427 protein-coding genes, 11 tRNA genes, 10 pseudogenes and 1 riboswitch (1 of these 449 only partly in view) are annotated in these 449,239 nt (G+C 70.0%); of the genes and pseudogenes, 234 read left to right on the plus strand and 214 right to left on the minus strand.

What is annotated here, in order from left to right:
- The 5 genes and pseudogenes from AC0L6Y_RS05490 to AC0L6Y_RS05510 all read left to right on the plus strand — a co-directional run.
- Positions 1-8, plus strand: the 3' end of a protein-coding gene (locus tag AC0L6Y_RS05490) for a DUF3159 domain-containing protein (protein ID WP_473557269.1). It extends 739 nt beyond the left edge of the window; only the last 8 of its 747 coding nucleotides appear in the window; its start codon lies beyond the left edge, outside the window; the stop codon is at positions 6-8.
- A gap of 153 nt (positions 9-161) precedes the next feature.
- Positions 162-2,978, plus strand: coding sequence for an aconitate hydratase AcnA (gene acnA / locus AC0L6Y_RS05495; protein ID WP_473557275.1), 2,817 nt, complete (start codon positions 162-164; stop codon positions 2,976-2,978).
- A 9-nt stretch (positions 2,979-2,987) separates the two neighbouring features.
- Positions 2,988-4,937, plus strand: a complete 1,950-nt coding sequence (gene dxs / locus AC0L6Y_RS05500) for a 1-deoxy-D-xylulose-5-phosphate synthase (protein WP_473557282.1) — start codon at positions 2,988-2,990, stop codon at positions 4,935-4,937.
- Between the two features lie 246 nt (positions 4,938-5,183).
- Positions 5,184-5,564: pseudogene (locus AC0L6Y_RS05505) on the plus strand (MFS transporter); the annotation flags it as partial.
- A 190-nt stretch (positions 5,565-5,754) separates the two neighbouring features.
- Positions 5,755-6,558 (plus strand): MFS transporter, encoded by an 804-nt coding sequence (locus AC0L6Y_RS05510; RefSeq protein ID WP_473557288.1) that lies wholly within the window; start codon positions 5,755-5,757, stop codon positions 6,556-6,558.
- A gap of 59 nt (positions 6,559-6,617) precedes the next feature.
- Here AC0L6Y_RS05510 and AC0L6Y_RS05515 read toward each other — a convergent pair whose 3' ends face one another.
- The 4 genes from AC0L6Y_RS05515 to AC0L6Y_RS05530 form a co-directional block, all read right to left on the minus strand.
- On the minus strand, positions 6,618-8,777 hold the full coding sequence (locus AC0L6Y_RS05515; RefSeq protein WP_473557293.1) for a 3-hydroxyacyl-CoA dehydrogenase NAD-binding domain-containing protein: 2,160 nt from the start codon (positions 8,775-8,777) through the stop codon (positions 6,618-6,620).
- A gap of 5 nt (positions 8,778-8,782) precedes the next feature.
- Positions 8,783-9,979 carry a thiolase family protein gene (locus tag AC0L6Y_RS05520; RefSeq protein WP_473557300.1) on the minus strand — a complete coding sequence of 399 codons (1,197 nt, stop codon included), beginning with the start codon at positions 9,977-9,979 and terminating at the stop codon, positions 8,783-8,785.
- Positions 9,980-10,089: 110 nt separating this feature from the next.
- Positions 10,090-11,325 (minus strand): ribonuclease D, encoded by a 1,236-nt coding sequence (locus AC0L6Y_RS05525; RefSeq protein WP_473557306.1) that lies wholly within the window; start codon positions 11,323-11,325, stop codon positions 10,090-10,092.
- Complete coding sequence (locus AC0L6Y_RS05530; protein WP_473557312.1) at positions 11,318-11,914, minus strand: DUF3000 domain-containing protein; 597 nt, start codon at positions 11,912-11,914, stop codon at positions 11,318-11,320. The genes AC0L6Y_RS05525 and AC0L6Y_RS05530 overlap by 8 nt, the downstream gene beginning before the upstream one ends.
- A gap of 93 nt (positions 11,915-12,007) precedes the next feature.
- On the opposite strand from AC0L6Y_RS05530, the gene AC0L6Y_RS05535 reads away from it, so the two are divergent.
- Positions 12,008-13,213 (plus strand): alpha/beta hydrolase family protein, encoded by a 1,206-nt coding sequence (locus AC0L6Y_RS05535; RefSeq protein ID WP_473557315.1) that lies wholly within the window; start codon positions 12,008-12,010, stop codon positions 13,211-13,213.
- Here AC0L6Y_RS05535 and AC0L6Y_RS05540 read toward each other — a convergent pair.
- Together AC0L6Y_RS05540 and AC0L6Y_RS05545 are read right to left on the minus strand one after the other, a co-directional pair.
- Positions 13,179-13,604 carry a SufE family protein gene (locus tag AC0L6Y_RS05540; RefSeq protein ID WP_473557321.1) on the minus strand — a complete coding sequence of 142 codons (426 nt, stop codon included), beginning with the start codon at positions 13,602-13,604 and terminating at the stop codon, positions 13,179-13,181. The two genes, AC0L6Y_RS05535 and AC0L6Y_RS05540, sit on opposite strands and share 35 nt — an antisense overlap.
- Complete coding sequence (locus AC0L6Y_RS05545) at positions 13,601-14,500, minus strand: sulfurtransferase (protein ID WP_473557323.1); 900 nt, start codon at positions 14,498-14,500, stop codon at positions 13,601-13,603. The genes AC0L6Y_RS05540 and AC0L6Y_RS05545 overlap by 4 nt, the downstream gene beginning before the upstream one ends.
- A 129-nt stretch (positions 14,501-14,629) precedes the next feature.
- Here AC0L6Y_RS05545 and zapE point away from each other — a divergent pair, with 129 nt between their 5' ends.
- Complete coding sequence (gene zapE, locus AC0L6Y_RS05550; protein ID WP_473558285.1) at positions 14,630-15,634, plus strand: cell division protein ZapE; 1,005 nt, start codon at positions 14,630-14,632, stop codon at positions 15,632-15,634.
- An 18-nt stretch (positions 15,635-15,652) separates the two neighbouring features.
- Here the strand turns inward: zapE and AC0L6Y_RS05555 are convergent, their stop codons facing one another.
- On the minus strand, positions 15,653-16,837 hold the full coding sequence (locus tag AC0L6Y_RS05555) for a Na+/H+ antiporter NhaA (protein WP_473557330.1): 1,185 nt from the start codon (positions 16,835-16,837) through the stop codon (positions 15,653-15,655).
- A 269-nt stretch (positions 16,838-17,106) separates the two neighbouring features.
- Between AC0L6Y_RS05555 and AC0L6Y_RS05560 the strand changes: the two genes are divergently transcribed.
- From AC0L6Y_RS05560 to AC0L6Y_RS05570, 3 genes are all read left to right on the plus strand, one after another.
- Complete coding sequence (locus AC0L6Y_RS05560) at positions 17,107-18,336, plus strand: ammonium transporter (protein ID WP_473557335.1); 1,230 nt, start codon at positions 17,107-17,109, stop codon at positions 18,334-18,336.
- Positions 18,337-18,479: 143 nt separating this feature from the next.
- Positions 18,480-19,508 (plus strand): hypothetical protein, encoded by a 1,029-nt coding sequence (locus tag AC0L6Y_RS05565; RefSeq protein WP_473557339.1) that lies wholly within the window; start codon positions 18,480-18,482, stop codon positions 19,506-19,508.
- Positions 19,505-20,233, plus strand: coding sequence for a YqjF family protein (locus AC0L6Y_RS05570; RefSeq protein ID WP_473557342.1), 729 nt, complete (start codon positions 19,505-19,507; stop codon positions 20,231-20,233). Before AC0L6Y_RS05565 ends, AC0L6Y_RS05570 begins: the two co-directional genes overlap by 4 nt.
- 33 nt (positions 20,234-20,266) lie before the next feature.
- On the opposite strand, the gene AC0L6Y_RS05575 is transcribed toward AC0L6Y_RS05570, so the two are convergent.
- Together AC0L6Y_RS05575 and AC0L6Y_RS05580 are read right to left on the minus strand one after the other, a co-directional pair.
- The gene (locus AC0L6Y_RS05575) at positions 20,267-20,941 is read right to left on the minus strand and encodes a leucine-rich repeat domain-containing protein (RefSeq protein ID WP_473557348.1); all 675 of its coding nucleotides are present in this window, start codon (positions 20,939-20,941) and stop codon (positions 20,267-20,269) included.
- Between the two features lie 112 nt (positions 20,942-21,053).
- Positions 21,054-21,126: transfer RNA gene (locus AC0L6Y_RS05580), tRNA-Val, on the minus strand.
- Positions 21,127-21,258: 132 nt separating this feature from the next.
- On the opposite strand from AC0L6Y_RS05580, the gene AC0L6Y_RS05585 reads away from it, so the two are divergent.
- From AC0L6Y_RS05585 to AC0L6Y_RS05640, 12 genes are all read left to right on the plus strand, one after another.
- A tRNA-Gly gene (locus AC0L6Y_RS05585) sits at positions 21,259-21,330 on the plus strand.
- 54 nt (positions 21,331-21,384) lie between these two features.
- Positions 21,385-21,455, plus strand: a tRNA-Cys gene (locus AC0L6Y_RS05590).
- A gap of 33 nt (positions 21,456-21,488) precedes the next feature.
- Positions 21,489-21,563 (plus strand) — tRNA-Val (locus AC0L6Y_RS05595).
- 247 nt (positions 21,564-21,810) lie between these two features.
- Positions 21,811-23,712: a glycosyltransferase gene (locus AC0L6Y_RS05600; protein WP_473557353.1), complete on the plus strand. Its 1,902-nt coding sequence runs from the start codon at positions 21,811-21,813 to the stop codon at positions 23,710-23,712.
- On the plus strand, positions 23,709-24,899 hold the full coding sequence (locus AC0L6Y_RS05605; protein WP_473557360.1) for a hypothetical protein: 1,191 nt from the start codon (positions 23,709-23,711) through the stop codon (positions 24,897-24,899). The genes AC0L6Y_RS05600 and AC0L6Y_RS05605 overlap by 4 nt, the downstream gene beginning before the upstream one ends.
- Positions 24,900-24,970: 71 nt before the next feature.
- Entirely contained in the window at positions 24,971-26,869 is a 1,899-nt protein-coding gene (locus tag AC0L6Y_RS05610) for a glycosyltransferase (RefSeq protein ID WP_473557366.1), read from the plus strand.
- On the plus strand, positions 26,866-28,047 hold the full coding sequence (locus AC0L6Y_RS05615; RefSeq protein WP_473557370.1) for a hypothetical protein: 1,182 nt from the start codon (positions 26,866-26,868) through the stop codon (positions 28,045-28,047). Before AC0L6Y_RS05610 ends, AC0L6Y_RS05615 begins: the two co-directional genes overlap by 4 nt.
- A gap of 60 nt (positions 28,048-28,107) precedes the next feature.
- The gene (gene thrS, locus AC0L6Y_RS05620; protein WP_473557375.1) at positions 28,108-30,066 is read left to right on the plus strand and encodes a threonine--tRNA ligase; all 1,959 of its coding nucleotides are present in this window, start codon (positions 28,108-28,110) and stop codon (positions 30,064-30,066) included.
- Positions 30,066-30,644 (plus strand): HIT family protein, encoded by a 579-nt coding sequence (locus AC0L6Y_RS05625; protein WP_473557380.1) that lies wholly within the window; start codon positions 30,066-30,068, stop codon positions 30,642-30,644. The genes thrS and AC0L6Y_RS05625 overlap by 1 nt, the downstream gene beginning before the upstream one ends.
- A 66-nt stretch (positions 30,645-30,710) precedes the next feature.
- The gene (pdxS, locus tag AC0L6Y_RS05630; protein ID WP_473557386.1) at positions 30,711-31,610 is read left to right on the plus strand and encodes a pyridoxal 5'-phosphate synthase lyase subunit PdxS; all 900 of its coding nucleotides are present in this window, start codon (positions 30,711-30,713) and stop codon (positions 31,608-31,610) included.
- Entirely contained in the window at positions 31,607-32,224 is a 618-nt protein-coding gene (gene pdxT, locus AC0L6Y_RS05635) for a pyridoxal 5'-phosphate synthase glutaminase subunit PdxT (RefSeq protein WP_473557389.1), read from the plus strand. Before pdxS ends, pdxT begins: the two co-directional genes overlap by 4 nt.
- 39 nt (positions 32,225-32,263) lie before the next feature.
- Positions 32,264-32,866 (plus strand): hypothetical protein, encoded by a 603-nt coding sequence (locus AC0L6Y_RS05640; protein ID WP_473557394.1) that lies wholly within the window; start codon positions 32,264-32,266, stop codon positions 32,864-32,866.
- A 4-nt stretch (positions 32,867-32,870) separates the two neighbouring features.
- Here AC0L6Y_RS05640 and AC0L6Y_RS05645 read toward each other — a convergent pair whose 3' ends face one another.
- Positions 32,871-33,326: a hypothetical protein gene (locus tag AC0L6Y_RS05645; RefSeq protein ID WP_473557400.1), complete on the minus strand. Its 456-nt coding sequence runs from the start codon at positions 33,324-33,326 to the stop codon at positions 32,871-32,873.
- Positions 33,327-33,401: 75 nt separating this feature from the next.
- On the opposite strand from AC0L6Y_RS05645, the gene AC0L6Y_RS05650 reads away from it, so the two are divergent.
- From AC0L6Y_RS05650 to AC0L6Y_RS05685, 8 genes are all read left to right on the plus strand, one after another.
- Positions 33,402-34,163 (plus strand): YebC/PmpR family DNA-binding transcriptional regulator, encoded by a 762-nt coding sequence (locus tag AC0L6Y_RS05650; RefSeq protein ID WP_473557405.1) that lies wholly within the window; start codon positions 33,402-33,404, stop codon positions 34,161-34,163.
- A gap of 66 nt (positions 34,164-34,229) precedes the next feature.
- A complete protein-coding gene (gene ruvC, locus AC0L6Y_RS05655) occupies positions 34,230-34,790 on the plus strand; it encodes a crossover junction endodeoxyribonuclease RuvC (protein WP_473557412.1) in 561 nt (186 codons plus the stop codon).
- Positions 34,787-35,383, plus strand: a complete 597-nt coding sequence (gene ruvA, locus AC0L6Y_RS05660) for a Holliday junction branch migration protein RuvA (RefSeq protein WP_473557419.1) — start codon at positions 34,787-34,789, stop codon at positions 35,381-35,383. The genes ruvC and ruvA overlap by 4 nt, the downstream gene beginning before the upstream one ends.
- Entirely contained in the window at positions 35,380-36,420 is a 1,041-nt protein-coding gene (gene ruvB / locus AC0L6Y_RS05665; protein WP_473557426.1) for a Holliday junction branch migration DNA helicase RuvB, read from the plus strand. Before ruvA ends, ruvB begins: the two co-directional genes overlap by 4 nt.
- A 75-nt stretch (positions 36,421-36,495) precedes the next feature.
- Positions 36,496-36,906, plus strand: a complete 411-nt coding sequence (locus AC0L6Y_RS05670) for a preprotein translocase subunit YajC (protein ID WP_473557432.1) — start codon at positions 36,496-36,498, stop codon at positions 36,904-36,906.
- Positions 36,907-37,005: 99 nt separating this feature from the next.
- On the plus strand, positions 37,006-38,733 hold the full coding sequence (gene secD, locus AC0L6Y_RS05675) for a protein translocase subunit SecD (protein ID WP_473557437.1): 1,728 nt from the start codon (positions 37,006-37,008) through the stop codon (positions 38,731-38,733).
- The gene (gene secF, locus AC0L6Y_RS05680) at positions 38,733-39,740 is read left to right on the plus strand and encodes a protein translocase subunit SecF (protein WP_473557442.1); all 1,008 of its coding nucleotides are present in this window, start codon (positions 38,733-38,735) and stop codon (positions 39,738-39,740) included. The genes secD and secF overlap by 1 nt, the downstream gene beginning before the upstream one ends.
- Before the next feature lie 69 nt (positions 39,741-39,809).
- On the plus strand, positions 39,810-42,062 hold the full coding sequence (locus AC0L6Y_RS05685) for a RelA/SpoT family protein (RefSeq protein WP_473557448.1): 2,253 nt from the start codon (positions 39,810-39,812) through the stop codon (positions 42,060-42,062).
- On the opposite strand, the gene AC0L6Y_RS05690 is transcribed toward AC0L6Y_RS05685, so the two are convergent.
- The 3 genes from AC0L6Y_RS05690 to AC0L6Y_RS05700 form a co-directional block, all read right to left on the minus strand.
- The gene (locus tag AC0L6Y_RS05690) at positions 42,049-42,645 is read right to left on the minus strand and encodes a type IV toxin-antitoxin system AbiEi family antitoxin (RefSeq protein ID WP_473557453.1); all 597 of its coding nucleotides are present in this window, start codon (positions 42,643-42,645) and stop codon (positions 42,049-42,051) included. The genes AC0L6Y_RS05685 and AC0L6Y_RS05690 overlap by 14 nt on opposite strands.
- Positions 42,646-42,725: 80 nt before the next feature.
- On the minus strand, positions 42,726-43,958 hold the full coding sequence (locus tag AC0L6Y_RS05695) for a DUF349 domain-containing protein (RefSeq protein WP_473557457.1): 1,233 nt from the start codon (positions 43,956-43,958) through the stop codon (positions 42,726-42,728).
- 78 nt (positions 43,959-44,036) lie between these two features.
- Positions 44,037-44,822, minus strand: coding sequence for a peptidylprolyl isomerase (locus AC0L6Y_RS05700; RefSeq protein WP_473557463.1), 786 nt, complete (start codon positions 44,820-44,822; stop codon positions 44,037-44,039).
- Between the two features lie 114 nt (positions 44,823-44,936).
- On the opposite strand from AC0L6Y_RS05700, the gene AC0L6Y_RS05705 reads away from it, so the two are divergent.
- From AC0L6Y_RS05705 to AC0L6Y_RS05970, 54 genes are all read left to right on the plus strand, one after another.
- Entirely contained in the window at positions 44,937-46,271 is a 1,335-nt protein-coding gene (locus AC0L6Y_RS05705) for a replication-associated recombination protein A (protein WP_473557469.1), read from the plus strand.
- Positions 46,272-46,444: 173 nt separating this feature from the next.
- Entirely contained in the window at positions 46,445-47,074 is a 630-nt protein-coding gene (rpsD, locus tag AC0L6Y_RS05710) for a 30S ribosomal protein S4 (protein ID WP_294178895.1), read from the plus strand.
- Positions 47,075-47,272: 198 nt separating this feature from the next.
- Entirely contained in the window at positions 47,273-47,500 is a 228-nt protein-coding gene (locus AC0L6Y_RS05715; protein WP_473557474.1) for a hypothetical protein, read from the plus strand.
- Between the two features lie 74 nt (positions 47,501-47,574).
- On the plus strand, positions 47,575-50,232 hold the full coding sequence (gene alaS, locus AC0L6Y_RS05720; protein ID WP_473557480.1) for an alanine--tRNA ligase: 2,658 nt from the start codon (positions 47,575-47,577) through the stop codon (positions 50,230-50,232).
- Between the two features lies 1 nt (position 50,233).
- On the plus strand, positions 50,234-50,695 hold the full coding sequence (ruvX, locus tag AC0L6Y_RS05725; protein WP_473557487.1) for a Holliday junction resolvase RuvX: 462 nt from the start codon (positions 50,234-50,236) through the stop codon (positions 50,693-50,695).
- 3 nt (positions 50,696-50,698) lie between these two features.
- A complete protein-coding gene (gene mltG, locus AC0L6Y_RS05730; protein ID WP_473557493.1) occupies positions 50,699-51,919 on the plus strand; it encodes an endolytic transglycosylase MltG in 1,221 nt (406 codons plus the stop codon).
- A gap of 20 nt (positions 51,920-51,939) precedes the next feature.
- A complete protein-coding gene (locus AC0L6Y_RS05735) occupies positions 51,940-52,074 on the plus strand; it encodes a hypothetical protein (RefSeq protein ID WP_473557498.1) in 135 nt (44 codons plus the stop codon).
- Complete coding sequence (locus tag AC0L6Y_RS05740; protein ID WP_473557502.1) at positions 52,067-52,912, plus strand: shikimate dehydrogenase; 846 nt, start codon at positions 52,067-52,069, stop codon at positions 52,910-52,912. The genes AC0L6Y_RS05735 and AC0L6Y_RS05740 overlap by 8 nt, the downstream gene beginning before the upstream one ends.
- A 13-nt stretch (positions 52,913-52,925) precedes the next feature.
- Complete coding sequence (gene aroC, locus AC0L6Y_RS05745) at positions 52,926-54,131, plus strand: chorismate synthase (RefSeq protein WP_473557507.1); 1,206 nt, start codon at positions 52,926-52,928, stop codon at positions 54,129-54,131.
- On the plus strand, positions 54,128-54,631 hold the full coding sequence (locus AC0L6Y_RS05750) for a shikimate kinase (RefSeq protein ID WP_473557511.1): 504 nt from the start codon (positions 54,128-54,130) through the stop codon (positions 54,629-54,631). The genes aroC and AC0L6Y_RS05750 overlap by 4 nt, the downstream gene beginning before the upstream one ends.
- Positions 54,613-55,701: a 3-dehydroquinate synthase gene (gene aroB / locus AC0L6Y_RS05755; protein WP_473557517.1), complete on the plus strand. Its 1,089-nt coding sequence runs from the start codon at positions 54,613-54,615 to the stop codon at positions 55,699-55,701. The genes AC0L6Y_RS05750 and aroB overlap by 19 nt, the downstream gene beginning before the upstream one ends.
- Before the next feature lie 73 nt (positions 55,702-55,774).
- The gene (locus tag AC0L6Y_RS05760; protein WP_473557524.1) at positions 55,775-57,097 is read left to right on the plus strand and encodes an FAD-binding oxidoreductase; all 1,323 of its coding nucleotides are present in this window, start codon (positions 55,775-55,777) and stop codon (positions 57,095-57,097) included.
- 30 nt (positions 57,098-57,127) lie between these two features.
- Complete coding sequence (locus AC0L6Y_RS05765; RefSeq protein WP_473557530.1) at positions 57,128-57,568, plus strand: type II 3-dehydroquinate dehydratase; 441 nt, start codon at positions 57,128-57,130, stop codon at positions 57,566-57,568.
- Positions 57,569-57,650: 82 nt separating this feature from the next.
- Entirely contained in the window at positions 57,651-58,214 is a 564-nt protein-coding gene (gene efp, locus AC0L6Y_RS05770; protein WP_473557536.1) for an elongation factor P, read from the plus strand.
- Positions 58,214-58,627, plus strand: a complete 414-nt coding sequence (gene nusB / locus AC0L6Y_RS05775; protein ID WP_473557543.1) for a transcription antitermination factor NusB — start codon at positions 58,214-58,216, stop codon at positions 58,625-58,627. The genes efp and nusB overlap by 1 nt, the downstream gene beginning before the upstream one ends.
- Before the next feature lie 4 nt (positions 58,628-58,631).
- Entirely contained in the window at positions 58,632-59,297 is a 666-nt protein-coding gene (locus tag AC0L6Y_RS05780) for an HAD family hydrolase (protein ID WP_473557550.1), read from the plus strand.
- Positions 59,298-59,429: 132 nt separating this feature from the next.
- On the plus strand, positions 59,430-60,389 hold the full coding sequence (locus tag AC0L6Y_RS05785; RefSeq protein WP_473557556.1) for a phosphate/phosphite/phosphonate ABC transporter substrate-binding protein: 960 nt from the start codon (positions 59,430-59,432) through the stop codon (positions 60,387-60,389).
- Between the two features lie 75 nt (positions 60,390-60,464).
- Positions 60,465-61,268, plus strand: a complete 804-nt coding sequence (gene phnC / locus AC0L6Y_RS05790; RefSeq protein WP_473557560.1) for a phosphonate ABC transporter ATP-binding protein — start codon at positions 60,465-60,467, stop codon at positions 61,266-61,268.
- Positions 61,265-62,080 (plus strand): phosphonate ABC transporter, permease protein PhnE, encoded by an 816-nt coding sequence (phnE, locus tag AC0L6Y_RS05795; protein ID WP_473557565.1) that lies wholly within the window; start codon positions 61,265-61,267, stop codon positions 62,078-62,080. Before phnC ends, phnE (AC0L6Y_RS05795) begins: the two co-directional genes overlap by 4 nt.
- Positions 62,077-62,946 (plus strand): phosphonate ABC transporter, permease protein PhnE, encoded by an 870-nt coding sequence (gene phnE / locus AC0L6Y_RS05800; RefSeq protein WP_473557571.1) that lies wholly within the window; start codon positions 62,077-62,079, stop codon positions 62,944-62,946. The genes phnE (AC0L6Y_RS05795) and phnE (AC0L6Y_RS05800) overlap by 4 nt, the downstream gene beginning before the upstream one ends.
- Before the next feature lie 87 nt (positions 62,947-63,033).
- On the plus strand, positions 63,034-63,888 hold the full coding sequence (locus AC0L6Y_RS05805) for an ABC transporter ATP-binding protein (protein ID WP_473557578.1): 855 nt from the start codon (positions 63,034-63,036) through the stop codon (positions 63,886-63,888).
- A gap of 46 nt (positions 63,889-63,934) precedes the next feature.
- Positions 63,935-64,954, plus strand: coding sequence for an aliphatic sulfonate ABC transporter substrate-binding protein (locus AC0L6Y_RS05810; protein ID WP_473557583.1), 1,020 nt, complete (start codon positions 63,935-63,937; stop codon positions 64,952-64,954).
- A 5-nt stretch (positions 64,955-64,959) separates the two neighbouring features.
- Entirely contained in the window at positions 64,960-65,865 is a 906-nt protein-coding gene (locus tag AC0L6Y_RS05815; protein ID WP_473557589.1) for an ABC transporter permease, read from the plus strand.
- A gap of 168 nt (positions 65,866-66,033) precedes the next feature.
- Complete coding sequence (gene pyrR, locus AC0L6Y_RS05820) at positions 66,034-66,585, plus strand: bifunctional pyr operon transcriptional regulator/uracil phosphoribosyltransferase PyrR (RefSeq protein WP_473557595.1); 552 nt, start codon at positions 66,034-66,036, stop codon at positions 66,583-66,585.
- 5 nt (positions 66,586-66,590) lie between these two features.
- The gene (locus AC0L6Y_RS05825) at positions 66,591-67,568 is read left to right on the plus strand and encodes an aspartate carbamoyltransferase catalytic subunit (RefSeq protein ID WP_473558291.1); all 978 of its coding nucleotides are present in this window, start codon (positions 66,591-66,593) and stop codon (positions 67,566-67,568) included.
- Positions 67,565-68,872, plus strand: a complete 1,308-nt coding sequence (locus AC0L6Y_RS05830) for a dihydroorotase (RefSeq protein ID WP_473557599.1) — start codon at positions 67,565-67,567, stop codon at positions 68,870-68,872. The genes AC0L6Y_RS05825 and AC0L6Y_RS05830 overlap by 4 nt, the downstream gene beginning before the upstream one ends.
- Positions 68,865-69,374 carry a PH-like domain-containing protein gene (locus AC0L6Y_RS05835; RefSeq protein ID WP_473557602.1) on the plus strand — a complete coding sequence of 170 codons (510 nt, stop codon included), beginning with the start codon at positions 68,865-68,867 and terminating at the stop codon, positions 69,372-69,374. The genes AC0L6Y_RS05830 and AC0L6Y_RS05835 overlap by 8 nt, the downstream gene beginning before the upstream one ends.
- The gene (gene carA, locus AC0L6Y_RS05840; protein ID WP_473557606.1) at positions 69,371-70,519 is read left to right on the plus strand and encodes a glutamine-hydrolyzing carbamoyl-phosphate synthase small subunit; all 1,149 of its coding nucleotides are present in this window, start codon (positions 69,371-69,373) and stop codon (positions 70,517-70,519) included. The genes AC0L6Y_RS05835 and carA overlap by 4 nt, the downstream gene beginning before the upstream one ends.
- Positions 70,519-73,821 carry a carbamoyl-phosphate synthase large subunit gene (gene carB, locus AC0L6Y_RS05845; RefSeq protein ID WP_473557611.1) on the plus strand — a complete coding sequence of 1,101 codons (3,303 nt, stop codon included), beginning with the start codon at positions 70,519-70,521 and terminating at the stop codon, positions 73,819-73,821. The genes carA and carB overlap by 1 nt, the downstream gene beginning before the upstream one ends.
- A complete protein-coding gene (pyrF, locus tag AC0L6Y_RS05850; RefSeq protein WP_473557614.1) occupies positions 73,818-74,702 on the plus strand; it encodes an orotidine-5'-phosphate decarboxylase in 885 nt (294 codons plus the stop codon). Before carB ends, pyrF begins: the two co-directional genes overlap by 4 nt.
- Positions 74,690-75,592: a guanylate kinase gene (gmk, locus tag AC0L6Y_RS05855; protein ID WP_473557619.1), complete on the plus strand. Its 903-nt coding sequence runs from the start codon at positions 74,690-74,692 to the stop codon at positions 75,590-75,592. The genes pyrF and gmk overlap by 13 nt, the downstream gene beginning before the upstream one ends.
- 33 nt (positions 75,593-75,625) lie before the next feature.
- On the plus strand, positions 75,626-75,883 hold the full coding sequence (gene rpoZ, locus AC0L6Y_RS05860) for a DNA-directed RNA polymerase subunit omega (RefSeq protein WP_473557625.1): 258 nt from the start codon (positions 75,626-75,628) through the stop codon (positions 75,881-75,883).
- A gap of 12 nt (positions 75,884-75,895) precedes the next feature.
- On the plus strand, positions 75,896-77,086 hold the full coding sequence (coaBC, locus tag AC0L6Y_RS05865) for a bifunctional phosphopantothenoylcysteine decarboxylase/phosphopantothenate--cysteine ligase CoaBC (protein ID WP_473557629.1): 1,191 nt from the start codon (positions 75,896-75,898) through the stop codon (positions 77,084-77,086).
- A gap of 118 nt (positions 77,087-77,204) precedes the next feature.
- Positions 77,205-78,341, plus strand: coding sequence for a methionine adenosyltransferase (metK, locus tag AC0L6Y_RS05870; protein WP_473558295.1), 1,137 nt, complete (start codon positions 77,205-77,207; stop codon positions 78,339-78,341).
- A 13-nt stretch (positions 78,342-78,354) separates the two neighbouring features.
- On the plus strand, positions 78,355-80,307 hold the full coding sequence (locus tag AC0L6Y_RS05875) for a primosomal protein N' family DNA-binding protein (RefSeq protein WP_473557635.1): 1,953 nt from the start codon (positions 78,355-78,357) through the stop codon (positions 80,305-80,307).
- Between the two features lie 28 nt (positions 80,308-80,335).
- The gene (gene fmt, locus AC0L6Y_RS05880) at positions 80,336-81,265 is read left to right on the plus strand and encodes a methionyl-tRNA formyltransferase (protein WP_473557639.1); all 930 of its coding nucleotides are present in this window, start codon (positions 80,336-80,338) and stop codon (positions 81,263-81,265) included.
- Positions 81,262-82,668 (plus strand): RsmB/NOP family class I SAM-dependent RNA methyltransferase, encoded by a 1,407-nt coding sequence (locus AC0L6Y_RS05885; RefSeq protein ID WP_473557645.1) that lies wholly within the window; start codon positions 81,262-81,264, stop codon positions 82,666-82,668. The genes fmt and AC0L6Y_RS05885 overlap by 4 nt, the downstream gene beginning before the upstream one ends.
- Positions 82,665-83,330, plus strand: coding sequence for a ribulose-phosphate 3-epimerase (rpe, locus tag AC0L6Y_RS05890; RefSeq protein WP_473557650.1), 666 nt, complete (start codon positions 82,665-82,667; stop codon positions 83,328-83,330). Before AC0L6Y_RS05885 ends, rpe begins: the two co-directional genes overlap by 4 nt.
- Before the next feature lie 12 nt (positions 83,331-83,342).
- Complete coding sequence (locus tag AC0L6Y_RS05895) at positions 83,343-83,711, plus strand: FKBP-type peptidyl-prolyl cis-trans isomerase (RefSeq protein WP_473557655.1); 369 nt, start codon at positions 83,343-83,345, stop codon at positions 83,709-83,711.
- A gap of 27 nt (positions 83,712-83,738) precedes the next feature.
- Positions 83,739-84,002, plus strand: coding sequence for a phosphoribosyl-ATP diphosphatase (locus AC0L6Y_RS05900; RefSeq protein WP_473557659.1), 264 nt, complete (start codon positions 83,739-83,741; stop codon positions 84,000-84,002).
- A gap of 42 nt (positions 84,003-84,044) precedes the next feature.
- The gene (gene hisG / locus AC0L6Y_RS05905; RefSeq protein ID WP_473557664.1) at positions 84,045-84,884 is read left to right on the plus strand and encodes an ATP phosphoribosyltransferase; all 840 of its coding nucleotides are present in this window, start codon (positions 84,045-84,047) and stop codon (positions 84,882-84,884) included.
- Between the two features lie 37 nt (positions 84,885-84,921).
- Positions 84,922-85,683 carry an imidazole glycerol phosphate synthase subunit HisF gene (gene hisF / locus AC0L6Y_RS05910; protein ID WP_473557670.1) on the plus strand — a complete coding sequence of 254 codons (762 nt, stop codon included), beginning with the start codon at positions 84,922-84,924 and terminating at the stop codon, positions 85,681-85,683.
- The gene (gene hisI, locus AC0L6Y_RS05915) at positions 85,680-86,051 is read left to right on the plus strand and encodes a phosphoribosyl-AMP cyclohydrolase (RefSeq protein ID WP_473557676.1); all 372 of its coding nucleotides are present in this window, start codon (positions 85,680-85,682) and stop codon (positions 86,049-86,051) included. The genes hisF and hisI overlap by 4 nt, the downstream gene beginning before the upstream one ends.
- The gene (locus tag AC0L6Y_RS05920; RefSeq protein ID WP_473557682.1) at positions 86,048-87,571 is read left to right on the plus strand and encodes an anthranilate synthase component I; all 1,524 of its coding nucleotides are present in this window, start codon (positions 86,048-86,050) and stop codon (positions 87,569-87,571) included. Before hisI ends, AC0L6Y_RS05920 begins: the two co-directional genes overlap by 4 nt.
- Complete coding sequence (locus AC0L6Y_RS05925; RefSeq protein WP_473558302.1) at positions 87,571-88,170, plus strand: Trp biosynthesis-associated membrane protein; 600 nt, start codon at positions 87,571-87,573, stop codon at positions 88,168-88,170. The genes AC0L6Y_RS05920 and AC0L6Y_RS05925 overlap by 1 nt, the downstream gene beginning before the upstream one ends.
- A gap of 28 nt (positions 88,171-88,198) precedes the next feature.
- The gene (locus AC0L6Y_RS05930; protein ID WP_473557689.1) at positions 88,199-88,429 is read left to right on the plus strand and encodes a DUF6704 family protein; all 231 of its coding nucleotides are present in this window, start codon (positions 88,199-88,201) and stop codon (positions 88,427-88,429) included.
- Position 88,430: 1 nt separating this feature from the next.
- Positions 88,431-89,225 (plus strand): indole-3-glycerol phosphate synthase TrpC, encoded by a 795-nt coding sequence (gene trpC, locus AC0L6Y_RS05935; protein ID WP_473557694.1) that lies wholly within the window; start codon positions 88,431-88,433, stop codon positions 89,223-89,225.
- The gene (trpB, locus tag AC0L6Y_RS05940; protein ID WP_473557700.1) at positions 89,222-90,433 is read left to right on the plus strand and encodes a tryptophan synthase subunit beta; all 1,212 of its coding nucleotides are present in this window, start codon (positions 89,222-89,224) and stop codon (positions 90,431-90,433) included. The genes trpC and trpB overlap by 4 nt, the downstream gene beginning before the upstream one ends.
- Positions 90,430-91,248: a tryptophan synthase subunit alpha gene (gene trpA, locus AC0L6Y_RS05945; RefSeq protein WP_473557706.1), complete on the plus strand. Its 819-nt coding sequence runs from the start codon at positions 90,430-90,432 to the stop codon at positions 91,246-91,248. Before trpB ends, trpA begins: the two co-directional genes overlap by 4 nt.
- A 57-nt stretch (positions 91,249-91,305) precedes the next feature.
- A complete protein-coding gene (gene lgt / locus AC0L6Y_RS05950) occupies positions 91,306-92,349 on the plus strand; it encodes a prolipoprotein diacylglyceryl transferase (protein WP_473558305.1) in 1,044 nt (347 codons plus the stop codon).
- A 106-nt stretch (positions 92,350-92,455) separates the two neighbouring features.
- Complete coding sequence (gene gltB / locus AC0L6Y_RS05955) at positions 92,456-97,033, plus strand: glutamate synthase large subunit (RefSeq protein ID WP_473557711.1); 4,578 nt, start codon at positions 92,456-92,458, stop codon at positions 97,031-97,033.
- Positions 97,026-98,483: a glutamate synthase subunit beta gene (locus AC0L6Y_RS05960; protein ID WP_473557718.1), complete on the plus strand. Its 1,458-nt coding sequence runs from the start codon at positions 97,026-97,028 to the stop codon at positions 98,481-98,483. The genes gltB and AC0L6Y_RS05960 overlap by 8 nt, the downstream gene beginning before the upstream one ends.
- A 70-nt stretch (positions 98,484-98,553) precedes the next feature.
- Positions 98,554-100,011 (plus strand): pyruvate kinase, encoded by a 1,458-nt coding sequence (gene pyk / locus AC0L6Y_RS05965; RefSeq protein WP_473557725.1) that lies wholly within the window; start codon positions 98,554-98,556, stop codon positions 100,009-100,011.
- Positions 100,012-100,093: 82 nt separating this feature from the next.
- A complete protein-coding gene (locus tag AC0L6Y_RS05970; RefSeq protein WP_473557731.1) occupies positions 100,094-100,744 on the plus strand; it encodes a DUF2510 domain-containing protein in 651 nt (216 codons plus the stop codon).
- A gap of 45 nt (positions 100,745-100,789) precedes the next feature.
- Here the strand turns inward: AC0L6Y_RS05970 and AC0L6Y_RS05975 are convergent, their stop codons facing one another.
- Entirely contained in the window at positions 100,790-101,842 is a 1,053-nt protein-coding gene (locus AC0L6Y_RS05975) for an isopenicillin N synthase family dioxygenase (protein WP_473557736.1), read from the minus strand.
- 231 nt (positions 101,843-102,073) lie between these two features.
- Between AC0L6Y_RS05975 and AC0L6Y_RS05980 the strand changes: the two genes are divergently transcribed.
- Positions 102,074-102,982 carry a hypothetical protein gene (locus AC0L6Y_RS05980; RefSeq protein WP_473557742.1) on the plus strand — a complete coding sequence of 303 codons (909 nt, stop codon included), beginning with the start codon at positions 102,074-102,076 and terminating at the stop codon, positions 102,980-102,982.
- Positions 102,983-103,027: 45 nt separating this feature from the next.
- Here AC0L6Y_RS05980 and AC0L6Y_RS05985 read toward each other — a convergent pair.
- Positions 103,028-103,110 (minus strand) — tRNA-Leu (locus AC0L6Y_RS05985).
- 58 nt (positions 103,111-103,168) lie between these two features.
- Here AC0L6Y_RS05985 and AC0L6Y_RS05990 point away from each other — a divergent pair.
- Complete coding sequence (locus AC0L6Y_RS05990) at positions 103,169-103,777, plus strand: ANTAR domain-containing response regulator (protein WP_473557748.1); 609 nt, start codon at positions 103,169-103,171, stop codon at positions 103,775-103,777.
- Positions 103,778-103,780: 3 nt separating this feature from the next.
- Here the strand turns inward: AC0L6Y_RS05990 and AC0L6Y_RS05995 are convergent, their stop codons facing one another.
- Entirely contained in the window at positions 103,781-104,206 is a 426-nt protein-coding gene (locus AC0L6Y_RS05995; RefSeq protein ID WP_473557755.1) for a hotdog fold thioesterase, read from the minus strand.
- A 47-nt stretch (positions 104,207-104,253) separates the two neighbouring features.
- Between AC0L6Y_RS05995 and polA the strand changes: the two genes are divergently transcribed.
- The 4 genes from polA to rpsA all read left to right on the plus strand — a co-directional run bounded on the left by polA (position 104,254) and on the right by rpsA (position 111,188).
- A complete protein-coding gene (gene polA / locus AC0L6Y_RS06000; protein ID WP_473557761.1) occupies positions 104,254-106,914 on the plus strand; it encodes a DNA polymerase I in 2,661 nt (886 codons plus the stop codon).
- A gap of 30 nt (positions 106,915-106,944) precedes the next feature.
- Positions 106,945-108,633 (plus strand): DUF885 domain-containing protein, encoded by a 1,689-nt coding sequence (locus AC0L6Y_RS06005; protein ID WP_473557767.1) that lies wholly within the window; start codon positions 106,945-106,947, stop codon positions 108,631-108,633.
- Entirely contained in the window at positions 108,630-109,601 is a 972-nt protein-coding gene (locus tag AC0L6Y_RS06010) for an epimerase (protein ID WP_473557775.1), read from the plus strand. Before AC0L6Y_RS06005 ends, AC0L6Y_RS06010 begins: the two co-directional genes overlap by 4 nt.
- Positions 109,602-109,706: 105 nt before the next feature.
- Positions 109,707-111,188 carry a 30S ribosomal protein S1 gene (gene rpsA, locus AC0L6Y_RS06015; RefSeq protein WP_473557781.1) on the plus strand — a complete coding sequence of 494 codons (1,482 nt, stop codon included), beginning with the start codon at positions 109,707-109,709 and terminating at the stop codon, positions 111,186-111,188.
- Between the two features lie 51 nt (positions 111,189-111,239).
- On the opposite strand, the gene AC0L6Y_RS06020 is transcribed toward rpsA, so the two are convergent.
- Positions 111,240-111,878 (minus strand): DUF4126 domain-containing protein, encoded by a 639-nt coding sequence (locus AC0L6Y_RS06020; RefSeq protein WP_473557785.1) that lies wholly within the window; start codon positions 111,876-111,878, stop codon positions 111,240-111,242.
- A gap of 54 nt (positions 111,879-111,932) precedes the next feature.
- Here AC0L6Y_RS06020 and coaE point away from each other — a divergent pair, with 54 nt between their 5' ends.
- Positions 111,933-112,604 carry a dephospho-CoA kinase gene (gene coaE, locus AC0L6Y_RS06025; protein WP_473557787.1) on the plus strand — a complete coding sequence of 224 codons (672 nt, stop codon included), beginning with the start codon at positions 111,933-111,935 and terminating at the stop codon, positions 112,602-112,604.
- On the opposite strand, the gene AC0L6Y_RS06030 is transcribed toward coaE, so the two are convergent.
- A complete protein-coding gene (locus tag AC0L6Y_RS06030) occupies positions 112,527-113,399 on the minus strand; it encodes an EamA family transporter (RefSeq protein WP_473557793.1) in 873 nt (290 codons plus the stop codon). The two genes, coaE and AC0L6Y_RS06030, sit on opposite strands and share 78 nt — an antisense overlap.
- Positions 113,400-113,466: 67 nt before the next feature.
- Here AC0L6Y_RS06030 and AC0L6Y_RS06035 point away from each other — a divergent pair, with 67 nt between their 5' ends.
- The 13 genes from AC0L6Y_RS06035 to AC0L6Y_RS06095 all read left to right on the plus strand — a co-directional run bounded on the left by AC0L6Y_RS06035 (position 113,467) and on the right by AC0L6Y_RS06095 (position 128,216).
- Positions 113,467-114,327, plus strand: coding sequence for a LysR family transcriptional regulator (locus tag AC0L6Y_RS06035; RefSeq protein ID WP_473557799.1), 861 nt, complete (start codon positions 113,467-113,469; stop codon positions 114,325-114,327).
- A 38-nt stretch (positions 114,328-114,365) separates the two neighbouring features.
- Positions 114,366-116,432 carry an excinuclease ABC subunit UvrB gene (gene uvrB / locus AC0L6Y_RS06040; protein ID WP_473557805.1) on the plus strand — a complete coding sequence of 689 codons (2,067 nt, stop codon included), beginning with the start codon at positions 114,366-114,368 and terminating at the stop codon, positions 116,430-116,432.
- The gene (locus AC0L6Y_RS06045; RefSeq protein WP_473557812.1) at positions 116,429-116,941 is read left to right on the plus strand and encodes a nitroreductase family deazaflavin-dependent oxidoreductase; all 513 of its coding nucleotides are present in this window, start codon (positions 116,429-116,431) and stop codon (positions 116,939-116,941) included. The genes uvrB and AC0L6Y_RS06045 overlap by 4 nt, the downstream gene beginning before the upstream one ends.
- A gap of 9 nt (positions 116,942-116,950) precedes the next feature.
- Positions 116,951-119,857, plus strand: coding sequence for an excinuclease ABC subunit UvrA (gene uvrA / locus AC0L6Y_RS06050; RefSeq protein WP_473557818.1), 2,907 nt, complete (start codon positions 116,951-116,953; stop codon positions 119,855-119,857).
- A complete protein-coding gene (gene uvrC, locus AC0L6Y_RS06055; RefSeq protein WP_473557825.1) occupies positions 119,854-121,767 on the plus strand; it encodes an excinuclease ABC subunit UvrC in 1,914 nt (637 codons plus the stop codon). The genes uvrA and uvrC overlap by 4 nt, the downstream gene beginning before the upstream one ends.
- A complete protein-coding gene (rapZ, locus tag AC0L6Y_RS06060; protein ID WP_473557831.1) occupies positions 121,764-122,639 on the plus strand; it encodes an RNase adapter RapZ in 876 nt (291 codons plus the stop codon). Before uvrC ends, rapZ begins: the two co-directional genes overlap by 4 nt.
- A gap of 17 nt (positions 122,640-122,656) precedes the next feature.
- The gene (gene whiA, locus AC0L6Y_RS06065; protein ID WP_473557837.1) at positions 122,657-123,634 is read left to right on the plus strand and encodes a DNA-binding protein WhiA; all 978 of its coding nucleotides are present in this window, start codon (positions 122,657-122,659) and stop codon (positions 123,632-123,634) included.
- Positions 123,635-123,742: 108 nt separating this feature from the next.
- Complete coding sequence (locus tag AC0L6Y_RS06070) at positions 123,743-124,369, plus strand: superoxide dismutase (protein WP_473557842.1); 627 nt, start codon at positions 123,743-123,745, stop codon at positions 124,367-124,369.
- 105 nt (positions 124,370-124,474) lie between these two features.
- On the plus strand, positions 124,475-125,482 hold the full coding sequence (gap, locus tag AC0L6Y_RS06075; RefSeq protein ID WP_473557848.1) for a type I glyceraldehyde-3-phosphate dehydrogenase: 1,008 nt from the start codon (positions 124,475-124,477) through the stop codon (positions 125,480-125,482).
- Positions 125,483-125,501: 19 nt separating this feature from the next.
- Positions 125,502-126,722: a phosphoglycerate kinase gene (locus AC0L6Y_RS06080; protein WP_473557853.1), complete on the plus strand. Its 1,221-nt coding sequence runs from the start codon at positions 125,502-125,504 to the stop codon at positions 126,720-126,722.
- Positions 126,722-127,507, plus strand: coding sequence for a triose-phosphate isomerase (gene tpiA, locus AC0L6Y_RS06085; RefSeq protein WP_473557859.1), 786 nt, complete (start codon positions 126,722-126,724; stop codon positions 127,505-127,507). Before AC0L6Y_RS06080 ends, tpiA begins: the two co-directional genes overlap by 1 nt.
- 51 nt (positions 127,508-127,558) lie before the next feature.
- Positions 127,559-127,810 carry a preprotein translocase subunit SecG gene (gene secG, locus AC0L6Y_RS06090; protein WP_294179003.1) on the plus strand — a complete coding sequence of 84 codons (252 nt, stop codon included), beginning with the start codon at positions 127,559-127,561 and terminating at the stop codon, positions 127,808-127,810.
- A 40-nt stretch (positions 127,811-127,850) separates the two neighbouring features.
- On the plus strand, positions 127,851-128,216 hold the full coding sequence (locus AC0L6Y_RS06095; protein WP_473557865.1) for an RNA polymerase-binding protein RbpA: 366 nt from the start codon (positions 127,851-127,853) through the stop codon (positions 128,214-128,216).
- Positions 128,217-128,270: 54 nt separating this feature from the next.
- Here the strand turns inward: AC0L6Y_RS06095 and pgl are convergent, their stop codons facing one another.
- The 6 genes and pseudogenes from pgl to tkt form a co-directional block, all read right to left on the minus strand.
- Positions 128,271-129,074, minus strand: coding sequence for a 6-phosphogluconolactonase (gene pgl / locus AC0L6Y_RS06100; RefSeq protein WP_473557871.1), 804 nt, complete (start codon positions 129,072-129,074; stop codon positions 128,271-128,273).
- A 10-nt stretch (positions 129,075-129,084) separates the two neighbouring features.
- A pseudogene (locus AC0L6Y_RS06105) lies at positions 129,085-130,051 on the minus strand (glucose-6-phosphate dehydrogenase assembly protein OpcA).
- Positions 130,048-131,586, minus strand: coding sequence for a glucose-6-phosphate dehydrogenase (gene zwf, locus AC0L6Y_RS06110; protein WP_473557874.1), 1,539 nt, complete (start codon positions 131,584-131,586; stop codon positions 130,048-130,050). Before zwf ends, AC0L6Y_RS06105 begins: the two are co-directional and overlap by 4 nt.
- Before the next feature lie 33 nt (positions 131,587-131,619).
- Positions 131,620-133,218, minus strand: coding sequence for a glucose-6-phosphate isomerase (locus tag AC0L6Y_RS06115; RefSeq protein WP_473557880.1), 1,599 nt, complete (start codon positions 133,216-133,218; stop codon positions 131,620-131,622).
- Entirely contained in the window at positions 133,215-134,330 is a 1,116-nt protein-coding gene (gene tal / locus AC0L6Y_RS06120; protein ID WP_473557885.1) for a transaldolase, read from the minus strand. The genes AC0L6Y_RS06115 and tal overlap by 4 nt, the downstream gene beginning before the upstream one ends.
- A 48-nt stretch (positions 134,331-134,378) precedes the next feature.
- Positions 134,379-136,478, minus strand: coding sequence for a transketolase (gene tkt / locus AC0L6Y_RS06125; protein WP_473557890.1), 2,100 nt, complete (start codon positions 136,476-136,478; stop codon positions 134,379-134,381).
- A 282-nt stretch (positions 136,479-136,760) separates the two neighbouring features.
- Here tkt and AC0L6Y_RS06130 point away from each other — a divergent pair, with 282 nt between their 5' ends.
- Positions 136,761-137,714 (plus strand): heme o synthase, encoded by a 954-nt coding sequence (locus AC0L6Y_RS06130; protein WP_473557896.1) that lies wholly within the window; start codon positions 136,761-136,763, stop codon positions 137,712-137,714.
- A gap of 39 nt (positions 137,715-137,753) precedes the next feature.
- Here the strand turns inward: AC0L6Y_RS06130 and AC0L6Y_RS06135 are convergent, their stop codons facing one another.
- Positions 137,754-138,683 (minus strand): COX15/CtaA family protein, encoded by a 930-nt coding sequence (locus AC0L6Y_RS06135; RefSeq protein ID WP_473557903.1) that lies wholly within the window; start codon positions 138,681-138,683, stop codon positions 137,754-137,756.
- A 253-nt stretch (positions 138,684-138,936) separates the two neighbouring features.
- Here AC0L6Y_RS06135 and sufB point away from each other — a divergent pair, with 253 nt between their 5' ends.
- The 5 genes from sufB to AC0L6Y_RS06160 are packed head-to-tail and all read left to right on the plus strand — an operon-like array spanning position 138,937 to position 143,018.
- Positions 138,937-140,355 (plus strand): Fe-S cluster assembly protein SufB, encoded by a 1,419-nt coding sequence (sufB, locus tag AC0L6Y_RS06140; protein WP_473557907.1) that lies wholly within the window; start codon positions 138,937-138,939, stop codon positions 140,353-140,355.
- On the plus strand, positions 140,356-141,546 hold the full coding sequence (sufD, locus tag AC0L6Y_RS06145; protein ID WP_473557914.1) for a Fe-S cluster assembly protein SufD: 1,191 nt from the start codon (positions 140,356-140,358) through the stop codon (positions 141,544-141,546).
- A complete protein-coding gene (locus AC0L6Y_RS06150; protein ID WP_473557919.1) occupies positions 141,543-141,869 on the plus strand; it encodes a non-heme iron oxygenase ferredoxin subunit in 327 nt (108 codons plus the stop codon). The genes sufD and AC0L6Y_RS06150 overlap by 4 nt, the downstream gene beginning before the upstream one ends.
- A gap of 16 nt (positions 141,870-141,885) precedes the next feature.
- Positions 141,886-142,641, plus strand: coding sequence for a Fe-S cluster assembly ATPase SufC (gene sufC / locus AC0L6Y_RS06155; RefSeq protein WP_473557924.1), 756 nt, complete (start codon positions 141,886-141,888; stop codon positions 142,639-142,641).
- A 47-nt stretch (positions 142,642-142,688) separates the two neighbouring features.
- Positions 142,689-143,018 carry a metal-sulfur cluster assembly factor gene (locus AC0L6Y_RS06160; RefSeq protein ID WP_294179029.1) on the plus strand — a complete coding sequence of 110 codons (330 nt, stop codon included), beginning with the start codon at positions 142,689-142,691 and terminating at the stop codon, positions 143,016-143,018.
- Positions 143,019-143,139: 121 nt separating this feature from the next.
- Here the strand turns inward: AC0L6Y_RS06160 and AC0L6Y_RS06165 are convergent, their stop codons facing one another.
- A complete protein-coding gene (locus AC0L6Y_RS06165; RefSeq protein ID WP_473557930.1) occupies positions 143,140-143,766 on the minus strand; it encodes a biotin transporter BioY in 627 nt (208 codons plus the stop codon).
- A gap of 115 nt (positions 143,767-143,881) precedes the next feature.
- Between AC0L6Y_RS06165 and AC0L6Y_RS06170 the strand changes: the two genes are divergently transcribed.
- Positions 143,882-145,480: an ABC-F family ATP-binding cassette domain-containing protein gene (locus AC0L6Y_RS06170; protein WP_473557937.1), complete on the plus strand. Its 1,599-nt coding sequence runs from the start codon at positions 143,882-143,884 to the stop codon at positions 145,478-145,480.
- Positions 145,481-145,491: 11 nt separating this feature from the next.
- Here AC0L6Y_RS06170 and AC0L6Y_RS06175 read toward each other — a convergent pair whose 3' ends face one another.
- The 3 genes from AC0L6Y_RS06175 to AC0L6Y_RS06185 are packed head-to-tail and all read right to left on the minus strand — an operon-like array spanning position 145,492 to position 146,836.
- A complete protein-coding gene (locus AC0L6Y_RS06175) occupies positions 145,492-146,325 on the minus strand; it encodes an SURF1 family cytochrome oxidase biogenesis protein (RefSeq protein WP_473557945.1) in 834 nt (277 codons plus the stop codon).
- A complete protein-coding gene (locus AC0L6Y_RS06180) occupies positions 146,322-146,555 on the minus strand; it encodes a hypothetical protein (protein ID WP_473557952.1) in 234 nt (77 codons plus the stop codon). The genes AC0L6Y_RS06175 and AC0L6Y_RS06180 overlap by 4 nt, the downstream gene beginning before the upstream one ends.
- Positions 146,552-146,836, minus strand: coding sequence for a DUF3099 domain-containing protein (locus AC0L6Y_RS06185; protein WP_473557958.1), 285 nt, complete (start codon positions 146,834-146,836; stop codon positions 146,552-146,554). The genes AC0L6Y_RS06180 and AC0L6Y_RS06185 overlap by 4 nt, the downstream gene beginning before the upstream one ends.
- Positions 146,837-146,894: 58 nt before the next feature.
- Here AC0L6Y_RS06185 and AC0L6Y_RS06190 point away from each other — a divergent pair, with 58 nt between their 5' ends.
- Positions 146,895-147,602 carry a beta-ketoacyl-ACP reductase gene (locus AC0L6Y_RS06190; RefSeq protein WP_473557964.1) on the plus strand — a complete coding sequence of 236 codons (708 nt, stop codon included), beginning with the start codon at positions 146,895-146,897 and terminating at the stop codon, positions 147,600-147,602.
- Here the strand turns inward: AC0L6Y_RS06190 and serB are convergent.
- Both serB and AC0L6Y_RS06200 read right to left on the minus strand, forming a co-directional pair.
- A complete protein-coding gene (serB, locus tag AC0L6Y_RS06195; RefSeq protein ID WP_473557971.1) occupies positions 147,599-148,240 on the minus strand; it encodes a phosphoserine phosphatase SerB in 642 nt (213 codons plus the stop codon). The genes AC0L6Y_RS06190 and serB overlap by 4 nt on opposite strands.
- A gap of 52 nt (positions 148,241-148,292) precedes the next feature.
- Complete coding sequence (locus AC0L6Y_RS06200) at positions 148,293-149,531, minus strand: glucose-1-phosphate adenylyltransferase (RefSeq protein WP_473557977.1); 1,239 nt, start codon at positions 149,529-149,531, stop codon at positions 148,293-148,295.
- Between the two features lie 45 nt (positions 149,532-149,576).
- Here AC0L6Y_RS06200 and glgA point away from each other — a divergent pair, with 45 nt between their 5' ends.
- From glgA to AC0L6Y_RS06215, 3 genes are all read left to right on the plus strand, one after another.
- Complete coding sequence (gene glgA / locus AC0L6Y_RS06205; RefSeq protein WP_473557985.1) at positions 149,577-150,761, plus strand: glycogen synthase; 1,185 nt, start codon at positions 149,577-149,579, stop codon at positions 150,759-150,761.
- A 12-nt stretch (positions 150,762-150,773) separates the two neighbouring features.
- On the plus strand, positions 150,774-151,559 hold the full coding sequence (locus AC0L6Y_RS06210) for an ABC transporter ATP-binding protein (RefSeq protein WP_473557992.1): 786 nt from the start codon (positions 150,774-150,776) through the stop codon (positions 151,557-151,559).
- A 77-nt stretch (positions 151,560-151,636) separates the two neighbouring features.
- Complete coding sequence (locus tag AC0L6Y_RS06215; RefSeq protein WP_473557997.1) at positions 151,637-151,891, plus strand: type B 50S ribosomal protein L31; 255 nt, start codon at positions 151,637-151,639, stop codon at positions 151,889-151,891.
- A 160-nt stretch (positions 151,892-152,051) separates the two neighbouring features.
- On the opposite strand, the gene AC0L6Y_RS06220 is transcribed toward AC0L6Y_RS06215, so the two are convergent.
- From AC0L6Y_RS06220 to treS, 3 genes are read right to left on the minus strand one after another with little or no spacing between them, the layout of a single operon-like run.
- The gene (locus tag AC0L6Y_RS06220; protein ID WP_473558002.1) at positions 152,052-152,465 is read right to left on the minus strand and encodes an NUDIX hydrolase; all 414 of its coding nucleotides are present in this window, start codon (positions 152,463-152,465) and stop codon (positions 152,052-152,054) included.
- Positions 152,450-153,136 (minus strand): exonuclease domain-containing protein, encoded by a 687-nt coding sequence (locus AC0L6Y_RS06225; RefSeq protein WP_473558009.1) that lies wholly within the window; start codon positions 153,134-153,136, stop codon positions 152,450-152,452. Before AC0L6Y_RS06225 ends, AC0L6Y_RS06220 begins: the two co-directional genes overlap by 16 nt.
- 35 nt (positions 153,137-153,171) lie before the next feature.
- The gene (treS, locus tag AC0L6Y_RS06230; RefSeq protein ID WP_473558015.1) at positions 153,172-154,902 is read right to left on the minus strand and encodes a maltose alpha-D-glucosyltransferase; all 1,731 of its coding nucleotides are present in this window, start codon (positions 154,900-154,902) and stop codon (positions 153,172-153,174) included.
- Positions 154,903-154,941: 39 nt separating this feature from the next.
- Between treS and AC0L6Y_RS06235 the strand changes: the two genes are divergently transcribed.
- Together AC0L6Y_RS06235 and AC0L6Y_RS06240 are read left to right on the plus strand one after the other, a co-directional pair.
- Positions 154,942-155,844, plus strand: coding sequence for an alpha/beta fold hydrolase (locus AC0L6Y_RS06235; RefSeq protein ID WP_473558020.1), 903 nt, complete (start codon positions 154,942-154,944; stop codon positions 155,842-155,844).
- A gap of 4 nt (positions 155,845-155,848) precedes the next feature.
- A complete protein-coding gene (locus tag AC0L6Y_RS06240; protein WP_473558025.1) occupies positions 155,849-156,940 on the plus strand; it encodes a glycosyltransferase family 4 protein in 1,092 nt (363 codons plus the stop codon).
- Here AC0L6Y_RS06240 and AC0L6Y_RS06245 read toward each other — a convergent pair.
- From AC0L6Y_RS06245 to AC0L6Y_RS06255, 3 genes are read right to left on the minus strand one after another with little or no spacing between them, the layout of a single operon-like run.
- Complete coding sequence (locus AC0L6Y_RS06245) at positions 156,909-157,370, minus strand: YbaK/EbsC family protein (protein WP_473558032.1); 462 nt, start codon at positions 157,368-157,370, stop codon at positions 156,909-156,911. The two genes, AC0L6Y_RS06240 and AC0L6Y_RS06245, sit on opposite strands and share 32 nt — an antisense overlap.
- Positions 157,367-158,002, minus strand: a complete 636-nt coding sequence (locus AC0L6Y_RS06250) for a histidine phosphatase family protein (protein ID WP_473558035.1) — start codon at positions 158,000-158,002, stop codon at positions 157,367-157,369. The genes AC0L6Y_RS06245 and AC0L6Y_RS06250 overlap by 4 nt, the downstream gene beginning before the upstream one ends.
- Positions 158,003-158,038: 36 nt before the next feature.
- On the minus strand, positions 158,039-158,890 hold the full coding sequence (locus AC0L6Y_RS06255) for a Sir2 family NAD-dependent protein deacetylase (RefSeq protein WP_473558310.1): 852 nt from the start codon (positions 158,888-158,890) through the stop codon (positions 158,039-158,041).
- A 111-nt stretch (positions 158,891-159,001) separates the two neighbouring features.
- On the opposite strand from AC0L6Y_RS06255, the gene AC0L6Y_RS06260 reads away from it, so the two are divergent.
- Together AC0L6Y_RS06260 and AC0L6Y_RS06265 are read left to right on the plus strand one after the other, a co-directional pair.
- The gene (locus AC0L6Y_RS06260) at positions 159,002-159,805 is read left to right on the plus strand and encodes a TrmH family RNA methyltransferase (RefSeq protein ID WP_473558041.1); all 804 of its coding nucleotides are present in this window, start codon (positions 159,002-159,004) and stop codon (positions 159,803-159,805) included.
- A 9-nt stretch (positions 159,806-159,814) separates the two neighbouring features.
- Positions 159,815-161,092 carry a D-alanyl-D-alanine carboxypeptidase family protein gene (locus tag AC0L6Y_RS06265; RefSeq protein WP_473558046.1) on the plus strand — a complete coding sequence of 426 codons (1,278 nt, stop codon included), beginning with the start codon at positions 159,815-159,817 and terminating at the stop codon, positions 161,090-161,092.
- 6 nt (positions 161,093-161,098) lie between these two features.
- Here the strand turns inward: AC0L6Y_RS06265 and AC0L6Y_RS06270 are convergent, their stop codons facing one another.
- Entirely contained in the window at positions 161,099-161,878 is a 780-nt protein-coding gene (locus tag AC0L6Y_RS06270; protein ID WP_473558051.1) for an SGNH/GDSL hydrolase family protein, read from the minus strand.
- A gap of 205 nt (positions 161,879-162,083) precedes the next feature.
- On the opposite strand from AC0L6Y_RS06270, the gene AC0L6Y_RS06275 reads away from it, so the two are divergent.
- The 3 genes from AC0L6Y_RS06275 (at position 162,084) to AC0L6Y_RS06285 (ending at position 165,694) form a co-directional block, all read left to right on the plus strand.
- Positions 162,084-162,350, plus strand: coding sequence for a GlsB/YeaQ/YmgE family stress response membrane protein (locus tag AC0L6Y_RS06275; protein WP_473558055.1), 267 nt, complete (start codon positions 162,084-162,086; stop codon positions 162,348-162,350).
- A 209-nt stretch (positions 162,351-162,559) separates the two neighbouring features.
- A complete protein-coding gene (dinB, locus tag AC0L6Y_RS06280) occupies positions 162,560-163,798 on the plus strand; it encodes a DNA polymerase IV (RefSeq protein WP_473558061.1) in 1,239 nt (412 codons plus the stop codon).
- Between the two features lie 120 nt (positions 163,799-163,918).
- On the plus strand, positions 163,919-165,694 hold the full coding sequence (locus AC0L6Y_RS06285; RefSeq protein WP_473558315.1) for a DEAD/DEAH box helicase: 1,776 nt from the start codon (positions 163,919-163,921) through the stop codon (positions 165,692-165,694).
- Here AC0L6Y_RS06285 and AC0L6Y_RS06290 read toward each other — a convergent pair.
- Together AC0L6Y_RS06290 and AC0L6Y_RS06295 are read right to left on the minus strand one after the other, a co-directional pair.
- Positions 165,678-166,505, minus strand: coding sequence for a Cof-type HAD-IIB family hydrolase (locus AC0L6Y_RS06290; RefSeq protein ID WP_473558067.1), 828 nt, complete (start codon positions 166,503-166,505; stop codon positions 165,678-165,680). The genes AC0L6Y_RS06285 and AC0L6Y_RS06290 overlap by 17 nt on opposite strands.
- A gap of 166 nt (positions 166,506-166,671) precedes the next feature.
- Positions 166,672-170,128: pseudogene (locus tag AC0L6Y_RS06295) on the minus strand (error-prone DNA polymerase).
- A 44-nt stretch (positions 170,129-170,172) separates the two neighbouring features.
- On the opposite strand from AC0L6Y_RS06295, the gene AC0L6Y_RS06300 reads away from it, so the two are divergent.
- Positions 170,173-170,775: a GNAT family N-acetyltransferase gene (locus AC0L6Y_RS06300; RefSeq protein ID WP_473558072.1), complete on the plus strand. Its 603-nt coding sequence runs from the start codon at positions 170,173-170,175 to the stop codon at positions 170,773-170,775.
- Positions 170,776-170,782: 7 nt separating this feature from the next.
- Here AC0L6Y_RS06300 and AC0L6Y_RS06305 read toward each other — a convergent pair whose 3' ends face one another.
- Complete coding sequence (locus tag AC0L6Y_RS06305) at positions 170,783-172,339, minus strand: DNA polymerase Y family protein (RefSeq protein ID WP_473558076.1); 1,557 nt, start codon at positions 172,337-172,339, stop codon at positions 170,783-170,785.
- Positions 172,340-172,410: 71 nt separating this feature from the next.
- Between AC0L6Y_RS06305 and AC0L6Y_RS06310 the strand changes: the two genes are divergently transcribed.
- A complete protein-coding gene (locus AC0L6Y_RS06310) occupies positions 172,411-172,815 on the plus strand; it encodes a DUF4260 domain-containing protein (RefSeq protein WP_473558082.1) in 405 nt (134 codons plus the stop codon).
- On the opposite strand, the gene AC0L6Y_RS06315 is transcribed toward AC0L6Y_RS06310, so the two are convergent.
- Genes AC0L6Y_RS06315 through AC0L6Y_RS06330 form a run of 4 tightly spaced genes read right to left on the minus strand, consistent with a single transcriptional unit; the run spans position 172,796 to position 175,164 of the window.
- The gene (locus AC0L6Y_RS06315; protein ID WP_473558088.1) at positions 172,796-173,548 is read right to left on the minus strand and encodes a hypothetical protein; all 753 of its coding nucleotides are present in this window, start codon (positions 173,546-173,548) and stop codon (positions 172,796-172,798) included. The genes AC0L6Y_RS06310 and AC0L6Y_RS06315 overlap by 20 nt on opposite strands.
- 56 nt (positions 173,549-173,604) lie before the next feature.
- A complete protein-coding gene (locus AC0L6Y_RS06320) occupies positions 173,605-174,174 on the minus strand; it encodes a YdeI/OmpD-associated family protein (protein ID WP_473558095.1) in 570 nt (189 codons plus the stop codon).
- Positions 174,171-174,473, minus strand: a complete 303-nt coding sequence (locus AC0L6Y_RS06325; RefSeq protein WP_473558101.1) for a DUF1905 domain-containing protein — start codon at positions 174,471-174,473, stop codon at positions 174,171-174,173. Before AC0L6Y_RS06325 ends, AC0L6Y_RS06320 begins: the two co-directional genes overlap by 4 nt.
- A 58-nt stretch (positions 174,474-174,531) precedes the next feature.
- A complete protein-coding gene (locus tag AC0L6Y_RS06330; RefSeq protein ID WP_473558107.1) occupies positions 174,532-175,164 on the minus strand; it encodes a DUF1294 domain-containing protein in 633 nt (210 codons plus the stop codon).
- A gap of 70 nt (positions 175,165-175,234) precedes the next feature.
- On the opposite strand from AC0L6Y_RS06330, the gene AC0L6Y_RS06335 reads away from it, so the two are divergent.
- The gene (locus AC0L6Y_RS06335) at positions 175,235-177,604 is read left to right on the plus strand and encodes a phosphoketolase family protein (protein WP_473558109.1); all 2,370 of its coding nucleotides are present in this window, start codon (positions 175,235-175,237) and stop codon (positions 177,602-177,604) included.
- A 93-nt stretch (positions 177,605-177,697) separates the two neighbouring features.
- Here AC0L6Y_RS06335 and AC0L6Y_RS06340 read toward each other — a convergent pair whose 3' ends face one another.
- The 5 genes from AC0L6Y_RS06340 to AC0L6Y_RS06360 form a co-directional block, all read right to left on the minus strand.
- Entirely contained in the window at positions 177,698-179,992 is a 2,295-nt protein-coding gene (locus AC0L6Y_RS06340) for a glycoside hydrolase family 3 C-terminal domain-containing protein (protein WP_473558112.1), read from the minus strand.
- Between the two features lie 135 nt (positions 179,993-180,127).
- Entirely contained in the window at positions 180,128-181,537 is a 1,410-nt protein-coding gene (locus tag AC0L6Y_RS06345; protein WP_473558116.1) for an MFS transporter, read from the minus strand.
- Positions 181,538-181,587: 50 nt separating this feature from the next.
- A complete protein-coding gene (locus tag AC0L6Y_RS06350; RefSeq protein WP_473558119.1) occupies positions 181,588-183,393 on the minus strand; it encodes a sulfatase in 1,806 nt (601 codons plus the stop codon).
- Positions 183,390-183,986 carry a PadR family transcriptional regulator gene (locus tag AC0L6Y_RS06355; RefSeq protein WP_473558121.1) on the minus strand — a complete coding sequence of 199 codons (597 nt, stop codon included), beginning with the start codon at positions 183,984-183,986 and terminating at the stop codon, positions 183,390-183,392. Before AC0L6Y_RS06355 ends, AC0L6Y_RS06350 begins: the two co-directional genes overlap by 4 nt.
- A gap of 194 nt (positions 183,987-184,180) precedes the next feature.
- Positions 184,181-184,263 (minus strand) — tRNA-Leu (locus AC0L6Y_RS06360).
- 99 nt (positions 184,264-184,362) lie between these two features.
- On the opposite strand from AC0L6Y_RS06360, the gene AC0L6Y_RS06365 reads away from it, so the two are divergent.
- Positions 184,363-185,664: a M20/M25/M40 family metallo-hydrolase gene (locus AC0L6Y_RS06365; protein WP_473558125.1), complete on the plus strand. Its 1,302-nt coding sequence runs from the start codon at positions 184,363-184,365 to the stop codon at positions 185,662-185,664.
- A gap of 32 nt (positions 185,665-185,696) precedes the next feature.
- Positions 185,697-186,551, plus strand: coding sequence for an undecaprenyl-diphosphate phosphatase (locus AC0L6Y_RS06370; protein WP_473558127.1), 855 nt, complete (start codon positions 185,697-185,699; stop codon positions 186,549-186,551).
- Positions 186,552-186,561: 10 nt separating this feature from the next.
- On the opposite strand, the gene AC0L6Y_RS06375 is transcribed toward AC0L6Y_RS06370, so the two are convergent.
- The gene (locus AC0L6Y_RS06375) at positions 186,562-187,425 is read right to left on the minus strand and encodes a proteasome assembly chaperone family protein (RefSeq protein ID WP_473558129.1); all 864 of its coding nucleotides are present in this window, start codon (positions 187,423-187,425) and stop codon (positions 186,562-186,564) included.
- A 70-nt stretch (positions 187,426-187,495) separates the two neighbouring features.
- Here AC0L6Y_RS06375 and AC0L6Y_RS06380 point away from each other — a divergent pair, with 70 nt between their 5' ends.
- The 10 genes and pseudogenes from AC0L6Y_RS06380 (at position 187,496) to lnt (ending at position 197,330) form a co-directional block, all read left to right on the plus strand.
- Positions 187,496-188,176 carry an HAD family hydrolase gene (locus AC0L6Y_RS06380; protein ID WP_473558133.1) on the plus strand — a complete coding sequence of 227 codons (681 nt, stop codon included), beginning with the start codon at positions 187,496-187,498 and terminating at the stop codon, positions 188,174-188,176.
- A complete protein-coding gene (locus AC0L6Y_RS06385) occupies positions 188,173-189,165 on the plus strand; it encodes a tRNA (adenine-N1)-methyltransferase (protein WP_473558141.1) in 993 nt (330 codons plus the stop codon). The genes AC0L6Y_RS06380 and AC0L6Y_RS06385 overlap by 4 nt, the downstream gene beginning before the upstream one ends.
- Before the next feature lie 63 nt (positions 189,166-189,228).
- The gene (locus tag AC0L6Y_RS06390) at positions 189,229-190,158 is read left to right on the plus strand and encodes an FKBP-type peptidyl-prolyl cis-trans isomerase (protein ID WP_473558145.1); all 930 of its coding nucleotides are present in this window, start codon (positions 189,229-189,231) and stop codon (positions 190,156-190,158) included.
- Positions 190,159-190,186: 28 nt separating this feature from the next.
- Positions 190,187-191,182 carry a helix-turn-helix transcriptional regulator gene (locus AC0L6Y_RS06395; RefSeq protein ID WP_473558149.1) on the plus strand — a complete coding sequence of 332 codons (996 nt, stop codon included), beginning with the start codon at positions 190,187-190,189 and terminating at the stop codon, positions 191,180-191,182.
- Positions 191,175-192,158 carry a helix-turn-helix transcriptional regulator gene (locus AC0L6Y_RS06400; RefSeq protein ID WP_473558152.1) on the plus strand — a complete coding sequence of 328 codons (984 nt, stop codon included), beginning with the start codon at positions 191,175-191,177 and terminating at the stop codon, positions 192,156-192,158. The genes AC0L6Y_RS06395 and AC0L6Y_RS06400 overlap by 8 nt, the downstream gene beginning before the upstream one ends.
- Positions 192,159-192,232: 74 nt before the next feature.
- Complete coding sequence (gene tatA, locus AC0L6Y_RS06405; RefSeq protein WP_473558157.1) at positions 192,233-192,442, plus strand: twin-arginine translocase TatA/TatE family subunit; 210 nt, start codon at positions 192,233-192,235, stop codon at positions 192,440-192,442.
- A gap of 45 nt (positions 192,443-192,487) precedes the next feature.
- Entirely contained in the window at positions 192,488-193,243 is a 756-nt protein-coding gene (tatC, locus tag AC0L6Y_RS06410) for a twin-arginine translocase subunit TatC (protein WP_473558318.1), read from the plus strand.
- A gap of 9 nt (positions 193,244-193,252) precedes the next feature.
- Entirely contained in the window at positions 193,253-195,721 is a 2,469-nt protein-coding gene (locus AC0L6Y_RS06415; RefSeq protein ID WP_473558164.1) for a DEAD/DEAH box helicase, read from the plus strand.
- Positions 195,722-195,988 (plus strand): annotated as a pseudogene (locus tag AC0L6Y_RS06420) (apolipoprotein N-acyltransferase); the annotation flags it as partial. It lies immediately after the preceding gene.
- A gap of 115 nt (positions 195,989-196,103) precedes the next feature.
- Positions 196,104-197,330 carry an apolipoprotein N-acyltransferase gene (lnt, locus tag AC0L6Y_RS06425; protein WP_473558167.1) on the plus strand — a complete coding sequence of 409 codons (1,227 nt, stop codon included), beginning with the start codon at positions 196,104-196,106 and terminating at the stop codon, positions 197,328-197,330.
- Positions 197,331-197,397: 67 nt separating this feature from the next.
- On the opposite strand, the gene AC0L6Y_RS06430 is transcribed toward lnt, so the two are convergent.
- The 4 genes from AC0L6Y_RS06430 to AC0L6Y_RS06445 form a co-directional block, all read right to left on the minus strand.
- Positions 197,398-197,772 (minus strand): RNA polymerase-binding protein RbpA, encoded by a 375-nt coding sequence (locus AC0L6Y_RS06430; RefSeq protein WP_294179106.1) that lies wholly within the window; start codon positions 197,770-197,772, stop codon positions 197,398-197,400.
- A gap of 176 nt (positions 197,773-197,948) precedes the next feature.
- Positions 197,949-198,722: a glycerophosphodiester phosphodiesterase family protein gene (locus AC0L6Y_RS06435; RefSeq protein ID WP_473558172.1), complete on the minus strand. Its 774-nt coding sequence runs from the start codon at positions 198,720-198,722 to the stop codon at positions 197,949-197,951.
- Entirely contained in the window at positions 198,723-199,634 is a 912-nt protein-coding gene (locus AC0L6Y_RS06440) for an SPFH domain-containing protein (protein WP_473558176.1), read from the minus strand.
- Positions 199,635-199,657: 23 nt separating this feature from the next.
- Positions 199,658-200,164: an NfeD family protein gene (locus AC0L6Y_RS06445; protein ID WP_473558179.1), complete on the minus strand. Its 507-nt coding sequence runs from the start codon at positions 200,162-200,164 to the stop codon at positions 199,658-199,660.
- A gap of 105 nt (positions 200,165-200,269) precedes the next feature.
- Between AC0L6Y_RS06445 and AC0L6Y_RS06450 the strand changes: the two genes are divergently transcribed.
- Together AC0L6Y_RS06450 and AC0L6Y_RS06455 are read left to right on the plus strand one after the other, a co-directional pair.
- Positions 200,270-201,049, plus strand: a complete 780-nt coding sequence (locus tag AC0L6Y_RS06450; protein WP_473558183.1) for an SDR family oxidoreductase — start codon at positions 200,270-200,272, stop codon at positions 201,047-201,049.
- A 1-nt stretch (position 201,050) separates the two neighbouring features.
- The gene (locus AC0L6Y_RS06455; protein ID WP_473549694.1) at positions 201,051-201,512 is read left to right on the plus strand and encodes an NUDIX domain-containing protein; all 462 of its coding nucleotides are present in this window, start codon (positions 201,051-201,053) and stop codon (positions 201,510-201,512) included.
- Positions 201,513-201,882: 370 nt separating this feature from the next.
- On the opposite strand, the gene AC0L6Y_RS06460 is transcribed toward AC0L6Y_RS06455, so the two are convergent.
- Complete coding sequence (locus AC0L6Y_RS06460; protein WP_473549697.1) at positions 201,883-202,830, minus strand: SDR family oxidoreductase; 948 nt, start codon at positions 202,828-202,830, stop codon at positions 201,883-201,885.
- A gap of 140 nt (positions 202,831-202,970) precedes the next feature.
- Here AC0L6Y_RS06460 and AC0L6Y_RS06465 point away from each other — a divergent pair, with 140 nt between their 5' ends.
- The 4 genes from AC0L6Y_RS06465 to AC0L6Y_RS06480 all read left to right on the plus strand — a co-directional run bounded on the left by AC0L6Y_RS06465 (position 202,971) and on the right by AC0L6Y_RS06480 (position 206,787).
- The gene (locus AC0L6Y_RS06465) at positions 202,971-203,894 is read left to right on the plus strand and encodes an AraC family transcriptional regulator (RefSeq protein ID WP_473549701.1); all 924 of its coding nucleotides are present in this window, start codon (positions 202,971-202,973) and stop codon (positions 203,892-203,894) included.
- Positions 203,895-203,951: 57 nt separating this feature from the next.
- Positions 203,952-205,403 carry an SDR family NAD(P)-dependent oxidoreductase gene (locus AC0L6Y_RS06470; RefSeq protein ID WP_473549704.1) on the plus strand — a complete coding sequence of 484 codons (1,452 nt, stop codon included), beginning with the start codon at positions 203,952-203,954 and terminating at the stop codon, positions 205,401-205,403.
- A 38-nt stretch (positions 205,404-205,441) separates the two neighbouring features.
- Positions 205,442-205,738 (plus strand): Dabb family protein, encoded by a 297-nt coding sequence (locus AC0L6Y_RS06475; RefSeq protein WP_473549708.1) that lies wholly within the window; start codon positions 205,442-205,444, stop codon positions 205,736-205,738.
- A 65-nt stretch (positions 205,739-205,803) separates the two neighbouring features.
- On the plus strand, positions 205,804-206,787 hold the full coding sequence (locus AC0L6Y_RS06480) for a hypothetical protein (RefSeq protein WP_473549711.1): 984 nt from the start codon (positions 205,804-205,806) through the stop codon (positions 206,785-206,787).
- Positions 206,788-206,794: 7 nt separating this feature from the next.
- On the opposite strand, the gene argG is transcribed toward AC0L6Y_RS06480, so the two are convergent.
- Complete coding sequence (argG, locus tag AC0L6Y_RS06485; RefSeq protein WP_473549714.1) at positions 206,795-208,237, minus strand: argininosuccinate synthase; 1,443 nt, start codon at positions 208,235-208,237, stop codon at positions 206,795-206,797.
- Between the two features lie 58 nt (positions 208,238-208,295).
- The gene (gene trpD, locus AC0L6Y_RS06490) at positions 208,296-209,354 is read right to left on the minus strand and encodes an anthranilate phosphoribosyltransferase (protein WP_473549716.1); all 1,059 of its coding nucleotides are present in this window, start codon (positions 209,352-209,354) and stop codon (positions 208,296-208,298) included.
- 138 nt (positions 209,355-209,492) lie between these two features.
- On the opposite strand from trpD, the gene ctaE reads away from it, so the two are divergent.
- The 4 genes from ctaE to qcrB are packed head-to-tail and all read left to right on the plus strand — an operon-like array spanning position 209,493 to position 213,671.
- Positions 209,493-210,095: an aa3-type cytochrome oxidase subunit III gene (ctaE, locus tag AC0L6Y_RS06495; protein ID WP_473558321.1), complete on the plus strand. Its 603-nt coding sequence runs from the start codon at positions 209,493-209,495 to the stop codon at positions 210,093-210,095.
- Positions 210,096-210,136: 41 nt separating this feature from the next.
- On the plus strand, positions 210,137-210,946 hold the full coding sequence (qcrC, locus tag AC0L6Y_RS06500) for a cytochrome bc1 complex diheme cytochrome c subunit (protein ID WP_473549719.1): 810 nt from the start codon (positions 210,137-210,139) through the stop codon (positions 210,944-210,946).
- A gap of 41 nt (positions 210,947-210,987) precedes the next feature.
- A complete protein-coding gene (qcrA, locus tag AC0L6Y_RS06505; protein WP_473549723.1) occupies positions 210,988-212,049 on the plus strand; it encodes a cytochrome bc1 complex Rieske iron-sulfur subunit in 1,062 nt (353 codons plus the stop codon).
- A 56-nt stretch (positions 212,050-212,105) separates the two neighbouring features.
- Complete coding sequence (qcrB, locus tag AC0L6Y_RS06510; protein WP_473558326.1) at positions 212,106-213,671, plus strand: cytochrome bc1 complex cytochrome b subunit; 1,566 nt, start codon at positions 212,106-212,108, stop codon at positions 213,669-213,671.
- A 394-nt stretch (positions 213,672-214,065) separates the two neighbouring features.
- On the opposite strand, the gene AC0L6Y_RS06515 is transcribed toward qcrB, so the two are convergent.
- The 6 genes from AC0L6Y_RS06515 to AC0L6Y_RS06540 all read right to left on the minus strand — a co-directional run bounded on the left by AC0L6Y_RS06515 (position 214,066) and on the right by AC0L6Y_RS06540 (position 219,517).
- On the minus strand, positions 214,066-214,485 hold the full coding sequence (locus tag AC0L6Y_RS06515) for a GNAT family N-acetyltransferase (protein WP_473549727.1): 420 nt from the start codon (positions 214,483-214,485) through the stop codon (positions 214,066-214,068).
- A gap of 6 nt (positions 214,486-214,491) precedes the next feature.
- Positions 214,492-214,953, minus strand: coding sequence for a cytochrome c oxidase subunit 4 (locus AC0L6Y_RS06520; protein WP_473549731.1), 462 nt, complete (start codon positions 214,951-214,953; stop codon positions 214,492-214,494).
- 3 nt (positions 214,954-214,956) lie between these two features.
- A complete protein-coding gene (gene ctaD, locus AC0L6Y_RS06525; protein ID WP_473549735.1) occupies positions 214,957-216,678 on the minus strand; it encodes an aa3-type cytochrome oxidase subunit I in 1,722 nt (573 codons plus the stop codon).
- Positions 216,678-217,493: an aa3-type cytochrome oxidase subunit II gene (ctaC, locus tag AC0L6Y_RS06530; protein WP_473549738.1), complete on the minus strand. Its 816-nt coding sequence runs from the start codon at positions 217,491-217,493 to the stop codon at positions 216,678-216,680. Before ctaC ends, ctaD begins: the two co-directional genes overlap by 1 nt.
- 202 nt (positions 217,494-217,695) lie before the next feature.
- Positions 217,696-218,085 (minus strand): HesB/IscA family protein, encoded by a 390-nt coding sequence (locus tag AC0L6Y_RS06535; RefSeq protein WP_473549742.1) that lies wholly within the window; start codon positions 218,083-218,085, stop codon positions 217,696-217,698.
- A 10-nt stretch (positions 218,086-218,095) separates the two neighbouring features.
- Positions 218,096-219,517, minus strand: coding sequence for a M20/M25/M40 family metallo-hydrolase (locus AC0L6Y_RS06540; RefSeq protein WP_473549745.1), 1,422 nt, complete (start codon positions 219,515-219,517; stop codon positions 218,096-218,098).
- Positions 219,518-219,559: 42 nt separating this feature from the next.
- Here AC0L6Y_RS06540 and AC0L6Y_RS06545 point away from each other — a divergent pair, with 42 nt between their 5' ends.
- Entirely contained in the window at positions 219,560-220,123 is a 564-nt protein-coding gene (locus AC0L6Y_RS06545; protein ID WP_473549748.1) for a DUF3043 domain-containing protein, read from the plus strand.
- Positions 220,124-220,144: 21 nt separating this feature from the next.
- Here the strand turns inward: AC0L6Y_RS06545 and AC0L6Y_RS06550 are convergent, their stop codons facing one another.
- The 25 genes from AC0L6Y_RS06550 to AC0L6Y_RS06670 form a co-directional block, all read right to left on the minus strand.
- A complete protein-coding gene (locus AC0L6Y_RS06550) occupies positions 220,145-221,173 on the minus strand; it encodes a quinone-dependent dihydroorotate dehydrogenase (protein ID WP_473549753.1) in 1,029 nt (342 codons plus the stop codon).
- 12 nt (positions 221,174-221,185) lie between these two features.
- On the minus strand, positions 221,186-221,704 hold the full coding sequence (gene nrdR, locus AC0L6Y_RS06555; protein ID WP_473549757.1) for a transcriptional regulator NrdR: 519 nt from the start codon (positions 221,702-221,704) through the stop codon (positions 221,186-221,188).
- Positions 221,705-221,735: 31 nt separating this feature from the next.
- The gene (locus AC0L6Y_RS06560) at positions 221,736-222,164 is read right to left on the minus strand and encodes a DUF1801 domain-containing protein (protein WP_473549759.1); all 429 of its coding nucleotides are present in this window, start codon (positions 222,162-222,164) and stop codon (positions 221,736-221,738) included.
- 13 nt (positions 222,165-222,177) lie between these two features.
- The gene (gene hisD / locus AC0L6Y_RS06565; RefSeq protein WP_473549762.1) at positions 222,178-223,485 is read right to left on the minus strand and encodes a histidinol dehydrogenase; all 1,308 of its coding nucleotides are present in this window, start codon (positions 223,483-223,485) and stop codon (positions 222,178-222,180) included.
- Positions 223,486-223,509: 24 nt separating this feature from the next.
- Complete coding sequence (dnaE, locus tag AC0L6Y_RS06570; protein ID WP_473558330.1) at positions 223,510-226,974, minus strand: DNA polymerase III subunit alpha; 3,465 nt, start codon at positions 226,972-226,974, stop codon at positions 223,510-223,512.
- Positions 226,975-227,085: 111 nt separating this feature from the next.
- Positions 227,086-228,009 (minus strand): RluA family pseudouridine synthase, encoded by a 924-nt coding sequence (locus tag AC0L6Y_RS06575; protein WP_473549765.1) that lies wholly within the window; start codon positions 228,007-228,009, stop codon positions 227,086-227,088.
- Complete coding sequence (lspA, locus tag AC0L6Y_RS06580; RefSeq protein WP_473549770.1) at positions 228,006-228,536, minus strand: signal peptidase II; 531 nt, start codon at positions 228,534-228,536, stop codon at positions 228,006-228,008. Before lspA ends, AC0L6Y_RS06575 begins: the two co-directional genes overlap by 4 nt.
- Before the next feature lie 61 nt (positions 228,537-228,597).
- Positions 228,598-229,476: a DivIVA domain-containing protein gene (locus tag AC0L6Y_RS06585; RefSeq protein WP_473549771.1), complete on the minus strand. Its 879-nt coding sequence runs from the start codon at positions 229,474-229,476 to the stop codon at positions 228,598-228,600.
- A 168-nt stretch (positions 229,477-229,644) separates the two neighbouring features.
- Positions 229,645-229,947 carry a YggT family protein gene (locus AC0L6Y_RS06590; protein ID WP_473549775.1) on the minus strand — a complete coding sequence of 101 codons (303 nt, stop codon included), beginning with the start codon at positions 229,945-229,947 and terminating at the stop codon, positions 229,645-229,647.
- 71 nt (positions 229,948-230,018) lie between these two features.
- The gene (locus AC0L6Y_RS06595) at positions 230,019-230,471 is read right to left on the minus strand and encodes a cell division protein SepF (protein ID WP_473549779.1); all 453 of its coding nucleotides are present in this window, start codon (positions 230,469-230,471) and stop codon (positions 230,019-230,021) included.
- 32 nt (positions 230,472-230,503) lie between these two features.
- Entirely contained in the window at positions 230,504-231,187 is a 684-nt protein-coding gene (locus AC0L6Y_RS06600) for a YggS family pyridoxal phosphate-dependent enzyme (protein WP_473549782.1), read from the minus strand.
- Positions 231,184-232,329, minus strand: coding sequence for a cell division protein FtsZ (ftsZ, locus tag AC0L6Y_RS06605; RefSeq protein WP_473549786.1), 1,146 nt, complete (start codon positions 232,327-232,329; stop codon positions 231,184-231,186). The genes AC0L6Y_RS06600 and ftsZ overlap by 4 nt, the downstream gene beginning before the upstream one ends.
- 158 nt (positions 232,330-232,487) lie before the next feature.
- A complete protein-coding gene (locus tag AC0L6Y_RS06610) occupies positions 232,488-233,525 on the minus strand; it encodes an FtsQ-type POTRA domain-containing protein (protein ID WP_473549790.1) in 1,038 nt (345 codons plus the stop codon).
- Positions 233,522-234,964, minus strand: a complete 1,443-nt coding sequence (murC, locus tag AC0L6Y_RS06615) for a UDP-N-acetylmuramate--L-alanine ligase (protein WP_473549794.1) — start codon at positions 234,962-234,964, stop codon at positions 233,522-233,524. Before murC ends, AC0L6Y_RS06610 begins: the two co-directional genes overlap by 4 nt.
- Entirely contained in the window at positions 234,961-236,055 is a 1,095-nt protein-coding gene (locus AC0L6Y_RS06620) for a UDP-N-acetylglucosamine--N-acetylmuramyl-(pentapeptide) pyrophosphoryl-undecaprenol N-acetylglucosamine transferase (RefSeq protein ID WP_473549797.1), read from the minus strand. The genes murC and AC0L6Y_RS06620 overlap by 4 nt, the downstream gene beginning before the upstream one ends.
- Positions 236,052-237,299: a putative lipid II flippase FtsW gene (gene ftsW, locus AC0L6Y_RS06625; protein ID WP_473549800.1), complete on the minus strand. Its 1,248-nt coding sequence runs from the start codon at positions 237,297-237,299 to the stop codon at positions 236,052-236,054. Before ftsW ends, AC0L6Y_RS06620 begins: the two co-directional genes overlap by 4 nt.
- A 106-nt stretch (positions 237,300-237,405) precedes the next feature.
- Positions 237,406-238,461, minus strand: coding sequence for a Mur ligase family protein (locus AC0L6Y_RS06630; RefSeq protein WP_473549803.1), 1,056 nt, complete (start codon positions 238,459-238,461; stop codon positions 237,406-237,408).
- Complete coding sequence (gene mraY, locus AC0L6Y_RS06635) at positions 238,446-239,564, minus strand: phospho-N-acetylmuramoyl-pentapeptide-transferase (RefSeq protein ID WP_473549806.1); 1,119 nt, start codon at positions 239,562-239,564, stop codon at positions 238,446-238,448. Before mraY ends, AC0L6Y_RS06630 begins: the two co-directional genes overlap by 16 nt.
- Complete coding sequence (locus tag AC0L6Y_RS06640) at positions 239,561-240,961, minus strand: UDP-N-acetylmuramoyl-tripeptide--D-alanyl-D-alanine ligase (protein ID WP_473549809.1); 1,401 nt, start codon at positions 240,959-240,961, stop codon at positions 239,561-239,563. The genes mraY and AC0L6Y_RS06640 overlap by 4 nt, the downstream gene beginning before the upstream one ends.
- Complete coding sequence (locus AC0L6Y_RS06645) at positions 240,958-242,514, minus strand: Mur ligase family protein (RefSeq protein WP_473549812.1); 1,557 nt, start codon at positions 242,512-242,514, stop codon at positions 240,958-240,960. Before AC0L6Y_RS06645 ends, AC0L6Y_RS06640 begins: the two co-directional genes overlap by 4 nt.
- The gene (locus AC0L6Y_RS06650; RefSeq protein WP_473549816.1) at positions 242,511-244,361 is read right to left on the minus strand and encodes a peptidoglycan D,D-transpeptidase FtsI family protein; all 1,851 of its coding nucleotides are present in this window, start codon (positions 244,359-244,361) and stop codon (positions 242,511-242,513) included. Before AC0L6Y_RS06650 ends, AC0L6Y_RS06645 begins: the two co-directional genes overlap by 4 nt.
- A 43-nt stretch (positions 244,362-244,404) precedes the next feature.
- Positions 244,405-245,052 (minus strand): cell division protein FtsL, encoded by a 648-nt coding sequence (gene ftsL / locus AC0L6Y_RS06655; RefSeq protein ID WP_473549819.1) that lies wholly within the window; start codon positions 245,050-245,052, stop codon positions 244,405-244,407.
- On the minus strand, positions 245,049-246,002 hold the full coding sequence (gene rsmH, locus AC0L6Y_RS06660) for a 16S rRNA (cytosine(1402)-N(4))-methyltransferase RsmH (protein WP_473549822.1): 954 nt from the start codon (positions 246,000-246,002) through the stop codon (positions 245,049-245,051). The genes ftsL and rsmH overlap by 4 nt, the downstream gene beginning before the upstream one ends.
- A gap of 99 nt (positions 246,003-246,101) precedes the next feature.
- Complete coding sequence (mraZ, locus tag AC0L6Y_RS06665) at positions 246,102-246,536, minus strand: division/cell wall cluster transcriptional repressor MraZ (protein WP_473549825.1); 435 nt, start codon at positions 246,534-246,536, stop codon at positions 246,102-246,104.
- A gap of 266 nt (positions 246,537-246,802) precedes the next feature.
- Entirely contained in the window at positions 246,803-247,174 is a 372-nt protein-coding gene (locus tag AC0L6Y_RS06670; protein WP_473549828.1) for a DUF3040 domain-containing protein, read from the minus strand.
- Positions 247,175-247,262: 88 nt separating this feature from the next.
- Between AC0L6Y_RS06670 and AC0L6Y_RS06675 the strand changes: the two genes are divergently transcribed.
- Positions 247,263-248,381 carry a polyprenyl synthetase family protein gene (locus AC0L6Y_RS06675; RefSeq protein WP_473549831.1) on the plus strand — a complete coding sequence of 373 codons (1,119 nt, stop codon included), beginning with the start codon at positions 247,263-247,265 and terminating at the stop codon, positions 248,379-248,381.
- A 68-nt stretch (positions 248,382-248,449) separates the two neighbouring features.
- Positions 248,450-249,430 carry a hypothetical protein gene (locus tag AC0L6Y_RS06680; protein WP_473549834.1) on the plus strand — a complete coding sequence of 327 codons (981 nt, stop codon included), beginning with the start codon at positions 248,450-248,452 and terminating at the stop codon, positions 249,428-249,430.
- Between the two features lie 2 nt (positions 249,431-249,432).
- On the opposite strand, the gene era is transcribed toward AC0L6Y_RS06680, so the two are convergent.
- The 8 genes and pseudogenes from era to hrcA all read right to left on the minus strand — a co-directional run bounded on the left by era (position 249,433) and on the right by hrcA (position 256,464).
- Positions 249,433-250,326 carry a GTPase Era gene (gene era, locus AC0L6Y_RS06685; RefSeq protein ID WP_473549838.1) on the minus strand — a complete coding sequence of 298 codons (894 nt, stop codon included), beginning with the start codon at positions 250,324-250,326 and terminating at the stop codon, positions 249,433-249,435.
- Positions 250,323-251,627, minus strand: coding sequence for a hemolysin family protein (locus AC0L6Y_RS06690; RefSeq protein ID WP_473549841.1), 1,305 nt, complete (start codon positions 251,625-251,627; stop codon positions 250,323-250,325). The genes era and AC0L6Y_RS06690 overlap by 4 nt, the downstream gene beginning before the upstream one ends.
- Positions 251,627-252,091, minus strand: coding sequence for an rRNA maturation RNase YbeY (gene ybeY / locus AC0L6Y_RS06695; protein ID WP_473549843.1), 465 nt, complete (start codon positions 252,089-252,091; stop codon positions 251,627-251,629). The genes AC0L6Y_RS06690 and ybeY overlap by 1 nt, the downstream gene beginning before the upstream one ends.
- Entirely contained in the window at positions 252,088-253,122 is a 1,035-nt protein-coding gene (locus tag AC0L6Y_RS06700; RefSeq protein ID WP_473558334.1) for a PhoH family protein, read from the minus strand. Before AC0L6Y_RS06700 ends, ybeY begins: the two co-directional genes overlap by 4 nt.
- A 70-nt stretch (positions 253,123-253,192) precedes the next feature.
- Positions 253,193-253,548 (minus strand): annotated as a pseudogene (locus tag AC0L6Y_RS06705) (histidine triad nucleotide-binding protein).
- A gap of 23 nt (positions 253,549-253,571) precedes the next feature.
- The gene (locus AC0L6Y_RS06710) at positions 253,572-254,312 is read right to left on the minus strand and encodes a 16S rRNA (uracil(1498)-N(3))-methyltransferase (RefSeq protein WP_473549847.1); all 741 of its coding nucleotides are present in this window, start codon (positions 254,310-254,312) and stop codon (positions 253,572-253,574) included.
- Positions 254,313-254,317: 5 nt separating this feature from the next.
- Positions 254,318-255,413: pseudogene (gene dnaJ, locus AC0L6Y_RS06715) on the minus strand (molecular chaperone DnaJ).
- 28 nt (positions 255,414-255,441) lie between these two features.
- The gene (gene hrcA / locus AC0L6Y_RS06720) at positions 255,442-256,464 is read right to left on the minus strand and encodes a heat-inducible transcriptional repressor HrcA (RefSeq protein ID WP_473549850.1); all 1,023 of its coding nucleotides are present in this window, start codon (positions 256,462-256,464) and stop codon (positions 255,442-255,444) included.
- Between the two features lie 227 nt (positions 256,465-256,691).
- Here hrcA and AC0L6Y_RS06725 point away from each other — a divergent pair, with 227 nt between their 5' ends.
- On the plus strand, positions 256,692-257,075 hold the full coding sequence (locus tag AC0L6Y_RS06725; protein WP_473549854.1) for a DUF4870 domain-containing protein: 384 nt from the start codon (positions 256,692-256,694) through the stop codon (positions 257,073-257,075).
- A gap of 62 nt (positions 257,076-257,137) precedes the next feature.
- Positions 257,138-257,515, plus strand: a complete 378-nt coding sequence (locus AC0L6Y_RS06730) for a DUF4870 domain-containing protein (RefSeq protein WP_473549857.1) — start codon at positions 257,138-257,140, stop codon at positions 257,513-257,515.
- A gap of 1 nt (position 257,516) precedes the next feature.
- Here AC0L6Y_RS06730 and AC0L6Y_RS06735 read toward each other — a convergent pair whose 3' ends face one another.
- From AC0L6Y_RS06735 to AC0L6Y_RS06745, 3 genes are read right to left on the minus strand one after another with little or no spacing between them, the layout of a single operon-like run.
- Positions 257,517-258,944 carry an NAD-dependent succinate-semialdehyde dehydrogenase gene (locus AC0L6Y_RS06735; RefSeq protein WP_473549860.1) on the minus strand — a complete coding sequence of 476 codons (1,428 nt, stop codon included), beginning with the start codon at positions 258,942-258,944 and terminating at the stop codon, positions 257,517-257,519.
- A 10-nt stretch (positions 258,945-258,954) separates the two neighbouring features.
- Entirely contained in the window at positions 258,955-260,184 is a 1,230-nt protein-coding gene (gene hemW, locus AC0L6Y_RS06740; RefSeq protein ID WP_473549863.1) for a radical SAM family heme chaperone HemW, read from the minus strand.
- A complete protein-coding gene (locus tag AC0L6Y_RS06745; RefSeq protein ID WP_473549867.1) occupies positions 260,181-260,864 on the minus strand; it encodes a DUF1990 family protein in 684 nt (227 codons plus the stop codon). Before AC0L6Y_RS06745 ends, hemW begins: the two co-directional genes overlap by 4 nt.
- Before the next feature lie 64 nt (positions 260,865-260,928).
- Between AC0L6Y_RS06745 and AC0L6Y_RS06750 the strand changes: the two genes are divergently transcribed.
- On the plus strand, positions 260,929-261,771 hold the full coding sequence (locus tag AC0L6Y_RS06750; RefSeq protein WP_473549870.1) for an NAD-dependent epimerase/dehydratase family protein: 843 nt from the start codon (positions 260,929-260,931) through the stop codon (positions 261,769-261,771).
- A 75-nt stretch (positions 261,772-261,846) separates the two neighbouring features.
- Positions 261,847-262,296, plus strand: a complete 450-nt coding sequence (locus tag AC0L6Y_RS06755; RefSeq protein ID WP_473549874.1) for a hypothetical protein — start codon at positions 261,847-261,849, stop codon at positions 262,294-262,296.
- Positions 262,297-262,306: 10 nt separating this feature from the next.
- Here AC0L6Y_RS06755 and AC0L6Y_RS06760 read toward each other — a convergent pair whose 3' ends face one another.
- From AC0L6Y_RS06760 to lepA, 3 genes are read right to left on the minus strand one after another with little or no spacing between them, the layout of a single operon-like run.
- Complete coding sequence (locus AC0L6Y_RS06760) at positions 262,307-263,035, minus strand: ZIP family metal transporter (RefSeq protein ID WP_473549877.1); 729 nt, start codon at positions 263,033-263,035, stop codon at positions 262,307-262,309.
- Between the two features lie 32 nt (positions 263,036-263,067).
- Entirely contained in the window at positions 263,068-263,451 is a 384-nt protein-coding gene (locus tag AC0L6Y_RS06765; RefSeq protein ID WP_473549881.1) for a hypothetical protein, read from the minus strand.
- Positions 263,448-265,301, minus strand: a complete 1,854-nt coding sequence (lepA, locus tag AC0L6Y_RS06770; protein ID WP_473549884.1) for a translation elongation factor 4 — start codon at positions 265,299-265,301, stop codon at positions 263,448-263,450. The genes AC0L6Y_RS06765 and lepA overlap by 4 nt, the downstream gene beginning before the upstream one ends.
- Before the next feature lie 248 nt (positions 265,302-265,549).
- Between lepA and rpsT the strand changes: the two genes are divergently transcribed.
- A complete protein-coding gene (gene rpsT, locus AC0L6Y_RS06775; protein ID WP_473549887.1) occupies positions 265,550-265,810 on the plus strand; it encodes a 30S ribosomal protein S20 in 261 nt (86 codons plus the stop codon).
- A gap of 110 nt (positions 265,811-265,920) precedes the next feature.
- Here rpsT and holA read toward each other — a convergent pair whose 3' ends face one another.
- The 5 genes from holA to AC0L6Y_RS06800 all read right to left on the minus strand — a co-directional run bounded on the left by holA (position 265,921) and on the right by AC0L6Y_RS06800 (position 273,986).
- Entirely contained in the window at positions 265,921-266,946 is a 1,026-nt protein-coding gene (holA, locus tag AC0L6Y_RS06780; RefSeq protein ID WP_473549890.1) for a DNA polymerase III subunit delta, read from the minus strand.
- A gap of 31 nt (positions 266,947-266,977) precedes the next feature.
- Positions 266,978-269,323 carry a ComEC/Rec2 family competence protein gene (locus tag AC0L6Y_RS06785; protein WP_473549894.1) on the minus strand — a complete coding sequence of 782 codons (2,346 nt, stop codon included), beginning with the start codon at positions 269,321-269,323 and terminating at the stop codon, positions 266,978-266,980.
- Positions 269,324-269,326: 3 nt separating this feature from the next.
- Positions 269,327-269,929: a ComEA family DNA-binding protein gene (locus AC0L6Y_RS06790; protein WP_473549898.1), complete on the minus strand. Its 603-nt coding sequence runs from the start codon at positions 269,927-269,929 to the stop codon at positions 269,327-269,329.
- 60 nt (positions 269,930-269,989) lie between these two features.
- On the minus strand, positions 269,990-272,536 hold the full coding sequence (leuS, locus tag AC0L6Y_RS06795; protein WP_473549900.1) for a leucine--tRNA ligase: 2,547 nt from the start codon (positions 272,534-272,536) through the stop codon (positions 269,990-269,992).
- Positions 272,537-272,675: 139 nt separating this feature from the next.
- Complete coding sequence (locus tag AC0L6Y_RS06800) at positions 272,676-273,986, minus strand: anthranilate synthase component I family protein (RefSeq protein ID WP_473549904.1); 1,311 nt, start codon at positions 273,984-273,986, stop codon at positions 272,676-272,678.
- Between the two features lie 78 nt (positions 273,987-274,064).
- On the opposite strand from AC0L6Y_RS06800, the gene AC0L6Y_RS06805 reads away from it, so the two are divergent.
- Positions 274,065-274,862, plus strand: a complete 798-nt coding sequence (locus tag AC0L6Y_RS06805) for an aminotransferase class IV (RefSeq protein WP_473549906.1) — start codon at positions 274,065-274,067, stop codon at positions 274,860-274,862.
- Between the two features lie 5 nt (positions 274,863-274,867).
- Positions 274,868-275,554, plus strand: coding sequence for a DedA family protein (locus AC0L6Y_RS06810; protein ID WP_473558339.1), 687 nt, complete (start codon positions 274,868-274,870; stop codon positions 275,552-275,554).
- A gap of 77 nt (positions 275,555-275,631) precedes the next feature.
- Here the strand turns inward: AC0L6Y_RS06810 and AC0L6Y_RS06815 are convergent, their stop codons facing one another.
- From AC0L6Y_RS06815 to AC0L6Y_RS06835, 5 genes are all read right to left on the minus strand, one after another.
- Positions 275,632-276,543 carry an ABC transporter substrate-binding protein gene (locus AC0L6Y_RS06815; RefSeq protein WP_473549909.1) on the minus strand — a complete coding sequence of 304 codons (912 nt, stop codon included), beginning with the start codon at positions 276,541-276,543 and terminating at the stop codon, positions 275,632-275,634.
- 12 nt (positions 276,544-276,555) lie between these two features.
- Positions 276,556-277,323 carry an ABC transporter permease gene (locus tag AC0L6Y_RS06820; RefSeq protein WP_473549912.1) on the minus strand — a complete coding sequence of 256 codons (768 nt, stop codon included), beginning with the start codon at positions 277,321-277,323 and terminating at the stop codon, positions 276,556-276,558.
- Positions 277,320-277,982: an ABC transporter permease gene (locus AC0L6Y_RS06825; protein ID WP_473549916.1), complete on the minus strand. Its 663-nt coding sequence runs from the start codon at positions 277,980-277,982 to the stop codon at positions 277,320-277,322. Before AC0L6Y_RS06825 ends, AC0L6Y_RS06820 begins: the two co-directional genes overlap by 4 nt.
- A gap of 1 nt (position 277,983) precedes the next feature.
- A complete protein-coding gene (locus tag AC0L6Y_RS06830) occupies positions 277,984-278,805 on the minus strand; it encodes an ABC transporter ATP-binding protein (protein ID WP_473549919.1) in 822 nt (273 codons plus the stop codon).
- A 141-nt stretch (positions 278,806-278,946) separates the two neighbouring features.
- The gene (locus AC0L6Y_RS06835; RefSeq protein WP_473549921.1) at positions 278,947-279,609 is read right to left on the minus strand and encodes a TetR/AcrR family transcriptional regulator; all 663 of its coding nucleotides are present in this window, start codon (positions 279,607-279,609) and stop codon (positions 278,947-278,949) included.
- 81 nt (positions 279,610-279,690) lie between these two features.
- Here AC0L6Y_RS06835 and AC0L6Y_RS06840 point away from each other — a divergent pair, with 81 nt between their 5' ends.
- The 3 genes from AC0L6Y_RS06840 (at position 279,691) to AC0L6Y_RS06850 (ending at position 282,060) form a co-directional block, all read left to right on the plus strand.
- Entirely contained in the window at positions 279,691-280,743 is a 1,053-nt protein-coding gene (locus AC0L6Y_RS06840) for an App1 family protein (RefSeq protein ID WP_473549925.1), read from the plus strand.
- Between the two features lie 30 nt (positions 280,744-280,773).
- The gene (locus AC0L6Y_RS06845) at positions 280,774-281,550 is read left to right on the plus strand and encodes a class I SAM-dependent methyltransferase (RefSeq protein ID WP_473549929.1); all 777 of its coding nucleotides are present in this window, start codon (positions 280,774-280,776) and stop codon (positions 281,548-281,550) included.
- A 186-nt stretch (positions 281,551-281,736) separates the two neighbouring features.
- Positions 281,737-282,060: a hypothetical protein gene (locus AC0L6Y_RS06850; protein ID WP_473549933.1), complete on the plus strand. Its 324-nt coding sequence runs from the start codon at positions 281,737-281,739 to the stop codon at positions 282,058-282,060.
- A gap of 4 nt (positions 282,061-282,064) precedes the next feature.
- Here the strand turns inward: AC0L6Y_RS06850 and AC0L6Y_RS06855 are convergent, their stop codons facing one another.
- Positions 282,065-283,255, minus strand: a complete 1,191-nt coding sequence (locus AC0L6Y_RS06855; RefSeq protein WP_473549938.1) for a glycoside hydrolase family 3 N-terminal domain-containing protein — start codon at positions 283,253-283,255, stop codon at positions 282,065-282,067.
- Positions 283,256-283,291: 36 nt separating this feature from the next.
- Here AC0L6Y_RS06855 and AC0L6Y_RS06860 point away from each other — a divergent pair, with 36 nt between their 5' ends.
- Positions 283,292-284,122 (plus strand): UbiA family prenyltransferase, encoded by an 831-nt coding sequence (locus AC0L6Y_RS06860; RefSeq protein ID WP_473549940.1) that lies wholly within the window; start codon positions 283,292-283,294, stop codon positions 284,120-284,122.
- Here AC0L6Y_RS06860 and AC0L6Y_RS06865 read toward each other — a convergent pair.
- The 3 genes from AC0L6Y_RS06865 to AC0L6Y_RS06875 all read right to left on the minus strand — a co-directional run bounded on the left by AC0L6Y_RS06865 (position 284,119) and on the right by AC0L6Y_RS06875 (position 286,879).
- Positions 284,119-285,501, minus strand: coding sequence for an MFS transporter (locus AC0L6Y_RS06865; protein ID WP_473558344.1), 1,383 nt, complete (start codon positions 285,499-285,501; stop codon positions 284,119-284,121). The genes AC0L6Y_RS06860 and AC0L6Y_RS06865 overlap by 4 nt on opposite strands.
- An 18-nt stretch (positions 285,502-285,519) precedes the next feature.
- Positions 285,520-286,581, minus strand: coding sequence for an LLM class flavin-dependent oxidoreductase (locus AC0L6Y_RS06870; protein WP_473549945.1), 1,062 nt, complete (start codon positions 286,579-286,581; stop codon positions 285,520-285,522).
- Positions 286,582-286,681: 100 nt separating this feature from the next.
- Entirely contained in the window at positions 286,682-286,879 is a 198-nt protein-coding gene (locus tag AC0L6Y_RS06875; RefSeq protein WP_473549948.1) for a hypothetical protein, read from the minus strand.
- An 85-nt stretch (positions 286,880-286,964) separates the two neighbouring features.
- Here AC0L6Y_RS06875 and AC0L6Y_RS06880 point away from each other — a divergent pair, with 85 nt between their 5' ends.
- Together AC0L6Y_RS06880 and AC0L6Y_RS06885 are read left to right on the plus strand one after the other, a co-directional pair.
- A complete protein-coding gene (locus tag AC0L6Y_RS06880; RefSeq protein WP_473549950.1) occupies positions 286,965-287,990 on the plus strand; it encodes an LLM class flavin-dependent oxidoreductase in 1,026 nt (341 codons plus the stop codon).
- Positions 287,991-288,322: 332 nt separating this feature from the next.
- Positions 288,323-289,321, plus strand: a complete 999-nt coding sequence (locus tag AC0L6Y_RS06885) for an HNH endonuclease (RefSeq protein WP_473549954.1) — start codon at positions 288,323-288,325, stop codon at positions 289,319-289,321.
- A 76-nt stretch (positions 289,322-289,397) separates the two neighbouring features.
- On the opposite strand, the gene AC0L6Y_RS06890 is transcribed toward AC0L6Y_RS06885, so the two are convergent.
- On the minus strand, positions 289,398-289,706 hold the full coding sequence (locus AC0L6Y_RS06890) for a hypothetical protein (protein ID WP_473549957.1): 309 nt from the start codon (positions 289,704-289,706) through the stop codon (positions 289,398-289,400).
- Positions 289,707-289,781: 75 nt separating this feature from the next.
- Complete coding sequence (locus AC0L6Y_RS06895; protein ID WP_473549960.1) at positions 289,782-291,263, minus strand: carbohydrate-binding domain-containing protein; 1,482 nt, start codon at positions 291,261-291,263, stop codon at positions 289,782-289,784.
- Between the two features lie 153 nt (positions 291,264-291,416).
- Between AC0L6Y_RS06895 and AC0L6Y_RS06900 the strand changes: the two genes are divergently transcribed.
- Together AC0L6Y_RS06900 and AC0L6Y_RS06905 are read left to right on the plus strand one after the other, a co-directional pair.
- Positions 291,417-292,376 (plus strand): phosphodiester glycosidase family protein, encoded by a 960-nt coding sequence (locus tag AC0L6Y_RS06900; RefSeq protein ID WP_473549963.1) that lies wholly within the window; start codon positions 291,417-291,419, stop codon positions 292,374-292,376.
- On the plus strand, positions 292,376-293,458 hold the full coding sequence (locus AC0L6Y_RS06905) for a glycosyltransferase (RefSeq protein ID WP_473549966.1): 1,083 nt from the start codon (positions 292,376-292,378) through the stop codon (positions 293,456-293,458). The genes AC0L6Y_RS06900 and AC0L6Y_RS06905 overlap by 1 nt, the downstream gene beginning before the upstream one ends.
- Before the next feature lie 70 nt (positions 293,459-293,528).
- Here the strand turns inward: AC0L6Y_RS06905 and AC0L6Y_RS06910 are convergent, their stop codons facing one another.
- From AC0L6Y_RS06910 to AC0L6Y_RS06920, 3 genes are read right to left on the minus strand one after another with little or no spacing between them, the layout of a single operon-like run.
- A complete protein-coding gene (locus AC0L6Y_RS06910; RefSeq protein WP_473549970.1) occupies positions 293,529-295,775 on the minus strand; it encodes an LLM class flavin-dependent oxidoreductase in 2,247 nt (748 codons plus the stop codon).
- A gap of 32 nt (positions 295,776-295,807) precedes the next feature.
- Entirely contained in the window at positions 295,808-296,236 is a 429-nt protein-coding gene (locus tag AC0L6Y_RS06915) for a nuclear transport factor 2 family protein (protein ID WP_473549972.1), read from the minus strand.
- 40 nt (positions 296,237-296,276) lie between these two features.
- Complete coding sequence (locus tag AC0L6Y_RS06920) at positions 296,277-297,083, minus strand: SDR family NAD(P)-dependent oxidoreductase (RefSeq protein WP_473549975.1); 807 nt, start codon at positions 297,081-297,083, stop codon at positions 296,277-296,279.
- Positions 297,084-297,215: 132 nt separating this feature from the next.
- On the opposite strand from AC0L6Y_RS06920, the gene AC0L6Y_RS06925 reads away from it, so the two are divergent.
- Positions 297,216-297,704, plus strand: coding sequence for a MarR family winged helix-turn-helix transcriptional regulator (locus AC0L6Y_RS06925; RefSeq protein WP_473549978.1), 489 nt, complete (start codon positions 297,216-297,218; stop codon positions 297,702-297,704).
- Between the two features lie 71 nt (positions 297,705-297,775).
- Here AC0L6Y_RS06925 and AC0L6Y_RS06930 read toward each other — a convergent pair.
- Positions 297,776-297,848, minus strand: a tRNA-Ala gene (locus tag AC0L6Y_RS06930).
- A 99-nt stretch (positions 297,849-297,947) separates the two neighbouring features.
- Here AC0L6Y_RS06930 and AC0L6Y_RS06935 point away from each other — a divergent pair.
- On the plus strand, positions 297,948-298,502 hold the full coding sequence (locus tag AC0L6Y_RS06935; protein WP_473549981.1) for an antibiotic biosynthesis monooxygenase: 555 nt from the start codon (positions 297,948-297,950) through the stop codon (positions 298,500-298,502).
- Here the strand turns inward: AC0L6Y_RS06935 and rsfS are convergent.
- The 10 genes from rsfS to AC0L6Y_RS06985 all read right to left on the minus strand — a co-directional run bounded on the left by rsfS (position 298,462) and on the right by AC0L6Y_RS06985 (position 306,330).
- On the minus strand, positions 298,462-298,848 hold the full coding sequence (gene rsfS, locus AC0L6Y_RS06940; protein ID WP_473549984.1) for a ribosome silencing factor: 387 nt from the start codon (positions 298,846-298,848) through the stop codon (positions 298,462-298,464). The genes AC0L6Y_RS06935 and rsfS overlap by 41 nt on opposite strands.
- A 37-nt stretch (positions 298,849-298,885) precedes the next feature.
- On the minus strand, positions 298,886-300,454 hold the full coding sequence (locus AC0L6Y_RS06945; RefSeq protein ID WP_473549987.1) for a DNA polymerase III subunit gamma/tau domain-containing protein: 1,569 nt from the start codon (positions 300,452-300,454) through the stop codon (positions 298,886-298,888).
- A complete protein-coding gene (gene nadD, locus AC0L6Y_RS06950; RefSeq protein WP_473558348.1) occupies positions 300,451-301,014 on the minus strand; it encodes a nicotinate-nucleotide adenylyltransferase in 564 nt (187 codons plus the stop codon). The genes AC0L6Y_RS06945 and nadD overlap by 4 nt, the downstream gene beginning before the upstream one ends.
- A 69-nt stretch (positions 301,015-301,083) precedes the next feature.
- Entirely contained in the window at positions 301,084-301,272 is a 189-nt protein-coding gene (locus tag AC0L6Y_RS06955; RefSeq protein ID WP_473549990.1) for a hypothetical protein, read from the minus strand.
- 47 nt (positions 301,273-301,319) lie between these two features.
- On the minus strand, positions 301,320-302,588 hold the full coding sequence (locus AC0L6Y_RS06960) for a glutamate-5-semialdehyde dehydrogenase (RefSeq protein ID WP_473549993.1): 1,269 nt from the start codon (positions 302,586-302,588) through the stop codon (positions 301,320-301,322).
- Positions 302,589-302,635: 47 nt separating this feature from the next.
- Positions 302,636-303,421: a glutamate 5-kinase gene (proB, locus tag AC0L6Y_RS06965; protein WP_473549997.1), complete on the minus strand. Its 786-nt coding sequence runs from the start codon at positions 303,419-303,421 to the stop codon at positions 302,636-302,638.
- Positions 303,418-304,959: a GTPase ObgE gene (gene obgE, locus AC0L6Y_RS06970; protein WP_473550000.1), complete on the minus strand. Its 1,542-nt coding sequence runs from the start codon at positions 304,957-304,959 to the stop codon at positions 303,418-303,420. The genes proB and obgE overlap by 4 nt, the downstream gene beginning before the upstream one ends.
- 86 nt (positions 304,960-305,045) lie before the next feature.
- Positions 305,046-305,300: a 50S ribosomal protein L27 gene (rpmA, locus tag AC0L6Y_RS06975; protein ID WP_294179962.1), complete on the minus strand. Its 255-nt coding sequence runs from the start codon at positions 305,298-305,300 to the stop codon at positions 305,046-305,048.
- Positions 305,301-305,311: 11 nt separating this feature from the next.
- Positions 305,312-305,620, minus strand: coding sequence for a 50S ribosomal protein L21 (rplU, locus tag AC0L6Y_RS06980; RefSeq protein WP_294179961.1), 309 nt, complete (start codon positions 305,618-305,620; stop codon positions 305,312-305,314).
- A 131-nt stretch (positions 305,621-305,751) separates the two neighbouring features.
- Positions 305,752-306,330 carry a hypothetical protein gene (locus AC0L6Y_RS06985; RefSeq protein WP_473550003.1) on the minus strand — a complete coding sequence of 193 codons (579 nt, stop codon included), beginning with the start codon at positions 306,328-306,330 and terminating at the stop codon, positions 305,752-305,754.
- 45 nt (positions 306,331-306,375) lie between these two features.
- Between AC0L6Y_RS06985 and AC0L6Y_RS06990 the strand changes: the two genes are divergently transcribed.
- Positions 306,376-306,660 (plus strand): DUF4031 domain-containing protein, encoded by a 285-nt coding sequence (locus tag AC0L6Y_RS06990; RefSeq protein ID WP_473550006.1) that lies wholly within the window; start codon positions 306,376-306,378, stop codon positions 306,658-306,660.
- Between the two features lie 19 nt (positions 306,661-306,679).
- Here the strand turns inward: AC0L6Y_RS06990 and AC0L6Y_RS06995 are convergent, their stop codons facing one another.
- From AC0L6Y_RS06995 to AC0L6Y_RS07005, 3 genes are read right to left on the minus strand one after another with little or no spacing between them, the layout of a single operon-like run.
- Entirely contained in the window at positions 306,680-308,047 is a 1,368-nt protein-coding gene (locus AC0L6Y_RS06995) for a hypothetical protein (protein WP_473550009.1), read from the minus strand.
- The gene (locus tag AC0L6Y_RS07000) at positions 308,044-308,868 is read right to left on the minus strand and encodes a TIGR03943 family putative permease subunit (protein ID WP_473550012.1); all 825 of its coding nucleotides are present in this window, start codon (positions 308,866-308,868) and stop codon (positions 308,044-308,046) included. Before AC0L6Y_RS07000 ends, AC0L6Y_RS06995 begins: the two co-directional genes overlap by 4 nt.
- Positions 308,858-309,892: a permease gene (locus AC0L6Y_RS07005; RefSeq protein WP_473550016.1), complete on the minus strand. Its 1,035-nt coding sequence runs from the start codon at positions 309,890-309,892 to the stop codon at positions 308,858-308,860. Before AC0L6Y_RS07005 ends, AC0L6Y_RS07000 begins: the two co-directional genes overlap by 11 nt.
- Before the next feature lie 122 nt (positions 309,893-310,014).
- Between AC0L6Y_RS07005 and AC0L6Y_RS07010 the strand changes: the two genes are divergently transcribed.
- A complete protein-coding gene (locus tag AC0L6Y_RS07010; RefSeq protein WP_473550020.1) occupies positions 310,015-310,539 on the plus strand; it encodes a redoxin domain-containing protein in 525 nt (174 codons plus the stop codon).
- 49 nt (positions 310,540-310,588) lie between these two features.
- Here AC0L6Y_RS07010 and AC0L6Y_RS07015 read toward each other — a convergent pair whose 3' ends face one another.
- Entirely contained in the window at positions 310,589-313,120 is a 2,532-nt protein-coding gene (locus AC0L6Y_RS07015; RefSeq protein ID WP_473550022.1) for an Rne/Rng family ribonuclease, read from the minus strand.
- 339 nt (positions 313,121-313,459) lie between these two features.
- On the opposite strand from AC0L6Y_RS07015, the gene AC0L6Y_RS07020 reads away from it, so the two are divergent.
- The 3 genes from AC0L6Y_RS07020 to AC0L6Y_RS07030 all read left to right on the plus strand — a co-directional run bounded on the left by AC0L6Y_RS07020 (position 313,460) and on the right by AC0L6Y_RS07030 (position 315,770).
- Positions 313,460-314,050: a vitamin K epoxide reductase family protein gene (locus AC0L6Y_RS07020; protein ID WP_473558353.1), complete on the plus strand. Its 591-nt coding sequence runs from the start codon at positions 313,460-313,462 to the stop codon at positions 314,048-314,050.
- Between the two features lie 83 nt (positions 314,051-314,133).
- The gene (locus tag AC0L6Y_RS07025; protein WP_473550026.1) at positions 314,134-315,003 is read left to right on the plus strand and encodes a DsbA family protein; all 870 of its coding nucleotides are present in this window, start codon (positions 314,134-314,136) and stop codon (positions 315,001-315,003) included.
- Positions 315,003-315,770 carry a DsbA family protein gene (locus AC0L6Y_RS07030; protein ID WP_473550028.1) on the plus strand — a complete coding sequence of 256 codons (768 nt, stop codon included), beginning with the start codon at positions 315,003-315,005 and terminating at the stop codon, positions 315,768-315,770. Before AC0L6Y_RS07025 ends, AC0L6Y_RS07030 begins: the two co-directional genes overlap by 1 nt.
- A 215-nt stretch (positions 315,771-315,985) precedes the next feature.
- On the opposite strand, the gene ndk is transcribed toward AC0L6Y_RS07030, so the two are convergent.
- The 6 genes and pseudogenes from ndk to AC0L6Y_RS07060 all read right to left on the minus strand — a co-directional run bounded on the left by ndk (position 315,986) and on the right by AC0L6Y_RS07060 (position 323,342).
- The gene (gene ndk, locus AC0L6Y_RS07035; RefSeq protein ID WP_473550031.1) at positions 315,986-316,411 is read right to left on the minus strand and encodes a nucleoside-diphosphate kinase; all 426 of its coding nucleotides are present in this window, start codon (positions 316,409-316,411) and stop codon (positions 315,986-315,988) included.
- A complete protein-coding gene (locus tag AC0L6Y_RS07040) occupies positions 316,408-316,728 on the minus strand; it encodes a DUF4233 domain-containing protein (RefSeq protein ID WP_473558360.1) in 321 nt (106 codons plus the stop codon). Before AC0L6Y_RS07040 ends, ndk begins: the two co-directional genes overlap by 4 nt.
- Positions 316,729-317,006: 278 nt before the next feature.
- A pseudogene (locus tag AC0L6Y_RS07045) lies at positions 317,007-318,324 on the minus strand (bifunctional folylpolyglutamate synthase/dihydrofolate synthase).
- Positions 318,325-318,395: 71 nt separating this feature from the next.
- Entirely contained in the window at positions 318,396-321,692 is a 3,297-nt protein-coding gene (gene ileS / locus AC0L6Y_RS07050) for an isoleucine--tRNA ligase (RefSeq protein ID WP_473550034.1), read from the minus strand.
- 298 nt (positions 321,693-321,990) lie between these two features.
- The gene (locus tag AC0L6Y_RS07055) at positions 321,991-322,992 is read right to left on the minus strand and encodes a DUF1648 domain-containing protein (protein ID WP_473550037.1); all 1,002 of its coding nucleotides are present in this window, start codon (positions 322,990-322,992) and stop codon (positions 321,991-321,993) included.
- A complete protein-coding gene (locus AC0L6Y_RS07060; protein WP_473550040.1) occupies positions 322,989-323,342 on the minus strand; it encodes a GntR family transcriptional regulator in 354 nt (117 codons plus the stop codon). Before AC0L6Y_RS07060 ends, AC0L6Y_RS07055 begins: the two co-directional genes overlap by 4 nt.
- A gap of 155 nt (positions 323,343-323,497) precedes the next feature.
- On the opposite strand from AC0L6Y_RS07060, the gene AC0L6Y_RS07065 reads away from it, so the two are divergent.
- Positions 323,498-324,793 (plus strand): MFS transporter, encoded by a 1,296-nt coding sequence (locus tag AC0L6Y_RS07065; protein ID WP_473550044.1) that lies wholly within the window; start codon positions 323,498-323,500, stop codon positions 324,791-324,793.
- Positions 324,794-324,887: 94 nt separating this feature from the next.
- A complete protein-coding gene (locus tag AC0L6Y_RS07070; RefSeq protein ID WP_473550047.1) occupies positions 324,888-325,409 on the plus strand; it encodes a hypothetical protein in 522 nt (173 codons plus the stop codon).
- A 2-nt stretch (positions 325,410-325,411) separates the two neighbouring features.
- On the opposite strand, the gene AC0L6Y_RS07075 is transcribed toward AC0L6Y_RS07070, so the two are convergent.
- Positions 325,412-326,137 carry a flavodoxin family protein gene (locus AC0L6Y_RS07075; protein WP_473550051.1) on the minus strand — a complete coding sequence of 242 codons (726 nt, stop codon included), beginning with the start codon at positions 326,135-326,137 and terminating at the stop codon, positions 325,412-325,414.
- Between the two features lie 116 nt (positions 326,138-326,253).
- On the opposite strand from AC0L6Y_RS07075, the gene valS reads away from it, so the two are divergent.
- The 3 genes from valS to AC0L6Y_RS07090 are packed head-to-tail and all read left to right on the plus strand — an operon-like array spanning position 326,254 to position 329,530.
- Complete coding sequence (gene valS / locus AC0L6Y_RS07080; RefSeq protein WP_473550053.1) at positions 326,254-328,854, plus strand: valine--tRNA ligase; 2,601 nt, start codon at positions 326,254-326,256, stop codon at positions 328,852-328,854.
- Between the two features lie 5 nt (positions 328,855-328,859).
- Positions 328,860-329,300 (plus strand): GNAT family N-acetyltransferase, encoded by a 441-nt coding sequence (locus AC0L6Y_RS07085; RefSeq protein ID WP_473550055.1) that lies wholly within the window; start codon positions 328,860-328,862, stop codon positions 329,298-329,300.
- The gene (locus AC0L6Y_RS07090; protein ID WP_473550058.1) at positions 329,300-329,530 is read left to right on the plus strand and encodes a hypothetical protein; all 231 of its coding nucleotides are present in this window, start codon (positions 329,300-329,302) and stop codon (positions 329,528-329,530) included. The genes AC0L6Y_RS07085 and AC0L6Y_RS07090 overlap by 1 nt, the downstream gene beginning before the upstream one ends.
- Here the strand turns inward: AC0L6Y_RS07090 and AC0L6Y_RS07095 are convergent.
- The 3 genes from AC0L6Y_RS07095 to AC0L6Y_RS07105 all read right to left on the minus strand — a co-directional run bounded on the left by AC0L6Y_RS07095 (position 329,485) and on the right by AC0L6Y_RS07105 (position 331,624).
- Complete coding sequence (locus AC0L6Y_RS07095; RefSeq protein ID WP_473550060.1) at positions 329,485-330,729, minus strand: benzoate/H(+) symporter BenE family transporter; 1,245 nt, start codon at positions 330,727-330,729, stop codon at positions 329,485-329,487. The two genes, AC0L6Y_RS07090 and AC0L6Y_RS07095, sit on opposite strands and share 46 nt — an antisense overlap.
- A gap of 30 nt (positions 330,730-330,759) precedes the next feature.
- Complete coding sequence (locus tag AC0L6Y_RS07100; protein ID WP_473550063.1) at positions 330,760-330,996, minus strand: hypothetical protein; 237 nt, start codon at positions 330,994-330,996, stop codon at positions 330,760-330,762.
- Positions 330,997-331,075: 79 nt separating this feature from the next.
- Positions 331,076-331,624: an ArsR/SmtB family transcription factor gene (locus AC0L6Y_RS07105; protein WP_473550065.1), complete on the minus strand. Its 549-nt coding sequence runs from the start codon at positions 331,622-331,624 to the stop codon at positions 331,076-331,078.
- A 79-nt stretch (positions 331,625-331,703) separates the two neighbouring features.
- On the opposite strand from AC0L6Y_RS07105, the gene AC0L6Y_RS07110 reads away from it, so the two are divergent.
- The gene (locus AC0L6Y_RS07110) at positions 331,704-333,728 is read left to right on the plus strand and encodes a M3 family metallopeptidase (protein ID WP_473550067.1); all 2,025 of its coding nucleotides are present in this window, start codon (positions 331,704-331,706) and stop codon (positions 333,726-333,728) included.
- Here AC0L6Y_RS07110 and AC0L6Y_RS07115 read toward each other — a convergent pair.
- The 10 genes from AC0L6Y_RS07115 to AC0L6Y_RS07160 form a co-directional block, all read right to left on the minus strand.
- On the minus strand, positions 333,725-335,929 hold the full coding sequence (locus tag AC0L6Y_RS07115; RefSeq protein WP_473550069.1) for a glycoside hydrolase family 31 protein: 2,205 nt from the start codon (positions 335,927-335,929) through the stop codon (positions 333,725-333,727). The genes AC0L6Y_RS07110 and AC0L6Y_RS07115 overlap by 4 nt on opposite strands.
- Positions 335,926-337,050, minus strand: a complete 1,125-nt coding sequence (locus AC0L6Y_RS07120; RefSeq protein WP_473550071.1) for a glycoside hydrolase family 15 protein — start codon at positions 337,048-337,050, stop codon at positions 335,926-335,928. Before AC0L6Y_RS07120 ends, AC0L6Y_RS07115 begins: the two co-directional genes overlap by 4 nt.
- 273 nt (positions 337,051-337,323) lie before the next feature.
- The gene (locus tag AC0L6Y_RS07125; protein WP_473550073.1) at positions 337,324-338,562 is read right to left on the minus strand and encodes an ABC transporter substrate-binding protein; all 1,239 of its coding nucleotides are present in this window, start codon (positions 338,560-338,562) and stop codon (positions 337,324-337,326) included.
- A 53-nt stretch (positions 338,563-338,615) separates the two neighbouring features.
- Positions 338,616-339,476, minus strand: a complete 861-nt coding sequence (locus AC0L6Y_RS07130; protein ID WP_473550075.1) for a carbohydrate ABC transporter permease — start codon at positions 339,474-339,476, stop codon at positions 338,616-338,618.
- Entirely contained in the window at positions 339,469-340,425 is a 957-nt protein-coding gene (locus AC0L6Y_RS07135) for a carbohydrate ABC transporter permease (RefSeq protein ID WP_473550077.1), read from the minus strand. The genes AC0L6Y_RS07130 and AC0L6Y_RS07135 overlap by 8 nt, the downstream gene beginning before the upstream one ends.
- Positions 340,422-341,654, minus strand: coding sequence for an ROK family protein (locus AC0L6Y_RS07140; RefSeq protein ID WP_473550080.1), 1,233 nt, complete (start codon positions 341,652-341,654; stop codon positions 340,422-340,424). The genes AC0L6Y_RS07135 and AC0L6Y_RS07140 overlap by 4 nt, the downstream gene beginning before the upstream one ends.
- Positions 341,655-341,801: 147 nt before the next feature.
- Positions 341,802-343,733 (minus strand): TIM-barrel domain-containing protein, encoded by a 1,932-nt coding sequence (locus AC0L6Y_RS07145; RefSeq protein WP_473550082.1) that lies wholly within the window; start codon positions 343,731-343,733, stop codon positions 341,802-341,804.
- A complete protein-coding gene (locus AC0L6Y_RS07150; RefSeq protein WP_473550085.1) occupies positions 343,648-344,679 on the minus strand; it encodes a TIM-barrel domain-containing protein in 1,032 nt (343 codons plus the stop codon). Before AC0L6Y_RS07150 ends, AC0L6Y_RS07145 begins: the two co-directional genes overlap by 86 nt.
- 47 nt (positions 344,680-344,726) lie before the next feature.
- A complete protein-coding gene (locus AC0L6Y_RS07155) occupies positions 344,727-348,023 on the minus strand; it encodes a TIM-barrel domain-containing protein (protein ID WP_473550087.1) in 3,297 nt (1,098 codons plus the stop codon).
- Positions 348,024-348,305: 282 nt separating this feature from the next.
- Positions 348,306-349,085, minus strand: a complete 780-nt coding sequence (locus AC0L6Y_RS07160; RefSeq protein WP_473550090.1) for a hypothetical protein — start codon at positions 349,083-349,085, stop codon at positions 348,306-348,308.
- Between the two features lie 287 nt (positions 349,086-349,372).
- Between AC0L6Y_RS07160 and AC0L6Y_RS07165 the strand changes: the two genes are divergently transcribed.
- From AC0L6Y_RS07165 to AC0L6Y_RS07200, 8 genes are read left to right on the plus strand one after another with little or no spacing between them, the layout of a single operon-like run.
- The gene (locus tag AC0L6Y_RS07165; protein ID WP_473550091.1) at positions 349,373-350,530 is read left to right on the plus strand and encodes an ABC transporter permease; all 1,158 of its coding nucleotides are present in this window, start codon (positions 349,373-349,375) and stop codon (positions 350,528-350,530) included.
- Entirely contained in the window at positions 350,527-351,501 is a 975-nt protein-coding gene (locus AC0L6Y_RS07170) for an ABC transporter permease (protein ID WP_473550094.1), read from the plus strand. The genes AC0L6Y_RS07165 and AC0L6Y_RS07170 overlap by 4 nt, the downstream gene beginning before the upstream one ends.
- A gap of 7 nt (positions 351,502-351,508) precedes the next feature.
- A complete protein-coding gene (locus AC0L6Y_RS07175; RefSeq protein WP_473550096.1) occupies positions 351,509-352,585 on the plus strand; it encodes a BMP family ABC transporter substrate-binding protein in 1,077 nt (358 codons plus the stop codon).
- 38 nt (positions 352,586-352,623) lie between these two features.
- A complete protein-coding gene (locus tag AC0L6Y_RS07180) occupies positions 352,624-354,168 on the plus strand; it encodes an ABC transporter ATP-binding protein (protein ID WP_473550099.1) in 1,545 nt (514 codons plus the stop codon).
- Complete coding sequence (locus AC0L6Y_RS07185; protein WP_473550103.1) at positions 354,165-355,505, plus strand: amidohydrolase family protein; 1,341 nt, start codon at positions 354,165-354,167, stop codon at positions 355,503-355,505. The genes AC0L6Y_RS07180 and AC0L6Y_RS07185 overlap by 4 nt, the downstream gene beginning before the upstream one ends.
- Positions 355,505-356,302: a DeoR/GlpR family DNA-binding transcription regulator gene (locus tag AC0L6Y_RS07190; protein ID WP_473550107.1), complete on the plus strand. Its 798-nt coding sequence runs from the start codon at positions 355,505-355,507 to the stop codon at positions 356,300-356,302. Before AC0L6Y_RS07185 ends, AC0L6Y_RS07190 begins: the two co-directional genes overlap by 1 nt.
- Positions 356,299-357,099, plus strand: coding sequence for a BtpA/SgcQ family protein (locus AC0L6Y_RS07195; protein WP_473550111.1), 801 nt, complete (start codon positions 356,299-356,301; stop codon positions 357,097-357,099). Before AC0L6Y_RS07190 ends, AC0L6Y_RS07195 begins: the two co-directional genes overlap by 4 nt.
- Positions 357,096-358,568: an FGGY family carbohydrate kinase gene (locus tag AC0L6Y_RS07200; RefSeq protein ID WP_473550114.1), complete on the plus strand. Its 1,473-nt coding sequence runs from the start codon at positions 357,096-357,098 to the stop codon at positions 358,566-358,568. The genes AC0L6Y_RS07195 and AC0L6Y_RS07200 overlap by 4 nt, the downstream gene beginning before the upstream one ends.
- A 21-nt stretch (positions 358,569-358,589) precedes the next feature.
- Here the strand turns inward: AC0L6Y_RS07200 and clpX are convergent, their stop codons facing one another.
- Positions 358,590-359,867: an ATP-dependent Clp protease ATP-binding subunit ClpX gene (gene clpX, locus AC0L6Y_RS07205; protein WP_473550116.1), complete on the minus strand. Its 1,278-nt coding sequence runs from the start codon at positions 359,865-359,867 to the stop codon at positions 358,590-358,592.
- Between the two features lie 130 nt (positions 359,868-359,997).
- Here clpX and AC0L6Y_RS07210 point away from each other — a divergent pair, with 130 nt between their 5' ends.
- The 3 genes from AC0L6Y_RS07210 to AC0L6Y_RS07220 all read left to right on the plus strand — a co-directional run bounded on the left by AC0L6Y_RS07210 (position 359,998) and on the right by AC0L6Y_RS07220 (position 362,017).
- Positions 359,998-360,618 carry a hypothetical protein gene (locus AC0L6Y_RS07210; RefSeq protein WP_473550120.1) on the plus strand — a complete coding sequence of 207 codons (621 nt, stop codon included), beginning with the start codon at positions 359,998-360,000 and terminating at the stop codon, positions 360,616-360,618.
- Between the two features lie 95 nt (positions 360,619-360,713).
- Positions 360,714-361,418, plus strand: a complete 705-nt coding sequence (locus AC0L6Y_RS07215) for a YcnI family copper-binding membrane protein (RefSeq protein WP_473550123.1) — start codon at positions 360,714-360,716, stop codon at positions 361,416-361,418.
- Complete coding sequence (locus AC0L6Y_RS07220) at positions 361,415-362,017, plus strand: copper resistance CopC family protein (protein WP_473550127.1); 603 nt, start codon at positions 361,415-361,417, stop codon at positions 362,015-362,017. The genes AC0L6Y_RS07215 and AC0L6Y_RS07220 overlap by 4 nt, the downstream gene beginning before the upstream one ends.
- A 75-nt stretch (positions 362,018-362,092) precedes the next feature.
- On the opposite strand, the gene AC0L6Y_RS07225 is transcribed toward AC0L6Y_RS07220, so the two are convergent.
- Together AC0L6Y_RS07225 and AC0L6Y_RS07230 are read right to left on the minus strand one after the other, a co-directional pair.
- On the minus strand, positions 362,093-362,761 hold the full coding sequence (locus AC0L6Y_RS07225) for an ATP-dependent Clp protease proteolytic subunit (RefSeq protein WP_473550130.1): 669 nt from the start codon (positions 362,759-362,761) through the stop codon (positions 362,093-362,095).
- Between the two features lie 33 nt (positions 362,762-362,794).
- On the minus strand, positions 362,795-363,385 hold the full coding sequence (locus tag AC0L6Y_RS07230; protein WP_473550132.1) for an ATP-dependent Clp protease proteolytic subunit: 591 nt from the start codon (positions 363,383-363,385) through the stop codon (positions 362,795-362,797).
- 188 nt (positions 363,386-363,573) lie between these two features.
- On the opposite strand from AC0L6Y_RS07230, the gene AC0L6Y_RS07235 reads away from it, so the two are divergent.
- Positions 363,574-364,059, plus strand: a complete 486-nt coding sequence (locus tag AC0L6Y_RS07235) for a tetratricopeptide repeat protein (protein WP_473550136.1) — start codon at positions 363,574-363,576, stop codon at positions 364,057-364,059.
- A gap of 31 nt (positions 364,060-364,090) precedes the next feature.
- Here AC0L6Y_RS07235 and AC0L6Y_RS07240 read toward each other — a convergent pair whose 3' ends face one another.
- From AC0L6Y_RS07240 to AC0L6Y_RS07250, 3 genes are all read right to left on the minus strand, one after another.
- Positions 364,091-364,609 (minus strand): DUF1697 domain-containing protein, encoded by a 519-nt coding sequence (locus AC0L6Y_RS07240; RefSeq protein WP_473550138.1) that lies wholly within the window; start codon positions 364,607-364,609, stop codon positions 364,091-364,093.
- Positions 364,610-364,643: 34 nt separating this feature from the next.
- Entirely contained in the window at positions 364,644-366,008 is a 1,365-nt protein-coding gene (tig, locus tag AC0L6Y_RS07245; RefSeq protein ID WP_473550141.1) for a trigger factor, read from the minus strand.
- Positions 366,009-366,046: 38 nt separating this feature from the next.
- Positions 366,047-366,121, minus strand: a tRNA-Pro gene (locus tag AC0L6Y_RS07250).
- A 207-nt stretch (positions 366,122-366,328) separates the two neighbouring features.
- Here AC0L6Y_RS07250 and AC0L6Y_RS07255 point away from each other — a divergent pair.
- The 4 genes from AC0L6Y_RS07255 to AC0L6Y_RS07270 all read left to right on the plus strand — a co-directional run bounded on the left by AC0L6Y_RS07255 (position 366,329) and on the right by AC0L6Y_RS07270 (position 369,612).
- Complete coding sequence (locus AC0L6Y_RS07255) at positions 366,329-368,374, plus strand: acyltransferase family protein (protein ID WP_473550149.1); 2,046 nt, start codon at positions 366,329-366,331, stop codon at positions 368,372-368,374.
- Between the two features lie 77 nt (positions 368,375-368,451).
- On the plus strand, positions 368,452-368,820 hold the full coding sequence (locus AC0L6Y_RS07260) for a nuclear transport factor 2 family protein (protein ID WP_473550152.1): 369 nt from the start codon (positions 368,452-368,454) through the stop codon (positions 368,818-368,820).
- Between the two features lie 55 nt (positions 368,821-368,875).
- Positions 368,876-368,946 (plus strand) — tRNA-Gly (locus AC0L6Y_RS07265).
- 75 nt (positions 368,947-369,021) lie between these two features.
- Positions 369,022-369,612: a hypothetical protein gene (locus tag AC0L6Y_RS07270; protein WP_473550155.1), complete on the plus strand. Its 591-nt coding sequence runs from the start codon at positions 369,022-369,024 to the stop codon at positions 369,610-369,612.
- A 215-nt stretch (positions 369,613-369,827) separates the two neighbouring features.
- Here AC0L6Y_RS07270 and AC0L6Y_RS07275 read toward each other — a convergent pair whose 3' ends face one another.
- The 3 genes from AC0L6Y_RS07275 to AC0L6Y_RS07285 form a co-directional block, all read right to left on the minus strand.
- Entirely contained in the window at positions 369,828-370,100 is a 273-nt protein-coding gene (locus AC0L6Y_RS07275; RefSeq protein WP_473550158.1) for a CBU_0592 family membrane protein, read from the minus strand.
- Positions 370,101-370,114: 14 nt separating this feature from the next.
- Positions 370,115-370,181: riboswitch (guanidine-III (ykkC-III) riboswitch) on the minus strand.
- Positions 370,182-370,260: 79 nt separating this feature from the next.
- Complete coding sequence (locus AC0L6Y_RS07280; protein ID WP_473550161.1) at positions 370,261-371,661, minus strand: diguanylate cyclase domain-containing protein; 1,401 nt, start codon at positions 371,659-371,661, stop codon at positions 370,261-370,263.
- Positions 371,658-372,449, minus strand: coding sequence for an alpha/beta fold hydrolase (locus AC0L6Y_RS07285; protein WP_473550164.1), 792 nt, complete (start codon positions 372,447-372,449; stop codon positions 371,658-371,660). The genes AC0L6Y_RS07280 and AC0L6Y_RS07285 overlap by 4 nt, the downstream gene beginning before the upstream one ends.
- A 133-nt stretch (positions 372,450-372,582) precedes the next feature.
- Between AC0L6Y_RS07285 and AC0L6Y_RS07290 the strand changes: the two genes are divergently transcribed.
- Entirely contained in the window at positions 372,583-373,467 is an 885-nt protein-coding gene (locus AC0L6Y_RS07290) for a serine/threonine-protein kinase (protein ID WP_473550167.1), read from the plus strand.
- Here AC0L6Y_RS07290 and AC0L6Y_RS07295 read toward each other — a convergent pair.
- On the minus strand, positions 373,464-374,420 hold the full coding sequence (locus AC0L6Y_RS07295) for an L-lactate dehydrogenase (protein ID WP_473550171.1): 957 nt from the start codon (positions 374,418-374,420) through the stop codon (positions 373,464-373,466). The genes AC0L6Y_RS07290 and AC0L6Y_RS07295 overlap by 4 nt on opposite strands.
- A gap of 247 nt (positions 374,421-374,667) precedes the next feature.
- Here AC0L6Y_RS07295 and AC0L6Y_RS07300 point away from each other — a divergent pair, with 247 nt between their 5' ends.
- From AC0L6Y_RS07300 to AC0L6Y_RS07315, 4 genes are all read left to right on the plus strand, one after another.
- Positions 374,668-374,838: a DUF2510 domain-containing protein gene (locus AC0L6Y_RS07300; RefSeq protein WP_473550174.1), complete on the plus strand. Its 171-nt coding sequence runs from the start codon at positions 374,668-374,670 to the stop codon at positions 374,836-374,838.
- A 146-nt stretch (positions 374,839-374,984) separates the two neighbouring features.
- Positions 374,985-375,185, plus strand: coding sequence for a DUF2510 domain-containing protein (locus AC0L6Y_RS07305; protein WP_473550177.1), 201 nt, complete (start codon positions 374,985-374,987; stop codon positions 375,183-375,185).
- An 81-nt stretch (positions 375,186-375,266) separates the two neighbouring features.
- Positions 375,267-378,875: an SCO7613 C-terminal domain-containing membrane protein gene (locus AC0L6Y_RS07310; protein WP_473550180.1), complete on the plus strand. Its 3,609-nt coding sequence runs from the start codon at positions 375,267-375,269 to the stop codon at positions 378,873-378,875.
- Between the two features lie 76 nt (positions 378,876-378,951).
- Positions 378,952-379,440 carry a Dps family protein gene (locus AC0L6Y_RS07315; protein WP_473550184.1) on the plus strand — a complete coding sequence of 163 codons (489 nt, stop codon included), beginning with the start codon at positions 378,952-378,954 and terminating at the stop codon, positions 379,438-379,440.
- Positions 379,441-379,509: 69 nt separating this feature from the next.
- On the opposite strand, the gene AC0L6Y_RS07320 is transcribed toward AC0L6Y_RS07315, so the two are convergent.
- From AC0L6Y_RS07320 to AC0L6Y_RS07340, 5 genes are read right to left on the minus strand one after another with little or no spacing between them, the layout of a single operon-like run.
- Entirely contained in the window at positions 379,510-380,985 is a 1,476-nt protein-coding gene (locus AC0L6Y_RS07320; protein WP_473550187.1) for an amidohydrolase, read from the minus strand.
- Positions 380,982-381,605 (minus strand): FMN-binding negative transcriptional regulator, encoded by a 624-nt coding sequence (locus AC0L6Y_RS07325; protein WP_473550189.1) that lies wholly within the window; start codon positions 381,603-381,605, stop codon positions 380,982-380,984. Before AC0L6Y_RS07325 ends, AC0L6Y_RS07320 begins: the two co-directional genes overlap by 4 nt.
- A 10-nt stretch (positions 381,606-381,615) precedes the next feature.
- Positions 381,616-382,587: an Fpg/Nei family DNA glycosylase gene (locus AC0L6Y_RS07330; protein ID WP_473550192.1), complete on the minus strand. Its 972-nt coding sequence runs from the start codon at positions 382,585-382,587 to the stop codon at positions 381,616-381,618.
- 6 nt (positions 382,588-382,593) lie between these two features.
- Positions 382,594-383,079: a ribose-5-phosphate isomerase gene (locus AC0L6Y_RS07335; protein WP_473550195.1), complete on the minus strand. Its 486-nt coding sequence runs from the start codon at positions 383,077-383,079 to the stop codon at positions 382,594-382,596.
- Between the two features lie 2 nt (positions 383,080-383,081).
- Positions 383,082-383,600 carry a hypothetical protein gene (locus AC0L6Y_RS07340; protein WP_473550198.1) on the minus strand — a complete coding sequence of 173 codons (519 nt, stop codon included), beginning with the start codon at positions 383,598-383,600 and terminating at the stop codon, positions 383,082-383,084.
- A 105-nt stretch (positions 383,601-383,705) separates the two neighbouring features.
- On the opposite strand from AC0L6Y_RS07340, the gene AC0L6Y_RS07345 reads away from it, so the two are divergent.
- Together AC0L6Y_RS07345 and pepN are read left to right on the plus strand one after the other, a co-directional pair.
- Entirely contained in the window at positions 383,706-384,404 is a 699-nt protein-coding gene (locus AC0L6Y_RS07345) for a hypothetical protein (RefSeq protein ID WP_473550201.1), read from the plus strand.
- 88 nt (positions 384,405-384,492) lie between these two features.
- The gene (pepN, locus tag AC0L6Y_RS07350; RefSeq protein WP_473550205.1) at positions 384,493-387,042 is read left to right on the plus strand and encodes an aminopeptidase N; all 2,550 of its coding nucleotides are present in this window, start codon (positions 384,493-384,495) and stop codon (positions 387,040-387,042) included.
- A gap of 18 nt (positions 387,043-387,060) precedes the next feature.
- Here the strand turns inward: pepN and AC0L6Y_RS07355 are convergent, their stop codons facing one another.
- The 3 genes from AC0L6Y_RS07355 to AC0L6Y_RS07365 are packed head-to-tail and all read right to left on the minus strand — an operon-like array spanning position 387,061 to position 389,317.
- Positions 387,061-387,333 carry a metal-sensitive transcriptional regulator gene (locus AC0L6Y_RS07355; RefSeq protein WP_473550208.1) on the minus strand — a complete coding sequence of 91 codons (273 nt, stop codon included), beginning with the start codon at positions 387,331-387,333 and terminating at the stop codon, positions 387,061-387,063.
- Entirely contained in the window at positions 387,330-387,638 is a 309-nt protein-coding gene (locus AC0L6Y_RS07360; RefSeq protein ID WP_473550211.1) for a rhodanese-like domain-containing protein, read from the minus strand. Before AC0L6Y_RS07360 ends, AC0L6Y_RS07355 begins: the two co-directional genes overlap by 4 nt.
- Before the next feature lie 20 nt (positions 387,639-387,658).
- A complete protein-coding gene (locus tag AC0L6Y_RS07365; RefSeq protein WP_473550214.1) occupies positions 387,659-389,317 on the minus strand; it encodes an FAD-dependent oxidoreductase in 1,659 nt (552 codons plus the stop codon).
- A 68-nt stretch (positions 389,318-389,385) separates the two neighbouring features.
- Here AC0L6Y_RS07365 and AC0L6Y_RS07370 point away from each other — a divergent pair, with 68 nt between their 5' ends.
- The 5 genes from AC0L6Y_RS07370 (at position 389,386) to AC0L6Y_RS07390 (ending at position 393,611) form a co-directional block, all read left to right on the plus strand.
- Positions 389,386-390,396 carry a mechanosensitive ion channel family protein gene (locus tag AC0L6Y_RS07370; RefSeq protein WP_473550218.1) on the plus strand — a complete coding sequence of 337 codons (1,011 nt, stop codon included), beginning with the start codon at positions 389,386-389,388 and terminating at the stop codon, positions 390,394-390,396.
- A complete protein-coding gene (locus AC0L6Y_RS07375; RefSeq protein ID WP_473550221.1) occupies positions 390,393-390,821 on the plus strand; it encodes a globin in 429 nt (142 codons plus the stop codon). Before AC0L6Y_RS07370 ends, AC0L6Y_RS07375 begins: the two co-directional genes overlap by 4 nt.
- 70 nt (positions 390,822-390,891) lie before the next feature.
- Positions 390,892-391,287, plus strand: coding sequence for a hypothetical protein (locus AC0L6Y_RS07380; RefSeq protein WP_473550224.1), 396 nt, complete (start codon positions 390,892-390,894; stop codon positions 391,285-391,287).
- A gap of 78 nt (positions 391,288-391,365) precedes the next feature.
- Complete coding sequence (locus AC0L6Y_RS07385) at positions 391,366-393,021, plus strand: FAD-binding dehydrogenase (protein WP_473550226.1); 1,656 nt, start codon at positions 391,366-391,368, stop codon at positions 393,019-393,021.
- A gap of 53 nt (positions 393,022-393,074) precedes the next feature.
- Positions 393,075-393,611, plus strand: a complete 537-nt coding sequence (locus AC0L6Y_RS07390; protein ID WP_473550230.1) for a hypothetical protein — start codon at positions 393,075-393,077, stop codon at positions 393,609-393,611.
- 24 nt (positions 393,612-393,635) lie between these two features.
- Here AC0L6Y_RS07390 and AC0L6Y_RS07395 read toward each other — a convergent pair whose 3' ends face one another.
- Positions 393,636-394,340, minus strand: coding sequence for a DUF8185 domain-containing protein (locus tag AC0L6Y_RS07395; RefSeq protein WP_473550233.1), 705 nt, complete (start codon positions 394,338-394,340; stop codon positions 393,636-393,638).
- 20 nt (positions 394,341-394,360) lie between these two features.
- On the opposite strand from AC0L6Y_RS07395, the gene AC0L6Y_RS07400 reads away from it, so the two are divergent.
- A complete protein-coding gene (locus tag AC0L6Y_RS07400; RefSeq protein ID WP_473550236.1) occupies positions 394,361-395,236 on the plus strand; it encodes an acyl-CoA thioesterase in 876 nt (291 codons plus the stop codon).
- A 41-nt stretch (positions 395,237-395,277) separates the two neighbouring features.
- Here the strand turns inward: AC0L6Y_RS07400 and AC0L6Y_RS07405 are convergent, their stop codons facing one another.
- Positions 395,278-395,763, minus strand: coding sequence for an acyl-CoA thioesterase (locus AC0L6Y_RS07405; protein WP_473550238.1), 486 nt, complete (start codon positions 395,761-395,763; stop codon positions 395,278-395,280).
- A gap of 318 nt (positions 395,764-396,081) precedes the next feature.
- Here AC0L6Y_RS07405 and AC0L6Y_RS07410 point away from each other — a divergent pair, with 318 nt between their 5' ends.
- The 3 genes and pseudogenes from AC0L6Y_RS07410 to AC0L6Y_RS07420 all read left to right on the plus strand — a co-directional run bounded on the left by AC0L6Y_RS07410 (position 396,082) and on the right by AC0L6Y_RS07420 (position 399,294).
- The gene (locus AC0L6Y_RS07410; protein ID WP_473550241.1) at positions 396,082-397,380 is read left to right on the plus strand and encodes a quaternary amine ABC transporter ATP-binding protein; all 1,299 of its coding nucleotides are present in this window, start codon (positions 396,082-396,084) and stop codon (positions 397,378-397,380) included.
- Entirely contained in the window at positions 397,380-398,285 is a 906-nt protein-coding gene (locus AC0L6Y_RS07415; RefSeq protein WP_473550244.1) for an ABC transporter permease, read from the plus strand. The genes AC0L6Y_RS07410 and AC0L6Y_RS07415 overlap by 1 nt, the downstream gene beginning before the upstream one ends.
- Before the next feature lie 90 nt (positions 398,286-398,375).
- Positions 398,376-399,294, plus strand: a pseudogene (locus AC0L6Y_RS07420) (glycine betaine ABC transporter substrate-binding protein).
- Positions 399,295-399,397: 103 nt separating this feature from the next.
- Here AC0L6Y_RS07420 and AC0L6Y_RS07425 read toward each other — a convergent pair.
- The 3 genes from AC0L6Y_RS07425 to AC0L6Y_RS07435 all read right to left on the minus strand — a co-directional run bounded on the left by AC0L6Y_RS07425 (position 399,398) and on the right by AC0L6Y_RS07435 (position 401,985).
- Positions 399,398-399,682: a DUF1905 domain-containing protein gene (locus AC0L6Y_RS07425; protein ID WP_473550248.1), complete on the minus strand. Its 285-nt coding sequence runs from the start codon at positions 399,680-399,682 to the stop codon at positions 399,398-399,400.
- Positions 399,683-399,780: 98 nt separating this feature from the next.
- Positions 399,781-401,463 carry an energy-dependent translational throttle protein EttA gene (gene ettA / locus AC0L6Y_RS07430; protein ID WP_473550250.1) on the minus strand — a complete coding sequence of 561 codons (1,683 nt, stop codon included), beginning with the start codon at positions 401,461-401,463 and terminating at the stop codon, positions 399,781-399,783.
- Between the two features lie 51 nt (positions 401,464-401,514).
- On the minus strand, positions 401,515-401,985 hold the full coding sequence (locus tag AC0L6Y_RS07435) for a DUF6993 domain-containing protein (RefSeq protein WP_473550252.1): 471 nt from the start codon (positions 401,983-401,985) through the stop codon (positions 401,515-401,517).
- A gap of 83 nt (positions 401,986-402,068) precedes the next feature.
- On the opposite strand from AC0L6Y_RS07435, the gene AC0L6Y_RS07440 reads away from it, so the two are divergent.
- Positions 402,069-402,431, plus strand: coding sequence for a DUF4190 domain-containing protein (locus tag AC0L6Y_RS07440; RefSeq protein ID WP_473550256.1), 363 nt, complete (start codon positions 402,069-402,071; stop codon positions 402,429-402,431).
- 21 nt (positions 402,432-402,452) lie between these two features.
- On the opposite strand, the gene AC0L6Y_RS07445 is transcribed toward AC0L6Y_RS07440, so the two are convergent.
- The 3 genes from AC0L6Y_RS07445 to msrA all read right to left on the minus strand — a co-directional run bounded on the left by AC0L6Y_RS07445 (position 402,453) and on the right by msrA (position 404,002).
- A complete protein-coding gene (locus tag AC0L6Y_RS07445) occupies positions 402,453-402,932 on the minus strand; it encodes a single-stranded DNA-binding protein (RefSeq protein ID WP_473550259.1) in 480 nt (159 codons plus the stop codon).
- Positions 402,933-403,130: 198 nt separating this feature from the next.
- Entirely contained in the window at positions 403,131-403,343 is a 213-nt protein-coding gene (locus AC0L6Y_RS07450) for a methyltransferase (RefSeq protein WP_473550263.1), read from the minus strand.
- A 131-nt stretch (positions 403,344-403,474) separates the two neighbouring features.
- A complete protein-coding gene (gene msrA / locus AC0L6Y_RS07455; RefSeq protein WP_473550266.1) occupies positions 403,475-404,002 on the minus strand; it encodes a peptide-methionine (S)-S-oxide reductase MsrA in 528 nt (175 codons plus the stop codon).
- 102 nt (positions 404,003-404,104) lie between these two features.
- Here msrA and AC0L6Y_RS07460 point away from each other — a divergent pair, with 102 nt between their 5' ends.
- The 4 genes from AC0L6Y_RS07460 (at position 404,105) to AC0L6Y_RS07475 (ending at position 407,099) form a co-directional block, all read left to right on the plus strand.
- A complete protein-coding gene (locus tag AC0L6Y_RS07460; protein WP_473550269.1) occupies positions 404,105-405,118 on the plus strand; it encodes an aldo/keto reductase in 1,014 nt (337 codons plus the stop codon).
- Positions 405,119-406,087 (plus strand): EamA family transporter, encoded by a 969-nt coding sequence (locus tag AC0L6Y_RS07465; protein WP_473550273.1) that lies wholly within the window; start codon positions 405,119-405,121, stop codon positions 406,085-406,087. It abuts the gene before it with no gap.
- A 9-nt stretch (positions 406,088-406,096) separates the two neighbouring features.
- Positions 406,097-406,366, plus strand: coding sequence for a hypothetical protein (locus AC0L6Y_RS07470; protein WP_473550278.1), 270 nt, complete (start codon positions 406,097-406,099; stop codon positions 406,364-406,366).
- Between the two features lie 103 nt (positions 406,367-406,469).
- Positions 406,470-407,099, plus strand: a complete 630-nt coding sequence (locus AC0L6Y_RS07475) for a hypothetical protein (RefSeq protein ID WP_473550280.1) — start codon at positions 406,470-406,472, stop codon at positions 407,097-407,099.
- A 199-nt stretch (positions 407,100-407,298) separates the two neighbouring features.
- On the opposite strand, the gene AC0L6Y_RS07480 is transcribed toward AC0L6Y_RS07475, so the two are convergent.
- Together AC0L6Y_RS07480 and AC0L6Y_RS07485 are read right to left on the minus strand one after the other, a co-directional pair.
- Positions 407,299-407,371 (minus strand) — tRNA-Arg (locus tag AC0L6Y_RS07480).
- Between the two features lie 83 nt (positions 407,372-407,454).
- Entirely contained in the window at positions 407,455-409,101 is a 1,647-nt protein-coding gene (locus tag AC0L6Y_RS07485; RefSeq protein ID WP_473550282.1) for a choice-of-anchor Q domain-containing protein, read from the minus strand.
- A gap of 116 nt (positions 409,102-409,217) precedes the next feature.
- Between AC0L6Y_RS07485 and AC0L6Y_RS07490 the strand changes: the two genes are divergently transcribed.
- Positions 409,218-410,666: a class I adenylate-forming enzyme family protein gene (locus AC0L6Y_RS07490; protein ID WP_473550286.1), complete on the plus strand. Its 1,449-nt coding sequence runs from the start codon at positions 409,218-409,220 to the stop codon at positions 410,664-410,666.
- Here AC0L6Y_RS07490 and AC0L6Y_RS07495 read toward each other — a convergent pair.
- Genes AC0L6Y_RS07495 through AC0L6Y_RS07505 form a run of 3 tightly spaced genes read right to left on the minus strand, consistent with a single transcriptional unit; the run spans position 410,653 to position 412,462 of the window.
- Positions 410,653-411,714 carry a serine hydrolase domain-containing protein gene (locus AC0L6Y_RS07495; protein WP_473550288.1) on the minus strand — a complete coding sequence of 354 codons (1,062 nt, stop codon included), beginning with the start codon at positions 411,712-411,714 and terminating at the stop codon, positions 410,653-410,655. The genes AC0L6Y_RS07490 and AC0L6Y_RS07495 overlap by 14 nt on opposite strands.
- Before the next feature lie 46 nt (positions 411,715-411,760).
- The gene (locus AC0L6Y_RS07500) at positions 411,761-412,021 is read right to left on the minus strand and encodes a thioredoxin family protein (RefSeq protein WP_473550291.1); all 261 of its coding nucleotides are present in this window, start codon (positions 412,019-412,021) and stop codon (positions 411,761-411,763) included.
- A gap of 36 nt (positions 412,022-412,057) precedes the next feature.
- Positions 412,058-412,462, minus strand: a complete 405-nt coding sequence (locus tag AC0L6Y_RS07505; RefSeq protein WP_473550293.1) for a BP74-related protein — start codon at positions 412,460-412,462, stop codon at positions 412,058-412,060.
- Positions 412,463-412,607: 145 nt separating this feature from the next.
- Here AC0L6Y_RS07505 and AC0L6Y_RS07510 point away from each other — a divergent pair, with 145 nt between their 5' ends.
- From AC0L6Y_RS07510 to AC0L6Y_RS07535, 6 genes are all read left to right on the plus strand, one after another.
- The gene (locus tag AC0L6Y_RS07510) at positions 412,608-413,387 is read left to right on the plus strand and encodes an SGNH/GDSL hydrolase family protein (RefSeq protein ID WP_473550295.1); all 780 of its coding nucleotides are present in this window, start codon (positions 412,608-412,610) and stop codon (positions 413,385-413,387) included.
- Positions 413,388-413,475: 88 nt separating this feature from the next.
- Entirely contained in the window at positions 413,476-414,057 is a 582-nt protein-coding gene (orn, locus tag AC0L6Y_RS07515) for an oligoribonuclease (RefSeq protein ID WP_473558363.1), read from the plus strand.
- A gap of 28 nt (positions 414,058-414,085) precedes the next feature.
- Positions 414,086-414,158, plus strand: a tRNA-His gene (locus AC0L6Y_RS07520).
- An 89-nt stretch (positions 414,159-414,247) separates the two neighbouring features.
- Positions 414,248-414,439, plus strand: coding sequence for an ATP-dependent Clp protease adapter ClpS (gene clpS / locus AC0L6Y_RS07525; protein ID WP_473558367.1), 192 nt, complete (start codon positions 414,248-414,250; stop codon positions 414,437-414,439).
- On the plus strand, positions 414,436-414,918 hold the full coding sequence (locus AC0L6Y_RS07530) for a DUF2017 family protein (protein ID WP_473550298.1): 483 nt from the start codon (positions 414,436-414,438) through the stop codon (positions 414,916-414,918). Before clpS ends, AC0L6Y_RS07530 begins: the two co-directional genes overlap by 4 nt.
- Positions 414,915-415,268, plus strand: coding sequence for a metallopeptidase family protein (locus tag AC0L6Y_RS07535; RefSeq protein WP_473550301.1), 354 nt, complete (start codon positions 414,915-414,917; stop codon positions 415,266-415,268). The genes AC0L6Y_RS07530 and AC0L6Y_RS07535 overlap by 4 nt, the downstream gene beginning before the upstream one ends.
- Here the strand turns inward: AC0L6Y_RS07535 and AC0L6Y_RS07540 are convergent.
- From AC0L6Y_RS07540 to AC0L6Y_RS07575, 8 genes are all read right to left on the minus strand, one after another.
- Positions 415,265-415,783: a nucleoside/nucleotide kinase family protein gene (locus AC0L6Y_RS07540; protein ID WP_473550304.1), complete on the minus strand. Its 519-nt coding sequence runs from the start codon at positions 415,781-415,783 to the stop codon at positions 415,265-415,267. The two genes, AC0L6Y_RS07535 and AC0L6Y_RS07540, sit on opposite strands and share 4 nt — an antisense overlap.
- A 65-nt stretch (positions 415,784-415,848) precedes the next feature.
- Positions 415,849-416,409 (minus strand): nucleoside/nucleotide kinase family protein, encoded by a 561-nt coding sequence (locus AC0L6Y_RS07545; RefSeq protein ID WP_473550307.1) that lies wholly within the window; start codon positions 416,407-416,409, stop codon positions 415,849-415,851.
- Complete coding sequence (locus AC0L6Y_RS07550; RefSeq protein ID WP_473550310.1) at positions 416,399-417,193, minus strand: energy-coupling factor transporter transmembrane component T family protein; 795 nt, start codon at positions 417,191-417,193, stop codon at positions 416,399-416,401. Before AC0L6Y_RS07550 ends, AC0L6Y_RS07545 begins: the two co-directional genes overlap by 11 nt.
- A complete protein-coding gene (locus AC0L6Y_RS07555) occupies positions 417,190-418,686 on the minus strand; it encodes an ABC transporter ATP-binding protein (protein ID WP_473550313.1) in 1,497 nt (498 codons plus the stop codon). Before AC0L6Y_RS07555 ends, AC0L6Y_RS07550 begins: the two co-directional genes overlap by 4 nt.
- Before the next feature lie 8 nt (positions 418,687-418,694).
- Positions 418,695-419,318: an ECF transporter S component gene (locus tag AC0L6Y_RS07560; RefSeq protein ID WP_473550316.1), complete on the minus strand. Its 624-nt coding sequence runs from the start codon at positions 419,316-419,318 to the stop codon at positions 418,695-418,697.
- A 190-nt stretch (positions 419,319-419,508) separates the two neighbouring features.
- Positions 419,509-420,327, minus strand: a complete 819-nt coding sequence (locus AC0L6Y_RS07565) for a glycosyltransferase family 2 protein (RefSeq protein WP_473550319.1) — start codon at positions 420,325-420,327, stop codon at positions 419,509-419,511.
- A 9-nt stretch (positions 420,328-420,336) separates the two neighbouring features.
- Entirely contained in the window at positions 420,337-420,849 is a 513-nt protein-coding gene (locus AC0L6Y_RS07570; RefSeq protein WP_473550322.1) for a GNAT family N-acetyltransferase, read from the minus strand.
- 20 nt (positions 420,850-420,869) lie between these two features.
- Positions 420,870-421,580 (minus strand): M23 family metallopeptidase, encoded by a 711-nt coding sequence (locus AC0L6Y_RS07575; protein ID WP_473550326.1) that lies wholly within the window; start codon positions 421,578-421,580, stop codon positions 420,870-420,872.
- A 363-nt stretch (positions 421,581-421,943) separates the two neighbouring features.
- On the opposite strand from AC0L6Y_RS07575, the gene AC0L6Y_RS07580 reads away from it, so the two are divergent.
- Entirely contained in the window at positions 421,944-422,165 is a 222-nt protein-coding gene (locus AC0L6Y_RS07580; protein WP_473550329.1) for a hypothetical protein, read from the plus strand.
- A 6-nt stretch (positions 422,166-422,171) separates the two neighbouring features.
- Here the strand turns inward: AC0L6Y_RS07580 and AC0L6Y_RS07585 are convergent, their stop codons facing one another.
- The 4 genes from AC0L6Y_RS07585 to AC0L6Y_RS07600 form a co-directional block, all read right to left on the minus strand.
- Positions 422,172-422,738 carry a hypothetical protein gene (locus AC0L6Y_RS07585; protein ID WP_473550331.1) on the minus strand — a complete coding sequence of 189 codons (567 nt, stop codon included), beginning with the start codon at positions 422,736-422,738 and terminating at the stop codon, positions 422,172-422,174.
- A gap of 80 nt (positions 422,739-422,818) precedes the next feature.
- Entirely contained in the window at positions 422,819-424,348 is a 1,530-nt protein-coding gene (locus tag AC0L6Y_RS07590; RefSeq protein ID WP_473550334.1) for a DUF7059 domain-containing protein, read from the minus strand.
- A 28-nt stretch (positions 424,349-424,376) separates the two neighbouring features.
- Complete coding sequence (locus AC0L6Y_RS07595; protein WP_473550337.1) at positions 424,377-425,813, minus strand: MFS transporter; 1,437 nt, start codon at positions 425,811-425,813, stop codon at positions 424,377-424,379.
- Positions 425,810-426,202: a VOC family protein gene (locus AC0L6Y_RS07600; protein WP_473550341.1), complete on the minus strand. Its 393-nt coding sequence runs from the start codon at positions 426,200-426,202 to the stop codon at positions 425,810-425,812. Before AC0L6Y_RS07600 ends, AC0L6Y_RS07595 begins: the two co-directional genes overlap by 4 nt.
- 145 nt (positions 426,203-426,347) lie before the next feature.
- On the opposite strand from AC0L6Y_RS07600, the gene AC0L6Y_RS07605 reads away from it, so the two are divergent.
- Entirely contained in the window at positions 426,348-426,842 is a 495-nt protein-coding gene (locus AC0L6Y_RS07605) for an FBP domain-containing protein (RefSeq protein ID WP_473550345.1), read from the plus strand.
- Positions 426,843-426,854: 12 nt separating this feature from the next.
- Here AC0L6Y_RS07605 and AC0L6Y_RS07610 read toward each other — a convergent pair whose 3' ends face one another.
- From AC0L6Y_RS07610 to AC0L6Y_RS07630, 5 genes and pseudogenes are all read right to left on the minus strand, one after another.
- On the minus strand, positions 426,855-427,058 hold the full coding sequence (locus AC0L6Y_RS07610; RefSeq protein ID WP_473550347.1) for a hypothetical protein: 204 nt from the start codon (positions 427,056-427,058) through the stop codon (positions 426,855-426,857).
- Between the two features lie 30 nt (positions 427,059-427,088).
- The gene (locus tag AC0L6Y_RS07615; RefSeq protein WP_473550350.1) at positions 427,089-428,285 is read right to left on the minus strand and encodes a cation:proton antiporter; all 1,197 of its coding nucleotides are present in this window, start codon (positions 428,283-428,285) and stop codon (positions 427,089-427,091) included.
- A gap of 9 nt (positions 428,286-428,294) precedes the next feature.
- Entirely contained in the window at positions 428,295-428,480 is a 186-nt protein-coding gene (locus AC0L6Y_RS07620) for a cation:proton antiporter regulatory subunit (protein WP_473550353.1), read from the minus strand.
- 155 nt (positions 428,481-428,635) lie between these two features.
- Positions 428,636-428,788: pseudogene (locus tag AC0L6Y_RS07625) on the minus strand (cation:proton antiporter regulatory subunit); the annotation flags it as partial.
- A gap of 37 nt (positions 428,789-428,825) precedes the next feature.
- Positions 428,826-429,215, minus strand: coding sequence for a DUF3500 domain-containing protein (locus tag AC0L6Y_RS07630; RefSeq protein WP_473550355.1), 390 nt, complete (start codon positions 429,213-429,215; stop codon positions 428,826-428,828).
- A gap of 494 nt (positions 429,216-429,709) precedes the next feature.
- On the opposite strand from AC0L6Y_RS07630, the gene AC0L6Y_RS07635 reads away from it, so the two are divergent.
- A complete protein-coding gene (locus AC0L6Y_RS07635; RefSeq protein WP_473550358.1) occupies positions 429,710-431,713 on the plus strand; it encodes a nuclease-related domain-containing DEAD/DEAH box helicase in 2,004 nt (667 codons plus the stop codon).
- Positions 431,714-431,740: 27 nt separating this feature from the next.
- A complete protein-coding gene (locus AC0L6Y_RS07640; protein ID WP_473550362.1) occupies positions 431,741-432,787 on the plus strand; it encodes an NYN domain-containing protein in 1,047 nt (348 codons plus the stop codon).
- Here AC0L6Y_RS07640 and AC0L6Y_RS07645 read toward each other — a convergent pair.
- On the minus strand, positions 432,784-434,256 hold the full coding sequence (locus tag AC0L6Y_RS07645) for a sensor histidine kinase (RefSeq protein WP_473550365.1): 1,473 nt from the start codon (positions 434,254-434,256) through the stop codon (positions 432,784-432,786). The two genes, AC0L6Y_RS07640 and AC0L6Y_RS07645, sit on opposite strands and share 4 nt — an antisense overlap.
- Positions 434,253-434,982, minus strand: a pseudogene (locus AC0L6Y_RS07650) (response regulator transcription factor). Before AC0L6Y_RS07650 ends, AC0L6Y_RS07645 begins: the two are co-directional and overlap by 4 nt.
- A 365-nt stretch (positions 434,983-435,347) precedes the next feature.
- On the opposite strand from AC0L6Y_RS07650, the gene AC0L6Y_RS07655 reads away from it, so the two are divergent.
- Both AC0L6Y_RS07655 and AC0L6Y_RS07660 read left to right on the plus strand, forming a co-directional pair.
- Entirely contained in the window at positions 435,348-435,818 is a 471-nt protein-coding gene (locus AC0L6Y_RS07655; protein ID WP_473558372.1) for an RNA polymerase sigma factor, read from the plus strand.
- On the plus strand, positions 435,815-436,360 hold the full coding sequence (locus AC0L6Y_RS07660; RefSeq protein WP_473550368.1) for a hypothetical protein: 546 nt from the start codon (positions 435,815-435,817) through the stop codon (positions 436,358-436,360). The genes AC0L6Y_RS07655 and AC0L6Y_RS07660 overlap by 4 nt, the downstream gene beginning before the upstream one ends.
- A 124-nt stretch (positions 436,361-436,484) precedes the next feature.
- Here AC0L6Y_RS07660 and AC0L6Y_RS07665 read toward each other — a convergent pair whose 3' ends face one another.
- From AC0L6Y_RS07665 to AC0L6Y_RS07680, 4 genes are read right to left on the minus strand one after another with little or no spacing between them, the layout of a single operon-like run.
- On the minus strand, positions 436,485-437,384 hold the full coding sequence (locus tag AC0L6Y_RS07665; RefSeq protein ID WP_473550372.1) for a formylglycine-generating enzyme family protein: 900 nt from the start codon (positions 437,382-437,384) through the stop codon (positions 436,485-436,487).
- Between the two features lie 34 nt (positions 437,385-437,418).
- On the minus strand, positions 437,419-439,179 hold the full coding sequence (locus AC0L6Y_RS07670; protein ID WP_473550377.1) for a YhgE/Pip family protein: 1,761 nt from the start codon (positions 439,177-439,179) through the stop codon (positions 437,419-437,421).
- Positions 439,176-442,136 (minus strand): MMPL family transporter, encoded by a 2,961-nt coding sequence (locus tag AC0L6Y_RS07675; protein WP_473550380.1) that lies wholly within the window; start codon positions 442,134-442,136, stop codon positions 439,176-439,178. Before AC0L6Y_RS07675 ends, AC0L6Y_RS07670 begins: the two co-directional genes overlap by 4 nt.
- A gap of 15 nt (positions 442,137-442,151) precedes the next feature.
- Entirely contained in the window at positions 442,152-442,706 is a 555-nt protein-coding gene (locus AC0L6Y_RS07680) for a TetR/AcrR family transcriptional regulator (protein WP_473550383.1), read from the minus strand.
- 127 nt (positions 442,707-442,833) lie between these two features.
- On the opposite strand from AC0L6Y_RS07680, the gene AC0L6Y_RS07685 reads away from it, so the two are divergent.
- Complete coding sequence (locus AC0L6Y_RS07685; RefSeq protein WP_473550386.1) at positions 442,834-443,475, plus strand: NADPH-dependent F420 reductase; 642 nt, start codon at positions 442,834-442,836, stop codon at positions 443,473-443,475.
- A 31-nt stretch (positions 443,476-443,506) separates the two neighbouring features.
- On the opposite strand, the gene AC0L6Y_RS07690 is transcribed toward AC0L6Y_RS07685, so the two are convergent.
- The 3 genes from AC0L6Y_RS07690 to AC0L6Y_RS07700 all read right to left on the minus strand — a co-directional run bounded on the left by AC0L6Y_RS07690 (position 443,507) and on the right by AC0L6Y_RS07700 (position 445,261).
- Positions 443,507-443,839 carry an AzlD domain-containing protein gene (locus tag AC0L6Y_RS07690; RefSeq protein ID WP_473550389.1) on the minus strand — a complete coding sequence of 111 codons (333 nt, stop codon included), beginning with the start codon at positions 443,837-443,839 and terminating at the stop codon, positions 443,507-443,509.
- Complete coding sequence (locus AC0L6Y_RS07695; RefSeq protein ID WP_473550392.1) at positions 443,832-444,596, minus strand: AzlC family ABC transporter permease; 765 nt, start codon at positions 444,594-444,596, stop codon at positions 443,832-443,834. The genes AC0L6Y_RS07690 and AC0L6Y_RS07695 overlap by 8 nt, the downstream gene beginning before the upstream one ends.
- Before the next feature lie 125 nt (positions 444,597-444,721).
- Positions 444,722-445,261 carry a hypothetical protein gene (locus tag AC0L6Y_RS07700; protein ID WP_473550395.1) on the minus strand — a complete coding sequence of 180 codons (540 nt, stop codon included), beginning with the start codon at positions 445,259-445,261 and terminating at the stop codon, positions 444,722-444,724.
- A 154-nt stretch (positions 445,262-445,415) separates the two neighbouring features.
- Between AC0L6Y_RS07700 and AC0L6Y_RS07705 the strand changes: the two genes are divergently transcribed.
- The 5 genes from AC0L6Y_RS07705 to AC0L6Y_RS07725 all read left to right on the plus strand — a co-directional run bounded on the left by AC0L6Y_RS07705 (position 445,416) and on the right by AC0L6Y_RS07725 (position 449,017).
- The gene (locus AC0L6Y_RS07705) at positions 445,416-446,534 is read left to right on the plus strand and encodes an AI-2E family transporter (protein ID WP_473550399.1); all 1,119 of its coding nucleotides are present in this window, start codon (positions 445,416-445,418) and stop codon (positions 446,532-446,534) included.
- The gene (locus AC0L6Y_RS07710) at positions 446,497-446,892 is read left to right on the plus strand and encodes a hypothetical protein (RefSeq protein WP_473550403.1); all 396 of its coding nucleotides are present in this window, start codon (positions 446,497-446,499) and stop codon (positions 446,890-446,892) included. The genes AC0L6Y_RS07705 and AC0L6Y_RS07710 overlap by 38 nt, the downstream gene beginning before the upstream one ends.
- Before the next feature lie 110 nt (positions 446,893-447,002).
- Positions 447,003-447,455, plus strand: a complete 453-nt coding sequence (locus tag AC0L6Y_RS07715; RefSeq protein WP_473550406.1) for a MarR family winged helix-turn-helix transcriptional regulator — start codon at positions 447,003-447,005, stop codon at positions 447,453-447,455.
- Positions 447,456-447,528: 73 nt separating this feature from the next.
- A complete protein-coding gene (locus AC0L6Y_RS07720) occupies positions 447,529-447,723 on the plus strand; it encodes a hypothetical protein (RefSeq protein ID WP_473550410.1) in 195 nt (64 codons plus the stop codon).
- Positions 447,724-447,775: 52 nt separating this feature from the next.
- Positions 447,776-449,017, plus strand: a complete 1,242-nt coding sequence (locus AC0L6Y_RS07725; RefSeq protein WP_473550412.1) for an exonuclease domain-containing protein — start codon at positions 447,776-447,778, stop codon at positions 449,015-449,017.
- The last annotated feature ends 222 nt before the right edge of the window (positions 449,018-449,239 follow it).

Genomic DNA, 449,239 nt, shown 5'->3' on the forward strand with positions numbered 1-449,239 from the left:
CGCGCTAATATATCTTGACGTCGAGATAAATCGGCGTGCGCGACCCGGGGCGAAGACCCTCCAACGGGGCTTAGGCTTGCCTTGCTGGACGGCGCCAGGCGTCGCGAACAGGATGAGTGTGCGGCGAGGAGATCGCTGCGGACGGTAGAGGGAGTCCCACAGTGTCGACGGTCAACAGTTTCAACGCCCGCACTACGTTGAGCGTCGGTGACACCGACTACGAGGTGTTCCGGATCGACACGGTCCCGGGACACGAGAAGCTCCCGTTCAGCCTCAAGGTGCTGCTCGAGAACCTGCTCCGCACCGAGGACGGCGCGAACGTCACCAAGTCGCAGATCGAGGCGCTCGGCGGCTGGCAGCCCACGGCCGAGCCGGACACCGAGATCCAGTTCACCCCGGCCCGCGTCGTCATGCAGGACTTCACCGGCGTTCCCTGCATCGTCGACCTCGCCACGATGCGCGAAGCGGTCGCCGAGCTCGGGGGAGACCCGAACAAGATCAACCCGCTCGCCCCGGCCGAGCTCGTCATCGACCACTCGGTCATCGCCGACCTCTTCGGCACCGAGAACGCCCTCGAGCGCAACGTCGAGATCGAGTACGAGCGCAACGGCGAGCGCTACCAGTTCCTGCGCTGGGGCCAGACCGCCTTCGACGACTTCAAGGTCGTCCCGCCGGGAACCGGCATCGTCCACCAGGTCAACATCGAGTACCTGGCCCGCGTCACCTTCACCCGCGAGGTCGGGGGCGTGCTGCGCGCCTACCCCGACACGCTCGTCGGCACCGACTCGCACACCACGATGGTCAACGGACTCGGCGTGCTCGGCTGGGGCGTCGGCGGCATCGAGGCCGAGGCGGCCATGCTCGGCCAGCCCGTGTCGATGCTCATCCCGAAGGTCGTCGGCTTCAAGCTCTCCGGCTCGATCCCGACCGGCGTGACCGCGACCGACGTCGTGCTCACGATCACCCAGATGCTGCGCAAGCACGGCGTCGTCGGCAAGTTCGTCGAGTTCTACGGCGAGGGCGTCGGCGCCGTTCCGCTGGCCAACCGCGCCACGATCGGCAACATGAGCCCCGAGTTCGGCTCGACCGCGGCGATGTTCCCGATCGACGACGTCACGCTCGACTACCTGCGTCTCACCGGACGCAGCGAAGAGCAGGTCAAGCTCGTCGAGGCCTACTCGAAGCTGCAGAAGCTGTGGCACGACCCCTCGGTCGAGCCCGAGTTCAGCGAGTACCTGGAGCTCGACCTCTCGACCGTCGTGCCGTCGATCGCCGGCCCGAAGCGTCCGCAGGACCGCGTCGAGCTCAGCCACGCGAAGACCCAGTTCGGCGAGGACCTGCTCTCCTACGCGGGCGACGCGCACTCGCGCGTCGACGCCGCCGTCGAGGGAACCTTCCCCGCCTCCGACCCGATCGGCTTCACCGCCCAGGACGAGGACTCGGCGCACGAGTTCTCGCACGTGCACGTGAGCCACGCGCCCGCCTCGGCCTCCAAGCCCACCGCGGTCACGCTGGCCGACGGTCGTGACTTCACGCTCGACCACGGCGCCGTCGCCATCGCGGCGATCACCTCCTGCACCAACACCTCCAACCCGAGCGTCATGCTCGCGGCCGGCCTGCTCGCCCGCAACGCGAACAAGAAGGGCCTGAAGGCCAAGCCGTGGGTCAAGACCACGCTCGCGCCCGGATCCAAGGTCGTCACCGACTACTACGCGAAGGCGGGCCTGACCGACGACCTGGAGGCGCTCGGCTTCTACACCGTCGGCTACGGCTGCACCACCTGCATCGGCAACTCGGGCCCGCTGCTCGACGAGATCTCCGGTGCGATCAACGACAACGACCTCGCCGTCACCGCGGTGCTCTCGGGCAACCGCAACTTCGAGGGCCGCATCAGCCCCGACGTCAAGATGAACTACCTGGCGAGCCCGCCGCTCGTGATCGCGTACGCGCTGGCCGGGTCGATGAACTTCGACTTCGAGACCGACGCGCTCGGCACCGACCAGGACGGCAACGATGTCTTCTTGAAGGACATATGGCCGGACGCCGCCGAGGTGCAGCAGACGATCGACTCCTCGATCGACACCGAGATGTTCACCCACGAGTACGCGAGCGTGTTCGAGGGCGATGAGCGCTGGCGTTCGCTGCCGACGCCCGACAGCGAGGTGTTCGAGTGGGACGCGCAGTCGACCTACGTGCGGAAGCCCCCGTACTTCGAGGGCATGACGCTCGAGACCACGCCGGTGGCCGACATCGCCAGCGCCCGCGTGCTCGCCAAGCTCGGTGACTCGGTCACGACCGACCACATCTCGCCGGCCGGCTCGATCAAGGCCGACAGCCCCGCGGGCCAGTACCTGCAGGCGAACGGCGTCGACCGCAAGGACTTCAACTCCTACGGCTCGCGTCGCGGCAACCACGAGGTGATGATCCGCGGCACCTTCGCGAACATCCGTCTGCGCAACCAGCTCCTCGACGGCGTCGAGGGCGGCTACACGCGCGACTTCACCCAGGCCGACGGCCCGCAGTCGTTCATCTACGACGCGAGCACGAACTACCAGCAGGCGGGAACGCCGCTGGTGATCTTCGCCGGCAAGGAGTACGGCTCGGGCTCGAGCCGCGACTGGGCCGCGAAGGGAACCTCGCTGCTCGGTGTTCGCGCCGTCATCGCGGAGAGCTTCGAGCGCATCCACCGCTCCAACCTGATCGGGATGGGCGTCGTGCCGCTGCAGTTCCCGGCGGGCGAGACGGCGGACAGCCTGGGCCTGGACGGAACCGAGGTCGTCAGCATCGCCGGACTCGAGGCGCTCAACGCGGGCACCACGCCGAAGACGGTCCGCGTGACGGCCGCGCCGAGCGAGCACTCGCCCGCGGGCAAGTCGGTCGTGGAGTTCGACGCGGTGGTCCGCATCGACACCCCCGGTGAGGCCGATTACTACCGCAACGGCGGAATCCTCCAGTACGTGCTGAGGTCGCTCGTCTAGGCTCGACTCATGTCGATTCTCGAGTCCATCCGGTCGCCTCGCGACCTGGACGGTCTGTCGCCGGAGGAGCTCACGCAGCTCGCGGAGGAGATCCGCCGGTTCCTGGTGTCCGAGGTCTCCAAGACCGGCGGCCACCTCGGACCGAACCTCGGCGTGGTCGAACTGACGATGGCGATCCATCGCATGTTCGACTCGCCGAGGGATGCGGTGATCTTCGACACGGGCCACCAGAGCTACGTGCACAAGCTGCTGACCGGTCGACAGGACTTCTCGCGGCTGCGGCAGAGCGGCGGGCTCGCCGGGTACCCGCAGCGCGCCGAGTCCGAGCACGACATCGTGGAGAGCTCGCACGCCTCCAGCTCGCTCAGCTGGGCGGACGGGATCTCGCGCGCCTTCGCGATGACCGGCCAGTCCGACCGCTACGTCGTCGCCGTCGTCGGCGATGGCGCGCTCACCGGCGGAATGACCTGGGAGGCGCTCAACAACATCAGCGACGACAACTCCCGTCGCCTGATCATCGTCGTGAACGACAACGGCCGCTCCTACGCGCCGACAATCGGCGGCATGGCGCGCTTCCTCAGCAGCGTGCGCACGCGTCGCGCCTACCGCCGGCTCTACTTCACGAGCCGGGAGATCTTCAACCGCCTCGGCCCGGTCGGCCGTGCGGTCTATCGCGGCACGCGCGGCGCCATCCGCGGCTTCGTCTCGCGCTTCAGCAACAACGAGGCGCTCTACTCGAACCTCGAGATCAAGTACGTCGGCCCGGTGAACGGCCACGACCAGCGCGCGCTGGAGCAGGCCTTCCGCCAGGCGAAGGAGTACGACGCGCCCGTCATCGTGCACGCGATCACGCAGAAGGGCTGGGGCTACGAGCCTGCGTTGGCCGACGTCGCCGACCAGTTCCACGCCGTCGGGCAGATCGACCCCGAGACGGGAGAGCCAGTGGATGCGGCGAGCCGTCCGTCGTGGACGAGCGTCTTCGCCGACGAGATCGTCGACCTCGCCGACGGCGATGAGCGCATCATCGGCATCACCGCCGCGATGCTGCGCCCGACGGGACTGCACCGCCTGGCCGAGAAGCACCCGGACCGGGTGCTCGACGTCGGGATCGCGGAGCAGCACGCCGTCGCGAGCGCCGCCGGTCTCGCCTTCGGCGGGCTGCATCCGGTCGTCGCGCTCTACGCGACCTTCGTCAACCGCGCCTTCGACCAGGTGCTCATGGACGTCGCCCTGCACAAGGCGGGCGTGACCTTCGTGCTGGATCGCGCCGGGGTGACCGGACCCGACGGCGCGAGCCATCACGGCATGTGGGACCTCGCGATCCTGCAGGTTGTTCCGAACATCCGGATCGCGGCACCGCGCGACGCCAGCCGTCTGCGCGAGGAACTCGGCGAAGCGGTGGCGGTGCAGGACGCGCCGACCGTCGTGCGGTTCTCGAAGGGCAGCGTCGGCACCGAGTTCGAGGCGGTGCGCCGCACGAGCGACGGCGTCGACGTGCTGCGCGAGGCCGGACACCGCGACGTGCTGATCGTGACCGTCGGCCCGATGGCGAAGCTCGGCCTGCAGGTGGCGGAGCGGCTCGCAGCGCAGGGCATCGGCGCGACCGTGATCGACCCGCGCTGGGTCGTCCCGGTGCCGGCCAGCATCATCGAGATGGCGGCGACCTACCGTCTCGTGGTGTCGATCGAGGACGGCATTCGCGTGGGCGGCGTCGGCACGCGGATCCGGCAGGATCTTCGCGCCGCCGGTGTCGACACCGCCGTGGACGAGCTCGGACTTCCCGACGAGTTCCTGGATCACGCCTCCCGCGACGAGATCCTCGAGCAGGTGGGCCTCACCGATCAGCGGATCGCCCGCGACATCGTGGCGCAGGTGCTGGGCACGCGGATTCCCGTGGCGCGCCCGCTGCCCGAAGAGCTGAGCCTCGGCTCGGACCGGATCCAGGCGGAGCGCGAGTAATCCGGACGTAATTCCCGGAATCTTCTGTCGACTGCTCGGGTTATCGTTGAGGGTGCGCCGCGTCGGCGAGCGCCCTCGGCCGTCTCGGTCCCTTTCCGTCTCTCATTCCGGAGTTCTCACGTGACCCACAATTCGCCTGCCGCTGCGGCGCCGCAGTCGGGCGTCGAACCGCTGTCGGCGCAGACCCGACTCGCCCTGGTCCTGCTTCTCGCCGCGGCCTTCGTCGTCTTCTTGAACGAGACGACGATGAGCGTCGCGATCCCCGAGATCATGGATGACCTGAAGGTGACACCGGCGCTCGGCCAGTGGCTGACGACCGCGTTCGCCCTGACGATGGCGGTCGTCATCCCGATCACCGGATGGCTGCTCCAGCGACTCAACACCCGACCGGTGTTCATCCTCGCGATGGTGCTGTTCAGCGTGGGCACCCTGCTCGCGGCGGTCGCCCCGACGTTCGGACTGCTCGTCGCGGCGCGCGTGGTTCAGGCGGTCGGCACCGCCGCCATGATGCCGCTGATGATGACCAGCGTGCTGAGCCTGGTGCCGATGAACTCGCGCGGTCGCATCATGGGTCGGGTGTCGATCGTCATGTCGATGGCACCCGCGATCGGGCCGATGGTCGCCGGACTCATCCTCGCCGTCACCACGTGGCGCGGGATCTTCTGGGTGATGCTGCCGATCGCGCTCGTCATGCTGGCGGTGGGCATCGCGCGCGTGCCGAACGTCTCGGAGCCGCGTGCCGTGCCGCTGGACGTGCTGTCGGTGATCCTGTCGGCCTTCGCCTTCAGCGGCATCGTCTACGGGCTTTCGAGCTTCGGTGAGGCGGCGGAGAGCGACGTCGCCGTGGCGCCGTGGATCCCGCTGGCGATCGGACTCGCCTTCCTGGCGGCGTTCATCACGAGGCAGATCGTGCTGCGAGCGCGCGGATCGCGCCCTGCTTGACCTGCGCACCTTCCGCTCGCGCACCTTCACCGTCTCGATCTCCATGCTGGCCATCGCCACGGTCGCCCTGTTCGGCATGGTCATCGTGCTGCCGATCTACACGGCTCGGGTCCTGGGTCTCGAGGCGGTGCAGACCGGGTTGATCCTGCTGCCCGGCGGCTTGCTGATGGGCCTCATGGGTCCGATCGTCGGTCGGCTCTACGACCGGGTGGGCCCGCGGCCGCTGGTGATCCCCGGCGGCATCATCGTCAGCGTCGTGTTCTGGGCCCTCACGCTCATCTCGACTGACACCCCCGTGGGTCTGCTGGTCGCCGCGCATGTGGCGCTCAGCGTCGGGCTCGCGCTGCTGTTCACGCCGCTGTTCACGTCGGGACTCGGGGCGCTGCCGCCGCACCTGTACTCGCATGGCAGCGCGACGGTGATGACGATCCAGCAGGTGGCGGGTGCCGCGGGTGCCGCACTGTTCATCACCTTTCTGACGATCGGCACGATCGCGACCGGGGCGGCGGACCCGAATCTGGCGACTCCCGAGGAGCTCGCGATCGGCGTCCGCTTGGCGTTCGTCACCGGCGCGATCGTCTCGCTCGCGCTGATTCCTGCGGCGTTCCTGGTGCAGAAGCCGGCCCGGCCGGAGCTCACCGACGCGGAGCTTGAGGCGCGCGCACCCGCCCCGCACTGATCGTCAGCGAAAGCGGGCCGCCTCCGGAGGGAGACGGCCCGCTTTCGCTGTGACGGCGGTCAGCTGACGCCGGCGACCCGAGGCTCGTGGAACGCGGCGCCGAACGCGCGTTCGCTCGCCCCGACCCGGTCGAGGTACGGCGTCGCGCCGCCCATCTGGAACGGCCAGCCGGCCCCGAGGATCATGGCCAGGTCGATGTCCTCCGCGGCGGCGACGACGCCGTCGTCCAGCATCCGCTTGATCTCGTCGGCGAGGCCGTCCTCGAGCTGGATGCGCAGCTGCTCGGGCGTGAGCGGCTGAGCGTCGGACGGACGGTGCTTCGCGACGATCGCGAGCGCCTTCTTGTCGTAGCCCTTGGTCTTGCCCTTCGAATCCTTCTCGAAGATCTGACCGTGCTCCGCGAGCTCGTGCAGGGCGGCGCTCTCGTAGAAGCGCTCCGGGAAGGCGGCGTGGTGCGTGTCGAGGACGTGTGCGCCGACCTTCAGCCCGACCAGCTCGAGCAGCACGAAGGGATCCATCGGCATTCCGAAGGGGCGCACCGCTTCCACGACGTCGTCGAACGACATGCCCTGCTCGACGGCGTGCATCGCCTCGCCGAGCACCTTCGCCAGCACGCGGTTGACGATGAAGCCGGGGGAGTCGGTCGTGATGATCGCCGTCTTGCGCAGCTTCGCCGCGATCGACATCGCGGTCGCGAGCGACTCCTCGTCGGTCTTCGCCGCGTTGACGACCTCGATGAGCGGCATGACCGCGACCGGGTTGAAGAAGTGGAATCCGACGAGCCGCTCCGGGTGGGCGAGCTTCGCGCCGATCTCGTCGACGGAGAGCGACGACGTGTTGGTCGCGAGGATCGCCTCGTCGGAGAGGAACGGCTCCACCTGGGCGAAGACCTCCTGCTTGACGCCGACCTCCTCGAAGACGGCTTCGATGACCCAGTCGCAGCCGGCGAAGTCGGCCTTGTCGGTGGTGCCGGTCACGAGCGCCCGCAGCTGGTTGGCCTCGTCGGAGCCGATCCGGCCCTTCTCGTGGAGCGCATCGATCTCGCCGCGGATGTAGTCCAGGCCCTTGTCGACGCGCGCCTGGTCCAGGTCGGTGATGACCACCGGCACCTGCAGACGGCGCACGAACAGCAGCGCGAACTGCGAGGCCATGAGCCCCGCGCCGAGCACGCCGACCTTCGTGATGCGGCGCGCGAGCTCCTTCGGCGGGGCGCCGGCGGGCTTCTTGGCGCGCTTCTGCACCAGGTTGAAGGCGTAGATCGAGGCGCGGAACTGGTCGCCCGCGATCAGCTCGGCGAGCGCGGCGTCCTCCGCCGCGAAGCCGGTGGCCTTGTCGGTGTTCTTGGCGGCCTTGAGCAGCTCCAGCGCCCGGTAGGGGCTCTTCGCGACCCGCCCGATGCGACTGGCGAGCGTCTTCTCGGCGATGCCGATCGCGACATCCCACTTGACCGCGCGCTCCAGCTTGCCCGGCTCGTTGGGCCGCTTGACCTTCACCGTGCCGCTCAGCACGCCGTCGGCCCAGCGCAGCGACTCCTCCAGGAACATCGCCGGACCGAACATCGCGTCGGCGATGCCGAGCTCGAACACCTGGGGGCCATTCAGCATCCGGTTGTTCTTGAGCGGGTTCGAGATGATGACCTCGAGCGCGTTCTCGATGCCGATCAGGTTGGGCAGCAGCCACGCCCCGCCCCATCCGGGGATGAGGCCGAGGAAGACCTCGGGAAGCGCGAACGCGGGCACCGAGGAGTCGACCGTGCGATAGGTCGCGTTGAGGCCGATCTCGACGCCGCCGCCGAGGGCGAGGCCGTTGTAGAACACGAACGACGGCACGCCCAGCTCGCCGAGCTTGCCGAGCACGTGATGGCCCAGTTGGGCCATCAGCAGACCGGTCTCGAAGTCGGGGATGTCGCCGACGCGCGAGAGGTCGGCGCCAGCGGCGAAGATGAACTGCTTGCCGGTGATCGCGACGCCGTGGATCTCGCCTGCGGCGGCGCGTGCGGTCAGCTCATCGAGGCGCTCGCCCAGCTCCACCAGGGTCTGCGGTCCGAGGGTGTTCGGGCGCGTGTAGTCGCGATCGTTGTCGAGCGTGATGAGAGCAAGCGTCTTGCCGCTCGCCAGCGGGACGTCGCGCACGTAGGAGTGCGTGACGACCTCGTCGGGGTCGAGCCCGAGGAGCTTCGAGAAGTCGGGCGTCTCGGTGATCGTCTTCGTCTTGGCCATCCGTCTTACTTCTTTCCGGTGTAGTGCGGGTTCTCCCAGATGACGCTGCCGCCCTGGCCCAGGCCGACGCACATGGCGGTGAGGCCGAAGCGCACGTCGGGGCGCTCCTCGAACTGGCGAGCGAGTTGGATCATCAGGCGAACGCCCGACGAGGCGAGCGGATGTCCGATCGCGATGGCGCCGCCCCAGGGGTTGACGCGCGGGTCCTCATCGTCGATGCCGAAGTGGTCGAGGAAGGAGAGCACCTGGACCGCGAAGGCCTCGTTGAGCTCGAACAGCCCGATGTCGTCGATCGTCAGCCCGGCCTTCCGGAGCGCCTTCTCGGTGCTCGGGATCGGTCCGATGCCCATCACCTCGGGCTCGACGCCCGCGAAGCCGAAGCTCACCAGCTTCATCTTGACCGGCAGGTTGAACTCCGCCGCGGCGTCCGCGCTGGCGATCAGTGACACCGTGGCGCCGTCGGTGAGCGGGGAGGCGTTGCCCGCGGTCACCCGACCGTGCGGCCGGAACGGCGTCTTGAGGCCGGCGAGGCCCTCCATCGTCGTCTCGGGTCGCAGACCCTCGTCCTTGGTCGCGAGCCCCCAGCCCTCGGCGGTCTTGATGGCGACCGGGATGAGGTCGGGCTGGATCTTGCCCGCGTCGTAGGCGGCGGCGACCTTCTGCTGGCTGGCCATGCCGAACCGGTCCGCGCGCTCCTTCGTGAGCGAGGGGAAGCGGTCGTGCAGGCGCTCGGCGGTGATGCCCATGTTGAGGGCGTCGGGCGAGACGAGCTTCTCGGAGAGGAAGCGCGGGTTCGGGTCGGCGTCGAGACCCATCGGGTGACGCCCCATGTGCTCCACGCCGCCGGCGATGGCGAGGTCGTAGGCGCCGAAGGCGATCGCTCCGGCCACCGTGGTGACGGTCGTCATGGCGCCGGCGCACATCCGATCCAGCGCGTAGCCGGGCACCGTGATCGGCAGGCCGGCGAGGATCGCCGCGGTGCGACCGAGGGTGAGTCCCTGATCTCCCTGTTGCGTGGTCGCGGCGATGGCGACGTCGTCGATGCGGTCCTGGGGGACGTTCGGGTTGCGCTCCAGCAGGCCGATCATCGCCTTCACGATCAGGTCGTCAGCGCGCGTGCCCCAGTACTGACCCTTTTCGCCGGCCCGTCCGAATGGAGTGCGAACTCCATCTACAAAGACGACTTCTTTTCCGTGGGCCACGATGCCTCCTGAGCGTTCTCGAGCGACCGCGGGCTTTCCGCGGTGGCGCAGACGGGAATAGTCCGAATCTTACGAAGGCCAGACGACTCCGTCGCGTCCTTTGATTCTTCCTACGAATCGCTCTCGGCGCTGGCGGTGGGCTCTTGGGGCGGATCGACAAAGATGTCGGCGATGAGTTGTGCGGTTGCCGCACGCTGCCAGGGGCGCGCGCCGAGCTCCTCGAGGGCCCGATCGATGGCCTCCGCGCTCAGCGGCTCCGGCGGGGTCCACGCCACGCGCCTCACGAAGTCGGGGGTCAGCAGGTTCTCGAGCGGCAGCGACATCGACTGGGCGAGCTCGTCGAGAGCGGGGCGCACCGCCTTGAGTCGCGCATTGGCCTCGGGATTCCGATCGGCCCAGATGCGCGGCGGAGGAAGCTGATCCGACGGCGGACGAAGCGCCGGCAGATCCTCGGTCGCGCGCCCGGCCTCGATCGCCGCGAACCAGCGGTCGAGCTGGCTCCGGCTCGCCCGGCCGGTGAACTCCTTGATGCTGGCCAGTTCCTTCTTCGTCGTGGGTGCGCGACGCGCCGCCGCCACGAGGGAGGCATCGGGAACGAGTCGGCCCGGCGCGGTGTCGATCTCCTGCGCGTAGCTGTCGCGGGCAATCCAGAGCTCGCGCGCGATGGCAAGAAGGCGGGCGTTGCGCAGCGACTGCACACCCGAGAGGCGACGCCACGGCTCCGCGCGTTCGACGACCGGGCGGTCGAGCACGGCCTGGAACTCCTGGCGCGCGATCTCGTTCTTGTCGTCGGCATCGAGGATCGCGGCGATCTCGTCGCGCAGGCGCGGGAGAAGCTCGACATCGAGGGCGGCGTAGACGAGCCAGCTCTGCGGGAGCGGGCGCGTCGACCAGTCGGCCGCCGAGTGCTCCTTGGCGAGGTGGATGCCCAGAAGCTGCTCGACGACGGCGCCGAGTCCGACGCGCGGCAGTCCCGCAAGGCGGGCGCCCAGCTCGGTGTCGAAGATCCGGGCGGGCTCGAGGCCCACCTCACGGAGACAGGGGAGGTCCTGGCTGGCGGCGTGGAGGATCCACTCCTCGTCGGCCATGACGGCCGCGAGCTCCGAGAAGTCGCCGACCGCCGGAGGGTCGAACAGGAACGTTCCGGCACCGGTGCGGAACACCTGGATCAGATACGCGCGCTGAGAGTAGCGGTAGCCGGAGGCGCGCTCGGCATCGACGCCGAACGGCCCGGAGCCGGCCGCCAGCGCCTCGACCGCCGCGAGGTAGTCCTCGCGCGTCTCGATCACGACATGGGACTCGGCCGGAGCGGGCGTCAGGGGTGCAGGGGGGAGTTGTTCAGTCACGAGCCATCCGGTGTCGAGGGAGGAGTCCGACGACGTCCGCCGACGGGGGGAGGCCCGCCAGAAGACACAGCAGGTCGCCCCACGCCTCGAGATGCGCGCCGAAGTCGTCGCCACGCGGTGTCCACGAGGCGCGGATCTCGATCTGCGCACCATCGCCGTGCCCGGCGAGTTCGCCGAAACCGGTCGACAGGATCTTCGTCGCGGTGCCGGACTCGGCGAGATGTTCAGCGTGACGTGCAGCCAACGCGTCGACGAGCCACGACCATGCTACGTCGGCGACGAACGGGTCGAGGCCGATGTCGGTCTCCAGCGGCGCCTGCGCGAAGCAGACGATGCGAAACGGTCCGCCCCAGGACTCGGGCTCGTCGGGGTCGTGCAGCAGAATGAACCGCCCGGTGCCGAGCACCGAGTCCACTCCGTGGGAGGAGGGCCGCACATCGGCCGCGAAGGCGATCGCCGAGGGGGCGAGACCGGACGGCGCCGGGATCTCGGTCAGGACGAGTTCGGACCGCACCGTCGCGCTCCGCACGGTCTCCACCGCGGCCTGGAATGCCGGGGGTTCCGTGAGGTCAGACGCTGGAGCAGCCACCCCCGCAGACTAGGGTTTAACTCGACGTGGTGTCACATGCCACGCCGACTCTCGAAGCCCCTGGGGGTACGGATGCGATCCAATTCGCGTGGTTTGACGGCGGGACGCGCTGCGGCCGTTCTCGGGGTCGGCGCACTCGCCGCCGTGGGTGCGCTCGCGGTGACCGCGGGCGTGCTGAGCGTCTACGCGGCGCGCACGGTGATCACCCCGCCGTCGCGACGGCCCGACGACATCCCCATCCTCGACGTCGATCTCGACGACGGCATCATCGTGCTCGGCTCGACTCTCGACTCCCGGCTTCCGGGCGAGTACAGCTTCTGGTTCGCCGGCGACACCGGACACGCGCGCCTCGGCGACATCATCGACGTCGATGCTCGCACGGTCACGCGTCGCCTTCTGAAGGTCAACTTCGGCGACCTCGAGCGGGCGCGAGCGGGGCGGTTGAGCGGCTGGGTCTACCTCGACCCCGAAGAGCTCGGGGTGCGATCGCGCGAGGTGCAGATCGCGACGCCGCTCGGCGATGCGCCCGCCTGGCACGTTCCCGCGGCGTGGGACGAGGGTGATCAGCCCGCCACGAACCGGCGCTGGGTGATCCAGGTGCACGGCCGCGCGGTGCGGCGGGCCGAGACCCTGCGTGCCGTCCCCGTGTTCGCCGAGCACGGCTACGACTCGCTGCTGATCTCGTACCGCAACGACGGGGACGCGCCGCGCAGTCCCGACCACCGCTACGCGCTCGGGGATCGCGAGTGGCGCGACGTGGAGGCGGCGCTGCGCTACGCGGTCGCGCACGGCGCGCGCGAGATCGTGCTGATGGGCTGGTCGATGGGCGGCGCCACGGTGCTGCAGACGCTCACCCGCTCGGCGTACCGGAAGTACCTGCAGGGGATCGTGCTCGACTCGCCCGTGGTGGACTGGCTGGTCACCCTCGACTTCCAGGCGGCATCCCGCCGGCTGCCGCGGATCGTGCGGTTCGGGGTGTTCACCCTGTTCCGCGAACGGTGGGGTCGATTCTTCACCGGGCTCGCCGAGCCGCTCGACTTCGAGCGCCTGGACTTCGTGGCGCGCGCTCGTGAGATCAGCGTTCCGGTGCTGCTGCTGCACAGCGACGATGACGGATTCGTTCCCTCGGATGCCTCGCGGACGCTGGCCGCGATCCGGCCGGACATCGTGCAGCTCGAGGTGTTCGACGTCGCGCGGCACACGAAGCTCTGGAACTACGACCGTGCGCGCTGGGAACGCGTCGTCGGCGCCTGGCTCGGTGCGCTCAGCCCGACGACTTCTCCCGAAGCTGACGCTTGATCCGTGCGAGCATCGCCGTCATCCCGCGCAGGCGGAGCGGGCTCACCGCGTCGGTGAGGCCGAGCGTCAGGGGATAGTCGTCGGCAACGGCGAGCACCTCGTCGACGCGGAGGCCGTCGAGCCCCTGCGTGAGGATCGAGGCGAAGCCGCGGGTCGTGGGCGCCTCGCGCGGAGCGGTGGCGTGCAGGTGCACCCGCGCCTCGTCGTCGACCTCGGTGAAGATGAAGACGGGGGACTGGCACTCCTCGACCCGCTCGAGCAGGTCGGGGTGGTCGACATAGCGCTCGGGAAGCGGGGGCAGCTCCTGCGAGAACTCGAGCAGCAACTGGAGTCGCTCGCGCTGCTCGATGGCGAGGAACTCCTCGCGGATCTCGTCGAGGGCTCCGCTCACGATGCCGGAACCAGACCCGGCTCGCTGCCCTTCACGATCGGGACACGCACGGCGCTGCCCCACTCGGTCCAGGAGCCGTCGTAGTTGCGCACGTTCTCGAAGCCCAGCAGGTAGGTGAGCACGAACCAGGTGTGCGCCGAGCGTTCACCGATCCGGCAGTAGGCGATCACGGTGTCGCTCGTGCCGAGTCCCGCCTCGTCGCGGTAGATCGCATCCAGGTCGGCCCGGGCTTTGAAGGTGCCGTCCTCGGCAACGGCCCGCGCCCACGGCACACTCGCGGCACCGGGGATGTGTCCGCCGCGCAGCGCGCCCTCCTCGGGGTAGTTCGGCATGTGCGTGCGCTGACCCGAATACTCCTCTGGCGAGCGGACGTCGATGAGCGGGCGCCCCAGGTGGGCGAGAACCTCGTCCTTGAAGGCCCGCACGGTGCTGTCGTCCCGCTCGATCACCGGGTACTCGGTCACCGGGCGCGAGGCGCGCTCGGTGGTGTAGGCCCGATCTTCGGCCTCCCATTTCGCGCGGCCGCCGTCCAGCAGTCGGACGTCGGCGTGCCCGAACAGGGTGAACACCCACATCGCGTAGGCGGCCCACCAGTTGTTCTTGTCGCCGTAGATGACGACCGTGTCGTCGCGGGAGATGCCCTTCTCGCTCAACAGCTTCGCGAACGCCTCCCCGTCGATGTAGTCGCGGGTGACCGGGTCGTTCAGCTCGGTGTGCCAGTCGACCTTGACCGCGCCCTCGATGTGGCCCGTCTCGTAGAGCAGCACATCCTCGTCGGACTCGACGACGACCAGGCCCGGTTCGCCGACGTGCTCGGCGAGCCAAGCGGTCGACACGAGGCGTTCCGGGTGGGCGAAATCGGCGAAAGCGGGGGCGGGATCGGGCTGGATCGTCATGGGGTCTCCTGGTGCGGGGGCGGCGCTAGGCTGGGAGCGAACCGCATCATCAACTCTATGCAGTCGCTCGGAGACGTGCCGAGGGCAGGTAAGAGTTCGACACCTTCCTTCGTGAGTGAGGCCCTCTCGATGCCGCCGAGCATTTCGTCGTTGACCGACCGCACGCCGCAGATGAGCGGCGAGGAGCTCGCTGCATCCCTGGTTCCCCCGCGACAGTTCGAGCAGGCGACGCTCGACAACTACCGGCCCGACCCGGACTTCCCGTCGCAGGCCGAGGCGCTCGACGCGGCACGGGCATTCGTCGCACCTCGGCAGAGCGCCGGCCTCTTCTCGCGCAAGAAGGCGCCCGCTGCCAAGCCGGGCCTCTACCTGGACGGCGGATTCGGTGTCGGCAAGACGCACCTGCTCGCCGCGCTCTGGAAGCTCGCGCCCGGGCGCAAGTACTTCGGCACCTTCATCGAGTACACGGCGCTGGTCGGCGCGCTCGGCTTCGCGGGCGCATCCGCCCTGCTGAAGGGCGCGAGCCTGATCGCCATCGACGAGTTCGAGCTCGACGACCCGGGCGACACGATGGTGATGACGCGCCTGCTGGGGGAGCTCGCCGAGGGCGGCACGCGAATCGCGGCGACCTCGAACACGCCTCCGAACGCCCTGGGCGAGGGGCGCTTCGCCGCCGCCGACTTCCTGCGCGAGATCCACGCGCTCTCCGCGCGCTTCGACATCGTCCGCATCGACGGCCTCGACTACCGCCGTCGCGACATCGAGGGACACGCGCGCACCTTCGAGGCCGCCGAGTACGCCGAGGCGCTGGCCCGGGCCGAAAGCTCGGCCACCGACGACGAGTTCGATGCGGTGCTGCGGCACCTGTCGCGGGTGCACCCGTCGCGCTACGTGCGGCTGGTGGAGGGGCTCGACGTGATCGGGCTGCGCGACGTCCGCACGCTGCACGACCAGTCGGACGCGCTGCGTTTCGTCGCGCTCGTGGACCGCATCTACGACGCGCAGGTGCCCGTCGTCTCGACCGGAGTGCCGCTGGACCAGGTCTTCGGCGAGGAGATGCTCGGCGGCGGCTATCGCAAGAAGTACCTGCGCGCCGTCTCGCGGCTGATCGCCCTCACCACCGGCACCGACTGAGGCGCCGAGCGCCCCGCGCTAGGCGACGGGGTTCTCCTTCGCCTCTTCCGGCTCGAGGGTGTGGCTGGCGCGGTGCTGTCGCACGCGCACCACGGTGATGATCACGCCGATGATGATCGAGAACAGCGACCCGCCGAGCACGGCGAGCGTGCCCTCGGCGGCGACCTCGGGCACCGCCTCGAAGGCGAGCTCGTTCATCAGGAGCGAGACGGTGAAGCCGATGCCGCCGAGCGAGGCGACGACCAGCACGTCGCCGATCGACAGCGCCGCGGCGCGCTCCCGCTTCGGCGCGAGCTGTCGGGCGATCATCGCCCCGGCGGTGATGCCGATCAGCTTGCCGACGGGGAGCGCCACGAGAATGCCCCAGAACACCGGGTTGAGCTCGTCGACACCGACGTCGGGGATCAGCACGATGGAGGCGACGAGGGCGAACAGCGGCAGGACGAGGGCGTTCGTCCATGGCTCCAGCCCGCGACGCGTCGGCTCGGCGCTGCCCGGGGTCATCACGAGTCCGAGCGCGACACCGGCGACCGTCGGGTGAATGCCGGAGTGGTACACCAGCACCCAGGTGACGAGCCCGATCACGATCATCGCCGTGATGACCAGCGGAGCCCGCTTGCTGCGAACCCGGAAGCTCAGCCAGCCGAACAGGAGCACCAGCGGGACGGCGCCGATGAGCGCGAGCGGCTGGAGATCGGTGGTGAAGAAGAAGGCGATGATCAGAATCGCGATCAGGTCGTCGATGACGGCGAGCGCCAGGAGCATCGCGCGCACCCGGGACGGCAGCCCGCGACCGACCAGCGCCAGCACGCCGAGCGCGAAGGCGATGTCGGTGGCGGTGGGGATCGGCCAGCCGACGGCGTAGACCGGGTCGGTGACGATCAGCAGGAAGACCAGCGACGGAACCAGAACGCCTCCGACAGCGGCCACCATCGGGATGAGCGCCTTCCGACGGGAGTCGAGCTCGCCGTGGGTGAGCTCGTGGCGCAGCTCGATCGCGGCGACGAAGAAGAAGACCGCCAGCAGTCCGTCCTTCACCCAGTGGCTGACCGACAGGTCGAGGCCGAGGAACGGGATCGCGAGGTGGAAGTCGCGCACCGCGATCGCGGCATCCCCGAACGCCGAGTTCGCGACCACCAGCCCCACGAAGGCGGCAACGACGAGCAGGAAGGCGGCAACGCGTTCAGAACGCAACAACGACACGAGAGACCCCAAAGGCTAGGCAAGGGCGGGAGGAAACCGCCGCCGTCCAGTCTAGAAGTTCTCCTACCTGCGAACTCGAAGCGAATCGGGGGACGCCCGAAACGCGATGTTTACATCGGCCCGTCGCGCGTAACCTGCCCGAAACATCGGGACAGCGCCGGTGAAACCTCGTGCCGACAAACTGTGGGCGTACCCGAGGAGTGCCCCGACTCCGAGAGCGACTGAATCCGACGGTGCATCCATTTGCAAATTGAGAGGTAACGACAAATATGGATAGCGGTAACACAGCCTGGCTCATTGCAGCCACAGCACTCGTTCTTTTCATGACCCCGGGCGTCGCGTTCTTCTACGGTGGACTCGTCAAGGCCAAGAGCGTCGTCAGCATGATGATGATGAGCTTCGGCGCGATGGGACTCATTGCCGTTCTGTGGATCCTCTACGGGGCCAACATGTCGGCGATCGACACCGAAGCGGGCGACCTTCCCTTCCTCGCTGGCAACCCCTTCTCGGACTTCGCCCTCGGCGGCGCTGACAGCGACACGCTGCTCGGTGCGACCTTCGGTGCGACCTTCGCGATCATCACCGTCGCCCTCATCTCGGGCGCCATCGCGGACCGCGCGAAGTTCGGTTCGTGGATGATCTTCGCGGGCATCTGGGGCACGCTCGTCTACTTCCCGGTTGCGGCCTGGGTCTGGGGCGGCGGCTGGATCCTCACCCTCGGTGAGGACATGGGCCTCGACGTCGGCGTCATCGACTACGCCGGTGGTACTGCGGTGCACATCAACGCGGGTGCGGCGGCTCTGGCCCTCGCCCTCGTGCTCGGCAAGCGCGTCAACTTCCAGAAGGGCGCTCACAAGCCGCACAACGTGCCGCTGACGCTCCTCGGCGCCTCGATCCTGTGGTTCGGCTGGTTCGGCTTCAACGCTGGCGCTGAGGGCCTGGGTGCGCTGGGCACCGAGGACACCGTCGTCGGTCTGATCGTCGTCAACACGCTCGGCGCCACGGCTGCGGCCATCCTCGGATGGGCCGTCGTCGAGAAGATCAAGGATGGCAAGGCGACCTCGGTCGGCGCTGCCTCCGGTGCGGTTGCTGGTCTCGTTGCCATCACCCCCGCCTGCGCGAACCTCGACCCGATCTGGGCCCTCGTGCTCGGTGTCGTCGCGGGTGCCGTCTGCGCCCTGGCCGTTGAGCTCAAGTGGAAGCTCGGCTTCGACGACTCGCTCGACGTGGTCGGCATCCACCTCGTGGGTGGCCTCATCGGAACGCTCTACCTGGGCTTCTTCGCCCAGGGCACCGGCCTCTTCGTCGGTGGTGACGCGAGCCAGCTCCTGGTTCAGTTCATCGCTGCTGTGGGCGTCCTGGTGTTCTCCTTCGTCGTCGCCTACATCGTGGGCTTCGCGATCGAGAAGACCATCGGCTTCCGCATCAAGAACGAGGACGAGATCGCTGGCGTCGACACCGTGGTTCACGGTGAAGAGGGCTACGCCATCGCCGAGTAATTCCGGCTCCTTGCTGTGGGGCGTCATTCCTTCGGGGATGGCGCCCCACACGCGTCTCGTGGCGAGGATGCTCGCGGCGGACGTGGCGCATCCGCAAGACTGCAGGTGACCGTTTCGGACTGGGACCGAGGAGTCGACACGACATGAATGGGATCACCGTGCTGGGCGTGCTCGGCGCCCTGAGCGCGTCGATCGCGATCGTGCTTCTGGCGGGCCGCGATCGCGGCGTGCGCGCGTTCCGCGGTGCGCTGCTGGCCGCGCTCGGCGCGGGGGTCATCACGGTGTCGCTCGGGCTCTCCTTCGGCCTGGCTGACCTGACCTACCTGCTCGGCGTCGTGCTGTTCGCCGTGCCGGTCGCGCTGCTGGTTGAGCTGGCAGCGATCGCTGCGGGAGCCGACCGTCTGTCACGCTGGGTGCTGGTGGTGACCTGGGGTCTCGTGGTGTTCCCGGTCGCCGTGCTCGTGCCGCTCGGGATCGCCGCGGTGTGCCCGGGCCCCGAATGCGCCTTCGAGGACTTCGGCGGCGGGCTGCCGCTGTTCGTGTCGGCCGCAGCGTTCCTCGTGCTGACGTGGGTGTCGCCGGTGGTTCCGGGGGCGCTGCGGCGGCAGAGCCCTGCGCGCCTCGCGCTCGCCCTCGTCCTCGTCGGGGTCGGCTTTCTCGCCTGGCTGGTGCACTTGGAGGGCGCGTGGGACGCGTACGTCTGGCGCATCCTGGCGGCGGGAACCCTTGCCCCGCTCGCCTCCATCGCGGGGTGGCTGATCGTCGACCGCCTGCGCGGCAGCGGGATGCCGGCTGTGCGCATCCTGGCTGGCGGCGTCGCCGCGGGCATGGTGGCGATCGCGCCGGGCGCCGTCAGCGTGCACTTCCCGTGGACGGTCATCGTCGGACTGCTGGCGGGGGTGACGGCGGCGGTCGTCCACTCCTCGCGGGCGCTGGCCGAGGCGGGGGAGGTCGCGCGCTGGGCGCTGGCGCTGCTCGGCGCGGCCGCGATCGGATTCCTGGCGCCGCCGATCTCGGGTGATGCCGTCGGGATCGTGTTCTCGGCGCGCATCGCGGCGTTGTCGATGCCGATCATCCTGTTCGTCGGGGTGTCGGTGTTCGCGATCATCGCCTCGACCCCGGCGTGGCTGCTGCTGCGACGCCACGCGATGTCTCTCGTGGGCAGCCGGTGACCGAGGCCGAGCCGCTGTCGAACTCGGCACCCCCGCTCGCCGGTGCGGTGCTCGCCTCGCAGCGCTGGAGCGAACTGTGCTTCCTGCACTGGCGGGTGCCGCCCGAGCGCGTCGCGCCGCTGCTTCCGCCCGGACTTCGGCCGGATGTCTGTGAGGGCACTTCCTGGGTCGGACTGATCCCGTTCTACCTGGATCGCGCGACGCTGTGGGGGAGCCCGACCGTGCCCTACGTCGGCGAGTTCGCCGAGATCAACGTGCGGCTGTACGCCGTCGACGGCGAGGGGCGCCGCGGCGTCGTGTTCCGCTCGCTGGAGGCCTCCCGGCTGCTCGCGGTGCTCGCCGCGCGGGCGAGCTTCTCGCTGCCGTACTTCTGGGCGCGCACCCGGCTTCACGTCGACGGCGGTGAGCGCGCCGCGGAGTCGCGTCGTCACGGCTCGGGGGTGTCGCACCGCTCGCGCATCCGCGTCGGCGACGCGATCGAACCGGGGGAGCGCGAGCTGTTCCTCACGGCCCGCTGGGGCATGTTCGTGCGGCGCTTCGGGCGCACGCTGTTCGTTCCCAACGAGCACGAGCCGTGGGTGCTGCACCCCGCCGAGTTGCTTGAGCTCGACGACGAACTTCTCGCCGCGGCCGGATTCGCGGGCCTGGCCGAGACGGCACCCGATTCGGTGCTGTGGTCACCCGGTGTGACGACTCGGTTCGCGAGCCCCCGCCGCGTCGCGTGACGGGCGACGCGGTCTCGCCCTCCCGCCGCGCGCTCAGGCGCGCCCGAGGTAGTCGAGCTCGAGGTCGGTCAGCCGTGCCAGCGGAGCCAGGTCGAGGGTGCTGGATCTGGCGAGCCGGACTGACCGCAAACTCGTGATCCCGGCCAACGGGGCGAGATCGGTGACAAGGGTGTTGAAGAGGCTGAGCGCATGCAACCGAGGGAGACCTGCCAGCGGGGTGAGGTCGGAGACGTTGGTGTAGTCCAAATTGAGGTCGACCAGTTCCGCCATGTCGGCGAGCGGGGTGAGGTCGGTCACGCTCGTGTAGGTCAGATCGAGCTTCTTCAACTTCGACAGCCCGGTCAGCGCAGTGAGATCGACGACGTTGGTCTTGTAGAGGGAGAGCGTGTGCAGTGCAGCCAGTCCCGAGAGCGGGCTGAGGTCGGCGACGCGGGTCTCGCTGAGGTACAGAACATTCAGGCCCGTCAATCCTGCGAGCGGGGCAAGATCAGAGACGCTGGTGTCACTCGCATCGAGGGTGACGAGACCGGTCATCTCGGAGAGCGGCGCGAGGTCACGAATGTGAGAGCCCGCCAAGTCAAGGCGTGTGACGGTGCGGGCGTCCGCGACGCTGACCGGGGGGTCACCGTTTCGCCCCAGCGCTCGGTTGATCGCGGCGCGCAGCTCTGCGTCGTCGGGGTGGGCACCGCGTTCGCTGACCATGGTCACCCATGAAAGCAGACGTTCGCCGGCGCCGAGCCCGACGGCCCGTGCGACGCGAGAATGCCGCACCAGACGCGAAAACCCCCGGGATCCCGGGGGTTCTGCGGTGTTTCGTGAGTGGGCGATACCGGACTCGAACCGATGACCTCTTCCGTGTGAAGGAAGCGCGCTACCAACTGCGCCAATCGCCCAGAGCCACGAGTTTAGCGCACGGCGGAGCCCCGTTTGACCCGCCGCACAGGCGAGACACGCGGATGTTGGCGCCGGTTTGGAACCTCGACCCAGAATCGACTACAGTCATGTGAGCACGAGGAATCGTGCATGCGGATGTGGCGCAGTGGTAGCGCATCACCTTGCCAAGGTGAGGGTCGCGAGTTCGAATCTCGTCATCCGCTCGAGTGAAGTCTCACGGTTCGCCGGGTCCCCGAGGTCTGGGGAGCCGCACACCTGGTGGCGTGGCCGAGAGGCGAGGCAGCGGCCTGCAAAGCCGTCCACACGGGTTCGAATCCCGTCGCCACCTCACTCAACCGCCAAAATCCTTCGGGATGACAGCGGGCGATTGGCGCAGCGGTAGCGCGCTTCCCTGACACGGAAGAGGTCACTGGTTCGATCCCAGTATCGCCCACCAAGAAAACCCCTGGTTCGCCGGGGGTTTCTTCATGTCCGGAAGGTGCCGCCGGGCGTCCGCTCAGCGGCGCGACCGTCGTCGCCAGGCGAGTCCGATCGCGACGCCCAGCACGGCACCAGGCAGCGCGCCCCACTGCCCCGTGAGCCGACCGCAGCCCGCGCGCCCGCGGTTGGCGAGGGCGAGCGCTTTCGGACACCCGCGGTTGGGGTACTTGCTGATTCGGCGCGGGGGGCGGAACATTGGTTCTATGGCACGGGGAGCGGTGCCGGGGGGTGTGGGGCCTGACGACGTCCAGGTGCTGCGCGAGGCCGGCCTTTTGACAGATCAGCAGCTGGCGCAGGCGCAGCGTGCGTCGGCGCGCACCGGAACCGATCTCGACGAAGTGCTGGTCAGCCTCGGCTACGTCACGGATGAGGTGCTGCGCAGCGTTTTCGCTCGCCAATGGCAGATGCCCGTGATTGACGTTCGCAGCTCGGTGCGCGACGAGGAGTTCATCCGGCAGTGGTCCGGCCAGCAGATGCTCGCCGACCACTGGATGCCGCTGCGACGCAACGCCGACGGCAGCGTCGTCGTGGCAACCTCGCGTCCGGTCGACGCCGCGCGTCGCGCCGCGATCTCCGCGATCGTGGGCGCCCCGGTCGAGTTCGGCGTCGCGACGCAGTGGGATCTGCGTCAGTTCGCGCTGGAGGTGTTCCGTCACCAGATCGCCGACGAGGCCGCCAACGACCTGTTCCGCCGGAACCCCGTCCTCTCGGCCCGCGTCGTCTTCTCGCGCGGACAGAAGATCGGGCTCGTGCTTCTGGCCGTGGTGGCGCTCGTGTCGCTCGTGCTCTGGCCCGTCGCTCTCGTGATCACGGCGATCACGCTGACCAGCGTGGTGTTCCTGGCCGGAACCGTCTTCAAGTTCCGGGTCGCGATGCGCGGCGCCCGCTACGACGTCGTCGAACGGGTGACCCGCAGCGAGGTGGAGGCGCTGACCGACGAGGAGCTTCCGCGGTACACGGTGCTCGTGCCGGTGTTCCGGGAGGCGAACATCGTCGGGCAGCTGGTGGAGAACCTCGGGGCGATCGACTACCCCGCGCAGAAGCTCGAGGTGCTGATCCTCATCGAGGAGGAGGACACGCTGACCCGCGACGCGCTGCAGTCGGCGTCGCCGCCGCCGAACTTCCGGGTCATCACCGTGCCGCGCGGCACCCCGCAGACCAAGCCGCGCGCGTGCAACGTCGGGCTGTACTTCGCCACGGGCGAGTACCTCGTGATCTACGACGCCGAGGACACCCCGGATCCCGACCAGCTGAAGAAGGCCATCGTCGGCTTCCGCCGCGGCGGCGACAAGCTGGTCTGCATCCAGGCCTCGCTGAACTACTTCAACGCCAACGAGAACGTGCTCACGCGCATGTTCACGCTCGAGTACAGCTACTGGTTCGACTACATGCTCGCCGGCCTCGACGCCCTCGATCTGCCCATCCCGCTCGGCGGCACGTCGAACCACTTCCGCACCTCCGCCCTGCGCGAGCTGGGCGGCTGGGACCCGTACAACGTGACCGAGGATGCGGACCTGGGCATTCGCGCGAGCGCGCTCGGCTACCGGGTCGGCGTCGTCAACTCGACGACGATGGAAGAGGCGAACACGTCGATCCCGAACTTCATCCGGCAGCGCAGCCGCTGGATCAAGGGCTACCTGCAGACGACGCTCGTGCACGCGCGCCGGCCGCGCGAACTGATCCGTGAAATCGGCTTCCGCCGGTTCGTGGCCTTCGCTCTGCTGATCGGCGGGACGCCGGCGACCTTCCTGGGCGTCATCCCGCTGTACGTTGTCACGCTGTTCACGATCGTCTTCCCGGCGCCCGAGCTCGTCCAGTTCTTCCCGGTCTGGCTGCTGTGGCTCTCGCTGGTGAACTTCGTGATCGGCAACTCGGTGATGATCTACCTGTCGATGATGGGCCCGTTCAAGCGCGGCAAGTTCGATCTGCTGATCTGGGCGATCGTGAACCCGGTCTACTGGGTGCTCCACTCGATCGCCGCCTACAAGGGCCTGTGGCAGCTGCTCACCCGGCCGCACTACTGGGAGAAGACCGAACACGGTCTCACCACGCACGCCTCGGCGCCGGTGTCGGACGCGCGCCCGCTAGCGGAGGTCCCCGCGTGAGCATCATCGACGCATCCGCCGCCCGTCGCGGCGAGCATCACGCCGAGCACCGCGCAGCGCGCCGACGACTCGATGCGTTCCCGGGCGACCGGCTCGTGCGGTGGGGAACCCGGCTCGCGCTCGCGATTCCGACGCTGTGGGTGGGCTGGCGCGCCGAGACCGGCACGACGGCCGCGCTCGACACCCCCAATCAGCAGCTGCTCGACAACGTGGCCGCGATCGACTGGACGCGCGCCGACATCGCCTGGGTGGGCGAGCTCTTCCCGCCGCTGTCCACGCTGCTCGCCGCGGTGATCCCCGGGGGACGCACCGGACTCGCCATCGCGGGGGCGGTCATGGCGGGGATCTTCTTGCAGAAGGTCCTCGAGATCATGGTGCAGCGCCGCGTCCCCGTCTCCACGACCGTCATCCTCCTCGTCGCGCTGTCGGTCAACCCGCTGTTCGCGTACACCGCGACACAGAACTTCGCGGCATTCCTCGGGATCGCGTTCTTCGGCCTCGGCATCGCCGACGTCTTCCGCTTCGTGGTCTGGGGCAACACGCAGGCGGGGTTCCGAGCCGGAATCCTGCTGATGCTGGCGACGCTCTCGGACCTCAGCGGCCTGCTCTACGTGATGACGGCGGCGCTCGCGGCACCGTTCCTGCGGCTCGGCCGCGCCTACTCGCCCGGCGTCCGACGCGCCAACGTGACCGTGGTCGTCTTCCCCACGCTCGCGGCGATCGGGTCGCTGGCGTTCCTCACCTGGGTGTTCACCGGCAACCCGCTCGGCACCGTCGGGTCCCGACTGCTCGACGGGGTCGACGAGCGCTGGGTGGCGCTGATGGGGCTCTACGCGACCGTCAACGGCGTGCTGCTCGTAGCGCCGGTGCTGAGTGCCTGGCTGGTCGCGCTCATCGTGCAGCGGCCCGGATCCATCATGGTGTCGACGCTCGTGTTCCTCGCGATCAACATCGCCTACCTCGGCGGGCTGCTGCCGAGCGGCTCGGCCGGTAACACCTTCCTCGTGATGACGCTGTTGGCCATCTCGCTGATCCCCACGGCGAAGTCGGTGCCGACCGTGATCATGATCGACATCGTCGCGGTGATCCAGATTCTGATCGCCTGGGCGGCGGCCTTCAACCGCGCCTCGGTGATCGACTGGATGAACTCGCTCGGCCACCCGCTCCTCGGTCTGTTCGGCGGCTGACGCAAGCTCAGGATCAGGGCGCGCCGGGGCAGAACTTGCTGTTCACCCCCGACGTGCAAAATGATGGGCCCATGGCATATGGTGCGGACCCGGACGCCGACGCCAGTGCCCTCGAACGGCTGCTGTTGACGTCGGGGATTCTTGGCGACCAGCAGGTCCGCATCGCCCGCGCCGCCCAGGCGCGCACGGGGGCGCCGTTCGACGAGGTGCTGGTCAGCCTCGGCCTCGTCTCGGAGCGGATCCTGCGGAGCCTTCTCGCCCGCGAATGGGGTCTCCCGGTACTGGATCTGGCCACCACGGATCGCGACGAGGGGTTCATTCGGCAGTGGTCCGGGCAGAAGCTTCTTGCTCAGCACTGGATCCCCGTGCGGCGCAATCCCGACGGCTCGGTCGTGGTCGCCACCTCGCGCCCCGTCACCCCGGCGCGACGGGCGGTGATCGCGGCCGAGGTCGACGCCGCGGTCGAGTTCGGCGCGGTGAGCCAGTGGGATCTCCGCCAGTTCGCGCTCAGCGTCTATCGCCACGAGATCGCCGACGAGGCCGCGAACGGGCTCTCCCGGCGCTCCCCGCTGCTGTCGGCGAAGACGGTGCTCTCGCGTGGGCAGGTCGCGGGTTTCGTGCTGCTCGGGCTGGTCACGGCCGGTGCGATCGCCATGTGGCCGGTGCAGACGGCCGGGGTGCTGATCGTCGCCATGAGTCTGGCCTTTCTTGCGGGCACCGTGTTCCGGTATGTGGTCGCTGTGCGGGGAGCGCGCTTCGACATGGTGGAGCGCATCTCCGACGCCGAGGTCGCCGAGCTCCGCGACCGCGATCTGCCGCGCTACACCGTGCTGGTGCCGCTGTACCAGGACGCGCACGTCGTGAGCCGTCTGGTGCCCAACCTCGCGCGCCTCGACTATCCGCCGGAGAAGCTCGAGGTGCTGTTCCTGGTGGAGCAGGAGGACCGGGCGACGCAGGCGGCGATCGATGCCGCCCGCCCGCCCGCGAACTTCCGCGTGATCTCGATTCCGCCGGGGGAGCCGCAGACGAAGCCTCGAGCGCTGAACGTCGGACTCTTCTTTGCCACCGGCGAGCACCTCGTCATCTTCGACGCCCAGGACGCGCCGGATCGCGACCAGCTCAAGAAGGCGGTCATTGCGTTTCGTCGCGGCGACGCTCGACTCGTGTGCGTTCAGGCCTCGTTCACCAACTTCAATGCGAGCGAGAACACGCTCACCCGGCTGTCGACCTTGGAGAGCAGCTCGTGGTTCGACTACGTGCTCGCGGGACTGGATGCGCTCGATCTGCCGATGCCGCTCGGCGGCACCTCGAACCACTTCCGCACGGCGGCGCTGGTCGAACTCGGCGGCTGGGACCCGCACAACATGACCGAGGATGCGGATCTCGGAATTCGCGCCAAGGCGCTCGGCTACCAGGTGGGGCTGATCAACTCGGCGACCGAGGATGAGGCGATCACCTCGGCAGGAGTGTTCGTCAAGCAGCGAACCCGCTGGCTGAAGGGCTACCTGCAGACCGCGCTGCTGCACGCGCGTCAGCCGCGGCAGCTCATCGGGAAGATCGGGCTGCGTCGCTTCGCCGCGTTCGCCGTGCTGATCGGAGGAACTCCGCTCGCGGTCCTGACCGTGATCCCGCTTTGGGTCGCCGCGCTGATGATCTTCCTGACGCCGACCGCCGAACTCGCGGAGCTGTTCCCAGTGGGTCTGCTCTGGGCCGCGTTCATCAGCTTCGTGATCGGCAATTCGGCGCTCGTGTATCTGGCGATGATGGGGACGTACAAGCGAGGCCAGTTCGAGATCGTCACGACCGCCGTTCTCTACCCCTTCTACATGATCCTGATGTCGATCGCCGCGTATCGCGCCGTCGGTCAGCTCTTCACCAAGCCGCACCTCTGGGAGCGCACGGTGCGCGGTGTGAGCAAGATCGCCCCCGACCAGACCACCGTGCGCACCTACGAGGCGGGAGGCCTGTGAGCACCGGCACCCGCGTCGCCGTCGCGCGCCCGGCCCGCCGCCGGCGCGCACCGCTCGGCCGGTTCGACTCGTTCCCCCGCGACCGGCTGATGCGCTGGGGGATGCGACTGTTCTTCGCCCTCCCGGGGCTCTTCGTCACCTGGCGCGCGTCGGCCGGAGCCGTCGACAGCATCGCGACGCCGAACCAGCAGCTGCTCGACCACATCGCCGGCATCGAGTGGAGCAGCACCGAGGTGCTGTGGCTGGGCGACATCTTCCCCCCGCTGTCGACGCTGCTCGTCGCCGTGATCCCGGGTGGACGCTTCGGGCTCTCGATCGTGGGCTCGCTGTTCGCCGGACTCCTGGTGCAGAAGGCCCTGGAGATCATGCTCCAGCGGCGCTTCCCGGTCTCGACGGCCGTGATCCTGACGATCGCGCTGGCCGCGAATCCGCTGTTCACCTACACCGTCACCGAGAACCTCCCCGCGCTGCTCGGCCTCGGCTTCTTCTCGTTCGGCATCGCCGAGATCGTGCGGTTCGTGGCGTGGCGCAACACGCAGTCGGGATTCCGGGCCGGGCTGTTCCTGATGCTCGCGACGCTGTCCGACCTGAGCGGCCTGCTGTACGTGCTGGTGGCAGTCGTGGTTGCCGCGTTCCTGCGACTCGGTCGATCCGAGCAGCCGGGCGCGCGCGCCGCCAACATCCTGGTGATCGTCTACCCGACGCTCGCCGCGACGCTCGCCCTGCTGATGCTGAACACCATGTTCATCGGCGACCCGCTCGGCGAACTGGCGACCCGCATGACGACCGGGTCGATGGAGCGTCTCGCGGCGCTCCCCGCGATCTACAGCGACCTGAACGGCTGGCTGCTGTTCGCGCCGGTCGCGAGCGCGTGGCTGGTGGCGATCATCGTCTGGCGTCCCGCGTCGATCTTGGTCTCCACGATGGTGTTCGTCGCCATCAACGCCGCCTACGTGTGGGGCCTTCTTCCGGACGGATCTGCCGGAAACACGTTCATCGTCATGACGCTCATGGCCATCACCTTCATCCCGAAGGCGCGCGGTCCGGTGACCAGGCGACTGGTGGATGTGGTGGCGCTCGGGCAGATCGCGATCGCCTGGGCGGCGGCGTTCAACCGCGAGATCGTCATCGACTGGTGGACCTCGCTCGGCACTCCGGTGCTCGACATGATCTTCTGAGCTGCGCGGGCGCCACCCGCGTGAACGGCGCCGCACGCGAGCGGAACTAAGATCGAACGGGTGAGCACTCAGTCCGGTTTTGACCTGTTTCCCGACCGATCCGTGGTGGCGCTGCGCGTCAACGGCGAACTGCGGGACAAGGCGTCGACGGTCACGCCGGACGATGTCGTCGAAGCGGTGGAGATCGGCTCGCCCGACGGGCTCAGCATTCTGCGGCACTCGGCGGCGCACGTCCTCGCCCAGGCGGTGCAGCGCATCAACCCTGAGGCGAAGCTCGGCATCGGTCCGCCGGTGACGGATGGCTTCTACTACGACTTCGACGTCGCCTCGCCCTTCACCCCGGACGACATGAAGGCGATCCAGAAGGAGATGTCCTCGATCATCCGGGAGGGCCAGCGCTTCGTGCGCCGGGTCGTCACCGAGGAGGAGGCGCGCGCCGAGCTCGCCGACGAGCCCTACAAGCTCGAGCTGATCGGGCTGAAGGGCTCCGCATCGTCCGGCAACGACGGCGAGTCGGTCGAGGTCGGGGGAGCGGAGCTCACCATCTACGACAACGTCGCCAAGGACGGCACGGTCGCCTGGAAGGACCTCTGCCGCGGCCCGCACGTGCCGAACGTCGGCGCGATCGGCACCGGCTTCTCGCTCATGCGGATCGCGGCCGCCTACTGGCGCGGCTCGGAGAAGAACCCGCAGCTGCAGCGCATCTACGGCACCGCGTGGCCCAGCAAGGACGAGCTGCGCGCCTACCTCGAGCGCCTCGAGGAGGCCGCGAAGCGCGACCACCGCAAGCTCGGCAAGGAACTCGACCTGTTCTCGTTCCCCGAGGAGATCGGCTCGGGCCTCAGCGTCTGGCACCCCAAGGGCGGCATCATCCGGCAGGCCATCGAGCAGCACGCCCTGCGGCGTCACCGCGAGGGCGGCTACACCTACGTGTACACGCCGCACATCTCGAAGGCGGATCTGTTCCTGCAGTCCAACCACCTCGTCACCTACGCCGACGGCATGTTCCCGCCGATCCACATGGACGAGGAGCGCGACGCCGAGGGCAACGTCACCAAGCAGGGCTCGGACTACTACCTGAAGCCGATGAACTGCCCGATGCACATCCTGATCTACAAGGAGCGGGCGCGCAGCTACCGGGATCTCCCGATGCGCTTGGCCGAGAACGGCACCGTGTACCGCAACGAGCTCTCGGGTGCACTGCACGGCCTCACGCGCGTGCGCGGCTTCACCCAGGACGACTCGCACCTGTTCGTGACCCCCGACCAGCTCGAGAGCGAAGTCAGCAAGGTGCTCGACTTCGTGATCTCGATGCTGCGCGACTTCGGCCTCACCGAGTTCGAGCTGGAGCTGTCGATGCGCGACGACGAGAAGTCGAAGTGGATCGGCTCCGACGAATTCTGGGAGTCGTCAACGCAGGCGCTGCGCAGCGTCGCCCAGCGCAGCGGACTCAAGCTCACCGAGGTCCCCGGCGAGGCCGCGTTCTACGGTCCCAAGATCGACCTCAAGACCCGCGACGCGATCGGCCGCACCTGGCAGCTCTCGACCGTCCAGGTCGACCCGAACCTCCCCGAGCGCTTCGGTCTCGAGTTCACCGACCGTGACGGGCAGAAGAAGCGCCCGATCATGATCCACCGCGCGCTGTTCGGCTCGATCGAGCGCTTCTTCGCGATCCTGCTGGAGCACTACGCGGGCGTCTTCCCGGTGTGGCTGGCGCCCGTGCAGGTCGTCGGCATTCCGGTGGCGGAGGAGTTCACCGACTACCTCGGCGACATCATCGACCGGCTGCGCGCCGACGAGGTGCGCGCGGAGCTCGACGCGAGCGACGACCGCATGCAGAAGAAGATCCGCAACGCGACGACCGCGAAGATCCCGTTCCAGCTGATCGCGGGCGCGCAGGACCGCGACGCCGGCACGGTGAGCTTCCGATTCCGCGACGGCACCCAGGACAACGGGATTCCGGTCGACGAGGCCGTGCGTCGCATCCGGGACGCGATCGACTCGCACGCGCAGGTCTGATGAGCGACGAGACCGCGCCCGTCGACTACGACGGGACCCGCTACCCGGAGGCGGAGCTCGCCGCCGGCCTGGCGGGGGTTCCGGACGGCTTCCAGCGACTCTGGACGCCGCACCGCATCGCCTACATCAAGGCGGGCCAGACGGACCCCGCCGAGCACGAGTGCGTGTTCTGCACGGCGCCGAAGCTCAGCGACGCCGAGGCGCTCATCGTGCACCGCGGCGAGCTCGCCTACGTGATCCTCAACCTGTTCCCGTACAACGCCGGCCACCTGCTGGTGCTGCCGTATCGGCATGTTGCGACGTATGACGCCGCGACCCCCGAGGAGGTCGCCGAGATCGCTAGCCTGACGCAGACGGCGATGCGGGTCCTCCGCGAGACCTCCCGAACCGACGGCTTCAACATCGGCATGAATCAGGGAGCGATCGCGGGCGCGGGCATCGCCGCGCACCTGCACCAGCACGTCGTTCCGCGGTGGGCAGCCGACGCCAACTTCTTCCCGATCATCGCCCAGACGAAGTCGATTCCCCGGCTGCTCGGCGAGGTTCGCGACGAGCTCGCCGCGGCCTGGCCGGTCTGAGGATCAAGCCACGCACTTCCCTGCGGCACTCCGCCGCGCCCCTGTCACGAAAGTAGAATCGACCCCATGAGCGACACCACGAGCACCGAGTTCGGCACCAACCGCGTCAAGCGCGGTCTGGCGGAGATGCTGAAGGGCGGCGTCATCATGGACGTCGTCACCGCCGAGCAGGCGAAGATCGCCGAGGATGCCGGGGCGGTTGCCGTCATGGCGCTCGAGCGGGTGCCGGCCGACATCCGCGCCCAGGGCGGCGTCGCGCGCATGAGCGACCCGGACCTGATCGACGAGATCATCTCGACCGTGTCGATCCCGGTGATGGCCAAGGCCCGCATCGGCCACTTCGTCGAGGCGCAGGTGCTGCAGTCGCTCGGCGTCGACTACGTCAACGAGTCCGAGGTGCTCTCGCCCGCCGACTACGTCAACCACATCGACAAGTGGCCCTTCACCGTGCCGTTCGTGTGCGGCGCCACCAACCTCGGCGAGGCGCTGCGGCGCATCACCGAGGGTGCCGCGATGATCCGCTCGAAGGGCGAGGCCGGCACCGGCGACGTCTCGGAGGCGACCAAGCACATCCGCACCATCACCGGCGAGATCAACGCGCTCAAGGCGAAGTCGAAGGACGAGCTCTACGTCGCCGCGAAGGAGCTGCAGGCACCCTACGACCTCGTCGTCGAGATCGCCGAGACCGGCAAGCTGCCCGTGGTGCTGTTCACCGCGGGCGGAGTCGCGACCCCGGCGGATGCGGCCCTCATGATGCAGCTCGGCGCCGACGGCGTCTTCGTCGGCTCGGGCATCTTCAAGTCGGGCAACCCGGCGAAGCGCGCCGCCGCGATCGTCAAGGCGACCACCTTCTACGACGACCCCTCGGTCATCGCGGAGACCTCGCGCGGTCTCGGCGAGGCGATGGTCGGCATCAACGTCGCCGACCTCGCGGCGCCCCACCGCCTCTCCGAGCGCGGGTGGTGACAGCCGCCACGTCCGGCGCAGGGCAGGGTCTCACGGTCGGGGTGCTCGCGCTCCAGGGCGACTTCCGCGAGCATCTCGCCTCGTTGCGCGCGCTCGGCGCCGACGCGCGTCCGGTGCGTCGCGCGGAGGAGCTCGCCGAGGTGCAGGGCCTCGTGATCCCCGGCGGCGAATCGAGCGTGATGGACAAGCTCGGCCGCGCGTTCGGCCTCGCCGAGCCGCTGCGCGAGCGGATCGCGGCGGGCATGCCGGTGTACGGCACCTGCGCCGGCCTGATCATGCTCGCCGACCACATCATCGACGGCATCGAGGGTCAGCAGACCCTGGGCGGTCTCGACATCACGGTGCGCCGCAACGCGTTCGGCAACCAGAACGACTCCTTCGAGACGGACCTGTCGATTCCGGTCCTGGGGGAGGAGCCGGTGCACGCGGTGTTCATCCGCGCGCCCGCGATCGAGAGCACCGGCCCGGGGGTGACCGTGCTCGCGGCGCTTCCGGACGGCCGCGGCGTCGCCGTCGAGCACGGCAATCTGCTGGGCACGGCCTTCCACCCCGAGGTGACGGGGGAGCGGCGGTTCCACGAGCGCTTCCTGCAGCTGGTGCGCGCCGCGGCCTGACCGGTCGCCAAGGGCCGCGCGAGCGGCCATGCTGGGAGCATGAACTGGTATTCGGACTTCCCGGCCCGTCGCACCTGGCAGACCATCGGCGATCTCATCGCCGTGGCCACGATCGTTCTCGCGATCGTGGTGGGGGTCGCGGTGCACGCCTTCATCGTGACCTTCGCGGACGTCGGCGCGCAGCTGGAGGAGGCCGGGGCCGGCTTCGCCGACACGATGACCGATGTGGGGGAGAACCTCGGCGCGGTTCCGCTGATCGGCGCCGGCATCCGTGCCCCCTTCGACACCGCGAGCGATGCCGGCACGGTGCTCGCGGATGCCGGCCAGGCCCAGCAGGACTTCGTCACGCAGGGAGCGCTTCTGGCCGGTGTGCTGGTCGCCGTCGGCCCGATTCTCGCGGTGCTCGTGCTGTGGCTCCTGCCGCGGCTCTACGGCGCCCGCCGCGCCCGGGAGGCGCGCACCCTCGCGGGCAGCCCCGACGGCCATGAGCTTCTCGCCCTGCGCGCGCTCGCGACCCGGCCGTTCCGCGACCTGGCGACCGTGCACGTCGAGCCGCTGACCGCCTGGCGCGAGCGTGACGAGGTCGCCGTGCGCGGCCTGGCGCAGCTCGAGCTGCGACGGGTGGGGGTCCGGCTGCGCTGAGGCGCTAGAGCGTCTCGGTGTGCAGGAAGATCGCCGCGGGAGTCGCGGTGGCGATCGCCCGGTAGGCGGCGGAGGCGCGCAGCTCCTTCTCGAAATCCCTGCTCGCGGCCGGGCTGAAGCACCAGGCGTGGCCGCGCCCGAGCGCGCGTCGGGTGGGCGTCCAGCGATACGCGAGCGTCACCGAGAGCTGCACGATCGGCGCATCGTCCTCGTCGCGGACCAGCTGGCGCGTGAGATCGACCGTGAAGCGCTCCGCGTCGGCGTCCGGACCCCACTGCCAGAGCAGACCATCGCCCTCGTCCGTGATTCGGGCGTGCTGGGCGCGGTACTCGCGGTAGAAGGCCAGCACGAGCGTCGTGGCTTCGGGGGCGCGCAGACCCGGCAGCGCCGTGCCGCGGGCGTCGAGAAAACGACGGAACGCGTTCTCGGCGTAGGCGATGCGAAACCAGCGTGAGGGCATCCCGCGAGCCTAGTCGGCGGGCGGGGTCGGCGGCCTCGCTAGAATGGGCGAGATTTCCAGCAGCGAAGGAGCACCGTGAGCGGGCATTCCAAATGGGCCACGACCAAGCACAAGAAGGCGGTCATCGACCAGCGCCGGGCGAAGTCGTTCGCGAAGCTCATCAAGAACATCGAGGTCGCCGCCAAGATGGGCGGCGCCGACCTCTCCGGCAACCCGACCCTCGTCGACGCCGTGCAGAAGGCGAAGAAGACCTCGGTTCCCAACGACAACATCGACCGCGCGATCAAGCGCGGCGCGGGTCTGTCGGGTGAGTCGGTCGACTACCAGACGATCATGTACGAGGGCTACGGCCCGAACGGCGTCGCGCTCCTGGTCGAGTGCCTCACCGACAACAAGAACCGGGCGGCGGCCGAGGTGCGCACCCTCATGACGCGCAACGGCGGCACGATGGCCGACCCCGGAAGCGTCGCCTACAACTTCAGCCGCAAGGGCGTGATCTCGATCACGAAGACCGACGGGGTGACCGAGGACGACATCCTGCTGGCCGTCCTCGACGCCGGCGCCGAAGAGGTCATCGACCAGGGCGGCGGATTCGAGGTGCACACCGACCCCTCGCAGCTCGTCGCGGCGCGCACGGCGCTCGTCGACGCGGGCATCGACTACGACTCGGCCGAAGCCGAGTTCGTGCCGAGCCTGCAGGTCGAGGTCGACGCCGACACGGCGCGCAAGGTGTTCAAGCTGATCGACGCGCTCGAGGACAGCGACGACGTGCAGAACGTGTTCAGCAACTTCGACATCCCCGCCGACGTCCAGGCTGAGCTCGACGCCGACGAGTAGTCGCCCCGACGCGCGGCTCGGCGTGCCCTCGTACATATGTTCGAGTGCATCGGGTAGCGTCGAGCCATGCGCGTTCTGGGAGTCGATCCGGGGTTGACCCGATGCGGGGTCGGCGTCGTCGACGTCGCGGCCGACCGGCGCGCGCGCCTCGTGCACGTCGGGGTCATCCGAACCGCGCCGGAGATGCCGCTCGAGGAGCGTCTGCTCGCGATCTCGACCGGTCTTCGGGGTCTCGTCGCCGAGCACCGCCCCGAAGCTCTCGCCGTGGAGCGCGTGTTCGCGCAGCACAACCTGCGCTCAGTGATGGGCACCGCACAGGCCAGCGGCATCGCGCTGCTGGTGGCGGCCGAGCACGAGCTCCCCATCGGGCTGCACACGCCGAGCGAGGTCAAGGCGGCGATCACCGGCTACGGCGCCGCCGACAAGGCCCAGGTCGGCGCCATGGTCGCCCGTGTGCTCGCCCTTCCCGCCGTTCCCACCCCGGCGGACGCCGCCGATGCTCTCGCGATCGCGATCTGCCACGCCTGGCGCGGCGGAGCGCACGCGGCCCCGCCGGCCGCGCTCACCCCCGCGCAGCGCGTGTGGCGCGACGCCGAGCGCAGTCGAACTCGTAAGGTGGCGCCATGATCTCGTCGGTTCGCGGCCTCGTCCTGTCGGCCTCCGGCTCGCTCGTCGTGATCGAGGTGGGCGGCATCGGCCTCGCCGTGCAGACGACGCCCGCCGCCGTCCTGTCGGTGCGCGTCGGCCATGAGACCCGCCTGCACACGGCGCTCCTCGTCCGGGACGACGAGCTTGCCCTCGTCGGGTTCCCCACCTCGGAGGAGCTCGAGGTGTTCGAACTGCTGCGCAGCGTCTCCGGCGTCGGACCGAAGTCCGCGATCGGCGTGCTCGCCGCGCTCAGCCCCGCGGAGGTGGCCGTCGCGGTCGCCAACGACGATGACGGCGCGTTCCGCAAGGTCTCGGGCATCGGCCCGAAGACCGCCAAGCTCATCGTGGTGTCGCTCGCCGGCAAGGTGCACGCCCCCGCCCACGCGGCGCCCGCGATTCGCGCCCACCGGATCGACGAGAGCGTCGTGACGGCGCTCATCGGCCTCGGCTGGTCCGAGCGGATCGCGGCGCAGGTTGTCAGCGAGGTCATCGATTCCGCGCCGGAGGACGCCGACGTTCCCGCGGTGCTGCGCCTCGCGCTCGCCCGGCTCGGCCCGGGAGGCCGCTCGTGAGCGAGTTCGACGCGGTGACGCGGGCGACGCCGGAATCCGACGCCGAGCTCGCCTTCGAGGGGGCGCTGCGCCCGCGCTCGCTCGCCGAGTTCGTCGGCCAGGCCAAGGTCCGCGGCCAGCTCCAGCTGCTGCTCGATGCGGCGGCCCTGCAGAACCGCACGCCCGACCACATTCTCCTGGCGGGCCCGCCCGGCCTCGGGAAGACGACGCTCGCGATGATCGTCGCCCACGAATCCGGCCGACCGCTGCGCATGTCGAGCGGGCCGGCGATTCAGCACGCCGGCGATCTGGCCGCGATCCTGTCGAGCCTGGTGCCCGGCGAGGTGCTGTTCATTGACGAAATCCACCGGATGGCGCGCTCCGCCGAGGAGATGCTCTATCTCGCGATGGAGGACTTCCGAATCGACATCATGGTCGGCAAGGGCGCCGGGGCCACGAGCATCCCGCTGGATCTCGCCCCGTTCACGCTCGTGGGCGCCACGACCCGCTCGGGACTGCTGCCCAATCCGCTGCGCGACCGCTTCGGCTTCACCGCGCACCTCGAGTTCTACGACGACGGCGAGCTCGAGCGGGTGCTCGATCGGGCGGCGCGACTGCTCGAACTCGACATCCCCGCCGACGCGCGGCACGAGATCGCCTCGCGCAGCCGAGGCACCCCGCGCATCGCCAATCGGCTGCTGCGGCGGGTGCGCGACTACGCGCTCGTGCACGGCGCCGACCGCGGACGCGCCGCGCTCGAGCACGTGAACGCCGCGCTCGAGCTCTACGACGTCGACCCGATCGGCCTGGACCGTCTCGACCGTGCGGTGCTCGACACGATCGTGCGTCGGTTCGACGGCGGTCCGGTCGGCCTGAGCACCCTGGCGGTCTCCGTCGGCGAGGAGGCGGAGACGATCGAATCGGTCGTGGAGCCGTTCCTGGTGCGAATCGGGCTGCTCTCGCGCACGCCGCGCGGTCGCGTCGCGACCCGCCAAGCCTGGTCCCATCTCGGAGTCGCCCGCCCGGAGGCCGGAGTGCTCTTCGACGATGACGTATGATTTCCAGGAGCCGTCGAGCCATTTTCTGATGCTCCGAATCGGTTTCCCCTCAACTTGGAAGGTCATCTTCACCCCATGGATCCACTGACAATCGGCCTGTTCGCGCTCATCGCGGTCATGATCTTCTTCATGTTCCGCAACTCGCGGAAGCGTCGCCAGGAGGCGGAGGAGCTCGCGCTCAAGATGGTTCCCGGCGCCGAGATCATGACGCAGCACGGCATCTACGGAACGCTCGTCTCCCTCGATGAGGAGAAGAACGAGGCGATCATCGAGACGACTCCCGGCACCCAGCTGCGCGTGCACCGTCAGACCCTCGCGCGCGTCGTCGAGCCGGAGGTCACCGAGGAGGAGGACGCCGAGGTCGAGTCCTCGGAGCCGACCTACTCGCTCAACGAGGACACCGCGATTCCGGCGGAGCCGGAGTTCGGTGAGCGCACCGACGAAGCGAAGCCGAAGCGCGCCCCGCGCAAGAAGGCCGCGGAGTAACCGCTAACCTGAGGTGCTCTCCCGGTTCGGCCGGGATGAGCCCCCCGGCCGTTGCCGGGTGCCCGTTGCACGCCTGAAAGAAAGCAGAGCCGCCCCGTGGTGACGACGACGAGATCGACCCCGGTCCGCAAGGCCTGGAGATCGCTCATCTGGCTGGTCGTGATTTTCGCGGTCCTGTTCGGAATTCAAGGCGCGGGTGCGCTGTTCTCCAACTGGGGCTGGGCGCCGAAGCTGGCCCTCGACCTCGAGGGCGGCACCGCCCTCACCCTCACGCCGCTGCTGGCGGAGGGGCAGGAGGTCTCGCAGGAGCAGCTCGACCAGGCGGTGGCGATCATCCGCCAGCGCGTCGACGCTGCCGGCGTGGCCGAGGCCGAGATCTCGACCCTCGGTGTGGGCACCGAGCAGAAGATCGTCGTCAGCCTCCCGGGTGAGCCGGACGCGGAGACGCTCGCCCGCATCCAGTCGTCGGCGAAGCTCGAGTTCCGCGCCGTTCTCGCCGCGGATCTGGCCTCGAACATCGTCGTTCCCGACCCCACGGAGACCGCCTCGCCCGAGGACGGTGACAGCACCGACACGGACACGGAGCCGACCCCGGACCCGACGCCGACGGATGCGAGCGACCTGGCCTGGATCACGGACGAGCTGCAGGCCGAGTTCGACACCTTCGACTGCACCACCATCAACGCGGCCGAGACGAACATCGCTCCGGCGGACGAACCGCTGATCACGTGCGACGACATCGGCTCGGTGAAGTACATCCTCGGCCCGGTCGAGGTGACCGGCGAGACGATCTCCGACGCGACGCACGGCCTCGTGACCACCTCGACGGGCGCGTCCACGGGCCAGTGGGCGGTCAACATCGTCTTCAACGACGAGGGCACCGACCAGTTCGCCGCGGTGACCACGCGACTGATCAGCCTCTCCGGCGTTCAGAACCAGTTCGCGATCGTGCTCGACGGCCGGGTCATCTCGGCGCCGACCACCAACGCCGCGATTACCGACGGCCGACCGCAGATCACCGGAAGCTTCACCGAGGCGAGCTCGAAGTACCTCGCCGACCAGCTCAAGTTCGGTGCGCTGCCGATCGGATTCCAGCTCGAGAGCCAGGAGACGATCAACGCGACGCTCGGTGCCAACCAGCTCGAGAGCGGCATCCTCGCCGGGCTCATCGGTCTGGCGCTCGTCGTCGTGTACTCGTTCTTCCAGTACCGAGCGCTCGCCTCGGTCACCATCGCCTCGCTCGTGGTGGCGGGAGCCCTCACCTACTCGGTCATCACGATCATGTCCTGGCACTACGGCTACCGCCTGTCGCTGGCCGGCGTCGCGGGTCTGATCGTCGCGATCGGCTTCACCGTCGACTCGTTCATCGTCTACTTCGAGCGCATCCGCGACGAACTGCGCGACGGTCGCGGACTCGTCGGGGCGGTCGAATCCGGCTGGAAGCGCGCGCTCCGCACGATCTACGCGGCCAAGGGCGTCAACCTGCTCTCGGCCATCGTGCTGTTCATCCTCGCGGTGGGCAGCGTGCGCGGCTTCGCCCTCACCCTCGGCGTCACCGTCATCATCGACGTGCTCGTCGTCGTGATCTTCACCCACCCGATGATGCAGCTGCTCGCCACGACGCGCTTCTTCTCGAGCGGACACCCGCTCTCCGGTCTCGACCCGCAGGCGCTCGGTGCGGTCTACCGCGGTCGCGCCGAGTTCCGGTTCAGCTCGGAGGCCCGCAAGACGGGCGCGAACCGCGAAGCGCAGCGTCGCCAGACCATCGCCGAACGCAAAGCCGCCGAACTCGCCGGGACTCCGCGCGACGGCGGGAAGGAGTCCTGATGGCGGCCAGCATGCTGACCCGGTTCGGCAACGACCTCTACACCGGTGAGCGCTCGGTCGACTTCGTCGGCAAGCGCAAGATCTGGCTCACGATCGCGGTCGCGCTGATGACGATCGCCGTGCTCGTCCCGTTCGTGCGCGGCGCGGGCGACTACGCGGCCGGCTTCAACTTCGGCATCGAGTTCCGCGGCGGTTCGCAGTTCCAGGTGCTCGGCGTCTCCGACACCGACCCGACGATCGCCGAGGACGCGATCCAGGAGATCGTGCCGGACACGGTCGTGCGCGTCACGACCGTCGGCGGCGACGGCCTCCGGATCCAGACCGAGCAGGTGACCAACGACGAGACGCAGGAGATCGCGGCGGCCCTCGAGGTCGCCTACGACACCGACTCGATCACCAGCTCCTTCGTCGGCGCGACCTGGGGCGCCGACATCACCCGGCAGGCACTGGTCGGACTCGGCACCTTCGTGCTGCTCGCGGCGCTCATCATGGCGATCTACTTCCGCACCTGGAAGATGTCGGCGGCCGCCATGCTGGCGCTGCTGCACGACCTCGTCATCACGGTCGGCGTCTACGCGGCCTCGGGCTTCGAGATCACGCCCGCCGCGGTCATCGGCTTCCTCACGATCCTCGGCTACTCGCTCTACGACACCGTCGTGGTGTTCGACAAGATCCGCGAGAACACGAGCGAGCTCGGGTCCGACGGACCCCGCACCTTCGGTGAGACGGTCAACCTGGCGGTCAACCAGACCCTGGTGCGCTCGATCAACACGAGTGTCGTCGCCGCTCTGCCGGTCGCCGCGATTCTGTTCCTCGGCTCGTTCGTCCTCGGAGCCGACACGCTCCGCGACATCTCGCTCGCGCTGCTGGTCGGCATCCTGGTCGGCACGTACTCCACGCCGTTCATCGCGGCGCCGCTGTACGCGCTGTTCCGTCGCCGTGAGCCTGAGATCGTGTCGCGCGACAAGCGCGTGATCGCCGCGCGCGAGAAGACCGTCGCGGCCTAGTCGCCGCGCGCAGGTTCGCCACCTCCATGACTCGTAGAATCAACTCATGAAGGCGGAGACGAGCGCGCGATGACCGAGACGCAGGCACAGAGCTCCGCCTCACTGCGGACGATTCTTCCCCGCCTGTTCTCGCGCGCCCAGCCGGCCGGCTCGGTGGAGCGGCTGCTGCGCACGGTGCGCTCGCACCACCCCAAGGCTGATCTCGCGCTCGTCGAGCGCGCCTACAAGGTCGCCAACAAGGCCCATGCCGGGCAGACCCGCAAGAGCGGCGAGCCCTACATCACGCATCCGGTCGCGGTCGCGCAGATCCTCGCCGACCTCGGGATCGGCTCGAAGACCCTCGCCGCCGCGCTGCTGCATGACACCGTCGAGGACACCGACTACGGGCTCGAGGAGCTGCGCGCCGACTTCGGCGACGAGGTCGCGATGCTTGTCGACGGCGTCACGAAGCTCGACAAGCTGAAGTACGGCGACAGCGCCCAGGCCGAGACCGTCCGCAAGATGGTCGTCGCGATGAGCAAGGACATCCGCGTCCTCATCATCAAGCTCGCGGACCGCCTGCACAACGCCCGCACCTGGGGCTTCGTTCCCGCGGAGTCGGCGCGACGCAAGGCGCAGGAGACGCTGGAGATCTACGCGCCGCTCGCGCACCGGCTCGGAATCCAGACCATCAAGTGGGAGCTCGAGGACCTCAGCTTCGCGATCCTGCACCCCAAGCTCTACGTCGAGATCGAGAGCATGGTGCGCGAGCGCACCCCGCAGCGCGAGGAGTTCGTGCAGCAGGTGATCGACGCGGTCACGGAAGACCTGCGCGAGAGCCGCATCAAGGGGCAGGTCGTCGGTCGGCCCAAGCAGTATTACTCGATCTACCAGAAGATGGTCGTGCGCGGGCGCGAGTTCAGCGACATCTACGACCTGGTCGGCATCCGCGTTCTGGTCAACAACATCCGCGACTGCTACGCGGTCCTCGGCTCGATCCACGCGCGCTGGAACCCGATTCCGGGACGGTTCAAGGACTACATCGCCACCCCGAAGTTCAACCTGTACCAGTCGCTGCACACCACCGTGATCGGCCCGCAGGGGCGTGCGGTCGAGATCCAGATCCGCACGCACGAGATGCACCAGCGCGCCGAGTTCGGCGTCGCCGCGCACTGGAAATACAAGGAGCGGATGGCCAACGGCCGCGCCGACACCAGCACGGGCCCCGACACCGAGATGGCGTGGCTGGCCCACATCAGCGACTGGCAGTCCGAGACGGCCGACCCGGGGGAGTTCCTCGACAACCTGCGCTTCGAGATCGGCGCGAAAGAGGTCTACGTCTTCACCCCGCAAGGCAAGGTCATCGGCCTGCCGGCGGGTGCCACGCCGGTCGACTTCGCCTACGCGGTGCACACCGAGGTGGGCCACCGCACCATGGGGTCGAAGGTCAATGGCCGACTCGTTCCCCTGGAGAGCGTGCTCAACTCGGGCGATGTCGTCGAGGTCTTCACCTCCAAGAACCCGGATGCGGGACCGAGCCAGGACTGGCTGAACTTCGTCAAGAGCCCCCGAGCCCGCAACAAGATCCGCGGCTGGTTCACGAAGGAGCGTCGCGAAGAGGCGATCGAACAGGGCAAGGACTCGATCGCGCGCGCGATGCGCAAGCAGAACCTCCCGCTGCAGCGCCTGATGTCGGCCGATGTCGTCTCGGAGATCGCGTCGCAGATGCGCTACGAGTCGGTCGAGGCGCTCTACGCCGCGGTCGGCGAGGGGCACGTCTCGACGCAGCACGTCATCGAGAAGGTGCTCGCCTCGATGCAGGCGGCGCCGGAGAACGACGAGAACGAGGTGCCGTTCACCTCGAAGGGCCGCGCCCGGCAGCTGCGCCCGAGCGACTCGGGCGTCCTGGTGCGCGGCGCCGACGACATCCTCGTCAAGCTCGCCAAGTGCTGCACCCCGGTTCCGGGGGACCAGATCGTCGGCTTCGTCACGCGCGGGGCAGGCGTCTCGGTGCACCGCAGCGACTGCACCAACGTGGCGGCCCTGCTCAACGAGCAGGATCGGATCATCGAGGTCGAGTGGGCGCCCACCTCCTCGAGCGTGTTCCTGGTGCAGATCCAGATCGAGGCGCTCGACCGCTCCGGTCTGCTCTCCGACGTGACCCGGGTGCTCTCGGAGCACCACGTCAACATCCTGTCCGCCTCGGTGAACACCTCGACCGATCGTCTCGCGATCAGCCGGTTCGTCTTCGAGATGGGCGACACCGTGCACCTAGACCGGCTGCTGAGCGCCGTGCGCCGCATCGAGGCCGTCTACGACGCGTACCGCGTCACCGGCGGCTGAGCCCCGGTTCGCAGGCGAGATCACGGAGCCGGCGCCGCGCCCGCTCGGCGTGGGTGAGGTGACGGCGCGAGTCCATCACCGCGCGCGCGGTCGGCGCGTCGATGCGGGCCAGCGCGAGGAGTGCCGCGACGATCTCGGGGGAGTATGCGCCGTCGTCGCGAAAGCGCGCCAGGTCGATCGCGGTGCGCACCGGGCTGGTGACGCGGCGACCCGCGATCGTGACGATCTCGTCGTCGGAGATCGCGACCTCGCGCACCGCGTCGAGGGCCCCCGGGGCGAGGCGGGCGCGCTCAGCAAGGCTCGCGCAGAACTCGAACCGCGCGGGCAGGCTGTGCCGCGCGCCCCAGACCCAGGCGGCGGTGTCCAGTTCGGCGATCAGTCGCGGCGAGTGCCGACCGAAGGCGCCGTGGATGCGGTCGGCGGCGTCGCCGAGGGCATCGGCCACGAGAAAGGCGTTGGCGAACGGGACGAGCGTCGCGTCCAGTCGCAGCGCGCTCAGCTCGGCGGCGGGAAGCTCGTTCGTCAGAACGTCGGGAAGGCGTTCGCCCGGGACTGCGGGCAGCGAAGCGTCGGTGACGGCCATGCCGTGAGCCTGCCGCGTCGCGCGCCCGCGCCGCCCCGTGCCGGGCGCATCCGTGGACAGCTCGACCTGGGGACGAGGACTCAGCTGCCGATCGCGCCGAGCCAGACCTTGCGCGCCGCGATGGCTTCCTCAGCCTCAGCGATCTTCTTCTTGTCGCCGCTGGCCTTCGCCTCGGCGAGTTCCGCCTCGAGCTTGGCGATCGCGCTCTCGAGCTGCGAGGCGAGTCCCTCCGAACGAGCCTGCTTCTCGGGGTTCGAGCGGTTCCAGTGGTCCTCATCGAGCTTGCGCACGTGCGTCTCGACCTTGCGCAGGCGATCTTCGATGGCGCGGAAGTGGTCGCGCGGAACCTTGCCGATCGCGTCCCACTTGCGCTGGATTCCCAGCAGGGTCTCCTTGGCGGCCGTTCGATCGGTCACCTTGAGGAGCTTCTCGGCCTCCTCGAGCAGCGCCAGCTTCTCGGTGAGGTTGCCGGCGTACTCCTCGTCCTCGATCGCCATCAGCTCGGCCTTGGCCGCGTAGAGCGCGTCGCCGGCCTCCTTGAACTTCGCCCACAGCGCGTCGTCGAGCTTCTTTCCGGCGCGGCCGGCGGCCTTCCACTCATCGAGCAGTCGACGGTACTCCGGGATCGCGTCGGCGCCCTGCGGGGCGAGCTTCTCGGCGCGCTCGATCAGCGCCTGCTTGCGCGCGCGGACCTCCTTGTGCTGCGAGTCGAGCTCGGCGAAGAAAGCCTTGCGGTGCGTCTCGATCGTGGTGCGCGCCGCGCGGAATCGCTTCCACAGCTCGTTGCTCTCGTTCTTGGGAAGACGGGGGCCGTTCTTCTGGTGGTCCTGCCAGCGCTCGAAGAGCGCATCGAGCTGGGCGCTCACCTGCTTCCACTGCGCCTTGGCGGGATCCGCGGCGGCGAGCGCCTCGGCCTCGGCGACAAGCGCCTCGCGCTCGACGAGCGCCTCGGCCACGGCGGCCTTGTTCTCCTCGAGCTGCTTCTCGGTGAGCTCGCCGACGGTGCCGCCGAGCTTCGTCAGGCGCTCGGTGAGCGACGCCAGGTCACCGACGGCGTTCGCGCCGGTGATGGACTCGCTCAGGTGCTCGACCGCCTTCGCGACGTCCTTCGCGGGAGCTCCGCCGCGCACGCGCTGCTCGAGCAGCGCGACTTGGCCCTCCAACTCGGTGAATTTCCGCGTGAAGTACGCGAGCGCCTCCTCGGGTGTGGCGTCCGGGTATTGCCCGACCGCACGCTCTCCGTCCGCCTCGCGGACGTACACCGTTCCCTCGTCGTCGACGCGGCCCCACGGGGCCTTCTCGTCAGTCGCCACTGGTCAATTCACCTCACGTCGTCGTCGGCGGCCTCTCGCCGGACCGACTCAGCCTATTGCACCGCCGTCGGCGTGCTCCTACTGCAGCGTGATCTGTGTGATCGTCGTGGCCACCAGCGGGCCGCCCGTGCCGTCGGCTCCGAGCAGTTCGGGGTCGATCCCGGCGGACGTGATCTGCTCGATCAGGTCGTCGAGCCCGCTCGTGACCGTGCCGAGCACGGTGTAGCCGCCCACCTCATCCGAGGGAATCGTGGAGTCGCCGTAGACGAGGAAGAACTGGTGGCCGATGCTGTAGTCGTCGCCGCTGACGCGGGCCATCGCGATCGTGCCGGCCGGGTAGAAGTCGTCGGCGGGTGCGTTCTCGATCGGGCCGTAGCTGAAGTCGGGGTCGCTCGAGCCGAGGCCGTTGATCGAACCGCACTGCAGCAGTTCGAAGCCCTCGCTGGTGGCGAGGCGGTGGCAGGTCTTGTCGACGTAGTAGCCGGTGTCGACGTCGGAGAGGAAGGCCGAGACGGCCTGCGGAGCCGCGGCCCCGTCGAGCTCGATCCCGAGCGCGACGTCGTTGAGGGTCAGCTCGCCCGTCCAGGTGCGGTACTCGGCGTAGTCGGCCGAGGGCACGCCGATGTTCTCGCCCACCACGGCGGAGGCGCTGGGCTCCGGCGTCGGAGCGCCCGGCCCGGCGGAGAAGTAGAAGACCTGCGTCGCGGCGGTGAGTGCGACCACGGCGGTGACGCCGAGCACGGCGATCACGTTGTCGCGCGTGCGGCGCGCCCGGGCGTGGTCGTGGACCTGCTGTCGTGCCGTGTAGGCCTTGAGGCGCTCGCGCACCTCTCGCGACTGGCGGTCCCTGTTCTTCGATGCCACGCGGTGCTCCTCCGTCCGGCCGCGCTCGCGCGGTCCACGAGAACTCTAGCCAGCGCGGTCCGCTTGGCGCCAAACGCGGGCGGCCGGGCTCCGACGGCGATTACGATGACAGCCATGAGCGCATCGTCGGGACTGCGAACCGGCGCCACGCCTCTCGCGGTTCGGATGCGCCCGACCTCGCTCGATGAGGTGGCCGGTCAGCGGCACCTGCTTCGGCCCGGATCGCCGCTCGTCAATCTCGCCAACGACCGCACGGGGGAGTCGGGCTCCGTCTCGGTCATCCTCTGGGGTCCGCCCGGCACGGGCAAGACGACGCTCGCGCAGGCCATCGCCCACAGCTCCGGCCGGCGCTTCGTCGAGCTCTCGGCCGTCACGGCGGGCGTGAAGGACGTCCGCGAGGTGATGGAGCGGGCGCACGCGGACCGCGATCTCTACGGGCTCTCGACGGTGCTGTTCCTGGACGAGATCCACCGCTTCTCGAAGGCGCAGCAGGACGCCCTGCTGCCCGGGGTCGAGAACGGCTGGGTGATCCTCGTCGCGGCGACCACCGAGAACCCGTCGTTCTCCGTGGTGGCGCCGCTGCTCTCGCGATCGCTGCTGCTCACCCTCGAGACCCTCAGCGACGACGACCTCGGCGTGCTCGTCGACCGGGCGGTCAGCGACCCGCGCGGTCTGGCGGGAGCCGTCGAGCTCACCGAGGACGCGCGAGCCTCCCTCGTGCGGCTGGCCTCCGGTGATGCCCGCCGCGCCCTGACCGCGCTGGAGGCCGCCGCGGTCGCCGCCGCGGCCGAGCCCCACGATGCCGAGACGCCGCCCTCGATCACCGCCGAGATCGTCGCCGACACGGTCGATCGCGCACTGCTGCGCTACGACCGTCAGGGCGATGAGCATTACGACGTCATCAGCGCCTTCATCAAGTCGGTGCGCGGCAGCGACGTGGATGCGTCCCTGCACTATCTGGCGCGGATGATCGAGGCGGGGGAGGACCCGCGGTTCATCGCCCGCCGGGTCATGATCCTCGCCGCCGAGGACATCGGCATGGCCGACCCGCAGGCGCTGCCGCTCGCGGTCGCCGCGGCGCAGGGCGTTCAGCTGATCGGCATGCCGGAGGGACGCATCCTCCTCGCCGAGGCCGTCGTCTACTTGGCGATGGCCCCCAAGTCGAACACCGCCTACCGGGCGCTGGATGCCGCGATCGCCGATGTGCGCGCCGGCCGCATCGGAACCATCCCGAGCCACCTCCGCGACGCGCACTATCCCGGGGCGAAGCGTCTCGGGCACGGCAAGGGCTATCGCTATGCGCACGACGCAGAGCACGGGATCGCCACCCAGGAGTACCTGCCCGAGCAGCTGCGCGGCACCCGCTACTACGCGCCGACCTCGCACGGCTACGAGCGCGATGTGGCGGCTCGGCTCGAGAAGATCCGGGCCATCCTGCGCGGAGAGTAGGCCGAGCCTCCGGTCTGGTAGGCTTGACCGGCTTGCCAGTGTCGATCGAGACCGTCGAGCGCATCCCCCTCTCTCATACCTCCGGTACGTGTCGACGTGCGGCCGGGAAGGTCGAGCGGGATGGACGTCTGTGAGGCGCGAAAGACGCGTCCACGTGGTGGAAGGATTCCCTTTTGGTTACCAAGTCCCAGGACCGTCGCAAGGTCCGTCTGTCTCGCGCGCTCGGCATCCCGCTGACGCCGAAGGCCGCCCGCTACCTCGAGAAGCGTCCCTACGCTCCGGGTGAGCACGGCCGCACCAAGCGCAAGGCCGACAGCGACTACGCGGTCCGTCTGCGCGAGAAGCAGCGTCTGCGCGAGCAGTACGGCATCCGCGAGAAGCAGCTGCGCATCGTCTTCAACGAGGCCCGTCGCACCCAGGGCCTGACCGGTGAGAACCTGGTCGAGCTGCTCGAGATGCGTCTCGACGCGCTCGTGCTGCGCGCCGGCTTCGCCCGCACCACCTCGCAGGCCCGCCAGTTCGTGACCCACCGTCACATCCTGGTCGACGGCAAGATCGTGGACCGCCCGTCGTTCCGCGTGAAGCCGGGTCAGGTCATCCACGTCAAGGAGCGCTCGGAGGGCACCGAGCCCTTCCAGGTCGCCGCTGCCGGTGGCCACGCCGAGGTTCTGCCCCCGGTTCCGGGCTACCTCGAGGTCGAGCTCGACAAGCTGCAGGCGCGTCTCGTGCGTCGCCCGAAGCGCGCCGAGGTGCCCGTGACGGCTGAGGTTCAGCTCGTCGTCGAGTACTACGCGGCTCGCTAGGCTCACGCCGCACTGCGTTTCGTCGAAGGCCCCGGGGTTCGCCTCGGGGCCTTCGCGTATTCCCGGCGCCGTATGGGATGCGGTGCACCAGCCGTTCGTCACGGCGCACTCCCTGCATCCGGGCGGTCGATGCCGACTAGGCTGGACGGGCGGCGCCATGACCGGCGTCCGACCACTTCGACGGAAGGATTCGCTCTCATGAAGAACGTTCTGCTGCTGATCGTCGGTGCCGCCGCGGGGTTTGTTGCGGCTCACCAGTTCTCCAAGACCCCGCAGGGCAAGGAGTTCTTCGCAGACGTCGACGCGAAGGCCAAGGACTTCGGCTCGGCCGTCGTCGAGGGCTACAAGGCCCGCGAGGCCGAGCTGCGTGAGGCCGTCGCCAACGCCGAAGAGGTCATCAACGACCTCACCAACCGCACCAAGTAGCGCCGCCCGCCGGCGCAGCGCCCCCGTCATCACCCTCATCAACCCGGCACCGCTGTGCCCGTCAGGATCACCCCGTGCAGACCGCTGAAATTCAACGCCGTTGGCTGACCTTCTTCGGAGAGCGCGACCACACGGTCGTGCCCTCGGCCTCGCTCGTCAGCGATGACCCGGCGCTCCTGTTCACGGTCGCGGGCATGGTTCCGTTCATCCCGTACTTCACCGGGGTGGTTCCGGCGCCGTTCCCGCGCGCCACGAGCGTGCAGAAGTGCATTCGCACGCTCGACATCGAGGAGGTCGGCAAGACCACCCGTCACGGCACGTTCTTCCAGATGAACGGCAACTTCTCCTTCGGCGACTACTTCAAGGAGCAGGCGATCACCTACGCCTGGGAGCTGCTGACCAGCTCGGAGTCGGATGGCGGGCTCGGCTTCGCCGAGAAGGACCTCTGGGTCACGGTCTACGAGGACGACGATGAGGCTGCGGCGCTCTGGAAGAGCATCGCCGGCCTGCCCGCGGAGCGCATCCAGCGCCTCGGCCGCGCCGACAACTACTGGCACACCGGCCAGCCCGGCCCCGGAGGGCCCTGCTCGGAGATCTACTTCGACCGCGGACCCGAGTTCGGGCCGGAGGGCGGCCCCGCCGTCGACGACACGCGGTACATCGAGATCTGGAACCTCGTGTTCATGCAGTACCTGCTCACCGATGTGACGAGCAAGGTCGACTTCACGGTGCTCGGCGAACTGCCGAAGAAGAACATCGACACCGGCATGGGCATGGAGCGCGTCGCCTTCCTCAAGCAGGGCGTCGACAACATGTACGAGATCGACCAGGTGCGTCCGGTGCTCGACCGCGCGGCCGAGCTGTCCGGACGCCGCTACGGCGCGGACCACGACGACGATGTGCGGATGCGCGTCATCGCCGACCACGTGCGGTCGAGTCTCATGCTGATGACCGACGGCGTCTCGCCCGGCAACGAGGGCCGCGGATACATCCTGCGTCGCCTGATGCGGCGGGTGGTGCGCGCCATGCGCCTGCTGGGTGTCGACTCGACCAGCTTCCCGGAGCTGTTCGCCGCCTCGCGCGACGCCATGTCTCCGGCCTACCCGGACGTGGCCGAGCACTGGGAGCGCACCTCGCGCCTCGCGTTCGGCGAAGAGGAGACGTTCCTGCGCACCCTCGCGGGCGGCACCACCATCCTCGACACGGCCGTCGCCGAGACCAAGAAGGCGGGCGGCGAGGCGCTGCCCGGCGACACCGCGTTCCTCCTGCACGACACCTTCGGGTTCCCCATCGACCTGACGCTGGAGGTCGCCGAGGAGGCGGGCCTCACCGTCGACCGCGCGGCATTCGACTCCCTCATGCAGGAGCAGCGCCAGCGCGCCAAGGCGGACGCGAAGGCCAAGAAGGGCCAGATCGCGGACCTCTCGGTGTACTCCGGGTTCCGGGCCGAGGGCGAGACCGTCTTCACCGGCTATGAGTACCTGGAGACCGAGTCGCGCATCCTCGGCATCCTGGTCGGCGGCCAGCCGGTGCTGAAGGCGAGCGCGGGCGAGATCGCCGAGGTGATCCTCGCCGAGACCTCGCTCTACGCGGAGTCCGGCGGCCAGTCGGCCGACCAGGGCTCGATCATCGGCAACGGCTTCGATCTCGAGGTGCTCGACGTGCAGAAGCCCGTCAAGGGCCTCATCAGCCACACCGTCCAGGTGCGCTCCGGCGAGGTCGCGGTGGATGACGCCGCGACGACCGTGGTGGATGCCGTGTACCGCCACTCGGCGGCGCAGGCGCACTCCGCCACGCACCTGATCCACGCGGCGCTCCGCGACACGCTCGGCTCCGACGCGCACCAGTCCGGCTCGTTCAACAAGGCCGGCTACATGCGACTCGACTTCTCCTGGAACCAGGCGCTCAGCCCGGCGACCCGGAGCGAGATCGAGGAGATCGCCAACAACGCGGTGCGCGACAACCTCGAGGTGACGACGCGAATCCTTCCGCTGGACGAGGCGCGCAAGGCCGGCGCCATGGCGCTGTTCGGCGAGAAGTACGGCGAGACGGTGCGCATGGTCGACATCGGCGGCCCCTGGTCGCGCGAGCTCTGCGCTGGCACGCACGTTCGCACCTCCGCCGAGATCGGCCTGGTGAACCTGGTCAGCGAGTCGAGCGTCGGGGCGACGAACCGCCGCGTCGAGGCGCTCGTCGGCATCGACGCGTTCCGTGAGCTGGCGGCCGAGCGCACCCTCGTCTCGCAGCTGACGAGCGCGCTCAAGACGCCCAAGGATCAGCTTCCCGGCCGGATCGAGCAGCTCGTCGCCGACCTCAAGGCCGCCGAGAAGAAGATCGCCGCCTTCGAGGCGCGTCAGCTGGCGGGCCGCGTGCCCGCCCTCGCCGACGCCGCCACGCCGATCGGCGACGTGATCGCCGTCGTCGACGACCTGGGGGAGCTCAGCTCCGCCGACGAGGTGCGCTCGCTCGTGACCAGCGTGCGCGAGCGCCTCGCGGCGCAGGCCGCGGTGGTCGCCCTCGCGGCACGCGTCGACGGCAAGCCCGTCGTGATCGTCGCGACCACGCCCGCCGCTCGTGAGGCGGGAGCCAAGGCCGGTGCCCTGGTGAAGGTCGCCGCGACGGAGCTCGGCGGCGGCGGCGGCGGCAAGGACGACATGGCGCAGGGCGGCGGCGCCAACGCGGCCGCGATCCCCGCGGCTCTCGACGGCATCCGTCGCGCGCTGAAGGGCTAGCGTGCGCCCCGGAGTCCGCCTCGGCGTCGATGTCGGCCGCGCGCGCGTCGGGGTCGCCGTGTGCGACCGTGACGGACTGCTCGCCACCCCGGTCGTCTCGCACCCGCGCGGGAAGGACGATGAGGGGGCGTTCCGGGCGCTCATCGAGGAGTACGCACCCGTCGAGATCATCGTCGGCCTGCCGCTCTCGCTCGCCGGCACGGACACGCCCTCGACGGCGGACGCCCGGGAGTTCGCACGGTGGCTGACGACGCTCGGAGGCCCGCCGGTGCGGCTCGTCGACGAGCGGATGTCGACCGTCAGCGCCCAGCGCGGACTGCACCAGGCGGGGCGGAATACGCGCACCTCGCGCGCCGTGATCGACCAGGCGGCCGCTGTTATCATCCTGCAGAACGCCCTCGACTTCGAGCGCTCGGCCGGTCGCCCGGCTGGCGCGGCGGTCGCCCCTGACGAAGGACTCTGATTCGTGGCTCAAGAACCCAGCTGGGACGACATCTTCCGGCCGAGCGGGACGCCGACATCCGGATCGAACCCGAACGGCGCACCCGTTCGGCCGACGACTCCCGCGGTCCCCGCGCAGCCCAGCGAGCTGTGGGAGCCGACGCCCGCACGTCCCGACGCGGCCGCGCCCGCCGCTCGACCGGATACGGCGTCGCCCGCCGCCGCGGCGGATGACGCCGGGGTGCCGCGCTCGCGCCGTGCCGCACGCGAGTCGGCCCGCCAGGGTCGCGGCTCGCACGGAGGCGGGGGAGACCGCGGTCCGCGCCGTCGTCGCAACCTCTGGTGGCTCTGGACGCTGATCGCGCTGCTGGCGGTCGGCATCGGTGGGGCGGCCACGGTGTGGGTGCTCTACGAGGACAAGGTCCGCGAGGTGCTCGGCTGGGAGCTGCCGAACGACTACGAGGGAACCGGCAACGGCGTCGAGGTCACCATCGTGATCCAGAGCGGCGACATCGGGTCCGATGTCGCCAAGACCCTCAACGAGGCGGGGGTCACCATGACGTTCGATGCCTTCTATGACCTGCTGCTGACGCGTCCCGACGTCAGCTTCGAACCCGGCAACTTCCTGTTGCAGGAGCAGATGAGCGCGCAGGCGGCGCTTGACGCTCTTCTCGACCCGGCGAACAAGATCACCAACACGGTGACGATTCCCGAAGGCACCTCGTACGAGGATGCCTTCGCCTTGATCGCCTCGGCGACCGACATCACGGTCGACGAGCTGCTCGCGGCGGCTGCCGATCCGACAGCGTTCGGGGTGCCCGCCGAGGCCCCGAACCTCGAGGGCTGGCTGTTCCCGGCGACTTACCCCCTGGATCCCGGGGTAACGGCGGACGAGGTGATCCAGCGACTCGTCGACGAGATGCTCACGCGGTTGGACGCGCTGGGCGTCGACCCCGAGGACCGGCTCGAAGTGCTCATCAAGGCCTCGATCGTGCAGCGCGAGGCCGGATCGAACATCGACGACTTCTACAAGGTCGCGCGTGTCTTCCAGAACCGGCTCGACCAGGGCTGGCGGCTCGAATCCGACGCGACCGTCGCTTACGGAACCGGCAACACGCACACCGTCTGGACGACGGGCGAGGAGCGTGCCGATGCCAGCAACCTCTACAACACCTATGCCAATGACGGGCTGCCGATCGGACCGATCGGGCTGCCGGGGGAGGCAGACGATCGAACGCGGCGCTGAACCCCGCCGACGGCCCATGGATGTTCTTCGTTCCGATCAACCTCAAGACCGGTGAGACGGTGTTCTCCGAAACGGTCGCCCAGCACGAAGCGGCGGTCGCTCAGCTGCAGGCCTGGTGCCGCGCGAGCACGGAGAACGCGGCGTACTGTGCCTGAGTCGCCCGAGCTCCGCCTCGCGGTGCTCGGTTCGCCGATCTCGCACTCGAAGTCGCCCGCGCTGCACGCGGCCGCGTACCGCGTGCTGGGGCTCGACTGGAGCTACGAGGCGATCGAACTGGATGCGGCGCAGCTCGGCGACTACGTGGCCGGCCTGGACGCGTCCTGGCGGGGCCTGTCGCTGACGATGCCGCACAAGCATGTGGTGCTCTCGCTGCTCGATGACCGCGACCCGCTCGTGGATCTCGTGGGCGCGGCCAACACGCTGCTGCTCGACGACGGAGCGCGACGCGGCTTCAACACCGACGTGGAGGGCATCGTGCGCGCCTTCGGCGATCACGGCGTGAGCGCGCTCGACACGGTCGAGATCCTGGGCGCGGGCGCGACCGCGCAGAGCGCGCTGGTCGCCGCCAGTCAGCTGGGGGCGCGCGCCGCGCGTGTCGTCGTGCGGGACCTCGCCCGCGCGGAATCGCTGATTCCGCTCGCCGAACGGCTGGGAATCGAGCTCACGCGGGCGCACTTCGGCGATCCCCGCGGCTCGCAGAGCCCGGACGCGGTCATCTCGACCCTCCCCGGCGGCACGTCGATCGACCACGAGTTCTCTGCAGAGCTTCGCGCCAACGCCGTCCTGTTCGATGTCGCCTACGACCCGTGGCCGAGCGCCCTCGCGGCCTCGTGGCAGCAGGCCTCCGGGCGGGTCGTGAGCGGTCTCGAGATGCTCGTGCACCAGGCCGTGGCACAGGTGCGCATCTTCGTCTCGGGGTCCGCCGACGTCGCCCTGAGCCGCGAAGACGAGGTCCGCGACACGATGCGGTCGGTCGTCGGGCTGGGAACCTGAAAGAATCGACGACATGCTTCGTTGGTTGACCGCCGGGGAATCGCACGGCCCCGAACTCGTCGCGATTCTCGAGGGCATGCCCGCGGGCGTGCCGATCTCGCCTGAACAGATCCAAGACGACCTGCAGCGTCGCAAGCTCGGCTACGGCCGGGGCGCGCGCATGAAGTTCGAACAGGACGAGCTCTCGATCTCGGGCGGCATCCGCTTCGGCAAGACCGTCGGCGGCCCGGTCGCGCTGCGCGTGGGCAACACCGAGTGGCCGCGCTGGGTCGACGTGATGAGCGCGACGCCGGTCGACCCGGAGACCCTGCCGAAGGGCCGAGGGGCCGCGCTGACGCGCCCCCGCCCGGGCCACGCCGACCTCGTCGGCATGCAGAAGTACGACTTCCCCGAGTCGCGCAACGTGCTCGAGCGCGCGAGCGCCCGCGAGACGGCGGCCCGGGTCGCCCTCGGCGCCGTCGCCCGTGCTTTCCTCGCCGAGCTCGGCGTGCGCCTGGTCGCGCACACCCTCTCGATCGAGACGGTCCGCGTGCCCGACGGCGCCGCGCTGCCCACACCCGATGACGTGGACGCCCTGGACGCCGACCCGCTGCGCTGCTTCGACGCGGCCACGAGCGCCGAGATGGTGGCGCGCATCGACCGCGCCCACGACGACGGCGACACGCTCGGCGGCGTCGTCGAGGTGCTCGCGTACGGTCTGCCGCCGGGACTCGGTAGCTACGTGCACTGGGACCGTCGACTGGATGCGCAGCTCGCGGCCGCGATCATGGGAATCCAGGCGATCAAGGGCGTCGAGATCGGAGACGGCTTCGAGACGACGCGCCGCCCCGGATCGCAGGCGCACGACGAGATCGTCACCGCCGACGGCGTCATCGGGCGACTCAGCGACAAGGCCGGCGGCACTGAGGGCGGCATGTCGACCGGCACGCTGCTGCGCGTCCGCGCCGGCATGAAGCCGATCGCGACCGTTCCGCACGCGCTGCGCACCGTCAACGTCGCCACCGGCGAGGAGGCGGCCGCGCACCACCAGCGCTCGGACGTCTGCGCCGTGCCCGCCGCCGGTGTCGTCGCCGAGGCGATGGTCGCCCTCGTGCTCGCGAACGCGATGCTGGAGAAGTTCGGCGGCGACTCGATCGGCGAGACGCGCCGCAACCTGGACGCCTACCTGGCGGCGATTCCCGAATCGCTTCGCACCGCCTCCGCGACGGTCACCGAGTGAGCGCAGTGCACCCCGCGGCCGTCTTCATCGGTCCGATGGGCGCCGGGAAGACGCGCATCGGCAAGCGCGTCGCGCGGCTTCTGGGCACCGGATTCACCGACACCGACAAGGTCGTCGTCGCCGCGCACGGGCCGATCCCCGAGATCTTCGAGACGCACGGCGAGGCGCACTTCCGGCGCCTCGAGCGCGCGGCGGTGGCCGCGGCGCTGGGGACCGACCACGTCGTCTCGCTCGGCGGGGGAGCCGTGCTGGACTCCGACACGCAGGCCGACCTGGGCGAGCTGCCCGTCGTCTACTTGACGGTGACCGCCGAGACGGTCGCGCCGAGACTCGCTGACGGCAGCCGTCCGCTGGTGAAGGACGGCATCGAGAGCTGGCAGCGCATCTTCGACGCCCGCCGACCCATCTACGAGCGACTTGCGCACCTCACGGTCGCCACCGACGGTCGCCGCAACGACGACATCGCCCAGGAGGTGGCCGCATGGCTGCAGACGCCGTGAGTGCAACGACGATTCACGTGGCCGGGACCCCCGGCTACGACGTGACGATCGGGCGGGGGCTGCTCGACACGCTGCCGACCCAGCTCGGCGCCGCGGTGGCCCGCGTTCTGATCGTGCACGCGCCGACCCTCGGTGCGCGCGCCGAGGCGCTGCGCGAGCAGCTGTCCACGCAGTACCAGGTCTATCTCGCCGAGATCCCGGATGCCGAAGGTGCCAAGCGCGTCGAGGTCGCCGCGTTCTGCTGGCAGATCATGGGCCAGACCGACTTCACCCGCAGCGACGTCGTCATCGGCCTGGGCGGCGGCGCGACCACCGACCTTGCCGGCTTCGTCGCCGCGACCTGGCTGCGCGGTGTCGACGTGATCCAGGTCCCCACCACCGTGCTCGGCATGGTGGATGCGGCGGTCGGCGGCAAGACCGGCATCAACACGGCCGAGGGCAAGAACCTCGTCGGGGCGTTCCACGCGCCGCGGGCGGTGCTCTGCGACCTCGACCTGCTGAACGGCCTGCCGAAGAACGAGATCCTCGCCGGCTACGCCGAGGTGGTGAAGGCCGGGTTCATCGCCGAGCCGGAGATCCTCGACATCGTGGAGGCCGACGTCAACGCTGCGACCGATCCGACCACGGCGGAGTTCCGGCGCTGCCTCGAACTCGCGATCGCAGTCAAGGCGCGGGTCGTGGGCGAGGACTTCACCGAACAGGGACTGCGCGAGATCCTGAACTACGGGCACACCCTCGGTCACGCGATCGAGCACGCCGAGCGCTATCAGTGGCGGCACGGCGCCGCGGTCGCGATCGGCATGATGTTCGCCGCGGAGTTGTCGCGACTGACGCGCTCCCTGAGCGACGAGGAGGTGGATCGGCATCGCCGCATCCTCGAATCGCTGAGCCTTCCCACGAGCTACCCGCTCGGGCGATGGAAGACGCTCTACGCGACGATGCAGCGCGACAAGAAGGCGCGCGGCTCCATGCTGCGCTTCATCGTGCTCGACGCGATCGGCCGTCCGACGACCCTCAACGGCGTCGACGAATCGCTGCTGTTCACCGCGTACCAGGAGATCGCCGAGTAGGTTCTCCCGCGCCCGAGAGGGGTGGACAGGAAGGTCCTCTTGACGCCGCGGCGCGAGTGCTTACGCTGGCCCCATGAGCGTTGAGGATCTCCTCGGCGACGAGCCGGGTGCTGTGATTCGTCCGGGTGACGACGGCTATCTTGAAGCCGCCACCTCGGAGTCCCGGGTGGGCAGTCCGCTCGCCATCGTGCGACCGCGCACCCCCGCCGGCGTGGCGAGCGCCGTCCGCGCGGCGACGCGCGAGCGGCTGCCGATCTCCGTCCGCAGCGGGGGCCACACGGCCTGGGGCACCAACGACGGCGGCATCGTGATCGACCTCGCGGAACTGGCCGACATCGAGGTGTCCGGCGACCTCGTCCGCGTCGGCGGCGGTGCGCGCTGGGGCGACGTCGCGATCACCCTCGCCGAGCACGGTCTGGCGCTGTCCTCGGGCGACACCGCGAGCGTCGGGGTGGGCGGACTCGCCCTCGGAGGCGGCATCGGCTGGATGGTCCGCTCGCAGGGGCTCACCATCGACAACCTGCTCGGCGTCGAACTGGTCACGGCATCCGGCGAGGTCGTCCGCGCCGATGACGGGCAGAACCCGGAGCTGTTCTGGGCGCTCCGCGGCGGCGGCGGCAACTTCGGCATCGTCACCCGCTTCGACTTCCGCGCGCGTCGCCTCGGGGCGATCATCGCGGGCACCTTCGACTATGACCTGGGCGACCTCGTCCCGGTGACCCGGCTGTGGCGCGACGTGATGGCCGCGGCGCCGGACGAGCTCACCGCGACCCTCGTCTCCATGCCGCCGCTCGGCCCCGAGATGCCCGCCTCGCTGCAGATCATCGCCGCGTGGGCGGGGGATTCGATCGAGGCGGCGCGCGCCGCGACGGCCGCGTTCGCCCGGCATCCGGGGGCTCGGGGCGGGGAACTCGCCGCGGTGCCGTACCGATCGCTGCTCGATGACGACATCGACATGGGCGGCCCGCCGCCGCTGATGGCCTTCACCTCGGACTTCTTCGGCCGGTTCGATGACCAGCTCGTCGAGGAGCTCGCGCGCGTCCACCGTGCGTTCGAGAACTCGATGCTCATGCTGCGCAGCCTCGGCGGTGCCTACAGTCGAGTCCCGCGGGACGCGACGGCCTTCGCCCACCGCGACGCCGACGTGCTGGCCCTCCTCGTCGCGTTCTTCCCGCCGGACGCGCCCGCGGAGCTCTCCGACGCCGTCTACGCCCAGTGGCGGGACGCGACGCGCGACCGGAGTCTCGGGACGTATGGGAACTTCCGGAACGACGAATCGCCCACGCTGCTCGACGAGATGTACCCGTCGGCGACGCTGGCGCGACTGCGCGCCGTGAAGAAGGTGTGGGATCCCGAGAACGTCTTCACGCACAACCACAACATCGTCCCGGTCTGAGCCGCGCGCGCCTTCGCTAGGCTCGCAGTCATGACGCGCGTCTTCGTTCTCAACGGACCCAACCTCGGTCGCCTCGGCAGCCGGGAGCCGGAGGTCTACGGGCACCAGGATCTCTCGGCGCTGCGCGTGATGCTCGCGAGCGACCCGAGTGCCGAGGGCATCGAGATCGACCTGCGGCAGACCGACGACGAGGGCGAGCTGATCGGATGGCTGCACGAGGCGGTCAACGCGAACGCGCCGGTCATCCTGAACCCGGCGGCCTTCACGCACTACAGCTACGCGCTGCGCGACGCCGCCGCGCTCGTCACCAAGGCGGGCCTTCCGCTCGTCGAGGTGCACATCTCGAACCCGCACGCGCGGGAGACCTTCCGGCACACCAGCGTGATCTCGGGCATCGCCTCGGGCGTCATCGCCGGCTTCGGCTTCGACTCGTACGTCCTCGCCCTCGCGGCGGTTCGTCGGGCGAACTGACGCTCGTCTACACTCGACTGCGGCACTGCGGGGTCTCGATACGCCGCTTCTCGGCTACCCGACCCGCTCCAGGAGGCAAAACATGGCGACCACCAACGACATCAAGAACGGCAGCGTGCTGTCGATCGACGGCCAGCTCTGGAACGTCATCGAGTTCCAGCACGTCAAGCCGGGCAAGGGTGGCGCCTTCGTGCGCACCAAGCTCAAGAACGTGATGAGCGGCAAGACCGTCGACCGCACGTTCAACGCCGGCACCAAGATCGACTTCGCGACCGTCGACCGCCGCGACTTCCAGTTCCTGTACAAGGACGGCGAGGACTTCGTGTTCATGGACACGAGCGACTACGACCAGCGCACCATTCCGGCCGCCGTCGTCGGCGACGCCGCCAACTTCATGCTCGAGAACCAGATCGCGACCATCGCGACCCACGACGGCGAGGCGCTCTACGTCGAGCTCCCCGCCTCCGTCGTGCTCGAGGTGACGTACACCGAGCCGGGCCTCCAGGGCGACCGCTCCAGTGCCGGCACCAAGGCCGCCACTCTCGAGACCGGCTACGAGATCCAGGTTCCGCTCTTCCTCGAGCAGAACACCCGGGTCAAGGTCGACACCCGTGACGGGTCGTACCTCGGTCGCGTGACCGACTAGTGAGCGCACGGACCAAAGCCCGCAAGCGCGCGCTAGACATCCTCTTCGGCGCCGACGTTCGCGGCATTCCGATCGCCGACCTGCTGGCCGACGAGTCGGTGCGCGCGGAGTCGCAGCCGCAGCGCGAGTCGTCGTGGCTGTACGCCCGCGAGATCGTCGCCGGGGTGCTGGAGCACCTCGACGAGATCGACACCGTGATCATCGAGCACGCGCAGGGCTGGAAGCTGGACCGGATGCCGGCCCTCGACCGCGCGCTCGCGCGCCTGGCGACCTGGGAGATCCTGTTCAACCCCGAGGTGCCGAACCCGGTGGCGATCTCGGAGGCCGTCGAAGCGGCGACGATCATGAGCACCGAAGACTCGGCGGGATTCCTCAACGGTCTGCTCGGCGGGGTCGCGCGCAGCCAGGAGTAACTACATGCGCGGCGCGCTCATTCTCGACTTCGACGGAACGCTCTGCGTCGGCGATGCGCCGGTGCACGAGTACGCGCGTCACGCCTTCGCGAACGTGCCCGATGGCGCGGCGCGGCTGTCGCGACTGGACGACTTCCTGGCCCACGGTGCCGGGCTCGACGCCGCCCGTGACGGCTACCAGGCCGTCGCGGCGCTCGCGCGCGAGGCGGAGGTCCCGCGCGCGGCGCTGCAGGAGGCGTTCCAGCGCAGCCGCGCCGACATCGCCAGCTGGATCGGCGAGGTGCGCGCCCCGGAGGGGATGCGCGACCTCCTCGCCGAGCTGAGCCACGTCTCCCGCATCCTCATCACCAATTCGCCGGCCGGGGGACTCGACCAGGTGATCGACGGGCTCGGCCTCGCCGACGTGCTCGATCAGGTCGTGACCGACGCCCGGAAGCCTGCGGGCATGGCCGCCGCTCTCGACCGCGCGGGCGTGCGCGCCTCAGGCGCCGCACTGGCGAGCCTCGGCGACATCTGGGAGAACGATCACGCCGAGATCCAGGCGCGATCGGGAGTCACATTCCTGATCGATCGGCACCAGCGGGGCGACGGAACTCCGACGCGACGAGCCGCCACCGCGGAGGAGCTGTATCCGGCGATCCGCGACTGGGCCGCCGCGCTGTCAATGTAAACGTTGGGGAAATTCTCACTTGTAGCGCCCGGAAGCGATCCGAGGCACGCTTGAACGTGGGACGGTGCCCCCATGTGCGGGGCAGCTTTTCCAGCGCCGCATCTCGGCGGCGATTGAGGCATGGAGGACATCGTGAAGAAATCGTTCCTGACCCTGGCGACCGTTGCGGTCGCGGGTCTTGCGCTCTCGGCGTGCGCGCCGACCGAAGACGCGGCGCCGGAGGCACCGGAGACGCTCGTCGTCGGCCTGGTTCCGTCGCAGGACGTCGACCAGCTCGTCCTCGACGGCGAAGAGCTCGCGGGGCTGCTGGAGGACCAGCTCGACATGCCCGTCGACGTGATCGTCACCGACAGCTACAACGCACTCGTCGTCGCGATGCAGGCCGGTCAGGCCCACGTCGGCATGTTCGGTCCGATCGCCCTCGTGCAGGCCGTCGACCAGGCGGGCGCCGAGGCGGTTCTCCAGTCGGTCCGCTTCGGATCGAGCACCTACGTCACCCAGTGGTTCACCAACGACACGGACCGCTTCTGCACCACCGACATCGTCACCGACGAGGACGGCTACACCTTCTGCAACGGCACCGACACGGCCGAGTCCGGCCCCGTCGGCCAGGACGCGCTCGCGAACATCACCGAGGACGAGATCATCGCCTTCGTCGATGAGGGCTCGGCCTCGGGCTACTACTACCCGGCGACGCAGCTCCAGGAGGTCGGCCTCGACCCGTTCAACCTGAGCGGCGCGTTCTTCGCGGGCGGACACCCGAACGCGGTCAGCGCCGTGGCGCGCGGTGAGGCCACCGTCGGAACCAGCTACAACGACGCGCGCTCCAACGTCGTCGAGGAGATCCCGACCGTCGGCAGCGACGTCACCGTCTTCGCCTGGTCGACCAACATCCCGAACGACGGCATCGCCGTCGGCGGTGACCTGCCGGAGGACCTGAAGACGGCGATCACCGACGCGTTCCTCGCGATCGCCGACACCGAGGACGGCATCGCCATCCTCAACGCCATCTACAACATCGACGGACTCGTGCCCGCCGACCTCGACGCGCTCGACGCAGCGCGCCAGGTCGAGGCCAACTTCGGCGAGTAGACCGAAGAAGTTCCGCAACTCGGGGGCGGCGCCGCGGCGCTGTCCCCGAGTTTCTCGATGGGGGAGGATGGGTCTGTGATCCGCTTCGCGAAGGTGTCCGTGCGCTACCCGAACGGGACCATCGGTCTCGACGAGATCGATCTCGAGATCCCCGACGGCCAGTTCGTCGTCGTGGTGGGGCTCTCGGGGGCCGGCAAGTCAACGCTGGTGCGCTCGATCAACGGTCTGGTGACCCCGACCGGGGGAGAGCTCGAGGTCTCGGGCCAGCGCGTCGACGGCGCCAAGAAGAGCGCCCTGCGGCGCCTGCGCTCCAAGGTGGGCATGGTCTTCCAGTCCTTCAACCTCGTGACCCGCACGAGCGTGCTGAACAACGTGCTGGTCGGCCGACTGCACGCGACGCCCACCTGGCGCGCCCTGCTCGGCTGGTATCGCAAGGCGGATGTCGAGCTCGCCTTCCAGGCGCTTGAGCGCGTGGGAATCGTCGAGAAGGCCTACACCCGGGCCTCGCAGCTCTCCGGCGGCCAGCAGCAGCGCGTCGCGATCGCGCGCGTTCTCGCCCAGCAGCCCGACGTGATCCTCGCCGACGAGCCGGTCGCCTCGCTCGACCCGCCCACCGCCAACCTGGTCATGCGCGACCTGCGCCGGATCAACCGCGACCTCGGCATCACCACCGTGGTCAACCTGCACTTCCTCGATCTGGCGCGCACCTATGCGCAGCGGATCATCGGGATGCGCGGCGGCAAGATCGTCTTCGACGGTCCGCCGGAGGACGCCGACGACGCCGTGTTCGCCGAGATCTACGGACGCTCGCTCACCGCCGAAGACCTGCTTCCCGATGCGGGAGCGGTGGCGGACGCGGCTCCCCGCGCCACCGCATGACCGCGGCCACCGCCTCTGCCGCGCCGAGTCGAACGGCGCGTCCGGCACGCCCGCGGCCCCCGCTCGGCGCGTGGTCGCTCATCGCGATCGCCGTCATCGTCACGATCGTGGCGGGCAGCGCGATCGACTTCACGATCCTGCCGCTGTTCACCGACACCGGCCGCGGCTGGTTCATCATCAGCCAGTTCTTCGCTCCCGACTGGAGCTTCCTCGTCCAGACCATCCAGCCGATGTCGGTCACCCTCGCGACCGCCGTCGTGGCGAGCGTGATCGGCACCGGCATCGCGCTCGTGGTGTCGTTCTTCGCCTCGACCGTCTCGAACCCCAACGCGATCGTGTACCGGGCGGCGAAGCTGATCCTCTCGGTCGGGCGCTCCCTTCCGGACGTCGTCTGGGGGCTGCTCTTCGTCGCCTTCGTCGGCATCGGCGCCCTCGCCGGCGTGCTGGCGCTCATCATGTTCAACATCGGCATCATCGCCAAGCTCACGGCCGAGACGATCGACGCGGTCGATCCGGGGCCGCTGGAGGCGGCGGATGCCTCCGGGGCGAACGTCGTGCAGCGCTCCCGCGTCGCCGTGCTGCCGCAGATCCTGCCCAACTACGTCTCGTACTCGATGTACGTGTTCGAGCTCAACGTGCGCGCCTCGGTGGTGCTCGGATTCGTCGGCGCCGGCGGCATCGGAACGCAGATCGCGGTCCAGCTCGCCCGGTTCAACTACGACAACCTCTCGGCGATCATCGTGCTGCTGTTCGTGGTCGTGTTCCTGATCGATCAGAGCTCCGGCTACCTGCGACGGAGGCTGGCCCGATGACCGCCACCGTGCCCGCGACGCGTCCGCAGACCGCGCGCCCGACGCCGCCCAAGAAGTGGCGCGTCATCACGATCGAGCTGATCGCGCTCGCCATCGTGCTGCTGTGCCTCTCGGCGATCGAGATCAAGTGGGAGCGGCTCGCGCAGTTCCCCGAGAACTTCGTCACCTACACCGGGCTGATGCTGCGCGGCGCGCTCAACAACCCGTTCGAGGCGCCCTACGCCGAGTACTGGCTCACCTCGCTCGAGTTCATGGGGCAGTCGCTTGCGATGGCGTGGGTCGGAACGGTGATCGGAGCGCTGCTGTCGTTCCCGATCGGGTTCCTCGCCGCCTCCAACACCGCGCCGCGCTGGATCGTGGTGCCGACCCGGCAGGTGCTCAACGCCATCCGCACCGTGCCCGACGTCATCTTCGCGATCGTCATCATGGTGCCGATCTTCGGCCTCGGGCCGCTGCCTGGAGCCCTCGCCCTCGGCGTCGGCTCGATCGGCACGCTCGGCAAGCTCACCAGTGAGGTGATCGAAGGCATCGACACCGGACCGGTCGAATCGGTGCGCTCCTCGGGAGCGAATCCGCTGCAGGTGATGCGGTGGGCGATCCTGCCGCAGGTGATGCCCGAGGTGATCGCGTTCTGGCTGTACCGCTTCGAGGTGAACATCCGCGCCGGGGCGATCCTCGGCGTCGTCGGCGCCGGCGGAATCGGCTCGCTGCTGTCGCGCGTGTTCGACCAGCGCGACTGGGATCGCATCGGAATCGCGCTCATCGTGATCATCCTCGTGACGATGATCGTCGACGCGATCTCCGGGGCGGTGCGCCACCGCATCATCGCCGGGGCCCCCACCGGGAGTGCCGGCGCCGTCGTGTGACGCCGTGAAAGACGAAGTGTGACGCAAGGTTTCGCTTCGTGACACGCCGCGTTGAGTTGCGGCGGCGATGTCCGTAACTTCACAGCCATGCCCGCCGTCACCTCCGTCGCCACCTCGCCCGCGCTCCGCGTCGGGCTGCGTGGCGTCGGCCGCAGCTTCCCGACCGACGCCGGGGACTCCCGCGTCATCCTGCGCGATGTCGACCTCGAGGTCCGCCCCGGCGAGATCGTCGCGCTGCTCGGGCCGTCCGGCTGCGGCAAGTCGACCCTGCTCCGTCTGATCAGCGGGCTCGACCGGCCGAACGCGGGCGAACTGCGCATCGACGGCGCCCCGGTGGCGGACGTCGACCAGCGCAGCGCGGTCGCCTTCCAGGAGCCGCGGCTGCTGCCGTGGCGCTCCATTCAGCGCAACGTCGAGCTCGGCCTGCCGCGCGGAACCGACCGCGCCGAAGGCACGGCTCGCGTCCGCGAGCTGCTGAAGCTGGTGCAGCTCGACCACGCCGCGGAGCTCCGCCCGCGTCAGATCTCCGGCGGCATGGCGCAGCGCGCCTCGCTCGCCCGCGCCCTGGCCCGCGGGCCGGGGGTGCTCCTGCTCGACGAGCCGTTCGGCGCCCTCGACGCGCTGACCCGGCTCACCATGCAGGACCTGCTGCTCGACATCCACGCGGCCGAGCCCGCGACGATCGTGCTCGTCACCCACGACGTCGACGAGGCGCTGCAGCTCGCCGACCGGATCGTGCTGCTGGGCACCCAGGAGGCGCATCCGGGCGCGTCGATCCGCCGCATCCTCGAGGTCGGCAAGCCCCGCCCGCGCGACCGCGCCGACCCCGGAATCGCGATCCTTCGCGCCGAGCTTCTTGACCTGCTCGGGGTCGAGACGCACCACCCCGAGAACTACATCACCAAGGCGATCAAGGCGCAGCGCGCGCAGCGCGGCAACTGAACGCACCCCCATCCCGCACCACCCACCACAGCACAAAGGACACCCCATGAAGAAGACCTTCCTGGCCGCCGCGGCGACCGCGGTCATCGCCTCGCTTGCCCTCACCGGCTGCGCTGGCGAGAACGCGACGCCCGACGCCGGCACGGGCGGCGAGTGGAGCAAGTCGACGCTCAGCCTCGACTTCGCCACCTACAACCCGCTCAGCCTCATCATCAAGGAGCAGGGCTGGATCGAGGACACCCTCGGCGACGACGTCGCGGTGACCTGGACCCAGTCGCTCGGCTCCAACAAGGCCAACGAAGGCCTGCGCGCCGGTGCCCTCGACGTCGGCTCGACGGCCGGATCGGCGGCGCTGCTGGCGCGGGCCAACGGCTCGCCCATCCAGACCATCGGGATCTACACCCAGCCCGAGTGGTCGGCGCTCGTCACGCTGCCCGGCAGCGGCATCGAGTCGGTCACGGACCTGCGCGGCAAGACGGTTGCGGTCACCATCGGCACCGACCCGTACTTCTTCCTGCTGCAGGCGCTCGACGAGGCGGGCGTCGACCCGAGCGAGGTCGACATCCAGAACCTGCAGCACGCCGACGGCGGCGTGGCGCTGGTCAACGGCAGCGTCAACGCGTGGTCGGGTCTTGACCCGATGATGGCCGCGCACGAGCTCAACGACGGCGTGGAGCTGTTCTACCGTCACGTCGAGTTCAACACCTACGGGTTCCTCAACGCGACCGAGGACTTCATCACCAACAACGCCGACCTCGCGCAGGTCGTCGCCGACGCCTACGAGAAGGCGCGCGCCTGGGCTCTGGAGAACCCGGACGAGACCGCGCAGCTGCTCGCCGACGTCTCCGGTCTCGACCTCGAGGTCGCCACGGTCGTGCTCCTGGAGCGCACCGTCATCGACCTCGACTTCGCTCCCGGCGCCGCGCAGTACTCGGTGCTCGAGGTCGTCGGACCGATCCAGGTCGCCAACGGCGACATCCCGTCGCAGGAGCAGGCCGACGCCGCGCTCGAGACGTTGTTCAACACGACGTTCGCCGACGCCGCCGACCCGAGCCGGGTGGGCTGATCACGATGGCGGCCTCTTCCAAGACCTTGACCGGTGACGCGACGGTACGCGGCGGCAACGCCGGGCCCTCCGCCGACCCGCAGGTGACGGGGGAGGCCGCCACGCTCGCCGCCGCCGGCCGGTTCGGCTCGTCCGGGATCGAGCGCCCGCGCCCCGGCCGTCGCGCCGGATCGCGAGCGGCGCTTGGCGCGATCATCCCGCTCGCGCTGCTCGCCCTCTGGTGGGCGGCGTCGCACCTCGGCTGGGTGCCGCTGTTCAAGCTGCCCACGCCGGAGTCGCTCGTCGTCGCGGCGATCGACCTCGCCCAGCGCGGACTGCTCTGGGAGCACATCGGCATCTCCACCCAGCGGGTCTTCCTCGGCTTCGCGATCGGCGCGGTCGCGGGCCTCGCGCTCGGCTCCCTGGTCGGGCTGTCCCGACTCGCCGACGGCTTCCTGGCGGCGACCGTCGGGGCAGCCCGCGCGGTCCCGTCGCTCGCCTGGGTGCCGCTGCTCATCCTCTACCTGGGCTTCGGGGAGGACTCCAAGGTCACCCTGGTCGCGATCGGCGCGATCTTCCCGGTCTACACGACCGTGGCCGGAGCGCTCCGGCACGTCGACCCGCACCTGGTCGAGCTGGGGCGGGCCTACGGGTTCCACGGCATCCGGCTGCTGTTCACGGTGCAGCTGCCCGCCGTCATCCCGGCGATCGTGTCGGGGCTCCGGCTCGCGCTCGCACAGGCGTGGCTGTTCCTGGTCGCCGCCGAGCTGCTCGGCTCGACGATGGGCCTCGGGTTCCTGCTCATCGAGTCGCAGAACAACGGCCGCATCGACCGGCTCTTCCTCGCGATCATCGTGCTCGCGATCCTCGGCAAGCTCTCCGACGCCCTCATCGGCCTCCTCGAGCGCGCCCTCCTCTCCCGCTGGGGCTAGCCCCCGGCCCCACCGTTTTCAGGAGGAAGTGTGACGGATGTGGCAGAAGCGTCCCATCGACGTGACGCGCGCCACATCCGTCACACAAACTCCTGAAAAGGGAAGTGCTAGTGTGAGCGGAGTTTGACCACCTTTAAGTCCGTCCGGGAGGCGGGGAAGGAGGTCCGGATGCGCACGCGAACCGTGCTGCAGCAGGACGACATCCAGAGGGCTCTCACCCGCATCGCGCACGAGATCCTCGAAGCCAATCGCGGAGCGTCCGATCTCGTGCTCCTGGGCATCCCGACCCGGGGCGTGCTCCTCGCTGAGCGCCTCGCCGCCACGCTCGAGAAGCTCGAACCCGGCTCCGCCGCGGTCGGCTCCCTCGACGTCACGATGTACCGCGACGATCTCGCCGCCCAGCCGACCCGCACCCCGCACCCGACGCGGATCCCCGCCGGCGGCATCGACGGCAAGACAGTCGTGCTCGTCGACGACGTGCTGTACTCCGGCCGGACCATCCGCGCCGCCCTCGACGCGCTGAACGACCACGGTCGCCCGCGCGCCGTGCGTCTCGCCGTGCTCGTCGACCGCGGGCACCGCGAACTGCCGATCCGCGCCGACTACGTCGGCAAGAACCTGCCGACCTCGACGACGGAGCGCATCAACGTGCACCTCGCCGAGACCGACGGCGACGACCTGATCGCGATCTCGGCGCCCGATGAGGGGGAGACGCGATGACCGAGCTGCGCCACCTGCTGAGCGCGCACCAGCTCGACCGCGACACCGCGATCGCGATCCTCGACATCGCCGAGGACATGGGCGACGTCGCCACGCGCGCCGTGCCGAAGTTGCCGACGCTGCGCGGCCGCACCGTCGCCAACCTGTTCTTCGAGGACTCCACGCGCACCCGCCTGAGCTTCGAATCGGCGGCCAAGAAGCTGTCGGCCGACGTCATCACCTTCAGCGCGAAAGGCTCGAGCGTGTCGAAGGGCGAGAGCCTGAAGGACACCGCGCAGACGATCGCCGCGATGGGCATCGACGCGGTCGTGCTGCGGCACAGCGCCTCGGGCGCCGCGCACACCCTCGCCACGAGCGGCTGGATCGACGCGGCCGTCGTGAACGCCGGCGACGGCACCCACGAGCACCCCACTCAGGGCCTGCTCGACGCCTTCACGATGCGCAAGGCCCGCCACGGCGCCGCCTCCCGCGGCAAGGACCTCGAGGGCCTTGCCGTCACGATCGTCGGCGACGTGCTGCACTCGCGCGTCGCGCGCAGCAACGTCTGGCTGCTGACGACGCTCGGCGCCCAGGTGCACCTGGTCGCCCCCTCGACCCTGCTGCCGACCGGCATCGCCTCCTGGCCGGTGACGACGGGATCCAGCCTCGACGAGGCGATCGCGGCGAAGCCGGACGTGCTGATGATGCTGCGCATCCAGCAGGAGCGGATGCACGCCGCCTTCTTCCCGCACGAGCGCGAGTACGCCCGCCAGTGGGGCCTCGATGACGCCCGGTTCGCCCAGCTTTCGCCGCATACGATAGTGATGCATCCCGGACCGATGAACCGCGGTCTCGAGATCTCGGCGGCGGCCGCCGATTCGCCGCAGTCGCGAGTTCTCGATCAGGTCACCAACGGGGTGTCGATTCGAATGGCGGTGCTCTACCTCGTGCTCTCGGGAACCTCGTCGAACGCACCCACCACGACCGGAGGCCCCAGCGCATGACCATCCTGATTCAGGGCGCCACGCTCCCGAACGGCGAGTCGACCGATCTGCTGATCCGCGACGGCGTGATCGCCGAGCGCGGTTCCGGGATCGCCGCCTCGGGCGCCCAGGTGATCGACGCGAACGGCCTCCAGGCTCTGCCCGGTCTCGTCGACCTGCACACCCACCTGCGCGAGCCCGGCTTCGAGCAGAGCGAGACGGTTCTCACCGGCTCGCGCGCGGCGGCGGCGGGCGGCTTCACCGCCGTGCACGCGATGGCGAACACCTTCCCGGTGGCCGACACCGCGGGCGTCGTCGAGCAGGTCGCCTCGCTCGGCGCTCAGCACGGCTACGTCACGGTGCGCCCGATCGGCGCGGTCACGGTCGGCCTCGCGGGGGAGCGCCTCAGCGAGATCGGCGCGATGGCGCAGTCGCGCGCGCAGGTGCGCGTCTTCAGCGACGACGGCAAGTGCGTGCACGACCCGCTGCTGATGCGGCGCGCGCTCGAGTACGTCTCGACCTTCGGCGGCGTCGTCGCCCAGCACGCCCAAGAGCCGCGCCTCACCGAGGGCGCCCAGATGAACGAGGGCGAGCTGTCGAGCCGCCTCGGTCTCGCCGGCTGGCCCGCCGTCGCCGAGGAGTCGATCATCGCCCGCGACGTGCTCCTCGCCGAGCACGTCGGCGCCCGACTGCACATCTGCCACCTCTCGACCGCGGGCAGCGTCGAGGTGGTGCGCTGGGCGAAGGCGCGCGGCATCCCGGTGACGGCCGAGGTCACCCCGCACCACCTGCTGCTGACCGAGCAGCTGGTCGAGAGCTACGACCCGCGCTTCAAGGTGAACCCGCCGCTGCGCCGCGACGAGGACGTGCACGCGCTGCGCGCCGCGCTGGCCGACGGCACCATCGACATCGTCGCGACCGATCACGCGCCGCACCCCGTCGAGACGAAGGAGTGCGCCTGGGCGGAGGCCAGCTTCGGCATGGTCGGCCTGGAGAGCGCGCTGAGCGTCGTGCAGGAGGCCGTCGTCGACAGCGGCCAGCTCTGCTGGGCCGATGTGGCGCGCGTGCTCTCGAGCGCGCCCGCCGAGATCGGTCTGCTCGACGGCTACGACGCCGCGTTCGAGGTCGGCAGCCCCGCGCACGTCACCCTCTACGACCCGAGCGCGCGCTCCGACTTCAGCACGGAGCGGCTTCGCGGCAAGGGCATCAACTCGCCCTACCTCGGCCGCTCGCTCCCGGGCCGCGTCGTGGCGACGCTGCACGGCGGCGTTCCGACGGTGCTGGACGGCGAGCTGCGGCCCGCCGAGGAGGTGTCGCATGGATAAGGTCCTGCCGACCCTGATCGTCGTCGCCGTGCTCGCGCTGGTGTTCGGCTCGCTCGCGATCGCCTGGCGCGCGCGGACGCGTCGTCATGCGAGCCTCGGCTCGCTGCCGACGCCGCCCGCCGAGCTCGGTGAGGCGCGCGCCAGCTTCGAGGCGCTGTACCTCGCCACGACGCAGGCCGAGCAGCCGTTGGAGCGGATCACCGTGCCCGGTCTCGGCTTCCGCGCCCAGGCGGTGCTCCGCATCCACGATGCCGGGCTCGAGCTCGACCTCGGCGGCCGCGCCGGCCCGGCGTTCATCCCGCGTGAGCGCATCGTCGGCGCCGGCCGCGCCAACTGGACGATCGACCGCGCCTCCGGCGGCGACCGCCTGGTGTTCGTGCGCTGGCTGCTCGGCGACGGCGACCTCGCGGTCGACTCGACCTTCCGCGCCTCTGACCCGGCGACGCTCGCCGACGCCCTGCTTGCTCTTCTTCCCGTTTCAACCGAAAGCGACGCCTCATGATCCGCCACGACCCCGCCGTTCTCGTTCTGGAGGACGGCACGCGCTACGCCGGCCACGCCTACGGCGCGCGCGGACGCACCCTCGGTGAGGCGGTCTTCGCCACCGGCATGACCGGCTACCAGGAGACCCTCACCGACCCGAGCTACGCCGGTCAGATCGTCGTGCAGACCGCGCCGCACATCGGCAACACAGGCATGAACGACGAGGACCCGGAGTCCCGCCGCATCTGGGTGGCCGGCTATGTCGTGCGCGACCCCTCCCGCGTGGTCAGCAACTTCCGCGCGCTCCGCTCGCTGGATGACGAGCTGGAGAGCACCGGCATCGTCGGCATCAGCGGCATCGACACGCGAGCGCTGACCCGCCGCCTGCGCGACACCGGCTCGATGCGCGCCGGGATCTTCTCCGGCTCCGACGCCGAGCTGGATGCCGAGGCGCAGCTGGCGCTGGTGCGCGAGGCGCCCGAGATGGCCGGCCAGAACCTGTCGGCCCAGGTCTCCGTGGAGGCCGCCCTGGTGACGCCCGCGGAGGGCGAGCGGATCGGCAACCTCGCGGTGCTTGACCTCGGCATCAAGCAGGCGACGGTGAACAACCTCGCCGCGCGCGGCTTCGAGGTGCACGTGCTGCCGCAGTCGGTCTCGCTCGACGAGCTGCTCGCCATCGACCCGGTCGCGGTGTTCTACTCGAACGGCCCGGGCGACCCGTCGGCGAGTGACGCCCACGTCGCGCTGCTGCGCGGGGTGCTGGACGCGGGCCTGCCGTTCTTCGGCATCTGCTTCGGCAACCAGCTGCTCGGCCGCGCCCTCGGCTACGGCACCTACAAGCTGCCCTTCGGCCACCGCGGCATCAACCAGCCGGTGCTCGACAAGGCGACCGGCAAGGTGGAGATCACCGCCCACAACCACGGCTTCGCGGTCGACGCCCCGCTGGATGCCCCCAGCGACAGCCCGAACGGCTACGGCAAGGTCGAGGTCAGCCACATCGGCCTCAACGACCAGGTGGTCGAGGGACTCAACGCCCTCGAGATCCCCGCCTTCTCGGTGCAGTACCACCCGGAGGCGGCGGCCGGTCCCCACGACGCCAATTACCTCTTCGACAGATTCCGCGACATGGTCGTGGCCCACCAGAGCAAGAAGGCCCAGAACTAGTGCCCAAGCGTCCCGACATCAACTCCGTCCTGGTCATCGGCTCCGGCCCGATCGTCATCGGGCAGGCGGCCGAGTTCGACTACTCCGGCACGCAGGCCTGCCGCGTCCTCCGCGAGGAGGGCGTCCGCGTCATTCTGGTGAACCCGAACCCGGCGACGATCATGACCGACCCGGACTTCGCCGACGCCACCTACATCGAGCCGATCAACGCGGAGGCGCTGGAGGCGATCATCGCGAAGGAGAAGCCGGATGCGATCCTGCCGACCCTGGGCGGCCAGACCGCGCTGAACGCGGCCATCGCGCTCGACGCGGACGGCATCCTCGAGAAGTACGGCGTCGAGCTGATCGGCGCCAAGGTCGAGGCCATCAACAAGGGCGAGGACCGTCAGATCTTCAAGGATCTGGTCATCGAGGCGGGCGCGGACGTCGCGCGCAGCTTCGTCGTCAAGACGGTTCCCGCGGCGGTGGAGGCCGCCGAGGAGCTCGGCTACCCACTCGTCGTGCGCCCCTCGTTCACCATGGGCGGGCTCGGTTCCGGGTTCGCGCACGACCGCGCCGAGCTCGTGCGCATGGTCACCGACGGCCTGCACCAGTCTCCGACGACCGAGGTTCTCCTGGAGGAGTCGATCCTCGGCTGGAAGGAGTACGAGCTCGAGCTCATGCGCGACACGGCCGACAACACGGTCGTCGTCTGCTCGATCGAGAACGTCGACCCGGTCGGCGTGCACACGGGCGACTCGATCACGGTCGCCCCCGCGCTGACCCTCACCGACCGCGAGTACCAGCGGCTCCGCGACATCGGCATCGACATCATCCGCGCCGTCGGCGTCGACACCGGCGGCTGCAACATCCAGTTCGCCATCGACCCCGCGAACGGCCGCATCATCGTCATCGAGATGAACCCGCGCGTCTCGCGCTCGAGCGCGCTCGCCTCGAAGGCGACCGGCTTCCCGATCGCGAAGATCGCCGCGAAGCTCGCGATCGGCTACCGCCTGGACGAGATCCCGAACGACATCACCAAGGTGACGCCGGCGAGCTTCGAGCCGACCCTCGACTACATCGTGGTCAAGGTGCCGCGCTTCGCGTTCGAGAAGTTCCCGAGCGCGGATGCCACCCTCACCACGACGATGAAGAGCGTCGGCGAGGCGATGGCGATCGGCCGCAACTACTCGACCGCGCTGCAGAAGGCGCTCCGTTCGCTGGAGAAGCGGGGGAGCAGCTTCCACTGGGGCGAGCAGCCGCGCTCGAAGGCGGAGCTCATCGAGGTCAGCGCGACCCCGACCGACGGTCGCATCGTCACGGTCCAGCAGGCGCTGCGCGCCGGCGCCACGGTCGACGAGATGTTCGAGGCGACCGGCATCGACCCGTGGTTCCTCGACCAGATCGTGCTGATCAACGAGGTGGCCGACGAGATCGCCGCGCACGACGCGCTCGATGCCGACCTGTTCCGGCACGCGAAGGACCACGGCTTCTCGGACGTGCAGATCGCGCAGCTGCGCGGTCTCGACGAGCAGCAGGTGCGCGACGCGCGCTGGGAGCTCGGCATCCGTCCCGTCTTCAAGACGGTCGACACCTGCGCGGGCGAGTTCCCGGCGCTCACGCCGTACCACTACTCGAGCTACGACGCTGAGACGGAGGTGGCGCCGTCGGAGGGCAAGAAGGTGGTCATCCTCGGCTCCGGCCCGAACCGCATCGGCCAGGGCGTCGAGTTCGACTACTCGTGCGTGCACGCGAGCTTCGCGCTCTCGGCCGCCGGGTACGAGACGATCATGATCAACTGCAACCCGGAGACGGTCTCGACCGACTACGACACCAGCGACCGGCTCTACTTCGAGCCGCTCACGCTGGAGGACGTGCTCGAGGTCATCCACGCCGAGTCGCAGTCCGGCGAGCTCGTGGGCGTCATCGTGCAGCTCGGCGGCCAGACCGCGCTCGGGCTCGCGAAGGGCCTGGAGGCGGCGGGCGTGCCGATCCTCGGCACCAGCCCGGAGGCGATCGACCTGGCGGAGGAGCGCGGGCACTTCTCGCGCATCCTCCGGGACGCGGGCCTCGTCGCTCCCCGCAACGGCACCGCGACGGATGCGCCGAGCGCGATCCGCGTGGCCGAGGAGATCGGCTACCCGGTCCTGGTGCGCCCGAGCTACGTGCTCGGCGGACGCGGCATGGAGATCGTCTACGACACGCCCAGCCTCGAGGACTACTTCGAGCGGGTGCGCGAGCACGCGATCATCGGCCCCGGCGCGCCGCTGCTGGTCGACCGCTTCCTCGATGACGCGGTCGAGATCGACATCGACGCGCTCTACGACGGCACCGAGCTCTACGTCGGCGGCATCATGGAGCACATCGAGGAGGCCGGGGTCCACTCGGGCGACTCGGCGTGCACCCTGCCGCCGGTGACGCTCGGGCGTGGCATCCAGGACCAGGTGGTCGACGCGACGCGCAAGATCGCCGAGGGCATCGGCGTTCGCGGGCTGATCAACGTGCAGTTCGCGATCGGCGCGGGCGTGCTCTACGTGCTCGAGGCGAACCCGCGCGCCAGCCGCACCGTGCCCTTCGTCTCCAAGGCGCTCGGCATCCCGCTGGCGAAGGCGGCGTCGCTCGTCATGGTCGGCAAGACCGTGCGCGACCTGGTCGCCGACGGCCAGCTGCCCGAGCACGACGGCTCGATCGTGTCGCTCGATTCGCCGGTCTCGGTGAAGGAGGCGGTGCTGCCGTTCAAGCGGTTCCGCACCCGCGAGGGCAACGTCGTCGACTCGGTCCTCGGGCCGGAGATGCGCTCCACCGGCGAGGTCATGGGCATCGACACCGACTTCCCGCGGGCCTTCGCCAAGAGCCAGGATGCGGCCTACGGCGGACTGCCGGAGAGCGGCCGGGTGTTCGTCTCGGTCGCCGACCGCGACAAGCGCGCCACCGTGCTGCCGATCCTGCGTCTCAGCCAGCTCGGCTTCGAGATCGTCGCGACGGAGGGCACCGCGGAGGTGCTCGCCCGCAACGGCATCCAGGCGACCACCGTGCGCAAGTACTTCGAGGGCCAGGTGGACGACGGCGGCGAGCCGACCGTGGTCGACCTGATCAACGCGGGCGAGATCGACGTCGTGATCAACACGCCGAGCGGTCGCACCGCGCGCGCCGACGGCTTCGAGATCCGCACCGCGACGGTCGCGGCCGACAAGCCGCTGTTCACGACGATCGCGCAGCTCGCGGCGGCCGTGGCGGCGTTCGAGATCAAGCGCGGCGACATCCGCGTGCGAAGCCTGCAGGACTACGCGGCCGATCGCGCGGTTCGCGAGGCCGCACGGTGAGCACGCTGACCGCCGGGACGCCGGGGGAGACCTTCGGCGCGCGCCTGGCGCGCGTGTTCGAGAAGCGCGGTCGCCTGTGCGTCGGGATCGATCCGCACGCGGCACTGCTCGCGTCGTGGGGCCTGCCCGACTCCGCGGCCGGCGTTCGGGAGTTCGGTCTGCGCGTCGTGGAGGCGTCCGCGGGAACCGCGGGCATCGTCAAACCGCAGATCGGCTTCTTCGAACGGCACGGCTCCGCCGGCTTCGCCGCGCTCGAAGACGTGCTGGCCGCGGCGCGGGCCGCGGAGCTGCTCGTGATCGCCGACGTGAAGCGCGGCGATGTCGGCAGCTCGGTCGACGCCTACGGGCAGGCCTGGCTGACGCCCGGTTCGCCGTTCGAGGCGGACGCAATGACCGCCGTCGCCTACCAGGGCATCGGATCCCTCGACGGGGTGCTCGCGCAGGCCTCGACGCACGGCAAGGGCGTCTTCGTGCTCGCGGCCACCTCCAACCCGGAGGCGACCGACGTGCAGACCGCCCGGGTGCAGTCCGGGCCGCAGGAGGGTCGCACCGTCGCCGCCGCCACGATCGCCGAGCTGCAGGCCCGGCGCACCGCGCCCAGCGCCGCCGCGCCGCTCGATGAGTTCGGCGTCGTCGTGGGCGCGACCGTGGATCTCGGCTCCTACGGCCTGGCGCCGGAGGACCTGGCGCGCACCCCGATCCTGGCACCCGGTTTCGGGCATCAGGGTGCGAGTTTCGCGGAGCTGCCGGCGCTGTTCGGCCCCGCGCTCACCGCGGTCATCGCCAGCGCCTCGCGCAGCATCCTCGCGGCGGGACCGGACGATCTGCCGGCGGCCGTCGCCTCGGCCGTGACGGAGGTCGAGGCCGCATGCCGCGCCTGACTCCGCCCGAGGTCGACCGCGTCGCCGCCTCCCGCGCCGCGGTCGCGGCCCGTCGGGCGCGCGCGGCGATCAAGCACGCCGTCGCGACGGGGGAGAAGCGCGCCCTCGAGGTCGCCGAGAGCGGCTGGGCCGCGGAGCCGAGTGCGCCGGAGGCGACCCTGCGGGTGCGCGAACTGCTGATGAGCATTCCCACCGTGGGCGCCACGCGCGCCGACCGCGCGCTCGACGAGCTCGGCATCGCGCACTCGAAGCGCGTCGGCGGGCTCGGCATTCGGCAGCGGGCGCGGCTGCGCGACTACCTGCTCACCCGCGAGGGCCGCGTCGAGACGCCGCACAGCCGCCTCGTCGTGCTCGCCGGACCGACGGCGGTCGGCAAGGGCTCGGTGTCGAGCTTCATCCGCGAGAACTACCCCGACGTCATGTTCAGCGTGTCGGCGACCACGCGCGCCCCGCGCCCGGGCGAGGTCGACGGGGAGCACTACTACTTCATCAGCGACGACGAGTTCGATCGCATGGTGCGCGACGGCGAGTTCCTCGAGTACGCGACCGTGCACAACGCCTACCGCTACGGCACGCCGCGCCCGCCCGTCGACGCCGCACTGGCCTCGGGCCGCAGCGTGCTGCTGGAGATCGATCTGCAGGGCGCCCGCGCGGTGCGGACGGCGATGCCGGAGGCCCTGCTCGTGTTCCTGCTGCCGCCGAGCTGGGAGGAGCTGGTGCGCCGACTGGTCGGTCGCGGCACCGAGCCGCCGGCCGAGCAGGCGCGTCGATTGGAGACCGCGAAGGTCGAATTGCGCGCCCAGGACGAGTTCGATGTGCGTGTTGTGAACCGCGACGTCGGCCAAGCGGCGCGCGAGGTCGTAGAATTGCTGGCAGTGCCCGGCGCCTGAGCCGTGGCGCGACGACTCTCCGGAAGGAAACCCATGGCTGACAAGAGCAAGGGCATCATCGACCCGCCCATCGACGAGCTGCTCTCGCGCGTCGACTCGAAGTACCAGCTCGTGATCTTCGCGTCCAAGCGCGCGCGCCAGATCAACGACTACTACGCGGACCTCCACGAGGGCTCGCTGTTCGACAACGTCGGACCGCTCGTCGACTCGACGATCGAGGACAAGCCGCTCTCGGTCGCACTCCACGAGATCAACGAGGACAAGCTCGTCCTCACGCGCACCGCGGAGTAATCCGGTCCTGCGATGAGGATCGTCGTCGGGATCACCGGCGGCATCGCCGCATACAAAGCGGTGAATGTCGTGCGCGCCTTCGTGCTCGCCGGCCACGACGTCCAGGTCGTCGCGACAGAAGCGGCGCTGCGCTTCGTGGGTCGCCCGACCCTCGAGGCGATCAGCCGCAACCCTGTCCACTCCGAGCTCTACGAGGGCGTCGCCGAGGTGCGCCACGTCGCACTCGGCCAGCGCGCCGACCTCATCGTGATCGCGCCGGCGACCGCGAACACGCTCGCCAAGCTCGCGCACGGTCTCGCCGACGATCTGCTCGGCAACACGGTGCTGGCGAGCACCGCGCCGCTCGTGGTCGCCCCGGCGATGCACACCGAGATGTGGCAGCACCCGGCCACCGTCGCCAACGTAGCGACGCTGCGCGCGCGCGGCGTCACGGTCATCGGCCCGGCCTCGGGCCAGCTCACCGGCGCCGACTCCGGCCCGGGCCGCATGTCGGAGCCGGACAACATCGTCGACGGGGCGCTGGCGGTGCTCGGCCCCCGCGACCTGGTCGGCCATCACGTGCTGGTGACGGCGGGCGGCACACGGGAGCCCCTCGACCCGGTTCGGTTCCTCGGCAACCGGTCCAGCGGCAAGCAGGGCGTGGCGATCGCGCGCGCCGCCGCGGCCCGCGGTGCCGAGGTCACCCTGATCGCGGCCCACACCGATCCGGGAGTGCTCGAGGGCGCCCTGAGCGGTGTCGAGGTCGTGCGCGTCGAGACGGCACGCGAACTCGGCGAGGCTGCCCACTGCGCTGCCGAGTCGGCGAGCGTCGTGGTGATGGCCGCGGCCGTCGCGGACTACCGCCCCGACGCCGTCTCCGACCAGAAGATCAAGAAGGAGACGCAGGGCGACACGCTCGAGCTGCGGCTCGTGAAGAACCCCGACATCCTGCGGGAGCTCGTGGAGGCGCGTCGCCCCGGGCAGCTGATCATCGGCTTCGCGGCCGAGACCGAGACCGATCGCGATGCTCTGATCGAGCTGGGACGCCGCAAGGCGGAGCGCAAGGGCACCGACTTCCTGGTGGTGAACGCGGTCGGCTGGAGCGAGGGCTTCTCGCAGGACGACAACGCGATCCTGGTGCTGGATTCGTCGGGGTCTATCGTGGAGGAGGCCTCCGGCAGCAAGGCGTCGGTGGCCCACCGTATCCTGGATCTCACGCGCTGATCTTCGGGTCAGCGCTGATCCCCGCCCCTCGACCGACAGGCCGACCGTGACTTCTTCCTCCTCGTCCTCGCTGCGACTGTTCACCTCCGAGTCGGTGACGGAGGGCCACCCCGACAAGATGTGCGACCAGATCAGCGACGCCATCCTCGACGCGCTGCTCACCGACGACTCGTCGGCGCGCGTCGCCGTCGAGACCCTCGTCACGACCGGACTCGTCCACGTCGCGGGCGAGGTGTCGACGCACGGCTACGTCGACATCCCCGGCATCGTGCGCAAGACGATCACCGACATCGGCTATGACTCCTCCGACGTCTGGTTCGATGGGCGCTCGTGCGGGGTGTCGATCTCGATCGGCGAGCAGTCGCCCGACATCGCCGGAGGCGTCAACACCGCTCTCGAGGTCCGCGAGCACGCGAGCGTCGACGAGCTCGACCGGCAGGGCGCGGGCGACCAGGGAATCATGTTCGGCTACGCCGTGCGTGAGACGCCCAGCCTGATGCCGCTGCCGATCTGGCTCGCGCACCGGATGTCCGAGCGGCTCTCCCAGGTGCGCCACGAGGGCATCGTCGACTACCTGCGTCCCGACGGCAAGACGCAGGTCACCGTCGGCTACGAGAACGGCGTGCCGACGTCGATCGAGACGGTCGTCCTCTCGACCCAGCACGCCCCCGAGGTCACGCTCGCCACGCTGCGAGCCGAGATCGAGGAGCTCGTCGTCCGGCCCGTTCTGGATGCGGTCGAGCTGCCGTCGAGCGAGGCGCGCATGCTGATCAACCCCTCCGGCAAGTTCGAGATCGGCGGACCGCACGGCGACGCCGGCCTCACCGGGCGCAAGATCATCGTCGACACCTACGGCGGCGCAGCACGCCACGGCGGCGGCGCCTTCAGCGGCAAGGACCCGTCCAAGGTCGACCGCTCGGCCGCCTACGCGATGCGCTGGGTGGCGAAGAACGCGGTGGCCGCCGGGCTCGCCGACAAGCTCGAGATCCAGGTCGCCTACGCGATTGGGGCCGCCGCGCCGGTCGGGCTGTACGTCGAGTCGTTCGGAACGGCGCACGTGCCCGAGGAGCACATCATCGAGGCGATCCGCGAGGTGTTCGACCTGCGCCCCGCCGCGATCGTGCGCGACCTGCAGCTGATGCGCCCCATCTACGCGAAGACGGCGTCGTACGGCCACTTCGGCCGCGAGCTGCCCGACTTCACCTGGGAGCGCACCGATCGCGTCGACGACCTTCGCGCCGCGGCCGGTCTCTGAGGAAGCGAGCGGTGTGAGGATCGCCCGGGTTCTCGTCGACTCGCCGCTCCCGCAGCTGGATCGGCTGCTCGACTACCGCATTCCGGAGCTCGTTGAGGGCGTCGAGCCGGGGCAGCGCGTCTCGGTGCCGCTGCGCAGCGCCGGACGTCTCGCCACCGGCTTCGTGGTCGAGATCACGCAGCAGCGGGAGTACCCCGGTCCGCTGAGCGATGTCGCGGCGGTGGTCTCGCCGGTGCGCGTGCTCGCGCCCGAGGTGTGGAACCTCGCCCGCGCCGTCGCGGATCGTGCGGCCGGGTCGGCCAACGACGTGCTCCGTCTGGCGATCCCCAAGCGCCAGGCGCGCGTGGAGAAGACCTGGTTGGCGCGCGAGTCGGATGCCGCCGTGGCTCCCTTCGAAGCGCCGACCGTCACCGACTACGCGCCCGCGGAGCTGGAGACAGCACTCGCGGATCGCCGGCGGATCGCGCTCGGCGTGCGACCGGGCGTGACGCGCACCGAGAACGGGCAGTGGGTCGGCCGCTGGGCGCGCACGCTCGGCCAGCTCGCGGCCCGCACCCTCGCCGCGGGCGAGTCGGCGATCATCGTCGTGCCCGATCACCGCGACCAGGAGCAGCTCGCGGCGGTGCTCGCCGAACTGGTGCCGCCCGAGGCCCTGGTGCGCGCGGATGCCCGGCAGAGCGACCCGGAGCGCTACCGCGGGCTGCTGCGGGCCCTCGAACCGGCCCCCGCCATCATCGTCGGCAGCCGTTCGGCGATCTACGCGCCCGCGTCGAAGCTCGGCCTCATCGCGGTCTGGAACGACGGCGACCCGCTGCTCGGCGAGCCGCTCGCGCCCTACGTCCATGCCCGCGACGCCGCACTCGTGCGGCAGGAGCAGCAGCGCTGCGCCCTCGTGCTCGCCGGACACACGCGCTCCACCGAGGTGCAGCGACTGGTCGAGGTGGGCTGGCTCGGCGAGATCGCGCCGGAGCGGCCCCGGCATCCGCGGGTCGTCCCGACCGCGAACATGGCGGCGAACGACGGTCTCGCCGCCCAGGCGCGTATTCCGTCGTTCGCATGGAAGCAGGCGCGCGCGGCGCTCGAGGAGGGGCCAGTGCTCGTGCAGGTCGCCCGGCCCGGCTACGCCCCGGGGCTGCGGTGCCAGGACTGCGGCACGGCGGCCCGCTGCCGCGCCTGCGCGGGCCCGCTGCGCGAGCGTTCCGCCGGAGCGGTGCCGTCGTGCACCTGGTGCGGCGCGCTGGAGACCTCGTGGCGCTGCCCGAACTGCGAATCCACCCGTCTGCGCCGCAGCGGCGTCGGCGCGGGTCGGACGGCCGACGAGCTCGGGCGCGCCTTCCCGGGCGTGCGGATCATCATCGCCGACGGCGAGCGCACCGTACTCGACGTGGACGAGCGCCCCACCCTGGTGATCGCGACGCGCGGCGCCGAGCCGATCGCCGCCGGCGGCTACCGGGCCGTGCTCCTGCTCGACGGCGAGCGGATGATCGCGCGCGAGAGCCTGCGCGTCGCGGAGGACTGCGCCCGCTGGTGGGCCGACGCTGCGGCGCTGGCCGCCGACGACGGCGTGGTGGTGCTCGTCGGGGTCGGCGGAGCCCTCGCCTCGGCGATGGTGACCTGGCGCTTCGACACGCTCGCCTCCGCCGAGCTCTCGGACCGTCGCGACCTGCGTTTCCCGCCCGCCGTGCGGATGGCGACGCTCGACGGATTCCCCGATGTCGTGGCCGCGGCGGTGGCGGAGCTGCCCCCGACCGTCAACGTGCTCGGCGTCACCGAGCACGACGGCCGCAGTCGCGCGCTGCTGCGGTTCGACTACGCCGCGGGCGCCACCGCCGCCCAGGCGGTGCGCGCCGAGATCATCCGCCACGCGACACGCCGACGGAAGCCCGTCCCCGGCAGCCCGCGACGGGGCCGTCAGCCCTTGCCGCTGCGGGCGCGCTTCGACGACCCGGAGCCTTTCGAGGAATAGCTCGGCCGCGTGCTGAGAGAATGGTCGAATGCCCGTTCCGCTCCGCCTCATCTTCGCCGGTAGCCCGGCCGCCGCCGTGCCCAGCCTGGAGGCGCTCATCGCGGGCCCGCACGACGTGGTCGCGGTCGTCACCCGGGAGGATTCGCCCCAGGGGCGCAAGCGGGTGCTGACGCCGACCCCCGTCGCCGAACTCGCCGAGCGAGTGGGCATCCCGGTGATCCGCGCGAACCGGCTGGGCCCGGTGACCGAGCAGCTCACGGCCCTCGACGCCGATCTCGGCGTCATCGTCGCCTACGGCGGCCTGATCCGCGAGCCGCTGCTTCACGCCCCGCGACACGGCTGGATCAACCTCCACTTCTCGCTGCTGCCGAAGTGGCGCGGCGCGGCGCCGGTCCAGCGCGCGATCATGGCCGGTGACACCACCACCGGCACCGCGGTCTTCCAGCTCGTCGAGGACCTCGACGCGGGACCGGTGTTCGCCGTCGACGAGGTGCCGATCATGCCGCTGCAGACCGCCGGGCACGTGCTCGAGGCGCTCGCGCTCTCCGGCGCCCGCCAGCTCGCGGCCGTCGTCAACGACATCGCCTCCGGACGCGCACAGGCGACGGAGCAGACCGGCGAGCCGAGCGCCGCGCCCAAGCTCCGCCTCGAGGACGGCCGCATCGACTGGAATCGCCCCGCCGACCTCGTGAGCGCGCACATCCGCGGCGTCACCCCGGAGCCGGGCGCCTTCACCGAGATCGGCGGCGACCGGCTCAAGGTGCTTGAGATCGCCCCGGCTCGCGACGCGGTCCGGTTCGCCCCCGGTGAGCTCGCCAGCGTCGACTCCGCCGTCCTCGCGGGCACGGCGACGGATCCGATCGAGCTCGTCCGCATCCAGCCCGCCGGCAAGAAGCCCATGCGCGCCGCCGACTGGTGGCGCGGGCGCCCCGTCGACGCCGAGGCGGTGGCCTCATGACCGAGACTCGCACCGGCGCGAAGCGCCCCCGTCCCACCCGCGCGTCCAGCTCCCGCCGCGTCGCCTACGACGTCATCGCGGCGGTGCGCGAGAGCGACGCCTACGCGAACCTGCTGCTGCCGGTGCGCCTCGCCGAGGCGGGCCTCGACGCCGCGGACTCGGCGCTGGCGACCGAATTGACCTACGGCACCCTTCGCGGCCTCGGCCGCTACGACCGGGTGATCGAGATCGCCGCGGGCCGTCCGACGCACAAGATCGACGCCGAGGTGCTCGACGTGCTGCGGCTCGGCGTCCACCAGCTGCTCTCGACGCGCATCCCGCCGCACGCCGCGGTGGACGAAGCGGTGCAGCTGACCGTCGCTCTCGGTCGACGATCGGCGAGCGGATTCGTCAACGGGGTGCTGCGCTCGATCGCTCGGAAGCCGGCGGAGGAGTGGTTCGCCGACACGCTCGACGGGCTCACCGGCGACGCGCGGCTCGCGATGGAGCACGCGCACCCGCGCTGGATCGTCGAGGCCTTCCGAGCGGCGCTCGGCGCCGAGGACCGCGCCGACGAGCTCGACGAGCTCCTGCACGCCGACAATCTGCCGCCCGCCGTCAGCCTGGTGGCGCTGCCGGGCCTTGCCGAACCGGCCGAGGTCGGGCGCGCCGGGGGAGTCTCTCCGGTCGCGGTCCGCTCACCGGGGGGCGATCCGCGCTCCGTGCCGCTCGTCGCGAGCGGACGGGTGCGCGTGCAGGACGAGGGCTCGCAGCTGGCGGCCCTGGCCCTCACCCGGGCCCGACCGGTGCGCGCGGGGGAGCGCTGGCTCGACCTGTGCGCCGGTCCCGGCGGCAAGGCCGCGCTGCTCGCCGCCGAGGCGATCCGGGGAGACGCCGAACTCGTCGCGAACGAACTGGTTCCGGCGCGCGCGGGGCTCGTCCGCAACGCCCTGAGCGTGTTCGACGCGCCGCCCATCGTTCTCGAGGGCGACGGCACCCGCTTTGGCTCCGGCAGCGGCGCGGAGGCCCCGGGACGCTACGACCGGATCCTGCTCGACGCGCCCTGCACCGGACTCGGCGCCCTGCGCCGCCGGCCGGAGGCCCGCTGGCGCAAGCAGCGCAGCGACGTCGCCGAACTCGCACCGCTGCAGTCGGGCCTCCTGGACGCCGCGATCGCCGCGCTCGCACCCGGCGGCCTGATCGCCTACGTGACCTGCTCGCCGCACCTCGCGGAGACGCGCGACACGGTTGCGGCGGCGCTCGAGCGGCACCCCGCGCTCCGCGTCGTCGACACCCCTGCCGTGGTGTCCCAGATCGCCACGAGCGAGCTGGAGCTGCCCCCGGGGCCCGCCGTGCAGCTCTGGCCGCACCGCCACGGCACCGACGCGATGTTCATCCAGCTTCTGACTACGCTCGAATCGTGAGCGTGCGCATCCAGCCGAGCATCCTGTCGGCCGACTTCGTCAACCTGCAGTCCGAGATCGAGCGGATCGGCGCCGCGGACGGCGTCCATGTGGATGTCATGGACAACCATTTCGTGCCGAACCTGACGTTCGGACCGCAGATGGTGGGCCGCATCCAAGACGTCTCGGCGCTGCCGCTCGACGTGCACCTGATGATCACCGACGTCGATCGCTGGGCGCCCAGCTATGCGGAGCTCGGCTGCTTCTCGGTCACCTTCCACGCCGAGGCGACCGAGAACCCGGTGCCCCTCGCGCGCCGGATCCGGGAGATCGGCTCGCGCGTCGGCCTCGCGCTGAAGCCCGGAACGGCGATCGAGCCCTACCTGGAGCTGCTGCCCGAGTTCGATCAGATCCTCGTGATGACCGTCGAGCCCGGCTTCGGCGGACAGAGCTTCATGGCCGACATGATGCCGAAGCTGCGGCTGCTGCGCGCCGAGGCGGATCGCACCGGCTCCGAGGTCTGGCTGCAGGTCGACGGCGGGATCGCCCTCGACACGATCGGCATCGCCGCCGAGGCGGGCGCCGACACCTTCGTCGCCGGGTCGAGCGTCTACGGCTCCGCCGACGTCGAGAGCGCGATCGAGGAGCTGCGCGCCGCGGCCACGGGACATTCGCACGTCTGATTGACTGGTCTCATGAGCAACAAGACGAAGCCCGAGATCGAACCGACCCTCGGCGATGCGCCCACCGAACTCGTGATCACCGACCTCGAGGTGGGTGACGGCGCGGAGGCCACGCCCGGCGCGAACGTCAACGTCCACTATGTCGGCGTCGACTTCGAGACCGGCGAGCAGTTCGACGCCAGCTGGGACCGCGGCGCCTCGATCCAGTTCCCCCTGAACGGCCTCATCAAGGGCTGGCAGGACGGCATCCCCGGCATGAAGGTGGGCGGCCGTCGGCAGCTCATCTGCCCGCCGCAGTACGCCTACGGTCCCGCGGGCGGCGGCCACCGGCTCTCCGGCCGCACCCTCGTCTTCGTGATCGACCTCCTCGCCGTCGGATAAGGCTCCGCGCGCCGGTACCCTGGAGGCGTGAAGACTTTCGATTCGCTCTACGCGGAACTCGCCGAGAAGGCCGCGACCCGCCCCGCCGGTTCGGGAACGGTCGCGGAACTCGACGCCGGTGTCCACGCGATCGGCAAGAAGATCGTGGAGGAGGCCGCCGAGGTCTGGATGGCCGCCGAGTACCAGAGCGACGTCGAGACCGCGGAAGAGATTTCGCAGCTCCTGTACCACCTTCAGGTGCTCATGCTCGCCAAGGGCCTGAGCCTCGAGGACGTCTACCGACATCTGTGAGCGTCGCCTTGACCGTCACGTTCACCACCAGAAAGCAGAATCATGCTGAGAATCGCGGTGCCCAATAAGGGATCGCTCTCGGAGACCGCCGTCGAGATGCTTCGCGAGGCGGGCTACGCCACGCGACGCGACCCCAAAGAGCTCATCGTCGCCGACCCGCGCAACAACGTCGAGTTCTTCTATCTGCGCCCGCGCGACATCGCGACGTACGTCGGCTCCGGCGCGCTGGATGTCGGCATCACCGGTCGCGACCTGCTGCTCGACTCCGAGTCGCCGGCCATCGAGATCGACGAGCTCGACTTCGGCGCCTCCACGTTCCGGTTCGCCGGGCCGATGGGCCGTTTCACCGAGCTGAAGGACCTCTCCGGGCTGCGCGTGGCCACCAGCTACGACGCGCTGGTGCGCGACTTCCTCGCCTCGCACAACGTCGAGGTCAATGTCGTCCGCCTGGACGGCGCCGTGGAGTCGGCGGTGCGCCTCGGCGTCGCCGATGCGGTGGCCGACGTGGTGGAGACCGGCTCGACGCTCAAGAAGCAGGGCCTGGAGATCTTCGGCCCGGTGATCCTGAAGTCGCAGGCGGTGCTGATCGCCGCCCAGGACGACACCGCGGGCCTGCAGACGCTGCGCCGTCGCATCCAGGGCGTCATGGTCGCCCACCAGTACGTGCTGATGGACTACGACCTGCCCGCGGAGCTCGTGGAGCAGGCCTCGAACATCACCCCCGGCTTCGAGTCCCCGACCGTCTCGCCGCTGCGCGACACCGGCTGGGTCGCCGTGCGCGTCATGGTGCCTCGCGCCGAGACGAACCACGTCATGGACGAGCTCTACAGCCTGGGCGCGCGCGCCATCCTGGTCAGCTCCATCCACGCCGCACGGATCTGACGATGGCCGACGCTGTGAGTCTCGGCGAGGTGACCCGGTGAGCGTCGCCACCCGCGTGATCCCGTGCCTCGACGTGGCCGCCGGCCGCGTTGTCAAGGGCGTGAACTTCCTCAACCTGCGCGATGCCGGCGACCCGGTCGAGCTGGCCAAGCGCTACTACGAGCAGGGCGCCGACGAGGTGACCTTCCTCGACGTCACCGCGACGGTCGAGGACCGCGCCACGATGTACGAGACGGTCACCGCGACCGCCGAGCAGGTCTTCATTCCGCTGACGGTCGGCGGCGGGGTCCGCTCCGCCGACGACGTCGGCCGACTGCTCGGCTTCGGCGCCGACAAGGTCGGCGTGAACAGCGCCGCGATCGCCCGGCCCGAGCTGCTCGGCGAGATCGCCGATCGTTTCGGCGCGCAGGTGCTGGTGCTCTCCCTCGACGTGAAGCGCAGCGAGCGCACCCCGAGCGGCTTCGTCGTCACCACCCACGGCGGACGCACCGAGACCGACCTCGACGCGCTCGCCTGGGCGCGAGAGGCGATCGAGCGCGGCGCGGGGGAGCTGCTGGTCAACTCGATCGACGCCGATGGCACCAAGCAGGGCTTCGATCTCGAGATGGTCGCCGCGATGCGCGAGCTGAGCACCGTGCCGGTGATCGCCAGCGGGGGAGCCGGGGCGCTCGAGCACTTCGCGCCGGCGATCCAGGCGGGCGCGGATGCGGTGCTCGCCGCCTCCGTCTTCCACAACGCCGAGCTCACCGTGGGCCAGGTCAAGGACGCGCTGCGCGCAGAGGGAGTGATGGTGCGATGAGCACGCTGGATGCGAGCACCGTCGGCGAGGTCGTGGCACGAGCCCGCTTCGACGCGCAGGGTCTGCTCCCCGCCGTGGTGCAGCAGCACGACACGCGCGAGGTGCTGATGCTCGGCTACATGAACGCCGAGGCGCTGCGCCGCACGCTCATCGAAGGCCGCGTCACCTACTGGTCGCGCAGCCGTCAGGAGTACTGGCGCAAGGGCGACACCAGCGGCCACATCCAACTGGTGCGCGGCGCCGCGCTCGACTGCGACGGCGACACGCTGCTGCTCCAGGTCGAGCAGGTGGGCCCTGCGTGCCACACCGGCGAGCACGCCTGCTTCGACGTCGACCCGCTCGAGCCCGTCCTCGGAGAGACCGAATGACCACCACCACGCGCGCCGACTTCGACGGCTCGATCGCCGCGGGGCACCGCGTTGTTCCCGTCCTGCGCCGCCTCTTCGCCGACGGCGAGACGCCGGTCGGCGTCTATCGCAAGCTCGCGGAGGGCCGGCCGGGGACCTTCCTGCTGGAGTCCGCCGAGCAGGGCGGAATCTGGTCGCGCTACTCCTTCGTCGGCGTCGGCTCGCTCGGCGTGCTGACCCAGGAGGGCGACCGCGCCGTCTGGCTCGACTACGGGCTCTCGGCCGAGCGCGCGCTCGGCGACGACGCGCCCGACGGTCCGCTGGACGCCCTCGCGCATCTGTACTCGCGCTGGTCGACGCCGCACGTCGTGGATCAGCCACCGCTGACCGGCGGCCTCGTCGGCTTCGTCGGCTGGGAGGCGATCCGGCAGCTGGAGCGGCTCCCGAACCAGCCTCCCGCCGACTACGTCGTGCCGGGGCAGGCGCTGAGCTTCGTCTCCGAGCTCGTCGTGCTCGATCACCGCACCGGCACGGCGACGCTGATCGCGACCGCGCTCAACGACGGGGTCGAGACCCCCGACGAGCTGTGGAGCGCCGCCCAGGAGCGCCTCGACGCGCTGCAGTCGGGCCTGGCAGCACCCACCGAGGCCTGGATCGGCGACGTCGACCTCAGCGTCGAGCCTGCGCCGATCGCCCGCGTTCCGGAGCAGGACTTCCTCGACGCGGTGGAGCGCTCCAAGGAGTACATCCGCGACGGCGACGTGTTCCAGGTGGTCATCTCGCAGCGCTTCGATCACGAGATCACGGCGACGCCGCTCGAGGTCTACCGGGTGCTGCGCATCCTCAACCCGAGCCCGTACATGTACCTGCTGGCGCTCGAGTCGCCCGCCGGCGAGTCGTACTCGGTGGTCGGGAGCTCGCCCGAGGCGCTCGTGAAGGTGAAGGACGGCCGCGCCTTCACGCACCCGATCGCCGGATCTCGTCCGCGCGGCGACACGCCCGAGCACGATGGCGAGCTCGCCGACGAGCTGCTGGCGGATCCGAAGGAGCAGGCCGAGCACCTGATGCTCGTCGACCTGGCGCGCAACGACCTGTCGAAGGTGTGCGTCGCCGGCTCGGTCAATGTGACGGAGTTCATGCAGGTGGAGCGCTTCAGCCACATCATGCACCTCGTCTCGAGCGTCGAAGGCGACCTGCGCCCGGGTGCGACCGCGATCGACGCGTTCCGCGCGACGTTCCCCGCGGGCACCCTCTCCGGCGCTCCGAAGCCCCGCGCGCTCGAGATCATCGATGAGCTGGAGGTCGCGCAGCGCGGCGTCTACGGCGGTGTCGTCGGATACTTCGGCCTCGCCGGCGACGCGGATCTCGCGATCGCGATCCGCACCGCGACGATCGCCGGGGGACTCGCCCGCGTTCAGGCGGGAGCGGGCCTGGTGGCGGACTCCGACCCGGCCAGCGAGCACCTCGAGGCGCAGAACAAGGCGGCGGCGCCGCTGCGCGCCGTGGCGATCGCGAACGCCCTGCGCCGCGTCACCTCGTGATGACGCGTCCCAAGTCGCTTCTGCTGACCGTGATCGCCCTCGCGGGCTCGGCGCTCCTGCTCGCCTGGTCGCAGGACTGGTTCCTCGTGACGCTGGCGGGCGCGGCGCACCCGGTCGGCGGCGATGTCGCGGCGGGGGCCGTCGCGGCGCTCGCCCTGACCGCCTTCGCGCTGGTCGCCGCCCTCGCCCTCGCCGGGCCGGTCTTCCGCGTCGTGCTGGGAGCCCTGACGGCGCTTGTGGGCGGCACAGTCGTGCTGGTGGCGCTGTTCGTGCTCGCCGAGCCGATCGTCGCAGTCTCGCCGTACCTCAGCGAGCAGTCCGGCATCTCCGGCCTCGACTCGCTCACCGAGCTCGTCGAGGGGATCGCTGCGACCGCCTGGCCGTGGGTCTCGGTCGGCGTCGGCGCGATTCTCGCACTCGCGGGGGCCGCCGTGATCGTCACCTCGGCGCACTGGCCAAGCTCGGGCCGCCGATTCTCGCGCGAACCGTTCGAGGCGGCGGACGGCGGCAGCGCCATCGAACGAATGGGACGCCCTGAGCCACGGCGACGACCCCACCGATCCGCACGATCCGCGCCGCGACGACCGCTAGACTCGTGACGCCGACACACCTTGAAGGAGCATCGCTGTGAGCAACGAACACGAGACGGGTCACGGACACTCGGTCGCCGCCTGGACTTCGGTTGTGGTGATGCTCATCGCGATCACCGGAGGAACGATCGCGTTCTGGTTCGCCATCGTGTGGCTGGTTTGGGCGTTCGCCGGCCTGCTGCTGGTCGGTGCGCTCCTCTGGGGGCTCCTGAACAAGCTCGGCTTCGGCGAGAAGGTTCACGAGTCCATCGAGAAGGTGCACTCCTAGAGTGCTCGCCGATCTCGTCGCCGGGGCCGTCGCGGACGCCTCGGAGCGGCGCGCGGCACGCAGTCTTTCTGTCGTCGAGGCGGAGGCGCTCGCCCGCCCCGCCGCGCTCGACGCCCTCGCCGCTCTCGCACCCGCCGAGCGGGTGAAGATCATCGCCGAGGTCAAGCGCGCCAGCCCCTCGCGCGGTGCGCTCGCGGAGATCGCCGACCCTGCCTCGCTCGCCCTCTCGTACCAGACCGGCGGCGCCAGCGCGATCAGCGTGCTCACCGAGGGTCGCCGCTTCCAGGGCTCGCTCGCCGACCTCGAGGACGTGCGCGCCGCGGTCGAGGTTCCGGTGCTGCGCAAGGACTTCATCGCCGAGCCGTACCAGGTGTTCGAGGCCCGCGCCGCGGGAGCCGACCTCGTGCTGCTGATCGTCGCGGCGCTCGACCAGTCGACGCTGCGCGAGCTGCACGACCTCATCGTGCAGCTGGGCATGACCCCGCTCGTCGAGACGCACTCCGCCGACGAGGTGGAGCGGGCGCTCGACGTCGGCGCCTCCCTCATCGGCGTGAACGCGCGCGACCTGAGCACCTTCGAGCTGGATCGCGACCTCTTCGGCCGTCTCGCCGACCGCATCCCGTCCGGCGTCGTCCGCGTGGCCGAATCGGCCGTGCTGTCGCCCGACGACGTCACCCACTACCGCGCGGCCGGCGCGGATGTCGTGCTCATCGGCGAGGCCCTCGTCCGCGGCGACGACCCGGTCTCGACCCTCGAGGCGTTCCTCGCCGCCGGATCACACGGAGCAGAATCATGAGCCTGCGCGACCAGCCGGGACCCTTCTTCGGCGACTTCGGCGGGCGCTTCATGCCCGAGTCGCTCATCGCCGCGATCGACGAGCTCGCGGCCGCGTACGAGGCGGCGAAGGCCGACCCGAGCTTCCACGCCGAACTCGCCGAGCTGCACCGCAGCTACACCGGGCGCCCCTCGATCATCACCGAGGTGCCGCGCTTCGCGGAGCACGCCGGCGGCGCGCGCATCATCCTGAAGCGCGAAGACCTGAACCACACCGGATCGCACAAGATCAACAACGTGCTCGGCCAGGCGCTGCTCACCCGGCGCATCGGCAAGTCGCGCGTGATCGCCGAGACCGGGGCCGGCCAGCACGGCGTCGCGACGGCGACGGCGGCGGCGCTGTTCGGCCTCGAGTGCACCATCTTCATGGGCGAGGTCGACACGCAGCGCCAGGCGCTCAACGTGGCCCGCATGCGCCTCCTCGGCGCCGAGGTCGTGTCGGTGACGACGGGGTCGCGCACCCTCAAGGACGCGATCAATGAGGCCTACCGCGAGTGGGTGACGAGCGTCGAGACGACGAACTACGTCTTCGGCACCGCGGCCGGTCCGCACCCGTTCCCCGCGATGGTGCGCGACTTCCAGAAGATCATCGGCGAGGAGGCGCGCGAGCAGGTGCTCGCCCTCACCGGTCGACTGCCGGATGCCGTCGCCGCGTGCGTCGGCGGCGGCTCGAACGCGATCGGCATCTTCCACGCCTTCCTCGACGACGCCGACGTCAAGCTCTACGGCTTCGAGGCGGCCGGCGACGGGGTCGACACCGAGCGGCATGCCGCCTCGATCGAGCGCGGCCGCCCGGGCATCCTGCACGGCGCCCGCAGCTACCTGCTGCAGGACGAGGACGGTCAGACGATCGAGTCGCACTCCATCTCGGCGGGACTCGACTACCCGGGCGTGGGTCCCGAGCACGCGTTCCTCGCCGATGCGGGCCGCGCCGAGTACCTTCCGGCGACCGACACCGAGGCGATGGACGTGCTGCGCCTGCTCAGCCGCACCGAGGGCATCATCCCGGCGATCGAATCCGCCCACGCCCTCGCCGGCGCGCTCCGGCTCGGCCGCGAGCTCGGCCCGGACGCGATCATCCTGGTGAACCTCTCCGGTCGCGGCGACAAGGATGTGGCGACCGCGGGGGAGTGGTTCGGCCTGTTCGACGAGGGAGCGGTGCAGTCATGAGTGCGATTCCGTTGTCTGTCGGCACCCGCATCGAGGAGCGCCGCGCCGAAGGCCGTGGCGTGCTCGTCGGCTACCTGCCGGTCGGCTTCCCCGACCTGGCGACCAGCATCAACGCCGCGGTCGCGCTTGTCGAGAACGGCGTCGACGCGATCGAGCTGGGGCTGCCCTACTCGGACCCCGTCATGGACGGCATCGCGATCCAGCAGGCGACGCAGGCGGCCCTCGCTGCCGGCTTCCGCATCCGCGACGTGTTCACCGCCGTCGAGGCGGTCCGCTCGCGCGTGGATGCCCCGGTGCTCGTCATGACGTACTGGAACCCGGTCGTGCAGTACGGCTCCGACCGCTTCGCCGACCAGCTGCGCGACGCCGGCGGCGCCGGCCTGATCACGCCCGACATCACCCCGGACTCGGCCGCGGACTGGATCGCCACGAGCGACCGGACGGGCCTTGACCGCGTCTTTCTCGCCGCCCCGTCCTCGACCGACGAGCGACTCAAGCTCACCGTCGAGAGCTCGCGCGGCTTCGTCTACGCGGTCTCCACGATGGGCATCACGGGTGCTCGCGCGGATGTCGCGGCCTCGGCCCGCACCCTGGTCGACCGGCTCCGGGCGGCCGGGGCGGAGAACACCTGCGTCGGCATCGGCATCTCGCGCGGCGACCAGGTCGCGGAGGTGCTCGAGTACGCCGACGGGGCGATCGTGGGTTCGGCCCTCGTCACCGCCCTCGCCGAGCGCGGCGTCGCGGGTGTCGCCGCCACCGCCGCCGAGCTGGCGACCGGGCTTCGCCCGGGCACGTCCGTCCCGCAAGCTCACTAGACTCGACCCCGGCGCTTCGCGCCTCCGTTCCTCGCCGAAAGGTCTGCCGTGTTCCCGCTGAGTATCCCGAGCCCGCCGTCTGATTGGCGCTACTTCGATCTCGGTGCGTGGCTCGCGTCCTTCCTGCCGTTCGTGCCGGAGGACTTCTCGCTGCGCATCCACGCGTACGCGATCCTGATCCTGATCGGCATCTTCGCCGCCGTCGTGCTCACCAACCACCGCCTGACCCAGCGCGGCGGTGAGCCGTGGATCATCATCGACATCTCGCTGTGGGCTGTCGTCTTCGGCATCGTGTTCGCGCGGCTCTACCACGTGGTCACCCACCCCGGCGACTACTTCGGCGAGGGCAAGGATCCGTGGGAGATCGTCCAGATCTGGGACGGCGGCAACGCCATCTTCGGCGCGCTCATCGGCGGTGCGATCGGCATCGCGATCGCCTGCCGGATGACCGGGCTGCGCTTCTGGAGCGTCGCCGACGCGCTGGCTCCGGGCCTGCTGCTCGCGCAGGCGATCGGACGCCTCGGCAACTACATGAACCAGGAGCTGTTCGGGCTCCCCACCGACCTGCCGTGGGGCCTGGAGATCGACCGCCCGAATTCGGCGATCCCGGTCGGCATCCCCGACGACGCGCTGTTCCACCCGACGTTCCTCTACGAACTGCTGTGGAACGTCGCCGGCGTCGCCGTGATCCTGCTCATCGAGAACCGCGTGCGGTTCGTCGCGGGCCAGAAGCTGCCGGAATTCGAGCGCCGTGCCGACTGGCAGTGGGGCAAGGTGCTCGGCCTCTACCTCATCTGGTACGGCATCGGCCGCACCTGGTTCGAGTCGATTCGCCTCGACCCGAGCGAGACCTTCCTCGGCGTGCGATCCAACGTCTGGGCCGCCCTCGTCGGCATCGTCATCGGGCTGTTCATCATCCTCTACCAGTCGCGCAACCACCGCGGTGTGGAGCCGAGCGTCTACGCTCCCGGCCGCGAGTGGTCGCCCTCGACTGCGATAGACTCCGAAGACACCTACTCGGAGGCCGACGACATTGACGGCGCTCCTGGGGACGTGGATGAGGCACCCGCCACAAGTGGGAGCGCCCGCCGCTCGCAGTAAGAGCACCACGTCGACAGGTCGGACTCCGCACCCTGGCGGCCCGGCACCCCTCCACCTGTTGGGCCAGCGACGTCCCACCACCAGCACCATCGTGAGGACGGTACTCATGGCGCCACTCAGCCCTTTCAACTCCTTCTCCCGCGTCCCCGCGGCGCAGGGTCTCTACAACCCGCGCAGTGAGCGCGACGCGTGCGGGCTCGCGATGGTGGCGACGCTGCGCGGCACCGCGGGCCACGACATCGTCGTCAACGCGCTCGACGCGCTGCGTCACCTCGAGCACCGCGGCGCGGTCGGCTCCGACGCCGGCACCGGCGACGGTGCGGGCATCATCACCCAGATCCCGGACGAGTTCCTGCGCGCCGTCGTGCCGTTCGAGCTGCCCGCGGTCGGCCGCTACGCGGTCGGCATGGCCTTCCTGCCGCTCGACGACGACGAGCGGGCCGAGCAGAAGGCGGGAATCGAGAGCATCGCGCGTGCCGAGGGCCTGACGGTGCTCGGCTGGCGCGAGGTCCCCACCGACCCGACGCACCTCGGAAACCTGGCCCGTGAGGCGGCGCCGGCGTTCGAGCAGCTCTTCCTGGCCGACGACGTCACCGACACCGACGCGACGCCGCGCGACGGCATCCAGCTGGACCGGGTCACGTTCCGGGTGCGCAAGCGCGCCGAGCGGGAGCTGGGGGCGTACCTGCCCTCGCTGTCGAGCCGCACGCTCGTCTACAAGGGAATGGTGACGACGCTCCAGCTGGAGCCGTTCTACCCCGACCTCTCCGACGAGCGCTTCGCGACGAAGCTCGCGCTCGTGCACTCGCGCTACTCGACGAACACGTTCCCGTCCTGGCCGCTCGCGCAGCCGTTCCGCATGATCGCGCACAACGGCGAGATCAACACCGTGCAGGGAAACCGCAACTGGATGCGGGCGCGCCAGTCGCAGCTCGAGTCCGAGGTGCTCGGCGACCTGCGCCCCGTGTTCCCGATCGTCAGCGACGGCGCGAGCGACTCGGCCTCCTTCGACGAGACGGTCGAGCTGCTCGAGCTCGCCGGTCGGCCGCTGCCGCACGCGATCATGATGATGGTCCCGGAGGCGTGGGAGAACCAGGTCGACATCGACCCCACCCGGCGCGCGTTCTACGAGTTCCACTCCATGCTGATGGAGCCGTGGGACGGCCCCGCCGCGCTCGTCTTCACCGACGGATCGCTCGTCGGCGCCACGCTCGACCGCAACGGTCTGCGCCCCGGCCGCTTCCTCGTCACCGACGACGGCCTCGTGGTGCTCGCGAGCGAGATCGGCGTGCTCGACTTCCCGGCGCACAAGATCGTCCGCAAGGGCCGCCTGCGTCCCGGTCGCATGTTCCTGGTCGACACGGCCGAGGGCCGCATCGTCGAGGACGACGAGATCAAGGCCGAACTCGCCGCCTCGGGCCCGTGGCAGGAATGGCTCGACGAGGGCCGCATCAACCTCGCCGACCTGCCCGAGCGCGAGCACATCACGCACACGCCCGCCTCGGTCAGTCGCCGCCAGCGCACCTTCGGATACACCGAAGAAGAGGTGCGCATCATGATCACGCCGATGGCGCAGAACGGCGTCGAGCCGCTCGGCGCGATGGGCTCCGACACCCCGATCGCGGTGCTCAGCGACCGTCCGCGTCTGCTCTTCGACTACTTCACCCAGGCTTTCGCGCAGGTGACGAACCCGCCGCTGGACTCGATCCGCGAAGAGGTCGTCACCTCGATGAAGCTGGGGCTCGGGCCCGAGCGCAACCTGCTCGATGCCACCCCGGAGCACGCGCGTCAGATCGTGCTCGACTTCCCGGTGATCGACAACGACGAGCTCGCGAAGATCCAGCACTTCGAGACCCGCAGCGGACGGCGCCCGGCGCACATCATCCGCGGGCTCTACCGTGTCGACGACGGCGCCGAGGGCCTCGCCCAGCGCCTGCAGGAGATGTGCGACGAGGCCGACGAGGCGATCGAGGCCGGCGCGCAGTTCCTGGTGCTCAGCGACCGCGACTCGACGCGCGACCTGGCTCCGATCCCGTCGCTGCTGATGCTCGCCGCCGTGCACCACCACCTGATCCGTCAAGAGACGCGCATGAAGGTCGGCATCGTCGTCGAGGCCGGTGACGTGCGCGAGGTGCACCACATCGCCCTCCTCATCGGCTACGGCGCGAGCGCGATCAACCCGTACCTCGCGATGGAGACCGCCGAGCGTCTCGTGCTCAGCGGCATGATCCAGGGACTGACGACCGAGAAGGCGCAGAAGAACCTGATCAAGGCGCTCGGCAAGGGCGTGCTGAAGATCATGTCGAAGATGGGCATCTCGGTCGTCGGCTCCTATGCCGGCGCCCAGGCCTTCGAGGCGGTCGGACTCAGCCAGGAGTTCGTCGACCAGTACTTCACCGGCACCACCTCGCTGCTCGGCGGCGTCGGGATCGACGTGATCGCGAGCGAGAACGCCTCCCGCCACAAGGCCGCCTACCCGGACGACTCCGCCGCGCTCGCGCACGAGCGTCTCGATGTCGGCGGCGAGTACCAGTGGCGTCGCGAGGGCCCGCCGCACCTGTTCAACCCGGAGACGGTGTTCCGGCTCCAGCACGCGACGCGCACCAAGCGCTACGACATCTACCGCGAGTACACCCAGATGGTGGACGAGCAGGCCGAGAGCCTGAAGACGCTGCGCGGCCTGTTCGCGTTCAAGGAGGGCGTGCGCCCGCCGGTGCCGCTCGATGAGGTCGAGTCGGTCGCCTCGATCGTCTCGCGCTTCAACACGGGTGCGATGAGCTACGGCTCGATCTCGCAGGAGGCCCACGAGACCCTCGCGATCGCGATGAACCGCCTCGGCGGCCGCTCCAACACGGGCGAGGGCGGCGAGGACGTGGAGCGTCTTCTCGACCCCGAGCGTCGCAGCGCGATCAAGCAGGTGGCGAGCGGGCGCTTCGGCGTCACGAGCATGTACCTGACGCACGCGACGGACATCCAGATCAAGATGGCGCAGGGCGCCAAGCCGGGGGAGGGCGGTCAGCTGCCTCCCACGAAGGTGTACCCCTGGGTGGCGCGCACGCGTCACGCGACCGCGGGTGTCGGACTCATCTCGCCGCCGCCGCACCACGACATCTACTCGATCGAGGATCTCAAGCAGCTCATCTTCGACCTCAAGCGATCGAACCCTGAGGCGCGCGTGCACGTCAAGCTCGTCTCGCAGTCGGGCATCGGCGCGGTCGCGGCGGGGGTGACGAAGGCTCTCGCCGACGTCGTGCTCGTCTCGGGCCACGACGGCGGCACCGGCGCGAGCCCGCTGAACTCGCTCAAGCACGCGGGAACGCCGTGGGAGATCGGACTTGCCGAGACCCAGCAGACGCTCATGCTCAACGGCATGCGCGATCGCGTCGTCGTGCAGGTGGACGGCCAGATGAAGACGGGCCGCGACGTCGTGATCGCGGCGCTGCTTGGCGCGGAGGAGTACGGTTTCGCGACCGCTCCGCTCGTGGTCAGCGGCTGCATCATGATGCGCGTCTGCCACCTCGACACCTGCCCCGTCGGCGTCGCCACCCAGAACCCGGAGCTTCGGGCGCGCTACACCGGCAAGCCCGAGTTCGTGGAGACCTTCTTCGAGTTCCTGGCCCAGGAGGTGCGCGAGTACCTCGCCGAGCTCGGCTTCCGCTCGCTCGATGAGGCGATCGGCCACGCCGAGCTGCTCGACGTCGACCGCGCGGTCAACCACTGGAAGGCCGACGGACTCGACCTGACGCCGGTGCTCGTCGGCCCCGAGTTCGCCGAGGACGAGCCGCGCGCGCACCGCCGCAACCAGGAGCACGAGCTCGAGGACCACTTCGACCAGGAGCTGATCCGTCACAGCACGGCCGCGCTGGAGCGCGGCGAGCACGTGGCGCTCGAGTACGCGATCAAGAACACCGAGCGCGCCGTCGGCACGATGCTCGGCCACGAGGTCACGAAGCGCTACGGCGAGCACGGACTCCCGGAGGGCACCATCGAGGTCGTGCTCCGCGGCTCCGCCGGGCAGTCGCTCGGCGCGTTCGTGCCGCACGGCATCACGCTGCGGCTCGAGGGCGACAGCAACGACTACGTCGGCAAGGGGCTCTCGGGCGGACGCATCGTCGTGCGCCCGCCGCGCGACGCGGTGCTCGCTGCCGAGCTCAACGTCATCGCCGGCAACGTGATCGGCTACGGCGCCACGCAGGGCAGCATGTTCATCCGCGGCGTCGTCGGCGAGCGATTCCTGGTGCGCAACTCCGGCGCCACGGCCGTCGTCGAGGGAGTGGGCGACCACGCGCTCGAGTACATGACGGGCGGCCTCGCGGTCATTCTCGGCGGCACCGGGCGCAACCTGGGCGCCGGCATGTCGGGCGGCACGGCCTACGTCTACGACCTGAAGCCCGAACGCGTCAACCGCGACGCGATCGCGAGCGGCGAGCTCGAGCTGCATCCGCTCGACAGCGCCGACAAGGAGATCTTCGTCGACCTGCTGCGTCAGCACATCGACGAGACCGATTCCGCACTGGCGGCACGACTTCTCGAGGACATCGACCAGACGATCACCAAGTTCGTCAAGGTGGTTCCTCGCGACTACGCCGCGGTGCTCAAGACACGACAGGCCGCCCTCGACGAGGGTCTCGACCCCGACGGCGACGTGACCTGGCAACGAATCCTGGAGGTGACCGGTGGCTGACCCCAAAGGGTTCTTGAAGACCCAGGAGCGCGAGCTTCCCAAGCGTCGACCCGTTCCGGTCCGCATCATGGACTGGAAAGAGGTCTACGAGAATCAGGACCCGGCGCAGCTGCGCCGGCAGGCGGGCCGATGCATGGACTGCGGTGTTCCGTTCTGCCACGCGGGCTGCCCGCTCGGCAACCTGATCCCCGAGTGGAACGATCTGATGTGGCGCGGTGAGGGCCGCCAGGCCATCGAGCGGCTCCACGCGACCAACAACTTCCCCGAGTTCACCGGTCGTCTGTGCCCGGCGCCCTGCGAGTCGAGCTGCGTGCTGGGCATCAACCAGCCGGCGGTCACGATCAAGCAGGTCGAGGTCTCGATCATCGATCAGGCGTTCTCGAACGGATGGGTGACCCCGCATCCGCCGGAGCGTCTCACCGGCAAGACGGTCGCCGTCGTCGGCTCCGGCCCGGCGGGCCTCGCCGCGGCTCAGCAGCTCACGCGCGCCGGCCACACGGTCGCCGTCTACGAGCGCGACGACCGCATCGGCGGGCTCCTGCGCTACGGAATCCCCGACTTCAAGATGGAGAAGCGCCAGATCGAGCTGCGCCTCGCGCAGATGCAGGCCGAGGGCACGCGCTTCCGCGCGGGCGTCGAGATCGGCCGCGACATCTCGTGGGAGGACCTGCGCACCCGCTATGACGCGGTCGTGGTCGCGACCGGCGCCACCGTTCCGCGCGACCTCCCGATCCCCGGCCGCGACGCGCTCGGCGTGCACTTCGCGATGGAGTACCTGGTTCAGCAGAACAAGGTCGTCGCGGGCGGCACCGTGCCCAACCAGATCACCGCGGAGGGCAAGCACGTCGTCGTCATCGGCGGCGGCGACACCGGCGCGGACTGCATCGGCACCGCGCACCGCCAGGGCGCCCTGAGCGTGACGAACCTCGCGATCGGCGTGCAGCCCCCGAGCGAGCGCCCCGAGCACCAGCCGTGGCCCACGGACCCGACGCTGTTCGAGGTCTCGAGCGCCCACGAAGAGGGCGGCGAGCGGATGTTCCTCGCATTGACGGTCGAGTTCCTGAGCAACGACGCGGGCGAGGTGCGTGCGCTGCGCGTCGCCGAGACCGAGTACATCGACGGGCGCCGCGTGCCGAAGTCGGGAACCGAGCGCGAGATCCCCGCCGACCTGGTGCTCATCGCGATGGGCTTCACCGGACCGGAGAAGGAGCACCTCGCCGGACAGCTCGAGGTGCCGTTCGATGACCGCGGCAACGTCGTCCGCGACGACGACTACCGCACGACCCTCTCGGATGTGTTCGTCGCCGGGGACGCCGGTCGCGGACAGTCGCTCATCGTGTGGGCGATCGCCGAGGGCCGTGCCGCGGCCGCCGCGGTGGACCGCTACCTTGAAGGGGAGACGCAGTTGCCCTCGCCCGTGCGTCCGCGCGATCGAGGGATCACGATCTGAGAACCCGGAGGGCGCACGAACGCCCTGCGGGACTTCGACTCCCACCACCACCACCAATTCGAAGGAAGTCATGAGACGCGCCAAGATCGTCGCCACCCTAGGGCCCGCGACGTCGAGCTACGAAAACATCCGCGCCATCATCGAGGCCGGCGTCAACGTCGCCCGCATGAACCTCAGCCACGGCAGCTACGACGTGCACAACGAGGTCTACGCGAACGTCCGCAAGGCGGCCGCGGATCTCGATGCGCCGGTCGCCGTGCTCGTCGACCTCCAGGGGCCCAAGATCCGTCTCGGCAAGTTCGAGAACGGCCCGCACATGCTCGAGGTCGGTGACATCTTCACCATCACGACCGAGGACGTCCCGGGCACCAAGGAGCTCGTCGGCACCACGTTCAAGGGCCTTCCGGACGACGTCGCCCCCGGCGACTTCCTCCTGATCGACGACGGCAAGGTCAAGGTCCAGGTGCTCGACACCGACGGCACGCGCGTGCGCACCGAGGTCATCGTGGCCGGCCCCGTCTCCAACAACAAGGGCATCAACCTCCCCGGCGTCGCGGTCAACGTGCCCGCGCTCTCCGAGAAGGACGAGGCGGACCTGCGCTGGGGCCTGGACCTCGGCGCCGACTACATCGCGCTGTCCTTCGTGCGCAACGCCGCCGACGTGACCCGCGTCCACGAGATCATGGCCGAGAAGGGCCGCCGCGTGCCGGTGATCGCGAAGATCGAGAAGCCGCAGGCGGTCGAGAACCTCGAGGAGATCATCGACGCCTTCGACGGCATCATGGTCGCCCGTGGCGACCTGGGTGTGGAGCTGCCGCTCGAGGCCGTCCCGATCGTGCAGAAGCGCGCCGTCGAGCTCTGCCGCCGCATGGCGAAGCCGGTCATCGTGGCCACGCAGATGCTCGAGTCGATGATCTCGAGCCCGGTGCCGACCCGCGCCGAGACCTCCGACGTCGCGAACGCGATCCTCGACGGCGCCGACGCGGTCATGCTCTCGGGTGAGACCAGCGTGGGGGAGTACCCCGTCGTGACCGTCTCGACGATGGCCCGCATCGTCGCCTCCACGGAGGAGCACGGTCTGGAGCGCATCCCCGAGCTCGGCACCAAGCCGCGCACGCAGGGTGGCGCCATCACCCTCGCCGCCGCCGAGGTCGCCGACTTCGTCGACGCGAAGTACGTGTGCGTCTTCACCGAGTCCGGTGACTCGGCGCGTCGCATGTCGCGTCTGCGCTTCCGCATCCCGATGAAGGCGTTCACGCCCGACGACGCGATCCGCCGCCGCATGAACCTGACCTGGGGCATCGAGTCGTTCCTCGTCGAGCGGGTCAACCACACCGACGCCATGTACCGCCAGGTCGATGAGACGCTGATCGCGCGCGGGCTGGCCGAGGTCGGCGACAAGGTCGTGGTGATCTCCGGATCCCCTCCCGGAATCGCCGGGTCGACGAACGACCTGCGCGTGCACGTCGTGGGCGACGCGGTCAACGCCGCGGCCCCGGCCTGGCAGAGTGGCGCCCACGCCGACTGAGCAACCCTCGCGAAGATCCACTCGACCGAGTGCGTCGTCTCCGGCAAGGTAGAGGCGACGCACTCGGCCACCAGGAAGAGACATGAATCGGATGACAGCTGGCCACTCGGCGCCCGGCTGGTATCCGGACCCCTGGAGACCCGGGTTCTCACGCTGGTGGGATGGCTCGGCGTGGACCGAGCATTCGCAGGAGGGCGCCCCGCCGGCGCCGAAGGTGGAGCCATCGTTGGCCGTCGAGACCGCGGCTGAAGCGCCGGCGGCCGCGGACCGTGTGCCGGAGGACCACTTCCGCCGGATGGCCGAAGTCGCCGAGGCGACGCGCACCGCCGAGATCCCGCGCATCGCGCCGCACGCGGCGCTCCCGCCGCGCGAGCGCATGCCCGAGGTCCGTCGTCGCCGTCCGTGGGCGATCACGGCGGTCGCGGCGGGCATCCTGCTCGCCTTGGTGGGCAGCGCGACGGTGGCCTGGAGCAGCGGCGCGCTCGAGACGCTGGCCGACGCCAGCTCCGCGCAGAGCTCCTACGTGCTCGACGTCCAGGATCTGCTGGCCGCGAGCATCGCCGAAGCCGATGAGGTCGCGGTCGAGTTCGTCGAATGCCCCGACCTCACCGAGCAGACCGCCGACGCCGAGTTCGAGTGCGTCGCGACGCTGTCCACGGGGGAGAAGGTCGCGATCGTCGCCCACATCGAGGGCGACGGCGAGAAGATCGTCTGGATGCACTCCGCACCGTAGGTGCGCGCCGCGACCGGGTGCCGACCGCGACGCGCACGCCGTGCGCTACTGCGACTTGAGAACGCGCTCGCTCTCGCGCTCCGCGTTCCGGTTGAGCACGCCCGCCCGCGTGCCGGCGAGCTTCGCACGCGTGTGCTCAGTGACCGACACGGGCGCGTAGAGCGGCTCCTCGCCGTCCGCCATGAGCGAGGGCAGCGGGGCGACCGTGGTGTCCCAGTTGCAGCCGTGGAAGTAGGCGACGCTGCGGCGACGCTGGATGGTGCCGTCGATGACGGGAGGCTTCACGCGGTGCAGCGTCGACATCCAGTGCTCATTGGTCCAGCGGGTCGTCACGTCGCCGAGGTTCACGAGCAGCGCCCCCTCGTCGGGCTGGACGTCGTACCAGCCGCCGTCCGTGCCCAGGACCTGCAGGCCCTTCACCCGGTCGGCCCACAGCACGGTGATCACGCCGAAGTCGGTGTGCTCGCCCATGCCGCGCAGCTCGCCGTCGAGCGTGACGTTCATGCCGGGGGTCAGAGCGTAGTTGTTCATCCGCATCGTGCCGGTGGCCTTGTCGAACATCGGCGCGAAGAATCCCGCGGGGAGTCCGAGCGCGTCGGAGCTGATGTCGACGAGGAGCTCGGCGACCCGGCGCGCTTCGTGCATGTAGCTCTCGATGCGGGTGCGGAAGCCGGCGATCTCGGGCCAGACGTTCGCCTGGTACTGCTCTTCCAGCAGGTCCGGGTCGTCGTAGTCCGCGACGGTCAGCCCGACGTTGAAGGCTTCGAAGAAGTCGTTCATCTTGTTCGCAGGCTCGACTCCGAGGCTGAGGCTCGTCGCCTCCGACTTCGGGGGAGAGTAGCCCCGGTTCACCCCGCGCGGAGTCACGAACTCCTTCTTCTGCTCCGCGTCGAGGCCGAGGAAGAAGTCGTCGGAGGCGGAGGCGAGGCCGTCGATCACGTCGCGGGCGATGCCGTGGCCGTGCACCTGCACGAACCCGACCTCGCGGCAGGCGGTGTCGAACTCGCGAGCCACGCGCGCGCGAGCCTCGGCCCCCTCCGCGCCGGGCTTCGGGTCGACGTAGGCGGAGATGTCGATGGCGGGAACAACAAAGGTCATGAGGAGAGTCCTTCACGGGATATCGGTCGAGAGCAGCCGGGACCGGCTGCGCACTTCCCGTCTTCCTGTCGTGGCTCGAACTCTCGAGGCTCCAAGAACACCAAGTGACGCCGCCAGTATGCCCGCGCGGTGTTACGAGCGTGTTGCGTCGGCGCCGTGAGGGGGCGCGGTGAGGCGGCGCGCAGGGCGGCGGGTTTCGCGAGCGCGCGCGGGGTCGGCCATGCTGAGGTGGTGACGAACGAAGCTCCGAATGCGACCGCCGAGGTCGGCGCGTGGCTGCGTGCCCCCATCGACGCTTTCGTCGACGAGTTCCGGGACGCCGGAGCGTTCGCCCTCCTCACCTCGGTCGTGCGCGCATCGGACGGGAGGCTCGATCTGCACCTCTGGTCCGATGCCGTGGCCGGCATCCACCGCGCCCGGGTGCGCAGCGGCACCGTTCGTCTGCTCGATCTGACCTGGGAGCCGCAGCGCTTCCGGCTGACGGCGGCCCGGCCGTTCACCCAGGACGCGGCAGCGTGGCTGCAGGACCGCTGGCACCCGGCGGTGAGCGCGTCGACGCTGATGCCGCACATGGCGGCGTTCGTGGAGTCCGCGCGCGAACGCGCTGACGAGCGCGCGCGGTTCGGTGCCGACGCTCTGTCCCGACATGCCGTCGTCACGCAGGAGTACGCCCCGCGACTGCGTGCGCGCCTGGACGACACCGCGATCGTGGGCGCGGTCCGCGACGCGCTCGTCCCCGCGCCGGTCTCCGGCGGCGCGCCGTTCTTCTCGGCCACTCCGGACGCTGTCGTGCTCGACGAGGACGGCCAGCTCGGCGTGCTGCGCGTGTACCGCGCCCGGGCCCCGGAGCTGCGGCTCGCCGCCGCGCAGTCCGTCATCGACCTGACGCTGCTGACGAGCGCGCCGCCCGCCGAGGCGATCGCCCAGACCTGTCACTTCGACAAGCTGAGCGACAGCCGCCGCGCTCTGGGGCTCCGCGCGCCCGCACGCGACGTGGACGTCACCCGCGCGCCGCGCGCGATCGTCGTGGTCGCCGACGAGGTGTCGGCCCGCTCATTCGAGCAGTTCGAGGCGGTGCGACAGCGCCTGGTTGAGCGCGAGGTGCTCGACCCGGCGCGGCTCGACGTCGGACGCGTGTGACCGGGGCACCGGGAGAGCGGGCGGCCGGTGCGACGGCGAGTGCGGTGCCGGATGTGGGACTTGAACCCACACGTCCTCACGGACAACCGATTTTGAGTCGGTCGCGTCTGCCATTCCGCCAATCCGGCCTGTGCGGCCCGCCCACGGCGAAGCACAGCATGCCAAACGATACCGTAGGCTGATCGGGTGACAGACCCGCAGGAAACCACCACCACCGCTCCGCGACGCGTTGTCGTCGCCGAGGATGAGTCGCTCATTCGGCTCGACATCGTCGAGATCCTCCGGGACAACGGCTTCGAGGTCGTCGGTGAAGCCGGCGACGGCGAGACCGCCGTGGCGCTTGCCACCGAGCTCAAGCCCGATCTGGTCGTCATGGACGTCAAGATGCCCCAGCTCGACGGCATCTCGGCCGCTGAGCGGCTCTCCAAGAACCACATCGCGCCCGTCGTCCTGCTGACCGCGTTCAGCCAGAAGGAGCTCGTCGAGCGCGCCAGCGAGGCGGGCGCTCTCGCCTACGTCGTCAAGCCGTTCACCCCGAGCGACCTGCTGCCCGCGATCGAGATCGCGCTGAGCCGCTACCAGCAGATCGTCGCGCTCGAGGCCGAGGTCGCCGACATGGTCGAGCGCTTCGAGACCCGCAAGCTCGTCGACCGCGCCAAGGGGCTGCTCAACGAGAAGATGGGCCTCAGCGAGCCGGACGCGTTCCGCTGGATCCAGAAGGCCTCGATGGATCGTCGCCTGACCATGCACGATGTCGCCCAGGCGATCATCGAGCAGCTCTCCGCGAAGAAGTAGCGCCTACCGGTCGCGGAGGAAGTTGGTCATCCGCACCGTGGAGAGCCGACGACCCTGCTCGTCGGTCATCACGATCTCGTGCGTGCAGAGCGTGCGCCCGAGCACGAGCGCACGGCAGGTGCCGGTGACCAGACCTTCGGTGACCGAGCGCGAATGCGTCGCGTTGATCTCGATGCCGACCGCGTAACGGCCGGGACCGGCGTGGATGGCCGAGGAGATCGAGCCGAGCGACTCGCCGAGCACCACGTGCGCGCCGCCGTGGAGCAGCCCCACCACCTGGGTGTTGCCCGCGACGGGCATCGTAGCGACCGAGTACTCGGCCGACAGCTCCAGGAACTCGATGTCCATCTTCTGAGCGAGGGCGCCGCCGCCGGTGCCGGTGAGCCGTTCGACGAGTTCGGGATCCAGATCGGCGGGCAGCTTCGTCATGAACTTCCGTTCCTCGAGGTGTCGGGAGCCGCGACTAGGCTGACTCCGTGCCGGACAGCGTCGAAAAGCCTACCCTTCTGATCATCGATGGCCATTCCTTGGCCTTCCGCGCGTTCTACGCGCTTCCCGTCGACAGTTTCGTCACGCGCGACGGCCAGCACACGAACGCCATCCACGGCTTCATCTCGATGCTGCTGAACCTGCTGCAGACCTACAAGCCGACCCACCTGGCGGTCGCCTTCGACATCTCCCGGTTCTCGTTCCGCACCCGGGAGTACCCCGAGTACAAGGGCACCCGCGCCGAGACGCCGCCCGAGTTCAAGGGCCAGATCCCGCTGCTGGAGGAGGCGCTGGCGGCCATGGGCATCCAGACGCTCAGCAAGGAGGACTACGAGGCCGACGACATCCTCGCCACGCTCGCCGCGCGCGGCAGCGCTGACGGCTTCCAGGTCTTCGTCGTCTCGGGCGACCGCGACACGATCCAGCTCGTCAACGACGAGGTCACCCTGCTCTACCCGAACGTCCGCGGCGTCTCCGAGCTGAAGGTCTACGACCCCGCGGCGGTGCGCGAGCGCTACGGCATCGAACCGCACCAGTACCCCGAGATCGCGGCGCTCGTCGGCGAGACCAGCGACAACCTGGTCGGCGTCGACAAGGTCGGCGAGAAGACCGCGGTGAAGTGGATCCAGAAGTACGGCTCGCTCGACGAGATCATGGCCCATGCCGAGGAGATCACCGGCGTCGTCGGCCAGAACCTGCGCGATCAGATGGATCGCGTCGTGCGCAACCGCAAGCTCAACCGCCTGCTGCCCGACATCGAGCTGCCGCTCGGCCCGGCCGATCTGGTGCGCGGCGAGCCGGATGCGGCCGCCATCCGCGAGGTGTTCGGCCGTCTGCAGTTCCGCACCCTGCTCGATCGGGTGTTCAAGCTGGAAGGCATCACCGACGCGGGGGAGGCGGCCCCGGCCTCCGACACCAGCGCGGTGCCCGCGATTCGCACCATGGTCGATGAGGAGCTCGCCAAGTGGCTCGACGACGCCTCGAAGAAGGGCACCGAGCCGCTCGGACTGCGGGTCTCCACCTTCGACGGTGAGATCACCGGCTTCGGCATCGCGAGCGGCACCGACTCGGCGTGGGTGCCCTGGGCTCCCGGGCGCCCCGACTATGTCGCGCTCGAGGAGTGGCTGGCGAGCGCCGCGCCCAAGCACGTCTACGACGGCAAGGGCCAGGTCACCGCGATGGCCGAGGCGGGCCTCGAGCTGAACGGCATCGCCTTCGACGTCACCCTCGGCTCGTGGCTGCTCAAGCCCTCCTCGAAGTTCGAGAGCCTGGCGAGCCTGGTCTACGCGCAGCTCGGCGAGACGCTGCCCGAGCCCGATCCGCACCAGCTCGTTCCGGAGACGGAGCCGCTGAGCCCGGCGACGGAGGCCTGGTACGTACGCCGGCTCGCCGACGAGCTCTCCGGCCAGCTCGACGACGGCTCCCGCGAGGTCCTCGTCGACATCGAGCTGCCGCTCATCGCCGTGCTGGTGCGCATGGAGCGCCAGGGCATCACCGTCTCGCGCGAGCTGCTCGCCGGCCTGAACGCGCGGCTCGCCGCGCGCGCGGCCGAGGTGGAGGCGGCGGCCTTCAAGACCATCGATCGCGAGGTCAACCTCGGTTCGCCCAAGCAGCTGCAGGAGGTGCTCTTCGACCAGCTCGGCATGCCGAAGACCCGCGCCACCAAGACCGGGTTCTCCACCGACGCCGCGGCCCTCGCCGATCTGCAGGATCAGCACCCGCATCCGTTCCTGGAGCTGGTGCTGCAGCACCGCGACGCCACGAAGATCCGCCAGATCGTCGAGACCCTCGAGAAGAGCATCGGCGACGACGAGCGCATCCACACCACCTACGAGCAGACCGGCTCGGCGACCGGCCGGATCAGCTCGAACGACCCCAACCTGCAGAACATCCCGATCAAGACCGAGGTGGGCCGCGAGGTGCGCGCCGCGTTCCAATCGGGGGCGGGCTTCGAGACGCTGCTCACCGCCGACTACTCGCAGATCGAGATGCGCATCATGGCCCACCTCTCCGACGACGAGGGCCTCATCGAGGCGTTCCAGTCGGGGGAGGATCTGCATCGCTTCGTCGGCTCGCGGGTCTTCGGCGTCGACCCATCCGAGGTGACGCCGACGATGCGCACCAAGGTGAAGGCGATGTCCTACGGCCTCGCCTACGGTCTCTCCGCGTTCGGTCTCAGCAAGCAGCTGCGCATCGAGCAGTCCGAGGCGAAGGCGCTGATGACCGACTACTTCGCCCGGTTCGGCGGCGTGCGCGACTACCTCCGCGGCGTGGTCGAGCAGGCCCGCATCGACGGGTACACCACCACGATCTTCGGCCGTCGCCGGCCGTTCCCCGAGCTGTCCTCCTCGAATCGCGTGCTGCGCGACAACGCGGAGCGCCAGGCGCTCAACTCGCCGATCCAGGGCTCGGCGGCCGACATCATCAAGCGCGCGATGCTCCGGATCGACGCCGACATCCGCGAGCAGAACCTCGCCTCGCGCATGCTGCTGCAGGTGCACGATGAACTGGTCTTCGAGGTCGGCGCGGGTGAGCTCGACACGATGACGAAGATCGTCACCGAGCGGATGTCGACGGCGGCGGAGCTCAAGGTGCCGCTCGACGTGCAGCTCGGCACCGGCCCGAACTGGGACGCCGCCGCGCACTGATTTCGGCCCCCGGCGAACTACGCTGGGAACATGACGGAAGCTTCGACTCCTCCTGTCCGCACGCCCAGCGCGATCGACGCGATCGCCGAGGAATGGGTGACCACGCTCGTCGACCTCGACCCCGACTACGCCATCTGGATCGGCGTCGAGGGCCGCACCGGCGAGTACGGCGACCTCTCGCCCGCGGGCCACGAGGCGCGCACCGCCGCCGCCCGCGCCGCCGCGGCCAAGCTGACCGCGGAGGCGCCCGTCGACGCGGTCGACGAGGTGACGAAGACCGATCTGCTGGCGCAGCTGAACCTCGAGCTCGAGAGCGCCGAGCTCGGCCTGCACCTCCGCGACCTGAACGTCATCGCCTCGCCCGCCCAAGGCATCCGCGACTCCTTCGACCTGATGCCGACCGCGACCGACGACAACTGGGAGCGCATCGCCGAGCGCATGTCGAACGTGCCCGGCGCGGTCCGCGGCTACATCGAGACCCTGCGCGAGGGGATCTCCCGGGGCATCGCGCCCGCGCGCCGCCAGGTCGCCGAGGTGGCCAAGCAGGCGCGCAAGCACGCCAACCCGGCCGGATTCTTCGGCGACTTCGCCGACAGCGCCGCCGCCGAGGGCGGGGCCGAGCTGCCCGCGGCGCTCCGCGAGGGGCTGCGCTCCGGCGCCGCCGCCGCTTCCGCCGCCTACGGCGAGCTCGCCGACTTCCTCGAGAAGGAGCTGGCCCCGAGCGCTGGGGAGCAGGACGGCGTCGGCCGCGACATGTACGCGCTGCACTCGCGCTCCTTCCTGGGCGCCGAGATCGACCTCGACGAAACCTACGAGTGGGGCATCGGCGAACTCCAGCGCATGATCAACGAGCAGACCCGCACCGCGGGCGAGATCCTCCCCGGCGCCTCCGTCGAGGAGGCGATCGCGGCCCTGGAAGCGGACCCCTCCCGCAAGCTGCACGGCACGAAGGCGCTGCAGGAGTGGATGCAGGAGACCTCGGACCGCGCGGTCGCCGACCTGGCGAAGACGCACTTCGACATCCCCGACGCGATCCGTCGTCTCGAGTGCATGATCGCCCCGACGCAGGAGGGCGGCATCTACTACACCGGCCCGAGCGACGACTTCTCGCGCCCCGGACGGATGTGGTGGAGCGTGCCCGAGGGCGTCACCGAGTTCGACACCTGGCGCGAGCTCACCACCGTCTACCACGAGGGCATTCCCGGGCACCACCTGCAGATCGGGCAGGCGACCTACAACCGCGGCACCCTCAACACCTGGCGGCGTCAGCTCGCCGGCACGAGCGGCCACGCCGAGGGCTGGGCGCTCTACGCGGAGCGCCTGATGGAGGAGCTCGGCTACCTCGACGACCCGGCCGACCGGCTCGGCATGCTCGACGGCCAGCGGATGCGCGCCGCGCGCGTCGTGCTCGACATCGGCGTCCACCTCGGCAAGCCCCGCCTCGACGGCTCGGGCGTCTGGGATCACGACTACGCGCTCGACTTCATGCGCCAGAACGTCAACATGAACGACGCCTTCGTGCGCTTCGAGGTGAACCGCTACCTCGGCTGGCCCGGACAGGCGCCGTCGTACAAGGTGGGCCAGCGGATCTGGGAGGAGATCCGGTCGAGCGCGCAGCGCCGCGCCGGGGACGCCTTCTCGTTCAAGGACTTCCACAAGCAGGCGCTCGACCTCGGCGGCGTCGGCCTCGACACCCTGCGGTCGGCACTGCTGTCGTGACCCGCACCGTCGTCGTGGCCGGGGCGTCCGGCTTCATGGGGCGGCACCTGGTCGAGCAGTTCCGCACCTCGGGCGATCGGGTCCTCACGATCGGCCGCGGCGTGCGGAGTGACGTGCCGTGGTCGGACTCGGCCGGGATCCGATCGGCCGTCGACGGGGCAGCGCTGGTGGTCAACCTGGCCGGGCGCTCCGTCAACTGCCGCTACACCGCGCGCAACCGTGCCGAGATCGTGGACTCCCGCGTCGACACCACACGCGCTCTGGGCGAGGCGATCGCCGCGGCATCGTCTCCGCCCCCACTCTGGGTGAACTCTTCGACCGCGACGATCTACCGCCATGCCGATGACCGCCCGCAGGACGAGACGACCGGCGACATCGGCACCGGGTTCTCGGTGGACGTCGCGACGGCGTGGGAGGCTGCCTTCTTCGAGCTCTCGCTGCCGGCAACCCGCCGCGTGGCGCTGCGCACGGCGATCGTGCTCGGCGATGGCGGCGTGCTGACGCCGCTGATCCGGCTCGCCCGGCTGGGGCTCGGCGGCGCGCACCACGACGGGCCCTGGTTCTCGAGCCGTCGTCGACGCGAGCTCGGCACCGAGCATCGTTTCGCGACACGGGGCGGGCGGCAGCGCTTCTCCTGGGTGCACCTCGCCGACGTCGCCGGCGCGATCCGCTTTCTCGAGGCGAACCCGGGCCTCACCGGACCGATCAACCTCTCGTCGCCGAACCCGGTGGACGACCGCACCTTCATGGCGACGCTGCGCCGCGTCCTCGGCGTTCCCGTCGGGCTCCCGATGCGCCGCTGGATGCTCGAACCGGGCGCGTGGCTGATCCGCACCGAGACCGAGCTGGTTCTCAAGAGCCGCTGGGTCATCCCGGGACGGCTGCAGGAGGCGGCTTTCTCCTTCGAATACCCCGAGCTGGAGGGCGCGCTGCGCGAGGTCGTGGACTCGAGGGCCAAGAATCGCTAGACTCGAGTGTTGCTTTCGCAACGTTCTGTCCGCATGCCTGCGGCGACCACAACCTGCATCACCCGTCTCAGGCCCTATTTTGTCCCCATTCGGAGCATCTACTACATGACCACCGCAACGACCGCCACGGCCCCCAAGCAGGTCGCCATCAACGACATCGGATCTGCTGAAGACTTCCTGGCCGCGGTCGAAAAGACCCTGAAGTTCTTCAACGACGGAGACCTCATCGAAGGCACCGTCGTCAAGATCGACCGCGACGAGGTTCTCCTCGACGTCGGCTACAAGACTGAGGGTGTCATCCCCTCCCGCGAGCTTTCGATCAAGCACGACGTCGACCCCAGCGAGGTCGTCAACGTCGGCGACAGCGTCGAGGCCCTCGTTCTCCAGAAGGAGGACAAGGAAGGCCGCCTCATCCTCTCCAAGAAGCGCGCTCAGTACGAGCGTGCGTGGGGCGACGTCGAGAAGATCAAGGACACCGATGGCGTCGTGACCGGTCAGGTCATCGAGGTCGTCAAGGGTGGCCTCATCGTCGACATCGGCCTCCGCGGCTTCCTCCCGGCCTCGCTCATCGAGCTTCGCCGCGTGCGCGACCTCACGCCGTACCTCGGCCAGGAGATCGAGGCGAAGATCCTCGAGCTCGACAAGAACCGCAACAACGTCGTGCTGAGCCGCCGCGCGCTGCTCGAGCAGACGCAGAGCGAGTCGCGTTCGACCTTCCTCAACAACCTCCAGAAGGGCCAGGTCCGCAAGGGCGTCGTGTCCTCGATCGTCAACTTCGGCGCGTTCGTCGACCTGGGAGGCGTGGACGGCCTCGTGCACGTCTCCGAGCTCTCGTGGAAGCACATCGAGCACGCCAGCGAGGTCGTCGAGGTGGGCCAGGAGGTCACCGTCGAGATCCTCGAGGTCGACCTGGACCGCGAGCGCGTGTCGCTCTCGCTCAAGGCGACGCAGGAGGACCCGTGGCAGGTGTTCGCCCGGACCCACGCGATCGGCCAGATCGCACCGGGCAAGGTCACCAAGCTCGTTCCGTTCGGTGCCTTCGTCCGCGTCGCGGACGGCATCGAGGGCCTCGTGCACATCTCGGAGCTCAGCGGCAAGCACGTCGAGCTCGCTGAGCAGGTCGTGTCGGTCGGCGAGGACGTCTTCGTCAAGGTCATCGACATCGATCTCGACCGTCGCCGCATCTCGCTGAGCCTCAAGCAGGCCAACGAGGGCATCGACCCGAACAGCGCCGAGTTCGACTCCGGTCTGGCCGCGCTCTACGGCATGGTCACCGAGTACGACGAGCAGGGCAACTACAAGTTCCCCGAGGGCTTCGACGCGACCAGCGGCGAGTGGCTCGAGGGCTTCGACACCCAGCGCGAGGCATGGGAGGCCGAATACGCGGCCGCTCAGGCGCGGTGGGAGGCCCACAAGGCGCAGATCCTCGCCGCCGAGGCTGCCGACGCAGCCGCCGAGAGCGCGCCGCGTGCGGCGTCGTCCGGTTCGGCGTCGGGTGCGTTCTCGAGCGACTCCAGCTCGGCTGGCACCCTGGCCGACGACGAGTCGCTGGCCGCGCTTCGCGAGAAGCTGTCGAGCAGCAACTAGTTCACGCTCTCAGCGGGTCGGATGCCTTCGGGCGTCCGGCCCGCTGGTCGTTTAAGCGCTGCGGTGCGGGGGGATCGGCGGAGCGGATGCGCTCTCGGCCGCCGTGCGGCGCGCCGCGCGACGCCGCATCCGACGACGCAGCAGCACGAGGCCCACAACCAGGCTGGCAAGACCGGCGATCACGAGCACCGGAATCACGATGGCGACGGCGCTGAGCAGCAGGCTCGACAGGTCCTCGACGGTGCTGAGCACCGGGGCGGCGGCCCCCGCGGTGGCGGCGTTCGCGATCGGGCGCGCCGCCATCTTGCCGGCGTGGACGGTGAGCGCCAGCACGATGCCGACGACGACCGGAACCCACTGGTTGCTGGCGAAGAACTCCGCCGGATCGGTGACGACCGCCGTCTCGGCGGCGGTGCCCGAGCCGAACACGATTCCGCCGGCCGCGGGACGCACGATCGTCTGGAGCCAGTCGTTGATCGTGTCGACGGCGGGGATCTTGTCCGCCACGATCTCCAGCAGCAGGAGCACCGCGAGAATCCCGAGCACCCACTCGTTCTCGAGCCACGCCCAGCCGGCGGGCAGATTGACGACGTCGAAGAGGCGACTCGACAGCCCCAGCACCAGCATCGGGATGTAGGCGTTGAGGCCGGCGGCGGCGGCGAGGCCTGTTCCGGTCAGGAACTCGAGCATGCGGTGAGGCTAGCACCCGGTCGCGCGCGCGGCGAGGAGGGCTAGCATGGCCGAATGCTGCTCGTCGCCGTGACCGGGGGGATCGCCTCGGGCAAGTCCGTCGTCGCGGCGCGACTGGGGGAGCTGGGCGCTCGGGTCGTCGATGCCGACCAGCTGGCGCGCGACGTCGTCGCGCCGGGCGAACCGGCGCTAGCTCGGATCGCCGAGACATTCGGCTCGCATCTGGTCTCGTCCGATGGGACGCTCGATCGGGCGGCGCTGGGGGAGATCGTCTTCCAGGACCCCGACAAGCGGCTCGAGCTGAACGCGATCACCCATCCGGCGGTGGCCGAGCTGTCGCAGGCGCGCTTCCGGGCCGCCGCGGCGGAGGACCCGAACACGATCGTCGTCTACGACGTGCCCCTGCTGGTCGAGAGCGGCAAACGCCTCGGCGAGTTCGGTCTGGTCGTGGTCGTGCAGGCCGACACCGAGACGCGCATCCAGCGCCTCGTCGAGCTGCGGGGCATGACGCGCGAGGAGGCGCGGCATCGGATCAACTCGCAGGCGAGCGACGCGGAGCGCCTCGCGATCGCCGATGTGGTGATCGACGCGAACGGCACCCTCGCCGACACGCGGGCCCAGGTCGACGCGCTGTGGGAGTCGCTGCAGTCACGCGCCGGCGGCGAGGCGAGCGGCGGGAGCGATCGATCTCCTGCCGAGCACGATGGCGACGATGTTGCTCCCTGAGATGAGCGCGATCCCGAGCAGCGCGCTCGTCAGAACCTGACCGAGCACGATCAGCCCGGCCACCGCCCCGGCGGCGGGGTGGACGCTCTGCAGGATCGCGAAGGTCTCGCGTCGCAGCACCCGAAGCACCATCAGATCGATCGAATACGGCACCGCTGAGGACAGCACCCCGACGACCGCTCCGATGGCGACGATCATGAGCAGCTGCTCGCCGGGCACACGCGCGAGCGCGCCGATCAGGACGGGTGCGGTGATGATCGCGGCGACCGCGCTCGCCAGGGCGGTGCCCTGCACCCCCGGGAGCCGCACGCCGACCCGCTGGTTCAGCAGGATGTAGGCGGCCCACGCGACCGCGGCGACGAGTCCGAGCAGAACCCCAGCGAGGTCGATTCCGGGGACGCTTCCGGTCAGCAGCACGACCCCGAGCCCGGCGACGAACGCCAGCACGCCGTCGACCTTGCGCCGCGACGACGCGAGCGCGACGGCGAGCGGGCCGAGGAACTCGAGGGTCACCGCGAGCCCGAGCCCGATGCGCTCCACCGCCGAGTACAGCGACAGGTTCATGACCACGAGCACGACGCCGAGGAGCGCGGCCGGGACGAGCTGCCGCCGGGTCAAGCCGGACCAGCGGGGCCGCGCGATGGTGAGGAGGGCGGCAGCAGCGACCGCCTGGCGAACGGCCACGACGCCGAGCGGCCCGATCAGCGGGAAGAGCGTGGCGCCGAGCGCCGCTCCGGTCTGCACCGAGATCGAACCCGCGACGCTCGCGACGGGGGCGATTCGCTCTCGGTTCATGGGCTCACGCTAGATCCGGATTATGCAATTGAGAAATGCAATCACGCTTGATCGATACACTCAGCGTATGAAACTGACGGTGCGGCAGCTGCGCGATCTCGTGGCGGTCGCCGACGAGCTCTCGTTCACCGCGGCCGCCTCGGTGCGCGGAGTCTCGCAGGCCTCGGTGTCTCGGTCCGTCGCGGCCCTCGAGAGCGAGATCGGCGCGGCGCTCGTCGCGCGCACCACCCGCAGCGTCGAGGTCACGAGCGCGGGCGACGAGATCGTGACGGCGGCCCGCCGGGCGCTCGACGAGCTGGATCGCGCCGTCGCCCACGTTCGCGGCGACCCGCGCGACATTCGACTCGGGTACGCCTGGGCCGCCCTCGGCGCCCACACGACATCGGTGCTGCGCGGCTGGAATCGCGAGTATCCCGCCACGCCGCTGCGGATGGTGCACGCGGCCTCACGCGACGTCGGCCTGTCGTCTGGTCGCACCGACTTCGCCGTGGTGCGCCACCATGTCGCCGAGCCGACCTTCGACAGCGCGGTTCTCGGGCGCGAAGCCCGCCAGTGCGCGGTCGCGATCGACCACCCCCTGGCCGATCGCGGATCCATCTCGCTTCGCGACGCCGTGCCCTACGTCGTCGGGGTCGACGCGCAGACCGGCACCACGACACCGCAGCTGTGGCTCGACGCGGGGGAGCAGCGCACCCCCGAGCTCGCGATGACCGAGGACATTGACGAGTGGCTCGACCAGATCGCGGAGGGCCGGATCATCGGAATCACCTCGGTCGCGACGGCGCATCACCAGCCGCGCCCGGGTGTCGTCTTCCTCCCGATCGAGGACGCCGAGCCCATTCGGGTCCGACTGGTGTGGCGGCGCGGAAGCACGCACCCGGCCCGGGAGCGGCTGATCGCGCATCTGCGTCAGGCCTACGCCCGCTGACCCGGCGACTGTCGGCGGGGGACCCTAGGCTGGAGGCTATGGAGCCGACCCGTGCCGTCCGGCCTTTCGAGGTCGTCAGCGAGTATCAGCCGAGCGGCGACCAGCCGGCCGCGATCGCCGAACTCGCCCATCGCGTCACGGCGGGCGAAAGCGACATCGTGCTGCTCGGCGCCACCGGCACGGGTAAGTCGGCGACGACGGCGTGGCTCGTCGAGAAGCTGCAGCGGCCGACGCTGGTGCTCGCGCACAACAAGACGCTCGCCGCCCAGCTGGCCAACGAGTTCCGCGAGCTCATGCCGAACAACGCGGTCGAGTACTTCGTCAGCTATTACGACTACTACCAGCCCGAGGCCTACGTCCCGCAGTCCGACACCTTCATCGAGAAGGACTCGTCGGTCAACGCCGAGGTCGAGCGGCTGCGCCACTCCACGACGAACTCGCTGCTGAGCCGGCGCGACGTCGTCGTGGTCTCGACGGTCTCCTGCATCTACGGCCTCGGCGCCGCCGAGGAGTACCTGGGCGCGATGACCGCGCTGCAGGTGGGCGAGCACATCTCGCGCGATCGCCTCGTGCGGCGCTTCATCAACATGCAGTACGAGCGCAACGACATCGACTTCAGTCGCGGCAAGTTCCGCGTCCGCGGCGACACGATCGAGATCATCCCCGTGTACGAGGAGCACGCGGTGCGCATCGAGATGTTCGGCGACGAGATCGAGGCGCTCTACTCGCTGCATCCGCTCACCGGCGAGGTGCTCCAGAAGATGGATGCGGTGTCCGTCTTCCCGGCGACCCACTACGCGGCGAGTTCCGAGGCGATGCAGCGCGCGATCGTCACGATCCGCGAAGAGCTCGCCGAGAGACTGGCCGAGTTCGAGAAGCAGGGCAAGCTGCTCGAGGCGCAGCGGCTGCGCATGCGCACCAGCTTCGACCTCGAGATGATGGAGCAGATCGGCTTCTGCAACGGCATCGAGAACTACTCGCGGCACATCGACGGCCGCTCGCCGGGCGAGCCGCCGAACACCCTTCTCGACTACTTCCCCGACGACTTCCTGGTGGTGATCGACGAGTCGCACCAGACGGTGCCGCAGATCGGCGCCATGTACGAGGGCGACGCGAGCCGCAAGCGCACCCTGGTCGAGCACGGATTCCGGCTGCCGAGCGCGCTCGACAACCGCCCGCTGCGCTGGGAGGAGTTCCTCAACCGGGTCGGCCAGAAGGTGTACCTCTCGGCCACCCCCGGCCGCTACGAGCTCGGCGTATCCGACGGAATCGTCGAGCAGATCATCCGCCCGACCGGTCTCGTCGATCCGCAGATCGTCGTCAAGCCGAGCGCCGGCCAGATCGACGATCTGCTCGAGGAGATCCGGGTTCGGGCCGACCGCGACGAGCGCGTGCTCGTCACGACGCTGACGAAGAAGATGGCCGAAGAGCTCACGGCCTTCCTCGACGAGCACGGGGTGCGCGTGCGCTATCTGCACTCCGACGTCGACACGCTGCGCCGGGTGGAGCTGCTCACCGAGCTGCGAGCCGGCGTCTACGACGTGCTCGTCGGCATCAATCTGCTGCGGGAAGGGCTCGACCTGCCCGAGGTCTCGCTGGTCGCGATCCTCGACGCCGACAAGGAGGGCTTCCTGCGCTCCTCGACGTCGCTGATCCAGACCATCGGCCGCGCGGCCCGCAACGTGGGCGGCCAGGTGCACATGTACGCCGACAACCTCACCGACTCGATGAAGCAGGCCCTTGAGGAGACCGACCGCCGCCGCGAGAAGCAGGTCGCCTACAACCTCGAGCACGGCATCGATCCGCAGCCGCTGCGCAAGAAGATCGCCGATATCACCGAGGTGCTCGCGCGGGAGGGCGCCGACACGGCGAAGCTGCTCGCGGAGCGCGGCGGCAAGAAGCGCTCACCGACCCCGAACCTGCGACGCGAGGGCGTCGGGGCGGCGGGAGCCGCCGAGCTGGAGTCGATCATCTCGGACCTCAACGACCAGATGCTGCAGGCGGCAGCCGAGCTCAAGTTCGAGCTCGCGGCGCGGCTGCGCGACGAACTCGGCGACCTCAAGAAGGAGCTGCGGCAGATGGAGGCCGCGGGCCACGTCCGATGAGCGCCGGGCCGCAGGGTGCGCTGGTTCGCGCGCTGCCGAAGGCCCCGATCCTGGTCTTCCGCGCGCGACTCGGCTGGATCTTCGGCGGTCGTTTGCTGCTGCTGGAGACGATCGGACGCACGTCGGGCCTCGTGCGGCGCACGGTCATCGAGGTGGCCCGCGGCGACCGGGAGCGCGGACGGTACTGGGTCGTCGCCGGCTGGGGGCGCTCCAGCGACTGGTACCTCAACGCGCTCGCGCACCCGCCGCGGCTGGTCGACACGGGGCGCGAACGCTTCGTCCCCGAGGTGCGTGAGCTCGACCTCGACGAGCGCCGCCGACTCCTGGCCGACTACCAGCGCGAGAACCCGCGGGTCGCCGCGACCCTCGGCCGTCGGCTGCTCGGCGCCGAGTTCTCCGACGACCCGGACGCGATCGCCCGCCTCGCCGCCGAGGTGGGCGCTCTCGAGCTCCGTCGTTCGCTCGGGGCGTCACCCTCCGACGAGCGGGATGACGGCGGCGCTCCGTAGACTCACGGGGTGTCGATCTCTGCCGTGCCCGGAAAAGCGTCCCAGAACTCCGTTCTGAGTGTGCGGGGAGCGCGTGTCCACAACCTGAAGAACGTCGACCTGGAGATCCCGCGCGATTCGCTCGTCGTGTTCACCGGGCTCTCCGGCTCCGGCAAGTCGAGCCTCGCCTTCGACACGATCTTCGCCGAGGGCCAGCGCCGCTACGTCGAATCCCTCTCCTCCTACGCCCGCCAGTTCCTCGGCCAGGTCGATCGTCCCGACGTCGACTTCATCGAAGGCCTCAGCCCCGCCGTCTCGATCGACCAGAAGTCCACCAACCGCAACCCGCGCTCCACGGTCGGCACGATCACCGAGATCTACGACTACATGCGCCTGCTCTGGGCGCGCATCGGCATCCCGCACTGCCCCGAGTGCGGTGAGCGCATCCAGCGGCAGACGGTTCAGCAGATCGCCGACCAGCTGATGGAGCTCGAGACCGGGACGCGCTACCAGGTGCTGGCGCCGGTCGTCAGCCAGAAGAAGGGCGAGTTCGTCGACCTCTTCGCCGAGCTGGCCGCCAGCGGGTACTCGCGCGCCGTCGTCGACGGCGACCTGATCCAGCTCACCGAACCGCCGACGCTCAAGAAGTCCTACAAGCACGACATCTCGGTCGTCGTCGACCGGCTCGTGGCCTCCGACGAGCTGCTCACGCGTCTGACCGATTCGCTCGAGACGGCGCTCCGCCTGACCGACGGCATCGTCATGATCGACTTCGTCGACGTCGAGGGCGCGGGAGGCATCCGCACCTTCAGCGAGAAGCTGTCCTGCCCGAACCAGCACCCGATCCAGCTCACCGAGATCGAACCGCGCACCTTCTCGTTCAACGCCCCGTTCGGAGCCTGCCCGGAGTGCTCGGGCCTCGGCACCAAGATGAGCGTCGACTCGGAGCTGCTCATCGGCGACCCCGAGCTCACACTCAACGAGGGCGTCATCCTGCCCTGGAACCAGGGCGGCAAGGGCCTCTACAGCTACTTCCAGCGTCTGCTCCAAGGTCTCGCGCGCGACCTCGACTTCTCGCTCGACACCCCGTGGGGCGAGCTGAGCGAGGAGGTGCAGACCGCGATCCTGCGCGGCAACGACTTCGAGGTCTCGGTGCAGTGGCGCAACCGCTTCGGGCGCACCATGAAGTACTCCACGGGCTTCGAGGGCGTCATGCCGTACATCGAGCGCAAGTACCACGAGGCCGAGTCCGACTGGTCGCAGCAGCGCTACGGCGAGTACCTGCGCGAGATCCCGTGCCCGGTCTGCCACGGCAAGCGCCTGAAGCCCGAGATCCTCGCGGTGCAGGTCGCGGGCAGCAGCATCTCCGACGTCGCCGAGCTCAGCCTGCGCGAGTCCTACGAGTTCATGGCGGAGCTCGAGCTCACCGAGCGCGAGGCGCGGATCGCGGCGCAGGTGCTGCGCGAGATCCGTGTGCGCCTCGAGTTCCTGCTCGAGGTCGGACTCGGCTATCTCACGATGGCGCGCTCGGCCGGCAGCCTGTCCGGCGGAGAGGCGCAGCGCATCCGCCTGGCCACGCAGATCGGCTCCGGCCTCACGGGCGTGCTCTACGTGCTCGACGAGCCGAGCATCGGCCTGCACCAGCGCGACAACCGTCGGCTGATCGACACCCTCGTCAAGCTGAAGAACCTCGGCAACACCCTCATCGTCGTCGAGCACGACGAGGACACGATCCGCACCGCCGACTGGATCGTCGACATCGGGCCCGGCGCGGGGGAGCACGGCGGAGAGGTCGTGCATTCGGGCGGCTACGACGAGCTGCTCGCCAACCGGCGCTCGATCACGGGCGACTACGTCGCCGGGCGCCGTTCCATCGCGATCCCCGACGAGCGCCGCACCGTCGACCCGAAGCGGGTCATCACGGTCGAAGGCGCCCGCGCGAACAACCTCAAGGACGTCACCGTCGAGTTCCCGCTCGGCGTGTTCGTCGCCGTCACCGGCGTCTCGGGCTCCGGCAAGTCCAGCCTGGTCAACGACATCCTCTACAAGGTGCTCGCCAACCAGCTCAACGGCGCCAAGCAGGTGCCCGGCAAGCACAAGCGCGTGCTGGGACTCGATCAGCTCGACAAGGTCGTCCACGTCGACCAGGCGCCGATCGGGCGCACCCCGCGCTCCAACCCCGCCACCTACACGGGCGTGTTCGACCGCATCCGCGCGCTGTTCGCCGAGACGATCGAGGCGAAGGCCCGCGGCTACCAGCAGGGGCGCTTCAGCTTCAACGTCAAGGGCGGGCGCTGCGAGAACTGCTCCGGCGACGGCACCATCAAGATCGAGATGAACTTCCTGCCCGACGTCTACGTGGCGTGCGAGGTGTGCGAGGGGGCGCGCTACAACCGCGACACCCTGCAGGTGCACTACAAGGGCAAGAACATCGCCGAGGTGCTCGAGATGCCGATCAGCGAGGCGGCCGAGTTCTTCGAGCCGATCACCGCGATCCACCGCTACCTCAAGACGCTCGTCGACGTCGGCCTCGGCTACGTGCGACTCGGGCAGAGCGCGACGACGCTCTCCGGCGGCGAGGCGCAGCGCGTGAAGCTCGCGACCGAGCTGCAGAAGCGCTCCAACGGGCGCAGCGTCTACGTGCTCGACGAGCCGACGACCGGGCTGCACTTCGAGGATGTGCGCAAGCTGCTGCTCGTGCTCGACGGTCTCGTCGAGAAGGGCAACACGGTCATCGTCATCGAGCACAACCTCGACGTCATCAAGAGCGCCGACTGGCTGATCGACCTCGGCCCCGAGGGCGGGGCGGGAGGCGGCGAGGTGCTCGCCGTCGGCACGCCCGAGCACCTCGCGACCGTCGCCGAGAGCCACACCGGGCTGTTCCTGCGCGAGCTCTTCGAGGCCGACCGCGGAGCGGGTGGCCGGAAGGCCGGATGATGGCAGCCTCGGGTTCGCGTCCGCCGCGCGCCGACGCTCTTCCGTGGCGGCCCAAGCCGAGCGACATCCCCACCGGACCGGGCGTCTACCGCTTCCGCGACGGCAGCGGTCGGGTGCTCTACGTCGGCAAGGCGATCAACCTCCGCGCACGCCTGGCGAACTACTTCCAGCCGCTCAAGAGCCTTCACGAGCGCACCCGGCACATGGTGCTCACGGCGCGCTCCGTGGAGTGGACGAGCGTCGGCAGCGACGTCGAGGCGCTCCAGCTGGAGTACAGCTGGATCAAGGAGTACGCGCCGCCGTTCAACATCAAGTTCCGCGACGACAAGACCTACCCGCTCATGGCGATCACGCTCGCCGATGAGGCGCCGCGCGTGATGGTGACCCGCAACGACCGGATTCGCGGAGCCAAGTACTTCGGTCCGTATCCGAAGGTCTGGGCGGTGCGCGAGACGATCGACGAGATGGTGCGCGCGTTCCCGATCCGCACCTGCTCGGACTCCAGCTACAAGCGCGCCATGCAGACCGGGCGCTCGTGCTTCCCCGGGCAGATCGGCCGGTGCGGCGGACCCTGCTCGCAGAAGGTCACGGTCGCCGAGCACCGTGCGATCGTCGACCAGTTCATCGCCTTCATGTCCAGCCACGACCGGCGCTTCATCACCGAGCTGGAGAAGCAGATGGCGGCCGCCTCGGCCGAGCTCGATTTCGAGCGGGCGGCGGTGCTGCGCGACCGCATCCACGCGCTCAACAACGTGCTCGAGAAGAGCGCCGTCGTGCTGCCCGGCGCCCCCGACGCCGACGTCTTCGGCATCGAGCACGACGAGCTGGCGGCCGCCGTGCAGCAGTTCATGATCCGCGGCGGCCGGGTGCGCGGCGTGCGCTCGTGGGTCGTCGACAAGGAGCTGGATGTGCCGCTCGATGAGCTCGTCGAGTCGGTGCTCGAGCGCGCCTACGACCGCGACGAGCCGCCGAAGGAGGTCGTGGTGCCGGCGCTTCCCGTCGACGCGCCCGCCCTGGAGACCTGGCTCACCGGGCGACGTGCGAAAGGCCGCGTCTCGGTGCGCACCGCGCAGCGCGGCGATCGGGCCGCCGTGCTCGAGACCGCGACCCTCAACGCGCGCCAGGCGCTCGCGCTCTACAAGACGCGCCGCAGTGCCGATTACGTGGCCCGCACCACCGCGCTCAACGAGCTGGCGGAGGCGCTCGGGCTCGCCGAGGCGCCGCTGCGGATCGAGTGCTACGACGTGTCGCACCTGGGCGGCACCGGCATCGTCGCGTCCATGGTGGTGTTCGAGGACGGACTGCCTAAGAAGAGCGATTACCGCAAGTTCTCGATCGCCGAGTATGCGGACGACACCGCCGCGCTCGCCCAGGTGATGCGCCGCCGACTGGCCCGGCTCGATGACGACCCGGCCGACGTCGAGACCGAGGGGGAGTCACCGCGACGCCGGTTCGCCTACCGTCCCGGACTCCTGCTGGTCGACGGCGGCCAGCCGCAGGTCGCGGCCGTCGCGCGCGTGCTCGACGAGCTCGGCATCGACGACATCCCGGTGGTCGGCATCGCGAAGCGTCTCGAAGAGCTCTGGCAGCCCGGCAGCGACTTCCCGGTCATCCTGCCCCGCAACAGCGAGGCGCTGTTCCTGGTGCAGCGGCTGCGCGACGAGGCGCACCGTTTCGCGATCACGTTCCAGCGGCAGAAGCGCAAGGCGAGCGTGTCGTCGACGCTCTCCGAGATCCCCGGGCTCGGCCCGGCGCGGGTGAAGGAGCTGCTCACGCACTTCGGCTCCGTGTCCAAGCTGCGCGGCGCGTCCGCCGCCGAGGTCGCGGAGGTCCGCGGAATCGGCCCCGCCCTGGCGGAGACGATCGTCGCTAGGCTGAACCCACCCAAGGGAAAGCAGCACAGCGCATGACCGATACCCGAGCCGAGCGCGAGATCCTCCTCGTCACCGGCATGTCCGGCGCGGGCAGATCCACCGTCGGCAATGCCCTCGAGGACCTCGGCTGGTACGTCGTCGACAACCTGCCGCCGCAGATGCTGCGCCCGCTCGTCGAACTCGCCGAGCACACCGGTGAGGCGATCCCGCGCGTGGCCGCGGTGGTCGACATCCGGGGCGGCAAGCTCTTCGCCGACGTCGAGGCCGCTCTCGAGCTGCTGCGCGGCTCGGCCGCCGTGCGTGTGGTGTTCCTCGACGCCACCGACGCCGTGCTCGTCCGCCGCTTCGAGCAGGTGCGACGCCCGCATCCGCTGCAGGGCCAGGGCACCCTGCTGGACGGCATCGCCGAGGAGCGCCGACGCGTCCAGGCGCTGCGCGCCGCGAGCGACCTGATCATCGACACCTCGAACCTCAACATCCACGAGCTCTCCCGCGTCGTCAACGACCACTTCGGCGACGCCGCCAGCAAGGAGACCCGCGTCACGGTCATGAGCTTCGGCTACAAGTACGGGCTCCCGCCGGACGCCGATCTGGTCGCCGACTGCCGCTTCCTGCCGAACCCGTTCTGGATCCCCGAGCTGCGTCCGCACACCGGCCAGGACGCCGAGGTGCGCAACTACGTCCTCGGTCAGGCCGATGCGGATACATTCATCACGGCATATCTGACCGCGCTGGGTCCCGTGCTCACGGGGTACCGTAAGGAGAACAAGAGACACGCGACGATCGCCATCGGCTGCACCGGTGGAAAGCACCGCTCGGTGGCCGTCGCTGAAGAGCTCGCTCGACGCATGAACGCCCTGCCCGGCGTCGCCGTCAGCGTGAAGCACCGCGACCTCGGTCGCGAATAGAAGACGAAGGGCATCCGGTGGCACTGACCTCCGACGTGAAAGAAGAACTCACGGCCGTCGAACTGGGTAAGACAACCGTTCGGGCCGCAGAATTGACCGCGCTCCTGCGCTTTGCCGGGGGACTGCACATCATCTCCAACCGCATCGCGGTCGAGGCCGAGGTCGACTCCCCGCAGATCGCTCGGCGCATCCGCAAGGACCTGGCCGAGCTGTACGGGATCCGCAGCGACGTCTCGGTGATCTCCGGCAGCAACGCGCGCCGCTCCAACAGCTACCTCGTGCGCGTCATGGAAGGCGGCGACACGCTCGCCCGCCAGACCGGTCTGCTGGATGCCCGCCGACGCCCCGTGCGCGGCCTTCCCAACCGGCTCACGACGGGATCTCGCGAGGAGCTCGCGGCGATCTGGCGCGGGGCCTTCCTCGCCGCCGGGTCGCTCTCCGACCCGGGGCGGTCCGCCGCCCTCGAGGTCTCGTGCCCCGGCAACGAGTCGGCCATGGCGCTCGTGGGCGCCGCCGGGCGGCTGGGCATCTCCGCCAAGGCGCGCGAGGTCCGCGGCGTGCACCGGGTGATCGTGCGCGAGACCGAGGCGATCGCCGACATGCTGCGCGCGATCGGGGCCGAGAAGACCCTCGCGGACTGGGAGGCCCTGCGGCAGCGCCGCGAGGTGCGCGCCACCGCCAACCGCCTCGTCAACTTCGACGACGCCAACCTGCGCCGCTCAGCCCAGGCCGCCGTCGCCGCGTGCGCCCGGGTCGAGCGCGCGCTGGAGATCCTCGGCGACGAGGTTCCCGACCACCTGCGCTACGCCGGCGAGCTGCGTCTCAGCCACCGTGATGCCAGTCTCGACGAGCTCGGCCACCACGCCGACCCGCCGATGACCAAGGACGCGGTGGCCGGTCGCATCCGACGCCTGCTGGCGATGGCCGACAAGTCCGCGAGCGATCGCGGGATTCCCGGCACCGAGTTCGGCGTTCCGGCCGAGCTCGCCGACTGAGCAGCACCCCAACAGACCTGCGCGCGCCCGCGCGCATCCCTAGACTGGATTCGTCACCCGGGCGCCGTATCGGCGCCCCCGGAGACCGAACGCGAGGAGAGACAACCGATGGCCGTTTACACGCTTCCTGAACTTCCCTACGACTACGCAGCGCTCGAGCCGCACATCAGTGCGCGCATCATGGAGCTGCACCACGACAAGCACCACGCGGCCTACGTGGCGGGCGCCAACACCGCGCTCGAGCAGCTTGCCGAGGCTCGCGACACGGGCAACTTCGGATCGATCCCGAAGCTCGAGAAGGACCTCGCGTTCCACCTCGGCGGCCACATCAACCACTCGATCTTCTGGAAGAACCTCTCGCCGAACGGCGGCGACAAGCCGACCGGCGAGCTGGCGGCCGCGATCGACGAGTTCTTCGGCTCCTTCGACAAGTTCGTCGCGCACTTCACCGCCGCGGCGATGAGTCTGCAGGGCTCCGGCTGGGCCGTGCTCGCCTGGGACCCGGTGGGCTCGCGTCTGCTCATCCACCAGCTGTTCGACCAGCAGGGCAACACCCCGCTCGGCGTCATCCCGATCCTTCAGCTCGACATGTGGGAGCACGCGTTCTACCTCGACTACGTCAACGTCAAGGCGGACTACGTGAAGGCGTTCTGGAACATCGCCAACTGGGCCGACGCCGGTGCGCGCTTCGAGAGCGCGCGCAAGACCGGTGATGGGCTCCTGCTACTGTCGTAGAGGTTTCGTGAGGTGAGTTCCGGCCCCTCACGCATCACCAGAATCGTTCCACCACAACCACCACAAAACCGGATGCGCGTGCGCGCGCTGCAGCTAGGAGACCCAGTGTCCGTCAAGATCGGTATCAACGGATTCGGCCGTATCGGCCGCAACTTCTTCCGCGCCGCCCTCGCCAAGGGCAGCGACATCGAGATCGTTGCTGTCAACGACCTCACCGACAACAAGTCGCTTGCCCACCTCCTCAAGTACGACACCATCACGGGTCGTCTGGACGGAACCGTCGAGTTCGACGAGACCCAGATCATTGTCAACGGCAAGGCCATCAAGGTCTTCGAAGAGCGCGACCCCGCGAACCTGCCCTGGGGCGAGCTCGGCGTCGACATCGTGATCGAGTCGACCGGTCGCTTCACCAAGTCGACGGATGCCGCGAAGCACATCGCCGCCGGCGCCAAGAAGGTCATCGTCTCGGCTCCCGCCACGGGCGACGACGTCGCGACCCTCGTGCTCGGCGTCAACGAGGACAGCTACGACCCGGCCGTCCACTCGATCATCTCGAACGCGTCCTGCACCACGAACTGCCTCGCGCCGCTCGCCAAGGTGTTCATGGACAACTTCGGCATCGAGCGCGGTCTGATGACCACGGTGCACGCCTACACGGCCGACCAGAACCTGCAGGACGGCCCGCACGGCGACCTGCGTCGCGCCCGCGCTGCCGCCGCGAACATCATCCCCACCTCGACGGGTGCCGCCAAGGCGCTCGGCCTGGTCATCCCGGAGCTCGTCGGCAAGCTCGACGGCTACGCGCTGCGCGTCCCGGTCATCACCGGCTCGATCACCGACCTCACGCTCACCGCGTCGAAGTCGGTCACGGTCGAGGAGATCAACGCCGCGTACAAGGCCGCCGCCGAGGGCCCCCTGAAGGGCATCCTCAAGTACACCGAGGACGACATCGTCTCGAGCGACATCGCGGGCGACCCGCACTCGTCGATCTTCGACGCCGGCCTCACCAAGGTGATCGGCGACCAGGTCAAGGTCGCCTCGTGGTACGACAACGAGTGGGGCTACTCCAACCGCCTCGTCGACGTGACCGAGTACGTCGCCGCGCGTCTCTAAGACTCGAGGACACGACACCATGGCGCTCCGCACAATCGAGAGCCTCGGTGAGCTCTCCGGCAAGGTCGTTCTGCTTCGCTGCGACCTCAACGTTCCGCTCAAAGACGGTGTGATCGGCGACGACGGGCGCATTCGCGCGTCGCTGCCGACCATCGACGCGCTGCTGCACTCCGGTGCGACGGTCGTGGCGATGTCGCACCTGGGACGACCGGATGGCGAGCCGAACCCCGCGTACAGCCTGGCTCCGGTCGCGCAGCGCATGAGCGAGCTGCTGGGCTGCCCGGTGGTCTTCTCCGGCGACACCTTCGGGCCCGGCGCTGAGGAGGCCATCGCCAGCCTCAGCGAGCCCGGGGTCGTGCTGCTGGAGAACCTCCGCTTCCACGCGGGGGAGACCAGCAAGGATGCGGCGGAGCGCGCCGAGTTCGCGGCGAAGCTCGCGGCGCTCGGCGATGTGGTCGTCGAGGACGGCTTCGGCGTCGTGCACCGCAAGCAGGCGAGCGTGTTCGAGCTCGCCGAGGCGCTTCCGAGCGCCGCGGGAACGCTGATCGCGGCCGAGCTGGACGTTCTGGAGCGCCTGACGAGCAAGCCGGAGCGGCCGTACGCGGTCGTTCTGGGCGGTTCGAAGGTCTCCGACAAGCTGGGCGTCATCGGCCACCTCCTGCCGCGCGTGAACACGCTGCTGATCGGCGGCGGGATGCTGTTCACGTTCCTCGCGGCGCTCGGCCACAAGGTCGGCTCGAGCCTCCTCGAGGCCGACCAGATCGAGACGGTTCGCGGCTATCTCGCCGAGGCGGAGAAGCGCGGCGTCGAGATCGTGCTGCCGACCGACGTGGTGGTGGCCTCGAAGTTCGGGGCCGACGCCGAGCACGTCGTCGCCGCCGCCGATGCGATCGAGGACACGCCGTTCGGCGCGAGCGGACTGGGTCTCGACATCGGCCCGGCCACCTCGGCGAAGTTCGCGGAGATCATCGCGGGCTCGAAGACGGTCTTCTGGAACGGCCCGATGGGCGTGTTCGAGCTGGCGCCGTTCGCGGCCGGCACCCGCGCGGTCGCCGAGTCGCTGACCGCTGTGGACGGCCTGAGCGTCGTCGGCGGGGGAGACTCCGCGGCGGCGATCCGCCAGCTCGGCTTCCGTGACGAGCAGTTCGGTCACGTGTCGACGGGCGGCGGAGCAAGTCTTGAATTCCTGGAGGGCAAGCAGCTCCCGGGTCTCGAAGTTCTGGGATGGGAGCACCACTGATGGCAGGCCGCACTCCGCTCATTGCGGGCAACTGGAAGATGAACCTCGACCACCTTCAGTCGATCGCGTTCGTCCAGAAGCTGGCGTGGACGCTCAAGGACGCGGGACACGACTTCGGCGCGGTGGAGGTTGCGGTGTTCCCGCCGTTCACCGACCTGCGCTCCGTGCAGACGCTCGTCGGCGCGGACGACCTCCCGCTCAAGTTCGGCGGGCAGGACCTGTCGCGCTTCGACAACGGCGCGTACACCGGTGAGATCTCCGGCGCGTTCCTCGCCGCTCTCGATGCCGAGTACGTGATCGTCGGACACTCCGAGCGCCGCCAGTACCACGGCGAGACCGACGAGCAGCTCGCCGAGAAGGTCGCCGCCGCGCACCGTCACGGGCTCGTCCCGATCCTCTGCGTCGGCGAGACCGCCGAGGACCTCGAGAAGCACGGCCCGAGCGCCGTGCCGGTCGCCCAGATGCGCACAGCGCTGGCCGGCGCCGCGAAGGGCAAGGAGATCGTCATCGCGTACGAGCCCGTCTGGGCCATCGGCTCGGGCCAGGCCGCGACCAGCGACCAGGCCCAGCAGGTCTGCGCCGCGCTTCGCGCCGCTCTCGCCGAGGAGCTCGGCGACGAGGTCGCCCAGGCGACGCGCATCCTCTACGGCGGTTCGGTCAAGTCGGGCAACATCGCGGGATTCATGCGCGAGACCGACGTCGACGGAGCCCTGGTCGGCGGCGCGAGCCTCCAGCTGGAGGAGTTCGCGAGCATCGTGCGCTTCCAGAAGCACGTCGGCCTGTAGACCAGCCGATATACTGACCCCCGGCCGAGTTTCGGCATCGAAAGGTTTCGCGTGGAATTTCTGACAGTCGCCGTGCAGGTCGTGCTGGGCATCACCAGCCTGCTCCTGACGCTCTTGATCCTGCTTCACCGTGGTCGCGGTGGCGGTCTCTCCGACATGTTCGGGGGCGGCGTGACGTCGAACCTGGGTTCATCGGGTGTCGCGGAGCGAAACCTCAACCGCATCACGGTCATCCTCGCGCTTGTGTGGGTCGCCAGCATCGTTGTGCTGGGCCTCATCATCAAGTTCGACACCGGCGCCTGAGCCGCGCCGAACCCGATCACCCACTTCACACGGAGGCATCATGGCATCTGGCGGCAGCGCGATTCGAGGATCCCGCGTCGGATCCGGTCCGATGGGCGAGCAGGACCGCGGCTATCACGCGGACCGGGTCGCGATCTCGTACTGGGACGCCCTCGGCAACGAGACGGTGCGGTACTTCGCGGCGAATCTCCCCGATGAGGAGATCCCGGAGACCATCGACTGCCCGGCATCGGGCCTCCCGGCCGGCCGCGACAAGGCGAACCCGCCCGCGGTCTCCAAGATGGAGCCCTACAAGACGCACCTGGCCTACGTGAAGGAGCGCCGCAGCGACGACGAGGCGCAGCAGATCCTCACCGACGCGCTGCAGCAGCTGCGCGAGCGTCGCGGAACCGCAGCAGCCTCCTGAGCCGCTGCGGGTTCTCCGCGCATGCGGGGACCCGCCGCGCGGACGCGACGAGCGTCAGTTCGAGGGCAGGTCGTGCGCCGCGGTCCAGTAGGAGTTGGGCGCGATCAGCGCCTCCGGAACCTCGGCTGCGGCGTCCTGGTCGACGAAGAAGACGGTGCGCTTGCGCCCTTCGGCGCCGGCCGCCGGCACGTCGTTGATGCTCGCCCCGGCGAGCGTCAGACCGAGCGCGCCCGCCTTGTCGGCACCGGCGAGCACCAGCCAGATGCGATCCGAGGCGTTGATCACCGGAAGCGTCAGCGTCAGTCGCTCTGCGGGAGGCTTGGGGGAGTCGCGCTCGGCGAGCACGACACGATCCGTCTCGTGCACCGAGACGTGATCCGGGAACAGCGAGGCGATGTGTCCGTCCGGACCGACGCCGAGGAACGTGACGTCGAACCGCGGGTAGCGACGCCCCTCGGGGGCCGCCTCGGCGAGCACGGACTCGAAGGCGCGTGCCGCCTCCTCGATGTCCGCGTGCTCACCCGGCGCCGGGAACGACTTGATCTGCGACTCGTCGATCGGCAGGTGATCCAGCAGCGCCTCACGGGACTGGGTCTCGTTGCGCTCGGCGTCGCCGCGCGGCAGGTAGCGCTCGTCGCCCCACCAGAAGGTGATGCGGCTCCAGTCGACGCTGTCGCGCGCCGGGGACGAGTTGATCGCCGCGAGCACCGCGGCGCCCATCGTGCCCCCGGTCAGGCAGACGTGGGCGAACTCCTGCTCCTCGATCACGTCGATGATCTTCGTGATGAAGCGCGCCGCCACACTTCCCGCCAGAGATGACTTGTCGGGGTGGACGAGAACTCGCCGTTCATTGGTCATGCGTTCAGCCTCACTTGCCACGGGACGGCGTCACGTCATGCGCGATCGCGTCCATGTGTCCGATTCCTTGGGTGAGGACCTCTCCGTAGAGGTCATCGGGGTCGAGCCTACGCAATTCTTCGGCCAGGCAATCACGCAGGTTCCGCCGGGGGAGCGAGATGTCGTGCGTGGGCTGGTTCGGCTGGGTCAGCGTGGCGACGTTCGGCTGCCCTCGCTCGAGCAGGATCTCTCCGGAATCGCGCGTCAGGCTGACGCCGTGGATTCCGCTCGAACCATGCGAGTGGTTGCGCATCTCCAGCGCGACGTTCGACCTGCAGCTGGAGTCCCAGCCAGGCGGCCAGCAGCGACGTGGAGGCCGAGTCGGCGGCACCGCTCACCTCGACGGCCGTGACCGGCTCATACGGGGGCTGGTCGAGGACGGCGGCGAGCTGCGCGCGCCAGAGCGTGAGCCGGGTCCACGAGAAGTCGGTGTCGCCGGGCGCATAGGTGCGCGCGAGTGTCGTCATCGACTCGAGCGGGTTCTCCGCCGCGGCGGAATCGGTGATGCGTCGCTGCGCGATCCGGCCGAGCGGGGACTTCGCCGGGTTGTCGGGGTGCGCCGTGGGCCACCAGACGACGACGGGGGCATCCGGCAGCAGGAGGCTCGTGACGAGTCCCTCCTCGTCGCCGCCGACGGCGCCGTAGGCACGCAGCACGACCACTTCGCTCGCGCCCGCATCGCCGCCGACGCGGATCTGACCGTCGAGTCGAGCCTCCTCGCCCTCGGGGTCCTCGCTGCGGGAGAGCACGATGACGCGCATCGGGTGCTCGCGCGAGGCGTCGTTGGCGGCCTCGATCGCCTCTTCCTCGGCCCCGTGCACGGCCGCGATGACCAGGGTGAGCACGCGACCGAGCGCGACGGCGCCGCCCTCTTCGCGAATCTTGACGAGCGCCTTCGAGACCTGACTGGTGGTCGTGGCGGGCAGATCGACGATCACGGGCGTCTCCAGACTCGGCCGTCGCGGGCCAATAGCTCATCCGCGGAGGACGGACCCCAGGTGCCCGGCCGGTACTGCTCCGGCTGCCCCTGGGTCGCCCAGTACTCCTCGATCGGGTCGAGGATCTTCCAGCTCAGCTCCACCTCTTCGTGCCGGGGGAACAGCGGCGGATCGCCGAGCAGCACGTCGAGGATGAGGCGCTCGTAGGCCTCCGGGCTCGCCTCGGTGAAGGCGTGGCCGTAGCCGAAGTCCATCGTGACGTCGCGCACCTGCATGCCGGCACCCGGAACCTTGGAGCCGAACCGAATCGTGACGCCCTCGTCGGGCTGCACGCGGATCACGAGCGCGTTCTGACCGAGCGCGCTGGTCTGGCTCTCGGCGAAGAGATACTGCGGCGCGCGCTTGAACACGACGGCGATCTCGGTGACGCGTCGGCCCAGTCGCTTGCCGGCGCGCAGGTAGAACGGCACCCCGGCCCAGCGGCGCGTGTTGATGTCGAGTCGCATCGCGGCGAAGGTCTCGGTCACCGAGTCGGGGTTCATGCCGTCCTCGTCGAGGAAGCCGGGAACCCGTTCGCCTCCCTGCCAGCCGCTCGAGTACTGCCCGCGCGCGGTCGCCGCCCCGAGATCCTTCGGGAGGCGCACCGCCGAGAGCACCTTTTCCTTCTCGGCGCGCAGATCGGCCGCGTCGAAGGACACCGGCTCCTCCATCGCGGTGAGGGCGAGAAGCTGCAGCAGGTGGTTCTGGATGACGTCGCGCGCGGCGCCGATGCCGTCGTAGTAGCCGGCACGGCCGCCGACGCCGATGTCCTCGGCCATCGTGATCTGCACGTGGTCGACGTAGTTGGCGTTCCAGATCGGCTCATACAGCTGGTTGGCGAAGCGCAGCGCCAGGATGTTCTGGACCGTCTCCTTGCCGAGGTAGTGGTCGATGCGGAACACGCTGTCGGGCGGGAACACCGACTCGACGACGTCGTTCAGCTCGCGCGCCGTCGTCAGGTCCGAGCCGAACGGCTTCTCGATGACGACCCGGCGCCACTGGCCGTCCAGCTGCTCGGCGAGTCCGGAGCGGCGCAGCTGCTCGGTCACCAGCGGGAACGACTTCGGCGGGATCGACAGGTAGAAGGCGTGGTTGCCCATGGTGCCGCGGTGGGCATCCAGATCCTCGATCGTCGCCTTCAGGCGGTCGAAGGCCGCGTCGTCGTCGAAGTCGCCCTGAACGAAGCGGATGCCCTGGCTGAGCTGACGCCACACATCTTCATCGAAGGGGGTGCGCGCGTGCTTCTTGACCGCGTCGTGGACCTCCTTCTCGAAGTCCTCGTTCTCCCACTCGCGTCGCGCGAAGCCGACGAGCGCGAAGCCGGGCGGCAGCAGGCCGCGGTTGGCGAGGTCGTAGACCGCGGGCATCAGCTTCTTGCGGGAGAGGTCTCCCGTGACGCCGAAGATGACCAGTCCGCTCGGACCGGCGATTCGATTGAGGCGACGATCCGACGCCAACCGCAAGGGGTTGAAGTCCGGCGTGATCTCGACAGGCATAGGTGTTCCTTGACGTCGTTCGGGCGAGAGGGGTCAGCCGATCGCGGCGCGCATCGCCGCGGCCGCGCTGGCGACGTCGTCCACCGTGAGCGAGAGCACCGGACGGCCGTGCTCGGCCAGAACGGTCGCGTCGCCGACGGCCTGCGCCTGGATCAGCTGGCCGAAGGTGAACGGGCGCTCCGGGATCTCGAGATCCTCGGCGGTGGTGCCGACGAGCTGCAGGAACACGCCGATCGCCGGTCCGCCCTTGTGGAACTGGCCGGTGGAGTGCAGGAAGCGCGGACCCCACCCGAAGGTGACCGGGCGTCCGGCACGCGCCGCGAGCAGCGCGCGCAGCTCCTCGAGCTCCGGGTAGGCCAGGCGGTCGAGGTAGGCCTGGACCGAGAGGTAGCCGTCGGCGGGAAGCGTCGCCAGGAGGGCGTCGATCGCGCCGGCGAGGGTCGTGTTCTCGATCGTGAGCGGGCCCGCGGTGCGCACCTCGATGCCGTCGGCGACGAAGGCGGGCTCCGTCGGCTCCGGACGGGCATCGAGCAGCGCGCGCGCGGCGACCTTCGCGGATTCGACGTCGGGCTGGTTGAACGGGTCGATCCCGAGCAGGCGCCCGGCGACCGCGGTGGCGTACTCCCAGACCATGATCTGGCCGCCGAGGCTGCCGGAGATCTCGATCTCGCCCTCGGCGACCTCGCGGGTGGCGCGCGCGTCGGCGACGAGTCGCACGATCTGCAGATCCGGCAGGTCCATCGTCAGCTCGGGCGCGTCGACCTCGAGCACGACCGGCAGCAGGCCGGTTCCGCTCTTGCCCGTCGACTCCGCGATCAGCTGCTCGGCCCAGTCGGCGAAGCCCACGATGTGCGTGCCGTCGGCGACGATGCCGAGCTTGTTCTTGAGCGGACGCGTGCCGGCGATCGCGGCGCCCAGGACGAGCCCGGGGTTGCTCGCCGAGTCGAGGGCGACCTCGAGCGAGACCGCCTCCGCCTCGTCCAGCAGCTGCTGGATGTCGACGCCGGCGAGGCCGCTCGGAACGAGGCCGAACGCGGTGAGCGCCGAGAAGCGTCCGCCGACATTGGGGTCGGCGTTGAAGACGCGGTAGCCCGTCTCGCGCGCGGAGACGTCCAGCGGCGAACCCGGGTCGGTCACGATCACGATGCGCGAGATCGGGTCGATTCCGGCCTCGCGGAACGCCTGCTCGTAGGCCCGGCGCTGGCTGTCGGTCTCGACCGTCGAACCGGACTTCGAAGAGATCACGACCGCGGTGCGCGCGAGTCGGTCGCCGACCGCCGAGCGCACCTGCGAGGGGTCGGTCGAGTCGAGCACCGTGAGCGGCACCCCGTAGGTCTTCGTGATGACCTCGGGCGCGAGCGACGAACCGCCCATGCCGCCGAGGACGATGTGGTCGACGCCGGCCGCGCGCAGCTGGTCGCGCAGGGCGAGGATGTCGTCGACGAGCGGGGTCGACAGGGCGACCGCTTCGGTCCACCCCAGCCGGATCGCGGCCTCGGCCTCGGCCTCGGGCCCCCAGAGCGTGGCGTCGAGCGAGGTGATCCCGCTCGCGACCCCGTCTGACACGAGCTGCGGCACGACGCGCGCGACGGCTTCGGCCGCCGCGCCCGTGGCGTGGACCGTGACGGTCACTTCGAGGCCTCCAGCGCCGCGGTGACGGTGTCGAGGAGCTCGTTCCAGGAGACGATGAACTTCTCGACGCCCTCCTTCTCGAGCTGGGCGGTGACGTCGTCGTAGTCGACGCCGACGGCGGCCAGCTGGTCGAGGACCTGCTGCGCCTCGCCGTACGAGACGGTCACCCGGTCGCCCTCGATGACGCCGTGGTCGAAGGTCGCCTCGAGCGTCTTCTCCGGCATCGTGTTGACAACGCCGTCCACCGCGAGCTCGGTGACGTAGAGGGTGTCGGGCAGCGACGGGTCCTTGACGCCGGTCGAGGCCCACAGCGGACGCTGCTTGTTGGCACCCGCCGCGAGCAGCGCCTGAGCGCGCTCGGTCGCGAACTGCTGCTCGAAGAGCTGGTAGGCGAGCTGCGCGTTGGCGACGCCCGCCTTGCTCTTCAGCGCGAGCGCCTCCGGCGTGCCGATCGCCTCGAGGCGCGCGTCGATCTCGGTGTCGACACGCGACACGAAGAACGAGGCCACCGACTCGATCGTCGACAGGTCGATGCCCGCCGCCTTCGCCTTCTCCAGTCCGGCGAGGTACGCCTCGATGACCGCCTGGTGACGCGCGAGGCTGAAGATCAGGGTCACGTTGACGCTGATGCCCGCGCCGATGACCTCGGTGATCGCCTCAAGGCCCGCGATCGTCGCGGGGATCTTGATCATCGCGTTGGGACGGTCCACCTTGGCCCAGAGGCGCTTCGCCTCGGCGATCGTGCCCGCCGCGTCGTGCGCGAGATCCGGGGCCACCTCGATCGACACGCGGCCGTCGACGCCGTTGCTCGCGTCGTAGACGGGACGGAAGATGTCCGAGGCCGCCTGCACGTCGTCGGTGGTGATCTCGAAGACCGCCTCCGACACGCTCGCGCCCGCGGCCGCGAGGGTCGCGACCTGAGCGTCGTAGGCCTCGCCCTTGGCGAGCGCCGCGGCGAAGATCGTCGGGTTGGTGGTGACCCCGACGACGTTCCGCTCGGCCATCAGCTTCTGCAGGCCGCCGGTCGAGATGCGCTCCCGCGAGAGGTCATCGAGCCAGATGCTGACGCCGACCTCGGAGAGCTGGGCGGTGGGGGAGGTGTTGTCTGCCATGAGCGTGATCTTCCGTGTGTGGTGAAAAAGTGGTGGACCGAAACGGTGTCAGTTGCTCGCGGCGGCGAGCGACTCCTTGGCGGCCGCGACGGCCGCCTCCGTGGTGATGCCGAACTCCCGGTAGAGGGTCTTGTAGTCGGCCGAGGCGCCGAAGTGCTCGATCGAGACCGAACGGCCGGCGTCGCCCAGGTAGGGCGCCCAGGTGAGCGCGAGGCCGGCCTCGACCGACACGCGCGCCTGGATGCTCGCCGGCAGCACCGACTCGCGGTACTCCGCGCTCTGCTCCTCGAACCACTCCTGGCACGGCACCGAGACGACGCGCGCCTGGATGCCCTCCTGGGCGAGTGCGGCGCGCGCCTCGACGGCGAACTGCACCTCGGAGCCGGAGGCGAGGAGGATGACGTCGGGCGTCCCGTTCGGGGCCTCCGCCAGGACGTACGCGCCCTTGCTGACGAGCTCCGCCGCGGCGAAGGTCTCGCCGGTCGCCTCGGCGGCCCCGCGCTCGAACACGGGCAGGTTCTGGCGGCTGAGGACGATGCCCGCGGGCGCGCTGCGGCGCTCCAGGATCGTCTTCCAGGCCACGCCGACCTCGTTGGCGTCGGCGGGGCGGACCACGTCGAGCCCCGGGATGGCGCGCAGGGTCGTCAGCTGCTCGACCGGCTGGTGGGTCGGGCCGTCCTCGCCGAGCGCGACGGAGTCGTGCGTCCAGACGAAGATCGACGGCACCTGCATGAGCGCGGCCAGACGAACCGCCGGGCGCATGTAGTCGCTGAAGATCAGGAAGGTGCCGCCGAAGGCGCGCGTCTTGCCGTGCAGCACGATGCCGTTCAGGATCGAGCCCATCGCGTGCTCGCGGATGCCGAAGTGGAGGACGCGACCGTAGGGGTCGCCCGTCCACTCGTGGGTCGAGTGCTCGGCGGGCACGAACGACTTCGCGCCGCCGATCGTGGTGTTGTTGGACTCGGCGAGGTCGGCCGAGCCGCCCCAGAGCTCCGGGATGACCGCGCCGAGCGCCGTCAGCACCTTGCCGCTCGCGGCACGCGTGGACACGTCGGTGCCCGCGTCGAAGCTCGGCAGCGCCTCGTCGACGCCCTCGGGCAGCTCGCCGCGCTCGAGCCGGTCCAGCAGCTCCTTGCGCTCCGGGTTCGCCGCGGCCCAGGCGTCGAACGCGACCTGCCACTCGGCGTGGGCGGCCGCGCCGCGCTCCGCGAGCTTGCGGGTGTGCTCGATGACCTCGTCGGCGACGTCGAAGGTCTTCTCGGGGTCGAAGCCGAGCACCTGCTTGACGGCGGCGAGCTCCTCGGCGCCGAGCGCGGAACCGTGGATCTTGCCGGTGTTCTGCTTCTTCGGGCTGGGCCAGCCGATGATGGTCTTGAGGATGATGAGCGACGGTTTGTCGGTCTCGCCCTTGGCCTCTTCGATCGCCTCGTAGAGCGCGTGCACGTCTTCGACGTACTCGCCCGTCTTCTTCCAGTCGACGGTGAGGACCTGCCAGCCATAGGCCTCGTAGCGCTTCGCGACGTCCTCGCTGAACGCGATCTGGGTGTCGTCCTCGATCGAGATCTGGTTCGAGTCGTAGATGGCGATCAGGTTGCCGAGCTTCTGGTGTCCGGCGAGCGGCGCCGACTCGGCGGTCACGCCCTCCTGGATGTCGCCGTCGCCGGCGACCACGTAGACGAAGTGGTCGAACGGGCTGGTGCCCGCCGCCGCCTCCGGGTCGAACAGGCCGCGCTCGTAGCGCGCCGCGTAGGCGAAGCCGACGGCGGAGGCGAGGCCCTGGCCGAGCGGGCCGGTGGTGATCTCGACGCCGGCGGTGTGGCCGTACTCCGGGTGTCCGGGGGTCTTCGAGCCCCAGGTGCGCAGCGCCTTGAGGTCGTCGAGCTCGAGGCCCTCGCCGCCCAGGTAGAGCTGGACGTACTGGGTGAGCGAGGAGTGACCGGCCGACAGGATGAACCGGTCGCGACCGAGCCAGCTGTGGTCCTTCGGGTCGCGGCGCATCACCTTCTGGAAGAGCAGGTACGCAGCCGGCGCGAGGCTCATCGCCGTACCCGGGTGGCCGTTGCCGACCTTTTCGACCGCGTCGGCGGCGAGGATACGAGCGGTGTCGACGGCCTTCGCGTCGAGTTCATCCCAGGAGAGTGGTGCCACGAGGTGTAGACCTTTCGATAACCGGGCAGGAGGCGGAAGCTCCTGCAGTGCAGGTTCCACCGACCGACATCATTGGCGCACCGCGGCAACCGGCACCCACGGTCACGATGTGTGGGGGAGTCCGGCTCGCGGCCAGGGAACGCTACGAGTATAGGGAATCGCTCCGATCGTCGCGTCGGGGCGACCGTGGGAGCGCGCCCGGTCCCGCGGCGTCGGGCACGGGTCGGTCGCCCGCGGTCGCGTCGCCTAGACTGAAGCGGCCGAACCACCATCCGAGGAGCTATGTCCGGAGTCGTCGACACGTCCGCCCTGAACGCCGAGCGGACCGCTGACCCGCGGCGCATCGGGGTCGTGCAGAAGATCAAGGCGTACGTCGCGCTGACCAAGCCGCGCGTCATCGAGCTGCTGCTCGTCACGACCGCGCCCGTGATGGTGCTCGCCGCCCAGGGCATCCCGAACCTGTGGCTCGTGCTCGCCACGCTCGTCGGCGGCTCGCTCTCGGCCGGCAGCGCCAACGCCTTCAACTGCTACATCGACCGCGACATCGACCGCGTGATGAAGCGCACCCAGAAGCGCCCGCTCGTCACGGGAGAGCTGAGCGACCGCGAGGCGCTCGTGTTCGCCTGGGTGACCGGCGTCGTGTCGATCGCCTGGCTCTGGGTGTTCACCACCTGGCTCGCGGCCGTGCTCTCGCTCGCGGCGATCCTCTTCTACGTGCTCGTCTACACGCTCGTGCTGAAGCGCCGCACCCCGCAGAACATCGTCTGGGGCGGTGCCGCGGGCTGCATGCCCGTACTGATCGGCTGGGCCGCGGTGACCGGATCGCTCGACTGGGCGCCCGTGATCCTGTTCGGCATCGTGTTCCTCTGGACGCCGCCGCACTACTGGCCGCTGTCGATGCGCTACCGCGCCGACTACGCCTCCGTCTCGGTGCCGATGCTCGCGGTCGTCCGCGGTCGCACCGTGGTGGGCCTCCAGATCGTGCTCTACGCGTGGGCCACCGTCGCCTGCTCGCTGCTGCTCATCCCGATCGCGCCGATGGGCGCGCTCTACGCGGTGGCAGCGACGCTCGCCGGCGCGTGGTTCGTGCTCGAGTCGCACCGGCTCTACTCGCGGGCGATCCGCGACGGCGAGGTGCAGCCGATGCGCGTCTTCCACGCCTCGATCAGCTACCTGACGGTCGTCTTCCTCGCCGTGGGCCTCGACCCGCTGCTGCACCTGCCGATCGGCTTCTGACCGCCGACGCGGTCGACGCGCGCGTAATCCGCGCGCGGGCTATGCGCGCGGGCGACGCAGCCGCGTGCTGGCGACCGTGAAGGCGGCCGCCGTCAGCGCCGCCAGCACCATGTGCACGCCCACGGCCAGCTCGGGCAGGCCGTTGCGCGCCTGGTAGAGGCCGACCATGATCTGAACCAGCTCGATCGCGAGGAGGGCGAGCATCCAGCCCGCCGGCGCCAGCTTCGCGCGCCACGCGACGACCGCGAGCACGAGCGTCAGCGCGAACAGGATGTAGCCCGGCCAGGAGTGCAGGTGCGAGAGCAGCTCCGCGTCGAAGCCGTTGCGCCCCGCCTCGGAGTCGCCCGAGTGCGGCCCCGCGCCGGTCGTCAGCACGCCGACGAAGATCGTCACCATGAGGGCCAGCCCGGTGAGACGGGTGAGGATCGCGTACCAGCGCGGCACCGCGAGCTCGCGCGGGCCCGGGGCCTGCGTGCGCCGCGCCAGGAACGTCGCGGCCACCGCGACGAGCGCCACCGAGGCCACGTAGTGGAACCCGACGATGAACGGGTTCAGCCCGGTGAGCACCGTGATCCCGCCGACGATCGCCTGCGCGACGACGCCGCCGAGGACGACGAGCGCCAGCACGAACAGGTCGCGTCGCTCCCGCCGGATCCGCCACACCAGCACGACGACCGCGAGGGCCAGGATGCCGACCAGACCGGTCAGGGTGCGGTTGCCGAACTCGATGATGCCGTGGATGCCCATCTCGGGCGTCGAGACGAGCGAGTCGGCGGTGCAGGTCGGCCAGGTCGGGCAGCCGAGTCCGGAGCCGGTGAGGCGCACGGCGCCGCCGGTGCCGATGATCAGCACCTCCGCCACGAACGAGGCCCAGGCGAGCACGCGGATGCGCGCATCGTCCGCGCTCGAGGGGAGCCATCCGCGGATGCGGGCGGACAGGGGGAGAGCCGACGAAGTGCCGAGGGTCACGGGCGGAGAGCCTTCCGAATCTGACGTTGCCGCGCCTGGGATCGACGCGCTTTCGAGTCTAGGTCGGGCATCTGAGCCGCGCGCACGCGACAAGCCCCGCCGCACACGGCGCACGGGCAGGTGGTGCCTGTAAGATCGAGGGGTTCAGGCGCACCGCAGCGCTGCGCTCGGGTCGCCGAACATTCGCGCGCGAGCCTGGACCGAGATACCGACACGGGCAGAACAGTCCGCTTCGGCAGGAGAGAGGTAACGCATGTCAGACGTGCTCATCGACCGACCAGAGCTTGCCAGCCTCGGTCAATACGAGTTCGGGTGGTCGGATTCCGACGCCGCCGGCTCGGTGGCCAAGCGCGGGCTCTCGGAAGACGTGGTCGCCGGGATCTCGACGCTCAAGAACGAGCCCGACTGGATGCTCAAGATGCGCCTCAAGGCGCTCAAGATCTTCGGCATGAAGCCGATGCCGACGTGGGGCGCCGACCTCACCGGAATCGACTTCGACAACATCAAGTACTTCGTGCGCTCCACCGAGAAGCAGGCGCAGTCGTGGGAGGACCTCCCCGAGGACATCCGCAACACCTACGAGAAGCTCGGCATCCCGGAGGCGGAGCGCTCGCGCCTCGTCGCCGGCGTCGCCGCGCAGTACGAGTCCGAGGTGGTCTACCACCAGATCCGCGAAGACCTCGAGGCCCAGGGCGTCATCTTCATGGACACCGACACGGCGCTGCGCGAGCACCCCGAGTTCTTCCAGGAGTACTTCGGCACCGTCATCCCCTCGGGAGACAACAAGTTCGCGGCGCTCAACACGGCCGTGTGGTCGGGCGGCTCGTTCGTCTACGTTCCGCCGGGCGTGCACGTCGAGATCCCGCTGCAGGCCTACTTCCGGATCAACACCGAGAACATGGGCCAGTTCGAGCGGACGCTGATCATCGCCGACGAGGGCTCGTACGTCCACTACATCGAGGGCTGCACCGCCCCGATCTACAAGTCCGACTCGCTGCACTCGGCCGTCGTCGAGATCATCGTGAAGAAGAACGCCCGCGTTCGCTACACGACGATCCAGAACTGGTCGAACAACGTCTACAACCTCGTCACCAAGCGTGCGGTCGCGCACGAGGGGGCGACGATGGAATGGATCGACGGCAACATCGGATCCAAGGTCACGATGAAGTACCCGAGCATCTTCCTCGTCGGCGAGCACGCCAAGGGCGAGACGCTCTCGGTCGCCTTCGCCGGCCCGGGCCAGCACCAGGATGCGGGCGCCAAGATGATCCACATGGCGCCGTACACGACGTCGTCGATCGTCTCGAAGTCCATCGCCCGAGGCGGCGGTCGCGCCGGCTACCGCGGCGAGGTCCGGGTCGCCGAGAATGCGCACCACTCGGCCAACACGGTCCGCTGCGACGCGCTGCTGGTCGACACGATCTCGCGCTCGGACACCTACCCGGCCATCGACATCCGCGTCGACGACGTTCAGCTCGGCCACGAGGCCACCGTCTCGCGGGTCAGCGAGGAGCAGCTCTTCTACCTGCAGTCGCGCGGCCTTCCCGAGGATGAGGCGATGGCCATGATCGTGCGCGGGTTCATCGAACCCATCGCGCGAGAACTCCCGATGGAATACGCACTCGAGCTCAACAAGCTCATCGAGATGAGCATGGAAGGCAGCGTCGGCTAGATGTCCGCAGTTCCCACGACGACCACCGATGAGGCCGTCGCGCCGAATCAGCACGGCCTGGCGGAGCATTCGCACGGCCCCGGCACGGCCCCGGTGCAGACGCGCTCCGAGCGCTTCGCCTCGACCGACCCGAACGAGTTCCCCGCGGTCACCGGCCGCGAGGCCGAATGGAAGCTCTCACCCGTCGAGCGGCTCCGCCCGCTGATCGACGGCGAGCTCGACGGCAGCGCCTACGCGGTGCTCTACCCCGAGGTGGAGGGAGTCGCGGTCGAATGGATCGGCCGCGACGACGCTCGCATCGGCAGCGCCGGAACCCCGGAGGACAAGGCGTCCGCGAACGCCTGGGCCACCTTCGAGCACGCGCTGCACATCTCGGTCACCGGCGAGGGCGAGGTCCTCACGGTGACGCGCGACTCGCTCGGCGAGGCGCCGCGCGCCGCACACGTGCTGATCGAGGCCGCCGCGCAGTCCTCCGGCCTGATCGTCCTCGACAGCCAGGGCGCCGCCCAGCTCAGCGAGAACGTCGAGATCATCGTCGGCGACGACGCGCAGCTCACCGTCGTGAGCCTGCAGGAGTGGAACGACGACGCGATCCACCTCTCGAGCCAGTTCGCGCGCGTCGGGCGCAACGCCAAGCTCAAGCACATCGTCGTCTCGCTCGGCGGGGGAGTCGTGCGGGTCAACCCCAGCACCGCTCTCGCCGAGGAGGGCGCCGAGGTCGAGTCGCTCGGCGTCTACTTCGCCGATGCGGCGCAGCACCTCGAGCAGCAGGTGTTCGTGCACCACATCGCACCGCACACGGTGAGCCGCGTGACCTACAAGGGCGCCCTCAACGGCGCCGGCGCGCGCACGGTGTGGATCGGCGACGTGCTGATCGGGCGCGACGCCACCGGCACCGACAGCTACGAGCAGAACCGCAACCTGGTGCTCTCCGAGGGCACGCGCGCCGACTCGATCCCGAACCTCGAGATCGAGACCGGCGACATCGCGGGCGCGGGCCACGCGAGCGCGACCGGCCGTTTCGACGACGAGCACCTGTTCTACCTGCAGTCGCGCGGCATCACCGAGAAGGAGGCGCGCCGACTCGTCGTGCTCGGCTTCCTCGTCGAGGTCGTGCAGAAGATCGGCGAGCCGACTTTGGAGGCGCGACTGATCGAGGCGCTCGAGAACGAGCTGGAGGGTGCCGCGTGAGCGCGACGAAGGTCTGCTCGGCGAGCGAGCTCTCGCCCAGCACCGCCAAGAAGGTCGTCGTCGACGGCGTGCCGATCGCCGTGGTGATGGATTCCGCGGGCGCCGTCCACGCGCTCGGCGACACCTGCACGCACGGCGACATCTCGCTCTCCGAGGGATTCGTCGAGGACGACACGCTCGAATGCTGGGCGCACGGCTCCAAGTTCGAGCTGACCACCGGCAAGCCCCTCACCCTTCCGGCCTACGAGCCGGTTCCCGTTTTCGCTGTCGAGGTCATCGACGGCGACGTCTACATCGACGCGAGCCAGCGGCTCGCGGTCTGAAGCAAGGAACCCAGATATGAGCACTCTCGAGATCCGCGACCTCCACGTCAGCATCGACACCGACGCCGGCAAGAAGCCCATCCTCAAGGGCGTCGACCTCACCATCAACTCGGGTGAGATCCACGCCGTCATGGGCCCCAACGGCTCCGGCAAGTCGACCCTCGCCTACACGATCGCCGGCCACCCGCGCTACAACGTCGACGGCGGCACCATCACCTTCGACGGCGAGGACGTCCTCGCGATGAGCGTCGACGAGCGCGCCCGCGTCGGGCTGTTCCTCGCGATGCAGTACCCGGTGGAGATCCCCGGCGTCACCGTCTCGAACTTCCTGCGCACGGCCAAGACCGCGATCGACGGCGAGGCGCCGGCGATCCGCGGCTGGACCACGACGGTTCGCGAGTCGATGAAGAACCTCCGGATGGACGGCGACTTCGCCGCGCGCAACGTCAACGAGGGCTTCTCGGGCGGCGAGAAGAAGCGCCACGAGATCCTGCAGCTCGAGCTCCTGAAGCCGAAGTTCGCGGTGCTCGACGAGACCGACTCGGGTCTCGACGTCAACGCGCTCAAGATCGTCTCCGAGGGCGTCAACCGCGCTCACGAGACCACCGGCCTCGGCATCCTGCTCATCACCCACTACACGCGGATCCTGCGCTACATCAAGCCGGACTTCGTGCACGTCTTCGTCGACGGCAAGGTCGCCGAAGAGGGCGGCCCCGAGCTCGCCGAGCGTCTCGAGGACGAGGGCTACGACCGCTACCTCGTCGAGGCCTGATCAGGTGTCTCTCGGCGATTTCCCGACGAACCGCGTAGCCTGAAGCCATGCCTACCGCCCTCGAACCGAAGCTCTTCGACCAGGTCGAAGAGGGACTCAAGGACGTCATCGACCCCGAACTCGGTGTCAACATCGTCGACCTCGGTCTGATCTACGATCTCGCCTGGGACGACGAGAACGACGCGCTCGTGATCTCGATGACGCTCACCTCGGCCGGCTGCCCGCTGACGGATGTCATCGAGGAGCAGATCGGCCAGTCGCTCGACGGCATCGTCGAGCGCTTCCGCATCAACTGGGTCTGGATGCCGCCGTGGGGCCCCGAGCGCATCACCGACGACGGTCGGGACATGATGCGCGCGATCGGCTTCAGCATCTGAGAGCCCGGTGGGCTGTCAGTGCCGATCGCGCCGCCGACAGGCGGATCGGCTTCAACATCTGAGAGCCCGCAACGCGAAAGGGCCCCGGATTCCTCCGGGGCCCTTTCGCGTTGACGAAGCGCTACGCGGCGTCCTGCGCGCGACGCTCGGCGAGCTTGTCGGCGCCCCACCAGGCGGCCGGCAGCAGCGCCGCGGCGATCGCGGCCTTGATGAGTCCGCCGATGATGAACGGGTACAGGCCCCACTCGAGCGTCTGGGCGAGGTTCGCGCCGAGCACGAACGCGAGCCACGGAAGGCCGAAGGCGAACACGACGACCGAGCCGCCGACGAAGGTGGCGAGCGCCTTGAAGAACTTGCGGTCCCAGGTGCGCTCCGAGAGCCAGCCGACGATGGCGGCGGCGAACACGAAGCCGACGATGTAGCCGAAGCTGGGAGCCGCCAGCGCGAGGAAGCCGGTCAGGTGGCTGCCGTCGGCCTGCGGCGCGTACACCGGCAGTCCGACCAGGCCGAGGACGGCGTAGAGCGCGAGCGAGGAGGTGCCGCGGACCGCGCCGAGCGTGGCGCCGACGAGCAGCACGGCGAGCGTCTGACCGGTGATCGGCACGGGGAACATCGGAATCGAGACCTGGGCGAGGATCGCGGTGAGCGCGGCACCGGCCGCGACGAGCACCACATCGGTGGTCAGCGTGCGCGACACGAGGCGGTCCGCGAGGACGATGCGCGGGGCGGCAGGGACGAGAGACGTCATATCGGATTCCTTGGCGTTCGTCGGTGGGAATGAGGCGGGCGCCTCACTGGTTAGACTAGCGGGCTGGCTCTTCCAGCCTCTTGTCGAAAACCTCCCGAAGAAACGGAACGTCACAGTGCTCGCCGTGCAAGACCTCGAAATCCGTGTGGGGGCCCGCCTCCTCATGGAGGAGGTGACCTTCCGAGTCGATAAGGGGGACAAGATCGGGCTGGTCGGCCGCAACGGGGCGGGCAAGACGACCCTGACGAAGACGCTCGCGGGGGAGACCGTGCCGAGCGGCGGCAAGATCGATCGCCACGGCGAGATCGGCTACCTGCCGCAGGATCCGCGCTCGGGAGATCCCGAGCAGACCGCTCGCACCCGCATCCTGGACGCGCGCGGACTCGGCAGCCTGGTGATCGGCATTCAGCAGGCCACCGTCGACATGGCGAGCCCGGATGCCGCCATCAGCGAGGCCGCCATGTCGCGCTACGCGAAGCTCGAGGATCGCTTCCTCGCCCTGGGCGGCTACGCGGCCGAGGCGGAGGCCGCGGCGATCGCCTCCAACCTCGCGCTCCCGGACCGCATCCTCGATCAGCAGCTGAAGACGCTCTCCGGCGGTCAGCGCCGCCGCATCGAGCTCGCGCGCATCCTGTTCTCGGGCGCCGACACGATGATCCTCGACGAGCCCACCAACCACCTCGACGCCGACAGCGTCGTCTGGCTCCGCGAATTCCTGAAGCAGTACCAGGGCGGCGTGATCGTGATCAGCCACGACGTGCACCTGGTCGAGGAGGTCGTCAACAAGGTCTTCTACCTCGACGCCAACCGGCAGGTCATCAACGTCTACAACATGGGCTGGAAGCACTACCTGCGCCAGCGCGAGGCCGACGAGGATCGCCGCAAGAAGGAGCGCGCCAACGTCGAGAAGAAGGCGACCGCGCTGCAGCTGCAGGCGGCGCGCTTCGGCGCCAAGGCCTCCAAGGCGGCGTCGGCGCACCAGATGGTCGCGCGCGCCGAGAAGATGCTCTCCGGCCTGGATGAGGTGCGCGCCGCCGACCGCGTCGCCAAGCTGCGCTTCCCCGACCCGGCCGCGTGCGGCAAGACGCCGCTCGCCGCCAGCGGGCTCAGCAAGAGCTACGGCTCGCTCGAGATCTTCACGGCCGTCGATCTCGCGATCGACCGCGGCTCGAAGGTGGTCGTGCTCGGGCTGAACGGTGCCGGCAAGACGACGCTGCTGCGCATTCTGGCGGGCGTCGACAAGCCCGACACCGGGCAGGTCGAGCCGGGGCACGGTCTGCGGATCGGCTACTACGCGCAGGAGCACGAGACCATCAATGTGAAGCGCACCGTGCTGCAGAACATGGTGGCCGCGAGCCCCAATCTCACCGAGACCGAGGCGCGCAAGGTGCTCGGCTCGTTCCTGTTCACCGGTGACGACGGACACAAGCTCGCCGGGGTGCTCTCCGGCGGCGAGAAGACCCGCCTCGCACTCGCGATGATCGTGGTGAGCGGCGCGAACGTGCTGCTGCTCGACGAGCCGACCAACAACCTCGACCCGGCGAGCCGTGAAGAGATCCTCGGCGCCCTCGCGGGCTACGCCGGCGCCGTGGTGCTGGTCAGCCACGACGAGGGAGCCGTGGAGGCCCTCAACCCGGAGCGCGTCCTGATCCTGCCCGACGGGGTCGAGGACCACTGGACTCCGGACTACGCCGAGCTGATCTCGCTGGCCTGAGCGGCCGCGCGCTACAGCCGGTCGAGGATCGCGTCCTCTTCCTCCGCATCCGCCGAGCGCGGCCGTGCGGCGCGGGCCGCGGCCTGCTCCGCGACGGGGAGCGCGGCGATGCGCCGCTCGCGCCGGTAGGCCCACACCAGCCCGACGATGGCGATCACGCCGAACAGGATCCACTGCAGGGCGTAGGAGGCGTGCGGCCCCTCGTCGGCCTCCGGCTTGACGGCCAGCGCGGGGCTCTCGGCGGGCGCCGGGTCCTCGCTGGCGAGCAGGCCGTACATGCCCGTGTAGACCGCCTGCGGGACGAGCTCATCGATCGCCGGCAGCTCGATCGTCGCGATCTGCCCCTCGGGGGCTCCGCGGCCGGGGATCTCGGGCTCGCCGAGCTGCAGGCGCACGATGACCTCGACCTCGCCGCCCGGCGCCGCGGGCACGAACTCGGGGAGCGAGCCGGTCGCCGCGAGCGGGAGCCAGCCGCGGTCGACGACGAAGACCTCGCCGCTCTGCAGCTGGAACGGCACCAGCACCTCGAAGCCGGGCAGGCCGTCCTGAACGCGGTTGCGCACGAGCAGCTCGTACTCGGAGAGGTACTCGCCGCGCAGCACGACGGGCAGCCACTCGAGCTCCTCGTCGGCGGTGTCGAGCGTCGGCAGCACCCGCTCGACGGCCTCGGCGGGCGCGTCGTAGTTGGTCTCGACGCGCACGATCTCGCCGACCGCTTCGTCGCGGCGTGCCCACTGCCACCACGACAGCAGTCCGCACGCGATCGCGAAGATCACCACGAACGCGACATACCCGCCCCAGCGCTGCACCCCCGTGGGGGCCGAGGGCTGCCTCGCCTCGCTCATGCGCGGTCCGGCACGAGCTCGGGAACCTCGTCGAGCGCGGTGACGAGTGTCGGGAATCCCCGCGTCGTCAGATAGTCGTCGAGCGTTCCGCGGTGGGCGTCGCAGGCCAGCCACACCTTCACGCGGTCGGCGCTGTGGATGCGGGGATTGCGCCAGTTCACTCGCCAGACGGCCGCGTCGCTGCACCCGGATGCCGAGCACCGGACGGCGGTCTCACCGAAGCCGATCACGCCGACTCGTTCGACGGGGGCGTCACGCGAACCACGACTCCGCCGGGCGACTCGATCGAGCCGGACTTCGTGGTCGTCGAGTTCGCGATGAGCACGGCGAAGTACGGCAGGAACACCGCGCCGAGCACAGGAATGACGACCCACCAGCCCGGAACCACGATGCAGAGAATGATGCAGACCACCCGGATCGCCATGGCGATCGTGTACTTGATCATGCGTCCGCGCCGCTCGTCATCCGGCGACGGCGGGAGCATCGTGATCGTGGGGGCAGAGGTTCGCATGGCTGACTCAAGCCTACGCGCGTCGTGGCATCGTCGTCGGCTCGGTAGGCTCCCAGATATGACTACGCGCACCATCCTCGTGACCGGCGGCAACCGCGGCATCGGCCGCTCGATCGCGGAGGAGTTCGTGGCCCAAGGCCATCGCGTCGCCGTCACCGCGCGCTCCGGCGAAGGCCCCGAGGGAACGCTCACGGTGCGCGCCGATGTCACCGACAGTGCGGCCCTGGACGCCGCCTTCACCGAGGTCGAGGAGAAGCTCGGACCGGTGGAGGTCGTCGTCGCGAACGCCGGCATCACCCGCGACACGCTCCTCATGCGCATGAGCGACGAGGACTTCGAGCAGGTCGTCGACACCAACCTCGGCGGCGCGTTCCGCGTCGTCAAGCGCGCCAGCAAGGGAATGCTAAAGGCTCGCTTCGGCCGCATCATCCTCGTCTCGAGCGTCGTCGGCCTGTTCGGCGGCGCCGGTCAGGTGAACTACTCGTCCTCGAAGGCGGGTCTCGTCGGCATGGCGCGGTCGATCACGCGCGAGCTCGGCGGCCGCGGCATCACGGCGAACGTCGTCGCCCCCGGCTTCATCGAGACCGACATGACGGCGGAGCTGCCCGAGACGCAGCAGGCCGAGTACAAGAAGTCGATTCCGGCGGGCCGCTTCGCGCAGCCTTCCGAGGTGGCCAAGGTGATCGCCTGGCTCGCCTCCGACGACGCCGGCTACATCTCGGGAGCCGTCATCCCGGTGGACGGCGGACTCGGCATGGGCCACTAGGCCCGCGGGAGCCCCAGCAGCGGCAGCACGAGCGCCAGATCGCGCTCGTCGAGGATCACGTGCGCCTCGTCGCGCACCGGCGCCTTGGCGTCGAAGCCGATCGCGAGCCCGCAGCGCGCCATCATCTCGAGGTCGTTGGCGCCGTCGCCGATGGCGACGGTCTGGGCCAGCGGGATGCCGCGCGCGGTCGCCCACTCCTCGAGCGCGTGAGCCTTCGCCGCCGCATCCACGACGGGCGGGATCACGGCGCCGGTCAGACGTCCCTCGGCCACCTCGAGGCGATTGGCGCGCCACTCGTCGAGTCCGAGCTGCGCCGCGATCGGGTCGACCACCTCGTGGAAGCCGCCCGAGACCACCGCAACGGCGCCGCCGGCCGCCTGCACACCGGCCACCAGCTCGGGTACTCCGCGGGTCACCGTGACGCGCTCGCGCACGCGCGCGATCGCCTCGGTGTCGAGCCCCGCGAGCGTCGCGACGCGCGAGCGCAGGCTCTGCTCGAAGTCGAGCTCGCCGTTCATGGCACGGAAGGTGATCTCGGCGACCTCCTCGAGCACCCCCGCCTCCTCGGCGAGCAGCTCGATCACCTCCTGCTCGATCAGGGTCGAATCAACGTCGAGCACAACGAGGAAGCGGGCCATGCAGGGGAGCCTTCCGGAAGCGGCGCCGGATGCGGCATCCGGTCAGAGCGAATCAGCTGACGGGGAGGCCCTTGCCGACCACGGTGATGCCGCTCTCGGTCACGGTGAAGCCTCGCGCGCGATCCGCGTCGTGATCGACACCGACCGTCGCGCCGGCTTCGACCACCACGTCCTTGTCGAGGATAGCGCGCTGCACGATCGCTCCCGCCCCCACCGTCACGCGGTCGAAGACGACCGAGTCGACGACCTTGGCGCCGGACTCCACGCTCGTCCACGGCCCGAGGACGCTGCGCTCGATGTGACCGCCGGAGACGACGCAGCCGAGCGACACGATCGAGTCGATGATCGTGCCGATCGCGTTCTTCTCGTCGCGAACGAATTTGGCGGGCGGCGCGTTGAGCTGCTGACTGAAGATCGGCCAGTCGCGGTTGTAGAGATTGAACACCGGCAGTGCCGAGACCAGATCCATGTGCGCGTCGAGGAACGAGTCGATCGTTCCCACATCGCGCCAGTAGAACCGGTCGCGCTCGGTCGAGCCGGGCACGTCGTTCTTGATGAGGTCGTAGACTCCCGCCTCGCCGCGCGCGACGAAGTCGGGGATCAGGTCGCCGCCCATGTCGTGGCTCGAACCGGCGAGTTCGCTGTCGCGCTCGACGGCCGCCATGAGGGCATCGGCGTCGAACACGTAGTTGCCCATCAACGCCAGGAACTCGCCGGGGGAGTCGGCCAGGCCGACCGCATCCTTCGGCTTCTCGCGGAACGCGGAGATCAGCTCCGGGTTCTCCGGATCGACCTCGATGACGCCGAACTGGTCGGAGAGCGCGAGCGGCTGCCGGATCGCCGCCACCGTCGCCGGGAGGCCCGAGGCGATGTGGGCGTCGATCATCTGGCTGAAATCCATGCGGTAGACGTGGTCCGCGCCCACCACGACGACGATGTCGGGCTTCTCGTCGCGGATCAGGTTGAGGCTCTGGAAGATCGCGTCGGCCGAGCCGCTGAACCAGCGCTTGCCGAGGCGCTGCTGTGCGGGCACCGAGGCGACGTAGCTGCCGAGAAGACCCGAGAGCCGCCAGGTCTGCGAGACGTGGCGGTCGAGCGAGTGCGACTTGTACTGGGTCAGCACGACGAGCTGGCGCAGCCCCGAGTTGATGAGGTTCGACAGCGCGAAGTCGATGAGTCGGTAGCCCCCCGCGAAGGGGACCGCGGGTTTGGCCCGGTCCGCCGTCAGCGGCATCAGCCGCTTGCCCTCGCCGCCAGCGAGCACGATCCCGAACACCTTCTTCGCTGCCATGTCCTTACAGTAGGTCAGCCACCGCGCCTGTACTAGCGTCAAGACGTGCGAGTCGATGTGATTACCAGGGAATATCCACCGGAGGTCTACGGCGGGGCGGGCGTCCACGTCGCCGAGCTCGTCGCCGCCCTCCGCGCCGACGTCGAGGTGCAGGTGCGCTGCTTCGGCGCTCCGCGCGACGAGCCGGGCGTCCAGGCCTACGGCGTGCCCGCCGAGCTGACCGGATCCAATCCGGCGCTGACCACCCTCGGCACCGATCTGCTGATCGCCGGCGACGTCGCGGGCGCCGATCTGGTGCACTCGCACACCTGGTACGCCAATGCGGCGGGGCACCTCGCCAAGCTGCTGCACGGCATCCCGCACGTCGTGACCGCGCACAGCCTCGAACCGCTGCGCCCGTGGAAGGCCGAGCAGCTGGGCGGCGGCTACCGCGTCTCGAGCTGGGTGGAGCAGAGCGCCTACGAGGCGGCCGACGCCGTCATCGCCGTCAGCGACGGGATGCGCGCCGACATCCTGCGCAGCTACCCGGCGATCGATCCGGCCCGCGTGCACGTCGTGCACAACGGCATCGATCTGGAGCGCTGGCACCGCCACGAGGATCCGGCGACGCTGGAGCGCTTCGGGATCGATGCCGACCGGCCGAGCGTCGTCTTCGTCGGGCGCATCACCCGCCAGAAGGGGCTGCCGTACCTGCTGGCCGCGGCGCGCCTGCTGCCGCCGGAGGTGCAGCTCGTGCTGTGCGCCGGAGCGCCCGACACCCCGGAGATCCTCGCCGAGGTGCAGGCCGGCGTCGCCGAGCTGCAGCGGGAGCGCAGCGGCGTGGTCTGGATCGAGCAGCTGCTGCCGCGCAACGAGCTCTCGGCGATCCTGTCCCAGGCCACCACCTTCGTCTGCCCTTCGGTCTACGAGCCGCTCGGCATCGTGAACCTCGAGGCGATGGCCTGCGGCGCCGCGGTCGTCGGCACGGCGACCGGAGGCATCCCGGAGGTCGTCAGCAACGGGATCACCGGCCGACTGGTGCCGATCGAGCAGGTCGACGACGGCACGGGCACGCCGCTGGACCCCGAGCGCTTCATCGCCGATCTCGCGGAGGTGCTGACCGAGGTCACGAGCGACCCCGAGACGGCGCGGCGCATGGGGGAGGCCGGGCGGCAGCGCGCGGAGGAGCACTTCTCGTGGACCTCGATCGCCGAGCGCACGCGGCGAATCTACGACTCGCTCCTGCCGTAGGCTAGGGGCATCATGTCTGCGGTGCTCACGCTCTCCGACCTCGCCGTCATTCGCGACGGCAATCGCATCCTCGACGACATCAACTGGGTCGTCAATCCCGAGGAGCGGTGGGTGATTCTGGGGCCGAACGGCGCGGGCAAGACCACGCTGCTCTCGATCGCCTCGGCGAACATCCACCCCACCGAGGGCTCTGCGGTGCTGCTCGACGAGAAGCTCGGCAAGACCGACGTCTTCGAGTTGCGTCCGCGCATCGGCTTCGCGTCGACCGCGTTCGCCCGCCGCATCCCCGGCGACGAGACCGTGCTCGACGTGGTCATGACGGCGGCCTACGCTGTCACCGGCCGCTGGAACGAGAACTACGACCTCGTCGACAGCAAGCGCGCCACGCGCGTGCTCGCCGAGTGGAAGCTGGACCACCTCCAGGACCGCCGTTTCGGCACGCTGAGCGACGGGGAGCAGAAGCGCACCCAGATCGCTCGCGCCGTCATGACCGATCCGGAGCTCCTGCTGCTCGACGAGCCGGCGGCCAGCCTCGACCTCGGCTCGCGCGAAGAGCTGGTCGGACTGCTGGGCGCCTACGCGCAGAACCCCGAGTCGCCCGCGATGGTGATGGTGACGCACCACGTCGAGGAGATCCCCGTGGGCTTCACGCACGCCATGCTGCTCGCGGGCGGCCGCATCCAGTCGGCCGGGCCGATCGCCGAGGTCATCACCGCCGACAATCTGTCGGAGGCATTCGGCCTGCGCCTCGAGGTCTCCACGAGCGACACGGGCCGTTTCGCGGCGCGTGCGGTCTGAACGGGCCCGCCACCTGGTATAGTCGTCCCTTGGTCCGCTCTGGCCATTCAAGCTTCCATTTACTTCCGAGGTTTCCCATGAAGTCCGAAATTCACCCGGCGTACGCGCCCATCGTGTTCCGCGACCTCGCGAGCGGTGAGACGTTCCTCACGCGTTCGACGGTCACGAGCGACAAGACGATCGAACTCGACGGTCAGACCTACCCGGTCATCAACGTCGAGATCTCGTCCGCCTCGCACCCGTTCTACACGGGCAAGCAGCGCATCATGGACTCGGCCGGTCGTGTCGAGAAGTTCAACCAGCGCTTCAAGAGCTTCGGCGGCTCCAAGTAAGTCGTCCCTCGAAGGCCCCCGCTCCGGCGGGGGCCTTCGTCGTTAACGGCTCGAGAGCCGACCGGGCCCGGGCTGAGCGGTCCCTGGCTGAGCGGTCGGCGCGCACGCGGGCCCGAAGCCCGGTCACGCGCCCGGCCGCGTTCCCGGCCGCTCCGGCTCGTCAGCGAGCGGCGAGGACGAACGGCACGAGGTAGTCGCGGCTGAGCGGCGCCATTGTCGGCAGCGGCCGCGTGGGGTCCCACCAGATCGCCTCGGCGATCTCGGCGGCGATCTCCGGCACGCCGGTCAGCGGCGCCCGGTAGCACCAGGCGTCGAGCGTCATGCCGGGCTCGTTCGCCGCATCCGCGTCGAAGCGCCCGATCTCGGTCAGGTCGGCGGGGGAGAGCACCAGACCGAGCTCCTCCTCCAGTTCGCGCACCAGGCACTCCGCGGGGGACTCGCCCTGCTCGATCTTGCCGCCGGGCTGCATGAACGCGACGGTGCCGTGCTTGCGCACGAAGAGCAGCTGCCCGGCCTCGTTCTCGATGACCGCGGCCGCGATCCGCAGGACGCTCGGGCTCACCGGATCGGCCACCCGCGCGACGCGACGAACGACGGGTCCTTGACCCGGCGCATGTACTCCTCGAAGCTCGCCGCCTGCTCGGCGAACCAGGCCGCCTGGCGGGTGTGCAGCTCACGCGGATCGAGATCGAGCTCGGCGGGGAACGCCTTCACCAGGGCCTGCGCGACCCGCCCGGCGGCGACCGCGTCGGCGCCGGCATCGTGCGCGTCGTCGAGCGCGACGCCGTAGTGCTGCGCGGTGACCTCGAGCGTGCGCTTGCCGCGCCGGTAGCGATCGACGGCCTTGTCGAGCACCAGCGGGTCGATGATCGGGGAGATCGCGGCGAGCGGCGCGACCGTGTGGCGCGTGCACTCGTGCGCCAGCAGCGACAGATCGTAGGGCGCGTTGTAGACCGTGACCGGCGTACCGCCGCCGAGCAGCTCGCGCAGCGAGTCGGTGATCTCGGCCACAACACCGGAGGCGGGTCGGCCTTCGGCGCGGGCGCGCTCGGTCGTGATCCCGTGCACGGCGGCCGCCTGGTCCGGGATCTCGATGCCGGGGTCGGCGAGCCAGTCACGGCGCTCGAGGACGCCGCCCTCGGGATCCAGCACCGCCACGCAGGCCGAGACGATGCGCGCCGTGCGCACATCGACGCCCGTCGTCTCGAGATCGAATACGCCGAGCCGGCCGCCCCAGTTGTTCATGGCACCAGGCTAGGGGGCGCCGCAGACAGCAGCGGTCACCGCGCGCCGCCGCCCTGGAACCGCGCCTCCCCGAGGTGCAGCCAGAAGAAGCCCTGCGAGCCCATCGTCAGCGTCGCCGTCCCGTCCTCGGCGACGCGCGGGAACTCCGCTCCGCCGAACAGGTCGTACAGCGGCTGCCCGGCGAACTCCTCGCCGATCTCGATGTTCACCGCGACCGGGTTGTGGGCGAACGAGAAGACGCACAGCACGCGCTCGGGCGCATCGCCGAACTGGCTGCCCGAGCCCTCGTACTCGCGCACGAAGGCGAGCACCGACTCGTGGTCGGTGCGCAGCACGCGCATCGACCCGAGCCCGAAGGTCGGGTGCTGCTTCCGCACGTGGATCACGTTGCGCACCCAGTGCAGAAGCGAACGCGACTGCGCGAGCTGCGACTCGACGTTGACGAGCGTGTAGTTGTAGACGAGCGACTGCACGACCGGCAGGAACAGCTTGCCGGGGTCGGCGGTCGAGAACCCGGCGTTGCGGTCCGGCGTCCACTGCATCGGCGTGCGCGAGGCGTCGCGGTCGGGGAGCCAGATGTTGTCGCCCATCCCGATCTCGTCGCCGTAGTACAGGAACGGCGACCCGGGCAGCGAGAAGAGCAGCGCGTGCGCGAGCTCCAGCTCGGCGCGGGAGTTGTCGAGCAGCGTCGCGAGGCGACGACGGATGCCGACGTTGACGCGCATCCGCGGGTCGTAGGCGTACCAGCCGTACATCGCCTGCCGGTACTCCTCGCTCACCATCTCGAGCGTCAGCTCGTCGTGGTTGCGCAGGAACACGCCCCACCCGGCGCCGTCCGGCACCTCGGTGGTCTCGGCGAGCACGCGGGTCAGCTCCTGCGCCGACTGCGAGCGCAGCGAGTAGAAGATGCGGGGCATGGCGGGGAAGTCGAAGGCCATGTGGCACTCGGGCTCCTCGTTGGTGCCCATGTACTCGACGACCTCGGAGGGCCACTGGTTCGCCTCGGCGATCATCACCCGGCCGGGGTACTCGGTGTCCATCATGTGGCGCACGGCCCGGATGAACTCGTGGGTCTCGGGCTCGCTCTCGCCGGTGCCGCCCTCCGACTCGTAGAGGTAGGGGATCGCGTCGAGCCGGAAGCCGTCGACGCCGAGGTCCATCCAGAACCGGATGACCTCGAACACCGCCTCGTGCACGGCCGGGTTGTGGTAGTTCAGGTCCGGCTGGTGCGAGAAGAAACGGTGGAAGTAGAACTGGCGCCGCTCCGAGTCGAAGGCCCAGTTGGACTCCTCGTAGTCGGTGAAGATGATGCGGATGTTGTCGAACTTCTCGTCGGAGTCGCTCCAGACGTAGAAGTCGCCGTACGGGCCCTCCGGGTCGAGCCGGGACTGCTGGAACCACTCGTGCTGATCCGAGGTGTGGTTCAGCGGGAGGTCGATGATGACGCGCATGTTGCGCTCGTGCGCCTTGGTGACCAGCTCGCGGAACTCCTCGATCGTGCCGAACTCGGGCAGGATCGAGTGGTAGTCGGAGACGTCGTAGCCGCCGTCGCGCAGCGGCGAGTCGAAGATCGGCGGGATCCACAGCGCGTCGACGCCCAGCCACTGCAGGTAGTCGAGCTTGGAGATCAGACCGCCGAGGTCGCCCGAGCCGTCGCCGTTGGAGTCGACGAAGGAGCGGACCATGACCTCATAGAAGACCGCACGACGGTACCAGTGCGGGTCGAGCGTGAGACCGGGCAGGGTGTGGGGTGCGGTGAAAGACACCGTCCGAGTCTACGAGTGCTCGCGCCTAGGATGGGAACGATGACTGTTCCCGCCCCCCACGCCGACGAGCTGGCCAGGATCTCGGTCCGCGAGAACACCGTTCAGGTGCTGGGAAGCGCGACCCGCTACTGGGAGTACGGTCCCGCGGATGCCCGCGACACCATCGTGATCTGCCACGGCTACCGCGGCGACCACCACGGTCTCGAGCCGGTCATCGCGCTGCTGCCGGAGGTGCGCGTGATCGGGCCCGATCTGCCGGGCTTCGGCGCCTCGACCCCGATGACCGAGCGCCCGCACGACATCGCCGGCTACGGCGACTGGTACGCCGGATTCCTCGACGCGCTCGACTTGCGCGGTCGCGCGATCGTGCTCGGGCACTCGTTCGGCTCGATGGTGACCAGCCACGCGGTGGCGGCCGGGCTGGAGACGCCGGCGCTGATCCTCGTGAACCCGATCTCGAGCGATCCGCTCACCGGGGCCGGTGTCGGAATCACGCGGCTGACGAAGTTCTACTACGACGTCGCGCGCCGGCTTCCCGACCGTCTCGGCCGGGCGCTCCTCGGCAGCTGGCTGATCGTGCAGTTCATGAGCATGTCGCTCGTGACGACCCCGGATCGCCGGCTGCGCCGCTGGATCCACGAGGAGCACCACCGCTACTTCAGCGGCTTCTCCGACCCCGCCACGGTCGCCGAGGCGTTCGACGCCTCGCTCAGCACCCAGGTCGGCCAGGCCGCGCCGAAGGTCGCCGTCCCGACGCTGATGATCGCCGGGGGAGTGGACCGCATCACTCCCGTCGAGGGTCAGCGCGAGACGGTGCAGAAGTTCCCGGATGCGCGCCTGATCGTGCTCCCCGAGGTGGGGCACCTGATCCACTACGAGGCGCGCCAGGAGGCGGCCGCGGCGATCCGGGAGTTCCTGGCCGAGCAGCACGACCGGGCCTGATCGGATGAAGCTCGTCATCGACTGCCGCTACACGCGGCTCGGCCATCACGACGGCATCAGCCGCTACGCGGCGCGCGTGACGGAGGCGGTCGCCCGTCGTCATCCGGTCACGATGCTGATCAGCGACGAACGGCAGCTCGAGATGCTGCCGGATCTGCCCTGGGTGAAGATCTCCGCGCCGACGAGCGTGCGCGAGCTGTTCGTCGCGCGCCAGGTGAACCGGCTGAACCCGGACGTCGTGTTCACCCCGATGCAGACCATGGGCTCGTGGGGGCGCCGCTACGGGCTCGTCCTCACGCTTCACGACCTGATCTACTACCGCAACCGGACGCCGCCGCGCGATCTGCCCGCGCTGATCCGGCTGCTCTGGCGGCTCTACCACCTGGCCTGGTGGCCGCAGCGGCTGCTGCTGAACCGCGCCGATGAGGTGGCGACCGTCTCGGAGACGAGCAAGACGCTCATCGAGCGGCACCGGCTGACCCGGCGGCCGATCACGGTGGTGCGCAACGCCGCCGACCCGGCACCCGACACGCCGCGCTCGGCCCCGAGCGGCGACGCCGTCCGCGAACTCGTCTACATGGGCTCGTTCATGCCCTACAAGAACGTGGAGACGCTGGCGCGCGCGCTGCACGAGCTGCCGGACCACCGCCTGCACCTGATGAGCCGCATCGGCGATGCCGACCGGGCTCGGCTGACGGAGCTCGCCCCCGAGGGCGCGCTCGTCTTCCACCACGGTGCGAGCGACGAGGAGTATCAGGCGGTGCTCTCGCGCGCGACGGCGCTGCTCAGCACCTCCCTCGATGAGGGATTCGGGATTCCGCTCGTCGAGGCGATGTCGCTCGGCACCCCGGTCGTCGTCAGCGACATCCCGATCTTCCGCGAGATCGGCGGCGAGGCCGCGCGCTTCGTGCCGCCGACGGATGCCTCCGCCGTCGCCGCGGCGGTGCGCGAGCTCGCCGACGCCGACACCTGGGCGCGCGCGTCGAGCGCCTCCCGCGCGCAGGCCGCGAACTTCGACTGGGACCGCAGCGCGGCCGAGCTGCTCGAGCTCGTCGAGCGGGTCGTCAGTCGACGCGCAGCACCCGGGCGCCGCTGAGCTCCACCAGGCGCGCGGGCGCGATCGGGAACACCGAGTACGCGCTGCCGGCGGCGGCCCACAGCTCCTCCAACTCGAGGAGCCCCTCGTCGACCAGGGTGCGGATCGGCTCCGGATGCCCGAGCGGCGGGACCCCGCCGATGCTGTAGCCGGTCGCCGCCTTCACGAGCGCCGCATCCGCCTTGCCGATGTCCGCGCCGATGCGGGCGCCGAGCGCGGCGGTGTCGACGCGCCGCGGACCCGAGACCAGCACGAGCAGCGGCTCGCCGTCCGCGACGAAGACGAGGCTCTTCACGATCGCGGCCACCTCGCAGCCGATCGCGGCCGCCGCCTCGGCCGCCGTGTGCGTGCTCTCGTCGAAGAATCGGACCTCGGGCTCGAGCCCCTGCGGGGCGACGGCGGCGAGAAAGCGCTCGGTGGCGGCGTTCACGTGAGCTCCCGATCCCGCGCCTCGACGGCGTTCTGCACGCTCAGGGCACCGGTGTCGGCGCCGATCGACTCGAACTCGATCGGGTCATCGAAGGCGATCAGTCGCAGCGTGCCGTCGATGACGCGGAAGCTGTGCACCGAGCCGTTGGTGATCATGCCGTGCGAGATGCCCGGCTCGGCGACCGAGAGCGCGGCGCGGATCGCGCCGCCGTGGCTCACGACGACGAGCGACTGCCCGAGACGCTGACGAGCCAGCTCGACCAGCGCCGGCACGACGCGTTCGGCGACCTCGTCCCGCGACTCGCGACCGGGCACGTGGGTTCCCTCGGGGAACCGCTCGTCGACCTCGTGGAAGTTGAGCCCCTCGGCCTCGCCGTAGTTGCGCTCGATCACCCCGTCGTTCAGCTCGGGCCCGGGCAGGCCGAGCTCCTCCGCGATCAGGCTGGCCGTCTCCCGGGCGCGCGACAGCGGGCTCGAGAGCACCGCATCCCAGCGACGCCGGGCGAGCAGCGCCCCGGTCGCGCGCGCCTGCGCCCGACCCGTCTCGTTCAGCGGAATGTCGGTGCGACCCTGGATCCGGCGCTCGCGATTCCACTCGGTTTCGCCGTGGCGGACAAGAAAAAGCTCGGTCACAGAAGGTCTCCCAGGCAGCCGGGAGGCGGATCTCGCTCAGCCCGCGAGTCGGTCCCGCAGCGCGGTGAGGATCTCGGACGTGCCCGCCTCGATCTTAAGGGTTGCGCGCGCATCGCCCTTCGTCTGACCGCGGTTGACGATGACCACCGGCAGCCGCTTCTTGACGGCCTGGTCGAGCAGACGGATCCCCGAGTTGACCACGAGCGAGGAGCCGGCGATCAGGAACGCGTCCGACGAGCGCACCAGGGCCCGCGCCTCGGTGTACTTCTCGGTCGGGACGAACTCGCCGAAGAAGACCACCTCGGGCTTGAGCACACCGCCGCACACCGTGCAGTCGGGCACCACCATCTCGTCGACGTGCTCGACGCTCACATCGCCATCGGGGTTCAGCTCGAGGGCGCCCGGCTCGGCCAGCCACGGGTTGGCGGCCGCCATCCGGTCGGCGATGCTGCCGCGGTCGAAGCTCTGTCCGCAGGTCAGGCAGCGCACGCGGTCGAGCGCTCCGTGCAGGTCGACGACGCGGCGCGATCCGGCGCGCAGATGCAGCCCGTCCACGTTCTGGGTGACGAGGCCATTGACGATGCCCCGGCTCTCGAGGTCGGCGAGCGCGCGATGCCCCGCGTTGGGTGCCGCGGTCGCGAACCGCTGCCAGCCGAGGTGGCTGCCGGCCCAGTAGCGCTGGCGGGCGCGCGAGTCGGCGATGAAGGTCTGGAAGGTCATCGGCGAGCGCACCGGCGCTCCCGTGCCGCGGTAGTCCGGAATGCCCGAGTCGGTGCTCACGCCCGCGCCGGTCAACACCGAGATCCGTCGCCCCGCGAGCACGTCGAGCACTCGCTCGATATCGCGAGCGAGATCGCTGTCGCCGTCGGCCGGGGCGGTCGTCGCCACGGGAATCGTCGTCACGCACACCTCCTGTGCCGGTGCCCCCAGCGTACGGCCCCGAGTTTTCCGATATGTTTCCGGGGGCTGTCAGCCCGGCGAGCGGTGAAGGGATGCGACATGAAGATCATTCCCATCGGCGACGCCGGCGATGAGCGGCTGCGCGACTATCGGGACCTCACCGACGGCAAGCTGCGGCGGCTGCTGGAGCCCGCGGGCGGGCTCTATCTGGCCGAGTCGAGCAAGGTGATCGCCCGGTCTCTCGCGGCCGGCCACCGCCCGCGCTCGGCGCTGCTGCAGGAGAAGTGGCTGCCGGACATCGAGCCGCTGCTGGAGGGCCACGACGTGCCCGTCTATCTCGCCGAGCCCGGCGTTCTCGAGGAGCTCACCGGCTTCGCGATGCACCGCGGAGCGCTCGCCTCGTTCCATCGCCCGGCCCCGCTGGATGTTCCCACCCTGCTGGCCTCCGCGCGCCGGATCGTCGTGCTCGAGGACATCGTCGACCACACCAATGTGGGCGCGGTGTTCCGTGCGGTGGCGGGTCTGGGCGCCGACGCCGTGCTGATCAGCCCCGGCTGCGCGGACCCGCTGTACCGCCGGTCGGTGCGCGTGAGCATGGGGACCGTGCTGCAGGTGCCGTGGGCGCGGCTCGACTCCTGGCCGGGAGGCCTCGACCAACTCCGGGACGCCGGTTTCACCGTTGCGGCGCTCGCGCTCGACGACCAGGCCGTCGGGCTCGACGAGTTCGCCGCCGATCCGCCCGAGCGCGTCGCCATCCTGCTCGGCACGGAGGGCGACGGGCTGAGCCGACGCGCGCTCAGCACCGCGGACGTGACCGTCACGATCCCGATGTCCGGCGGCGTGGATTCGCTGAACGTCGCCGCGGCCTCCGCGGTGGCCCTCTGGGCGCTGCGGGTCGCTTAGCATTGCCGGGTGAGCCGGATCGCGACGACTCCGCGACAGCGGCACCCCCGATCGGTCTATCGACGCCGGCGCCTCGTCGCGGCGATGATCGCCCTCGCCGTGCTGGCGGTCGGCTTCTATGCGCCGATGACGCTCCTGGCGCCGCTCCCCGCCACCGCCGCCGCGACGACGGTTCCCGCCGACGTGACGATCGACGCGCCCGACCTCGACTGGCCGAGCTACGGCGCGAGCGCTCTCGGCGTCGTCGAGCTGCCCGTGGTGCGAGAGCAGGACGGCTCCGAGAAGGCGCTGCCCCTCGCGAGCATCACGAAGGTGGTCACGGCGCTCACGGTGCTGGACGCGCATCCGCTCGCGCTCGGAGATGACGGGCCCACGATCACGATGAGCTCGGCCGACGTGAGCTACTACTCGCAGCAGCTCGCCATGAACGGCAGCGTCACCGCGGTGGCCGCGGGCGAGCGGTACACCCAACGCGACCTGCTCGAGCTGACCCTGATCAAGTCGGCGAACAACTTCGCGACCAGCCTCGCCGTGTGGGCCTTCGGCTCGGAGGACGCCTTCCGCACGGCCGCCGCGGCGTGGCTTGCGGAGCACGACCTCGACTCGATCACGATCGTCGAGCCGACGGGAATCGACGACGCGAACGTCGGCACGGTCTCGGATCTGATCGAACTCGGTCGCCTGGCGCTGGCCGACCCCCTGATGGCCGACATCGTGGGCAGTGCGAGCGAGACGGTGAGCAACCGCGGCACGATCGAGAACACGAACGCGCTGCTCGGCACCGACGGTGTCGACGGCATCAAGACCGGGACGCTGTACTCGTTCGGCGCGAACCTGCTGTTCTCGGCCGAGCGCGCGATCGAGGGGCGCGCCGAGCCGGTCACCGTGATCGGCGTGATCCTCGGGGCGCCGGATCACGACGTGCTCAACGACGATGTCGAGGACCTGCTCGACACCGCGTTCGCGAACATCGCCGCGGTCACCCTGATCGAGCCCGGCGTCGAACTCGGCTCCTTCGCCACGCAGTGGGAGACCGACACCACGATCGTCACGACCGACACCGCAGAGGCGCTCGTCTGGGGCGACGCCGTCTTCACGGCGCGCATCGACACCGATCAGGTGACGCTCGTCGGCGCGGGCGAGAGCGTCGGCACGCTCGTGTTCGAGGGGTCCGGCGAGAGCACCGCGGTGGAACTGCGCGTCGACCTCGAGACGACCTCCGCGCTCGGCGATCCCGGGCCGTGGTGGCGGCTGACGCATCCCGGACTCATCACGGGCAACCCCTAGGCGGGCTCAGCTCTCGCGGACGCGCCCCGCGGTCGGCCGCTTCGGCTCGATGAAGTCGCCGGAGGACTGGTGCCGAATCCGGCGCAGGATCCACGGCGCCAGATGCTCGCGCGCCCAGCCGATGTCGTCGATGCGCGCCTGCCGCCAGGACTGCGGCGGCATCGGCTCGGCCGCGAACGGCTCGAGGCTGTTCTCGACGTTGAGCGCCGCCAGGACCATGCGGGCGATCGTCTGGTGCCCGATGGGGGAGAAGTGCAGGCGGTCGGGCGCCCACATGCGCGGATCGGTGAGCTCGCGCAGCGACCACATGTCGGCCACGACGCAGTCGTGCTTCTGCGCGATGGTGCGGAGGTTCTCGTTGTAGATCGCGACCTTGCCCCGGATGCGTCCCAGCACCGGCGTGCCGCCGATATCGGGACCGTTGAACAGCACCACGGTGGCGCGATCGCGGCGCAGTCGCGCGATGCCGCCTTCGATGCGTGCGGCGACGTCGTCCGGGTCGGTGCGCGGGCGGATGATGTCGTTGCCGCCCGCCGAGATCGTGATCAGGTCGGGCCGCAGCGCGAGGGCCGCATCCACCTGCTCGTCGAGGATCTGCTGCAGCAGCCGACCTCGAATCGCCAGATTGGCGTAGGCGAAGTCCTCGGTCTGCTCCGCCAGCACCTCGGCGACGCGATCGGCCCAGCCGCGGTGTCCGCCCGGGCTGCGCTCCTCCGGATCTCCGATGCCTTCGGTGAAGGAGTCGCCGATCGCGACGTAGCGAGACCACGGGTGCTGAACGCTCATGTCAATAGCGTGCCTCCGGGATGCGCTTTCGGCAAGCGGACCCGCGGACGGTCCGTACACCCTCTCACCCCGCGCACCAATAACGCTCAGCAAAGGCACATCAACCGGTCAGCACATTCCGGCTTGACCCTCGTTCGGGGGGCGAGCAGTGTGGAGTTGTCACTTCGAGACCCGGAGTGATTCCTCTATCGACTGGGAGGTTGACATGGGGTTCTTGGGATTCCTGTTGCTCGGGCTGATCGCCGGAGCCATCGCGAAGCTCATTCTGCCGGGACGGCAAGCGGGCGGTTGGCTCGCAACGCTGCTGCTCGGCGTTGTGGGGGCGCTGCTCGGCGGCTGGCTGGGCGGACTCATCTTCGGAGTGGGGCTGGAAGAGTTCTTCTCGATCCAGACCTGGCTTCTTGCCATCGGCGGCTCGGTGCTCGTGCTGCTGATCTGGGGGCTCGTGACGCGAGGGTCGCGTCGAGCCTGACCATCACCCGCGGGGTCGGCGCTGTCTTGCCGCTCACGCCCCGCACTGCTTGACTGAGGGCGGTTCCATTTCGGAGCCGCCCTCAGTTCTGTGCGGAGCGCGTCCGCGCGGACGCTCGGAGTCTTCCGTGGCCGGGGCCTCGACAGCGTCGTCGGGGCCCCTTTCGTCGTGCTCGCACCGCTGTCGGCGGGCGGTGGCAGGATAGCCGGGTGAGCAAGCAGGATGGGCGCAACCGGCTGGTCAGCGACGCGCCCGTCGACGACCTGACGGCGACGATCCTGCACGTCGACCTGGATGCGTTCTACGCCTCGGTCGAGCTGCTCGAACGCCCCGAACTCGTCGGCAAGCCGGTGATCGTCGGGCACGCGAGCGCGCGCTCGGTGGTGACCGCCGCCAACTACGAGGCGCGCCAGTTCGGGGTCAACTCCGCGATGTCGATGGCGCTCGCCCGGCAGCGCTGCCCGCAGGCGATCGTGCTGGAACCGCACTTCGAGCGCTACCAGCACTACTCGGCGCTGTTCATGGCGGCGCTCGGCGAGATCTCGCCGCTCGTCGAACCGCTCGGCATCGACGAGGCCTTCGTCGACATCGCCGGCGCGCGCCGGCTGTTCGGCACCCCGTGGCAGATCGCGACCCGCCTTCGCGCCGCGGTGTTCGAGGCGACCGGGCTGAATGCCTCCGTCGGCGCCGCCGCGACGAAGTACGTGGCGAAGCTCGCCTCGGGCCGCGCGAAGCCGAACGGCCAGCTCATCGTTCCGGCCGCCGACACCCTCGAGTTCCTGCATCCGCAGCCGATCTCAGCGCTGTGGGGCGTCGGCGCCAAGACGGAGGAGCAGCTCACGCGGCTCGGGCTGCGCACGATCGGCGACCTCGCCGAGATGCCGATCGACACGCTCCGGCACAGCATCGGCGAGGTCGGGGCGACACGCCTTCGAGAGCTCGCCTGGGGTCGCGACCCGCGCGCGGTCGCACCGGGTCGGGAAGAGAAGTCCGTCGGCCACGAGACGACGTTCGAGACGGACGTGCTCGAGCGCGACGTGATCCACCGCACCCTGCTGCAGCTCGCCGACAGCGTCGGCATTCGTCTGCGCCGCGCCGGGGTCCGCGCCCGCACCGTCAGTCTGAAGCTCCGCTTCTCCGACTTCACGACGATCACCCGCTCGCGCACGCTCGCCGACGCCACCGACGTGGGGCGTCGGCTCTCGGAGGAGGCGCGGGCGCTGTACGACGCGGCCAACCCGGAGCGGCGACCCGTGCGACTGGTGGGGGTGCGCGCCGAGCAGCTCACGGGCGACGTCGCCCGGCTCAGCCTGTGGGACGACGATGAGGCGTGGCGCGAGGCCGAGACGACGATGGACGAGCTCAACGCGCGGTTCGGCGACGGCAGCGTGCGCTCCGCGGCGCTGCTGCGCGGTGCGCGAACCCGGCGATTCGGCCATGGCGACTGACGCCGTCGGCGGCGCGCGGTATCGTCTTTTCAAGTGAGTACTTCCGCCGAATTCGACGCCGCCTCGCGTGCGTCCGTCGACGCCGGGAGCACCTTCCGCGCCGCCGCCGCGGCCGAGCATCTGCCGCCGAGCTACCCGCAGCGCGCCCCCTGGGGCACCGCGGGTCGCCTTCGCGCCTGGCAGGAGGAGGCCCTCACCGCCTACTTCGACACCGACGACGGGCGCGGTGACGGCAACGGGCCCCGCGACTTCCTCGTCTCGGCGACCCCGGGCGCCGGCAAGACCACGTTCGCGCTCCGCCTCGCGAGCGAGCTCCTGCAGCGCCACGTCGTCGACCGGGTCACGGTCGTCGCCCCCACCGAGCACCTCAAGACGCAGTGGGCGGATGCAGCGCACCGGGCCGGCATCCGACTGGATCCGCGGTTCAGCAACCGGCATTCGCGCGAGTCCCGGCAGTATCACGGCGTCGTCGTCACCTACGCGCAGATCGCGGTGCGCGCGGGGCTGCACCGCCAGCTCACCGAGTCGGCGCGCACGCTCGTCATCCTCGACGAGATCCACCACGGCGGCGACGCGCTCAGCTGGGGCGACGCCATCCGTGAGGCCTTCGAGACCGCCGAACGCCGCCTGTCGCTGACCGGAACCCCGTTCCGCTCCGACACGGCGCCGATCCCCTTCGTGCGCTACCTGCGCGACGAGCGCGGGGTGCGGCTGTCGCAGACCGACTTCGCCTACGGCTACGGGCGGGCGCTCCGCGACGGGGTCGTGCGCCCGGTCGTGTTCCTCAGCTACGCCGGCTCGATGCGCTGGCGCACGAAGCAGGGCGAGGAGTGGGAGGCGACCCTCGGGCAGGACGACACCAAGGACGTCACCTCGCAGGCCTGGCGCGCCGCCCTCGACCCGGACGGCGACTGGATGCCGGCGGTCCTCACCGCCGCCGACAAGCGGCTCAGCGAGGTGCGGCAGTCGGTGCCGGACGCCGGGGGGCTCGTGATCGCGAGCGACCAGACGACCGCCCGCGCGTACGCGACGATTCTGGAGAACCTGACCGGCGAGGCGCCCGTCGTCGTGCTCAGCGACGAGAAGGCCTCCAGCGACCGGATCTCCGAGTACTCGGCGAACACGCACCGCTGGATGGTCGCCGTCCGCATGGTCTCCGAGGGGGTCGACGTGCCGCGGCTGGCTGTCGGCGTCTACGCGACCAGCGCCTCCACGCCGCTGTTCTTCGCGCAGGTCATCGGCCGCTTCGTGCGCGCCCGACGCCGCGGCGAGCTCGCCTCGATCTTCGTGCCGAGCGTGCCCGTCCTCCTTCGCCTGGCGAGCGAGCTGGAGCGCGAGCGCGACCACGCGCTGGATCGCGAGTCCTCCGGCGACGACCTGCTCGACGATTCGCTCCTCGAGCGCGCCGAGCAGGGCGACACCGCCTCGGCGGAGCTGCTCGACGAGTACGAGTGGACGGCGCTCGGCTCGGAGGCCACCTTCGAGAAGGTGCTCTACGACGGTGAGGAGTACGGCGCGCTCGCGCAGCCGGGCAGCGACGAGGAGTGGGACTTCATCGGGCTTCCCGGGATTCTCGAGCCGGAGCAGGTCAGCGAGCTCTTGAAGCACCGCCAGGCCCGCCAGGCGCGCCGCGCCGCATTCCACGGCGACGAGAACGCCGGGAGCGCACCGCCGGCTCCCGCCGCGCCGCAGCCCCTGCACCGCACGCTCGCCGAGCAGCGCAAGCTGCTGAACTCGCTGGTCTCGATTCGCGCCCGCGGCACCGGGCAGACCCACGCCATGGTGCACGCGGAGGTGCGGCGCGCCTGCGGTGGGCCCGAGGTCGCCCGCGCGACCGTCGCGCAGCTTCAGGCGCGCATCGACTGGATCCGCGGTCGGCTCAACGCGGGGAAGTGAACTCCCCGCGCCACTCGGTGAGGAACACGGCGGCCGCGTCGTCGTGGATCAGGGAGTCGTGCATCCGCACCGCGTACGGGGTCTCGGGCACGCCGTCCGCGGGACGCACGTCAAGGTGCTCGACCTCGTAGCCTGCCTCGTGCAGCCAGTCGGCCATCGCGTAGTCGCTGCGCGAGTCCCCGGCGGTGCGCCAGACCTTCGGCACGCCGAAGCTCTGCAGCAGTTCGATCGCGCGGCGGGCGCCCATGTCCTTGCCGACCCGCGCATCCTCGACGTCGGTCGAGATGATCGACGGGTCGAGGCGGAGCCGGGAATCGAGGCCCTGCTCGCGCATCCGCTCGGCGACGATCGCGTTGAACTCGGCCTGCGCCCGGTGGTAGGTCTCGCTCGGCACCTCGACGCGCTGCTCGACGGAGATCATCGTGAGCTTGGTGTCGTCCCAGAACATCGTGTCGCTGAAACGCTGTTCGACCAGGTCGCGCACGAACGCACCGAGGTCGGCGGGCACCTGCAGCTCCGGGTCGACCTGCGTCGCGCCTGCGACCCCGTCGACGATGGAGAACCAGGTGGCTCCCTTCTCGCAGATCGCGTGCACGGGCGCGCCGGGCTCGAGACCGGCGGCGACCATCACGTCGAGGACGACGTCGCGGATGAACGCATCTGAACGCCCCGTGTTGAAGATCACCGGGTTGCCCGCGTTGGCCAGCGCGACCAGGTCGTGCGCGATCGAGTCGATCGCGACGGTGCGGGTGACGGGGCTGGCGATCGGGCCGTTGACGTCGAGCAGGAGTCCAAGTGCGGGGGAGTTCACCGTCCAATCCTCTCAGCCCTTTGCGGGTTGAGTAGCCGCCGCTGGCGGCGTATCGAAACCGCAAGGCTCTGCGGGTTGAGTAGCCGCCGATGGCAGCGTATCGAAACCGCGGTGCTCGCCCTGGGGTTTCGATACGCGCCCCTGGCGCTACTCAACCCGCTCGCGGTCAGCGGAAGTCGCGCGAGGCGTGCCGCACGCCGAGGCGCAGCGGTTCGGCGCGGTCGGCGAGCAGGTTCACCACGCCCTCGGGGGAGCGCTCGAGGATGCCGCGCACGATCAGGGCGGGCTCCTCCCGCCAGATGCGGCGGTAGCGGCCCCAGACGCCCATCGAGCAGACCACGTTCATCACCCCGGTCTCGTCTTCGAGGTTGAGGAAGGTGATGCCGCTCGCGGTCGAGGGGCGCTGGCGATGGGTGACGACGCCCGCGAGTTCAACACGGCGGCCGTCCTCCGCGGTGCGCATCGCGGCCGCTGTGAGCACCCCGCGCTCGTCCAGCGTGCCGCGGAAGTGGGAGAGCGGGTGGTCATCGACCGAGAGCCCGGTCGCCCAGAGGTCGGAGGCGAGCACCTCGAAGGAGCTGGGATCGGGAAACAGCGGCGGCTGCACCGTCACCGTGGTGTCGGGCAGGTATTCGGCCCGATGCTGCGCCGCGCTGCCAGCGCGCCACAGCGCGTCGCGACGGCCGATGCCGAGCGTCTCGAAGGCGCCCGCGCTGGCGAGCGCCTCCAGCTGGGCGGTGTTCAGACCGGTGCGGTGCACGAGGTCCTCCATCGAGGCGAAGGGGCCACGTTCGGTGCGCTCGGCGACGATGCGCTCGGCGAGCTTCGCGCCGATCCGGGTGACGCCGGCCAGGCCCAGCCGCACGGCGAAACCTGCGGGTTGAGTAGCCGCCGATGGCGGCGTATCGAAACCGCGGGGGTCGCCTTCTGGGTTTCGATACGCGCCGTCGGCGCTACTCAACCCGCTCACGTCGGTTTTGGGGTTTCGATACGCGCCTTCGGCGCTACTCAACCCGCTCAACCCGCTCGACCCGCTGACGGGTTCGAGGGTGGCCTGGGCGTCAGAGAGCTGCACGTCGGGGCGGCGCACCTCGACGCCGTGGCGGCGGGCATCCGCGACGAGGGTGGCGGGGGAGTAGAAGCCCATCGGCTGGGCGCGCAGGCAGCCCGGCGAGGAACGCCGCCGGGTAGCGCAGCTTCACCCACGAGCTCGCGTAGACGAGCAGCGCGAAGCTCAGCGAGTGGCTCTCGGCGAAGCCGAAGTTGGCGAAGGCCTGGATCTGCCGGTAGATCGTGTCGGAGTCCTCCTGGCTCAGCCCGTTGCGCGCCATGCCCGCGTAGAGCTTCTCGCGGAGGCTGTCGATGCGCTCCAGTCCCCGCTTCGAGCCCATCGCCCGCCGCAGCAGGTCGGCGTCTTCACCCGTGCAGTCGCCGACCGCCATCGCCATCTGCATCAGCTGCTCCTGGAACACCGGCACGCCGAGGGTGCGCTCGAGCACCGGTTCGAGCTTCGGGTGCAGGTAGGTGATCGGCTCCTTGCCGAGCCGGCGGCGCACGAAGGGGTGCACCGCACCGCCCTGGATCGGCCCGGGCCGGATCATCGCGATCTGCACCACCAGGTCGTAGAACCGGCGCGGGCGAAGCCGCGGCAGCAGCCCCATCTGGGCGCGCGACTCCACCTGGAACACCCCGATCGAGTCGGCGGCGCACAGCATGTCGTAGACCTCCGGATCCTCTTTCGGGATGGTCGAGAGCTCCCAGTGCTCGCCCGTCGACCCGCGGATCAGGTCGAAGGAGTGCTGCAGCGCCGACAGCATCCCCAGGCCCAGCAGATCGAACTTGACCAGGCCCATCCAGGCGCAGTCGTCCTTGTCCCACTGCACGACGGTGCGCTTCTCCATGCGGGCGTGCTCGATCGGCACCACCTCGCCGACGGGCCGATCGGTCAGCACCATGCCGCCGGAGTGGATGCCGAGATGCCGCGGCGCCTTCAGCAGCTCGGTGGCAAGCTCCACCACCCGCTCCGGGATGTCGTGGTCGGGTTCGCTGCCGACCTCGCCGCCCCACCGCTCGACCTGCTTGCTCCAGGCGTCCTGCTGCCCGGTGGAGTAGCCGAGCGCCTTCGCCATGTCGCGCATGGCGTTCTTGGGCCGGTACTGGATCACGTTCGCCACCTGCGCGGCGTTGCGCCGACCGTACTTCTCGAACACCCACTGGATGACCTCCTCGCGGCGATCGGAGTCGAAGTCGACGTCGATGTCGGGCTCCTCATCGCGCAGGCTCGACAGGAAGCGTTCGAACGGCAGCCGGTAGTAGATCGAGTCGACCGCGGTGATGTCGAGCAGGTAGCAGACGGCCGAGTTGGCGGCCGAGCCGCGCCCCTGGCAGAGGATGCCGCGGCTGCGGGCGAAGGCGACGATGTCGTGCACGATGAGGAAGTAGCCGGGGAAGTCCTTCTTCTCGATCACCGCGAGCTCGTTCTCGATGCGCTGCCGATCCTCTTCCGACAGGTCCGGGTACTTGCGCGGCACGGCGCGCCAGACCAGCTCGCGCAGCCACGACATCGGGGTGTGCCCCTCGGGCACCTGCTGCTTCGGCAGGGCCGGCTTGGCGCGGCGCAGCGGGAAGGCGAGCTCTTCCGCGAGTTCGACGCTGCGCTCGACGGCGCCGGGGTAGCGCGCGAATCGTGCCCGCATCTCGGCCCCCGAGCGCAGGTGCGCGCTGCCCGCGGGGGGAAGCCAGCCGTCGAGCTCGTCGAGGCTGCGCTGCGCCCGCACGGCGGCGATCGCGGTCGCGAGTCGGCGATCCTCGGGACGGGCGTAGTGCACGTTGCCGGTCGCCACGACGGACAGGCCGCGCTCGGCGGCGAGTGCGGCCAGGACGTCGTTGTGGACGCTGTCGAGCGGCAGCTCGTGGTCGATGAGCTCGACGTTCACGTTCTCGGAGCCGAACAGCGCCACCAGACGGTCGAGCTCGGCCGACGCCTCCTCAACCTGATCCGGATGCGGAGCGGCCGCCGGCTGCGCGGAGTCTCCCGCGAGCGCCTGCCGCACCGCCCCCTTGCGGCATCCGGTGAGGATCACCCAGTGGCCATCGGCGGCGACGGCGAGGTCGTCGAGGTCGTAGACGGGGCGCCCCTTCTCGGTGCCGCGCAGCTGCGCCTCAGTGATGGCGGCCGCGAGCCGGTGATAGCCCTCGAGCCCCCGCGCCAGCACGAGCAGATGGGTGCCCTCCGGATCGGCCTCCCCGTTCTGCGGACCGGAGAGCCCGAGCGAGAGCTCGGCCCCGAACACCGTGGCGACCTGCGCCGTCTCGGCCGCCTCGGCGAACCGCACGATGCCGTAGAAGCCGTCGTGGTCGGTGATCGCGAGCGCGCGGAGCCCCAGCCGCTCCGCCTCCTCGAGCAGCGCCTCGGGGCTGGAGGCGCCGTCGAGGAAGCTGAAGCTGGAGTGCGCGTGCAGTTCGGCGTAGGGCACCGCGGCCGCGTCGCGCACGCGCTCCGACGGCGCGACGTAGGGCCCGCGCTTGCGCGAGAGGGGCGTGTCGAGCGCGGCGACCGGGCGCGACCCCGAGAGCGTGCGCTCGAGTTCGCTCCACTGGATCGGCGGATTCTGCCAGCCCATCAGGGCGCCTTTCTGATGCCCGGTGTCGCCTCTAGGGTGAGGGCATGAGCACGTGGATGACGCGTGACGGCCGCCCGATCGAGGTGCGGCCCGCGCGCGGCGCCTTCGATGACTTCGCGGCGGTCGTCGGTCCGAAGACGCCCGGAACACCGGGGTGCTGGTGCATGGCCTATCGCGACGCCCGCAAGGGGCTCGACGACCGCATCGCGCACATGAAGAGCGAGTGCTCCACCGAGCCGGGGCCGGGCGTGCTGGCCTACATCGAGGGTGTCGTGGCGGGCTGGTGCTCGGTGGCCCCGCGCTCCAGCTACCGCCGGCTGATGAACTCGCGCACCATTCCGAACCTGCAGAAGCTGGAGATCAACGAGCGCGACCCCTGGGCGATCGTGTGCTTCGTTGTCCGGGCGGGATATCGCAAGCAGGGGATCGCACGGGCGCTTCTCGGCGGCGCGATCGAGCACGTTCGTGCGCACGGCGGAGGAGTGCTGGAGGGCTATCCGGTCTCCGACGAGGAGGGACGCGTCGACACGATCTCGGGCTACGTCGGCGGGACGAGCCTGTTCGAGGAGGCGGGCTTCACGCGCGTCATGCTCACGGATTCTCACCTCGCACATCGAGACCGCTGGCTCATGCGGCTCGAGGTCTGAACGCAGCTCAGTCATAGCGGCCCGCCGCCCACCATTCCCCGGCCTCGTCGAGCTCGAGCAGCCACGCCTCTCCGGCGGTGTCGACCGCCTGGAAGCGCTGGATGCGACGCGCGGCGGACTGATCCCACCAGCGCTCGTCGAGCGGCCACGGGCCCGCCCAGGCCGTCAGATCGCGTCGTGCGCCGGTCTGGGAGACCAGCACCGCGGGGGAGGCGCTGAGCGTGCCGCGCGCATCCACCGCGACCGGGCGGCCGCGCGCGTCTTCGACCCGCAGCGGCCGCGGCACCTCGTACACCGTCGCCGGCGCGGGCGGCGGCACGGCACCCGGCCACGGACGCCGCACGTCGCGCCGCACCACCGGCCGATCGCCCCACGGCACGAGCGTCTGCCGTTCGGCGGGGGAGCGCCCGCCCTCCCGGGTCGCCGTGACCACCCCCGCGTGCCCGACCATGCCCTGCACGCGCGACAGCACCGAATGCACCTGCTCTTCGGGCCCCGAGCCCCACAGGCCGCGCTCGTGCGCGCCGACCGGGTCGACCGACTCGGGGGCGAGGCGCACACGCGCGACGGGGGAGCGCAGGCCGTGGTCGCGATCCGAGCCGGTCTGCGCCTCGAGCGACCAGCGGATGCGGTCCACCACCTCGGCGGGAGCGAACGACCGCGGGTGCAGCCACACCCGTTCGCTGGTCTCGCCGTCCTCGCCGGTGAACTCGACGCGCAGCGCCGTGCAGACGAGCGTCTCGGCCAGCAGCGCTGCGACGAAGTCGTCGGCCGCCACGCGCATGCCGAAGGCCACCTGGTCGATGCGCTCCAGCGGCGGCTCGAAGTCGACGACGGCGTCGAGGTCGCGCGGGGGGATGCGCGGGGTGGCGGCGCGTGCGTCGCTCCCGCGGGCGAGCGCGTGCCAGCGGGCGCCGTTCTCGCCGAAGCGCGACGCGACGTCGAAGGCGGTCAGCTCGGCGAAGCCGCCGAGCGTGCGAATGCCGAGTCGCGGCAGGAGGGAGACCAGTTCGGGGTCGTCGATCAGCGTGATCGGCAGCGGCGCGAGGAACGCCGCGGCCTCGCCCGCGGGCACGATGCGGGTGCGCTCGTCGATCGGGGTGCGCCGGGCCGCCAGCTCGGCGGCGAACAGCCCGTCGGCGATGCCGACCGCCGCCGGCAGCTCGAGCCCCTCGGCGATCGCCAGCAGGGTTCTTGCCGCCGCACGCTCGCCGCCGTAGTAGCGCGCCACCCCGCGGGCGCGCACCGCCACCAGACCGGGGCGCAGCGGATGCCACCCCGGCACCGACTGCTCCAGCGCGGTCAGCACCGGCTCGAAGGCGCGCGCGTCGAGGGAGCGGTCGTAGGCGAGCACGTGCACGGCGGCGCAGCGCGACTGGGCCTCGCGCTGCCGCATGCCGCGCCGCACCCCCTCGGCGCGCGCCGGCTGGTTGGCGGCGAAGACCACGCCCTTGTCGATGAGGATGATCGGCTCGCCCGGGGAGAGCCGCTCGGCGCGCGCGTGGGCGACGACGGGCCAGTCGGGGCACCACAGCACGGCCATCCGTGCGTCAACGGTGTTCATGTCGCGTTCCACAATCCAGTTTCGAACATGTGTTCGAGTCTGTCAAACGCGACCGACACTACCCTGGAGGCATGAGCCCCACTGCCTTCCAACGACTCGAGAACGTCGCCATTGCGGCCATGATCGCGGTGGCGTTCGTGCTTGCCGGCTATGACTGGTGGTGGCTTCTCGCCCTTTTCCTCGCCTTCGACATCTCAGCCCTCGGCTACCTCCGAAACCAGAGAATCGGAGCGCTCGGCTACAACCTGGTGCACAACTACACCGGGCCCGCGCTGATGACCGTCGCGCACGTTCTTCTGGTGGCGTGGGGAACGCCACAGGACTGGCTGGGTCTGATCGCCGGGTGCTGGGCATTCCACATCGCCGTTGATCGGGCCATCGGGTACGGACTCAAGTTCTCCGATTCCCCTCGGCACACCCACCTCACCGACTCCGCGCCAGCCGTGTCGCCGAACGCTACCCCGCCGCGCTCCTGAGCCGCCGCGCCGCACCCTCGTTTCGAGCTTCGACCACAGCGACCTGCTGCCCGGGGCCGGGCAGCCAGAGCCGCCGCGAACGAGGCCGGCCCGCCCAGCTCTTGGAACTGGATGCGACACTCACCTGCCGCGCCTGCAGGTGCCCGAAGCCCGAACCGAGGCCCACCCAGTTGCTCGCCGTGACCGCCAGGCGCGCATCCGCCCCCGGCCAGTCGCCGATGCTCACCAGCGCCCCCTCGCGCTGGCGCAGCCGCGCCGACAGCTTGCTCGCCGCGGAGTCGCTGAGCTTCGCCGCCCCGCTCGCCCGCCGCGGCGGTCGCACGATGACCACGGTCACCACGTCGACCAGGGCCGAGACCACCGAGAGCCACTGCTCGCCCGGATGCGGCACCAGCACCACGCGCTCCAGGTCGAGCCCCAGACCGGCGACCGCCTCGACGCCGAGATCGGGCATGCCGACGATCGCACACCACGCCCCGGCGGCGCTCGGCCCCTGGGCGAGACCCAGCGCGAGCGTCGTCGACCCGTCGACCGCGTAGCTGCCGCCCGCGGCGAGCGCGCCGCCGGGAAGCAGCCCGGTCAGCGCCTCGTGCGTGGGCAGCGCGCGGGAGTCCAGGCGCGTGCGCTGCATGCCGCGGATCCGCTCCTGCAGAGCGCGCACCACCTCATCGCGGTGCGGGGCGTCACTCTCGATCGGCTCCGCCCGCAGGGCGACGGCAGGGGAGGCGTGCATGCTCCCAGTCTCGAACATGTGTTCGAGTGTGTCAACGACGACCGACGTCGGCGCGGTCAGCTCGCGCTCTGCGACAGCTGCGCCAGGATCTTCGCCAGACGTCGCTGCCGCACGGCCTCGCTCGGCGCCGTCATGAGCGGATGCAGCACCGCGAAGCGCTCCGAGGAGTTCAGCGCCTCGAAGCGCTCCTTCGCCGCCGGCACCACCCGCAGGGCCGCGAGGAGGTCATCCGGAACCACGGCCGTCGCGGCGCCCGCGTAGGCGCGCTCCCAGCGGCCGTCCGACTTCGCCCGGTCGATCTCCCGCTGGCCGCGCTCACGCATCCGGCCCTCGGCGATCAGCCGGGCCACGTGCTCCTGGTTGCGCTGCGACCAGAGCGAGCGGGCCCGGCGCGGGGTGAAGCGCTGCAGGAACGTCGCCTCGTCGAAGCTGCGCTTCTGGCCGTCGATCCAGCCGCTGCACAGCGCCTCGTCGAGCGCCTCCGCGTAGCGGAGAGCGGTCGGCGTCGTGGTGCCCTTCTTGGCGAGCATCAGCCAGACGCCGTCGGAGTCGTCTTCATGAGCGTCGAGCCAGGCGCGCCAGGCGGCGGCATCCGCCACGATGAACGGTTCGGGTGCCACGCTCAACTGTCGATCACCTCGAGTCGCACGGTGACCAGATCGCCGGGGGAGAGGTGCTCGGCGTCGCGCACCGACTTCTTGACCGGCAGGATGTACGCCGACTCGGTCTTCGACGGGAAGATCGAGGTCGCCCACTCGGTGCCGCCGACCCGGGGGCGCACCCGCACCGAGCCGAAGCCGCGCCGGGGGCCGTCCTGGAACTCGGCGATCTCGGCGCTCAATTCGGCGGGCACGGTGACGAAGGTCCAGGAGCCTTTGCCTTCGGCATCCCAGATCCACAGCTCGGACTCGAACTCGACGATCATCCCGACACTGTGCCACACACGGGCGACGAACACCGGGCCGCTCTCCCGAGACGAGCCGCTATCCGGAGGTCGCCGCCGCGAGCACGACGCATACGGCGACGAAGAGGAGCAGGTTCGCGACCACGGTCATCCAGAAGCCGATCCGGAAGGTCAGCTTCGTGCTCTTGTGCCGCAGCAGCGCCTGGGCGAGAAACGCCCCCGGCCAGCCGCCGATGAGCGCGAGCACGTGCAGGGTCGACTCCGAGATGCGCCACGTGCCGCGACGCGCCGCCAGCTTGTCGAGAGCGTAGAAGATCGCGGTCATCACACTCACGACGGCATAGAGGTAGGGGATCCACGCCGGAACCGGCCACAGGGTGTCGATCAGCGCGGCGAAGGCGACGAACGCGACCACCAGCAGGATCGCCACCAGGGCGCCGACCAGACGCCCGCCGCGGCGGGCCTTGCGGGCGCTCACCGGAACCCGACGATCCCGCGGCGCCACCTCCGTCGCGCGGATTCGACCATCGGGAGCCTGCTCGGTGCGGAACGTCACCTCATCGCCGAGCGTGGGCCGGCGCGTCGTGTCGATGAACGCGTGAACATGGGCGAAGACATCGGCGCCCCCGTCGTTCGGCCGAATGAACCCGAAGCCGCGGTCGTCGTCCCAGCCCACGAGTTCGCCCTCGAGTCGGCTCCGACTCTGTGTCATGGTCACAGCGTATCGCCGACAGGACCAAGGACTCAGGCGCATTTGAGGCCCCGCGCGTAGCGTCGCGCTCATGGAGCAGAGCGCACTGGATCCGCAGACTCTTGACCGCGTCGACGCCTGGTGGCGGGCCGCCAACTACCTCAGCATCGGGCAGATCTATCTGCTCGAGAATCCGCTGCTGACAACGCCCCTGACCCCCGAGCACCTCAAGCGACGCCTGCTCGGCCACTGGGGCACCACCCCCGGCCTCAACTTCCTCTACGCGCACCTGAACCGCGCCATCGGCGAACGCGACCTCGACACGCTCTACATCACGGGCCCCGGCCACGGCGGGCCCGGAATGGTGGCGAACGCCTACCTCGACGGCACCTACAGCGAGCTGTATCCGACGATCACGCGCGACGAGGAGGGGATGCGGAAGCTGTTCCGTCAGTTCTCGTTCCCCGGCGGCATCCCGAGCCACGCCGCACCCGACACTCCGGGTTCGATCCACGAGGGCGGCGAGCTCGGCTACGCGCTCAGCCACGCCTACGGCGCCGCCTTCGACAACCCCGAGCTGCTGGTCGCCTGCGTGATCGGCGACGGCGAGGCCGAGACCGGGGCGCTGGCGACGGCGTGGCATTCGAACAAGTTCCTCGACCCGGTGCACGACGGCACGGTGCTGCCGATCCTGCACCTGAACGGCTACAAGATCGCCAACCCGACCGTGCTCGCGCGCATCCCCGACGAGGAGCTGCTCGACCTGATGCGCGGATACGGCCACGAGCCGTTCCTGGTCGCCGGCGGGTTCGACGGCGAGGACCCGAGGGCGGTGCATGAGCGTTTCGCGACGACGCTCGACACGGTGCTCGACCGCATCCGGCAGATCCGCGCGGATGCCGCCGCCGGCCGCACGGAGCGTCCCCGCTGGCCGATGATCATCCTGCGCACCCCGAAGGGCTGGACCTGCCCGCGCGAGGTCGACGGGCACCCGGTCGAGGGCAGCCACCGCGCGCACCAGGTGCCGCTCGCGGGGGTGCGCGAGAACGCCGAGCACCGCGCGCTCCTGGAGGAGTGGATGCGCTCCTACCGGCCCGAGGAGCTGTTCGATGAGGCGGGCGCACCGCGCGCAGAGACGGTGGCCCTCGCCCCCGTGGGCACGCGGCGGATGAGTGCCAACCCGGTCGCCAACGCCGGGCTGCTGCGGCGCGAGCTCGACCTGCCCGACTTCCGCGACTTCCGCATCGACCTGCCCTCGCCCGGGGCCGAGATCGCCTCGGCGACCGGCACGCTCGGCACCTGGCTGGCCGAGGTGATCCGGCAGAACCCCGACAACTTCCGGCTGTTCGGACCCGACGAGGTGGCCTCCAACCGTCTGGCGCCCGCCGTGTACGAGGTGACGGCGAAGCAGTGGAACGCCGACTACCACCCGAGCGACGAGAACCTCGCCCGCGCCGGCCGCGTCATGGAGATGCTGAGCGAGAACCAGTGCCAGGGCTGGCTGGAGGGCTACCTGCTGACCGGTCGCCACGGCCTGTTCACCAGCTACGAGGCGTTCATCCACATCGTCGACTCGATGTTCAACCAGCACGCCAAATGGCTCGATGCGAGCAAGGACATTCCGTGGCGCGCGCCGATCGCGAGCCTGAACTACCTGCTGTCGAGTCACGTCTGGCGGCAGGACCACAACGGCTTCACCCACCAGGATCCGGGGTTCCTCGATGTGGTGGTCAACAAGAGCGCCGACGTGGTGCGCGTCTATCTGCCCTTCGACGCCAACACGCTGCTGTCGACGATGGATCATTGCCTGCGCACCGTCGACTACGTCAACGTGGTGGTCGCCGGCAAGCAGCCCGAGCACCAGTGGCTCGACATGGATGCGGCGATCGAGCACTGCACCCGAGGCCTCGGCGTGCTGCCCTGGGCCGGCACCGAGATCGCGGGGGAGGAGCCCGATGTGGTGCTCGCCTGCGCGGGCGACGTGCCCACGCTCGAGACGCTCGCGGCGGCGAAGATCCTGCGCGAGCGGCTGCCCGAACTGCGGGTGCGAGTGGTGAACGTCGTCGACCTGATGCGGCTGCAGTCGCAGGGGGAGCACCCGCACGGCATGAGCGACGACGACTTCGATGCGGTGTTCACCACCGACAAGCCGATCATCTTCGCCTTCCACGGCTACCCGTGGCTCATCCACCGCCTCGCCTACCGCCGTCACGGCCACGCCAACCTGCATGTGCGCGGCTACAAGGAGAAGGGCACCACGACCACGCCCTTCGACATGGTGATGCTCAACGACCTGGACCGCTTCCACCTGGTGATGGACGTGATCGACCGGACCCCCGGGCTCGGTGTTGCCCAGGCCGGGCTCCGCCAGGAGATGCAGGATGCGCGTCAACGCGCCCGCGACTACACGCGCGAATTCGGCGTCGACATCCCCGAGGTCGCCGACTGGGGCTGGGACTGACGCTCCCGAGATCGACGGACGACGAACCCCCGGCTGTGTCACCCGCGGGTGAGCAGTCGGGGGTTGTCGTCCCACAGCAGGACTTCGTGGCGGCTAGCCCTGTTGCGGCGCGTTCGCCATCGCGATCAAGCCGTCGACCGACTCGGCGCTGAACCCGCCTCCGCCGGTGAGCTCGGCGATCATGCCGAGCCGGCCGATCGGCATCGAGCCCATCATCTGCATCATGTCGACCCCGTCCGGCATGAGCGACGCGGCGCTCTCGTCCATGTTGCCCACCATGTCGGCCAAGGCGCCCTGCACGATCGGGCCGGCGACGGGGTGCGAGAACACCTCGGCGAGCGACGAGCTGCGGCTCAGCGGCAGCAGGACCGCGTCGCCCTCCACGGCGACGCGAACGCTCGAGCGCACGTCGCGACTTGAGGCGGCCACATCGACGGTGTAATCGCCGCCTTCGACAACCCAGGATTCGGTGCGGATGTCCCAGTAGGCGAGGTCCTTGCGGCGAACCACGAGCGTCACCTCGCGACTCTCGCCGGGCTCGAGGGCGACCGAGGCGAACGCCTTGAGCTCGCGCACCGGGCGCTGCACGGCGGAGCCGTCGAGCGAGGTGTACGCCTGCACGACCTCGCGGCCCGCCCGCGCACCGGTGTTGGTGACCGTGAGCGTCACCGCCACGTCGCCATCCGCACGCACCGTCGCGGTCGGCGCACCGTACTCGAAGGTCGTGTACGACAGACCGTGCCCGAACGGGAAGGCGACCGGGATGCGCCGTGCGTCGTACCAGCGGTAGCCCACATGCAGTCCCTCGCTGTAGCGGACGTGCGAGAACTCGCCCGGGAAGTCGAGGAAGGCGGGGGTGTCCTCGAGCCGACGCGGGATCGTCTCGGTGAGCTTGGCCGACGGGTTGACGTCGCCGAACAGCACGTCGGCGGTGGCGCCGCCGCCGGCCTGCCCGAGAAGCCAGCCTTCGAGGATGGCCGGCACGCGGTCGACGAACGGAAGCGCGACGACGCCGCCGTTGGAGAGCACGACGACCGTGCGCGGGTTGGCGGCGACGACCGCGTCGAGCAGCGCGAGCTGGTTGGCGGGCAGGTCGATATCGGCACGGTCGTAGCCCTCGGATTCGAGACGGGCCGGAAGACCGAGGAAGACGACCGCCACGTCGGCGGCCTTCGCCGCAGCCACCGCGTCGTCGCGGAGGCGTGCGACGTCGGCGTCCGAGACGTCGAGCGCCGTGCTGAAGCCGGCCGCGTACGCGACCTCGGTGCTCGCGAGAGCGCGGATCTCGTCCAGCGCGGTGTCGAGCTTGGTCGGGCTGATCATCGAGGAGCCCGCACCCTGGTAGCGCGGGGCCGTCGCGAACTCGCCGATCACGGCCAACCGGGCGTCCTTCGCCAGCGGGAGCACGGCGTCGTCGTTCTTCAGCAGCACGATCGACCCGCCGGCCGCCTCGCGGGCGAGCGCATGGTGGGCCTCGACATCGAGCGGGCCGGCGATCGTTCCCGCCCCGGCCTGCGACTTGGCGACCAGGTCGAGCACGCGACCGGCGGCGACATCGACAACACCTTCGTCGAGCTCTCCGGCCTGCACCGCGGCGACGATCTGCGCGTCGGTGACACCGCCGTTGGCGGGCATCTCGAGGTCCATTCCGGAGGCGATCAACGGTACGCGCTCGTTGACGGCGCCCCAATCCGAGACCACGAGACCCTCGAAGCCCCATTCGTCGCGCAGGACGGTGGTGAGCAGCCACGGGTCCTCCGAGGCATAGACGCCGTTGATGCGGTTGTACGAGCACATCACCGTCCACGGCTGCGCGTCCTCGACCACGCGCTGGAACGCGCGCAGGTAGATCTCCCGCAGCGGCCGGGGGTCGACGTCGCTCGAGGAGCGCATCCGGTCGGCCTCCTGGTTGTTGGCCGCGAAGTGCTTGAGCGAGGTGCCGACGCCCTGCGACTGGATGCCGTTGACCATCGCGGCGCCGAGCACCCCGGCGACGATCGGGTCCTCGGAGAAGTACTCGAAGTTGCGACCGCACAGCGGCGAGCGCTTGATGTTGACTCCCGGGCCGAGCAGGACGGCGACATCCTCGATCGAGGTCTCCACGCCGAGAGCGGCGCCGACGCGCCCGATCAGCTCGACATCCCAGGACGAGCCGAGGCCGACGGCGGGCGGGAAGCAGGTCGCTGGCACGCTGTCGCCGATGCCGAGGTGATCGCCGCCCTCGCGCTGCTTGCGCAGCCCGTGCGGTCCGTCGGTGACCATGATCGACGGAATGCCGAGACGGTCGATGGGCTTGGTACGCCAGAAGCTCGCGCCGCTCGTGAGCGACGCCTTCTCTTCCAGTGTCAGGGCGGCGATCGTGGCCTGCGTCGACGTCTGATCGGTCATTGCGATGGTCCTTACGTGTGAGTGCGGCGGTGGGTGAGGTGGCGACCTCGGTCGCCGATTCGGAGTTCACGGTGGGGCGGCACGCCCCGGAGGTGGGGCCACGGCGTCGGGGAGACACCGTGACCCCCCGAGACGTCAGCTCGACGCGACCTCGTTCGCCTTGGCGTCGAGGATCTGCTCCCGCCGGGCGACGAGTTCCGCTTCCAGCGCGAGACGGTCCTTCTTGTACGGGCGGTACAGCAGCGTGAGGAACACGCCGTTGACGACCATGACGACGCACACGAGCCAGAACATCGCGGTCTGGAGCCCGACGCCGTCGGCGAGGAAGCCCGCGCTGAGCGTCCAGATCGCGAACCCGACCGACTCGATGATCGACACGAAGATCGCGAACGCCGCGCCGCGGAGCTCGGGCGGCACGACCGCCATCACGAGGGGACGGTTGACGCCCGGGTTGAGCCCCATGCTGATTCCGACGATGGCGAACAGCACCAGGTACGGGGTGATGCCCTCGTAGACCACCTGCGTGGTGAAGAAGGCGGCGATCGCGAACAGGAACTGCGCCGCCTGCAGCATGGCCACCCGGCCGTAGTTCGGGCTCAGCTTGTTGAGCCCGTCGGAGACGAGTCCGCCGACGATCGTGCCGGCGAGGTAGCCGATGCCGAACGGCGCCATCACGACCGCCGCGACCGCGGTGTCGAATCCGAACTCCTGCACCAGCAGCACGACGCCGAAGGTGGCCAGCAGAAGGTGGCTTGAGAGGATGCGACTGCCGAGCAGGATCAGGTAGCTGCGGATGGTGACGAGCGAGCGGACCTTGGCCCAGGTGATCTTGGATGCCGCTTCGCGCTCCTCCGCGGTGAAGGTCTTCAGCTGGGTCTCGCCACCGCCCGTTCCCGGGTCCTTGTAGAAGAGCACGATCATCAGACCGAAGAACACGTTGATGCCGCCGAAGATGAAGAACCCGTAGCGCCAGCCGTCCTCGATGTTGGCGAGTTGGCCGATCAGCGGCGCCAGCAGGCTCGCGACGGCCGCCGTCGCCCCGTACAGCCAGCCGACGACGCGGCCGCGCTTCTTGTCTTCGAAGGAGTCGCCGATGACCTCGGGCACGATGACGTGCGCCGCGATCGTCCCGGCCGCCATGATGCCGTAGAGCACCAGCAGCTGAGTGAAGTCCTGCGAGAGACCCGCGGCGACGGCCCAGACGCCCCAGAAGCCGGTCGCGATCGCGAGGACGGCCTTGCGGCCGATCTTCTTGGCGAGGTAGACCCAGGCGGGACCGGCGACGACCCCGACGATGCGGCCCACGGCCGCCAGGATTCCCAGGGCGCTCGTCGCGAGACCGAGTGCGGCCGCGATGACGGGGAACAGCGTGGTGGCCATGCTGCCCTCGCCGCCGTCGGCGACCATCGAGCCGCCGAGAATGACGAGGTTGGTCTTGCGGCGCGGAACGCCGCCCTTCTTGTCGAGACCGCCCGTGCGGATCGCCGCCGTGACGGTGGGCACACCCTCAGGCTTGGTGCCCGGGGCGCTCGTGCTCGTTGACATGTCAGTTCACTCCTTTGTGAGTTGGTGGTGTTGCGAGGGGTAGGACTTCGTTACGTGGCGCTGCCGGACTCCGCACCGCTGGCGGCGGTGAGGTCGGCCGCGAGCGAGGCGAGGACGGGGCGGGGGAGAAGGCCGACCATCATGGCGGCGATCTGGAGCAGGGTGAGCCCGCCGGCCATCGCCGTCATCGGACCGCCCGCGAGCATCGGCGCCCGCTCGAGCAGAACGGCGCGGGTGCGCGCGTCGGCGATCAGCTCGCGAACCGGCCGCTCGAGCACCGGCCCGTCGGCGCCGAAGTCCTCGGCGCGCGATGCGGGGGCGAGCGAGGCCTGCAGCATCGGCCACTGCGCCTCGATCAGGAGGTGCTCCGGCCCGACGGGGCCCGTCGCCGGCAGCCCGAGCCGTTCGAACTGCTCGGCGGGCGCGTCGGAGGCGACGAGCGCATCGCGCAGCGCCGTCGCCAGGCGCAGCTCCTGTTCGGCGTCATTGATCGGGGCGGTCTGGCCAGGGTCGCTCTCGAGGTCGAACAGTTGCGTGCCGAATGCGAACGGGCTCACCCATGACTGCGCCCGGGTCCGCAGGACCTTCAGGTTCTTCGTGAACGGGAGCGGGTCGACGAGCTCAGCGGTCGCCAGCTCGCCGGGGGCGAAGAACCCGCTCATGTGCGTCGGCATGAGGGTGTGCTCGTACAGCGGCTGGTTCTGCGGCGTCGCGCTGGCGCGCATGTAGACGTAGCGCCCGTCGGTCACGCAGACGTGCCCGCCGAAGATCCCGAACAGCCCGTACTCGCGCACCGGGCTGTCGTCCGCGACGACGCCGGAGAGCGAGGCGCCCTGCATGTCGGCCGTGGCGTCGACTCCGAAGAAGTCGAGCAGCGTCGGCCCGAAGTCGATGGTCTGCACGAGCGCCCCGCGGCGCTCGCCCGCGACCTGAGCACGCGGATCCCAGACGAACAGCGGGTTGTGGATCGTCTCGTCGTACCAGGGCTGGACGTTCTTTCCCCACCAGCCGTGCTCGCCGAGCATGAAGCCGTGGTCGGTGCAGACGATCAGCATGGTGTCGTCCCACATGTCGTTCTCGTCCATCAGATCGAGCACGCGCCCCAGCGACTCGTCGCACATCGTCAGGAGGGCGGCGTACTCGGCGCGCGCATGCTCGACGGCCTCGGGGACCTCGGTCACCTTGGCGTAGTCGGGCCAGTCGAAGTGCGGCCCGTCGTAGCCGCTCGCGTAGTGCTCCTTGTACTCCGCGTAACTGAAGAAGGGCTCGTGCGGGTCGAAGGTCTCGATCTGGACGAACCAGGAGTCGTCGTTCTTGTTCCGCTGGATGAAGTCGACACCCGCATCGAAGGTCAGCGTCTGCGGGTGATCCGCCTTGTTCTGCAGGAACGCCCGGTTGATCCAGTCCTGACGCCAGAGCTTGCCCTTGATGTCCTTCACCATGCCGATCGAGTCGGGAATCTCGGGTTCGGCGACCTGACCCTTCCACGGGTCGCCCTCCTGGCCGCGGAAGAACTCGTAGGTGGAGTAGCGGTTGTGATAGGTCGCACCGCCGTCCTCCCAGTAGTGCTGGTGGTCGGTCGCGAGGTGGGTGTGGACGCCGGCGTCGGTGAGCATGGCCGGCACCGAGTCGTCGAACGGCTCGAGCGGCCCCCAGGAGCGGTGCAGGAAGTTGTACCGGCCGGTGTGCATCTCACGCCGTGCCGGCATGCACGGCATGCTGGCGCCGTAGCAGTTCTCGAAGGTCACGGTCCGCGCGGCGAGCCGTTCGAAGTTGGGGGCGTGGACCCAGTCGCCGCCGTAATTCGGCAGCATCTTGCGGTTCAGGCTGTCGAACATCACCATGATGGCTCTCATGCCGTCGTCTCCTCGGTGTCGGTGTGGGCGCCTTCGATCTCCGCGACAAGCGCGGCGCGAACTTCCTCGAGCCACTCCATCCAGCGGTCCACCGCCGTGGCCCCGTACTGGTGCATGAGGTCGCCGATGTCGCGGTACCGGCGCGCGTCGAACTCGGGGATCGGGGCGATCCCGACGATCGCCCGCGAGCGTCCGCGGCTCTTGGCGACCTGGTCGCGTCGATACGTGAGTTCGGTTTCGACAACCCGAAGCGCGGCCTCGGCGTCGAGCGCGGTCGTGAAGATCAGCCGAGTGTTGAAGTCCGCATCCTGGAAGCGGCTCGTCGGCACGTAGGGCGAGCGGGCCCAGTCGAGCAGGACGTCTCGTCCGATCTCCGTGATCCGGTAGACCTTCGCGTCGGGGCCGCTGGCTCGAGTCTCGACCTCGAACTCGACGAGGCCGTCACGGACCATGCGCCCGAGTTCACGGTAGATCTGGCTGTGGTGGGTGTTCGAGCGGAGGAACTGACCCTCGGTGTCGAACCACTTCATGAGGTCGTATCCGCTGACGGGGTTCATCGCGAGCAGCCCCAGCAGGATGTGTTCGAACTTCATGTCCGCTCCCTCGTCATCGAGACTATGTGCACTTGCACATATGTGACTTGTTTTATAGCAAGGGATCCGGAGACGTGTCAAGCGCGGCGAACGGAGCGCGGGCAAAAAACAAGGGCCGACCCGGTGTCTCCACCGAGTCGGCCCTTGCCAACTACTTGTTGATTCTGTGTGAGAAAGATCTCAGCACACTCACGTGCGCGGAGGGGGACTTGAACCCCCACGCCCTTTCGGGCACTAGCACCTCAAGCTAGCGCGTCTGCCATTCCGCCACCCGCGCGAGTATCTTTCGTTCGGCGCCCCGCGAGGAGCACCGAGGAACGAGATTAGCACGCCCGGGACGCACTGCGTGACGCCCGGGTCGGGCTAGCGTGGTCCCATGACCGCGGACATGGAGCTCGATGCCACCGCTCGGATCGCGCGCGATCTGATCCGAATTGACACCACCAACTGGGGCGAAGGCAAGTCGGCGGGCGAGACGATCGCCGCCGAGTATGTCGAGGCCGAGCTGCGCCGCCTCGGCCTTCAGCCCGAGCTGTTCGACTCCGCCCCGGGGCGCACGAGCGTCATCGCCCGCGTGCCGGGCCGCGACAGCAGCCGACCCGCGCTCGTGCTGCACGGTCACCTGGACGTCGTGCCCGCGGATCCGGCGAACTGGAGCGTCGACCCCTTCGGCGGCGAGGTGAAGGACGGCATGCTGTGGGGCCGCGGCGCGGTCGACATGAAGGACATGGATGCCATGATCCTGACCGCCCTCGACGACATCCTCAGCAGCGGCCAGCTGCCGGCGCGCGAACTCATCGTCGCGTTCTTCGCTGACGAGGAGAACGGCGGCGAATACGGCTCGCACTTCCTCGTCGACACCAAGCCGGAGCTGTTCGCCGGCGCGACCGAGGCGGTGAGCGAGGTCGGCGGATACTCGGTGCACGTGGCCGGCCAGCGCGCCTACCTGCTGCAGACGGGAGAGAAGGCGCTCATCTGGATCCGCTTGGTGGCTCGCGGGGTCGCGGCGCACGGATCCCGCGTCATCCACGACAACGCCGTCACGAAGCTCGCCCGGGCCGTGACGAAGCTAGGGGAGCAGGAGTGGCCGCTGCACCTCACCACGACGACGAGCGCGCTCCTGGCCGAGCTGGCGCGCATGCACGGCGTCTCGCCGGACACCGACCCGGTCGACCTGGTGGAGCGCAGCGGCTCGGCCGCGGGGTTCCTGCTGGGCACGCTGCGTGTGACGAGCAACCCGACGCTGCTCTCTGCCGGCTACAAGCACAACGTGATCCCGGATCGCGCCGAGGCCCTCATCGACGTGCGGCCGTTCGCCGGGCAGGAGGACGAGGTGCTCGCCCAGATCCGCGAGCTGATCGGCCCCGACATCGAGGTCGAGATCGTGCACCACGATGTCGGACTGGAGAACCCGTTCGACGGCGACCTCGTCGGGCGGATGGTCGCGGCGCTGCACCTCCACGATCCCGGCGCGCCGGTGCTGCCGTACCTGATGAGCGGCGGAACCGACAACAAGGCGCTCGCCAAGCTCGGCATCGAGGGCTACGGCTTCGCGCCGCTGAAACTGGGCGCCGACCTCGACTTCCCGTCCATGTTCCACGGCGTCGACGAGCGCGTTCCGCTCGACGCGCTGTCGTTCGGACACGCCGTGCTGCGCGACTTCCTGCTCGATTGTTGATCTGAGCGCAGCGCCTGACACAATCGTCCCTCGTGAGCTATCTCGAGGCGTTGATCCTCGGCCTTGTGCAAGGCCTGACCGAGTTCCTGCCGATCTCGTCGAGCGCTCACCTGCGCATCGTCGGCGAATTCCTGCCGAACGCGACCGATCCCGGGGCCACCTTCACCGCGATCACGCAGCTCGGCACCGAGCTCGCGGTGCTGATCTTCTTCCGCAAGCAGATCGGGCGGATCCTCTCGAAGTGGTTCCGCTCGTTCGGTGCCCGCGGCGGCTCGCACTCGGCCGGAATTCTCAAGGGCGACGCCGATGTGCGCCTCGGCTGGCTCATCATCCTCGGCACCATCCCGATCGTGATCGTCGGCTACTTCGGCCAGGAGTACATTCGCGGAGCGTTCCGCTCGCTCTGGCTCGTCGCGATCGTGCTGATCGTGTTCGGAATCCTGCTCGGCGTCGCCGACTGGCTCGGACGCCGCACCCGGCATCTGGAAGACCTCGGCTACGGCCACGGCATCGCCATCGGCTTCGCGCAGATGCTCGCGCTCATCCCGGGCGTCTCGCGCTCGGGGGCGTCCACGAGCGCCGGGCTCGCCCTCGGCTACACGCGCACCGCCGCGGCCGAGTTCTCGTTCCTGCTGGCCGTTCCGGCCGTCTTCGGCAGCGGGCTCTACGAGCTCGCGACGGCGCTGCGAGAACCCGACGAGTCGCCGTACGGCTGGCCCGAGACGATCCTCGCGACCGTCGTCGCCTTCGGCGTGGGGCTCGCGATCATCGCCTTCCTGATGCGCTACATCAAGACGCGCTCGTTCCTGCCGTTCGTGATCTACCGCATCGTGCTCGGCGGCGCGCTCCTGGTGCTGCTGTCGCTCGGCATCATCCAGGCGTACTGACGCCGCGGAGCTACGGCCCGCCGGGGCGGTCCTCGCCGCCGGCCTTGCCGTCGCGCTTGCGCAGGTAGCGCTCGAACTCCTCGGCGATCGCGTCGCCGCTGGCCTCGGGGGAGTCGACCGTGTCGCGCGCCTGCTCGAGTTGGGCGATGTAGGCGGCCATGTCGTCGTCGTCGCCCGCGAGCGCATCGATCCCGCTCTCCCAGGCCGCCGACTCTTCGACCAGGTTGCCGCGCGCGACGACGACCGGCACGAAGTCCTCGAGCCGCGAGATCAGGGCCAGCTGCGCCTTCGGGGAGGGCGCATTGTGCACGTAGTGCGGCACCGAGGCCCAGATCGACATGCACGGGATGCCCGCCGCCTGCGCGGCCAACGACAGCACCGAGATGATGCCGACCGGGCCCTCGTAGGTGCTGCGCTCGAGCTCGAATTCGGCCCGCAGCTCCGCGCTCTCGCTGCTGACGAAGACCGAGATCGGTCGGGTGTGCGGCACGTCGGCGAGCATGGCACCGAGGAACACGATCCCCGAGATGTCGGCGGTCGTGAGGGCGTCGATCACCTCGCTCGCGAAGGTCTTCCAGCCGCGCGAGGGCTCGGTTCCGAGCAGCACGTGCATGCCCGGGCCGCCGCCGGCCGGGCCGTAGAGCGTGACGCTCGGCCACTCGAGCACCCGATCGCCCGACTCGTCGAATGAGACGCTCGGCCGGTTGAACTGGAAGTCGAAGTAGTCCTCGGGCTCGACCTCGACAAGGGGCACGAGTTCCAGCTGATCGCGCACGGCCCGCGCGGCCCCACTGGCCGCCTCGCCCGCATCGTTCCAGCCCTCGAAGGCGACGATCAGCACGGAGCCGTCGTCGAAACCCGATGCGTCAGTCACTCTCACGTCCTCCCGCGGGCCGGTTCGCTCGCGTCCTCACCAGGATAGGGCGCGCCTAGACTGTGTGCTCGTGACCGCCACCTCGCCTGCCGCCGTCCTCTGGGACATGGACGGAACCCTGATCGACTCCGAGCCGTACTGGATGCGCGCCGAACACGACCTCGTCGAGGAGTACGGCGGGGTCTGGACCCACGAGGACGCGCTCCAGCTGGTCGGCCAGGGCCTCGAGCACTCCGCGCTGATCCTGCGCTCGCGGGGGGTCGGGCTCTCCGTCGAGGAGATCGTCCAGACCATGACCGACCGGGTCACCGCGCAGATCCGCGCCGAGGTTCCGTGGCGCCCCGGATCGCGCGAGTTCCTGCTGGCCCTGCGGGAGGCGGGAGTCCGCACCGCGCTCGTGACGATGTCGATCAGCCGGATGGCGCACCTCGTCGCCGACGCGATCGGCTTCGACGCCTTCGACGTCGTGGTCGCGGGCGACCAGGTCGAGGAGCCGAAGCCGCATCCCGAGCCGTATCTGAGGGCCGCCGAGCTTCTCGGCGTCGATCCGCGCGCGTGCCTCGCCTTCGAGGACTCCGAACCCGGCGTGGCCTCCGCGGTCGCCGCCGGCGTCGCCACCGTCGCGGTCCCGCTGCACATTCCGCTTCCGCCGAGCGCCGCCTACACGCTCTGGCCGGAGGGACTGCTGGGGCGCGTTCCGAGCGACCTGGCGCCGATCCTCGAGGCCCACACGAGCGGAGCAGCGCGATGACGCGCTTCTCCGGCCCGTTCCGCGTGGGCGAGCGCGTGCAGCTGACGGGCCCGAAGGGACGTCTGCACACGATCTCGCTTCAGCCCGGCGCGGTCTTCCATACCCACCGCGGCATGCTCGACCACGACCTGCTGATCGGCGCCCCCGATGGCTCCGTCGTGAGCGCGAGCAACGGCGACCAGTACCTGGCGCTGCGCCCGCTGCTCTCCGACTTCGTCATGTCGATGCCGCGCGGCGCGGCCATCATCTATCCGAAGGACGCGGCCCAGATCCTCGCCCTCGCCGACATCTTCCCGGGCGCCCGCGTGGCGGAGGCCGGCGTCGGCTCGGGGGCGCTGTCGATGTGGCTGCTGCGCGCCATCGGCGAGCACGGCGAGCTGATCTCGTTCGAGCGCCGCGCGGAGTTCGCCGACGTCGCGCGCGCCAACGTCACAGCGCACACCGGCGAGACCCCCGAGAACTGGAGCATCGAGATCGGCGACCTGGTCGACGCGCTGCCGCGCGCCGTCGAGCCCGCCTCGGTCGATCGGGTGATCCTCGACATGCTCGCCCCGTGGGAGTGCCTCGACGTCGCCCTCGACGCGCTCGTGCCCGGCGGCGTGCTGCTCTGCTATGTCGCGACCGTGACGCAGCTCTCCCGCGTCGCCGAGGCGATCCGAGCCACTCGCGCCTTCACCGACCCGCAGTCGAGCGAGACCATCGTGCGCGGCTGGCACGTGGAGGGGCTCGCCGTTCGGCCCGACCACCGCATGGTGGGCCACACCGCCTTCCTGCTCACCGCCCGCCGGCTCGCGCCCGGCGCCGTGCTGCCTCCCGTCGCGCGCCGCGCCTCCAAGACGGAGTACGGCGATGAGGACGTCGAGCTGTGGACCCCCGGGGCGGTCGGCGACCGTGTGAAGAGCGACAAGCGCCTGCGCAAGGTCGTGCGGGAGGCCGGGGCGATCGCCGAGGCGCGCGCGGCGACCGAGGAGACACAGCCCAACGACTAGAGTGGTGGCGGTTCAGCCCCACGGCCGTCCACCGATTTAGCACCCAGAAAGCAGGATCTCTCCGTGCGCAAGATTCCCGCGCTGTTCGCCGCCACTGCTCTCGTCGCGACCCTGTCGGCCTGCACCGCCGCCGGCCCGGCGACCATCGACGGCTGCACGCTCGCCTACGACGGCGGGTCGACGGTCGATCTGGTTTCGGCCACCGGCGCGCTCGGCGCGGCTCCGGATGTCGACTTCCCGACTCCGCTGGTGACGGATGGCGCCCAGCGCGTCACCCTCGTCGAGGGCTCGGGCACGCCGGCCGCCGAAGGCTCGCAGGTCGCCGCGGAGTTCACGATCTACGCCGGCAGCGCGGTGGTTCCGCTCGGCGGCACCAGCTACGACGCGTCGAGCCCGACGCTCATTCCCGCGGAGACGGAGAACCCCGTCCCGACAGCGCTCATCTGCGCGCAGGCGGGGGAGCGCTTCGCCCTCACCATGACCGCAGGCGAGGCCTACGGCGAGGGAACGCTGGAGACCAGCGGCATCGCCGACCACGAGACGCTGGTCTTCGTCTTCGACGTCGCCGCCGTGTACCTCGGCAAGGCCGACGGGGTGAACCAGCTTCCCGTGGACGGCATGCCCACCGTCGTCACCGCGGTGGACGGGACGCCCGGCATCAGCGTGCCGACCTCGGCCCCGCCGACCGAGCTGCAGATCGCGACGATCAAGCTCGGCGGAGGCGCGACCGTTGCCGAGGGCGACCAGATCGTCGCCCACTACTCCGTCTGGAACTGGCCCGCCGCCGGCGGAGAGGCGACCGCCTCGACCTCGTCCTGGTCGGAGGGCACGGCCGCCACGTTCACCGTGAGCTCGGACGAGCTGCCCGAGGGCTTCCTCGCCGCCGTGACCGGCGCGCCGGTCGGCTCGCAGCTGCTCGTCGTCAGCCCGCCGGCGACCGAGGGCGAGGCGAACACGATCATGGTGATCGACGTCCTCGGAATCGTCGAGTAGCGCTCACCCCGGCCCCGCGCGCTCTAGGATGACAGCCGTGTCTTCCAAACCTGCTCGCGTCCCGGTCGAGGAACGGCTCTTCAGCCTCGTGCTGGCGCTTCTGGCGACCGACGTCGGGCTGATGAAGAACGAGATCCTGTCGACGGTCCACGGCTACAGCCAGCGCTACACGGCGGGGGGCAGCAACGCCAATCTCGAGCGCCAGTTCGAGCGCGACAAGGAAGACATCCGCGAGCTCGGCGTTCCGCTCGAGACGATCGATTCCCCGAGCGACCCGGGCAACAACCAGCTGAAGCGCTACCGCATTCCGCGCGGCCGCTACGAGCTGCCCGAGGACATCACCTTCACGCCCGAGGAGTCGACGCTGCTCACGCTCGCGGCCCGCGTCTGGCGCGAGGGGTCGCTCTCCGCCGAGTCGCGCCGCGCGCTCATCAAGCTCCGCTCCCTCGGCGCCGCCGCGACCGAGCCGGTCATCGGCTTCGCACCGCGGGTGCGCCTGGGCGATGCCGCCTTCGAACCCCTGAGCGATGCGATCGACCAGGGCGTCAGCGTGCGCTTCGACTACCTGAAGCCCGGCGAGCAGGCGGCGCGCGAGCGCTCGGTCGTGCCGCTGGCGCTCGTCAACTATGAGGGGCGCTGGCACCTGTCCAGTCGTGAGCTGGACACCGGCATCCCCAAGATGTTCCTGCTGCGCCGGATCGTGGGCCAGGTCACGCTCGGCCGGCCCGTCTCGGTGCCGCCGGGCGACCACACGGCCGAGGCGATGGCGCGGCTCGACGCCGTCGCCGCCGAGCAGGTCGCCGACGTCGAGGTGAGCCCCGGCTCCGACGCCGCCCTGCGGCTCGCCCATCGCACCACGACCGCGCAGATCGGCCCGGACCGCCTGCGGCTGCGCTACATCGACCGGGCGATCCTGGCCGACGAGCTCAGCGGCTTCGGCCCGGAGGTGCTGGTGCTCTCACCGCCGGAGCTGCGCGACGACGTGCGCGAGCGACTCGAGCGAACGGCGGCCGCCCATGGCTGAGTCCCGCAAGAATCCGCCGCTCGTGGCCCGCGACAAGCTGACGTTCCTGCTGTCCTTCGTGCCCTGGCTGGTCGACCACGAGCGCGTCTCGGTCAGCGACGCCGCCGAGCACTTCGGGATGACGCCCGAGCAGATCCGTGAGGCCGTGCGACTGATCGCGGTCAGCGGCGTGCCGGGGGAGACCACGCTGTACCAGCACGGCGACCTCTTCGACATCTCGTGGGACTCGTTCGAGGACGACGACGAGATCGTGCTGACCCACCGCGTCGCAATCGACGGCTCGCCGCGATTCTCGGCACGCGAGGCGGCGGCCGTGATCGCGGGCCTGCAGTACCTGTCGGCGGTGCCCGAGAACGCCGACCGCGCGGCCCTCAACTCGCTCATGGCCAAGCTCTCGCGCAGCGCCTCCGCGGCGCCGAGCGCCCTGGCCATTGACGCTTCCGCGCCCTCGGATGCGACGCTGCGCCTCGTGCGGACGGCGCTGGATCGCGGCATGCAGCTGGAATTTGACTACCTCAACGCGCGCGGCGACCGCGAGCGACGCCGCATCGACCCGCTGCGCGTCGAGTCGGCCGACGCCGACTGGTACCTGCGCGGCTGGTGCCACCTGCGCGAGGCGATTCGGATCTTCCGCCTCGACCGGATCGCGAACGCGGTCGTCACCGACGAGCCGATTCAGCACCACGCCGGCCAGATCCAGGTGCCGGAGACGCTGTTCGAGACCTCGCCCGACGACCTCGAGGTGACGATCGAGGTCGCCGCCGCCGCTATGCCGCTGCTCGACGACTACCTCCACGACGATTCCGCCCCCGAAGTCCACGGCGATCGCGTTCGCGCAACCCTCCGCGTCTCGCACTTCCACGGCTTGAAGCGCCTGGTGGCGGGGCTTCCCGGCATGGTGCACGTGGTGTCGCCGCCGGAGGCGCGGGAGGCAGTCCGCGCCTGGGCGGCCGAAGGAGCGGCCCGCTACCGCTGACGGGCCTAGAATGGCCTGAGAACTTCACGGACGTCGGATCCTTCGACGGCCCTCCCAACGGAAGGACATCGTCCATGCTCGGCAACCTCTCCGGCTGGCACTTCCTCATTGTGCTCGTGGTCGTGCTGCTGCTGTTCGGCGCCACGAAGCTCCCCGCGCTGGCCCGCAGCGTCGGCCAGTCGATGAAGATCTTCCGCAACGAGATCAAGAGCGACGACACGCCCACTCCCGACGCCTCCTCGGCCGCGGACGACGGCGACCAGAAGTCGTCCGACTCGAAGTAGCCGGTGGCCGCTCGAACGCGGCGCGGTCGCACGGCCGAAGGCCGGATGTCGCTCGGCGAACATCTCATCGAGCTGCGCAAGCGGCTCATGCGCGCCGCCGGCGCGATCGTGCTGGGCGCGATCGGCGGCTGGTTCCTGTACGACCCGGTCTGGGCGGCGCTCTACGACCCGATCGTGCGCATCGCGGCGGCACGCGGCATCGACACCGCCGAGGTCAACCTCAACTACGGCACCATCACGGGCGGCTTCGAGCAGCACCTGCAGATCTCGATCGTCGTCGGGCTGGTGATCTCGAGCCCGGTGTGGCTGTACCAGATCTTCGCATTCCTGGTGCCGGGGCTGACGCGCAAGGAGAAGCGCTACACCTTCGGATTCTTCTTCTCGGCCGTGCCGCTGTTCTTCGCCGGATGCGCGACCGGCTGGTTCATCCTGCCCCACATCGTGGAGCTCATGGCGAGCTTCATTCCGGCCGAGTCGACCTCGCTCTTCGACGCCCGCACCTACCTCGACTTCGTCCTGAAGCTCGTCATCGCCTCGGGCATCGCGTTCGTGCTGCCCGTGTTCCTGGTGCTGCTGAACTTCGTCGGCGTGCTCTCCGGCCGCGCGATCCTCGCCGGCTGGCGCTGGGCGATCCTGGCCATCACGATCTTCACGGCGATCGTGACGCCCGCGGCCGACGTGATCTCGATGTTCCTGCTGGCGATCCCGATGATCGCGCTGTACTTCATCGCCGTCGGAATCGCCCTCCTCCACGACCGCCGCGTCGCGAAGCGCCAAGCGGCGTTCATCGGCGAGAGCTAGCGTGAACGCGTGAGCCTGACACCCGCCGAGCGCTACGTCCGGGCGAAGGCCCGCCAGGGCAGCCCCGAGGTTGAGCGCTTCCGCGCGCTCCAGCAGTTCGATCTGGACCCGTTCCAGCGCGATGCCTGCGCCTCCCTCGAGGCGGGAAACAGCGTGCTGGTTGCCGCGCCCACGGGTGCGGGCAAGACGATCGTGGCCGAGTTCGCCGTGCACCTCGCGCTGCGCGACCCGCGCGCCAAGGTGTTCTACACGACGCCGATGAAGGCGCTCAGCAACCAGAAGTACAGCGAGCTGGCGGCCGAGCACGGCGCCGCACAGGTCGGGCTGCTCACCGGCGACAGCAACATCAACTCAGGAGCCCGCGTGGTCGTGATGACGACCGAGGTGCTGCGCAACATGCTCTACGCCGACTCGGCGCTGCTCACCGATCTCGCCTTCGTCATCATGGACGAGGTGCACTACCTCGCCGACCGGTTCCGCGGAGCGGTCTGGGAGGAGGTCATCATCCACCTGCCGCCCGCCGTGCGGCTCGTCTCGCTCAGCGCGACCGTCTCGAACGCCGAGGAGTTCGGCGACTGGCTTCAGGCGGTGCGCGGTCACACCGAGGTGATCGTCTCGGAGGAGCGCCCCGTGCCGCTCGAGCAGCACGTGCTCGTGCGCGGCAAGCTGCACGACCTCTTCGACGGCACGACCGACTCGACGGCGCTGCGGGTGAACCCGGAGCTCGTGCGGCTCGCCGCGAGCGGCGGACGCGCACCGTATCCGCGCCAGCATCCGGGGCGCGACCGGTACCGACGCAGCTCCGGCGGCGGCTTCCGCGATCGCGGGGGAGACCGGGTGGGGCGTCCCGAGCTGATCAGCCTCCTCGAATCCCGCGAGCTGCTGCCCGCGATCTTCTTCATCTTCAGCCGCGTCGGCTGCGATGCGGCGGTCAAGCAGGTGGTCGGCTCCGGCATCCGGCTCACCGAGCGATGGGAGCGCGACGAGATCCGCGCGATCGTCGAAGAGCGCACGCGTCCGATCCCGGATCCGGATCTCGGCGTGCTCGGCTACTGGGAGTGGCTCGACGGGCTGCAGCGCGGCGTCGCCGCCCACCACGCCGGCATGCTCCCCGCCTTCAAGGAGATCGTCGAGGAGCTCTTCCAGCGCAAGCTCCTGAAGGCCGTGTTCGCCACCGAGACGCTCGCGCTCGGGGTCAACATGCCCGCCCGCACCGTGGTGCTCGAGAAGCTCGAGAAGTTCAACGGCGAGGCGCGCGTGCCGATCACGCCGGGGGAGTACACCCAGCTGACCGGCCGCGCCGGACGCCGAGGCATCGACACCCAGGGTCACGCGGTCATCCAGTGGACGGCGGGGCTCGACCCGCAGGCGGTCGCCTCGCTCGCCTCCCGGCGGACGTATCCGCTGAACTCCAGCTTCCGCCCGACCTACAACATGGCCGTCAACCTGATCGAGCAGTTCGGGCGCGAGCGCACGCGCGAGATCCTCGAGAGCTCCTTCGCGCAGTTCCAGGCCGACCGGGCGGTCGTCGATCTCGCCCGCCGCGTGCGCAAGCAGGAGGAGGCGCTGCGCGGCTACGCCGAGGCGATGACCTGCCACCTCGGCGACTTCCCCGAGTACTCGAAGCTGCGCCGCGAGCTGAGCGACCTGGAGCGCAAGAACGCGCGGAGCGAGGGACGCGGCGGCCAGCGGGGCGCCGAGGTGGGCGGCGAGAGCCGCAGCGTGCGCGATCGCCGTCAGCGGCAGATCGCCGACCTGCGACGGCGCATGAAGCAGCACGCCTGCCACAGCTGCAACGATCGCGAGGCGCACGCGCGCTGGGCCGAGCGCTGGTGGCGGCTGAAGCGCGAGAACGACCAGCTGAGCGCGCAGATCCGCGGGCGCACGGGGGCCGTCTCGGTCGTGTTCGACCGCATCAGCGATCTGCTGCTGGACCTCGGCTATCTGGAGCACCGCGACGGCGTCTGGGGCGCCACGGCGCCGGGGCGCGCGCTGCGCCGCATCTACGGGGAGCGCGACCTGCTCGTCGCCGAGTGCCTCCGCCGGGGCGCCTGGACCGGGCTCGACGCACCGGCCCTCGCCGCGCTCGCGAGCTCGCTCGTCTTCGAGCCGCGGCGCGAAGAGCGCGACATCCAGGACCGCGACCTGCCCCGCGGACCGTTCCGCGCCGCGAAGGACGCGACCGAGACGATCTGGGCCGAGCTGTCGATCATGGAGGAGGATCGACGGCTGCCGAGCACGGGCCCGCTCTCGCACGGCCTGTCCCTGGCGACCTACCGCTGGGCTCAGGGCGCCTCCCTCGACGCGGTGCTGCGTGACGCCGACCTCGCCGCCGGCGACTTCATCCGCTGGATGAAGCAGGCCGTCGACCTGCTCGACCAGCTCTCGCTCGTGGCCGACGGGGAGCTCGGCCGCACCGCGCGCCAGTCGATCGACGGAATCCGACGTGGCATCGTCGCGTACTCCGGAGTCGCCTGAATGAAACCCGACGCAGCACGCGCGCCGCTTCCCCTGGGAGTCGCGCTGGTGGTCGCCGCGGCCGCCGGGCCGATCCTGGACGCCGCGTTCCCCGACCGGAACTGGTGGCCGCTCGCGATCCCCGCCGTCGCCCTCGTGCTGCTGGCGGCCCAGGGCCGACGCCCCGGCCCCGCGCTGCTGGTCGGGCTCGTGTTCGGAGCCTGCTTCTACTTCCCGCACATCGAGTGGGCGACGCTGTTCCTGGGTCCGATCCCGTGGTCGGCGCTGTCGACGCTGATGGCGCTGTGGGTCATGCTCGGCACCGCGGCTATCAGCCTGGTCTACCGCTGGGCGCCGCGGGTCTGGTCGGGCCCGGCGGGACGGCCTGCTGGTTCCGGCGCTCGTGGCGGGGCTGTGGACTGCGCGCGAGGCGATCGCCAGCGTGTGGCCGTACGGCGGGTTCTCGTGGGGGAGGGTCGCGTTCTCGCAGTCGGAGAGCCCGTTCGCGGCCCTGTTCGGCTGGCTCGGCGTGTCCGGCGTGAGCTTCCTCCTCGTCTTCCTCGCGGCCGCCGGGCTCGCCTTCGCTCAGGAGGCATGGCGCGCCCGCGACGCCGCCGGAGCACGGGCGGCCGGCGGCGCGCCCGCGCGGCTCTCGGTGCTGCGCCTCGGAACCGCCTACCTCGCCCTGCTGCTCGTGGCAATGGTGTTCCCCGCCTTCCCCTCGGCGACCGACGGCAGCATCCGTGTCGCCGCCGTGCAGGGCAACGGCAAGACCAGCTACTTCGATCCTCCGGAGCGCACCGGCGACAACCTGCTGGCGCAGGTCGCCGCGACGGAGCCGATCTACGGCGAGGACGTCGACGTGGTGGTCTGGCCGGAGGGCGGCAGCGATCTCGACCCGCTGCGCAGCGCCTCGGCGGCGCGGATCTTCGACGAGGTGTCGCAGCGCGCCGGGGCTCCGCTCGTCTCCGGCATCATCACGGCACGACTGCCCGAGGGCGGAGACCCCGAGACCGACACGGAGTACTTCAACACCGCCGTCGTCTGGCGCGACGGGCAGGGCGCGGGCGACTACTACGACAAGAAGCACCCGGTGCCGTTCGGCGAGTACGTTCCGGATCGCGACTTCTGGCGCCAGTTCGCCCCCGACCTGATCGATCTGATCGGGCGCGAGTACACCCCGGGAACGACCGACACGGTGCTCGAATTGGATGAGGACCTGCTGGCGGGCGTCGCGATCTGCTTCGACATCGTGGACGACCAGATCATGACCGACACCGTGCGCGAGGGGGCGGATCTGGTCTTCGCCCCCACCAACAACGCCGACTTCGGGCGCACCGACGAGAGCGTGCAGCAGCTCGCGATCGCGCACATCCGCGCGATCGAGTTGGGCCGCTCGGTCGTCAACATCTCGACAGTCGGCACGAGCGCGATCATCGCCCCTGACGGCACGATCCTGGACGAGCTGACCTGGTACACCGCGGACGCGATGGTGGTCGACGTTCCGCTCGGGACCTCGACCACTCCGGCCGTGCTTCTGGGCCGTCAGATCGAGTGGGGCGTCTCAGCACTGGGTCTCGTCGGGCTTCTGCTCGCGGCGTTCGCGGGTCGGCGCGTCACGCGCCGCTGAGCGCGCGAAAGGGCCGCTGCCCGAAAAGGACAGCGGCCCTGCGAAGACCCGTCGTTCGGCGGGAGACCTATGCCGTCTTGCGACCGGTCTTCGAAGCTCCGCGGCGCGCGCGGAGGTATTCGAGGCGCTCCTGCAGGAGCTCCTCCAGCTCGGGGCGCGTCCGGCGCTCGAGCAGCATGTCCCAGTGAGTGCGCGGAGCCTTGGTCTCGGCTTCGTCGGACTGCACGAGCGTGCCGTCCTCCGCGACGAGCCGTCCCTCGAGACCGGTGCGCGGCGACTCCCACGTCTCCGGCACCTCGGCGTCGGACGAGAAGGTGACCTCGAAGGTCTTGCCGTCGTCAGTGCGGTAAATGCTCTTCTTTCGCGGCGAGAACTCGACACCGTCCTCCGTCTGGAGGCTCTGTGAACCAAGTCGCATGCCGCGCAAACTACGATCTGCCATCGTGTGGCCTCCTCTGCGCTCTCCCGATCGAAGCGGGCGCCGGCGGATTGCCGCACGCGCGCCGATCCGGCACTCATGTATAACGTCAGCGTGGCGAGGAACATGCCTCCGCGGGTGCGTTTACAGACCTTTCACAGGCGCCTCGTGACGGATTGCGAGATTCCCCCGAGCGTCGCTCAGGAAGGGCGTTCGCGCACGACGGCGAGAGCCGTGTCGGAGCGGTCCGAGACGAGTCCGTCGACGCCGATCTCGAGCAGCCGCGCCATCGTCGGGGCGTCGTTGATCGTCCACACGTGCACCTCGATGCCCGCGCGGTGGAAGCTCTCGACCGAGCGTGCCGTGATCGCCGGGAGCCCGGCCATCCGCAGCGGGAACTGCACGGCGTCGACGCCGCCCAGGATGCCTCGCAGCGGTGCGATCGCGCCGGCTCGGGCCGCGAGCACCGCGGGAATCGCACGGCTTGCCGAGAGCGAGGTCGCCACCCCGGGGAGTGCGTCCACGGCCGCCCGGCGACGGGACTCGCTGAAGGAGGACACCAGCACCCGGCGCGTCGCGCGGAGGTCTCGGATCGCCGCCGCCGCGGGAAGGGCGGCGCCCGCCGTCTTGATGTCGATGTTGAAGCAGGTGTCGGGGAAGGCATCCAGAGCATCGGCGAGCGTCACGAATCCCTGCCCCTCGCCGAGCGGCACCTGCGCCAGCTCCGCCGCCGTCAGCTGCGCGACGGTGGCATCGCGACCGGCGACGCGCGTCAGATCGGGGTCGTGGCTGACGATCGCGACGCCGTCGGCCGAGACGTGCACATCGGTCTCGATGTGGGTGACGCCGAGCGCCACCGCGCGCGCGAAGGCCAGCAGGGTGTTCTCCGGCGCGTCGACGGCCAGCCCGCGATGGGCGAGGACGCGCGGCGTCGGGGCGTCGAAGAAGACCGACGGCCCCGAACCGGCGGCCACCTACTTCGACGGCGGGGTCGCCCCGCCGAGGAACCCGTTGCCGATGCCCTTGATCGCCTCGGTGAGCTCGCTCGGAATGATCCAGAGCTTGTTCGAGTCGCCGTTGGCGAGCTTGGGGAGGATCTGCAGGTACTCGTAGGCGAGGAGCTTCTCGTCGGGGTTGCCCTTGTGGATCGCCTCGAACACGGTGCGGATCGCCTCCGCCTCGCCCTCGGCGCGCAGCACCGCGGCCTTGGCGTCACCTTCGGCCTGCAGGATCGCCGCCTGACGCGAGCCCTCCGCCTCGAGGATCGCCGACTGCTTCGTGCCCTCCGCCGTCAGGATCGCCGCGCGACGGTCGCGCTCGGCGCGCATCTGCTTCTCCATCGAGTCCTGGATAGAGTGCGGCGGGTCGATCGCCTTCAGCTCGACGCGGCCGACGCGGATGCCCCACTTGCCGGTCGCCTCGTCCAGCACGATGCGCAGCTGGCCGTTGATGTTGTCGCGGCTGGTGAGCGCCTCTTCGAGGTTGAGACCGCCGACGACGTTGCGGAGCGTCGTGGTCGTGAGCTGCTCGACAGCGCCGAGGTAGTTGGCGATCTCGTAGGTGGCCGCGCGTGCGTCGATCACCTGGAAGTACACGACCGTGTCGATCGAGACGACCAGGTTGTCCTCGGTGATCACCGGCTGCGGCGGGAACGAGACGACCTGCTCGCGCATGTCGACGAGCGGGCGCACCCGGTCGATGAACGGCACGAGGATGTTGAGGCCGGGGGAGAGGGTCTTGTGGTACTTCCCGAGCCGCTCCACGACGCCAGCGTAGGCCTGCGGAATGATCCGGATCGCGCGGAACAGCGTGGTGAGCACGAAGATGCCGAGCACCACCAGCAGGGCGATGATGAACAGCTGCCCGATGAAGTCGCCGATTTCCATGAGAGATCCTTTCGCGGGTGAACTCAGGCGCCGGGGGAGCCGGGCGCAGCGGCAGAGCTTTCAGGGGCGACCTCGACGGTGGCCCCGTCGACGCGGGTGACGACGATGCGGTCGCCTTCGTCCAGCGCGGCATCGCGAGCCTGACGAGCGAGCCGCGCCGTCCAGGTCTCACCGTTGTCGAGCTTGACGATGCCCGCGCCCTCGACGAAGCGCGTCATGACGCGGCCGCCCAGGTCGAACAGCGCGTCCACGTTGCTCTTCGTCGGGTCGGCGCTCTTCTTGAGCGCCTTCAGCAGCAGCGGACGGATCGTGAAGATCAGCAGCCCGGAGATGACCGCGGCGAGGCCGATCTGCAGCCACCACGGGCCGCCCAGAAGATTCGTGCCGAGCCCGCCGAGCAGACTGCCCGCGGCGATCATGAGGAACGTGAACTCGAGGGTGAGCAGTTCGACGACGATGAACAGGAAGACGAACACCAGCCAGACGATCCACAGATACTGCGTCAGATCGAGCCACATCGGCGCGTTCACCCTTCGTGCTCCGTCGGCGCTTTCCGACGTTAGCTCGACGCTATCACCCCCGGAGACAGCGAGCGGGGACGAGTTCGGGCCTTGGGATTGCTACAGTCGAGACTCGTGAACAGCGCCGCAGACTCGACCGTCCTCCCTCCCGCCTCTCTCGACGGCGTTCGCGCCCTCGTCACCGGATCCTCCCGAGGGATCGGCGCCGACACGGCTGGCTATCTCGCCGCCGCCGGCGCCAAGGTCGTCATCAACTTCCGCGCCAAGGCGCCTCGCGCCGACAAGGTCGTCGCGAGCATCGTCGACGCCGGGGGAGAGGCGCTCGCGATCGGCGCCGACCTCACCTCGCCGGAGTCCGTCGCCACCATGATGGGCACCATCAAGGAGGCCTGGGGCGGGCTCGACCTGCTCGTCCTGAACGCCTCCGGCGGCATGGAGAGCGGCATGGGCGAGGACTACGCGCTGCGCCTGAACCGCGACGCCCAGGTCAACGTGCTCGAGTCGGCGCTGCCGCTCATGAAGGCCGGCGGCCGCGTCGTGTTCGTCACGAGCCACCAGGCGCACTTCATCAATACGGTGTCGACGATGCCGGAGTACGAGCCGGTCGCCCGCAGCAAGCGCGCGGGCGAGGACGCCCTGCGCGAGCGACTGCCGATGCTCACCGAGAAGGGCATCGAGTTCGTCGTCGTCTCGGGCGACATGATCGAAGGCACCATCACCGCGACGCTGCTCGACCGGGCGCGCCCCGGCGCCATCGAGGCGCGTCGTGAGGAGGCTGGCAAGCTGTTCACCGTCTCCGAGTTCGCGGCCGAGGTCGCCCACGCGGCGATCGACCCGATTCCCGCCGACAACACGCGCTACGTCGGCGACGTGAGCGGCTTCCAGCAGGCCTGAGATGGCGCACCGGGCGCTCTCGCGCGTCCTGCTCGTCGACGAGCACGATCGCGTGCTCATGTTCCTGCAGTACGGCAAGACGCGGGACGTCCCGCCGCGCTGGATCACCCCCGGCGGGGGAGTGGACCCGGGGGAGACGCACGACGACGCCGCGAAGCGCGAGGTCTACGAAGAGACCGGGCTGCGCCTGGAGACGGTCGGTGCGCCGTTCCTCGACGAGGATTTCGACCCCGATCAGCGCTGGCATCCGTACCAGACCGGTCATTGGGCCTGGTATCTGGAGCGGGTCACCGAGTTCGAGCCGTCCCGCGAGGAGTGGACCGACGAGGAGCGCGTCGACATCGTCGAGTGGCGCTGGATCCCGCTGGCGGAGCTCGACGGCGGCGAGGTCGACGGCTTCGAGCTGGAGCCCGCCCATCTGGCGGATCTCGTGCGCACGGGGCTCGCGCGACTCGCTGGCTGACGGGGGCGTCTTCGTTATGTCAGCAATGACGGTGAAGCCTCGGTCGGTCACGACGCTGCGATCGCTCGCACCGTCAGCCTGACCCAGCGCCAGGGCGCTCCGAGCGCGCTCACGTGAGCCGACAACGGTGTCAACGGATGCCGCGAGTCAGCGCTGTCGCCCGAATCACGTCACGGCGCTGCGCGGACCGGACGCCACCCAGGCGAGAAACCGCGCCTGAATCCTGCGGATGGGCCCGTTCCGCCGGGTTTTCAGTATCCGATAATCTTCATTATGTCAGATCAGGGAAGTTCTCACCGGCCGCTCGCTCTCCCTTGCCGAGCCCGCGGCGCGCTTGAGCGATCGCGCGCCGCGGGTCGACAGCCTCGAGTCAGGCCAGGTTCCAGTGGAATCCCGTCGCCTGCTCGGAGCGCGTCCAGAGCTGCTGCATCACGGCCTTGTCGTAGGCGTACGGCTTCAGTGTTCCCTTGCCGACCGGCCCAACCCATTCGCGGCGTCCGGTCGGCCCGTACAGTGCGCGCTGCTCAAGGCCGTCCGCCGTGGCGCACATCACCTCCGGGTACGCGCCCTTCTCGGCCGACTGCACCAGCGGCGACAGCGTCATGAGGTAGAACGTGAACCGCATCGCGAGGTTCCCGCTCGTCTTGATGAGCGAGGTGGCGGACGATCCGGGGTGGCAGACGTACACCTCGACGTTCTTACCGGCGGCCTTCACCCTGTCCTGCAGCTCATACGCGAACATCATCTGGGCCAGCTTGCTCTGGCTGTAGGCGCTGTTCGCGTTGTAGTCGTTGTCCCAGTTCATGTCGTCGAACTTGATCGTCTTGAGCCCCATCATGTAGCCGAGGCTGGCGACGACGACGATTCGCCCGTGCGATTCGTCGATGCGGTCGAACAGCATCCCCGCCAGGACGAAGTGCCCGAAGTGGTTGGTGCCGAGTTGACTCTCGAAGCCGTCGACGGTGAGCTTCTGCGTCGGCACCTGCGCGATCGCCGCGTTGCAGATCAGCGCGTCGATCTGAGGCACGGTCGCCAGGATCTCCTCCCCCGCCGTGCGCACGCTCGCGAGGTCGGCAAGATCCATGCGCACCGAGCTCACGTCGGTGCCCGCGCCGAACTCCTGCTTCAACCGACTGACGGCATCCGCTGACTTCTCGGCACTTCGGTTGAGCATCACGACCTTCGCCCCTTTGGAGAGCAGGATGCGCGTGGCCTCGTAGCCGGCACCGGCGGTCGTGCCCGTGATCAGGTAGGTCTTGCCCTCCAGCGAGTCGAGGTGGTCGGGGGTCCAGCCGGGAAGGGCATCGATCGTGGTCATGTGATTCCTTTGCAGTGGGTCCAGGACAACGAGCGGATGGTTGCCCTGCGGGGTCGATGGCTATACGCTAAGCCTCAGCACGCGGCCAGATATAGCGATTTTGCCGCGAATAGTTGCCCGTTTCCCTCAGATTGATTCCAGTGATCACCCACGATGCATCCGATCTCCGGACGGAGATCCGAGACCTGGTGGCTCGCCATGCCCCTGGCGACGGCGTCCACCAGACCCCTCTCGACGGGGTCCGGCTCTTCCGCGTCTCGTCGCCGGTCGAACGAGTTCCCGGCGTCTACGACCCGAGCGTGTGCGTCGTCGTGTCCGGCTCGAAGCACGCCTACCACGACAGCCGCACCCACACCTACGACCCCGACCATTACCTCTGCGCGACGATGCCGACCCCCCTCGAAGCCGAGGTTCCGGTCGCGACGACCGACGATCCCGTCCTCGGCGTCCTGCTCGATCTGGAGAGCCGGACGATGGCGGAGCTGCTGATCGCGTTCCGGGCCGCGCGGCCTCGTTCACGTCGAGCGTCGGAGAAGCCGGCCGGACTGATCGTGGCCGACTGGGATCACCGCTTCGAGACGGCACTGCTGCGCGCGATCCAGATTCTCGACGAGCCGGCGGCTCTCGACATCCTCGGTCCGGGGCGTCTCCGCGAACTGCTCTACGCAGTGCTCGACGGCCCGGCCGGTGGCGCCGTTCTCGGCGCCCTGGGTGGCCCGTCGCACGAGCTCACGAGCGTGCTGACCTACATGCGCACCAACCTCGACCGACCGCTCGCCATCGAGGACCTCGCGGATCGGGCAGGCATGAGCCGGGCCGCGTTCGACCGCCATTTCAAGGCAACCACGAGCCTCTCCCCCCTCAAGTACCTCAAGTCGCTCCGACTCAACGACGCCGCCATGCTCATCACGAACGGCGCCGGCATCACCCACGCCGCCACGCGCGTCGGCTATACGAGCGCCTCCCAGTTCAGTCGCGAGTTCAAGAGCCACTTCGGCACGACCCCACGCGACTGGGCCAACTCCGGCCGTCCCGTTGACGTCCAGTCCTCGGGCGAACGCTGAACGGCGTCGCGCGCCCTCTCTGCGGTGAGAGAATGCTCTGTGCCCTCCGACGACCCCATGCCCCCCAGCGGGATCGACCCCGCCGAGCTCGAGGTCACGCTGCGCGTCCTGGGCCAGCTCTCGAAGGTCGACCGCGAGCACCCGGACTTCCAGACCGTGCGACGTGCCACGGCGAAGTTCTTCAAGGATGCGAAGCGCGAGCGCAAGCTCGAGACGCGAGCCCGCATCCAGGAGCACGACCGCGCCGTCGTGGCCGCGACCGCGACCGGCGCCCCCGACCGGATCGACGACGAGACGCGCGGCATCCCGATCTCGACGGCGACGACCGCGCCGACCGCCGGAGTCCTGAAGAAGGCGCGCGCGTGCTACATCTGCAAGCAGGACTACACGCTCGTCGACGCCTTCTACCACCAGCTCTGCCCGAGCTGCGCGGCCATGAGCCACGCCAAGCGCGACGCGCGCACCGACCTGACCGGCAAGCGCGCGCTGCTCACCGGCGGCCGCGCCAAGATCGGCATGTACATCGCGCTGCGTCTGCTGCGCGACGGTGCCCACACCACCATCACCACGCGCTTCCCGCGCGACGCGGTGCGCCGCTTCACGAGCCTCCCCGACTCGGCCGAGTGGATCGATCGACTCCGCGTCGTCGGCATCGACCTGCGCGACCCGTCACAGGTGATCGGCCTCGCCGAGTCGGTCGCCGCGCAGGGACCGCTCGACATCCTGATCAACAACGCCGCACAGACGGTGCGCCGCTCCCCCGGCGCCTACCAGCCGCTCGTGGATGCCGAACTCGCCCCGCTCCCGGACGGCCCGCTGCCCGAGTTGGAGACCTTCGGCCACACCAACGACCCGCACCCGCTCGCGCTCGCGCAGTCGGTGGCGGCGCATCCGATCCTCGCCGCGGCCGCTGCGAAGGCCGAGGAGCTCACCGAGGCGGCGCTCGCGGCCGGCTCCTCCTCGCTTGACCGGCTCGCGGCCGGCACCGCGATCGATGCCGGCGGCCTCGTGCCGGATCTCGCACACATCAACTCGTGGACGCAGAGCGTCGACAACGTGGAGCCGCTCGAGATGATCGAGGTGCAGCTCGCCAACGAGACGGCGCCGTTTATCCTCATCTCGAAGCTGCGCGCCTCGCTCGCGGCCTCCCCCGCGCGACGCACCTACGTCGTCAACGTGAGCGCCATGGAGGGCGTCTTCGGCCGCGGCTACAAGGGCCCCGGACACCCGCACACCAACATGGCCAAGGCCGCCGTCAACATGCTCACGCGCACAAGCGCGCGCGAGATGTTCGAGAGCGACCGGATCCTGATGACCAGCGTCGACACCGGCTGGATCACCGACGAACGGCCGCACCCGACCAAGGTGCGGCTCGCCGAGGAGGGCTTCCACGCCCCGCTCGATCTGGTCGACGGCGCCGCGCGCGTATACGACCCGATCGTGCGCGGCGAGGCCGGCGAGGATCTGTTCGGCGTCTTCTTGAAGGACTACTCCCCCGGTTCCTGGTGACCGCACTCCCCCGCAGCGTCGCGACAGAGAGAAGAACGATGATTCAGCACACCGTGGCCTTTCGCCTGACTCACCCCCGAGGAAGCGAAGCGGAGGCGGACTTCCTGGCCACCGGGCGCCGCATTCTCGCCTCGATCCCGGGCGTGGACGACTTCACCGTCTCGGAGCAGATCGGCAAGAAGTCCCCCCTGACCTGGCATTTCTCCATGCGCTTTGCCGATGAGGCCGCCTATGCGGCTTACAACGACCACCCGGATCACGTGCAGTTCGTCGAGTCCCGCTGGCTTCCCGAGGTCGCCGAGTTCCAGGAGTGGGATCTGGTCGAGGTCTCCTGACTCGTCATCCCAGATTCACGCGAATCGAGTAGTCCTCAGTCAATCCGGCGTGCTTGACTGGTCGCGTGACTCACGCTGATCCGCCGCCCCCCTCGCGGAATCCGACGCCCGCGGCCGCGACGCCTCCTCCGCCCACGCTCACGGGCGTCTCCGCGGAGCTGGGCACCGTCGGCTCCGCTCCGCCGCGACGACCGCGCCGCGCCCGCGGCTGGATCATTGCGCTCGCAGTCCTCCTGGTGGCGGCGCTCAGCGGCCTCGCCTATCTCGCGGTCCAGTTCTTCGACGCCCAGGACCAGATCGCCGAGCAGCAGGATGAGATCGGCGAGCTCAACGACCTCCTCGACAACAAGGAGGTGTTCGGCGCCGCCATGGACGAGCTCATGGACACCGCGCTCGCGCTCGACGGCGCCCAGATGGCCGAACTGGTCCCCTTCGACGACTATGAGCGGGTTGCCGCGACCGCGTGGGCGAACCGCCGATCGCCCGGGATGGTCGCTCAGCACACCGAGCAGATCCGCGGCTACACGGCCGAGCTGAGCGAGATCCTGAGCGCGGCGGAAGCCGAAGCGGCAAAGAACTCCACCGGAACGACGGCGGAGCGCGTGCTCGACGAGGTGAGCGACGGGTTCGCCCGGCTCGCCTACGACAACGCCGACAAGCTGTGCGATCAGGATGTCCTCGGCTGCGTCATCAGCGACGATCCCTACGTGATCCACCTGGATCGGGCCGACCTGGAACACGCCTCGGTGGATGACTGGGGCCGCGAGCTGGTCACGCTCCACGAGTACGCTCACGTGCTGCAGTTCACCAACCCCGAGGCCACCGACACCGCCCTGGAGAGCTTCGGCGGCGACTGGGAGTTCATGGCGGACTGCTACGCGCTCGACGCCATGGGCAGCTGGACCCTCGACCGCCGCGTCTGGACGAGCGCGTACCAGTACTGGGACGTCAGCTACGGCTACGGCCGGGTGTGCGACGCGAGCCAGCGCAAGGTCATCAACCAGTGGATCGACGAGCTGGGCGTGGAGTACCGCACCGTCTCGCAGTAGTCGCCGACTAGTCCGTTCCGGAGTCGAAGGCAGCGCCCTCGTTCGCGGCGTCTGTCGCGCGCTCGAGTTCGTCCTCCGCCTTGGAGTGCTCCTCCGCGGGGTCGAGGATGTCGGCCGCATTGCCCGATTCGAGCCGCCCGACGAGGTCGCCGGTCGGTCCGCCGATGAGTCCCGCGGCCGCGTACTGCTCGAGGCGCGCACGCGAGTCGGCGATGTCGAGGTTGCGCATGGTGAGCTGGCCGATGCGGTCGTCGGGACCGAAGGCGGCATCCCCCACCCGCTCCATCGACAGCTTGCCGGGGTGGTAGCTGAGCGCCGGCCCGGTCGTGTCGAGGATCGTGTAGTCGTCGCCGCGGCGCAGGCGCAGCGTGACCTCGCCGGTGACCGCCGAGCCCACCCAGCGCTGCAGCGACTCGCGCAGCATGAGCGACTGCGGGTCGAGCCAGCGGCCCTCGTACATCAGACGCCCGAGTCGCCGACCCTCGTTGTGGTAGTTGGCGACGGTGTCCTCGTTGTGGATCGCGTTGAGCAGCCGCTCGTAGGTGATGTGCAGCAGCGCCATGCCCGGCGCCTCGTAGATGCCGCGGCTCTTCGCCTCGATGATCCGGTTCTCGATCTGGTCCGAGACGCCGAGTCCGTGGCGTCCGCCGATCGCGTTCGCCTCCAGGACCAGCGCGACGGGGTCGGTGAACTCGACGCCGTTGATGGCGACCGGGCGTCCGGCCTCGAACCGCACCGAGACCTCCTCGGTCGCGATCTCGACGTCCTCACGCCAGGACGCGACACCCATGATCGGCTCGACGATGTCGAGGCCCGAGCTGAGCTCCTCGAGGTTCTTCGCCTCGTGGGTGGCGCCCCAGATGTTGGCGTCGGTCGAGTAGGCCTTCTCGGTGGCGTCGCGATACGGGAAGCCGCGGGCGACGAGCCACTCGCTCATCTCGGTGCGTCCGCCGAGTTCGCTCACGAACTCGCTGTCGAGCCACGGCTTGTAGATGCGCAGCTTCGGGTTGGCGAGCAGACCGTAGCGGTAGAACCGCTCGATGTCGTTGCCCTTGTAGGTGGAGCCGTCGCCCCAGATGTCGACGCCGTCCTCCTTCATGGCGCGCACGAGCATGGTGCCGGTCACGGCGCGACCGAGCGGAGTCGTGTTGAAGTACGTCTTGCCGCCGGAGCGGATGTGGAAGGCGCCGCACTGCAGCGCGACGAGGCCCTCCTCGACGAGCGAGGTCTTGGCGTCGACGAGGCGCGCGAGCTCGGCGCCGTACTCCCCTGCGCGGCTCGGCACCGCGTCGATGTCGGGCTCGTCGTACTGGCCGATGTCGGCGGTGTACGTGCAGGGAATGGCACCCTTCTCACGCATCCACGCCACGGCGCACGACGTGTCGAGCCCTCCCGAAAACGCGATGCCAACTCGCTCACCGATGGGGAGACTGCTCAGAACCTTCGACATGCCTCCAGCCTAGATTGCGCCAGAGGTCGCGCGTGCACACCGAGCCCGCTCGCGGGCGTCAGCGCCCGTCGCGGGTCGCCGCCGCCCAGTCGTCGAGCTTCGCGGTCGCCGCCCCCGAGTCGATGGTCGCCGCGGCGACCGCGATCTTCTCGGCGAAGCGCTCGCGGATGTCGCGCTGGACCTGCGCGGGATCCCGCGCGAGCTCCCACGACACCAGTCCCGCGGCCGCGTTCAGCAGGACGATGTCGCGCACCGGTCCCGACTCCCCCGCCAGCACGGCGCGCGCGATGGCGGCGTTGTGAGCCGCATCCCCGCCCTTCAGGTCGTCGATGCTGGCGCGCGCGATGCCGAGGTCGGCGGGATCGAGATCGTGCTCGTGGACCTCCCCGCGCGTCACCTCCCAGAGGTGGCTGTGGCCGGTCGTCGTCAGCTCGTCGAGGCCGTCATCGCCGCGGAACACGAGCGCGGTCGCGCCGCGCGTGCGGAACACCCCGACGAACAGCGGCACCTTCGCCAGGTCGGCGACGCCGACCGCGGAGGCCTCGGGGCGCGCAGGGTTGCACAGCGGCCCGAGGAAGTTGAACACCGTCGGGATGCCGAGCTCGGCGCGGGTCGGCCCCGCGTGGCGGAATCCCGGGTGGAACATCGCCGCGAAGGCGAAGCCGATGCCCTGCTCACGGAAGATCTCCGCGACCCGCGCCGCGTCGATCGTGAGGTCGACGCCGAGGGCTGCCAGCACGTCGGAGGAGCCGGAGGCCGAGCTCGCTGCCTTGTTCCCGTGCTTCAAGACCTTCGCGCCGGACGCCGCGGCGACGATCGATGACATCGTCGAGACGTTGACCGTGCCGAAGCGGTCGCCGCCCGTTCCGACGATGTCCAGAGCGAGAGGCTCGATGTCGATGGGGGCGGCGTTGGCCAGGATCGCGTCACGGAAGCCGACGATCTCGTCGACCGTCTCCCCCTTGGCACGCAGCGCGACCAGGAATCCGGCGAGCTGGGCGGGGGTGGAGCGCCCCGCCATCACCTCCTCCATCGCCCAGGTGGCGTCGGCGATCGAGAGGTCTTCGTGGGCGAGAAGCCGGGTGATCAGGGTCGGCCAGGACGATTCGGTGGGCATGGCCAGCATCGTACCGGCGCAAACAAAGGAAAATTTCAGCGAAGTTGCCCCCGACAGGCCCCTGGATGGGAAAACGCCGGGAACGATATCGGCCATAATGGATGGGTGACTAGTACGTCTGTTTCCAGCCCGCCCGCCATGACGGCGATCAACCGGCCGAACACCGCTCAGGTCGGCACGATCGTGTGGCTGGGCAGCGAGGTCATGTTCTTCGCTGGCCTGTTCGCCGTCTACTTCACGCTGCGCTCGGTGTCGCCCGAGCTGTGGGCGGAGCAGTCGGACAAGCTCAACATCACGTTCTCGCTGATCAACACGATCATCCTCGTGTCGTCGTCGTTCACCTGCCAGGCCGGCGTCTTCGCCGCCGAGCGCCTGCAGGCCCGCCGCACCGGCGGCCCCTGGCAGTTCTGGAAGTGGGGCACGGTGGAGTGGTTCTACGCCACGTTCGTGCTCGGCGCGATCTTCATCGTCGGCCAGGTCTACGAGTACGCCCAGCTCGTCACCGAGCACATCGGATTCCAGACCGACGCGTACAGCTCGGTCTTCTACTTCGCGACCGGATTCCACGGTCTGCACGTGACCGGCGGCCTCATCGCCTTCCTTCTCGTGATCGGCCGCATCTTCGCGGTCAAGCACTTCACGCACAAGGAAGCCGTGAGCGCGATCGTCGTGTCGTACTACTGGCACTTCGTTGACGTGGTGTGGATCGGCCTGTTCCTCGTCATCTACGTCCTCCGCTAAACCGCCGACTCGACCTGCCCAGAACGGAACGCACCGCAATCATGGCGAACTCCGCATCCGCCCCGCTCCGCCGCACCCGCGCCACGGGTCGTCGCTCCCCGCTCGCCTCCGTGGCGCTGCTCGTGATCGGCCTCGTTGCGACCGGTGGCGCCTACGCGGCCTTCACCTCCAGCGCGACCGCGCAGTCCACCGCGTCGGTGGAGGCTCTCGTCGACGAGGGCGAGAAGCTCTTCATCGCCAACTGCGCCAGCTGCCACGGCCTGAGCGCCGAGGGAACCGACAACGCGCCGACCCTGATCGGCGTCGGCGCCGCCTCCGTCGACTTCCAGGTCGGCACCGGCCGCATGCCGATGGCCGCGAGCGGCCCGCAGGCCGAGGTCAAGCCCGTGCAGTTCACCGAGGAGCAGATCGCCGCGCTGTCCGCGTACGCCGCGAGCCTGGCCCCCGGACCGGCGATCCCGGCCGCCGAGTACCTCACCGGTGAGGGCGACGTCGCGAACGGCGCCGAGCTCTTCCGCATCAACTGCGCCATGTGCCACAACGTGGCCGGCGCCGGTGGCGCGCTCACCGAGGGCAAGTACGCCCCGAGCCTGCAGGACATCGACCCCGTCCACGTCTACGAGGCGATGGTGACCGGTCCGCAGAACATGCCCGTGTTCAGCGACCTCAACATCACGCCTGAGGACAAGGCCGACATCATCTCGTACCTCGCCTACCTCGACGACAACCCGTCGGCCGGTGGGCTCAACCTCGGCAGCCTGGGCCCGGTGTCCGAGGGGCTGTTTGTCTGGATCTTCGTGCTGGGTTCCATCGTCGCGATCACCGTGTGGCTGACCGCACGCTCCAACTAGCGACCAACCGCACACGAACTCGCACTACGAAAGGGAAACGCATGGCAGAGCAGGACAGCGCCGATACCGGCACCGCTGTCGAGAAGCACGAGGCGCCCACGGCGGCCTCCGGGACTGCCGTCGTCAGCTCGGATCGCGTGGAGAACCCCGGCTTCGAGCCGCACCGCCCGCGTGTCTCCGACCTCTCGCCCGAGAAGGAGAAGCAGAACGAGCGCCGCGTCGCCGGCCTGTTCTTCGCCTCGATGATCGGCGCGGTCGGATCGATCGTCGCCTACATCGCCATCCCGTTCGAGGCCGGCGACCCCGCCTCGGTGCAGCTCAGCAACATGCTGATCGGCCTCGGCATCGCGCTGTCGATGCTCGGCATCGGCTTCGGTGCGATCCACTGGGCGAAGTCGCTCATGACCAACGAGCACGCGGTCGAGCAGCGTCACCCGGTGCGCGGCACCGATGACACGCGCGCCCGCGCGGTCGAGATCTTCCAGCTCGGCAACAAGGAGTCCGGCTTCACGCGCCGCAAGCTCATCCGCAACTCCCTCATCGGCGCGCTGGCGATCTTCCCGCTGCCCGCCGTGGTGCTGTTCCGCGGCCTGGCCCCGGACGAGGACCCGGTCGAGCTGTTCAAGCACACCATGTGGGACGAGGGCGTGCGCCTGACGCGCGACCCCGACGGCACGCCGATCAAGGCCTCCGATGTGACCATCGGCTCCGCCTTCCACGTGATCCCCGAGGGCCTCAACGAGTCCTCGCACAAGCTCGAGGAGAAGGCCAAGGCGGCCGTGCTCCTCATGCGCCTCAAGCCTGAGGACCTCACGGTCTCCACGGGTCGCGAGGACTGGAACTACCAGGGCATCGTCGCGTACTCGAAGATCTGCACCCACGTCGGCTGCCCGGTCGCGCTCTACGAGCAGCAGACCCACCACCTGCTGTGCCCGTGCCACCAGTCGCAGTTCGACATCAAGCGCGAAGCCGAGGTCATCTTCGGCCCGGCCAAGCGTGCGCTTCCGCAACTGCCCATCACCGTTGACGCCGAGGGCTACCTGGTCGCGCGCAGCGACTTCACCGAGCCCGTTGGCCCGAGCTTCTGGGAGCGCTCGCTGTGACCGTCCAGACCGAATCCCCCGCGACCACGAGCGAGGCGCAGACACCCGGCACCGGGATGCGCTTCACCAACTGGGCTGCGAACTACATCGACGAGCGCACCAGCATCTCGGGCGCCGTCAAGGAGTTCGGCCGCAAGGTCTTCCCCGACCACTGGTCGTTCGAGCTCGGCCAGGTCGCGCTCTACAGCTTCGTCACGATCCTGATCTCGGGAACCTTCCTGACGTTCTTCTTCCAGGCGTCCATGGCCGAGGTCCACTACGACGGCTCGTACGTTCCACTCAAGGGCCTCGAGATGTCGGCCGCCATGGCGTCGACGCTCGACATCAGCTTCGACATCCGCGGTGGCCTTCTGATGCGTCAGATCCACCACTGGGCTGCGCTGCTGTTCGTCGCCGCGATCGGCCTGCACATGCTCCGCGTGTTCTTCACCGGCGCGTTCCGCAAGCCGCGTGAGATCAACTGGGTGATCGGCTTCGTGCTCTTCATCCTCGCGATGGGCGAGGGCTTCACCGGCTACTCGCTCCCCGACGACCTGCTCTCGGGCAACGGCCTCCGCATCATCGACGGCCTGCTCAAGGGAATCCCGATCGTCGGAACCTGGATCTCGTACCTGCTGTTCGGCGGCGAGTTCCCCGGCTTCGACATCGTCGGTCGCCTCTACGTGCTGCACATCCTGATCCTGCCGGCGATCCTGGTTGCCGCCCTCGGCGTGCACCTGATCCTCGTCGTGGTCAACAAGCACACGCAGTTCGCTCGCCCCGGCAGCACCAACGACAACGTCGTCGGTGAGCCGATCATGCCCGTGTACGCGGCCAAGGGCGCCGGGTTCTTCTTCATCATCTTCGGCGTGATCGCCCTCACGGCCTCGCTCGTGACGATCAACCCGATCTGGAACTACGGTCCCTACGACCCCTCCCCCGTCTCGGCGGGAACGCAGCCCGACTGGTACATCGGCTTCGCCGATGGCGCTCTGCGACTCGTGCCGCCGGGGTGGGAGTTCGTGATCTTCGGCTTCACGCTGTCGCTCAACATCCTCGCGCCGGTGCTGGTGCTGACCCTCTTCATCGTCGTGGTCATGCTCTACCCGTTCTTCGAGGCCTGGGTGACCGGCGACAAGCGCGAGCACCACATCACGCAGCGTCCGCGCAACGCGCCGACCCGCACCGCGATCGGCGCCGCCGGCGTCACCTTCTACGCCGTCATGTGGGCCGCCGCGAGCTCCGACCTCATCGCCACGCACTTCAAGATGTCGATCGAGTCGGTCACCTACGCCCTGCAGGCTCTGCTGTTCCTCGGCCCGATCGTCGCGTACATCGTGACGAAGCGGATCTGCCTCGGACTGCAGAAGAAGGATCGCGAGATCGCGCTGCACGGCTTCGAGTCGGGACGAATCGTCCGCCTGCCGGGCGGCGAGTACGTCGAGGTGCACGAGCAGCTCTCCGATTACGAGCGCTGGAAGCTCGTCAGCTACGACGACTACCAGCCGCTCATGCTCCGCCCGAACAAGCGCGGCAAGATCACGGTCAGCGAGCGTGCTCGCGCCGCCGTGTCGCGCTGGTTCTTCGAAGACCGCATCGCGCCGGTCTCGAAGAGCGAGATCGAGGCCTCGAAGCACCACTGATCCGCATCGCGAACAACGCCCGCGCGCTCCTCACGGAGCCGCGGGCGTTGTCGTCTGCGGGGCTCGGTCTCGCCGCCGGCGCGGACGTCCGCGTGCGCACGCCTCCGCCGGCGCTCCCCCGGCGCTCCGCCGGCACGCCCCGGGTGCAGCGACCCGGGTCGCTGGCAGCGCGACCCGTTGGCGCAGCGGCGACGCCGAGTCGCTGCTGCGCGACATGCGGCCGTTGACAGCGACGCCCGGGCGCGGGCGCGCCAATTGCACGTGGCCTCGACGGCACGCACTGCGAGATCACGGCTGCGGTCACAGCTGAGGTCAGCGGAGCACCCGCTTCCCGGACCAGCTCACTGAGCTCACTGCGCCGGAGGGCGAAGACCTGCGAGGCCTCGGCTGGAGCCTAGAAGAAACGCCGCATGTACTCGGCGCTCTCGTGGAAGCCGAGACGGTCGTAGAAGCCTCCCGCGCGCCGGCTCGCCACCGTGAGCTGGGTGACGCCCCGCTCGGCACAGGCGGCCTCCACGGCGCGCACGAGCGCGGTGCCGTGGTCGCGACCCCGCGCCTGCTCGTCGACGACGATCTCCTGCAGCTGGGCCGACGGGCCGTTGGTGGACAGCAGCGGCACGACGGTCGTCAGCGCGTAGCCCTCGACGTCCCCCTCGTCGCCGACGGCGACCAGCAGGATGACCGGATCCTCACCCGAGAAATAGCGATCCCAGGTCTGGTCGAACGCGCCGCGTTCCAGCGGAATGGCGTGCGACAGCTGACCGACGAGCCGAAAGACGGACTCGCGGTCTTCGTTGACAGCGACGCGGATCATGGGGTCCTAGCGCGCGAAGTTTCCGCGGTAGTACTCGTAGTTCCAGCCGACGATGCCGATCACGGCGATCGGGCCGCCGATGAGAGCGATCCAGACGCCCACGGCAAGCCCGAGGAACACCATCGCCACACCAACCGACAGCACCAGCGGCCACCAGCTCCACGGGCTGAAGTGACCCATCTCGGGGTCGGCGTCGTCGATGAGAGCGTCGTCGCGGTCTTCCGGCAGCTCGCCGCCCGTCGACTTGCGAAGAAGACCCACGTAGAAGCCCAGGAACGTCGCCAGGATCGACGACAAGGTGAGCGCCACCGTTCCCACCCACTCGGGCTGGGCGGCAAGCTCGGCGTTCGTGCCGGGGCCGACGATCTGCGGAGCCGCGGCATCCGCCATCGTCCACAGGGCGTAGATGACCGCCGAGATGCCGAAGAACAGGCTCAGCAGCCAGAAGATCGCGTAATTGGCGCGCATGGGTTACTTGACCTTCCCGTCAGCAACGTCGATCACCGGGGCGTCGGGGGCATCCTTACCCGGTCCGACACCGAAAGCCACACCCACCTCGGGGTGGTGCAGGTCGAACGCCGGCGACTCCGAACGGATGCGCGGGATCGAGGTGAAGTTGTGGCGCGGCGGCGGGCACGAGGTCGCCCACTCGAGCGACCGCGAGTTGCCCCACGGGTCGTCGACGGTGACCTTCGGCGCCTTGCGGGCCGTGATCCACACGTTGTAGGCGAACGGCAGCACCGACGCGGCGAGCAGGAACGCGCCGATCGTCGAGACCTCGTTCATCCAGGTGAATCCATCCTCGGGCAGATACGACGCATAGCGACGCGGCATACCTTCAACACCAAGCCAGTGCTGAACGAGGAAGGTCGTGTGGAAGCCGATGAACAGCAGCCAGAAGTGGATCTTGCCGAGGCGCTCGTTGAGCATCTTGCCCGTCCACTTCGGCCACCAGAAGTAGAAGCCGCTGAACATGGCGAACACGACCGTGCCGAAGACGACGTAGTGGAAGTGCGCGACAACGAAGTAGGAGTCCGAGACGTGGAAGTCGAGCGGCGGGCTCGCGAGGATCACGCCCGTCAGACCACCGAACGTGAACGTGACGAGGAAGCCCAGCGCCCAGATCATCGGGGTCTCGTAGGTCACGGAGCCGCGCCACATCGTGCCGACCCAGTTGAAGATCTTCACACCCGTCGGCACCGCGATGAGCATCGTCATCAGGGCGAACCAGGGCAGAAGAACCGAACCGGTGACGTACATGTGGTGCGCCCAGACGGTGACCGACAGCGCCGCGATGGCGATCGTCGCGTAGACGAGCGTCTTGTAGCCGAAGATCGGCTTGCGGCTGAAGACCGGGAGGACCTCACTCACGATGCCGAAGAACGGCAGCGCGATGATGTACACCTCGGGGTGTCCGAAGAACCAGAAAAGGTGCTGCCAGAGGATCGTTCCGCCGTTCGCGGGATCCAGCAGATGGGACTCGAAGACGCGGTCGGCGCCGAGGGCGAAGAGCCCCGCCGCGAGAACCGGGAACGCGAGGAGCACCAGGATCGAGGTGACGAGGGTGTTCCAGGTGAAGATCGGCATCCGGAACATCGTCATGCCGGGGGCGCGCATCGTGATGATCGTGGTGATGAAGTTGACGGCACCGAGGATCGTTCCGAAACCGCTGAGCGCGAGACCGAAGACCCAGAGGTTTCCGCCGAGACCCGGGCTGAAGGTCGTGCTCGACAGCGGCGTGTACGCCGTCCAACCGAAGCCCGCCGCGCCCTGCGGGGTGAAGAATCCGGCGACCGCGATGAGCGAGCCGAAGCTGTAGAACCAGTACGCGAGCGCGTTCAGTCGCGGGAACGCCACGTCGGGCGCGCCGATCTGCAGCGGCATCACGACGTTGGCGAAGCCGGCGAACAGCGGCGTCGCGAACATCAGCAGCATGATCGTGCCGTGCATGGTGAACAGCTGGTTGTACTGCTCGTTCGACTGCACCAGGTCGACGCCGGGCGTGAAGAGCTCGGCGCGGATGACGAGCGCGAGCACGCCGCCGATCAGGAAGTAGATGAACGAGGTGATCAGGTACAGGTACCCGATCGTCTTGTGGTCCGTGGTGGTGATCCACTTGACGAAGACGTTGCCCTTGCGCTCAGCAGAAGGCGTGCCGACCGTCGACGTCGGAGTTGCGGTCGCGGTGCTCATCAGGACTCGTCCTCGCTCGTTCCGCCGGTGCCCGGCAGGTTCTGGTTGACGTTCTGGTCGGCCCCGAGGCGGCCCTCGAAGCCGGCATCGCGGAGCGACTCGATATACGCGTCGTACTCGGCCTGCGACACGACCTTCACCTGGAAGAGCATGTCGGCGTGATACTCACCGCAGAGCTCGGCGCACTTGCCGGCGTACGTGCCCTCCTTCTCGGGGACGAAGTACATGTAGTTCGTCTTGGCCGGGATCATGTCCTTCTTGTAGAGGAAGTCGATGACCCAGAAGGAGTGCGCGACGTCGCGCGACTCGATGTTGAGCTGCACCTTCTGGCCGACCGGCAGGTACAGCGTCGGAAGCTGCGACTCGTCGAGGCTGCCGTCCAGGTTCAGGCGGTCCTGCGCCTGGATTCCGGGCGAGTACACGTCCTCGTCGAGGTAGTTGAAGTCCCAGGCCCAGCGCTTGCCGTAGACCTCGATCTGAACGTCGGGGTCGCCCGGGTCGGTCTCGATCGAGACCTGCTCGCGCACCGTGAAGGCGAAGAAGCCGAGCACGAGGATGAGCGGAACGACGGTGAAGAAGATCTCGATCGGCATGTTGTAGCGCAGCTGCGCCGGCATGCCGGTCTGCCCCTTGCGGCGACGGTAGGCCACGGCCGCCCAGATGATGAGCGCCCAGGTGATCAGACCGACGACGAGGAGCACGATCCAGGAGTTCACCCAGAGGTTGATGATTCCCTCGGTGTGGTTCGTGACATCAGGACCGCCGGGCAGAAAGCCCTGGACCTGTTCCTGCGTACATCCGGCGAGTACCAGCATTGCGGCACCCCCGATGGGCAGTGCGGCCCAGCGGGCCAGACGGGGTCGGCCAAGCCGACGCGGGGAGCGATGGGAGCGCACCTGGAACCTCTCGGAATTGCGACGCATGTTCGAAGTCATCCTAGCAATGCGACGGGCCCCGAACTTTCCGTCCGGGGCCCGTGGCGCGTCATTTATCGCGCTTCTTTCGCGCGAAAGCCGATCAGTGGAAGCTGTCTCCGCAGGCGCAGCTGCCCGAAGCGTTGGGGTTGTCGATCGTGAAGCCCTGCTTCTGGATCGAGTCCTCGAAATCGATCGAGGCTCCGTCGAGGTAGGGCACGCTCATCTTGTCGACGACCACCTCGACGCCGTCGAAGTCGCGCGTCGCGTCGCCGTCGAGCAGGCGCTCGTCGAAGTAGAGCTGGTAGATCAGGCCCGAGCAGCCCCCGGGCTGAACGGCCACGCGCAGCCGCAGGTCGTCGCGACCCTCCTGCTCGAGCAGGGCGCGCACCTTGGTGGCGGCCACGTCGGTGAGGGCGACGCCGTGAGCCGACGGCTCGGCGTCATTCGTCGCAGCAGCGGTCGTCGTGTCGGCGGTCGTCGTGTCGGTCATGGGCGCCATTCTACGCGGCGTCGCTGGCCGAGCGCTGATCCAAGCGCGAGAGCAGCAGCGCCTCGGCCAGGATCGCGCGACGGAAGGTCGGCATGTGCAGCGACTCATTGGGGCTGTGCGCGCGCGAGTCCGGATCCTCGACGCCGGTCACCAGGATCTGCGCCTCCGGGAACACCTCCACCAGTTCGGCGATGAACGGAATCGATCCGCCCACGCCCATCTGCACGGGCTCGACCCCGTAGGCCTCCTCCATCACCTCGAGCGCATCGGCGACCGCCCAGCCGCTGGTGTCGACGAGGAACGGCTCGCCGCCCTCGATCTCTCCGAACTCGAGCTTCGCGCCGAACGCGGCGTTCGCCTGCAGATGCGCGATGAGCGCCTCGCGCGCCTCCGCCACGCTCTGGCCCGGCGCGACCCGGGCGCTCACGCGCACCCGCACCGAGGGAACGAGCGTGTTCGAGGCGTTGCGCACCGTCGGCGCGTCGATTCCGGTGACCGTGATCGACGGCTGATCCCAAATGCGCGACAGGATCGTGCCGGTGCCGACCGGCTGTGCGCCCTCGAGCAGTCCGGTCTCGGTGCGCAGGCGCGCCTCGTCGTAGTCGGGCGTTGCGGCCTCGCGGCTGCGCAGCCCCGGCACGGCGACCGAGCCGTTCTCGTCCCACAGCGAGTCGAGCGTGCGGATCGCCGCGAGCATCGCGTCGGGCACCGCTCCCCCGAACATGCCCGAGTGCGAGGCGTGGTCGAGGGTCGTCACGGTCAGGTTGAAGAAGACGGCGCCGCGCAGTCCGACGGTGAGCGCCGGGGTGTCGAGATCCCAGTTCCCCGAGTCGGCGACGATGATCACGTCGGCGGAGAGCGCGTCCCGGTGCTCGGCGAGGAAGGTGGAGAACGAGGGCGAGCCGAACTCCTCCTCGCCCTCGACGAACAGCACGAGACCGAGGTCGAGGTCGGCGCCGCTCGCCGCGGTGAGGGCGCGGATCGCCGCGAGGTGACTGAGCACCCCGGCCTTGTCATCGGCGGCGCCGCGGGCGTAGAGGCGGTCGCCGCGCAGGGTCGGCTCGAACGGCTCCGAGTCCCAGACCTCCGGGTCGCCCTCGGGCTGCACGTCGTGGTGCGCGTAGAGCATCACCGTCGGACGGCCGTTCCGCGCCGCCCGAGTGGCGAGCACGGCCGGCTTGCCCCGCCGGTCGGTTCCCGGAATCGGAGCATCGAAGACGTCGACCTCATCGAAGACGCCGGTCTCGCGCGCCAGCTCGGCGACCCGCGCCGCGCTGCGTCGGACGTGCTCGGCATCGAAGCCGTCCCAGGAGACGGAGGGAATGCGCACCAGATCGGAGAGCTCGGCGATCGCGCGCGGAAGGCCGGCATCCACCGCCTCGCGCAGAGCGTCGGCGGGCGAAGCGGCGGGTGCGGAGGAGTCGGAAGCCATGCGGCTAATCTTAAGCAGACCCCGAGAGCAAGGAACCCCCCCGTGGCCAAGACCCCGCAGACCCCGCAAGAGGACGACGACGAGTTCGCCGTCGGCAAGGGGCGCCCGACGCCCACGCGTGCGGAGCGCGAAGCGGCTCGCAAGCGTCCCCTCGTGCCCAACGACCGCCGCGCCGCCTCCAAGGAGCGCCGCGAGCGTCTCAACGCCCAGCGCGAGCGCGCCCGCGTCGGCATGGCCAACGGCGAGGAGCGCTTCCTGCCCGCGCGCGACAAGGGACCGCAGAAGAAGTTCGTGCGCGACTACGTCGATGCGCGGTTCAGCGCGGGCGAGATCATGCTGCCGCTGGTGGCCCTGTTCCTGGTGATCTCGTTCATCCCCTACGAGGGCGTTGCCGAGTACGGCATCCTCGCCGTGTGGGCGTTCTTCTTCCTGGTCATCATCGACAGCGTGCTGATGGGCATGCGCCTCAAGAAGCGTCTCGGCGAGAAGTTCGGCGAGAGCAAGGTCGAGAAGGGCTTCCGCTGGTACGCCGCCATGCGCGCCCTGCAGATGCGCCCGCTGCGCCTCCCGAAGCCGCAGGTCAAGCGCGGTGACGAGCTCAAGTAGGGCTCGAGCAATCGCGCGACGTCAGTCGAAGGTCGCGATCAGCTCACGCGTGATCTGCCGCGCCCACAGCGGGCCGCGGTAGAGGAATCCGGTGTAGCCCTGCACCAGCGTCGCGCCCGCGTCGAGTCGTTCGCGAACGTCGCGACCGGTCTCGACGCCGCCGACCGAGATGAGGCAGCGGTCCGCCGGGAGCGCCGCCCGCACGATGCGCAGCACCTCGAGCGAGCGCGCCGCGAGCGGTGCGCCGGAGAGTCCACCCGCGCCGATCTCGGTGATGCGCGCCGGATCGGCGACGAGGCCCTCACGCGAGAGGGTCGTGTTGGTCGCGATCACCCCGGCCAGGTCGAGTTCGACGCTCAGCTCGGCGATGCGGCGAGCCTGCTCGTCGGTCACGTCGGGCGCGATCTTCACCAGCACCGGGGTCTCCCCCGCGGCCGAGCGCACCTCGGTGAGAAGCGGCGCGAGCTGATCCAGCTCCTGCAGCCCGCGAAGACCGGGCGTGTTCGGTGAGCTGACGTTCACGACGAGATAGTCGGCGCGCGGCGCGAGGATGCGCGTGCTCTCCAGGTAGTCGGCCGTCGCGTTCTCCACCTCGACGATGCGCGACTTGCCGATGTTGACGCCGATCACCGGACGGCGCCGGCGACGCCGTTCGCGATCGAGCCGGGGCGCGGCGGCCGCCGCCCCGCCGTTGTTGAAGCCCATCCGGTTGATGACGGCGCGGTCGGGAATGAGACGGAACAGGCGCGGCTTCGGGTTGCCGGGCTGCGCGTGCGCGGTGAGGGTGCCGACCTCGACGTGGCCGAATCCGAGCTGGCCCAGACCGCGGATCCCGCGGGCGTCCTTGTCGAAGCCGGCGGCGAGTCCGAACGGCGTATCGAACTCGAGTCCCAGCGTCTGCACGCGCAGACGCGGGTCGCGGGGACCGGTGCGCGACAGCAGCGCGCCGAGCCCCACGAAGGGCAGCGCGCGGATCACCACGAAGGCGAGGTGGTGGGCGAATTCGGGGTCGAGGCGCGCGAGAACAACGCGGAAGAGAGTGCGGTACATACCGCTCTCAGGTTATCGCTGTTCGGTGCCCGCCGACGCGCTCGCGGCGCCGTCGGCCGGCGTGCCGTCCGGCTGCTGGGAGCTGGCGCGCTCGACGCGCAGCAGCGTGATCGCCGTCTCGAAGTCGTCGAGCGAGTCGAAGGCCTGGTAGACGCTCGCGAACCGCAGGTAGGCGACCTCGTCGAGCTCGCGCAGCGGCGGAAGCGTCGCCAGCCCGATGTCGTTCGCATCGACCTGCGAGACACCCGTCGCACGGATCGTCTCCTCGACCGTCTGGGCCAGCAGGGCGAGCTGCGCGTCGGTGACCGGGCGACCCTGGCACGCCTTGCGCACGCCCACGACGATCTTGTCGCGGCTGAACGGCTCGATGATGCCGCTGCGCTTGACCACGCTCAGGCTCGCCGTCTCGGTCGTCGTGAACCGACCGCCGCACTCCGGGCACTGCCGACGGCGGCGGATCGCGAGCCCGTCATCGCTCGTGCGGGAGTCGATGACGCGACTGTCGGGGTGACGGCAGAAAGGGCAGAACATGGTGCGGCAAGGATAAGCCCCGCGCCCAGCCTTAGCTGGGAGCCACTCCGCTCCAGCCTCCGTTCGCCGACCACGCGGCCTGCACCGCCTCGCGGAGGACCTCACGGTCGACGTCGTCCAGCTTGTTCACGTAGACGCAGGACACGGTCTGCTGGTGCTTGCCGAGCCGAGCGAGCAGGTCGCTGGCCCCGTCCCACTCGGTGAAGCCGTACAGAGCGAACTTTCCGCGGCGCGGAGCGAAGCCGATGACGAAGGCATCGCCCTCGTGGCCCGACTCGTAGCGGTAGTGCACGGCGCCGAAGCCGACCATGGTGGGGCCCCACATCCGCGGCGGCTCGCCCGTCACTTCCGCCATCAACTCGAGAAGCAGCTCCGATTCGGCGCGCTGGCGCGGGTGGTCGAGCGAGGCGATGAACTCCCTCGGGTCGACATCCGTCACTCCGGTCTTGTTCACCGCCACGTGTGCTCCTCGGCTACTCGGCGAAGCGCGCGTCGACGGCGTCGCCGTGCGCGGGCAGGTGCTCGGCGTCGCTGAGGTTGCGGATCAGCGGCGCCACCTCCTGAAGGCCCTCGTGCGTGTAGCGGATGATCTGCTGCGACCGCAGGAACGTCGAGGCGCCCAGGCCCGCCGAGAAGCGCGACTGGCCGCCCGTCGGCAGCACGTGGTTCGACCCGGCCAGGTAGTCCCCCAGGCTCACCGGGGAATCCGCGCCCAGGAAGATGGCTCCGGCGTTGGTGATCGAATCGAGGGTCTCGCCGAGGCTCGCGGTGTGGATCTCGAGGTGCTCGGGACCGTAGGCGTTGCTGACGGCGGCCGCGGCCGAGAGGTCGTCGACCAGGACGATCGCCGACTGGGGCCCGGCGAGGGCCTCCGCGACGCGCTCGGCGTGACGCGTGGACGGGGCCTGCGCGGCGAGCTCGGCCCGCACGCGGTCGGCGAGCTCCTCCGAGTCGGTGACCAGCACGGCGGCGGCGATCTCGTCGTGCTCGGCCTGGCTGATCAGGTCGGCGGCGACGAGGCGCGCATCCGCGTGCTCGTCCGCGATGATCAGGATCTCGGTGGGGCCCGCCTCGGAGTCGATGCCGACGACCCCGCGCACGAGGCGCTTGGCGGCGGCCACGTAGACGTTGCCCGGTCCGGTGATCAGATCCACCGGGTCGAGCGCGACATCGGCGACGCCGTAGGCGAAGGCGCCGATCGCACCGGCGCCGCCCATCGCGTAGACCTCTTCGACGCCGAGGAGTCCGCACGCGCCCAGGATGACGGGGTGCACCTCGCCGTTGAACTCGGCCTGCGGCGGCGACGCGACCACGACCGAGCGCACACCCGCCACCTGCGCGGGCACGACGTTCATGACCACGCTCGAGGGGTAGACGGCCTTGCCGCCGGGAACGTAGAGCCCGACACGGGTCACCGGCTGCCAGCGCTGGATGACCTCGGCCCCCGGACCGAGCGCCGTCACCGCGGCGGCGGGCACCTGCGCCTGGCTGGCGACGCGCACGCGCGCGATGGCCTCCTCGATCGCGGCGCGGACGGCCGGGTCGAGCGCGACGACGGCGGCGGTGATCCGCGCCGGGTCGACGCGGATGCTGTCCGGCTCCGCGCGGTCGAAACGGCTGGCCTGCTCGCGCAGCGCCGCCTCACCGCGGTCCCGGACATCGGAGATGAGCGCTGCGGCGGCCTCGCTCGCGACGGCGACGTCGACGCGCGCACGCGGGACGAGGTCGGCGAGTTCGGCACGGGAGGGGTGGCGACCGCGGAGGTCGAGGGTCTGAATCATGGCTCGACCATGCTAGTCGCCTTGTCAGACGACGCAGTTGGGTCCGAGCAGTCCCTTGAGCTCGCCGTACAGGTCGGCCGTGACCGTGACCGGGTACGGGATCTCGAACATGCGCGCGTTGTCGCCGCGCACCAGGCGCAGCCGCACCTCGTTGTCGCCGGCGTGCCGGATCAGCACGTCGTTGAGCTTCGAGACGACCTCGGTGGTCGCCCGCGTCTCCGGCACGGAGATGACGAGCGGGCCGGAGCCGAGGCTCTGCCCGATCTCGGGCTGGAACAGCGAGACGGCGTGCAGGTTCATGCCGTCATCGCGCACGCTCACGCGACCGCGCACGACGACGATCGAGTCGCCGACGAGGGCGGGAGAGAACTCCTGATACGTCTTGCCCAGGAACATGACCGTGATCTCGCCGCTGAAGTCCTCGAGCTGGATGATGCCGTACTGGTTGCCCGAGTTGCGGGCGGTGCGGTGCTGAACGCTCGTCACGAGTCCGGCGACCGTCACCGTCTCGCCGTCCATCGGCGCGTCGGCGTCGAGGAGCTCCGCGATCGTCGTGCTGGCGTGGCGGGCGAGCTGGTTCTCGAGACCGGCGAGCGGGTGGTCGCTCACGTAGAGCCCCAGCATCTCGCGCTCGAACGCGAGCTTGTCGCGCTTGGTCCACTCGGGCCGCTCGGGCACCGCCTGCACCGCGTGCTCGGGCTCGTCCCACAGGCTGTCGAAGTCGAAGCCGACCTGCCCGTTGGCGGCGGCCCGCTTCTCGCTGACCGCCTGCTCGACGGCCGACTCGTGGATCTCGATCAGCGCGCGTCTCGTCGATCCGAGCGAGTCGAATGCCCCGGCCTTGATGAGCGACTCGACCGTGCGCTTGTTCGCGGCGGCGAGCGGGATCTTGCGCAGGAAGTCGTGGAAGCTCGCGAACGCCCCCTCGCGCTCGCGCGCGGCCTTGATGTGCTCGACGACGCCGAAGCCGACATTGCGCACCGCGCCCATGCCGAAGCGGATGTCGTCGCCGACGGCCGCGAAGTATCCGATCGACTCGTTGACGTCGGGCGCCAGCACGTTGATCTTCATGCGGCGGCACTCGTTGAGGTAGATCGCGAGCTTGTCGCGGGCGTCGCCGACGCTCGTGAGCAGCGCCGCCATGTACTCGGCCGGGTAGTGCGCCTTCAGATAGGCGGTCCAGTAGCTCAAGACGCCGTACGCGGCCGAGTGCGCCTTGTTGAAGGCGTAGTCGGAGAACGGCAGCAGGATGTCCCAGAGCGTCTTGATGGCGGCCGGCGAGTAGCCGTTCGCGATCATGCCGGCGCTGAAGCCCTCGTACTGCTTGTCGAGCTCGGACTTCTTCTTCTTGCCCATCGCGCGTCGCAGGATGTCGGCCTGACCGAGGGAGAAGCCGGCGACGCGCTGCGCGATCGCCATGACCTGCTCCTGGTAGATGATCAGTCCGTAGCTGGCGTCGAGGATGTCGGCGAGCGGTGCGGCGAGCTCCGGGTGGATCGGAGTGATCTCCTGCTGGCCGTTCTTGCGCAGCGCGTAGTTGGTGTGCGAGTTCGCCCCCATGGGGCCGGGCCGGTAGAGCGCGATGACGGCCGAGATGTCTTCGAAGTTGTCCGGCTTCATCAGGCGCAGCAGCGACCGCATCGGTCCGCCGTCGAGCTGGAAGACGCCGAGCGTGTCGCCGCGCCCGAGCAGCTCGTAGGCGGCGCGGTCGTCGAGCTCCAGCTCTTCGAGCACCGGCCGGAAGCCGCGGTTCGCCTCGATGTTGTCGAGGGCGTCGTCGATGATCGTGAGGTTGCGAAGCCCCAGGAAGTCCATCTTGATCAGCCCGAGCGCCTCGGCGGCCGGGTAGTCGAACTGGGTGACGATCTGGCCGTCCTGCTCCCGCTTCATGATCGGGATGATGTCGATGAGCGGTTCGCTCGACATGATGACGCCGGCCGCGTGCACGCCCCACTGCCGCTTCAGACCCTCGAGGCCGCGCGCCGTCTCGAACACGCGTCGCGCATCCGGATCGGAGTCGATCACGGCGCGGATGTCGCCGGCCTCCTTGTAGCGCTCGTGGTTCTTGTCGTAGATGCCGGACAGCGGGATGTCCTTGCCCATGACGGCCGCGGGCATCGCCTTGGTGAGCTTCTCCCCCATGCCGAACGGGAAGCCGAGCACACGGCTGGAGTCCTTGAGCGCCTGCTTGGCCTTGATGGTGCCGTAGGTGACGATCTGGGCGACGCGCTCGTCGCCGTACTTCTCGGTGACGTAGCGGATGACCTCGCCGCGACGACGCTCGTCGAAGTCGACATCGAAGTCGGGCATCGAGACGCGGTCCGGGTTCAGGAACCGCTCGAAGATCAGTCCGTGCATCAGCGGGTCGAGATCGGTGATCCGCATCGCGTAGGCGGCCATCGATCCGGCACCGGAGCCACGGCCGGGGCCGACGCGGATGCCGTTCTCCTTCGCCCAGTTGATGAAGTCGGCGACGACCAGGAAGTAGCCGGGGAAGCCCATCTGGAGGATGACGCCGACCTCGTAGTCGGCCTGCTTGCGCACCGCGTCGGGGATGCCCGCCGGGTAGCGATAGTGCAGGCCCTTCTCGACCTCGGCGGTGAACCAGGAGTCCTCGGTGTGCCCCTCGGGGACCGGGAAGCGCGGCATGAAGTTCGCCGAGGTGTTGAACTCGACCTCGCAGCGCTCGGCGATCAGCAGTGTGTTGTCGCACGCCTCCGGATAGTCGCGGAAGAGCTGCCGCATCTGCGCCGGCGTCTTCAGATAGAACTCGTCGGCGTCGAACTTGAAGCGGTTCGGGTCGTCGAGGGTCGAACCCGACTGCACGCACAGCAGCGCCGCGTGCGCCCCCGAGTCGTGCGGGTGCGTGTAGTGCAGGTCGTTGGTGGCGACGAGCGGGAGACCGAGATCTTTCGAGAGCCGGATCAGATCCGACATGATGCGCTTCTCGATCCCGAGGCCGTGATCCATGATCTCGGCGAAGTAGTTCTCCTTGCCGAAGATGTCGCGGAACTCGGCGGCCGCCGCGACCGCCTCGCGATACTGGCCGAGCCGCAGCCTCGTCTGCACCTCGCCGCTCGGGCATCCGGTGGTCGCGATCAGGCCCTTGCCGTAGGTCTGCAGCAGTTCGCGGTCCATGCGGGGCTTGAAGTAGTAGCCCTCGATCGAGGCGAGGCTGGAGAGCCGGAACAGGTTGTGCATGCCGGCGGTGTTCTCGGCCAGCAGCGTCATGTGCGTGTAGGCGCCCGAGCCGGAGACATCGTCTCCGCCGCCGTTGCCCCAGCGCACTCGCGTCTTGTCGGTGCGATGGGTGCCCGGCGTCAGGTAGGCCTCGGTGCCGATGATCGGCTTCACGCCGGCGTCGCGCGCCTTGCTCCAGAAGTCGAACGCGCCGAAGTTGTTGCCGTGGTCGGTGATCGCGATGGCGGGCATCCCCTGCTCCGCGACGGCCGACATCAGGTCGGCGACGCGCGCTGCTCCGTCCAGCATCGAGTACTCGCTGTGAACGTGCAGGTGCACGAAGGAATCGCTGTCAGACACGCGCTCTCCGGTCGATGGGACGGGGACTCCCCCAGGGTAAACCGCCGCGCGGCATCCGGCTCAGTCGGCGCGCAAGAGATCGAGCGCGTGCTGCAGATCCGGCGGGTAGACCGATTCGAACTCGACCGGCTCGTTCGTCGCGGGGTGCCGGAAGCCGAGGCGCATGGCGTGCAGCCACTGCCTCGTCAGCCCGAGGCGGGCTGCGAGAGTCGGGTCGCCGCCGTAGAGCGGGTCACCCACGCACGGGTGCTTCTGGGCCGCCATGTGCACGCGGATCTGGTGGGTTCGCCCCGTCTCGAGGTGCACCTCCAGGAGGGTGGCGCGACGCATCGCCTCGAGCGTGTCGTAGTGCGTGACGCTCGGCTTGCCGTCGGCCGTGACGGCGAACTTCCAGCCGGCGCTCGGGTGGCGGCCGATCGGCGCGTCGATGGTGCCGGAGAACGGATCGGGATGGCCCTGAACGACCGCGTGGTAGATCTTGGAGACCTCGCGGTCGTGGAAGGCGCGCTTCAGCCCGGCGTAGGCCCGCTCGCTCTTGGCGACGACCATCAGCCCGCTGGTGCCGACGTCGAGCCGGTGGACAATGCCGGCGCGCTCGGCGGCGCCCGAGGTCGAGATGCGGAACCCCGCGTCGGCGAGAGCGCCGAGCACGGTGGGGCCGTCCCACCCGACGGAGGGATGCGCCGCCACGCCGACGGGCTTGTCGATCACCACGATGTGGTCATCGTCGAACACGATGCGGAAGTCGGGAACGCGCACCGGGACGATGCGCGGCTCGGTCTTCGGCGTCCACTCGACCGTGAGCCAGGCGCCCGCCCGGACGCGATCCGACTTGGCGACGACAGCGCCGTCCAGTTCGACGCCACCGGCCGCGACGACCTCTGAGGCGAAGGTGCGGGAGAAGCCGAGCAGCTTGGCGACGGCGGCGTCGACGCGCTCGCCGTCGAGCCCGTCCGGGACGGGGAGAGTGCGGCGCTCGGTCACGAGGCGGGCAGCGGCGGGTCGTCGCCGTCGGACGTCGAGTCCTTCGGGTGCGCCGGGGTGCGACGGCCGTCGAGGCCGACGCCGCGCAGCGAGAGCAGGATGAACAGCCCCATGCTGGAGACGATCGCGATGTCGGCGACGTTGAAGATCGCCGGGAAGTAGATCACCTGGATGAAGTCGATGACATGCCCCTCGCCGAAGCTCGGCTCGCGGGTGAGGCGATCGGTGAGGTTTCCGAAGGCGCCGCCGAGCACGAGCCCGAACATCACGGCCCACGCGAGCGAGCGGATGCGGGGAGCGAACCAGACGATCACGACCGTGACGCCCAGCGCCACCAGCGAGAGCACCCAGGTGAACCCGCTCGCGATCGAGAACGCCGCACCGGGGTTCTTGACGTAGTGGAACTGGAGGATCTCGCCGAGCACCGGCACGATCTCGTTGAGATCGAGGTTGGTGACGATCAGGTACTTCGTCAGCTGGTCGAGAGCCCAGACGACGAGCGCGACGAGACCGAGCAGCACGAGCACGCGAATGCTCGGACGCCGACGACCCGCAGGGGCGGGCCGTTCGGGCTCGATCTCGACCGGCTCAGTTGCCGCCAAAACCGGGGTACTCGGTGGGCTGCGGGTACGCGGCGTAGTCCGTCGACGGTGCCGGGTAGCCCTGCGGGGCGCTCGGAGCCTGCTGAGGCGCGGCGGGCTGCGCCGGGTAGCCCTGCTGCTGCTGCGTCGGCTGCTCCGGGTAGGTCTGCTGCGGAGCCGAGGGTCCCGTGTAGGCCGGGGCCGCGGGCTCGGCGTAGCCGGGCTGCGGCGCGGCCGGAGCGGCGGCGGCCTGCGGCTCGTTCGAGCCGTTCAGCGCGTTGCTGTTCTCGAGCTCGCGAAGCTGACCCTCGATGTAGCCCTTGAGCTTCTCGCGGTACTCGCGCTCGAAGATGCGGAGCTCTTCGACCTTGCGCTCGAGCATGGCCTGCTCCTGCTGGAGCTGGCCGATCTGCTCGCGCTGCGACTGCTCGGCCTCGGCCACGATGCGCGCAGCCTGGGCCTGGCCCTCGGCGACGAGCTGGTCGCGCTTCTCCATGCCTTCGCGCACGTGCTCCTCGTGGAGGCGACGCGCGAGCTGGAGGAGGTTGTTGGTGTTGCCCGGATCCATGGAGCTCGGCTCCATCGACTGCGCGAACTGCGGCTCGGGAACCGCGGTCGGCATCGGCGCGGCCATCGGCGCCGCGGCGGGTGCCGGAGCGACGGGTGCCGGTGCGGCCGGGGGTGCTCCGCCGGCGCGCTGAAGCTCGGCGATCTTGCTGTCGCTGGCGACGAGACGCTGGCGCAGCTCCTCGTTCTCCTGGTTCAGCCGACGAAGCTCGACGACGACCTCGTCCAGGAAGTCATCGACCTCATCCTGGTCGTAGCCCTCACGGAACTTCGTGGGTTGGAATCGCTTGTTGACCACGTCTTCCGGTGTGAGTGCCATGTGCGCCACCTCGTCCACTTTCCATCAAGGGGAGAACCCTCCCCGTTCGCGCTGCCCTAAAACTAGCAAGTTTCAGCCTCACCCAGAAGATGAGAGATCTCACGATCTCTGCCGCGCTCTCGCGCCGCCCCCGATCGTTCAGCCCAGCGTACATCCCCCCTCTGGGATTTAACCCAGCGCTGCGATCGCCGCGACGAGCGAGAACCCGACGAAGCACAGCAGAAGGACGATGCTCCACGCGAGGTCGAGCACGGCGCCGCCGAGCCGCAGCGGCGGCACGACCTTGCGCACGGCGCGGATCGGCGGATCGGTGACCGTGTAGCTGGCTTCCGCGAGCACCAGCATCGCCCCGGCGGGCCGCCAGCGCGGAGCGAGCACGCGCGCCCAGTCGAAGCCGAAGCGAACCCACATCAGGATGAAGAAGATGGTGAGCGCGACACGAAGAATCAGGGCCACGATGAAGAAGATCACGCGACCATTCTCTCAGTCAGCGGAGAGCCGTCGCGCCAGCGGCGACGGCACGGCGGGGGCGCTGGGGCTGTCTACTGCCCGAAGAAGCCGGCGTCGACCTCAGGCTCGATCTCGGCCGCGTCGCCGCTCACCGCGACGTGCTCGGGCGAGAGCAGGAAGACCTTGCTCGTGACGCGCTCGATCTTGCCGTAGAGGCCCTGCGAGAGCCCGCTGGCGAAGTCGATCAGACGGCGGGCATCCGGCTCGCTCATCTGCGAGAGGTTGATGATCACCGGGACCCCCTCGCGGAAGCTCTCGGCGATCGTCTGGGCGTCACGGTACTGGCGCGGGTGCACCGTCAGGATCTCGTTCATTCCGGCGGGGGCGGCCTGGCGCACGGCCGGGCGACGCAGCGGCGTCACGGGAGCGCGCGTCGCGGATGCGGGCGCGGAGACCGGCGCGACCGGCGCAGCGGGAAGCACGTCGTCGTACTCTTCATCGGCCAGGCCGAGGTACACCATCGTCTTGCGCAGCGGGTTTGCCATGTCGTCCTCCGGATCGAACCTTCGAGTTGAGATTAACCGCGGTCCGGTCGTTTTCCGGTGATTGCGGTCCCGATGCGAAGGTGTGTCGCACCTTCGCGGATGGCGGCGGCGAAGTCGCCGGACATGCCGGCCGAAATCGCGGTGGCCTCGGGTGCGAGCGTGCGCAGCTGTTCCGAGACGGCGCGAACCCGGGCGAAGGCCGCCCGCGGCTCTTCCCCGAGCGGCGCCACCGCCATGACGCCTCGCAGGCGGATGCCGGGCGTCGCGAGGGCGAGCTCGGCGAGCTCGGAGAGCCCCTCGGGGCGCACTCCCCCGCGGCCGGGATCGTCGGTCAGGTTCAGCTCGAGGAAGCAGTCGAGGTCGGGCGCCGCGTCGTCGCCGAGCGCGCGCAGCAGCGACGGACGATCGACCGAGTGCACGGCGCTGGCGTAGCGCCGGACGGCGCGCGCCTTGTTGCTCTGCAGCTGCCCGACGAAGTGCCAGCGCAGATCGAGGTCGGCGCACTCGGCCGCCTTGGCGACGGCCTCCTGATGACGGTTCTCGCCCACGTCGCGCACGCCCAGCTCGACCAGCTCGCGCACGAGCGCCGCGGGGTGGAACTTGGTCACGACGATGCGGGTGATCTCGGCCGGCGACCGGCCGGACTCGCGCGCGGCGTCGGCGATCGCCCCGTCGACGCGGGCGAGCCGCTCGGCGAGGGTCGGGTCGTGGCTCACTTCAAGAAGTCGGGGATGTCGAGTTCGCTGTCGTCATCGTCGAAGTCGTGATCGACGGGCACCGCGCCGGTCGGCGTCTCAAGCTCGGCCGACCAGCCGCTCGACTCGCCCGCCGAGGACTCCGCCGCGACCGCGACCGGGATGGGTGCTTCGACGAAGTTCGATCGCCGCTCGCTCGACGGGCGCGCGCTGGGCTCACCCCCGTCGAATCCGGCCGCGATGACGGTGACACGGACCTCGTCGCCGAGTGTGTCGTCGATGACGGCGCCGAAGATGATGTTCGCCTCCGGGTGGACGGCCTCCTGGACGAGGCGCGCGGCGTCGTTGATCTCGAAGATGCCGAGGTTCGAGCCGCCCTGGATCGAGAGCAGCACTCCGTGCGCACCGTCGATGGAGGCCTCCAGCAGCGGGCTCGCGACCGCCAGTTCGGCGGCCTTGATCGCACGATCGGCACCGCGGCTGGCGCCGATGCCCATCAGCGCGGAGCCAGCGCCCTGCATGACGCTCTTGACGTCCGCGAAGTCGAGGTTGATGAGGCCGGGGGTCGTGATCAGGTCGGTGATGCCCTGAACACCGGCGAGCAGCACCTGGTCGGCGGTGGCGAAGGCCTCGAGCATGCTGATGCCGCGATCGCTGATCTCGAGGAGCCGGTCGTTCGGCACGACGATGAGCGTGTCGACCTCGTTCTTGAGGGCGATCACGCCGGTGTCGGCCTGCGCCGAGCGGCGCTTTCCCTCGAAGGCGAACGGCTTGGTGACGACGCCGATCGTCAGAGCGCCGATCGACTTCGCGATGCGCGCGACGACGGGCGCCCCGCCTGTTCCGGTGCCGCCGCCCTCGCCCGCGGTCACGAAGACCATGTCGGCGCCCGCGAGCGCCTCCTCGATCTCTTCCGCATGGTCCTCGGCGGCGCGACGGCCGACCTCGGGGTCGGCGCCCGCGCCGAGGCCGCGAGTGAGCTCCCGCCCGACGTCGAGCTTGACGTCGGCGTCGCTCATGAGCAGCGCCTGGGCGTCGGTGTTGATGGCGATGAACTCGACGCCGCGGAGGCCCAGTTCGATCATCCGGTTGACGGCGTTGACGCCGCCGCCGCCGATGCCGACGACCTTGATCACCGCGAGGTAGTTCTGGTTGGATGTCACGTTCGGCCTCCGTGCGGATGAAAGTCTCAACCTCTACTTGAGGTTTGGAGTCTTTCTCAGTACTCTGATTCGTTCACAAGGTACGTGCCCGGGAACGGCGCGACCGTGAAGACGGCGCGTGTCGTGGCGAATCCCCAGGCAACTTCCGGGCCGCGCGATCATCCCTCGCGGAACACCGCGCTCCCGGTCGCCGAGACGTCGTACTCCCCCGCCCCCGAATCGCCCCACTGGGCGAGCAGGGCGGCCAGGATGACGGCCTTCCGATCCGAGGACTCCGCCGAACCCCACACGACGCTCTGCTTCGAATCGCGCAGCGTGAAGCTCACGTCGTCGCGTGTCGTGGCGGTGATGCGATCCACCCGCGCGAGCACGTCCGCCGGCAGGGCGAGCAGCACCTCGGAGACCGCCGTGCGGACCGTGCCGTCGTCACCCCGCGGCAGGTCGAGGATCGGCACGTCGTCGGGCCGCTCAAGCGTCTCCTCGATCACGATGCCCGCCGGGTCGACGAGCTGGAACACGGTCTCGCTCACCACGACGCCGATCGGCTCGCGCTCGTCGATCTCCACCCGCATCGTGTTCGGGGGGATCAGCTCGATCACGAAGCTGCGGATGAGCGTGAACTCCGAGAGGTCGTCCGCGATGCGCGACTCGTCGAGCAGCGCGAGCGGGGTTCCGATCTCCGGCTCGAGGGCGGCGACGATCGCATCCGGATCGAGCCGCTCGGTGCCCGCCACCACGATCTCGCGCAGCGCCAGCAGCGGCGAGAACACCGCGAACACGACCAGGCCCACCGCGGCGGCGACCACGCCGAGCGCCGAGAGCGCGACGGTGCGCCGGCGACGGGTCGCGGCGGTGAACCGCCGGACCTCGGCCCGCTCCTCACGCCGACGTGCTCGGGCCGCGGCGCGGATCTCGGCGCGCGCGGTGCGGCGCCGGGACGCACCCGACGTCGGTCGATCGGCCGCGGCCGCGCGCGACGGGGCGGCGCGCTCGGTCGGCGCCGACTCGGGGCGCGCCGTCTCACGCTGCGCCGACTCGGGTCGCACTGTCTTGGGGCGCGCGGTCGTGGGGCGCGCGGTCGCCTCGGGCTGCCGTGCCGGGGCGGGCGCCGCGCGTCGCGTCCGCTCGGCGGGCGCCCCCGATCCGCGTCGCGCCGGCGGCTGCGGCGCGCGGTCGAAGCCCTCGGGCCGTTTCACGCCGAAGCGCTCCCGGGCGACGACGCGGGGGCCGACGCCTCGAGCGAGCCGAGCACCTGCGGAATGATCCGATAGACGTCGCCGCAGCTGAGGGTCATCACTAGGTCTCCCTCGCGCGCGATCTCGGCGACCCGGTCGGCGGCGGCCTGCCAGTCGGGAACGAAGTCGACGCGCGAGGCGTCGCGGAATCGGTCCGCCACGAGCGCGCCCGTCACGCCGTCGATCGGGTCCTCGCGGGCACCGTACACGTCGAGCACGATCGTGTGATCGGCGAGGCGCTCGTAGGTCTCGGCGAACTCGCCGGCCATCGCCTGGGTGCGGCTGTAAAGGTGGGGCTGGTGCACCGCGATCACGCGACCCGACCCGACCACCGAGCGCGCCGTCGCCAGGGCGGCCGCGACCTCGGTCGGGTGGTGCGCGTAGTCGTCGAACACCCGCACGCCGCGCACGGTCGCGTGCAGCTCGAACCGTCGACCGGTGCCGTCGAAGGACTCGAGCGCGCGCGCCGACGCCGCCGGGTCGAAGCCCAGGCCGACCAGCACGGCGAAGGCTCCCGCGGCGTTGAGGGCGTTGTGCGGACCGGGGACGCGCAGCGCGATGCGGTGGTCGACGCCGAGGTGTCGCACCGTGAAGCTCACCGGCCCCTCGGCAACGACGTCGAGAACCCGCACGTCGGCGGACTCGGCCGTCCCGAAGGTCAGCACACGCGGATGCGCGAGGCGCCGGTGCACGGCGACGGCGCCCGCGTCGTCGCTGGAGATCACGACCAGCTCGCTCGCGGCATCCGCGAAGCGCACGAACGCGTCCTCGAACGCGGCCTTCGTGCCGTAGTGGTCCAGGTGGTCGTCGTCGACGTTCGTGATCAGCGCGACCGCCGTGTCGTAGAGCTCGAACGAGCCGTCCGACTCATCGGCCTCGACCACGAAGTACTCGCCCGCCCCGGCGCGCGAGCTGCGCCCCAGTCCCGCGATGACGCCGCCGTTGACGAAGCTCGGGTCGGCCTGGAGCTCGGTCAGCGCGGTGACGACCATGCCGGTCGAGGTGGTCTTGCCGTGCGCGCCGGCGACCGACACGAGCCGGCGGCGGGCGGCATCGCCGTGATGGCGGATGAGCCAGTCGAGGGCGTTGGCGCGGTGCAGCACCGGGAGTCCGCGGCGCAGCGCCTCCTGGTACTCGGGGTTGTCCTCCCAGAGGGCGCCCGTGACCACGACCGTGTCGGCCGCGCCGAGATGCTCGGCGGCGTGGCCGATGAAGATCTGCGCCCCGAGCTCGCGGAGGCCCTCGACGGTGGCCGAGTCGCTGCGATCCGAGCCCGAGACCTCGTAGCCGGACTCCAGGAACACGCGCGCGATGCCGCTCATGCCGGCGCCGCCGATCCCGACGAAGTGCAGCCTCCCGAGCGTCGCGGGCAGCTCCAGAGACAGGTCAGGCTTGATCACGATGACACGTTAGTCGACGAGGCCGAGAGCGCTTCGCGAATGAGCGCGACCATCCGGTCGGCGCCGTCGCGCACGCCCGTCGAGGCCATTCCGGCCGCCAGGCGCGCCACCCGCGCCCGGTCCAGCAGCAGCGGAACCAGTTCGCGTCGGATCCACGCGGGGGTGAAGTTCGCGTCGGCGGTCACGATCGCGCCCGAGGCTGTCACTGCCTCGCGCGCGTTCCACGCCTGCTCGCCGTTGCCGACCGGATACGGGATGAAGACCGCCGGAACGCCGACGACCGCCAGTTCGCTCACCGTCGCCGCACCCGAGCGCGACACGGCCAGCTCGGCGACCGCGAGCGCGAGTTCCATCCGATCGCAGTACTCGAGCAGGTGATACCCGTCCAGGTGCGGATCCTCGACCGGACTGCGCGATCCCGTGATGTGCAGGATCTGCCACCCGCAGCCGAGGATCTCGGACGCGCTCACCGACACGGTCTCGTTGATCCGGCGGGCACCCGTCGAGCCGCCGGTGACGAGCAGCACCGGCTTCGCCGGGTCGAGTCCCCACAGCTCGAGTGCTTCGCGACGCGCCGCTGCTCGGTCGATCGTCTCGACCTCGCGGCGCAGGGGCAGCCCGACGACCCGGCCGTGGCGCAGCCGTGTGCCCTCGAACGTCACGCCGACGAAACGCGTGAGCGCGGCGCCGAGGCGGTTGGCCATCCCGGGGCGCGCGTTCGCCTCGTGCACGACGATCGGCACTCCCACCCGGCGTGCCGCCAGGTAGGCGGGCGCCGCGGCGTAGCCGCCGACGCCGACGACGACATCGACGCTGTGCTCCCGAATCAGCTCCTCGGTGCGCGCGAGGGCGGCGCGGAGCGCGGCGGGGAAGCCGAGCGCGGCGCGGTTCGGACGGCGCGGGAAGGGGACGCGCGGAATGGTGAGCAGCTCGTATCCTCGCTCGGGCACCAGCCGCGCCTCCAGCCCCTCGGCGGTTCCGAGCACGAGGATCGTCGCCTCCGGCTCGAGCTCGCGCAGTCGGTCGGCGGTCGCCAGCAGGGGGTTGACATGGCCGGCGGTGCCGCCGCCCGCGAAGAGGTAGGTGGTCACGTGCGAGGAACTCCTGGGGTCGAGCGCCGAGGTGCGCGACTCGATTCTGCGGCATCCGGGCGCCGGCGGGCGAACGAGAGCACGACGCCGACCGCGAGCATCGACGAGATGAGCGCCGAGCCGCCCGCCGACATGAAGGGCAGCGGGACGCCGAGCACCGGAAGCGCGCCCAGCACGACGGCGACGTTGACGAACGCCTGGGTCACGATCCACACCATCACCGCGCTCGTGGCGATCTTGGCGAAGGGGTCGCGATTCATGCGCACGATGCGGACGAACGTGACGGCGAGCACCGCGAACAGCACCAGGACGAGCAGCGCCCCGACGAGGCCCAGTTCCTCCCCCACGATCGCGAAGATGAAGTCGCTCTCGGCGTGCGGGATCCACAGCCACTTGTACTGCGAATTGCCGAGACCGCGCCCGAGGATGCCGCCGTTGGCCAGCGCCTCCCAGCCGTGGATGGTCTGCCAGCAGTGCAGCTCGTAGTCCTCCGCCCGGGTGCACCCGGTCAGCCAGGCCTCGATGCGCTGCTGGCGCGACGCGCTGCCCTGCGCGAAGATCACGCCGAGCAGCGTCGTGCCGATCGCCAGAGCGCCGACGATCCGCAGCCGCACCCCCGCGTAGAAGAGCGCGCCGAGCGTCAGAGCGAGCAGGATGACGGCGGTCCCGAGGTCGTTGCCGAGCAGGACGAGGAAGATCGAGCCGAAGGCGACCGGCAGGATCGGCAGCGCGACGTGCCGCCACTCGTTCAGCAGCGCGCTCTTCCGGGTGAGGATGTACGCCAGCCACACGACGAGCGCGAGCTTGACCAGCTCGGAGGGCTGCAGGCTCAGCCCGCCGATGCTGAGCCAGTTCGTGTTGCCGCCGTAGCTTGCGCCGAGTCCGGTGAAGACGAGCAGCTGCAGCAGGAGCCCGAGCCCGAGCGCGTGCCAGGCCCACTTCTTCCAGAACGTGATCGGCGCACGGGCCGCCAGCAGCATGAGCGGGATGCCCAGCACGGCGAAGACCGCCTGCCGGGAGGCGCGGGAGAAGACGTCGCCGTCGTCGACCAGAGACTGGATGGAGGACGACGACAGCACCATCACGAGGCCGAACACGACCAGGAACAGCGTCGTGCCGAGCAGCACGAAGTACTCGCGGGTCTCGGCGGCGAACACCCAGCGGAAGGCGATCACGGCCTTGCGGACCGGGCCCTCCGGAGCCGGCTCCGATGCGGGCGGACGGCCGTGTCGGGTGGAAGTCACCGCCGCTCCTCTCGCCGCACGGCGACGCCGTGCGGTCCCAGTCTGCGGCCGCCCCGCCCCCGCGCTTCGCGTCGGGCGCGCGTGTCGCCGGAACCGCAGACGACGGTCAGCGCACGCGACGCAGGATCCCCTCGCGCACCGCGCGCGGTTCGACCCCGGCGGCGCGCGCCAGGGCAGCCGCGGCCAGCACGTCGCGGAATGCGTCGCGCGTCTCCAGGCCCGATGCCGCCAGGTCCTCGGTGGTGGCGAGTTCGAGGGCGTGCGAGCGACGCTCGTCGAGGAACGCGCGATCGACCAGGATCCCCTCGACGACGCCGACGTCGCTCGGGCCCGGGATCCCCAGTCCGAACCCGATCGCGCGGGCTCCTTCCTGCACCTCGGCGTCTTCGACCGCGTCGCGGGTCGCGAGCTCGCCGAGGTTGTACACGCACGCCACGCGCGTGTTCTCGTAGACCTTCGCCAGCGCCGCGCGATGCGCGGTCTCGTCGTCGTGCCAGCCGCTCGGGTCGGCGGCGGCGTCGAGCGACAGGCTCGCCTCGGGCGCGATCGCTTCGAGCGCGCGCGGGTCGGCCCAGTGCAGCTGCCGGCTCGACAGCTCGACGGCCAGCACGTCGAAGCCGGAGGGGTCGCGAATCGCGTCCAGAATCGGGACGCCCGCTCCTCCGGCGGGGGCCGCGCGCAGCCCCGCCTCGCGCAGCATCGACGCGAGGAGATAGGCGACCTGCGTCGTCGCCGAGCCGCCGGACATCGTGAGCCAGCGGGCCGGTGCCCCGGTCTTGTCACGCAGACGCCAGGCGAGCTCGGCATCGCTCCAGATCGGCACACCCCGATCGCCCGCCGCCCGGAGCGCGGGATGGTTGCGGCGCACCCGCGGGCTGACCACCAGCAGCTCGGGCGCGTGCACCGCGTCGAGCCCGGTCTCCTCGGGCACCCCGAGCTGGATGCTCGCGCCGATCACGGTCGCGAGTTCGTGCAGCTGCGGCGTCGCGGCCACCGGGATCACGTCGACGGCCGCGCCGAGCTCGACGAGCGTGTCGACGATCGAGAACCCGATGTCGTCCAGTCCGACGACGACGACGCGGAGCCCCGACCAGTCGGCGTTCCAGCTCGCGAGCGTCGCGAGCCGGTGCGAGGCGCCCTCGGGGCTCAGCGGCTGACCCATTCGAGGTAGAAGGCGCCGACGCCCGCCGCGACGAAGAGGGCGGCGATCAGCCAGAACCTCACGACGACGGTGACCTCGGCCCAGCCCTTGAGCTCGAAGTGATGATGCAGGGGGCTCATCAGGAACACCCGGCGGCCCTGCCCGAGAGTCCACTTGGTGAGCTTGAAGTAGACCCGCTGCACGACCACGCTGCCGGTGACGATGAGGAAGAGCCCGCCGATCAGGATCAGCAGCAGCTCGGTGCGCGTGAGGATCGCGAGCGCCGCGAGGGCGCCGCCGAGGCCGAGCGAGCCGGTGTCGCCCATGAAGATCTGGGCGGGCGAGGTGTTCCACCAGAGGAATCCGACCAGGCTTCCCGCGATCGCCGCCGCCACCACGGCGAGGTCGAGCGGGTCGCGCACCTCGTAGCACTTGTAAAGCACGACGGGGTCGATCTGGTCGTTGAAGCAGGACTGGTTGGCCTGCCAGAACCCGATGAAGATGTAGGCCGAGAAGGCGAAGATCGAGGCGCCGCTGGCGAGGCCATCGAGCCCGTCGGCGATGTTGACGCCGTTGGAGGCGCTCACGGTGATGAGGTTCACCCACAGGATGAACAGGCCCATGCCGATCACCGGGCCGAAGGCGAAGAGGTTCAGCCAGTCGATGTCGCGCCAGCCCGAGATGAAGGTCGAGGCCGGCGTCAGCCGGTTCTCGTCGAGGAACTCGGGGTGGATCGCCAGGACGGCGAACACCGTGGTGACGATGACGATGCCGGTGATCTTGGACCAGCCGCCGAGCCCCAGGCTCTGCTGCTTGCGCGTCTTGAGGAAGTCGTCGACGAAGCCCACCAGGCCGAGCCCGGCCATCATGGCGAGCACCAGCACGCCGACCATCGTCCACGGGACTCCCGAGACGGCGTGGCCGATGAGGTAGCCGAGAATGCTCCCGACGATGAAGACGATGCCGCCCATGGTCGGCGTTCCGCGCTTCGAGTGATGCGACTCCGGACCGTCGTCGCGGATGAACTGGCCCCAGCTGAGCTTTTTGAAGAGGCGGCCGAACAGCGGCGTCAGCAGCAGCGTGAAGACGAGCGAGAAGCCTCCCGCGATGAGAAGCGCGATCACGAGCCGGTCACCCCGCCCAGGCGGTCACCCAGGAATCGCAGCCCCGCCGACTTGGACGACTTCACCAGCACGACGTCGCCGTCTCGAAGTTCTTCACGCAACAGATCGTATGCCGCATCGATGTCGTCGACGAGGACCGACTCCCCGTCCCACGAACCTTCGAGGCCCGCGGCGAGGTGGATGTGCCGGGCCGCCTGGCCGACGACGACGAGCTTGTGGATGTTGAGGCGCACGATGAGACGCCCGATCCGGTCGTGCTCCTCGAAGGCGAACTCGCCGAGCTCGGCCATCTCGCCGAGCACCGCGACGGAGCGCTGCTCGGGCGTGACGATCTGGGCGAGCGTGCGCAGCGCCGCCGACATCGAGTCGGGGCTCGCGTTGTAGGCGTCATTGATGACGGTGATGCCGGTGCCGGGGTCCAGCAGATCCATCCGCCACCGCTCGGCGCGCGCGACCTCGCCCAGCGCGGCGATCGCGCGCTCCATCGGCACCCCGAACTCGCGTGCCGCCGCGAGCGCCGCCAGCACGTTCGAGACGTGGTGCTCGCCGAGGATCCGCACCTGCACCGCGTGACGAGCGCCGTCCACCTCCAGGGTGAAGCTGGTGCCCGCGATGCTCGAGACGACGTCGACGGCGCGGAGGTCGGACTCGGGGCCGTGGCCGAAGCGCACGATCCTGGCCCGCGTGACCTCCGACATCCGGTCGACGCGCGGGTCGTCGGCGTTGAGGACCGCGACGGCGCTCCCGGGCAGATCGCGCACCATCTCCGACTTCGCGCGCTCGGTCCGCTCGATGCCGCCGAACTCGCCCGCGTGCGCCAGCCCCACCTTCAGCACGATGCCGACGTCCGGGGTCACGATCGAGACGAGCCGCGCGATCTCGCCGACGCCGCTCGCCCCCATCTCGACGACGAGGTAGGCGGTGCTCTCATCGACGCGCAGCATCGAGATCGGCGCCCCGACGTGGTTGTTGAACGAGCCCTCCGGGGCGACGGTGGGGCCTTCGGCGCTGAAGATCGCGCGCATCAGGTTCTTGGTCGTCGTCTTGCCGTTCGATCCGGTGACGGCGACGACGCGGAGCCGGCCGAGCGCGCGCACGCGCGCGACGACATCGCGCGCCAGAGCGGCGAGGGCAGCCACCCCGTCGTCGACGACCAGCACGGGCACGTCGAGGTCGAGCGGACGCTCGGCGACGACGAGGGCCGCTCCGTTCGCGACGGCTCCCTCGGCGAAGAGGTGCCCATCGGTCACCTCGCCGGGGAGGGCGAAGAAGATCGAGCCCGCGCCGACGAGTCTCGAATCCGTCTCGACCGAACCGCCGACGACCTGCTCGGCCGTGCCCGCCGGGGCCTCGGCGCCGATCGCCGCCGCGATCTCCGCGACCGTGAGAGAAATCATGCCCATCCCGCCTCGCGCAGAGCCTCGCGCGCCTCGTCTCGGGCGGAGTACTCGGTGCGCACGCCGCGGATGTCGCGATAGTCCTGATGTCCCGGCCCCGCCCAGAGGATCGAGTCGCCCTCGCGCGCGAGCCCCACCGCGGTGCGGATGGCGGCCTCGGGCGGGCTGACCTCGTGGATCTCGGGCTGATGCTCCGCGAGCGCGGCACCCTCGAGCAGGGTCTTGCGGATCGAGACCGGGTCCTCGAAGCGCGGGTGGTGGTCGGTGATGATCAGGATGTCGGAGTTCTCGGCCGCGACCCGCCCCATCTCGTGGCGCTTGGTCGCGTCGCGGTCGCCGTCGGCGCCGAAGACCATGATCGTGCGGCCCGGCGTGAACTCGCGCACCGCCCCCAGCGTGTTCTCGAAGGCGGCGGGGCTGTGCCCGAAGTCGACGTAGACGCGGGGGCCGCGCTCGCCGGAGACCAGTTCGGTGCGGCCGGGCAGCATGGCGCGGACGCCGCCATCGGCGTTCAGCGCCGCCTCGATCGCCGAGAGCTCGAATCCGGCCTCCACGAGCATGACGATCGCGAGGGCCGCGTTGGCGGCCATGTGCCAGCCGATCAGCGGCTCCCGGGTCACGATCGAGCGTCCGTCGGGGCCGCTCAACCGGAACTCGGTGAACGTCGCGGCCTTCTCGAGGATCTCGACCTTCCAGGCGGCCTCCTCGGCGTTCGCGGCGTGGCCGATCGTCGCGATGGTGGTCACCGGGATGTGCGAGCCGTCGACCACGCGCGCCCCCCACTCGGTGTCGAGGCAGACCACGCCGCGGCGCGCATGCTCGGGGGTGAACAGCGCGAGCTTGGCGGCGAAGTACGCCTCGAAGTCCGGGTAGTCGTCGAGGTGATCGTGGCTGAGGTTCGTGAAGCCGACCACGTCGAAGACGAGGCCGTCGACGCGCCGGTGCGACATCGCCTGAGCGCTCACCTCGATCGCGACGGCGCGCACCGCCGCCTCGCGCATCCGCGCCAGCAGCGCGTGCATCTCGCTCGATTCGGGGGTCGTCAGCCGGCTGACGATCGACATCTCGCCGATGTGGCGCTCCGAGGTCGAGCTGAGTCCGGTGACGAGCCCGAGCTGGCGCAGGATGCCTTCGAGCAGGTACGAGGTCGAGGTCTTGCCGTTCGTGCCGGTCGTGCCGAACAGCAGCGGCGGGTCCTCGTGGGTGCGGTAGATCCAGGCCGAGATCTCGCCGAGCGCCCCGCGCGGGTCTTCGACGATCAGCACGGGCAGCCCCGCGGCCGAGGCGAGGGCGGCCCCCTCCGCGTCGGTCAGAATCGCGACGGCGCCGGCCTCGCGCGCGGCGTCGGCGAACGCCGCACCGTGACTGCGCGCCCCGCGCACCCCGACGTAGAGGTCGCCGGGTCGCACCTCGCTCGTGCTGAGGGTGACGCCCGTGATCTCGAGCCCGTCGAGGGAGCCCTCGACGGCGAGACCGAACTCGTGCGCCAGCAGCGCGACCGCGCGGGGGGTGGGGTGCTCTGGGCGGAGGACCGGGGGAATCCGCGAACTCACGCGCCGCTCCTCGGGATGCTCGATGACTGGGGACTGAACGCGACCGCTCTCACCAGGTGAGGGGAATGAACCGCGCCGACTCGCTCGACGGGGCGATGCGGAAGGCCTTGATGACCTGCTGCATGATCGTCTCGAAAGCCGGGGCCGCGGCCGCGGAAGTTCTCATGGTATCGGGCTTTGCGATCGTCACGACCACGACGTACTCCGGGTCGTCGGCGGGAACCATCCCCGCGATCGAGACGATTCGCTCGTCGCCGTAGACGCCGTTCTCGGCGATCTCGGCGGTGCCGGTCTTCGCCGCGACCCGGTACCCGGGGAAGCTGACGATCGAACGAGAGCGAGCCCTGCGTGATCACCTGCTCCATGACGCTCACCGTGTCGTCCGCCGCGCGCTCGCTCACGACGCGCGTCGACTCGGTGCTCGGGGTGTTCGTCACGGTTCCATCGGGCCATTCGCAGCCCTCGACGAGGGTCAGCGGCACGTGCACGCCGCCGTTGCCGAGCGCCTGGTAGGCGCTCGCCACCTGCGCGCTCGTCGCCGCCATGCCCTGGCCGAACTGCTGCGTCACGTTCGTGATCGAATCGAGGCGCTCCAGCGGGAGGACGGTTCCCGGCTCCTCGCCGAGGAAGTCGACGCCGGTCTGCGTGTTGAAGCCGAAGCCGAGCAGGTACTCCCGGCGGTCTTCGGCATCCAGCCGCGTCGACAGCATCGAGGTGCCGATGTTGGACGAGTCGGCGAGGATTCCCGCCGCCGTCCAGCGCACCTCCCCGTGCCACCAGGCGTCCGTGATGACCTTGCCCGCGGGAAGCCCCTCGGTGTAGGTGGCCGGCACCAGGATGTTCTCGGCGACAGAGACCTTGCCCGCATCCAGCAGCGACGCGAACGTGAATGGCTTGATGATGGAGCCGGGCTCGTACGGGCTCGTGAAGCTGCGGGCGCCCATGTCCTCCGCGGGCAGCGAGTTGAGGTCGTTCGGGTCGACGCTCGGCCAGTCCGCCGCGGCCATGATGTGACCGTCCGAGACCCGCACGACCATCGCGGTCGCCCAGTCGGCGCCGAGCTCCTCCGCGTTGGAGGCGAGGGTCTGCTGGGCGAACCACTGCAGGTCGGAGTCGATGGTCAGTCGGACCGTCGCGCCGTCGACCGGCTCCGTGTCGACATACGTCGTGCCCGGCAGCGCGACCCCGTCGGCTCCCGCCTCGTAGAGGCTGCTGCCGTTCGTCGCGGCAAGGCACTCGTCCATGTAATTCTCGACGCCGGCGAGGGGCTCGGCGGTGCCGACGAATCCGACGAGGTTGCCCGCCACGGCGCCGTTCGGGTAGCTCCGCGCCGGATGCAGCTCGTTGTAGACCCAGGAGATCCCGAGCGCCTTGACCTGCTCGAACTGCTCGAGCTTGACCTTGCGGCTCAGGTAGGCGAAATCGGCGAGCGGATTGTCGGCCAAGGCGTCGGTGAGGGCGGCCGTCATCTCGGTCGCGTCGTCGCCCGTGATCGCCGCGATCGCCGCGATCGCCTCGGACGTCGGGACGGTCACGCGCTCGCTCTCTCCGTCGCCGTCGTCGTCACGCAGGATCGAGGTCGTCACGAAGTCGACGTTGCGCGGCGACGCGGTGATGTCGAATCGCTGCACGCTGTCGGCCAGCACGACGCCGCTCGCATCGACGATGCTCCCCCGCGTGCCGTAGACGGTGACCTGCCGCGAGCGGTGGTCGGAGGCCCCGGCCGAGATCTCCTCCGCCCGCACGACCTGGATGTCGACCAGCCGGAAGCCGAGTCCGACCACGACGGCGAAGACGAGGAGCACGCTGAGCGCCAGGCGGCGACGCGTGCTGCGTGGATTGATCACGATCGCCCTCCCGCTTCCGTCTCGCGCGATCCAGGCTCCGCGGTCACCGGGTCTTCGGCGACGGCAGGGTGCCTGATGTCGAGGATGACTCCCCCGCGCCCGACTGCGCGGTCGACGCGCCCGCGCCGTCCCCATTCGAGCCGACGACGGTGAGGCCGCCGTTCGCCTGCGAGCTCGACGACGTCGACTCGGTCGGGGTGGTCTGGGATGCGGTGACGAGCGGGACGCCGGCCAGGGTCACGTTGCCGATCTCCCCACCGCTGCGGCCGAGGACGCTCCCGCCGGTCTCGCCCGCGCGCCCGCTCACGGCGCCCGTCGAGACGTCGATGTGCGGCAGGCTTCCGCTCGCGACCATGCCGAGCGCCTCGGCGTTGCTGGCCAGGAACTGCGGCGACTGCAGGCTCTCCAGGTTCTCGGCCAGCGCTTCGCTGTCGCGCAGCAGGTCACGCTGCTCGACCTGCAGACTCGAGATCTGGTACGCGCCGTCGGCGACCGCCATGCTGAGACCGAGCTGGGCGAGGAGCACCGCGACCACGCCGGTGAGCAGCACGACCGCGTGGACGAGCTTCGGGCGCGCGCGGCGCTGGGCGCGGGTCGGCGCGACCTCGAGGTGGCGCCGCGGCGGGGTCGAGGGCCGCGGGTTCGGGCGCGGTGACGCGAGTGCCGTCGCCCCGATCGTGGTGTGGCTCATACGGCACCTCGGAGTCGTTCGGCGGCACGCAGCCGCACCGGCGCGGCGCGCGAGTTGCGCGCCTTCTCGTCGTCACTGGCGAGTTCGGCCCCCCGTACCAGCAGTCGGAACTCGGGCCGGTGCTCGGGCAGCTCGACGGGCAGCCCGCGCGGGGCGGTCGAGCGCGACCGCGCGGCGAGCACCCGCTTGACGATGCGGTCCTCCAGCGACTGGTAGGCGAGCACGACGATGCGCCCCCCGACCTCGAGCGAGTCCAGGGCGGCCGGGATGGCGCGCTCGACGGCGACAAGCTCCTGGTTCACCTCGATGCGCAGGGCCTGGAAGACGCGCTTCGCGGGGTGGCCAGCGCGCTGCACGGCCGCCGGCGTCGCGGCGATGAGCACCTCGACCAGCTCGGCGGAGGTGCGCAGCGGCGCTTCGGCGCGGCGCTGCACGATGCGACTGGCGTAGCGCGGCGCGAGCTTCTCCTCGCCGTACTCGTAGAAGATCCGACGCAGCTCCGCCTCGTCGTATTCGGCGATGACGCGCGCCGCGGTGAGCTCCGCGGTCGGGTCCATGCGCATGTCGAGCGGGGCATCCTGCGAGTAGGCGAAGCCGCGCTCCGCCTGGTCCAGCTGCATCGAGGAGACGCCGAGATCGAAGAGCACGCCGGAGACCTCGTCGATGCCGAGTTCGTCGAGCACCTCGGGGATGCGGTCGTAGATGGTGTGCACCAGATCGATGCGCTCCGAGTAGGGCGCCAGTCGCTCGGCGGTCAGCGCCAGCGCCTCCGTGTCGCGGTCGAGCCCGACGAGGTGCAGGCCGGGGAACCGCTGAAGGAAGGCCTCCGCGTGCCCGCCGAGTCCCAGCGTGGCGTCGATCAGGATCGCCCCGGGACGCTCGAGGGCGGGCGCGAGCAGTTCGATGCAGCGTTCCAGCAGCACCGGGATGTGGAGTGGGTTGTTCGTCATGTCGTCGGGGCGAGCCCCTGAGTTCTGATCCCCATCCGCTGCGACCTGACACCGGGGAAGGTGAGTCAGGGAGCGCGGCTGAGGGTCGGAGCCCAGGCGCTAGAAGAGGCCCGCAATCACCTCCCCGTCGGCGTCGGAGAATTCGGCTTCGGTGGCGCTGTAGTACTGGTTCCAGGCTTCGGTGTCCCAGATCTCGGCGCGCGTGCCGGCGCCGATCACGGTGAGCTCGCGATCGAGGTGCGCGTACTCGCGCAGCGCCGCGGGAATGGTGATGCGTCGCTGGGAGTCGGGGATCTCCTGGGCCGCGCCGCTCAGGAACAGGCGCAGGTAGTCGCGCCCCTTCTTGCCGAGCGCGGGCGCCTGGGCGCTCATCCGCTCGTGCAGGGCCTCGAACTCGCGCTGGCTGTAGACGTACACGCAGCCTTCCTGGCCGCGCGTCATCACCAGGCCGCCGGCGAACTCATCCCAGAACTTCGCCGGGAGGACGAGACGGCCCTTGTCGTCGAGCTTGGGGACGAATGTGCCAAGAAGCATGTGGGCCACCCCCTTCACTCTCCGGCCAGACGCAGGGTTTCCTCCACTTTACTCCACAGCACTCCACTCGTCTACGAAATTCGGCGATGAATGCGTAGCTGTCCTCAGGAATGCAGATAAATCGCTGATCAGAGGTGTGGAGGAGAGTGGAGGAAAGCGCGGCGCCCACGGCGCCAGCGCGCGCCGCGGGCACGAAAAAAGGGGCCGACCGAATGGTCGACCCCGAGTGAACGGCGCAGCTGAGGCGCCGTGGAGGAGAGTGGAGGCTAGCGGTCCCGCTCGTCGGTGCGGCGATCCCAGCGATCGTTGAGCGAATCCATGAAGCTCGTGCGCTCGGTGCGCGGAGCGGCACTGCGCCCCGACGGGAGCACGCGGAAGCGCAGCGGAGGCGTGATGGCGAAGACCGCGCCGCCGAACATCAGGGCGAACCCGAGAACGCCGACGATCGGCTGCTGCGCGATGACGCCCGTGAGCAGGAGCCCGAGCCCGAGCACGCCCGCGATCGCTCCGAGCAGGATGGCGGTGAAACTGGCGCGACCTCGAGGCGCTCCGACCGTCGTGACGTCGTCGGCCTCGTTGTGATAGAGGCTGCGTTCCATCTCGTCGAGGAGGCGCTGCTCCTGTTCGGAAAGTGGCATCTGCTGCTCCCTCGTGAACGACCGGTCATCGGTCGATCTCCTGCTGAAACTCCATTCTAAGCCTCCGCGCCACGGCTAGGCTAGGCGCGTGCCTGGGAGTCCGCGATTAGTCGATCTCGTCCACGATTGTCTCGTCGGCTTCCTCGATGAGCAGGACTCGGCGCTTCGGCGCATCTCCCCCGAACTCGCCGAGCTGACGACGGCGGCTCGCGAGTTCCTCGCCGGCGGCAAGCGGCTCCGCGCCCGGTTCTGCTACTGGGGCTGGGCGGCCGTCGCCATGCGAACCGACTCGCTCGACCCGGCCGACGAGTCCGCCGTCCACGACCGGCTCGACGCCGTCGTCGCGGCGGCCGCTGCCCTGGAGCTGTTCCACGCGGCGGCTCTCGCCCACGACGACATCATGGACAACTCGGACCTGCGCCGCGGGAAGCCGAGCCTGCACCGCCGCTTCGAGGCGTTCCACACCGAGTCCGGCTGGTCCGGCGACGCGGCCGGCTACGGCCGCGCGGCGGCGCTGCTGCTCGGCGACCTGCTGCTCGGCTGGAGCGACGACCTCTTCGAGCGCGGACTCACCGCGCTGCCCGCCTCGGCGGCGGCCGCGGCGCGCGCCGAATTCGCGACCATGCGCAGCGAGGTGACGCTCGGGCAGTACCTCGACATGCTCGACGAGGTCTCCTGGCGCGACCACGACGATCTCGAGGCGCTTGAGCGCGCGCATCGCGTCGTCGTCTACAAGTCGGCCAAGTACAGCGTCGAGGCGCCCCTCGCCCTCGGCGCCGCTCTGGCCGAGGGCTCCCTGGCGCAGGTGAGCGCGCTCCGTGACTTCGGCCTGCCGCTCGGCGTCGCGTTCCAGCTGCGCGACGACATCCTCGGCGTCTTCGGCGACGAGGCCAAGACCGGCAAGCCCGCCGGCGACGACCTGCGCGAGGGCAAGCGCACGATGCTGATCGCGCTGACCCGCAAGCAGCTGCCGAGCTCGACGCTGCGGATCTTCGACGAGCTCGTCGGCGACCCGGATCTCGCCCCGGATCAGATCGCGATGCTGCAGACCGCGGTGCGCGACTCCGGCGCGGTGGATCACGTCGAGCGCATGATCGCGCGCGAAGTCGGCGATGCGCTCGCCGCCCTCGACGACGCGCCCCTCGCGCGCGGCGCCCGGGAGGAGCTCCGGCAGCTCGCCGTGGCCGCCACCGATCGCGTCAGCTGAGCCCGACTCGACCGCACCGGCGAGGTACGCTCAGCGAGCAAGCGAACGCCATCAGGAGGATCCCCCGCATGCCCCGACGCCGCCGCATCCTGCCGGGTGCCTCCCTCGCCGCCGTCGTCGCCCTGCTGCTGGTGGGATGCGCGACGACGCCGGACGCCGTGGTGCTGGAGACGGGCGACTGCGTGGCCGAGGAGTTCAACCACCAGCCCGTGCGGGACACCGTCGTGGAGTGCCGCGAGCCGCACCGCTTCGACATCGTCGCGAGCCTCGGCGCCTGGCCGGGCGCCGAGGAGGCGATCGCCGCGAGCGACGCCGCGACCGTCTACGAGCGACTGCTGCTCGGCGATCCGAACGACGAGCTCGTCGTCGCGTTCACCGACTGGGCGATGCCGCAGTGCGAACGCGCGTTCCGCGCCATCACCGGCCTCTCGGGAGTCATGGTGGGCGAGCTCATCGGCGACGACCTCGCCCTCGAGGTGGCGTCTCCGACCTGGCTCGCCGCTTCGCTCGACACCGCCGCGCGATTCGGCCTCGACGACGACTCGGTCGTCTGCGCTGTCGGCTGGCTCGACGAGGCCGCGGAGCTTCGCACCGTGAGCTTCGAGTCCGGCGCCACGATCGCCGATCTGCTCACCGGGGCGATCCCGACCGAGCTCCGCGAGTGCTTCGAGCTGCTCGACGACGACCAGCGCACCCCGGTGACGTGCGAGAGCGCGCACACCGGCCAGTCGATCCTGCGCTTCGACGCGGGCGCGGCACTCGGCACCGACTGGGTCGAGGCGGTCGACCAGGTCACCGGGCAGCCGGCCGAGTACAGTGCGGCCGACGAGGTGTGCGCGACGCTGATCGGCCAGGTGCTGGCGGAGGGAGCGCTCGGCGACGAGGTCTCGGTGTGGGCGGACGTGTGGCCGACCGACGGCTGGGCCTTCTTCGACGGCTCCCGTGCCGACGGGGCGAGCTACCCGGTCGACTGCGCGGTCGTGGCGCCCCGCGGCGAGCACCTCACGGGCGACGCCTTCGCAGGTGCCGTCACGCTGACGACCGGCTGAGCTCAGAAGCCCAGGCGCCCGAGCTGCTTCGGGTCGCGCTGCCACTCCTTGGCGACCTTCACCCGCAGCGACAGGAACACCTGCGAGCCGATGAGCGGCTCGATCGCGGCGCGGGCTCGCGCGCCGACCTCCTGCAGACGCGCACCGCCCTTGCCGATGATGATGCCCTTCTGGCTGTCGCGCTCGACCCAGACGTTGGCGTAGATGTCGACCAGGTCCTTGTCGTCACGGTCGACGATGTCGTCGATCGTGACCGCGAGCGAGTGCGGCAGCTCATCGCTCACGCCCTCGAGCGCGGCCTCGCGGATGAGCTCCGCGATGCGCTTCTCGAGCGTCTCGTCGGTCGTGGTGTCGGCGTCGTACAGCGGCGGCGAGGTCGGCAGCAGTCCCAGCAGCTGGGAGTGCAGGATGTCGAGCTGCACGCGACTGTGCGCGGAGACCGGCACGATCGCCTCCCACTCGCGGAGCTCGCTCACCGCGACGAGCTGCTCGGCGACCTGGCTCTTGCTGGCCGAGTCGGTCTTCGTCACGATCGCGACCTTCTTCGCGCGCGGGAAGGCATCAAGCTGCTCGTTGATGAAACGATCCCCGGGTCCGATCCGGTCGCCCGCGGGAATGCAGAATCCGATCACGTCGACATCGCCGAGGGTGGCGGTCACAACGCTGTTGAGACGCTCGCCCAGCAGGGTGCGCGGGCGGTGGATGCCCGGCGTGTCGACGATGATGACCTGGCCGTCACGGGTGTGCACGATGCCGCGGATCGCGTGCCGCGTGGTCTGCGGCTTCGAGGAGGTGATCGCGACCTTCTCCCCCACGAGCGCGTTGGTCAGGGTCGACTTGCCCACGTTCGGCCGCCCCACGAAGGAGACGAACCCGGCACGGAAGTTCTCGGTCATCGGGTTCGCTCGCTCTTCTCGGGGGTGGGGGGCACAGGCGGGTCGAGCGTGGCGTCGCGCTGGGCGATGAGGGTGCGCAGCAGCTTTCGGCGACCCTCCACGCGCTCGGCGCGCAACGAGATCCCGGACACGACGGCGGAGGCCCCGCGCTCGGGAAGCCGCCCCAGCGCCTTCGTCAGCAGGCCACCGGCCGAGTCGACGTCGTCGTCGTCGAGCTCGACGCCGAAGAGCTCGCCCAGCTCGTCGGTGGGCAGCCGCGCGCTGATCCGGTAGACGCCGCCGCCGAGCGAGCTCGCGTCGGGGGTGTCACGGTCGTACTCGTCGGAGATCTCCCCGACGAGCTCCTCGATCAGGTCCTCCAGCGTCACGAGCCCGGCGATCCCGCCGTACTCGTCGAACACCATCGCGAGGTGGGTCGACTCCAGCTGCATCTGCCGGAGGGCGTCGTCGGCCTTCTTCGACTCCGGCACGAACAGCGCCTCGCGCGAGAGCTCCCGCGCGCGGACGTTCGCCGCGTCCAGGGGCTGCTCGTGGCTGTAGCGCGCGAGGTCGCGCAGGTAGAGGATGCCGACGACCTCGTCGACGTCGCCGCCGACCACCGGCATGCGCGAGACGCCCGAGGAGAGGAACAGGCTCATCGCGGCGGCGATCGACGCGTCCGCATCGATCGTCACCATGTCGGTGCGCGGAATCATGATCTCTCGCACCAGCGTGTCGTTGAAGGCGAAGATCGAGTGGATCAGCTCGCGGTCGCCCTCTTCGAGCACATCCGCCTCGGTCGCCTCGTCCACCATGCTGAGCAGCTGCTCCTCGCTGGAGAAGGTCACCGCCTTGGGCCGACCCGGCGTGACCCAGTTGCCGATCGCGACGAGCGCGTCGGCGAACGGGCCGAGGATCAGTCGGATGACGCGCACCGGCACGGCGGCGGCGCGCGCGATGGCGCGCGCGTGGGCGCGCCCGACCGAGCGCGGACTCGACCCCACCAGGACGAACGAGACCCCGGTCATGATGAGGGCCGCCACCAGCAGCGACCACCACCAGCGCTCGACGAAGATCGTCGCGAGCGAGAGCGTCACGAGGACCGCCGCCGTCGTCTCGGCCACGATGCGCATGAAGTTGGTGGCGTTCAGGTGCGCGCCGATGTCGGCGGCGATCGCCTGCAGCGAGCGGCGTGCCCGCGAGCGCTCGGCGAGCTCGCCCAGGTCGCCACGGCTGAGCACGCTCAGCGCCGCGTCGGCGGCCGCCAGGAATCCTCCGAACGCGACGAGCAGCACCGAGATCGCGACGAATGCGACGACCACTACGACCTCCGGCGTTCGGCGAGGGAGAAGCCGATGAGGATGTCGCGCTGGACGCCGAACATCTCCTTCTCCTCTTCCGGCTCCGCGTGATCGAAGCCGAGAAGGTGGAGGATGCCGTGCGCCGTCAGCAGGGTCATCTCCTCGATCGGCGAATGACCGGCCTCCTCGGCCTGCGCGATCGCCACCTGCGGGCAGATCACCAGATCGCCGAGCAGCCCGGGCGGCGTGATGTCGTCATCCGATCCCGGGCGCAGCTCGTCCATCGGGAAGCTCAGCACGTCGGTCGGTCCGGGCTCGTCCATCCACTGCACGTGAAGCTGCTCCATGGCGGCCTCGTCGACGAAGAGGATCGCCAGCTCGGCATCGGCGTGCACGCGCACGTGATCGAGCGCGAAGCTCGCCAGACGCTGGATCGCGGCCTCGTCGACCTCGATGCCCGACTCGTTGTTGATCTCGATGCTCACGAGCGTCGACGTCCTTTGTGCTCATGCCCGCGGGCGGTGGAATCGGCGGCGCGGCCGCGGCGTGCGGCGCGGTTGACGCCGTCCGGGTCGCCGCCGAGCTCGCGCGCGTGCTGGCGCGCCTGCTGCTCAGCGTCGTAGCGCGTGTAGGCGTCGACGATGCGTCCCACGAGCGAGTGGCGCACGACATCGTCGCTGGTCAGCCGGGCGAAGTAGATGTCGTCGACGCCGTCGAGGATGTGGGACACCAGCTGGAGGCCGCTCGCGCCGAGCGGCAGATCCACCTGGGTGATGTCGCCGGTGACGACCATCCGGGTGCCGAAACCGAGACGCGTGAGGAACATCTTCATCTGCTCGGGCGTGGTGTTCTGCGCCTCGTCGAGCACGACGAAGGAGTTGTTGAGCGTCCGCCCGCGCATGTACGCCAGCGGCGCGACCTCGACGGTTCCGGTCGCCAGGAGCTTGGGAACGATCTCCGGATCCATCATCTCGTTGAGCGCGTCGTACAGCGGCCGCAGGTACGGGTCGATCTTGTCGGTCAGGGTGCCCGGCAGGAACCCCAGCCGCTCGCCCGCCTCGATCGCGGGCCGGCTCAGGATGATGCGGTCGACCTCCTTGCGCTGCAGCGCCTGGACGGCCTTCGCCATCGCGAGGTAGGTCTTGCCCGTTCCGGCGGGGCCGATCCCGAAGGTCACCGTGTGGTGATCCATCGCGTCGACGTACGCCTTCTGCCCGAGCGTCTTCGGGCGGATGCTCTTGCCCCGCGCCGAGATGATCGCCTGGCTCAGCACCTCGGCGGGCGTCGTCTCGCCGCGCTCCAGGATGCGGGCCGAGGTCGAGACATCGCTCGGGCCGAGATCCACGCCGTCGCGCACCATCGTGACGAGCTCGCGCACGAGACGCTCGGCAGCCGCGACCTGGCTCGGCTCGCCGTCGAGGGCGACCCGGTTGCCGCGCACATGCACCTCGACGCCGGGGAACTCGTGCTCGAGACGGGTCAGCAGCCGATCCTGCGGGCCGAGCAGCCGGACCATCGCGAGACCGTCGACCTCGAGTTCGGCATGCCCGAGCGCGCTCTCGAGGGGCGCATCGGGCGGGGTCGGGTCATTCGGCGCCAAGGCTGCCTTCCGGGAGGGTGCCGCCCAGGACGTGGGCGTGCACGTGGAATACGGTCTGACCGGCGGCGGCGCCGGTGTTGAAGATCAACCGGAACTCGCCGCCGCAGTGCTCGGCCGCGAGCTGCCCCGCGACCGCGACGATCTCGGCGAGCAGCTCGGGCTGCCGGCCGCGAGCTCCACGACGTTCGCGAACTCGGCGGTCTTCGGCACCACCAGCAGATGCACGGGAGCCTTCGGCGCGATGTCGCGGAACGCGATGACGCGCTCGTTCTCGAAGACGATGTCAGCGGGAATCTCACGCGCGACGATGCGCTCGAAGATCGTCGGCTCGGCGGTGCTCATGTTCCCATCTTAAGCGGCTCGCGCTACCAGCGCCCGAGCCGTGCATTCAGCACCGCCAGCGCCGCGGGCCCCGCCGTCGAGGTGCGCAGGATCTCGGCGCCGAGCCGCACCCGCCGCGCGCCGGCCGCCTCCAGGCTGGCCAGTTCCGCGGGCGAGATGCCGCCCTCGGGTCCCACCACCAGCGTGATCCGGTCGAGGTGCGCCACCTCCACCTCGCCGATGCCGATCTCGGCGGTCGGATCCAGCACCAGAGCGATCTCGTGCTCGGAGGAGTGCGCCGTCAGGTCGCGCGTCGCGGCGAGCGGGGCGACCTCGGGCACCCGCGCCCGGATCGCCTGCTTGCTCGCCTCGCGCACGATCGTCTCCCAGCGCGCGCGCCCCTTCTCGACCTTCGGGCCCGACCAGCGCGACACGGAGCGCTCGGCCGCCCACGGGATCACCCCGGAGACGCCGAGCTCGGTCGCGGCCTGGATGGCGAGCTCGTCGCGATCGCCCTTCGCGAGCGCCTGGGCGAGCCAGAGCGCGGGACGCGGCGCGTCGTCGGTGCGCACGACCTCGACCCGCACGAGCACCTCGCCGGGAGCCACCTGCTCGACCTCACCGCTGGCGATCGTGCCCGCGCCGTCGCCGACCGAGATGTGCTCGCCCACACGCACCCGGGAGACCTGGGCCGCGTGCCGCGCCTCGTCCCCTGTCAGCCGGACCCGCCCCGCGGCGACGCCCTCGGCGAGCTCGGCCGGAGTCGTGAGGTACAGCGACGCCATGACGCTCAGCCCAGGAAGCGATCGCGCAGCTTGGCGAAGATGCCCTGCTGGAAGGTTGAGAACTCGGGCGGCACGGGGCGTCGGCTCTGCGCGAACTGCTTCATGAGCTGCTGCTCCTTGCTGTTCAGGCGCACCGGCGTCACCACCTGGATGCCGACCTTCAGATCTCCGCGGCCGCCGCCGCGCAGCCGCGTCACTCCGCGCTCCTTCACCGTGATGACGTCGGCGCTCTGCGTGCCGGGCTTCACCTCGATCTCGACGTCGCCGTCGAGCGCGGCGAGGGTCACGGTCGTGCCGAGCACGGCATCCGTCATCTGCACCTCGAGCGTGGCGAGCAGGTCGTCGCCGTTGCGACTGAAGGTGTCATCGTGCTTGACCTTGACCTCCAGATACAGGTCGCCGTTCGGGCCGCTCGCGGGGCCGGCCTCGCCCTCCCCCGCCAGGTGCAGGCGCATGCCGGTGTCGACGCCGGCCGGCACGTCGATCGTGACGGTGCGCTTGGCGCGCACGCGTCCCTGACCGGCGCAGGTCGGGCACGGGTTCGGGATGATCGTGCCGTAGCCGCGGCAGGTGCCGCACGGGCTCGAGGTCATCACGTTGCCGAGCAGCGAGCGCATGGTGCGCTGGATCTGGCCGGTGCCGCGACAGATGTCGCAGGTGATCGGCGAGGTGCCCGGCGCGCAGCACGAGCCCTCGCACGTCGCGCACAGGATGGCGGTGTCGACATCGATCTCGCGGGCGGTGCCGAAGATCACCTCGTCGAGCGAGACGTTCGATCCGCAGCAGCGCATCCTGTCCGCGCTCCCGGCGCGAGCGCGGGCCGGAGCGGGCCTGGGACGCGCCGAAGAACGAGTCGAAGATGTCGCCGAAGCCGAAGTTCCCGCCGCCGAACCCTGCCTGCGGGCCGAGGTCGTAGCGCTCGCGCTGGTCCGGGTCGCTCAGCACGTCGTAGGCGTGCGTGACGAGCTTGAAGCGCTCCGCCGCATCCGCGCTCGGGTTCACGTCCGGGTGGAGTTCGCGCGCCAGCCGGCGGTACGCCTTCTTGATCTCCTCGGGCGTCGCCGTGCGCTCGAGGCCCAAGACCTCATAGTGGTCAGTCAAACCAGGTAATCCTTAGGGTGTCGAATGATCAGTCTTCACCGAGCAGTCGCGTCAGATAGCGGGCTACCGCCCGCACCGCCGCGATGTTGCTCGAGTAGTCCATGCGGGTGGGGCCGAGGAGCCCCACATGGGCGGTGCTTCCGCCCGTCGCCGTGTAGCCGGTGGCGAGCACGCTCGTCTCGCCGAGGCCGAAGGTGTCGTTCTCACGCCCGATGCTGACGCGAACTCCGTCGTGCTCCAACTGCATCTCGCCGAACAGCCGCAGCAGCGTCACCTGCTCCTCAATCGCGTCGAACACCGAGGAGATGCTGCCGGTGAAGTCGCGCTCGGTGCGCGCGAGGTTCGCGGCGCCGGCCATCACGAGGCGGTCCTGGCGGTTCGCCGCCACCTGCTCGCCGAGGCTCTCGGCGAGCTTCTCGGCCAGCGCGCGGTGCTCCGGCGCGACGGCCCCCGCGATGTCGGCGAGCCGGGTCGCCGCCTCCGCGAGCGCCAGCCCGCCCAGCTCGCCGTTGAAGCGCGCGCGCAGGTCGGCCACCGCATCGTCGGTCAGTGTCGTGCCGGTCTCGACGAGCCGCTGGTCGACGCGTCCGGTGTCGGTGATCAGCACCGTCATCAGGCGCGACGGGGCCAGCACCACGAACTCGATGTGGCGCACCCGCGCCGTGCCGAAGCTCGGGTACTGGGCCAGCGCCACCTGGTTGGTGAGCTGGGAGAGCATCCGCACGGTGCGCGCCAGCACGTCGTCGAAGTCGACCGCCTCGCCGAGGAAGGTCTCGATCGCGGTGCGCTGCGCCGCACTCAGCGGCCGCAGGTCGCTCAGCTGATCGACGAAGACGCGGTAGCCCTTGTCGGTCGGCACGCGACCCGAGGAGGTGTGCGGCGCCGTGATGAGCTCTTCTTCTTCGAGCAGCGCCATGTCGTTGCGAATCGTGGCGGCGGACACCCCGAAGGAGTGCCGGTCGACGATCGACTTCGAGCCGACGGGCTCACGGGAGGCGACGTAGTCCTGCACGATGACGCGAAGCACTTCCAGACCGCGCTCGGAAACCATGACGACACCGCCTCTCGACCGCGGACCCGCTCGCCCGCCTTTAGCACTCCGGCAACTTGACTGCCAATTGTAGCGCGAGCGGGTGTGGCTAAACCGTTGCACGCGCCCGCACCGACCGATACCGTGGCCGTGTGCTCACGATGGCCGTTTGCCATGGTGGGTTGATGGGTCCGTCGTCGCGAGACGTCGGATCGAGACCAGACACCTTCGAAAGGTATGCAAAGACCATGACTGAATCCGCACCCGCAGCGGCGGCACCTCTCTCGGAGTCCGACGACAAGCTCTGGGCGTCGCTGGCGCACTTCGGCGGCATCCTCTCCTTCCTCGCGCCCCTCCTGATCTGGCTGATCCTCAAGGACCGCGGAGCGAAGGTGAACGTCGAGGCCAAGGAGTCCCTGAACTTCCAGATCACGGTCGCGATCGCGCACGTCGCGAACTTCATCATCGGGCTGATCCTCACCGCCGTGACCTTCGGCCTGTGGGGCATCGTGCAGACCCTCATCTGGCTGGCCATCGTCGTGGTCACCGTCATCTTCTGCGTCATGGGCGGCATCAAGGTCAACAACGGCGGCTCGTACCGCTACCCGTTCGCCTTCCGCTTCATCAAGTAAGCGCACCGCGCACCACCGCAAGCCGAGCCCTTCGGGGCTCGGCTTGCTGGTTTAATGGCGCCATGACCGAGCAGACTCCGCCCCCCGTCAACCCCTACGCCGCGGCGCCGTCCCCGCTGAGCCCGTCCGATGAGCGCCTCTGGGCGACGCTCATCCACGTGGGCGGAATCTTCTTCGGCTTCCTCGTGCCGCTCATCGGCTACCTGGTCCTCAAGGACCGCGGCCCGCTCGTGCGCCAGCACTCCGCGACCGCCCTCAACTTCCAGCTGACCGTGCTGATCGGCTACGTCGCGTCGTGGATCCTGATGTTCGTGCTGATCGGCTTCGTGACCTACTTGGCCGTCTGGGTGTACTCGATCGTGTTCGCGATCATCGCCGCCGTCGCGGCGAACAAGGGCGAGGGCTACAAGTACCCGCTCGCCATCCCGTTCATCAACTGAGTCAGAGCTCGACGCCGAGGTACTTCTCCTCGAGGAACTCGAGGATGCCCTCGCTCGCTCCCTCGCGTCCGAGGCCGGACTGCTTCATGCCGCCGAACGGCGCCGCCGGGTCGCTGATCACGGGTCGGTTGACCGCAACCATGCCCGCGTCGATCCGGCGCGCCACGCGCAGCGCTTCGCCCTTCTCGCCGTAGACGTAGGCGATGAGGCCGAAGATGGTGTCGTTGGCCATGCGGATCGCGTCGTCGACGTCGTCGAAGACGACGATCGCGGTCACGGGCCCGAAGATCTCGGTCGCGTTGATCGTGGCGCCGTGCTCGACGCCGGTGAGCACGGTGGGCGGGTAGAAGGCGCCCTGCGCGCTCTTCTCACCGCCGATCTCGAGGCGCGCGCCCTCGGCCACCGCGGTGTCGACGAGGTCGGCGACCTTGTCGCGCTCCCCCACCGACACGAGCGCGCCGAGCTGGTTGTCGCGATCGAGACCCGACCCGACCTTGAAGGCGCCGAGCTTCTCGCTCATCGCGCGGGCGAAGTCGTCGTGCAGCGAGCGGTGCACGTAGAAGCGGTTCGCGCTCGTGCACGCCGAGCCGCCGTTGCGCATCTTGGCGATGAGGGCGCCCTCGACCGCGGCGTCGAGATCGGCGCCGGGGAGAACGAGGAACGGGGCGTTGCCGCCGAGCTCCATGCTGGTGCTGAGCACGGTGTCCGCCGCCTCGTGAAGCAGCTGGCGGCCGACCTCGGTCGAGCCGGTGAACGAGAGCTTCCGCACGGCCGGGTGGTGCAGCATCGCGCTCACCGCGGGGCCGGTCGGCCGCGGCGTGACCAGGTTCACCACTCCCGCCGGGACCCCGGCGCGACGCAGCACCTCGACGACGTAGGCGGAGGTGAGCGGGGTCTCGCTCGCGGGCTTCAGCACGACGGTGCAGCCCGCCGCCAGCGCCGGGGCGAGCTTGCGCGTCGCCATCGCCGCGGGGAAGTTCCACGGCGTCACGAGAACCGAGACCCCGATCGGCTGGTGGTCGACGATGATGTGCTTGTCGCCGGCCGGCGCCAGGCGGAAGTCGCCGCGCACCCGCACGGCCTCTTCGCTGAACCAGCGGAAGAACTCGGTGGCGTAGCCCGCCTCGGCCATCGCGTCGGGCCAGGCCTTGCCGTTCTCGAGCACCATCAGCTCGGCGAGGGTCTCCTTCTCGGCGGTGAGGATCTCGAAGGCACGACGCAGGATCTCGGCGCGCACGCGCGGGGCGGTCGCGGCCCACTCCGGGAAGGCGCGCTCGGCGGCATCGACGGCGTCGATGCAGTCATCGATCGTCGCCACCGCGAACTCGGCGAGCGTGTTCCCGGTCGCCGGATCGGTGACCCCGAACCGCTCTCCCTCGGCGCCCGCGCGCCACTCGCCGTCGATGAACAGATCCGTGAAGAACTCCATGAGATGAAATCTAGTCCGGCAGAAGGCGTCGGACGACCGCATCCGCGAGGAGCCGTCCGCGCACGGTCAGCACCAGTCGTCCCGCGAGAGCCGCACGCCCGTCGACGAGCCCGTCGGCGATCAGCCCGGCGACCGCCGTGCGCCCCTCGGCGTCGAGCAGCTCCGTCGCAAGACCGCTTCGGAGCCGGCTCTGCAGCAGCACGCTCTCCACCCGCCGCGTCTCGTCGTCAAGGGCCTCGCGGCCGGCCGCCGGCGAATCCCCCGCGGCGAGACGCTGCGCGTAGCCCGCGGGGTGCTTGACGTTCCACCAGCGCACGCCGCCGACGTGGCTGTGCGCGCCGGGCCCGATTCCCCACCAGTCCTGACCCGTCCAGTAGGCGAGGTTGTGCCGCGAGCGCTGGGCGGGCGTGCGCGCCCAGTTGCTGAGCTCGTACCAGTCGTAGCCCGCCGCCGTCAGCCGCGCCTCGGCGAGCTCGTACATGTCCGCGTGCAGCTCGTCGTCGGGCTGAGCCACCTCACCGCGCGCGATCTGGCGCGCGAGCTTCGTGCCGGTCTCCACGATGAGGGCGTAGGCCGAGAGGTGATCGGGCTCCTGGGCGAGCGCCAGGTCGAGCGACGCGCTCCAGTCGTCGAGCGACTCCCCCGGCGTGCCGTAGATCAGGTCGAGGCTGGTGGCGAGCCCGGCCTCCTTCGCCCACCGCACGACCAGCGGCACGCGCGCGGGATCGTGGGTGCGCTCGAGCGTGGCCAGCACGTGCGGCACGGCGGACTGCATGCCGAACGACACGCGGGTGAACCCGGCGTCCGCGAGTTCGAACAGCGCGTCGCGGTCGACCGAGTCGGGGTTCGCCTCGGTCGTGACCTCGGCGTCGGCGGTCACGCCCCACGCCTGCCGCACGCCGTCGAGCATGCGCGCCAGGTCGGAGATGGGCAGCAGGGTGGGCGTGCCGCCGCCGAAGAACACGGTCGAGGCCGGGCGGCCGCCGACCGCCGCCTCGTCGAGCACGCGCCGCGCCAGCCCGATCTCGTCGAGGGCCTGACCTGCGTAGTCGCTCTGCTTGACGCCGCGGACCTCGTCGGCCGTATAGGTGTTGAAGTCGCAGTAGCCGCAGCGCACGCGGCAGAACGGCACGTGCAGATAGACCCCGAAATCGCGCTCCGCGGCGCCGCCGGCGACGGAAGCTGGCAGCCGCCCATCCGTCGGTGCGGGGTCGCCGAGGGGCAGCGCGGACGGGCTCACCGCTCGTCCGCGATCGGACCGGTGAGGGCGCGCTCGTAGCGACGCGTGATGATCGCCTGGGTGAGCCGCGAGATCGGGTAGCCGAGCCAGTAAAGCCAGCCCGAGGGCCGCGAGAACGCGCGGATCGTGAGCCACACCGAGTCGTCGGGGCGATGCTCCACGATGAACGCCTCCTCGCCGCGGGCGGGGTGCCCGGGAAGGGTGCCGTAGGCGAAGCCCTTGCGCGCGGGCTCGTCGACGACGTAGACCACACGGCACGGCACGTTGACGGGCCAGAGCAGGAGCCGCAGCAGCGCGGTGTCTCCCGAGCGCAGCAGCGGCTCGCCCTCCGGCGAGAACACCTGCTCGCCGTCGGCGGCGAGGGTCGCTGGCTCGATCGGCGTGCCGTCGGGCTCGAAGCTGACCGGGGTGTAGCTCGCATCCGTCACCTCGGGCGGGGCGTCGATCACCCGGACACGGAATCCGGAGCGCCGCTGGATGCCCCAGGTCAGCGTCTGCATCCAGGCATGCTCGAAGCGCTCCGCGCCGTGCCCGAGGCGAACGCGACGCTCGATCGGGCGATAGCCCTTCGGCGGGTAGCGCATCAGATCGGCCGCCTGCGTGCCGCCGACAGCCCCGTACGTGACGGGGACGAGCCAGAGCGGCGTCTCCGAGTTCGGGGCGGGGTGCGATGCGGGCATCCGACCATTGTCGCCGATTCCCGGCGTGCGAGCACCTCGCGCGTGCACCTGCGAGGATGCCGTCATGAGAATTGCAGTCACCGGCGGAAGCGGAAAACTCGGCTCGACGGTCGTCTCCTCGCTGCGCGCGGCGGGCCACGACGTCACCAACTTCGATCGCACGGGGCAGCGCTCCCCCGGATTCGTGCAGACCGATCTGACCGACTACGGGCAGGTCGTGGACGCCCTGCACGGGGTTGACCGGGCACCCGGATTCGATGCCGTCGTTCACCTCGGCGCGATTCCCGCGAGCGGGCTCGCTCCCGACTCGGCGACCTTCCACAACAACATGGCCGCGACCTACAACGTGCTGCAGGGCGCGATCCGCGCCGGGATCCGCCGCATCGTGATGGCCTCGAGCGAGACGCTGCTCGGCATCCCCTTCGACATCGATCCGCCGTACGCCCCGCTCGACGAGGAGTACCCCTCGCGCCCGGAGTCGACGTACGCGATCGTGAAGCACCTCGAGGAGGAGCTCGCCCGCAAGCTCGTGCGCTGGGATGCGGAGCTCAGCATCACCGGCCTGCGCTTCTCGAACGTGATGACCCCAGACGACTACGCGCAGTTCCCCGACTACTCGAAGAACCCGTCGAGCCGCCGCTGGAACCTCTGGGGGTACATCGACGCCCGCGACGGCGCCCAGGCGGTGCTGCGCGCGCTGGAGACGGCGAAGCCGGGGTTCGAGACGTACGTCATCGCGAACGCCGACACGGTGGTCGACACCCCGAGCGCGGAGCTGATGGCGACGTTCTTCCCGAACGTGGAGCTGACTCGCGAGCTGACCGGCAACGAGACGCTGCTCTCGATCGAGAAGGCGCGTCGCGAGCTCGGCTACGAGCCGCAGTTCGGCTGGCGCCAGACCCCCTAGACGGGTCACCCCAGTGGGTGGGACAGACAGGGCCGTGTACTTGATTCTCCCTCGCGGAAGCTCCATTCTCAGGGGGTGGCTGTTACCCGAACCAGCGCGAGCGTAAGTCTGTACGGCAAGACTCCGCTCGACACTGCGTCGCGCGTGTCGGCCACCCTGCGGGTCGCGCCGACGCTCGCGCTCGAAGCCGACGTCCCGCATCCGCTGCCCCGCTTCGCCGCCGAAGGCCAAATCGCCGCAAGCTCCTCCTGGACCTTCGACGAGGGCGAGTCGACGCCGAGCGAGGGCGACCCGCTGGCGCTGGCATGCTTGGACCGCCTCGCCGAGCGCTTCTCCTCCCACGTCGACGCCTTCGCGGCGCTCTCGGAGCACTACGACATCCGCGTCTGGCTCGTCGTCGAAGCCGACCGCGAACTCGGCGGCTTCATCGTGCGCCCGCAGACCCTGGAGCGCCTGGTCCGGATGCGCGCCGCGCTCTACCCGGTGGTGCGGATCGCCCGACCGCGGGTCGCCGTCCACGCCTGAGCGGGGCGCGCTACACGGCGACGTGCAGCATGAACGACCCCAGGAAGCCGACGGTCGCGGCGAGCCCGGTGAACGCGCCGGTGCGGCGGAAGGCGTCGGGGATCATGGTGTCGCAGATCATCGCCAGGATGGCGCCGGCGGCCACCGCCTGCGTCACCGAACGCGCGTGCTCGTCGAGTGCCCCGAGCCCGAAGTACCCCGCCAGGCTGGACACCGCGCACACGGCGCCGATCGTCCCCCACAGCCGGAACACGGACGCGCGACTGCGGCCCGAGGCCTTCATCGCCGCCGTGCTCGACAGCCCCTCCGGCACGTTCGAGATGCCGACCGCGACGAGCAGGGGGATGCTGAGCGCCCCCGAGCTCGCGGCCGTGAGCCCGATGATCGCCGACTCGGGCACGCCGTCCAGGAGCGCGCCGATCGCGATCCCGGACCCGGTGGAGTCGGCTGCGGTGCCCGGCTTGGCGCGCTGGCCGAGCCGGTGCAGCGTCAGGTTCGCCGCCACGTACACGACCGCACCCGCGAGGAACGCGGCGCTCGTCAGCAGCAGGCCCGAGGTCTCCTCCGCCTCCAGCACCAGATCGAAGGCGAGAGCGGAGATCAGGACCCCCGCCCCGAAGGCCATGATGGTCGCGGTCACCCGATCCGGCACGCGCACGAACCAGGCGATGGCGGCTCCGAGCACCAGCGCGCCCCCCGCGGCGACGCCGCCGATGGCGGCGAGACCCCACTCCGGCATGTCGACCCCTTTCTCGGCGGTCGGGACCGACGCTAGCGCCCGAGCGCGACCACGAGGGCGAGAATCGCGAGCACCAGCGCAACCGGGGTCATGATGAAGCGCTCGAGCTTGCTGCGCGAGATCGCGTTCATCAGCACGCCGAGCGCGAGGTAGCCGAACACGACCCACATGGCGATGACGACGCCGAGGGCCTCGCCGGCATCGCCGAGCAGACCCGCGCGGATCAGCGCGAGCACGGCGAAGGCGACATAGAGCACCACCGCGACGATGCTGCCGATGCGCTTGCTCGCGGGAAGAACCTCGTCGGCCCCGCCCCAGGCCGCACGGCCCCACGGCACGCCGGCGATCAGGGCGATCTGGAAGATCGCGAGCGCCACCAGGAGGACCGTGAAGGCCACCGCGGCGGCGGCGGTCACTTCTTGTCCTTCGTCTCGACGTCGCCGGAGAGCGCCGCGATGAACGCCTCCTGAGGAACCTCGACGCGACCGACCATCTTCATGCGCTTCTTCCCCTCTTTCTGCTTCTCCAAGAGCTTCCGCTTGCGCGTGATGTCACCGCCGTAGCACTTGGCCAGAACATCCTTGCGCATCGCCGAGATCGACTCGCGGGCGATGATGCGCGCCCCGATCGCCGCCTGAATCGGCACCTCGAACTGCTGGCGCGGGATGAGCTTCTTGAGCCGCTCGGTCATCAGCACGCCGTAGGCGTAGGCCTTGTCGCGGTGCACGATCGCGCTGAACGCGTTGACCGCCTCGCCCTGCAGCAGGATGTCGACCTTCACCAGGTCGGCCTCCTGATCGCCGCTCGGCTCGTAGTCGAGCGAGGCGTAGCCGGCGGTCTTCGACTTGAGCTGGTCGAAGAAGTCGAACACGATCTCGCCGAGCGGGATCGTGTACTTGATCTCGACGCGATCCTCGCCCAGGTAGTCCATGCCGAGCAGGGTGCCGCGGCGCGACTGGCACAGCTCCATGATCGTGCCGACGTAGTCCTTCGGCGCCAGGATCGCGGCCTTCACCATCGGCTCCGTGACGCTGTGGATCTTCGCCCCGGTCGGGAACTCGCTCGGGTTGGTGACCGTGAACTCCTTGCGGTCCTCCGTCGTCACCTCGTAGGTCACGCTCGGAGCCGTCGAGATCAGGTCAAGGCCGAACTCGCGCTCCAGGCGCTCGCTGACGATCTCGAGGTGGAGCAGGCCCAGGAATCCGCAGCGGAAGCCGAAGCCGAGCGCGACCGAAGTCTCCGGCTCGTAGTTGAGGGAGGCATCCGAGAGCTTCAGCTTGTCGAGCGCCTCGCGCAGCACCGGATAGTCGCTGCCGTCGATCGGGTACAGCCCCGAGAAGACCATCGGCTTCGGGTCGGTGTAGCCGGGCAGCGGCTCGGTGGAGGGCGTGCGCGAGTTGGTGACGGTGTCGCCGACCTTCGACTGGCGCACGTCCTTCACCCCGGTGATCAGGTAGCCGACCTCGCCGACGCCGAGCCCCTTGGTGGGCGTCGGCTCGGGCGAGGAGACGCCGATCTCGAGCAGTTCGTGCACCGCGCGGGTCGACATCATCTGGATCTTCTCGCGCGGCTTGAGCGCGCCGTCGACCATCCGGACGTAGGTGATGACCCCGCGGTAGGAGTCGTAGACGGAGTCGAAGATCATCGCGCGCGACGGCGCGGTCGGGTCGCCCACCGGGGCCGGGATCCGCTCGACGACGCGGTCGAGCAGCTCCTCCACGCCCTGGCCGGTCTTGCCGCTGACGCGCAGCACGTCCTCGGGCTTGCCGCCGATGAGACTCGCGAGCTCCTTCGCGTACTTGTCCGGGTCGGCGGCCGGCAGGTCGATCTTGTTCAGCACCGGGATGATCTCGAGGTCGTTGTCGAGCGCGAGATACAGGTTCGCGAGGGTCTGCGCCTCGATGCCCTGCGCGGCATTGACGAGCAGAATCGCCCCCTCGCAGGCGGCGAGGGAGCGGCTCACCTCGTAGGTGAAGTCGACGTGCCCGGGGGTGTCGATCATGTTCAGGGCGAAGGTGTCGCCGCCGACCTGCCACGGCATCCGCACGGCCTGGCTCTTGATCGTGATGCCGCGCTCACGCTCGATGTCCATGCGGTCCAGGTACTGGGCGCGCGCGTCACGGTCGGAGACGATGCCGGTGATGCCGAGCATCCGGTCGGCGAGCGTCGACTTTCCGTGGTCGATGTGCGCGATGATGCAGAAATTCCGGATGCGCGCGGGATCGGTCGCGGCCGGTTCGAGAGGCTTCAGGGCACGAGGAGACATTTCCGCCTATTCTCGCAGACTGCGGCGGGCCGAACCGTCATGCCGCGGCGACGCGCCGCTCCCCGACGGGCTCGCGAGGCGACTCCTGGCCGCCGGACGACGCACCGGAGCACGATTGCTGGTCTCGCGCGCGACCTGGTAACGTAGACCCTTGGTTTCCGCGTGTCCCACAGCGCGCGATTCGCCGGAACGGCCCCTCTACCGGAACGGCACTATCCACTCGTTCCGCAACAGTTAAAGGAATTCCCATGGCGAACATCAAGTCGCAGATCAAGCGCATCAAGACCAACCTCAAGGCGCAGGAGCGCAACAAGGCGGTCAAGAGCGAGCTCAAGACCGCGATCCGCGCCACGCGCGCCGCGATCGCCGAGGGCGACAAGGACAAGGCCACGGCGGCCCTCCAGGTCGCGACCAAGAAGCTCGACAAGGCCACCAGCAAGGGCGTCATCCACGCGAACAACGCCGCGAACCGCAAGAGCGCGATCGCCAAGCAGGTCGCGGCCCTCTAAGTCGCCACGCCGTCTCGAGAAAGGCCCCGGAGCTTCGGCTCCGGGGCCTTTCTCATGCCCGGCGGCCGCGGCACGTGCTCAGCACGGGCTAGGCGCAGGCTAGGCGCAGGCTAGGCGCGGCCGCGCGCGGCGATCACGCCGACAAGGTGCTCGAGGGCGAACACCGGATCGCGCCCGGCGCCCTTGACCTGCGCGTCCGCGCTGGCGAGCGCCTGAATCGCGCGGCCGAGTCCGGCGTCATCCCAGCCGGAGAGGTCACGACGCGCGCGCTCGACCTGCCACGGGGCCAGGCCGAACTGGCGGGCCAGGTCTCCCGCCGAGCCGCGGGCTCCCGCGAGCTTCGCCATCGTGCGCACCTTGCTGGCGAAGGCCGCGACCATCGGAACCGGGTCGGCGCCGGTCGCCAGCGCGTGACGCAGCAGCCGGAGCGCCTCGCCGTGGCGCCCGGCGATCGCCGCGTCGGCGACGGCGAATGCGCTCGTCTCGACACGGCCGCCGTAGTAGCGGTCGACGATCTGCTCGGTGATCTCGTCGCTCGAATCGGCGAGCAGCTGCCGGCAGGCCGCCGCGAGCTCGGCGAGGTCGTCGGAGAAGGCGCCGACGAGGGCGCGCTGCGCGCCCGCGGTGATGCGGCGCCGGGCCGCGCGGAACTCGGCGACGACGAAGTCCTGCTTGTCGGAATCGCGCTTGAGCTCGGCGCAGACGATCTCGATGGCGCCGCCGGTGCCGCCTCGGATCGCGTCGAGCAGCTTCTTGCCGCGCACCCCGGTGACGTGGCGCAGCACGAGGTAGGTCTCCTCGGCCGGGCTCTCGATGTAGGCGAGCGCCTCCTCCAGGAAGGCGTCGGCGCACTTGTGCACGTTGTCGACCCGGATCAGCCGCGGCTCGGCGAAGAGCGACGGGCTGGCGAGCGTGATCAGCTCCCCGGGCGCGTAGTTGGCGGCGTCGAGATCGGAGACCTCGAGGGCGGGGTCCTCGGCGCGAAGCGTGTCGCGCAGCAGCCGGATCGCGCGATCGGCGAGCACCGACTCGGGCCCCGACACCAGGACGATCGGCGCGGGCCGCACCGCATCCCAGGCGAGCTGGGGGATCGCGACCTTGCTGCGCGCGCGAGCCGTCGAACGTGCTGCCGGCATGCCATCCCCTCGGTCGTGAACCGAAGCAAGCCTAGCCGCCGGCGCCGTCACCGGCCCGCTGCGTCCAGACCAGCAGCTCGCCCGGTCGCTCCCCCGGCGCGACCAGCACCGTGCCGTGACGATCGGTGCGGTAGGCGGCCGTGCCGGCGTCCGCGAGCACGCCGAGGGCGCTCTCGGTCGGATGCCCGTAGTCGTTCTCGGCGCCGACGCCGATCAGCCCGACGAGAGCGCCGAGCGACGCGTACAGCGCCGCCGACTGGTCGCCCGAGCCGTGATGCGAGACCTTGACCAGATCGACGGACGCGGGGTGCGCGCTCGCGAGCAGCCGCGCCTGGGCCTGCTCGCCCAGGTCGCCGAGCAGGATCGCGCTCAGGCATCCCGTGCGGCACTCCCCCACCGGCCGCAGCTCGAGCACGAGGCTCGCGTCGTTGCCGGGGTCGACGCCGCGCGGCGGCGGCCAGATGACCTCCCAGGCGAACTCGCCCAGCACCCCGCGCGCGCCGCGCTCCGGCCACTCGACGCTCGCCCCGTGCGCGCGCAGGGTCTCGCCGATCGCCGCGTCGGCGGCATCCGCGGGGACCCCCAGAAGGGCGCGATCCACCCGCCCGAGCACCGCGTCGAGGCCGCCCACGTGGTCGGCGTCGAAGTGGGTGAGCACCAGAAGGTCGATGCGCGTGACAGCGAGTTCGTCGAGGCACGCCGCGAGCGGCTCCGGCTCGCGGCCGACATCGACGAGCGCGATCTGCCCGGCGCTGCGAATCAGGGTCGCGTCACCCTGCCCGACATCGCAGGCGGCGTACTGCCACGCCCCCGGACGGCCGAGCGCGTCGCCGACCCGGCCCGCCAGCAGCGTGAGGGGGTAGGCGAGCAGTGTGACGGCGAGCAGCCCTGCCGCGACCCGGCGGACCACGGATGCGCGGCCCCCGGTCGGCAGGATCAGCAGCGCCGCCGCCAGCGTCACGGCGGCGAGCAGCACCACCCCGCCGATCCCGTCGAGCCAGGGGCCGCGCGCGACCGGAAGCGCGGCGGCGGTCTGCGCCACCGCCGCGATCCAGCTGGACGGGAGCCACGCCAGGCCGACGAGCGCCTGGGCGATCCACGGCGCGATCGGGAGGAGCAGGCAGGCCACCAGGCCCAGCACGGTCGCCACCGGCGCCGCCGGAGCGGCGAGCACGTTGGCCGGAACACCGTAGACCGCGAGCGAGGGATCGAGCAGCAGCAGGACCGGCTGGCACGCGAGCTGGGCCGCCGTCGGGACGGCGATCACGAGCGCGAGCGGGCCCGGCAGCACCCGCGACAGCCGTTCGGTCAGCGGCCCGGCGAGCACGAGCAGCCCCGCGGTCGCGAGCACCGAGAGGGCGAACCCGTAGTTGCGGGCGAGCCACGGGTCGACCGTCAGCAGCGCGACGACGCTCAGGCACAGCAGCGGCATGCCGCGGGACGCGCGCCCGAGCGCCAGGCCGAGCAGCGCGGCGCCGGCCATGATGCTCGCCCGCAGCACGCTCGGCTCGGGCGTGACGAGCACCACGAAGCCGAGCAGCGCGACGAGCGAGCAGCCGACGCGCACCGCCCGCGGCGCCCCGAGCAGCCGGCACAAGCCGAAGACGAGGGCCACCACGACGGCGCAGTTCGCACCCGAGACGGCGGTGAGATGGCTGAGCGAACTGCGCTTCATGTCACGGTCGAGCGCCGCGCCGACCTCCGTCGTGTCGCCGATCGCGAGCCCCGGGAGCAGCCCGGATCCCGGCTGCGGCAGCGCGCCCGTCGCCTGCCGGAGCCCCCCGCGCAGCGCCTCGCTCGCCTCCAGCAGGGCGGGCGGTGGCCGGATGTCGTGCAGCGCGCCGCGCGCGAACACCAGAAGGGCGCGGTCATCCCCCGGCTCGGCGGTGTCGACGGAGGCGATGAGGTGCACCGTCGCGCCGATCACGATGCTCGACAGGGCCGGGTCATCGGGCTGGGCGAACACGAGCACCGGCACCGCGAGCTCGCGCTCCGGCGCGTCGCCCAGCGCCCGCAGCGTCGCCTCGAACCGCCCCTCGCGCGGCCGGCCCGTCACGTCCAGTTCGAGGTCGAGACTGCGACCCGACCCCGCGGCCTCCGCCAGCTCGGACGGAGCGCGCGCCGAGACCCCGCTCGCGGTGGCGCTGAGCACGAGGGCGCCGACCGCTGCCGCCAGCAGCACCGCGCCGAGCCGGAGCCGCACCGCGGGCCTCACGGCCTCGCGGACCCCGAGCAGCGTCGCCGCGACACCGAGCACCACCGCCCAGCCCGCGACCGCCGCGGCGAGCAGCGCCGAGGCCTCCGCGGCCCCGACTCCGACGATCGCGGCGAACCAGGCGACGAGGGCCGCGGGCACGAGCCGGTAGTCGCCGCGCACGGCTCAGACCGTGACGAGGTCGCGCAGACCCTCGAAGGTCTTGTCGCCGATTCCGCTGACGCTCAGCAGATCCTCGATCGCGGTGAAGCGCCCGTTCGTCTCGCGCCACTGCAGGATGCGCTCCGCCATCGCGGGCCCGATGCGCGGCAGCGTCTCGAGGGTCGCCGCATCGGCGGTGTTGAGGTTCACCTTGCCGCCGACGACCGCGCCTGAGCCGGCGGCGGGCGCCTCCCCCTCGGCGTAGACGATCAGCTGCTCGCCGTCGACGAGGAACCTCGCCAGGTTGACGGCCTCGGGGTCGGCCCCCTCCAGGAAGCCGCCCGCCGCCGCGACCGCGTCGACGGCACGCGCCCCCTCGCGCAGCTCGTACAGGCCGGGGCGCGCGACGAGCCCCAGGATGTGCACGTAGATCGTCGCGCTCGCGCCGCTGATCGCGGCGGCGGTCTCGGCCGGAGCGGGCGCGTCGATCACGGCGCTCGTGCCGCGCGGGGTGACGGCGGTGATGAACACCGCGACGCCGAGCGCCGCCAGCGCGAGCATGAGCGCGGCCCCGACCCCGACCCGCACGCGGGCGCGGCGGGGGTCGGGGTCGAGACGCGCGCTCACGGCGTCAGGTTAGGTCGGGACCGCTCGCGCGGTCCCGCGGATGCTCCCGACTGTGTGCGGCTAGCGCTTCGTCGCGATGTTGACGAGCTTCGGGGCTCGCACGATCACGTTGACGATCTCGCGATCGCCGACCGCGCGCGCCACCGCATCCGAGCCGCGCGCCAGGATCTCCAGCGCGCCGGTGTCGATCGTCGGCGCCACCTCGAAGCGGTCGCGCACCTTGCCGTCGACCTGCACGATCGCCGTCACCGACTCCTCGACCAGGAGGGTCGGGTCGGCCTTGCGCAGGGTCGTCGTGGCGACGCTTCCCTCGTAGCCGAGGCGCTCCCACATGTCGTCGGCCGTGTACGGCGCGAACAGGCTGAGCAGCTTCGTGACGATCTCGATCGCCTCACGGACGGCCGGGTCCCCGGCGCCGGGGCCGGAGTCGATCGTCTTGCGGATCGCGTTCACGAGCTCCATGAGCCGGGCGACGACGACGTTGAACTTGAAGCCCTCGACCAGGCCCGGTGCGTCGGCGAGCAGGCGGTGCGTCTGGCGACGCAGGGCCGCATCGCCGCCCTTCCACTCGACCTCGGGGCTCGAGGTGACCTCGCCCGTGATGCGCCAGGCGCGCGCCAGGAACTTCGCCGAACCGGCCGGCGAGACGTCGGCCCAGTCGATGTCGTCCTCCGGCGGACCGGCGAACGCCATCGTCAGACGCACCGCGTCCACGCCGTGCTCATCGAGCTGCTCCGAGAGCCGCACGATGTTGCCGCGGCTCTTCGACATCGCGGAGCCGTTCATCAGCACCATGCCCTGATTCAGCAGCGCGCTGAACGGCTCGGTGAAGCTGACGTAGCCCAGGTCGAACAGCACCTTCGTGATGAAGCGCGCGTACAGCAGGTGCAGGATCGCGTGCGTCACGCCGCCGACGTACTGGTCGACGGGCGCCCACTTCTCGGCCTCCTTCGGGTCGAAGGCCTGCGTGTCGTCGTTCGGGTTGAGGAAGCGCAGGAAGTACCAGGACGAGTCGACGAACGTATCCATCGTGTCCGGGTCGCGACGCGCCGCGGTGCCGTCGGGCAGGGTCACGTTGACCCAGTCCTCGGCCGCGCCGAGCGGCGAGGCGCCCTTCGGCTGCAGGTCGAGACCCTCGCTCGGCGGCAGCTCGACGGGAAGCGCCGACTCCTCGACCGGGATCTCGCGGCCGTCCTCGGTGTGCAGGATCGGGATCGGGGTTCCCCAATAGCGCTGGCGCGAGATCAGCCAGTCGCGCAGACGGTACGTCTTCGCGGCGCGGCCGGTGCCCGCCTCCTCCAGCAGTTCGATGACGCGCTTGATGGCGTTCGACTTGCTGAGCCCGTCGAGCGGGCCCGAGTTCATCAGGCGTCCCTCGCCCGCGAGCGCCTCGCCGGTCTGCACCGGGTCGGGCGGCAGCAGGTCGCCGGCCTCCAGCATCTCGGGGGTGATCACCGGGATCGCCCCGGTAACCGGGGCGTTGGTGTCGACGACGACCCGCACCGGGAGATCGAACTTGATCGCGAACTCGAGGTCGCGCTGGTCGTGCGCGGGCACGGCCATGACGGCGCCGTGGCCGTAGTCGGCGAGCACGTAGTCGGCCGCCCAGACGGGGATGCGCTCCCCGTTGACCGGGTTGATGGCGACACGGCCGAGCGGAACGCCGGTCTTCTCGCGGGTGGCGTCCTGGCGCTCGATCTCGGTCGACTTCTGCACCTGCTCGAGGTAGGCGGCGAAGTTCTTCTTGGTCTCGTCGTCCGCATCCGCCACCAGTTCGGCGGCGAGGTCGGAGTCGGGGGCGACGACCATGAAGGTCGCGCCGAACAGCGTGTCGGGGCGCGTCGTGAAGACGGTGACCCGCTCGGCGCGGCCCTCGATGACGAAGTCGACATCGGCGCCGACGCTGCGGCCGATCCAGTTGCGCTGCATCGCGATGACCTTGCTCGGCCACGAGCCCTCGAGCTGGTTCAGGTCATCGAGCAGACGGTCGGCGTAGTCGGTGATCTTGAAGTACCACTGCGTGAGCTTCTTCTTGACGACGACGTTGTCGCAGCGCTCGCAGCGGCCGTCGACGACCTGCTCGTTGGCGAGCACCGTCTGGTCGTGCGTGCACCAGTTGACCCAGCTCGCCTTGCGGTAGGCGAGGCCCTTCTCGTACAGCTTGAGGAACAGCCACTGGTTCCACTTGTAGTACTCGGGGTCGCTCGTGTGCAGCACCCGATCCCAGTCGAACGAGGCGCCGTAGCGCTTCATCGACTGGCGCTGCTGCTCGATGTTGTCGTAGGTCCAGGCGCGCGGGTCGACCCCGCGCTTGATGGCCGCGTTCTCGGCCGGCAGGCCGAAGCTGTCCCAGCCGATCGGGTGCAGCACGTTGAAGCCCTGCAGCCGCCAGTAGCGCGCGACGACGTCACCGAGCGCGTACGCCTCGGCGTGACCCATGTGCAGGTCGCCGGAGGGGTACGGGAACATGTCGAGCACGTATTTGCGCGGGCGCGTGTCGGCAGGGTTGTCGGTCGCGAACGGGCGCAGCTCATCCCACCGCGCCTGCCACTTCTCCTGGATGCGCGTGAAGTCGTACTCGTTCGGGGCGTCGTCGTGCTGGGTCACAGAACTCTCATTCGTCAGGTGCCGGACCGTGCCCCGCGCCAACGCTCGGCGGGCGGACGTCGCGATCCATCGTCCAGGTTACTCAACGCGCGGGCATGTTCCTGCGTTCCCGCCCGCAGCGTCTCGTCGCGGGCGCAGATCAGGGCGCCGAGGCGCCGAGCACGCGGAGGAGCGGCGCCGCCTTCACCCGGATCTCGTCGAGCTCGGCGGCAGGGTCGGACAGCGCGGTGATGCCGCCGCCGGTGCCGATCGAGGCGCCCGAGGGATCCAGCACGATGCTGCGGATCACCATCGCCAGGTCGCAGGCCCCGTCGAAGCCGAACCAGCCGAATGCCCCCGAGTAGATGCCGCGCGGCCGCGCCTCGAGCTCGTGCAGAAGCTCCGTCGCCCGCCGCTTCGGGGCGCCCGTCATCGACCCGGCCGGGAAACACGCCTCGACCAGGTCGGCGACGTTGACGTCGTCGCGAAGCCGCCCCTCGACCGTGCTCACGAGCTGGTGCACCTGCGCGTAGCTCTCCACCTCGAGCAGGTGGGTGACGGCGACGCTGCCGACCTCGCACACGCGCGAGAGGTCGTTGCGCATCAGGTCGACGATCATCAGGTTCTCGGCGCGCTCCTTCTCGCTGTCGAGCAGCTCGGCGCGGGCGGCGGCGTCGCTCGCGGCGTCGGCCCCGCGCGGACGTGTGCCCTTGATGGGGCTCGTGTCGACGCGTCCGTGCGCATCGACACGCAGGAAGCGCTCCGGCGAGGCCGAGACGAGGGTCGTGTCGCCGATGCGGATCAGTCCGCCGTGATGGGTGGGACTGGTGCGACGCAGCGCGGTGAGCAGGTCGACCGGGTCGGGGTGGGCCCCCGGCACCGCGACCCGCGTCGTGAGGCACAGCTGGTACGCCTCCCCCTCGCGGATCGCCTCCTGGCAGGCGCGGATGTGCTCGAGATACGAGGCATCGTCATCGAGCCAGCGCGCCTCGGCGGGCTGGGCCTCAGCAGGCTGGGCCCCGGCCGGCTCGCCGGGGACGAGCCCAGTCAGCGCGGCCACCGCCGCGTCGCGCCAGCGGGCCAGCTCACCGCTCCAGTCATCGCCGAGTGCGATCAGACGTCCCTCGCCTGTGGCGGCGTCGACGGCCAGCATCCGATCGACGCGCAGAAGCGAAGCCGGCGGCGACTCCGCGTCCACGGCCTGACCGAGCGTCTCGGCGCGAAGCTCGTACTCCAGCCAGCCGACGAGCCCCAGGCGGAACGCCGGGAGGTCATCGCCCGCCGAGATCGGGTGATCCGCGAGTTCGGCGCGCAGCGTGTCGAGAACGCGCCCGGTGATGACGAGGCGCTCGCCCCGCCCCAGATAGTGGACGCCGGGCCGCGCGCCGGAGGCCTCCGGGGCGGCACTGTCGAGCCAGAAGCCGTCGGCCTCGCCGACGAGCGCCCGGAACGCCGCAGCGACGTCCGCCACGATCCCGACCGGATGCTCGCAGCACTCGTCGCGGCGACGTTTCCAGCCGGACGGAGGAGAGGCGCATACCCTGATCCTATGAGCGCAACGACGACCCTCCTGTGGCACGGCGGCGCGCTCGAGCCTGTCGTGGACTGCACGCCCGGCCCGGTGGAGCTCGTCGCTGCCGATTCCTGGCTCACCGACGACGGCCGCACGCTCGCTCTCGACCTCCATCGCGAGCGCTTCTTCGACGCGGCCGGGGCCGAGGGCTTCGAGGAGGCCGAGCTCGACGCCTTCTGGGCCGCGGTGATCGACGCGCTCCCTCGCACCGGCGCCTGGTTCCCGCGCGTCGAGGCGCGACGGCTGAACGATCGGCGAGAGCTGCGACTGCTGCGGCGCGTGGCCCCCGAGCGCCGCCGGTCGGTCACCGTCGCGACGCATCTCGGGCGCGATCCGCGCACCGTTCCGCTCGTGAAGGGCCCCGACCTGGAGGCGATGCTGCGGCTGCGCACCGAGGCCCAGTCGCGCCACGCCGACGAGGCGGTGCTGCTGAGCGCCGAAGGCTTCGTCGTCGAAGGCTCGACGACGTGCTTCGCCTGGTGGCGCGGCGATGCCCTCGCGATCCCCGACCCGGAGCTTCCCCGCATCGACTCGGTGACGCTGCGCAGCGTGCTCGCGCTGGCGACGGCGCTCGGCATCGATGTCCTGCACGAGGAGGTCACCCCCGACGAGCTCGACGGGCTCGAGCTGTGGGCGCTGAACTCCCTGCACGGCATCCGGATCGTCACGGCGTGGATCGACGGGCCGTCCCTCGCCGAGGAGCCGGGCCGACTGCAGCGCTGGCGCGACCGTCTCGACGCGCTTCGTCGGCCGATCGGCGATCGGCACGAGTGATGGACATCAACGCCGCCCTCACCTGGATCCTGGAGGTGGTCGCGTCGGTCGATCCCGTGCTGCGCACCACGCTTGCGGGCCTCGGGATGTTCCTGGAGACGAGTGTGCTCGTCGGACTGGTCGTGCCGGGCGACTCGATCGTGATCGTCGCCAGCACCGCCGTCGAGACGCCGGTCGGCTACGTCTCGCTGCTGGTCGCGGTCATCGTGGGGGCGCTCGGCGGCGAGAGCGTCGGCTTCGCTCTGGGGCGGCTGTTCGGGCCGCGCATCCGCGACTCCCGCCTGGGCCACTGGATCGGTCGCGCGAACTGGCAGCGCGCGGAGTACTACGTGGACCGGCGGGGCGGCCCCGCGGTCTTCATCTCGCGCTTCCTGCCGGTGTTCCACTCGCTCGTGCCGCTCACGGTCGGCATGAGCGCGATGAGCTATCGCCGCTTCTTCGCCTGGACCGCTCCCGCGTGCGTGGTGTGGGCGGTCGCCTATGTGACGTTCGGCTCGGTCGCCGCGGTGGGCTATCGCGAGCTCGCGGATCAGCTGCACGTCGCCGGGTACATCTTCGTCGGCGTGGTCGTCGCGTTCGCTCTCGGGGTCGTGCTCGTCAAGTGGCTTCTGGTGCGCTCCGAGCGCCGCCACTGGGACCACCCGGGCGATGGCGACGCGAACACGATCGACGACGACCTGACGGCGCGCTGAGCCGGGCGCCGCGACGGTCGCAGACGACAACGGGGACGGGCGCGATCCGCACCCGTCCCCGCTGATGACTCAGCGAATCAGCCCAGGAAGCCGTTCGCCGTCAGCCACTCGGTCGCGATCTGCGCGCTCGACAGCTGGTCCTCGACGCTCTGCACGTTGAGGGCGATCAGGCCGTCGGCGGTCAGCGCGGCGCTGACCGGGTCGAGCACCGAGGCGAGCTCGTCCGCGAGGTCGGCGTTCACGAGCGGAACGACGTTCGAGGCGAGGAACAGCCCCTCCGGGTCGTCGAGGGTGACGAGACCGGCAGTCTGGATGCGCGGGTCGGCCGTGTAGATGTTGGCGACGTTGACGACGCCCTCGATGAGCGCGTCGAAGGTGGTGTCACCGGTGGCCTCGAAGCTCACGGTGACGCCGTAGACGCTCTCCAGCCCGCTGGGGCCGTAGGGGCGCTCCTCGAGCTCCGGCGGGCCGCCGAGCACGACGCTGTCGACGTTCGCGAGGTCGCCGATGGCGCTCAGCGAGTTCGCGTCAGCGAACTCCTGCGTGACGGTGTACGAGTCCTGGTCGCTCGCGGTCGACTGGTCGAGAACCGCCAGCGAGTCCGGGAGCGCGTCGGCGAGGGCCGCGTAGACCTCGTCCGACTGGGTGGCGGTGGTGTCGGGCGCGTAGTACTGGAGGAGGTTTCCGGTGTACTCGGGGAACACATCCACCTCACCGGCCTCGAGGGCCGGGATGTACGCGTCGCGCTGGCCGATCTGGAACGAGCGCTCGACGTCGTAGCCGGCGTTCTCCAGGGCCTGCGCGTAGATCTCGGCGACGATCTCGTTCGAGTAGTACGCCTGCGAGCCGACCACGATGGTGTCGGTGCTGCCCGATCCCTCGGTGGGGCTCAGCGGATCGCCCTGCGCACACCCTGAGAGGGCCAATGCAACCCCAACCACGGCTGCGCCCAGGGCCAGCCGGCCTTTGTTCCCTGCTGTGTTCAACATGATCTTCCTTACCTAGTTGTTGGTGGGGGTCCCCACCGAACTCGCGCGCGGCCTCAGCGGCCGGGTGCGACGTGGTTGCGAACGCGGCGCGCTGCGCCCGTCCGGAATGATGCGCTCGGTGATCTGCGCGGCGAGGCCGAACAGCGCGTCGAGCGCGAAGGCGAGCGCCACCACAAGCAGCGCCGCGCCGAGCATCTGGTCGTAGCGGCGCAGCGGCAGCCCCTGGATGATGTCGAAGCCGAGGCCGCCGAGGTTCACGTACGCCGCGAGGGTGGCGGTCGCGACGACCTGCAGGGTCGCGCTGCGCAGTCCCCCGATCAGCAGAGGCAGCCCGAGCGGCACCTCGACCTTCCAGAGGATCTGCCACTCGGTCATGCCGATGGCGCGCGCGGCGGAGATCGTGGAGCGGTCGATCGCCTCCAACCCGGCGTAGGCGCCCGCGAGGATCGACGGGATCGCGAGGATCACGAAGGCGATGTACGACCCCGCCGCGACCCGAATCCCCAGCCCCACGCCGAAGGTGCCGAGCAGCAGGACGAAGAACAGGATCAGTCCGAAGGAGGGCAGGGCGCGCGCGGCGCCCGAGATGGCCACCGCGATCTCGCGGCCGCGGCCGGTGTGCCCGATCAGGTAGCCGGCGGGAATCGCGATCACCGCCGCGATGACCACCGACACGAGCGTGTAGAGGACGTGCTCGCCGAGGCGCGTCCACAGCTCGCCCTCCCCCGCGGGGCCGAGATTGGCGACGATCCAGGCGAAGGCCTCGACGAACAGCGTCATGTCGACACCGCCCGAGCTCGCGTCGGGGTCCGCCTCGCCCACGGCATGAGCACCCGTCCGAGCAGCTGCAGCGCGGCGTCGACGACGAGCGCGAGCGCGGCCGTGGCGACGACCCCCGCGAACACCTCTTCGACGATGCGCCGTTGAAGCCCGTTGGTGAACAGGTAGCCGAGGCTCTCGACGCCGATCAGGATGCCCACCGTGACGAGCGCGATCGTGCTCACGGCGACGACTCGGAGCCCGGCGAGCAGGACCGGGCCGGCGAGCGGGAACTCGACCTCCCAGAACCGGCGCCAGGCCGAGTACCCCACCGCGGTCGCGGACTGCCGGACGCCGGGATCGACCGAGCCGAAGGCGTCCGCCGCGGCGCGCGCCATCAGGGCGACCGCGTACAGCGTGAGGGCGATGGTGACGTTGAACTCGCTGAGGAACGGGATCCCGAGCAGCGGCGGCAGCACGACGAAGAGGGCGAGCGAGGGGATCGTGTAAAGCAGCCCGGCGACGGTCAGCACCAGCCCGCGCGTGACGCGGTAGCGCCACGCCACCCAGCCGAGCGGAATCGCGATGACGAAGCCGAGCACGATCGGAACGACGCTCAAGCGCAGATGCTCGAGCGTCAGCCCCCCGATCAGCCCGAGGTTGTTGACGATCCAGTTCATGTCAGCGCCGCGCCTCGCTGAGGACACCCGCCGCGCGACCGTCGGAGTCGACCAGGACGGTGCGCCCGTCCACCACCTTCTCGGTGAGCGCCCGCTTGCCGCGATCGGCGCCCACGAAGCTCGCGACGAAGTCGTTGGCCGGATGCGCGAGCAGCTGCTCCGGGGAGCCCTTCTGCGCGATGCGTCCGCCGGTCTCCAGCAGCACGATCTGATCGCCGAGCAGGAACGCCTCATCGATGTCGTGCGTGACGAACACGATCGTCTTGCCGAGCTCCTGCTGCAGCCGGAGGACCTCCTGCTGGAGCTCGGCGCGCACGATCGGGTCGACGGCGCCGAACGGCTCATCCATCAGCAGGATGTTCGGGTCGACCGCGAGCCCGCGGGCGACGCCGACGCGCTGCTGCTGACCCCCGGAGAGCTGCGAGGGGTAGCGCTGGGCGAGGTCCCGCTCGAGCCCGACGACATCCATGAGCTCGAGCGCACGGGCGTGGGCTTCGGCCTTGGAGGTGCCGACCAGACGGGGAACCGTCGCGATGTTGTCGATGACACGACGATGCGGAAGGAGTCCCGAGTTCTGCATGACGTAGCCGATCCGCCGACGCAGCTGGACCGGCTCGGTGGTCGCCACATCCTCGTCGTCGATCAGCACGGCGCCCGCGCTCGGGTCGACCATGCGATTGATCATCCGCAGCAGGGTCGTCTTCCCGGAGCCGCTCGATCCCACCAGCACGGTGACCTGGTGGGAGGGCATGACGACGCTGAAGTCGTCAACGGCGAGCGTGCCGTCGGGGAACTGCTTCGAGACGGCTCTGAACTCGATCATGCGCGGTCCGCTCTCCCTCGGTCGCCCCTCGATGGGGTCGTTGCCGGTGCAGAGCCCGCGCGCACTGGCGAAGGCTCCTCACCATCTCAACACATTCGGAGCGGAGAGCGCCGGGGATTGCCGAAGCAATCCCCGGACGCGTCAGCGGGAGACGTTCGCGGGAATGGCGAAGTGCGGCGACATCAGCGCGACGAAGATGTCGTGCGCGTGCGCGATGAACTGCTCGTCGCCCTCGGGATCGCGCGTGAACGCGCGCGCCACGAGCGAATCGCCGGCAGCACTCGCCGCCTCGAACGCCAGGCGCGCGGCGTCGGAGCCCGGAAGCTCGAAACGCTGCACGAGTGCGTCGTACATGTGCGACGCGAGCGCCGCATTCGCCGACGCGCCCGTGGCGGGCCGCAGGTCGAGCACGTCGCCGAGTCGCAGCGAGGCGAAGCCGGGCTCGGTGCGGTATGCGTCAACCAGCACGGCGATGCCCGCCGACAGCGCGGCGAACCAGTCGTCGTGCTGCTCGTCGCGAACCGCGGCCATGACGCGCTCGTTCATGCGCTCGGCGTTGCGAGCCGCGAGGCTCTGCAGCACGGCGATGCGGTCGGGGAAGTAGCGGTACACGGTGCCGATGGAGGCACCGGCGCGGTCAGCAACCATCGCCGTGGTGAGGCGCTCGTAGCCGATTTCATCGATCACGTCGGCCGCCGCATCCAGCAGAGCCGCGAGGCGCGCGGTACTTCGCGCCTGCACGGGCTCGTTGCGGATCAATGCAGCGGGATCAACTTGGTGATCGGAGAGTTTGATGTGGGACACAGGGGTTCTCCTTCTCGATTCGGTGAGCATACCTTCCGTTACTGTGGCTAGCCCGGATGTTCGCCGTGACACACTGGGACGATGACGTCGAGCCGCTCTGAGCCCGCTGGCGGACCCGCGGAATCGACGACTCTTCACATCGCGGCGCGCATCGAGGACTGGATCCACGAGCGCCGCGCGCGCCGGGCCCGTCGCCGCGGCCGCGTCGCAACCGTCATTCCCTTCACCGGGTACGGCGGCGACGGCTGGGTCCGCATTCTCGGACGCGTCGTCTACGAGGATCCGGAGCGCGCGAGCGACCCGTCGCGCCGCGTGCGCGGCTGGCGGAGCTTCACCAGCGTGCACGCGGCGTACGCCGAGGTGACGGTGAGGAGCGGAACCGACTCGGAGGCGCTCCGCGCGGATCGCGGCGGAGTTCTCGATGCGCATGTCGAGCTCTCTCTTCCCGCGGGATGGAACACGGTGCGTCTTCGCGTCGACGGGGGCCAGGAGGTCGAGGCGCCCATCTTCGTGGTGAGCGGACAGCACCGCTTCGGCATCCTGTCCGACATCGACGACACCGTGATGGTCACCGCGCTCCCCCGCCCGTTCCTGGCGGCGTGGAACACCTTCGTGCTGGACGAGCATGCGCGACGCCCGGTGCCGGGCATGGCCGTCCTGTATGAACGACTCGCGCAGCGCCACCCCGGCTGCCCGGTGTTCTATCTCTCCACGGGCGCGTGGAACGTCGCCCCGACCCTGAGTCGCTTCCTCCACCGCAATCTGTATCCGCGAGGACCCCTTCTGCTGACCGACTGGGGCCCGACCCACGATCGATGGTTCCGCAGCGGCCAGCAGCACAAGCAGGAGAGCCTGACGCGCCTCGCGCAGGAGTTCCCGGACATCCGCTGGCTCCTGGTCGGCGATGACGGTCAGCACGACGAAGACCTCTACGCCGCATTCGCGGCCGAATACCCGCAGAACGTGGCCGCGATCGCGATCCGGCAGCTGACCGCGGGCGAGGCCGTCCTGGCCGGTGGCCGCAGCCGACGGCCCGACCAGGAGACCGAGACCACGCCGTGGGTCTTCGCCCCCGACGGCGCGGGGTTGAGCACGCAGCTGCGCGGTCTCGGGCTTCTGGATCCACGCCCGTAATCCTCACTCCCCTCGGGTAGCGTGATCAGCGTGACGAGATTCGAAGACGGCTCGGCGGGCGACGCGAACTACGCCAAGATCGGCCGTGGCTACGCGAGCATCCGGCAGCCGGATCCGCGGATCGAGGCGCGTGTGCGCGCGGCGCTCGGCGACGCCCGCACCGTGATCAACGTCGGCGCCGGTGCCGGCAGCTACGAGCCGGACGATCTCGAGGTCACCGCGGTGGAGCCTTCGGCGTTGATGCGCGCCGAGCGACCGCCGCACCGCGCCCGCGCGATCGACGCGACGGCGGAGGCGCTTCCGTTCGATGACGACAGCTTCGACGCCGCGGTGGCGAGCGTGACGATCCACCAGTGGCCCGAGCTCGAGAAGGGCCTCGGAGAGATGCGCCGCGTGGCGCGCGGACCGGTGGTCATCCTGACCTTCGACCCCGTCGTTCCCGAGCCGTGGTGGCAGCCGGTCTATGTTCCGGAGCTCTTCGAGGTCGAGGGGCGCCGAATGCCGAGCATGGAGCGCATCGCCGCCGCCCTCGGCGGGTCCGTCGAGGTGCAGAAGGTGCCCGTGCCGGCCGACTGCACCGACGGCTTCGGGCAGGCGTTCTTCGCCCGACCCGAGCGGACGCTCGAGCCGGAGATCCGCCGGGCCATGTCGGCGTGGAGCTTCCTGGACCAGGCGGTCGTCGACCGGTATGTGCGCGAGCTCGGCGCCGATCTGGAATCCGGTGCCTGGGACGCCACCTGGGGCCGCTTCCGCACGCTCGACGAGTTCGACGTCGGCCTGCGGCTGGTCATCGCGCAGCCCCGCTGAGTTTTTCTTGCCTCCACCCCCGAACGTGGGGTAGAAATGTGCGCGAGGTGGTTGCTGCCCCTGCGGCGGCACGCTACTCTCAGGAAAGCGTTCGTCGAGTCCCCCATTCTGCGGACGCCGTGTACCCCATCACCAGTGCCGATGTCCCCCAAGACATGCGGTTCTCTCCCCCGAGAGGAACAGTCGATGTCCGCTGTTCTCGCCGCGGCCGCCCCCCAGGTCGTCAGCGCGGGGTTCCCTGCCGCCCTCGTGGTCGCCGTCGGCGTCACGGCGCTCGTCGCCCTCGGGATGATGCTCACGGCTCTGCACCGCAGCTCGCGACTCACGGTCGGACGCGGACTGCTGACCGGAACGCTGGCACTCGGGGTCGTGGGAGTCGCCGCGGGCGGCGTGCTCGCCCTCTCGCCCACCTCGGCGCAGGCGACGCCGGCCACCGGCAACACCTACGTCGTGGTCGACACCGGCGAAGAGTGGGACGTGCAGCTTCCGACGCTGAGCTCCGACCGCTGACTCGTCAGCTCACCAGCTCCCGGCAGTCGCTGTCGCAGGTGATGAACGGCCCGGTGCGACCGGAGAGCTCGCGCCGCAGCTCGATCAGGCGCAGCACCGACTCATCGATGCTCGACTCCGCGATCTCTCCGCGCTCGACCGCCTCGGCGACGGCATCGGCCACCGCGTCGATATCGATCGGGCCGACGTAGAGCAGCAGGTCATTGCCTGCCGCGACCGCGGCGACCGCGTTCCGAATGGGATCCGCGTACTCCGGCACACCGGAGTTCTGCAGCATCGCCATGTCATCGGTGACGATGATGCCGTCGAATCCCAGCTCGTCGCGCAGGACGCGATGCCACTCGGGCGAGAGCGTGGCCGGCTCGCGATCGATCGCCGTGTAGCGCACGTGGCCGAACATGACGAGTTCGGCTCCCGCCTCGATTCCGGCGATGAACGGCGGGGCCTGCGTCTTCCGCCACGCGGACTCGCTCATCGAGGTGGCCGGAAGGCTGGAGTGGGAGTCGCCGGCGACCGCGCCGTGGCCGGGGAAGTGCTTGAGGGTCGACAGGACGATCCCGCGCTCCCCCGCGACGGCCGCCGCGACCCGGGGCGCCGCCGCCTCCGCCGTGTCGCCGAGCACGCGCGGGTGGATGAATGCCGACCGGTTGGCCGTGACGTCGGCGACGATTCCGAAGTTGATGCTGACCCCCGCCGAGGCGACCAGCTGCGCCCGCTCGGCGAAAGCCTCCTCCGCCGCGGCGGGAGGCAGGTCGCGCAGCTGCGACGGCGCCGCGGCGTCATCGCCGGGCAGGCGCCGCACGATGCCGCCCTCCTGATCGATCGCGACCAGCACCGGGAAACCGGGGTCGACGCTCAGCGAGGCCGTCGTCTCCGCGAGCCGCGGAACCGAGGACGGAACGTTGTCCCCCATGTAGATGAGCCCCGCCGCGTCGGTGCGCTCCAGTTGGGCGCGCAGCGCGCTCGCATCGAGGCCCGCGACGTGGATCATGACCATGCTCGCGACCTTCTCGCGCAACGTCATGCTCTCGAGGCGAGCCTCGGCGTAGCTCGCGAGAGGGTCGGCGGCGGGGGCGGCGGGCGGCGGATCCCACGGCTCCGGCGGCGTGACGCTGGGCGCGGCGCAGGCGCTGAGCGACAGCGCCGTCGCCACCGTCAGGACGAGCGCGACTCGGGCGTTGCGCGTTGATGCCACGCTCGCGATCGTACCCGGCTCCCGTACTGTGGTGCCATGGTGCGCCGTGGACTCGCTCTGCTCGGCTCGACGCATCCGGGCCCGAGCGTGGTCGTCACGACGGTCGCGGTGGCGCTGGCCGTCGCGGCCGGGCTCGATCCGGGGCGCGTCGCGCTCGTCGGCGTCGTCATGCTGTTCAACCAGTTCTCGGTGGGCCTCTCCAACGACTGGCTCGACGCCGCGCGTGACCGCCGGGCCGGTCGCAGCGACAAGCCCGTCGCGCGCGGCGATGTCTCGGTCTCGGCCGTCCGAGCCGCCGCGCTCGTGTCGCTGATCGTCAGCCTCGCAGTGGCGCTCGTGCTCGGGCCGCTGGTGCTCGCCGCGAACGCCGTCAGCGTGGCGGCCGGCTGGAGCTACAACCTGGGCCTGAAGTCCACTCCGCTCTCCCTGGTCGCCTACCTGGTCGGCTTCGGAGCGCTCCCCGCGATCGCGACCCTGGCACGCGCCGACCCCGCCTGGCCCTCCTGGTGGGCCGTGGCGGTGGGAGCTCTGCTCGGCGCCGCCGCCCACTTCGCCAACGCGGCACCGGACCTCGAGGACGACGTGCGGGAGGGCATCCGCGGCCTTCCGCAGCGCCTCGGCCGACGACGGTCGATCGCGCTGACCTGGCTCGGGCTCGCCGCGGCGATCGTGGTGCTCCTGCTCGGCTGGGGTGTCACGCCGGTGAGCGTCGCCGCGGCCGTGGTCACCCTGGCCCTGGGCCTGGTCGGCCTCGTGACGCCCCTCGGACGCGGACGGACGCGCGCGCCGTTTCGGCTGATCATGCTCGCGGCGCTCGTGATCGTCGTCGCCCTCATCACCGCGGGAGAGGCTCTTCTCGCGAGCTAGGCCGCCGGAGCCTCGACGCTCTCCTCGTCGGCGCGCGGGCGCGCCGGGTTGCGGATGCCGAGCCAGCTGATCACGCCCCCGGCCGCCATCATCCCGGCCGTCACGATCGCCGCCCGGTGGAAGCCGGCGAGGTCGAGCTCCCCGCCGATGATGACGGCGAGCAGGGCGATCACGATCAGCCCCGCGACGCGCGCGACGGCGTTGTTGACCGCGGAGGCGATGCCCGAGCGCTCCGGCTCGATCGCGCCCAGGATCGCCGAGGTGAGCGGCGAGACGGTGAGCGTGATGCCGATCCCGAACACGAGGATGCCCGGCAGCACCTGCCACCAGTAGTCGAACTCGGTGCTCACCGAGAGCAGCAGCGCGCCGAGGGCCATCACGAGCGGCCCGATCGTCATGAACAGGCGCGGCCCGGACCGGCCCGCGAGCGCCCCCACCCGGGAGCTGCCGAGGATCATGATGATCGTGATCGGCAGGCTGGCGAGTCCGGCGAGGGTCGCCGGGAGTCCGGCGCCCTGCTGGAGGTAGACGCTCACCACGAATCCGTTGAGGGCGAGCGCGCCGTAGATCAGCGCCGTCGCCACGTTGCCGGTCCAGAAGTTGCGCACCCGGTACAGCCCAAGGGGCATGATCGGGTTGGCCGCGACCCGCTGCCGCAGCAGGAATGCGACGAAGGCGACACCGCCGAGCGACATCGAGAGCCAGATCGCGGGATGCTCCCACCCGAGGCTCTGGTGCTCGATCAGCGCGAACACCGGCCCGCCGAGCCCCAGGGTGCAGAGCACCGCGCCGAGGTAGTCGATCCGCACCCCCAGTCGGCGCACGTCGCGCTGCTCGAGCATCACCAGCAGCACGAGCGTGACGGCGATGGGAAGCACGTTGATGAGGAACGCGAAGCGCCACGAGAGCAGATCGACGAACACGCCGCCGATGACCGGCCCGGCGATCATGGCACCGCTCGTCATCGCCGTCCAGATCCCGATGGCGCGGCCCTGCGCCGCCCCGCGGAAGTTGGAGGTGATGAGGGCGAGCGAGCTCGGCACCAGCAGCGCCCCGGCGACGCCCTGCAGCGCCCGGGCCACGATCAGCAGTTCGGCGGTGGGTGCCGCCGCGATCGCGACCGAGGTGAGGCCGAAGCCGATCAGGCCGATGCGGATGACACGGATGCGGCCGTAGAGATCGCTGATCGACCCGGCGACCAGGATGAGCGCGCCGAGCGTGATCAGGTAGGCGTCCACGACCCACTGCTGGGTCGCGATCCCGCCGCCGAGTTCGCGCATGATCGCGGGCAGCGCGACGTTCACGATCGTGCCGTCGAGGAACGAGACGAAGCTCGCCAGGACGGCGATCGTGAGCACCAGGCGCTGTTCGCGGGTCATGGCAGCCACGCGCTCAGGCTAGTCCTCGGCGGCGCTTCCGGCTGGCGTGCCGTCGGCGAGCAGTTCGCGCACCCGCGGGATCACCTCACGGCCGTACAGCTCGATCGCGGTCATCATGTGCTCGTGCGGGAGCGTGCCCGCCGAGTACTTCAGGTCGAAACGCTGGATGCCGAGCGTGCGCACGGTGTGCGCGATCTTCCGCGCCACCGTCTCGGGCGAGCCCAGGTGCAGCGCGCCGTCGACCAGCTCCGCGTCGAAGCGCGCCCGGCTCGTGGGCGGCCAGCCCCGCTCGGCGCCGATGCGGTCGGCCATCACCTTGTGGTGCGGGTAGTAGAGGTCGGCCGCCTCCTGATCGGTGGCAGCGATGAAGCCGGGCGAGTGCACGGCGACCGGCAGCGGCTCGTGTCCGAACTGCGCGACGGCGCGGTGGAACAGGTCGACGTAGGGTGCGAACCTCTCCGGGGCGCCGCCGATGATCGCGAGCGTGAGCGGAAGGGCGTGGCGGGCGGCGCGCACGACCGACTCGGGACTCCCGCCGACACCCACCCAGGTGCGGATGCGTCCGGACTCTGTCTTCGGATACACCGACTGATGGATGAGCGGCGCGCGCGTCGTGCCCTTCCACGACACCTCGCCCTCGTCGAGCAGGTGGGTGAGCAGGTCGAGCTTCTCCTCGAAGAGCACCTCGTACTGCGCGAGGTCGAAGCCGAACAGCGGGAACGACTCGGTGAACGAGCCGCGACCGGCGATGATCTCGGCGCGGCCGTTGGACAGCGCATCCAGCGTGGCGAACTTCTCGTACACCCGGACCGGATCGTCGGAGCTCAGCACCGTCACCGCGGTGCCCAGCCGGATGCGCTCGGTGCGCGCCGCGATGGCGGCGAGGACGAGTTCCGGGGCCGAGACGGCGAAGTCGTCGCGGTGGTGCTCCCCCACCCCGAAGAAGTCGACGCCGACCTGGTCGGCGAGAACGGCCTGCTCGACGACCTGGCGGATCGCCACCGCGTCGTGCACCCGCTGCCCGTCGAGGTCGACCGTGACGTCGCCGAAGGTATCGAGCCCGAATTGCACGTTGTCCATGTCACCGATCCTGCCGAAGCATCCAATTCGATGCGTTCGCATCATGACGGTCAACCGGGATCGCGCCCGGCGCATTCCCGCGGGATCACACGATTCTCGGCTAGGCGCCGATCGCGGTCAGCACCCAGAAGATCACATAGACCGGCCACACGATCGCCTGCAGCAGCCCCAGGATGACGCCCCAGAAGCTGCCGTTCGACTCCGAGATGAAGTAGATCGCGGCGCCGATGTAGGCCAGGAAGAACACGAAGCCCCAGGGGCCCGCCTGCTCGACGACTCTGCCTCGATTGCTCGCCACGATGTCCTCCTCACGACGTTCGCCTCCCCAGCGTAGGCCGGGGTCACAGGGAATACCAGCGCCGCCAGCGCGCGTTGTCTCTGGTGTGAAGAGCATCGGATTCCTTTCCTTCGGCCACTGGTCGGCCTCCCCCGGCTCGCACGCGCGGAGCGCCGCGGACGTGCTGCACCAGTCGATCGACCTGGCCGTGGCGGCCGAGGAGCTCGGCGCCGACGGCGCCTACTTCCGCGTGCACCACTTCGCACGGCAGCTCGCCTCGCCCTTCCCGCTGCTGGCGGCGATCGGAGCGCGCACCTCCCGCATCGAGATCGGCACCGGCGTGATCGACATGCGCTACGAGAACCCGCTCTACATGGCAGAGGATGCCGGCGCCGCCGACCTGATCTCGGACGGCCGCCTGCAGCTCGGCATCAGCCGAGGCTCACCCGAGCAGGTGATCGACGGCGCCCGCTACTTCGGCTACGCCGCACCGGAGGGCTCGACGATGGCGGATGTGGCGCGCGAGAACACCGAGGTGTTCCTCAAGGTGATCGACGGCGCCCGCTTCGCCGAGCCGAATCCGCGCCCCATGTTCCCGAATCCCCACCCGGGGCCGCTCGGCATCGAACCGCAGTCACCGGGACTCCGCGACCGGATCTGGTGGGGTGCCGCCTCGGATGCCACCGCAGTCTGGGCCGCGAAGCTCGGCATGAACCTGATGAGCTCGACCCTCAAGGAGGACGAGTCCGGCGAGCCGCTGCACGTGCAGCAGCGCAAGCAGATCGAGGGGTACCGCGCGGCCTGGGCCGAGGCGGGCCACGAGCGCGAGCCGCGCGTCTCGGTGAGCCGCTCGATCTTCGCGCTCACCAATGACGAGGATCGACGCTACTTCGTCGGCGGCGAACGCGATGCCTCCGACACCTTCGCGAACCTCGACGGGTTCAAGGCGGTGTTCGGTCGCAGCTACGCCGACGAGCCCGACAAGCTGATCGAGCAGCTGCGCGCCGACGAGGCGATCGCCGCCGCTGACACGCTGCTGCTCACGATCCCCAACCAGCTGGGCGTCGACTACAACGCCCACGTGCTCGAGTCGATCCTGACGCACGTCGCGCCAGGCCTCGGCTGGCGCTGAGAGCTGCGCCGACCGGCCTAGCGCGCGGGTGTGATCGAGAGCTCGTCGAGCAGGTTCAGCACGCGCTGCTCGATCGCGTCGCGCACCGGGCGCACCCCGTCGATCGTCGGGCTGGTGGGGCCATAGAGCAAGGCTGCTCTAGCGTGCGTTGGCGCTCCCGCGGCAGATGGCGACTTATGCGCCAGCACGATTCGGCGCGTTCACGCGGGGGACAGCAACGAGGGCGCGCGACGCGCCGACAGGAGCGGAGCGGGTGTCGGGCCTCACCGATAGCGTGGATACCTCACCAATCCTGGTGCTCCATCTGAAATTTGGTCACGAGAGGACCGGATGTGCCCAAGCCACTCCTCATCACGCTACTGATCGCGGCTCCCTTCATTCTGATTGGTGCCACCGAGAGCGGCGCTGTTGGACTCCTCGCGATCGCAGTGATCCTGATCGCGAACCCGATCATCTGGAAGGTTCGCAAGGATCGCTACTTCAAGTCGGAGCAGTTCCAGACGTTGCGCTCAGAAGTAGCGGCCGTCGTCGCCGAACACAACGATGTCGTCAACTACGTTGCGGAGATTCACTCGCAAGGCTCGTTCGATCTAGGAGCCTCTTCAACCGGCCAGTACGCGCACCTAGCGACATTCGACAACACGTCCGCCTGGAACAACCGCAGGGATCGCAACATCGCGGAGTACGCACCCCACGTGCACAACGCGTCGCTGCAGGTTGTCCGGAACGCGAGCATGGACCCGATCAAGTACTTGATGAAGTACTTCTCGATCAAGGCGGACAAAGAGACCCTTGCCGCGGTCCAGCGCGTCGCCGACGATATTTCTCGTCTGGAGGAAGCTGTCGAGAACGTGCAGAGCCGAGAATCGGAGATCGTGGCGAAGATCAACCCGCCCGCATTCATCATCAAGCGATACGCTGCAGAATTCTGGAACCTGATCGGCGTCCACCTCTCACCGATCACGGTTCCGTATCCGAACTACAGGTTCCAGTACACATCGGCGGGCGGCAACAGCGGCCAGGTGACGAACATCCGGCTCGACACTCCCACCCTCGATGCGCTGTCTGAGACACTCGCGCAGAAGATCCGATGGGCGAAGTCCGCGGCTGGTCAACGTGCACTCATGACCGCTCGATTGCGTGGCTGGATCAAGGATCGCGACAACCACAGTTGCGTGACTTGTGGCATCTCCGTCGCAGCTGAACCGCATCTGCTGCTCGAAATCGATCACATCGTGCCCGTATCCAAGGGGGGACTCAGCGAGCCCGAGAACCTCCAGACTCTTTGTTGGCGGTGCAATCGCTCGAAGGGTGCGAAGATGCCCGTCTAGTAGCGAACGCGAGAGCCAGTGCCGTTCGGCAAGGGCTCTCGCGTCCGCTGGCCGAGGATTCAGGGCCGCGACGCACTTATCGTTCACCTAAGACCACCGCGCGGGTGAGGTGCGCTTTTCGCGCCGGCCGAAGGACTTCTCGCGCCGGGGCTATCGAGAGCTCGCCGAGCACATTTGGCATGCGCCGCTCAATCTCCTTGCGCACGAAAACGGCCTCGTTGGCGGCCCATCCATCAGGGCCGGAAAGCACCCGCTCCTCGTAGCGCTTGCCGAGGAGGGGCAGACTTCCCCGCAACCCACCACGACGACGTCCGCAGCCCGCACGACCTCGTCGGTTCAAGGCTTCGGGCACTCCCCCCGCGAAATCGATGCTCTTCTCGACCATGACGTCGATCGCTCACGGCTGGCGCGAGCGCTGCGCCGACCGGGAGTCCCGATCGGCGCACCGCTTGCATGAGTCCTACGGACGCTGGCCGCCGCCGCGGCTGTCGTCGAACTCGAGCACCTCATCGCCGGTCACCGAGACCGCCTCGGAACCGGCGACCGTGATCGTGTAGCTGGCGCCAGCCTCGATCTGCGGGGAGGCGACGAAGATCGACGCCGTCTCCTGCACGGTCGTGTACTCGACGACGACCGTGCCGTCCTCGGCGACCACCTGCACGACATCGCCGACCGCGGCCTCGACGTTCGTCCAGACGAAGCTGCTGCCCGAGAAGTCGCCGGAGGTGTCCATCGCGGCCTCCGGTCCGGAGTACGGGGAGGTCGAGATCACGGTGCCGCCGGTGACCTCGGCATCGCCGTTCGAGTCGATCCCGTCGCCGCCCGCGAACACCGTGACGGTGCCCCCGGAGACGAGGACGGTCGACCCGTCGGATCCGCCGCCTTGCCCGCCGGTCGCGGCGCTGTTGGAGCCGTTGAGCCCGTCATCGGAGGAGACCACGTCGACGGTGCCGCCCGCGATGGTGAGCGCGGCGCTCTCGAGGCCTTCGTAGGAGTCGACGACGTCGATGACGCCCTCGGCCACGAACAGCACCGTCTCGGCGTTCAGACCATCGCCCTCGGCGTCGATCGTGGTCGCCCCGCCGGTGACGACGATGTCGGTGGTCGCGTCGACCCCGTCATCCCCCGCCGCCAGCTCGAGGGTGCCGCCCGCGAGGTGGATGTAGCCGCGCGTCTCCTCATCCTCGTTGTCGCTCTTCAGCGCATCGCCGCCCGCCGTCACATCCAGGGTTCCGCCCTCGATGGTCAGCGAGTCCTTGCCGCGCACGCCGTCGTCGACCGCGTCGACCGTCAGCGTGCCGCTCAGGATGACGAGATCGTCTTCGCTCGTGATGCCGTCGTTGCCATTGCCGACCACGGTGAGCGAGCCGTCGCCCGTGATGGTCAGGTCGGCCTCGCTGAACAGCGTGGCGTTCACATCGGCGTCGTCGGAATAGGAGGCCGTGTCGCTGAGGAAGCTGTCGCCCTCGAGCGAGATGACCACGTCATCCGCGCTCACGACCGAGACCGCCGCGGAGGTCGCCGAGGAGATCGTGGCGTCATCGAGGATGAGGGCGACAACGGCGTCCTCCGGAGCGTCGACGACCAGCTGGCCGTCGAGCGCGCCGGTGACGAGGTAGGTGCCAGCCGCGGTGATCGTGACCGTGTCCCCCGCGACGCTCGCGCCGCTGCCGTCCACCGTGGCGGTGGTGCCGGCGAGGGCGATCGTCGTTCCGGGCTCCGGATCCCACTCGTCCGGGTTCACCGTCGTCGAGTTCTCGTTCGCGGCGAGGATCTCGTCGGCGGCGGCCAGCGCCGCGGTCAGGACCACCTCGGACTCCGCCTCCTCGGCGGCGACCTCGACGGAGGCGGTGGTGTCGGCGACGGTGCAGCCGGTGAGCACGACGGCTCCCACCAGGAAGGTGGAGGCCGCAGCGGGGAGGAGGAAGCGTCGTGTGCGCATCGTCAATCCTTTCGATCGAATGCCCCCATCCAGCACCCGCTCGCTATGCGATTCCTATGCCTCCGCTACGCGCTGGCCGCGAGGGCCGTCCGCCTCGGGCGTTTGTCAGGCTGCGCAGTCGGCGCTCATAGAGTTCGCCCGCACGGTGTGGTCATGGACCGAACGACACCTCCCCGACGCCGCCTCCGCACGGCGGTCATCGCCGGCACCAGTGTCCTCGCGCTCGTGGTCGGCGGCGGCTCCTGGTGGGCGCTCGACCGGTTCGTGATCCCGCACGTCGAGATCGCGAGCGCGACCGCCTACGAGGCCGAGAACTCCACGGTGGAGAGCGTGTCGACCGAGGACTCGAACGCCGTCACCACGGCGACCTCGTACGACTCCGACTACGCCGACGTCACGATCAGCACGGTGACAACCGGCAGCGGCGACGACACCGTCACCTACTACGTCGCGGACGTCGTGCTGAGCGACGCGACCGCGCTGCGGTCCGCCTTCGCCGAAGACACGTTCGGAGAGAACATCACCGAGACGACCTCCGAGATCGCGGAGGCCTATGACGCCATCTTCGCCATCAACGGCGACTATTACGGGTTCCGTGACACCGGGATCGTGATCCGCAACGGCGTCATCTACCGCGACGAGGGAGCCCGCGACGGCCTCGCTTTCTTCCTCGACGGCAGCGTCGAGGTCTACGACGAGACCAGCACCAGCGCCGAGCAGCTGCTCGCCGACGGGGTCTGGAACACGCTGAGCTTCGGCCCCGCGCTCGTCGACGACGGCGAGATCCTCGACGGCATCGACGAGGTGGAGGTCGACACCAACATCGGCAACCACTCCATCCAAGGCGATCAGCCGCGCACCGCCGTCGGCGTCATCGACGACAACCATCTCGTGTTCGTCGTCGTTGACGGCCGCCAGACCGGCTACAGCGCCGGCGTCGACATGACCGAGCTCGCCGAGATCATGCTCTCGCTGGGCGCCGAGACCGCCTACAACCTCGACGGCGGCGGCTCATCGACCCTGTACTTCAACGGAGAGGTCGTGAACTCGCCCTCCAACGGCGGCGAACGCGGCACCTCCGACATCCTCTACATCGCCGGATCGGAGCAGTGATGATCGTCCTCATTCCCGCCCTGGAGCCGAACCACCGACTGCCGCAGCTGGTGCGCGAGCTCACGACCGCCGCCCCCGACATCCGGGTCGTCGTCGTCGACGACGGCAGCGGCCCCGCCTACGCCGACGTCTTCGAGGAGACGCTCAACCTGGGCGCGGAGCTGCTCGCCTTCCCGCAGAACCGGGGCAAAGGCGTCGCCCTCAAGGCGGGCCTGCGCCACGTGCTCGCCTTCCACCGCGGCCACGACGTGGTCACCGCCGACTCGGACGGGCAGCACACGGTCGATGACATCCTGCGGGTGGCGTTCCGGCTCCGCTCCGAGAGCGACGCGATCGTCCTCGGCGCGCGCGACTTCCACGGCGAGGTGCCCGCCCGCAGCCGCTTTGGCAACGCCGTCTCCGCCGCGGCCTTCAAGGTCGCGGCCGGCTACGCGGTCACCGACACCCAGACCGGGCTGCGCGGGCTTCCTGCCAGCGCCCTCGAATGGCTCGCGCGGGTGCCGGGTGAGCGCTTCGAGTACGAGCTCGAGGTCCTGCTCGGCGCCCGCGACGCCGGGGTGCAGGTCGTCGAGGAGCCGATCGCGACGATCTACCTCGAGCACAACGCCTCGTCGCACTTTCGCCCGATCCGCGACTCTGCCCGGGTGCTCCGGCCGGTGCTGCGCTTCGGCGCCTCCTCGCTGACCGCCTTCGCCATCGACACGGCACTGCTCGCCCTGGTCTTCTGGCTCACCGACTCGCTGATCGCCTCGGTGGTCGTCGCCCGGGTGGTCAGCGGCACGGTCAACTTCGCCCTCAACCGGCGCGCGTTCAGCGCGCACCGGGTTCCCCTGCGGCACGCCGTCCCCCGGTACGTCGCGCTCGCCCTCGTGCTGCTCGCCGCCAACTACGTGTGGCTCGCGACGCTGGTCGGTGCGGGGCTTCCGCTGCTGCTCTCGAAGGTCGTGACCGAGGTCTCGCTCTACATCGTGAGCTTCGCGGTGCAGCGCTCGATCGTCTTCGCCCGACGCGGAAGCGCCCCGCACGAGGGCGGCGCACCGATCCCCGCGGCCGCGGTGCTGGTGCCGCGCCGGGCGGCATGACGCGGTGGCGGGGTCGAACGTGCACGGGAGCGTCCGAGGGGACTCGCCCCTCGGACGCTCCTCGGCCCGGTCAGATGTTGAAGTTGTCGCGGAACACGTTGGTGGGATCCCACGTGCCCTTGATCTCGCGCAGTCGCTCCAGGGTCGCCGGCGGGAACGCATCGTTGATGCGCGCCTCGGCCATTCCCGATTCGAAGCTCAGGTAGGCGCCGATCGACTCCGCTCGGATGTCGGCCCAACCCGGATCGATGGTGGCGTCCGAGGCCCCGAACGCGGCGACCGCGAACGCGGCCGATCGGTGCGCGTACGCCGTCGCGTCGTCGGCGACATCGCTGACGGCTCCGCCGACCGCGCGGAACTGAAGGAAGGAGCTTCCGCCGCTCGCCAGCAGTCGCGCCGCAGCGCGGGCGAGTTCGGGCGTGATGTGCTCCACCAGTGCGGAGCGCGACACAGGCTCGCCGCTCCCCTGGTGCGGCGCGTCGGCCGCGTTGGCGATCACGACGTCGTAGGTCGTCATGTGCGCCTTGGCGTCGATCATCGGGGCGAGGCTGGCGAATTCCTGGAGGATGTCGCTCACGTGGGTCGTGTCATCCGAATCGACCACGATCACCGCCATGCCCTGCTGAACGCCGCCGCGGGGGCTGCCGAAGTGCAGCGAGCTGGTCACCTCACGGGGTGAGCGCTCCACCAGTTCGCCCCACGCGCTGAGGAACGCGGGCACGTCGTCGACGGCGTAGCTCAGCATCGCGAAGCCGATCTCTCCGACCTCGGCGACGCGGAACAGGAACGACGTGGCGATCCCGAAGTTCGCGCCGGCTCCGCGCATGGCCCAGAACAGGTCGGCGTTCTCGTCACGGCTGGCCGTCACGCGCTCTCCGGTCGCGGTGACGACATTGACGGACTCGATGTGGTCGATCGTCAGGCCGTGCTCACGGGCGAAGAACCCCACACCGCCGGCGGTCGCCAAACCGCCGACCCCGACACCGCCGTAGTCTCCGGAGGTGAGCGCCCAGCCGTGCTCGGCGAGCTTCGCCGCGACGTCCTGCCAGCGCGCGCCCGGTCCGATCCGGACGAGGCGCTCCGCTTCGTCCACGATCTCGATGCTGTTCATGCGCGACAGGTCGATGACGATGCCGCCGTCATTGGTCGACCGCCCGCTGATGCCGTGGCCGCCGCTGCGAATCCCGAGCGGCACATCCTGCGTGGTCGCGAACGCGATCGCCTCCGAGACCTCCTCGGCGGTCGTGGCCTGGATCACGGCGCCGGGCTGTCCTCCGCGCATGTAGGTGGACTTGACGGCTGCGTAGCCGAAGTCGCCCGGTTCGATCACTCGAGGGCGAAGGGATGCGGGGATGGCGTCGTAGTCGATCCCGGGGGCACGGCGCGACAGGGCCGCGGCCGAGCGGCCGGGAGCGGGAGCGGTCCCGCGCCGGGCCCGCTCCGTCGCCACCGTCTCGCGAACGGCCGGGATGACCTCCTCCGCGAAGACCTGCATCATGCGCGGGTCGTCGGAGGCGAGCACCATCGTCGACAGGCCGTCGGTCAGGGCGAGTTCGGCGAGCTGCTCCGCCCACTGCGGCGGGCTGCCCTGCAGGAATCCCGCCCCGGAGGAGAACACCCCGTTGATGTTGGCCCAACGCCGGATCTCGTCGGGTCGCCGTCCGGCGGCGTCGGCCGCGGCGTCGATGACCTCGTTGCCGCGGCCGAAGTCCCCCGGCTGCAGGTACGCGAGCGAGGGAAGCCAGCCGTCCGCTTTCGTGCCGATCATCTTGAGCATGCGAGGCTTCAAGGCGCCGAGCACGATCGGAATCCGGTGCGCCGCCTGCGGCCCCCGCTTCGCCCCGTGAACGGAGTAGTGGTCGCCGTTCAGGTGCAGGGGGCTGCGGTTCTCGGTATCCCAGATGCCCCGGATCACGTCGATGCCCTCGCTGAGCGCGGTCACGCTCTGACCCGGGGTGAGCTTGGGCACCCCCAGGCTGGCGACGGCGTCCCAGAAGGCGCCGGCGCCCAGCCCGAGTTCGAGGCGGCCCCCCGACAGCAGGTCGAGGCTGATGGCGGCGCGCGCCAGCACGGCGGGGGGCCGCAGCGGAAGGTTGAGGACGTTGCCCGCGATGTGGATCCGGTCCGTCCGCGCTGCGACCCAGCTCATCAGCGTCCACGCGTCCAGGAAGGCCGCCTGATAGGGGTGGTCCTGGAACGTCGCGAGGTCGAAGCCGAGCTGCTCGGACAGCTGCGCCAGAGCGACAGGTGCCTGAGGGTTGGAGTTGCTCGGCGTGATGAACGTGCCGAAGCGCAGATCGTGTCCGTAATCGGGCATGTGCGGGTCCTTCCGTGGTGCGAGAAGTGGGCTTAGAACATTCCGTGGCCGTTGACGGGACTCACGGCCGCCGTGATGGGCTGCAGGGTGTCCCAGTGCTCGACCGCGATGCCGTCGGCGTTCATCTTCCAGATGTCGACGCCCGCGACCCCGAGGTCGTCGGCGTCGTCGTTGTAGAGGCCCAGGAAGTTGACGTGCGCCCACACCCAGTCGCCCGAGGCGATGATGCGGTGCACGACGACGCGCGCGTTGGCACGGGTCTGAGCGATGGCGTTGAAGGCCATCCCGAGCCCCGCAGCGCCGTCGGGAAGCTGGGGGTTGTGCTGGATGTAGTCCTCCGCGATGAGGTCGCGGGCCGCCTCGATCGGCTGCTTGTCGTCGATGGCGCGCTTGTAGAACGCGAGCAGGTTGTCCTTGTTGCGAACGGCGCGGGCGTCGGCGGGGTCGAAGATCTCGATCATGGTTTCTCTCCTTGGGTTGGGTGTTGCGGGTTGGGTTGGGTCAGATGAAGGCGAGTCGGGACGCGTCGAGCTGCTCCGGCGTGGAGGTCCGAACGCTCTCGAGCACGGCGACCGCGTCGTCGCCGAGCGGGGCCGCCGAGGGTGCCGGCTGCTGCTGGGCAATCGCCACGACCTGCCGGGCGGCGTCGGCGGAGGGCATTCCGAGCCCCTGGACGCCATTGAAGCGAGCGGTGAAGCGGGCGAAGGACTCGCCGTACAGTGCGCGCTGCTCGGGAGTGAAGGCCTCGGCGACGGCGCTGAGGGCTGCGGCGGACTTGGCGGGACCGCCGGTGAGCATGCTTCCCGCCTGGATGATCGTGACGTTGATTCCCATGCCGGACAGTTCGGCGCGGTAGGCGATCAGCAGCGCCTCGGCGGCCGCCTTGGACGCCGCGGAGGGCGCGTTGAACGGCACGGGATACACGGCGGAGATCGAGCTGATCTGCACGATGCGCCCCTGCGCTTCGCGGAGCTGCGGGAGGAAGGCGTTGACCAGGTGGAGGGGGCCGAAGGTGTTCACCTCGAACTCGCGCACGATGTCCTCGAACGGGATGACCTCGAGCGGCCCCGGGGTGAGGATGCCGGCGTTGCTGATGAGCAGGTCGACCGACCCGCCGGTGGCCGCGGCGACGTCGGCCGCCCAGGCGCGCACGGCCGCCGGATCCGAGACATTGACCTTGGACAGCACGACGCCGTCGCGCTCCCCCGCCGAATCCTCGTCGAGTGTCGTGCCGAAGACCCGGTAGCCCTCGGCCACCAGGGCGGCGGAGATGTCTTCGCCGAGTCCGCTGGCGGCTCCTGACACCACCGCGTTCCGATTCGAGGTTGCCTGCATTGTCGTGCCTTTCGTGGAGGGGCGCAGATCTGCGCGATCCGCAATGTCCTTGACTACTCAAGTAACTATAGGTGAGTTTCTTGACCTGTCAAGTACAATCGGATCATGGCGCCACATCGACTCACCCTCACCCGGCAGGAAGTCGCGCTGATGCGCGCGCTCTCCCGGCTCGTCACGGCGCTTCCGCGCGCACTCGATGCCGACCTCATGCGCGATCAGCAGATCTCGTTGACGGACTACTTCGCGCTCACCTACCTCGCAGAGGCCCACGACGACAGACTGCGCATGGGCGAGCTGGCCGACGCGCTCTGCATGACCGAGGGCGGCGCGACACGCACCGTGAAGCGGCTCGAAGCGCAGGGGTACGTCGACCGCCGACGCTCCGCTGCCGACGGTCGCGGATTCGACGTCGTGCTGACGGACATCGGCCGCGAGCGCCTCCAGAAGGCGTGGCCGAGCCACCTAGCCAGTGCGCGCTCACGGGTCCTCGACGCGGTCGATCCGGCCGACATTGCGCGAATCACCGAGGTGATCCGTCAGATCACGCCCGAGTTCAAGCAGCCGTCGGCGCCTCGGGCATCAGATCGCGACTGAAAGGCGCACACACGAGCGCGCCAGGCGGAGGAATCCCGTTGAGAAGAAGACGCGGAAACTCCCGCGTGAAGTGGATCTGAGGGGACTCGAACCCCTGACCCCCTGCATGCCATGCAGGTGCGCTACCAGCTGCGCCACAGACCCTGACTGCTCCGGAGAGCAACCCGTCTAGATTACTACATCCTGGAGCCGTCGCCGAACGCGTCGGCTCCTGCGCTCTGCAGAGGGCAGACTGGGAGGACCATGAGCGAACCCGTCACCATCTCGATCACCCGCCGTGTCGACCCCGAACGGGAGAAGGAGGCCACCGCGTGGGCGCGCGCCGGCCAGGACCTTCTCGCGGCAAGCCCCGGGTATCTGGGCTCCGGATGGGTGCGCCCCGATCCGACGAGCCCGATCTGGCACATGCTCTTCCGATTCGCGGATGCCGAGAGCCTGGAGACCTGGCAGCGCTCCTCCGAGCGCGCCTGGTGGGCCGCCTCCGCGCAGGGAATCGTCGAGGACGGCCGACAGGAGCTCCGCACCGGCATCGAAGGCTGGTTCGACGAGCCGGCGAGCGTCGAGGTTCTTCCCGCACCGCAGCCGACTCCCCCGCGCTGGAAGCAGATGGTGTCAATCTTCCTGGTCTTCTACCCGCTGAGCCTCGGCTCGAACGCGCTGCTCGGCTGGCTGATCCCGGACTGGGACCTGTGGGCGCGCGTGTTCCTCGCCGTCGTGCTCGTCACGCCGGTGATGACCTACCTGGCGCTGCCGTTCGTCACGCGGGCGCTGCGCCCGTGGCTTCTTCGCGGTCGGTGAGCGGGATGACGGGGCAGTCCTTCCACAGACGCTCCAGCGAGTAGTACATCCGGTCTTCTTCGTGGAAGACGTGCACCACGATGTCGCCGAAGTCGAGCAGGATCCAGCGACCCTCGGCACGACCCTCGCGACGCAGCGGCTTGACGCCGTGCTCGATCAGCTTGTCTTCGATCTCGCCCGCGATGGCGATGACGTTGCGCTCGTTGCGCCCGCTCGCGATGAGGAAGACGTCGGTCAGCGGGAGCGGCCCCGAGACGTCGAGCGCCACAAGGTCGACCGCTTGTTTCGAATCGGCCGCCGCAGCGGCGATGTCGAGCAGTTCACGGGCGCGTTCAGTGGCGGTCACGAGTTCCTTCGGGGAGTGATGCGGGGTCGAGCGTGCGTCACAGCTGCCCGGAGGCAATGGCGACGACGAAGATCGTCCCGACGAGCGCGGCCATGGTGGCCGCAGCGATGATCAGAATGGTGAGCCCGCGGTTGCTCGGCGGGCGCTGCGCAGCCATGACCGTGCTGGTCGCGGTGTGCGTGCTGACCGCGCGCATCGCCCGCACGGGCTGCGAGTCGGTCATGGTGACCTGGTGGTCGTTCGGGTCCAGCAGATGGTCGAGGTCGGCCGACTCAAGCTGCTCGGGATACGCACCGTGGGAGGCGTAGCTGCGCGGCAGCTGAACCGAGCCGGTGATGAAGACCTCGCCGGTGTCGGAGATCGCACCGCCGAGACCGGTGTCCATGGCGGGAGGAAGGATCAGGGCGCTCGTCGTGAGCGGGCTGTAGCCGCCGACGCCGCGACCACCGCCGCTGGCCCCCGACTGCTCACTGTCGTCGAGCTCGGCCTGAGTGCTCCAGTGCCCCACGCGACTCGACGCGGTCGCGATCTCGCCCGAGCTCATCGGCTCGGCACGCGGTGCCGGCGCGGGCAGCGTGCGCTCGATGGTGCGCTCGGGGAACGGCGCTGCAACGGGCTCGGCCAGCGGTGCGGCGATGTGCTCGGCCGGCAGTGCGGGCTCGACGGGCGCGGGTTGCACCGGCGCAGCCGACGGCTGCTCGTCCGCCGGAGGAGGCGTTGCCGCCGTCGGCGCGGGCTGCGGCGGCGCGGGAATCCAGGGTGTCGGCGCCACCGGAGGTTCGTGAGAGCTCGGTGCCTCGACACGGGACTCCTCGGCGCGCCGAGGCGCCACGAAGTCGGGCATCGGCGGAGCTGCTGCCGGCGGAGCTGCCGCTGCCAGCGGAGCCGCTGCTGCCGGCGGAGCCTCGGCGGCGGGTTCGGCGGAACGGCGACCGTGCGGGGTCGGCGGCTCGACGAGCGGCGGCGGGGCGGCGGCCGCTCGGCGGTCGGCGACGAGCGCGTCGAGTTCGGCGTAGCTGGCGGTGCGATCACCCAGCTGCGGCTGCTGCGAGGGCGCGGCGGCCCCCTGCTGCTCGCGCAGGGCGCGGAGCTCGCGGCGGGTGAGCGTGTGCTCGACGGGATCGATCTCGTCGGCGCGCGGCTCGTCGACGCGCGGGCGCTCGACGGGCGCGAAGGCCGCCGGACGGGACTGCTGCGGTGCGAAGGCCGCCGGGGCGACGGGATTCGGCGTCTGTGCCGCCGGAGACCACGGTTCGGGGAGCGCAGCAGCCGGCGCGTCGGTCGACTGCTCGGCCGGGCGCTGCTCTGCGGGCTGCGGGACCGCCTGCGGCGGGGCTGCCTGCTGCGGCGCTGCTGCCGGCGGCGGTGCCTGCGGCGGGACCGCCCGCTGCTGCTCCGCACGCTGCTGCTCGGCGAGACGCGCCCGAGCCTCGGCGCGAGACTGCGGTGCCGGCTGTGGTGTTTCCGCACCCGGCGCGGGCTGCGGCGTCACGAGCGGCGGCACGCTGATCGTGGGGTCGACAAGCGGGAGAGGGGGGCGTTCCGCCCGCTCGCTCTCCCTCGCCGCACGCCGCGATTGCAGCGGCGGCTCGTGATAGGTCGTCATGTCGAACTCCGGTAGAGCTGATACTTGGAGATGTACTGCACGACACCGTCAGGGACCAAGTACCAGACCGGGTCCCCCCGGTCCACACGCGCCCGGCAGTCGGTCGAAGAGATCGCCAGCGCGGGCACTTCAAGGGAGCTTACGCCCTGCTTCGGCAATCCGCGAACGTTCAGGCGGTGTCCTGGGCGAGATACCGCCACAAAGTGGGCAAGTTCCCAGAGTTCGGCTTCGTCCTTCCACTCCAGGATCTGCGCGACCGCATCGGCGCCCGAGATGAAGAACAGCTCCGCCTCGGGACGCGCCGCGCGAAGGTCGCGCAGAGTGTCGATCGTGTAGGTGGGGCCGGCGCGGTCGATGTCGACCCGGCTCACCGTGAAGCGCGGATTCGACGCGGTCGCGATGACCGTCATCAGGTAGCGGTGCTCGGCGGGCGAGACGTCCGCCTTCATCCACGGCTGCCCTGTGGGCACGAACACGACCTCGTCGAGGTCGAAGCGCGATGCGACCTCGCTCGCGGCGACCAGGTGGCCGTGATGGATGGGATCGAAGGTGCCGCCCATGACCCCCAGCCGCACCGGCGCACCCGCGCGGTCGGCAGTCGGGGTCGGCACGATCGACAGAGGTCAGGCCTAGTGGTGGCCGTGGTCGGCGGGAGCCGAGTCGGTCTTGTGGCTGTGACGGTTCGACACGTCGCGGTAGCTCCAGGTGACCAGACCCAGGACGATGAAGATCGCGGCCGTGATCCCCGCAAACGCGAACGGGTGCATGATGATCGGCGCAAGCTCGTGCTCGGTCTCGGTCAACAGGGTGTACAGCATGGGGTCCTCTCCCGACGGCGTGTCGTCAGTCTATCGATCTGCGACCTTCAGCCGCGCACCTGACCCGCGCCGCGCACGATCCATTTGGTGCTCGTCAGCTCGGGCAGACCCATGGGGCCGCGGGCATGCAGCTTCTGCGTCGAGATCCCCACCTCCGCGCCGAAGCCGAACTCGCCGCCGTCGGTGAAGCGCGTCGAGGCGTTCACCATGACGACCGCGGAGTCCGCTTCGGCGAGGAACCGTTCGGCGCGCGCGATGTCGTTGGTCACGATCGACTCGGTGTGATGCGTCGAGAATCGGCGGATGTGCTCCAGCGCGGCGTCGAGGTCGTCGACGACCGCGACCGAGAGGTCGAGACTCATGTGCTCGGTCGCGAAATCCTCGTCGGTGGCCGGCACCGAATCGGCGAAGATCGCCCGAGCGCGATCGTCGGCGTGGATCGTCACGCCCTGTTCGCGCATCGCGGCGAGCACGGGCGGGAGCAGCCGCTCGGCGTCCCGCGCATCGACCAGCAGCGTCTCGAGCGCGTTGCACACGCTCGGGCGGTGCACCTTGGCGTTCACCGCGAGGTCGACCGCCATCTGCTCGTCGGCACCCTGATCGAGGAACATGTGGACGATTCCGGCCCCGGTCTCGATGACCGGCACCGTCGACTCGCTCACGACCGTCTCGATGAGCTGCGCGCTGCCGCGCGGAATCAGCACGTTGACGAACCCGCGCGCCTGCATCAGCTCGGCGGCTCCCGCCCGCCCGAACTCGTCGATCGTCTGCACTGCGTCGGCGGGCAGGCCCGTGCTGGCGAGGGCTTCCTGCAGCAGCTCGACCAGAACCCGGTTGGTGTTCTCGGCGGCGCTCCCGCCGCGCAGGACGACCGCGTTGCCGCTCTTCAGCGCGAGCGCCGCGATGTCGATCGTGACGTTGGGGCGGGCCTCGTAGATCGCGCCGATCACCCCGAACGGCACGCGCACCTGGCTGAGCTTGAGGCCGTTCGGCAGATTCGATCCGCGCACCACGCCGCCGACCGGGTCGGGCAGGGCGACGATGTCACGCACCGCGGTCGCGAGTCCGGCCAGACGCGCTTCGTCGAGACGCAGGCGGTCCTGCAGTCCGACGCTGAGTCCGTTCTCGCGCCCGTTCGCGAGGTCCAGCTCGTTCGCCGGCAGAATGCGCGCGGCGTTCTCCTCGACGGCCCGCGCGATCGCGAGAAGTCCGGCGTCCTTCTCGGCCGTCGATGCGGTGGCGAGCGCCCGGGAGGCCGTCCGCGCGGCGACCAGCTTCTCTTCGAGCGAACGGGCGGCGGTGAGCGTCTCGGACATGCCTCGAGAATACTGCGCGCGGCCCGGGTGCTGCCGGGGGTGCGCGCTCAGGGGCGCGGGGTCGCCTCGAACCAGGTGCCGAGCTCGACGCCGGAGAGCGCCTCGCCGACCCGGCTGGTCGAGGTCAGCAGCACGGGAGTCCCGCTCGATGCGGCGAGCTTGGCGGCGGCGATCTTCGTCCCCGCTCCCCCGGTCCCGACTCCTGCGGCGCCGATATCGCCGAGTTCGACGCCCGCAAGGTCGTCGCTGTGCGCGACGAACGGGATCGGACGGGCGCCCGGCTCGTGCGGGGGTCGCGTGTAGAGGGCGTCGACGTCGCTCAGCAGCACCAGCAGGTCGGCGTCGATCAGCTCGGCGACGAGCGCGGCGAGCCGGTCGTTGTCACCGAAGCGGATCTCGTGCGTCGCCACCGTGTCGTTCTCGTTGACGATCGGCAGGATGCGCAGATCCAGCAGACGCTCCATCGCCCGCTGCGCGTTGCCGCGCGGCGTCGGGTGGTCGAGGTCGCCGGCGGTCAGGAGCACCTGCCCGGCGATGATCGGGAACCGGTCGAGGCTGGTCTGGTAGCGCCACATGAGCACGTTCTGCCCCACCGCAGCCGCGGCCTGCTGCGTCGCCAGGTCGTTGGGTCGCGAATCCAGCTCGAGGAAGGGGATGCCGGTCGCGATCGCGCCCGAGGAGACGAGGACGATCTCGCATCCGCGGCCGTGCGCGGCCGCGAGGGCGTCGACCAGCGGTGTGATCTGCGCGGCATTGGCGCCGCTGATCGACGACGAGCCGACCTTGACAACAATGCGCTTCGCGCCCAGCACGCTCGCGTGCGGTCCCGTCACCGCTCCTCCGCTTCCTCGCCGTCTTCGTGGTCGGATTCCCACTGCTCGGTCCAGACGCCCGCCGCGCGCTCGGCCTCGAGCTCGGCGCGGGCGGCGGCCTTGGCATCCATGCGCTCGAAGTACGCCTCGCGACGCTCGTTGCGCGTCAGGCGTCGGTTCTCGTCGAGTCGCGCGTCGGTTCCGCGCGGGCTCGTCATCAGCTCGGCGGCCGAGGTGAGCGTCGGCTCCCAGTCGAACACGCGCGAGCTGTTCGCGCCGATCACCACCGCCGAGCCGGGGGTGGCGCCGTGGGCGAAGAGGGCGTCCTCGACACCCAGCTTGGCCAGGCGATCGGCGAGGTAGCCCACCGCTTCGTCGTTCTCGAAGTCGGTCTGGGCGACCCAACGCTCCGGCTTGGCGCCGAGAACGCGGTAGATCGTCTCGGTGCCGCCCTCGACGGCGATGCGGAAGTCGGCCTCGTTGACAGCGCGCGGACGCATCACCAGGCGGGGCTTCGCGATGGCGGCCGCGGCCTTGGCGGCGCGGTCGGCCTCCACCAGCTCGGCCAGCGCGAATGACAGCTCGCGCAGGCCCTCGCGGCTCACCGCCGAGACCTCGAAGACGCGGTACCCGCGCTCCTCGAGCTGCGGGCGCACGAACTCGGCGAGCTCGCGGGCGTCGGGCACGTCGATCTTGTTGAGCGCGATGATCTGGGCGCGCTCCAGGAGCGGCACCTGGCCCTCGGGCACCGGATACGCGGCGAGTTCGCCCAGGATGATGTCGAGGTCGGTGAGCGGGTCGCGACCCGGCTCCAGGGTTCCGCAGTCGAGCACGTGCAGCAGCGCGGTGCAGCGCTCCACGTGACGCAGGAACTCGAGGCCGAGCCCCTTGCCCTCGCTCGCCCCCTCGATGAGACCCGGAACGTCGGCGATCGTGTAGCGAAACTCGCCCGCCTCGACGACGCCCAGGTTCGGGTGGAGGGTCGTGAACGGGTAGTCCGCGATCTTCGGCTTGGCGGCGCTGAGCGCCGCGATGAGGCTCGACTTGCCGGCGCTCGGGTAGCCGACCAGCGCGACGTCGGCGACGGTCTTCAGCTCGAGGACGGCGTCGCCCTCCCAGCCGGGCGTTCCGAGCAGGGCGAAGCCGGGGGCCTTGCGCTTCGTGTTGGCGAGCGCGGCGTTGCCGAGGCCGCCCTGCCCGCCGGGCGCCACGATGAGGCGCATCCCGGGCTCGTCCAGGTCGGCGATCTGCTCGCCGTCGGCGGAGTAGACGACGGTGCCGACGGGAACGGGCAGCTCGAGCGGGGCCCCCTGGTAGCCGGATCGGTGGTCGCCCATGCCGGGACCGCCGTTGCCGCTGGAGCGGTGCGGGCCGCGGTGGTAGCTCAGCAGCGTCGTCACCTGGGGGTCGGAGACGAGCACGATGTCGCCGCCGTTGCCGCCGTTGCCGCCATCCGGGCCGGCGAGCGGCTTGAACTTCTCACGGCGCACCGAGACGCAGCCGTTGCCGCCGTGGCCGGCGCGCAGGTGGAGCGTGACGCGGTCGACGAACGTCGTCATCGCTGCCTCCTCTGGTCTCGGGTTGTGAGCAAACGAAAAGGGCGGGCCGAAGCCCGCCCTGGTCGAGAATTGAGTCGTCGGGCGGGTTACGCCGCCGGGACGATGTTGACGACCTTGCGGCCGCCCTTGGTGCCGAACTGCACGGAGCCCGCCTCAAGCGCGAACAGCGTGTCGTCGCCACCGCGACCGACGCCGGCGCCGGGGTGGAAGTGCGTGCCGCGCTGGCGGACGAGGATCTCGCCAGCCTTGACGACCTGGCCGCCGAAGCGCTTCACGCCGAGGTACTGGGGGTTCGAGTCGCGTCCGTTACGGGTGGACGATGCGCCCTTTTTGTGTGCCATTCCTGCAGCCCTTACTTGATCCCGGTGATCTTCACGCGCGTGAGGTCCGCACGGAAGCCCTGGCGCTTCTTGTAGCCGGTCTTGTTCTTGAACTTCTGGATCGTGATCTTCGGGCCGCGCAGGTCGGCGACGACCTCGGCCGTGACCTTCACCTTGGCGAGCGCCTTGGCGTCGTGGGTGATGGTGTCACCGTCGACCAAGAGCACCGGCGCCAGCTCGATGTTGCCGTTCTTGTCGGCCTGAACACGGTCCAGGACGACGATCGAGCCGACCTCGACCTTCTCCTGCCGCCCACCGGCGCGCACAACTGCGTAAACCACGGAAAATCCTTACGTATGAGGGAAGTCTCGGTGTCGAACGCGACGCCAACGGCGGCGGACACCAAGGAGCAACGATACCCGAGAGAAGGCCATCCGGTCAAACGCGGCTGGCCGTGTCGCTCACGTCGATTCTAGACGTCATCGAGGGCGCCGCCGAGTTCATGTCGAGGCGGGTGTCGCTGCTGCCATCCCCAGAGCAGGACGACAGCCAGCAGCACGATCGGAACATCGAGCACGAAGGTCCGGAATGCGCCGGTCACGCCCTGCAGAATCGCGATCCACGCGCCGCGGAACGCGCCGGCGAGGTCGGGGAACGAGTTGGCGAAGAACGTCGCCCCCACCAGGGCCCCGGCGACCTCCCAGATCACGACGACCGCGATGATGAGCAGCATGCCGATCGCGGTGGCCAGGGCTCCGCGCGTGAGCACGTGCGCCAGTCGCAGCTCCGGAACGATCGGCGCGAGCTGCCACAGCGCGAAGAACACGCCGATCGAGAGCGGCAGCGTCCCGAAGACCGAGCCCTGAAGCTGGCCGGTCCACAGGTACACGAGCGAATCGCCCGTCTGCCCGGGCAGCCCGACCAGCGAGAGGGAGCCGATGAAGCCCAGCGCGACGCCCTGCGCGAGAAGCGCGGCGAACACCCCGGCCGCCACGAGAAGAGCCTGCAGCGCACCGCGCCGCCGCAGCGCCCGCCGCATCGACTCTGACATCCCGTTTCCCGACATCGCGTCCACCCTCGCGCCTATGATCTCCAGATGACCGTGCTGATTGACGAGCCTATCTGGCCGGCCCACGGCACGGTCTGGGCGCACCTCGTGAGCGACGCATCGCTCGACGAGCTTCACACCTTCGCCGCCGAGGCGGGAATCCCCGCCCGCGGCTTCGACCACGACCACTACGACGTGCCGCGCGAGCGTTGGGACGCGCTGGTGGCGCAGGGCGCCGAACCGGTGACCGGCCGCGAACTGCTGCGTCGGCTCCAGGAGGCCGGGCTGCGCGTGACGCAGCGCGAGAAGGCCGAGCGGGCCCGGCGCCGCTGAGGCGCCCCTCAGGGCCCCGTCACCACTGCGGGTCGATGCCCGGAAGCGTCTCGAGCACCGTGAGGGTGTCCAGATCGACGACGAGCGTCGGACCGGTGGTCAACTCCCCCGCGGCGCCCTGGTCGAGCACGACGAACAGGTACTGTCCCGCGGGCGAGACGCGGAAGTCGGCGATCGAACTCGCCGAAGCACCCAGGTCGATGAGCGTCGAGGTCGAGCCGTCGTCGAGCGCGAGTCCGGTCGCGAATCCGCCGTCGGCATCGGGAATGGCGACCTTCGCGACCCGGCGCTCCGCATCGACCATGGCGACCGCGCCGACGTACGGCTCGACCCCGTCGATGAGCGAGGCGGTGAGGCGCGAGGACGACCCCGAGGCGAGGTCGACGAGGACCGGGCCGAACGCGTCCGAGGCGACGAATCCCGTCCCCTCCGGCGTGAGCCCGTAGACGTTGACGTAGCTGCCGAGCGGCACGAAGGGGGTGAGACCCGAGGGGTCGCCGCGCAGCACCGAGCCGTCGCGCGCCGCGATCAGGATCTCGGCGGTGTTCGGGATCGGGAACCAGGCGCGGGTCGCGATCGGCTCCCCGTCGAGTCCGAGCACGGCCGTCGGGATCGGGTCTCCGGCCAGGTCGCTGCGCAGCAGGGTGGAATCGAAGTTCGGAAGCGGATCCGCGTCCGCGCTGCTGAGCGTGAACAGCAGTGCCGTGTCGACGCGGCCGAGCTGCTCGATGCGTCCGTCCTCGGGCAGCACGAACTCCTGGACGCCGGCACCGCTCATCTCGTGAAGGGTGAGGGTGCTGCGCTCACGGTCGAGATCCTGAACCAGGGCGACCACCTCATCGAAGCGGACGAACTCCCGGATCCCGGCTCCCTCCACCAGCGACTGCCCGCTCCCCGCGCCGAGCTCCGTGCTCACCACCGGTACCGGCTGCCCGTCGGAGGAGGTGGTGAGCGTGTCGACCGTCAGCGCCGCCGTGCGGAAGCTCGCCTCGGCGGCCCCGCGCGCTCCCCCGGTCGCCCCCTGCACCGAATCGATGACGACCCGGTAATCGGTCGCCGCGCGGAGCGCCGTCGAGAAGCGCAGCACGAGGGTGGACCCCGAGACGTCGAGCGTGAAGGGCACCGCGGGCTCGATCTGCACGTCGGCCTCGGCGACCGGCGCGATCGGCCGCGTGAAGACGAGCTCGGCCACTCCGCCCGGCGCGGTGATGAGCGCAGTCGGATCGACGAGGGCCGACTGGACGCGCGGTCCCTGCGTGCTCGCCAGGGCCGCGAGCGTCACCGCCGCGAGCGAGAGCACGGCGAACACGGCGATGACGCGAATCCGATAGCCGCGCAGCGCCTGGCGACGACGCCAGTCAGAAGAGATACGGCTGGTCAGGCTCATCGACGCCGGTCACCTCCGCAGGGTCGAGGACGATCGCGCCGACATCGAGCGATCCGCTCGCCACGAACTCGCCGGTCACCCGCACCCAGTCGTCGGCGCTGAACTGCGCCTGCCACCCGGGCAGCACCACAGGGACCCCGAAGGGTCTGCGCGTCGACCGCGCAGCAGGTGATCGCGAAGCGGGAGACGTAGAACGCGTCCGGCTGATCGGGGATGGCCGTGATGAAGCCCACCACGTCGACGGGCTTGCCGTCGTAGAACGTCGGGTCGGAGGTCTGCCGCAGCAGCGTCGCCCACTCCCGCACCGTGAAGCCGGCGAACAGCTCATCGGGAGCGGCCTGCGCCTCGGCGACCGCGGCCGCATCCGCCTCGGGATCGAGCGATCCGGTCTGGGCGGTGATGTCGCGCTGGATGGCCGTGGCGCTCGACAGCGTGGCCGGCGGCAGCACGATCATGGCGAGGGCGAGACCCGCGCTGACCACGATGGCGAGCACGCCCGCGAGTCGTGTGAATCGCGAGTCGGGTGCCGCCGACTCGTCGTGGTCGTGGTCGTGGCCGTGGTGGTCGGCCAGCAGCGGCAGCTGAAGCCGGTGCTCCGGATCGGGCTGGACGGGCGCGCGCGCGGTGCGACGCCGGTGGAGTGCCGCGGCCAGCGCGGCGACGCATCCCACGATCGCGACCGAGGCCATGGCGATCGTGAAGGCGTCGTAGCGCGGATGGATGTAGAGGGCGAGCTGCCCGGTGGCGGCGAGCCACACGGTCAGCACCGCGACCACGAGCACGATCAGCACGCCGCGAAGCTTCTGCAGTTCAGACCACAAGGTCGACCCCCCACCCGATGGCGGCACTCGCCAGCGCCACGATGCCGGTCACGATCAGCAGGGTGCGCACGGTGAACGTCGTGCGCAGCAGCGCGAGCATCTTGATGTCGACGAGCGCGCCGAAGATCAGGAAGGCGACGATCGACCCCGGCATGAAGGTGCTGGCGAACGGCAGGATGAAGAACGCATCCACATTCGAGCACACCGAGATCACCAAAGCGAGCGCCATGAGCGCCAGCACCGACCAGAGCGGGTCGGAGCCGAGCGCGATGAGCACGGAGCGCGGGACGACCGTCTGCACGGCGCCCGCGACGACCGCGCCGACGGTGAGTGCCGGCAGGAGCGTCGCCGACTCGCGGACGAACAGATCCACGCTCGCGGACCAACGCGACGTCGCCGCGCCCTCAGCCGTCGCGCACTCGGCGTTGAACCGCGACGTCAGCAGCGACGACGGGTCAGGGTGCCGACTGAACAGCCAGCCGAGCAGGTTGGCGATCAGGAAGCCGCCCAGCAGCCGCGCGACGAGGATGCCGTCATCGAAGCCGAACGCCTGATGCGTCGTCACGATGGTGATCGGGTTGATGATCGGGGCCGCGAACAGGAACGTCATCGACTCGCCGACGGTCAGCCCGCGCACCACGAAGCCGCGAGCCAGCGGCACGTTGCCGCACTCGCAGACCGGCAGGAACATGCCCACGAGCGAGAGGGCCGCCCGGCGCAGCACCGGCGTGCGGGGCAGGACGCGGACGATCAGCCCCTCCGGGAGCCACACCCGAACCACCACCGACAGGGCGATGCCGAGCACCACGAACGGCAGCGACTCGACGAGCAGGCTCGTCGCCAGCGTGACCAGGTCCTGGACCTGATCGGGAAGCACACCCTCCGGCACCCACCCGGCCGTCACGATGCGCGCCACCACGAGCGCGATCACGAGCCCCAGCGCCACGGCGAGGAGCACCCCGCGGCGGCTCCGCGGAACGGCCGCCGGATCGGGTCGCGAGTCGACTCGGAGGCGGGACGGCATTCGCACATTCTGCCAGCACGCGACCGGGGAACTGCTCGGCGCGGCGGACGGGCGCGAGAGTGGATGCCGCATTGACTCCGGTGGGCCGGAATGCTCGCCGCCAGCTGCGCGTTGGGACCAGCATGACGTTGATTCCCGGAGCTCCCGCTCCTCGCCTGTCCCTGCCCCTCGTCGACGGACGCACGACCGACGACCTCGAACTCGGAACCGGCGCCGACGGGCGCTTCTCGCTCGTCGTGTTCTACCGCGGACTGCACTGCCCCGCGTGCCGCCGCCAGCTCGCCGAGCTGGATCGTCGGCTCGACGACCTCCGCGAGGCCGGCGTCGGCCGCGTCGTCGCCGTCAGCATGAACGACGCCGAGCGCGCCGCCACCACCGTGGAGACGTGGCGCACCGGCGCACTGCCGGTGGCGCACAGCCTGAGTGAGGCCGACGCGCGCTCGTGGGGCCTGTTCATCTCCGACGCGATCAAGGAGAGCGAGCCGGCGCGCTTCAACGAGCCGGGAGCGTTCCTGCTCGACGCCGACGGGACGGTCTACTGGAGCTCGGTCGCCAGCATGCCGTTCTCGCGGCCCGCGGTCGACGACATCATCTCCGGCGTTCGCTGGGCCCAGGACCAGAACTACCCGGCGCGCGGCGCGGCCTGACCGCAGAAGCGGTGGGGCTCACCGAACGTGAGCCCCACCGCTCGCGAAATCAGTTCGCGGGACCGTCCTTCGGGGTCACGACCTCGCCCTTCGACGAGGCGCGACGCGAGCGGCGCGCACGACCCGCGCCGGGTGCCGGCGGCTCGGGAAGAGCCTCGAGCACCGAACCCAGGATCTCCTCCGCGGCGTGCGGATCCATCCGGCGTCCCGAGCGCTGCGACTTCTCGATCGGCAGGTCGAGAACCTTGACGGCGGCGTTGGCCGCGGCCTCGGCGGCCTGCTCGATCTTGGTGATCGACGGCGCCGACGTCGTCTCCCCCGAGGCGGGCTTCGTCTCGTGCTCGTGATCGTGCGCGACGGTGCTCTTCGCGACCTGCGCGATCGCGTTGCGCACATCCTCGGTCAGCGCGTGCGTTCCGCTGGAACCGCTGCTCTGCTTCGGTGCGGTGCTTCCGCCCGAGTTGCCGGAGCCTCCGCGACCGCCACGGCGGCGCGACGAGCCGCCCGAGTTCGAGCCGCCCTGCGACGACGAGTCGTTGCCGCCGCCGCGGTGCTTGAACACCGGCTCGTGGTGCACGACGATGCCGCGCCCGGCGCAGGTGTCGCACGCCTCGCTGAACGACTCGACGAGACCGAGGCCCAGCTTCTTGCGCGTCATCTGCACCAGACCCAGCGAGGTGACCTCGGCGACCTGGTGCTTCGTGCGGTCACGGCTCAGGCACTCGATCATGCGGCGCAGCACGAGGTCGCGGTTGGATTCGAGCACCATGTCGATGAAGTCGACCACGATGATGCCGCCGATGTCGCGCAGGCGAAGCTGACGCACGATCTCCTCGGCCGCTTCGAGGTTGTTCTTCGTGACCGTCTCTTCGAGGTTTCCGCCGGAGCCGACGAACTTGCCGGTGTTGACGTTGATCACCGTCATCGCCTCGGTGCGGTCCATGACGAGCGAGCCGCCCGACGGCAGCCAGACCTTGCGCTCGAGCGCCTTCTCGATCTGCTCCGCGATGCGGTAGTGATCGAACGAGTCGACCTCGCCCGTGTAGCGCTCCAGGCGTCCCATCAGGTCGGGCGCGACCGCGCCCAGGTAGACGGAGATGGTCTCCATCGCGTCATCGCCTTCGACGACGAGCTTCTGGAAGTCCTCGTTGAACACGTCGCGCACGATCTTGATCAGCAGATCGGGCTCGCTGTGCAGGAGCTGCGGGGCGTTGCCCGACTCGACCGTCTTCGCGATGTGCGCCCACTGCGCGGTGAGCCGCTGCACGTCGAGCGTGAGCTGCTCCTCGGTGGCGCCCTCCGCGGCGGTGCGCACGATGACGCCCGCGTCGTCCGGGAGGACCTCCTTGAGGATCTTCTTCAGCCGCGCGCGCTCGGTGTCGGGGAGCTTCCGCGAGATCCCGTTCATCGACCCACCGGGGACGTACACGAGGAAGCGGCCCGGAAGGCTCACCTGGCTCGTGAGACGGGCGCCCTTGTGGCCCACCGGATCCTTGGTGACCTGGACCAGCACGCGATCGCCGGGCTTGAGCGCCAGCTCGATGCGGCGGGCCTGGTTCTTCGGCGCGGGCTCGCCCTCGGCCGCCGAGGCGGCCGCGGCGGCCTCCCAGTCGACCTCGCCGGAGTACAGCACGGCGTTGCGTCCGCGACCGATGTCGACGAAGGCCGCCTCCATGCTCGGCAGCACGTTCTGCACACGACCGAGGTACACGTTGCCGATCAGGCTCGCGTCCTGCGCCCGCGCCACGTAGTGCTCGACCAGCACGCCGTCTTCGAGGACGCCGATCTGGATGCGCCCGTACTTGCTGCGCACCACCATCACGCGGTCGACGCTCTCGCGTCGAGCGAGGAACTCGGCCTCGGTGACGACGGGGCGGCGACGGCCCGCGTCGCGACCGTCGCGGCGGCGCTGCTTCTTCGCCTCGAGGCGCGTGGAGCCCTTGACCCGCTGCGGCTCGGTGATCTCCTCCTTCGGGCGCGGCTGACGCACCCGCACGGTCGTGCCAGGAGCGTCGTCGCCATCGCGCGGCGCGTCGCTCGAGCGACGACGCGAACGGCGACGCGAGGTCTCCGCGGTCGGCTCCTCCGCCGCGGCGGGCCGCTCCGGCATCGGAGGCAGATCGGGTGCCTGGAACAGCAGCGCCGTCGTCGGCGCGACCGCGGGACGCGCGGCCGACTCGGCGGAGTCCTTCGCCGCCGCGCCCGACTTCGCCGCAGACGCCCCGGTGCCGGATGCCTTCTTGGCAGGACGCTTCCGCGGCGTCGAGGCCCCGGCTGCGGGCTCCGTCGACGTTGACTCTTCGGCGACCGGCTGGTCGACCGGCGGCTTCTCGGCACGCGGCTTCTTCGCCGCGGTCGACTTCTCCGCAGCGGGCGCCGTCGCGGGCTCCGCGATGGGCTCCGGTGCCGCGGGCGCCGCAGCGGCTGGCACCTCAGCGGCGGGTGTCTGCGCCGCGACAGGTTCGGTCGCCGGCGCGTCCGCCACCGGCTCCTCGACCTTCTTCGACTTCAGAGGTCGCCAGCGTCGTGCCTTGGGGGCTTTTTCGGGTCCGGCTTCGTTATTCGGGTTGTCATCCACCATCGCTGGTGTGCTCCTCATCCGACGAGATGGCCGCGCCACCTGCCGGGTACTCTCGAGCGAGACGCGAAATCGCGTGTCTCGCGAATCCTTTTCTGTTGGGAGCAGCGTCCGCGGTCCGCGGGCCCGGCTGCTCGGCGTCCTCTCACGACGCAATTTCGGAACTGGCGATCCGACACGGTGACTGACGACGGTCGTCGGCACCTCGTGGCCCGGTATGCCCGGTAAGCCTTCTGTGGCGTTGATGCGAGCGCGGCCCGCCTCAACTCGCTCAAATTATCGCACGTTGGGACGAAAGACCCGTATTTCGCACCTGGGGCTTGCCATAATCACGGGGTGACCATCGCCGATGCGCCCGAACGCCGCCCCTGGATCCTCGCCGGATTCTTCATCCTCGCCGGAGCCATCGGGTGGTGGGCCGCGTTCCAGCTGACGCTGGAGAAGATCCACCTGCTCGAGAATCCGGAGGCGGTTCTCGGCTGCGATTTCTCGATTCTCGTGCAGTGCGGCAAGAACCTTGAGTCGTGGCAGGGGTCGGTGTTCGGCTTCGCGAACCCCCTCCTCGGGCTGGGCGGATTCGTCGCCCCGATCGCGGTCGGCGTCGCCCTGCTGGCCGGCGCCCGATTCGACCGCTGGTTCTGGATCACCTTCCACATCGGCGTCACCGGCGCGCTCGCCTTCGTCATCTGGCTGATCGCGCAGTCGATCTTCGCGCTGTTCACCCTGTGCCCGTGGTGCATGGTCGTCTGGAGCGTCACCATTCCGCTCTGGTGGTCGCTCACCTTCCGCAACCTCGCCGAAGGGGTCTACGGCGAGGGCCCGCGGCGCTTCGGAGCCACGATGCGGTCGTGGGTGGTGCCGATCACGATCGCGAGCTACGCGATCATCGCGATCATCGCCCAGGTGCGCCTCGACGTGATCGCCTACCTCTAGCCACGCGCACGCCCAGGCAGCGCCCGGCGCGTGCCCACTAGACTCACTCCGTCCATTCCGCCCCGACACTTCGAGGTTTCCCAGTGCCCCAAGAGCGACTCACCAAGGACCAGCGCCGCGAGGCGGCGCGCGAAGCGGCGCGGATCGCCCGCGCCAAGCAGAAGCGACGTGACACCGTCAACTCGGTGCTCGTGCGCGGCGGCGTCACACTCGGCATCGTGGCGGTTGTCGCGATCGTCGGACTCGTGATCTTCAACTCGGTGAAGCCGGCGGGCCCCGGTCCGCTCAACATGGCCAGCGACGGCATCGTGCTCGCCGGCGCGGAGATGGAGGCGGTTCCGACCGCCGCGATCCCGGCCGACGGCGAGCCGACCGAGACGGACACCTCCGACCTCGACGTCGACCTGAACATCGTGATGTACGTCGACTACCTCTGCCCCGTCTGCGGCGCGTTCGAAGACGCCAACGCCGAGCTGATCGAGTCGCTCGTGACGACCGGCCAGGCCTCGATCGAGGTCCACCCGGTCTCGATCCTCGACCGGGCCTCCGCGGGCACCCGCTACTCCTCGCGCGCCTCGAACGCGGTCGCGTGCGTCGCCGAGAACGAGCCCGACTCGTTCTGGACCGCGCACTCGACGCTGTTCGCCAACCAGCCGGAGGAGGGCACCTCGGGCCTCTCCAACTCCGAGATCATCGGCCTCTTCGAGGGTGCCGGGATCACCTCGGAGGCCGTCGCCAGCTGCATCGACGACGAGTCGTTCAAGTCGTGGGTGACCGCCGCGTCCGACCGCGCGACCAGCGATCCCGACCTGGTGAACCCGTCGAGCGGGTACTTCGGCACCCCGACGGTGTTCGCCAACGGTGAGCGCTACACGGGCAGCGTCAGCGACGTCTCCGAGTTCGCCACGTTCCTCGCCGGGCTGCTCCCGGTCGAGACCGAGACCACCGAGTAATGACCGAACCGGTCGACACCACCCCGGCTCCTCGTCCGACGCCGCCGTGGGTGGTGCCGACCGTGGTCGGCGCCCTGCTGGCGCTCGCGATCCTGGTGATCGTCGCGGTGATCTTCGCGCTGCGCGAGGAGCCCGCCAGCGTCGAGAGCCTCGAGGTGAGCGCTCCGGCGAGCATGACGGCCGACGGCGGGATCCGATTCGAGGGCGTCGACGGCGCCCTCGTCGTCGCCGACCCGAACGGCGAGGCCGCGACGACCGCGGTCGAGCTGTACGTCGACTGGTCGTGCCCGATCTGCCGCGATTTCGAGGGCGCCTACTCGGAGGAGCTGACCAGCCGGGTCGCCTCCGGGGAGCTCGTGCTCGAGGTCCACCCGGTGGCGATCCTCGATCGCGCCTTCCTCGACAGCGAGTACTCGAGCCGCGCCGCGAACGTCGCGGCCTGCGTCGCCGAGCACGCGCCGGACGCGTTCCTCGCCGTGCAGTACGGGTTCTTCGCGGCGCAGCCCGACGAGGGCACCGTCGGCTACGACGACGCGCAGCTCGTCGAGCTGCTCGGCATCATCGGCGTCACCGACGCGGACGTCATCAGCTGCGTCGAGAACGGCGACTTCCGGGACTGGGTGGCGGCGATCACCGCCGCAACCGTGTCGCGCGCGGAGCTCGCCGGCGACAACGGCGGCTTCGGCACGCCGACCGTGGTGATCGACGGGGAGCGCTGGAACCCCGCGACCGACGGCGAGCTGCTGGCGCTGCTCGACGCGCAGTAGGCGCCGAGCAGCCGTCGCGGTCCGGCAACGGCCGCACGCCCGCGAACGCTCGCGCGCAAACGGAGATTCGGGCGCCCGACCCACAAGCCGTGGACGAGCGTGCCGAATCTCCGACTTTGCGAGGGCGGCACTCGGGTGCGGCCCGCGCCCGCTCGACCCGCGCGTGCGCTCCGGCAGGAGTGCGCGCGGGGCGTCGAGCGGCGCGTCGTCAGGTTCTAGTCGAACCAAAGCGCGAGCTCGCGCGCCGCGGTCTCGGGCGCGTCGCTGCCGTGCACCAGGTTCTGCTGCACCTTGAGACCCCAGTCGCGACCGAGGTCACCGCGGATCGTGCCGGGGGCGGCTGCCGTCGGGTCGGTCGCACCGGCCAGCGAGCGGAATCCCTCGATCACCCGGTTGCCGGCGACGCGGAGCGCCACGACCGGTCCGGACTGCATGAACTCGATGAGCGGCTCGTAGAACGGCTTGCCCTCGTGCTCGGCGTAGTGCGCGGCGAGAAGCTCGCGGTCGGGCGTCAGCATGCGCACGTTGACCAGCTGGTAGCCCTTCGCCTCGATGCGGCGAAGGATCTCACCGGTCAGGTTGCGCGCGACTCCGTCCGGCTTCACCAGGACGAGGGTCTCTTGCACGGTCTCACTGCTCACGTTGGGTCTCCTTCGGAGGTTGGGAATTCGGGATGGGTGGCCAGGAATTCGGCGCGCGCCTTCTCGATGGCGCGCGCACGCAGGAACGCCCACAGCCAGATCCCCGCGAAGACCGCGCCGAGCGCGAACAGCACGGGGAAGACGAAGCCGGTGGCGATCAGGACGACCTGCAGGACGGCGCCCGCGATCACGCCGGCGCGGTGGCGCTGGAGCCCCGCGACGATGACGAGGATCACCAGGAACGCTCCCCCGCCGACGAAGGCGACGACGGGGTCGACGATGCGCAGTCCGAAGACCACGAGCGTCACGAAGAACATCAGGAATGCCTCGAGGCCGAGGACGATCGTGAGGAGGGCCTCGGTGACGCCGCGGGTGCGGCGGGGTCTCGATACGCGCTGCGCGCTACTCGACCCGCTCGGGTTCGGCTGCGCGCTACTCGACCCGCTCGGGTTCGGCTGGCCGCTGCTCGACCCGCTCGGGTTCGGCTGCGCGCTACTCGACCCGCTCAGGTTCGGCTGGCCGCTGCTCGACCCGCTCGGGTTCGGCTGCGCGCTGCTCGACCCGCTCGGGGTGGGCTGCGCGGGGTTCGACTCGCTCACTTCCACTGTCCCGTCTCGGCGAGGTCGATCGCCTCGCCGACGAGCGTGATCGAGCCGGCGACGACGACCGCGCGCCGGGGCGATTCGCTCGCCCAGCCGCGCGCGGCATCCAATGCTCCGCCGAGCTCCTCGTGCGTCGTGACGCCCTCGCGGCCGGTGACCGCGACGACCCGAGAGGCGAGCTCGTTGACCGAGATCGCCCGGTCGGAGTGCGAACGGGTCACGAAGAACCGGGTCGAGACCGGGGAGAGCTCCTCGACGATGCCGTGCACGTCCTTGTCGCCGAGCACGCCCAGCACGATGCCGAACTCGTCGAAGTCGAAGTACTCGCGCAGGGCGGCCGCCAGGGCCGCGGCGCCGTGCGGGTTGTGCGCCGCATCCACCAGGACGGTCGGTTCGACGCCGACCAGCTGCAGACCGACCGGGAGAGGTCACGGTGCCGAGTCCCTCGGCGAGCATGTCCGCGTCCAGGGCGACGGTCGCGTCGCCGAGGAACGACTCCACCGCCGCGATCGCGACCGCGGCGTTCTGCGCCTGGTGGTCGCCGTAGAGCGGCAGGAACAGGTCGTTGTACTCGCCCGCGCGACCGCGCACGCTCACGAGCTGACCGCCGACCGCCACCGTCGTCGAGGTGACGGCGAAGTCCCGGCGCTCCACCGCGAGCGTCGCCTCGAAGCGCTCGGTCGCGGCGAGCAGCTCATCGAGCGCCTCGATCGACTGCATGGCGCTCACCACCGAGGCCGCCGGCTTGATGATGCCCGCCTTGGTGCGCGCGATCTCGGCGACCGTGTCGCCGAGGCGATTCTGGTGGTCGAGGGCGATCGGGGCGAAGACGGCGACCTGCCCGTCGGCGACGTTCGTGGAATCCCACTCGCCGCCCATGCCGACCTCGAGCACCATCACGTCGACCGGCGCGTCGGCGAAGATCGCGAACGCGAGGACGGTGAGCGCCTCGAAGTAGGTGAGCGGCGCCTCGCCCGCCGTGACGAGCTCGGCATCGACCATCACCAGGTACGGGGCGATGTCGGCCCAGTTGCGCACGAGCGCCTCGTTGGAGACCGGTCGGCCGTCGATCACGATGCGCTCATTGACGCGCACCAGGTGCGGACTGGTCAGCAGTCCGGTGCGCAGGCCCGAGGCGCGCAGGATCGACTCGATCATGCGCACCGTCGAGGTCTTGCCGTTCGTGCCGGTGACGTGGATCACCGGGGCCGCGCGGTGCGGGTCGCCGAGCAGTTCGACCGCGCGCCGGGTCGGCTCGAGACGCGGCTGCGGGTTCGACTCGCCGATGCGGCCGAGCAGCTCGCGGTACACCTCCGCCGCGTCATCGGCGAACTCGTCGTCGAAGTCGTCTTCGGGGACGGCCGCGCCGCCCGTGTCGTCGCTCACGCGCGCTCCACTCCGATCGAGATCTGGGAACCCTCGCCGACGGCGATCGTTCCGTCTCCAGCCTGGTTGGTCTGGACGGCGGTGGCAAGCGTCTCGGCCGCGATCAGGTCGCGGTGGGCGGTGATCGCCGCGAGCGCCGAGTCGTCGGCGCCGAGCGTCAGGGTGATGCGATCGCTGACCTCGAGTCCGGCGTCCTTGCGGGCCTGCTGGACGGCGCGCACCACGTCGCGGGCGAGGCCTTCGGCCGCCAGTTCGGGCGTCACATTGGTGTCGAGCAGCGCGAAGCCTCCCGAGGGCAGGAACGCGATCGCGTTCGACGCATCGGCGACCTCGAGCTCGAGCTCGAACTCGCCCGCCACGAGCGGAACGCCGCCGACTGTCACCGTCTCGCCGTCGATCGACCAGTCCCCCGCCTTGGCGGCCTGGATGATCTGCTGCACCTGCTTGCCGAGGCGCGGACCTGCGGCGCGCGCGTTGACGCTGAGGCGGCGCGTGATCCCGAAGTCGGCGAGGCTCGACTCGACGAGCGGCTCGAGCGTCACATCCTTGACGTTGAGCTCGTCGGCGAGGATCTCGGCGAAGTCCGCCAGTCCCGCCGCGGCATCGCTCACCACGGTGAGCCGGGCCAGCGGCAGTCGCACGCGCAGCTGACGCGCCTTGCGCAGCGCGAGGCCCGCGGAGGCGGTCTCGCGCACGCGGTCCATGGTCTCGACGAGCGCCGCATCCTCGGGGAAGGCGGAGGCGTCCGGCCAGTCCTCCAGGTGCACGCTGCGTCCGCCGGTGAGCCCGCGCCAGATCTCCTCGGAGACCAGCGGGATGAGCGGCGCGGCGACGCGGGTGACCGTCTCGAGCACGGTGAACAGCGTGTCGAAGGCGTCGGTGTCGGTGCCCTCCCAGAAGCGGTCGCGGCTGCGCCGCACGTACCAGTTGGTCAGCACGTCGGCGAAGTCGCGCAGGCGCGCGGCCGCGAACGGGCTGTCGAGCGCGTCGAGGTCGTTCGTGGTGTCGACGATGAGCTGGCGGGTCTTGGCCAGGAGGTAGCGGTCGAGGACGTTCGTCGAGTCGGTGCGCCAGGTTGCGGTGTATCCGGGGTTTCGATACGCGCCGTCGGCGCTACTCAACCCGCTCAGGCCTTCGGCGCTGCTCAACCCGCTCTCGTCGTCGCGGTTTCGATACGCGCCTTCGGCGCTACTCAACCCGCTCGACCCGCCGGGGGCGGAGTTCGCGTAGAGGGTGAAGAAGTAGTACGTGCTCCAGAGCGGCAGCAGCAGCTCGCGGACGCCCGCGCGGATGCCCTCCTCCGTGACGATGAGGTTGCCGCCGCGGATCACCGAGCTCGACATCAGGAACCAACGCATCGCGTCGGCGCCGTCGCGGTCGAAGACCTCGGAGACGTTGGGGTAGTTGCGCAGGCTCTTGGACATCTTCTGCCCGTCGTTGCCGAGCACGATGCCGTGGCTGATCACGTTCTTGAACGCGGGACGGTCGAACAGCGCCGTCGCGAGCGTGTGCATCGTGTAGAACCAGCCGCGGGTCTGCCCGATGTACTCGACGATGAAGTCGGCCGGGTTGTGCGAGTCGAACCACTCGGCGTTCTCGAACGGGTAGTGCACCTGCGCGAAGGGCATCGATCCGGAGTCGAACCAGACATCCAGCACGTCCTCGATGCGGCGCATCGTCGACTGGCCGGTCGGGTCATCCGGGTTCGGCCGGGTCAGCTCGTCGATGAACGGACGGTGCAGGTCGGGCTCGCCGGCGTCGTTCTTCGGCAGGGTGCCGAAGTCGGCCTCGAGCTCGGCGAGCGAGCCGTAGACGTCGATGCGCGGGTACTCGGGGTTGTCGCTCTTCCACACCGGGATCGGGCTGCCCCAGTAGCGGTTGCGGCTGATCGACCAGTCGCGCGCGCCCGCCACCCACTTGCCGAACTGGCCGTCCTTGACGTTGTCGGGCACCCAGTTGATCTGCTGGTTGAGCTCGCCCATGCGCCCCTTGAACTCGGGCACGCGCACGAACCAGCTCGACACGGCCTTGTAGATGAGCGGGTTGCGGCAGCGCCAGCAGTGCGGGTAGCTGTGCTCGTAGCTCTTCAGCTGGAACAGGCGCCCCTCGGCGCGCAGCAGCTGCACGAGCGGCTTGTTGGCGTCGGACCACAGCTGGCCAGCGACCGGCTCCACCTCGGGCAGGAAGCGGCCGCTGTCGGTCAGCGACAGCACGACGGGGATGCCCGCGGCGGCGCAGACGATCTGGTCGTCCTCACCGTAGGCGGGGGCCTGATGCACGATGCCGGTTCCCTCGCCGGTGGCGACGTACTCGGCGACGAGGATCTGCCAGGCGTTCTCCATGCCGGGCACGTTGACGTAGAAGTCCCACAGCCGGTCGTACTGCACGCCGTCGAGCTCCGCGCCGCGCACGGTGCGCTCGACCTCGACCTCGGCGGCGGAGGCATAGCCGAGCTCCTTGGCGTAGGCGGCGACGGTGTCGGCGGCCAGCAGGTACTCGTGCGCTCCGTCGGCGCTGCGCACGAGCGCGTACTCGATCTCGGGACCGACGGCGAGCGCCGAGTTCGTGGGAAGCGTCCACGGGGTGGTCGTCCAGGCGAGCGCGTTGACGCCGGTGAGACCCAGCACCTCCGCCTTCTCCCCGACAAGGGGGAAGGTCACGGTCACGGACTGGTCCTGACGCATCTGGTAGACGTCGTCATCCATCCGCAGCTCGTGGTTCGACAGCGGGGTCTCGTCGTTCCAGCAGTACGGCAGCACGCGGAAGCCCTCGTAGGCGAGGCCCTTCTCGTGCAGCTGCTTGAACGCCCAGATGACGCTCTCCATGAAGCTCACGTCGAGCGTCTTGTAGTCGTTCTCGAAGTCGACCCAGCGCGCCTGGCGGGTGACGTACTCCTCCCACTCGCCGGTGTAGCGCAGCACCGATTCGCGGGCCTTGGCGTTGAACGCCTCGATGCCCATCGCCTCGATCTCGTCCTTGGTGGTGATGCCGAGCTGGCGCATCGCCTCGAGTTCGGCCGGGAGACCGTGCGTGTCCCAGCCGAAGCGCCGGTGCACCTGCTTGCCGCGCATCGTCTGGTAGCGCGGGAACAGGTCCTTGGCGTAGCCGGTGAGCAGGTGCCCGTAGTGCGGAAGGCCGTTGGCGAAGGGCGGGCCGTCGTAGAAGACCCACTCGTCGCAGCCCTCGCGCTGCTCGACGGAGGCGCGGAAGGTGTCGTCGCCCTTCCAGAAGGCGAGGATGCCCTGCTCGATGGCCGGGAAGTCCGGAGAGGCGGGGATCGCGGGGTACGGCATCTGGTCCTCAACTCGTGGCGGGTGTTCGATCTCCACGAGGACGGCGACTGCTCGCATCGAACAGGAACCGCGGTACCACCTCGCTTGCGGGGGCGTCGCGTGGTGGGTTTCGATACGCGGCGTTGCCGCTACTCAACCCACGGCTGCCTCCGCCGCTCTTGCTCGCTGTGACGGGCTGACCCGCTCGGTTCTAGTTGCTTCGAGAAGCGTTCTTCCGAGGACTCCCCGGTGATGGCCGGATCGCAGTCGATGGGTTCATCGTAGCGGTTTCGCGGCCCCGGTTCGCGGTCCGGACGCCCTAGCCGTGCGAGCGGATCGACCGCGCGTGCAGGGTGGCGAGCACGCGCGCCGCCGTCTCCGCGTCGCCGCAGGTGACGACGAAGGTGCGACCTCCGCGTCGCTCGATCTGCAGCGCCGCACCGCGTTGGAGCACGATGCCGAATCGCCCGTCGAGACCGAGGCGGATGCCGATCCCGCCGAACTCCCCCAGCGGGTTCACCTGCACCACCGAGATCCGCTCGATCGCCTCGAGCGGGACGCGGAAGCGCGGAACGCCGACGCCGCCGGTGACGGTGAGGCCGCGCTGGTCGACGCGCACCGTGAAGTGCAGCGTGGCGAGCACGGCGAGCAGCAGCACGAGCGGGATGACGAGGAGCGCGGCGGAGGCGCCGTCGCTCGCGATGACGGCGGTCCCCACGGCGAGCGCCGCGAACAGCACGGCGGCGACGACCGCGAACGCCAAGGGTCGGCTCAGGCGCGTTCCGCCGACCCAGGCGAGCCGCTCGCCATCCTCGACCACGAGCGGGCTCGCGTCGCGTAGCTCGCTCGCCGTGACCGGAGCGGCGGCGGGCAGCACGAACCAGCTGATCGCGCCTGCGGCGAGCGCCAGCAGCGCCGCGATGCCCATCACCGGCAGGATGTCGCCCGCGTCCTGCGCGGAGACGAGCCCGCGCTGCAGCCACAGCGACCCGACGCCGATCGTGACGACGAGGACCGACACCGCCGCGGCGACCACGGCCAGCAGCTTGTGCGTGCGCAGGAACTCGCCGCGCCCGCCCGCGGCCGCGAGCACGCCGTACAGGATCCCGGGCACGCCGACGCCCACGACGAGGAGCAGGATCGGGATCGTCCAGAGCGGGCCGACGCCGTCGACGCCATCGAACCCCCAGTGGGTGGCGACCGTGCTGGGCAGCTCGGGCGCCCAGAGCGAGACCAGCACGAGTCCGACGGCGGTGACCACCAGCGGAACGCCGAGGGCGACGATGATGACGCGGTACGAGGTCGCGGAACGTGCGGTCATGACGGGTATTCCTCTCGAATGAGCGAGACAAGCGCTTCACGACCGATTCCGGCCTCCCGGGCGGCGGCGACCAGGTCGCGCACCGCGGGTGCGATGTCGATGCGGGTGCTCGCCTGTGCCGTGACGACGGCCCCGCGCCCGCGGCGGAGTTCCACGGCGCCCTCGTCGCGAAGCTCCTGGTAGGCGCGCAGCACCGTGTGGATGTTGATGTCGAGCGCGGTGGCGACCTCGCGCGCGCTGGGAAGGCGATCGCCTTCGCGGAGCTCCCCGCGCGCGAGCGCACCGCGCACCGACCCGGCGAGCTGCGCGAACAGCGGAACCGCCGAGGTCGGGTCGAGGCGAAACAGCATGCCGACAGCCTATATTTCTATTTCTTATAGAACAAGTTGTGACGCGCCGGGCGCGGCGGTCCGCACGCCACTACGCTTCTGGACTTGTGACCTACGAAACTCGTGGCAAAGTGCCAACCACGTCCCCGTCGGTCACGGACAGCACCCGTGCCTCCGTGATCGCACCCTCCGACCCCCGCACCGCACGCAAGGCCCGCTGGGCCTCGCTGGTCGGGACCTCCCTGGAGTCCTACGACTTCTACCTGTTCGCCTACTTCTCGGCCTTCTTCGCCGGCCCGCTGTTCTTCGAGCCGCTCGGACCGGTGGGCGCGAATCTCACCGCGCTCGCCACCATCGGCGTCGCATTCGTCGTGCGTCCGCTCGGCGCGATCCTGTTCGGACACCTCGGCGACCGGCTCGGCCGCCGCACCACCCTGATCGTCACCGTGACCATCATGGGCGTGGCGACCGGCCTCATCGGCGTGCTGCCGACCTTCGACCAGGCCGGCTGGTTCGGGGCGATCCTGCTGGTGACCCTCCGTGTCGCCCAGGGCGTCTCGCTCGGAGGCGAGTGGGGCGGCGCCGTGCTCATCGCGACCGAGCATGAGAGCCGCGCCAAGCGCGCCTTCGCCGCCGCGATGCCGCAGCTCGGCTCGCCGATCGGCTCGATCCTCGCCGCCACCGCGTTCCTCTGGCTCACGCTGACCCTCAGCGCCCCCGAGATCTCCGCGTGGGCCTGGCGGATTCCGTTCCTCACCGCGATCCCGCTGCTCGCGATCTCGCTCTACCTGCGCCTGTCCATCACCGAGACCCCCGTCTTCACTGCGGTGAAGGCGCAGGGGCTGCGCCCGCGGGTGCCGATCGCGGCACTGCTGCGCGCCCAGCCGGCCACGATCCTCGTCGCCATCGGCGTCGCCCTGCTCGGCATCGGCTCCTACTCGCTGATGAACACCTACACGCTGAACTACGGCGCGAGCGTGCTCGGCTACGACTACTACCAGCTGCTCATCGCGACAACCGCGGGCGGGCTCCTGCAGCTCGTCACGATTCCCCTGTTCGGCTGGTGGGCGACCCGCATCGGCTCGGCCCGCGTCGTCGCGATCGGCGCGCTGGGCACCCTGCTCGTCGCGTTCCCGATCTACTACGTGCTGCAGTTCTCGAGCTTCGAGTTCCTCGTGGCGATGATGATCATCGGCGGGATCCTGCCGACGATGAGCTGGGCCGCCCTCGGCGGCATCTTCACCGAGCTGTTCCACGAGCGCTACCGCTACTCGGCTCTCGGGTTCGCCTACGCCCTCGCGGCCGTGGTCTCGGGCTTCATCCCCACCGTGACGGCGGGCCTCGGCGTCGCGACCGAGCAGGCGTGGTGGCACCCCGGGCTCGTGCTCGCGACGCTGTCGCTCGTGACGCTCGTGAGCGCGCTCATCGCGCAGCGCATCCGCGTGGACCGAGACGACGCCCCCGCCGCTTGAAGCGCGCGGCGGCGGAGCCTAGAGTGACGCTCAGAACTCGTGGCGGGGCGACTGCGCCCCGCCACGTCCTGAGGCGGATCACGGGCGGGCTTCGATGAACAGCGATTTCGGCGAGCGACGGCGGCCTTCGCGGCTCATGATCGCCCTGCTCGCCGCGTCGAGCCTGCTCCTCGTCGCCGTCGTCGCGCTCATCATCGTGCTGATGACCGACGACGGGGACGCGAGCACCCCCGTGCCGACACCCACGCCGAGCGCGACCGCCACCCCGTCGGCGAGCGCCACCCCGAGTGCGACGCCGACCGCCACCTCGAGCGCCGAGCCGACGCTGCCGCCGTCGCCGATCCGCAACTTCGAGTCCTCGACCACCGAGGTGAACTGCACGGCAGGCGGTTCCGTTCCGCTGACCTTCACCTGGGACACGGCGGGCACCACGGTGTCGTTCGGCATCGGGACCGAGGCGGCCGACGCCGAGCCCTACGAGACGGGCCTCCCCGCCGTCGGCACCATCACCGTCGACTACCAGTGCGGTCAGCCGACCGGATGGCAGCAGTACTCGATCGCCGTCTTCCTCGGCTCCGAGATCATCGCGCGCGACACGATCCTCGTCAGCGAATAGCGCTAGCGGTACTCGGGGTTCGCCGAGTACCCCCAGCGCTCGCCGCGCGTCCACCGTTCGGGCTGGTTGCCGTAGGCCGGAATCCCGCCCGCGTCCTTCAGCATGCGCGCCAGATGCAGCAGGTTCCAGGTCATGAAGGTGACGTTGCGGTTCGTGAAGTCGTTCTGCGGACCGCCCGAGCCCTCGTCGAGGTAGCTGGGCCCCGGCCCCACCTCGCCGATCCACCCGGCGTCGGCGGCCGGCGGGATCGTGTAGCCGATGTGCTGCAGGCTGTAGAGCGTCGACATGGCCGAGTGCTTCACCCCGTCCTCATTGCCGGTGACCAGCACCCCGGCGGTCTTGCCGTAGTACACGTACTGGCCGTTCTCGGCGAGCTCCCCGCTCATCGAGTACAGCCGCTCGATGAAACGGCGCAGCACGGAGGACGGCTCCCCCAGCCAGATCGGCGTGCCGACGACGAGGATGTCGGACTCACGGATCCGCGGCCAGAGGTCGACCCACTCGTCGAACTCCCAGCCGTGCTCGCGCATGTCCGGGTAGATCCCGTCGGCGACATCGTGGTCGGAGAGCCGGATCTGGTCGACGGACACGCCCTGCGATTGCATGAGCGCGATGCTGCGCTTCATCAGACCGTGGGTGTGGCTGATCTCGGGACTGCGCTTGAGCGTGCAGTTCACGAACGCGGCATGCAGATCGTCATACCGAGCGGGAGGCGTCACGGCGGCCATGGCCCGACCGTACTCCCGGATGGAGTCGGTAGACTCAGATCACACCTCACACTCAGGCACCTCGCCCCGGATTCGGGGCATTGACTCGGTGCCGCCGAAATCGAACCGGAGTCCGCGTGAACGCCAGCGCCCCCATTCCCGACAAGCCCGCACTCGAGGGCCTCGAAGCGAAGTGGGGCGAGACCTGGGAGGTCGACGGCACCCACCGGTTCGATCGTGCCGCGGCGCTCGCCGCGGGCAAGGATGCGGTGTTCAGCGTCGACACGCCCCCGCCGACCGCCTCCGGCAGCCTGCACATCGGCCACGTCTTCAGCTACACGCACATGGACCTGGCGGCGCGCTTCCAGCGCATGAACGGCAAGCACCTGTTCTACCCGATGGGATGGGACGACAACGGCCTGCCGACCGAGCGTCGAGTGCAGAACTACTACGGCGTGCGCTGCGACCCGACGCTGCCCTACGACCCCGACTTCACTCCCCCGCACGACGGCGGCGAGGGCTCGAGCACGAAGGCCGCCGATCAGCAGCCGATCAGCCGACGCAACTTCGTCGAGCTCTGCGAGCGGCTCACGGTCGAGGACGAGAAGCAGTTCGAAGACCTCTGGCGCACCCTCGGACTCAGCGTCGACTGGTCGCTGACCTACCGCACGATCGACGAGCATTCGCGCGCGACGGCGCAGCGCGCGTTCCTGCGGAACCTCGCCCGCGGCGAGGCATACCAGGCGGATGCTCCCACCCTGTGGGACGTGACCTTCCGCACCGCGGTCGCCCAGGCCGAGCTGGAGGACAAGGAGCAGCCGGCGGCCTACCACCGGGTGTCGTTCCACAAGCCCGACGGCGGCACCGTCGAGATCGAGACCACCCGCCCCGAGCTGCTGCCCGCGTGTGTCGCGCTGGTCGCGCACCCGGACGATGAGCGCTACCAGGGCCTGTTCGGCACGACGGTGACGACGCCGGTGTTCGGCGTCGAGGTGCCGGTTGTCGCGCACCGCCTGGCCCAGCAGGACAAGGGCTCCGGCATCGCCATGATCTGCACCTTCGGCGACGTCACCGACGTCGTCTGGTGGCGTGAGCTCGACCTGCCGAACCGCACCGTCATCGGCCGCGACGGCCGCCTGATCGCGGAGGCCCCCGCCGAGGAGCTGTTCAGCGAGGCCGGCCGCGCCGCCTACGCCGAGCTCGCGGGCAAGACCGTCTTCAGCGCCAAGGCCCGCATGGTCGAGCTGCTCGCCGAATCCGGCGACCTGCACGGCGAGCCGCGCAAGATCACGCACCCGGTGAAGTTCTTCGAGAAGGGCGACAAGCCGCTCGAGATCGTCTCGACGCGCCAGTGGTACATCTCGAACGGCGCCCGCGACGAGGCGCTCAAGGAGCGCCTGCTCGCGGCGGGCACGAGCATCGACTTCCACCCCGACTTCATGCGCGTGCGCTATGAGAACTGGGTCGGCGGCCTCACCGGCGACTGGCTGATCTCGCGCCAGCGCTTCTTCGGGGTGCCGCTGCCGGTCTGGTACGAGCTGGACGCCGAGGGCGAGCGCACCGGCGTCATCGTGCCGGATGAGGCATCCCTCCCGATCGACCCGTCGAGCGATGTCCCGCCCGGCTTCACCGAGGCGGACCGCGGCGTTCGCTTCGAGGGCGAGCTCGACATCATGGACACCTGGGCGACCTCGAGCCTCACGCCGCAGATCGCGGCCGGCTGGGAGCGCGACCCAGAGCTGTTCGACCTGGTGTTCCCCTACGCCCTGCGCTCGCAGGGTCAGGACATCATCCGCACCTGGCTGTTCTCGACCGTGCTGCGCGCCGAGCTCGAGCACGGGCAGGTGCCGTGGAAGAACGCCGGGATCTCCGGCTTCATCGTCGACCCCGACCGCAAGAAGATGTCGAAGTCGAAGGGCAACGTCGTCACCCCCGCGGGGCTTCTCGAGGAGCACGGCTCGGATGCGGTGCGCTACTGGGCGGCGAGCTCGCGCCTCGGCACCGACGCGGCCTTCGACCCGCAGAACCCGAAGCAGATGAAGATCGGCCGACGCCTGGCGATCAAGGTGCTGAACGCCTCCAAGTTCGTCTACTCGTTCCCGCTGGATGCCGGTCGAGTCGGCCCCGAGGGTCGCATCGAGACCAGCGCCATCACGGAGCCGCTCGACCGCGACATGCTCGCCGAGCTAGGCGAGGTCGTGCGCCTGGCGACGAAGGCATACACCGAGTTCGATCACGCACGCGCTCTCGAGGTGACCGAGCAGTTCTTCTGGACCTTCTGCGACGACTACCTGGAGCTCGTGAAGGAGCGCGCCTACACCGGCACCGGCGCTCCGCAGGCCAGCGCCGTGGCGGCGCTGCGCCTCGCGATCGACGTGTTCCTGCGTCTGCTCGCCCCGGTCATCCCCTTCGCCACCGAAGAGGTGTGGCGCTGGACCCACGCGACCTCGGTGCACGCGGCCGGGTGGCCGCAGGCGACCGAGCTGGCCGAGTTCGGCGCGGCCCGCGGGCTGCTGCCGGAGGTGAGCGCCGCGCTGATCGGCATCCGCCGCGCCAAGACCGACGCGAAGGCCTCGCAGAAGACCGAGGTCGTCTCGGCCGTGCTCGCCGGCCCCGCGCTGCTGGCCGAGGCGGTCGACGACCTCCGCGCCGTGGGCCGCATCGCCGAGCTCACGCTCGTCGAGGCCGAGGAGGTCGCCGTGACCGAGATCGTGCTCGCGGAGCAGCCGGAGGCCTGATCGCCGTGCAGATCCGCGAGCTCACCGCGCACGACCTGGCCGCCTGGCGCGAGCTGTTTCGCGCCTACGGCGTGTTCTACGAGACGCAGTTCTCCGAGGACGTGCTCGACCGGGTCGGCGGGATCCTGCTGACGCCCGGTTCCGGGGTCGACGCGATCGTGGCCGAGGATGACGGCACCCTCGTCGGGTTCGCCCACTACCGCCGGCATCCCGACACCTTCACGGGCGGGTCCGACTGGTATCTCGACGACCTGTATGTCGACCCGGCAGCCCGCGGCGCGGGCATCGCCACGGCGCTCATCGAGGCGCTGACCGCCCTCGCCCGCGAGTCGAGCGAGGGCGGAAAGCTGCGCTGGATCACCGCCGCCGACAACGAGCGCGCGCAGCGCGTGTACGACCGGATCGCGACCCGAACCACCTGGGTCACCTACGAGAAGGGCATCTGATGCAGCTCGGCACGAGGTGGGCGGTCGGCGCGCCGGCCCCCGCCACTCTTCCCGCCGCCGTGATCGCGGCGATCGACACCGTCGAGGCGGAGGTCGCCGCGTTCGACACGAGCGCCTGGCGCTGGACCCTCACCTGGCTCGAGGGGCGCCCCGTCGTCGAACTCGACGACGGCACGACGATCCGCTACGACCCGGTGCTCGACGCGGCCACGGTGTCGTCCGCCGACTGACGCGGACGGCGCGAGAGCACCAGCCAGAGATACGCGACGCCACCCACCACGAGGCCCCAGAACGCGGAGCCGATCCCGGCGATCGTGACCCCCGAGACGACGACCAGGAACGTCAGCACCGCGACCACCCGGTGCGCCGGCTCGCGGAGCGCATCGGCGATGGATGACCCGAAGGCGCCGAACAGCGCCAGGCCCGCGACCGCCGTGATCAGGATCGGCGGGGCGACGGCGACGAGCGCGCTCGCGGCGCTCGCCCCGAACGCGAGAACGAGGTAGGCGACGCCGCAGGTGAGGGTCGCGATCCAGCGGCGGCGCGCATCCGCGTGCGCGTCCGGACCCGCCATCATGGCCGCCGTGATCGCGGCGAGGTTCAGCGCGTAGCCGCCGAACGGCGAGATGATCGCCGAGGCGGCCCCAGTGCTCAGCAGGATCGCCCGCGCGGGCGGCTCGTGATAGCCGAACGTGCGCAGCACGGCGAATCCGGGCACGTTCTGCCCGGCCATCGTGACGAGGTACAGCGGCACGCCCAGGCTGACGATCACGAGCGGATCGAAGTGCGGCATCACGAACTCGAGCGTCGGCGCGAGCGAGTACTCGCCGAAGCCGCTGGCGCGGCCCGAGACGATGATCGCCGTGATCGTGGCGACGACCGCCCCCGCCACCGCCCAGCGCGGAGCGAGCCGGGCCAGCAGCGCCCAGACGATGACGGCCGGCAGCGCCAGGGCGGGAAGCTCGACGGCCGCCTGCACCGGGGCCAGGCAGATCGGGACCAGGATCCCGGCGAGCATCGCGCTGCCGATCGCCGGAGGGATGCGGGTCATCGCGCGGGCAAGCGTTGGCCAGGCTCCCGTGAGCAGCAGCAGCGCGGCGCACACCAGGAACGCGCCGATCGCGCTGGCGAAGTCACCGGTGAGCCCGCCCGCGGCGATCATCACGGCGGCGCCGGGCGTCGACCAGGCGAAGGCGAGCGGAAGCCGGAAGGCGACGCTCAGTGCGATGCAGAGGATGCCCTGGCCGAGCGAGAGGGCGAAGAGGCCCGACGCGGCCTGCGCGGGCGTGGCGCCGACGGCGACGAGTCCCGCGATGACCAGCGTGAACGAACTGGCGAAGCCGGTGAGGGCCGCGATGACGCCGGCAGCGATCGGATGCCCCAGGTCGCTCATCCGGATCGACGCCCCGGATGGCGGACGGGTCTGCATGCCCACAATCTAGTGCCCGACCCGCCGGGGTCAGCGCGGCCCGTGGTCGGCGGCGAGCCGGAGGCCCTGCACGCGGGTCGCCTCGAGCTGACGCTCGGCGGCGCGCTGGGCGAGGATCTGCTCGCGCGTGACGGGACGCGTGTCGCGGCGCCCCCAGGTGACGAGGGCGACACCGAGACGCACCGCGAGTCGGCGGGCGCCCGGCCGGTGCACGCGGGGCGAACGCAGCGCGACGGCGGCAAAGACGGGGATCGGCTGGGTCGTCATGACCGTGCCTCCTTCCTGAGATCCGAGGTGCCGTCGGGGTGCTCCGGTGTCGGAGCCCCGTCGACGACGGGGAACAGGTTCAGCTCGGCTGCACCGGGCGCGCGCCGGGCGCATCCTGATCGCGATACCGGGCGACGTAGTCGCGGATCACCGCGGTCAGCGCATCGTTCAGATCCGCCGTCTGCGCGTGCGTCATCCGCAGGTTGGTCGTGGTGAGCGTGCTCGCCTCCAGCCAGTCGAGGCCGAGGGAGTCGCCGCGCGCCAGGAAGTCGCTGAGAAGCCGGCGGCGGTTGTGCTCCCACTCCGCGAGGAGCAGGTCGGTCGCCGCACGTTCGGGCGACTCACGGTCGAAGCGACTCGGGTCGAGCATGATGCCCCCGGGCACCCGCTCCCACCAGCGCTCGCGCGCGCTGCCTTTGCCTTCCAGCTCGCGGACGAAGCCGTGCTTCTCCAGTTGGCGCAGGTGGTAGCTGGTCGCCCCGCTCGACTCGCCGAGCCGGTCGGCGAGACCGCTCGCCGTCGCCGCGCCGTACGTCGAGAGCGCGTCGAGGAGCTGCACGCGCAGCGGATGCGCGAGCGCCTTGAGGTCGTTCACGTCCAGCGTGCGCGGGGCCCGTTCGGTGGTCATAACGCAAAGATACCTTTGCAGAGAGTTCTTTGCAAGATTTTCTTTGCACTGTCTCGCGCTCGCCATCTAGGCTGACACCGTGAGCAATCCCTTTGTCGCGCCCAGCCTGCTGCCCTACGCGTTCCCGCCGTTCGCCGAGATCCGGGACGAGCATTTCGAACCGGCCTTCGAACTCGGCATGGCCGAGCAGCGTGCCGAACTCGCCGCGATCATCGACACCGCCGAGCCCGCGACCTTCGCCAACACGCTCGAGCCTCTGGAGCGCAGCGGGCAGATCCTCGCTCGCGTCTCGCACGTGTTCTTCCACCTCAGCTCCTCGCACTCCAGCGACTTCACCAACGCGCTCGAGGAGAATCTCGCCCCGAAGCTCGCCGAGCACCACGACGCGATCATGCTCGACCACGCGCTCTACACGCGGATCACGGCGGTGCACGAGAGCGACGAGTCGCTCACCGACGAGCAGCGCTACCTGGTCGAGCGCTGGCACGTCGAGATGACGCAGGCCGGCGCCGGGCTCGACGAGGAGGCCAAGACCCGTCTGCGCGAGCTCAACCAGCAGATCTCGACGCTCACCACGCGGTTCGAGAAGGCCCTGCTCGCCGACACCAACGACCTCGCCGTCCACCTCGACTCCGAGAGCGACCTCGACGGCCTGTCGGCGGGCGAGATCTCGGCGGCCGCCGAGGCGGCCAAGTCGCGGGGGCTCGACGGCTACCTGCTCACCCTCATCCTGCCGACCGGTCAGCCCGCGCTCTCCGAGCTGACCGACCCCGCGGTGCGCGCGCGCCTGATGGAGGCGTCGCGCTCGCGCGGCACGCGCGGCGGTGAGCACGACACGCGCGACCTGGTGCTCGAGATCGTCCGGCTGCGCGCCGAGCGCGCCGTGCTGCTCGGCTTCGAGAACCACGCCGCGGCGGTCACCTCCGACGAGACCGCCGGCTCGCCCGAAGCCGTCGCCGAGATGCTCGGTCGACTGGCTCCGGCCGCCGCTCGCAACGCCGCCGCGGAGCATGCCGCGCTCGAGCGCCAGGCCGGCGGCGAGGTCGGCGCGGCCGACTGGGCGTACTGGACCGAGAAGGAGCGCCAGGAGCGCTACGACGTCGACACCGCCGCTTTGCGGCCGTGGTTCGAGGCCGAGCGCGTGCTGCAGGACGGCGTGTTCTACGCCGCGACCCGGCTGTACGGCATCACCTTCCACGAGCGCCGCGACCTGGTGAACTACCACCCCGACGCCCGGATCTTCGAGCTCAAGAACGAGGACGCCTCCCCCGTCGGCCTGTACGTGTTGGACCTCTACACGCGCGACAGCAAGCGCGGCGGCGCCTGGATGAACTCCCTGGTCTCGCAGAACTCGCTGCTCGGGCAGCCGGTCGTCGTCACCAACAACCTCAACGTGCCCAAGCCCGCCGCGGGCGAGCCCACGCTGCTCACCTTCGACGAGGTCGCAACGCTGTTCCACGAGTTCGGGCACGCCCTGCACGGCCTGTTCGCCCGCGTCACCTACCCCAAGCTCGCGGGCACCAACGTCTACCGCGACTTCGTCGAGTACCCGAGCCAGGTCAACGAGATGTGGATGCTCTGGCCCGAGGTGCTGAACAACTACGCCAAGCACTACGAGACCGGTGAGCCGATCGACCCCGCGATCGTCGAGCGGCTGCACGCCTCGGAGCAGTTCAACGAGGGCTTCTCGACGAGCGAGTACCTGGCCGCGGCGATGCTCGACCAGGCCTGGCACACGCTGACGCCCGACGAGGCCGCCGCCGTCACCGATGTCACCGAGTTCGAGGCGAAGGCCCTCGCCGCCGCGGGGCTCGACCACCCGGCGATCCCGCCGCGCTACTCGAGCACCTACTTCGCCCACATCTTCGCCGGCGGCTACGACGCGGGGTACTACTCGTACATCTGGAGCGAGGTGCTCGACGCCGACACCGTCGCCTGGTTCCACGAGAACGACGGGCTCACCCGCGCCAACGGCGAGACGTTCCGCCGGCTCGTGCTCGGGGTCGGCGGCTCGAAGGATCCGCTCGAGGCGTACCGGGAGCTCCGGGGCCGCGACGCCGTCATCGAACCCCTGCTCGAGCGCCGCGGCCTCGGAGAGGCCTAGCTCGCGAAGACCTCCGCGAGCGAAGGCCAGTCGGCAGCCCGCACGTAGACGGGGAGCTCGTCGATCGGGGTGGCCCGCTCGATCACGCGACCGCCGTCGACATGCATGCCGGTGAAGGCATCCACCCACTTCCCCGCGGGCAGGAAGACCGAGGCCGTCTCGGCGCCCTCCTCGACGAGGGGCGCGACCAGGATCGCGTCGCCGAGCATCCACTGCAGCGGATGCACCCACGCCGCCTCGTCGTTCGGCAGGTCGAAGTACAGCGGCCGCATGAGCGGCTCGCGGGCCTCGACCGCGCGTCGCGCCTCGGCCTCCAGATAGGGAACCAGCTTCTCGCGCAGCTTCGCGAAGCGGCGGAACACCGGAATCACCTGGTCGTCGCCGGTCAGCTCGGCGATGTTCCAGGGCGTGCGGTCCCGCGACGGGGTGCGGTGGTGGTTGAACTCGGAGTGGTACTGCATGATCGGCACGAACGCGGCGGCCGCGGTCGAGCGCAGGTACAGCTCCGCCGTCGGGATGTCGCCGCTGAAGCCGGCGAGATCCCAGCCCCAGTAGACGATGCCGCTCGAGGCGGCATTGAGGCCCGCGAACAGCGACCAGCGGAACGCCTCCCAGGTGGAGTTCTCGTCGCCCGCCCAGAACGCGCCGTGCGCCTGGCTGCCGCTGAACCCGGCGCGGCTGAAGGTGACCGGCGCCTTGCCGTTGCGGCGAAGCAGATCGCCGTAGGCCTTGGCGTAGTGCACCGGGAAGGTGTTGTTCTTCTCGTCGCCGAACCGGCCGTCGCGGTAGACCAGCTCACGACCCCAGGCGTGCTCGCCGCCGTCGGTCTTGAACCCGTCGACGCCGATCTCCTCGACCAGGTAGCGGCGCTTCTCGGTCCACCACCGCGCGGCACGATCGTCGGTGAGGTCGGGCATGAGCCCGAGCGGGAACCACCAGCCGCGGTTGCGGTAGGGCCGGAGCGACCCGTCCGGCGCGGGCTCCTGAATGAGCACGCCGTCGCGGATCGCCGCCTCGGCGTCGGCCTTCAGCTGACCCGCCGGATGCGGACGCATCTTGAGCAGCGGAATCTGCCACAGGTGCAGGCGAATATCGCGGCGGTGCAGCTCGTCGGTCATCCCCTTCGGGTCCGGCCAGGCGCCGTCCTCCGGGAACTCGAAGTCGGCCAGTCGCTTCGGCTGGGCGCCGTCGACGATCTCCGACTTCGCATCGCGCCAGGTGGTGAACGTGCTCTCGTCGCTCCAGGCCTCGATGACGACCGAGCCGACCGGGATGTCGTGGTCGCGGTGCGCGTCCATCTGGCGCATCACCTCGGCCTGCGTGTTCCACTCGTTGCCGCTGGCCCACAGCCGGAACACCCAGGAGGGAAGCTCCTCGGCGTGCCCCACCTCGGCCAGGAACGCCGCCAGCACCTCGCGGGGCGAGCCGTCGTAGAACGCGATCTCGAGGCTGCCGGCCGCATCGGTCTCGGCCTCGATCCACAGCAGATTCTCGTCGCTCGCGCCGACGTCGAACCAGACGCGACGGCTGGTGCGCACGTGGAAGCCCCAGCCGCTGCCGCCGACCACGTGCGCGAACGGCATCGGGAGGTAGGTCTTCCGCTCGGCGCCCTGGCTCTTGTACTGCTCGAACACGACCGAGTCGAGCTCCGTGCCGCGCTGGTTGAGCGCGTCGTAGCGTTCGCCGAACCCGGCGACCCGCTCACCGGGCGCCAGCGGAATGGCGAAGCGGATGCGGTGCACCCGCGAGCCGTCGCCGAGCGAGCGCGCGGACCCCTCGACCACCCGCGGCGCGCCGACCTGGTGGAGTCCGGGTGCCCCGTCGGTCCAGCCGCTCACCGTGGTCTCGAACCAGCGGGTGCGCTCGTCGGGAGCCACGAAGCGGTAGCGCAGCGTCTCGCCGACCCGCAGATCGTCGAGCTCGGCGTTCCAGCCGCCGCTCGCGCGCGCGAGACGCGCCTGCGCGGACGCCAGGTGGCCGCCGTCGACGACCTGCCCGCGGTCGCGGCGAGTCACCGGGGCCAGCGGCAGCACCGCGGGCGCTCCGCCGTCGCGCACGAGTTCGAGGTCGACGCGGGTGACCCCGGCCGAGCTGCGCACGCCCAGGTTGAGGGTCTCCCCCGCAACCGGGTCGACCGGGTGGCGCTGGTCGGTGTCGACCGAGTACGGGTGACCGGAGCCGAAAGGCCGGTGACGGATCATGATTCGATTACTCCGAGTTCGAGGGCGAGGCGAAGGTACATGGCGTAGGACCAGAGCAGCGGGTCGGCGCTCGTTCCCCATCGTTCGATCCACTCGTCGACGAAGGACGCGTCCAGCAGATGATCGGCGACCTGCTCCGGCATGGTGCCGCTCTCGCGCACGGTTCCCGCCGACCAGCGCAGCAGCTCGAGCGCACGCTCGGTGTTGCCCGCGCGGTTCCAGGCGAGGCCGAGGAAGCAGCTCAGCAGGGGCCATTGGCCGCCGCCGAAGTAGGTGTCCGCCCGGAAGCGGTGCATGCCGCCGTCGACCACCAACTGGGTGTCGAGCTCGGCGATGGTCGCGGCGCCGAGCGGCCCGCGGGCGTTGACGACACCGAGCGGAGCCATGAGCGAGCCGAGGCTCGCATCTACGGCGTCGGTGCCGATCCACTTGACCAAGTGGCCGTCGCGGACTCCGTGCGACCGGATGAAGTCGTCAATGGCGGCGGCCGTCGCGGCGGCGTCGCTCGACCGGGCCGAGTCATCGGCGGTCAGCGCCGCGCCCGCGTGCAGGCCGGCGGAGATGCATCCGAGCGTCGACACATGGACGTGCTCGGAGTGCTCTTCCCACCAGTCGTAGCAGGGACGCTGCCACGAGCTCGTGAGGTAGTCGAGGGTGAGCTCGACGGCGGGAATCCAGCGTCCCGGGTCGAGGTCGTGGCGCTGCACATGCTCCGCGAGCGCCCACACCCAGAGGCCGTAGCCGTCCAGCTGGAAGTCCCACCACTCGTCGTCGCCTTCGCGGCCGTCGAGAGTGAAGCGCGTGGCGAGCATGTCCGAGTCCGGCACCGGAACTCCGGCGTGGGCCGCGGCCACGATGCGCTGGATGTCGTCGGCGCGTTCGGTGAGCATGCGCGCGCACCAGTCGAAGAAGGCGGACGCCGAGGCGATCTCACCGGCGGCCGACATTGCGTCGGCGATGAAGGCGCCGTCCCGGAACCAGGAGTAGCCGCGATAGGCGGAGAAGGTGGGGCTCGCGGGGTAGGCGCCGCTCGCATCCTGCAGAGAGAGGATCAGAGCGCGTCCCTGCTCGGCGATCGCGGCCAGGTGGGCGCGGTCGGCGAGAGCCGGGGCGTTGGTCATGACGAGGGGATCCTTTGGATCAGGTGGGCGGTCGAACGGGTGAATCGGTGGTGCGGGGTGGGCCGGTCGAGCAGCCGCCCGTGGCGGCGCTTGTGCTGGTCGAGCAGCCGCCCGTGGCGGCGGCTGTGCTGGTCGAGTAGCCGCCCCGGGCGGCGTATCGAGACCTGTCTGCAGTCTCGATACGCCGCTGCGCGGCTACTCGACCAGCTGGGCAGCCGCTGCGCGGCTACTCGACCAGCGGGCTCGCCGCGCGGCTGCCCGACCAGCGAACTGCTAGCCGCCGATGACGGCGTTGATGCGCTCCTCGGCGCTCGCGAGGGCTTCCTCAACCGACTTGCGGCCGGCCTGCGCCTCGATGAGCTCCTCGCCCAGGATGTCCTGCATCTCGGCCTGGCCGTTGGCGACAACGGGCGGCAGCGCGATGCCGTCGAGCGAGTCGAAGACCGCCTGGCGGTTGGCCGGGGCGCCCTTCTCGAGGTAGGTGGCGAGCTTCTCGTCATCCGAGATCGGCGGGAGCTCCCAGCCGGAGTCGAGACGGATGTCAACCATCGTGTCCGAAGAGGTCATGAACTCGACCCACTTGGCCGCGGCCTCGACGTTCTCCGAGTTGGCGCTGACGCCGATCGCGTTCGAGAAGACCGCGCTGGCCTGCTGGGTGTTGCCCGGCTCGACCGCGATGTCCCACTCGAAGGTGACGTCGGCGAGGGCTCCGAAGATCCAGATGCCGCTGTGCAGCATGCCGAGCTTGCCCTCCTTGAAGAGGTTCGTGTCGAAGTCGGCCGTGCCCTGGCCCTGCTCGATCGTCGGCATGACGGTGCCGCTCTTGTTCACGAGCCACTCCGCCGCCTCGATGCCCTCGGGCGAGTTGAAGGCGACCGCGGTGCCGTCGGCGTTCAGGAACTCGCCGCCGTTCTGCGCGAGAGCCTTGTAGTACTCGTAGAAGCTGACCGGCTGGTGGTCGCCCCAGATGCCGGCGTCCTGGTCGGTGATCGCCTCAGCGGCGGCCTTCTCGTCGGCCCAGGTCCAGTCCTGCGTCGGGTAGTCGAGGCCGTTCGCGTCGAAGAGCTCCTTGTTGAAGTAGAGCACGACGTCCGAGAACGAGCTCGGCAGCGCGTACTGCACGCCGTCGGTCGCGTAGGCCTCGAGGAGCGAGGCCTTGTAGGCGCCCGCGTTGGCGACCTCGATCGGCGCGAGAACGCCGTTCGCCTGGTACTGCGCGTAGTTCGAGTACTCGATGTCGAAGACGTCGCTCTCGGTGCCAGCGGCGAGGTCCGTCTGCAGGGCCGTGCCGTAGTCGCCGTAGGGCAGCGTGGTGACCTCGACCGTGATGTTCGGGTTCTCGGCCTCGAAGGCCTCGACGATCGCCTGCAGGTTGTCTTCGTTTCCGCCGTTGGAAATGAAGTTGGTGTACGTGATGGTCACGGGGCCGCTGTCGGCGGCCGCGGTGCATCCCGCCAGGGTCAATGCCGCGACGCCGGCGAGGCCGACTGCGGTCATCAGATTGCGCTTCATGATGTGCCTATCTCCTTCGATGGGGTTTGGTGCGAGGGTGTGGGCGACCGAACTCATTTGAGTCCGGAGCTTGCGACGCCCTGAATGACGTACTTCTGGGCGAACAGATAGAGGGCGAGCATGGGGAGCACGCTGATGACCGATCCGGCCATCACGATGTCCCACTGCGTCGTGTACTGCCCCTGCAGCCCGGCGAGCGCCACCGGGAGGGTGTGCAGCTCGGGCGAACGCAGGACGACGAGCGGCCAGAGGAAGTTGTTCCAGCTGCCCATGAACGCGAACACGGTGAGCGTCGCGAGCGCGGGGCGGATGTTCGGCAGGATCACCGAGAAGAAGATCCGGAAGTGCCCGGCGCCATCGAGCGTCGCGGCCTCATCCAGCTCACGCGGAACCTGATGGACGGCCTGCCGCAGCAGGAAGATGCCGAAGGCGCTCGCGAAGGTCGGCAGCAGCGCGCCCAGGTAGGTGTTGATCAGCCCGAACGCCTTCAGCTCGACGAAGAGCGGAACGATCAGCACCTGCAGCGGGATCATCATCGTCGCGAGGTACACCGCGAAGACGATGCCGCGTCCCCGGAACGGCAGACGGCTGAAGGCGTACGCCGCGGTGGCGCTGGTGAACAGCTGCACCACTGTCGTGACGGTGGCCAGCCCGATGCTGTTGAGGGCGACCCGCGCGAACGGGCGCTCCTCGAACAGCTGGCGGTAGGCATCCAGCGACGGGTCGGCCGGGATCAGCGCCGGGGCGACGGTGAGGCCTGCCCCCGGCGTGATCGACGTGATGATCGTCCACAGGAACGGGAAGAACATCGCGATCGCGCCGAGGATGACGACGACGTGCAGGACGATCAGTCCCGTCAGCCCGGGCCGCATGCCGAGGCGGGGTCGCGCTCGAGCCGTGGTGCGCTCAGCCATACGTCACCCACCTCCTCTGACCAATGATTTGAATGACCGTGACTCCGAGGACCACGGCGAACAGCATCCAGCTGAGTGCGGATGCCTCCCCCGCAGCCCCGTAGCGGAACGTCAGGTCGTAGATCTGCTGCACCACGACCTGGGTGGCCCCGCCGGGACCTCCGCCCGTCATCGCGTAGACCTGGTCGAAGACCTGGAAGCCGTTGATGAGCGAGATCACGATGACGAAGAAGGTGCTCGGGCTCAGCAGCGGCAGCACCACGCTGAACAGCCGCCGCCACCAGCCAGCACCGTCGACGCGAGCGGCGTCGAGCAGTTCGGTGTTGATCGCCTGCAGACCCGCGAGCAGGATCACCATGACGAAGCCGAGGTCCTTCCAGGCCGAGGCGATGATGATCGACGGCATCGCCCACGTGGGGTCGGTCCACCAGCCGGGGCCGTCGATGCCGAACCACGCGAGCGCCGAGTTGACGACACCGGTGCTCGGGTTGAGCAGCCAGCGCCACACCAGGGCGACGACGATCCAGCTGGTGACCACGGGCAGGAAGTAGATGCCGCGCAGGAACGACCGGCCTTTGAGCCCGGCGTTCAGCGCGAGCGCCAGGGCGAGTCCGCCGATGTAGACGAGCGGGAGGTAGCCGACGATGTAGTAGATCGTGTGCAGGAACACCTCGGCCGTCTCGGGGTCGTTCCAGAGGCTGACGTAGTTGTCGAAGCCGACGAACGTGGCGGGCGAGAGCAGGTTCCACTCGGTGAGGCTGACCCAGGCGGCTCCGACCATCGGCCCGAGCACGAACAGCGTCAACGGGATCGCGCTCGGCAGCATGAAGGCGAGCACGGTGAGGGCGTACTTCACGCGGCGGCTGCGCCGAGACGAACCGGCGATCGACGGTCGGGGTGCCTCGGCGGCCGGCGGCAGAGCCGTCGCTTCGGGCGCGCGCAGGCTCACGAGTCCGCGCCTTCCTCGGTGACCTGGATGGCGCTGCCGGCGACGAGCCGGTCGCGCACCAGTTGGCCCTGGTCCCCCGAGACGCCGTCGGCGTCGAACGGCGTGGCCAGCACGAGCGCCGCGGCGCCCTGCGCCCAGCTCGCGTCCTGCCAGGTCTCGACGGCCACGCCGACGCCGCGGCGCGCGGGCAGCAGGCTCGCACGGAAGGCCGGCTCGAAGCCGTACGACCAGTGCGGCCACGACACGGTGCCCTCACCGAGGAGGATGACGATCTCGGGGTCGAGCGTGTGCACGAGCCCGGCGAGCGTGCGGCCGAGCAGGTGACCGGCCTCGCTGAAGATCGCCGTCGCCCCCGCGTCGCCCTCGTCGGCGGCGGTGCGCAGCGCGGCGATGCCGGCGCTCGCGGAGATCACACCGCGTTCGCGCGCAATGCGCACGAGCGCGGCCTCGCCGATGAGCGATTCGAGGCATCCGCGGTTGCCGCACATGCAGCGCGGGCCGTTCTCGAGCACGGGGGTGTGCCCGATCTCGCCCGCGCCGCCGGCGGCACCGCGAAGTACGACCCCGTCGACCACGATCCCGGCGCCCACTCCGGTTCCGATCGTGACGACGAGGAAGCTTTCATGACGGCGTCCGACGCCGTACAGGCGCTCCGCCATGGCGAGCGCGTTGACGTTGTTCTCCACGATGATCGGCAGGCCGAGCTCGCGCTGCAGCGCCTCGCCGAGCGGGACCCGCGACCAGCCGAGCTGCGGGGAGTCGACGACGCCGGTGTCCTGCCGGTCGACCGATCCCGGCACCCCGACGCCGACGCCGAGGACGGGCGCCGAGGATCCTCCCGCGATGAAGCGGCGGATGAGCTCGGTCAGGGTGGAGAGGAAGGTCGTTCCGCCGGCCTCGAACGGCTCACTGGCGGATCGCCGCACGAGGCCGTCGAGACCCACCTCGACGAAGGCGACATGGTCCGACACGACCTTGACGCCGATCACGCGACCCGCGCTCTCCGCGATGCCGAGCATCCGAGCCGGACGGCCGCCCTGCGAGGGCGAGTGATCGAGTTCGACGATGAGCCCCTCGGCGAGCAGCTGCTTCGAGAGCTGCGTCATGAGTGCCGGCGAGACGTGCAGGAGTCGCGCCAGTTCTGCGCGGGACGCGGGCCCGTGCGCGCCGAGCTGCGCGAGCACTGCGGACCGGTTGACGTCGGCACGACCGTTTGAGCGAATCACCATTGTTTCCTCGTTTATGAAGTACTGAAGATACTCTACCGAGTCTCGCGTCGCTGTCAATATCCGCGGCGAGAAAAGCGGCGGGGCCCGTCACCGTGGTGACAGGCCCCGCCGTGTGGATGCCCCGCTGCCGAGGCCTCGAGCGCCCCGCTAGAACGCCCCCGAGGTGGTTCCTCCCGACCCGGTCGCAGGCGTCGTCACCGACGTATTGCCGCCGGGCTCCCAGGCATCCGCGGTATCGGGGTGATTCGCCTCCTGCCGCTTGATGCACTTCCACTCGATCGTGGAGCTCGGCGGGAGGTTCGAGATCGTTCCAGTCCACGTCGGGTAGCTCGTCGGCGACAGCTTCACCGCGCTCGCCACCGACCACTCACCCAGCTGCGGCGCACTCCCGACGACGTAGACGGACTGCCCCATCGTCGTCGTCCCGTTGGTGCACTCGAACACCAGCGAGACCGGGGTCTCCCCCAGGGTGAACGCGAAGGTCTTCGCCGTGCCGACGCTCAGGTCACCCGACTTGGCGACCACCAGGTTCCCCCCGGCGTTGTACCACCCGCTCGACGCCGCGTCGAAGCTCGCCTTCGAGGTGTACTCGGTCAGCGCCGAGCCGCCGAGCGCGACGGCCGAGGCCTGCGTGTCATCCGTCACGAGCTCCACGACCGTGTCGCGGCTGGACGGCGCACCGGTGTAGGTGCCCGAGGAAGCCGCCACGGTCACCGTTGCCACGCCTCCCGACACCGACTGGGTGACGTCCGTGGTTCGGACGGCCCCGGTCTGGTAGTCCACCGTTGCCCCGTCGTCCTCGAACACGGTGAACGTGCTGGAGGTCGCGTCCGCGTAGACGCGTGCGATCAGCTCGTCGTGGACCTCCGCGTCCGAGCGCTTGCCGACGATGTTCATCGTGTCCTCGTCGACGAAGGCCTTCGGCAGGATCGCCCCCGCCTTGACGAACACCGGGAGCGTGAACTCGCCGTTGCGCCAGAGCGGAACGTCGTTCACCCACTGGCCCGAACTGCTGATCCGCTCGTTGGTGTGGTAGTTGATCCAGTCGCCCGCCGGCAGATAGACGTCGCGCTCGCGCTCGTCCTCCCCCGCGACGATCGCCACCAGCACGTCCTCGCCGATCATCTTCTCGTGACCCATTTCACGAACGTTGTCGTCGGTCTGGTAGTAGTACACGAGCGGCGGAGCGAGCGGTTCGCCGTACAGATACGCCCGATGCGCCAGGGAGTAGTAGTACGGCGCCAGCTCGTAGCGCTGCTGGATGTTCTGCAGGTTGCTGCCCTCGTCGCCGATGCTGTCCGGCGACGTCGCGAAGCAGTTGCAGAGGTTCTCGGTGTGCGGCCGCACCGGAACGTCGAACCACGAACTGTTCGCGAACCACTGCGTGTACAGCTCATCCAGATCCGAGTCGAGCATCTCGCGCCGGAAGCCGCCGATATCCGAGCCGTAGTAGTCGATCCCCGACATCGACATGTGCATCTGGGTGTTCTGCTGCGCCGCGAGCGCGGTGAGCTTCGACCCGATGTCGGCCGACCACATGGCCACGCCGTAGCGCTGGATTCCGCCAGCACCCGCGCGGGCGAGCAGGAAGGGGCGCGCCGACTCGGAGTTCGCGGCGTAGCCGTCCGAGATGCTCGCGGCCCACTCGAGGCCGTAGATGTTGTGATAGCCCGCGTGGGAGTTGTCCCCCGGAATGACACCCGCGACCCAGTCGCCCGAGTCGTACATCTCCGGCTCGCCGAGGTCGAGCCAGTGCCCGACCACCCCGTCGTCGATCAGATGCTGGCGCTCGTTGTCGTGCCAGTACTCCCCGGCCGCCGACTGCGTCCAGTCGATCATGCCGCCCTTGCCCCACCAGTCATTCGAGGTGAGGTAGACGGGAGAGCACGTCGAACAGCCCGCACGAACCAAGTAGCCGGCCGCCTCGAGGTCGGCGTGCTCGTCGAGGTTCTTGCCGACGTAGGACTCCTCGATCGGAATGAAGCCGATGCCGTCATCGCTCGCGTAGTCGGCGAGCGCCGTCGAACGGACTCGGGAACGCCGTCGTGTCCCAGTCGAGGCTTCCCATCGGGGTGTCATCAGATCCCGCGTCCACGCCCCCGAACCACTGCACGTCGAGCATGAAGCCGTCGACCGGGAAGTCCGAGGCGCGAAGCCCCGAGAGGGTCCCGTTGATCTCGCTCCAGTCGTCGTACCCGAACTCGGAGACCCACAGACCGAACGCCTTCTTCGGCGGCACCGGCGGGGTGCCGGTGAGCTCCATGTAGTCCTCACGAAGATCCGGGAGATCCGCGCCGGTCATGGTGTACCAGCGGATCTCGTCGCCCCACATGTTGACGGTCCACGGGTCCGACGTCAGGTTCCACTCCTGCTTGTAGACCTGATCGACGAAGACGCCGTAGTTCTCGTAGTCATCACCCGTCGCGAACAGCACGGGGATCTGCGTGTTGCCAACCGGACCGTTGTCGGTGTCGTACACCATGGCGTTGCCGAACGTGCCGCCCGGCGACTTCGTCCGGCCGACCCAGTCACCGTCCGCGCTGCCGCCCATGAAGAACTGCTGGCCGAGGCCGTATGCGTTCTCCATGGACTCCTGCGAGAAGCTCAGGCCCTTCCAGGCCTGCGTCAGGTTGACCGGGCAGACCTCGTGCAGCAGCAGCTCCGGGCTGCGCGTGGTGTCGTAGACCTCCGCACACAGGCTGGTGCCGTCGACGATGACCTTCATGTCGGTCGTCTCGAGCGTGTTGCCGGTCTGAGTGAAGTCACTCGGGCCGTCATAGTCGGTCTTGGCCACCTGCGGCGTCGTGAACAGCGGACTGCTGGTTCCGGGACTCGTGCTCACGCCCGACAGCTCGAAGTGCGCCAGGTCGTCGTCGAGGAACTCGACGATGAGATAGCTGCTGCCGGAGGTGAACTCCACTCGTTGCACGGTGCTGACCGGGGCGGCCGCCACCGGCTGCGCCGCGATCGTGGCGCCCGCGACCACCACGATCGGGACCAGCGCGAGGCGCGCTGCGCGGGACATCCGGGACCGGAGCCCAGTCGTCGACATCGTCGTCTCCATCGTCTGCCTCACTGTCGCGACAACGTCAGGTTGTCGAGGTTGATTGCTCCGGTGTTGGAGCCGCCGTACTCGATCCGGATGGTGTGCGTCCCCGCCGTCAGCGAGGTCGAGATCGATGCGGTGCCCCAGGTGTCCCAATTCGCGAGACTCGGAAGCGTCACCGAGCCGATCGACGAACCATCCACGATGACCGTGCGGGTCGCCGAGGATCCGGTGGCGTTCGCATAGCGCACGTCGAGCGCGTGAGTGCCCGCTTCCTCGGCCACGACCGTGAACTCGACCGCGTCGCCGCTCGTCTCGAACCCGTTGACGAACCCGAGGCCGGTGAAGCCGGTGTGGTTCGTGTTGGTCGTGGTGGAGACCTGGGCGGCGAACTCGGCCTCATACGCGGCCTTGTCGACATCGCTCAGCACGATCGTGCGGGTCGATCCGCTGGATCCGACCTTCACGAAGGTGAGCTGCTGCTCGTCGTCCCAGAACCAGCCGGTGCTGGCCGCCGAGAGCGCCGAGATCGATGCGCGCTCGGTGAGCGCGGAGCCGCCGGCTGTGACCCCGCTCGGCTTCGTGCCCGACACCTGCAGCGTGCTGGTGGTGGTCAGAGCCGGGAGCGTCACATCCACCGTGCCGGCGGAGCGGTCGGTGTCGACCTCGATCGTGCGGTGCGCACTCGCCGAGTCCTCGAAGTACACGTAGGAGCTCTCACCCTCGACCGGGTAGACCCGGAACACCAGGTTGTCGTAGCTGTCGACGTCGTTATCGATCGTGCCGCCGACCTCGTAGTCCGAGTTCAGGTTGAGCGGGATGATCGCGCCCGCGGGTGCGTAGACCGGAATGGTCTCGAGCCCCGCGTAGTACGCCTTCTCACCGCCGCCGGCAGCACGTCCGCCATTCCAGAAGTCGTACCACTCGCCCTCGGGCAGGTAGAGCGTCTTCGTGGTCTGACCCTCCGTGGTGATCGGCGCGACCAGCAGCTGCGAACCGAACATGTACTGCTGCTCGTAGTCCGCCGCCGTGGCATCTCCCGGGAACGCGTAGCTCATCGCCTGCATCATCGGGGCGCCGGTCGCGGCGCTCTTGTCCGCCTCCGTGTAGAGGTACGGAATCAGGTTCATCCGCACGTTGGCGAAGGTGGTGAAGGTCGGGACGACACTCGAGTCACCCGTGCGCGACTGCACGTTCCACGGGGTGCGCGCCTCCGACGTAGCCGGGTTCGCCTTCTCCGAGTGGTACTGCATGATCGGCGAGAACGTCGCCTGAGCCGCCGAGCGCAGGTACAGCTCGGCGCTCGGGAACGATCCCGTGAACCCCGCCATGTCCCAGGCCCAGAAGGGGATGCCCGACTGGCCGGCGCTCTGCCCGGCCCGGACCGCGTCCTGGAACGCCCCGAAGCTCGAGGACTGGTCGCCCGCCCAGAAGATCGAGTTGGCCTGCCCGCCCGAGGTTCCCGCGCGGCTGAAGATCAGTCCATCACCGCTGGTCGAGGTCTGCACGAAGTCGTTGTAGGCGCTCGTGTACTCGTTCGGGTAGGCATTGTGCATCTCGTCGCCCAGACGTCCGTCGCTGAACGCGACGTCGCGGCCGAAGATCGCTTCGCTGCCGTCGGTCTTGAAGCCGTCGACACCGAGGTCGTCGATCAGGTACGCGCGCTTCTCCATCCACCAGTCCGTGGCGTCATCGTTGGTGAAGTCCGGAATCGCGCTGTCGCCGAACCACTGGCCGGACGGGATCCGGTAGGGGTCGCCCAGCGCGTCCTCGACGAGGTAGCCCTGGCTTTCGGCGTACGTCTTGTCGTTGACGTGCTGCGTCGGAGCGCTCGACGGGTTCGACGAGAAGTTCTCCTTGAACACCGGGATCTGCCAGAGGATCACCTTGATGCCCTGGTCGTGCGCGTCGCTGATCATCGACTGCGGGTCGGTCCACGGACCGCCTCCGGGGAAGGTCAGGTCGGCGTAGTCGAGAGCCGTGCTGCCGTCGGTCGGCGTGTAGGTCGCCCCCATCCAGAGGTAGAAGGTCGCCTCATCGCTCCACTGCTCGAGCACGATCGCCGAGTGCGGAATCCCCGAGCTGTCGACCTCATCGAGCTCTGCCTCGACCTCGGCTTGGGTGTTCCACTCGTTGGCGGACATCCACAGGCCGAAGGCCCACTTCGGCGGCAGCTGCGGTTGACCGGTGTCCTCGGTGTAGTCGTCGAGGACGTCGGCCTGCTCACCCGAGTAGAACGAGTACGTCAAGGTCGCGTTGACATCGCCGCTCGTGTCGACCGTGAAGCCGGCCATGTCGGAGTAGTGAGTTCCGATGTTGAAGATCGAGTACCGCGTATCCGGGATGTGGATGCCGTAGCCGGCCGAGTTCGAGAAGAAGGGGACCGAGAAGTAGGTGCGACCGGTCGTGCCTTGGTCCTGGTACTGGTTGTAGACGTAGTTGTGCACGTCGGAGCCGCGCTGGTCGAGCTGGTCGTAGCGCTCCCCGAAGCCTTCGAAGCGCTCCCCACTCGGCGTGAGGTAGTGGTCTTCGATCTTGGTGACCGTCGTCGCCCCGTCACTCGCCCAGCCGATGTTGCGGAACGTCGAGGGGTCATACTGCTGCGTGATCAGCGTCGTGCCGTCGCCTTCGTAGACGGAGAGGCGATAGGGCGACTTCTGGATCTTGAGCACCAGCTCGCTGGTGGCGATCTCGAGGATCGACGCCGAGTCAGTGACGGTGTAGCTCGAGAGTCCGGAGAGGTCCAGGCCCGAGCCGTTGGGCGCGATCTGCGTCTCGAAACCGTCGAGCCGCGGGAACGCGAAGCGGATCTTCGGTGTGAAGTCGCCGGCGCTGTCGCCGGTGACGACATTGACGGAGGTCCCGTTGTCGGTGTAGGAGACGACGTCGGTGACGGTGCTCCACGAGGTGGTCGCGAACTCGAACGGGCCGACGGACTTCTGTCCGCCGCCGTTCACGTCGGCGTTGACCGTGTACTCCACCACGTCACCGCGCGCGAACGACCCGAGGCTGATGCTCCAGTAGCTGTTGTTGCTGCCGTTGTATTCCCAGCTCGCGCCGACCGGCGTCTGCGCCACTCCGTTCTTGCTCCAGGTGACCCACACGGTCTGGCCGCTGGCGATCGGCCACGTCGTGGCGTTGATCGTCACGCTCTCCCCGGCCATCGGGTCGCGCGGCGCGCGCTCCGTCTGCTCCTGGGAGTAGAGCTCATCGGCGCCGTACGGATCGTGCCAGACCCCGTCGAGACCGGCGGCACTGGCTTTGGTCGCCGGCATCAGCGCGACGAGAAGCGCCAAGATCGCCACGAGCGGAATGATTCGCAAGATCGCACGCGATCGCGAGACTGACAGATACATAGAACCCCTTTGTTCACGCCTGTATTAAGTTAAAAATAGCGCGGTCAGGGCGTCCCGCACAAGGGGGTAGACGAATTAGTTTCATCTGCCGACGGCAAGGAGGCCGCACCGACCGCGGCTCAGCGGGCACGTTTCGACCGGATTCCTCGCACGAGAGCGACCAGGATCTCGCCGCATGGCTCGCACCGCGGCGACCCGGATATCGCGGGCCACGTGCGCATTGCTACCGAAGCACGTCGGCCTCAGCGCCTAGGAGAGCCCGCGCTCGAGCGCATCCCGCGCGGCCGCCTCGACGCTCACGCCTCGTGCGCTCGCGTCGGCGGTGAGGCGCGAGGCAAGCTCCGGAGTGAGCTGGACCGTCACGCTCGAGCTCCCGGCGCCGAGAGCCTCGCTCGTGTCGGCACGCGGCGATGTGCGCGCGCGCAGAATGAGCGCCACGATCGGCAGGGCGATGGTGCCGAGCGCATCCACGATGCCGACGACGCCCAGCGCGCGCCAGTACGCCGAGCCGTCGTCGCCGGGGATGTCGCCGTCGGTGAAGATCGTCAGCCACAGCATGACGACGACGGTCGCGACGGCGACCAGGGTGACGCCGAGCCCGAGGCGGATGAGCACGTTGCGCTGACGAGCCAGCAGAAGCAGCAAGTTGGCCTGCGCGAGACTCGCGGCCAGGATCGCGGAGGAAAGCAGCGCCTTGACGAGGGTGTCACCGTTGACGAGCTCGTCCCAGTCGGTCCAGATCAGCAAGAACGCGCTCACGGCTGCGAACAAACTCGCGGCGATGCCGACGAACCCGACCACGCGCACCGCGCGCGCCACGATCGCCAGGTGGCACAGCGAGGTCGTGCCGAAGGCGGCGACCGTCAGCGTCGAAAGGATGACCCGGCCCTGCAGCTCGCCGAAGTCCCCGCTGACCAGAGCGATGATTCCGATCGCGGCGGCGATGACGAGCGAGACGACCACGGCGATGATCGCGGCGCGGCGCGCGCCTCGCACCACCCCGGGTGTCGCGTCCTCGTCGACGGCCATGCGCTCATGCTACGCCGCCACCCCCGCCCTCCCCCAGTGACGAAATGCAGGAGTTTCTCGACGCATCCGCTGTCATCCCGGGGGTTCGACGACGCGTGAGCCGCGATTCTCCTGCATTTCGTGAAGTGCGCGGATGCGCGAGGGCTCGGGCGCATGGCGCGCGGTCGGGGCGGGGCGGGCGCGGGGCGCGACCCCTGGGCCGGCGGCAAGACCCGAGGACCCGTCATGTGAATTTGTAACACGCAGGAAACACGCGACTTGTGAATTTGTAACACGGAGCGCGCAAGATGTTCACACTCACACCCAGCACCACACCGACGGGGGCCCGATGGATCGCGACAGTATCGAGCGCACACTGCGCCGCATCGGCTTGCCCGTCGCCGCGGCCATCGTCGCGCTCGGCATCGGCGGCGTTCTCGTCGCCACACTCGGGCAGTCGCCGCTCGCCGCCGCCCAGACCGTCATCCAGGCGGGCTTCAGTCTGGAGCCCCGGCTACTGCAACGTCGGCGGAAGCCTCACCCTCGCGGCGCCGATCGTCCTCACCGCGCTCGGCGCCGTCGTCGCGCTCCGCACCGGGCTGTTCAGCATCGGCCAGGAAGGGCAGTACGCGCTCGGCGGCCTCGCCGCGGCCGTCGTCGGCTACGGCATCCTGCTCCCCGCCGGCATCCACCCGATCGTCTGCCTCGCGGCCGCCGGCGCCGTCGGGGCGATCTGGGGCGTCATCCCCGCCATCCTGAAGATCTACCTCGGGGTGAACGAGCTCATCATCACGATCGTGCTGAACGCGATCGCCGGACTCCTCGTCGACTTCCTCGTCAACTACCCGCTGCGCGCCGAGGCGTCCACGGTCGGCTACACGCACGTCGTCGCCGAGACCGCTCGCCTGCCCCTCTTCGACATCTCGACCAAGTTCGGCGTCTCGTTCCTGATCGCGATCGTCGCCGTGATCGGCGTCTGGTTCTTCCTCAGCCGCACGACGGCGGGCTACGAGCAGCGGATGTCCGGCGAGGCGACGCTCTTCGCGCGCTACTCCGGCATGTCGAGCACCGGCAGCGTGCTCCGCGCCGGACTCCTCGGCGGCGCGCTCGCCGGCATCGGCGGCGGCGTCCAGGTGCTCGGCGTCAACTACCGCGTCATCGAAGGCTTCTCCGACGGCACCGGGTTCACCGGCCTCACCGCCGCGATCCTCGGCGGCACCACCGCCATCGGCGCCGCGATCGCGGGCGTGCTCTACGCCGGCATCACGGTCGGCGCGGTCAACGGCCTCCAGATCGTGCTGGGCGTGCCCCGCGAGATCGGCTCCACCGTCCTGGCGCTCATGATCGTGCTGATCGCCGTCCAGGCGCCCCTGCTGACGCGCCTGGAGAGATGGATCGACCGGCGCCGAGCGAACCGAAGGCACGATGCCGCCGCTGACCTGACCGCCGAAAAGGGGACCGCATGAACGTCGTCGCCGACTTCCTCAACAGCGGCATCCGGCTGACGACTCCGATCCTGTTCGCCGCCATCGCCTCGCTGATCAGTGCGCGCGCGGGGGTGCTGAACCTCGGAATCGAATCCAAGGTCCTCGCCGGCGCGTTCGTCGGGATCCTCGTCGCCGCCATCACCGGCGACAACACGCTCGGCATTCTCGCCGCTGCCGCCGCCGGAGCACTCATCGGATTGCTGATGGCCGCCGCGCACCGCATCGGCGTCGACCTGGTGATCCTCGCGATCGGGCTCAACATCCTCGTGCTGCAGCTGACGGTCTTCCTGATGCGCTCCTACCTCGGCGGCGTCGGCATCTACTCCCCCGACGTCGACCGCATCGACGAGGTCGAGATTCCGTTCCTCGCCGACCTGCCGTTCGCCGGCCAGCTGCTCGACCGACTGAACCCGCTCGTCTATCTCGCCTTCACGCTGGCGATCCTGGTCGGGATGTACTTCCGCACTCGCAGCGGCCGCCACCTGCTGGCGGTCGGCGAGGCCCCGATCGCCGCCGCGTCCGCCGGCCTGAACGTCGGACGCACGCAGCTGATCGCCCTCGTCACCGCCGGCGCCATCGCCGGCATCGGCGGCGCGTTCCTCTCGGTGGGCGATCTCGGGATCTTCACCCGCAACATGAGCGCCGACCGCGGCTGGATCGGCATCACCGCCGCCCTGCTGGCGCTCAACCGACCGGCATTCATCGTGCCCGCGGCGGCCGTCTTCGGCTTCGCCAGCGCGGCGAGCATCCGCCTGCAGGCATTCGATGTCCCGCCGAGTCTCACCCAGTTCATCCCGCAGGGCGCAGCTTTCGTCGCGCTCGTGCTGGTTGGTCTTCGCGCCCAGTCGCGCGGAAACGTCGCTCGCTTGTGGCGACAGAGCAGTCGGATTCGCCTCCGACCGCGCAGCACCACCCGCACCTCCCTGAAGTCCGACAACACACCCACCTAGGAGACCCATGCGCCCCTCAAAGATCGCCGTCGCAGCCATTGCTGCCGCGACGCTGACCGTGCTGGCCGGCTGTTCGGCCGACACCACGACCGCGGAAGCCGACGACACGTTCAGCTACGCCCTGATCACCCCCGGATCCGCCGGCGACGGCGGCTTCATCGACTCGGCGGTCGCCGGTGCGACCCTCGCGGAGAGCGACTTCGGCGTGACCGGTCGCGTCGTCGAGGCGGAGTCGGTTGCGCAGCAGGAGGGCGTCATCCGCTCGACCGTCGCGACCCAGCCCGACATCATCCTGGCCCCCGGTCTTGACCCCGACTCGCTGCTCGCGGTCGCCCTCGAGAACCCGGACCAGCTGTTCGGCGTCCCGAGCGACATCTTCGTCTCGGAGCTCCCGGACAACGTGCAGGCCTACGCGATCAACGTGCACGAGTCGAGCTTCCTCGGCGGCTACATCGCCGGAAGCATGACCACCACCAAGAAGGTCGGCGCCGTTCTCGGCATCGACAACCCCGGGCTGAACCAGTTCTACTTCGGCTACAAGCAGGGCGTGCTCGCCGCGTGCCCCGATTGCACCGTCACCCCGAGCTACCTGAACGGCGAGTTCGGCGACCCGACCGTCGGCCAGGAGGCCGCGCTCGCGCTGTACCAGGCCGGCAACGACATCATCTACGCGGTGGCCGGCCTCAGCGGCCAGGGCGTGTTCAGCGCCGCCGAGCAGGAGGGCACCTTCGCGATCGGCGTCGACTCGAACCAGGACGGGGATGCCCCCGGAACGGTGATCGTGTCGGTCATGAAGCGCGTCGACATGACGACCTACAACCTCATCAAGTCGACCCTCGCGGGCGAGTTCGAGTCCGGCTTCGTGGCGGCGAGCCTCGCCGACGGCGTCACCGGCCTGTCGTGGGGCGACGGCTCGACCGTCTTCCAGGACGAGGGCCCGGCCGACAAGGCCGCGCTGGTGGCCGGTCTGATGGAGGAGGTCGCGGCTCTCGAGGCGCAGATCCTCGCCGGTGAGATCGCCATCTGCGACGCGCTGAACGACCCGACCAGCGACGCCTGCGTCGCGCTCGGCGTCTCCAGCTGATCGCCACCCGGTAAGCAAGAACCACAGAAAGAGATCCCATGACTCCCACCTCGGGCGAGACGCCCCGACTCGAGATCCGCGGCCTGCGCAAGTACTTCGCAGCATCCGGTGTGCTCGCCGTCGACGACGTCTCGCTCGAGGTCGGAGCGGGGGAAGTCGTCGCCCTGATCGGTGAGAACGGCACCGGCAAGACGACGCTCATGAACCTCCTCTTCGGCGTGCATCAGCCCGACGCCGGCGAGGTCTACATCGACGGCGCTCGCGCCGACATCTCCAGCCAGCAGGACGCCATCTCCCACGGGCTCGGAATGGTGCACCAGCACTTCGAACTCGTGCCCTCCTTCACCGTGGCGCAGAACGTGCTGCTCGGACGCGAACCGTCCCGCCGCGGCTTCTACGATGACGCCGCAGCTGAACGTCAGGTGGCGGCGCTGATCGCCGACGCCAACCTCGACCTCGATCCGCGGCGCCGGGTCGCCGACCTGCCGGTCGGAGCCCAGCAGCGCGTCGAGATCCTCAAGGCTCTCGCCGCGGACGCACAGCTGCTCATCCTCGATGAGCCCACCGCGGTCCTGACCCCTGCCGAAGCGGATGACCTGGTCGCGATGGTGCGCCAGCTCGCCGCGAGCGGCCGCTCGGTCGTGTTCATCTCACACAAGCTTCCCGAGGTCCAGGCCGTCGCCGACCGCATCGTCGTGATGCGCCGCGGCCGCGTCGTGGGCGACGTTCCCCGCGGCGGCGCCACCGACGCCGAGCTGGCCCGCCTGATGGTCGGTCGCGACGTGCTCCTCACCGCCGAACCCGGCTCCGGCGCGGCGGGCGAGACCCTGCTCGAAGTCGAGGGCGCGATGGCGGATCCGAGCGCCGACGGCAGCACCGGACTCTCGGACGTGGCGCTCGCCGTCCGTGCGGGCGAGATCGTCGGAATCGCAGGCGTCAGCGGCAACGGCCAGGACGAGCTCGTCGAGGCCGTCGCCGGACTCCGTCGGCTCGAAGCGGGTCGCATCTCCATCGCGGGCACCGACCTCACCGGCGCCTCCCCTGCCGCCATGCGCGCGGCGGGTGTCGCCCACATCGCGGCCGATCGCATGCACGTGGGGCTCAATCTGCAGGCGACGCTGGAGGAGAACGCGGTCTCGACCTCGTTCCGCAGCCGCCGGTTCAGCCGCGCCGGAATCATCCGGCGTCGCGCCCGGCGCCGCTTCGCCGAGCAGGTGATCGCCGACTACGAGGTGCGCGGCGCCGCCCCGGCGCGCGTCGTCGAATCGCTGTCCGGCGGCAACCTGCAGAAGATCGTCATCGGGCGCGAACTGTCGGGCGACCCCCGCGTCGTGCTCGCGAATCAGCCGACGCGCGGTCTCGACGTCGGCAGTATCGAATTCGTGCACAAGGCGCTGTCGAAGGCGCGATCGGAGGGCAGCGCGGTGCTGCTCGTCTCCGCGGAGCTCGACGAGGTGCTCGCCCTCTCCGACCGCATCGCCGTGATGTACGACGGAAAGCTGCTGGGACCCTTCGACCGATCCGAGGTGGATCGCGACCGGATTGGCCAGCTCATGGCTGGCGGAGTGGAGAAGACGCCGTGACCGAGATCATCGTCGCCGACCAGGTCTACCTCAACGACGACGCCGGAACGGTGCTTGCTCCCGGCGTCATCGAGGTCGTCGATGGCGTCATCCACTCGGTCTCCCCCGTCACCGGCCCTCGCCCGAGCGGCGAGGGAGTGACCGACCTCGGCGCGAGCCTCGTGATGCCGGGACTCGTCAACGCGCACGCCCACACCCCGATGTCGCTCATCCGCGGCGTTGCCGAGGGGCACTCGCTGCTGACGATGGAGGGGTTCCTCGCCGTGCTGCGCACCCATGAGGCGCACCTCACCCCCGAGCTCGTCCCCGCCTCGGTCGCGGTCTCGTGCGCCGACATGATCCGGCACGGCACCACGTTCTTCGCCGACCAGTACTTCTTCGCCGACGAGATCGCCCCGACGGTGCAGCGCTCGGGACTCCGGGCCCGCATCGGCTGGGGAATCGTCGAACTCGGCGACGACACGGCCCGCGCCCGCGAACTCGCCGCCGCCGCGGCCTTCGCCGAGAGCATGGCGGGGGGCACGCGCGTTCAAGGCTGGGTCGGGCCGCACGCCTACTTCGTCGACAACACCCCGGAGGCGATGGAGGCCGAGCTCGCACTCGCGAAGCGCCTCGGCACCGGCCTGCACGTGCACTTCTCGACCTCCAGCGAGGAGGACGACTGGTGCATGGCCGAGTACGGCAAGCCCGCACTCGAGGTGCTGCGCGAGACCGGCATGCTCGACGTGCCCACGATCCTGGCGCACTGCAACACCGTTCCCGTGGATCAGCTTCCGCTGCTGGCCGGCACGAAGGCCGCGCTCACGGTGATCCCCTCGGTCGCGATGATGAGCGGCGTGCCCGCCGCCCCGGTGCGCGAAGCTCTCGACGCCGGCGTGCTCGTCGCGCTCGGCAGCGACAACGTCTGCAACAACACCAACACCGACCTGTTCGAGGAGATGCGCATCCTCGGCAAGCTCGCCGCGTTCGCCTCGCACACTCCCAACCACGTCACGCCGCGCGAGATCCTCGGCATCGCCACGCGCGGCGGGCAGCGCGCACTCGACGGCGGACCTGACGACGGCCAGCTGGTGGCCGGGGCGGTCGCCGACCTCATCGCCATCCCGCTCTCCGAGGTGTCCCGAGGACCCGTCGGCGCCCAGTCCTTGGAGGCCGCGATCGTCTACGGCACCTCCGGTGCATCGGTCAGCCACTCCATGGTCGACGGCCAGTGGCTCATGACAGATCGTCAGGTGCGTACACTCGACGTCGCCGACGCCCTCTCGCAGCAGCAGCGGGACTACGACACCCTGGTGTCGCGGATGCGCGCGGCGGCAGCCGAGGAGGACAGTGTCTGATGGACGTTGCGGAACGCCGCACCCTCATTGAGGAGCGGGTGATCAAGACCGGCGAGGTCTCGTTCGGCGAACTCGCCGAGGCCTTCGACGTGTCGGAGATGACGGTGCGTCGCGACATCGAGGCGCTCCAGGCGCAGGGCGTCGTGCGACGCGTCTCCGGCGGTGCGATCTCGATCACCGGCACGGCGTTCGAACCGAGCTATGGCCTGCGGGCCGGCCAGTCCGCGGCGAGCAAGGACCACATCGGCGAGCAGATCGCCGCCCTGCTGAAGCCGGGCGAGACGGTCGTGCTCGACAGCGGCAGCACGGTCGCCTCCGTCGCGCGAGCGATCCGCGGACGCGACCTCGGGCTGACCGTCGTCACCCCGAGCATCGCCGTGGCCACGACGCTCGCCGACGAACCCGACACCCGGATCATCCTCACCGGCGGGACCGTCCGGCCCGGCGAATTGAGCCTGATCGGCTCCGAGACCGAGCAGGCCTTCGCGCGCTACAACTGCGACACCTTCGTGATCGGCGTCGCCGGCGTCGACGCCGAGCGCGGCCTCACCGAATACCACCCCCAGGAAGCCAGCGTGAAGCGGGCCGCCCTGGACGCCTCGCGGCGCGTGATCGTCGGCGCCGACTCCGCCAAGCTCGGCCGCGTGCACCTCGTCACGATCGCACCGCTGTCCGACGTGACTGTCCTCGTCACCGACGGCGACCCCTCAGACCCCGTTGTCACGGCCGCTCGCGCCGCCGGAGCCGACGTCGTCCTCGTTCCACCCAGCACCATCTCAGGAGACAACACCCCATGACCCGTTTCGCCTCTATCTTCCCCGGCGTCGACAAGCCCCTCATCGCGATGGCGCACGTGCCGGCGCTTCCCGGTACCCCGCTCTACGACGAGACGGCCGGCATCCAGGGTCTCGTCGACCAGGTGCGCAGCGACGTCGCGCTGCTCGTCGACGCGGGCTTCGACGCGGTCATGTTCTGCAACGAGAACGACCGCCCGTACGAGCTGCACGCCGGCCCCGAGTCCGCCGCCGTGATGGCGCGCGTCGTCACCGAGTGCCGCCCCACCTCGATCCCGTTCGGCGTCGACTTCCTCTGGGACTCGCGCATCGCCCTCGCCGCGGCCGTCGCCACCGGCGCGAGCTTCATCCGCGAGGTCGTCACCGGCGTCTGGGAGTCCGACATGGGCCTCTGGACGACGGACGCCGCCCACACGCTGCGCGAGCGCCGCCGCCTCGACGCGCAGGATCTCGCCATCTTCATGAACATCACCCCCGAGTTCGCCTCCCCCATCGGACGGCGCGATGCGGCGGAGACCGCGCGCTCGACCGTCGTCTCGAGCCTCGCCGACGCGATCCTCGTCTCCGGCCCGATGGCCGGGGCCGGCCCGTTGACGAGCACCCTGAAGGGCGTGCGCGACGCGGTCCCCTCCGATGTGCCCGTCCTGCTGAACACCGGCGCCCGCGCCGACACGATCGGCGAGATGCTGACGATCGCCGATGGCTGCATCGTCGGCTCCTCGCTCAAGGTCGACGGTCACACCTGGAACCCGGTCGACCCGGATCGCGCGCGCCGCTTCGTGGAGGCCGCCCGGTCGTGAGCGCGATCACCCTCGGGCTCGACATCGGCACCACCGGGGTGAAAGGCATTGCCCTCGATCTGGAGGGCGGCCTGCTCGCGCAGGTGAGCCGGTCGAACGAGCTGCACTCGCCGCACGCCGGGTGGGCCGAAGCCGACCCCGCGCAGTGGATCGAGAACAGCCACGCGGTGCTCGCGGCCCTCGCCGCGCACCCCGCGGTGAATGCCGCGCGTGTCGTGGGCATCGCCACCACCGGGATGGTTCCGGCCGTGGTCGCCCTGGACGCCTCGGGCGTCCCGCTGCGCCGAGCGATCCTGCAGAACGACGCACGCGCCACCGCCGAGGTGTCGGAGGTCGCGGCACGGCTGGCCGAACACGACGTCATCGCGCTCACCGGCTCCCCCGTCACCCAGCAGTCCGTCGGACCGACGGCGCTGTGGCTGGCGCGGCACGAGCCCGAGATGTGGGCGGCCTGCCACGTGCTGGTCGGCTCCTACGACTTCGTCGCGATGGCGCTCGGCGCACGGCCGCACGTCGAGCGCAACTGGGCGATCGAGTCGGGCCTGTTCGACCTCGACGGCGCCCCGTTCGCTCCGGCGATCGCGGCTGCCAGCCTCGACTCGCGCCTCGCGCCGGTCGCCGCCCCCGGCGAGGTCGTCGGCGAGCTGAGCGCGGCCGCCGCGGGTGTCACCGGGCTGCCCGCGGGCATCCCGATCGTGGTCGGCGGGGCCGATCACGTGCTCTCGGCCGTCGGCGCCGGGCTCTCGAAGCAAGGCGACTGGCTCGTCAAGCTCGGCGGCGCCGGCGACATCCTCGCCGTCAGCACGGAGCCGATCACCGACGCGCGGTTCTACCTCGACGACCACCCGGTGGACGGCCTGTGGCTTCCGAACGGATGCATGGCGACGAGCGGCAGCCTCGTGCGCTGGGTGCAGGGCGTCTTGCGCGAGACCGACCTGGCCGCCCTCGATGCCGAAGCCGACCAGCGCGGCGCCGCCGAAGTGCTGTGCCTGCCCTACTTCCTCGGCGAGAAGTCGCCGCTGAACGACCCCTCCCTGCGCGGCGTCTTCGCCGGCATGCACCTCGGCCACGACCGCTTCGATCTGTACCGGGCCGCACTGGAGGGCATCGCGTTCGGCTTCCGCCACAACGCCGACGTGCTGGCCGAGCGCGGCATCGAGCTGAGCGCGGCGACCGTCACGAACGGCGGCGCCACCTCGCTGTTCTGGAAGCGGATCCACGCGAGCGTGCTCGGCACCCCGCTGCGCACGGTGCAGCAGCACCCGGGCGCCTCGCTTGCCGCGGCCGTCGCCGCCGCGATCGGGGTCGGCGCGCTCGACGACTGGTCGGCGATCGAGCGGTTCGTGATTCCCGGCGACACGGTCGACCCGGAGCCGACGCTCGTGGAGCGCTACGACGAGGCGTACGCGCTGTGGCGCGAACTGTCGGATGTCACCGCGACGACGATGCGCGCGCTGGCTCGGCGCTAAGCGCCCGGACGGTCCGCTTCGCTACGCCGACTTCTCGGCGCGCCGCGGCGCGTGCGGGACGATCGTCGGCGCCGCATTGTCGATGACCGCGTCACGGGTGACCACGACGCGCGCGACCTCCTCGCTGGAGGGCACCTCGAACATGATCGGCCCGAGCACCTCTTCGAGAATCGCCCGCAGACCGCGCGCACCGGTCTGACGCAGCACCGCAAGGTCGGCGATCGCCTCGAGCGCCTCGAGCTCGAACTCCAACTCGACATCGTCGAGCTCGAACATGCGCTGGTACTGCTTGACGAGCGCGTTCTTGGGCTCGGTGAGGATCTGCATCAGCGCGTGCTGATCGAGTGGCGACACCGTGGTGACGACGGGCAGACGACCGATGAACTCGGGGATCAAGCCGAACTTGTGCAGGTCCTCGGGGAGCACCTCGCTGAAGATCTCCGCCTCGTCGCGCTTGGAGTGCAGCGGCGCCCCGAAGCCGATCCCGCGGCGTCCGACGCGCGCGGAGATGATCTCCTCGAGCCCCGCGAAGGCGCCCGCGACGATGAACAGCACGTTCGTCGTGTCGATCTGGATGAACTCCTGGTGCGGATGCTTGCGTCCGCCCTGCGGCGGAACCGAGGCCGTCGTGCCCTCGAGGATCTTGAGCAGCGCCTGCTGCACGCCCTCCCCCGAGACGTCGCGCGTGATGGAGGGGTTCTCCGCCTTGCGGGCGATCTTGTCGACCTCGTCGATGTAGATGATGCCGGTCTCGGCGCGCTTGACGTCGTAGTCGGCGGCCTGGATGAGCTTGAGCAGGATGTTCTCGACGTCTTCGCCGACGTAGCCCGCCTCGGTGAGCGCCGTCGCATCCGCTACCGCGAACGGAACGTTGAGGCGCTTGGCGAGGGTCTGCGCGAGGTAGGTCTTGCCGCATCCGGTCGGACCGATCAGCAGGATGTTGCTCTTCTGGATGTCGATGTCGTCGATGAGCGTGTCGGCCGACGCGATCGTCGACCGGGCCCGGATGCGCTTGTAGTGGTTGTAGACCGCGACGCTCAGGGCGCGCTTCGCCGGCTCCTGCCCGATGACGTACTCCTCGAGGAACGAGAAGATCTCCTTCGGCTTTGGCAGATCGAACTCGCTCGTCGCCTCTTCGCCGGCCTCGGCGAGTCGCTCCTCGATGATCTCGTTGCAGAGCTCGACGCACTCGTCGCAGATGTAGACGCCCGGTCCCGCAATGAGCTGCTGGACCTGCTTCTGGCTTTTCCCGCAGAAGGAGCACTTGAGCAGGTCGGCACTCTCGCCGATGCGCGCCATCTTGACTCCTCCCAATGAGCGTGTCTTGAGCCTAACCCGATCCTGCGATGCTGGCCTGTCCCACGCCCGTTTTCGGCTCGGCGCGCCGTCATTCGCCGTCATCGTGCCGGATAGGCTGGAGGTGATCGCCATGACGACTGCGCCCATCGATACGACTGCCCGGCAACGCGTCCGCGCGCGCCGCGTCGGACATGCGGTGCTCATCGCGGGCCTGTCGACGCTGATCGCGGCCATGGCGCACGCGACCGCGGGCGGTGGCTGGCCGAACGCCGTCACCCTCATCGCCGCCCTCGTGCTGTCGACGTTCCTCACCACCCCGGTGGTCGACACCCACATGCGCGGCTGGCGCGTCGCCGTCGCCGTCGCGGTCGACCAGCTCGTCTTCCACGTGCTCTTCGCGACCGTCGGGGCCGCCACCGCGCTCCCCGGGGCCGCCCACGCGCACCACGACCCGATCCTGACCTTCGCGCTCGGGGCCGAGTCCTCGGCCGTCGGTCTCGGCATGGGCGCGCATCACGTGATCGCGGCTCTCGCGAGCTTCGGTCTGCTGCGCGGCGGGTGGGCCCTCCTCCTCTCGGCCCTATCGGCGGGTGCCGAGCTCCTGATCCGCGCATTCCGCACGGCGCCGTCGGTGGCTCCGCGGACTCGCGCGCCGCGCCTGGTGAGCGCACCGTCGCTGCCGTCGCCGCTCGCGATCCTGCGTCACCGGCTGCAGCGGCGCGGTCCTCCGGTTCTCGTCGCGCTCGGCTAGTCCCGAGTACACGCTTCCCTCGTTTCTGGCCGGTGACCTGAGTTCCCGGCTGCGTGCGCGCGTGCGCACCACGATGAATTGGACCTGATTTCCCTATGAAGAACACCACCCTCACCAAGGCCGGCATCGCCCTCGGCGCCGGAACCCTGCTCGCCCTCGCGGGCGCGCTGCCCGCGAGCGCCCACGTCGGCGTCAGCGCCTCGACCACGGCAGCCGGCTCGTACGCTCTGCTCTCGTTCAGCGTGCCGCACGGCTGCGACGGCTCGCCGACCACCGCGATCTCGATCGAGTGGCCCGAGGAGATCACCGCCGCCACCCCGACCGTCGTCGCGGGCTGGGAGGCATCGAAGGTGACCGTCGAGGTCGCCGCCACCACCGACGCCCACGGCAACGAGGTGACCGAGCGCGTCGCGCAGGTCGTCTACACGGCGACCGACGGCGGACTGCCCGACGGCTACCGTCAGCAGTTCGATGTGCAGGCGCTGCTGCCCGACCTGGAGGCGGGAACCACGCTCTCGTTCCCGGTCACGCAGACCTGCGAGGTCGGCGAGACTGTCTGGGAGGGCGAGGACACCCCGACCGTGACGCTCAGCGCCGCCGTCGCGGACGCGCACGGGCACACCGAGGACGGCGACGAGCACGACGCCGCAGCCGACGAGGAGATGACGGCGTCGGAGGCCGGCACCGCGTCGTCGACCGACGTGCTCGCCCGCGCGCTCGGCATCGGCGGCCTCGTCGTCGGCACCGCCGGCATCGTCGCCGCCATCGCCTCGCGCCGCGGCGTCCGATCGGAATCATGACCCGGTCAACTCGTGCCGGCATGGCGGTGGCAGCGCTCGCTGCCGCCGCCGTGCTCGGCCTCGCCTCCCCCGCCCTCGCGCACAACTCGGTCGTCTTCACCAACCCCGCCGAGGGTGAGGTGGTGTCCGAGCTGCCGGAGAGCTTCGAGATCCGCACGAGCGACTCGCTGCTCGACCTCGGCGGCGACGGCAACGGCTTCGCGTTCCTGGTGCAGGATGCGGCGGGCCTCTACTACGGCGACGGCTGCACGCGGATCTCGGGGTCGTCAATGTTCACGACGGCGGCGATCGGCGATCCGGGCGAGTACACGATCACGTGGCAGCTCGTCTCGGCCGACGGCCACACCGTGAGCGGGAGCTACGGCTTCACGTGGGCTCCGGCGGACGAGTTCGTCGGGTCGGCGGGAAGCGCCTCGGCTCCCACCTGCGGAGTCGCGCCGACCCCGGCGGACCCCGAGCCCACGGACGCCGCGCCCGAGGAGCCCTCCGACGCGGAGGCATCCGCCCTCAGCTCGGACGCGTGGTGGATCCTCGGCGCTGTCGGCGCCGTCGCGGCGACCATCGTCGTCACCGTGCTGCTGACGCGCCGCCGCGCCTAGCCGCGACATCGTTCTGAGAAACGACGTGTGGCCCCGGACTGAGTCCGGGGCCACACGTGCGTGATGCGAGCGGTGCTACTTGACGAGCGCGTTGCCCGTCTTGCGGCTCGTGAGCACCTGGTCGATGAGGCCGTACTCCAGCGCCTCGGCGGCCGACAGGATCTTGTCGCGCTCGATGTCGGTGTTGACCTGCTCGGCGGTGCGGTTGGAGTGCTTCGACAGCGTCTCCTCCAGCCAGGTGCGCAGACGCAGCACCTCGGCCGCCTGGATCTCGATGTCGGAGGCCTGACCGCGGCCGGCCTCGCCGACGGCGGGCTGGTGGATGAGCACGCGCGCGTTCGGAAGCGCGAGGCGCTTGCCGGGCGTGCCCGCCGCGAGAATGACCGCGGCGGCCGAGGCCGCCTGGCCGAGCACCACCGTCTGCACCTGCGGGCGGATGTACTGCATCGTGTCGTAGATCGCCGTCATCGCGGTGAAGGATCCACCGGGCGAGTTGATGTACATGACGATGTCGCGGTCCGGGTCCTGGCTCTCGAGCACGAGAAGCTGCGCCATCACGTCGTCGGCGGAGGCGTCATCCACCTGCACGCCGAGGAAGATGATGCGGTCCTCGAAGAGCTTGGCGTAGGGGTCCTGACGCTTGAAGCCGTAGGCGGTGCGCTCCTCGAAGCTGGGGAGGATGTAGCGCGAGCCGGGCATCCGCTGCGCCAGGTCGCCGGCCGCGGAGAAGTTCGGGGTTTCCATCTGAGTTGTTGTCCTTCGTCTCGGGCTCGCCGGCTACTTCTTGTCGTTCGTGCCGCCGCCACCGACGACGTCGGAGGCGGATTCGCGAATGTGGTCCACGAAGCCGTACTCAAGCGCTTCCTGCGCGTCGAACCAGCGGTCGCGGTCGCCGTCGGCATTGACCTGCTCGACGGTCTTGCCGGTCGCCTCGGCGGTGATCTCGGCCAGGCGCTTCTTCATGTCGAGGATGAGCGCGGCCTGCGTCTGGATGTCGGAGCTGGTTCCGCCGAACCCGCCGTGCGGCTGGTGCAGCAGCACACGCGCGTTGGGGGTGATGTAGCGCTTGCCCTTGGTGCCGGCCGTGAGGAGCAGCTGCCCCATCGAGGCCGCCATGCCGATGCCGACGGTGACGATGTCGTTCGGCACGAACTGCATCGTGTCGTAGATCGCCATGCCCGCGGTGATCGAGCCACCGGGCGAGTTGATGTAGAGGTAGATGTCCTTCTCGGGGTCCTCGGCCGCGAGCAGCAGGAGCTTCGCCGCGATCTCGTTCGAGTTGTCGTCGCGCACCTCAGATCCGAGCCAGATGATGCGGTCTTTGAGAAGGCGGTCGAAGACGCTCGGCGGGAATGCCGTTTCAGCCATGGAAGGGACTCCTGTTCTGTGGTGTCGAGTTCGAATCTACCGGCGAGCCCGCCTCGACTTGGGCATGTTCGCCGTGGGCGTGAGCGCACGGCGAACAAAAGGCGGCACAGCCGCCGTGGGCGTGAGCGCACGGCGAACAAAAGGCGGCACAGCCGCCGTGGGCGTGAGCGCACGTCTACTGTCGAAGGATGCAGGACGACTGGGAGTCGCGGGTAGCAGCGGCGTGGGCCGACGCGGCGCACCGCACCGAGGACGAGGTGGCGGCGGCGATCAATGCTCTGGTCGCCGAACGTCCACCCGGAGATACGGCCGCGCTCTTCGAGGCAGCGAGCGTGCAGGACTTCCTCGGGAACGAAGCTGCGGCCGAACCGCTGTATCGGGCAGCACTCGCCGCAGGTCTTGGCGACGAGCGCCGCGGGCGGGCGGTCATCCAGTTGGCGAGCACCCTCCGGAACCTGGACCGCGCGGAGGAGGCACTGGAGCTGCTGCGCGCCGAGTTCGCCGACCGTCCTGACCATCCTCTGGCCGACGAGGCGATGGCGTTCGCGGCACTGTCGCTGGCGTCGCTCGGCCGCCCGACGGAGGCGCTGGCCGCGGCATTGCTCGCGCTCGCCCCGCACCTCACGAGCTACCGGGCGTCGGTTGAGGCCTACGCGACCGAACTGCTCGACTGACGAGACTGACGAGACTGGCAAGACTGACGACTCAGCGCAGCAGCTTCTCAAGCGTGTTGAGGTTGCGGGTCGTGATCCACGGCTTCATCCGCGCCGCCGCCTGCGCCTTGCCCAGCCGCGAGTCGATCGTGGATCCCTGCGGCACCGTCCAGTAGATGACGCCCGCCCCCGGCGCCGCTCGTTCGGCCTCCGGGTCGAGTTCGACGGCGAGGAGTTCCTCGCGCACCTCCGGCCGCACGGCGACGATCGCGTAGTCGTGCCAGCCGTCTCGTCCGCGCTCGAAGGGGTAGGCATCCACGATCCGGCGGATCGCGTCCAGCGGCAGCACATGCACCCACGCCTCGTAGCCGAACCGGTCGCGCAGCGCCGTCTCGAGTCGCGCTGCGGCGGCATCCGTCTCTTCGTCGGTCTCGAACAGCACGTTGCCGCTCGCGAGCACGGTGCGAACCTCGGCGAAGCCCAGGCCCGTGACGAGTTCGGCCAGCTCCGCCATGCGGATCTTCACCCCGCCGACGTTCACTCCACGAAGAAGGGCGGCACACCGAGTCATGAACCCAGTGTGCCGCCCCGCTCAGACGTTTGTCTTAGTGGTTGTGACCCGCGTGCTCGTCGTCGGCGCCCGCGGCGGCCAGAAGGTCGGCGGCGTTCGACTCGTCGTCACCCTCACCGAGCACGGCAGCGGTGAACGCGGAGACGTCCACGGCCTTGCCCTTGGTGTCGACGACCTTGGCCTTGCCGAGCACGACCGCGAGGACCTTGCTGCGCGCGACCTCGCCGACCATGGCCGGGATCTGGCCGTTCTGGTCGAGCACCTGGATGAACTCGCCCGGCTCCATGCCGTACTGCTGCGACGCCTGAACGAGGTAGTTGGTGAGCTCCTGCTGGCTGACCTTCACCTCTTCCTTCTCGGCGATCGCGTCGAGGAGGATCTGGGTGCGGAACGTCTTCTCGCTCGAGACGGCGACCTCGGCGCGGTGCTCGTCGTCCTCGAGACGGTTCTCGTTCTCAAGGTGGCGGTTCACCTCGTCATCGATGAGCTGCTGCGGGACGGGGATCTCGACCTTCTCAAGGAGAACGTCGACGATCTTGTCGCGCGCCGCGGCGCCCTGACCGAAGGTGGCCGACTTCTCGAGCTGCTCGCGCAGGTCGGCACGCAGCTCGCCGATGGTGTCGAACTGGCTGGCGATCTGAGCGAACTCGTCGTCGGCCTCGGGCAGCTCGCGCTCCTTGACGGCAAGCACCGTCACGGCGATCTGCGCCTTCTCGCCGGCGTTGTCGCCGCCGAGCAGCTCCGACTCGAAGGTGGTCTCCTCACCCGCGGTGAGGGTCTCCACGGCGTCGTCGATGCCGTCGATCAGCTCACCCGAGCCGAGCTCGTAGCTGATGCCGGAGGCGGTGTCGACCTCGTTGCCGCCAATCGTGGCGGTCAGGTCGAGCGACACGAAGTCGCCCTTCTTGGCCGGACGGTCGACGGTGACGAGGGTGCCGAAGCGGGTGCGGAGGTTCTCGAGCTCGGTCTCGACGTCGTCGGGCGAGACGCTGACGGGCTCGACCTCGAGCTTGAGGCCGTCGTACTTGGGCAGCTCGAAGTCGGGACGAACGTCAACCTCGACCTCGACGAGCAGGTCGCCGGAGAAGTCCTTCTCGCTCGGCCACTGCGTGACGTCGGCGGAGGGGCGCCCGAGCGGGCGGAGCTTCTCCTCCTGGGCTGCCTCGCGGTAGAGGCGGTCGAGGCCTTCGCTCACCGCGTGGTTGAGCACCTCGGCGCGGCCGACGCGCTGGTCGATGATGGGCGGCGGAACCTTGCCCTTGCGGAAGCCGGGAATGTTGACCGACTCGGCGATGTGCTTGTAGGCGTGGTCGATGGAGGGCTTGAGCTCCTCGGGCGTCACGGTGATGCTGAGCTTGACGCGCGTGGGGGAAAGCTTCTCGACGGTCGTGCTGACCATAGGTCTGGTATCTCCTGAAGGTGTCTGGATGGGCTTCGTCGGGGCGACAGGATTTGAACCTGCGACCTCCCGCTCCCAAAGCGGGCGCTCTAGCCAAGCTGAGCTACGCCCCGGATGTTTCGTCCCGCCGCCGATGTTCGCGGCGGGCGGGGCGGCACAGTGAGTGACGTGCGGGCACGGCTCACCGACGAATGGCCGCGGTAAGTCTAGCCGAGAGTGACTGCGGGTGTTCTTTGCGGAGCCGGCGGGCGCCGCCGCGCGCGTGCTCGAACTGAGCAGCGGCGCCGGAACCGCGGCCGGTGCCCTCAATAATGGACTCTGTGTCGACTTCTCTTGAGCGCCCCACTGTGCCCATTGCGCGCAAGAGCGACGGACTCCTTCCCGAAATCCAGGGCCTCCGCGCCGTCGCTGTCGGCCTGGTCTTCGCGTTCCACCTCTGGCCCGAACGCATCCCAAGCGGATTCATCGGGGTCGACATCTTCTTCGTGATCTCCGGCTACCTGATCATCGGCCATCTCGTGCGCCAGCTCCGCGACACCGGACGCATCGACCTCGCCGGCTTCTGGACACGCCGCATCCGCCGCATCCTGCCCCTCGCCCTCGTTGTCCTGTTCACGACCGCGATCGCGTCCTGGCTCCTTGCCCAAGGTGAGAACCGGATCCAGTATCTGCAGGAAGTCGTCGCCGCGGTGTTCTTCTCGGAGAACTGGCTTCTGGCCTACAACGCGATCGACTACCTCCGTGCGGACTACGACCCGTCGCCGGTGCAGCAGTTCTGGTCGCTCGGAGTCGAAGAGCAGTTCTACCTTCTGCTCCCCGTGCTTTTTGCGCTGGTCGTGGTGGCGACGGGTCGCCTCAGCAGGCAGCGGGACAACGCGATCCTGGTGCTCCTCGTCACGCTCTTCACCGCGAGCTTCATTGCCAGCGTGATCTTCTCTTCATCGGCTCCCGACACGGCGTACTTCGCGACCCCGCTGCGCCTCTGGGAATTCCTTGCGGGAGGCCTCGCCGCGTTCGTCTCGCTTCGCGTTCCGCAGCGATGGTCGACGCTCGTCGCCGTCGGCGGCGCCGTCGCGATCGTCCTCTCCGCGTTCCTGATCACCGAGGAGACTCCGTTTCCCGGCTGGATCGCTCTTCTTCCTGTCGTCGGCACGCTGGCGGTGATCGCGGCAGGGAACCGGTCATGGTTCGGGCGGGTCTCCTCCTTCGCCCCCGTGCTGTGGGCCGGCGGCATCTCGTACGGCATCTATCTGTGGCACTGGCCGATCATCCAGTTCACACCCGGTGAGCTCGACCAGATGGGAATCACCACCAAGGCGGTGATCATCACGGGGACGCTCGCCTTGGCCTGGTTCACGAAACGGACGATCGAAGATCCCGCCCGGTTCGCGACAGCCATTGGCTCTCTCCGCGTGCGAAAGCGCACGGTCGTCGTCGCGGCGATCGCCGCGATGTCTCTCGTTGCCGGCGTTGCGTGGGCCGGGATCACCGTGACCGAGCGAGAACGAGACGAACTGCTCGCCTACATCGACAGGCTCGAGACCGGCGATCTGGGGTGCCTCGGTGCCGGGTCCGCCGACCCCGCCCTGTCCTGCCCGACAGACATGGACGGCCCCGTCCTTCCGCCGCTTGAGGTGCTGCGCACGGACGACTCGAACCGAGCCGAGTGCTGGAGCGGGGATTCGCCGCCCACGGTGAACGTGTGCACGCTCGGGCCGGCTTCGGGCTACGACCTTCGTGTTCTCGCGCTGGGGGATTCGTTCAACGGAGCACTGGTCGCCGCCTACGAGACCACCGCGGAACTCAACAACTGGCGAATCGACATCGCCTCGCGCCGAAGCTGTGCGTGGAGTTCGGCGCCGACGAATGCATCCCGGAGCGAGGAATGCCTGCTGTGGAATGATCTCATCGACGAATACCTCAACGAGGTCGAACCGTACGACGTGATCTTCACCACGGCATCGGGTCGCGCCGCCTCGGACACCCTCGTCGCCGGATACCAGGAGACATGGCGGCGGCACGCCTCCGACGAGACGCTGATCGTCGCGATCGCCTCGCCGCCGCGGACTCGCAACGAGTACATCGCATGCTTGAACGACAATCGCGACTCGATCAACGAGCAGTGCTCACTCGATCGCACGGAGGCGCTTTCTGACATCGACGCTCTCTCCGTCGCGGCCACCTCAGCCGACCGCGTCGCCGTCATCGATCTCAACGATCTCATCTGCCCCGGGGACCCGTGCACGCCGATCATCGGCAACGCGATCGCCTACCGCAGCAGCGGGCACTTGACGCGCACCTTCGTCATCACATTGGGACCGTATCTGGCGGAGCGCGCGGCGGACATCGTCGCGAGCCACCGGTAGCGGCACCGACGGGCGCCCGGCGGGCGCCCGGCGGGTCGCGGGTGTTGTTTCTCCACTGCGAGGCGCATTCTTGACTCATGGACGAGTCACGACGTGCGGCCAAGGATTGGGTCGCCGGATACCTGCGGGCCTGGAAGTCGAACGACCCCGCCGAGATCGGCGCGCTCTTCGCCGAGAAGGCCGAATACCGCTTCGACGCCTTCAGCGATCCGGTGGTCGGCCGCGAGGCCATCGTCGCCGAATGGCTGCGCCGTCAGGATGCGGCGGATTCGTGGACCTTCGAGCATGACGTCGTCGCGACCGAGGGCGACCTCGCGATCGTCGAAGGCGTGACCCGCTACGCGGACGGCCGCGCCTACTCGAACCTCTGGCTGATCCGGCTCGCCGCCGACAAGACGGCCACCTCGTTCACCGAGTGGTGGATGGACCACGCCAACCCGTCCTGAACGGGGGCGCCGCGCTCCTGCGCTACACTCAATCCCGGCCGTTCCGACGGCCGACGGGGATGTAGCTCAATGGTAGAGCCTCAGTCTTCCAAACTGATTACGCGGGTTCGATTCCCGTCATCCCCTCCGTTTTCCCCCGCGCGAGCCACCTAAGGGAACTGCTCATTGCAGGCTCCACGGCACCCTCGGTTGACTCGACCCATGACCTCACTCGCCGTCTCCGCCCGCGTCGGCGCGGCTCTCGCGCTGTTGACGTTTGTGAGCGCCTGCGCGTCCGAAGGACCGACCGGGCTCAGCGCCGCGAACAATGACGCGGATCAGGCCGACAGCGCCAACGAGGACGGCAGCAGCGACACCGGCGACGATGCCGCCGTCAAACTCGCCGACCCCGCCGACATTCCGGACCCCTCGACGCTGGCACCCGGCACAGGCGTCGTGATCGTCGACGGCATCTGGATGGAGTTCAAGCGAGGCGACAGCGTGTTCGACGTCTGCATCATGGACCCCGCAACCGGCTTCGGCGACGCCAAGCTCAACCTCGTCGGCGTTCCTGACGAAGGGGCACCGCACCTCGTGGTGAGCGTCGGAGCCGAACCCAAGTTCATCACCCTCGCGTACCCGCGAGAGTTCGCCTACGTCGCCGGAACCGGCGATGAGGTCGCGCAGTTCGGCGTCACCGGATCGCCGATCAGCGTCGAGGCGGGCGATGGATTTCTCCTGTCGCTCGTCACGTTCACCAGCCAGGTGACCGGAGACCCCGTTCCCGGCGCAATCTCGATCCGCTGCGAGTGATCGTCAGCGCTCAGCCCAGACCGACCGCCTCGAGCGCGTGAGCGACCACGTAGGCAGAGGCCCGGAACCGCGCGAGTTCGTCGCCGTCGAACCGCACCGGCAGCACCTCGGCTTCGACCGTGTCGGTGCGGATGTCGTAGAGATGGGAGTGCCTCCGTCTTCCAAACTGATGACGCGGGTTCGATTCCCGTCATCCCCTCCACCCGAAGCCCGACTCAGAGCGATGCCAGCGACCGCTCCCGCTTGCGCTGCGCGCCGCCGATCACGGCCTTGACCAGGGCGACGGCCGAGACGACCGCCCACACCGCCTCCAGCAGCAGGAACCCCCACTGGCCGCCGATTGCCGCCTCGACGGCGAGAACGGCCGAGCCGACGAGGTTGAGCACGAGGTACCGGCGTGACTGCGGGTTGAGCCAGCCGCGCTGAGCCGCAACGAATGCGGTGAGAACCAGCAGCGATCCGGCGATTTGGACGATCTGGTCGAGCATGACGGCCCCCTCTGGGAGCGTCGTCGTGCGGTCCGGGTACGGCGCGTCTCGTCCGGGAGGCCGACCGTGCGTCGGCATCGCGACAATTCTCTCAGTTCGGTCGGGGAAACGGAACTCCGGGACGCCGGTGAGGATCATCGACACGAGCGCCGACAACTCGCTACGCGGGTTCGATTCCCGTCGCGCTCTCCGCGGTGGGCGCCGACCGCCCCGCTGCCCTCGTCTTCGCGCGGTACATCGCCGCGTCCGCGTCGCGAAACAGCTCCTCGATCGTGCGCGTGTCGTTCGGCGAACACACGGCGACGCCGACGCTCGCCCCGAGTACGACTCCGGGAGCGGCCTCCACGGACTCGGCGAGCGCCCGCTGCGCCCGTTCGGCGATCAGCTCGGCCTCGACGAGGTCGACCCCGCCGCAGACGATGACGAACTCGTCGCCGCCGATCCGGGCGACCACATCGTGGTCGCGCACCACCGAACGCAAGCGCACGGCGGCGGCCTGCAGCACGGCATCGCCGGCGAGATGACCGTGACGGTCGTTCACCTGCTTGAAGGCGTTCAGATCGACCACGATCACCGCGAACGGCTCGTGCGCGTCGCGGGAGCGCTGCGCGACCTCGTCGACCGCGTCGGCGAGCAGCCGTCGGTTCGCAAGGCCCGTGAGCTGATCGTGCGTGGCACCGTGACGAAGCTGCTCGTGCAGGGCGATGCGGTCCAGCGCATTGACGGCGATGCGCCCCAGCGCCTGCAGGAGTTCGCCGTCCTGATCACTCCAGTCGCGCCGTCGACCGAAGCAGATCGTCGTGATGCCGAGCGTCTCGGCATCGCCGACCAGCGGCGCCGCGACGGCCGTCTCGACGCGCCCGCGGCGAAGCGCCGCCGCGGTCGCCGGATCCCGCTCGTCGGCGACGTGGGCAACCGCCAGCGCCCCGGTGCCGAGAGCCGCGCTCTCGACCGCGAGCCGCTCCTCGACGCGACGCTCGCCGGCGAGCGTCGCGAGTCCCGTCGCGCCGACCGACGAGATGGTCACCGCCGTCGCGTCGAAAGCCCGTCGCACCGCGTCCGCCAGAGCGCCGCCCGCCTCCGCAGCGGTGCGCGCGTCGCCGATCACGACACCTGCCTCCTGGAGCACGCGCACGCGCGTCGCCGACGACTCGGCGGCGCGGCGCGCCGCCAGCAGTTCGCGCTCGTAGTCGCGCCGCTCGCGCGCATCGAAGACGGCCACCTGCACGTCGCTCGACGACTCGCCCTCGGCTGTCGACCACCGGGCAGAGACGAAGGCGGGAAGTTCCGAGCCGTCAGACCGGGCGAACGTCAGCGCGACCTCGCTCACCGCTCCGCGCAGGCGCAGCACGGGAAGGTATCGCGTGTCGTAGAAAAGCTGGCCCGAGGCCGTCAGCAGCGACGAGAAGGTGCGACTCGCGACGTCGTCGGGTGCGAGTCCCAGCCACTCCCGAAGGGTGCTGTTCATTCCGAGGATGACACCGTCGATCGTGGTCGACATCAGCCCGCACGGGGCCTGGTGATACCTCGACACCTCGGTCGGCTCGTCGCGTTCGCTCATCCCACCGACTCGGCGATGGCGGCGGCAAGCTCCTCGGGCGCCGAGAGGTTCGGGCAGTGCCCGCGCGCATCCAGGCGGACAAGCCGCGCACCGGGGATGTTGTCCGCGACGTACTCGCCGACCGCGTCCGGCGCGATCACGTCGTCGGTGCACTGGAGCACGACGGTCGGCGTGGTCACCTCGGCGAGGTCGAGCCGGTTGTCCGACAGGAAGGTGACGCGGGCGAAGTGCCGAGCGATCTCGGGGTCGACGCTGCAGAAGCTCGCCGTCAGCTCCTCCCCGAGCTCGGGGCGCTCCGAATTGCCCATGATGACCGGCGCGATCGCCGACGACCAGCCCAGATAGTTGGCGTCAAGGGTGTCCAGCATGCCGTCGATGTCGGACTCGGTGAACCCGCCGACGTAGTCGCCGTCGTCGACGTACCGCGGGCTGGGGCCGACGAGCACGAGCGAACCGAACCGCGCGGGGTCTCGGGTCGCGGCGAGGACGCCGATCATCGCGCTCACCGAGTGCCCGACGAACACGACGTCGTTGAGTCCGAGCTCATCCAGGATCTCGAGCAGATCGTCGGCGTAGCCGTGCAGCGAGTCGTATTTGCCCCGGTCGTAGGCGCTCAGGTCTGAGCCGCCCGATCCGACGTGATCGAAGGTCACCGTCGTGAACCGATCCCGGAACGCCACCTCGACATGCCGCCACATCTCCTGGCTCGCATCCGAACCCGTGCGCGAAGACGATCGGTCGCCCGTCGGCCCGCCCGCGAACCCGCACATTGTTGCGCCGTCGAACATCGGCTGCTGCTGTTGACACGATGCTCCCCCTTCGCATCGCGAGACTAGTCGACCCGGTCTCAGGAAGTTAGTCTTCCAAGACGCCTCGCGTTTCGCGCGGCGCGACGTCGAGCTGGGGGGGGTGAGTCGATCGGTGAGAGCCGGCGAGCCACACGAGGACCTCAGCCAGCGCGTTGACGCGCCCGGGCCATTCGACGCGCCGCTGCTGCTCGGCCGCTACCGTCCGCTGGAGCGGATCGGCCGCGGGGGCAGCGCCACGGTGTTCCGCGGGGTCGACGAGACCTTGGGTCGCCCGGTGGCGATCAAGCTCTTCCACGCCGGCACCGCACGCGAACTCGAACGCCACGGGGACGAGCTTCGGGCGCTCGCCGGGCTCGCCCACCACGGGATCGTCGGAATCATCGACGCCGGCGTCGACCTCTCGCAGCGGGAAGACCCGCGGCCGTTCCTCGTGATGGAGTACGTCTCGGGAATGACCCTGCAGGATGCCGCTCAGGCCCACCGGCTGAGCACGCGCGCCATCGGCGAGCTCGGGTTCGAGGTCGCGGAGACGCTCGCCTACATTCACTCCCACGGGGTCGTGCACCGCGACGTCACCCCGACGAACATCATGCTCGTCGACTACGGGACGCCGTCGCTGCGGCGCCGAGCCCGACTGACGGACTTCGGCATCGCGGTGATCGGCGGATCGACCCCCGGCGACTCGGATGTCGCGGTCGGCACAGCCGCCTACCTCAGCCCGGAGCAGGCGACGGGGCAGAGCGTCGGCGCCCCGACGGACATCTACTCGCTGGGCCTTGTCCTGCTCGAGCTCTTCACCGGGCGTCGTGAGTTCCCGGGCCCGTTCCGAGAGTCGATGGCCGCTCGGCTCGAACGCGATCCGGTCGTCGAACGCGGCGTGCCCCGCGCCTGGCGCCCCCTGCTTCGAGACATGACGGCGCGACAGCCAGCGCGGCGCCCCGACGCCGCGGCGGTGCTGGAGTCCTCGCGACGTCTGCTCCGTGCGCGTCGGCGCTAGTCGAGCCCCAGCGTCTGGATCGACGTCGCGACGACCTCCGCGGACGCCTGGAAGCGCGCCGTCTCCTCGTCGCTGAAGGGCAGCGGCAGCACCTCGGAGATGCCGGACGAGTCGACGATCGTCGGCACCGAGAGCGCGACGCCGGAGACGCCGTGGTAGTCGGTCAGGATCGAGCTCACCGGCAGGATCGCGTGCTCGTCGCGCAGGATCGCCTCGACGATGCGCGCTCCGGAGACGCCGATCGCGTAGTTGGTGGCTCCCTTGCCCGCGATGACCTTGTAGGCGGCGTGCACGACGTCGTCGGCGATGCGGTCCAGTTCGGCGCCGTCCAGCGCCCGACGGCCGGCGGGCGCCCAGTCGCGGATCGGGATCGGCCCGATGCGGGCCTGCGACCAGAGCGGGAACTCCGAGTCGCCGTGCTCCCCCACCATCATCGCGTGCACGCTCGACGGGGCGACGCCCACCCGCTCGGCCAGCAGCCACTTGAGGCGCGAGGAGTCGAGCACCGTGCCCGAAGAGAACACGCGGTTGGCGGGCAGCCCGCCGAAGCGGTGCGCCGCGACGGTCAGAACGTCGCACGGGTTCGTGACGAGCATGTAGATCGCGTCCGGTGCCTGCTCGACGAGCGCCGGCATGAGGTTACGGAGGATCGCCACGTTGGCGCCGGCGAGGTCGAGGCGCGACTGTCCCGGCTCCTGCTTCGCGCCCGCCGTCACGACGACGACGTTCGCGCCGTGCACGACCCCGATGTCGGAGCCGCCGGTGATCCGCGACGCCCCCGTGAACGCGGTCCCGTGCGCCAGGTCGAGCACCTCGGCTTCGACCTTGTCGGTGCGGATGTCGTAGAGGGCGACCTCGCGCGCGCTGCCCCGCAGCAGCGCAGAGAACGCGAGTGAGGTCCCGACGGCGCCCGCGCCGACGATCGCGAGCTTGGAGTTTTCGATGACGGCCATGCCCCCATCGTCGTCGAACTGGCCCCGGAATCCGAGGGACGGAAGTCCCACGGAACACGGCAAAATCAGGGGTTCTCTCGGCTATTCAGCACCCCGTGGCGCTTTTGTACCCCGAATCGTCCCCCTTTTTGCCCCCCGCTCTGGGGATGGGGGACTCTGTCTCCCCCGGAGTAACTTCGAAGACGTTCACCCCCCCTCGCCACGCTCCCCCCAGATCGCGTGGCGCCCGTCCCCCCGGAGCACCCTCATGACTGTCGTCACCCCCCAGACGCCCGCCGCCCCCGCCGGTTGGTACCGCGACCCGCTCGGCATCCCCCAGCTGCGCTGGTGGAACGGCATCGCGTGGACGAACCACATCCAGGAAGACCGCGCCGAGTTCCAGACCTGGTCGCACAACCTCGCGGGCGCCGTCGCGTAACCTCCGCCGCGGAGTCACGTTCGCTCGGCGCTGAGAAATTCCCAAATAACCCTCGCGCCCCCCGTAGTGGGGGGTATAGCATGCGGATTACCACGATCCCCGTCGTGGACACTCCATCCCCGCTTCTCCCGCGAAGGAGCACCCCCGTGACGACGATTACCCCGTCCAGCCCCGCCATTCCCGCTGGCTGGTACCGTGACCCGCTCGGCATTCCCCAGCTACGCTGGTGGAACGGCATGGCCTGGACCAACCGGATCCAGGAAGACCGCGCCGAGATCCAGACCTGGAGCATTGACTACATCAATGACGCTCTGGATCGCCGCGCCGGTCGCCACACCGCCGCCTGATCACACCCCGCCAGACCGTGCCGCGACGGCGCGACTGAAATCTGACGCGCTTTCGCCCGACGCGGGCTAACGTGAGCGGTGATGACCGAGTCAAACTCATCCTCACCTCTGAGAGAGTCGCAGCTGGGCACCCGGGCGCGGGAACTGCGCGACCTGGGGCGATGCCCCGCGTGCCTGACGCCGCTCACCTCGCTCACCTGCGGCCGGTGCGGGCTGAACCTCGACGACCCGCTCGCGCACGAGCTCGCGGCTGCCTCCGAGGACGCCGCCGCGGCCCTCGAGAAGCGCGCGGCCCTCATCGGGCGGATGCGCGCCGCCCGCCGCGACGCCGCACCCTCCGCGCCCGCGGCTGCTTCCGCGCCCGCGGCTGCCGCCGAGCCTGCAGCGGCGGCCGAACCGACGACGGCTCCCCAGCCGGCAACGGAGGCGCCCGCAGCAGCACCCGCGGCAGAGCACCCCGCTGCAGCCACCCCGCCGACACCACTCGCCCCGGCACGGCCGCGGCGCTCGAGCGTGCAGATCACGCTTGTCGTCATCGGCGTCTCGCTGCTGTCGACCTTCGCGGTGTTCGGGCTCGTCTACGCCTTCATCAACTACGGGGTCGTCGCGCGCTCCCTCATCGTGGGAGCCGTCACCGTGGCCGCGATCATCGTCGCCTCGACGCTGCGCCGACGCGGTCTCACCAGCACCGCCGAGGGCATCGCCGCGCTCGGCGCGCTGCTCGTGGTGCTGGACGCCTGGGCGATCCGCGAGAACGACTTCTTCGGCGTCGCCGCGAGCGATGAGGCGCTGTACTGGGGATCCGCGCTCGCCCTGTGCGCGGCGTTCTTCATCGCGTGGAGCCACGTCGCCCTGCTGCGCGTGCCGTCGATCGCCGGGCACGCTCTCGTGGCGCCGGCGGTGTTCGTCTTCGGTCTCGGGGTGACGACCGAGATCCTGCCGCTCGACGATGACGCCCTCCGCGGCTTCGGCGCCGCCGTGGCCGGAATCCTCGCGGCCCTCACCCACCGACTGCTCATCCCGAGCGATGAGCGCCGGCGCGGCCGCGCCGGGGTCGCCGAACGCATCCTGATGATGATCGGCGCACTGCTGCTCGGGCTCATCGCGGCGATCGCGGGCGGATTCGTCGCGGTCGACGAGCCCGGTCGCGAGTTCGTCGGCGCGCTCGCCCTCGCCGGGGTCGCGCTCGTCCTCGCGGCCCTCGCCGCCTCCGCGCTGAGCGTGCGGGGTGCGCACCCGGCGACGCGCGTTCTGGCGGGCGTCGCGGTGGGTGGCGCCGTCGCGGTGCTGATCGTCGCCCCGCTCAACGCCGCGGCGCGCGACGACAACCTCGACCTCGCCTTCTCGGGCCCGCTGCTGGTCGCCGCCGTGCTCGCCATCGCCGGCGACCTGATTCTGCGCCGGGTGCGCGCGGGGCGCCGCGGCGTCGCCGCCGGGGGAATGTTCGTGGCGATCGGGCTCGGCAGCTTCGCCGCCCTCGTCGCGTTCACGATCGCGGCCTTCGCCGCCGGCACGCAGTTCGCCCTCCTCGGCCGCGAGGGCGTCGCCCTCGGCACGCGTGCGGATGCGGTCGAGAGCGAGTCCGTCGCCAGCATCCTGGGTCTGGCTGGCGCCGTCGTGATCGCCGCAGGGGTGTGGCTGATCGACCGGGTGCTCGTCCGGCGCCGGGCCGCGCTCGTCGCGGGCGCCCTCGTGGTCGCCGCCCTGGCCGCCCCGCTCGCCCTGATTCATGGCCTGGTGCTGCTCCTGTGGTGGCTGATCGCCGGGGCATCGATCGTGGTTCTCGTCGTGCGCCGCGGGCATCCGGAGCGCGCCCGCATCTCGCTGGCAGGCGGTGCGATCGTCGGCGCGACCCTCGCCTACCTCGCCTCGTGGACGACACCGGAGGCGTGGGTCACCAGCAGCCTGCTCGCGATGGTCGCCCTCGCGGTCGGCCGCGGGCTGATTCGAGGCGACGTGCGGGTCCTTCCCGACGCCGCGATGCTGGCGATCGGCGCGGTGCTCGCCGGGGCGCTCGTGCGCGAGTTCGGCGATTTCCGCGCCGCCCCGGTGCTCGACACGGCCACGGCCGCCGCGGTCGCCGCGGTCGCGGCGCTCGCCGTCGTGCTGTGCGCCACGCTTCCGGATCGCATCCTCGGCACCGTCGAACGGCGAGCCATGTTCTGGGTCGCCACCGGCGCCGGCCTGGCCGCGATGATGGTCACCACCGGCGTCGGCGGCGTGGGCCGCGAGTATGCGAACGGGCTGCGGCTGATGGCGGTCGCGGGCGCCGTGATGCTGACCGGACTGATCGTCTGGGTGTCGCGTCGCGGGACCGCGCGCTTCGCCTCCGAGCGCTTCGTCGCCGCGCTGCTGCTGCCCGGGATCGCGGCGGCGATCGTCTGGCCGCTCGCCGCCGCCGCGCGCATTCCGGAGGGCGCCATCGCGCTGAGCGTCGAATTCGCGCTGCTCGCCGCGGTGATCGCCGGGCTCGCGTTCGCGATCGCGGGGCACGGCCGGCTCCGGCTCGCATCCGACCTCGGCGCGGGCGCGATCGCGGTCGTGGCCCTGGTGACGCCGATCGCGGATCCGCGCGTCGACCCGTGGATCGTGCTGCTTCCCGCCGCCGTCATCGCGCTGGTTGTCGCGATCTCGCCCGACGGCCTGTTCGAGTCGCGCTCCCCGCGGAGGCACCTCGGCTGGGTCGCCCTGGCCCTCGGCGCCGCGGCGCTCTGGTCGCGGCTGTGGCAGAGCGACACCATGCAGGTCGAGCCGTACGCGCTGCCGGTCGCGGGCACGATCCTGCTGGTCGCCGCCCTGATCCACTGGCACGCACCGAGGCGCGACGCCGCCGTCGCCCCGCCGAGCGTCGCATATCTGATCGCTGCCGCGCTGCTGCTGGCGCTGGTGCCCTCGGCGATCGTCACCACCGACGCGTCGCCCGCGCGCACGCTCGTCGTCGCACTGGCCGCGCTCGCCGCGCTCGCCCTCGGGGCGGTCTCCGGCGCCGACTCGTCGCGCATCGGCACCCACGCCGATCGGTTCGTCGGCTATCTCGTCGGCACGGCGACCGTCGTCGCCCTGCTCGCGGGGGCGATCGGCAGCTCCCCGGCCGTCCTCGACCCGATCGCTCTCGCCTCGGTGGCGGCGCTCGCCGCGATCTCGCTGCTCGTCCTCCTCGTGCCGCCCGCGCACGGCGCTCGGGCCTTCTCCTGGTCCGCGTTCGGGCTCGGCGCGCTGGGCGGCCTCGTCCTCATCACGACGGATGTCGCGGATCCGCTCGAATGGGTGACCGTTCCGCTCGCGGCGGCCCTGCTCATCCGCGGGTCGATCGCCCTGCGCCGCCGACCCGGGTCCCGAAGCTGGCCGCAGCTCGGAGCGGGGCTGGCGGTGCTGCTCGTGCCATCGCTGCTGGCCGCCTACGACGAGGACCCGCTGTGGCGCGTGATCGGCATCGGCGTGGTCTCCTTCGCCGTGCTGGCCATCGGCCTGTTCGCGAAGCTCCAGGCGCCGTTCGTGATCGGCGGCGTCGTGCTGCTGTGGCATCTGGTCACCCAGTTCTGGAACCAGCTCACTTTGGTCTACAACGCGGTGCCGTGGTGGGTGTGGGTCGGGATCGCGGGTGCGCTGCTCATCGCCGCCGCGATCCGCTACGAGCAGCGTCTGAACAATGTCCGGACGATTGCTCGGAATGTGCGGCAACTCCGCTGAGGACTGCCTTGCCTTCGTTGCGGAATCTTCCGCGGTGGCTAGCGTTGTATCTGTCGTCAACCCACAAGGAGCGAACATGACAGACGTGAAGGCAGTCCCCGAAAGTTCCATCGACCCCGACGTGTCGTCGGGCGTCGCCCAGTTCCTCGCTCCGATCGTCATCGATCTGCAGGCTCTCGCCATCGATGGCAAGCAGGCGCACTGGCATGTGCGCGGCGCCAACTTCCAGGCCGTGCACGAGCTGCTCGACGTGGTCGTCACGCACGCGCAGGAGTACGCCGACAACGCCGCCGAGCGTGTCGTCGCACTCGGCCTGCCGCTGGACGCGCGCGTTCAGACGGTCGGCTCGAAGACCACCACTCCGAAGCTGAGCGCCGGATTCCAGCAGGCGGACGCCACGATCGCCGAGGTGATCGCCGCGATCGACGCGACGCTGAAGACCGTGCGCACCGCGATCGACGAGCTCGACGAGCTCGACCTGGTCAGCCAGGATGTGGCGATCGAGATCGCCCGCGGGCTCGAGAAGGACCGCTGGTTCCTCTTCGCGCACCTCGCGACCAAGTAGCACCCACCCGCACGAAGGCCGCGCCCCACTCGGGGTGCGGCCTTCGTCGTTGCGGCACCGTGCAGGTGGTCAGAGGGCGCGATGCGTCCAGTCTCCGCCGAGCAGGGTGCCGGCGACCGTCATCGACGCCAGCTGCTCGCCGGATGCGGTGAGCGGGTCGGCCTCCAGGACGATCAGGTCGGCGACTCCCCCGACCTCCACGCGCGCCGGCCCGCCGCCGACGGAGGCGGCGAGCGCCTCGGCCGTCGTGATGCGCTGCTCCGGGTGCCAGGGCGCAAGCCCGTCGCGGGTGCGCGACACCGCCGCCGAGATCGTCCGCCACGGGTCGAGTGCGGCGACCGGCGCATCCGAGCCGAGCGCGAGCTCGGCTCCGGCGTCGAGCAGCGCCCGCAGCGGGAACGCGCGGTCGGTGCGGCCCGCCCAGAAGTGGTCGGCGACGTCGCGGTCGTCGAGGGCGTGCGCGGGCTGCACGCTCGCCACCACCCCGAGTTCGGCGAAGCGCGGCAGATCGCGGGCGGCGACCAGCTGCGCGTGCTCGAGCCGTCCGCGCGCGCCGCCGGGCAGCGGACCGAGCGCCGCGAACACGTCGAGCGCCATCGTGACGGCGCGGTCGCCGATCGCGTGGATCGTCGGCACCAGACCGTGCGCGAGCCCCTCGCGAGCGAGCGCCACCAGTTCGTCGAGCTCGTAGGTGGCCAGCCCGAACGCCTCCGCGCCCTCGAGGTCGGGGTAGGGCTCGGCGCACCAGGCGGTGCGGGTGTTGAGCGAGCCGTCGGTGAAGAGCTTGAAGCTGCCGCCCTCGACGAGACCGCGCGTGCCCTCGATCGCGACCCCGGTGCGCACGCCGACGGCCGCGTCGAGCCCCGCCGGGTAGACCCCCGCGCGCACCCGCAGCCCGCCGAACCCGGCGGCGACCCGCCGCGCCCAGGCTCCGGGGGCGTCCTCCATCTCCAGGTCGTGGATGCCGACGATGCCGCGTCGCGCCCACGCGCCCGCGTCCTCGATCGCCCAGCGGTCGAGCACCGCCTCCGGCACCACCGAGAAGGCGATGTTGGCGTCGAAGGCGTCCTGCTCGCGCAGCCACCAGTCATCCGGGCCCCGCCCGATGGTGGCGAGCGCCGCGGTGTTGCTCCACACCGTGTGCACGTCGCCGCTCACCAGCGAGACGGCATGCTCCCCCAGTTCGAGATCCTCGGGCTGCGGCTCCTCGGGCCAGAGCCCGTCGCGGAACCCGAAGCCGAGCAGCACGTCGCCCGGCGCCGGCGGAGCGACGTCGAGGCGGGCCTTCACGAGCGCCACCACCTCCGCCGCCGAGTCCGCTCCGCTGACGTCGAGCCGCCTGGCCGCCATCGAGACCTGGCCGGAGTGCACGTGGCCGTCCCAGAGCCCCGGATGCACGAAGCGCCCGTCGAGATCGATCACCTCGGTCGCGGCATCGGCCTCCACCCGCGGGGCGAGGGCCGCGATGCGCCCCTCCCGCACGAGCAGGTCGACGAGCGCATCTCCGGCGCCGACGAGGCGGGCACGGCGCAGCAGCAGCGTCATGCGTGGCGCGCCATCTCGTCGGCGAGGCCGGGATGCGCGTAGTGTCCGTCGCCGCGGAGTTCGGCGGTGATCCGCTCGCGCTCCTCGGCGGTGCGGTTCTGGCTGAGCTTGGCGCGCGCGTCGAAGCGCGTCACGCGCAGGCGCACGCCGATGGTGCCGGTGGCGATGTGGCGCGCGCTGGCCTCGTCAAGCTGCAGGGAACGCGGCTCGGGCACGTGCTTCTCGAAGTGGTCGACGAGCCGGCCGAGCACCGCGAAGTTCTCGTCGTCGCTGAGGATCTCGGGCACGCCCCAGAGGTGCGCGGTGACGTGATTCCAGGTGGGCACCATGTCGCTCGGGTCGGGATACCAGCTGGGCGAGATGTAGCCGTGCGGGCCCTGCACGATCACGAGCACCTCGTGCTGCCCGAGCTCGTGGGCGCGCTCGTCGGGGCGGCCGAAGTGGGTGAGCAGCACGAGCTCGCCGGATGCGGCGGTCGCCTCCTCGTCGAGCAGCGTCGGGTAGTGCGAGGCGACGAGGCCGTTCGCGGCCGGCGAGGTCCAGGTGGCCCACGGGTTCTCGCGCACGAGACGGGCGACCTCACCCGGCTCGGTCATCAGGTAATACGGGGTGTAGCGCACGGCAGACTCCTCAGGCCTGGTCGGTGGGGCACCAGTACAGTTTGCGTCCCCCGAGCTCGCGCATGGCGATCGGCGTGCCGCACACGCGGCACGGCTCCCCCGTGCGGTGGTACACCCAGTGCCGGTCGTCGCGGCTGGCGAGCGCTCGGGCGTGCGCCTCGTCGTCGAGGCCGTCCATGGTGAGCATCTGGCCGGTCTCGACGCCGATCGTCAGCAGGTGCACCCAGTCGCGCCAGAGCGCCCGCACGGTGTCCGTCGGCACGTCGCGGCCGGGGGTGAACGGACTCTGCCGCGCCCGGAACAGCAGCTCGGCCCGGTAGACGTTGCCGATCCCTGCGACGACCGACTGATCCATCAGCAGCAGCGCGATCGCCGTCGGCTTCTTGCGCACCGTGGCGACGAAGCGCTCCTCGGCCTCGGCGAGGTCGTCGACGAGCGGATCCGGGCCCAGCTTGGCGAGCACCCGGTCGACCTCCTCGGCGGTCAGCACCTCGCACGCGGTCGGGCCGCGCAGGTCGGCGACCGTGTTGGAGGTCAGCAGCCGCACCCGCACCTGCCCCACCGGCTCCGGGGGGAAGGTCTCGAGCTCGGCGCCGAGCTTCTCCGACTCCGACATGCGCAGCCGGGCCCGGCGCGGCGCCCCGATCGACCAGGGCGAGTCCTCGTGACTGCCGACGACCGTGCCGCGCTGGTTGGTCTGCCCCATGCGTCCGTTCGCCGAGGCGAGCGTGTCGTCGACGTTGATCTCGCCGGCGAAGTCCCACGCGCCGTACATGCCGAGGTGGATGCGCAGCCACAGCCCGTGCTCGAACTCCAGGAACATCTGCTTGCCGACCGCGCGCGACTGCACGATCGTGTGGCCGTCGAGCTGCGCGGCGCCCGCGGCGAAGCGCCCCTGGGGAGAGGAGACCGCGACCGGCTCGTCGAGGAAGTGGCGCGCGAACTGCCGCGCGATGCGGTGGACGGAGTGGCCCTCGGGCACGGTCGGCTAGGAGATCTCGTGCCCGGCGATCGCGCCCGTGGTCTCGAACTCGGCGAGCTGCGCGATACGGCGCGCGTGGCGCTCCTCGCCCGTGAACGGGGTCGAGATGAACGTGTCGATCAGGGCGACGACCTCGTCGAACTCGTGCTGACGGGCCCCGATGGCGATGACGTTGGCGTCGTTGTGCTCACGCGCGAGCTGCGCGGTGGACTGGTTCCAGACGAGCGCCGCGCGCGCCCCCTCGACCTTGTTCGCCGCGATCTGCTCGCCGTTGCCGGAACCGCCGAACACGATCCCGAGCGCCTCGACCCCCGCGGTCTGGTCGCGGACGACTCCGCGCGCCGCGCCGATGCAGAACGAGGGGTAGTCGTCCAGCGGGTCGTAGCTCTGCGGACCGTGGTCGATCACGTCGTGCCCCTGCGCGCGCAGGTGCTCCTGCAGCTCCCGGCTGAAGTCGAGCCCCGCATGGTCGGTGGCGATGTGAATCCGCACGCTCAGTTCTCCGTCTCAACGATCGAGTCGATCACCCAGACGCCGTCGACGTTCGGCACCAGGGTGTAGGTGTAGTCGTACTCTGCGGCATCCCGCAGATCCGTCTCGTGGGTGTGCACGATGGCCCGGTCGGCTTCCGTCGCGGCGTCGAGCACCTCGAGGTCGTAGAGGTACTCCCCGTCGACCGTGTACTCGGCGGCGATCGCCTCCCAGGTGGTGCAGTCGAAGATGCCGTGGTCGTCGCTGCCGTGGGAGATCTCGCGGAACTCCTCCGTCGTCACCGAGGTGAAGAGGTCGCAGTCGACCGTCGCATAGGCGCGATCGAACTGCTCGACGCTCGCCGTCGGATCGCTGGCGGTGCCGACGGCGGTCGGCAGGAGGAACGCGACCACCGCGATGCCGAGCGCGAGCAGCAGGGCTCCGCCCACCGCGAGCAGGATCCAGGGCAGCGCCGAGCGCCGGCGACGCTCCGGGCCCGACTCCGCGACGGGCTCGGCAACAATCGGCTGGTCGGCGGCCATCCTGCTCCTTCGGTTGCTGTTTTCAGTCTAGGGCGGGGCCGAAGGCCCCCTTGTCAGCGCCCCCGCGCGGGGGGAGAATCGAGTCACGGACGACGGGAGAACCCCATGCGTAGAACCGAATTCGTTCCCGAGCTGCTGCCGAATCTGTCGCGCGGTCGGCATTTCACTCCGCGTTCCGGCGCCTGCTTCATGGAATTCGCGTCATTCCTGGCGGGCGAGCGCTGGAGCGACCATCCCAAGTGCACCGATCCGGTGCTGGCGGCCATGGCCCGCGGGGTCAACGATCTGGTCGACGACGAGCACCGCGCCCAGCTGATCCACGACATCCCCCGCGTGGTCGGCGCCCGCGGCGACGACGTCCTCGGACTTCGCATCGCTCTGCGCGCCGCGATCTCGGCGATCCCGGTGGCCAGCATGGATCGGCAGCACGCGCTGGCGGTCGGCATCCTGCTGCTGCTGCGCGAGCTGGGTGAGCGCGAAGAGCTCCCGGCCGAGGTGCGCGACGAGGCCGAGGCCGCGCTCGACGCGGTGCCGGACGCGCGCTCCTGGGCGGACTTCCACCTCTCGCAGGTGCGGGTCAACCGCGCTCAGTTCGCACGCCACGGAGCCGTCTCCATCGTGCGCACCTCGGTGCTCGGCATCGCCGAGGCCTGTGTGCCCGACGCCGACACGCGGCTCGTCGCGATGCTGCACGACACGCTCGACGACGTCGAGGCCGTGCTCGCGAGCGGACACGACGACGAGATGGTCGACGCGGAGGACGCGGTCACGCCGGCGGAGGGGCAACTCGCGAAGCACCGTTGACGCATCGTCACGACTTCCCCGGGTTGCGCGATTAGGGTGGATCGTCGGCGCGATGTGCGCCGCCTGAACGCATCCGAAGGAGTCCCGCGTGCCCGCCGACAACCTCACCCGAGTCGAAGCCCAGGAACGCGCCGCGCAGGTGCAGACCGACAGCTATGAGATCGCCCTCGATCTGACGACCGGCGCCGAGACGTTCCGGGCCGACACCACGATCCGCTTCCGCGCGACCGAGGGAACCAGCACCTTCCTCGACGCGATCACCACCGCGGTGCACTCGATCGAGCTCAACGGCGAGTCGATCGCGACGAGCGCCGCCGACGGCACCCGCATCCAGCTCGACGGTCTCGCCGCCGAGAACGTCGTGCGCGTCGTCGCCGACATGAACTACACCAACACCGGCGAGGGCCTGCACCGCTTCGTCGACCCGGTCGACGGCGAGGTGTACCTCTACTCGCAGTTCGAGGTGCCCGACAGCCGTCGGGTCTTCCCGGTCTTCGAGCAGCCCGACCTCAAGGCCACCTTCCAGTTCATCGTGACCGCCCCCTCCACCTGGCGCGTGGTGAGCAACTCCCCCAGCCCTGAGCCGGTCGTCGCGGGCGAGACCGCCACCTGGACCTTCGAGCCCACCCCGCGGATCTCGAGCTACATCACGGCGCTCATCGCGGGACCCTACGAGTCCGTCCACGACGAGCTGCAGAGCGCGAGCGGGCGCACCATCCCGCTCGGCGTCTACGCCCGCAAGTCGCTCATGCAGTACCTCGACGCGCACTACGTCTTCGACATCACGAAGAAGGGCTTCGCCTACTTCGAGGAGAAGTTCGGCTACCCGTACCCCTTCGCGAAGTACGACCAGCTCTTCGTGCCCGAGTTCAACGCGGGTGCGATGGAGAACGCGGGCGCGGTCACCTTCACCGAGACCTACATCTTCCGCTCGAAGGTGACGGATGCGATCCGCGAGCGCCGCGTCGTCACGATCCTGCACGAGCTGGCCCACATGTGGTTCGGCGACCTGGTCACCATGCGCTGGTGGAACGACCTGTGGCTGAACGAGTCGTTCGCCGAGTGGGCCTCGACCATCGCGACGGCCGAAGCCACCGAGTGGACCGAGGCGTGGACCACCTTCCAGGCGATGGAGAAGAGCTGGGCCTACCGCCAGGACCAGCTGCCCTCGACGCACCCGATCGTGGCCACCATCAACGACCTCGAAGACGTGCAGGTCAACTTCGACGGCATCACCTACGCCAAGGGCGGCTCGGTGCTCAAGCAGCTGGCCGCGTGGGTCGGCATCGACGAGTTCTTCGCCGGCGTCGGCGCCTACTTCCGCAAGCACGAGTACGGCAACACCGAGCTCGCCGACCTGCTGCGCGAGCTCGAGACGACGAGCGGACGCGAGCTGACGACCTGGTCGAAGCTGTGGCTGGAGACGGCCGGCGTGAACACGATCAAGCCGGAGATCGAGACCGACGCCGACGGCCGCATCACGAGCTTCCGCATCCTTCAGTCGGCGCACCCGGACTACCCGACGCTGCGCCCGCACCGCCTCGCGGTCGGCTTCTACGAGAAGACCGGCGCCGGCACGAAGCTCGTGCGCACCCACCGCGTCGAGCTCGACCTCGACGCGGTCGCCGAGACCGAGGTCGCCGAGCTGGTCGGGCTGAGCAAGCCCGCCCTCGTGCTGCTCAACGACGACGACCTCGCCTACGCGAAGATCCGCCTCGACGACGAGTCGCTCGACACCGCCATCGCGCACCTGGCCGACATCGACGACCCGCTCGCGCGCGCGCTCGTCTGGGGCGCGGCGTGGGATGCGACCCGCGACGCCGAGGCCGCTCCGCGCGACTACGTGCAGCTGGTGCTCAACAACATCGCGACCGAGACCGAGTCGACCACGATGCGGCTCGCCCTCACGCAGCTGTCGACCGCGGCGCGCGCCTACGTCGCGCCGGAGATCCGCGACGAGACGATCCGCCAGGTCGGCGACGCCCTGTGGACTCTCGCCAGCGAGGCGGATGCCGGCTCGGACGCCCAGTTCCAGTTCGTCAAGTTCTTCGCGAACCTCGCCTCGACGGCCGAGCACGCGGAGGCGCTGCGCGGCCTGCTGAACGGGTCGATCGCGCTGGATGACCTCGAGATCGACACCGACCTCGCGTGGGAGCTCCTGGAGGGGCTCGTGCTCGTGGGCGAGGCCGGCGAGGACGAGATCGCGGCGGCGCTGGAGAAGGACAACACCGCGAACGGCCAGCAGGCCGCGGCTCGCGCGCGTGCGACGCTGCCCACCTTCGCCGGCAAGCGCGCCGCCCTGGAGGGGGCGATCTCGGACGCGACGATGTCGAACGTCGTGCTGCGCAGCTCCGGCGTCGGCTACCAGCACGTCAACGACATGAGCGATCTCGCGGGTCTGATGGAGCCCTACTTCGACGCGCTCGTCGACGTCTGGACGAACCGCAGCTACCAGATCGCGTCGTACATCATCCAGGGCTTCTACCCGCCGATCGTCAGCCAGGAGCTGGTCGACACCACCCACCGCTGGCTGGAGGCGCACCCCGAGGTGCCCGCGCTGCGTCGTCTGGTGATCGAGCAGCTCGCCGGCGTCGAGCGCGCCCTGAAGGCGCAGGAGCGCGACAGCCAGGCGCAGTAGTTCGGGACGAACCCGGTCTCAGGCGAGCGTGAGGAAGAGCTTCTCCAGCTCCGCCCGGCTCAGACCGTCGGGACCGGGTTCCTCCTCGTCGAGCGTCGCGCAGTTCGTCAGCGCCGAGGCGATGATCGCGAATCCGGCGCGATCCAGCGCCGAGGACACCGCCGAGAGCTGCGTCACGACGCTGCGGCAGTCGCCGCCGCTCTCGACGGCGGTCACGAGCGCGTGCAGCTGCCCTTCGGCACGCTTCAGGCGATTCACGATGGCCCGCGTTGCGTCGGCCTGGTCACTCATGCTGCACTCCTCTCGATCGGCAGTCCTGCGTGGTACCACTCGGTGATGCCGCCGAGGACGTTGACCGCGTCGCGGCCCTGAGCGGTCAGGAAGTTGGTCGCCTGCACGCTGCGTCCCCCGGAGAGGCACATGACGTACAGGGTACGGTCGTCGGGCAATTCGGCGAAGCGATTAGTGAGCTCGCTGAGGGCGACGTGGATGACGCCCGGCACGTGCGCCGCATCGTATTCGTCGCGTTCGCGGACATCCACGATCGTGGCGGTGTCGCCGAGCGCGGCGAGGTCGGTGGGGGTGATGCTCTGCATGGGTGGTCCTCTCGAGGGGGTCAGGCGGCCGCGAGGGTCGCAGCGGCGTCGCGCGCGGCGGTTCCATCGCGCCAGGTCAGGTATCCGCCGTCCAGGTTGACGGCGTCGACGCCGAGCTCGGTCAGCAGCCGAACGGCGGTGTGAGCGCTTTGACCCACACGACAGTGGATCACGATCGGGCCGCCCTGCAGGTCGTCGGCGCGCGCGCGGAGCTCCTCGACCGGAATCCAGGTGCTGCCGGGGATCGAGCCCTCCGAGAGCTGGCCCCGCGCCCGGACGTTGATCAGTCGCGCTCCGGCGGCGAGCGCACCCTCGAGCTCGTGCCACTGAAGCGTGCGGTCGAGCCCGTCGCGCAGGTTCTCGTTGACGTAGCCGAGCATGTTCACCGGGTCCTTGGCGGAGCCGAACTGCGGCGCGTAGGCCAGCTCGAGCTCCGCGAGCTCGCTGGCGGTGCGACCGCTCGACATCGCGGTCGCGATGACGTCGATGCGCTTGTCGGCGCCCTCCATCCCCACCGCCTGCGCACCGAGGATCGCGTCATCGACCGGATCGACGAGCAGCTTGAGCGAGATGGGACGAGCCCCCGGGTAGTACCCGGTGTGCTGCTGCGGATGCGTGTGGATCGCCCGGTAGGCGCGCCCCGCCGCACGCAGCTGCTTCTCGCTCGCCCCGACGGAGGCGGCGGCCAGGCCGAACACCGAGACGATGGCGACGCCGAAGGACGGGCGGGCCGAGATCGGGCGTCCGGCGATCGAGTCGGCCACGAGCCGCCCGTGTCGGTTGGCGGGTCCGGCGAGCGCGAGCAGGCGCGTCCCGCCGAAGATCGCATCCGCCTTCTCGGCCGCGTCGCCGATCGCATAGATGTCGCGGTCGCTCGTGCGCAGCTCGTGATCGACGGCGACGCCGCCGCGCGGCCCGATCTCGAGACCCGCGCGCACGGCCAGGTCGGTCTCGGGGCGCACGCCGATGGCCGAGATCACGAGCTCGGCGGGCACCTCGGTGCCGTCGTCGAGCGTGACCGAGTCGGCGTCGATCCGAACGGCGGTGGCCCCGGTGAGAAGCCGCACCCCGTTGCTCTCGAGCTGGCGCGCGACGGGCTGCGCCATCTCGGGGTCGAAGCTGGTGAGGATCTGCGAGTCGCGCTGGACGACCGAGGTCGCGACGCCGCGGTGCGCGAGGTTCTCGGCGACCTCCAGCCCGACGTAGCCGGCGCCGAGCACGACCGCCGCGCGCGGAGCGTCGTCGAGGGCGCTCACGATGCGGTCGAGGTCGTCGAGGTCGCGCAGCACGTGCGCCCGATCGGCGCCCGGGATCTCGGGGCGGATCGGCGACGCGCCGGTCGCGAGAATCAGCTTGTCGTAGCCCAGCTCGTACGCCGCACCGTCGGCGGGCAGCACCGAGACGGTGTGCGTCACGGGATCGATCGCGGTCACCGTGGAGCGCACCCGCACGTCGAGCCGGAATCGCGCGCCCAGGGCTCGCGGGGTCTGCAGCACGAGCGAGGAGCGCTCGGCGATGACGCCGCTCAGGTGGTAGGGCAGCCCGCAGTTCGCGAACGACACCTCGCCCCCGCGCTCGAGCACGATGATCTCGGCGGATTCGTCGAGCCGACGCATCCGCGTCGCGGCCGACATTCCGCCCGCGACGCCGCCGATGATCACCACACGATTCGAAGTCATGGCTCGACTATACCCCCAGGGGTATCCGGGAGCAACTCGCGGCACGGCGAACTAGGCTGAGCCCCGACATGGATTTCAGTTCTTGGGGCGCCTTCTGGGCCAGCGTCGAAGCCATCCTCGACGGACGCTTCGGCACGCCCATCTCGATCGTCGCGATCGTCGTCGGCTCCATCATCGTGCGTGTTGTCCTGACCTTCGTCATCCGGCGCGTCGTCCACCGCGTCGTGAGCGGCGTGAAGAAGAGCCAGGGCATCGAGGACACGCAGCTTCTTCCCGCCTCCCCCGTCGCGGCCGCGCGCGTCGTGCAGCGCACCCGCGCCCTCGGCGGCATCCTGACCGGCATCATCACCGCGGTCATCGTGATCGTCGCCCTCGTGCTGATCATCTCCGCCATCGACCCGAACGCCACGGGAGCCTTCGCCCTGATCACCGCGGCGCTCGGCGCGGGCCTCGGCTTCGGCGCCCAGAACCTCGTCCGCGACATCCTGAGCGGCATCTTCCTCGTCGCCGAGGACCAGCTCGGGGTCGGCGACGTCGTCGATCTCGGCCCCGCGACCGGCATCGTCGAGTCGGTGGAGATCCGCGTCACGCGCATCCGCGACGTCAACGGAACGCTCTGGTACGTGCGCAACGGCGAGATCACACGGGTCGGCAATCTCTCGCAGGGCTGGTCCCGCGTCGTGCTCGATCTGCAGGTACCCTACGACGCCGACATCGACACGGTCGAGGACCACATGCTCGCCACCGCCGTCCGGCTCTCGGAGGAGCCCAAGTGGAAGCGGCTCATCCTCGAGCGCCCCGAGCTCTGGGGCATCGAGTCCATCTCCGGCGACGGCATCGTCGTCCGCCTCGTCGTCAAGACGCACTCGGGCAGCAAGGACGATGTCGCCCGCGAGCTGCGCGCCCGGCTCAAGCGCTCGCTCGACGAGCTCGGTGTTCGCCTGCCCGCGCTGTCGACCACGATCCTCACCGGCTACGAGGGCGCCGCATCCGTGCGGGGCGCTCGCCCGCCGAAGACCGCCCAGGTCCCGATCCCGCGCCCGTCGCCCGGCCGCCGCTCGACCTCGAAGGAATCATGACCGAGAACCCCGTCACCCTCCGATCCGGCCCGAGCGGCGAAGCCGTCGGCGGCAACTTCTGGGAGCAGGTCGGCGGCCGGCCGACGTTCGAGAAGCTCGTCCGCGCCTTCTACGTCGGCGTGAAGGACGACGAGGTGCTGCGTCCGATGTATCCCGAGGAGGACCTCGAGGGCGCGATCCAGCGCCTCACCGGATTCCTCGAGCAGTACTGGGGCGGGCCGACGACCTACAGCGAGGAGCGCGGCCACCCGCGCCTGCGCATGCGCCACGCCGCCTTCAAGGTCAACCCGGATGCGCGCGACCGCTGGCTCGCCCACATGCACACGGCGATGAAGAGCCTCGAGCTCTCGCAGCTGCACGAGGCGACGCTCTGGAGCTATCTGGAGCGCGCCGCCCACGCGATGGTCAATACGCTCGACGCCTGAGAATTCCTCCGCTAATCTGATTGCGCGCTGAGTAACCCCTGCTGAGCGGCCGTCAAGATCGGAGCACATCATGCGCACCGCCTATCGTGAGGACATCGTGCGGAGTCGCACGACTGCGGGCCGAAAGGACGTGAGCGCGGTGAACACGATCGATCAGGTGCGCGAGGGCATGACCGTCGTCGACATGACCGGCGAGCGTGTGGGCAAGGTCAGCGCGGTCAGCATCGGCGACCCGCAGGCGGTCACCGACGAGGGCCAGCACTTCGATGAGTGCTCGTTCGACATGCTCAACGAGCTGCGCTCCATCCTCGGCGGGGATGCGATCCCTGATGAACAGGCCCACCACCTTCTCCGCGCCGGCTTCGTCCGGGTCCACCGACTCCTGCATCACGATCTCTTCGTCACGCCGGCCGAACTCGATCGGGTCGAAGGTGACACGCTCCACCTCTCAATCGCCGCCGACTAGGCGCGCCCAGCTTCCCCCGCGTTTCGCCCCGGTAGTCTCGGAACGCCAACGCGCATCGAGGAATTGGGGGGTTCGCGAGTGACCGATCAGGCAGACGCGATCGTTGTCGGAGCCGGACTCGCGGGACTCGTCGCCGCCAGCGAACTGGTCGCCGCCGGCAAGAAGGTGATCGTGCTCGAGCAGGAGCCCGAGGCCAGCCTCGGCGGTCAGGCGTGGTGGTCCTTCGGCGGCCTTTTCCTGATCGACAGCCCCGAGCAGCGACGGATGGGAATCCGCGACAGCCACGAGCTCGCCCGCCAGGACTGGTTCGCCAGCGCCGAATTCGACCGCGACGAGGACGAGCACGGTCGCCGCTGGGCGGAGGCCTACCTCGCCTTCGCCGCCGGCGAGAAGCGCGCCTGGCTGCGCGAGAAGGGCGTCTCGTTCTTCCCCGTCGTCGGATGGGCCGAGCGCGGCGGCTACACCGCGACGGCGCACGGCAACTCGGTTCCCCGCTTCCACGTCACGTGGGGCACCGGCCCCGCCATCCTGGAGCCGTTCATCCGCGCCGTGCGCGAGGGCGTCGAGGCGGGGCTCGTCGAGCTGCGCTTCCGTCACCGCGTCGACGAGCTGATCACCCGCGACGGCGCCGTGGTGGGCGTGCGCGGGCAGATCCTCGCCGACGACGACGCGGCACGAGGCGCGGCGAGCAATCGCGACGAGATCGACCCGTTCGAGTTCAAAGCCGGCGCCGTGATCGTCTCCAGCGGTGGCATCGGCGGCAACCACGACCTGGTTCGCGCGCAGTGGCCCGAATGGCTCGGCGCTCCCCCGAAGCAGATGCTCAGCGGAGTCCCCGCCCACGTCGACGGACGCATGCTGGCGATCTCCGAGAACGCCGGCGCGCGGCTGATCAACGGCGACCGCATGTGGCACTACGTCGAAGGCATCACGAACTTCGATCCGGTCTGGGCCGACCACGGCATCCGGATCCTGCCCGGCCCGTCGAGCCTCTGGTTCGACGCCACCGGCAATCGCCTGCCGGTGCCGCTGTTCCCCGGCTTCGACACCCTCGGAACGCTCGAGCACCTGCGCCAGACCGGGCACGACCACTCCTGGTTCGTGCTGACGCAGTCGATCATCGAGAAGGAGTTCGCGCTCTCCGGCAGCGAGCAGAACCCCGACCTCACCGGCAAGAGCATCCTCGAGCTGCTCCGGCAGCGACTCGCGAAGGGCGCCACCGGCCCCGTCGAGGCGTTCAAGGAGCAGGGCGAGGACTTCATCGTCGCCGACACCCTCGACGAGCTGTTCGCCGGGATGAAGCGCCTCTCGCCCGGGATCAAGCTCGACACGAAGACCATCCGACGCGAGATCGAGGCGCGCGACCGAGAGCTGGACAACCCGTTCAGCAAGGATGCGCAGGTGACCGCCACGCGCGGTGCGCGGCGCTACCGCGGCGACCGCCTCATCCGCGTCGCGAAGCCCCACAAGATCCTCGACGCCCGGCACCGGCCGCTCATCGCCGTGAAGCTGCACGTGCTGACGCGCAAGAGCCTGGGCGGCATCCAGACCGACCTGACCGGTCAGGCGCTCACCGCCGACGGCACGCCCATCCCGGGCCTGTTCGCCGCGGGCGAGGCCGCCGGTTTCGGCGGCGGCGGCATGCACGGCTACCGCTCGCTCGAGGGGACCTTCCTCGGCGGCTGCCTGTTCACGGGCCGCACCGCCGGCCGCACGGTCGCCGCGCAGCTCTGATCTCGTCGCGTGTGCGCTCCCGGGTTCCGCGCGGTGACCTCTAGGCTCGGCCCGTGACCGATCAGACTCCGTACACCGTCAACGCCTCCGCCACCGCCGCGCTTCGCGCGCCCGCCGGCACCAGCACGAGCACACCCTGGATCTGGGTGATCGCGCTCGCCCCGCTGCTGAGCCTCATTCCGGCGATGTTCATCGACTGGCGGGGGATCATGACGCTGTCCCTGCTCTACCCCAGCGATCCGGCGGCGCAGTTCGCGATCTTCACTGACCCGGGCTACCTGGCCACGGTGCTTCTCGGCATCGTCGCGACCGCGGTCCTGATCGCGGGCGCCTACTTCGACCACAAGGAGCTGAAGGCGCGGGGCGTCCCGCAGCCCTTCGCCTGGCCGTGGATGCTGTTCGTGTTCGTCGCCGGCGGCAACCTCGTCTACGTGATCGGACGTTCGGTCGTGGTGCGCCGACGCACCGGCGGCGGACTCGCGCCCCTCTGGGCGACGATCGCGGTGCACGCGCTGTCGTTGATCGTCGGAATCGTGATCATGTCGATCGTCTTCTCGACCATGTTCGAGCTGATGAACTACTACCTCTAGCCGGTCCGTCTCGCGCGACGCGTGCTAGCGCGAGAGAGTCCAGGCGCGACGCTTCACGAGCACGTGACCGCGCGGTGAGCTGAGCCGCGTCCAGGTGCCCGTCTCGAACACCTCGATCGGCGCCGCCCCGTCGAGTCTCGCGCCGCCGAGGAACCCGAGACTGAGCGCGGCGAAGGCGGCGCCCGCCGGGATGTGCTCCGCGCCCGCGATCTCGCGCCCCCAGACCTCGGTGCGCACCGTGCGCACGATCTGCTCACCGGCCCCGTCGGGAAGCGCCTCGGCGACCTGATCGATCCCGGCACGCGCGGCGGCGTCGAGCACGCCGGCGTCGATCGTGCCGATCGGCGCCCACCCGCCGCGCGGCGGCGAGATCGCGGCCCAGGTGACGCTCGGCGCCTCCATCGGCAGCGTCAGGGTCGCGGTGAACAGCTCGGGGTTGGCGGCGCGCGCGGCGTCCGCCTGCACGTTCTCCAGCCGCTGGCGCAGCGCGGCCAGCGGAACGACGGCGTCGAAGCTGTCGTCGCCGGAGATCCGGGCGACGCGCAGCCCCAGCACCGTGGGCGCATCGTCAGTCAGCCCGACGGGGTAGAAGATCGCGACGTACACCGCGAGCACGCCGTTGGCGGCGACCAGGCGCACGGAACCGTCCTCGATGCGCGCGGCGCGCGCCAGGAAGGTCTGCAGATCGTCGAGGGCGGGGAGGTCTGTCAGCGTGAAGGAACGGCTCATCTGCTCCTAAACTACAACCCATGAGCGATGCTGTGTCGGGACTCCTGGCCGCCCTCGACCTTTCCGACACGGGTGCCCGCACGCGCGAGGACATCTTCACCGGACCGAGCGAGTGGATGCCCAACGGGCGCGTGTTCGGCGGGCAGGTTCTGGCCCAGTCGCTCATGGCCGCGATTCGCACGACGCCGGAAGACCGTTTCGTGCATTCGATGCACGGCTACTTCCTCCGGCCCGGCGATGTGACGCAGCCGATCACGTTCTCGGTGGACCGCATCCACGACGGCCGCTCGTTCTCGACCCGTCGCACGCAGGCCTACCAGTCGGGTGAGCCGATTCTGTCGATGATCGCCTCGTTCCAGGACGTCGACCCCGGCTTCGACCACCAGGTGGAGATGCCCGCCGGCATCCCCGATCCCGAGAGTCTGCCGACGGTCGCCGAGCTGCTCAAAGACGTCGACCACCCGCTCGCCCGCGCCTGGGCCAACCGGCGGGCCTTCGACATCCGTCACGTCGAAGAGCCGATCTACCTGACGCCCGACCGCGAGAAGTCCGCGCACCAGGTGATCTGGATGCGCGCGCAGGATCCGCTGCCCGACGACCCGAACATCCACCGCGCCGCCCTCGCCTACGCGAGCGACTACGCCATCCTCGAGCCGGTGCTGCGCAAGCACGGCGTCGCCTGGTCGAACCCCGGCCTCAAGGTCGCGAGCCTCGACCACGCCATGTGGTGGCACCGTTTCGCGCGCGCCGACGAATGGCTGCTCTATGTGCAGGAGTCGCCCACCGCGATCGGCGGGCGCGGGCTCGCCCAGGGTCGGATCTACTCGCGCGACGGCGTCCTCGCCGCGAGCGTGGCGCAAGAGGGCATGATCCGCGTGCCCGAGTTCTTGAACTGACCGGGAGCGCGCCGGCTCTGCTCACGCGGGCGGACGACGGTTCAGCGCCGGTTCGCGAACTCGATCGGGTCTTCCGCGTGGGCGGACCAGGTCTCGCGCTCGGCGTCGGTCAGGCGGCGCGGTCGCATCGTGGTCGCGTTGACGAGCACGATCGTCGTGCTCGCCCGCGCGAACACGATCTGCGGTTCCGCGCCGACCGGCGAGCAGACCTCGTAGCAGACCTCGAGGCTGGAGCCGCCGAGTCGGCCGATCCACAGCTGCACATCGATGGGCTTGCGCAGGTACGGGACCGGGGCAAGGTACTCGATCTCCTGCCGCGCGATCAGCGAGAGCGTCTGCGCACCGTCGCCGTTGTCGATGAGCGCGGTCGCGGGGACATCGCTGGCCTCGTGGCCCGCGGCGCTGTCCGCCCAGAACACCTGGATGCGGGCCTCCTCGAGCAGCCGCAGCATGACCGCGTTGTTGACGTGCCCGTAGGCGTCGAGGTCGGCCCAGCGCAAGGCGATCGGCACATGAAGTCGGGTCATGGTGGACGGCTCCGTTCGAAACGCGAAGTGAACGCCATGTCTCGATCCGGACTCGATGGCGCCCACGGTTGGCCAGGGCTCGCCCGGCTCTGTTACGTTAGTTGACGGCCTCCCGGCGACGCGTCCGACACGACCGTGGAGTGAGCCCTGACACCCAGGCCGCGATCGCCGCCCCCCGTGGCGGCGAGCGTATGGCATGTCAATGCGCGACATCACTCGATGTGATGTCCCTCGCCTGCAGTTGATCGCAGGCGTCCGCATGGCGTGCCCGGACCGCAACCCGAGACCTGGCGCTGACGCGCGCAGGCACAGGATGACGTGACCGACACTGTTGCACTGAAGGCGGACGGACTTTTCAAAGTCTTCGGCCGCCGAACGACCGAAACTGTTGAACGACTCCGCACCGGCGCGCACCGCGACGAGGTCTCCCTCGGCACCACCGCCGCCGTGATCGATGCGAGCTTCGAGGTCAAGCGCGGCGAGATCTTCGTCGTGATGGGCCTCTCCGGCTCCGGCAAGTCGACCCTGATCCGGATGCTGAACGGCCTGCTCGATGCGACCGCCGGCACCGTGACGATCGGCGGCGACCCGATCACCGGCATCTCCGCCGAGCAGCTGCGCCAGATCCGCCGCAAGCGGATCTCGATGGTGTTCCAGCACTTCGCCCTGCTCCCCCACCGCACGGTGCTCGACAACGTGGCCTACGGCCTCGAGATCCAGGGCATGCCGCGCGAGGAGCGCCTGGAGCGCGCCCGGAAGACCACCGCGCTGGTCGGTCTCGCCGGCTGGGAGGACAAGTACCCCTCCGAGCTCTCCGGTGGAATGCAGCAGCGCGTGGGCCTCGGCCGCGCCCTCGCCGCCGACACCGACGTGCTGCTGATGGACGAGGCGTTCAGCGCCCTCGACCCGCTGATCCGCCGCGAGATGCAGGAGCAGCTCCTCGAACTGCAGGAGACCCTGCAGAAGACCATCATCTTCATCACCCACGACCTCAACGAGGCGATGTTCCTCGGCGATCGCATCGCCGTCATGCACGACGGTCGCGTCGTTCAGATCGGCACGCCGGAGGACATCCTCACCGACCCCGCCAACGACTACGTCGAGCAGTTCGTGCAGGACGTCGACCGTGCGCGCGTGCTCACCGCCGGCAACGTGATGGAGAAGCCGCGGCTGTCCGTCTCGGAGTCCGCGGGCCCGCGCACCGCGCTCAAGGCGATGCGCGAGGGCTACTCCTCCGCCGTCTACGTGACCGGCCGCGATCACAAGCTGCTCGGCATGGTGCGCGACCGCGACGCCATGAAGCTCGTGCAGAAGGGCGAGCGCTCGCTCGCCAGCATGATCCGCCCCGTGCCGCAGTCCGTCGAGGTCGATGCGGTCCTGATGGACCTCTTCGTTCCCTCGGTGGAGTCGCCGCTCCCGTTGGCGGTCGTCAACTCTGACGGACGCCTCGTCGGCGTGATCCCGCGCGTGACGCTGCTGGCCGCTCTCGGCCCCGGCGATGCCGCCACCGGCGAGATCGTCATCCCCGTGCCCGCCGCGGAGATCGATGAGCTGCTCGCCACTGCCCCGGGAGCCGCCGACGAAGCCTCCGCAACCGAAGCGAAGGAGACCCGCTGATGGATTGGTTCCGCATTCCCGTCGGCGAATGGTTCGACACCGGCCTGGACTGGGCGAAAGACAACCTCGCGATCGTGTTCGACGGTCTCGACACCGGCTTCGACTGGATGGTCACCTCGCTGACCGACGTGCTGCTCTGGATTCCGGCGCTCGTGCTGATCGCGGTCTTCGCCCTGATCGGCTGGGCGCTGCGCTCGTGGCAGCTCGCCGTCGGAACGGTCATCTCGTTCCTGCTGATCCTCGGCATGGACGTCTGGACCTCGGCCATGCAGACGTTCGCGCTGGTTCTCGTGGCGGCTCTGATCGCCATCGTGATCGCGGTGCCGCTCGGCATCCTCATGGCGCGCAACTCCGCGGCGCGCGCCGTGCTGCGCCCGGTGCTCGACTTCATGCAGACGATGCCGGCCTACGTGTACCTGATCCCCGCGATCATCTTCTTCGGCATCGGCGTGGTTCCCGGTGTCGTGGCGACGATCATCTTCTCGCTCCCGCCCGGGGTGCGCTTCACCGAGCTCGGCATCCGCGGAGTCGACGCCGAGCGCGTCGAAGCCGGCCAGGCCTTCGGTGCGACGCCGGGACAGATCCTGCGCGGCATCCAGTTGCCCCTCGCGGCGCCCACCATCATGGGCGGCATCAACCAGGTGATCATGCTGTCGCTCTCGATGGCGGTCATCGCCGGAATCGCGGGCGCCGACGGCCTCGGAAAGGACGTCGTTGCGGCGATCTCGACCCTGAACGTCCCGATGGGCGTCGAAGCCGGACTCGGTGTGGTGATCCTCGCGATCTTCCTCGACCGCGTGACCTCGGCACTGGGCACCCCCGCCGAGCACCCGCACTCGCTGCGAGCCATCGCCGCGCGCCGTCGCAGCGCGCGCGCCGAGCTCGTGGCCCGCAGCGCCAGCTAGGCGCCGCTCCCCCAATCCGCGCTCGACGGAGCTTCCGTGGAGCGCTGCCAAGCCCGCATCGCCGGGAACAACCAGAGAAAGGACATTCACATGCTGAATGGACACACTGTGCGCCGTAGCGCCGTCATCGGAGGTGCGCTCGCCCTCACGGTCGGCCTCGCCGGCTGCGCGACCGCCGAGACCGGCGACGCCGGATCCGACAACGGTGACTCGATGGGAACCATCACCCTCGGCTTCATCCCCGGATGGACCGACGGCCTGAGCACCGCGTACCTCCTGGAGGACCAGCTCGAGAAGCTCGGCTACACCGTCGAGATGGAGACCCTCACCGAGGCGGCTCCGCTCTACATCGGCCTCGCCGGCGGCGACGTCGACATCTACCCCTCGGCATGGTCCGAGGTCACCCACGCCGCCTACATGGAGGAGTACGGGGACGACATCGAGGACCTCGGAACCTACTACGCGGGCGCCAGCCTGACGATCGCGGTCCCGACCTACACCGAGATCGACTCGATCGCGGAGCTCGCCGGCAACGGCGACATGTTCGACGGCAAGATCACCGGCATCGAGCCGGGCGCGGGCCTCACCGCGATCACGCAGGACGCGATGATCCCGACCTACGGCCTGGAGGGCGAGTACGAGCTCGTCACCTCGTCGACCGCCGCCATGCTCACCGAGCTCGGCAACGCGATCGAACGCGCAGGAGGACATCGTCGTGACGCTGTGGCGTCCGTTCTGGGCCAACGCGGCCTTCGACATCAAGACGCTCGAGGACCCGGAAGGCGCCATGGGCGGCTCCGAGGGCCTGCACTTCCTCGGCACCGCCGGCTTCTCGGAGGAGCACCCCGAGGCCGCCGAGCTGATCGCGAACATCCAGCTCGATGACGCTCAGTACGGCGCGCTCGAGAACCTCGTCGTCAACGAGTACGGCGAGGGCCAGTACGCCGAGGCGATCAACGCTTGGCTCGTGGAGTACCCCGACGCGTTCGAGGGCCTTCTCGCCAACTGACGCAGTTCGTTCGTGACCGCGGCTCGCGCCGCGCGATGAACTGAGAAAGGCCGCTCCGGGGAAACCCGGGGCGGCCTTTTTCGTGCGCCGAGACGGCGCTCACTCACCGGAGCTGCGTCAACCGGACGGCGACGGAGTCGCCGATGTCCTTGCCGATTCGGGCGCGAATGGGCTTGGACAGCGACAGCATGTGTCCGCCGGCGCCATCCGGCATGAGCGTCGCGCTGAGCTCGAAGCCGTCGACCGTGGCAACGACCTTGACCGGCTTTCCGGTGCCGAAGATCTCCCGGGAGTCGGGCACGCTGACACAGGACCAGAGTTCTTGCTTCACCTCGACCCCGATCGTCGCGGTGAACTCGATGTCGAGGGGGCCTGGCGTCGCTGTCATGCCGCCACGATACCCAGGGCGCGCGGGCGCGTCGAGGCGCGCCGAATGGACCCGCACAGCGGCCCTGGACCGCTGCACGAGTCTCGGCGTACGGGCGTCTAGTCGCGCGTGAGCTTGCGGTAGGTCGAGCGGTGCGGGTTCGCCGCATCCGGGCCGAGGCGCTTGATCTTGTCCTCTTCGTAGGCGGCGAAGTTGCCCTCGAACCAGTGCCAGTTCGACGGGTTCTCCTCGGTGCCCTCGTAGGCGAGGATGTGCGTCGCGACCCGGTCGAGGAACCACCGGTCGTGGGTGATGACCACGGCGCAGCCGGGGAACTCGAGCAGCGCGTTCTCGAGGCTCTGCAGGGTCTCGACGTCGAGGTCGTTGGTGGGCTCGTCGAGCAGCAGCAGGTTGCCGCCCTCCTTGAGCGTCAGCGCCAGGTTGAGGCGGTTGCGCTCACCACCGGAGAGCACGCCGGCCTTCTTCTGCTGGTCCGGCCCCTTGAAGCCGAACTTGCTGACGTAGGCGCGCGACGGGATCTCGGTCTTGCCGACCGTGATGATGTCGAGGCCGTCGGAGACGACCTCCCAGAGGTTCTTGTTCGGGTCGATGTTCGCGCGCGACTGGTCGACGTAGCTGATCTTGACCGTCTCGCCGATCTTCAGCTCGCCGCCGTCGACCGGCTCGAGGCCGACGATCGTCTTGAACAGGGTGGTCTTGCCGACGCCGTTCGGGCCGATGACGCCGATGATGCCGTTCGGCGGCAGGCTGAAGCTCAGGCCGTCGATCAGCACGCGGTCGTCGAAGCCCTTCTTGAGGTTCTTCGCCTCGATCACAACGGCGCCGAGACGCGGACCCGCGGGGATCTGGATCTCCTCGAAGTCGAGCTTGCGCGTGCGCTCGGCCTCGGTCGCCATCTCCTCGTAGCGCGCGAGACGCGCCTTCGACTTGGCCTGGCGGCCCTTCGCGTTCGAGCGGACCCAGTCGAGCTCCTCGGCGAGGCGCTTGGCGAGCTTGGCGTCCTTCTTGCCCTGCACCTCGAGGCGCTGGGCCTTCTTCTCCAGGTAGGTGGAGTAGTTGCCCTCGTACGGGTAGAGGCGACCGCGGTCGACCTCCGCGATCCACTGGGCGACGTTGTCGAGGAAGTACCGATCGTGGGTGATCGCGATGACAGCGCCGGTGTACTTCTGCAGGTGCTGCTCGAGCCAGAGCACGCTCTCGGCGTCGAGGTGGTTGGTGGGCTCGTCGAGCAGCAGCAGGTCGGGCTTCTGCAGCAGCAGCTTGCAGAGCGCCACGCGGCGCTTCTCACCACCGGAGAGGTTCGAGACCGGCCAGTCGCCGGGCGGGGTGCGCAGCGCATCCATCGCCTGCTCGAGCTGCGAGTCGAGGTCCCAGGCGTCGGCGGCGTCGATGGCCTCCTGCAGGGTTCCCATCTCGGCCAGCAGCGCGTCGAAGTCGGCATCGGGCTCGGCCATCGCGGCCGAGATCTCGTTGAACCGGTCGACCTTGGCCTTGATCTCGCCGACGCCCTCCTGGACGTTCTCGAGGACGGTCTTCGACTCGTCGAGCTCCGGCTCCTGCATCAGGATGCCGACGCTGTAGCCGGGGCTCAAGGTCGCCTCGCCGTTGGAGGGCTGGTCGAGCCCCGCCATGATCTTGAGGATGGTCGACTTGCCTGCGCCGTTCGGGCCGACCATGCCGATCTTGGCGCCGGGGAAGAACGACATGGTGACGTCGTCGAGGATGAGCTTCTCGCCCACCGTCTTCCGGGCGCGGATCATCGTGTAAATAAATTCGGCCATGCCCCGAGTCTACGGAAGCCGAGGCCCTGCTCCTGACGCCCGAGCGCGAGGTCAGCCGACGGCTTCGGTCTCCCCGACCAGGCAGGTGCCCGTCGCCAGCACCGAGAACGCCGCGACGTGCAGCCCCATGTCGTCGCCGTACTGGCCGACGAGACAGGTGTCGTTGATCAGCACCGAGAACTGGACGCTGTCGGCGTCGAGGTTGACGGTGGTGCGGTCGGCGGTGACCTCCATCGCCGAGCGCTCGAAACCGGCCTCGACGAGCGCGTCGAGGAACGCCCCGCCCGAATCGGCGCCGTCGTCGACCGCGGCCGTCAGCACGAACTCGAAGTAATCGAGGTTCTGCAGCGCCGACCCGTCGGGTCGCAGCGTCGGATCGGGGTTCGGGATCGCCGTCGGCGGCGCGCTCGCCGTCACCGTGGGGATCGGCGCGGGCTCGTCGGCAGCGCACGCGGCGACGGTGAACGCGAGGCCCACGGCCACCGCCACCGCCGCGACACGAGTACTAACAGCCGAAGTCATGCTCACAGCCTAGAGCGACGCTCGCCTCCGGCGCACCGCTGCGGGGCTTGGCCTCCGTGGCGAATTTCCCTACGCTCTCGGTCATGACGACTCCGACGCCCCCGACGCCGCCCGCCTACACTCCCCTTCCCGCCAAGCCCTCGAACGGCATGGCCATCGCCGCGCTCGCGCTCGGGATCGCGGCGATCGTGATCGGAATCTGGGCGCTCATCCCGATCGTCGGACTCGTCGCGGCGTTCCTGGCCTTCCTGCCCGCCGTCCTGGCCGCGATCTTCGGGCACATCGGCGTCGCCAAGTCGAAGTCGATGGACGGCACCGGCAAGGGCATGGCCGTCACCGGGTTCATCCTCGGCTACGCCACGATCGCCCTGATCGTTCTGACGACCGTGTGGTGGATCGTCGCGATCGCGATCACGGGCACCGGCTCCGGCACCTACTACTCCTGAGTCCGCTCCCCGTCGCGACGCCTAGAACGGTGTCGCGACGGGCTCGCGCGTCGCTTCCGCCTCCGCACCCTCCGCCGCGCCGTCCCCGTCGCCCGATTCCGGCTCGGGGCGCGGATCGGCCGTAGCTTCGGCGGTGACGCTGCTCGCCACCGATCGGGTGAAGCTGGCGGTGCCCCACGCGAGGTCGTGGCCGATCGCGTCGACGTCGATGTCGACGGTGGTGCCGACCTTCTCTCCGCTCTCCCAGTCGCGCACCCGCAGCCGGCCCGTCACCACGACCCGCTGCCCCTTCTGCACGGAGGCGTTCACATTGAGCGCGATCTGGCGGAACGAGGTGATCGTGAACCAGTTGGTGTCGCCGTCCACCCAGCGCTGCTGGCTGCGGTCGTAGCGACGCTGCGTGCTCGCCAGACGGAACGAGGTGATGGGCAGCCCTTCGCCGGTGACGAGGTGGCGCGGGATGGTGGCCACGAGGCCGGTGACGGTGATCTGGTCGGACATGTTCGGCTCCTTCGACGCGGTTCGCCTCGCGAGTGCGAGAGCGACCGGATGCCGGGGTGCCGTTCGTGCCGGAGGGAACCCCGGCATCCGTGCGCCCATGCTGGCTCTGCCGCGCATGACACAGGCCCCGGCCGCCTCACGATGTGGAGGGACCGGGGCCTGTGCTCCCGGGGAACGAAACGCCCGCGGGATGGGTGCTCAGTGCTCGTGGAACTCCGGCCAGTCGGAACCCGGAGTCATGCTGGCGTGCAGCGCGCTCTTGGCGACCTGAAGCGTCGGGTAGGTGCCCCGCGGCTCCTCATCTTCCAAGATCCGGACCGTGTAGCCGTCCTCGGTGTGCTCGATCGAACCGACCGCTCCCGCGGGCCCGAAGGCGACCCAGCGCTGACCGGTCATCATCTTGTCATTCATCGTTGAAGAGCTCCTTTCCGGTGCACTTCGCACGCTACGCCGAACCGTCGCGCCGCGCCAGAGGCGCCCCTCGACTGCCCGTCGATACGAAGGTGCCGCTCAGGCAGATCTCGGCGAATACTGCGCCGCGACTAGGACGCCCGCACGAACTCCGCGTAGGAGCGGCGCACCTTGTTGACCTTCGGCAGGGCGACCGCGAGGCAGTAGCCCTGGGTCGGGTTCTTGGCGAAGAAGTCCTGGTGGTACTCCTCCGCGTCGAACCAGATGCCGAGCGGCTCGAGCTGGGTCACGATGCCGCCGTCCCAGTACTCGGCGGCCCGCGTGAGCGCCGCCTCGAACTCGGCCTTCTGCGCCTCGTCGGCGTAGAACATCGCCGAGCGGTACTGCGTGCCGACGTCGTTGCCCTGCCGGTTCAGCTGCCGCGGGTCGTGCAGCGTGAAGAACACGTCGAGAATGACCTCCGCCGGAATCACAGCCTCGTCGAACACCACCTTGACGGCCTCGGCGTGGCCGGTCTGGCCCGTGCAGACGGCCTCGTAGCTGGGATTCGCCAGGTCGCCGCCGGTGTAGCCGGAGACGACGTCGTGCACGCCCTTGAGCGTGCGGTAGACCGCGTCGAGGCACCAGAAGCAACCACCGGCAAGAACGAATGTGCGCATGAAGTGACCTTACTTTCCGAACATGGTGGAACATCCAGAAACAACAACGACGAAGCGCGATTCGTTCCGCCCCGCTGGTTCTACGCTGAGACCATGCTCAGGATGCCTCCCCCCTATGTCGCCGACGACACCCGCTACGACTCGATGAGCTACGCCCGCTCCGGGCGCAGCGGCTCGCTGCTGCCCCGCATCTCGCTCGGGCTCTGGAACAACTTCGGCGACGATCGCCCGATCGAGACGCAGCGCGCGATCCTGCGCCGCGCCTTCGACCTCGGGGTCACGCACTTCGACCTCGCCAACAACTACGGCCCGCCCGCCGGCAGCGCCGAGGCCAACTTCGGGCGCATCTTCGCCGAGGACTTCGCGCCGTACCGCGACGAGCTCATCATCTCGAGCAAGGCCGGGTACTACATGCACCCCGGGCCCTACGGCGAGTGGGGGTCGCGCAAGTACCTGCTGAGCTCGCTCGACGCCTCGCTCGCCCGCATGGGCCTCGACTACGTCGACATCTTCTACCACCACCGTCCCGACCCGGAGACGCCGATCGAGGAGACGATGGGGGCACTCGCGCACGCCGTGCGCAGCGGCAAGGCGCTCTACGCGGGCATCTCCAACTACGCCCCGGACCAGACGCGCGCGGCCGCCGCCGCGCTCGCCGCCGAGGGCATCCCGCTGCTCATCCACCAGCCGCGCTACAACATGTTCGACCGCGCCCCCGTCGAGGACGGCCTGCTTCCGGTGCTCGACGAGGTCGGCGCCGGAAGCATCGTGTTCTCGCCGCTCGCCCAGGGCCTGCTCACCGACCGCTACCTGAACGGGGTGCCGGCCGACTCGCGCGCCGCCGAGGGACGCTGGCTGACGGAGAAGAACCTCACGCCGGAGTACCTGGAGCGGGTGCGCGGTCTGCACGGCATCGCCGAGGCGCGCGGGCAGTCGCTCGCGCAGCTGGCGCTGGCCTGGGTGCTGCGCCATCCGCAGGTGACGAGCGCGCTGATCGGCGCGTCCAGCGTCGCGCAGCTCGAGTCGAGCCTCGGCGCCCTCGACAACCTCGAGCTGAGCGCCGACGAGCTCGCCGCGATCGAGCCGCTCGCCGTGCAGGGCACGGGCCGGGTCTAGATGGGCTATGTCTACGCGCTGCTCGCGGCCGTCCTGTTCGGCGCCAACGGCAGCCTGACGAAGCTGATCCTGGAAACGGATCTCAGCGCGCCCCAGCTCACCCTGCTGCGCACCCTCGGCATCGCCCTCAGCGCGGGCATCGCCCTGCTGATCGTGAACCCCCGCGGGTTCCGCGTCGGCTGGCGCGGCCTCGCGATCATGGCCGTGCTCGGCGTGTTCGGCCTCGCCCTGCTGCAGGCGAGCTACGCCGCGGCACTCGCGCTGCTGCCGGTCGGCATCACGCTGCTGCTGGAGTACCTCGCGGTGCTGTTCGTCGCCCTGGTCGCCTTCTTCGTCTTCCGCGAGAAGGTCAGGCGACGGCTGTGGATCGCGATCGGCCTCGTGCTCGCGGGGCTCGCCCTCGTCGCCCAGGTCTGGGCGAGCACCCTCAACCCGCTCGGGGTGCTCTTCGGCCTCGGCGCGGCGGCATCCCTCACCATCTACTTCGTGATCGGAGAGCGGCAGGTCACGCGAACCTCGCCGCTCGCGGTCGCCTTCTGGACGGGCACCTTCGCGACGCTCTTCTGGGCGATCTTCAGCGGCTGGTGGGAGCTCGAACCGTCGATCTTCGTGCAGCCGACCGAGCTCGGGGGCTCCCACGGCAGCTTCGAGCTGCCGTTGTGGATCCCGCTGATCGTCACCGCGATCGGCGGCTCGTTCGTGACATTCCTGCTCTCGTTCACGGCGCTCAAGTACCTCCCCGCGACCGCCGCTGGCGTGGTCGCCTCCAGCGAGGTGCTGTTCGCGTTCCTCTTCGCCTGGATCTGGCTCGGCGAGACGCTCGACGCCGTCCAGCTGCTCGGCGCCGCGATCGTGCTGATCGCCATCGTCCTCGCGCAGACAGCGCGCGCGGCCAAGACCGTGGTGGCGGCGGATCTCGCGCTCCCCCCGTCGACGGCCAGCATCCCCATCGTCGGTGGTTCGACCTAGCCTGAGCCCATGAACCTGCTGCGGGAACGGATGCCGTCGCTCGGCGAACTCGCGCCCCGGCACCTCCGCCACGGGATCCGCGTGGTGGCGCTCGCGAGCGGGCTCCACCGCGTCGTGCTCGGCTCGGGCGAGGTCCTCGGCTACCTCGACCCCCGGGAGCCGTCGGAGCCGGGCGCGCGCTGGGTCAGCAAGCGCCTCGCGCGCGGGGCGTCGCAGCTGACCGAGCTCGGCGAGTTCGACGACGTCGACGAGGCGATCGACGCCCTGCGCTACGGCTGACGCCGCCCGCGCGCTGTGAGCCGTGGCTGGGCGCCCCCCGAGAGTTCGACGCGCTCACGCGAATCAACCGGGATGCGGCGCGTTGCGGGGATAGTGTGCGGCCATGCAGTGGTGGAACAGCTTCGTGGAATGGTTCTGGTCGGCCGACGGCCAGCAGCTCGTGATGGGAACGGTCCTGCCGTTCTTCGCCGTCCTGGTCGCGGGGTTCATGGGAGCGGCCATCGGCCGCTCGGCGACCCGACGACTCGTGGTCCAGCGCGACCGCGAGACACGTGCCGCGGCCGTCGCCGCCCTGGTCACCTCGGCGACGCATGCCGCCACCTGGCACAGTCAGTCCGCCGCCGCCAAGGATCACTCCCAGCAGCTTGCCGCCGCCGCGGACATCCAGGTGCGACTCCTCCCGATCTCCGGCGCCGCGATGGCGGCCGACTGGGCCGCGCACGAGCTCGCCGACATGCGCGTCAACTCGGTGAGCTTCAGCTTCCAGGCCGAGCAGAGCCTGCGCGAGTACCGCGAGCGTCTCGTCGAATGGGTCGCGCACCCGCGCCGCGCCAAGAAGCTGTTCGGGCTCGACCTCGAGCGCTGGAAGTACGAGACGGAGGCGGTCGACCCGGTCGTCGCCGATCAGCAGCGCTGGGCCGCCGAGCAGACGGCCGCCGCCTCGCGCGACGAGCACGGCGACATCGTGCTCGAAGGCGAGATCGAGCCGGAGCCGCACGGCGCCGGTCGCTAGCCCATTCGGGTCCGCAACTGGGCGGACATTCGGGATGTGCCCTCGGCAGGAATCGAACCCGCACCGCATCGCGGTGCGCGGCGTGACACGGTCCGCAACTGGGCCGACGTTCGGGATGTGCCCTCGGCAGGAATCGAACCCGCACCGCATCGCGGTGCGCGGCGTGACACGGTCCGCAACTGGGCCGACGTTCGGGATGTGCCCTCGGCAGGAATCGAACCTGCGACCAAGAGATTAGAAGGCTCCTGCTCTATCCGCTGAGCTACGAGGGCGCCTCGCCAGGGTATCGCAGGGCTCCCCGCTCGGCCCGCACGCCCCGACGCGCGCGCGTCCGAGCAGCGCCGGATTCCGGCGACTAGGAGACGCGCCGGCTGCGGCGTGCCACGAGCACCGCGAGCGAGCCGAGCGCGACCAGCACCGCGGCGAACCAGGTGGTCTGCGCTGCGCTCTCGGGACCCGTCGACGCCAGCTCCGCGACGCCGTACTCGAACGAGCCCGCATCGGCGAGAGCCGTCCGCTCGACTCCGCGCTGGTCGTAGGTCTCCTTCTCATCGGCCGCCGCGAAGTAGTCGTCGACCGCGTCGAAGCTATCGCTGGACGCCGCGAAGTCCTCCAAGAACACCTCGTCGGCGCTGAAGATCCAGTCGACGTCGATGTCGGGGACCGCGTCGATCGCGGGGCTTCCCGCGATCAGCGCCACCGTCTCTGTCGCGCCGCCGTTGTCGGCCAACGCGGGATTCGGGCCGAAGATGTCCTCCACCGAACGAGAGAACAGCGAGCTCTCGTGCACCGGCTCGAGGTGCGACTCGACGGCGCGAGACGTGCTGAAGACGTTGCCTCCGAGGTCCGTGAACACGGCGGACTCGCTGCCGGGGGCGTCGAGACGGAGCTGCTCGTTGCCGCTGGTCCCGGCGAAGATGTTGCCGCCGAGCTGCAGGTCGTCGAACTCGCCGGAGCCGAAGCCCTCCTCGAAGATCATCACGGCGTCGGCCTGGTCGGCCTCGTTGCCGAGGAATGTGGTGAACGTGATCGAGCCGCCCGCCGTTGCGAGCGCACCGCCGACCTCGCCCCCATCGTTGTCGACGAAGGTCGAGTTCTGGATCACGGCGAAGTCGGCCGCGACGAGCGCCCCACCGATCTCGACGGCGGTGTTGTCGACGAAGGTCGAGTCCACCACGGCGGCGTAGTAGAGGGAGGCGTTCGCCCCTCCCTGCACCGCGGCGTTCTCGGCGAACGTCGACGCGACGGTGAGGGTGGCGAAGCCGTAGAGCGCGCCGCCGTACTCCGCCTCGTTGTCGATGAACGTCGAGGTCTCGGCCAGCACCACGTAACCGGCGACCGCGCCGCCGAACTCGCCCCCCTGATTGCCGTCGAAGGTCGATTCGAAGATGTAGACCGTGCTCTCCCCATCGGCGAAGACCGCGCCGCCGGGAGCGTCGCTCGACCCCGTCGAGTTGTTCGTGAAGGTCGAGTCGAAGATCTCAACCTCCAGGCTGCCGTCGCCATCCGCGAAGATCGCGCCGCCGCCCTCGGTCGCCAGGTTGCCGGTGAACGACGAGGAGCCGACGGCCAGGTCGCCGTCGACGGTGATGGCACCGCCCGAGGTGCCGACCCCATTGATGAAGGACACGCTTCCCACCGAGAGGCGTGCGCCCGACGTGCCTTCCAGGATGTTCGTGGCCCCGTCGCCGTCCAGAACCGCAGAGTCGAGGCCGAAGATGACCAGGTCGTGGTCGAAGGTCAGCGGTGCCGTCAGGGTGAACGTTCCCGACAGGCAGACCGTCGCGGTGTCCGCGTCCAGCAGCGCCTGGATCTCGGCCGCCCCCTCCCCGGGAGCCGTCACCGTGTTCGCGACGTCGCAGTCATCCGCGGTCGCCGCCCAGGCCGGGCTGGCGCCGATGCCGACCAGCAGCCCGCTGGAGGCGACCGCAGCAGCCGTCCGTGATATGCGGCGTCGCGCCAGAGGTCCGAAAGCGGTCGTCGGGGGCACAGCCTCGGCCACGGGGGCTCCTCACAGAGCGTCGGGGTGAACCCGTGAATCGGGGGGACAAGTCACGGGCAAGTCGGTTCACCCTACAGTGGGGGCGGACACCAGCGACACCCGAGGACCGGAGCGTCATGTTTTCTTCCGTGCATCAGCTGCGAGCCCACGCCGAAGCCGACAGCGAAGGCCTGGCGCTCGTGGCGATCGACCGGCAGTGGACCTTCGCCGAACTGGACGTCGCCGTTGCCGCCGCCGCGACCCGGCTTCGCGAGGCGGGGATCCGCCCGCGCCAGCTCGTCGCCATCGACGTCGAGCCCGCACTCGACTGGATCGTCACCCTCGCTCTCTTCCGCCTCGCCGCGCGTTCGCTGTCGCTGAGCGGACTCGTGGAGCCGATCACCCTGGGCGCCGATGTGCTGATCACCGACCCCGCTCGGATGCTGGCCACCGCCCCGCTCACCGTGGCGATCGACCGGCTCTGGCTGGACGATGCCGTGTCCGTGTACCGAGACCGGGGAGAGCCCGGACCGCCCGCGGTGCACTTCCCGCGCCCCGACTCGACCTGCCGACTGATCCTGACCAGCGGCACCACCGGTGAGCCGCGCGCCGCGATGCTCTCGGTCGCGGCCGTCGAGCACCGGCTCAGCAACCTCGACAGCTACTGGACCGATGGCCGGGTCGAGCTGAACCTCATGACGCTCTCGACGACGGGCGGCTTCCACACGGCCCTCGCGGCGCTGCGCCACGGCGTCCCCTACCTGGCGATGAACCAGATCGACCCGCGCACGCTGCGCGCCGCCGCCGCGATGAGCATCGCCGTGCTCGCCGGGTCGCCCGTCCAGGTCGGCCACGCGCTCGGGCTGCTGCGCGAACACGCGATCACGCTGCCCACGCTGCGGGAGATCCGCACGGCGGGCGCCGCCCCGACGCCCGGATTCGTGGCGGCCGCCACCCAGGAGCACGGGGTGCCCATCAAGAGCGTCTACGGGTCGACCGAGGGCGGTGGGATCTCGATGACGCTCCTGGCCGAGGGAGACGATCCGTCCGACACCGGGGCGCTGCTGCCGGGCATCGATCTCGAGATCGTCGACGCGGATGGCGTCGGCGTTGCCGCGGGCACCTCGGGCGAGGTCCGCTATCGCGGCCCGGGTCTCGCGTCGGGGTATCTGAACGAGGGATCCGACAGCTCCTTCCGGGCGGGGTGGTTCCACCCCGGCGACCGCGGGATGCTGAACGCATCCGGCCACCTCGTTCTCGACGGCCGCGACTCCGAGCTCATCAATCTGGGCGGGGTGAAGATCGACCCGGCGAGCGTGGACGCCGTGATCGAGGGCTTCCCGGGCGTGACCGACGCGGCAGCCTTCGTCATCGAACGACGGGCCGGCGTTCCGGAGCTGGGACTCGCGGTCGTCGCCGAGGCGAACGGCGACCTGCGCGCACTCGACCGCATGCTGCGCCAGCGAATGCCGGGCAAGCATCCGACCGTCTTCGGGCGGGTCGCCACGATCCCCCGCAATCGCATGGGCAAGGTGGAGCGCCGACGGCTCACTGACGAGTTCCGGCGGCGACTCAGCCTCGACTGACCGACCGGGCCGCGCGCAGCGCCCCGATCAGCACCCGAATCGAACGCCGCGGGTCGGCGAGCTGGTTGGTCGTGCCGACGGCGGCCAGCCCGCTGACCGGGTCGCCGAACATGAAGTGCCCGGTCATTCCCGCGTGGCCGATGAGCTGCCCGGGTCGCGGAAGACCGGTCAGCAGTCGCGGCAGCGTCAGCGCCATCACGCCGAGGCCGTAGCTCGCGCCGGGGAAGATCGGGAGCCGGTCGGAGAGCGCACGCTGCAGCATGCCGTCGCCGAGGGCCTCGCCGTCGAGCGTCGCGCGCAGGAACCGCATCGTGTCGGCCGTGCTCGACACCAGGGCGCCTTCGGCTCCGAGCGAGGCGAGCCGACGCGCGCCGCGATACGACTGCCGACCATGCAGAATCGGCGATGCGTCATCGAACAGCTCCAGCGAGGCCGGCGTCAGCAGCGCGGTGTCGCGAAGCCCCATCGGCTCGATGATCTCGCGCGCCAGCGCCGCGGCGAGCGTGACCCCGGTCACCAGCTCGATCACGCGCGTCACCAGCTGGTAGTTCGTGAAGCTGTACTCGGCTCGCCCGCTGTGCGGAGCGAACTTCGCCTCCATGCCGCGGGCGATCTCGAGGGCGTCGGAGTAGCTCCACCCGGGATCCGCCGCGGTCACGGCGGCGATGTCGCTGTTCGGATCCAGCGCCTTCGCGGCGTAGTAGTTCGGGATGCCCGAGGTGTGGGCGAGCACGTCGCGCAGCGTCAGCTCGTCGGCTCGGTCGGTGCCTCCGACGCGGTTGAGACCCGCGAGCTCGTCGCGGGGAACGATGCTCACGAGCGGCTGGGCGAGGTCGAGCTCGCCCGACGCGACCCGCCGCAGGATGAGCGCGGCCGCGAACGGCTTCGTGCTGCTGGCGATGCAGTGCGTGGCCCGCGCCCCGGGAGCGCTCCACGCGACGTCAATGTCGCCGGAACGGTCGGTCACCCGCACCGCCAGCTCGCTGACATCGGCACGCGCGTTGACCCGACCGCACATCGCCGTCAGTCGATTCTCGAAGCTCGTCATCCCGACAGCGTGCCCTATCGCCCCGGCATCCGTTGACCGGGATCGCTCAGACCGCGAGCGTGAGCGCGCGCAGCACCGCGTCGAGCGGCGGCGCTCCCGCGGCGCGGAACACCTCGGTTCCGTCATCGCGGCGCACGATCACGGTCGGCGTCGCGACGATCCCCTCCCGCTCGGCGTCGTCCGCGAACGCGACGACATCGCGCTCCACGACGGAGGCGCGCGGCACCAGCCGTGCCGCCTCGGCGAGCGTGGCGCGCGCCGCATGACACGAGCCGCAGAAGGCGGAGGTGTAGAGGTCGACGATCACAGCACTCTCAACGCGCGCGGCCCGCTGCGCATTTCCTCATCGCTCGACCGCGATCACCTGGGCCGACCACGGGCAGAATTGGTCGCTCGTGATCGTCCTGTCCTCGACGTAGCTCGGCAGTCCGTCGCAGACCTCGATCGTGATCTCCGCGAACTCCAACGTCGCCGGGTCGATGTGCCACGACCACGGTTCGTTGACCCCCGCGTCGTCTCGGACGACGGTGCCGAGGGGAATGGCCGCGATCTGCTCGCCCGCGAGAAGCCGCTCGGCGTGATCGACGAGTTCCGGCGTTGCGAGTTCGATTCGGTAGGTCTCCCCGCCGGCGACCTGAAAGGTGGCCACCGGGTTCGAGGCGTCGCCCGGCGCACATCCCGCAAGAGCGAGGGCAAGAGCGATCGCGCCCGCCGCGCCATACCGTCCGAGCCGGGATCCCGTCGTCATTCCGTCATGCTATCGACCGAACACGCCCACGTGACGGTGACGCGTTCTCGAACAATCGGCCTGCTTCGTGAACTCTCGTTGACGTTCCGAGAAACCCTGACTCGACGCTCTGGCGACCAGGCCTGCCCCTCGCGACACTGTGATCGTGGCAGCCCGGACCTGGACCCGCTTCATCGCCCTCGGTGACTCCGTGACCGAGGGCTGGTGCGACCCGGTGGTGGGCGACGGAGCACCGTGGTTCGGCTGGGCCGACCGCTTGGCGCTCTCGCTCGACGCCGACAGCCGGGCCGCAGGCGGGCCCCGCCTCGAGTTCGCGAATCTGGCCGTGCGCGGGCGACGCGTGCGTCACGTCGTCGAGGAGCAGGCCCCGGCGGCGCGCGCGATGGGCGCCGATCTGGTCTCGATCCAGGTCGGCGGCAACGACCTCATGTCGTTCCGCATCGACCCGGATGAGCTCGCCGCAAGCCTCGAGCCGTGCATCGCCGAGCTGCGGCGCGACGGCGCCACGGTGCTGCTCGCCACCGTGTTCGACCCGGGCCGCGCGCGCATGCTGCGCGTGCTGCGCCAGCGCACCGCGCTGTTCAACGCCCACCTCGGCTCGATCGCCGCACGCCATGGCTGCGTGCTCCTCGACCTGTGGGGGCTCGAGGCGCTCCGAGAGCGCTCCGCCTGGTCGGAGGACCGCATCCACCCCTCCACGCTGGGGCATCTGGCGATCGCGCGCACCGCGGCGACGCAGCTCGGCGTCGACGCGATGCCGAGCCACCCGGATGCGCGAAGCAGCGCGGGCGTGCCGATCTCGACACTCGACTGGGTTCGCCGGCACGGCCTGCCGTGGCTCGGCCGACGCCTCCGCCGCGTGTCCAGCGGCGACGGAATGGGGCCGAAGCTGCCCGAGCCGCGGCCGGTCGACGCTCGCCCATAGCCCTTCGGCTCGGGAGCCCGTCGGTCGGGCCGACTAGACTCGGCGCGTGGCTGCTGGATCGGATCTTCTCGTCTGGATCGATTGCGAAATGACGGGACTCGATGTCGACGTCGACGAACTCGTCGAGGTCGCCGTCGTCATCACCGACTACGACCTGAATCTGGTCGATCCGGGATTCACGATCGTGATCAAGCCCGACCAGTCGGCGCTCGACAACATGAACGAGTTCGTCACGAACATGCACCGCGAGAGCGGGCTGATCGAGGAGATCCCGCACGGCGTCACGCTCGCCGATGCCGAGTACCAGGTGCTCGAGTACATCCTGAAGTACGTTCCCGATCACCAGAGCGCTCCCCTCGCCGGGAACACGATCGGCACCGACCGCATGTTCCTGGCGAAGTACATGCCACGCGTCGACACGCACCTGCACTACCGCAACGTCGACGTGTCGTCGATCAAGGAGCTGTCACGCCACTGGTACCCGCGGGTGTACTTCCAGTCCCCCGCCAAGAACGGCGGACACCGGGCTCTCGCCGACATTCTGGAGTCGATTCGCGAGCTCGATTACTACCGCCGAGCGGTCTTCGTTCCCGCTCCCGGACCGACGAGCGAACAGGCTCTCACCGCCTCGACGAGGGTCGTGGACGAGTGGGCGTCTCGGATGCCCTAGAATCGTTGAGTTGCGTAAGCAGCATATGGCGGTCGTAGCTCAGTTGGTAGAGCGCTGGCTTGTGGTGCCGGATGTCGCGGGTTCGAGTCCCGTCGGTCGCCCCGATTCCGTCCTGGTCGAAGAATTCGCCCCGGACGTCACCCTGGATGTGCCCTGGTGCACCGTGGTCTGGAATGACCCGGTGAACCTGATGCCGTACGTCACCCGTGTCTTCATGACGTATTTCGGCTACTCGCGGCCCGAAGCGGAGCGCCTCATGCTGCTCGTGCATCATGAGGGTCGCGCCGTCGTCGCCACCGGACCGCGCGAGGAGATGGAGCGGCACACCGAGGCGATGCACGAGTACGGCCTCTGGGCGAGCGTGCAGAAGGCGGACGCATGAGCGTCGAGGTGCACGTGATCCGCACCGGCGAGAGCGCCGAGCTGGAGCTGCGGCTCAGCGAGCCCGAGCTCGCGCTGCTGCGCAGCCTGGTCGAGCAGTACATGAGCCTCGTGCTCGACGAGAGCGGGGAGGATCCCGCCGTTCAACGGCTATTCCCGGACGGCTATCGCGACGACCCCGAGGCGGCCGCGGAGTTCTCGCGCTACACCCGCGACGGGCTCGTGGAGCGGAAGTCCTCGGCCGCGGCATCGCTGCTGCTCGCCCTCGACGCCGGCAGTGCGGTGCGCGCCGCGGCCGACAGCGTCGAGCGGTGGCTGCCGGTGCTCACCGACCTGCGCATGGTGCTCGCCGAGCGTCTCGGCATCCACCACGACGGAGACCAGGGCGAGGGGCTGATGGCGGAGGTGTACGACTGGGTGGGCGCGCTGCAGTGGAATCTGGTCGAAGCCCTCGACGCGACGTCGGAGGGCCCGCGATGAGCCTCGAGCTGAGCGAGGAGGAGTTCGAGTCGATCGTCGTCGACGAACTCGATGCGCTCCCCGACGAGATGGTCGAGGGGCTCGAGAACCTGGTGTTCGTCACCGAGGCGCGGCCCGAGGACGGCTCGCTCGACCTGCTGGGCGTCTACGAGGGCGTCGCGCTCACCGATCGCGACCAGTACGGCTTCGGGGAGCTCCCCGACCGGATCGTGCTGTTCCGCGAGCCGCTTCTCGCGATCTGCGACGACCTGGATGAGCTGCGCCACGAGATCCACGTGACGCTCGTCCACGAGATCGCCCACTTCTACGGCATCGACGACGCCGAGCTGCACCGCCTCGGCTGGGCCTAGTCGACGAGGATGTCGGCGCCGCTGTCGTAGATCACGTCGGCCAGCTGATCGGGCCGTTCCCGTTGGAAGAAGGCGCGCTCCTGCAGGGTGCAGTACTCCCAGAGGTCGGCATCGTGGAATCCGTCCCGCTGGAACTGACGCAGCCGGCGCTCCTCGAACGGGAGGTGCACCCACACGCCGTAGCTCGCGCGCTCGCGATTCGCGGCGCTCAGGGCGCCCGCGCCCTCGATCACGAGATGGCGCTTCGGGTTGATCTTGTGCCACTCGGCGACCCGACCGGTGGCCTCGTCCCAGCGGTGATAGCCCGGCGATTCCTCGGCGAGCACCGACCCCGCGATGAGCGCGCTCGCCACCTCGAGCCCGCCGGGACCCGGACGGAACGCCGTCATCGAGAGCAGCTGCGCATTGAGCTCGTAGGCGACCTCGCCCGCGAGTGTCGACTTGCCGGCGGCGGAGGGCCCGTTGATCAGAACGACGGTGCGCCCGCGCGTGGACGCACGAATCCGTTCGACCACAAGCTGGGCCGGCCGACGTTCTCTCCCCCGCGCCATCTCCCCCACAGTAGCGAGAATCGAGGCGGCTAGGAGTTCAGATCGATCACCAGATCGGCGAGCGGCGCCGGGGGCTCCTCGAGGCGGAAAACGGACTCCTGCGCGGCCCAGCGATCCCAGTGCGGGGCATAGAGGCTGCCGTCGCGCCCCAGCGCCCGCCGCTTGCGCTCCTCCGCCTCCAGCTCCAGCCAGATCCCGAAGCTCGCACCTCGGCGGTTGGCGGCGCTCAGCGCCCCGCAGCCTTCGATGACGAGCGGCCGCTGCGGGTCGAGCGGATGCCACTCGGCTGACCGGTTCGCCTCCCAGTCCCAGCCTCGCCAGCCGGGGTCACGGGCGCGGAGCACATCCGCGTGCACCATCTCGCTGCCCTCCCGCAGCCCGTCCCAGCCCGGATAGAAGTCGTCGAGGCTGACCAGCTGCGCCTCGCCGGAGGGCGTCGCCACGAGCGAGACCAGGCGCCGCGCGAAGGTGGTCTTGCCGGCGCCGGAGCCGCCGTCGATGAGGACGACGGGTCGACGCGCGGAGCCGAGGCACGCGCGCGCCACCTCGCACAGCAGGTGCGCGCTCAGCACGTCGGGGTCACTGGACAACGAACGTCCACGCTCCGGTCAGGACGGCGACAGCGACGGCGGCGCCCGCCACCAGCGCGGTGGCCGCGAGCAGCAGCCAGCCGTTCGCGCCGAAGCGGGACTCGCGCGCCCAGGTGCGGGGGGTGTCGCCGCCGAATCCGCGCGCCTCCATCGCGGTGGCGAGGGTGCTCCCCCGCCGGATCGACAGCACGAGGAGCGCGAACGCCATGCCGGCGAAGCGCCGGACCCGCCCGCGGTCGGCGATTCCGCGCGCGCGCCGGGCCAGTTCGAGGGCTCGCCAGTCGTCGCGGAGCACCCCCAGCAGGCGGAACGCGGCGAGGGCCCCGAGAACGAACCGGCTGGGCAGCCGCAGCACCTGCGCCAGCCCGTCGGCGAGGTCGGTCGGGTCGACACGGGCGAACAGCACGATGCCGGGCAGCGCGATCGCCAGCACGCGCAGCACGGTGGCGAGCGAGAGCAGGAGCGAGCCCTCGCTGATGCGGATCAGCGCCCACTCGAAGAGCACCGTGCCCCCGGCGCGCCCGTACAGCGCCACCGTGAGCCCCGCGAACGGCGCCGCGATCCAGACCGGCCAGGTGCGGGCCCAGAAGCCGCGCCAGCCGAGGCCGCTCATCAGCACGAGCGGGATCTCGAGGACGAGCGCCACGCCCGCCGAGACCGGGTCGATCGACATGACGAGCACCGCGGCGAGCATCAGAGCCGCGAGCAGCCGCGCGACCGGGTTGATCCGTTCGAGCCGAGACGTCGTGACGAGTCCGGTCGCCGGCGCGAGCGTCGCCGTCACGATTCCGCCCCCGATGCCGTCAGCCGAAGCTGCATCGTGGCGGCCTCACGCACGAAGTGCTCATCGTGCGACGCGGCGATCACCGCGCTTCCCTCGGCCCGCACCTCGTCGATGAGCTCGACGAGCGAGGCCCAGCTCAGCGCATCCTGTCCGAAGGTCGGCTCGTCGAGGATCAGCACCCGCGGGCGCGTCGCGAGGGCCGTGCCGACCGAAAGTCGGCGCTTCTGCCCGCCCGAGAGCGTGAACGGGTTCGCCCCGGCGAGCGCGGCCAGGCCGAGTCGGTCGAGCAGGCCGCCGACGCGCGCCTCGACCTCCGCCTCGGCCAGCCCCAGACTCCGGGGACCGATGGCGAGCTCCTGGCGCACGGTCGCCGCGACGAACTGGTGCTCCGGCGCCTGGAAGACTATTCCGAAGCGAGTCAGCAGCTCGCGCGAGCGCCAGCGATGCGGGGCGCCGGCGAGTCCGCCCGCCAGCTCCGGACTCGCGTCGACCCGTCCCCCGGCGGGGGGAACGAGGCCCGCGAGGGTGAGCGCGAGCGTGGACTTGCCCACCCCGTTCGGCCCAGTCAGCGCCACGGTCTCGCCCGCGGAGAACGTGGCATCGAGCGTCCAGGGCAGCGGACGACCGCGCTCCCGGGCCACGCGCAGCGCCGCGGCCGAGACCATCCCGGGCCCGGCCGCGCCGGCTGGCCGAGGTGCGAGTCGCGGCTCCCGTCCCGGCACCCAGACTCCGCCGGCCGCCAGCTCCGCGCCGCGCTCCTCGAGAATCCGGGCCGGCGTGCCGTCGGCGATGAGCGAGCCGTCGGCGCCGAGCACCAGCACGCGATCGACGAGGTCGTGCCACAGGTCGACTCGGTGCTCCACGACGAGGAGCGTCGCCCCGGTGCGATCGAGCACCTCGGCCACCGCGTCGCGAACCTCCCGGGCACCCGCCGGGTCGAGATTCGCGGTCGGCTCGTCCAGCAGCAGCGCCCCCGGCCGCATGGCGAGCACCCCGGCGAGCGCGAGGCGCTGCTTCTGCCCGCCCGAGAGCGCCGACGTGGAGTGCGCGCGTCCGACGTCGAGCCCGACCGCCTCCAGCGCCGCGTCCACGCGCGACCAGATCTCGTCGCGCGGCACCCCGAGGTTCTCGGGACCGAACGCGACGTCGTCTCCGACGCGCGCCATGACCGCGTGGGATTCGGGATCCTGCAGCACCAGTCCGACGCGCCCGCGCGCGGCGGCGGGCTGATCCCGGTCGACGCGCAGCGTCCCCTCGGTCTCGCCCTCCTCCGCACCGCCGAGCACCCCGGCGAGGCCCGCGAGCAGCGTGGACTTCCCGGAGCCCGAAGGACCGAGCAGCAGCACCCGCTCCCCCGGCTCGATGCTGACGTCGAGCGCGCGCACCGCCCAAGCGCGTCGCCCGGCGTGCCGCCAGCCCCACCCGTGCGCGCTCAGACGCGCGGGCGCACCGAGGTGCGTCGCGGTGTCCGGGTGCGTCACGGGTGGGGTCATGAGCGTGCCTAGACCTCGGCGGTCCGCTCGCGTCCGGCGGCGAAGCGGCTGAGCGCCCCGGTCGCCGCGAGCGCCCGCATGAGCAGCCACGAGCCGAGTCCGGCGATCACGGCGCCCGAGATCGCGAAGCAAATCGCGTAGACGACCATGAAGGCCGGCTCGACGCCGACGTAGTAGATGACGAACTCGCTCAGTGCCGCCGCGAGGCCGGCACCCGCGCCGGCGAGCATCGCGACGTAGACGCGCCAGTTGGCGTAGAGGAAGGCGAGCAGCACCAGTTCGGCGCCGAGACCCTGCACGAGGCCGGAGACGAGCGTGAGCGGCCCCCAGTAGGTGCCGATGAGCGCCGAGACGCTCGCCGCGACCAGTTCTGTGAACAGCGCCGCGCCGGGCTTGCGGATGATGATGCCGCCGAGCACACCCGCGAACAGCCAGACGCCGTACAGCAGGCCCTGGGCCCCGGGGAGGAGCGCCCCGAGCGCGTCGCCCGGGATCGAGTAGGCGAGCCCGAAGGCCCAGAACACCACTCCGGCGGCGACGCCGATGACGGCGGCCACGACGATGTCGACGACGCGCCAGCGCCAGACGATCGCCCGCTTCGCGGAGGTGGGAAGAGTGGATTGCGTGGTCACGAATCGTGCCCTTTCGTTGAGGAAAGTGCACGGGCGATCAATCGCGCGATGGGCGATCAACCAGAGATGCCTCCCTGCGCCGGCATGATCCGGATCAGGTTCGACGGTCGAAGCTTGATGAGCTTCCTCTCAGCCCGGCCTACCGGACTCCCGTGTTCGTCCCCGAGCATAGCGCGTGCGCCTCGGGGCGTCAGCGCAGGGCGGCCCGGCGGGCTCGCGACCAGCGCACCCCGTGCAGCAGCGGGTAGATCGCCGAGAAGATCACCATCGGGGCTCGGAGCGCCGGGTTGGTGATCCCGTGGGCGTCGTAGGTGCGATCGAAGCGGCCCACGTAGTAGAAGTAGTCACGCGGGCTGTCGTCGAGTCGGCGCGCCGACATCCCCGCCACCATCTTCGAGCCGTAGACGACGCGGTGCCCGCGGTCGAAGAGGTGGATGCTGATGTCGATGTCCTCGTGCATCTCGTCCGCCTCGTCCCGGCAGACGACGTCGCGGATGTCGCGCCAGGCGGTCGCGCGCACCGCCATGTTGCTGCCGAACACGAAGTGGTAGTCGCGCGCCAGCTTCAGGATGCCGCGGCGCAGCGTGTCGTCGGCGCGATGGCCCCAGCGCCGCAGCGGCATGTCGTAGTAGATGACCGGCCCGGTCGCCGCACCGACGGTCGGGTCGGCGAAGAGCGCCTTGACCTGCTCGACCCAGTCCGGCTCGAGCACCGAGTCGGCGTCGATGCGGCCGATCACCTCGCCGAGCGCCAGGTCCATGCCGAAGTTCCGGGTGGGGATGAGCCCCTGTTCGGCGTCCTGCGAGAACACCCGCAGCGGCGCGTCCGGGAACTCCTGCGTCAGCGCGTGCAGAAGCGCGAGGGTGTCGTCGGTCGACTTGTTGTCGATCACGAGGATCTCGTCGGCGGGCACCGTCTGCTCGATCGCCGCGACGACGCAGGCGCGGATCGTGGCCTCCTCGTTGTAGGCGGGGATCACGATCGACACCGTGGGCGAGGGGGTGGTCATGAGTTGATGCTATGCCGCGGGAACCTCGGCGGCGAACAGCGCGACCTCGACGCTTCCGCCCTTCGTCGACTGGCGTCCGACCTCCTGAAAGCCGAGGCGGCGGTGGAAGGCGAGCGAGCCGGGATTCGGCGGCTGCACGTTGACCTCGCAGAGCACCTCGGCGTGGCCGAGCGCCCGCGCCGCGTCGAAGACCGCCGCGTACAGCCGCGGTCCGAAGCCCTGGCTCTGCAGTCGGGCAGCCAGCACGATGCGATCGACGTAGAGGAACCCTCGACCGGTCTGCTCGGCCCGCGCGCTGAACCAGCGGTAGTTCTCGCTGTCGTAGTCGCAGCCCGGGGGCAGCGCGAGCAGGAAGCCCGCCGGGGCGCCGTCGTCGACGACGAGCCGCGGGGCGGCGAGTTCGGCCAGCGCGGCCAGCTCGTCTCGCCCGGTGATCGGCACGGCCGGGTAGGCGGCATCGTTGATCGCCACCAGCGCGTCGAGGTCGTCGGGCGAATACGGGCGGATGCTCGGCTCAGTCACCGGGACAGGCTACTCGCCGCTTACTGGCCCCACTCGACGTTGACGTGCGACTGCAGCCACGACAGCGGGTCGAAGAAGGTGCCGTCGACATTGATCATCGCGAAGTGCAGGTGCGTGCCGGTGCTGAGTCCGGTGTTGCCGACGCCTCCGACGGTGTCGCCGGGCGCCACGGTGTCGCCCACCGAGACCGGCACGCTGCCGGACAGCAGGTGCGCGTAGACGCTCCGCACGATCTGCCCGTCGATGTCGTGCTCGACGACGACGTGGACCCCGAGGTCACCGGAGATGCTGTCGATGCCGACGACGGTTCCCGCGGCGATCGCCCCGACCGAGCTGCCGGACTCGGCGTCCCAGTCGATGCCGAGGTGATAGGTCGAGCAGGTGGCGCACGGCGCCGCCCGGGATCCGAAGTAGTCGGTGACCGTGGTGCCGGGGTTGATCGGCCACTGCACGACGGTGAACGTCGAGACGGCCCAGCCGCTGCGCTCGATCTCCGGTGTCGCCACGTAGCCGGTGGAGAACGTCTGGAGGCTCGCCTGCACCTCTTCCGCCTGGACGGTGGTCGCCGCGGCGGGGAGCTCGTTGATGCCGAAGCTCATCATGCAGATCGCGGCGGCGCCGACGGCGAGCTTGCGACGGCTGACGTCGAGGAAGGTGCGCTTGCCGCCGAAGACGTGGTGCTCGTTGATGTCGACATCGGGCAGCAGATCGGGGTCATGGGGCAGGGGCACGGCGGGCGGAACGTGGGAGTGGAACAAAGAAGAGCACTTTCGATCGGGCGCACCGCAGTGCGCTACGCGCACCGAAGTGCGCCGAGAAGCCATCTGTGGCGGTCCTACGAGGGGGTGTGGGGCTCAGCCGCGGGCTGATCACGGCGGAAGAGTCGCACCGCGCCCTGCTGGGCCCACATTGATAGTGCGACATCAACCTGGACGGGCTCTGGACGACTCATGAGTGGACACACAGGTGGAGTCTCGGCAAATACTCGGGTACGGCTCTTGCCCCTCGACGCATCCGGGTGTGTCATGGAAGTGATTCCGGATCGGCGCGGAGTCCACACTTCGCACCGGCACGATGACGAGCCGGGAGGCACCATGAAGGACACGATCGGGCACGACACGCGACGCGCAGAGCTGCTCGTCACGCAGGCGGTCGAGGGCATCTACCGCGTCGAGCGCGAAACCGAGACCATCGGCTACGTCGTCTGCGCGGGCCGCGTCTACGTCGCGCTGTGCGGGCCCGTGTACAACACCGCGGTCGAGGTGGCCCAGTGCCTCGACCTGGAGACGGCGGCCGAGCGCGTGGCCCGGGCGTAGCCCGACCTAGAAGTCGAAGCCGCCGAAGTCGGCGCCGAACGCGCTGTCGAACGAGCCGTCGTCGAACGCGGCCTCGTCAGCGCTCCCCGCGGCGCTCTCGTCGCCGCCGCTCGCGTCCTGCGCGTCATAGGCGGCATCCCACGGCAGGAAGGCGCTCACGAGCGCCGAGCCGATCACGTAGCCGGCCACCGTGCCGAGCAGCGTGCTCGCCACCATCGAGCCGAAACTGGGCGCCGACTGCGACGCGGTCAGCGAGCTCTCGAGGGATCCCGGGGATCGCATCTCGGCGCGCGTGGCGGCCCGCGCCAACGTCGCAGGCTCGCTGGAGAGGGGGCGTTCGCCGGTGCCGGCGCCGCGGCTGAGCTCTTCGTAGATGACGGCCCGCTGCTCATCGCTCAGCTTGCCGAAGGCCTCGACATGCACCTGCTCGATCGTTTCGGGGGGTGCGGTGCGGATCAGGTAGCGGTAGCGCTCAATGGCCCGCTCATCCGCCGTTGACGGCGATCGACGCGAGGGTGACGCAGATCCCGCCGACTGCTCAACGCCGCCGAACAGCCGTTCGAAGAGTCCCATGTCCGTCCTTTCGGGGACAAGGCTACGAACCCCGTCTGGGTGCGCGCTGAAACGACGCTGTATGCGTGATAACGGTGTGGTTACGAGACGGCCCCGGCGTGGACGCGGAGCAGCCCGCCGAGGCACAGCTCCCGCACCTCCGGCAGGATCTCGGCCCGCAGGGCGCCGTCGTCGACGTCGAGAAGCGCCGCGACGGCGACGAGGATGCTGCCGAGCGACAGTTCGCCGTCGCAGGCGCCGACGACCGCGGCGAGCGCCGTGCCGACGCGGAACTCGCGCCGGAAGCCGCCGCCCTGACGCAGCGTCATCACCGTCGGGTGCTCATCGCCTGGCCAGTAGTGGCGCTCCTCCGTCACATCGGGCGCCACCGCCAGGTGGAGTGCGGCGAGCCCGTCGTCGTCGAGAGGCGCGATCGCGTCGTGGGCGGCGAGCGCCTCGGCAAGGTGCCCACCGAGTCCGGCCGCCGCGTCCCCCAGCGCCGCGTCGAGCCGTTCGGCGCGCGCCAGCGCAGCGGGCGGGGCCGAGGCTGTGCGGCCCGGCGCACGCAGCAGCAGATAGCCGAAGCCGATCGCGCGCACGCCCCGCGCCTCGAAGTCGTCGAGCCAGGCATCCACCAGGGGCTCGTAGTCGGGGTGCCCGGGTCGCGTGCCGCCGTCACGGATCCAGGTCTCGGCGTAGGCGGCGGGATCCTGCGTCTCGCGTTCGATGATCCAGTACTCGAGTCCCGCCTCCTCGGCCCACTCCACCGCTCGTTCGAGCCCGTCGCGCGCGCCGTACTCCCAGTTGCCGAGCAGCTGCGCGATTCCGCCGGGGGCGAGGTGATCGGCAAGCCCCGCCACCACCTCCGAGAGCAGCGCGTCGCCCACGCGTCCGCCGTCGCGGTACTCGTACTCGGGCACGCCCGGCCGGCGCGGCGTGATGACGAACGGCGGGTTCGAGACGATCCGATCGAATCGCTCCCCCGCGACCGGCTCGAACAGGCTGCCGAGTCGCAGATCGAGCGTCACCTCGTTCAGCCCGGCCGTCATCGCGGCGAACTCGAGGGCTCGCGTCGAGATGTCGGTGGCGACGACCTCCTCGGCCTCGCGCGCCAGATGGAGCGCCTGGATGCCGCTGCCCGTTCCCAGGTCGAGGGCCCGGCCGACGCGACCCGGCAGCTGCAGCCCGGCGAGGGTCGACGAGGCGCCGCCGATGCCCAGCACGTGGTCGGGTCGGAGCGCGCCCCCGGTCGCCATCTCGCCGAGGTCGCTCGCGAGCCACCACCAGGCCGCCCCGCGCGCGTCGATCACGTCGTAGGGGCGCAGGTCGAGGGTCGCGACGCAGAGCCCGCCGTGCGGTTCGATCAGCCCCGCCTCGACGGCTCCCGCGACACCGAGCGTCGGCAGCGCCGCGGCCACCTCGGCGGCGTTGACCTCGAGCCCCAGCACGAACAGCCGCGCGAGAACCGCCGCCGGTTCGTCCCGCGACTCCAGCGCGCGGGCGGCCGGAACTCGGTCGCCGCGGCCGAGCGCCGCATCCGCCATCGGACCCCAGAGTTCCCGCAGCGTGTCGACACGGAAGGACGCCGTCGAGAGGTCGGTCCGCAGAGCGGCGAGAAGGTGCGCGTGCATCCCCCCATTCAACCCGAGTCCCACCGGCTCAGCTCGCGCTCGGCGGACCGGGTTCGCGGGAGAGCAGCTCGCTGGCTCCGAGCCCGGTCATGCCCTCATCGGTAGCGTCGCCCGCCGCAACCAGCGGGTGGCGCAGCTCGTCCTGCGGCAGCTTCGCGAGCACGATCACGAGCACGGCGAGGACGGCCGGCACGAGGCCCGCGATCAGGAAGGCGGGGCCGAAGCCGATCCACTCGCCGATCGGTCCCGCGATCGCCATCGACACCGGCATGAACAGCAGCGACACGAAGAAGTCGAGGCTCGAGATCCGTCCGAGCAGCTCGGGCGGGACGCGGCGCTGCAGCAGCGTGCCCCAGATGACCTGGCCGACCGAGAACCCGGCGCCGACGATGAACACGGCGATCACCATGAGCCAGAGCTGGTCGGTGAACCCGATCACGACGAGCGGCAGACAGCTGAGCCCCCACGCCAGGTTCATCACCGTCAGATAGCGCCGCGGCAGCGGCAGCGAGGCGACGACGAGCGAGGCGATCGCGCTGCCGATGCCGAAGGCGGCGAGCACGAGCGCGAAGGAGCCCGCCCCGCCCCCGGTCTGGTCGGTGACGGCGAAGGGCAGCAGCACCTCGATCGGCCCCATGATGACCAGCACGAGCAGCGAGGCGAAGACGAGGGTGGCCAGCAGCCACGGGGTGCGCACCATGTAGCGGAAGCCCTCGGCGATGTCCCTCAGCAGGCTTCCCACGGCGCTGCGCGCGGACGGAGGCGCGGGGGCATCGGCGGCCAGCGCCGCCTCGTCGCCGGGTTCCGATTCGGAGCGCCGCAGCGGCGTCGGCTTCAGGCGCGTCAGCACGAGGGCTCCCGCGAACTGCGCCGCCGCGACCACGACGAAGGCGAGCGCGGGCGATGCCGCCGCGATCACGGCACCGGCCAGCGCCGGTCCCGCCGCCTGCATGATCGTGGGTCGCAGCGTGCCCTCGACGCCGTTCGCCGCGAGGAGATCATCGGCGGGAAGAATCGCGGGAAGCAGCGCCGAGTAGGCCGGATAGAAGAAGCCGTCCGCGACGCCGAGCACGAACCCGACCACCGCCAGGTGCCAGATCTGCAGCGTGCCGGTCAGCGCCAGCGCCGCGATCGCGCCCGCCACGAGGGCCTTCGTGAGCTCGATCGTGAGCAGGATGCGCTGCTGCGGGATCAGATCGGCGACCGCGCCGCCGAACAGCACGGCGATCAGCAGGCCGACCGCGTTCGCCGTCGCCACATACGACAGGTCGACGGGGCCGCCGCCCAGTTCGCGAATCTGGAACACCGACGCGACGAGCCACACGCCCGTCCCGGCGAGAGACAGGACCAGCGCCACGGCGAGGATCCGGTAGCGCGACTCGAGGAACGGGCGCATCGCGCGGATCGGCGCGCGCGCCGAGCGCCGCCCGCGCCGCGGGCGCTCCGTCCCTGGGGTTTCCGTCACTCGCGCTCCTCGATGATCCCGACGACGTTGCCCGCCGGGTCGGCGATCCAGGCGATCGTCGGACCGTCCTCGGGCGAGTCCGAGCGCGCGACGCCGTCCTCGCCTTGACCGGGGAAGTCCGGATAGCGCAGCAGTTCGACTCCGGCGGCGGCTAGCTCGGCGACGGCCGCATCCATGTCCGCGACCACGAGGTTCAGCACCGTGAAACCCGCGGCGGCGTGCTGCTCGCCCTTGTCGTAGATGAAGACGGATCCGCCGCCGGGGAGCGTCAGTTCGAGCCCCATCGACGTTGCGACGATCGCGAGACCGAGCCGGTCGCGATAGAACCGGAGCGCCTCATCGAGGTCGTCGACCGAGAAACTGGAGAAGGCGCCGATGGTGGTCAGCATGGGTCAGATCCTTCCGAATCGATGCGTACAGCGCTCACGATGCCACGATCGCGCGGCGATGCATATCCTCCCCACGCCAACTGGGTGGCGGCTGACCCCGCGACACCGCGCGCGCTCGCGAGGAGCCGCCTAGGGTGGAGGGCACATGAAGCCGTTGACCGCATCCGAGATCCGCGCCTCGTTCGTCAATGCCACGCGAGGCGAGATCGACCGTGTTCCGATGCCGGGGCTGCACGAGGTCGTCTGGGACGACCGCGAGTACCTCGGCTGGCGCGACCACAGCGCGCCGCAGCGCGGGTACCTCGTGGTCTGGCGCGACGACGAGCCGGTCGGACTGGTGCTGCGCGCGGCGGAGAACCGCGGCCGCGTCGGGTCGGCGATGTGCTCGCTCTGCGCGACGGCCCAGCCCTCGGGCCAGGTGACGATGTTCTCGGCCGCGCGCGCCGGAGATGCCGGTCGCGCGGGCAACACCGTCGGAACCTACATCTGCGCCGACCTGGCGTGCTCGATCCTGATCCGGATCGCACCGCCGCCCTACGAGCTCCAGCCCGAGCCCGAGGTGCTGATCGCGCGTCGCTCCGCGACGCTGAAGGCGCGACTGCACGCCTTCACGACGCGCGTGCTCGACGACGCCGCCTGAGCGGCGCCGGAGTCAGTCGAACTTCTCGAGCAGGTGGAACGGGATCGCGAAGGCGATCGACGACACGATGACGCCGAGGATGAACAGCGTGGCCTCGAAGGGGAAGCCCGGGGCGCCCAGCGACGCGAAGATCTCCTGACCCAGGAATGCGTAGCCGAACAGGGCGAACGAGCCGACGAACAGCGCAAAAGACACCACGAACCAGAAGACCTTCATGCGCACAGCCTAGCGAATTCGGGCGCGACCTCAGCCGCGCGACTCGGACGCAGCGACGGCCGGCGGCGTCGGCGCGACCCAGCGACGGAACCAGCCCGCATCCGGCACGCGCGCCAACAGCGGACCGGCGATGACGGTGATCAGGACGTAGGCGGCGACGAGCGGGGCGAGCTGCGGTTCGATGCCCGCGCTGACGGCCAGGCTCGCGATCACGATCGAGAACTCGCCACGCGGCACGAGCGCGAAACCGGTGCGCCAGCGTCCGAGCTTCCCGATGCCCGCCATCGCCGCGCCGCGGTAGCCGCTGAACACCTTGGTGCCCATGGTCACCAGCGCGAGCAGGGCGGCGATCGGCAGGAGCGGCAGAATCGAGGCGGCGTCGGTGGAGAGACCGAAGAAGACGAAGAAGATCGCCGCGAACAGGTCGCGCAGCGGCGCGAGCAGCTCCTCGGCGCGCTCAGCCACCTGGCCGGAGATGGCGATTCCGACGAGGAACGCCCCGACCGCCGCCGAGACGTTGACCTGCTGGGCGAGCCCCGCCACGAGCATCGTCAGGCCGAGCACCCCGAGCAGCAGCGACTCGGAGTGGGTCGACGAGAACGCCGCCGAGATCTTGCGCCCGTGCCGGAGAGCGGCGAACAGGATCACCAGCACGACCACGACCGCGATCACGAGCGCCGTCGCCCCGGCCAGCACGCCCGCGCCGATCACCAGCGCCGACAGCACGGGGAGGTAGAACGCCATCGCGAGGTCCTCGATCACGAGCACCGAGAGGATGACCGGCGTCTCGCGGTTGCTGAGCCGCCGCAGATCGCGCAGGACCTTCGCGATCACCCCCGACGAGGAGATCCAGGTCGCCCCGGCGAGCGCGAGCGCCGCGAGCGGCCCCCAGCCGAGCGCGAACGCCAGGATCGCGCCCGGAGCGGCGTTCATCACGAGGTCGAGCAGGCCCGCGGTGCGCGCCTGCTTGAGGCTGGCGACGAGTTCCGGCGCCGTGTATTCGAGCCCCAGCATCAGCAGCAGCAGGATGACGCCGAGCTCGCTGCCGATCTCGAGGAACTCCTCGCCGGCGTGGATCGGCAGCACTCCGCCGTCGCCGAGCAGGAGTCCGACGATCAGATAGAGCGGGATGGCCGAGAAGCCGAAGCGGTTGGCGACGCGCGCCAGCACGCTCAAACCGAGCAGGAGCGCCCCGATTTCGATCAAGAGCAGGGTCGACTCGTGCACGGTGGGGCCTTACTCTGCGCCGCGGTCGAGCAGTCGCGCCAGGGATTCCAGTCCGGACCGCGTGCCGACGGCGATGATCGTATCGCCTCCCTTGATGGGGGTGTCCGGCGTCGGCGAGGCGATGATGTCGGAGCCGCGGATGATCGCGACGATGGAGGTCTTGGTGCGGGTGCGCGCCTGCGTGTCGCCGAGCACGCCTCCCGCGAACGGCGAGGTCGGCGGCAGCGCAGCTGCTCCGTGAACAGCCCGGCGACCTGGGTGGAGATCGCGGCCAGCTGGCCGAGCATGACAGAGGCGCCCAGGATGTCGGCGAGGCCGACCGCCTCCGCCTCGGTGAGGTCCACGGTGCCGAGGGCGGCATCCGGGTCGGCGCCATCGAAGATGGCGAGCTGGCGCTCTCCCGAGCGCTGCGAGACGACCCCGATCCGGCTTCCCGACTCCGTCACGAGGTCGTGGCGGGTGCCGATCCCGGGGAGATCGATCTTCTCGATGCGTGCGGCCATGCCGACAGCCTAGGGCGCGGGGCAGAAGTTGCCTGAATCAGGCGTCGAGCACCTCCGGCTCGACGAAGATGGTGTCCTCCGCGACGACGACCGAGATCGCGAGCTGCGTTCCGGACAGCTGGAGGAACACGCTGCCCGAGGCGTCGTCGAAGAGCACGGTCACCGTGTACTCGTCCGAGCTCCAGACGGTGCCGCCGCCGGCCGCCGCGTCGAGCGCGTCGTCGGCGTTCATCATGGCGAGCAGGTGCGAGTAGGCGTCGGGGCTCAGCACCGCACGAAACAGCGACAGGATCTGCATGCGCTCACCGGCCCCGAGATCGCCGAGGCGGATCCCGGTGGCCGCGTCGGTGAGCCGCGCGAGCTGTTCGGCGTCGAGCTCCGCCAGCACATCTTCGAGGGTGCTGGTGAGCTCCGCGTTCGACGACATCCCGCTCCTGCACCGTGCTGGATGTCGTCGACGCGGTTGCGGCGGCGGCGACCCCGCCGGCGGAGAGCCCGCCGATCAGAGCCAAGGTCGCGATCGCGCCGATGAGCTGACGAAGGACGCCGCGGTGGAACCGGAGGTCCGCGGGGCTCGGCCCGCCGGTCCGGGAGGCGTCGGACCGGTCGGGGCGAGTGTCGTTCGTGCTCATGAGGACATTCAGCCGTCCGCGGCTATGCGCGTCTCGTGGAGCGGCTGAGCGAGAGCCGAGAGAACGGATTGCCCCCCGAACGCGCGGATTGCGGGGGTAGACAGGTCGCGCCATGCTGGGGGCACGGATGCAAGCCGGGGGGCTCCCGCATCCGCACACGAGGGGGAACACCGTGGCAGCGGGACATTGATCTGCCGTCGAGACGGCGCGGGGCGGCACAGTCGGCCCCGACGAGCGCGCACGCTGCGCGGGCGTCGCGGCGCAGATCTCGCGCGCCTTCGACGCCGCAGTGTCCCGCCCGGCACGCCTCACCGAGGCCCTGCTCGAGCTCGAGCCGCTCGGCTGGACCCTTCTCACGCAGCGCCGGTGGCCCGTGCGAACTGCCGGCAGCGTGGACGCGATCCTGGTCGGCCCGGGTGGTGTCGTCGTCATCGACGTCGTGCCGTGGCGCGCGGTGACCCGCGTCGCCGAGACGGTATGGGCGGGCGAGACCGAGGTCACCGAGCACGTCGCCACGACCGGCGACCTGGTCTACTCGCTTCAGGAGCAGCTGGCCGAGATCGGCCTGCCCGCGACCTCGGTGCACGGCCTCCTCGTCGGCTCGGACGCCGGCGACGTGGACCCCCTGATCTTCGGCGTGCGGATCCTCGGCGGCGATGCGCTCGCGCTGCGCACCATCGCGCGGCTCCCCCGCGTCCTCCGCGCCGAGGAGGTCGCGCGCGTGCGCACCGAACTCGAAGCGCACTTCCCCTCCCTGACGACCGGGCCCATCCCCGTCGTCCGGCCCCAAGCTGACACGCTCGACGTGTCATCGTCGGCTCCCGGAGCCGACACCCCCAGCAGCCCCGGCCAGCAGCTCGAGCAGCGCCTGCCCCCCAACCAGGTGCTCGAGGATCTGCTGGCCGGGGTGTCCTCACCGCCGGCGGCACCGCGGGTGGGCCTTCTGGACCCGCCTCAGGCGCGTGCCATCCGACGCAGCTTCGCCGGGCCGAGCCGCATCCGCGGCGCGACCGGCACCGGCAAGACGCTCGTCACCCTGCATCGGGCCGCGTACCTGGCTCGCACGACCGGGCAGCGCGTGCTCGTCACCACCTACGTCAAGACGCTCCCGCAGGTGCTGGCGGCGCAGTTCCGCGCCCTGGCGCCCGATGTGGCCGAGCAGGTCGAGTTCCACAGCGTCCACTCGTTCGCCTACCGTCTCCTGGTCGAGCGCGGGCAGCGGCCGCGGCTCGACGGCAAGCTCGCGCGGGACGCGTTCCACGAGGCCTGGGCCGAGGTGGGCGCCTCCGGTGCCCTCGCGCGCGCGGATGCGAACCCCGTCTACTGGCGCGACGAGATCGTGTACGTGATCAAGGGCCGCGGTCTTCGCGTCTGGGAGGAGTACGCGGCGCTCGCGCGCACCGGCCGCCGGCGCGCGCTCGGGATCGACCTGCGCCGCGAGGTGTGGGAGCTGGCCCTCGCCTACGAGGCCGCGCTGCAGCGCCACGGCATCGTCGACTTCGAAGACCTCGTGCTGGACGCCGAGCGGTCGCTGCGCACGACGCCCAGCACGGCGTTCGGCGCGGTGCTGATCGACGAGGCCCAGGACCTCTCGTGCGCGATGGTCCGCATGCTGCACGCCCTCGTGGGCGACCGGCCGGACGGCCTCCACCTCGTCGGCGACGGCCAGCAGACGCTCTACCCGGGCGGGTACACCCTCGCCGAGGCGGGAGTCGCGACCGCGGGGCGCGGAGTCGTCCTGACCAGCAACCACCGCAATTCCTCCGAGATCCTCGCCGCGGCGCATGAGCTGATCGACGGCGACGAATACCTCGACATTGACGGGGCGCTCACGACGGCCCCGCTCGAACTGCCGGCACTCGCACGCCGCGGACCGGCGCCGGTCCTGCGCGTGTTCCCGTCGCGCGCCGATCACGACGTCTCGTTCATCGGCCACATTCGCGGGCTGCTGGACGCCGACACCGGACTTCGCGCGAGCGACATCGCGGTGCTCTCGCTCACCCGATGGAGCAGCCGCGAGGCGGTCGTCGCACTCGAGGCCGCGGGAATCCGCACCCAGGACCTCCAGGAGACGGATGCGCGAACCGACGCGGTCCACGTCGGCACGATCAAGCGAGCCAAGGGCCTCGAGTTCGCGGAGGTCGTCGTCGTGCAGGCGCCGGGCGAACTGCTCGACCAGCCCGCCGACTCCGACAGCGACGACGGCACCGCCGAAACGCGGGAGTTCCAGCGCCGCGAACTGTACGTCGCGATGACCCGAGCGCGACACGGTCTGTGGGTCGGAGTCGCATAGTGCCCCGGAAGAGGCAAGACTGAGGCCATGGCCTCCCCCACTGATCCACGCGTCGCCGTCTACATCGACTTCGACAACATCGTCATTTCGCGTTTCGACCAGCTCCACGGCAAGGGGGCCTGGCGCAACGAGAACGCGCGCGACGCGCGCCCCGGCGAGAAGGGCGAGCTGAGCGCGAAGCTCACCACCGCCACCGTCGACGTCGGCGCGATCCTCGACTACGCCTCCAGCTTCGGCACGGTCGCGCTGAGCCGCGCCTACGCCGACTGGTCCGTTCCGGCCAACGCGAGCTACCGCAGCCAGCTCGTCGACCGCGCGGTCGATCTGACCCAGATGTTCCAGACCACGAAGGCCGGCAAGAACGGCGGCGACATCCGCCTCTCGGTCGACGTGCTCGAGGACCTGTTCCGACTTCCGGACCTGACCCACGTGGTGATCGTCGCGGGCGACTCGGACTACATCGCGCTCGCCCAGCGCTGCAAGCGCCTCGGGCGCTTCGTGATCGGGATCGGCGTCACCGGAGGCACCAGTCCGGCGCTGATCGCCGCGTGCGACGAGTACGAGATGTACGACGCGATTCCGGGCATCGAGAAGGCCCCGGCGGCCCCCAGCGCCCCGGCGCGCCGTCGCGGCGGCAAGTCGTCGAGCAAGTCGGAGCCGGCCGCGGAGAGCGAGAACCCGGAGGCGAAGTCCGCTGAGCCCGACACCGAGAAGTCGGCCGGCGACTCCGAGGGCGAGAGCGAGTCGCGCGAGCTGAGCGCCGCCGCCGCCGCCCGCCTGCTCGACCGCGCGCTCGAGCTCGGCCACGCCAAGGACGTCGAGTGGCTGAACCCCTCGGCCGTGAAGTCCCAGATCAAGCGCATGAACCCGTCGTTCAACGAGAAGCTGCTCGGCTTCAAGACCTTCACCGACTTCGTGCTCGCGCACGAGGAGATCGCCGAGGTGAAGGTGGAGGGCAGCCAGCGCAGCGTGCGCAAGCGCGAGGCGCCGGCCGCCGAGCCGGAGCCGCCCGCCAAGCCGGCGACCCGTTCGCGACGCGCGCGGAAGCCCGCCGCCTCGCCCGACAGCGACTAGGCGGAGCCGAGGGGCAGCTCGACGACGAACTCGGTGCCGTCGGGCGAGCTGGTGACGTGAACGCTGCCGCCGTGGCTCTCGACGATCGCGCGGACGATCGCGAGCCCGAGGCCCGTGGAGCCGCCCGGCGTGGTCGTCTGGCGCGCGCGGGCACGCGAGTCGTCCCCGCGCACGAAGCGCTCGAACAGGGTGGGCAGAATCGCCTCGGGGATCCCGGGGCCGTCGTCGGCGATGCGCACGCGCGCGAACTCATCGTCGGCGTCGGCCGAGACCGTGACCCGGGTGCCCTCAGGCGTGTGGATGCGGGCGTTCGCCAGCAGGTTGGTCATCACCTGGTGCAGCCGCCCCGCGTCGCCGGGAATCGTCACCGGCTCGTCCGGCAGGTCGAGCTCCCACTGGTGCTCCGGCCCCGCCGCGTGCGCATCGCTGACCGCATTGATGAGCAGCCGCGAGAGGTCGACCGGGTTGCTGTGCAGCACCGGCCCCGCATCGAGGCGTGCCAGCAGCAGCATGTCCTCGACGAGCGAGGTCATGCGCTGGGACTCCGAGTCGATGCGCTCCAGCGAGCGGGCGAAGTCGGGGTCCAGATCCGGTGCCTTCGTCCGCACGAACTCGGAGTACCCGCGAATCGAGGCGAGGGGGGTGCGCAGCTCGTGGGAGGCATCCGCCACGAAGCGGCGCAGCTTGTCCTCGCTCTCCTGGCGCGCCGTCAGCGCCGTCTCGACGCGGCCGAGCAGTCGGTTGAGCGCCGAGCCCACACGGCCGACCTCGGTGCCCGGGGCCGTGGCCGACTCGGGGACGCGCTCCGCGAGCTGCACCTCGCCCTCGTCGAGCGGAAGCTCGGAGACCCGGGTCGCGGTGGCGACGACGCGGTCCAGCGGACGCAGCGCGATCCGCACGACGACAGTCCCCAGAGCGGCCGCCGCGCCGAGCGCGAGCGCGGTCACGAAGGCGATCGTGATCGCCAGCTGGGTGACGGTCTCGTCCACGTCGTCGAGCGAGAGACCGACGATCACGGTGGTCGTGGCGTTCAGCGGCTCGGCGATGACACGGTAGCGCCCGAGGTCGCCGCCGAGGTCGACGGTGTACGGCTCGCCGTCGACCGGGATCGACAGCAGGTCGAGGCTCTGCGCCTCGGTGAGCGACTGGTCGTCGCCGGTCTCGGTCAGGTACCCGGCCTGCACGAGCACGCCATCCATGACGAGCACGCCGATGGCGCCCGCCGCTTCGCCGAGCACGAAGCCCCCGACGGGCGGCGGCTCGTCGCGATCCTCGACCCCGCCCGGGCGCCCCAGGGCGGTGCCGGATCGCCCGACCGAGGAGTCGAGCTGGCGATCGAGACGATCGATGAGGCTGTTCTGGAGCACCGCGGTGCTGACGCCGCCGATGGCGACGCCGAGCGCCACGATCAGCGCGAGGATCCCCGCGATCAGCCGTCGCCGCAGCGACCAGGGTCGACGTGTCGTCACGAGGCCGGCTTCAGCACGTAGCCGACCGAGCGCACGGTGTGGATCATCGGCTCACCGAGCACATCGATCTTCTTGCGGAGGTACGAGATGTAGAGCTCCACGACGCTCGACTTGCCGCCGAAGTCGTAGCTCCACACTCGATCGAGGATCTGCTCGCGGCTGAGCACACGCCGCGGGTTGCGCATCAGGAAGCGCAGCAGCTCGAACTCGGTCGCGGTGAGATCGATCGAGACGTCGCCGCGACGCACCTCGTAGCTCTCCTCGTTCAGCACGAGGTCGCCGACGCGGATCTCGGGGCCGTTGTCGACGGTCGCGCCGACCATCGTGCGACGCACCAGGCCGCGAAGCCGGGCGACGACCTCCTCCAGGCTGAACGGCTTCGTCACGTAGTCGTCGCCGCCGGCGGTGAGTCCCGCGATGCGGTCGTCGACGCCGTCCTTCGCGGTGAGGAACAGCACGGGCGCGTCGTTCCCGGATGCGCGAAGCCGCTGCAGGCACCTGCAGCCCATCGATTCCGGGCATCATCACGTCGAGGACGATGACGTCGGGGTTGAACTCGCGCGCGACCCGCAGGGCGGTGTGGCCGTCTTCGACCGCGCGCGCCTCCCATCCCTCGGCGCGCAGCGCCATGCGCATCAGGTCGCCCAGGCTCGCCTCGTCGTCGACGACGAGGGCGCGAACCGGGGAGCCATCGGGGTGCCGCAGGGTGGGTGCTGCAAGTGTCATGAGCACAGCCAAGCGCAGAAGTCTATGGATCAACTGTGCCTGCCGCACCGAGCCCGATCACGGGCCTTGACACGTGCCGTGCGCGTCCGGCGCCGCCGTCGCCATCACGGTCGACTTCCGCCGTGACCGGGGGCTCCGGTGAAACGGGGCATAATTAGTCAATCGAATTGTGCAATTGATGACGTTCCATCATGAAATCTGTGAGACTTCTTGGAGATTTCTGTTGCAGAGGTGTCACGATTCCGGAAATCGGGACACTACATAGTGGAGGTGAAGACGTGGACCCCGACGTTGACCTGATTCGTCGTGCGCTCGCGCACGACGATCGGGCTTTCGGCGAACTGTTCGACCGGCATTCCATCGCTGTGTACCGATTCGCATACGCACAGACCCACGACGTGGTGAGCGCTCAGGAACTCGTTCAGGAGACGTTCGTGACGGCGTGGAAGAAGCTGTCCGACATCCGGCTCATCGACGCCTCGATGCTGCCCTGGCTCCTCGTCACCTGCCGCTACCACGCCCAGAACCTGCGCCGCATCATGGCAAAGCACGACTGCCTCCCGCTCGATGAGCACATCGCCAACCGCGGGGCGGAGTCGCTCAACCGCGAGCACCTCGCCCACGTGGAAGAGCTCGAGTGGGTGTTCGAGGCGATCAACCGACTGAGCGCCACCGACCGTCGCGTCGTCGAGCTGTGCCTGTACGAGGGCCGCTCCTACCGCGAAGCCGCCAACGAACTCGGGATCACCGTCAGCAACGTCACCAAGCGCGTGCAGCGCAGTCGCGAGCGCCTGCGCCGGCAGCGCGCGGTCGCCGCAGAGGAGAGCGTGTCGTGACCCGCCTCCCCAACGACAACGAGATCCAGAGCCAACTGGCCCCGGTGCGCGCCCGCGTGCTCGCGTCGGCACGGGCAGAGCACACGCTGGTCGGCCTGCCCCTCCCCGGACGTCGCCGCCGCCTGCTCGCGGTCGGCGTGGCCGTCTCGGCAGCGGTGGCCCTGACCGCAGGAGCCATCGGCGTCGCCAACGCCTACTACGACGCCGCGACGACCGCGTGGTGCTACGAGGCGCCCGATCTCGCGTCACGGTCGGTGCAGGTCGTCGATGCCCGCGCGGCCTCCCAGTTCATCGGCGTCGCCGACCGGCTCACCGAGACGTCGCCGATCGAGCTGTGCGCCGAGCACTGGGAGTCGGGCGAGCTCAGCCGCTCGGCCCACGCGCCCGCGAGCGCGAGCGCGACCGGCGATGTGCCCGCGCTGGTGGCCTGCGCCAAGTCAACACGACTCGCGTTGGTCTTTCCCCTCAGGGAAGGTCTGACGCCCGAAGAACTCTGCGGGACCCTGGGTCTCGCGGCATGGGATTCCGACTCAGGGGTGTGAGGAATCTAGCCGGACATCGAGCCCAGTTCTCGGTCTTCGCAGAGCAAAGGCGGTGCCCGCCCCGTGGATCAGGGCCACGGCGGCGGGCACCGGCCGAAATCTCCCGCACGGGAGACACGATGGTTCAGCGCGCGCAGCGGAACCCGAGGTGCGTCGTTGACGAGTCCTCCGTCTGCGCCGAGCGCGCGGCCGGACGGTAGCGCAGACAGTACTCGGGGGCGCAGAGGTGCGACCCGCCCTTGGTGACGCGACGCGAACGAGGATCGGGACGGTCGCTCACCGCCGCGGCAGCCGGGCTGCAGCCGCACGAGACGGCGGGCGTCGTGTGGGTGTCCTCCCACGCATCCGCCGTCCACTCCCAGGTGTTGCCGGTCATCTCGTGGAGTCCGAAGCCGTTCGGCGGGAACGACCCCACCGGCGCGGTGCCGACCCAGCCGCGCGCGCCCGTGTTGAGGTACGGGAAGCGGCCCTGCCAGGTGTTCGCGAAGGGCTCCTCGCGCTGGTTCGCCTCCTCGCCCCAGGAGAACGTGGCGCCGTCGAGGCCGCCGCGCGCGGCGAACTCCCACTCGGCCTCCGTCGGCAGGCGCTTGCCCGCCCAGGCGGCGTAGCTCGCGGCGTCCGGGTAGGCGACCTGCACCACCGGATGCTCGAGCAGGTCATCGATCGTGCTCTCGGGGCCCTGCGGATGCCGCCACGACGCCCCAGGAACCCAGCGCCACCACTGCCGCCAGTTGCGAAGGTCGACCGGGCCGTCGGTCGGCGTGAACACCAGCGAACCGGGTTCGAGGCTCGCCAGGTCGGCGCCCGGGAACTCGGCCGGGTCGAGCGGACGCTCGGCGACCGTGACGTAGCCGGTCTCGTCGACGAACTCGGCGAACTGCCGGTTGGTGACCGCGTGCCGATCGATCTCAAAGGGCTTCACCGTGACCTCGACCACCGGCCCTTCCTCCGGATAGAACGCCTCGGATCCCATCCGGAACGTGCCGCCGTCGAGCCGAACCATGTCGTTGTCTGCCGTCACCATCGTGACTCCATGCTACGAGGCCGCCGCGCCTCCCCTACGCGTTCACGGGCAGCAGTCCGAGCGCCACAGCGCGACGCGTGCGGCCGAGGGCGACCGCCGCGACCGCGACGCTCAGCGCGCCGAAGGCGAGAAGCGCCACGGCCATGCCCACGACGACGGAGGCCGAGCCGCTCGTGATGATCTGCTGCAGTCCCGTCGTCGCCCAGGTGAGCGGCAGGTACGGGCTGATCGCGGCGAACGGCGGCGCGAGCGCCTCGGTCGGCACGATGCCGAGCGCCGCGAGCTGCACCGCGAGCACGATGAACGAGCCGATCAGGCCGGGGCGCCCGAACGCGATCGTGAGGGCGGCGTGGAACGCGGTGAACGCCAGCGCCACGAGCAGCGAGAACACGAGGGTCGCGGGCAGCAGCGTCCACGAGACACCGGCGACCACGTGCAGCAGCCCGACGAGCAGTGCCGCCTGCGCCGCCGTGACGGCGCTCGCGCGCACCAGCGTCGTGGCCAGCAGGCGCCCCGAGGCAGCCGACGAGCCGAGCATGCCGCGGGTGAGCGGAGCGAGCGCGAGGAAGCTCACGATCGCGCCGATCCAGAGCGCCAGCGGCACGAGCGGCGTGGCGATCGCCTGCATGGCGCCCTCCACCTCGTTGTCGGTGGCGAGCTCGTAGCCGACCGGGTCGGCGGCGACCGCCGCGAGCGCCTCGGTCGAGCCCTCCTCCCCCAGGAACGCCTCGGCGCCCTCGTCGAGCCCGGCGGCGAACTCGTCCGAGCCGTCGGCCAGCTCGCCGATGCCGTCGGCCAGCTCGTCGGCGCCGGTCGCGAGCGGCGCGCCGTTGTCGGCGAGCGTCGTCGCCCCGGAGGCCAGCTCGGAGATGCCGCCCTGGATCCCGGTGACGGCGCTCGACGTGCCCGCGGCGAGCTCGCTGCCGCCGTCGGCGGCGTCCTCCAGGAGTGCCGAGAGGTAGGCGAGGGTGCCGAGCAGGGTCGGGTTGGTCGGGTCGGACTGCAGCGCCAACGTGGTCGCGGCGATCTGCTCGGAGAGCTGCGCGACCCCGGCCGTGTACTCCTGTGTGCCGGAGACAAGAGTGTCGAGCTCCTCGGCTCCCGCGTCGAGCTCACGCGCTCCGCTCGCCAGCGACGCCACCCCGCCCGTGTACGAGCCGACCCCGTCGGCGAACTCGACCGCACCGGAGGCCGCCTCGGCGGCACCGTCGGCCAGCTGCTGTGCCGCATCCGCCGCCTCGATCAGCGAGTTGCCGACCTCGTCGAACACGCCGACGATGAACTGCTCGGTGATCTCGCTGCCGAACGCGCGCACCATGCCGTCGCCGAGCGCGGAGGCCACGGCACCGGAAACGTAGGAGTGAGCGTCGTCCGTGCGAATCTCGATCGACGCCTGCTGCGGGTCGTCACCGCCGGTCGACAGGATCGCCTCGGAGAAGTCCGCCGGCACGGTGAGGATCGCGTAGACCTCGCCCGCCGCGAGCATCTCGGCGGCGTCGGAGTCGTTGGTCAGCTGCCAGTCCAGGTCGGCGGGCGAATCGGAGCCGGTCAGCTCGGTCACCAGCTGCCGCCCGGCGAGAATGTACTGCTCCTCGCCGTCGTCACCGGTCTGGATGATCGCCTCATCGTCGTTGACGATCGCGACCGGGACCCGCTCGAGGCCCGCCTCCGGATCGCCGACCGAGGCGAGGAACAGGCCCGCGAAGGCGAGCGGAACGAGAACGACCGCGACGACGGCGGCGATGCGCCACGAGCGGATGCGGCGCGACGCCGACACGGGAACCAGGGCGCTCATCGCGCAACTCCTTCAATCGCGGCAAGGGGAACCGAGGTGATGACGCGGGCCGGTGCGGCGGCGCCGACCACGAGGCCGGGCACGCCGACGATCACGGTCGTCGACGCCGGCGCGAGCCGGTCCAGCCCCCGCACGAATGCGACCGCGTCGCCGGGCTCGGCGAAGGGGTCCATCGCGTCGAGGATGACCAGCGGCGCGTCCTCGGCCAGTGCGACCGCCGCCAGGGCAAGGGCGCGCTCGAGCTGCGGCAGCTCGGCGAGCGAGGTCGTGGCATCGAGGCCGCCGCGGCGTCCGAGTTCGCGCAGCGCCGCGTTGAGACGCGCGATGCGGGCCTCGGCCGTCTGCTGCGAGCGCATCGCCCGACCCAGCGAGCCGGTCACGCGGATCCGCTCCACGATCAGCGGGCCGAGCTCGGCCGCGACGTCGGCACGGGCGGGGCCGTCGAGGTCGCTCAGGGCGACACGGCGGGCGGCGCGGGACGACTCCGAGGGCAGCGGATGCCCGAGCACGTGGGCGCGCCCCGAGACCGGCGGGATGCGGCCCGCGATGGTGGCCGCGAGCAGGCGACGCTCGGCGGCATCCACCCGCCCGGTGTCGAGCAGGGCGATCGCGCCGAGCGGCACGGCGAGCCGGAACGGGCCGGCGGCGTCGCGCTCCGACCCGATCGTGAGGTCGTCGAGGGCGACGGCCTCGCCCTGCGCCAGGCGCGCGTGCGCCCAGTCGACCGCCTCGCGGTGCTGCGCGAGGCTGGCCCCTTCGACGTCGAGGTCGGGCAGGATGCGGTCGAGCCAGCGCGGGATCTTCCACGCCCAACGGCCGGCGAGCGCCATCACCGCGGGAACCAGGGTCATGCGCACGAGGAACGCGTCGGCCGCGATGCCGACCGCGAGGCCGAGGGCGATCACCTTGATGACGTCGCTGCCCTCCGGCACGAAGGCGGCGAAGACGAAGAACATGATGAGCGCGGCGGCCGTGACCACGCGCGCCGCCCCGGCGAATCCGCGCACCACCGAGTCGCGGGCGATGCGGTTCTCCTGGCGCGGCGTGAGGTGCCGACCGGCGACCTGATGCACGTAGGACTCGCGCATGCCCGAGACCAGGAACAGCTCGTAGTCCATCGCCAGGCCGAAGAGGATCGCCATCAGCAGCACGGGCATGAAGCTCAGGATCGGTCCGGCCTCCGCGTGCAGCAGCTCGGCGCCCCAGCCCCACTGGAACACGGCGACGCTCGCCCCCATGCCGGCCAGCAGCGAGAGCAGGTAGCCGAGTGCGGCCTTGATCGGCACCAGGATCGACCGGAACACCATCGTGAGCAGCACGATCGAGAGACCGACGACGATGATGCCGAAGGGCAGCAGCGCCGAGTCGAGTCGCTGCGAGATGTCGATCTGCACCGCGGTGGTGCCGGTGACCGAGATCTGGGTGTCGTAGCGCTCCTCCAGCTCGGGAGCGAGCTCGCGGATCGCGTTCACCAGCTCGGTGGTCGCCGCGTCGGCGGGACCGGTCTCGGGGATCACCTGGATGATGCCGGTGTCGAGGGTCTCGTTCGGCACGCCGTCGCTCGTCGAGGCGACGCCGTCGAGCTCGGCGAGTTCGTCAGAGATGTCTTCCAGCTGCTCGAAGATCTCGGTGGTCTGCGTGATGTCGACCGTCACGATGAGGGGGCCGTTGCTGCCCTCGCCGAACTCCTCGGCGATGAGGTCGTAGGCGACGCGCATGTCGCTGCCCTCGGGCTGCTGCGCTCCGGTCGGCAGGGCGAGCTGCAGCGAGAAGGCGGGGATCGCGAGCGTGCCGAGCACGCCGACGACGGCCAGGATCGCGACGATCGGCGCCTTCACCACGAGAGCGACCCAGCGCTCCCCCAGCGTCGGCTGGTGGTTCGGCACCTCCTCGCCGGAGGACTCCGCGAGCGCCGCGCGAGCCCGTGCGGCGACCCGCGAGCGCGGACGCGGGGCGAGGCGGTTCTTCAGCAGCCCCATCACCGCGGGCAGCAGGGTGAGGGCCGCCAGCATCGCCGTAATGACCGACAGCGCGGCGGCAACGCCCATCACGCCGAGGAACGGGATGCCGACGACCAGCAGCCCGGCGAGCGCGATGACGACGGTGATCGCGGCGAACACGACCGAGCCGCCCGCGGTGGCGACGGAGGTGGCGGCGGACTCCTCCGCATCCATGCCGTTCGCCAGCTGCTGTCGGTGCCGGTTGAGGATGAACAGGGCGTAGTCGATGCCGACCGCGAGCCCGATCATGAGCGCGAGCATCGGCGTGGTGGTGGAGATCGTCGTGAACGCGGCCGTCACGAGCACGGCCCCGAGCGACACCCCGAGCCCGAGGAAGGCCGAGAGCAGCGGCAGGCCCGCGGCGACGAACGAGCCGAAGGTGACGATGAGCACGAGCGCGGCGAAGATGACGCCGAAGACCTCGACGATGGTGAGGCCGAAGTCGAACGACTCGAAGACGTTGCCGCCGAAGGCGATCTCGAAACCGTCCGCCTGCAGCGACTCGGGCGCGGCGCGGAGCTCGGTGAGCGAGGCGGAGGTGACATCCTCCATCGAGCTGTCGAACTGCACCTGCACGAGCACCGTGTCACCATCGGAGCTCACCGCGTCGCTCGCGAACTCGCTGAACGGCGACACCGCCTGGGCGACGCCGTCGATGTCGTTCAGGTCGTCGACGAGGCTCTCGATCTCGTCCGCGGCGACCGTCTCGAGCTCGGCGCCGTCGGCGTCGTGGATCACAATCTGGGCGCTGGCGCCCGCCGTCTGCGGGAACACCGCCGCCAGCAGATCGATCGCCTCCTGCGACTCGGTGCCGGGGATCTCGTAGGAGTCCTGCAGCGTGCCGCCGAGCAGCAGTCCGCCGCCGAGCGCGGCCGCGGTCGCGATCAGCCAGGCGACGATGACGAGGAACGCGCGGCGGTAGGCGAAGCGTCCGAGACGGAAGAGAAGGGTAGCCACAGTGAGGTACTCCGGTCAGCGGGCGGGTCGGGCGATGAGCTCGCCGAGGATGCGGGTCAGGATGGGGCGGAGCTGGTCGGATTCGATCACTCCGGCCTGGCCGAATCGGCCGGCGGCGGCAAGCAGGTACGCCGCTCCCGCGAGCGCGATCCCGAAGCGGATCTTCTCCTCCATGGAGCCGCCTTGGCGTTCGAAGTGCGCCGCGATCCGTCCGACCAGCGTGTTGGCGCGCTCGATGATGGCGACGTCTTCGAGCGCCTCGGCCTGGTTGACGAAGATGTGCACGCCGAGCCGGTGCTCGAGCAGGAAGTCGACGAACTCGGCGAGGAACGCACGACGGGCCGCGGTGGAGGTGCCCACGCCTTCGAGCGAGGCGACGATCACCTCCAGGTCGTCGACCGTGGGGGCGAGCGCGTCGCCGAGCAGGGACTCCTTGCTGGCGAAGTGGTACAGCACGCTGGCCTTGGAGACGCCCGCCGCGTCGGCGATGTTCTGCAGCGAGGTCGCGAGGTAGCCGGAGCTCGAGAACTGTTCGAGCGCGATGCGTCGCAGCTCGTCGGAGGTCGCCATGCCTTCGACGGTAATTGACCGATCGGTCAGGAACTGACCGAGCGGTCAGATTGTCGGCGAACGCTCAGACAGTCGTCGCTTTCCGGACATCCGGAATACGCCGGAGGTGCACGCGTTGACCTCGAACATGACAACTTTCGGAATCATCGGAGCAGGCAACATCGGCAGCCAGGTCGCCCGGGCCCTCATCGGACAGGGCCACCAGGTGGTGATCTCGAACTCGCGAGGCCCGGAGACGCTCACCGAGCTGGTCTCCGAGCTCGGACCGAACGCCCGCGCCGCGACCCCTGTCGAGGCGGCCGAGGCCGCGGAGGTCGCGGTGGTGACGGTTCCGCTCAAGGCTCTCGCCGACGTCCCGGTCGCACCGCTCGCCGGCAAGATCGTGCTCGACACCAACAACTACTACTTCGAGCGCGACGGCCACGTCAACGCCCTCGATCGCGGCGAGGCCACCACCTCGGGTCTGCTGCAGGAGCACCTGCCCACCTCGAAGGTGGCCAAGGCCTTCAACAACATCGTGTGGAGCCAGATCACCACCGACGGCAGCCCGGCGGGCACGCCGAACCGCCGTGCGCTCGGCACGGCGAGCGACCATCCGGAGGCCAGCGCCTTCACCGCGAAGCTCTACGACGAGCTCGGCTTCGACACCGTCGACCTCGGGCCGCTCAGCGAGTCGTGGCGCCTCGAGCGCGACCGTCCGGGCTATGGCACCCGCCAGACCCGTCAGCAGATGCTCGCCAACACGGCGGCGGCGAACCGCCTCCCCTAGTCGGCCGACGGCTCGGGCTGCGTGGCGCGCGTCAGGCGCGCAGCCCGAGCTGCACCAGGGCGAACACGATCGCCCACCACACCAGCAGGCCGCCGAGCAGCCCGAAGGCCATCTCGCGCTTCCACCGCCAGAGCAGCGTCGCCGCAACGGCGGCGATGAGCGCCGGGACGGTCTCGACGAGCGAGATCTCACCGCGCGGGGCGAGCAGGCCGGGCACCGCGATCGCGCCGAGCACGGCGGGGCCCACGAGCGGCAGGAACCGGAGCAGGCGTTTCGGCGGCCGCACCTTCTTGGTCACCAGAAACAGCACCCGCGTCAGGTAGGTGACGAGGCCCGAGAGCAGGATCGCGAGGCCGTCAAGCATCGGCGATCACCTCCTCGGGCGCGGACGATGCTGGCGGCGCTTTTCTCGCGAGCACGATGCCGCCGGCAATGAGCCCGACGACCGCGCCCACGATGATTCCCGCGCCGAACGGCAGCGGATCCGCGATGAGGGCGGCGATTCCCCCGACGGATGCCGCAACGAGACCTGCGCTGTCTTTGATGAGCGGCAGCGCGAGCAGCACGAACGTGAGCGGGATCGCCAGCTCGAGCGGCACCCAGCCGGGGACGAGACCGCCGAGCAGCACCCCGAATGCGATGAGGGATGTCCATCCGACCACGGCGGTGATGGCGGCCCCGAAGTAGTAGCCGAGCTGCTCGGAGCGCGCGCCCGCCCCGCCCGGCCGTTCGAAGCGTGAGATGGCGAGCGCGTAGACCGGGTCGGCCAGCATGAACGCTCCGGCGAGCCGTTGCCCGCGGCTCCAGTCGGCGAGATGCGGCTGCAGCGACGCGCTGTAGAGCAGGTGCCGGGCGTTGATGATGAACACGGTGAAGACGACGAGCGCGACCCCGGCCCCCGAGCCGAGCAGCTGCACCGCGATCAGCTGCGAGGCCCCGGCCAGGATGATCGGGCTCGACAGGATCGACCACAGCGGGTCGACCCCGGTCTGCGCCATCGCGGCTCCGGCCGCCAGCCCGAACGGGACGTAGCCGAGAATGATCAGCGCCGCATCCCGGATACCGGCGCGCGTGGCCGCGCGAGCGCGGGCGCGATCGGTCAGCGGGGGTTCGGCGGTCACGGAGCGAGTCTGACAGGAACAGGCCGGCGGCATCAGGGCCAGTCAACGGACTGTGGCGCTCGCTCCGTTCATGCCTGCCCCCCGCCGGCGACCGCAACGCCGTCAGTGCGCGGCGACATCAATGCCTAGCCGCAGGTGGCGTCGACCCGAATGTCGTACGTGGCACCGTCGAAGCTGGAGAACGTGCCGTCGACCTGCACGGAGTCACCCGAGATCGTCACCCCGTCGGTGCCGCTCGCCGAGATGTTGATCGACGGGTCGGCGATGTTGCCCGCATCGACCAGCGTGATTTCGTACACGACGCCGTCGCCTGCAACACGGTCCTGGCCGCTCTCGTCGCGCACATTGACGAGGATCTGAATTCTCTCGCCGTCGGCCGTCGAGAACGAGGTCGAACTGAACGAGTACACATCACTCTCGGTCTCGTCGTATCCGAACGCGCAAAGGTAGCTCGAGTACTCCCACGTCACGCCGTCGACGGTGACGACCGCCGAACCTTCGCCGCTGCCGCCGTTGCCCGCATCGGCGCTGCCCGAGTCCACGTTGGCGCTCTCGCCACCCGAATCGGTCGAATCTGATCCACCGTCCGTCGAGGCGCAGCCGGTCAGCGCGGCGCCCAGAAAGACCGCGGTGGCAGCGAGAGCGATGGAACGACCGATGAGCATTGAGATTCCTTTCGTCAAATGTGAGCGATTTTACCAATCAGGTTGGTGCGGCGACAGCGGCGGGGTCTCGATACGCGGGTTCGCCGCCACTCGACCGGCGCGCGAGTCCGTGAAATGCTCGAACCCGCACTTCCGCGCATCCAAGGAGCCAGCCATGTTCTCGCGCCGCCGCGCCAAGCCCGAATCCGCGTTGACCACACAGGTGGTTCCGAAGGTCGAGAAGCTCTGGACCGACCGCCTCGGTGTGGTGAGCACCCGAAGCCTGCAGGTGCTGATCGCCATCGCCCTCGCCACGATCGTCGTGTACGCGCTCGTGCAGCTGCGGATCGCCGTCATTCCGGTGCTGCTGGCGGTGATCATCGCCGCCGCGTTCAGCCCGCTCGTCATGTGGATGCGGCGCCGCGGCGTGCCCTCGATGCTCGCCGCGTGGATCGCCCTCATCGGCTCGCTGCTCGTGCTCGGGGGCGTCATCACCGCGATCGTGTTCGCCGTGCGCAGCCAGTGGGATTCGCTCTGGGAGCAGGCGCAGTCCGGCTTCGATCAGCTGCTCGAGTGGCTTCAGACGCTGCCGCTGCCGCTCGACGAGTTCGACTTCGAGGGACTCCAGACCGACGTCATCGACTTCGTCACCAGTTCGCAGTTCGGCACCGGTGCCGTGTCGAGCGCGGTCGCCGTCGGCGAGTTCGTCGCCGGGTTCCTGCTGTTCATCGTCATCCTGTTCTTCTTCCTCAAAGACGGGGATGCGATCTGGCGCTTCCTGATGCGCCCGTTCGACCGTCACGGGCGCGACCGCGGCGAACGCATCGGCCGCACCGCGGTGACGACTCTCGGTGGCTACGTGCGCGGCACGGCGATCATCGCCGCGGTTGACGCCATCGCCATCGGGATCGCGCTGGCGATCATGCAGGTGCCGCTCGCGCTGCCGCTCGCCGTCATCGTGTTCGTCGCCGCGTTCGTGCCGATCGTCGGTGCGACGGTCGCCGGAGCGCTGGCCGCCCTCGTCGCCCTCGTCGCCAACGGGCCCGTGGTGGCGCTGATCGTGATCCTCGTCGTCATCGGCGTCAACCAGCTGGAAGGAAACCTGCTGCAGCCGGTCGTCATGGCGCAGTCCCTCAAGCTGCACCCGCTGGTGATCCTGCTCGCGCTGAGCGCGGGCACCATCCTCGGCGGCATCGTCGGCGCGGTGCTCTCGGTGCCGATCGCGGCGACCGCGTGGGCAATTGTGAAGGTGTGGGATGCGGGCGATGAAGCTTCGCAAATACGGCGCGAGTGAGCTCGGCGTGGCGATGCTGGCTGCTTTTGCCGTTGTCGCGGCGCTGGTCAGCTTCCTTCTGGTTGCCGCGTCGTTGTACCCCTTGATCCATATCGGCGGGGGCCCCGACACGGCCTGCGCCCTCGGGGTGAACGTGCCGCCGAACGTGCTCGCGAGCAGCCCGGAGACCTACACCTCCGCGGGGCACATCTCGGTTCTGCCTCCAGGTCTCGTCTGCGAGTACGTCTCCGCGGACGGCCTCGAGCACGGGTCATCGCACCCGTCGTGGGCGCCGATGATTCTCGCCCTGGCGGCGCTTCTGGCGCTGATCGGTGCGCTCGTTCTCGGCGCGCGGGCGCGACGCGCTCGTCGTCCTTGAATTGCCTTCGGGCCCAGCCCCTTCGAGCTCAACCACGACGTGGTGTTCGGGTAGCCCGCACAGCGAACCCTCCGGGATTCTGAGGCGCGCTCGACGCCGCTGAGCTTGACATGCCGACCGTCGCCGCCCTCACTGCCTCGGCGGCCAACGCGCACCTGCTCGACCAGCTGCACGCCTCCGGCTTCACCGGGGTGCGCGCGGCGCACGGCTACCTCCTGCAGGCGCTCGTCGACGAACGCCCGAGCGTCGGCGAGCTCGCCGCCCGCCTCGGCGTAACACAGCAGGCGATCTCGAAGACCGTCACCGAGCTGGAAACGCTCGGCATCGCCCACCGCGAGGCGGATGCCCGCGACAGCCGCGTGCGCCGCGTCGCCCTCACCGCGCACGGCGAAGCTCTGCTGGAGGCCTCCCGCCGGATCCGCAGAGACCTGGATGCCCGAGTCGCCGCCGAGGCGGGAGACCTGGCCGCAGCCAAGCGCGCGCTCGCCGCGCTGCTGGAGGCGGCGGGCGGAGTCGAGGCGGTGCGGCAGCGGCGGGTGCGGCCGGCGGATGGGGAGCTGTAGCGCGGCGCACCTTGCGTCACCAGACTCCGCAGTCGAGGCATGCAATGTCGCCCACGCGTGTGACAATCGCACCATGGACTATCCCTCACTTAATCTGACGGCGGAAGCACTCCTGGCCATGTCGGTCGCGTACGTCGTGGTCGGCGTCGCCCTGGCACTTCTGCTGCTTTACGGGGTCGTGAGGGTCGCCGTCGCGCGCGGCATGCGGGACCACCACCGGTGGCTCGAGAAGAACCGCAACGAGAGCAGAGATTGGGCGCACGAGTGACGAGCAGCAAACGATCGACGCCGCGGCCGCAGTGGCGTCTGGAGACACACGCATGAGCGGCCCCGGCTTCGCCGTGGTCAACGTGGAAACGACCGGATTCTCCCCCGCGAAAGGCGACCGCATCGTCGAGATCGGAATCGTGCACGTCTCCCCACTCGGGGAGATCGAAGGCCGATGGGAGACATTGGTCAACCCTCGCCGCGACGTCGGCCCGACGCGCATCCACGGCATCTCGGCGACCGACGTCGCACGTGCGCCTGCGTTCGAAAGCATTGCGCCGCGCGTGCTGAACCTGCTTTCCGGGCGCGTGCTGGCCGCACACAACCTCGCGTTCGATCAGAGGTTCCTGTTCGCTGAACTCGCCAAAGTCGACCCCGAGCTTGCGATCGAATGGGAAGGTCGAATCGACTTCACGGCTGTCTGCACGATGCAGCTCGCGTCGGATTTCTTCCCCGGGCGCGCGCGTTCGCTCGCCGCATGCTGCGAAGCGGCAGGGATACCGCAAACTGGCTCGCATCGCGCAGTGTCGGATGCGCTCGCGACGGCGCAGCTCATCGGACACTACGTCAGTCGCTCACGCGAGAGCCGATACTGGCCCGATCTGCTCACCGCCGCCCGCCGTTGGAGCTTCGACGAAGCACACACGGCTGACTGGCATCCCCGCGGGAATGCACGGAATCCCGCGCCTCACTTCGTTGAACGCATTGCGGCTTCCGTGGATGCGATCCCGGCCGAGGGCGCCGAACGTGCGTACCTGGGGACTCTCGACGTCGCCCTCGTCGATGGCTACCTATCTGGCCTCGAGCAGGACGATCTCGTCGCAGCCGCAGCAGACCTCGGGCTTGATCGAACGGCGGTCGGGCGCCTGAATCGCGCCTATCTGGAGGAGCTTGCCGCCGCCGCGTGGTCCGACGGAGTCCTCACACCGGACGAACACAGCCAGATTCTCGATGTGGCGCGCGCACTCGGAATCAGCGACAGCCTCGACGATCTCGTCGGGAGCGCGATACTCGCAGCGGAGGAGAGCACGACTGCTACCGAGACATCCGCGTCGGCACTCTCGCTCGCCCAAGGCGACATCGTGGTTCTCACGGGTGACATGACCAAGCCGCGGGCTGAGTGGGTTGCCCTGCTTGAAAGCCGCGGCATCCGAGTCGCCAACAATGTCTCCAAGAAGGTGAAGCTCGTCGCGGCTGCAGACGTAGAGACGCGGTCGGGCAAAGCGGAGCGGGCGCGACAGTTGACGATTCCGGTTATCTCGGAAGCGGCGCTCTCCCGATTGCTGCAACCGTGAGCTCCGGGGCGACCAATCGACCACATCGCCGGGGCCTCCGATCGGGCCCCTAGAGGTCTGAGTTCAGAACTCCGCCCGCGATGGGCTTGCACGCACTGTGGCCGTGAGGTCTCACACACGGATGCGCGTGCATAACTACCACTCATTGCACGCCCCGCGATCCCGATCGTCCCGAACTGTCGTTGGCCGGCGCAGACGCAAGCCTGGAGATCACCCGCATGG

It is taken from the genome of Pseudolysinimonas sp. 10J20-29, from assembly GCF_055809595.1.

What these genes read in the sequence shown, in the direction of transcription:
- dxs (WP_473557282.1), top strand. Translation starts at nt 2,988, where the DNA reads ATGTCGATTCTCGAGTCCATCCGGTCGCCTCGCGACCTGGACGGTCTG.
- AC0L6Y_RS05515 (WP_473557293.1), bottom strand. Translation starts at nt 8,777, where the DNA reads ATGGCCAAGACGAAGACGATCACCGAGACGCCCGACTTCTCGAAGCTC.
- AC0L6Y_RS05545 (WP_473557323.1), bottom strand. Translation starts at nt 14,500, where the DNA reads ATGACGATCCAGCCCGATCCCGCCCCCGCTTTCGCCGATTTCGCCCAC.
- zapE (WP_473558285.1), top strand. Translation starts at nt 14,630, where the DNA reads ATGCCGCCGAGCATTTCGTCGTTGACCGACCGCACGCCGCAGATGAGC.
- AC0L6Y_RS05560 (WP_473557335.1), top strand. Translation starts at nt 17,107, where the DNA reads ATGGATAGCGGTAACACAGCCTGGCTCATTGCAGCCACAGCACTCGTT.
- AC0L6Y_RS05565 (WP_473557339.1), top strand. Translation starts at nt 18,480, where the DNA reads ATGAATGGGATCACCGTGCTGGGCGTGCTCGGCGCCCTGAGCGCGTCG.
- AC0L6Y_RS05600 (WP_473557353.1), top strand. Translation starts at nt 21,811, where the DNA reads ATGGCACGGGGAGCGGTGCCGGGGGGTGTGGGGCCTGACGACGTCCAG.
- AC0L6Y_RS05610 (WP_473557366.1), top strand. Translation starts at nt 24,971, where the DNA reads ATGGCATATGGTGCGGACCCGGACGCCGACGCCAGTGCCCTCGAACGG.
- AC0L6Y_RS05625 (WP_473557380.1), top strand. Translation starts at nt 30,066, where the DNA reads ATGAGCGACGAGACCGCGCCCGTCGACTACGACGGGACCCGCTACCCG.
- pdxS (WP_473557386.1), top strand. Translation starts at nt 30,711, where the DNA reads ATGAGCGACACCACGAGCACCGAGTTCGGCACCAACCGCGTCAAGCGC.
- AC0L6Y_RS05640 (WP_473557394.1), top strand. Translation starts at nt 32,264, where the DNA reads ATGAACTGGTATTCGGACTTCCCGGCCCGTCGCACCTGGCAGACCATC.
- AC0L6Y_RS05645 (WP_473557400.1), bottom strand. Translation starts at nt 33,326, where the DNA reads ATGCCCTCACGCTGGTTTCGCATCGCCTACGCCGAGAACGCGTTCCGT.
- ruvC (WP_473557412.1), top strand. Translation starts at nt 34,230, where the DNA reads ATGCGCGTTCTGGGAGTCGATCCGGGGTTGACCCGATGCGGGGTCGGC.
- ruvA (WP_473557419.1), top strand. Translation starts at nt 34,787, where the DNA reads ATGATCTCGTCGGTTCGCGGCCTCGTCCTGTCGGCCTCCGGCTCGCTC.
- AC0L6Y_RS05670 (WP_473557432.1), top strand. Translation starts at nt 36,496, where the DNA reads ATGGATCCACTGACAATCGGCCTGTTCGCGCTCATCGCGGTCATGATC.
- secF (WP_473557442.1), top strand. Translation starts at nt 38,733, where the DNA reads ATGGCGGCCAGCATGCTGACCCGGTTCGGCAACGACCTCTACACCGGT.
- AC0L6Y_RS05685 (WP_473557448.1), top strand. Translation starts at nt 39,810, where the DNA reads ATGACCGAGACGCAGGCACAGAGCTCCGCCTCACTGCGGACGATTCTT.
- AC0L6Y_RS05690 (WP_473557453.1), bottom strand. Translation starts at nt 42,645, where the DNA reads ATGGCCGTCACCGACGCTTCGCTGCCCGCAGTCCCGGGCGAACGCCTT.
- AC0L6Y_RS05705 (WP_473557469.1), top strand. Translation starts at nt 44,937, where the DNA reads ATGAGCGCATCGTCGGGACTGCGAACCGGCGCCACGCCTCTCGCGGTT.
- AC0L6Y_RS05715 (WP_473557474.1), top strand. Translation starts at nt 47,273, where the DNA reads ATGAAGAACGTTCTGCTGCTGATCGTCGGTGCCGCCGCGGGGTTTGTT.
- AC0L6Y_RS05735 (WP_473557498.1), top strand. Translation starts at nt 51,940, where the DNA reads ATGTTCTTCGTTCCGATCAACCTCAAGACCGGTGAGACGGTGTTCTCC.
- aroC (WP_473557507.1), top strand. Translation starts at nt 52,926, where the DNA reads ATGCTTCGTTGGTTGACCGCCGGGGAATCGCACGGCCCCGAACTCGTC.
- aroB (WP_473557517.1), top strand. Translation starts at nt 54,613, where the DNA reads ATGGCTGCAGACGCCGTGAGTGCAACGACGATTCACGTGGCCGGGACC.
- AC0L6Y_RS05760 (WP_473557524.1), top strand. Translation starts at nt 55,775, where the DNA reads ATGAGCGTTGAGGATCTCCTCGGCGACGAGCCGGGTGCTGTGATTCGT.
- AC0L6Y_RS05765 (WP_473557530.1), top strand. Translation starts at nt 57,128, where the DNA reads ATGACGCGCGTCTTCGTTCTCAACGGACCCAACCTCGGTCGCCTCGGC.
- efp (WP_473557536.1), top strand. Translation starts at nt 57,651, where the DNA reads ATGGCGACCACCAACGACATCAAGAACGGCAGCGTGCTGTCGATCGAC.
- AC0L6Y_RS05780 (WP_473557550.1), top strand. Translation starts at nt 58,632, where the DNA reads ATGCGCGGCGCGCTCATTCTCGACTTCGACGGAACGCTCTGCGTCGGC.
- phnE (WP_473557565.1), top strand. Translation starts at nt 61,265, where the DNA reads ATGACCGCGGCCACCGCCTCTGCCGCGCCGAGTCGAACGGCGCGTCCG.
- phnE (WP_473557571.1), top strand. Translation starts at nt 62,077, where the DNA reads ATGACCGCCACCGTGCCCGCGACGCGTCCGCAGACCGCGCGCCCGACG.
- AC0L6Y_RS05805 (WP_473557578.1), top strand. Translation starts at nt 63,034, where the DNA reads ATGCCCGCCGTCACCTCCGTCGCCACCTCGCCCGCGCTCCGCGTCGGG.
- AC0L6Y_RS05810 (WP_473557583.1), top strand. Translation starts at nt 63,935, where the DNA reads ATGAAGAAGACCTTCCTGGCCGCCGCGGCGACCGCGGTCATCGCCTCG.
- AC0L6Y_RS05815 (WP_473557589.1), top strand. Translation starts at nt 64,960, where the DNA reads ATGGCGGCCTCTTCCAAGACCTTGACCGGTGACGCGACGGTACGCGGC.
- pyrR (WP_473557595.1), top strand. Translation starts at nt 66,034, where the DNA reads ATGCGCACGCGAACCGTGCTGCAGCAGGACGACATCCAGAGGGCTCTC.
- AC0L6Y_RS05830 (WP_473557599.1), top strand. Translation starts at nt 67,565, where the DNA reads ATGACCATCCTGATTCAGGGCGCCACGCTCCCGAACGGCGAGTCGACC.
- AC0L6Y_RS05835 (WP_473557602.1), top strand. Translation starts at nt 68,865, where the DNA reads ATGGATAAGGTCCTGCCGACCCTGATCGTCGTCGCCGTGCTCGCGCTG.
- carA (WP_473557606.1), top strand. Translation starts at nt 69,371, where the DNA reads ATGATCCGCCACGACCCCGCCGTTCTCGTTCTGGAGGACGGCACGCGC.
- gmk (WP_473557619.1), top strand. Translation starts at nt 74,690, where the DNA reads ATGCCGCGCCTGACTCCGCCCGAGGTCGACCGCGTCGCCGCCTCCCGC.
- rpoZ (WP_473557625.1), top strand. Translation starts at nt 75,626, where the DNA reads ATGGCTGACAAGAGCAAGGGCATCATCGACCCGCCCATCGACGAGCTG.
- coaBC (WP_473557629.1), top strand. Translation starts at nt 75,896, where the DNA reads ATGAGGATCGTCGTCGGGATCACCGGCGGCATCGCCGCATACAAAGCG.
- metK (WP_473558295.1), top strand. Translation starts at nt 77,205, where the DNA reads ATGTGCGACCAGATCAGCGACGCCATCCTCGACGCGCTGCTCACCGAC.
- fmt (WP_473557639.1), top strand. Translation starts at nt 80,336, where the DNA reads ATGCCCGTTCCGCTCCGCCTCATCTTCGCCGGTAGCCCGGCCGCCGCC.
- AC0L6Y_RS05885 (WP_473557645.1), top strand. Translation starts at nt 81,262, where the DNA reads ATGACCGAGACTCGCACCGGCGCGAAGCGCCCCCGTCCCACCCGCGCG.
- AC0L6Y_RS05895 (WP_473557655.1), top strand. Translation starts at nt 83,343, where the DNA reads ATGAGCAACAAGACGAAGCCCGAGATCGAACCGACCCTCGGCGATGCG.
- hisG (WP_473557664.1), top strand. Translation starts at nt 84,045, where the DNA reads ATGCTGAGAATCGCGGTGCCCAATAAGGGATCGCTCTCGGAGACCGCC.
- hisI (WP_473557676.1), top strand. Translation starts at nt 85,680, where the DNA reads ATGAGCACGCTGGATGCGAGCACCGTCGGCGAGGTCGTGGCACGAGCC.
- AC0L6Y_RS05920 (WP_473557682.1), top strand. Translation starts at nt 86,048, where the DNA reads ATGACCACCACCACGCGCGCCGACTTCGACGGCTCGATCGCCGCGGGG.
- AC0L6Y_RS05925 (WP_473558302.1), top strand. Translation starts at nt 87,571, where the DNA reads ATGACGCGTCCCAAGTCGCTTCTGCTGACCGTGATCGCCCTCGCGGGC.
- trpB (WP_473557700.1), top strand. Translation starts at nt 89,222, where the DNA reads ATGAGCCTGCGCGACCAGCCGGGACCCTTCTTCGGCGACTTCGGCGGG.
- trpA (WP_473557706.1), top strand. Translation starts at nt 90,430, where the DNA reads ATGAGTGCGATTCCGTTGTCTGTCGGCACCCGCATCGAGGAGCGCCGC.
- gltB (WP_473557711.1), top strand. Translation starts at nt 92,456, where the DNA reads ATGGCGCCACTCAGCCCTTTCAACTCCTTCTCCCGCGTCCCCGCGGCG.
- pyk (WP_473557725.1), top strand. Translation starts at nt 98,554, where the DNA reads ATGAGACGCGCCAAGATCGTCGCCACCCTAGGGCCCGCGACGTCGAGC.
- AC0L6Y_RS05970 (WP_473557731.1), top strand. Translation starts at nt 100,094, where the DNA reads ATGAATCGGATGACAGCTGGCCACTCGGCGCCCGGCTGGTATCCGGAC.
- AC0L6Y_RS05975 (WP_473557736.1), bottom strand. Translation starts at nt 101,842, where the DNA reads ATGACCTTTGTTGTTCCCGCCATCGACATCTCCGCCTACGTCGACCCG.
- AC0L6Y_RS05995 (WP_473557755.1), bottom strand. Translation starts at nt 104,206, where the DNA reads ATGACGAAGCTGCCCGCCGATCTGGATCCCGAACTCGTCGAACGGCTC.
- AC0L6Y_RS06005 (WP_473557767.1), top strand. Translation starts at nt 106,945, where the DNA reads ATGACGGAAGCTTCGACTCCTCCTGTCCGCACGCCCAGCGCGATCGAC.
- rpsA (WP_473557781.1), top strand. Translation starts at nt 109,707, where the DNA reads ATGACCACCGCAACGACCGCCACGGCCCCCAAGCAGGTCGCCATCAAC.
- AC0L6Y_RS06020 (WP_473557785.1), bottom strand. Translation starts at nt 111,878, where the DNA reads ATGCTCGAGTTCCTGACCGGAACAGGCCTCGCCGCCGCCGCCGGCCTC.
- coaE (WP_473557787.1), top strand. Translation starts at nt 111,933, where the DNA reads ATGCTGCTCGTCGCCGTGACCGGGGGGATCGCCTCGGGCAAGTCCGTC.
- AC0L6Y_RS06030 (WP_473557793.1), bottom strand. Translation starts at nt 113,399, where the DNA reads ATGAACCGAGAGCGAATCGCCCCCGTCGCGAGCGTCGCGGGTTCGATC.
- AC0L6Y_RS06035 (WP_473557799.1), top strand. Translation starts at nt 113,467, where the DNA reads ATGAAACTGACGGTGCGGCAGCTGCGCGATCTCGTGGCGGTCGCCGAC.
- uvrB (WP_473557805.1), top strand. Translation starts at nt 114,366, where the DNA reads ATGGAGCCGACCCGTGCCGTCCGGCCTTTCGAGGTCGTCAGCGAGTAT.
- AC0L6Y_RS06045 (WP_473557812.1), top strand. Translation starts at nt 116,429, where the DNA reads ATGAGCGCCGGGCCGCAGGGTGCGCTGGTTCGCGCGCTGCCGAAGGCC.
- uvrC (WP_473557825.1), top strand. Translation starts at nt 119,854, where the DNA reads ATGATGGCAGCCTCGGGTTCGCGTCCGCCGCGCGCCGACGCTCTTCCG.
- rapZ (WP_473557831.1), top strand. Translation starts at nt 121,764, where the DNA reads ATGACCGATACCCGAGCCGAGCGCGAGATCCTCCTCGTCACCGGCATG.
- AC0L6Y_RS06070 (WP_473557842.1), top strand. Translation starts at nt 123,743, where the DNA reads ATGGCCGTTTACACGCTTCCTGAACTTCCCTACGACTACGCAGCGCTC.
- AC0L6Y_RS06080 (WP_473557853.1), top strand. Translation starts at nt 125,502, where the DNA reads ATGGCGCTCCGCACAATCGAGAGCCTCGGTGAGCTCTCCGGCAAGGTC.
- tpiA (WP_473557859.1), top strand. Translation starts at nt 126,722, where the DNA reads ATGGCAGGCCGCACTCCGCTCATTGCGGGCAACTGGAAGATGAACCTC.
- AC0L6Y_RS06095 (WP_473557865.1), top strand. Translation starts at nt 127,851, where the DNA reads ATGGCATCTGGCGGCAGCGCGATTCGAGGATCCCGCGTCGGATCCGGT.
- pgl (WP_473557871.1), bottom strand. Translation starts at nt 129,074, where the DNA reads ATGACCAATGAACGGCGAGTTCTCGTCCACCCCGACAAGTCATCTCTG.
- zwf (WP_473557874.1), bottom strand. Translation starts at nt 131,586, where the DNA reads ATGCCTGTCGAGATCACGCCGGACTTCAACCCCTTGCGGTTGGCGTCG.
- tal (WP_473557885.1), bottom strand. Translation starts at nt 134,330, where the DNA reads ATGGCAGACAACACCTCCCCCACCGCCCAGCTCTCCGAGGTCGGCGTC.
- AC0L6Y_RS06130 (WP_473557896.1), top strand. Translation starts at nt 136,761, where the DNA reads ATGTCCGGAGTCGTCGACACGTCCGCCCTGAACGCCGAGCGGACCGCT.
- sufB (WP_473557907.1), top strand. Translation starts at nt 138,937, where the DNA reads ATGTCAGACGTGCTCATCGACCGACCAGAGCTTGCCAGCCTCGGTCAA.
- sufD (WP_473557914.1), top strand. Translation starts at nt 140,356, where the DNA reads ATGTCCGCAGTTCCCACGACGACCACCGATGAGGCCGTCGCGCCGAAT.
- sufC (WP_473557924.1), top strand. Translation starts at nt 141,886, where the DNA reads ATGAGCACTCTCGAGATCCGCGACCTCCACGTCAGCATCGACACCGAC.
- AC0L6Y_RS06160 (WP_294179029.1), top strand. Translation starts at nt 142,689, where the DNA reads ATGCCTACCGCCCTCGAACCGAAGCTCTTCGACCAGGTCGAAGAGGGA.
- AC0L6Y_RS06165 (WP_473557930.1), bottom strand. Translation starts at nt 143,766, where the DNA reads ATGACGTCTCTCGTCCCTGCCGCCCCGCGCATCGTCCTCGCGGACCGC.
- AC0L6Y_RS06175 (WP_473557945.1), bottom strand. Translation starts at nt 146,325, where the DNA reads ATGAGCGAGGCGAGGCAGCCCTCGGCCCCCACGGGGGTGCAGCGCTGG.
- AC0L6Y_RS06185 (WP_473557958.1), bottom strand. Translation starts at nt 146,836, where the DNA reads ATGCGAACCTCTGCCCCCACGATCACGATGCTCCCGCCGTCGCCGGAT.
- AC0L6Y_RS06190 (WP_473557964.1), top strand. Translation starts at nt 146,895, where the DNA reads ATGACTACGCGCACCATCCTCGTGACCGGCGGCAACCGCGGCATCGGC.
- serB (WP_473557971.1), bottom strand. Translation starts at nt 148,240, where the DNA reads ATGGCCCGCTTCCTCGTTGTGCTCGACGTTGATTCGACCCTGATCGAG.
- AC0L6Y_RS06200 (WP_473557977.1), bottom strand. Translation starts at nt 149,531, where the DNA reads ATGGCAGCGAAGAAGGTGTTCGGGATCGTGCTCGCTGGCGGCGAGGGC.
- AC0L6Y_RS06210 (WP_473557992.1), top strand. Translation starts at nt 150,774, where the DNA reads ATGTCTGCGGTGCTCACGCTCTCCGACCTCGCCGTCATTCGCGACGGC.
- AC0L6Y_RS06215 (WP_473557997.1), top strand. Translation starts at nt 151,637, where the DNA reads ATGAAGTCCGAAATTCACCCGGCGTACGCGCCCATCGTGTTCCGCGAC.
- AC0L6Y_RS06225 (WP_473558009.1), bottom strand. Translation starts at nt 153,136, where the DNA reads ATGAACAACTGGGGCGGCCGGCTCGGCGTATTCGATCTCGAGACGACG.
- AC0L6Y_RS06235 (WP_473558020.1), top strand. Translation starts at nt 154,942, where the DNA reads ATGACTGTTCCCGCCCCCCACGCCGACGAGCTGGCCAGGATCTCGGTC.
- AC0L6Y_RS06240 (WP_473558025.1), top strand. Translation starts at nt 155,849, where the DNA reads ATGAAGCTCGTCATCGACTGCCGCTACACGCGGCTCGGCCATCACGAC.
- AC0L6Y_RS06260 (WP_473558041.1), top strand. Translation starts at nt 159,002, where the DNA reads ATGAAGATCATTCCCATCGGCGACGCCGGCGATGAGCGGCTGCGCGAC.
- AC0L6Y_RS06270 (WP_473558051.1), bottom strand. Translation starts at nt 161,878, where the DNA reads ATGAGCGTTCAGCACCCGTGGTCTCGCTACGTCGCGATCGGCGACTCC.
- AC0L6Y_RS06275 (WP_473558055.1), top strand. Translation starts at nt 162,084, where the DNA reads ATGGGGTTCTTGGGATTCCTGTTGCTCGGGCTGATCGCCGGAGCCATC.
- AC0L6Y_RS06300 (WP_473558072.1), top strand. Translation starts at nt 170,173, where the DNA reads ATGAGCACGTGGATGACGCGTGACGGCCGCCCGATCGAGGTGCGGCCC.
- AC0L6Y_RS06305 (WP_473558076.1), bottom strand. Translation starts at nt 172,339, where the DNA reads ATGAACACCGTTGACGCACGGATGGCCGTGCTGTGGTGCCCCGACTGG.
- AC0L6Y_RS06310 (WP_473558082.1), top strand. Translation starts at nt 172,411, where the DNA reads ATGAGCCCCACTGCCTTCCAACGACTCGAGAACGTCGCCATTGCGGCC.
- AC0L6Y_RS06315 (WP_473558088.1), bottom strand. Translation starts at nt 173,548, where the DNA reads ATGCACGCCTCCCCTGCCGTCGCCCTGCGGGCGGAGCCGATCGAGAGT.
- AC0L6Y_RS06325 (WP_473558101.1), bottom strand. Translation starts at nt 174,473, where the DNA reads ATGATCGTCGAGTTCGAGTCCGAGCTGTGGATCTGGGATGCCGAAGGC.
- AC0L6Y_RS06330 (WP_473558107.1), bottom strand. Translation starts at nt 175,164, where the DNA reads ATGACACAGAGTCGGAGCCGACTCGAGGGCGAACTCGTGGGCTGGGAC.
- AC0L6Y_RS06335 (WP_473558109.1), top strand. Translation starts at nt 175,235, where the DNA reads ATGGAGCAGAGCGCACTGGATCCGCAGACTCTTGACCGCGTCGACGCC.
- AC0L6Y_RS06340 (WP_473558112.1), bottom strand. Translation starts at nt 179,992, where the DNA reads ATGACCGATCAGACGTCGACGCAGGCCACGATCGCCGCCCTGACACTG.
- AC0L6Y_RS06345 (WP_473558116.1), bottom strand. Translation starts at nt 181,537, where the DNA reads ATGTCAACGAGCACGAGCGCCCCGGGCACCAAGCCTGAGGGTGTGCCC.
- AC0L6Y_RS06350 (WP_473558119.1), bottom strand. Translation starts at nt 183,393, where the DNA reads ATGAGAGCCATCATGGTGATGTTCGACAGCCTGAACCGCAAGATGCTG.
- AC0L6Y_RS06355 (WP_473558121.1), bottom strand. Translation starts at nt 183,986, where the DNA reads ATGAAGTTCGAACACATCCTGCTGGGGCTGCTCGCGATGAACCCCGTC.
- AC0L6Y_RS06365 (WP_473558125.1), top strand. Translation starts at nt 184,363, where the DNA reads ATGACCGCGGACATGGAGCTCGATGCCACCGCTCGGATCGCGCGCGAT.
- AC0L6Y_RS06385 (WP_473558141.1), top strand. Translation starts at nt 188,173, where the DNA reads ATGACGCGCTTCTCCGGCCCGTTCCGCGTGGGCGAGCGCGTGCAGCTG.
- AC0L6Y_RS06395 (WP_473558149.1), top strand. Translation starts at nt 190,187, where the DNA reads ATGACAGCCGTGTCTTCCAAACCTGCTCGCGTCCCGGTCGAGGAACGG.
- AC0L6Y_RS06400 (WP_473558152.1), top strand. Translation starts at nt 191,175, where the DNA reads ATGGCTGAGTCCCGCAAGAATCCGCCGCTCGTGGCCCGCGACAAGCTG.
- tatA (WP_473558157.1), top strand. Translation starts at nt 192,233, where the DNA reads ATGCTCGGCAACCTCTCCGGCTGGCACTTCCTCATTGTGCTCGTGGTC.
- tatC (WP_473558318.1), top strand. Translation starts at nt 192,488, where the DNA reads ATGTCGCTCGGCGAACATCTCATCGAGCTGCGCAAGCGGCTCATGCGC.
- AC0L6Y_RS06430 (WP_294179106.1), bottom strand. Translation starts at nt 197,772, where the DNA reads ATGGCAGATCGTAGTTTGCGCGGCATGCGACTTGGTTCACAGAGCCTC.
- AC0L6Y_RS06440 (WP_473558176.1), bottom strand. Translation starts at nt 199,634, where the DNA reads ATGGAAATCGGCGACTTCATCGGGCAGCTGTTCATCATCGCCCTGCTG.
- AC0L6Y_RS06455 (WP_473549694.1), top strand. Translation starts at nt 201,051, where the DNA reads ATGGCGCACCGGGCGCTCTCGCGCGTCCTGCTCGTCGACGAGCACGAT.
- AC0L6Y_RS06460 (WP_473549697.1), bottom strand. Translation starts at nt 202,830, where the DNA reads ATGACCACGATCGATGCCCTTCCCGGCTGGACCCCCGACCACCTCGAC.
- AC0L6Y_RS06470 (WP_473549704.1), top strand. Translation starts at nt 203,952, where the DNA reads ATGCCCCCCAGCGGGATCGACCCCGCCGAGCTCGAGGTCACGCTGCGC.
- AC0L6Y_RS06475 (WP_473549708.1), top strand. Translation starts at nt 205,442, where the DNA reads ATGATTCAGCACACCGTGGCCTTTCGCCTGACTCACCCCCGAGGAAGC.
- argG (WP_473549714.1), bottom strand. Translation starts at nt 208,237, where the DNA reads ATGTCGAAGGTTCTGAGCAGTCTCCCCATCGGTGAGCGAGTTGGCATC.
- trpD (WP_473549716.1), bottom strand. Translation starts at nt 209,354, where the DNA reads ATGCCCACCGAATCGTCCTGGCCGACCCTGATCACCCGGCTTCTCGCC.
- ctaE (WP_473558321.1), top strand. Translation starts at nt 209,493, where the DNA reads ATGACGGCGATCAACCGGCCGAACACCGCTCAGGTCGGCACGATCGTG.
- qcrC (WP_473549719.1), top strand. Translation starts at nt 210,137, where the DNA reads ATGGCGAACTCCGCATCCGCCCCGCTCCGCCGCACCCGCGCCACGGGT.
- qcrA (WP_473549723.1), top strand. Translation starts at nt 210,988, where the DNA reads ATGGCAGAGCAGGACAGCGCCGATACCGGCACCGCTGTCGAGAAGCAC.
- qcrB (WP_473558326.1), top strand. Translation starts at nt 212,106, where the DNA reads ATGCGCTTCACCAACTGGGCTGCGAACTACATCGACGAGCGCACCAGC.
- AC0L6Y_RS06515 (WP_473549727.1), bottom strand. Translation starts at nt 214,485, where the DNA reads ATGATCCGCGTCGCTGTCAACGAAGACCGCGAGTCCGTCTTTCGGCTC.
- AC0L6Y_RS06520 (WP_473549731.1), bottom strand. Translation starts at nt 214,953, where the DNA reads ATGCGCGCCAATTACGCGATCTTCTGGCTGCTGAGCCTGTTCTTCGGC.
- ctaD (WP_473549735.1), bottom strand. Translation starts at nt 216,678, where the DNA reads ATGAGCACCGCGACCGCAACTCCGACGTCGACGGTCGGCACGCCTTCT.
- ctaC (WP_473549738.1), bottom strand. Translation starts at nt 217,493, where the DNA reads ATGCTGGTACTCGCCGGATGTACGCAGGAACAGGTCCAGGGCTTTCTG.
- AC0L6Y_RS06535 (WP_473549742.1), bottom strand. Translation starts at nt 218,085, where the DNA reads ATGACCGACACGACGACCGCCGACACGACGACCGCTGCTGCGACGAAT.
- AC0L6Y_RS06540 (WP_473549745.1), bottom strand. Translation starts at nt 219,517, where the DNA reads ATGGCTTCCGACTCCTCCGCACCCGCCGCTTCGCCCGCCGACGCTCTG.
- AC0L6Y_RS06550 (WP_473549753.1), bottom strand. Translation starts at nt 221,173, where the DNA reads ATGTACCGCACTCTCTTCCGCGTTGTTCTCGCGCGCCTCGACCCCGAA.
- nrdR (WP_473549757.1), bottom strand. Translation starts at nt 221,704, where the DNA reads ATGTTCTGCCCTTTCTGCCGTCACCCCGACAGTCGCGTCATCGACTCC.
- hisD (WP_473549762.1), bottom strand. Translation starts at nt 223,485, where the DNA reads ATGATTCAGACCCTCGACCTCCGCGGTCGCCACCCCTCCCGTGCCGAA.
- dnaE (WP_473558330.1), bottom strand. Translation starts at nt 226,974, where the DNA reads ATGCTGGACGGAGCAGCGCGCGTCGCCGACCTGATGTCGGCCGTCGCG.
- AC0L6Y_RS06585 (WP_473549771.1), bottom strand. Translation starts at nt 229,476, where the DNA reads ATGGCACTCACACCGGAAGACGTGGTCAACAAGCGATTCCAACCCACG.
- AC0L6Y_RS06595 (WP_473549779.1), bottom strand. Translation starts at nt 230,471, where the DNA reads ATGGCAAACCCGCTGCGCAAGACGATGGTGTACCTCGGCCTGGCCGAT.
- AC0L6Y_RS06630 (WP_473549803.1), bottom strand. Translation starts at nt 238,461, where the DNA reads ATGGGTCAGCCGCTGAGCCCCGAGGGCGCCTCGCACCGGCTCGCGACG.
- AC0L6Y_RS06640 (WP_473549809.1), bottom strand. Translation starts at nt 240,961, where the DNA reads ATGATTTCTCTCACGGTCGCGGAGATCGCGGCGGCGATCGGCGCCGAG.
- ftsL (WP_473549819.1), bottom strand. Translation starts at nt 245,052, where the DNA reads ATGAGCCACACCACGATCGGGGCGACGGCACTCGCGTCACCGCGCCCG.
- rsmH (WP_473549822.1), bottom strand. Translation starts at nt 246,002, where the DNA reads ATGACGAACAACCCACTCCACATCCCGGTGCTGCTGGAACGCTGCATC.
- mraZ (WP_473549825.1), bottom strand. Translation starts at nt 246,536, where the DNA reads ATGCTTCTTGGCACATTCGTCCCCAAGCTCGACGACAAGGGCCGTCTC.
- AC0L6Y_RS06670 (WP_473549828.1), bottom strand. Translation starts at nt 247,174, where the DNA reads ATGCCACTTTCCGAACAGGAGCAGCGCCTCCTCGACGAGATGGAACGC.
- AC0L6Y_RS06680 (WP_473549834.1), top strand. Translation starts at nt 248,450, where the DNA reads ATGCCCCGACGCCGCCGCATCCTGCCGGGTGCCTCCCTCGCCGCCGTC.
- era (WP_473549838.1), bottom strand. Translation starts at nt 250,326, where the DNA reads ATGACCGAGAACTTCCGTGCCGGGTTCGTCTCCTTCGTGGGGCGGCCG.
- AC0L6Y_RS06700 (WP_473558334.1), bottom strand. Translation starts at nt 253,122, where the DNA reads ATGGTCCGGCTGCTCGGCCCGCAGGATCGGCTGCTGACCCGTCTCGAG.
- AC0L6Y_RS06710 (WP_473549847.1), bottom strand. Translation starts at nt 254,312, where the DNA reads ATGGCGTCGCTGTACCTCACGACTCCGGCCGAGCTCGCCGAGGGCGTC.
- hrcA (WP_473549850.1), bottom strand. Translation starts at nt 256,464, where the DNA reads ATGGTTTCCGAGCGCGGTCTGGAAGTGCTTCGCGTCATCGTGCAGGAC.
- AC0L6Y_RS06725 (WP_473549854.1), top strand. Translation starts at nt 256,692, where the DNA reads ATGACTGAATCCGCACCCGCAGCGGCGGCACCTCTCTCGGAGTCCGAC.
- AC0L6Y_RS06730 (WP_473549857.1), top strand. Translation starts at nt 257,138, where the DNA reads ATGACCGAGCAGACTCCGCCCCCCGTCAACCCCTACGCCGCGGCGCCG.
- AC0L6Y_RS06735 (WP_473549860.1), bottom strand. Translation starts at nt 258,944, where the DNA reads ATGGAGTTCTTCACGGATCTGTTCATCGACGGCGAGTGGCGCGCGGGC.
- AC0L6Y_RS06745 (WP_473549867.1), bottom strand. Translation starts at nt 260,864, where the DNA reads ATGCCCGCATCGCACCCCGCCCCGAACTCGGAGACGCCGCTCTGGCTC.
- AC0L6Y_RS06750 (WP_473549870.1), top strand. Translation starts at nt 260,929, where the DNA reads ATGAGAATTGCAGTCACCGGCGGAAGCGGAAAACTCGGCTCGACGGTC.
- AC0L6Y_RS06760 (WP_473549877.1), bottom strand. Translation starts at nt 263,035, where the DNA reads ATGCCGGAGTGGGGTCTCGCCGCCATCGGCGGCGTCGCCGCGGGGGGC.
- lepA (WP_473549884.1), bottom strand. Translation starts at nt 265,301, where the DNA reads ATGTCTCCTCGTGCCCTGAAGCCTCTCGAACCGGCCGCGACCGATCCC.
- rpsT (WP_473549887.1), top strand. Translation starts at nt 265,550, where the DNA reads ATGGCGAACATCAAGTCGCAGATCAAGCGCATCAAGACCAACCTCAAG.
- holA (WP_473549890.1), bottom strand. Translation starts at nt 266,946, where the DNA reads ATGCCGGCAGCACGTTCGACGGCTCGCGCGCGCAGCAAGGTCGCGATC.
- AC0L6Y_RS06805 (WP_473549906.1), top strand. Translation starts at nt 274,065, where the DNA reads ATGAGCGCAACGACGACCCTCCTGTGGCACGGCGGCGCGCTCGAGCCT.
- AC0L6Y_RS06815 (WP_473549909.1), bottom strand. Translation starts at nt 276,543, where the DNA reads ATGTTGAACACAGCAGGGAACAAAGGCCGGCTGGCCCTGGGCGCAGCC.
- AC0L6Y_RS06820 (WP_473549912.1), bottom strand. Translation starts at nt 277,323, where the DNA reads ATGACGCTGTTCGTCGAGGCCTTCGCCTGGATCGTCGCCAATCTCGGC.
- AC0L6Y_RS06825 (WP_473549916.1), bottom strand. Translation starts at nt 277,982, where the DNA reads ATGAACTGGATCGTCAACAACCTCGGGCTGATCGGGGGGCTGACGCTC.
- AC0L6Y_RS06830 (WP_473549919.1), bottom strand. Translation starts at nt 278,805, where the DNA reads ATGATCGAGTTCAGAGCCGTCTCGAAGCAGTTCCCCGACGGCACGCTC.
- AC0L6Y_RS06840 (WP_473549925.1), top strand. Translation starts at nt 279,691, where the DNA reads ATGACGTCGAGCCGCTCTGAGCCCGCTGGCGGACCCGCGGAATCGACG.
- AC0L6Y_RS06850 (WP_473549933.1), top strand. Translation starts at nt 281,737, where the DNA reads ATGTCCGCTGTTCTCGCCGCGGCCGCCCCCCAGGTCGTCAGCGCGGGG.
- AC0L6Y_RS06860 (WP_473549940.1), top strand. Translation starts at nt 283,292, where the DNA reads ATGGTGCGCCGTGGACTCGCTCTGCTCGGCTCGACGCATCCGGGCCCG.
- AC0L6Y_RS06865 (WP_473558344.1), bottom strand. Translation starts at nt 285,501, where the DNA reads ATGACCCGCGAACAGCGCCTGGTGCTCACGATCGCCGTCCTGGCGAGC.
- AC0L6Y_RS06870 (WP_473549945.1), bottom strand. Translation starts at nt 286,581, where the DNA reads ATGGACAACGTGCAATTCGGGCTCGATACCTTCGGCGACGTCACGGTC.
- AC0L6Y_RS06890 (WP_473549957.1), bottom strand. Translation starts at nt 289,706, where the DNA reads ATGGTCGAGAAGAGCATCGATTTCGCGGGGGGAGTGCCCGAAGCCTTG.
- AC0L6Y_RS06895 (WP_473549960.1), bottom strand. Translation starts at nt 291,263, where the DNA reads ATGCGCACACGACGCTTCCTCCTCCCCGCTGCGGCCTCCACCTTCCTG.
- AC0L6Y_RS06900 (WP_473549963.1), top strand. Translation starts at nt 291,417, where the DNA reads ATGGACCGAACGACACCTCCCCGACGCCGCCTCCGCACGGCGGTCATC.
- AC0L6Y_RS06905 (WP_473549966.1), top strand. Translation starts at nt 292,376, where the DNA reads ATGATCGTCCTCATTCCCGCCCTGGAGCCGAACCACCGACTGCCGCAG.
- AC0L6Y_RS06910 (WP_473549970.1), bottom strand. Translation starts at nt 295,775, where the DNA reads ATGCCCGATTACGGACACGATCTGCGCTTCGGCACGTTCATCACGCCG.
- AC0L6Y_RS06915 (WP_473549972.1), bottom strand. Translation starts at nt 296,236, where the DNA reads ATGATCGAGATCTTCGACCCCGCCGACGCCCGCGCCGTTCGCAACAAG.
- AC0L6Y_RS06925 (WP_473549978.1), top strand. Translation starts at nt 297,216, where the DNA reads ATGGCGCCACATCGACTCACCCTCACCCGGCAGGAAGTCGCGCTGATG.
- AC0L6Y_RS06935 (WP_473549981.1), top strand. Translation starts at nt 297,948, where the DNA reads ATGAGCGAACCCGTCACCATCTCGATCACCCGCCGTGTCGACCCCGAA.
- AC0L6Y_RS06945 (WP_473549987.1), bottom strand. Translation starts at nt 300,454, where the DNA reads ATGACGACCTATCACGAGCCGCCGCTGCAATCGCGGCGTGCGGCGAGG.
- nadD (WP_473558348.1), bottom strand. Translation starts at nt 301,014, where the DNA reads ATGGGCGGCACCTTCGATCCCATCCATCACGGCCACCTGGTCGCCGCG.
- AC0L6Y_RS06955 (WP_473549990.1), bottom strand. Translation starts at nt 301,272, where the DNA reads ATGCTGTACACCCTGTTGACCGAGACCGAGCACGAGCTTGCGCCGATC.
- AC0L6Y_RS06960 (WP_473549993.1), bottom strand. Translation starts at nt 302,588, where the DNA reads ATGTCCGAGACGCTCACCGCCGCCCGTTCGCTCGAAGAGAAGCTGGTC.
- obgE (WP_473550000.1), bottom strand. Translation starts at nt 304,959, where the DNA reads ATGACGACGTTCGTCGACCGCGTCACGCTCCACCTGCGCGCCGGCCAC.
- rpmA (WP_294179962.1), bottom strand. Translation starts at nt 305,300, where the DNA reads ATGGCACACAAAAAGGGCGCATCGTCCACCCGTAACGGACGCGACTCG.
- AC0L6Y_RS06985 (WP_473550003.1), bottom strand. Translation starts at nt 306,330, where the DNA reads ATGTCAGAGTCGATGCGGCGGGCGCTGCGGCGGCGCGGTGCGCTGCAG.
- AC0L6Y_RS06990 (WP_473550006.1), top strand. Translation starts at nt 306,376, where the DNA reads ATGACCGTGCTGATTGACGAGCCTATCTGGCCGGCCCACGGCACGGTC.
- AC0L6Y_RS06995 (WP_473550009.1), bottom strand. Translation starts at nt 308,047, where the DNA reads ATGAGCCTGACCAGCCGTATCTCTTCTGACTGGCGTCGTCGCCAGGCG.
- AC0L6Y_RS07005 (WP_473550016.1), bottom strand. Translation starts at nt 309,892, where the DNA reads ATGCCGTCCCGCCTCCGAGTCGACTCGCGACCCGATCCGGCGGCCGTT.
- AC0L6Y_RS07010 (WP_473550020.1), top strand. Translation starts at nt 310,015, where the DNA reads ATGACGTTGATTCCCGGAGCTCCCGCTCCTCGCCTGTCCCTGCCCCTC.
- AC0L6Y_RS07015 (WP_473550022.1), bottom strand. Translation starts at nt 313,120, where the DNA reads ATGGTGGATGACAACCCGAATAACGAAGCCGGACCCGAAAAAGCCCCC.
- AC0L6Y_RS07030 (WP_473550028.1), top strand. Translation starts at nt 315,003, where the DNA reads ATGACCGAACCGGTCGACACCACCCCGGCTCCTCGTCCGACGCCGCCG.
- AC0L6Y_RS07040 (WP_473558360.1), bottom strand. Translation starts at nt 316,728, where the DNA reads ATGTTCTTCGTGACGCTCGTGGTCTTCGGACTGCGCATCGTCGACCCC.
- ileS (WP_473550034.1), bottom strand. Translation starts at nt 321,692, where the DNA reads ATGCCGTACCCCGCGATCCCCGCCTCTCCGGACTTCCCGGCCATCGAG.
- AC0L6Y_RS07055 (WP_473550037.1), bottom strand. Translation starts at nt 322,992, where the DNA reads ATGACCGCACGTTCCGCGACCTCGTACCGCGTCATCATCGTCGCCCTC.
- AC0L6Y_RS07060 (WP_473550040.1), bottom strand. Translation starts at nt 323,342, where the DNA reads ATGCTGTTTCGCCTCGACCCGACCTCGGCGGTTCCGCTGTTCGCGCAG.
- AC0L6Y_RS07070 (WP_473550047.1), top strand. Translation starts at nt 324,888, where the DNA reads ATGAACAGCGATTTCGGCGAGCGACGGCGGCCTTCGCGGCTCATGATC.
- AC0L6Y_RS07075 (WP_473550051.1), bottom strand. Translation starts at nt 326,137, where the DNA reads ATGGCCGCCGTGACGCCTCCCGCTCGGTATGACGATCTGCATGCCGCG.
- AC0L6Y_RS07090 (WP_473550058.1), top strand. Translation starts at nt 329,300, where the DNA reads ATGCAGCTCGGCACGAGGTGGGCGGTCGGCGCGCCGGCCCCCGCCACT.
- AC0L6Y_RS07095 (WP_473550060.1), bottom strand. Translation starts at nt 330,729, where the DNA reads ATGCAGACCCGTCCGCCATCCGGGGCGTCGATCCGGATGAGCGACCTG.
- AC0L6Y_RS07100 (WP_473550063.1), bottom strand. Translation starts at nt 330,996, where the DNA reads ATGACGACCCAGCCGATCCCCGTCTTTGCCGCCGTCGCGCTGCGTTCG.
- AC0L6Y_RS07105 (WP_473550065.1), bottom strand. Translation starts at nt 331,624, where the DNA reads ATGACCACCGAACGGGCCCCGCGCACGCTGGACGTGAACGACCTCAAG.
- AC0L6Y_RS07115 (WP_473550069.1), bottom strand. Translation starts at nt 335,929, where the DNA reads ATGATCCGTCACCGGCCTTTCGGCTCCGGTCACCCGTACTCGGTCGAC.
- AC0L6Y_RS07120 (WP_473550071.1), bottom strand. Translation starts at nt 337,050, where the DNA reads ATGACCAACGCCCCGGCTCTCGCCGACCGCGCCCACCTGGCCGCGATC.
- AC0L6Y_RS07125 (WP_473550073.1), bottom strand. Translation starts at nt 338,562, where the DNA reads ATGAAGCGCAATCTGATGACCGCAGTCGGCCTCGCCGGCGTCGCGGCA.
- AC0L6Y_RS07130 (WP_473550075.1), bottom strand. Translation starts at nt 339,476, where the DNA reads ATGGCTGAGCGCACCACGGCTCGAGCGCGACCCCGCCTCGGCATGCGG.
- AC0L6Y_RS07140 (WP_473550080.1), bottom strand. Translation starts at nt 341,654, where the DNA reads ATGGTGATTCGCTCAAACGGTCGTGCCGACGTCAACCGGTCCGCAGTG.
- AC0L6Y_RS07145 (WP_473550082.1), bottom strand. Translation starts at nt 343,733, where the DNA reads ATGACACCCCGATGGGAAGCCTCGACTGGGACACGACGGCGTTCCCGA.
- AC0L6Y_RS07150 (WP_473550085.1), bottom strand. Translation starts at nt 344,679, where the DNA reads ATGTCCCGCGCAGCGCGCCTCGCGCTGGTCCCGATCGTGGTGGTCGCG.
- AC0L6Y_RS07160 (WP_473550090.1), bottom strand. Translation starts at nt 349,085, where the DNA reads ATGGCCGTCGACGAGGACGCGACACCCGGGGTGGTGCGAGGCGCGCGC.
- AC0L6Y_RS07165 (WP_473550091.1), top strand. Translation starts at nt 349,373, where the DNA reads ATGTTCACACTCACACCCAGCACCACACCGACGGGGGCCCGATGGATC.
- AC0L6Y_RS07170 (WP_473550094.1), top strand. Translation starts at nt 350,527, where the DNA reads ATGAACGTCGTCGCCGACTTCCTCAACAGCGGCATCCGGCTGACGACT.
- AC0L6Y_RS07175 (WP_473550096.1), top strand. Translation starts at nt 351,509, where the DNA reads ATGCGCCCCTCAAAGATCGCCGTCGCAGCCATTGCTGCCGCGACGCTG.
- AC0L6Y_RS07180 (WP_473550099.1), top strand. Translation starts at nt 352,624, where the DNA reads ATGACTCCCACCTCGGGCGAGACGCCCCGACTCGAGATCCGCGGCCTG.
- AC0L6Y_RS07190 (WP_473550107.1), top strand. Translation starts at nt 355,505, where the DNA reads ATGGACGTTGCGGAACGCCGCACCCTCATTGAGGAGCGGGTGATCAAG.
- AC0L6Y_RS07195 (WP_473550111.1), top strand. Translation starts at nt 356,299, where the DNA reads ATGACCCGTTTCGCCTCTATCTTCCCCGGCGTCGACAAGCCCCTCATC.
- clpX (WP_473550116.1), bottom strand. Translation starts at nt 359,867, where the DNA reads ATGGCGCGCATCGGCGAGAGTGCCGACCTGCTCAAGTGCTCCTTCTGC.
- AC0L6Y_RS07210 (WP_473550120.1), top strand. Translation starts at nt 359,998, where the DNA reads ATGACGACTGCGCCCATCGATACGACTGCCCGGCAACGCGTCCGCGCG.
- AC0L6Y_RS07215 (WP_473550123.1), top strand. Translation starts at nt 360,714, where the DNA reads ATGAAGAACACCACCCTCACCAAGGCCGGCATCGCCCTCGGCGCCGGA.
- AC0L6Y_RS07220 (WP_473550127.1), top strand. Translation starts at nt 361,415, where the DNA reads ATGACCCGGTCAACTCGTGCCGGCATGGCGGTGGCAGCGCTCGCTGCC.
- AC0L6Y_RS07225 (WP_473550130.1), bottom strand. Translation starts at nt 362,761, where the DNA reads ATGGAAACCCCGAACTTCTCCGCGGCCGGCGACCTGGCGCAGCGGATG.
- AC0L6Y_RS07230 (WP_473550132.1), bottom strand. Translation starts at nt 363,385, where the DNA reads ATGGCTGAAACGGCATTCCCGCCGAGCGTCTTCGACCGCCTTCTCAAA.
- AC0L6Y_RS07235 (WP_473550136.1), top strand. Translation starts at nt 363,574, where the DNA reads ATGCAGGACGACTGGGAGTCGCGGGTAGCAGCGGCGTGGGCCGACGCG.
- AC0L6Y_RS07240 (WP_473550138.1), bottom strand. Translation starts at nt 364,609, where the DNA reads ATGACTCGGTGTGCCGCCCTTCTTCGTGGAGTGAACGTCGGCGGGGTG.
- tig (WP_473550141.1), bottom strand. Translation starts at nt 366,008, where the DNA reads ATGGTCAGCACGACCGTCGAGAAGCTTTCCCCCACGCGCGTCAAGCTC.
- AC0L6Y_RS07260 (WP_473550152.1), top strand. Translation starts at nt 368,452, where the DNA reads ATGGACGAGTCACGACGTGCGGCCAAGGATTGGGTCGCCGGATACCTG.
- AC0L6Y_RS07270 (WP_473550155.1), top strand. Translation starts at nt 369,022, where the DNA reads ATGACCTCACTCGCCGTCTCCGCCCGCGTCGGCGCGGCTCTCGCGCTG.
- AC0L6Y_RS07275 (WP_473550158.1), bottom strand. Translation starts at nt 370,100, where the DNA reads ATGCTCGACCAGATCGTCCAAATCGCCGGATCGCTGCTGGTTCTCACC.
- AC0L6Y_RS07280 (WP_473550161.1), bottom strand. Translation starts at nt 371,661, where the DNA reads ATGAGCGAACGCGACGAGCCGACCGAGGTGTCGAGGTATCACCAGGCC.
- AC0L6Y_RS07285 (WP_473550164.1), bottom strand. Translation starts at nt 372,449, where the DNA reads ATGTTCGACGGCGCAACAATGTGCGGGTTCGCGGGCGGGCCGACGGGC.
- AC0L6Y_RS07295 (WP_473550171.1), bottom strand. Translation starts at nt 374,420, where the DNA reads ATGGCCGTCATCGAAAACTCCAAGCTCGCGATCGTCGGCGCGGGCGCC.
- AC0L6Y_RS07300 (WP_473550174.1), top strand. Translation starts at nt 374,668, where the DNA reads ATGACTGTCGTCACCCCCCAGACGCCCGCCGCCCCCGCCGGTTGGTAC.
- AC0L6Y_RS07310 (WP_473550180.1), top strand. Translation starts at nt 375,267, where the DNA reads ATGACCGAGTCAAACTCATCCTCACCTCTGAGAGAGTCGCAGCTGGGC.
- AC0L6Y_RS07315 (WP_473550184.1), top strand. Translation starts at nt 378,952, where the DNA reads ATGACAGACGTGAAGGCAGTCCCCGAAAGTTCCATCGACCCCGACGTG.
- AC0L6Y_RS07320 (WP_473550187.1), bottom strand. Translation starts at nt 380,985, where the DNA reads ATGACGCTGCTGCTGCGCCGTGCCCGCCTCGTCGGCGCCGGAGATGCG.
- AC0L6Y_RS07340 (WP_473550198.1), bottom strand. Translation starts at nt 383,600, where the DNA reads ATGGCCGCCGACCAGCCGATTGTTGCCGAGCCCGTCGCGGAGTCGGGC.
- AC0L6Y_RS07345 (WP_473550201.1), top strand. Translation starts at nt 383,706, where the DNA reads ATGCGTAGAACCGAATTCGTTCCCGAGCTGCTGCCGAATCTGTCGCGC.
- AC0L6Y_RS07355 (WP_473550208.1), bottom strand. Translation starts at nt 387,333, where the DNA reads ATGAGTGACCAGGCCGACGCAACGCGGGCCATCGTGAATCGCCTGAAG.
- AC0L6Y_RS07360 (WP_473550211.1), bottom strand. Translation starts at nt 387,638, where the DNA reads ATGCAGAGCATCACCCCCACCGACCTCGCCGCGCTCGGCGACACCGCC.
- AC0L6Y_RS07365 (WP_473550214.1), bottom strand. Translation starts at nt 389,317, where the DNA reads ATGACTTCGAATCGTGTGGTGATCATCGGCGGCGTCGCGGGCGGAATG.
- AC0L6Y_RS07370 (WP_473550218.1), top strand. Translation starts at nt 389,386, where the DNA reads ATGGATTTCAGTTCTTGGGGCGCCTTCTGGGCCAGCGTCGAAGCCATC.
- AC0L6Y_RS07375 (WP_473550221.1), top strand. Translation starts at nt 390,393, where the DNA reads ATGACCGAGAACCCCGTCACCCTCCGATCCGGCCCGAGCGGCGAAGCC.
- AC0L6Y_RS07380 (WP_473550224.1), top strand. Translation starts at nt 390,892, where the DNA reads ATGCGCACCGCCTATCGTGAGGACATCGTGCGGAGTCGCACGACTGCG.
- AC0L6Y_RS07395 (WP_473550233.1), bottom strand. Translation starts at nt 394,340, where the DNA reads ATGAGCCGTTCCTTCACGCTGACAGACCTCCCCGCCCTCGACGATCTG.
- AC0L6Y_RS07400 (WP_473550236.1), top strand. Translation starts at nt 394,361, where the DNA reads ATGAGCGATGCTGTGTCGGGACTCCTGGCCGCCCTCGACCTTTCCGAC.
- AC0L6Y_RS07405 (WP_473550238.1), bottom strand. Translation starts at nt 395,763, where the DNA reads ATGACCCGACTTCATGTGCCGATCGCCTTGCGCTGGGCCGACCTCGAC.
- AC0L6Y_RS07415 (WP_473550244.1), top strand. Translation starts at nt 397,380, where the DNA reads ATGGATTGGTTCCGCATTCCCGTCGGCGAATGGTTCGACACCGGCCTG.
- AC0L6Y_RS07425 (WP_473550248.1), bottom strand. Translation starts at nt 399,682, where the DNA reads ATGACAGCGACGCCAGGCCCCCTCGACATCGAGTTCACCGCGACGATC.
- ettA (WP_473550250.1), bottom strand. Translation starts at nt 401,463, where the DNA reads ATGGCCGAATTTATTTACACGATGATCCGCGCCCGGAAGACGGTGGGC.
- AC0L6Y_RS07435 (WP_473550252.1), bottom strand. Translation starts at nt 401,985, where the DNA reads ATGACTTCGGCTGTTAGTACTCGTGTCGCGGCGGTGGCGGTGGCCGTG.
- AC0L6Y_RS07440 (WP_473550256.1), top strand. Translation starts at nt 402,069, where the DNA reads ATGACGACTCCGACGCCCCCGACGCCGCCCGCCTACACTCCCCTTCCC.
- AC0L6Y_RS07445 (WP_473550259.1), bottom strand. Translation starts at nt 402,932, where the DNA reads ATGTCCGACCAGATCACCGTCACCGGCCTCGTGGCCACCATCCCGCGC.
- AC0L6Y_RS07450 (WP_473550263.1), bottom strand. Translation starts at nt 403,343, where the DNA reads ATGAATGACAAGATGATGACCGGTCAGCGCTGGGTCGCCTTCGGGCCC.
- msrA (WP_473550266.1), bottom strand. Translation starts at nt 404,002, where the DNA reads ATGCGCACATTCGTTCTTGCCGGTGGTTGCTTCTGGTGCCTCGACGCG.
- AC0L6Y_RS07460 (WP_473550269.1), top strand. Translation starts at nt 404,105, where the DNA reads ATGCCTCCCCCCTATGTCGCCGACGACACCCGCTACGACTCGATGAGC.
- AC0L6Y_RS07465 (WP_473550273.1), top strand. Translation starts at nt 405,119, where the DNA reads ATGGGCTATGTCTACGCGCTGCTCGCGGCCGTCCTGTTCGGCGCCAAC.
- AC0L6Y_RS07470 (WP_473550278.1), top strand. Translation starts at nt 406,097, where the DNA reads ATGAACCTGCTGCGGGAACGGATGCCGTCGCTCGGCGAACTCGCGCCC.
- AC0L6Y_RS07475 (WP_473550280.1), top strand. Translation starts at nt 406,470, where the DNA reads ATGCAGTGGTGGAACAGCTTCGTGGAATGGTTCTGGTCGGCCGACGGC.
- AC0L6Y_RS07490 (WP_473550286.1), top strand. Translation starts at nt 409,218, where the DNA reads ATGTTTTCTTCCGTGCATCAGCTGCGAGCCCACGCCGAAGCCGACAGC.
- AC0L6Y_RS07495 (WP_473550288.1), bottom strand. Translation starts at nt 411,714, where the DNA reads ATGACGAGCTTCGAGAATCGACTGACGGCGATGTGCGGTCGGGTCAAC.
- AC0L6Y_RS07505 (WP_473550293.1), bottom strand. Translation starts at nt 412,462, where the DNA reads ATGACGACGGGATCCCGGCTCGGACGGTATGGCGCGGCGGGCGCGATC.
- orn (WP_473558363.1), top strand. Translation starts at nt 413,476, where the DNA reads ATGACGGGACTCGATGTCGACGTCGACGAACTCGTCGAGGTCGCCGTC.
- clpS (WP_473558367.1), top strand. Translation starts at nt 414,248, where the DNA reads ATGCCGTACGTCACCCGTGTCTTCATGACGTATTTCGGCTACTCGCGG.
- AC0L6Y_RS07530 (WP_473550298.1), top strand. Translation starts at nt 414,436, where the DNA reads ATGAGCGTCGAGGTGCACGTGATCCGCACCGGCGAGAGCGCCGAGCTG.
- AC0L6Y_RS07535 (WP_473550301.1), top strand. Translation starts at nt 414,915, where the DNA reads ATGAGCCTCGAGCTGAGCGAGGAGGAGTTCGAGTCGATCGTCGTCGAC.
- AC0L6Y_RS07555 (WP_473550313.1), bottom strand. Translation starts at nt 418,686, where the DNA reads ATGACCCCACCCGTGACGCACCCGGACACCGCGACGCACCTCGGTGCG.
- AC0L6Y_RS07565 (WP_473550319.1), bottom strand. Translation starts at nt 420,327, where the DNA reads ATGACCACCCCCTCGCCCACGGTGTCGATCGTGATCCCCGCCTACAAC.
- AC0L6Y_RS07580 (WP_473550329.1), top strand. Translation starts at nt 421,944, where the DNA reads ATGAAGGACACGATCGGGCACGACACGCGACGCGCAGAGCTGCTCGTC.
- AC0L6Y_RS07585 (WP_473550331.1), bottom strand. Translation starts at nt 422,738, where the DNA reads ATGGGACTCTTCGAACGGCTGTTCGGCGGCGTTGAGCAGTCGGCGGGA.
- AC0L6Y_RS07590 (WP_473550334.1), bottom strand. Translation starts at nt 424,348, where the DNA reads ATGCACGCGCACCTTCTCGCCGCTCTGCGGACCGACCTCTCGACGGCG.
- AC0L6Y_RS07600 (WP_473550341.1), bottom strand. Translation starts at nt 426,202, where the DNA reads ATGCTGACCACCATCGGCGCCTTCTCCAGTTTCTCGGTCGACGACCTC.
- AC0L6Y_RS07605 (WP_473550345.1), top strand. Translation starts at nt 426,348, where the DNA reads ATGAAGCCGTTGACCGCATCCGAGATCCGCGCCTCGTTCGTCAATGCC.
- AC0L6Y_RS07610 (WP_473550347.1), bottom strand. Translation starts at nt 427,058, where the DNA reads ATGAAGGTCTTCTGGTTCGTGGTGTCTTTTGCGCTGTTCGTCGGCTCG.
- AC0L6Y_RS07630 (WP_473550355.1), bottom strand. Translation starts at nt 429,215, where the DNA reads ATGTCGTCGAACGCGGAGCTCACCAGCACCCTCGAAGATGTGCTGGCG.
- AC0L6Y_RS07640 (WP_473550362.1), top strand. Translation starts at nt 431,741, where the DNA reads ATGGCCTCCCCCACTGATCCACGCGTCGCCGTCTACATCGACTTCGAC.
- AC0L6Y_RS07665 (WP_473550372.1), bottom strand. Translation starts at nt 437,384, where the DNA reads ATGGTGACGGCAGACAACGACATGGTTCGGCTCGACGGCGGCACGTTC.
- AC0L6Y_RS07670 (WP_473550377.1), bottom strand. Translation starts at nt 439,179, where the DNA reads ATGAGCGCCCTGGTTCCCGTGTCGGCGTCGCGCCGCATCCGCTCGTGG.
- AC0L6Y_RS07680 (WP_473550383.1), bottom strand. Translation starts at nt 442,706, where the DNA reads ATGGCGACCTCCGACGAGCTGCGACGCATCGCGCTCGAACAGTTCTCG.
- AC0L6Y_RS07685 (WP_473550386.1), top strand. Translation starts at nt 442,834, where the DNA reads ATGACAACTTTCGGAATCATCGGAGCAGGCAACATCGGCAGCCAGGTC.
- AC0L6Y_RS07690 (WP_473550389.1), bottom strand. Translation starts at nt 443,839, where the DNA reads ATGCTTGACGGCCTCGCGATCCTGCTCTCGGGCCTCGTCACCTACCTG.
- AC0L6Y_RS07700 (WP_473550395.1), bottom strand. Translation starts at nt 445,261, where the DNA reads ATGCTCATCGGTCGTTCCATCGCTCTCGCTGCCACCGCGGTCTTTCTG.
- AC0L6Y_RS07705 (WP_473550399.1), top strand. Translation starts at nt 445,416, where the DNA reads ATGTTCTCGCGCCGCCGCGCCAAGCCCGAATCCGCGTTGACCACACAG.
- AC0L6Y_RS07710 (WP_473550403.1), top strand. Translation starts at nt 446,497, where the DNA reads ATGCGGGCGATGAAGCTTCGCAAATACGGCGCGAGTGAGCTCGGCGTG.
- AC0L6Y_RS07715 (WP_473550406.1), top strand. Translation starts at nt 447,003, where the DNA reads ATGCCGACCGTCGCCGCCCTCACTGCCTCGGCGGCCAACGCGCACCTG.
- AC0L6Y_RS07720 (WP_473550410.1), top strand. Translation starts at nt 447,529, where the DNA reads ATGGACTATCCCTCACTTAATCTGACGGCGGAAGCACTCCTGGCCATG.
- AC0L6Y_RS07725 (WP_473550412.1), top strand. Translation starts at nt 447,776, where the DNA reads ATGAGCGGCCCCGGCTTCGCCGTGGTCAACGTGGAAACGACCGGATTC.